We start from the raw sequence: 461,373 nt of genomic DNA on the forward strand, positions 1-461,373 counted from the left end.
GGCCGCATTGATCATCAAGTAAAAATTCGTGGTTTTCGTATAGAGATTGGTGAAGTAGAGGCAGCCATTCGTCAGCACGCAGCGGTGCGGGATGTGCTGGTGCTGGCGCAGGAGGGAGGCGCGGGTCTACAGTTAGTGGCTTACGTGGTGGGGAATGTAGACGATTTGGGGGATTTACGGCCGTTTCTCAATCAATCCTTACCCGCCTATATGGTTCCTGCTGCCTTTGTAACGCTAGACAAATTCCCGCAAACACCCAACGGCAAAATTGACCGCAAAGCGTTGCCTGCACCAGATAGTCCAACCTTTGTAGGGGAAGGGTTGTTTGTAGCGCCGCAGGATGCGTTGGAGTCTCAGTTGGTGCAAATTTGGCAGGATGTACTCAAGTTACCGGCCATTAGCACCACTGCCAACTACTTTGAGATGGGTGGGCATTCCCTCCAGGCAGTGAAACTATTTGCCGACATTGAGAAGCGGCTCAAGCTGCGCTTGCCGGTGTCGCTACTGTTTGAAGCGCCTACCATTCGCCAGTTGGCTACGGCCGTTCGTCAGCGCCAGGAAGCGGCAAAGTGGTCGTCGCTCGTGCCTATTCAGCCATTGGGCAGCAAGACGCCGCTCTTTTGCGTACATGGTGGGGCGGGGCGTGTGTTTCATTACCATGATTTGGCGCAACTTTTAGGGACGGAACGGCCGTTTTACGGCATCCAGCCCAAAACAGACCCAACCACGCACCAGGCCATCTACCAAACTGTTGAGGAAATGGCAGCACACTACATCCGCGAGATTAAGATGGTGCAGCCGACTGGCCCTTACTTGCTCAGCGGGTTCTGCTTTGGCGGCATTGTAGTTTATGAGATGGCGCTGCAGCTCACCGGGGCTGGTGATGAGGTGGGCTTGTTGGTCTTTATTGATCCCACCACGCCCAGCAACAAACCCCAGCTACAGCCGCCTCCGCCGCCGGAGGAGTTAGATGCCCGGCTGCGGAGGCATAAGAAAAACATGGCGCAGCTTGGCATGCTACCACGGCTGGGGTACATTTTGAACAGTGGCAAAAACCGATTCGTCGCTTATTGGCATCTATTTTACCGAGCCTGGCTGCGAGATTGGCGCAAGATTCGAGGCAAGGTGTTGTGCCTATACCTGAGTTGGCGATCAAATGTGCCTTCGCGCCTGACCGATTTTTACTTTATGAACGTGATTTCTGAACCAGCAACGCATGCCTATCATCCCAAACAGTATCCCGGCGAGGCGGTTCTGTTTTTCTCGACGCTGGAAAACGGCGGGGATGAATCGCTGGGTTGGTCTGGTTTGCCAGAGGACGATCTCATTTTGCACAAGGTTGAATCAACGCATCTGGGCATTTTGAAACGGCCGTATATTGATCAAGTTGCCGCTAAACTCAAGGAACATCTGGAACCCTTTGCATGACCCCGTTTCGATCCACTTGGCCACCATCGCCAGCCAGACCCGGCTTGCCCGACCAGGAACTTCATGTGTGGGTTGCTTCACTCAATCGCCCACAGCCGCAGCTAAACCAGTTTTGGCAGCATCTTGCCGAGGATGAACGGGCACGTGCCAATCGCTTCTACTTTGACCATGACCGGGCGCATTACATTGTGGCGCGGGGCTTGTTGCGGCAGCTTTTGGGCAGCTATTTGCAGCTTCCAGCGCACCAAATAGCGTTTGCCTACGGTGAACACGGCAAGCCGAAACTCGCAGCGGAACAGGCAACGTCTGGCCTGCACTTCAACATCTCGCACGCGCAGGGAGTAGCGCTGCTGGCTTTTGCTCGCCATCGGGAAGTGGGGGTAGATATTGAGCAGATACGGCCGTTGGACGATGCAGAACAAATTGCGGAGCGGTTTTTCTCAAAGAATGAGGTGGTGGTGTTTGCGGCCGTACCCGCCAAGCAAAAACCCCAAGCCTTCTTCAACTGCTGGACGCGCAAAGAAGCGTTCATCAAAGTCATTGGCGAAGGGCTCTCCTGCCCGCTAGACTCCTTCGACGTGACCTTGAAGCCAGGTGAACCAGCCGAACTGCTCCAGGTGAAGGGTAGCCAGGAAGAAGCGGCTCGTTGGCGGTTAGAGAATCTCAACCCAGCCAATGGCTACGTCGGAGCCGTCATCGCCGAAGGGCGAGAGTGGCAATTGCGCTATTGGCAATGGCCGTGATTCAGTAAGTGGTAATTTGTGGGTCAGTAGTTAGGCTCCAAGCTTACTAGCTAGATTGAAGAAATGAATCGGGTTACACTGTTATCAAAAGTATTAAAGACTTGTTCAATTTCCTCAATGCCGTGAACCATTTTGTTCCACTCAAGCTGAAATCCATAACTGTGAAAGACAACATGACGAAACCGCCTGTAAGGAGCCAACGTTTCTGCCTATTCATTGTCGAATAAAGAGGGAAGAGGTTCCTGAGCGGGATCACTAAACATCTGGAAAAGAGAAACGTGCCAGTTGTCACCTTCAGGCAAGCGAACTTCATAATAAACGCAAATGCGCTTTAGAATATTTTCAATACCATTGTAAAACTGAGCTAAAAATGCGGCTGCTGCGGTCTTTTCGCGAATCGTTGGGGCTTGTTTGCCTAAATCTTGATTCAGAGAAATTAGTTCGCTCACAACTTGCGAGATTGCTTCAAGCTCTATGGAAATTTCTTCACGAAGCCGCTCAACTGGACTCACAGTAACACAATTCCCTGTTTTTCGATCAAGCGCGTGAAGCGGTTTGGGGGAGTGAGAGAAACCAAGTCTAAAGGAGTTTCTAGCTCCTCTTCCAATTTTGCTCCCAACCTGTAGAAATCCCAACCTGCGACGCCATCACAAGCTAAATCAATATCTTTAGCCTGTATTGGGTCGGTTGCCGCGCTACCGAACAAGATGAGCCTTGTAACGCCGTAAGATTTGGCAATTTCCGTTATGCGATTTAATTTTTCTTGTGAAATTCCCATCGTAAAGCCACCGTCAAAATCTATATTGGCAGTATAGCAGAGTCGGAAGAACTCCTCAAAGTGGGTGTTATAAGTTTGCGTGGGTGCGATGGAGGAAGCGGCCGTATCCCTTCTCTCCCACAAATTTTCCGTCATGCACCACAACATTGCCCCGGCAGAGCGTTGTTTGCGGCCAGCCTTGTAGTGTTAGCCCATTGTAGGGTGTCCAGCCCGCAGCCTCATGTAATGTTTCTGGCGTGATTGTTTTTGTCGCTTCCGGGTCAAAAATCACCAGATCGGCATCGTACCCCACCGTGATTTCCCCCTTTTTTGCCAGCCCCATCAATTTGGCCGGATTGGTGCAGCATTGCGTCACCCACTGCGGCAAGCTGAGTAAGCCCTGGCGAACCCCTTGCGAATAAAGCGCGGCAAAGCGCATCTCAATAGACGGCACGCCGCCGGGAATTTGGCTGTAGTTGCCTAGCCCGGTTGCTTTTTCTTCGATGGTGAACGGGCAATGATCAGTGGTAACAATTTGCAGATCGTTGCGGCTGAGGGCTTGCCACAGTGCGGTTTGGGCAGCATGATCGCGGATGGGAGGGGAGCAAACGGGCAGCGTACCGTCCACGCCTGGCGCATCGTACACGTCCTGGGTAAGGAACAGATATTGCGGGCAGGTTTCGCCCGTGACGGGCAGCCCTTGCTGCCGCGCCTGGGCAATGCGGGCGGCAGCCTCGCCACAGGAAACGTGGAAGATGTGCAGCGGCACGCCCACGAAGCTGGCAATATCAATCACCCGACCCGCGGCTTCTGCCTCTAGCAGGGCAGGGCGACTGCGCGGATGCCAGTGAGGGCTGGTGTGGCCCGCGGCCAGGTTTTGCCTGATAAGCTCGGTGATCACGTCCCAATTTTCTGCATGAACCACCGGAATGCCGCTGACGTCGCGAACGGCCGTTAACGCCCGCAGTAGTTCATCATCCCGCAAGCGAAGCCCGTAGGCCATGTATAGCTTGAAGCTGGTGCAGCCTTCGGCATATGCTTCCGGTACTTGGTCTAGCTTGGTGATGTCGCCGGGGCCGATGGTCATGTGCAGGCCATAATCAATCACCACATTGGGATCGGCCAAGGCGCGGCGAGCCGCAATGGCTTCCACCATCGTTTCGGCTGCCTGTGTTTCTACAAAATCAATGATAGTCGTAGTGCCGCCAAACGCAGCAGCGCGAGAGCCGCTGTAGAAGCCGTCTGTGGAGGTAAAGTTGCCGATGGGCATTTGCAGATGAACGTGCATGTCCACCGCGCCGGGGGTGACGAGCTTGCCAGTCGCATCAAGCGTTTGCTTGCCGCTCAGATTTTGCCCAATGGCGGCAATCGTTTCCCGGTTGATGCCAATGTCTACTGTGAATGTGGAAACGCCTGTGCTGAGCGAAGCCGAAGTAGCTGTAACCACCGTTCCCCCCTTAATCACCAAGTCATACATGCCTTGCCTCCTGACATTGTGCTCATTCTCGCATGATTTTTATCATGATTGTTTCGAATTAACGAATCGAATTGGCCCGAACAATCGTCACTTTTGCTAGACTGTTTATAATCCAAAAACCACAAGATTGATTCAATCTTGTAAAGTAGGAGTCAACCTATGCCGTGGTACATCTATTTGGCAGTATTAGCTGCCGGGTTTGGTGCAGGATTCATCAATACATTGGCAGGCAGCGGATCGCTGATCACATTGCCGCTGCTCATCTTTTTAGGCATTCCGGCTACCGTAGCCAACGGCACCAATCGGGTAGGAGTCTTATTCCAAAATATCGTTTCCGTTGGTAGTTTTAGCCGTCAAAAAATGCTGGATGTTCGTGGGGGGCTGATTTTGTCTGCGCCTGCCATCGTTGGCTCCATTATTGGGGCACAGATTGCCGTTGATTTGGACGAGGCGCGAATGCGGCAGGCGATTGGCGTGTTGATGGTGATCATGCTATTTGTCATTTTGCTGCGCCCCAGGCGGTGGTTACAGGGGGAGCTAGAGAAGATGGGGAAACGGCCGTCCCTCTTCCAACTCGTCATCTTCTTCTTCATTGGCATGTATGGTGGCTTTTTGCAGGCTGGGGTGGGTATCTTCCTATTGGCAGGGCTTGTATTGGGTATTGGCTACGATCTGGTACGCGCCAACGCCGTAAAGGTGCTAATCGTCTTAGCATTCACCATTTCTGCACTCGTGGTATTTATGCTGAATAAGCAGGTTTTGTGGGGATTGGGCTTGCTGCTTGCCGTTGGAAATTCACTCGGTGCCTGGGTAGCCGCTCGCCTGGCCGTTGAGCGAGGCGCAGACTTCGTTCGCTGGCTGCTGATTGCTGTTGTAACCATCTCCGCTGCCAATCTGCTGGGCGTTTTTGCCTGGATTGGGCGGCTATTTAACTAACAAAGTGCCAGGCACGGAGCGGAATGACCTGGTTACTGGCCATTACCTGCCTCATGCCTAACACAAACTTAGCGCGTAAAATCTAAAATCCAACGGCCGAGTGTAATCAATATAAGAATACCCCCTTCCCAACGAGACAGACGCCAGCCAGTACGCATCATGATGACCACAAGGACGACCATACCGCCCAACAGCAGGATGCTGCTTTGTGCGGCTGGGGCAACAACCATCGGATGTAACAGGCCAGCCAAGCCCAAAACTCCAAGCAAATTGAATAAATCGCTGCCGATCAGATTCCCCGCAGACATGCAAGATTGCCCACGCAGCAACGCCACTAGCGACGTGGCAATTTCTGGTGCCGACGTGCCGATGGCCACAACTGTGACCCCAATAACCCACTCCGAGAGGCCAATGAGCCGCGCCAGATCGGAGGCGGCCTCTACAAAATAGTGCCCCGCTGCAACAATAATGGCGATGCCAACAATGAATTTAGGAACGTCGAGCCAGTTAAAGTCCCCTTCAGGAATATGTTCTTCACTTTCGGCGCGGCGGTAAATAAGAAAACCAACATAGGTGACCAAAATGATGAGCAGCGCAGCACTTTCAAATCGGCTGAGGGACAAATCGTACAGAAAGATGATGAGCAGGATGGTGGTGCCAATGAGCATACCGCCATCCCGGTAGACCATCGTTTTGGTAGTTGCGATGCCTTTGAGCAGCGCTAAACCACCCAGAATGAAGCCCAGGTTGAAGATATTTGAACCCACCACGTTACCTACAGAAATGTCCGATTGCCCTTCCAGGGCGGCAACGACGGTAACGGCAAATTCTGGGGCAGAAGTGCCAATTGCCACCACGGTGAGGCCTATGACTAGGTCAGACATGCCAATTTTGCGGGCGATGCGCGTGGCCGAATTAACAACAAGCTCTGCACCTTGCCACAAGGCAACAATACAAGCAATGATGATGACAATATCGAGTACGGTTTTCACAGCGATGTTCCCTCCAGATTTGTGGGTTAGCTAGATTTTTTAGCCAAGTCGTCACGGATGGCTTGTTCCATGCGGATGCCCAGGCGGTATGCAGCGGAGCTGATGGCGTGGGAGGTGACTGGCCCGGTGATGAGTAAAAGTAAAATGAGTATAAGCCCACGCCCGGCGCTAAAATTATCGAGCGAGGCAATGATGGTGGCGACAAGCAGCAAGACAATGCCAAATACGCCCACTTTGCCAGAGGCATGAAGTTTGGTGTAGACATCGGGCAAGCGAAAGTAACCGAGGACGCCTGTGATGGAAAATGCCGTGCCGATGAGTACGGCCGTAATCACCCCAATTTGCGTAAGCGTTTCCATAATTTCAATTTCTCCTAAAACATCTGCTCATCGGCCGCATACTTGGCCAGGGCGATGGTGCTAACGAAGCCAAGCGCCGCCAAACCAAGCGCCACGTCTACGTAAATACCGTTTGATTGGATGAGCGCCGTTAAAATGAGGATGCCAATGGTGAGCGTAGCCACAATGTCAGCGCCAACCAGTCGCTCCATAATCTCTTTGCCGCGCCACACTTTGTAAACCACAAATAGCAGCAGCACTGTGTGGATGAAGAGTGCGCCTTGCAAAATAGTTTGTAGCAGTTGTTCCATAGTTCCAAAGCTCCAATTTGCAATTGTCATGCTGAACGCAGTGAAGCATCCCTACCAAGTTGAGTGGGATTCTTCATTTCGCTGCGCGCCATTCAGAATGACAATTCCTAGTTTGTTCTAAACAAAAATGCGGCTCAGTAAATCCCGCCGGGTTCTCTGAGCAGCCTCTACCTGCTCATCTGGGTTGCTAGCATCCAGCATGTGGGTGTACATGATGCCATCCTCATCAATCTCTACCACCATTTCACCTGGCGTGAGCGTAATGGCGTGGGCGCTCAGAGCCACACCCAAATCAGATTCGCATTCTGAGGGAATGGCTACGATGCCTGGTTTGATCGGCAGGGACGGTGTGAGCACAATGTGGGCAACTTGCAGACCGCTCAGTAACAAATCCCACAGCAGCCTCACGAGATAGATGCCGCTGGCAAGTAGGGCATCTGGCAGACGCTGCCAGGCAAACGGCCGTTTCACCGGACGCACCAGCAAAGCCACCAACCCTGCCAGAAAGAACCCAGTAATGATGTTGTTGAAAGCCCAGTTGCCCGTTAAAAGCATGTACAGTAACAAGACAGGAAATATAAATGTTATATAGTGCATCGTTTACTCCAAAAAGTAGTAGCTAGTGGTTAGTGGCTAGTTGCTTTTACCAGAAACTAGCCACCAGCCACTAAAAAAACTAACCACCACCCAAAACGGCCGTAATATACAAATCCGGTTGCGCCAGCCAAAGCGTGGTGGCATCTGTTAGCTCGATGAGCGGTTCTGCCCAAATACCCAGAATGATCACCAGACCAATCAATAAAGCTGGGGCGATTAGCCTGTCGCCGACGGGTTTGAGGGTAACGGCCGTATCCACCTGTGGCTCCCACCAAATCCGCTGGAACGCCCGCATGGTGTAAATGAGCGTGGCCAAGCTGCCCAGTGCCATCAGGCTGAGAATGGCAATCTGTGCTGCCTCGACGCCGCTGTTAAACAGCAGCATCTTGCTGATGAAGCCGTTGGTGGGCGGAATACCCGCCAAGGCCAAGGCTCCCACAAAAAAGAGTACACCAGCCAAGGGCAATTGTTTGCCCAATCCCGTCACCACGGCAAACGCCGCTGACTTCACCAAGGCGCGGCTGGCCACAAAGCCCGCCAGCATAAGCATGGCTGCTTTAACGAGGCTGTGGTTGACGGTGAAGATCAGCGCAGCGGCAATGGAAAGCGACGTTCCCCAGCCAATGCCCACCAGAATGAAGCCAATTTGCGCCAGCGTAGAATAGGCCAGCATTCGCTTCACGTTGTGCGTGCCAATGGCCGACAGTCCGCCAAAAAAGATGCCAATAACGCCCAAAACAATTAGCAGCGTTTGGATGAGTGCCGCCTGCTCTACAAAAAGCAGCGTGGTCATTCGCAAAAAGCCGTAGATACCCAACTTTACCACCACCGACGAGAGCATGGCAGAAACGGCCGTTGGTGCGGCCGTATGGAAATCTGGCTGCCAAAAGTGGAAAGGAAAAACCGCGCTTTTGATCATGAAGGTAGCCATCAGCAGCGCAATGCTAGTGGTTAACAAGGGGGCCTCCGGGTTTTGGGCAATGCGCTCGGCCAAATCAGCTAGGTTGAGCGTGCCGTAACTCACGTACATGGTTCCGTTAACCAACAGCAGAAAGGTTGCTGCCAGCAGGCTGATATAGAAGTATTTGTACGCAGCCTCTGTGCCAAACTTGTCGTCTGAGATGGCCGTCAGCACCGTGCCAGAAATGACCAGCAGCTCAATAAAGACAAACAGATTGAACAGATCGCCCGTTAAAAAGCTGCCCGTCAACCCAGTCGTTAGCATGAGGAAGAGCGGATAAAAGCCGGGGTAGCGCACGTTTTTATCCTTTGCGCCCAGGGCATAGACCGTGCCCAGCAGCAGCACCACTTGGCTCATCAGGGCCAGCAGGCTGCCCAGCAAGTCGCCCACAATGGCGATGCCAAAGGGTGCTATCCAGCCACCGCCGTAGAACACAACGGGTTCCCCCGTTTGCTGTACCACCCACAAGAGATAGCTGATGCTGGTTACGGCCGTCCCCAACACTCCCAATGTCCACATTCCTTGCCAGCGTGGGGCGCGCATTAAAAACAGGGCAATTACCGCTCCAAAAAACGGAATCAAAATCGGCAATAAAACAAGATGATTCATCGCTTTAACCTTTCAATTTCATCCATGTTGCTCGTTTCATACCGCGCCGAAATCACCGCCAGTAGTGATAAGACAAAAGCCAAACCGCCCATGCTAATCACAATTGCGGTCAGAATGAGTGCCTGCGGCAAGCCGTCGCTGGGATTGGCCGCGCCGTCGTAAGCAGGTTCCGTGCCCAAAAACGCGCCCGTACTAAGTAAAAACAGGTTAATCGCGCTCGATAAAATGATCAGACCAATGGCGGAGCGAATCACGTTCCGCCGCAGGATTTGGTAAATGCCTATGGCAAACAGTAAGCCAATTACCAATGCGGTCAAAAGTTCCATCAAATAGCTCCTATCGACTATTTTCTACAGTTTGCCCCAGGCCTTCGGGGTGGCCAAGCGTATTGAGCATGAAAAAGACGCTGCCCAAAACGCTAAGGCAAATAGCCACCTCAAACAAAAACGAACTGCTCAAGTTAAAGCCCGTCGGTAAGGGCAAATTTAGCATTGCGCCATAATCTACGGTGGACAAAAAGGTGCCGTTAATGAGCCAGCCAGAGCCACCTGCAAGCAGCAGCAAAAAGATGCCAGAAGCAATGAGCGGCGTACTGAGCCACTTGTACCGTTCCCGCGTTTCCGCATAGCCAAACACCACGTAGGCAAAGGCAATCGCTAAGCTGATAATGACGCCAGCGGTAAAGCCATCCCCAGGCTGATCGTGTCCATACATCATGTGGGTGGCACCGACGACAATGGCCAGGGGCAGCGAGATGCGAGCCAGCGTTTGTACAAACACAGAGGTGCGGTAGCCAAAAATGCCAAACGAGGGGAGGTTGCTGGACAATGGCCGTTCCTCACCCATCTTATCCCCCACTATCTGTGCTGCCTGCCGCAGCAGCGTAAACATCCCCAGCCCCGCCATGCTGAACACCGCAATTTCAATCATCGTGTCCAACGCCCGGAAATCCACAATAATTGCCCCTACAACATCTTTAGCGGCGGTAAGCGGCTTGGCATTATCCATAAAAAATGGCGTGATTATACTTTCGCGCTCCCGGCTGGTGAGGGCAAACAGGGTAATCACCGTCACCACCAGGCCACTAGACGCAGCAATAAAAATATTGCGAATTCGTTCGCCGGTTCCGCTGGCGAGGTTCAGCGCCAGGGCGTTTTGCCGCTCTTTGCGCGGCAGCAGGCGCAGCGCCAGCACCAAAATCACCACCGACAAAATATCAACCACCACCTGCACCAGTGCCACGTCTGGGGCTGGTTCCAGCACCATGAGCACCGCAATGCTCAGACCAGAGGCGCCCAGAGCCACGATGGCGGCAAAATCTCGCTTGAGCAAAACGCTAGCGATGGCTGCTCCCACGGCCACCAAAATAGCCACTAGGCGCAAAAAGTCCTGGCTGCCAGTCCAGCTAAAATGCACATCATCCTGCACCGTGAGCAGCAGTTGGCTAAATTGGCCTTGGGTAAACAGCAGCACCAGCCCCACCATGCCCACAATAATGACGGAGAGGTAAAAGCGCAGACGGCCGTTCTGCAAGCGTGTTACCTGGTTAGCTAACCAATCAATGCCGTGCAGTGTAGCGGCAAAGCTCCGGTTCAAATCTAGTTGCGGCGCAAAACTGTCTTGCCACTGCCGGATGGCGTGCCTGAAGTAGAAAATCCCCACACCCAGTGAAATGGCAATCGTGGAAAGCAGAAGTGGCACATTCAGACCCGTCCATAAAGCCAGCGATACTTTGACCTCACCGCCAAAGGCAGTACCTGCGGCTTTGGCCAACAAAGTGGCCAAAATTTCTGGCTCTGGCAGCAAGCCGATGGCCAGTGAAAGCACGGCAGGAATGGCTGGCGCGAGCAGCATGAGTTTAGGAGCTTCATGCGCTTTGCTTACAGCTTCCCCCGGCTTGCCCCAAAAGGTGCCCACCACCAGTAGGCCAGCTTGTGCCAGCATGAGCGAGCCAGCCACAACGGAACCAGCCGCCAGTACCCAGCTAATAAAAGTTGGCAGCGAGGGATGAACGGCCGTTGCCAACAACGTCTCTTTCGCTAAAAAACCAAACATCGGCGGCAGCCCGGCCATAGATAACCCAGCAATAATGGCGATAACGGCCGTTATCGCCATTTTTTCTCGTAGCCCACCCAGCAGTCGTAAATCCCGTGTGCCGCTTTCAAGATCTACCGTGCCAGCCACCAGGAACAAGGCACTCTTGTACAGCGCATGAGCCAGCACGCCCACCACCAACGCCTTGAAAGCAATGTCCGTATCTTGCCCAATGAGCATCATAAGCACCCCCAGCTGGCTTATGGTGGAGTAAGCCAATAGTGCCTTCAAATCATTTTGCTTTAGCCCCAGGTACGCGCCCAGCACCATCGTGATGAGGCCGATGATGCTGAACAGCCAAAACCACAGTTCCGTCTCGCCCAAAACTGGATTCAGCCGCGCCATCAGGTAAATGCCCCCTTTCACCATGGTGGCGGAGTGCAGATAGGCACTGGCTGGGGTAGGGGCACTCATGGCGCGCGGCAGCCAGATGTGGAACGGCCATTGGGCACTTTTGGTAACGGCCGCCAGAGCTAACAGTCCTAGCATCAACGGATACAGTCCGCTTTCACGCAGCAATTCACCGCTGGCAAGAATTTCAGCCAAGCTGGTTTGCCCACTGACGTTAGCCACAATGAGGAGGCCAAATAGCAGGGCAATGCCGCCACCCCCGGTTATTAATAGTGCCTTAAATGCACCTTGTCGCGCTTCAGGATAGTTATATTTGTAGGCAACCAGCAGAAATGAGGTGATGCTGGTGCCTTCCCAAAATAGAAACAGGGCAATGATGTCCCCAGCCATCACCAGGCCCAGCATCGCGCCCATAAACAAGAGGAGGTAGCTCAGAAAGCGCCAGGCAGAAGGCTCATTCTGAAAGTAGTAGCCAGCGTAAACAATAATGAGCGTGCCGATGCCGGTAATGAGCAGGGCAAATAGCAAGCTCAGTCCATCCAGGTAAAAACTAAAGTTGATGTTGAGGCTAGGCAGCCAGGTGAGGCTCGCTATAAGCGTTTCGCCACCGTTTATAAGGCTGACTTTTTGCAGCAGCAGCACAAATGAGGTAAACGGAGCAACCGCCAGCAGCCAGGCAAGAGAGAAACGGCCGTTGCCAGCTTTGAGTAAGTTCGTTTGGCCAACACCCACAGCGATTAGCGCAGCCAGAAAGATAAATACAAACGGAAGAAAAAGCGTACTGTCTTGCATGAAAATCCAAAGAAATGTTGGGCAAAATAAGAACCGACATTCATGCCCAAAAAGGGTACGAATGTCGGTTTGTTTGGTAATAATCCTAGGTAATTGTGTGGTGCTTATTTGTACCGAATGTTGATATTTTGATTTTTATCAAAAAAATAATAAAAAGTCAAGACTGGAGAGACGAATAACAAAAAACCGCTTCCTTCCGAAGAAGAAAGCGGTTATTGTTTGCTCGTGCACCAGGAGGGGTGTGCCTCGAGCGATCCAGTTTTTGCCGAAGACTTGAGGAGGAGGGTGGCTTTCGCCGATGGCTAAACTGTAAGCTCGATCAATTTGTTCCAGTCGCGTTTCTCTCGTGCCAGTTTGGGGGAGGAGTTCTTTCCTCAAGTCTAAACTAATCAAGCCTTTCGGCATTTTACAACAAATTTTTATGTTTGTCACGCCCGAAACCGCTCTTTTTCGCACTTTTTAGGCCCATAGTACCGATTATTGCCATTTTACACGACGTTATTCAGTGGATTTGGCAAAAAACTGAATAGTTAATGAGACTTGCTCGCTCACATTTGCCACGCCTGGCGCTTGGGGAATTTCTAATTGGAAAGCGTTGCGGTCAATTTGGCTGGTTGCAGTGCCGCTAAGTTGGGTACGGCCGTTTGCCGTCACGGTTCCCTCAAAAACCACAGGTTGGGTAATATTACGTATCGTTAACTCCCCTTCAACCACAATAGAAACAAGTTCCTCGGTCACAAATTGTTCTGGCAAGCCAATGATTTGGGTGGGTGAGAAAGTGATAAATTCGTGAGCTTCTGTATCCAAAATGAAGCCGTGAATGGCATTATCTCGGAATTCGTTCTCTGTTGCTAGGGTGCGTGCATTTATCAAAATGGGGCCAATTTGGCTTTCGTTTGGCGAATCAAAGTTGACAGCAATTTGCCCCGCCACTTGCCGACTACTGCCAACGGCCGTTGTTGGCAATCCACGTAAAACTTCGGCAATCTCAAAAGTAACCTCTGAGCTAGCCGACTGAATTTCGAAGATGGTAAATTGTGCGCTATTGCCTTCGAGAGCAAGGGGAATGGCGGTTAGAGGCGCAGTAGGCGTACGGCTGGGCTGTAAAAATAGCACCCACACCACGCCAATCAGCACGGCACCTACACCCATCACAATAACGCCGCCAAGCAATGTCTTATCTTTCATCTACAGTGCGTTCCCTCAAAAAAGTTTGTTTGTGCCAAAGTGCTCAATGATTGTATAAGCAGTGGAAACTTATGCAATTCGATTAGGCAGTGACTTCGGCGCGCAGGGCATCGGCATCCAGAATCGTGATACGGCCGTGTTCAAACCAAATCAGATAGCGTTCCCGAAAGTCCCTCAGGATTTTATTCGTGCTTTCGCGCGTGGCACCGATGAGGCTAGCCAAATTTGTTTGGGTCAGCGTCATATCAATGATCACGCTGTCTGCTTCAATACGGCCGTAATCCTGTGCCAGTTCTAGCAGCTTGCGTGCCAGCCGCTGCGACACGGGCAGCGTAGCCAGGCTATCCATCTGCCGTGTGTTGTACCGCACCCGGTGCGTTAGCTCCTTCATGAAGTTGAGCGCCAGTTGCGGAAAGCGCTGCATGTGCAGCCGAAAGCTCTCGCGGCTGATGGTGTAGAGCAGCGTTTTGTCTAGGGCAACGGCCGTTGCTGAACGTGGCAAGCCGTCAATCACCGCCAATTCACCGAACATGTCCCCTGGCCGCCCAAACAAAATGACGGAGGTTTCGCTCCCGTCTAATCCGTTGACATAAATGCGAACTTGCCCTGACTGAACCAGGTACAAAACGCGCCCAGGGTCTCCCTCACGAAAAATAACGTCCCCTTGCCCAAATTTGCGCGGCTGCACATCTTTTGAGATGGAGCGCAATTGTTCAGTTGTGAGTGCCTGAAACAGAGGAATCTTCTGTAAAAATCGTATCATGTTCATTGGTTGCTTTTCCCTCCGGAAAGACGACACTGGCTGATAAATTGGTTGAATGCTCATTTTCGTACCTCCCGAAAAGAGTTTGTGTTATGGAGAAGTTCAACTTTTGTAAAAGTTGAACTTCTTTGGTTATGGTTGGCTTATGAAACAAGCCGGAACGCGATGCCTACAGAAACTGCCAATGCAATGCTGGCAAGCAGTTCGGCCAGATAGACCGGGGCACCCTCATCCTGGGCCACTTCGGGCCATTCCATAAGCAGCCGGGGCAAAATAACCAACGGCACCAACAGGTATTGGCCGACAGCGACGAATGTTGTCATGAGCAGCCGCTCCAGGATGCCTAAATATTTGCTGGAATCGCCAAACTGGGGGGCTGTGCCTTGCACGAGCCCGTAAGCGGTGAATTTTACAAGCACCCAGGCAGGCATGGTAACAAAGGCGTAACCCAGCAGGTAAATGAGCAGCAGATCACTTTGCAGCAGTGCCAGGCCGTTTTGCACAATGACTGCCAGGTTCAAGTAACCACCACCAGCCAGCGCCAGTGTGATGACAATGAAATGAGCGGCCTGATCCAGCCCAAAGCGCGCTAGTTCTGGAATGGGTAGCTTTACCCGCAGTTGGATGGCATCAATAACAAAGTGAGCGACGCCGATAACAATGACCCAAGGCCACCAGCCGGGATTGAAAGGCAGGATGAACAGCCAGGTGACGGCCAATACAACCAGGCAGTGGACAATCACGCCCGCCATGGCCCGGCTTTTCCACGCGGCCAGGCTGTTCCACTGTAAAATGTAGTCTCCAACGAGATGAGCTAAAAACATGGCGATGATCATCAGTGACCTCCTGTAACCTGTATCTTACACACGGTGGGCAGACTGTCTGTTTAGGGGTTGACAGTGTGCCCGTCTGCTAATCTACCCATACCATAAACCAGATAGCGTGGGGGCGCTGTGAGATTTTTCACACGGCCGTATAACCAGAGCAAATGTAAGGGAAACGGCCGTCTGCATCCGATGAAAAACCCTGTTCCATCTGCTGTAATTTTGTGCGGCTTTTTTGATGTCATATCGCTGGATGCCAATTGTCACAAAAAGCTCGTGACAAATGTCACTATGGGTTGGGGGGCAGCCCGGTAAAATCGGTCAAATCAAGATGTGGAGTTTAGAGGTCAACAATATCTATGTTTCAAATTAGCCGACGCGCAGATTACGCCGTAAGAATAATGATTGAGTTGGGAATGCAGGCTGAGGGGATGTTCCTTTCGGCAAGGCATATTTCGGCAAAAACGGCCGTTCCCAAAGCATTCCTGCACAAAATCACGGCCGATCTGGTGCGTGCTGGCCTCATTGAGACTCAAACTGGCCCTTATGGTGGCTTATCGCTGCAAAAGCCATGCAGCGAGATTAATTTGCTCCATGTGATTGAAGCGATTGAAGGGCCTGTGTGCCTGAACATTTGCCTCATTCGCCCCCAGGAGTGCAATCGGGATCGTTTTTGCCCGGCACACGATGTGTGGGGTAAGCTGCAATTGATGATAGTCAACGAACTGCAAGCCAAAACTTTGGCCGATCTGGTTGCCGAGGCAAAGCGTTTGCAAATGACCCCGCGCGTTGCCCGTATTGGTATTCCGTATCTTGAGGTGCAGCCGGCTAGCGGTGTTGTTTCTGGGGGACAAAGTTAGCGATGGCTGCTTCTGCATCTTCTGCGGCAACACCTTATCGCTCATCTGGCATGCTGATCTGGCGGCTCTTTTTTGGTTTGTTTGGGCTGATGGCCGCAGGCGTTATCTGGTTTTCTACCGCGCGGCCAATTACCGTGCTGCCGCGCATAACGCTGGCACCGGGCTTTTTCTTTACAGACCAGAGTGGCGAAAAGTTCACCAGTGAAGAGTTGCGCGGCCAAATTGCCCTTTACAACTTTAGTTACACCAACTGTACTGAGCCTTGTCTGCAAACCAGCCATATGATGGCGCAGGTACAGTCTCGGTTGCCAGAAATTGCGTCTTCTGTCCCGCTGAAGCTGGTTACTTTTTCAATTGATCCGGCACGGGATGGTACAGAGGAGCTTACGACATTTGCGGAAGAGATGGGGGCAGATACGGTCGTCTGGCACTTTGCTACAGGCGGTGAACAACAGTTGAAGTCGGTGATAGGTGGGGGATTTTCTGTTTTTTATGCCCAACGGGAAGATGGTACTTTCAAGCTAGACCCTGCTTATTTTTTGGTAGATGGCAACGGCGTGATTCGGGCTGAGTACCGCACAGACACGCCCGATATCGAGATTATCCTGCGAGATTTTGGGCTGTTAGCAGCCGAGGTTGGCCACAGTGAAGGGATTTACCGCTATGCCTATGAGGCGGCGCATCTCTTCTCTTGCTATCCGCGATAGGAATATGACATGAGCGGTATGACGGAAGCAGCAAACAACCAGAAAGCGAAGATGCCCTTTTGGAAAACCCAGCTATTTCGGTTGGCACTTTTAGGTTTAGGTATCGGGGTTGGGCTGGGCGCACTGTTTTTGGCGGTACGGCCGTTGTTTGGCCCAACAGAGTGGAACGGGATGGAAATTCAATCCAATACGCCCGTGACCAACTTTACGCTAACAGGCCCCAACGAACAGCCCGTCAGCCTGGTGGAATTTCGGGACAAGGTGGTGATGCTTTACTTTGGCTATACCTACTGCCCCGATGTATGCCCAGCCACTATGGTGGAACTGCGCGACGCTTTAGAAATTTTAGGCAATCGTGCTGAAGACGTGCAGGTAATCATGATCACGGTAGACCCGGAGCGGGATTCTGCCGAGGTTTTAAAAGAGTATCTGGCTCATTTTGATGAATCTTTTATTGGCTTAACCGGCACGCCAGATGAGCTAATTGCGGTTACTGCTCCGATGGGCATCTTTTTTGAGCGACACGAAGGCACCGAAGCATCTGGCTATCTGGTTGACCACACGGCTTCTGTGGCTGTGCTGGATAAAGATGGCAAGCTGCGCCTCATTTACCCATTTGGCATTACAGGCGAAGAGATCGCGGCTGATCTTAAATATTTGGTGCGTGAATAACTTTGTTGATGACTGCATTGTGTAGCAGGAGGCGAACTGCACACAGGAGCAGCAAATTTTTAGGGATAAGTACGATTTTGTGCTTATCGAAGAAAGGTTGAAGGAGGTTTTAGTATGGACAACGATAAGAAGTACAAAACTCCGCAAGGGACTGTTGCCCTCGTCATTTTGTACGTTCTCCTCATTATTGCGCTGTGGGGAAGTGCTTACCTGACGATGTTGGCAAGGGGAGTGACCGGATGATCCACATAGATCCGCGTGAACGCAATTTCATTGTTGGCACGACGATTCTGTTGCTGATATTTGGAACGGCCGTACTGGTGAGCAGTTTTGCTTTTGGCTTTCAGGTACCTGCTCCTGTTGAACGGATCGATCCGAAAACTGTGGCGACGCCAGGCGAATCTCGGTGGGCTGATCCTGAGGAAGAACGTTTTTGCAGATTGGCTCCTTACAAGTTCGAAGCCCACGTTCTGGCACAGATCTGGCGATTTTCGCCAGGGGAAATTCGGGTTCCGGTAGGCTCAACGGTTACTTTTAAGATTACCAGCAAAGATGTTCAGCACGGTTTTTACTTAAATGGAACCAATATCAATATGATGGTGCTGCCTGGTGAAGTGTCTCAGCTCACAGCTACGTTTGATGAACCGGGGGAATACAACTTTATCTGCAATGAATATTGTGGCATTAACCATCAGATAATGTATGGCAAGCTAATAGTGGAAGATATAGAAGATAACGAAGAAATGTATGATGAATGCGCTCAATGAAATTGCCCAACCGGTAAGACAGCCTTCTGTTTCGCTGTGGCGAACGGCCGTTGTTCTTTTTAAGCTCCGTATTGTTTCTTTGTTGCTGCTGTCTGCGTTTGGTGGGGCAGGGTTAGGCACTATGATCGCTGGGCGGGCTTCCGCTTGGGATTGGGTGCTGTTGGCCATCACCGGCACGCTGTCGGCAGCAGGCGCATCTGGCATTAATCAATACCTGGAGCGGGAGCGCGATAGCAAAATGAATCGCACCGCTGCCAGGCCATTGGCAACCGGCCAGATCGAAAATCCTCAAATGGTTCTGCTGTTGGGGGTTGGCATGGTTTTAGGAGCAACCGGATTGGCCACTGCATTTAACTTGGCATTGGCGTTTTGGGTATTTTTGGGTGCTGCTATTTATGTGGGTGTGTATACCGTTTGGCTCAAGCCCCGCACCACGCTCAACATCGTGATTGGTGGGGCCGCGGGTAGCTGTGCTGTCATTAGCGGCGGCGCAGCAGTTGGGGCCTGGTCGGCGTTGGGCGTATGGATTTTGGCGGCTTTGGTTTTTGTCTGGACGCCGGTTCACTTTTGGGCCTTGGCTCTGGCTTACCGCTCGGACTATATCAAGGCAGATTACCCGATGCTGCCGGCACGGGTTCCGCCCATTGTGGCTGCCCGCTGGACGGCCGTACACACCATTCTCACAGCGGCGGCAGGCATGGCACTCGGCTTTTGGCCAACGGTGGATTGGTTTTATCTGGTGCCGATTGGCTTGGCAACGGCCGTACTCATCGTGCGAACCGCTGCGCTACTTATAGCTCCTGCCGAAAAAGCCCCCGCATTTGCCCTGTTCCATTTCTCAAATCTATATCTAGCACTCGTGCTGGTTGTTGTCTTGCTCGCCAGCTTGTGGAGGTAAAAATTTATGTATGCAAGCGTTAAAAAAATGACGGGCTGGTACCTCGGCGTTGGTATGGCAGCCCTTTTCATCGGGGGGTCAATAGGCCCTTTTCAAAAACTTGAACACGTGGGAATCAACCTTTACCCCAGCCTGCAAAGTGTCGGGCTAAATAACTACTACCAAGGGTTGACCATTCATGGTGTCCTGAATGCCTTAGTGTGGACCACATTCTTCATTGTCGGGTTTCTCACCTTTACTACTGTGCATAGCCTAAAGCGTGAACTAACCCATCCTAAACTTAACTGGGCCAGCTTCTACGTTATGGTTATTGGCTTGGTCATGGCAGCCGTACCCGTTTTACTGAATGCGGCAACCGTGCTGTTCACATTTTATCCGCCCCTTCAGGCGTCTCCTTACTATTACATTGGCCTTACGTTGGTTGTAATTGGATCCTGGGTTGGTGGCTGGGGAATGTTCCTCACGCTGCGTGCTTGGCGTAAAGAAAATCCAGGTGAAACCACCCCCTTTATTGCCCTCGCCTCAAACATTACCATGGCGATGTGGCAAATTGCGACGTTGGGTATTGCCATTGAGATGCTTTGGCTCATTATTCCCTGGTCTTTGGGTTTGGTAGACGGTGTCGATCCGCAATTGGCGCGTACCTTCTTCTGGTTTACCGGGCATCCCATTGTTTACTTCTGGTTATTGCCAGCTTACGTCTCTTGGTACGGTATGGTGCCCAAGCAGATTGGCGGGAAGTTGTTTAGCGAACCATTGGCTCGGTTAGTCTTCTGGCTTTTCTTGCTGCTGTCTATCCCCGTCGGCTTACATCATCAATATGTAGACCCTGGCGTACCTCAGGGCTGGAAGGTTGTTCACGCCGTTCTTACCTACTCCCTGTTCATCCCCAGTTTGCTGACGGCCTTCAATGTGATTGCCTCGCTAGAAATTGGCGGACGTGCTCGTGGCGGTACTGGGCTGCTGGGTTGGATTCGCACCCTGCCGTGGGATAATCCATCCTTTACGGCGCAAAACCTAGCCATGATCTTGTTTGCCTTTGGCGGTATTGGTGGTCTCACCAACGCTTCTTACAACTTGAACTTGGTGATTCACAATACCATCTGGATTCCTGGCCACTTCCACCTGACAGTGGGCTCTGGCGTGACGCTGACCTTCTTTGGTATTGCTTACTGGCTGGTGCCAAAACTCGCCAACAAACCGCTGTTTAGCAACAAAATGGCACTTTGGCAAGCATGGACCTGGTTTGTGGGCATGTTGCTGATGTCTAACGGCCTGCACATTTTGGGGCTGAACTTTGGTGCGCCGCGCCGCACGATGTTGGGTATTGCGCCTTATGCTTCGTCTGATTGGCAACCGTTGTTAATTGAGGCGGCTTTGGGCGGCATTATCCTAGGCGTGAGTGGCTTGTTATTCTACATCAACATGATCGGTACCGTGCGTTCTAAGCAAACTTTGACAGAAGCAATCAAGATGCCAGTGGCAGAACCGATGGAAGTGCATCCAACACCTGCCTGGTTGGATACGTGGCGGCCGTGGGTTGTGGCTACGTTGGTTCTCATTGCTGTTTCTTATGGGCCCCTATTGGTATATCTAATCTCAAATCTGAACATGACATCCCCCGGTTTTAGCAATTTGTGGGGTGGTTAGAGTTGGAATCTGGTAAAATAGTGGATACCATTCAAATATTTAAAACCTAAAATGGAGGTCGCATATATGCGAAAATTAACGTTAACGATTTTATTGGCTTTGCTGTTTGCTTTTGGTCTCACTGCTTGCGGTGGTGGCGATGAGGAAGCAGCAGATGGTGGTGGCGATTCCAGCACCAGCAGTGTTGGGGATGCTGCCAGAGGCGAAGAGTTATTTAACCAAAATCCTATTGGTGCAGCTGGTGCGCCTGGCTGTGGCACTTGTCACTCGTTAGAGCCAGGTGTGGTGATTGTTGGGCCATCCCAATCTGATGTAGGTGCTCGTGCAGAAACGGCCGTTGAAGGTATGTCGGCTGAAGAGTATTTGCGGGAATCTATTGTGGATCCTGAAGCTCATCTTGCTGAAGGTTTTGGTTCGGGTCTCATGCACCCAACTTATGGTGAAGACCTAACCAATTCGCAAATCAACGATTTGGTTGCCTTTTTGCTAACATTGAAGTAACCAATATGTTTTAATAATATGTGGTGGTTATTTGGCAAACGCTAGGTAACCACCACTTTTTGTTTCATCTAGATGGGGGAGGGCTTCGTCTAAAAGCCTGACTCAGCCAACTGCTGCAAAGCTCATGTCACGATTAGGAAGAAAAAAAGAGCCGGAACTCAGTAGCTGGCAGCGTAAGCCCGCTCCCTGGGCTGTGTGGCTAGAACGGATGACGCTTTGGCTGGAACGGCCGTTTAATAAACTCACTGGCACGCCCCAACTGAACCCCTTTTACCACACCGGTACCATCGCTGTGCTGCTGACGCTGGTTGTGGGCATTACCGGCTTTTACATTTTTCTCTTCTATAAATACGGCTTTGAGGAATCTTACCTGGCGGTGGTGCGGATGAACGACCAGTTCATTGCCCGCACGATGCGCGCCGTCCACCGTTACGCCTCTGGTGCGTTGGTGGTCACAACCTTGCTCCATGCCTACCGCACGCTGTTTATGGAGCGTTTTCGCGGGCAGCGCTGGCTAGCCTGGGTCACGGGCATTGTCCTGACGATCATTATTTGGTTGGCTGGCGTAACGGGATACTGGTTGGTAGTTGATACCCGCGCTCAGCTCATCACCGATGGCTTTGTGCGCTTTCTCCGTCGTTTTACCCCGTGGGCAGACAATTTCATCATTTGGATAACCCGCGCTGAACTGAGCGGTGAAAGCTGGCCCATCATGCTCATTTTGTTGGCGATTCATGTGGTGCTCTTTTTGGTAGTGGCCTACTTTTTCTACCTGCATATTCGCCGCATCAGCCGCGCCAAATGGTTGCCAGATATGTATTTGGTTGTTGGCACAATGCTGGTGCTCATTTTGGTGGCGATTTTTTTCCCACTGCGGAACCTGCCTGCGGCCAACAGCGTGAATTTGCCAGAAAGCATCACCCTCGACCCGCTTTTCCTCTTTTATTTGCCCACCGAAGGGGGTGGGGTGACTCCCTGGCTTTGGGGAGGATTGTTGCTGATTACGGCCGTTGCCGTCGCTCTTCCCTGGATTACCCGCGATCATTCTGAGGCCGAAGCGAGTGGTGCAAAAACAGTCGGCTTGCCGACGATCAACATTGTAGATGAACGCTGCACTGGCTGCACCATTTGTGCGCTAGATTGCCCTTATGAGGCCATCAAAATGGTGGAACGGGACGATGGCCTGCCCCATAAATATATTGCCGTAGCTGACCCCCAAATGTGCGTCTCCTGCGGCATTTGTGTAGGCTCCTGTGACTGGTATGCAATTTCGCTGGGGGAGTCGCTGCCAGAACTGCCGTGGCATGTTGTCTCGCAGCGCTTGAGATTGGCCAAGGCCAGGGCACCCCAGCAGCCGATCCGGCTGGTGTTTACCTGTGATAGACATGCCGCCCTGAGTGCACGACCGTTCTTAGTCGAAAATGAGTTAATGGTGGGGGAAACGGCCGTTGAAATCATACCCTTGCCTTGCGTGGGGACGCTGCTGCCCAACATGATGCTCCAGGCGCTAGAAGCCGGAGCCGATGAGATTCAGGTCATTGGCTGCCCGCCCGATGATTGCCGCAACCGAGAAGGGAACACTTGGATCGAGCGGCGGCTTACCCGGCAGCGTGTGCCGCGCCTAAAGCGGGATCACGCCAACGCTCCCATCACCGCCGCCTGGGTGGCCCCGGACGATTTTACGGCGGCACTGAATGCACCGCAGCCCGTGGCCGAAAATTCCGATGGCAAACCAGATTTCGTGGCGGCACGGGGCATGTTCCCCCACATTTCGCGTCGTAGCTTGGCCATGTTGTTTGTGATGATGGTAGTAGTTTTACTGGCGCAGGTTTTCCTGACGGATGTGCCATTCAGTTCTCGCAAGGCGGTGGATACGGCCGTTGTGCGTACAATTGTAGAGAACCCAGTGGCTACTTACGATCACCTCGTGCAACCGGACCCGGAACGGCCGTTCACCCTGCAACTTGCCGTGGATGGGGAGGTTTTAAGCGAGCAAAGCTACGATTTAGCCACCTACGCCACCCATGAATCTGCCCCCTTTGTGGCCGAACACAGCATTGCCCCTGGGGAACACTTGGTGCGGCTCGCCTTTGTGGATGAACAATTTGGCGAAATTGTGAATCTTATTGAGGAAACGGCCGACCTTGCCGCTGGGGACATCTGGCGCGTCATTTACGAACCGCGCGGTACCGCAAAAATATTCAAATAGATCCAACATCTTTTGGCAAGCACTTATGTGTAAAAATTAGCTGAAGATTTTCCATCAATAAAATTTACGGCAATCTGCAATAGTTCATGTTGCCCGTCGGCAAGCTGCCAGCTTAAAACTTCTTCAATCGGTAAAAAGTGGGTGCTGGTGACGTAAAAGTCTTCCTCGATAGCTTCTGGATAGAATTGGCCTGCCTGGGCGACAAAAATAGACCAGAAAAAGTGGGTGTGTGGGTATGGGTAGTCTGCTGGTTTTGGGTTGAGGTGTTGAAAGTGGATAGTGCCGATAACGGCCGTTTCCCGCACCAACCAACCAGTTTCTTCCAAAAGCTCCCTGTGCAATGTTTCCAAAATCGTCTCCTCTGGCTCCCGCCGTCCACCAGGAATGATGTATGGCTCGTTTTGATGATCCCGAATCACCATCACCTCATCGCCACGCAGCAAAATGGCTCTGGCGGAGCTGATGAGTTTGTCTGGGGGGAGAGTAGTGCAGAGGTAGGTTTGTTGGCGGAGGGGGAGTGGATGATTGTGCCATTGCCAGGTGGGGGATGCGGTGGCAACGGCCGTTTTTCCCTGCAAGAAGTTTTTTACTATGCTTGACACCAAACGACTCCTTCAAAAAAAGCAGGACCCCGAGATGCACAGAGAGAAAAATCTACGCTAATCCGCGAAATCCGTGGCTATTCCCCCGTTCATCATGGCGACAAGCCGCTCCTCCAGCAGGCCGTAGCCCGTGGTGCGTACCTCTAGCGGCAGTTCCAGATAATCCGCTGCTTTTTGCGCCTGGGCAATGAGGTCTGGGTTTGGGTTTTGTGCAAGGTAGACGATGCGTTTGTAGTTGCGAAAGTAATCTTCTTTTAAGTCTGGGAAGCGATCCAGCCCTAGCCCCTTCAAAATGGTGCCCTTAAAGCCACGCACCAAAAAATCGGTGAGGAAGAAGGTGCCAGGCTCCTCGTCCATCAGTTCCTGGAAGGTAGCGCCGCCGTACATTTCGTAGCAGTGCGGGCCGTCAATGCGTTCCAGATTATACTTGGTTGCAAGCTTGTCTACTGCGCCCCGCGAACCACAGTCGCCAAAGCCAATTAGCACCCTGTCGAACCGATCACGAATTTCCAGGTAGCGTTTTTCCACATCCGGGGCGATGCGTTCTGGGTACATATGATCCATTGCCGAAATGCCAAATACCTCGGCGTCCCAGCCGTGTTTTTGCACGATGTCTAAAATTTCGCGGGCCAATGCCCCGCAGAAAATGATGGCTGTTTTCATGGGTTGTCCACAGAAGATGACAGTCACCTGCGAGGTGACTGTCATCTTGGTAGCAAGATATTAAATCGTTCCCGAACGGCCGCATCAACCTCAGCAAGCAGTGGGCTGGGGCGATGGGTTTTGAGTAGCCGCTTCGCCTTGCGCCGGGCAGCTTCGCGCATGTCCAGGCCACCGTCGGCTTGCCAATTGTCGCGGCTTTGGCGATCGGCCGTATGCGGGTAGTAAAATTCGGTGTGCATCAGTTCCAAACTTTGCTGCGTGCCTAAAAAGTGACCGTCACCTTTCACCACCTGCTCAATGACGTCTAGCGACAGCGTTTTGTCAGTCACTTCAATGCCGCGCACCATTCGCATGATGCTGCCGTTGATGTCATCGTCAATCACAAACTGCTCATAGGCAACCGTGAGCATGGATTCCAAAAATCCAGCGGAATGGTGGATGTAGTTGGCACCAGCCAGAGCTGCGGCCAGGCCAGTGAGTCCTTTTTCATACCCGGCCTGCACGTCTGGCAGCTTGGCATCGCTAAGGCCAGAGGAGTTGTAGACGGGCAGATGGCAATATTGGCCAAGCTGGGCAACGGCCGCATTCATCAAGGCAAATTCAGCCGCACCCCCCACAAAGTTGCCCGTCCGCAAATCAGAGACAGAGGGGACGTAGCCCAGGACGACGGGCGTGCCCGGTTTGACGAGCTGGCAGTAAGTAATGCCAGCTAGCTCCTCGGCATGGATTTGCACGAGGGTGCCAGCCAGGGCAGCAGGGCTGGTAGCCCCAGCCTGCGGCGCACTAGAGAGGAAAACGGGCATCTCTTGGCGCACTACCTCGGTGAGTACCTCCACCGTCTCACCGGCGAACCTGAGTGGGCTGACTGTCCAGCTAGTGATGAAAGAGAGAAACGGCCGTTCCCTTAGTTTCTCCCGCCCCCCGGCAATCATCTCCCCTAGCTCCAGAACGTCTAGCAGGGATCGCACCGTGAAGCAGTTGCCCGTGACGTGTTTGGTGGTGTTGCTGAGAGCGGCGTAGTACGTATTCAGGTCTAAATCTTCGCTGGGGATGTCACGAGCAACGCAGGTGCGTAGGTAAAAATGGATGTTGTCCAGCGCGTCCACCAGCCGACCCACGTCGGCCACATCTTGCAGCGTTGTCTCGCGCACCCGCTGGCTAGCTAAATCCAGAATTTTAACGGCCGCACCGCCCGTGCCCATGTAGACGCGCTGCCCACCCAGCCACATGTCATGCTTGGGGTCGCGGCCTGCCAGAAAAACCTCACTTTGGGCGGTGCCTAGCGCATCTTGCACTAGCTGGCGGGGGATGAAAACGCGATTTTTGTGGGGGTCAATGGTGGCTCCGGCCGCTTGCCAGATGTCTCGGCATTCGGATGGCTGAACTTCGATGCCGATACGTTCCAGCACGTCCAGCGCGGCTTCATGAATGCGTACAACGTCTGGGTCGCGCAGCGGCTTGTACCAGCCACCGCTGGCTCCGGGGGAAACGACAGAGGGCAACGGCCGTTTTCCATTACTGTTCTTGTTTTCTTTGCGGCGGCGGCGTTTTCGCGGGCGTGACCCCATGCGTTCGTTACCCTCTGCGGCGGCTGCGACGACGTTGTGGGCGGTTCGGTGTGGCGGCAACGGCCGTTTCCACAAGTTGGCGCTCAATGGGGGCGTTGGCCAGCGCATCCCGCATGGCAACGATGTGGGTTGGCGTACTGCCGCAGCAAGCACCGATTATGCGTGCGCCGTAGTTGCGGACCTTCACGGCGTAGTCGGCCATTACCTCTGGCGTGCCGTTGTAATGCAGGTGCCCATTCACATATTCCGGGATGCCTGCGTTAGATTTAGCCACAAAAGGATAGGTCTGATTGGTGGCGTACATCGCCTGAATGACGGCTTCGATCTCTTCTGGCCCATTGCCGCAGTTGCCGCCGAGGGCAGCCAAATTCATCGCTTTTAGTTCAGTAAATGCTTGCACGGGGGTAACGCCCATCATGGTACGGCCGTTCGTGTCAAAGGTCATCGTGGCTACAATGGGTAGATCGGCGGCCTCGCGGCAGCCCTGCACGGCGGCACGCACCTCGTTTACATCGCTCATCGTTTCGATCCAGAAAATATCCGTGCCCCCAGCGGCCAGGCCTGCTGCCTGTTCGGCAAAGGCGACTACGGCATCTTCGTACCTCATGGCCCCAACGGGTTCCATAATTTCGCCCGTTGGGCCAATGGAGCCACCCACAACCACTGGACTGGTTGCCGCATCTGCCTCGGCGCGGGCCAGTTCTGCAGCGGCTTTATTTAACTCAAAGGCGCGGTCTTGCAGTTTGTGCAGCTTCAGGCGGAAACTGGTGCCGCCAAATGAGTTGGTGAGGATGATTTGCGCGCCAGCTTCGATGTAGCCGCGATGGACGGTGCGGATGCGCTCAGGGTGGAGAACGTTCCACATTTCGGGCGGGTCGCCTTGCTCCAGCCCAGCGGCCATGAGCATGGTACCCATGCCGCCATCGGCGATGAGGTAATCGTGGGTTGCCAAGAGTTGCTCTAATTTGCTCATAACGTTCTCCTCGAAAAGAAGTCACAAGGTGCTAGCTTACCGCTTTTGGTGGCAATGTCAAACCTTGCGCTCAAAAATGTTGGCTCACAGGTAAAAAGTGTGCATCAATGTGACAGTCACTTCTGAAGTGACTGTCACATAAAGGCAATTCACACACATTTCATAGATGAGCCAAAATGTTATGCTGAGGCGCAGGCGGATTGAATTTGTGGGATGTAGTTGGGAATTAGACTTACCCTCACCCCAGCCCTCTCCCTCAGAGGGAGAGGGAGCCAATTCCCTCCCCTTGGCAGGGCTGAGGGGAGGACATGTTTAGAGGGTTGAAAAAAGAATAGCTCATCAAGGACAATTCTGATGTGTTCCAAAACGTCAGAAGGAGGCCAAAATGAGCTATCCAGTACTTTATCAATGGAATCAAACAATCGCCAGCCAATTGCCTTGTCTCAATAGCTGGCAAGTCGATAACGTCGGCTTGTTTAGCCTGGGCATCATGCGAGCAGAAAGCTGCCAACAGCAACAGATTGCCCGCCAGGTTGCTACAGGCGAGAGGGTCGAAAGTTGTGCCCGTCGCTTGCGACGTTTTCTGGACAACAAACGTTTTCCTCTGCAAGCCTTCTTCAGCCAATGGACAGCCTGGATTGTCAGCCAGTTGCCACCAGGCAAGCTTTATCTGCTGGTGGATGAGACAAAGTTGCAAGACCGCTTGGCTGCCATGGTGGTTGGCGCTGCCTGGGAAGGACGTTGTATCCCTCTGGCCTGGCGTTGTTATATTGCCAACAATCATGACCAGTACCCAGCCGAGGGGCAAGTTGGCATGGTCACAGCCCTGTTGCAAACTGTCAAGAAGGGCATTGCAGCAGACAGAAACGTCGTGGTGTTGGCTGACCGAGGGATTGGGACATCTCCTGATTTGTGTCAGGCTGTGGCCAGCTTGGGTTGGTGCTATCTGTTTCGCGTTACCAGCATGACCAAAATCTGCACCGAGGCAGGCGATTTTGCCATTGCCAACATGGTACAGGCTGGTCAACAGTGGTCGGCTGATGGACTCGCTTTCAAGCAGCGCGGCCGGTTGCCAGCAACCGCACATGCGATTTGGAGCGCAGGCTATGACCAAGCATGGGCGTTGGTAACCAATGACACTACGCTGACTGGCTTTGAGTATGCCAACCGCAATTGGCAGGAGCAAAGTTTCCGCGACCTCAAAAGCGGTGGCTGGCATTGGGCAGACAGTCGGATTAGTCATCCAGACCATATGGATCGTCTGCTTGTTCTCCTGGTGGTCGCCTATGCTTGGTCGCTTGCTTTGGGAAGCGTTGCGGTTTCGCAAGGTCTTGCTCAACCAATGCAGCGTCATGCAGACGGCCGTATACGTCGTCATTGGAGTTTGTTCAAAGAGGGGCTTCAATTCTTCTTTGAGTTTGTTTTGAGACATAACCATTTTATCAATTTACAATTTACAATTCTTGCCCGACCCTAGGCTTGCCTGAAAAGGTGTCCTCCCCTCAGCCCAGGGGGGGGGTGAGGACTACGAGCGAATCGCGCTGCGAGTGCTGTGATGGGACGGTTCCATTGATCCCGAGATTGTGAGGAGTCACTGGAAAGAAAAACGGCCGTTTCTATGACAAGAAACGGCCGTTTACTGAAACTGTCGGGGTGACCGGATTTGAACCGATGACCTCTTCGACCCGAACGAAGCGCGCTACCAACCTGCGCCACACCCCGAAAAAAGCTATTGTACCAATTGTAAAATAGTTGAAAAGATTATGGGCTTATTGAGTATTGTGAACCCACGACCTCTTCGACCCGAACGAAGCGCGCTGCCAAACTGCGCCATGCCCCGAACAGTTGAGAATTATAGAGTAAGCGAAGGAGTTTGCAAGTGGCAAGTAGAAGGTTGCAAGTTATCTTTGCAGCACAGGCCACTTGCATACTTGCTGCCTGCACACTTGCCACCCCCACCCTGTTCCCCTTTTGCAACCCCTCTGTGCTACACTCCCATTCCTACAATTTTTACAAACAGGAGCTGAACATTCATGCGATTTCAAGATAAAGTTTGCGTCATTACCGGTGGCGCAGCGGGGATTGGCCGGGCAACGGCCGTAAAATTTGCCGCTGAAGGGGCTACCGTCGCATTTTGCGATCTCAACGAGGCCGATGGGCAGGCGCTGGCTGCTGAATTGGGCGAAAAAGTACACTTTACGGCCGTAAACGTCGCCGATCGGCAAGCGGTGCAAAGTTGGCTGGAGGATGTGGTGGCAAAGTACGGCCGTATAGACATCCTCATCAACAATGCAGGCATCACCCGCGACGCCCAGTTGGTGAAGATAAAAGATGGCGAACTGGTGAAGCAGATGGGCGAAGACGCCTTCGATTTAGTCATCAGCGTTAATCTGAAGGGCGTGTTTAACTGCACCCAAGCTGCCGCACCATTTATGATTAAGCAGGGCGGTGGCGTGATCCTCAATGCCTCCTCCGTGGTGGGATTGGATGGCAATTTTGGGCAGACAAACTATGTAGCTACGAAAGCGGCCGTGGTGGGCATGACCAAAACGTGGGCGCGGGAGCTAGGCCGCTACGGCATTCGCGTCAACGCCATCGCACCGGGCTTTATCGCCACAGAAATGGTGGCCAAAATGCCAGAAAAAGTGCTGGCTGGCATGAGAAGCCACACGCCAATCGGCCGTCTCGGTGAGTCAGAAGACATTGCCAACGCCTACGCCTTCCTCGCATCCGACGAAGCCAGCTTTATCTCCGGCACCGTCCTCCGTGTGGATGGCGGGATTGTAATTGGTACATGACCGGTATTCGGTAATCAGTGATCGGTAATCCGATTACTGCTCGCCGATAACGGATTACGGATAAATAATGAAAAGATACGCCCAAATTCTATCCACCGGCCGCTATGTGCCGGAGAAACTGTTGACCAACGCTTATTTTAATGAATTGTTTCCTGAACGAAACATTGATGCCTGGTTGGTGAAAAATGTTGGCATCAAAGAACGCCACATCATGGCGGAGGATGAGACGACCAGCGATTTGTGTCTGCACGCCAGCCAGCAGGCACTCGAACGTGCCAATCTCACCCCGGAGGATGTTGATCTCATCATCGTGGCCACGGATACGCCTGATTATTTTAGCCCAGCCACAGCCACAGTGCTGCAATCCAAGCTGGGTGCAGTAAACGCGGGTACCTTTGACGTGAACTGTGCTTGTGCGGGCTGGGTGACGGCTTTGGAAACGGCCGTTCGCTTCATCACCACCGACGACGAGACCAACAATGTGCTGGTGGTTGGTGCCTACGGCATGAGCCGCTTTGTGGATTACACCGACCACAAAACCTGCACCCTCTTTGCCGATGGGGCAGGGGCGGTGGTGGTTGCTGCCAGCGACAAACCGGGCTTTTTGGCAGGCAAGCGGCTGGCGCGTGGCGACTTGTACGACGCGCTGGGCATCTACACAGGCGGCGTGGCCTGCCCCGTGACCCCCGCCGATGAAAACAACGGCATCCCCCGCGTCCAGTTTGTCAAGCGGTTTCCCGCCACTTTCAACTCAGACAATTGGCCGCCGCTCATTAAAGGGACGGTCGAAAAAGCGGGTCTCACCCTCGACGACATTGATCATTACTACTTCACGCAGCTCAATCTGAACACGATTAAGCAAATCATGGAGATTCTGGAACAGCCGCTGGAAAAAACCCACTGGATCATGGACAAATGGGGCTATACTGGCTCCGCTTGCATTCCCATGGCGCTGGACGACGCCATCGAGCAGGGGCGTGGCCCCAAGCCAGGGGACAAGGTGCTGTTCATCGCCAGCGGCGGTGGCATTTCGATGGCGTGTAACGTGTGGGAGTGGACCGGTCATCAGTAATCGGTGGTCGGTAATCGGTAAACAGTTGCCGATTACGGATAATCGATTACCGATAACGGAATACGGATTACGGAAAAATGTACATCGGCGATTACTTGAGACGACGGGCAATTTATTCGCCAGACAAGTTGGCAATTGTAGATGCGGGCAAGCAGCCAGAATTGCGTCTGACTTATTCCCAAATGAACCTGCGAGCCATCCGATTAGCCAATTGGCTGCAATTTGAGGCAAATATTGGCAAAGATGACCGCGTGGCAATTTTGGCGCGGGATGGCGTGGAGCATCTGGATACTTTTTTTGCCTGCGGCAAGCTGGGTGCTATTCACACGGCCTTGAATTGGCAGCTGCATTGGCGTGAATTGGCCGAAATCATGGCCAACACCACGCCCAAGTTGCTCATCTATTCAGACGAGTTCAGCGAAGTGGTGACCCATCTGCAAAATGACCCACAAGCGGCATCGCTGACCCATTTTGTGCATTTGGAGGGGGAGGGCGTGCCGAGTAGCGTTTTGTTTGCAGAAGCGATGGCAGCTGGGGCAGAAACAAGCGTTACCACCCCAACCCTCACCGAAGAAGACATTGCCGCCCTCATCTTCACGGGCGGCACAACGGGACTGCCCAAAGCGGCGCAGGTTTCCCACCGCATGATCGCCTGGAACACGCTCAACACCGTCATCCACGATCTGCACCACGACGATGTGTACCTGAATGTTTTCCCGCTGTTCCACACGGGCGGGCTGTTTGTGTACACCCTGCCGCAAATCATTTTGGGCGGCACTGTTATCCTGGTTCGCCAGTTTGATCCGGTGCAGGTGCTGGATTTGATTGCTCGTGAGCAGGTGACGGTCTTTGCGGGCGTGCCGACGATGTATCAGCTATTGACGCAGGCTGAGAATTGGGAAACGGCCGTACTCACCTCGCTCCGTTTTTGCACCAGTGGGGGCGCCCCGCTGCCCGTGCCGCTGGTAGAAAAATACACCCGCGAAAAGAAAATCAAGTTCAAGCAAGGCTTCGGCATGACGGAGTTTGGCCCGGGCATCTTTGCTCTGGCCGCCGAAGACGCTATTCGCAAGGCAGGCAGCATTGGCCGCCCCAACTTTTATGTGGATGCCCGCGTTGTGGACGACAATAACCAGCCCCTCGGCCCCAACCAGATTGGCGAACTGGTGCTAAAAGGCCCCAGCGCCTCCTCTGGCTACTTCAACAATCCAGCAGCCACCGCCGAAGCAATTGACGACGAAGGCTGGTTCCACACGGGCGATCTGGCTCTCTATGATGACGATTGGTATTTCACTATCAAAGATCGCAAAAAGGATATGTACATTTCTGGCGGTGAAAACGTCTATCCAGCGGAGATTGAGAAGGTGCTGTACGCGCATTCTGATGTGCAACTGTGTGCCGTGGTGGGCTTGCCAGACCCGAAGTGGGGGGAGGTTGGCTTGGCTTGCGTCGTCCTGAGGCCAAATTCAACGACGACAGCCGAGGACCTCATGCAGCAAATGCGGGATAATTTAGCACCGTACAAAGTGCCAAAGCGTGTCGAAATTATGCCGGAGCTACCCATCTCCGGCGCGGGGAAAATCCTCAAGCGGGAGCTGCAAAGCAGATTCTCTGAAACATAAACGCATCCCCCTCCCTAACCCTCCCCCAAAGGGAGAGGGAATCTGATCCCCCCTCCTTTTTGGTGTTTAAAAAATAAAACGGGTAATGGTAGGGGCGCACACAGGGGTGCGCCCAAACTTGGGCAGACACGGGGGTCTGCCCCTACCGAAATTGGGCTTTTTCTCGTTATTTTTATCTGGAAACGGCCGTTTCTCATCTACAATACAGTCCAGCCAACTTCGTACATCAGGACTTACGCAATGAAGACTACAAAAGTCTTGTTCACACTGGATTTCACATCATTAGCCCAAGACTTTTGTAGTCTAGCCAAATGCGTAAGTCCTAACATGAAAATATTGTGAGTTCCGTAACTGTTTTGTAACGAAACCCACCTGTTAAGTAGTCTGTGGCGTAATGGAGAAAAAAGAACGGCCGTCCATGTCCATAAAAAAAAGCATCATCGCCGCCTCAATTCTTATTCCAATTGGCGGGCTAATCTTTTTTGCTTTGGTTCCCGCTGCCGATCCTACCTTTGAAGCCCCGGTCTTTCATTTTCACATCGTTACATTTTTTACGTTTGCGGCGGTGGTCGCAGCTTACTTGGTTGGGTTGGTGCTGGGTCAGGACAGTGCGCCGCGTCATCGTCTGCTGGCGACGGCGTTTGTGGTCATGGGGAGCCTCTTTTTTATCCACGGCATACTTACCCCAAACGTTATTACGACAGAACTTAATCCCGGCATTCGCTGGGCATCCTGGTTTACTTTTTCTATTGGTGGTCTGATTTTTCTCATTGCCGCCCAAGATCGGCCTGGACGACCATTGTCTCCAGATCGCGTTCGATCAACCCATGTGGCGGCGGGGGTTTTTACGGCCGTTTTTGCCCTTATCGTCTTTTTTCGCCCTAGCTGGTTGCAAGCCATTGACAATGTGGCCAATCCTTGGCATGCGCTGGTAGCCTTCTTATTTACCTTTACCATCTGGAGTGCCGCCGCTTACGCGCTGTGGCAGGTTTGGCGGCATACCCAAGACCAGGTTGATGCCGTGATGGTCTTGATTTCTGTTTGGCTGGCAATCGGCACGGTGAGTATGCATTTGTTCGATTTGTGGCTGCTCAGTTGGTGGCTGTACCATCTGCTGCTACTCATGGGGGCAATTACGGCCGTTGCCGTTCTCATTCAATCGTATGAACAGCTTCGCCGCTTTCGGCTAACCTACTACTACCTGGCGATTGGGCTGATTGCCACGGCTGCACTGGCACTATGGGCTTCCCATTTGGTGGCCGAATTTGTGCAAAAAGGCATCTATCGTGAAGTTGAAGCAATTTTGATGCAGACAGGCATTCTGCCTACTGAGCTACCAGACATGACGCAAATGGTGATCAACGCCCGCATTACCGGACTGTGGGCATCTGGCTTGGCCATGGGGACGCTCTTTGGCGCACTGATGGTCATCGTCAACCGCGCGGATAGGCTGATCTTGCGCCGCACGAACGAGTTAGCCCAGGCCAATGTGGAACTGAAAGCTGCCGAAGCCCTGCGTGACGACCTGACCGACATGATTGTCCACGATTTGCGAACGCCGCTCACCACGCTCAACCTTAGCCTCGATTTGCTGGAACGGACGCTCCAGGATGAGTCTAAAGTGGCGCAGCGGCAGCGGTTTGTGCAGGCGGCTAATCGCTCGGCAGTAGATTTGCTACAGCTCGTGAATCAGCTATTGGACGTGGCGCAGTTGGAGGCAGGGCAGTTACGGTTGAACCCATCTGAGAATTCATTGGTTGAACTTTTGCAGGAGAAAGCGGCCGTTTTCCAACCACAAATCGTTTCTAGCCAAAAACACCTCACCCTTGCACTGCCGGAAAACTTACCCCCCGTCGTCATTGACGCCGATCTGATTGACCGGGTACTGGACAATTTGCTGAGTAACGCTCTGAAGTATACGGAATCGGGTGGACAAATTACGTTGCGGGCACAACAGATTGGCAATAAGCTGATGGTGGCAGTTGCTGATGATGGTGAGGGGATAGACCCGTCGGTGAGCAGCCAGATTTTTGACAAATTTTATCAGGTGCGAGATGGAAACGGCAAGCCCCTGCGGCAGGGAACCGGGCTGGGTTTATCTTTTTGCAAGATGGTTGTGGAGGCACATAACGGCCGTATCTGGGTTGAAAGCCAGCCAGGAGAGGGCAGCACCTTTTACTTCACGCTTCCCTTTGCTCAGAATGGACTATCGCCGAATTTACAAGCTAACGGCGATGACCCAAAACGCACAGCAGCCACAAAAACACCAAGGCGCACCACGAAGAAATGAAAACAGCCAACCTCCTGCAGGCTTGTTCTCCAGATAGAACCTGCGGAAGGATTATTTACTCATGTTACGCAGTCCAAGACTACAAAAGTCTTACTCAGTCTGGCAACCGCCTGAAATACGACCAAGACTTTTGTAGTCTCCCTAGACGAAGTGCGTAACATGAGTTATTTACACAGGTGGCTGGAAAGCCAGTACAGTCATTGTGCCGTAAATGAAGGCTACCACACCCAGCACAGCGGCGGCTCCAGCCAAAATCTTTTTGTATTGGGCAATTGAATCTGAATCAGTCAACACCACGTAAACCCCCGTCAAGGCGTGCATCAATACAAAAAAGAGGAAGGCAATATCAATTGCTTTCCAGACGGGGCTTGCCATCCGCTCAATAATCCGGCTAAAGTCAATATGGCCGGGTGGATAATGCACCACAACCATGTGTACTGTCATAAAAAATATCAACGCAACCGCGCTAATTCGCTGCATTCTGTATACTCGCATCTCTTTTCTCCGTGTTTTCTCTGTGTAACTCTGTGTTCCGCTTTTTTTTCAGAGGAGCCTGTTTTCTTAATGAGTTGCTGCGCCGACTTCTTCCAGGAAAAACAAAATGATGGGCACACCGCCAGCAATTAGCACCAGGATGAAGGTGGCAAACATGGCGTAGAACATGCTTTTACGGTATTCGGTAATGTGGAAGTAATCTACAATCAAAATCCGAATGCCGTCAAAACCGTGATAGATAACCGCCGACAGTAGCAACACCTCTAGCAGTTTGAAAATAGGTGCATTCACGACGGCCATTCGGGCATCAAATGCCTCTGGCCCGGCGTTTACGGAGCCAATGACCCAAATGTGCATAAATAGATAGATTGCCAGCGCCACGCCAGAAATGCGCCGCAAAATAAAACTGATAAACCCTGTCGTTTTATACATAAGAATCTCCTGCTACCGAATCACGTTCAGCGGAATTGGTTCGTTAATGGTTTCCTGACGCGCTTGGCGAGCTTCTTCAAATGCCATTCGCTTCATTGCTAAGCCGCGCATGGCTTCAATTGCTTTTGTGGGATCCAAGCCTTTGGGACAAGCATCTATACAGTTGAAAATGGTGTGGCAGCGGTAAACGCCCTGATCGCCGCCAACTTCTGCTAGCCGCTCGGCCGGAATGCTGTCGCGGGGGTCTAGAATGCGGAGGAAGGCTTTTAGCAGTGCCGCTGGGCCGATGTAGTTTTTGCTCATTGCCGTCACGGTACAGGCTGAGTAGCAAGCCCCGCACATAATACATTTTTCGGCATTGTTCAGGGCTGCGACCTCCTCTGGAGAGACGCGGAACTCTCTTTCTGGCACGGTCTCTGGTGGCACTAGCCATGGCTTTACGCGTATATATTGTTCCCAGAATACTGAGCGATCCACAACGAGGTCTTTGATGATCGGTAGGTAGGGCAACGGCCGTATCGTCACCCGCCCCTTTCTGTCCAAATGCTCACGCAAAGGCTGGTTGCACACCAACATATTCTTGCCGTTAATATTCATCGCGCAGCTGCCACAAATAGCATGGCGACACGAACGCCGGAACGTGACGCTACCATCCTGAAACGACTTAATCGTTTCCAGTGCGTCTAAAATTGTGGTTTCCGGCGTGACTTCAATTGTATATTCATCCAAATACGGCTTCCTGTTTACATCGGGATTAAACCGCTGAATGCGGACGGTTGCTGTTTTTGCTTGTCCATTTTGTACCATATCATTTCTCCGTTTAAACAATGGGGAAATGAATAATGAATTGTGAAGTAAAAATAGTCTTCACAATTCACAATTCACAATTTAATACTTCCTCTCCTGCGGTGGGAACCGATCCCAGAAAATCGTTACATCTTTGTAACTCAAATCTGGTGCGCCATCTTCTTTTTTGTGTGCCAGCGTGTGCTTCAGCCATTGTTCATCATCCCGCTTGGGGAAGTCGGTGCGGGAATGTGCCCCGCGACTTTCTGAACGGGCTAAACCGCTGGCCACAATTACCTCGCTGAATGTGAGCAGATGATCGGTTTCAATCGCTGCCAGCAAATCAGTGTTGAATCGCTTGCTTTTGTCCATGATGCGTGCGTTCTTGAAACGTTTTTGCAATGCTTTCACTTCTGCTAACGCTTCACGCATCCGCTGTTCATCACGGAATACGCCACATTTATTGGTCATCAGCGACTTCAGTTCAAGCGCGATTTCGGCAACCGACTCAGCCGAACCGTTCAGCGAATCATCTGTAAAGCGATCAATTCGCGCCTGGTTTTTGGCAATCGGGTCGCTATTTACCGGATACAGTTCTGCACCATTTTGAATAAATTCTGCGATGGTGCGTCCGGCTCGCCGTCCAAAGAGCGATGCCCCTAACAAACTATTGGTTCCCAACCGGTTTGCACCGTGTACACTCACGCAAGCACATTCACCAGCCGCATAGAAACCAACCACTGGCGTGTTGTCTGCATCGGCAATGACCTGCCCTTCAGAGGTAGCGGGAATGCCGCCCATGCTGTAGTGTGCCGTTGGCTGGATGGCAACTGGCTGCTCAATAATGTCAACCCCCATAAATTCCAGAGCCAATTCACGCACTTGGGGCAACCGTTCCAAAATCTTTTCGGCACCGAGGTGGGTCATGTCCAGATAAATACCTTGCTTATCGTCACCAACACCACGACCTGACTCAATTTCGGTTTGCTCTGAACGGGAAACGAGGTCACGTGGGGCGAGCTCCATTTGCCCAGGCGCATAATTTTCCATGAAGCGGTCGCCGTCGCTGTTGCGAAGGTAGCCGCCTTCGCCTCGGCACGCTTCACTCATGAGGATGCCTTTGCCGTAAAGCCCGGTAGGGTGGAACTGGACAAATTCCATGTCCATCAGCGGCACGCCAGCGTTGTAGGCGATGGCGACGCCATCACCCGTGTTTGCGGTGGCGTTGGAGGTGATTTTCCAGGCACGGCCGTATCCACCCGTACCAAACATCACCGCCTTCGCCCGCATTACGTGCAGTTCACCCGTCAACACGTCCATAGCCACCACCCCACGACAAACGTTGTCTTCAAGTATTAAGTCCAGGCAGTACCATTCGCTGTAAAAGTGGACGCCGTGGCGCAGTGCCTGTTCGTGGATGGTGTGCAGCAGCACGTGGCCGGTGTAGTCGGCGGAGTAGTTGGCGCGGGGGGAACTGTGACCGCCAAACCGCCGCTGGGCGATACGGCCGTCCTCCAACCGACTAAACACGCAGCCCATATGCTCATACTCGTAAATGATCTCCGGTGCTTCCTTCACCATAATTTCGATGGCGTCTTGATCACCTAGCCAATCTGAACCTTTCACCGTGTCGAACATATGCAGTTCCCAGCTGTCCGGTGCTTCTGCCCCGGTGGGAACTGGCTCCAGCGGCCCACGTGGGCCAGTGTCGGCTACAGGGCGCACGTTGCTCAGCGCGGCGGCTATGCCACCTTGCGCCGCGCCGCTGTGTGAGCGCAGCGGGTGGATTTTGGACAGGACGCCAATATCTTTGACACCCATCTTGCCAGCCGTCATGGCTGCCCAGGTGCCTGCTAAGCCAGCCCCAACAATAATGACATCATGGGTAATTGCTTCTGCCATGAGATTTCTATCCTCTTCAACTATTTTAGATAATCAACAATGGTTTACTGCCTCAACTGCATAAAAACGGGTGTTTTTTGTTGTTTACGCCAAGGGACAGCTAACTATGAATAAATACAGTCCCTATGGTCAACATTTTGAGGGGAATCGAACAGTGTCAGAGGTCATGTATTGACAATGACAATCTACGGCGACTGGGGAAATTATGTGCAGAGGCAACGATTTACTGATTATGATGTGCTATTTTCGGCAATTTCGGTGAGTTCCAGCCAGCGCAGTTCGGCCGTTTCCAAATCTTCTTTGGCCTGCTCCAGTTCATTCACCAATGGTTGCAACCGTTCATAATCAGAGCCAATGTCGTTGATTTGGGCGGAGAGCGCGGCGATCTTTTCGGTGAGCGTTTCTATGGTGGATTCGGCCGTTTCTAGTTCGCGCTGTTCCTTCCAGGTGAGCTTGCGGGGGCGGGGAGAAGAGGCTGGTTTGTTAGTTGCTAGTTTGTTGGTGGTTGGTTTGGGGGTGGGTGTGGCTTCTTGTTCGCGGAGTCGCTGGTAAGTTTCGTAGGGGGCGGGGTAGCGCGTGCCTAAAACGCCATCTTCAAAGCTGATGAGAAAATCTACATTGCGGTCTAAAAAGTATCGATCATGGCTAACGACCACCAGCGTACCGGCAAATTGGTCGAGAAACTGCTCTAGCACGGTGAGGGTTTGCACATCCAGGTCGTTGGTGGGTTCGTCTAAAAAGAGGACGTTGGGCTGGCGCACCAGCGTTCGCAGCAGGTAGAGTCTGCGCCGTTCGCCGCCGCTGAGGCTGCCAATTTTGGCACGCTGCTCTGGCCGGGTGAAGAGAAACCATTCCAGCATTTGGGCCGCTTCAAGGCGTTCGCCGTCTTTGGTGCGGATAAGCGGGGCGAGATCGCTGATGAAATCGAGCAAGGTTTTGTCGTCCTGCAAATCTTCGCTTTGCTGGTCGTAGTAGCCCAGCTCGACGGTTTCGCCCCAGCGTACCTCGCCGCTGTCTGGCGCGGTTTTGCTGGCCAGCACGTCTAGCAGGGTGCTTTTGCCCGCCCCGTTTGGCCCAATGATGCCGATACGGTCGCCGGAGTCTAGCTGCAAATCCAAATTTTCAAACAGGGTGAGTTTACCGTAGCTTTTGCTGAGATTGGTGGCTTCCAGCACCCGCTTGCCCAGCCGCCGACTGGCCAGTGCCAACGCCACCCGCTGGTCGCCTTTGTCATACTTGATGGTTTGCAGCTCGGCGATGCGCTGTTTGCGGGCTTTTTGCTTGGTGGTGCGGGATTGTGCGCCACGCTGTAGCCAAGCAAGTTCCTGGCGCAGCAGGGCTTGTCGTTTACTTTCGGCCGTTTTTAGCTGGTCTTCACGGGCGGCGCGTTGGTGGAGGTAACGGCCGTAATTCCCCGAATAGCTCACCAACTCCCGCCGATCCAGCTCCACAATTTTGTTGACGATGCGATCCAAAAAGTAGCGATCATGCGTCACCATCAGCAGGGCGGCGGGCATGTTGAGCAAAAATTGCTCCAGCCAGCTAATCGTCTCGGCATCAATGTGGTTGGTTGGCTCGTCCAGAATCAGCAAATCGCCCGGGGCAATGAGGCCACGCGCCAGGGCTACGCGCTTCTGCTGCCCGCCGCTGAGCGTGCCAATTTTGGCCTGGAAGTGGGTAATGCCCAGCCGCGTTAAAATCGCTTTGGCTTCGGCTTCCGCTTGCCAGCTTTGAGTTCTGTCCATTTCCTGGGTAACTTGGGCAAATTGGGCTTGCAAGTCGGCATCGGTTGGGTCATTTTGCAGCAATTGGCTAACAAATTCATACTGGCGCAGCAGCCGCAGTTGGGGAGCGTCGCCTTGAAAGATGTAGTCGAGAACGGCCGTTTCCAACGGCAAATCCGGTTCCTGCGGCAAATATTGAATGCTCACGCCGCCCCACACGGTGATTTGCCCGTCGGCTGGCGTTTCCAGGCCAGCAATGAGCCGCAGCAGCGTGGTCTTGCCAGAGCCGTTGCGCCCAATCAGCCCAATGCGATCCCCCTCGTTGATGAGGAGGTTAATAGAATCGAACAGGATGCGATCGCTGTAATGGTGGGTGACGTTATCAAGGCGAACGAGATTCATGAGTTACTACAAACGAGAAATATTTATCCGCAGATTAACGCAGATTGAAAGAAACAAATCTGCGTTAATCTGCGAAATCTGCGGATTGTTTTTGTTTAGGGAGTGCTGCGGTTGCGTGCCACATCCAGCCCTTTGCGGGCGAGTTTAACAGCAAGTCCGCCACCTGGCACGAGTAAATCTATAGTGTCGGCTCCCACATCAAACAAGAATTCAGGATCGAGGAGCTTGCCCATGTATTGCTGGAACGTTTTGCCGTCGGTGCGTAGCTCACTGGTGACGGCATCGTACTCCACGATGGCCTCTTTTTGCTTGCTTTTCCAACGATATTGGAAGGCGTAGACAGGATGATAATACAAATCCACATTGGCAATTTCAACGGCGTCTTCCAGGATGGTGTCTGCCTGAATGCTTTTGAGCACTTCTAGCAGCACATCGCGAACGATGGCGGAGGCACGCGCCTGGGCAGGCACAACAATGGCACCTTTTTTGCCCAGCTCTTCCAAATGTTCTGGCGGCACTTCGTTAGCGGGGTGGTTGAGGTATTGGTTGAGGGTGTCATCTGGCTGGTTGGTGTAGCCGTTGATGAAGCGGATGCGCTCGGGCTCTTCGCGGCAATGTTCAGTGAGGGTGAGGTGGATACGGCCGTCCCGCACTACAAACTCCTTCTCATCTAAACTCACCGACCGAACTTCATTGCCAGAAAGGGTGATGAGGTATTCTCGCCGCCGCTCGTAAACGTACCGGGCGCGGCACACAATGTGCCAAAATGGCTCGTAGCGATGCTCTTTATAGATGAGTTCAAAATCGCTGTCTTTGGGGCGCTGTAAAAAGCTGGCTACCTTCACCATACGGCCGAATGCGTCTACCTTCTTCTCCCAGGCGCGACCTTCTGCTTGTTCCAAACTAAGCTGTTCTTTGAGCAAAAAGGCACGTTCGTCTGCTAGTGTGATGTCCATTGTCTATGCCTCCAATTATTTAGCAACGAATTAACGCGAATTTTCACGAATTTCTTTTTCGCGTTAATTCGCTGCAAAAATCTTTCTGGTTTATCCGGGTTAGGATGGTTCAGTTCCCCCTGACTTAAATTTCGCTGTGCTCCACATCGAAGACGTGGGAATGCAGGTTGGCGATCCACTGCTTGCCCTCTTGGGTTTTGCGTAAATAGTGGAGGGCGTCTTGGATATGCGGCCGTACCACATTCCAATAAAACTTGGTGAAGTTTTGTCGCATGTGGCCGGGGCTGGTGTAGCCGATACGCACATTTTCGCCCGTCTCTTCAAATTCATAAAAAAGTGCCGGAATTTTGCGTAAATAATCAGGATCGCCTAGCTGCCCAATGAAATCCGCTGCCCGAACGAGCGCCGCAAAGCTTTTGGTCTCTTTGTAAAATGGATCGTCGCTGGGCACGGGGAAGCGGGTCATTTCGATGTAGCTGGCGATGGTTTTGGCATCCACTTGGCTGACCAAGGCGTTGCCAAAACGCTCCGTTACAAACAGTTTACTGCGATTGACGTGGTAAGGCGTAAGGGCGGCGTCGGTACTGCCAAAGGGAAGCTCTACGGTTTCACCATCGATGCCAGTGGCATATCTGCCATTTTTGTCTTGAAGGCAGACGCCTTTGACGTAGCCAATGTCGTGGCACAGCAGAGCCATCATGAAGTGCAGCCAATCGCTGGGCGTGATGCCGCCTTCGCAGAGATGCTTACCTTTGAGGATGGCCTGCCCCACGAGCGTCACCATGATTGTGTGATCCACGTTGTGATAAAGCGCATCTGAATTGGCGATATTTTCCAGCGCCAACCGCCCCGTCCATTCCAGGATGTTAGCGTTTTGTGGCTCCATGAGGCTGTAGGTTTGCTGGTACGCATCCTTCAGGGCTTTCACAAAATGTTCGATCATTAGGCTCTGCAAATTAAGCATCGTGATAATTCCATTTGGATTTTAGGTCGCAAGGTTTTATTAAGATACAACCCAACAGGGGGAATGTCTAGCAAATGGGGCAAATTATGGGTGAAAAATGGTTGACAGTAGGGAGGGGCTATTGTGAAATTTCTGCGGCGCGCACGGAGAGGGTGTTAAAGGCGACTTGGACTGAGCCATCCTCTGAGCCGCTGGCGGCAAAGCCGAGGTGACCTGATGAGAATCGGCCGTCTTCCCCCTCAGCGACCAGTTGATTATTGACATAAAGTGCTAAGTAGTCACCAGCACAGATGGCGCGTAAACTGTTGGTGCGCGCTCCCTGACGCACGGCACTGTGCGGTGTCCAATCTACGATGGGGGATGAGAGGTTGCGCTCAACTCGGCGAATCGAAACCAAGCCGTCCCCACTGATGAGGAAATAATAGCCATTGCGACTGTCGGCGTCGCTGGCGCGACACACCAGACCGTAGGCATTGTTTTGTTCGGACGAGAGTTGGCGCACGGCCGTTTCTAACACCACATCCTCATACTTTTCCTGGCCAAACCCCCACACGTACGCCGCTGAGTTGGAGCTGAGTTCATAGCCGTCATTGGTGAGCTGAACGGCCGTACCGCTTTCTACATCTAGCATTTCCGGCCAACTGCCAATTTCACTAAAATCCGTTTCCAACAAAAGCTCTTGCGTGGCGACATCTTCTGATGGCGCAGCAGCACAGCTTGCCAACGGCAACACAATCAAAAGAGCGAGAAGCAAGAAAATGAGTCGTCTTATTTGCATAAGAATCTAGAAAAATAGGAACACAGAGCTTCACGGAGAATATTCTCTTTTTCCTCTGTGCTCTACTTCGGCTTCGCTCAGCACAAGCCTGTGGCAAAAATTTTAATGATGGAACAGGCGCAGGCCGGTGAAGATGAGTGTCATGTGGTAGGCATCGGCAGCGGCAATCACGTCTTCATCCCGTACGGAGCCGCCCGGTTCCACCACATATTTAACCCCACTTCGGTACAATCGGTCAATATTGTCCCGGAATGGGAAGAAGGCATCGGAGCTGGCCGCCACGTTTTGTAGCTGATTCAGCCAATCTTGTCGTTCTGCAGCGGTGAGCAGGGTGGGCACTTTCTCAAACAGAGCTTCCCAGGACGGCCGTTCCACCTCACCAATCTCATCCAAAACGTACAGATCAATGGCGTTGTTCCGCACGGCGCGGGGCGTGCCTTCTTTAAACTGGAAGCTGAGAACGCGCGGGTGCTGGCGCAGCCACCAATTATCCGCCTTGTCACCTGCCAGCCGGGTGCAGTGAATGCGCGACTGCTGCCCCGCGCCCAAGCCAATCACCTGCCCGTTCAGCGCGTAGCAAACGGTGTTCGACTGGGCGTATTTGGTGGCAATGGTGGCCACGATGAGGTCACGCTGGGCGCTGTCTGGCAGTTCCTGGCTGGCAGAAACCACGTTCAGCAGCAGCGAGGCATTGATTTCGGCGTCGTTGCGCCGCTGGGAAAAGGTGATGCCAAACACCTCGCGCCGCTCCAGCAGTGGTGGTTGGTAAGTTGGGTCAATTTGGATGATGGGGTAACGGCCGTTTTTCTTCTTCTGCAAAATTTCCAATGCGTCAGGCTCATACCCAGGTGCAATCACGCCATCAGACACTTCGCGGGCGATAAGTCGCGCCGTCACCACGTCCACTGGGTCGCTCAGAGCCACCCAATCACCAAAGGAGGACATGCGATCGGCACCACGCGCCCGAGCGTAGGCGGTAGCCAACGGCGTCAGCTCCTCCAGCAAATCGTCCACAAAGCAGGCGCGAGCTTCTTGCTTGGTTAGCGGTACGGCCACGGCCGCTCCCGCCGGGCTAACGTGCTTAAACGAGGCGGCCGCAGGCAAATCCAGTGCTGCTTTTAGTTCTTGCACCAGCGGCCAGCCGCTGAGGGCGTCCAGCAAATTGATAGTACCTGGTGAGCCGTTGAGCACTTTTAAGGGCAGTTTCCCTTGCATGGTGTAAACCTGGGCAGGTATCTGGTGTGGATTGATGCCGTAACGCAGGGTGAGCTGACTTTGGCTATGGGGGAACTGTTGGCGGAGGAAATTGGCGATGGTGGTGTCGTAGACGGCCGTGTGTTGAAAAGCCTTCAGCGCCAACGTTTGCCGGGTGGTGAGGGTCGTGTTGCCCTGGCCGCGTAGCTCTGCTAGCACGGTACCGTAATCTGCAGGGTCACACAAAACGGTAACGCGCAGATGATTTTTGGCGGCTGCGCGCAGCAGCGTCACGCCGCCAATGTCAATCTGCTCCACGGCATCCGGCAGCGTGACGCCTTCTTTGGCAACGGTCTCCTGGAATGGGTACAGATTGCAAACGACCAAATCAATGTTGCTGTACCCTTGCGCTTTCATGTCGGCCTGATCGCTATCAATATTGCGGGCGAGGATGCCGCCATGCACGGCAGGATGCAGCGTTTTGACGCGCCCGCCCAGCATTTCGGGTGCCTGGGTCAAATCGGCCACGTCCTGCACGGTTAGGCCAGATTCACGAATTTTGCTGGCGGTGCCGCCACTGGCTATGAGCTGATAATCTAGCGCGTTGAGTGCCTCGGCCAGCTCGACTAGCCCGGTTTTGTCCGAAACAGAAAGCAATGCTTGCTTCTTCGTTGCCATCGAAAATGAACTCCTGTGGGAGGTGACTGTCACTGGCTGAAAAATTTTTCAATAACCAAACAACGCAGGCCAGTGACAGTCACCTTAGTTTCCAAAATTATAAATGAACGACCTGTGCGCGGCCGGGGCCAACGGAAACGGCCGTTACTGGAACCCCACCCTCTTTGGCCACAAAATGAATGTAATCTTGCGCTGCTTGAGGCAAATTTGCCAATTCGCGTACGCCCATCACATCCTCTTGCCAGCCAGGGTGCGTTTCATACACAGCTTGGCAGCGGCTCAGCGAGGGGATGTCGCTAGGGTAGAAATCAATCGTTTCGCCGTCTAATTGGTAGGCGTTGCACACGCGAATCTCATCCAGACCGCTTAAAATGTCTAGCTTGGTCAGCACCAGCTCGGTGAGGCCATTGATGCGAACTGCGTGGCGCAGCATCACCAAATCTAGCCAGCCCACGCGGCGAGGTCGCCCAGTGGTGGTGCCATACTCATCCCACGGCTTATCCCCCGTGCCGCGCAGTCGGTGCGCTAATTCACCATCCAGTTCTGACGGGAAGGGACCGCTACCCACGCGGCTGGTGAATGCCTTGGCAATGCCGATGACGCGCCCCACCATGCGTGGCCCCACGCCCAGCCCTACCAAAACGCCACCAGACGTTGGCGCAGAGCTGGTAACAAATGGATATGTGCCGTGATCCAAATCTAAAAATGTGCCTTGTGCACCTTCGGCTAGGACGGAACGGCCGTCTTTCAAAGCCGCATCCAAAAATACAGACCCATACACCAAATGCTCCCGCAACTGTTGAGCAAATTGTGCATACTCAGCCGCTACCGCATCTGCATCCAATGGTTCTGCGTCGTAAATTTTGGTGAGCACCTCATTCTTTTCAGCGATGTGGGCCTGAATTTGGTCGGCCAGCTCTTCCGGGTTGGCAAACAGTTCAGCCCGCAGGCCGATGCGGCTGGTCTTGTCTGTATAGGCTGGCCCAATGCCGCGCAGCGTGGTGCCGATGGCATCGTTGCCGCGCCGCGCCTCTTTTGCTTTGTCCAAGGCGATATGCGCCGGAGTAATGAGGTGGGTGTTACGGCTGATCTTGAGCCTAGCCGAACCAACATCAATGCCACGGTCCGTGAGCATCGCCATTTCGCGTAGCAAAACGGCTGGGTTGAGCACCACGCCATTGCCAATGAGGCAAGTGGTGTTGGGATGAATGATGCCTGAGGGGATGAGGTGGAGCTTGAAAATGTCTCCCTGCACGGTGACCGTGTGTCCGGCGTTGTCGCCGCCGCTGTAGCGGGCTACGATGTCGGTTTGGGCGGCCAGCATGTCGGTGACGCGCCCTTTGCCTTCGTCGCCCCATTGAGCGCCAATAATCATGTCTAATGGCATGTTTTCCTCCTGAAGTTTGCCAAAAATAGATGTACCCGACCAGCCGGGAGAATTTTCCCTGTGGTCGGGCACATTTTAGTTGCGATCAAGTATTTTTATAGCCATGAATCTACCGCATCTAATTAGCAAATGTGCGGACGGTAATTTCTGGCAATAGGATGGACTGCTTGATTCAGTTATTAGGCAGTTGCTCTATTGCGAACAAATTATAGCAGAAAAGTTAGCCTTTCAATTGGGCAAAGTTGCCTAATTCCTGCCCAACAAATTTGTAGCCGAAGATTCTTTTTGCGCTTCGACTTGTGACATGGCTCTGCGCTGCCTACTTTGCAGGGAAACGGCCATTTCCCACACAATCTATTCAGGCCAGCCACAGCCGCGATTTAGAATATCTGCCCACAGCAGGAAGTCACCCACCCCAATTTGAACAACCTCTTTCTAAAAATGTGGTCTCATTCCAGGTATCGGCAGACCAACTAAGATTGATTCTACTTGTAATATAGTTCTTAATACTTCCGGTCTCAGTCACTTTGATTACAACACATAATGATTGATCTACCCTTGGGTTTGCTGGTTCCGCTTTTTCTACTGAAATAACCTCAAAATTGTAATTCGGATCCGAAAAAGCCCCCCCCAATTTTTCTGCGATAGCATCTTTCGCCTCAGATGGCAAGCTGCTGCCACAAGCAACAAGGCCAAAGATAGTTAGTAAAAACAAAACAATAATACGTTTCATAAGCATCCTCCTAAATTAAATATCGCTTTCTTCAATATCAGATTATGGTTGATCAACGCCTAACTTTTCTTCTAATTCTTTCAATTCAAGCTGTTCTTTAGTTAAGGCGATCCTTTCCCGTTCATTTTCTAATTGCATCTTTTCCCGCTCCAGGGTGAAACGCTCAACACCTGTTCCGGCGTGGGCTTCGGCGAGCGCGAAACCTCACCTGGCTGCGGCCTCGGCGTCCCGCCGCGCCGCCCACTTCGCAATCTTGAACGCTTGGATTTTAGCATAAGTTAGGAGGGATACGGCCGTTTCACCCAAACAGTCGCTGCTCACCACACAATTCATTCAGGCCGAAAAATGGCACGGCGAAGACGCCGCCCACAGCACACAGAGAAGGCCTGCCCATAGCAGGGGACGCTAGCTTTTGGGCACTTTTCGAGCTAGATTGCGTTCAAAAACGGCCGTTTCAACAACTAACAGGCAACAGATAACAAATAACGTTTTCTGCTCTTTTATGCGTGTTCTGCAAGTTCATGTATCATGAGGAAATATACATTTAGAAAGGAGGTTAGCAATGGATGATTATTATTCAACGGTTTGGGTTCACGGGACATCAGTGCGTGTAGAGTATGAAGATCGCATTGAGAATTTTAACCTAAAGGGATGGGGGGCACATTTTTGGGGAGAGGGTTGGTCTGATAATTGGTTCCATTTTTCAATTCCTAACATTCGCCTCCCTTTGGATAACGATGATTCCACCCAACGGCCGAAAAAAGTGTTGTTGAAAAATGTTTATGTTTTTTACGAAAAACCGTTGGATTTCACGATGATTACGGCCGTTCATATTTATGATGGCCGTAATAAAGTAAAGTCGTTTGATGGTCTCCCTCTTTTGGAAAGTGGTGGCAACCATAGCCAATCTATTGACGAGTACAATAGCTGGGAAATTGATCCAGCGATTGAAATAAAGTATGGTCTTGGCATTTCGGTTGGTGTTAAGTTTGTTGTGCCGCCTGAGGCGAGTGGCCCGGCGGATATTCTGTTTACAACTGCAGGTGCGCGATTCGTCGTGGTCTAGTTACGATTTGTTGCCCCCCTTGCTGCGGCCCGGTCTTCGGCAAGCGTGAAACCTCACCCGGCTGCGGCTTGGCATCCTCGCCGCGCCGCCTACTTTGCAATCTTGAACGCTTGGATTTTAGCATGAGTTTGGATGGAAACGGTTAATCAGTCTCTACTCACCTCACGACCCATTCAGGTTGGAAGGTGGCACGGCCAGAGGCCGGCCACAGCGCAGCGGTTTAGTAGTGGACGTTGACGAGGGTACCGATGGTGGCGAAGTTGTAGAGCCAGGCGGCATCATTGGTTTCGAGGTTGACGCAGCCGTGGCTCATGGGGGTGCCAAAGTTGCTGTGCCAAAAGGTGCCATGCAGGGCGTAATCCTGGTAGAAGTACATGACATAGGGGACATTTTCTAAATAGTAGTCGTAGCCGAGGAGACGGCCGTCCATCGTTTGGCTTTCATACTCCAGCCAGATGCGGAACTGACCGGTGACGGTGGGATGCTCCCAGGTGCCGCTGGAAATGAGCGTGGTGAACACAGCGATGTCCCCTTCGTAGGCAGTGAGGGTTTGGGTGGTTAGGTTCACGTCAATCCAGCGCTCGTTGAGGCCAACGCCAAACGGCCGTACCGCATCCTGGTAATTTGGATTTACAAAGGTGGGAATGACGGTAGGGGTTGGCGTGGGCGTGGGCGACGGAGTAGGGGTAACTGTCCAGGTGGGGCGAGGCTGATCACTGCCGATGTTGGCAATTTGTTTGGCAGGCACGTAGGGTTGCGGCGTTTGCGTGGCGGTGACTTTGGCGGGAACGGCTGCTGCCACATCAGGGTTGTCTGCTTTGGTTTGGTTGTTGTTGGTGAGGCTGCTGGCGAGAACGGCCGTATCTACCATTGGTTCAGCGGCAGCAGGCTGGAAATATTGCCAGGCGTAAACGCCGCCCATACCCAATAGCAACACAACCAGGGCAATGGCCAGCCAGCGAGCCAATTGCGGCCAGCGGCGTTTATGGTCTTCGGCAGGAATGGTAATTGCTGCGGGTGCTACCTGCTCGGTGCTTGACAACCGTTTTTCGGCCCAGCGGCGAGCTTTTTGCACGGTAACATTGTTGGGTGCCAACATGTCGGCCCGGTTTACGTACTCCAGACTGGCCTGCGGCGTAGGGGCGACGCTGGCCAACCAAAGCCAGCCTCGGTAATCTTGTGGGTCTTGGCGGACGGCTTGTTGCAGCAGCCGTCTGGCTTGGGCGTGATTTTTTTGCTGAACGGCCGTTTTTGCCCGGTTCAGCAGCAAATCAATGGTGCCTAACTGTTGTGCATTGCTCATGGTGCATTGTCCAGAAAACATTGAATGCCGCTCAAAATGCCCGCTGCCGGAACATCGGCGTTGTTGGTGAGCAGATCACGATCCAGATACATAAAACCAATTTCGATGATGATGGCAGGAACGCCTTCGGGCAAGGTGCGGAAGGCATGATAGTCTGTCATGTGGAGGGTGATCGTGTTGGCATGGTAAGAAAGCTGTGTGGCCTGTTGGTAGGCGTTTTCCATGCAGCTTTGCAGCAATGTAGAGTCGGTGTGGCCAGAGGCAGCTACTTTGTACCCCGTAGCCAAATCGTTGAAGTAGCTGCAAGAGTCGGCGTGAATGGAGATAACGGCCGTTCCGCCATAGTTGCTCAAGCGCGGATCAAACTCATCTAAAATGTCGGCGTGAATGCCCTGTGCCAATAAGGCCCCAGCTACTTTTTCAGCAATGTTGAGGTTCACGTCGGCTTCGGTTAATCCATCCTCACACACGGCACCGCTATCGCTGCCTTTATGCCCAGAAATAAGGCCGATGCGAATGGGGCCGGGGCTTTGCGGCAGCCGCTGCAAGACGGGCTTGGCTGGCACTGGCTTGTAAAATGGGGCAGAAAGGGAACTGCGGCTGCTGTTGGCAATCATTTCGGCCGTGGCTTCTGGCGGGCTAAAAAACCAGTAGGTTAGCCCCATGCCCACAAAAGCCACCAGCAAAAAAACAACGATGGGCAAATTCCGCCCCAGCAGGCGAACCCAATCAAACGATTCATTTTCCCAGCCGTTGTCCCGAAAATCTGAGTGCATACGGTTTTTACATTAGCCACAGAGTTCACAGAGAGGTTTGAGGCGATGGTTCTGTTTCTTCTCAAATTTCTCTTTTTCTCTGAAGCTGTTTCTAAGTTGCTGATCTTATGTCTATATTTTACACGAAACGGTGCAGGATGAAAATGAGAGAATTGTGGCAAAATTTTATATGAATCTAACGGTAAATTTACTGCACTCATCGTAAGCTATGGATGAGAGAACGTCCCAAATTGGGATGGCCTTGATAAAAATAAAATGAATTTGTCACCTTTTTGTTACAATATGGCTCTAGTAAGTAGCGGACAAATCGCAAACAGGTAGGATTTAACAGCTTTGCCCGATCAGTGGAGTAAATTATCTGCCAGCGATTTGTTTGGAACGGCCGTTGGAGTAAACCATGAGTGAGTTAGCGCAACTCGTACACACTGCCCGCAGTGGCAGAGCAAAAAAAGAGAGCCGACAGCAGGCTTTTGCAGAACTGGTAAGCCAATTTTATGAAAACGCCTTTCGCTGGGCATTTTCGCGGCTGTGCGATGCCGATTTGGCACAAGATGCCGTGCAGGAAGCCTTTGTTGTTGCTTACCAAAAGCTGCATCAGCTACAGCAGCCGGAGGCGTTTGCCGGGTGGTTTAAGCAAATTGTGCTTAGCCAAACGTACCGACTGCTGCGGGATACACGGCCGTTGACCCAAGCCATCAATCTCACACAAGAGATCATGACATCGGAACCAGGTCCCGTAGCCTTGGTAGAAAATGATGAACTAAAGGCGCGGGTGATGACGGCCGTACAAGCCTTGCCCGAAAAGGAAAAGGTAGTTACCCAACTGTTTTATCTGAACGGTTACTCCCAAAAAGAGATAGCCCGCCTGCTGGAGCTACCGCTGACTACCGTAAAAAAGCGGCTGCAATACGCTCGGCGCAACCTGCGCGGCATCCTGGTTAGCATGATGGATGCTTTTGTACCAGAACCAGAGCCTGCACCAGCTCCCGTGCCCATTCCCGTTCGTTCCCGGCCATCTTATCCGCCAGAGCCATCGGACTGGTAAAATTAACACGAAAAGAAAGCTGAGTACGCTTGAAACGTCTCTGGTTTAAGCGTACAATGGTTTGACATTTTCGGGTAATAATTAGAGAGTAGATATTATGGAAGAGCAACCAAATGACAATCGCCCATCGGTGCCGACCTGGGTGTGGATTATAACAATTTTTGCCGTCATCGTGGGTTTGCAGCTACTGTTTAGCGGCAGTTTTAGAACAGAAGAAATCAGCCAGCAGCAATTCTTTGCCTTGGTGCAAAACGGTAATGTAGATGTCATTGAACTGAGCGGTGATCGGTTAGAGGCATACCGCGATGATGCCGGTGACGAATTGGTCTCCGTGGGTGTCACCACCAAAGACAGCCAAAGTTCGCTGGAAGATGTCTTGGAATTCAACGGGCTGGATAATACTGCCTTAGAAGACCTTGATGTAGAAGTGCAGGTGCGGAACCTGTCGCTACGCAACAATGTCGTTAGCATTTTGTTTACCATTGGCCCCGTTTTGCTGCTAATCTGGATTTTCAGCCGGGGCTTCCGGCAGATGCAGGGCGGTGGTGGCAACAGTATTTTTGGATTCGGCCGTAGCCGTGCCAAAAACCTGAGTGATGCTGATCGCCCAACCGTGACGTTTGACGATGTTGCCGGGGTGGATGAAGCAAAGCTAGAGCTTGCCGAAGTGGTGCAATTCCTGCGCGAACCGGAGAAATTTGTGCAGGTTGGCGCACGAATTCCCAAGGGTGTGCTGATGGTTGGCCCACCCGGAACCGGTAAAACGTTGCTGGCACGGGCTGTTGCTGGTGAAGCGGGTGTGCCGTTCTTCCATATTTCTGGCTCAGAATTTGTAGAGATGTTTGTCGGTGTGGGGGCCAGCCGCGTGCGCGACTTGTTTGAAAAAGCCAAACAGTCAGCTCCCTCCATTGTCTTTGTGGACGAAATTGATGCAGTGGGTCGGCAGCGTGGCGCTGGCTTAGGCGGTGGTCATGATGAGCGTGAGCAAACCCTCAACCAAATCCTGGTAGAGATGGACGGTTTTGACAATGATACGAATGTAATTGTGATGGCAGCGACTAACCGGGCAGACATTTTAGACCCGGCGCTTCTCCGACCCGGCCGTTTTGACCGCAAAGTGTATGTAGATCTGCCAGACGTGCGGGGCCGCGAGAAGATTTTGGAGGTTCATGCGCGGGGCAAACCGATCAGCAATGAAGTAGAGTTAAAAGAGTTTGCCAAGCTCACGGCGGGTTTCTCTGGTGCAGATTTGGAAAACTTGCTCAACGAAGCGGCCATTTTTGCTGCGCGACGTGACCAGCGCACCATTGGGAATTTGGAATTTCAGGATGCGTTTGATCGCATTGCGTTAGGGCCAGAAAAGAAGAGCCATGTGATGACCCAGGAAGATAAGGAGACGGTGGCCTACCATGAGGCGGGCCACGCGGTTGTTAGCTTCCATTTGGCCAACACCGATCCCATCCAGAAAATTACAATTGTGCCGCGTGGCCGGGCTGGGGGATATGTGCTGCCGCTGCGCGAAGAGCGCTTGGTGTACACGCGCGACAAGTTTGAAGACCAAATTGCGATGGCTATGGGCGGTCGCGCCGCCGAAGAAGTTTTCTTTGGCCAGATTACGACCGGTGCAGCTTCTGATTTGCAGCAGTCTACCCGCTGGGCGCGAGCGATGGTGATGAATTATGGGATGTCTTCATCGCTAGGGTTGCCCACCTATGGTGACCAAAGCAGCAATCCATTTGTGGGGCGCGATTATGGCTTTGGCATGGGACGCGACTATAGCGAGGAAGCGGCGAAGGCCATTGATGAAGAGGTTCGCCTCATCCTAGACCATAACTATAAGCGGGCCAAGCAAATCATTGAGGACAATCGGGACAAGATGGTGGCGTTGGCCAATGCGCTGATGGAAATTGAAACGATGGATCGCAGTACGTTTGAGAAGTTGATGAATGAGGCGTTTGCGGTTCAATCTGATGATGAGAAACCGGATAGTGACGAGCTGACGGATGCGCTGGTTGAAGAAGTAATACCCTCCTCTGACTAAATTTTTGGTCATTGGCACCTAAATTTTTGAAGGCAGCCTCCTCACTTTCTTGGGTGGGGAGGCTTTTTTTGTAATTTGTTATGACAGTACGCTTTCGCCGTATGGGGCGGCAATATGAATCAGACTCGGATGCGGAGGCCAAGCGGCTGAACCGGGAGAGTTTGCACACGTTCGGGCGGCTATTGAGGTATGTACGGCCGTATCGCAACCAAATGATCTTCTCTATCATCCTGCTGTTGTTTAGTACGCTGCTGGGATTGGTGTTGCCGCTAGTCGTGCAAAATTTGGTGGATGTGGTGCTGATTGACAGAAACCTGACCCGGCTGAACCAGCTTGCTGTTGGGCTGTTTGTGGTGTTTATTGTGCAGGCGCTGTTTAACTTTGGCCATCGGCTGACGCTGGCCTTTGTGGGTGAGAAGGTAATTGCCCATATTCGGGTGCAGATTTACACGCATTTGCAATCCTTGTCGCTGAAATATTTTGCGGATCATCGGACGGGCGAGGTAGTTTCTCGCCTGACGAATGATGTGTCTCAACTGCAAACGGCCGTTACCGACAATCTCGTGGCGCTGCTGCGACAAGCCATCACCTTGATAGGAGCCGCCATTTTGCTGTTTTGGCTCAACTGGCGACTGACGCTCATCATTCTCACGGGCATTCCCATCATTTCGCTGACGATGGTGTTCTTGGGGCGGCAGATTCGCAAAGCAGCGAAGGCGGTGCAGGATGCCCTGGCAGAGTCGGCCAACGTGGTGGAAGAAACGGTGAGCGGTATTCGCATAGTGAAGTCCTTTGTGCGGGAGTCGCATGAAATCGGCCGTTTTTCGGCGCGGGTCAATGACGTATATGAAGCGGCAATGTGGCGCGCCAAAATTGGGGCGGTGCTGGGGCCAACCATCGGCTTTATGGCCTTTGCCTCCATTACGCTGACGCTTTGGTTTGGCAGCTTTGAGGTGATTGAAGGGCGACTCTCGGCTGGTGGGCTTGTTGCGTACCTGGTGTACACGATGATGGTAGCGGCACCGATTGCCTCGCTGGCCGGGCTGTATGCTCAGTTCCAATCAGCGCTGGGGGCTACGGAGCGGCTGTTTGAACTGCTGGACACGCCCGCAGACATTGCTGACGGCAGCGACGCAACTGATTTGCCGCCAGTTTCCGGGCGAGTTGAATTTGATGCGGTGGATTTTGATTACACAACGGCCGTTTCTATCTTAAAGCAGGTCTCGTTTGTGGCCGAACCGGGGCAGGTGGTGGCGCTGGTGGGGCCGAGCGGCGCAGGCAAGAGTACGCTGGTGAATCTGATTCCTCGCTTTTATGATGTGGGTAACGGCCGTATTCTCATTGATGATCATGACGTGCGCGACGTAACCATCAAGGGTTTGCGCCAGCAGATTGGCATTGTGCCGCAAGAGACGATTTTATTTTCTGACACGGTGCTAGAAAACATTCGCTATGGTAATCTGGAGGCGACGCAGGCTGAGATTGAAGCTGCCGCCATTGCCGCCAACGCGCACGAATTCATCCTGCACGATTTGCCCGACGGCTACCAGACAATGGTGGGCGAGCGCGGCGTGAAGCTAAGTGGCGGCCAGCGGCAGCGGGTGGCCATCGCCCGCGCCATTTTGAAAGACCCGCGCATCCTTATTTTAGATGAAGCAACTTCCTCATTAGACAGCGAGAGTGAGAGTTTGGTGCAGGAGGCGTTGGAGCGGTTAATGAACGGCCGTACCTCCTTCGTCATCGCCCACCGCCTGAGCACCGTGATTAACGCCGACTGGGTGCTGGTGCTGGACGAGGGGCGTGTGGTAGAGCAGGGAACCCACAGCGAGTTGCTGCAAAACCCCGACGGCCTGTATTATCGCCTTTACCAGATGCAATTTTCAACAAATGGAGATTGGAGATTAGAGACTGGAGATTGAAAACAATCTTTAACCTCCAGTCTGCAATCTCTTTGAAAAATGGATTTTTGAATGGAGAACAACCCAATCCTCGAACGCAACTACCCCGCTGATGTAGAGATTGTGCCGGTAAACGGCCGTGAGTTCATCCTCATCGGCACGGCGCACATTTCCCAGGAATCAACCGACCTAGTTCGTGCCGTCATTGAGCAAGAACGCCCGGATGTGGTTTGCGTAGAGCTAGACGAGCAACGTTACAAAACATTGTCTGAAAAAACCAAGTGGGAAAATCTTGACCTCAAGCAGATCATTCGCCAACGGCAATTGATGACGCTGCTTGTAAATTTGCTCCTTTCCTCTTACCAAAAGCGATTGGGCAAGCAGCTAGGTGTTGCCCCGGGCACGGAGCTTCTGGAAGCCACCAAAGTAGCGCAAGAAATGAATATTCCGCTGGCGTTGGTAGACCGGGATGTACGCATTACCCTACGCCGCGCCTGGAACAGCATGAGCTTTTGGGAAAAAATGAAGTTGCTCAGTTCTGGCTTTGTGGGGGCAATGGAAGGCGAAGAAATCTCTGAAGAGATGCTAAGCGAAATTCGCCAATCGGACGTGCTTACGGAGCTGATGAACGAGCTGGGTGAATTCATGCCTGTGTTAAAAGGCGTTTTGATTGATGAGCGCGACACCTACATTGCCCAAAAAACGCGGGATGCCGTTGGCGACAAAGTGGTTTCTGTAGTTGGGGCAGGCCATCTGAAAGGCATTAAGCAGGCGTTGCTAGAAAATCGCAATGAAGATTTGAGCCTCATCGAAGAAGTGCCGCCGCCATCGCCAGTCGGCAAGATTATTGGCTGGGGGATTCCTGCGTTGATTATTGGGATGCTTGTGTACATTGGCGTGACGCAAGGGGCGGAAGCGGCCGGAGACAATTTGTTGTACTGGTTTTTAGTGAACGGCATTCCCAGCGCGATTGGTGCGCTGCTGGCATTTGCCCATCCGTTCACCATCGCCATTTCCTTTTTTGGTGCGCCGCTTACTAGCCTAACACCTGTGATTGGCGCAGGCTACGTGGCGGCCTTCGTGCAGGCGTATTTTGCGCCGCCCGTGGTGCGTGAGTTCCAATCGGTGGGGGATGACATTAGTCAATGGCGCAAATGGTGGCGGAACAAGCTGCTGCGGGTGCTGCTGGTGTTTATTCTCACCAGCCTGGGCAGCATTGTTGGTACCTACCTCGGCGCAGCAGAAATAATCTCGAATTTATTTTAATTTAGCCACAGATTGCACGGATTTTTGGGATTCTCTCTTATTTCTCTGTGATCTCTGTGGCAAAAAAGGAATCTGTTGTGAAGAAGTGGTTGAGGCGAATATTTTGGGGATTTACGGCCGTACTCCTACTCATCCTCTTGTGGGCGGGCGGCGTTATTCTGTACGAAGGTTGGTTTGGCGAATCGTCGGCGCAGTGGACCAATGTAAGCTTCACCGACTCTGATGGCACTGAACTGCGCGGCTATTTGGCCCAGCCCAAGGAGCCGGGCGTGTACCCTGGCATCCTGCTCATTCATGAATGGTGGGGCTTCAACGAAGGCATGACGGTGCTAGCCGATGCGCTGGCTGCTGAAGGGTACGTGGTGCTGGCGACCGACGCCTACCGGGGCGAAGTGACCGGCCAGGTGCCACGGGCGCTCTACCTGCGGCTCTCCACGCCAGAAGAGCAGGTGTTTAACGATGTGGATGCGGCCTTAGCCCACCTGATGAGCCTCGATTCGGTAGACACGGAGCGGCTGGCTTCGATGGGCTTTTGCTTTGGCGGTGGGCATTCGTTGCAGTTGGGGATGCGCCAATCCGAAAGTATGGCGCTGACGATTTTGTATTACGGTACGGTGGTGACGAATCCAGATTTGTTACGGCCGTTAACCGACGGCCAACCGGTTCTGGGCATTTTTGGCGAAGAGGATGCCTCCATTCCCACCGCTGACGTGCTGGAATTTGAAGCTGCCCTCAACAGTCTGGAGATTCCCAACCAAATTACCATCTACCCCGGCGTGGGTCACGCTTTTTTAAATGAGGAGAATTACGATGAACCCGGTCCGGCGGGTGAAGCGTGGCAGCAAACGCTCGACTTCTTGGCCGAAAACTTCAAAGAGTAGTGGGTTTAGCCACAGATTTTGTTGTTAATCCGCGAAATCCGTGGCTAGGAAAACAGTGAAAGTTGGTGGGCTGTTTCGAGACCGCCGTTTCGCTCCAGCGACAACAACGCTTCCTTAAACTTCAAGCCACTGGCATACCCCGTTAATTTGCCGCTGCTGCCAATGACGCGGTGGCAAGGAATAATGATGGCGATGGGGTTACGGCCGTTCGCTGCCCCAACCGCCCGTGATGATTTTGGATTGCCCAATTCCGCTGCAATTGTGCCATAGGTGGTGGTACGGCCGTATGGAATCGTCTGCAAATAGGCCCACACCTGCTGCTGAAAGGGTGTACCCTGCGGCGCTAATGGCAGGTCGAACTGTTTGCGTTCTCCGGCAAAGTAGGCAGTGAGTTGAGAAACGGCGGTTGCCCACATCCCGTCATCTCGCTGCCAATCTGGTGCCGGGGAAAGTGGATTGACCCCATCTTGAAACGCAACCTGTGTCAAACCTTTTTCATTTCCCGCTAGTAAAACCTCTCCCAGCGGACTTGACATGATGGAAAAAACAAATTGTTCACTCATGAATGCTATTTTCCCTTTTGATAGGAGATTGTCCAAAAGTTGCCTATACTGTGTTGTAAATCACAATGTAAGGCTATTTACAGAAGTAGCACAACCCCATAGACAGCCACGCGGAAAGGTTTTTGGTTTACTATTTTGCGTGGAAGACAGCGGCGTGGGGAACACAACTGCCAACACCCTTGAACCCACACACAAATCATAGTTAACAAGTATTCGCAATATTCACGCCTTTTGCACATCATTTTGTTGGAACCCAACACGGAACGTCGTTTATCATTGCAAAACAGAATCCGCCAATCTATTGACAATGAGTGAGCCATTGAATACAGAGCAAAAATCTATTTCCAGGAAAAAATCGAACAGTGAGCCGCTAACAGAGGCCGAGCTGTCCCAGCTTCATCGCTTTTTGCCTGCAAACCTGATGCAATCTTTAGTTGAAGCTGGCGCCGAGCCGCCACGTTCACTGCTTTCTGCCTGTGTGGGCCATTTGGCCAGTTTGCTGGAAGCAACCACTTCTCATTTGCCTGCGTCGCTGGTGCGCCAGGTGCGCCGCAACCCCCAGCCCGGCCTTGCGGACGGGGAATTTGTGGAGGGAACGCTACTCTTTGCCGACATTAGCGGTTTTACAGCCATGTCGGAAAGGCTCAGTCAGATTGGCCGCGAAGGGGCGGAAGAGGTCACTGAGGTCGTTAACCGCTATTTTGATGCCATGCTCGATATTTTGCGGGCGCATGAAGGCCAGCTTATTCGCTTTGGTGGGGATGCCTTGCTGGGTTTGTTTACTGAGAATGGCGCAACCCATCTGGACGACATGTTCCCGGAATTGAGCGGCAACAACGGTGAAAATAGCGCCACACTTGCTATTCAAGCTGCCATGAAAATGCAGGCGGCCATGGCTGATTTTGCGGAAACTAAAACGTCTCAGGGTACTTTTCCGCTGCGGATGAGCGTGGGCATTAAGCGCGGCCGTTTCTTTGCCGCCCAGCTTGGTTCCATTGAAAATATGGAGTACGCACTCTTTGGCTCAGACGTGAACGCTACTGCTGCCGTGGAATCGGCGGCGTCAGCCGGGCAGGTGCTGATTGACCAGCAAACGTATGATGCCGTGAGTGCCGATGTGATGATGACGGCCGTTCCCCTCCCTGAAGACCCCCGCTTCTTGCTAGTCGAGTACATTGACCAACCCCCCAACCGAGTTTACTCACCGCCGCAGGAGACGCTGTACCCTTTGACACCAGATTTGGCATCCCTGCGCCGCCACATTACCTGGCTGGCGACCTTTACCCCGTACCTACCCACCGGCTTGCTGCCCCGCTTGGCCAGCGATCCGCGCGCGCCCGGTCTGAAGGGCGAGCATCGGCTGGTGGCCTCCTTGTTTGCCAATGTAGATGGCCTCGGTGACGCGGTGGCTCGCTTGGGCAATGGGCAAGAAGCCAAAATTGTGGAGTTACTCAACCAATATTACGTGAGCATGAGTGATGCGATACGGCCGTATGGTGGCGTGATGAACAAGGTTGACCTGTATGACCACGGCGACAAGGTGCTGGTGACGTTTGGCGCGCCCATCGCCCACGAGGATGATGCCGAGCGCGCCGTGCGTGCTGCGCTAGCCATGCAAGAAGCGTTGGAAGAACTCAACCAAACGCTGCCTACGGCCGTTGGTTTGGCTGATTGGCAACTGAGCCAGCGCATTGGCATTAGCTACAGCTACGTATTTGCTGGGTACGTGGGTGCTAGTTGGCGACATGAGTACACCGTCATGGGAGATGAGGTGAATTTGGCAGCGCGGCTGATGTCTGTCGCCAAAGACGGCCTCGTGCTAGTAAACGACAACGTGCGCCGCCAAACCGAATCTGTGGCTGAATTGCGCCCCGAAGGCGAAGTGAACCTCAAGGGCAAGAGCCAACCGGTTCCCATTTTTGCCGTTGCCGGTTTGCAAATTGGCACAGAGCAATCCTCGCGGGAGCTGCAAGGGTTACAGGCGCCTACGGTTGGGCGGGCAAACGAGCAGTTTGCTTTGCAAGAGGCAATTGACCAGCTTACTTTTGGTTTTGGCCGCATTGTTTCGCTGATTGGTGAGGCGGGTCAGGGCAAATCTCGCCTGGCTTACGAGGCGCAGCAAAGCGATATGCGCTGGTTGCACGTACGCTGCCTGTCGTTCATGGAGACGGTGAGCTATCGGCCGTTTCGTGAGCTGGTGCGGCAGTTGGCGGGCATTCAGCCGGAGGTAGAAGCGGCACAGGCGTTCCAAACATTGCGCCAAACCTTGTTTGAAACGTTGCCAAAAGAAGAGGCCGCTGACAGCTTGCCTTATTTAGCAAACTTCCTCAAGCTGCCGCTGGATGATACGCTGGCGCAGAAAATTCGCTACTTGGATGGGGAGGCGTTGCAGCAGCATACGTTTATTGCCATTCGCAGCTTGCTCATGGCGCAGGCGCGCACCCGGCCGTTTGTCATTTGGTTCGATAATATTCATTGGATGGACAATGCTTCGCTCGATTTGCTCACCTTTTTGCTACCGTTGGTAGAGCAACTGCCGCTTATGTTTTTGCTGTTGTTCCGCCCTGAACGGGAGAAAGGATGCTGGCAGCTACGCAATAAACTGGAAGAAGATCATGGCCTGCATTACACCGAAATTCGGGTGGAAGGGCTGTCACGCGAGGATGCGCGCACGCTTTTGCACAGCCTGGTGCCGAGTGATGATTGGCCTGAGGGTGCAGAAACGCTCATTTTAGACCGCGCTGAGGGGAATCCACTTTACTTAGAAGAGGTTTTGCGCTCCTTGATGAATGACGATTTGCTAACGGAGGGAGAAAACGGCCGTTGGCAATTCAACCAAACCGTCGCCTCCATCACCGTGCCAGAAACTCTGGAAGGGGTGCTGCTGGCACGTTTGGATCGGCTGGAAGAGCTGTGCCGCTGGACGGCGCAGGTCGCTTCCGTCGTCGGACGTTCCTTCCCCTTTGACGTGCTGGAACATATCACCAGCGGGCGGAATGACCAGCCGCTAGACGGGTATGTGTCGGAGCTGCAGTTGGTGGAGATGATCCGCGAGGCACAGCGTAATCCTGAGCGGGTGTACGCCTTTATTCATTCTCTACTGCAAGAGGTCGCTTACAATAGTTTGGCAGTTAGCTCACGCAAAACGTACCATCGTCTCGTAGCCGCCTTTTTGGAAGACGGCCGCACCTCTGGCTGGGGAGACGTAGACAGCCTGCCGCCGCTGATTGCTCATCATGCGTTCATGGGTGAGGATTGGCCGCGCGCGCTGAAATACCAGCTCATGGCGGGTGAGCAGGCACAACATTTGTCAGCAAACCAGGATGCCATTGACCATTTTCTGAAGGCACGCCACGCGGCTACCCAAATTGAGGCGTTTGATACGGCCGTTCCCCGGCAGCATATCCACCTTTCTTTGGGTCAACTCTATGTACACACAGGTCAGTATGATCAAGCGTTGGAACATCTGCCCATTGCCTTTGAGCTGGCTGAGACGAACCACGATCCCGCCGGGAAAACGGCCGTTTGCCGCTGGCGCGCCCGCTTACATGAGCTGAAAGGAGAGTATCCGCAAGCATTCATCTGGATCGAAAAAGGGTTGGCAGATGAATCGCAGCGCAATACGGCCGAATACGCCCAGATTCTGCTCATTGCCGGACTCATTAACATTCGGCAGGGGCAGCAAGAGGAGGCGTTGGAGCAGTGCCGCAACGCCCTAGAAATTGCCGAGCAGCTTGGTGAAGTGACCGCGCTGGGTCGCGCTTACAATTTGCTGGGCATCACCTCACTGGGCAGCGATAGCAACACAGCTATTGCCCAGTTCCAGCGCGCCTACGAACTTTACCAGCAAGCTGGTGACGTACAAGGGCAGGCCACCTCGCACAATCTCATCGCCAACGCTTACTTCAACCTGGGGCGGTGGCGCAAGGCAGATTTCCATTATCGGCAGGCGCTCCGAATTTTTGAGCAGGTGGGCGATATTTATAACCAGGCTATCGCTTACAACAATCTGGGTGGCATTGCCAAAAATCGCGGGCAGCTTGATGAGGCGCTCGATTATTACAGACAAGGGCTGCAGTTGGCGGAAAAACTGGGCAGTGCAGGCTGGATTGCCGGGGGCATCCACATGAATTTGGGCGCAGCTTTTGTGCGCCAGCGGGATGCAGCCCAGGCGTACAATCATCTGCACCAGAGCCGTCGCTTTTATGAAGAAATTCAGTCTAAGGATTTTCTGGCGGAGACGTTGCGCTATTTGGCTGAAGCGGCTTTATTGGATGGGGATTTGGGTAGAGCCAAAGCTTGGGCAACAGAGGCATTTGTGCTAGCTGAAGAGCTAGAGATGACGGTGGATGTAGCCTGCTGCCGCTGTGTGTTGGGGCAGATTGCGCTGAAGCGTGGCGATTTAGCGATGGCTGAATCCAATTTGCGCCAAAGTGTGACCTTGCTGGCTGCTTCTTCAGATGAATACCAGCTAGCGCGGAGCCGTTACTGGCTTGGCCGCTTACTGCTGCAGCGCGGGGATTTGGATGAAGCAACGGTGGTGCTGACGCAGGCACAGGAGACCTTTGCCCACTTGGATGCCGAAATGGATTTAACGGCCGTACAAACTTTGCAGCATGAACATGATTTAATTTAGCTTGCCCAATTTTTTGGCAATGTGGCATCGTTGAATTTGGTGAAAGCCAAATTTTCGCGTGTCATAGGTAAATTGAAAAGCGTATCGGCTTTTACACAGCCATTGTGATAAATAGAAAACAGAAAGCATAAGTACCCTGGCTGTAGAATGGGCAGGGTCGAAAGTGTTCGTGTATTGTCTTTGTTATGTGTTCTTGTATCGAGAGGAATCTATGAAAAGCAGATTACTGGCAATTTTTGGCTCGATTTTTTTTAGTGCTATTGTATTGGTAGGGTTGGTGGTAAACGGCCGTGTGGCAGCAAAGCCAACCGGGAGTGTTGCTGGTGGGACGATGCTGCCCACCACCTTCCGCGTTTCAGAAACGTCATCCGGTGTTGAGGGGAATGCTGATTCGACCACGCCTGCTATTTCGGCAAACGGCCGTTTCGTTGCCTTTGCTTCCGCAGCTGAAAATTTGGATCCACTTGGTGACGGTAACTTCTTCCAGGATATATTCATTAAGGATTTGCAGACAGAGGTTATCACGCGCGTTGTGGATTTTGTGCAGACCGGCAGACCCAATGGTGACTCTAAAAACCCGGACATTTCGGCAAACGGCCGTTTCGTCGTGTTTGAAACTGCTGCTACTGATTTAGCCAGCTCTTCTGAAACACCAGACCTAAATGGCACTGAACCCGACATCTACATTTATGATAACGAGAATGGCTTTCTCGACCCTATATCTATTGATTTAAATCAATTTACATTTGGGAATGGGCCTTCATACTCACCAGTAGTGGCCGCCATTGGCGATGGCGGGTATCGCGTTGCTTTTGTGTCTGAATCCACTAATCTGGATTCAAATGACAGTGACACAATCCCCGATATTTACGTCTTCACTTTTGATGCAAACACCTTTATGACCGTCATGCAGGTGGTGTCGGTGGATAGCATGGGGGTAAAGGGGGATGCCGGTTCGTTTCATCCAGCAATATCGGCGGACGGCCGTTACATTGCCTTTGAATCTGATGCTACCAACCTGATTCCCAACGACAACAATGACCTGACCGATGTCTTTGTGCATGATTTGCAAACGGGGGTGACGCAACGTGTTTCGGTGGATGCCACGGGCGGCGAAGCCGCCGGAGACTCCTTCGAGCCATCCATCTCTTTCGATGGGAACCTCGTTGCCTACACCAGCGCAGCTGACAATTTGGTGCCAGACGACACCAACGGGGTCGAGGATATTTTTGTATACAATATCCTCACGGGCAATGTGAATCGCGTTTCCACTGCCATCAATGGCGATGAGGGGGATTCACATTCTTACTACCCGCGCATAACGGACAGCGGTAACGGGCTCGTGTTTGTTTCTGAAGCCGCAAACCTGGTGCCTTTCGACAACAACGCTTTGCCAGATGTCTTTTGGCACAACCTGATATCGGGGAATACTCGCCGCGCCTCGCTTACTTACGATGGACAGGAAAGCAATGGTTTCGTTGGCCGTCCTGACGTGACTGCCGAAGGGCGACTCATCACCTTTGATTCATCCGCCACCAATCTGATTCCAAATGATTCTAATGATGTTTTGGATGTGTTTGTGCGCGAAGAAGATGTTCCTGCCGAATCTTTCCGGTACACGGCCGAAGAAGTGCCGCCCAACACGGTTTTAACAGACACCGTTGAGGCAGAAACGGCAGTACAGTGGTACAAGTTCGATGTGACGCAGGCAGGCTCAACAATCGAGACCAAGATAACCAACCTCACCGGCGACTACAACCTTTATCTGTTCGCCCCCGCCATAGATGAAGAAAGCGGCCAAATTCGTGATTTGGGGCAGTTGAGCAACATTGGTCAACTCAGCAATATCGGCCAACTCAGCAACATTGGGCAACTGAGCAACATTGGCCAGCTCAGTAACATTGGCGACCTGGTAGACTTGGGGCAGTTAAGCAATATCGGGCAACTGAGCAACATCGGCCAGCTTAGTAATATTGGCCAGCTCAGTAACATTGGGCAGGTGGGCAATATTGGCACGCTAGTGGCCGTCTCCATCCAGCCAGATTTGACCGACGAGGCCATCACCTACAATGTGCAGGAGCTATCTGGCCCATATTATCTGGCTGTTGTTCCTCAAAATCAGGACGTGGTGGGGACAACCTATGAATTAAGCATTGCAGTGCTGCCGCCTGTGGATCCATACTCGCCCGTGTTCTGCAATGTACCTACATTTGTTACGCCAGCAACGGACAATAGCGTGCAGTCGCTCATTTTCGTGAACTCGGCGCGGATGAATAACTTGTATCCTACAGAAGGCATCACCATTACCAACTTAATATCTCGTACCAATGACTTGGCGGCACATGGAGATGTAAACGGTGTCGTCATTGATCTCAATGACTATCCAGACATTAACAACGCCTACAGTACCTGGGACTTTGAACAAGGCAACCCGCTAGGGGCCAACTGTGTGGCAACAAACATTAAAGCACTTATCTACTCTCTGTTGCCTGCCTACCCCAACCTGGAGTACATGGTGCTATTTGGCGAAGACCAGATCATCCCCCACAAGCGCATTCGGGACGATGCCCTGGTTGCCAACGAACGGCACTATGCTTCTATTGCCGAAACGACTAACATTTCCGGCTCACTTAGCCTACGGTACTTCCTCACCGATGACTATTATGCGTCGCCACTTCCGTTCCCGTTCAAGGATCGTGAATTTTACCTGCCCGCCTATGGAATCGGCCGTGTGGTAGAAACACCAGAAGAGATGTTGGGAATCGTGGATTCGTTCTTGGCGCAACCTGTCCTTACACCGCAGAATGCTTTGGTGACAGGTTATGATTTCTTGTTAGATCAGGCGGCCGTCATTACAGACACCTTGCTAACCCAAGGCATCAACATCGAAAACTCCTTGAACTTTATAAACAATACATGGTCAGATACGGATTTCAGGAATGAGCTGTTTACTCGGCCGATTGCACCCGATCTTATTTCTTTAAACTCGCATTTTGAACATTATCTTTTCTATCCCTTTACACCACCAAATGTGTTTGCTAACGAGATTGTTTCAGCGACGGATTATGATGGTACGGTTGTATTCTCTGTTGGATGTCATTCCGGGTTAAATATTACTGACGGTGGAACATCTTCTGCTTTAACTGACATGGATTGGCCCCAGGCATTTGCCGCTCAAGGTGCTAGCTTCTTTGGCAATACTGGCTATGGGTATGGCGATTCTGACTTGGTGGCCTATTCCGAAGCGTTAATGGTGAATTACGTGAACGCATTGGGTAACTGGAGCGAAGGGCCGCAAACCATCGGCACGGCGATGCGTATGGCCAAACAGCAATATTACAATGAACTGGCTGGCGGTACTTTTAGCAACTACGATGAAAAAGTGTTGGAACAGATGACCCTGTACGGCTTGCCCATGCTACGCATTAACATGCCAATCACCACCTCAGAATCGTTGTGGGGTAAGAGTGCCCTGGAAAATGCAGCCGTGCAGCGCGTAGCGGGCAGCAGCGGTTTAACAGCAACGCCTTTAAGCTATAACTTCTCTTTTCAGGAGAACACGAGCAATCCGCTGGGCAGTTTTTATACTATTGTGGGCGAAGATGGGGTTCATGTGACCGGTGGCCGGCCCATCCAGCCGCTAACTAGCGTGAGCGTGAGCCAGCCAGATAGCGTAGCGCACGGCGTGTTGATGACAGGTGGCTCCTTCACCGAAATACCTAACTTTAATCCTGTTGTTTCACAGCTCATTACGGAAGAAGTGGGTATTTTGAGCCCAGAGCCGCTATTCCCGTTGGATTACTGGTATCCGGTGGCACCAGGCAGCATCAACCGCTACCTTTCTATCGAGGGCGAATCGGTAGAGCGTTTGGTGATGATTCCGGGGCAGTTTGCATCAACTGGCGGTGGCGCAGAGACGATTGGCACGCAACGTCTGTACGACAATCTGCAATTTGAAGTCTACCATACGCCATTTGATAATGAAGATTTTATTGCGCCCAGCATTTGGGATGTGAGCGCGGTGCGGATTGCCAACCAAACCACTTTCTATGTTGGCGTTACCGATGACAGCGGTTCACTCTATCGGGTGGTGGTACTGTACCGTGAACTGCCTTCTACTACTTGGCAGCTTGCTGAACTGACGTATGATGCGGCGACGCAAACGGCCGTTGGCACCGTAAATGTGCCGCTGGATAGTGAAATTGAGTTTTTTGCCCAGGCCGTAGACGGTAGCGGTAATGTCTCTGTGGCTTTGTCGCATGGTGTGGCTTACTTTGCCGCTAAAGCAGAACCTGCAGCAATTTACCTGCCGACGGTAAGCAAGCCATAATCAAGCTGAGATTAGAGATTCCCAGCCTCCAACTCACTAATCTTTTGTCTCAAAAAAGGGATGAACCTTCATGGTCTCATCCCTTTTTGTTATGATTGGGTGATTACCAAACAAGGGAATTTATATGCGAGAACGTGTTAGTTTGTACATTTATAGGAACGGCCGTATCCTCTTTTTTTATCGCGTGCGGCCAGACCGAACCCATTATGTTGCTATTGGCGGTGGAGTAGAGCCAGGAGAGACGCTTGTGGAAGCAGCGTTGCGCGAAGCCAAAGAAGAAACCAACTACGACATTATGCTTGGCCCTAAGCTATGGGAGAAAGAACGTATTGGTGCCTATTGTGAATATGCTTATTTGGTTACCGAGTTTAGCGGAGAGTTAGCTTTAGGTGGCCCTGAGCTAGCCAGACAAACGCCAAACAATCGCCACATCTTTAAATGGATTTCGCTGGAGGACATTCCTCAGCTCGATCTGTATCCTGGCCCTGTTACGTCTGCCCAGGTTGCCCAGATTCGGAAATTACTGCCATGAAGGTAACTCGACGTGGTTTTTTAAAATGGGTTGGTGGCACAGCATTTGGCGGTTTGGCGGGAGCTGGGTATGTAACGCAGGTGGAGCCGGAATGGCTACAAGTGGAACAGCAAGCTATCCGACTGCCCAATTTACCTGCTGGCATGGATGGTTATAAAATCGTTCAGTTAAGCGATTTTCACTTATACCCTTTTTCTACGCTGAAACTGATGCAAAAAACGGTGGCACTCACCAATGAACTTGCCCCTGACTTAGTATTGCTGACGGGGGATTATGTGTTGGAAACGGCCGCTTCCATCTTTGATCTTGCCCCTGAATTAGCTAAACTCAATCCCCGCCACGGCGCCTTTGCCGTGCTGGGCAACCATGATCATTGGACAGACCCAGCAGTTGTAAAGCAGGGATTGGCCGAGCAAGGCATTGAATTGCTGCACAACAAGGGGGTTTTGCTCAATGAAAGCCAGCTCTTTTTGGCAGGTGTGGACGATTTGTGGAGCGGCGAACCGGATTTTGAGGCAGCTTTGGCTGACCAGAAGGCTGATGTACCGACGATTTTACTCGCCCATGAACCAGATTTTGCCGATGATTTTTTGGCGGACGGCCGTATTCATCTGCAACTTTCTGGCCATACCCACGGCGGGCAAGTCCGCGTACCCGGTTTGGGACCAATAGTGCTGCCGCGCTACGGCCAGAAATACCACAACGGCCTCTATCAGGTTGGGCAAGGGCAACTGTACGTTAATCGCGGCATTGGGGTGATTGGCCCTGCCGTGCGGCTAAACTGCCCGCCAGAAATTACCGAAATTGTGCTGCGAGCAGCCTAAGCGCAATCTGAGGCAAAAAATCAAGCAGGGACTTTTTCCGCCGCCGGCACGTCTCGGCCAACCGCTTGGGCAATTGCCTTCATCTCCCGTACCAGTTTGGCAAAACGTTCTGGCTTGAGTGATTGACGGCCGTCTGACATTGCTTCTTCTGGGCGTGGGTGAACTTCCACAATAACACCGTCTGCTCCAGCGGCCACGCTTGCCTTTGTTATGCTTTCCACATATTCCCACTTGCCCGTGCCGTGGCTCGGATCAGCAATAATTGGCAGATGGGTTAGTTGCTTCAATACCGGAATCGCGTTGATGTCGAAGGTGTTGCGCGTGTACTTTTCAAAGGTGCGAATGCCCCGTTCGCACATCATCACCCGCGTGTTGCCGTGGCTCAAAATATATTCAGCACACATCAGCCACTCTTCGATGAGGCTGCTCATGCCTCGCTTGAGCAAAACCGGATGCTGTGACTCGCCCACGGCGTGCAGCAGCGCATAATTTTGCATATTCCGCGCCCCAATTTGCAGAATGTCGGCATATTCAGCCACCAACGGTACCAGGCTTGGCTCCATCACCTCTGTGATAATGGGCATCCCGGTTTGCTCACGCGCTTCGGCCAAATATTTCAACCCTTCTTCCCCCATTCCCTGGAAGGAGTATGGCGAACTGCGTGGCTTAAACGCCCCACCGCGCAAAATATGGGCTCCAGCCTCTTTACAAGCGTGAGCCGTCTCTATAATTTGGCTACGGCTTTCTACCGAGCAAGGGCCAGCCATAATAACCAAATCCTTGCCACCGATGACCTGCCCACCAATGGTGAACTGCGTGTCATTGGGCTTAAACTCGCGGCTGGCAATCTTGAAGGGCTTCAAAACTGGCACCACGCGCTCTACGCCAGACATCCGCTCGAGCTGTTCCCGGTTAATCACCCGGTCATCGCCAATCACGCCAATAATTGTGCGCTCACTGCCCGTAGAAAGGTGAATTTTGAAGCCTAAATCTTCCGCCCAGGAGATAACGCCAGATTTTTCTTGCATCGTTGCATTGGGTTGCATGACTACAATCATCATTAAGTTTTCCTTTTCCAATTGTTTTATTGACAGATTAGTAATTCAATTTGCCTAGTATATTTCGTAATTAAAGTATACGAAATACGCTATAAAACAGAGGCCATCACCTTGACCATCGCTTCCATTGCATTCATCTGGCGAGGACGCACAGGCGGCAAATTTTGGCGGTCAGGGCGCAGCGATTGGGCTTCGCGCAGGTAAACATGCACAATTTCTTTGGCATTGCGGCTGGTGTTCCAATGAATCAACACACGAACACACATGGGCAAGCCATCTGGTACGTCCATTTCGTGGCCGCACATCAGCGCCACGCCCCCCCAGCCAAGCTGGCGGGCGGCCAGAGCAGGGTAGGTGGCGTTGAGGTCTACGGTGGTGGTGAAGTAAACGCTGGCAACGTCGTCTGGGCGCATGTCGTTACGCTTCACCATGACCTGGAGCAACTCTCGCGTGGCCGCCAAAATCGCTTCTTCGCTATTTTCTTTGACGGTGACAGCGCCGCGCACGCCACGGCAAACTGTGGGCTGTGGGTCTGGGGTGTTTTTAATGAGTTCGCTTAATTGCATGATTCCTGCTCCTTATGTTTCAATTGTATTCTGATGAATAAACAAAAAAAGACGCGGCTTTGCGGGCCGCGTCTTGTTGGGTTACTTTGTCGTGTTGCCTGTGCTTTTCTAGCGCGTAACGACCTCCTCGCAACAGTTGCGGCGGGGCTGAGTGCTAAAAAAGTAAAAATAGAAATATACAGGCTTTGTTAACATGATGGGCGCACTATAGCAGTTTGAAAGCAATGCGTCAAGGTGTGAAATGGGGCAATTTGGAAATTGGTAACCAGATAAATGGAAGTAGACGTGTTCTTTACACTTTACTTTGACAATTTATATAATTTCAAACATGTCTCTCTTACTCTTTAATTCTAATTCAATTTGGTTCGAAACTGTAGAAGATAACGTATTGGGCGATCAGATCCTTGACGGCGATTTGTTTGAAGTTTGCTGTAATTGTTATTCTTGGCCAGTTAACGACCTTCATCAGCAGTGGGGAGTTTCAGATTTTCCTGAACAGCCTGCGCTGAGAATAGCGAACTTTACAATGCAGCCAGATTCTGAAAGAAATGCAGACATGAAGCATGACCAAATTCAAGATAGGTATTGGGTATTGCTGCATCCCATAAATAAAAATGGAAAGGCAATTCCAGTTTTATGTGATAGCGTGAGTAAACAGTTTTTTGGCGTAGCGGCAAACCAAGCTTCAGCAGTAAAAGTTGCAGATTTTCAGGAAAAACTTGTCTGGATAACGGTAGTGGCAAGGGAAAGAATTTCTGATTTTACGGGTGACACATGGTGGGAACTTGAGGTCAATCGCCAAAACTCAGATAATTGGGCTCCTGCCGCAGTCAGGTTTGAGAAAACCTAACCATGTCTAAATAAGAGGCAAAAAAAGCCAGAGATAGAGGTCTCTGGCTTTTTGAAATCTTTGATTTTTGTATTTTTACGATTCGGTGATGGTGACGGTGGTCATTTTGTCGCCTTGGCGAATGCTGTTGACCACGTCCATGCCGTCGGTGACCTTGCCAAACACGGTGTGACGGCCGTCCAAATGCGGCTGTGGCGAGTGGGTGACGAAAAATTGGGAACCGTTGGTGCCGGGGCCGGCATTGGCCATAGAGAGGTAGCCGGTGCCGTGCTTGTGCGGGTTGCCTGCAAACTCATCCTGAAAGCGGTAGCCAGGGCCGCCGCGCCCCGTGCCGGTGGGGTCGCCGCCCTGAATCACAAAGTTGCTGATGACGCGGTGGAAGGTGACGCCGTCGTAAAAACCCTCGCGGGTGAGAAAGACAAAGTTGTTGACCGTGATGGGGGCCGCATCGGCAAATAGTTCGATTTCGATGGTGCCTTTGTTGGTTTCCATCGAGACTGCATAGCTCTTTTTAGGGTCAATTTGCATTTCTGGTGGGGATTGCCATTGTTTAGCCATTCAAAAAATTCTCCTGATTAAGATTGGTACGGCCGTTTACTGACCGCCTTGTTTCTGCCCCGATTATAACATCAAAAAATTGCCTGGATGAAGACTAGCTGCTGAGTTTGCTGAATGAGCCAGCCTGCGCGGTGAAAATGGAGCTTGTCGCTGGGGGTGAGCGGCTGTGGGAATGATTGTTGTATGAAGGGGAATTGGTGAACGGCCGCTTCCCAATCATCTGCACATAAATCCCAACTTTGCTGCCACTGGGTTTGGTGATTGAAGGTTTGTACGTTGGTTTGCGCTTGCCCATTGGCTACCAACTGTTGGACTACACCAATCTGGTTAGGGGCAAAGATGAGCGCGGCTTGGGTGAGATGACTGTTTGGCGGTTGGGTAACGGGCAACGGCCGTTCCGTGCCGTTTGGGCTGATGGTGAAAAATTGGTGCTGGGCAAAGATGCGGTGAAAACCAGCGATGCGGTCGCTGTGCGGGTCGCCAAAGAGCTGGGTTTGGGCGCGGTGGGCGGTGCCGATGGGTTCTTCCAAGTAGCTCCCCTGCTTAACCGTGCCGCGCATGATCCAGCCACCGCTGATGCGGTAAAGATGGTGGGGGGAGGTGGCGAAAACGGCCGCTTCCTTAAACATTGCCGTCTCCAAAAGCGCCATTTGTCGGGGCTGGGTAGCGTGAATGTCTAGCAGCAATAACTGCGGGCGGTGTGGCGGATTGACAACTAGAAAATCGTGACCGTTGGGCAGGGTGAAGGTGCCAAAGCGGTAGCCAGGTTTGCCGCTAAACAGCGGTTCATCGCTAAGCGTGCCGCCAATGCCAGCCCGCACCAATCGCACCTGTTCCCCTTGCCGATAAATGATGAGGAGACGGCCGTTTGGCTGCCCAAAAACTGCTTCGATGAAACCATTCACTCGCAGAATGATGCGTGGCTGGGTGCTGTTAGCGGGTGGGGTGGGGGCAGGGACGGGATGCCGGCACGCAGGGCAGCCGCGCCTGTTGGCAGGGAAATCGAGACCGCAGTGGGGGCAGCGGCGTAAACTTTGGGCATATCGCTGGAGGAGTTGGAGGGGAAACGGCCGTCGCTCGCCGCGCGTGAAGATGCCATCCAGATAATGCAGCAGGTCGTCGGACAAGGTTTCTGGTGGACGGGCATTCGGCGGCAAGGTGACGCTGCTGTTGAACAGACTGATACCCGCGCTGGCGCGTGCCTGAATGGTTTTGTGCTGCCGATGGACGCCACCGTAAGGATGTACCTGGAGCAAACTTTTCACAAGTAAAACAGCAAATGCGTACCAGTCGGTGAGGGGAGTGAAGTACGGCCGTTTGCTAAAGTTGGTTACATGGTAAAGCATCGGGTCTAGAAAGGCGAGCATGGCTACCGGGCAAGGAAAGCTGCCAAACTGGTAGCTATCCACGTCAATCCAGAATGGCTGGATGCCGTTTTGGTCAGGCAGTGTAAAGAAAATATTGGTGTCGTTCAGGTCACCAACCACAATTTGGAGTTGATGTAGGCGGTTGAGCGTTTGGTGCAACTGCTGGAGCAGGGGGACGATTTGGCGGGCACGCAGGGCGTGCTGCTGCCAAAAATGGGGTTGGCTGAGCCGCTTGATGGGTTGGGCGTGGGCTGGCAGCCGCGCCATTTGCAGGCCGATGATTTGGCCTCTTTTGTTTTGAACTGTCGCGCAAGGAGCCAACACGTTGGCTGGAAGCTGCCACTTTTTAGCAAACCAGTGTTGCAACTTGGCTTGATGGTTTGGGGTGGGGTGGTGGTAGAGCTTGACGGCCGTACTCTCCAGCCCAAACACCATCCCTTCCCCACCAGACTGAATTAAGTCGGCGGCATCGAGTTTGTAGCGTTGATTTTTGATGAAAATTGTACGAGTCATGTTATTTGCGTGTAGAGACGTTGCAAGGCAACGTCTCTACGATTCGTGCCAGAGTGCAACTGCGCCGTCGTCGTCAAAGTGGCCGCGCTGCTGGGATTGGACGTTGAGCCAACGCTGCAAGGCGAGTGGTGGGCGTGGTTCGGCCAGTTGGCAAAGTTGTTGAGCCGACCAGCCGTCTGTGGCCACAGCAAGCCAGCGCAAATTTTGCGGCTGGGGCACAAAGGCAAGTTGAAAGTTAGTTTGTGCTGGCTTGGGTTGGAGCAGTTGGTAAGCCAAATAGTCCGGTTGGTTATTACTGTGCAGTGGTTGGACACGGCCGTCTGCCACCAAAAAGCCATCCCCTTGCCAAAAGAAGACGGCCGTTTCCGGCGTGCGTACAAAACCAACCAGGGTGGTGAGCAGATGCGTGGCGACAAATTGGCGGCGGGTTGCCGCTGGAAAGTGAGCTGTGAGGTGGTGCAAAAAGCTTATGGCCGCCAGGTGCAAATCAGACAGTACGTTTTCAACCGCCTGTGGGCAAAGTGGCTCTGAAAAATTAGCCAATTTTTGGTTAAGAAAGTTGACGGCAAATTGGCCGAGCAGGTTGGCACCTGTTTCATTGTGGGATGGATATGTGGTTGCTTGCAGGGTGCCGTTTTCCTTGTATTTACTGCCGCAGCCATCACACACAATGCCGATGGCGATATGGGGGGCGGGGCTGGCTGTGGCAGCAAAATCTTGGCAGTTGCGCTGCATCAGGCGGTGGGCGCGGCCTATGGTGGTGGCGTGGCTAATCATGGTGGGTTCCTTTGAGAATTATGAATTATGAGAGATGAATTATGAAAATTTGCTGTAATTGTTTCCTTTACAAACTATTTGTGTAGATTAGACACGAATCACTATAGTGTAGGAAATACACTTTGTCAAGCCTGAAATATCTGCATAACTGATTAGTTGGGAAACGGCCGTTTCACCTTAACCTGAATGCTGCAATGACGAGCATCTTGGTGTACAATTGGGGTCATTACAGGGTCAGTGCATAGGACAAACTAAATTCTATCCTCTTAGATTGCAGAAACAGGAACCCCATCATGAACATAAGTAACCTGCCAAAACGTGTTTTTATTGTAATCTTATTGCTGCTTGTTGGTTGTGGTGGTGGGCAGTTGGATCAGCCTGTGCCAGACAATACGTCACCACCTGAAAACCCACCGGTGGCAGAAACGGCTCCTTCGGAAAACTCAGGGCAGGCTGTATCCGACTCTCCAATCACTGAACCGATCCTCGATGCAGAAACGGCCGCATACGACAACATTGACGATTTTTTTGATGCTTCTTACAGTGCCCTGCTGCTGCGCGACCCCGAATTGATTAGCGAAATTGGCCTGGATGCCGTTTACGGCACTGGCAACAACCAGCTTACCAACATCTCCGACGCCTACATCCGCGAAACCCAGGCTTTAGAAGTACAAATTCTTGCTCAGCTACGCAGTTTTGACCGCGCCAGCTTAACGCCAGCGCAGCAGCTTTCGTATGATATTTACGAATTTTATCTAGCTGACCGCGTGGCGGGGCATGAATTTATGTACCACAACTACCCCGTCACTTTTTTTATCACCAGCGTGCCGTCGCAGCTTGAAATCTTTTTGACTGACCTCCATCCGATTGCCAATTTAGCCGACGCGGAGGGGTACATCTCTCGCCTATCGCAGGTGGATAGTAAGTTTGACCAACTGATGGAAGGCCTGCTCATTCGGGAAGAGATGAACATTATCCCGCCCCGCTTTGTCTTTCAGTGGACGCTGCCCGGATTGCGCCAAATTGCCAACGGGGCGCCGCGCAGCACCGCTTTTTACACCACCTTTGCAGTGCGTTTGGACGAGGTGGACGGCATCTCTGATGATGACAAGGAACGCCTGTTAGAAACGGCCGCTTCCGAAATCGAACAAACCGTCATTCCTGCTTATGCCAATTTGGTTGATTATCTGGCTGAACTAGAAGATAAAGCCACCACCGATGCGGGCGTTTGGAAGCTGCCAAACGGCGATGACTTTTACGCCTATACGTTGCAACACCACACAACGACCAACCTTACAGCCGACGAAATCCATGAGCTGGGTTGGCAAGAGCTTGAGCGCATTCAGGCCGAGATGCAGACGATTTTTGACGAGTTAGGCTACCCAAATGACCCGCTGCCGCAGCTTTACGAGCGCGTGGCGCAAGAGAGCGGCTTGCTCACCGACAGCGCCATTTTGGAGGAGTACGAAGCCCTCATTGCCGAAGCGGAGCAAAACGTGGCAGATGCTTTTGACTTAACGCCGCAGGCAGATGTAGTGGTGATTGGGGTGCAGAGTGGTGGCTATTACATACGGCCGTCTGTGGATGGGTCGCGGCCGGGAGCATTTTACGCCTCCGCATTTGGCACCCAGCCCCGCTTTTCCATGCCCACGTTGGCGTATCATGAGGCCATCCCCGGACACCATTTCCAGCTTGCCATTATGCAAGAGCTGCCCAACTTGCCCATGTTCCGCAATGGAGCCAGCTTTACCGCTTATGTGGAAGGCTGGGCGCTTTATGCAGAGTTTTTAGCGGCTGAATTGGGGTTTTATGAAGATGATCCCTATAGCGATTTAGGGCGTTTACAAGCCGAGGCATTTCGGGCGGCACGACTGGTGGTGGATACCGGTATTCACGCCAAGCGGTGGGACTTTAACGAAGCGGTTGCCTTTATGCGTGACAACACTGGTTTGCCTGAGCGCATGGTGCAGGGACAGATTGCCCGCTACATCGTCTGGCCGGGTCAAGCCACCGCTTACAAAATTGGCATGATTGAAATCTTAAATCTGCGCCAACAGGCAATGGATGCGCTAGGTGATGATTTTGACATCAAAGCGTTCCACAATGTGGTGATTGGCCAAGGGAGCCTGCCGCTAGGAATTTTGGAAACGGCCGTTGAGGCGTATATTGCCGGTGAGTGATCCAAAAGAATTAGCCTAGCCCAGCCTTCCGTTTACAGCAACTTAAGGCACTCTAATTCATCAAACGCCGTTAGCGTGTGCTGAATCATGCCCAAACGAAACCAGTTCCAGTCGGGGTCACCGCCGTCGCGCATGTACTCTACGGCAATCGCCACACCAAGCGCCACGCACAGCCGATAATCATCGTAAAGTTGCGCCCAATCATATCCGGTTATGCCTCGTTGGATGAGCGTGGCATGGTAATGACGCAGCATCGGCATTTCTAGCTCACGCCGCCACTCGGTCTGCCAAAAGATGGTAACCAGATATGCCAAATCAAACGCACCCATCCATGTGTTTATGCTCCAATCAAACGGCTGCTGATCGATGAGGTAAAGTGGCCGTTCGCCACTCTTTGGCACTAAAATATTCCCCTGATTGGTATCACCGTGAATGCGCGTAAAATGTGTCCGATCTTGTGCTCGCTTTGCCAAGCGATCGGGCAGCTTGTTAAAAATGTGCTGAATCAGCTCAGGCCAATGTGGCTTAAGCTGGTCGCCGAAGATTGACAAAGCGTGTTGAATTCCCGGCTGCCCAATCATAATGAACTGTTTGATGTGGTTGGCATCATGAAACGGTGCGGCGGCGTATGCTTGCAGGCGTTCTTCCCCCCACCAATGCGTGTGCAAAATGGCGATCGCTTCGGCAAATGCTTGTCCGTGCGCCAAATTCGGCTTTAACTCATACGCAGCGTCATGCGTTTGCGATAAATCCGCCAGCAGCAGATGGTATTTATGCTGTGTGGCGTCGTACGCGCCATCGTAGCAGCGAACCAGGGGGGCGTCGGGCAAATCAACATAGTCGCGGGTGTAATAGGTCACTTCAGACGGTAAGAAATATTCACCATCCCCCAAGTTTGTATTCACCATTTTTAAAAAGAGATGTGTGGGACATTCGCCTGCGGCATCGTTGCTGTAGCGCACGGTAAGGCGGGCGTTTTGTGACCAGTTGCCAGAACCACTGTCCAACTCAATTCCTACAACCTGCCCAGCATTAAGTGCACCTGACTTGGTGAGAACGGCCTTTAAACATTCAGCATCCACTTGCCCCAAATTTGTAATCACTTTGTCTGAATGAATAGGCATCATTTTCCCCAGAGGATAAAGCAGTATGCAATAGTCAATTGCGGAGCTTTTCTAATTCAAATAGAATTATCTGACCAAAATGTAAATCACAAAAAGTGTATTGATGAAAAATGAGTCAAGAAGTTGTGATTTACTCAAGAAAAAGCGGGATAAACGGCTTTGCTTATTTCAAAGTACTTTCCTGCTTTTACAAAATACCATATGCTTGGAGAAACTGCCATGAAAACCCTACTTATACTGCGTCATGCCAAATCGGATTGGAGTAACAGCCAGCTTTCGGATCATGACCGGCCGCTCAACCACCGAGGCAAGTACGACGCACCACGCATGGGCGCATGGCTGAAGCAGCAAAACATGGTGCCACAACTCATCATCAGTTCCACGGCAGAGCGAGCCTTAACCACGGCCGAAATGGTGGCGCTGGCGGCCGATTTTGCTGGCGAATTGCGTACGGAGCGCAAATTTTACCTAGCGGGGCCGCCCACTTATGTGGAAATTCTCAATGAATTACCAGAAAGCTATGAACGAGTGATGGTCGTGGGGCATAATCCGGGGATGGAGGAGTTGGTGTCATTACTGACGGACAAAGCCCCCCCGATGACGACAGCCAACGTGGCGGTGGTAGAGTTACCGATTGAAACCTGGAGTGAGCTGACGATTTTTGCAAACGGCCGTCTCCGCCACCATTGGCGGCCAAAAGAACTCCCAACTTAGGTCAGTAATCAATTATCAGTAGGTCGGTAATCAGTAAAAGAAGCTAATTACTGATTACCGAATACCGATTAACTCTGGTCTTCAATTGTCAGCGTGTACTCCCCACCGCTGGCGTCATTTTCTGTCGTCACTTCCAAAATTAGCACAATATCAATGCCAAAATCCACGTTTTCAAAGCCGGTAAAGGTATCTGGATCGGAGGAGGCCAGTAGTTCGCCGTCCTCGTCGTAGACAGTGAGGATGAAGGGCTGGTCGCTGCTGCTTTCCAGAATGAGGCCAACAATTTCGCCTGCGTTTAGGCTAACTGTGTAGCGGGTGCGTTCGCCGGGGTTGAGTACGGCCGTAACCGAATCCCCCACCACCAACGTTTCACCACTATCAGACACGTCCGGCGCCTCGCCGTTGATGAAGGCAAAGGCTGCCTCCAGCACCGGGTCGCCGTCGCTGAATAGCGTCTCTTCCGTCAGCGGCACGCGAATATCCGGCACCACGCCGATCCCCTCAATGTGAATGTTGCCATCCGGGTCTACGGCACGGCCCTGCGTAAAGCGGAACGTCTCGTCGGCGGGCATAGCCACATCATCCACGCTGCCACCTAGCCCAGCCGTCGGATACATGCCGATGATGGTGCCACGGTCTTGCAGCGTCAGATTGTAGCTGAAAAATTCACATGCCGAGGCGCAATCTGGTCCCACTAGCACAATCACCTCGCCATGATAACGAAAATCCTCGGAGGGCAAGAAGAACGTATCTTCATAATCCGGGTTGATGTAAAACTCGCCCCGATCTTCATCATAAAAGCCAGTGTTGCCCGTCACCAGCGGCTCATCGAAGAAGTACGCCGCCATCTGGTCAGCCAAAAAGCCACGCCCGCCACCGTTGCGGCGCATGTCAATGATGAGCGTGTCCACGCCGTTTTCGTTCATCTCCTGAATCATCCGTTCCCAAAGCTGCACAGTGAGCAAATCATTGTCGAAGAAGCTGAAAATTTGCACGTAGCCCACGTCTTGCTCTTCTAGATATTCATACTCTAATGGCAGTTCAAAACCGTCGCGGGTCTCATCTTCCAGCCAAAAGTTGAAGCTGTCTACCTCACCAACCGCCTCCAGCGTGACCGTCTGCAGCGACCCGCCGGGGTTTTGGAAAGTTACTTCTACCTCAGTACCTACAGGGAAGCGGGTGGCAAACAGAAGCTGGTCTAGCCGCAAATTGTGCGGCGTGCTGTATGGGGCAAAGTGGCTCACGGTGTTGCTAATGTAGTCGCCGATGGGCTGGCCGTTCATCTCCAAAATCTCGGCGCGGATTTCCATGCCAGCGTCAGCCGCCGGGCCGTCTTCAAGCAGGAAATTTACCAGTACACGGCCGTCGTCCAATTCCCGAATCGCAATGCCAATCCCGCCAATCGCCGCCGCCCGGAAATCATCGCTCAAGAACGGGCCAGAGATATGCCCGTCGGGAATTTGCCAGGCAAAGTCACGCAGTGCCCGCAGGTATTCCAACTCGTCGCCGTTGGCGTCGGCATCTACAAAGCGGGGGCGGAACTCAGCACGCAGTGCTTCCCAATCAATTTCCTTGTACTCAGTGAAGGCGTACTCATTTTTAAGCTGGTCCACCAGTGCGTCAAACGCTTCGGTGTAGCTCAGCTCAGAATAATCTACCAATGCCGCCCCTTCCGGCTCGATGAGGTCAATCACCGGGTTTCGGGAGCGGTCGAAAGTAAATGGCTCAGTATCCAAATTGACGATTGTATACCCTTGCGGCAGCGTCACAATGGGATCGTCTTCGGTGAAGAGCAGCATGTCGTCGCCGAAGCTGCTAGGGAACCCTTGCTGATCGTCTGGAGCAAACACCAGAAAGTAGCCACCCACAATTTCTCGCTCAAACTCGGGGTCGTCGCTAATAATGGTGGAAGCGTAAGCGCCAGACCAGCCGCCACCACCCAAATCACGTTCCTCCAGGAACGGATCGCCAAAAACGTTGTTCCAGTAAGCAACGGCAAATACCTGAATGCCCAGGTCTTCCTCGCCGTCATTGTCAACGTCCCGCACGCCTCCTTTGGGTTCGATGGGTAGGGCGATGGAATAGCTAAACGGGGAGGTATAAAAGTCGCTGGTGATTTGGCCTAACGATTGGGATTCAACGGGGAACAGATAATCTTCGTCTCGATCCACAAAGCCTGCTTGGTCTTCCAGGATGACCACGGGCGCAGCCACGCCCACGTTAAAGAAGGGATTGGTATATTCTACCTCTCCAGTGATGCCCACCGGACCACCTTCGTCATTGACGATTTCGGCGAGGGGACCTGGCAGGTCAGCGAAGTCAACGAGTGGCTCCTCGTCATCGGCCACAGGCGTGGGAGTTGGCGTCGCTTCTATTGCTTCTTCTTGGCCTGGCGTGGCGGTTACAACAACAGTGACTTCCACTTCTACGACTTCGGCCGTAGGGTTTGCATCCCCCTCGTCATCATCAACCGGGCGTGGGGTAGGCGTGGGGTCTTCGCTGCAGGCTGCCAGCAGCAGCCCCAGGCTGAGAAGTAAAAGCAGAAGGTAGCGTAACTGTTTCATGGATTCTCTCCTAAGAAACCTCCCGGAGGGTTGAACCTTGAACGCTGGTCTGCTCGAATCCTCCGGGAGGTTGTTGGTTATTGCGTGAGTTCAAATTGGTAATGAGCAGGTTCAAGCGTCATGGGGCTGGTGGCGGCGATGATGAGATACGGCCGTCTCCCACCCGCACTTGCCAATGAAAATTGTACCGTAGCCGTGTTGCCCTCGGCCAGTTCAATCTCGGTAACGGTCGGTGCGCCGCTTTCGTAGGTGATTAGCAGCACATGCCAACGCTGGGGCACGTAGCCGGTGGCACGTACAAAGCCTTCAGCCTGCCAACCCATGTCGTTTTCCGCATCATCGTAGAAGCCAATTTCCGGGATGGCGATATTGTCGAAAGCAATACCGCCAAAAGTCAGGATGGGGTCGGTGACGTACTCAAAGCGAATTTGCACCACCTGTCCGGCGTAGGCGGAAAGATCAATCACTTCCTTCACCCAGCCGCCGCTGCGGTCGGTGTAAAAGCGGTCAGTGTAAGCTGCGTCAGATGGATCATCAATGAAGTCGGTGCCTTGCATGTTGTTGCCCACCAACCCTTGCCACGTCTGCCCGCCGTCGGTGGAGATGGAGGCGTAGGCAAAGTCGTAGCCAATTTCGATATCGTGGAAGACGACATATTCCAGCGTGGCGTTGCTCACGCCGCTCAGATCAAATTCGCGGGTGAGGCGCATGTTGCTGTAGTTGGCGCGGTTGGCCAGCCACATATGCTCGCCGGAACGGGGCAGTACCTGTATGAGCGGCACGTGGTTGCTGCCCGTGAAGTTGAGCGTAGCGCTGCCGCTGCCAGACAGTTGGTAGTAGTCGGCGGCGTACTGGTTCACCGTTGTATCTATGCTGGTAGGGAAGTTGTTGATGCCGGTGTAAGCGGCCGTATTCAAACCATCCCGCAGTTCATAAATCGCTGGGGCATTGGGGTCGTCGTGAATAGCCAGCGCCACCAGCCAATCTAGGAAGATGGACATGCCGTCGAAGTCCAGATTGTTGGCGGCGGCAATGCCATCTATGGCGGCAAAGCCCGGTTCGGGATGAGTGGCAAAGTCGCGGTACAGTTTTTCGCCTAGCCGATTGTAAATGTACCGGTTCATCACGTATCCCTGGCCGTAATAGGGCAGGGTAAAGCCATCGCCCCAGCGGTTAAGCTGCTGATCTGGGTTGCTCAAAAACGCATTTCCCCGCGAAATTGGATCGCTGGAAAAGCCTAGCAAATCTTCGGCCAGCATGGCAGAGCCTTCCACCTCCCAATCCCAATCGTTGGCGTCGTAATTGGCTTCAATCATGTGGCGAAATTCATGTGCCAAAATGTCCAGGTAGCTGCCAGAGTTAAACAGACGGCCGTTCATCACAAACATTTCGCGCTCATTCGAGCTGGGGTTTACGCTTTGGGGCAGGATGTCGCTAGAGCCAAAGTAACCACCCAGGCCACACTGGTTGGCAGTGGCGGCCGTGACGCTGCAAACAGAAACCGGAGAAGCGTTGACGATATGAATACGTGGGTCGCCATCAATGCCAGGATTATCTTCGGGGCCAAAGATGAAGGTCACTTGTTCATAAATCGCGTCGAAGGCAGCTCCGGTCTGGGTTAATGCCTGCTCGCTGGGGAAAGTCAGTCCGGGCGTGGTGTCGAACCAAAAGTAAGCGTGGTCGCTGATGTGCAGCAGTTCAAAATCGGGCGAGGAGAGCGTGTTGGCATCTGTGTTGAGGATGGTGATGGGCTCGCGGAAGCCAACGGTGTATTGGGGTGGATTGGTTACGGCCGTTGGCAATTCTCCCAAGCCCCGATAGGCAACTGCCAGACGAACGTCGTCCCGCTCGGGCGGGTAGTTGGCTTCTAAAGCAGCAAAGGTGGTTTGCTCCGCTTCGGTGACAGGAGCGCGGCTCAGCGATTCGTAGGCAGTGGGCGGAGGTGGCCAGGTAAATGTTGCGGGGTCAGGTGGGTTGGTTGGGTCGGGAACGGCCTGCCCTGAGTTTTCCGAAGCGGCCGTTTCTCCCGCGGTTGTTTCCGTAGGGGAGATGGTTTCCGTCGGTGCGGTTGTTTCGCTTGGCGTAGGGTCATCTGGCTCGTCCCGGCTGGGGCGGGCGGTTGGTTCGGCATCCTCGGTGCAGGCCACCAAAATTAGCAGCAGCAGCCCCAGGCCAAACCAGCGTTTCCAATTGTGCATAAAATGCTCCTTGCGTTTGTTTTTGGGATTATAAAGGGGAAGAGGCCAACTTTGAAGAGGTTAGGACAAATGCGTAATGAACTGTTTAGGTAGAGACGTTGCATTGCAACGTCTCTACAGGTCATCGTGCCGTCAGCGTCATCATCAACTGCCCTTTGGGGCGCAAGGTGATGAGCGGTTCTAGCTCCACCTGACTGCCAGGCATCAGCGTGAGCCGATACTGCTGAACGATGCTGGCTAGCAGCAAAATCGCTTCTGTCATGGCAAAGCTTTGGCCAATGCAAAGGCGCGGCCCGCCGCCAAAGGGCAGGTAAGCATAGCGCGGCCGTTCCGCTTTGTGCTCCGGCGTAAAGCGCTGCGGATCAAACCGCTCTGGCGCATCCCAAAAATCGGGATGCCGATGTGTGACGTAGGGGCTCATGGTAATGACCGAATTTTTGGGGACGTAATAGCCACCCACTTCGTCCTCGTCGTTGCCCCAGCGGGCAATGGCGAACGCGGGCGGGTAAAGACGCATACTTTCTTCCAGCACCATCGTGGTGTAGCGAAGGTTGGGAACGTCATCAAAGATGGGCAGACGGCCGTTCAAAACCCCATCCACCTCTGCTTCCAACTCTTCTAGCACGTCTGGGTGTTCGGAAAGTAGATAAAAGGTCCAGGCCAGAGCAACGGCCGTTGTCTCATGCCCAGCCAGCATAATGGTCATTACCTCGTCGTGTAGCTGCTGGTCGCTCATTCCTTCGCCCGTGTCCTCATCGCGGGCGGACATGAGCATACCTAGCAAATCCTCTGCTTCCAGGCCAGATTGACGGCGTTCCTGGATAATGCCGTGAACGACCTGGGTGAGAATGGCCGTATGGTTATTCACTTGCCGTGTGCTGGGCAGGAAGGGAATTCTGAGGCCAAGATCGGCAAAGGGAATGCCGGTTAGCCGGGCAATCTCTTCATTCACCGCCGAAAATGAGTCGCCAATCGTGTCTGCCTCACGGGTCAGGTCAATGCTAAACAACGTTTCGCCCACAATTTCCAGCGTCAGGTGCATCATGGCTTCATTAATGTCGAGAGGACGGCCGTTTTTGGTCAATGAGTGCCAGCTTTTCAGCATGGTGTCGGTAGCGGCCGTCATCGTTGTAGCAAACTCAGCAATGCGCTTGCGGTGAAAGGCTGGTGCTGCTAGCCGCCGCTGCCGCCGCCAAAAATCGCCATCGCTGGTGAGCAGGCCGTTGCCCACTACTGGCTGCAACAAACTCAGCGACGGATGGGGCATTTTGGTGTAGTTGCGATTGTTGTCTTGCAAAATGTGCTTATTATGATCGGGATGGAAGAACAGGTAGCCGTAAAAATGCAGCACTGCACGAAAGCGAATCGCGTCGCCATATTCGCGGAACATTTTCATCATTGTTGCTAGTGGCTCATCCTGAAACTGCTTGAGAACGCCCTGGGGCCATTTGCCCAGTGGCCCAGGGGGGTGGGGCAGCCGTTGCTGCTGACTGGTCACGGGTACAGTTGTCATTAGTTTACTCCAAGAACGATGCGCCTGGACAGCCCCAATGCTTGCACTATCTGGACTATCACACCCGCCTACGCGAGTACGAGATGAATCCTCATAAAGCAAAGATAGTGCCCAAATTTGGACGCATCATATGATTAAATTAGCGAGTTGTGAACTATTTCACAAACCGATTTTAGCAAATGTGGATAATTTTTGTCAAGAATGTTTGGCTAGGGTGTGGCCTGAATGGTTGGCAAGAAGATGGATTCATCGAAGATGCGTACCTGGCCGGAATCTGAATGGAGCTGCAAAGGGGTCACGTCCACGGCTTCAAAGCTGCTCCCGGGAATTGATTTGAGCTGGCTGAGTACGTCATTGTCCCATCGCTCATCTGGTGCGCCGGAAATGAACCAGTCGGAGCCATTATCCGCCAGGATGAGACCGTACGTTTTCATCGCTTGCAGGATGACTTGCACGTCTGGGTGGAAGCCGGAGATGTCGAAGTTGGCTTTGAGGCGGAAGCGTTGCCCCATGGGTGGCACGTTACTGTCGGTGATGCTGGAGGCGTAGTGGCGGGCCGGCCAGACGTAGGCGCGTTGGGTTTGTACGGCCGTAAAGCGGATAGCGTGGTTGATGCTGTCTGCGGCGACCTCCTCATATCGTACCAGGCCGGGGAAGATGGGCAGGCCAGCCGCATCGGCGGAGGTCCAGCCGTCTGGCCGCAGGGCATAGCCGTTGAGATCGTACATGGCGCCTGAGCTAGCGTTCCAACTGGCACCGCTGTTGATGGGGAAGGCGTAGAACAGTTCATACAGCAGGCAGTTGTCGGTGTCTAGCACCAGTACATGCCTGTCGCCGTCACTATCGGGGCCGCCCTCGATGGGGGCATCTGGCGGGATGGGGAAGGGGCCGGGGTCGCTTTCGTCGCCGTAGTCGGTGTAGTTAATGGGCACCGTTGGCTGGGAGCCTGGCACTTCTACGTAGGGAATACCGATGGGGCTGTTGGAGCCGGGTGGCCAAACGCCCGCACCAAAGTCGGGGTGCAGGTTACTATTTAAGCCGATGCTGGCAACGTAGGCGTCAGAAAGGGGGTGGACGGGCATCTTGTCTATGGCTGTGTTCCAGATGTGGTCGGTGGGGAAGATGTTGCAGACAGTGCCGGTGGGTGTTTGCGGAGGAGGGGGTGGCGAGACGGCCACTTCGGCGTCGCTCGGTGCAGGCGTTCCTGTGGCTGTTTTGGCGGATACGGCCGTGCAGGATAGAAAGAAAATGGTTGCGAGTAAAAGCCAGGTTTGGGTTTTTAGCTGCTTAATCATGCTGTCTCCTTTGAAAATAAAAAGCGGAACATAGAGAAAACACAGAGAGCCACAGAGAAAAGAGAGAAAATCTGTAAGCGCAAACAACGCCATCTGCGTAATCTGTTGATTTTCATTTCTTCGTGGTGCGCTGCAGGCGCGTGGTGTCTCATTTATAAATAGTATGTATTGCGTACAAACAGAATACGCTGTACGCGATATGTGTTTGATTATACGCAGATTGACAGGCAAAAATAGGGGTTGGTGACGAGTGGTTAATTTGGGGGATTAAGAGGTTTAGTCTGCGTGCTGTGCGTTTATTTACCCTAAAGGGATTGAATACCCCGCTACTTGTGGCGAATAGAATCTTTTTCGATTTTGATGCTCCGTCTGCTTGCAGCGGGGTAGTTCATTTTGGCTAGTTGGGGAAACGGCCGTAGCTGTGCTTTCACCATCTGTATGGATGGTGTGTGGATGAATTCGCCTTGACATGAGGGTTGATTTGCTGTAATATACGCCCTATGCCATCCGTATGGATGGTAAAAAGGTGACATGAGGTGCAACATGGCGGACAGTGAAAAGATTACAATTAACATGAGCGTGGTGGATTTGGGCAAGGTGGATTTGCTAGTGGAGGAGGGGTTTTATTCTAACCGCACCGATTTCATTCGCACGGGCATTCGCAATTTGCTAGACAAACATGCGGATGAAGTGAAACAGTCTGTAACGCGCAAGACGATGGCGGTGGGGGTGGTTGGTTACGGCCGTACCTACCTGGAAGAGCGTCGCGTGGCGGGTGAAAAAGTGTCTGCTTGGGTAGTCGGCAGTTTGATTATTGAAAGTGATGTGTCGGTCGAGTTGGCGCTTGACACAATTGAGTCCATTAAGGTGTATGGCGTGCTAAAGGCCAGCGACAAGGTGAAAAATGCTCTGTTGAGTCGCATTTTATAAATGCCGACAAAGGAATTTGAAAAATGAATGGTGATTACAAAATACGGGAGTTTGTAGCGGCTGAGGCAGCAGAGAAAGATTTTGTTGCTTTGCAGCACTTTCTTAATCAGATGCGAGCAGAGCGTTTGCCTGATGATCCACCGCGTTCGCTGGAGGCGGTGAAGGCAAGTTTGCTGTCAATGCCTCCGTTTGTGCATATGAAGACATGGTTGGTGTGGGATCTGGCAGAAACGGCCGTACTTGGCCGGGCCGTGTTTGTGCATCTAGACATGGAAGAAAATCAGCATTTGGGGCAGATAGATGTGGGCATTTTGGCTGAACACCGGCAGCAGGGGCTTGCCAAGAAGCTATTGTCGTTGATTGTGGCAGCGGCCGAAGCGCAAAATCGTCGGCTGCTAATTGGGGAGACGAACGGCCGTGTGCCATCTGGAGAGAAGGTTGCCCTACGCGTGGGGGCTAGCCGTGGGCTAGCAACCCACATGAATCAGCTAGCAGTGGCTAAGTTGAACCACGCGTTATTGCAAAGTTGGCAGCAGAATGCACCGCAGACCCGGTTTGTCATTGATTGCTGGGAGGGAGCCTACCCTGATGAGCGGCTGGCTGAAATCGTGGCTTTGCGGGAGGTGATGAACGAGCAGCCTTTTGAAGATTTAGATATGGAAGAAACGCATATAACTGAAGAACAGCTACGCCAAATTGAGGAGAGGTTTGCAGCGCAAGGGATGGAACGCTGGACGATGTTTGTTCAGGAGAGCGCTACCCAAAAGCTGGCAGGCTACACAGAAGTGGCGTTTCGACCTGACCAAATGACGATTTGTAGCCAAGGGGATACAGGTGTGTTTCATGAGTATCGAGGTCTTGGCTTGGGCAAATGGCTGAAGGCGGCAATGCTGGAGAAGATTGTGGCGGAACGGCCGTCTGTCCAATTCATCCGCACCACCAATGCAGACTCCAACGCCGCCATGCTCAAAATCAATCGAGATTTAGGTTTTGAACCGTATCAATCGCAAACAATTTGGCAAATTGAGACGGCGAAGGTGAAAGATTATTTAGCTGGGTAACACTAATCGCCGAAGGAAATGCCCTGCGCCAGCGGTAAGTCTTTGGACCAGTTGATGGTGTTGGTCTGGCGGCGCATGTACCCTTTCCAGGCGTCGGAGCCGGATTCGCGCCCGCCGCCTGTCTCCTTTTCGCCGCCAAACGCGCCGCCAATCTCCGCGCCAGAGGTGCCAATGTTGACGTTGGCAATGCCACAGTCGGAGCCGCCTGCGGAAAGGAACGCTTCGGCGGTGCGAATGGAGTCGGTGAAGATGGCGCTGGAGAGACCCTGCGGCACGCCGTTGTGAATCTGTAATGCTTCCTCAATCGTTTCGTATTTCAAAATGTACAAAATGGGGGCAAAGGTTTCTTCGCGCACAATGTCGGTTTGGCCGGGCATTTTGACGATGGTGGGTTCCACAAATTGCGGGCCAACATTTGGCAGCGTGTTGCCGCCCACCACGATTTCTCCGCCTTCTTTTTGGGCTTGTTTCAGGGCGCGCTGCATGGCGGATACGGCCGTTCTCGTACTCAGTGGTCCCATCAAGGTGCCTTCTGCCAGCGGGTCGCCAATATTTACCTGCTGGTAAGCGTTTGCCAGTCGGTTGGTTAGCTCGGCAGCGATGGATTGGTGGGCAATGATGCGGCGGGTGCTGGTGCAGCGTTGCCCCGCCGTGCCTACAGCGCCAAATAAAATGGCGCGGGTTGCTAAATCTAAATCGGCATCGGCGGCAACGATGATGGCGTTGTTGCCGCCTAGCTCCAAAATGGTGCGCCCAAAGCGGCGAGCCACCGTCTCGGCCACAATGCGCCCGGTGCGGATGGAGCCGGTGAAAGAGACGAGCGGCAGGCGGCTGTCGTTGGTCATTAGCTCACCCACGGCACGATCTCCAACCGCGAGGCTAAACACGCCGCTAACGCCATGATCAGCCATGACCTGGTTGGCGATGTGCTGGATGGCAACGGCCGTTAACGGCACCAGCTCTGACGGTTTCCAGACGACGGTATCGCCACAAACGGCGGCAATGGCTGCATTCCATGCCCAAACGGCCGCAGGAAAGTTGAAGGCGGTAATCACGCCAATCGGCCCCAGCGGATGCCACTGCTCGTACATGCGATGGCCGGGACGCTCGGAGTGCATGGTGAGGCCGTAAAGCTGCCGCGAGAGGCCGACGGCAAAGTCGCAAATGTCAATCATCTCTTGCACTTCGCCAATGCCCTCGGCGCGAATTTTGCCCATCTCTAGGCTGACCAGCTCGCCCAGCGGCTCTAAATTGTCGCGCAGGGCGTTGCCCAAATCGCGCACCAGGTGGCCGCGCTGGGGGGCGGGGGTGTTGCACCAGCTTTGGAAGGCTTCCTGAGCGGTTTGCACGGTTTGGTTGTAGGTTGTAGTGGTAGACGGCCGTACGCTGGCAATTGGCTCCCCAGTCGTGGGATTGAGCGAGACAATGGGCGCAACATCCGTTGTTAACCAACCATCTTTGCCAGAGCAAACCCCGTTGTTCACTGATTGAATTTGTAATTTTTCCAAAAGTGATTTCATTTCTCATTCCTTCCTAACCCAGACAAGCCAGAACCCAAAGGCATTTTATCAACAGATTTCGCAGATTTAACATTTTTATCTGCGTAACTCATGTTACGCAGTCCAAGACTACAAAAGTCTTACTCAGTCTGGCAAGTACCTGAAATGCGGCCAAGACTTTTGTAGTCTCCCTAGACGAAGTGCGTAACATCAGTACGTAATCTGCGAAATCTTTAAATTTCTTGTTTACAGCAGGAGCATTTGTTGGTAACGGACCAATGGTAGCCCGGTTGGTTGTTACTCAATCGCTTCCTTCTTGGTTTCTCCCTCATTGTCATCCTTTGGATTCGAGGGGATTTTTACCAGCATTTGCTTTTTACCGTCTGCCACTGCAATGACTGTTTCCACATTGATATCTTTGGAAATAAGGCCAAAATCTTGTAGCGTCCAGATAGTTGTGATGCGATCACTCAGATTTGGCCACTGATCTTTGGCCCAATGATAGCGGCGACGGCTGAACTGCCAGATGGGTTCTGGCTGGAATTTTGGTTCGTAGGTGCAGAACTCTTGCCAAATCACATCCGCATCTGTTTGGGGGAACAAGATGTTTAGCATTGCTTTTTGCACCACAGAGGCATCGCGCCCGTGTTCTTCAGATACCCAGTTGATGTGGTAGTTGTGAATGAAGGTAAAGATGCCAAAGTGGGAGTAATCCTCAACATCGCGCAGGATTTTGTTACGTTGCTCATAAGCTTGCCGATACGTTTCTTCTAGCTCGGTACTTGGTTCTTCAATGCGTTCATGGTGTGCGTCGTCGTGTTCAAATAGTTCTGGGTTTAATTGGTACAAATAGCAAATCAATTCCCGGATTCGCTGTGGGCCTACATTGAATTTGGCAAATGAACCATCGTGAATCAAATCCTCTACTGCATCTACTATGCCGCGCTGACGCGCCTCATCGTGGGCTCGCAGCAGTCCCATCTGGGTTTGCACATCCTGTGGTTGTAATGGAGAGGTGGGGCGTACAGAAATGTTTGATAATTTTTTCAATCCACCATTGGCATTGATAATTTGGATAACGGTGAGCAAGGCACCAAATATCACGATAACGGTGAGTGCCTCGGATTTTTGCCAAATAAGCACTGCCATCATGATGTAACTGGCAATCATTCCTCGCAGGCCAGCAAATTTAAGCGATTTGGCTTCGCTGGAACGGGGTTCGATGCCGCGCTCACGCATGGCACTGTCACGGACAAAAAAGACAGTAGTGCTGGTTATAACAAAAGCACTTACAAAGCCAAAGGCGTAGTAAGATTCAACAATGACCACTTCTCGGATAATTGGAATTAGAATGGCGGCAATGCCCCAAATGACAGCAATGCCCATGCGATCGTCGGCAAACATACCGGGGAGCCGCCCCAGCCGGGCGGCGTTGGCGGCAACGGCCGCTCCCCCAATATAGCCACCCCCCTGCGCTAGCAACAGAATGATTGCCAGCAGCGTTCCGGCTACAACCAGGAATACTTGCCCGGTTGTGCCGTTGGTGGCGGCTGCCAACTCACGGGAGAGTGCCAGATCGTGGGCCGTTTCGTTTATGAATTCTCCTCGTGAAAGATCGGCAACTTCGTCATGAACGGCCGTTTCCTCCCCCAGCAACGCTTCTTCAGCATGTTCAGCAGTACGAAGATCATAAAGTGCGCCTGCCGCCTCCCGATCTTGTTCCGTCACCACGACATCTGCTTCTTCAATGCCGTTGCCAAACGTTTGGGCCGCAATGATTTCATACTCAATGAGCAGCGTACTGTACCCTTCTGTAGCGGGAATTTTCCACTGCTGGGCGGCAAAAAGCTGCACAACGCCGGTGCCAATCAAGAAGAAAGCCGCCAACGTTAGGGAAGTGTTGATCACTTTCCATTTGGGGCGGGCAGCGTGTTTACCACTAGCCGGAATTACTTCATAACCAGAAAAGCCGAGCATGGCACTGGACATAGAGCGGAAGAAAAGTTGGAAGAAGGCGGCAGTGCCAATGGCAGCAATATCTTGCTGGGCACGAACGACGTGTTCTGCAACACCATTTAGTTCCAGGCGGCTCACAATCCCTTCTGTTAGAAAGGCCCATTCTGGATTTCCTGCGGCCGTTGCCCCGACAATGCTAAGAGCCACAATGGTAAAGAGCGTGAAGGCACCGCCCCCAATCAGGAAAAGCGGTACGGCTCGTTTTGGCCCCAGTGCCACAAGCACCACCATGATGAAAAAGGCAAATAGCTCTGCTAGCACAATGCGGTAGGGGGCCAGCTCTGGCAAGATCAGCATGGTGACGTCAGACGCTGAGATAGAGCTGATGATGATGGTCAGAATAGCATCCAGGAAGAAAAGGCTGGTTCCTATCCAGGAAAGCCAGCGCATTCTTGGCGGGCCAATGGCTTCTACCAGTGGGCCGCTGCCGCCCGCGTTGGGACGCAGATAGGCACCGGCTTTGTAAGCAGGCACAATGCCTAGCAGCAATAAGGCAGACAAAACGATGAATGCCAAAATTGCAATTTGATGATGACCTTCTGCACCGTGAATGGCGAGTAAGGTTTGATAAGCTGCCACACTAAAGGCGTCGGCAGCAATTTCGAAGATAAGCGCTAAAACGCCCAAGCCAGTTCCACCCAACAACAAGCCTTCGACCATTAATTTTGGTAGTTTTTGGCGTGCTTCTTTGTTGTCTGTTGGGTTTATATAACTTCTAAACATCTTCTTGTTTGACCTCCAGGTCAGAATGACGTGCTATTTTGATTTTTGCAATAAGAAAGCACGTTTTGCTCTAAAAGAGCCATCTGAATTTGTACAGGTTCTCTACTATTTTGGCGAGCTAATATTTTTACGTTGCCAAGACCGAATGGTTGCCAATTTTAATCTGTATGTCGGCGGCCATTGGGTAAACAGGCGACAAGGGATTCTACTCAGGAAATGAAATTGGTCGAATTATTTTGCTGGCTTTTGTACGGCCGTTCCGCTGCTGCCAGTGTGAATTAGGGGGTGGCTGAGGGCGTGGGTGTAAAGGTGGGAATGGGAGACGGCGTGTAAATGACGGTTGGTGTGAGGGTGGGCGAGGGCGTGGGGCTAGGCAAGGGGGTCATTGTTGGTGGCGAGGTTGGTGTGTGGGATGGGGTAATGGTTGGCGGGATGGGTGTGTTTGTTGGCTGTGGCGTGTTGGTTGGTGGCAAAGTTGGCGGGCTTGTTGGGAATGGTGTATTGGTTGGCTGGGGTGCGGGCGGTGTGTTTGTAGCCGGTGCCTGGGTAGGTACGGCCGTATTCGTAACCGTTGGCCATGGTGTGTTTGTCGGTGAAGGGGTGGAGGTTGCGGTGGGAACGGACGTATTTGTGGATGTGGGTGAAGGAGTATTGGTTGGAACGGCCGTAGCAGGTTCATCCGTTGCCGTTGGCGAATTGGTGCTGGTGGGCGAGGGCGTGGTAGAGGGCGTGACGGTTGGCGGGAAGGGAATAATGCTAACCGGCGTTTGAGAAACGGCCGTGCCTGTGGCTCGCAATGTCTCAGAATCTTCTTCCACCGCTGCTGCCACAGTGGGGTCTAAAGGCGCAAACTCAAAATCAAACTGGTCACTGTAATCGGCCGTGGATTGAGCTAACATGCTGGCATTCAGCGAATCAATCATGCCAAGATTGAGTCCCAACCACATCGCCGAAAAAATACAGCCAAAATTGATGATCAACGCCACCAGCAGCCAGGCATACATATTGCGCCGATTGTTCTCGCTGCTGGGCTTTTCCCTTGCTTCAGGCAGAGATTTAGGCGGAATCATCGGGGAAACGCGCATTAGGCAGGCTCCATTAGCGGCAGCTCAATAGAAAACGTGCTGCCAACCCCCAATTCGCTATTCACACTTACGCCGCCGCCGTGCATCTCAATGACGGTGCGCGTGATGTAGAGCCCTAATCCTACACCCCGTGCTGCAAAATTAACGTTGTTGTTGGCACGGAAAAAGCGATTAAATAGATGAGGCTGATCCGCAGCGGCAATGCCAATGCCATTATCCAGCACATCCAGCTTCATGCTGCCATTTTCCTCGTAGACACAAAGCTCTACATGACCGCCTTCCGGCGTGTAGGTGAGCGCGTTACTCAATAGATTTTCAATGGCCCGACCTAAATGCTCTGCATCCGCCTGTACCCATAGAGCAAACTCTGGTACGTTGGTTTCTAGGCCAATATTTTTCTCCTCAAATCGCTCTTGCCAACGAGTTATGGCGCCATCTACCAAACTTTGCACATTGACCTGGGACATTTTCATAGAGATCGTGCCCGCTTCCAATTCGGAAATGCGAATTAGCTGCTCAATATGATGTTCAAGCTCTTCACTGCCTTTGTTGATGTAATGGATGAACTGTTTTTGATGCTCATCTGCCTGGCCATTGAGCTTGACTTGCATTAGGTTTGTATAGGCTTTGATGACGGTAAGCGGCGTACGCAGTTCATGTGAAATGCTGGTGATGAAGGCGGATTTCAGATTGTCGGCTTCCACTTCGCGGGTAATGTCGCGCATGACAATGACGTTGCCGATGGATTGGTTGTTTTTGTCGTGAACGGGGGCAGCTAGGGCACTGAGAACGCGGTTGCCTAACTGGTAGCGACGTGGCCGTTGCGTGTTGTCGCGTACCGCTAAGAGATCTGTAACGTTTGCTAATTCTTGTTCGCCTGGCGTATGACCGTTGGCACTAGCATTTAACTCACGGACAGGACCAGAGAAGAAATCCTGAGCCAAATCTGCCAGCAGCTTTTCTGCTGCGGGGTTGACGGTGAGGATATTGTCTTGGTTGTCTAGCACAATAATGCCATCTACGATGCTGTCCAGGATCGCTTTTAATTGACTTCGCTGGGCATCGAGGGTTTGGTTTTGTTCAGCCAAAGCGGCCGTCATATGGTCAAAGGTGCGAGAGAGCAGCCCAATTTCATCATTGGCGCGAATATTGGAGCGACGTTTGAAGTCACCATCGGCCACGGCAACGGCCGTATCTACTAGATGATGAATCGGATTCGTAATTCGCCGTGCAATGAGGAACCCACCAATGAAAACAGCCACGATTGCCAACGTGAAAATAGCTGTAAACTGCTGCCGACTTACGGCAACTGTGCTCACGATAAAATTGCTGGGCAGCGCCACGCTGTACATGCCAAACGATTGCCCACGCAGTTGCCAATCCCCATAAGCCAGCACATATTGCTGGTCCAACACCGACAAACGGCGTAAGGGTACTTGGCGGCTCGCGGTAGTGGCAACCAGTTCGTAATGCTCTGGTGATTCACCCAAAGCGTCAATAACGTTGCTAAAGATTTCTGGATTGTCCTGGTACAGGGCGGTGATTCCCACCTCGCCCCCGCCCAGCGATGTGTCTAGCACATTGCCTTCGACATCGTAAAGGGTGACGCGAGCAACGGCATTGAGGGTGAGTTCCAGCATCATGCGGCGGCTGAATGTGCCCACCATCGCTACACCGATCTGAGCGCCTTCAAAAAAGACAGGCGAAACTGTATAGAGCATCAATCCATTATCGGTTTCAGTGATAAAAACTTGCCGATTGCCAGACGCATCTTCTTCATTGCGTAACGCTTTTTGCACGGCTTCCACATCAGAAAAATCGGTGCCGCTGTGGGTGATGCCGTCAATATCGTTGGTTGCACTGGCGCGCTGCCAACTGTACATTTCTACGCCGTTCATATCTAGCAAAACGACGGCGTCTGTGTTGCTGTTGATAACAATTTGGGGGGCAAGATCACCAAGATTAGATGGCTCATTGTTTGCCATAGCGGCGGGGATGCCGTCGGTGCCGATGACGGTACGCAAGGTTTGCAGGCGCTGCTCCTCGTGGCGAATGATCCCTTCCGCTACAATCTGCCCTGCATCCAGCAGTTGGTTGGTAATTCTTTCTTCTAGCGAGCTGGCAACAAGGTTTGTAACAACAAAAGCGCCAACGCTGGCGACCACAAGCGTTAGCAAAAAGTACGGCAATATAATTTTCGGACCAATGCCAAGCGCAATTTTGGTCCGGGCGGCAATGAGCCGTGTGCGTAAATTTTGATACTCCATCCAGATTATGGTAAAGGATTTACCTCTGGTCACGAGTTAAGGCGACGTGAAAAACAGGACTTTTGGGGGATATAAATGGCTTACATTGAATGGCTTAGAAATCGGGTGGGGCAGCGCAAGATTTTTCTGGTATTTGGTACGGTGTTGCTGCGGGATGAAAACGGCCGTATCCTGCTCCAAAAACGCACCGATTTTAGCTTTTGGGGATTGCCCGGTGGGGTGATGGAGCTAGGGGAAGATATTGAAACGTGTGCCCGGCGCGAACTGCTGGAGGAAACTGGGCTGACTGCCGGGCCGCTGCGGCTGGTGGGGGTGTATACTCATCCCAAATATGATGTGACCTACCCAAACGGTGACCAGGTGCAGCAATTTACCATTTGCCTGACGGGGCAGGTGGCAGGTGGCAAGATGCAGCCGGACGGCGAAGAAACGACGGAGCAGGCATTTTTCACACCGGAGGCGGTGGCGCAGATGGATTTGCCGCTTTGGTATGCCGACATGGTGCGGGATACATTAGCCGGAGGTGACCCTATGTTTTCACCTCCATTTTCAATTGATAAGACAACCGATCAGATTTGGACAGTACGGCCGTTCATTGGGCATGCTCCTTTAATTGCGGTTGGCGCGATTGTGGTGATTATGGATAAGAACGGCCGTATCCTCACCATTCAACGGCAGGACAACAAAGCCTGGGCGCTGCCGGCTGGCTATTGTGACCTGGGTGAAAATGTGGCCCAAACGGCCGTGCGCGAAGCATTTGAAGAGACAGGGCTGGCAGTTGAACTGGAGCGATTGCTAGGAGTCTACAGTGGCCCCGCATTTAATTACACCCATGCCAATGGCGATCAGGTTCAGGATATGGGGGCTGTTTTTCGGGCGCGGATTGTGAGTGGGACGCTAAAACGGGCAGAAGCAGAAGTGGCTGCCTTGCGCTGGGCGACGCCAGAGCAGATTTTAGGAGAGTTTTGGATGGGTAGACGGCCGTTCATGACCACTATCTTGCAACATCTGGACGATGGTAGCTTTGTTTGCTAATCTCAGCAGCATGAACCGACGTGTCCTTGCACTCATTTTCATTCCCTTTTTTCTATTTGTCTTTGGCACTGTAGGGTACATGCTTATTGAGGGATGGAGCCTATTTGACGCTTTTTACATGACGGCGATCACGTTGACAACGGTTGGTTTTGGGGAAGTCAATACGTTGACAACGAGCGGCCGTATCTTCACCGTTACCTTGCTGGTGGCGGGCGTTACCTTTATTGCTTATGGTCTGGAATATCTGCTCACGGCCAATCTCGGCGACACCTGGAGAAAACGACGCATGATGCAAACTATCGAAAATATGAAAGACCATGTCATTGTGTGTGGCTACGGCCGTGTGGGACAAAGCGCCATTGCTTCGCTCATCAACAGCAAACGCCAGGTTGTGGTGGTGGAAAAAGACGCGGAAAGAACGGCCGTACTTGATGAAGCAGGCATGCTCTTTTTGCAAGGAGACGCCACCAAAGACGAAGTGTTGCAGCAAGCGGGGATTGACAGAGCCTGGGGCATGTTGGTTTGCACAGGGGATGATTCGCGCAATCTGTTCATTGTGCTTTCGGCGCGGGCGCTCAACAGCAAACTGTACATTGTTACCCGCTCTGTAGATGCAGATAACGAACCCAAAATGCGCCGCGCCGGAGCCAATCGGGTGGTTTCCCCTTACCAGATTGGCGGGCAGCATATGGCCAACATCATCATACGGCCGTACGTCACCGACTTTTTTGATGTCGTGACGCTGGATGGCGGCATTGAGCTGTGGGTAGAAGAACTGGCCATTGGTGAAACGTCGCCGCTCGTGGGCAAAACCGTAGGCGATGCCAATATTCGCCAGGAGACCGGAGTTTCCATCATTGCCATGATGCGCGAAGGCCACTCTTCCATCCCCGTTGCTCACACCGTGCTTCAAACCGATGATGAACTGATTGTGATTGGAACCAGAGAACAGCTTGCCAAACTAGAAAAGTTAACTGGGCTCGATATGGGACATTTGTGAGTGTCTAGCGATTTTGCTCAGAATCAAAGGAAATATTAACAAAAATTGGTTGCCAACCAGTTTATGAATCTGTACTATTGAGGCACTCTGTAGCCTCGCGCTACAAAATCTCTTATTATTTGGATATATTATGTCAACAATTGAACCAGAATTAATTACAATTATCGAAGGCCCTACGCCAGAATTTCGTCCCACCCCGGTGGATTGGGTGCAATCTGTATTAGAAGGCCCAGAAGACCGCATGGTGGCCATGTGCCAATTGCGTACCGGCAATGGTGAAGACATTATGGATCGGTGCCGCAACGCGTGGAAAGACGGCCGTCCCGTGCGGCTTGATTTTCCAGATGAAATGCGAATGCGGCAGCAGCTAGATGTCGTCTCCATTCGCTTGGAAGAGCGGGATGAAGGGGAAGCGCTCATGCTGTGGGTGGCCGTGCCGCTAACCCACATCGAAGAGGTTGAAGAGTACGACGATAGCGACGAAGATGACGATCCGTTTTTTCCCTAGAACTGGTTTTTGGTAATCAGTTGTGTTGCTGCGCGACCGCTTCGCGTTCGGTAATCAGTGAATTTTTACGCAGTCTGGAGTTTCCAGGCTGCGTTTTTATTTTTGCCTGGGCAGTGGTAGCATAGCAAGGAGTTAGATCAGCATTGTGGAGGATGTGATGGCTTTTGAAACAATTTTGCTCGATGTGCAAGCTGGCGTGGCCACCATCACGCTAAACCGCCCCAAAAAGCTAAATGCGTTTAACGACCAGATGATTGCGGAGACAACGGCCGCTTTCAAGCAAGCCAGTCGTGACAAAGCAATTCGCTGCGTGGTGCTAACGGGAAACGGCCGTGCATTCTCATCCGGGCAGGATTTGGCTGATGTGATGGCGCGAGAGGGTGAGTTTTCCATTGGAGAGCATTTGCGCCACGGCTACCACAAGCTCATCAGGCAGATGGTTCGGCTAGAAAAACCAATTATTGGCGCAATCAACGGCATCGCCGCTGGAGCGGGCGTGGGTGTGGCTCTGGCTACCGACATTCGCCTGGCCGCCGACAACGCCAGCTTTATGCTAGCCTTCAGCAAAGTTGGGCTGGTGCCAGACAGCGGTACCAACTGGCTGCTACCCCGCCTCATTGGGCAAGCACGCGCCTATGAAATGGCCATCACCGCCGATAAAATTCCAGCAGAGAAGGCTCTCGCCTGGGGCATGGTGAACCGGGTTGTTCCTGCCGAACAGCTTACGGAAATTACGGCCGCCTGGGCCGGGTCGTTGGCGGCTGGCCCCACGCTGGCTTTTGGCCTCACCAAACGCGCCATGAACCGAGCCTGGGAAACTGACCTATTTGGTGCGCTGGAATACGAAGCCCACTTGCAAGAAATCGCCGGGCGCAGCCACGACAACAAAGAGGGCGTGACGGCGTTTTTAGAGAAGCGGGCGGCGCAATTTAAGGGCGAGTGAACGGTAAAGGTATGAACACAGTCTCAGTAATCGGTGCGGGCACAATGGGGGCGGGGATTGCCCAGGTGTCGGCGTTGGCGGGGTACAGCGTGCTTTTGTACGATGTGGCGGATGAGGTATTGGCACAGTCGCTAGACGGCATCCGAACCTCAATTGAGAAGGGGGTGGCACGGGGCAAGACAGAGCCCACCGTGGCTGAAGCCGCCAAGCAAGCCATCCAAACCACAACGTCGCTAGAAACGGCCGCACAAGCCGACCTCATTATCGAAGCCGCACCAGAAAAGCTGGCATTGAAGCGCGAAATATTTGCCACGCTGGATGCAGCAGCTCCCGCCCACGCCATTTTTGGCAGCAATACCTCCAGCCTCAGCATCAACGCGCTGGCCGGAGCCGTAAACCGCGCAGACCGCTTTTTGGGCGTCCACTTTTTCAATCCAGCACACATTATGAAGTTGGTAGAGCTGATTCGCGGGGATTTTACCAGCGACGAGACGGTGACGGCCGTACAGGAGTACATAGCCAAATTGGGGAAAACGGCCGTCCTCTGCAAAGATACCCCCGCCTTTATCGTGAACCGGGTGGCACGGCCGTTTTACGGTGAAGCATTCCGGCTGCTGGGCGAAAACGCCGCTGACCCTGCCACCATAGATAAGCTCATGCGCTCCATCGGCTTCCGCATGGGGCCATTTGAACTGATTGATTTGATTGGTTGCGACGTGAATCTATCTGTCACCCAATCGGTGTACGATGCGTACTTTCAGGAGCCCAAATACCGCCCGCATCCTATCCAAAAGCGCATGGTAGAAAGCGGCCGTTTGGGTCGCAAAACCGGGCACGGCTTCTACGAATACGAGACTTGATTGCTAAATTAGCCGCAGATTTCATGGATTTTTACGATTTGTAAAAGGCAATCTGCGAAATCTGCGTAATCTGTGGATTTATTTTGATGGAGAATTTTAACGAGCAGGCAGGCATTTGGTTACGTAGCCACGGCGTAACCATCTTGATTATCATCTTGGTGGCAATTGCTGCCTACTATTTACTGGGCATCACCACCAAAACGCTTAGCAAACGCATCCAGGCAATGGATGATGTGGAAGACAGCGAACTGGATCGGCGCACCAAGACGATCTTTCGCGTAATTCATAGCACAGGCGTGGTCATCATCATTGGCACGGCCATCATGATGATTTTGACAGAGCTGGGCGTGGCCATTACTCCGGTTTTGGCTAGCGTAGGGTTTGTGGGTCTTGCTTTTGGTTTGGGGGCACAAACGTTGGTGAAGGATATGATCGCGGGTCTGTTCATTCTCATTGAAGACCAGTACACAGTGGGAGATGTGGTGGCAATTGGGGGGATCACCGGCACGGTAGAGCATATGACGCTGCGGGCAACCGAGATGCGTGATTTGTACGGTACCGTTCATATCATTCCCAACGGCGAGATTCGCATTGTGGCGAACAAATCACGCGATTGGTCACGGGCCATTGTGGATGTGGCCGTAACGTATGAAGAAGATGTAGATACGGCCGTTGCCACCCTGCAAGAAATTGGTCAAATGGCCATAGAAGACAAAATGATTGGCTTGCTACTACAAGAAACACCAGTGGTTACAGGCGTGGAAGGGTTAGAGGATTGGTCAGTCCGGCTAAGGATTATGGCCAAAACCTTGCCCAATGGGCAGTGGGAAGTGCAGCGTTACCTGCGGCGACAAATTCGGCTCGTCTTTGCAGAAAAAGGGCTAGACCTCGCCTTCCCCCGCCACGATGTCATGGTCATGAACATTGGCAAGAAATCCCACCCAGCGCACAAAACGAAATAAACAATAGCCGCGAATTACGCGAATTTGCAGCCATTTTTTGCGTTAATTCGCGTAATTCGCGGCAAAAAAACTGCACTATTGCTCTACCTCAAATCCGGCCGCTTCCCAGGCCAAAATGCCACCCTCCATGTTGTGCACATTGTCATACCCTTGCTGGCGCAAATAGTCGGTAATTTGCCCACTGCGGTTGCCGCTGCGGCAAGTGACGATGACTTCTTTGTCAGTGGGAATTTCGCTGAGGCGGCTAGACACTTCTCCCATTGGAATAAGCGTAACGCCGGGAATGTGGCCTTCGTCGTACTCCCACTGCTCACGCACATCCAACACAATCACGTCATCCCGCTCTTTGACGGTGGCCACCGTTTGCACGTCCACCGTGTCGGGTAAACTTAATATCTCGTTGAGATCGGCCGAGACGGCAGGTTGGGTGTCGGTTGTAGCTGGTTCATTTGCGCCACAGGCAACGGCCGTTCCCACCAGCATCATCCCAAAGACAAAAATAAGCAAAATACGCTTCATCTGAAAACCTCCAAATTAGTAAACAAAAGGAATCAGCTTTCGCACGCGCTGCTGATAATCTGCATAATCATTATACTTTTCGCGTAGCCACGATTCCTCTCGTCTCGATTTGATGTCAAAAAAGAGAAACAGAACAAGTGCATAGACTAAAGTCAGCCAGCCACCGCGCAATAAACCAAGCCCAAACGCACCTAAAATGATGCCGCTGTAAATAGGGTGGCGCACCACGCGATACGCGCCATGTTCAACCATGTGGGCATCTTCTTTGGGGCGGGGAACGGCCGTTAAATTACTTCCCAGGCTAAACAAACCAGCAAAAACCAGCGCCCCACCAATGCCACCCAGCAGCAAACCAGCACCCAGAGAGACAGTGCGCCAAACGCCGCTCCAGGCAACCTGGCCAGGTAGCGACGCCGGGGCAAAGGCCACCAATCCAAATAAAATGAATTGGATGACCACGTACCACTCACCCTTAGAACCTTTCCACCACGGCTGCTTGTTCATTGCCAAAACTCCTCTAGAAACAGGGCGTATTGCATAGTCGTAGAAAATGACGGAAACGCCCTATGCATTAGCCGCTTCTGACAAGAAATTTTAGCATAGGTTACACAGTTGGCTTTGCTTTTTACACAACTCTTATAATCATCCATCACCTGCTTGACCCCCGGCCAACAATGCGGTTGAATATTCGAGCGTAAGCGTTCAGACTTTTGAAGTTTCCAAAGACTCATACTGCTTATTCAGAATTGAGGCAAAAACTTCAAAAGTCTCTAGAAGTCTTGAAGGGAAATGGAGGTTGTATTGAGCATGAAGATTATCCTGCCAGACGTCAAAAATATCATTGCAGTTGCCAGCGGCAAAGGGGGCGTGGGTAAAACCACCGTGACCGTTAATCTGGCGCTGGCCTTGCAGCAGCAGGGAGCCAAAGTTGGCATTTTTGATGCCGACGTTTACGGGCCGAACGTGCCAATTATGCTGGGTGTTCACCGCCGCAAAGCCGCCAAAGGGCTGGCTGCCATTGCTCGCCGCAAAGATGCACCAGCGTACATTAAGCCGCTCAACCGTTTCGGCCTCAACATCATGTCTATTGGCTTGCTCGTCGGGGAAAATGAGGTGATTGATCCGGCACGTAGCCCAGCTGCAGTTGGGCTACTGGTGGTGCAAACGCTCAAGGATGTTATTTGGGGGTCGCTCGATTATTTGCTCATTGACCTGCCGCCCAGTGCTGGCCAGCCCCAAGCGTCGCTCATTCAGCGGGTGCCGCTGTGTGGCGTGGTCATCGTCACCACACCGCAGGATTTAAGCTTGCTAGACGCATCCCGCTCGTTGCTGATGTTTCAGGAAGCCAACGTGCCGGTGCTGGGCATTGTGGAGAATATGAGCTACTTCATCTGCCCAAACTGTGACGAAAAGCATGAGATTTTCCAGCGTTCAGCCAAATGGCGGCCAGCAGCCCTGGCCGATGCGCCTATTTTGGGGCAAATTCCGATGACAACGGCCGTTTCCAAGAGCATCAATCAAGCGCATCCACTTATGCACGACCATCCAGACACGCCACAAGCTGCTGCCTTTTTGCAAGTTACTGAAGCTCTAAAAGCGCAACTTTAATAGAGCCGCTCTAACAGAGCCAGTCGCTCCATCCACCACTGCCTAAGCTTACGCATTCCCGTCCTATTGAGCTTGTGTCCTGTGTCGTACTCGCGGTATTCTAAAAACGCGCCCATGGCACGCACCGCTTTGCCACATTCGCGGGCCATGTCTAATGGAATGCTATCGTCCTCTGTGCCAACGGCCATGAAAACGGGGATGTCGGATAACCTGGCCGTATCCATAGCATCTTCCACCTGATATGGCATAAACCCCACCAAACTGGCAATCCCCTGCACACGTTCCGGCTCACGAATGGCCAGGGCAAAGGCAGCGGCCGCACCCTGACTGAATCCCATCAGGTAAATTTGTTCAGGGTCAGCGTTGTACTTGTCCGGCAACGTGCTAATGAATTTTGTGAGTTGGTCAACGGCCGTATCAAAATCTGCTAGCGTCGGCCAATCACTCGGTAGCTGGGAATGCCAGCTAAAGCTATCTGCCCCTTCCTGCACGATGGCGCGTGGTGCAACCAGTAGCCAATCCAGTGGCAGCGTTTGGCTAAAAATCCACATGACATCTTCATTCCCTAGGTAGCCGTGAATCATCACCACGGTGGGGTGCGGCCCCGGCTTTTCTGGTTTTAGTACGCGATGGGGGAGAACAGCCGGTGCGTCATGAACAAGAATTGGTTTACTGTTAGACATGGTTGCTTCCTAATTTCAAATAGGCAAAAAAAGGAGGTGGCGAACTAACGGGCGTTAGTCCGACCACCTCTGGGGGGGGAGCCGCCAACAGTATAGCACCTTCACTTTTTTTCGTCAATCACTTTGTAAATCGTTCCCTAGCCGGATAACTTTAGTAAAAAATGGGACTTGTTGACATAGAAATAGTACTGAACTATACTTTGTTATACCTCCCCCCATAGGGGGGGGGTATAACGAGGACGATATGGACGATGTGACAAAAAAAGTAGTAACCCAACGATTAGCAAGTGCGGCTGGTCATCTAAAAGGCATCGAGCGCATGGTGGCCGATGATACCTACTGTATTGATGTGATCAAGCAGGTGCAGGCCGTACAGGCAGCACTGAACAAGGTTAGTTCCATGATTCTGGATAACCATTTACACACCTGCGTCACCACTGCCATCCGCGATGACGAGCCAGACGAACGAGAGCGGGTGCTGCAAGAAATCACTAGCGTTTTCACCATGTCTAATAAGATTTAGTGGCTAATATCAAACCAGCTACTAGCCACCAGCCACTAACAATTATCAACTTTTAGGAGAAACTCATGACGACAAAAACATTTACGGTTCCCAACATTAGCTGCGGCCACTGTACCCATGCCATCGAGATGGAGCTAGGCGAGTTGGCGGGCGTGCAAAGCGTGAAGGCAGAACAGGAGACCAAGCAAGTAACGGTTGCCTGGGGTGATCCGGCCTCCTGGGAAAAAATCCAGGCGCTGCTGCAAGAGATTAATTACCCACCTGAAGGCCTCATTCAGATCAACTAACGAGTTTCGGGGCGACTACAGCCCCTATTTTTTGAGGAAGCGTAATGGCTGAAGAGAAACAATTGACGCTACCCGTTTTGGGGATGACCTGTGCCAACTGTGTGGCGGCGGTGGAACGAAATTCAAAGAAGGTTGAGGGTGTAACCAACGCTACCGTGAATTTTGCCAACGAGAAGGTGACGTTTCACTACGATCCCTCAGTGGTGAAGGGGCAAGATGTGACAACGGCCGTTATCGAACGTGTCAAGCGGGCTGGGTACGAGATTCCCACAGCCGAACTAGAGCTGCCCCTGCTGGGAATGACCTGTGCCAACTGCGCTGCCAACATCGAGCGGGCATTAAACAAGGTAGATGGCGTCCTCTCGGCCAGTGTGAACTATGCCAATGAGAAAGCGGCCGTTTCCTACGCACCGGGTGCGGTAAGCCTAGCCGAGTTGGTTGCCGCCGTGCGCCGCGCCGGGTACGACGTGGTGGAATCTGCCAGCGAAGACGATCTGGAAGATGCCGAAGCTGCCGCCCGCGAAGCCGAAATTCAGCACCAAAAAACGCGGTTGCTGGTCGGTGTTCTCTTCTCGCTTCCGCTCTTTTTGTTTAGCATGAGCCGCGATTTTGGCTTGGTGGGACATTGGGCACACGCCACCTGGGTCAACTGGCTCTTTTTGGTTTTGGCCACGCCTGTGCAGTTTTATGTGGGTTGGGATTATTACGTGGGCGCATACAAAAGCCTGCGTAACGGCAGCGCCAATATGGACGTGCTGGTGGCAATGGGCTCCTCTGTTGCTTACTTTTACAGCGTGGCCATCCTGCTGGCGCAAACCTTTTGGAACAGCAACGCGCTGGGGGATCATGTTTATTTTGAAACCTCGGCTGTGATCATTACCCTGATTGTGCTGGGGAAGCTGCTGGAAGCACGCGCCAAAGGGCGCACCAGCGAGGCAATCAAGCAGCTTATGGGGTTGCAAGCCAAAACCGCCCGCGTAGTGCGAAACGGCCAGGAGTTAGACATTCCGATTGCGGAGGTGGTGAAGGGGGATGTGGTCATTGTACGGCCGGGTGAAAAAATTCCGGTGGATGGGATGGTGGTAGACGGCCGTTCTGCCGTAGACGAATCCATGCTCACAGGCGAATCTTTGCCAGTAAGCAAAAAAGCTGGCGATGAACTAATTGGTGCCACGCTCAATAAACAAGGCTTGCTCAAATTTGAAGCAACCAAAGTAGGCAAAGAGACCGCCCTGGCGCAAATTATTAAGCTGGTGGAGCAGGCACAGGGCAGCAAAGCACCCATACAGCGCGTCGTAGACCAGGTGGCTGCTTACTTTGTGCCATTCGTCATTGGCGTAGCCGCGCTGACTTTTGTGATTTGGCTGTTTAGTGATGCGGGTTTTGTGCCGGCGCTGATTCGGTTAACGGCCGTACTCGTTATTGCCTGCCCGTGTGCCATGGGTTTAGCCACCCCCACTTCCATCATGGTGGGCATGGGCCAGGGCGCCGAGAAGGGCATCCTGTTCAAAAGCAGCACTGCGCTGGAGCAAGTGCAAAAGCTCAACGCCATCGTGTTGGATAAGACGGGGACGATTACGCGGGGCGAACCGACGGTGACAGACGTAGTAATCAGTAATCAGTTATCGGTAATCGGTGAGCGGGCTACTGCCAACGGAATACCGATGACGGATGACAGATTACCGAATACCGATTACTGGCTCCAGCTTGCTGCCAGTGCCGAACGCGGTTCGGAGCATCCGCTGGGCGAGGCGATTGTGCGGGCGGCACGGGAAAAGGGGCTGGTTTTGGATGAGCCGACCAACTTTTCTGGCATTGCGGGGCATGGGGTAGCGGCTGAGGTAAACGGCCGTTCCGTCCTCCTCGGTAATTTACGCCTGATGGAGCGGGAAAGTGTTCACTTGAACGGCCTGAAAGCCAAAGCCCAAGCCTTGCAAGACGAAGCCAAAACCGCCATGTGGCTGGCTGTGGACGGCCAAGCCAGCGCCGTGATTGGCGTGGCAGACACCATCAAAGACGGCTCAAAAACGGCCGTCGCCGACATGAAAGCTCGCGGTCTAACTGTAGTCATGATGACTGGAGACAATCAGGCAACCGCGAATGCCATTGCCGCCGAAGTAGGCATTGACCGCGTCTTTGCTGAGGTGCTGCCCGGTGACAAAGCTAGCTACGTGAAGCAACTGCAAGAAGAAGGATACAGCGTGGGCATGGTGGGGGATGGCATCAACGACGCGCCTGCTCTGGCACAAGCGGATGTGGGACTAGCCATTGGTACTGGAACCGATGTGGCCATGGAAACGGCCGATGTGACCCTAATGCGCGGCGATTTACGAAGCGTGCCGCAGGCCATTCATCTTTCCCAGGCCACCATGCGTAACATTCGGGAAAATCTGGTCTGGGCGTTTGGCTACAATACAGTGCTGATCCCAGTAGCGGCCGGTATCTTGGCTCCATTTGTCTGGGCACCGGATTTTCTAAAACAGCTTCATCCTATTTTGGCAGCCGGGGCAATGGCGTTTTCCAGCATTAGTGTGGTTACAAATGCGCTGCGATTGCGCCGTTTAAACGTGTAGTCGTGCTTATGAATAAACAAAGTTTAGATACGCGCTTAAACAATATCCAGTCGGTCTTGCAACAAAAAGGGTACCGGTTCACAAGCTCACGGCGGAAGATTGTGTGGGCGTTGTTGCGCTGCGGAGGGCATATTGCCGCCGATGACTTGCTGGAAGTGGTACATGAGACTGACACGACAGTTGGCCGAATGACGGTGTACCGTACGCTGGAGCTTCTCAGTGAGTTAGGGTTGATTCGCCCGGTTTATCAGGGAACAGGAGCAGCACACTACATTTTACTAGACGGGGGACACCACCATCACCTAATTTGCTCAAGCTGCGATGCAGTGTTTGAGTTTGACGAATGTGGTTTGCAGGCGGTGGGGAAGCTGCTAGCGAAGCGGTTCAATTTTGTTGTTGAGGGGCATCTGGTGGAATTTTACGGCCGTTGCCAAAACTGCCAATAAGCTCATTTTCCTTCTTGTTTAGAATAAAAAAGGCTCTGGAATTCCTCCCAGAGCCTAAATTTGCTTAAATTGCGACTAGTTTGTAACGGGCAAGCTGTTTAGCGTCGTTGCCGAATCTATATAAGCTGCGTTCACCCAGCCGACGGTGCCATCATTCAGGCGTACTTTGAGCCAGCTTGTATCGGCATTGCGACCCAGCAGTGCTAACCCTTGATCTTGGTAGACAACGGCCGTCACGCCATACGTCACCCCAGGCCCGGTACGCACATTAAGAGCGGCCGTATCCACCAATCCCGATGTAGACAATGTTTGCACATTTTCTACTGGTAGGCTGCTAATCGCTACGCTGGGATTCAGCAATTCAGCATTGATCCATCCTTGCATACCGCTGCCTAGTTGAACCTTCACCCAACTGCTGATGCTGTTCCGTGCCAGCATGGAAACGGTTGACCCTTGATTGGCAACCGCGACAATACCATACCCGATGCCCGGCCCAGACCGCACGTTAGCGGCTCCGGTGGACACAGTCGCGGCATTGGCGGTGGTTGTCGTTGTGGGGGTTGTTGTATCGCCAGACAAAACTGGTAAGTTGCCAACGGGGATGGAGAGCTGAACGTATTGTGCGCCGATCCAGCCTTCCTGGCCGTCGCTCAAACGAACCTTGAGCCAGGTGCTATCCGCATTGCGGCCAATGGCGTTAACCTGCAATCCCTGGTAAACAGAACCGGTGACCGGGTAATTAAAGCCAGGGCCAGAGCGCAGGCTGAGGACTGCGCCGGGAGCTACCGGTACGGGTGGTTCTGGCGGGGCGGGGCTATCTGCCAGCGGCAAGCTGCTAATGCTGACGCTGGGGGTAATGAGCGAAACGTTTACCCAGCCTTCGATGCTATTGCCCAGCCGGATTTTTGCCCAACTGCTGTCGGCGTTGCGTCCCAGCAAAATGACGGTTTGGCCTTGCGAAACGGCCGTAAGCACGCTGTAAGTCACGCCCGGCCCAGAACGAACATTGAGTGCCCCAGTTGAAACCAGCGCGGTGGCTGAACTGCTGGGGGCCGTGGCTGAATCTGCCAGCGGCAAGCTGCTGATGCTGACGTTGGGGGTGATGTAGGCGCCGTCGGCATTTACCCAGCCTTCGGTGCCGTTGCTTAGGCGAATTTTAGCCCAACTGCTGTCTCCATTGCGCCCGATAAGGCTAACGACTGTGCCTTGCGTAACAACGGTCACTGGGCTGTAAGCGAGGCTGGGGCCGCTGCGTACGTTGAGGGCACCGGTGGCAATGGTGGCTGATGCGCCGCTAACGGCCGTTGCTGTAGGCGTAGGTGTGTTGGTAGGTTGCGCGGTTGGTGCTTCGGCCGTCACTACATCCAGCGTGTTGATGGCTATGCTGGGGGTAATGTAGGTTGGGCTGGCATTTACCCAGCCGCGCACGGCGGCAACTGTTTGGATGTACGCCCAGCTACTGTCTGCGTTGCGCCCTAGCAGGGTGACGACAGCGCCCTGGTTTACGGTGGTGCGTACACTATACTCAATTCCCGGCCCAGACCGTACATTGAGCTGGCCTGTTTCAATTACGGCCGTTGCTGTTTGGGCAGTTGTCTGTTTAGCAAAAACCTGGCTCGTCAGGAACAACAGTGTGAAGAGGCATAAGACGAGGAACCATATTTTTCCCTGATTGTGATTCAATCGGTTCATTGTTGTCCTCCTTAAGATGACATAACGTCTGCACAAAGTATAGACCAGAACCCTATCTGGCCGCAAGAGGTAGATTTTTCGGGGGTGCGCGGAATTGTTGTTGACAACCAGTGACAGTTTTCTGAGGCAATTGCCCCCTCGCAAAACAGGCTACCCCTCGGTATAATCGCCGCTGGATTTCCACTTGGAGACTTTTGAAATTTTCGTCCGAATCGGTGCAAAACTAGCAGTAGAAACTTCAAAAGTCTGAGCAAGTGGTGAAAACGGGAAAGTACTTTGAATTAAGAAAACGATGATTCTCCCGTTTTCCCTGAGTAAATCACTATTTAGCAGGTCAGTCATCAAATTTCTTTTTGTGATTTACAGTACAAACTTTTCTTGGAGAGAATACATTTATGGAACAGATCACTCCCCGCATTTTAATTGCCAAGCCCGGTTTAGACGGACATGATCGCGGCGCAAAAGTTGTGGCCAGGGCATTGCGCGATGCTGGTATGGAAGTGATTTATACTGGATTGCGGCAGACGCCAGAGATGGTGGTGGAAGCCGCCCTGCATGAAGATGCTGATGCTATTGGCTTGAGCATCCTTTCTGGCGCGCATATGCCACTGGTAAAGCGTATCGTTGAGCTGATGAAGGAGCAGGGGTTAGACGATGTGCCGCTCTTCTTAGGTGGCATCATTCCTAATGATGACGTCCCCGTGCTGCAAGAGCTTGGTGTAAAAGGCATTTTTGGCCCAGGCGCTAACATGAATGAAATTGTGGCCTTTATCTGGGACGCGGTTGGTGGCTCGCCGGATGGTGAAACTGCGTGAAAGCGTTGCTTGAGCAGGTGCTCCAGGGGCAGATTCGGGCGATTGCCCGTGTGATTACCCGTGTTGAAAACAGTACGGCCGTTGCCGAAGAGGTCATCCAAACATTGTACCCCCACACAGGCAAGGCTCACATCATTGGCATAACTGGGTCGCCCGGAGCGGGCAAAAGCACCGTGGTAAACGCGCTGGTGCAAACGCTGCGCCAAAAAGATGCCAAAATTGGCATCGTGGCCGTTGACCCCAGCAGCCCGTTCACGGGCGGCGCTTTGCTCGGTGATCGCGTGCGAATGCGCGATTTATCTGGCGATCCGGGCATTTTTATCCGCAGCATGGCATCGCGGGGTAGCCTGGGTGGGTTGGCGCAAGCAACCGCCTCGGTAGTAAAAGTGCTAGATGCAGCAGGCTACGATTACGTTTTGGTGGAGACGGTTGGTGCGGGGCAAGCGGAGGTAGACATTGCTAACGCTGCACACACTACCGTTGTGGTAGAAGCACCCGGCATGGGTGATGAAATCCAGTCAATCAAGGCCGGTATTTTGGAAATTGCGGATATTTTGGTGGTAAACAAGGCAGATCGGCCTGGCGCTGACCGCACGGTGCGCTCACTGCAGATGATGTTGCATTTGGGGCCAGTGGGCGGTACGCGCAAGAGCGGCCGTCTCTCATCCACAAATGGCACTGAGGCAAACGACATAGGTTGGAACATCCCCGTTCTGGAAACGGTTGCGACTAAAGAGAGGGGCATGGCGGAACTGGCAGACATGCTAGGGCAGCATATGATCCACCTGCGGAATAGCGGTGAATGGCTCCAACGTGAACGGGAGCGTAGCTGGCGAGAGATTGAAACGTTGCTTCAGCAGCGGTTTATGCGGCAGTTTCAGTCGTCTGTTACATCTGAGCGACGGGAATCTTTGTTAACGGCCGTTGCTGCGCGTGAGGTGGATCCGTATACGGCCGTTAACCAATTATTATCAAAATCAGAAACAGACGTGTAGCGGAAAGAGGAAAAAAGTATTGAATTATGATGGCTTACGGAGGTATCAAACTGTTTGCTGGTTCTGGCTGCCCTGAACTGGCGCAACGCATTGCAGAGTATGTCAACATTCCCTTGAGTAGTTGGGATATTGTGGAGTTTCCCAATGAGAACCTGTTTGTGAAGCTGCACGGCAGTGTGCGCGGGCAGGATGTGTACCTGATTCAAAGTCATAATCGGCCAGTGCATCAGAACATCATGGAGATGCTTATTGCTATTGATTGTCTTAAACGAGATTCGGCGGCGCGGATTACGGCCGTAATTCCCTACATGGCCTACTCACAAAGCGACAAAAAGGATCAGCCCCGCGTGCCAATCTCTGCCCGACTGCTGGCAGATTTAATTGAGGTGGCAGGTGCTGACCGCTGGATGACGATTGACCTGCACGCCCAGCAAATTCAGGGCTTCTACAAAATTCCTGGCGATTCCTTGACGGCATTTCACATTTTGGTGGACTATTTTTTAAAGAAAAATCTGGATGCTGTAGTAGTAACGCCAGATTTGGGCTTTGCCAAACGGGGGCGCAACTTTGCCGCCGGACTGAATTTACCACTTGCTTTTGTAGAAAAGCGGCGCATTGGCAACCAAAACGAGCGCGAAGCCCTAACTCTCATTGGCAATGTTGCGGGCAAAGACGTCATCATCGTGGATGATTTGGTGGATACGGCCGGTTCCATTAAACAAGCCGTGCAGTTGGTTAAATCGCAAGGGGCAAAAGATGTCTATGTCACCTTTACCCATGCTGTTTTGTCCGATCCAGCTTCGGAGCGACTGAGCCAGCTAGCAATTAAAGAGATAGTAACCACAGACACCATTCCCATCCTGCCAGAAAAGATGCTGCCAAATATCACCATCTTGTCCGTTTCGGAGCTTCTGGGCGAAGTGATTTTACGTTCGCATGAGGGGCGCAGCGTGGGTGAGTTATTTAATGAGTAGAGGATTTTCCTTCTAACAAAAAATTAAGGCATCTTTGCTACACTATATCTCTTTTGTGAAATTAGCAAATTGAAGTGAAACTATGTTTAAAAAACTCGTAAATCGGATCGTAGGCGATCCCAACCAGAAAATTATCGCAAGCCTCAAACCCATCGTGGATGACGTTGCTGCCCTGGAACCACAAATGCAGCAGCTTTCTGATGAAGGGCTGCGGACAAAAACGGCCGAACTCAAAGAGCGCCACGCTGCAGGTGAATCATTAGATGACCTGCTGGTAGAAGCCTTTGCCCTGGTGCGCGAAGCGTCGGTACGCACCACCGGCCTGCGCCACTACGATGTGCAAATTATGGGCGGCGTTTTGCTGCACCGGGGTGAGGTTGTAGAGATGCGTACCGGTGAAGGGAAGACCCTGGTAGGAACCCTGCCCCTCTTCCTGAATGCGCTAACTGGGCGAGGTGTGCATCTGGTGACGGTGAATGAATATCTAGCCCGCCGTGACGGTGGCTGGATGGGTAAAATCTTCCATCTGCTTGGTCTTAACGTGGGCTGCATTGGCCCCCAGAAATTTTCCTCACTGTATGATCCTGACTACGTGAACCCAGGCGCGGAGCTTGAGGATGAGCGTCTTGTTCATTGGCGACCCAGCACCCGCAAGCAAGCCTATTTGGCAGATATTACCTACGGCATCAGCAGCGAATTTGGCTTCGACTACCTGCGCGACAACATGACAACCAGCAAAGATAAGCTGGTTCAGCGCGATCTCGTTTTTGCCATCATTGACGAGGTAGACAATGTGTTGATTGATGAGGCCCGGACACCTCTCATTATCTCTGGCCCAGCCGATCGTTCTGGCACAGAATATAGCCGTTTTGCCGATTATGTACGCCGCCTCAAGAAAAATACGGCCGAAGAAGACGATGAACCAAATGGCCATTACGATCTAGATGAAAAAAGCCGCAGCATTAGCCTGACGGACATGGGTATTGCCGAGGTAGAAAAGCGCATCCCCGAACTTGACACCGAAGCTGGGGACAGCTTGTACGATCCTCGTTTCTTCCACCTTACTTACTACCTGGATAATGCGCTCAAGGCACAATATCTTTACAAGAAAAATGTGCAATATGTGGTGCAAAACGGTGAGGTTGTCATTGTAGATGACTTTACGGGTCGTCTTATGGCAGGTCGTCGTTATTCCGAAGGTTTGCATGAAGCCATTGAAGCCAAAGAAGGGGTGCAAATTAAGCGGGAAACCGTTACCGTGGCCACCATTACCCTGCAAAACTATTTCCGCCTGTTTGAAAAATTAGGCGGCATGACGGGTACAGCCCTCACCGATGCCGAAGAGTTCGACAAAATTTATGAACTCGGCGTGACGCCATTGCCAACCAATGTGCAATACATTGTGGATAACAACCTGCTGGGCTTGCAGGAAAAGAAGGTCAAAGTTGAAAACTCTGAACAAACCCTTTATCTAAACCCAGACAATGGTGAGCCGCGCTACTACAAGCGTCTGGATCATCCAGACCAGATTTTTGGCAATGAAGCGGCCAAAGATAAGGCGATTGTGCGCGAAGTGCAGCGCGTGGTTGAGTCGGGGCGGCCTGTGCTGGTGGGGACAACCTCTGTTGAGCACTCTGAAACAATTGATCGTCTGTTAACTCAGGCAAAAATTCCACACTCAGTGCTTAATGCCAAGATTCATCAGTCTGAGGCGTTGGTGGTGGCGCAGGCAGGGCGCAGGGGTGCCGTGACCATTTCTACCAATATGGCAGGACGTGGCACCGATATTTTGCTAGGCGGCAACCCGGAAGGCTTGGCGGCCGAATTGCTAGAACGGGAGATGTTCAAACGGCCGTTGCTCACTCAACTCATCTTCAAATACCTGGAAGAAGGGGAAGACGCCGCCAGCGAATACGCCAACCGAAACAATAAACTAGATAGCGATCTCATTAATTGGATCAGCTCTGAAAAAGAAAAAATGGATGATGCTCTGACCGAAATTGAGGATATGCAGGTGATGGGCTACCTCGTGCGTGAGCTGGGCGAGGCGTACAAACTGGATTACGAAGAAATTCGGCAAGCCATGCGCCTGATTACGGGTGGCCAACTGGGCGAAGCGCGTGAATATTTAGAACAGCTAAGCAAAGATGTGGCTCTCGTTGAGGAAGCCATTCGCTTGCGTAATCTCTACACTGGCTACCAGCGTGTGCAAGGCGACAATAGCATGTTAGCACAATTCTTGGCAGAGATATTGTTTGAGCAACATTATATTGCCCGTGCCGCCCTAGTGCGGGCGGTTCTCAACGAGGAATATGCTGAAGCTGAAAAAGTCGTTGATACAGTTCCCGGTATTGCCAGCGATTGGATTAAAAAGATTGCCGATTTGCGCCAGGAAACAGAATCTGAACGTGAAGAAGTGTGGCGCTTGGGCGGTTTGCATGTTGTTGGCTCAGAGCGACATGAGTCTCGGCGAATTGACAATCAGCTACGTGGTCGTGCTGCCCGCCAGGGCGACCCCGGTTCATCTCGCTTCTTCCTCTCGCTAGAAGATGATCTCATGCGGCGATTCGGCGGTGAGCGGCTAAAGAGTTGGATGTCCAAAGGGCTCATGTCCAATATTCCAGAGGATATGCCATTAGAATTTGGGGTGCTGGATCGTATGATCGAAAGTGCTCAGGAGCGGGTGGAAGGGTACAATTTTGACATTCGCAAAAACATCGTGGAATACGACGACGTGATGAACCGGCAGCGCATGGCCACCTACAAAGAACGACGCGCCATTTTGATGGGTGAGGGCGTTGATTATGATGATCGCATTGATGATGCGTTTGCCAATGCCATTGCCCAATTGGTGGATAATTACGTAGATAATTACATTCCCTTTTTGCGTGGTGAAATTGAGCGTGTGGTAGCGGAGTTCACAACTGAGGCGACGGATACCATCAACATTAATGCTGTGGTTGCCAGGCTACGTGGCTATCTGCCAGAAATTGTCAAGCTGGACAAAGCAGAGTTGAGCCAGCTTTCTGGCGACAAGCTCATTGACCGCTTGATGGTAATGGTGCATGAAAATGAAGCCAACGGGGCTAACATCTACCAGCTTTTGCGGGCGATGGGTCGCTTTTTACCCTTGCTGCCGCCTATTCCAAACTTGGCGAGCCTGGCATCACGCAAGTCTGGGCAGGTTCCGGCAAAAGAAAACAGCCGGCGCGAATATGTGGCTCGTGTACAAGATTTTTACAATGCGTTTGTGACTGATCATATTGATTTACCGGATGAAGATCGAGAAGGTATTTGGCAAGATGCTGAAAATGATTTGAATGAGGCCTTTGCTCATTTTTCACTGGATGGGCTCTCTTTGAAAACGGCCGAATACCGGCAAACACGTTTTGCTGCCCAAGCCAATGCCGCCTTGCGGGAAATGCTGCTGGATACACTCTCTGTTTTAACGGGTGAGCAGTTAGAAATTGCCCTGAAAGCGTATGTGAGCAAGCAGCAAGAAAAGTGGCGGCAGCAAATTGGAGATGAAGAGTACCGTAACTTCCAGCGGTTGCTACTGCTAAACTCCATAGACCGTGAATGGCGGGACTATTTGACGGCAGCCGACGATTTGCGGCGTGAGATTGGTTTGGAAGCTGTGGGTCAGCGTGACCCGAAGGTGCAGTACAAAATTCGCTCGGCGCAAATGTTCCAGGATATGCGGAACAATATTGAGCAGAACATTGTGGACAGGTTTTTCTTTCAGGTAGAAAAGCACCGCGCCTTTATTCAAAAGCAGGAAGCAGAAATTGCTTACCAGACGCAGGCGCGGGATGCTGGGTATCAGGTGGTGAAGCGTGAGAAGGGCCAGGGCGTGGAACTGCGCCGCGACATGCCAAAAGTGGGTCGCAACGATCCTTGCCCCTGTGGCAGCGGCAAGAAATATAAACATTGTCATCTTAAAAAAGAGCTAGCTTCGCAAAAATCAGGTACAGCAGGCAAGGCAAACGGCCGTCCTGCTGGTAGTCGGTCTGGCAAAAAGCGTCGCCGCCGTCGCAAATAGTCGTTAGACGATCGTACAGAGATGTATGAAATACTTTTGAGGGTTATGTGTAAATCATAAAAAGAAATTTGATGAAAACTAACCTGCAAAATAGCGATTTGCTTCGATGACTTTTTACGTCTCTTTCACTATGGATATTTGACGACTGTTCTAAAACATGGTTTCATGTTCTGGAAAGTAATTTTGCCTAAATAATCCGAACATCAGACTGATTGGCCTATGCCCCACAGCAATAACCAGCTTCAAGCCCTGAATGCTTTGCACCAACAATTACAAACGGCACCTTCTTGGGAAGCTGTTCGGTCAACAGTTCTAGCCTTTGCTGCTAAACAACTTGCTGCCGAATCTGTGCTGATTGTCCCTGAGGCAGAAGCTGAGGTTAACTTCTGGTCTGTGGGGCAAACAGGGTTTGCGCTTCAGATATTTCCACCCCCTGAAAATAGTGATTTAGCGGCATTAACGGCCGCTTTAATCGCCACTACCCCCTTCATTGCCCAACAAGCATCTTTGTCATCTACCCAACAACGTCTGTTGAGCTTACTAAGCCGCGCAATTAGTGAACAACAGCAATTTAGCATGGTAACGGGTGCCATTGATGACGCTTTTGTAGAAGCTTTTCCTGACTGCCGCGCCCGACTCGTTTTGTGCGACTCCGATAATCATTTGGCGCTTCACTCTATGTTTGGCGCAAAGGATGGCTGGCTGCCGGTTGCTGAGGACAACTATTTATCTGTCGTAACCGAGGCCACCCTGGTTGCGAATGGTTCTCAACTGCTGCTGCCGGTTGAGACAGATAGCGGCCAGGTAAAGGCTATTTTGCAAGTGATGGGCTCTAGTAAAGAGGCTCTGACAGCGGAAACGGCCGTTCTTTCCCTTATTGCTGGGTATCTTGGGGTGGCGTTGAGTCAGCAACAACTCATTCAGCAGGCGTGGCAGCGTGCCAACCAGCTAGAAACCATTTATCGCGTCACAGAATCTGTGCGTGTTCTTAAACCGTTGCAGCAAACCTTGCAGGAGATTCACGATCAGCTGCTGCACATTTTTTCACCCCCCACTTGCTACATCGCCTTAGCGGATGCTAGCGAAGAAATCATTGAATTTCCCTGTGTTTTGGAAAACCATCAGCGGATCACACGCCAGCCAATCCCCTTAAGCGATAAAGACAGCCTGGTGGCCTGGGTGATTGGCAACAATGTTCCGTTTGCTACCGACAACTGGCCGTTTGATGAAAAGCCAGTGCCCGGCATTAGCGGCGAGGGCATACCCCACTCCATTATTTGTGTACCCATGCGCCTGCACGGCGAAGTACTGGGTGCTATCTCTATCCAAAGCGACAAGCCAGATGCGTTTGATGCCTCCGATTTTCAGACCTTAACGGCCGTTGCCGCCCACATTACCGTCATTATAAAAAATGCCCGCTTGTACACACAAACCAGCGAACTGGTTGAACGGGGCGCACATGATTACCAAACGGCCGTTGCCCTGCGGCAAGCCATCGCTGTCATTAGTACTTCGCTCCAGGCAGATTCAGTTTTTAACCATTTGTTGCTGGCATTGGGGAATGTGGTTTCTTACCACAATGCTTTTGCCTTTTTACTGGCAGATGGGGAACTCAAGCTGGTCTCCAGCCGCGATTTTTATGATAGAACCTTACCGATTCAACCAGAAGATGCCGAAACAGTTTGGCGAGATCATCCCCTGGTGCAGACTATTCTTAAAACAGAAGAACTGATTCGCATTGATGACGTACGGGCCGATGCGCGGTGGCAACCCGTGCCACATTTGGAAAATACACGTTCCTGGATGGGTGTGCCGCTGGCAGCGGGTGGCGTACTTCTGGGCGTGCTCATTTTTGATAGCCAAATTGCCAGTGCCTTTGACCAGCGAGTAGAATGGTTGGCCATAACTCTGGCCAATCACGCTTCCGTTGCCATCCAAAATGCGATGTTGTTTCAACAAACTGAGCAACAACTGGCTGAATTGAGTACGCTTTACCAAGCTAGTGCCACTATGACGGCAAACCTGGATCAGGATTTTGTGCTGCAAACGGTTGTGTCTGAAATGGTGCGCGCCTTGCAGGTAGATAGCTGCACCATTTTTGTTTGGGATCAAGAATTTCAGAAGCTGTATCCGGCGGCCCATAAAAACCAAACGTACATTAAGCATCTTGGCCAAGACGATGCGGATGGGCTGATTGGCTTAGGCAGCATCAAAAATTTAGCCTCTTACAAGGTTGTCCAACGTGTGTTTGACACCCATGAAATTGAGCAATTAGTAAGCGACCCAAAGCAGGATGAGGATGCAGTTGAGCTTTTACAAGCTGCTGGTTTGCAGGCTGTGATTCTGGTTCCTTTGGTTCATCGTAACAAAGTATTGGGGCTACTAGCCCTGGGGGATGTGACTGTGAAGCGAAACTATTCCCACGGACAACTTCGATTGGCACAAAATTTAGCTGGGCAAGGGGCCGTTGCTATTGAACACGCGCACCTTTTTGGGCAAGCGCAGCGGCGCATTGAAGAGCTTTCTACTTTTCATGACATCGTGCTGCGACTCAATGAGCCGCTGAAGCTGAATGCGGTGTTGGACACCATTACTGAATCTGCTTTGAAGCTAATTCCAGCGACCAATCTGCATATTTTCCTGTACGATTCTGAGACAGAGACTTTTTCAAAAGGGTCGGCACTGTGGCGCGACGGCCGTCGCACGGCGGCTGTACCCAAAGTGCGCCCAGCCGGAGAAGGTCTCACCTCAACAGTTGTGCAAGAAGGGCGACCCATTGTAATCAACGACGCGCCCAATCACCCGTTTTTCCAAAGTGAATCAGCGAGTGCCTGGGGCATTTGTGCGATTGCTGGCTTTCCGCTGAAGCATGGTGAGAAGGTAATTGGTGCTTTTACAGCAACGTACTTGAATCCACATACCTTTAGCGAAGATGAATTGTTGTTGCTGAACTTGCTGGCCGAACAAGCGGCCGTTGCTATTCGCAACGCTAGCTCCTTTGCAGATTCTCAGCGTCGGTTACGAGATATGTCTGCATTGGTGGATATGGCAAAGCAAGTTACGGGGGACCTTAAATTGCGGTCTGTGCTGCAAACGACGGTGCAAATTTTGCAAGGCTTGCTAAACGCCCGTGCCAGCACCATCACCATGCTGACGGATGATGGCGAAGGGTTGATTGTAAAAGCGGCCGTTGGCATCAATCCAGAATTTATGAACGCCAGAATGGAGCTTAAGGGCAGCATTTCTGGGGTGGTTGTGCAAAATGCAGAGCTTGTTTACATTCGAGATTCTTACTCAGACCCAGATTTTCTCTTCTTCGACGAGGTGGTGCGGAGCTTGCTGGTGGTGCCGTTGATTGTGCGTGATGAGCCAGTTGGCACACTTACCATTGATAGTGATCGCCCCCACGCTTTTAAGGAATCTGATATTCAGCTAATGACCATTGCTGCGGCTCAGGTGAGTGTGGCCATTGCCAATGCCCGTCTTTTTGAAGAGCTAGAAGATCGTGCCGCTGAGTTAGCTATTGCCTATGAAGAGCTAAAGGAAAGTGACCGCTTAAAAGATGAGTTGGTGCAGAATGTGTCACATGAGCTGCGAACCCCACTTACCTTTGTAAAGGGATACGTAGATTTATTGATGGATGGGGACAAGGGTTTGTTGACCCCAGAGCAGCAAGAATATTTGCAAATTGTGTCAGATAAAACAGATGACATCACGCGCATTATCGAGGATATTATTACGCTTCAGCGTATTGATTCGGGTAATTTACAGCTTGAGGTGATGCCTATGGCCGAACTGTTGCAAACGGCCGTTGTCAATCATCGCCTCGTCGCAGACAAAAGAGGATTGGGCATCGCCTGCACCGTTCCAGAAGACAAACAAGGGTTGGTGCAAATTGATAAAGGGCGTATGAACCAGGTGCTGGATAATTTAATTGGCAATGCGTTTAAATTTAGCCCAGATGGCGGCACTATTCACCTGACGATGACCGAGCAAGAAGGGAACGTGTTGGTATCTGTGATTGATGAAGGCATTGGGATGCCTGCGGAAAAACACCAACGCATCTTTGAACGCTTTTATCAAATTGATGGGTCGTCCCGCCGTCGGTTTGGGGGAACCGGCATTGGTTTGGCAATTGTAAAACGAATTATTGACGCACATCAGGGTGAAATTTGGGTGGAAAGTGAGATTAATAAGGGAAGCGCCTTCTTTTTTACCTTGCCAACTGTAAAACAGGATATTGCAAAACAGGTACCAAGCCTGTCATAATAACCCAACCTCTAATATTTACAAATCGAGTTAACGTGTCGAGATGCCAGATAGGCTTTAAGTAACCGTTCGGTGCTTCTACATAAACACGTTATAATCAAAAATTGCAACCGTAAAACAACACGTTTTGGCAAAAAGTGAGCAAATTGTGGCTGATTTAAAGACGCTGCCTAAAATTGATCTACACCGACACTTGGAAGGTTCTCTACGATTGGAAACGTTGTTAGAGATTGCCCGCCAACATAAACTTGATGTCCCGACAACCGATTTGGAAGCGTTACGGCCGTTGGTACAAGTTACCAATGATCCCGCCACCCATGAAGCATTTTTAGGTAAATTTGAAGTGCTGCGCCACTTTTATCGTTCACCAGAACTGATTCGTCGCCTCGTTTATGAAGCTGTGGCCGATGCCGCTGAAGACAATGTGAAATATTTAGAATTGCGCTTTAGTCCGCAGGCGCTCACCCGCGTGCGGGGTTTTTCTATGGCAGATGCTGCAGACTGGGTGATCGCGTCTGTAAATAAAGCAGAGGTAGATTTTGATATTCAGGTGGGGCTGATTGTGACGCTAGTGCGCCACGACCCAGTTCACCAGGCGCGGCAAGTGGCAGAGATTGCCTTTGAGCGTTTTGGCAAAGGGATTGTGGGATTGGATTTGGCAGGCGATGAGGTGAAGTTTCCGTCACGGCCGTTTACGCCGCTATTCAAAGAAGCAAAGCAAGTTGGGTTAGGCATTACCGTTCATGCAGGTGAGTGGGCTAGTGCCTACGGCGTGCGTGAAGCCGTGCTGGATTTGTTTGCTGACCGTATTGGTCACGGTGTCCGCACCCTGGAAAACTCCGAAATTTTGCGGTTGGTGCGTGACCGCAAAACTGCCTTTGAAGTGTGCCTTACCAGCAACTTACAAACAGGCGTTGTTCACCAGATGGATCATCATCCGCTGGTGGATATGTTGGATGTTGGCCTGCACGCCACGATCAACACCGATGACCCCAGCATCAGCAACTGCACGCTAACCGATGAGTATGAAATTGCGCTTAACAAGCTAAAAATTGAGTATCCGACATTGCGGCAAACGGTGCTGACTGCGGCCAATGCTGCCTTTTTACCCCCCGATGAGCGGCAAAAACTGGTGCAAAAGTTTGAGTCATTGCTACCAACCGCCGAAACGGCAAACGGCCGTTCCCCCATCAACGCTTCCTAAAAAAAATCAGGTAGCTTCCCACTCCTTCAGCGCCCGTTTTATCATGATTTGAATGCGCGGATCATCAATCTCGCGCGGCCGTTCGTAACGTCGGCCATCCACTTCAATAATCAAGCCGCCGCTACTATCTTGCACCAAGTGAATGCTGCGCTGAGCGAGTTCTGGCTCTGTTTGCAAATGGTGCTGCAATATTTCATCTACTTGCTCAACCAAACTTAGCATTTTGTTGGCGCTGGCTTCTGTGGTGGCTGGGCGCCGCCGTAAATTGGCAAACACAGATGGCGGTTGGGGCGGCCGTGCCGAAGATTTTAGGGCATCTCGCTCCTCTTCCATCCTGTCGAGGAACCGCTGCGCGTCTTCATTTTCTGGGGAATTGGGCACGGCCGTTTGTGTTTGCGGTGATGCCAATGGGGGAGCAACGCCGGCATCCACCAAATTTTGATACCCACCAGCAAACGTTATCAACTCCCCGATAGCTGCCTGCATTAACTGGCGCACATTTGCTTCTGAAACGTCTGAAATGTTTTCGTACTTATTTTCATTAAAACTCACAACCAGCTTGCCCATGGGCGGCATACGTAACACGCGCATAATTTCAATTTCGTTTTGCATAAAATCCTCTCAAAAGCGAATGACTATTTTTGACAGTTTGAGCAGAAATGGGTGCTGCGGCCACCTAATACAGTGCGTTCAATGGGACGGCCGCATTCATAACAAGGCTCTCCCGTGCGCCGAAAAACGGCCACAGCGTTTTGCATATCCCCTTTGCTGCCATCTGGCTTTACGTATAGCTCAATACTGGCCCCTTCTCGCTCAATGCCCATCTTGAGCACCTTTTGAATAGCATTGTGCAGCGCAACAATTTCATTTTTGCTTAAAGAGTCGGCACGGCGCGTGGGATGCAGCTTTGCGTAAAAAAGGGACTCATCGGCGTAAATATTGCCCACACCCGCAATGAATTGTTGATCCAACAGTAATGGTTTGAGAATGCGGGTACGGCCGTTCAAACGTTCAGTTAAAAGTTGTGGGGTAAATGTTGGTTCCAGTGGCTCTGGCCCTAGCTTGCCCAAAATCTCAGCCTGGTCTTGCACCAAGTAGACGCGACCAAATTTGCGAATGTCCCGAAAGCGCAATTCCCGCCCGTTGTCTAGCTCAAAAACGGTGTGAACGTGCTTGTCGGCAGGTTGGCTGGCATCTACAACGGCCAAATGGCCAGACATTTTTAGGTGGGCGATCAGCGTTTCGCCATTTGTTAGGCTGAAAACCAGGTATTTGGCGCGGCGGTTAATAGCCTGCACCGTACAGCCTTGAATTCGCGCCCGAAGCGCGTCTAGCCCTGGCGTGCCGACGTGGCGCGGCCAATCGTTGCGTACCCTGGTGATGGTACGGCCGATCAACGGTTGGCGTAACGCTTGGACGACGGTTTCAACTTCTGGTAATTCTGGCATATCATTTTTTCGTTGAATTTGTCGTCCATTATACCCTGAAAAGCGGTGTGTGAAGCTACAAAAGTCGTATCAAAAATCGCTTGGAGTTTTGTCAAGGGCTTTAGTCCCCGGCTCGGTTTATGCTTACTCTTTTTGGTCGTGGAGCGGTACGTACCCTTCGCGGAGGGCGTAGAGGGCGGCCTGGGTGCGGGTAGCCAGGTGCAGCTTGGAGAGGATATTGGAGACGTGCGAATAAACGGTGGTTACGCCGATGACGAGCATTTCGGCGATTTCCTGGTTACTTAGGCCGCGAGCGAGAAGTTTGAGCACGTCCATTTCGCGTTCGGTGAGTGGATCGGTGGTGGCGGGAGACGGCCGTTTCTGCGGCTGTGCCACTTCTGCTAGCAACTTTTGGGCAATGGTGGGGTGCAAGGATGCTTCGCCCCGGTGTACCTGCCGGATCGCTTGCAGAAGTTCGTTTGGGCCTGTGTCCTTAATGAGGTAGCCCAACGCGCCTGCTTTGATGGCGGGGAACACCTTGTCATCGGTGGCAAAGCTGGTGAGCACCAGAATCTTCATCTGCGGCTGCTGCGCTTTAATTTGGCGGGTTGCTTCGATGCCCTCCATGGTAGGCATCACTAAATCCATGAGCACCACGTCTGGATTTAGGTTGGCAGCGGCCGTAATCGCCTCTTCCCCGTTGGTTGCTTCTCCCACAATCACCATGTCTGGCTCGGTGTCTAGCAGGTCACGAATGCCGCGTCGAACAATGTGGTGATCGTCGGCGATGAGAATGCGGATAGGTTGTGTGTGGCTCATAGCGGAACCTCCACCTGGATGTTAGTGCCTTGGCCGGGGGCGCTGTCAATGGTGAGACGGCCGTTTAACTGTGCCACGCGTTCAGCCATCCCCTGTAACCCCACGCTGCCGGGAGAAACGGCCATTGGCTCAAACCCTATCCCGTCATCTTTAATTTGTAAGCAAATACGGCCGTTAATTTGCTGCAAAGTTACTTGCAGCGCGTTGGCCTGCGCATGTTTGGCAACGTTGTTCAGCGCTTCTTGCGCGATTCGGTAGAGGTCCGTCTCTAATTTCTCTGGCAAACGCCCCGCATCCCCCAATGTTACCTGCATCGTTAGCCCACTGCGGGCTTCAACACTGTCTAACCGGGCTTGCAATGCGGCCGTTAAGCCGCTGTTTTCCAGAATGGGTGGACGCAGCTCAAAAATGAGCAGCCGGGTATCTTGCAGCGTTTGCTTGGCATCTTCCTGGATGGTTGCCAGATACGATTGCACGACCTCGGTTTGTCCGGTGGTCAGTTTGCGGCTGGCGGCTTCTGCTTGCAGCGTCAGCCCATACAGCGTTTGAGCTACCGAATCGTGCAAATCCCGCGCCAGACGAGTGCGCTCATTGGCAATGGCCAGCTCTTCTGCCTGGTTGGCGTAGGTTTGCAGCTGCTGGTGGGCCGATTGGAGGTCGGTTAGAAGCTGCTCGCTGCGCTGACGTGCGTCATTGGCTCGCAGCACCAGCCGCACAAATGCGGCCACAAAAATGAGCCCAGCCACGTAAAGCAAAATGAATGAGAAGGCAACCGGAATCCCAAACTGGATAATTTGAGCCACGACTGTGGTCACAATCAAAATTGCTGTCCAAATGAAACTTTGTCGCTGTGGGAGCAAAAACGATGCCTGCCCACATAAAACAAAGTAGAGCATGGCAAAAAAATCTAGCTCAAAGAAAAAGAGGGAGCCGACAAAAACCAGCATCATTTGGCTAGCCAGATAAATGTGTGCCCATACGGTGGATCGATTCGTGAGCAGCGGTTCCAACCCAATTGCCACCCCAAAAATGAGCAAAATGAGGGAAATAGCCCAGGTGAGCGGGTGCTGATGTTCAATAAATTCGGTAATCCAGCGCAGGCTGACAGCTCCCCACAAGCAGTAGCTGATGAGCAAAAATGTTCCGGCTCCGGGCCGCGTAAACCAGCGTTGTTTCATCATCTGACCATTATAAAGGATGGGAAACGGCCGTACATCCTAAAAATTGTGGAGATCAACCCCATAAAAACCTGGAAGGCGGGTTCAATGGCTTTGCGGATGTGCAAAAGGCACCAATCTGTCACACTGCTGGCAACATGGTAAATCACATAAGAAATCTGATGCAAATTGAACCGTGAAACTGTGATTTACCTAAGCAAAAACCAAGAAGATCATTTATTTAGAAATGTCGCAAAGTTGGTTTTTGCAATATTCAAAACTTTTTGCAAAGGAGAAAGCAAATGAACAAAACAATTGGTGCTATTTTGGCTGTGATCTTTTTACTAATTCTTGTGGTTCCCGTGTTGGCCGCACAGTTGCGTCCGACCGAATCTCGTGATTGGGAAGGCGTCTCGCTGGATGAGGTAACTTACGAAGAGGTACAGTTTTTTAACGAAACAGAACAAATTCGTTTGGCAGGCATGTTGTTTGTGCCTGAAGGCAGTGGCCCGTTTCCCGCTGTGGTTTTTGCACACGGTTCCGCTCCTAGCTTCCGTGGTAATCGAATTATTTTGACCGAAGCCAAACATTTGCTGGACAATGGGATCGTTGTGCTGGTGCCAGACAAGCGTGGGGCAGGTGGCTCCGAAGGGGATTGGGAAACCGCCAGCTTTGAGGCACTCGGTACAGACGCTGTTGCCGCAGTAGATTATTTGTTGGCCCGAGATGATTTATCGATTTCCCGCGTGGGCATCATTGGCGCCAGCCAGGGTGGGCATATTTCTCCCCTGATCGCCAGCCAATCTGACGAGATCGATTTCATCGTCAATTTATCCGGTGCGTCTGTGCCGATACAAGAAACGCTTCTTTATGAAGAAAAGCAAAATTTGCGCCAAATTGGTTTTCTGCCAGTCGTGGCTGACCTGCTTGCTTATCCCTCTGCCTGGTCTATCCGTGAAGTGCGGCAGAAGACGTTCTGGGATGCCATTGGTGATTTTGATCCGCTGCCTTACTGGCAAGAACTTGATGTGCCTGCGCTCGTGCTGTTTGGTTTGGAGGACACCAATGTACCGGCACTGGAAAGTGAAGCCCGTTTACAAGCGTTGAACAACGAAAACATCACGGTCAAGGTGTATGAAGGGTCCGGTCATAACCTGGAAACGCCGCTAGGACAGGGCAATCTGGTGGTGCGCCAAGAGGTATTGGACGATATTCTAAACTTTATTATGTCAAACTAGCTTGTGCTCGGATGCTCTTTGCGGGGAATAAAAGCCAATAAACGCTGATGACGCGGATTTTTCTCATCATCAGCGTTTTTTGCCGTTGCATTGAGCGATGTTGCTATTCCGTGGGAACGACCTCGCGCGGTGGCGTAGGAATAATTGCTTGATTGGGAGGCGTACCGTCGGCTGGGGTGGCTGGGAGGCGGAGGCCGTAGGGTGCCCAGGTTGGGTGGCTGGCGGGAGCGTCATCGGCAGTAATTTGAGTGGCAATCGTTGTTTCCAAGTTCATAATGAACAAATCATCATCAAAAATGAAGGCGATCTCTTGCCCGCTAGGACTCCAGGCCATAAATTGACGGTCGCGGGGGAAAGCGCTGTTTTCACCTAGGGGTGGGTAAATTTGGCGGGCGTTGCTGCCGTCCTGGTCCATGAGCCAGAGAGTGTAGTTGCTGCGGAGGCTGTCTACCGGATCGGCGGTGCGTAAAAAGGCGATGTGGCTCAGGTTGGGGTTGGTGACCCAATGTAGATGCCCCCACATGCCGGTTTGGGTGATGAGTTGCTGGTTGAGGCTGGAGAAGATGTCGAACACCCAGCTATTGAAGGCCATAGCGCGATCATCTTCGCCGCCGTGATTGGTGATGGCCACAAAACGGCCGTCTGGCGACCAGGTGAGAGTGGGAACCCAAACCCAATCGGCCAGGGTGTTGTAGGCGGTGAACTCTTGCAACTGCCGCCGCTTGAACGCATTTTCCTCGGCGAAGGTGTCTATCACCCCTACCTCATTGGCGTAAGCGTAAGCCAGCATACGGCCGTCTGGCGACCAGGCGTAGTTGCCACCCCACCAGCCATTGAGCGCAGGATAGGTGTCTATAAACTGCGCTGGCTCGAACAAAAAGTCGGCGTCGTCAGACCAGTTAGCTAGCCAGAGGTCATTGTTGGCTTCCCAGCCCGGTGGCTGGTCTACGGGGTTGGCGGTAGTGTAGGCAATTTGGTATGGATTGAGGCGGTTGGGGTTCCAATCCGCCCACAGCACGTTTTCGATGCCCAATTCTTGCGGCTGTGCGCCGCGCTCGGTGCTGATGATCCACAGGCTGTTGCTAAAGCCACTGCTTTCGGTGATGGTGCGGGTGTAGAGCAGTTGGGTGCCGTCTGGCGACAGGCTGAAGACGCGCCCGTCGAGACCATCCCCGGTGTTGAGCGTTTCGGGTACGGCCGTACTGCCCCGCATGAGAACGGCCGTGCCGCCGCTGAGAATGGCTAAATTGCCACTAAAATCCACGTTCCCTCGGTTTGCGCCAATGCCAATCATCACCAGCTCATCTTGCGGCTCTGCCAACGTGATTTCGTTGGTGCGGATGCGGCTCACCTCCTGCCCATCCCGGTACACAATGCGGATGGTGATCTCTTTGCTGCCGTTTTGCCCTGCCTGCACAATTTGGGGCGGATCGTCGGCGCTCATACTGTCGGTGCGAACAAATTTGCGCTCGAAGGGTATGATCTCTTCGGTGATTTCTACCGTCTCGCTGACGCGCACGACGCGGATGCTCATGTCTGGCGTGAGCGGGGTAAAGAGTGGCGGAGTGACTTCATCTTGCTCGCCCAGCTCCACGCCCGCTTCGGCCAGCAGTTCACGCACGGTGGCGCGGCCGGTGGTGAGGTTGAAGGTTTGGCCGTCTACTTGGAGCGTAAGGGGAACGGCCGTTGCTCCCTCCTGGCTCACATTTGGCTGAGCACAGCCCACCAGTAACCACAAAAAAAGACAGAGAATCAACCAACCGGCTTTCTGCCAGTAGTGATCATCTGCCTTTTGGGTTGCGTTTTTGGCAATCACTTTTCAGTAATTGGTAATCGGTAATCAGTAATCGGTAATCAGTTTTTTACTGATTACTGACCCACTGTTCACTGATTACTGGCTTTAAGCTTTTTCCCAAAGCTCGCGCAGTTCAGGCGCGAGGGAATCGGCGACTGCTTGCTGAACGTTGTCGCCGACTAACTGTTTGATGCCGTGAAAAACGGCCAGGATGGGCGTGCGGGCAAATCGGGGATCGCTGTTGCCGCTGCGCCGGGACACTTGGTTTTGGAATTCGTGGCTGCTTAAGTTTTTGTTTCGGAAGTGAAGCAGCCAAAAGACGCGCTTCACGTCATTGCCTAACTCTTGGGGCAGAGCGTTGGCCAGCTTCTTTTTGGTACGGCCGTCTAAATTGAAGCCGAGCGTCTTGAGAACGGCTGTGCTCCAGCGGTGGGCATGGGCTGGCGTTCGCAGACTCCCTTTTTGTTGGACGGTTTGGTAATAATTGTTTAGATCAGTCATAGCTAAAATTATCCATCTGAATGGTGAAATTGGCGAACAAATCGCCTGATTGATTTTTACCTTGCCTATTTAGGGGCGTCAAGCCTATTTTTGTGATTTACTTAACCAGTTGTTAAAATTTTCTGATGAATTTGCAACCATTGGTCATCCAGCAGTATGATCAATATTTTGCATTGCGGCTAGAAAGTTTGTGGCAATGCTTAAATATGTACACTTGGCTACTTCTAGGTAACATTTTGGCTCAACTGTGAAATGTGTACGAATCGGCAAGTATGTGACAGTCACTTCTGAAGTGACTGTCACATTGATGCACACTTTTTGCCCATGAGCCAACATTTTAGATAGTTAGCACCCATGCAAGGGGAAAATCATGAATAAATTACCCGTCACCGTTATTAGCGAAAACAGCCCGCAGCGCGCGCTGCGTGTACAGCCAGAAACCGGGCTGGATGCGGTTTTGGAGCAGCTTTTAACCGAGGAGGCGCCAAAGTCGGTGTTTTTGCTTAATGAGCAGGGCGGTTTGGCGGGCATTGTCAATCTGAAGGAGTTGCTGATCTGGGGCTGGCTGCATTTGGGTTTGCTAAAAACCCCTTTTGCCTTGTCAGAACGGAAGCTGCGGCGGCTGGCGCGGGGGCAAACGGCCGTTGATCTGCTCATTCCTAACAGCCAACAGATGACTATTTCGCAGCAAGCGACAGTAGCCGAGGCGATGGACACGCTGCTGGTTTCTAATTTGGATGTGGTGGCCGTCGTGGATGAAAACGGCCGTGTCGTCAACGATCTGCATCTGGAAGATTTACTTGCGTACGCTATGCGCCAATCCACGGAAAGCGCTAATGGTTAACCCCACGGTGGCCAGTGGATTGATCCTGGCGCTGCTTTCAGGCTTTATACTCTCGATTTTTGTACCTTTGCTCAACAGGCTGTTGCGCCAGATGACAGGCTGGGCGTTGGCGCTGCTGCCTTTGGGTCTGTTTGCCTACTTCCTCACTCTGGTGGATGAGGTGGCTAGCGGCCAGCTTTTGGTGGCACAGCTCAACTGGGTACCCAGTCTAGACGTGAACCTGACGTTTGTGGTGGATGGTTGGAGCCTCTGTTTGGCACTGGTGGTCAGCGGCATGGGGGCATTGGTGATTATTTACGCCAGCAGCTACTTGAAAGACCATCCAGAACTCGGCCGTTTTTACACCTTCATCCTCATCTTTATGGCCTCAATGCTGGTGCTGGTGCTGGCCGACAACATCTTTCTCATGTACATTGCCTGGGAGCTGACGTCACTTTCCTCGTTTTTCCTCATTGGCTTTTACCACGAAAAAGAAAGCTCGCAGCAGGCGGCGTTGCAGGCGTTGCTGGTAACGGGTCTGGGTGGGTTGCTCATGTTGGCGGGGTTGCTCTGGGCAACGGCCGTTGCTGGCAGCAGCTCGTTCCAACAAATTCAGACGAATCGTGAACTCATTTTGCAAAGCGCCAGCTTTGTGCCAATTTTGCTGCTGATTTTGCTGGGCGCGTTTACCAAATCGGCTCAGTTCCCCTTCCACTTTTGGCTGCCCAATGCCATGGCTGGCCCCGCGCCAGTGAGCACTTATCTGCACTCGGCCACGATGGTGAAGGCGGGTGTTTATCTGCTGGGCCGCTTGCAGCCCACACTGGGCAGCAGCGGCGAATGGTTTTACATTGTGACCATCGTGGGTGCGGTAACGGCACTGCTGGGGGCGTGGCTTTCCTGGCAGAAGACGGATTTGAAGGAGATTTTGGCGTATTCGACGGTGAGCGCATTGGGAACGCTGGTGCTGCTATTGGGATTGGGTACAAAGCTGGCGCTGGAAACGGCCGTTCTCTTCTTGCTTGTTCATGCGCTTTATAAGGGTGGGCTGTTCATGGCGGCGGGCATCATTGACCATGAAACCGGCACGCGAGACGTGCGCCAGCTAGGTGGCCTGCGGCGCAAAATGCCCTGGACGTTTGCAGGTGTGCTGCTGGCGGCGGGTTCGATGGCTGGCTTGCCACCATTTTTGGGCTTCATTGGCAAAGAACTGATGTATGAGACGACGCTGGAACTGCCGCTTTATTCGCTGTTGCTGACGGCCGTGCTGCTGCTGACCAATATTTTGATGGTTACAGCGGCGTTGATTTTGCTGGTACGGCCGTTTTTCGGTCAACTCAAAGAAGCCCAGCCCCACCACAAAACGCCCCTAAATATGTGGCTGGGGCCAATGATTCTGGGCGTACTGGCTTTGCTGCTTGGTTTGTTTGCCAGCAGCGAGCCAGTCAGTGACTGGTTGATTTCCCCTGCGACATCGGCGTTGGTGGGCAGCGAGAAGCATCTGCATTTGGCATTGTGGCACGGGCTGACGCCCATGCTGGGGCTGAGTTTGCTCACCTGGCTGGGTGGTGTGGGCATGTTTCTACTGGTGGAGCGGCTACGGCCAGGGAGCGTACGTTTGGATACGGCCGTGGGCCAAATCGGGCCAGAAAAGTGGTACGGTTGGCTGCTCGACGGCACGATGGGAACGGCCGCCTGGTTCACCCAGAAGTTCCAAAATGGCAAGCTGCGTTACTACCTGCTGTACGTCATGGTCACTACCCTGGTTTTTGTGGGCAGTACGCTTATTTTTCGCACCAATATTGCCTGGGAATCCCTGAATCTGACGCCGCTGCGCCTGCCAGAACTGATTTTGGCGGTGGTGCTGTTGGCGGCGGTGGCCTTGGTGGTGCGGGTGGAGTCTCGGCTGACGGCCGTGGCTGGCCTCGGCGTTATTGGCTACAGCATCGCCGTTTTCTACATCTTGTTTAGTGCGCCAGATTTGGCGATGACCCAGTTTTCAATTGAAACATTGACTGTCATTTTGTTTGTGCTGGTGCTTTACCGCCTGCCCCGTTTTGAGCTATTTAGCTCCCGCCGCACTCGCCTGCGAGATGGGCTGATGGCGGGCTTTGTGGGTATTCTTATGGCGGGGTTAACGCTGATGACGCAACTGGTTCACGTACAGGGCGCCTCAGAGCTTACAGACTTTTTTATTCGCAGTGCAGAACCATTGGCCAAGGGACACAATATCGTCAATGTTATTTTGGTGGATTTTCGCGGCCTAGACACGATGGTGGAGATTACCGTGCTTTCTGTCGCGGCGATTGGGGTGTATGGCTTGCTAAAGTCACGCGCTTTGTATCTAGAACGTAATGGCAAAACGGCCGTTACCCAGCTAAACCAATCCGCAGAACAGGAACCCACACACGAGGAGGCTGCCTAAATGCGCTCACTGATTTTAACGACGGCAACGCGCTACCTGCTGCCGCTCATGTTGCTCTTTTCCGTGTTCATCCTGTTTCGTGGGCATGATGATCCGGGTGGCGGCTTTATTGGCGGGCTAGTAGCCTCGGCTGCCTTTGCCCTGTACGGTTTTGCCTACGGAATGCCAGAGGCGCGGCGAGTGCTGCTGTTTGATCCGCTTAAGCTGATTGGGGTGGGGTTGCTAACGGCCGTTGCCAGCGGGCTTATTTCACCCATTGTGGAGGGACGGCCGTTTATGGCCTCCATTTGGGGCAAGCAAGAATATGCTGCCCTTGGCAAGCTGGGCACGCCACTCATGTTCGATATTGGTGTTTACATAACCGTTATTGGCGTAACCTTGCTCATTATTTTGACGTTGGCTGAAGAGGATGGAGAGCAGGACGAAGGGATTAACTGATGGAAATTGTAATGGCACTTATCGTGGGCACCCTCTATGCGGCTGGCGTTTACATGATCCGGCGGCGCAGCCTGGTCAAATTGATTATTGGTCTGGCTCTGATTGGTCATGCCTCCAACATGCTTATTTTTTCAATGGGGGATTTGGTGCGTGGCAATGCCCCCTTACTGCACGAAGGCGTAGACATTACTACGCTGGCCGATCCGCTGCCGCAGGCACTCATCCTGACGGCGATTGTGATTGGCTTTGGGGCGCAGGCATTTGCCATTGTGCTGATCCGGCGCGTGTACCAACGCATTGGCACAGATGACATGGACAAAATAACCTCAACGGATCGCATTAACCCATGATACCGATTAAATTTTTACTGCTGCTACCAATCCTGGTGCCTTTTTTCACAGGGATTTTGGCTGTGCTAAGTTGGCATCAGCGCCAGGTGCAGCGGGCATTGAGCGTTGCTGGGTCGCTGCTGCTGTTGCTAGTGGCTGGTTTGCTGTTTGGCCAGGTGAAGCAGCTAGGCCCCCAGGCGGTGCAAATTGGCAATTGGCAAGCACCCTTTGGCATTACGCTCTATGCTGATCTGTTTACGGCCATCATGCTAACGCTGGCGGCACTGATGGGGCTGGTGGTGGGGCTTTATTCGTTGGCCAACATTGATGATATTCGGCAACGGCTGGGATTTTATCCACTTTACCAAATGCTGTTGATGGGTGTGTGTGGCTCCTTTTTGGCCGGAGATGTATTCAATCTGTACGTTTGGTTTGAGGTGATGCTCATTGCCTCGTTTGTGCTGCTGGCCTTGGGCAGCGAGCGGCGGCAGTTGGAAGGGGCCATCAAGTATGTAACGCTGAATTTGATGGCTTCGGCTATTTTTCTGGCGGCCGTGGGCATTTTGTACGGCGTGGCGGGTTCGCTGAACATGGCAGATTTGGCACTGCGGCTCCGCACGGCGCCGCCCGGTGTGGTGACCACTTTGGCGATGATGTTTTTGGTGGCGTTTGGTATTAAGGCGGCGTTGTTCCCTTTGTTTAGCTGGCTGCCCGCTGCCTACCATACCCCGCCAACGGCCGTTTCTGCCATTTTTGCGGGGTTGCTTACCAAAGTAGGGGTGTATGCCATCATTCGCGTCTTTACGCTGCTGTTTGTGCATGATCTGGCGTTTACCAACTTTATTTTGCTTATTCTAGCTGGCCTGACGATGGTGACAGGCGTGTTGGGGGCAGCGTCCCAAAACCATTATCGGCGCATCCTGTCTTTCCACATCTCTAGCCAGATTGGGTATATGGTGATGGGCTTGGCGTTGTTTACGCCGCTGGCATTGGCGGGGGCGATTTTTTACATCATTCACCACATTATCGTGAAAACCAACCTCTTTTTAATTAGCGGAATTACCAATTGGGTGAGCGGCTCTTATGAATTGAAGAAGCTAGGCGGGCTTTATGTGCGGCTGCCGCTGCTGGCTGGGCTGTTTTTACTGTCTGCGCTATCGCTAGCGGGCATTCCGCCGCTATCTGGCTTTTGGGCCAAATTTACGCTCATTAAGGCAGGCTTGGAGGTGGAGTCTTACGCGATTGTGTTCACGGCGTTGGCAGTGAGTTTGCTCACGCTGTATTCGATGATCAAGATTTGGACGCAGGCGTATTGGAAGCAGCAACCAGAAGAGGAAAAACGGCCGTTCCCCACAAACCAGTCCGGCTGGGTACTTCGCTTTGCCCCAGTGGTTTTGCTGGCTGCTTGCACTGTCACCATTGGGCTGGGTGCTGAATATTTCCTGGAAATCGCCACCACAGCTGCCGAACAGTTGCTGAATCCGGCACTGTATGTGCAAACGGTGCTGGGTCAAGCGGTAGGAGGGTTGCCTTAATGCTTTTGCTCAATTTGCTGCTGGCTATTATTTGGGTGTCGTTGACGGGACAGTATGAGGCAAGCAACTTTGCCATGGGCTTTATTTTGGCGTTTTTGGTGTTGCGCCTGACCCAACATTCAGCAGCGGCCGTTCGCTACGTGTTTCGGGTGCGTTTGGTCATCTTTTTTGTTGGCTACTTTTTGCGGGAGTTGGTGTTTTCTAGCCTGCGGGTGGTAGCCTTGGTACTTTCCTTCCGCCCCGCCATGCAGCCGGCCATCGTTGCCATTCCCCTGGATGTGAAATCAGACGCGGCCATAACTTTGCTGGGTAATCTCATCACGCTCACGCCCGGCACATTGACGCTAGATGTTTCCAGCGACCATAGCACGATGTATGTTCATGCCATTGATGTACGAGACGTCGAGGCGTTCCGGGCTGGCATTAAGAACGGGTTTGAGCGACGCATTTTGGAGCTTTCGATATGAATGAGTGGCTTGGGTACTTTGGTTTAACGTTCCTCATGGTGACGGTGGCGCTGGCATTTTGGCGAATGCGCCAGGGGCCGAGCTTGCCAGACCGAGTGGTGGCGTTGGATTTGTTGACGACGGTGGGGATTGCGGTTACGGCCGTATACGCCATGATTATGAACGAGCCGCTGATTATGGACGTGGCTACCGTGTTGGCACTCATCTCTTTTCTGGGGACGATTGCTTTTGCCTACTACGTGGATTTAAGGGAGTAATGAGATGGGTGAAATTGTTGGCACAATTTTAATGTTGCTGGGCGTTCTTTTGATTTTGGTGGCGGGCGTTGGCTTAGTGCGTCTGCCAGATTTGTACTTGCGGATGTCTGCTGCTACGAAAGGGGCCACCCTTGGCCTGGCCCTTATTTTATTAGGGGCCGTTACCTTTTTTGGTGAATTAGGCGTTGCTAGCCGAACCATCGCCACCATTGTGTTTGTCTTTTTAACCGCACCGGTTTCGGCTCATATGATTGGCCGGGCGGCGTACACCAATGGCGTACCGCTGTGGGAAGGCACTAAGCTGGATGAGTTAGAAGGTCGTTACGACGAACCCGCCCGCATGTTGCACGGCACTAATGCCAGCAAGGAAAGCTGATTTTTATAAATTGAGGTAGGGGCAGGTCCCCGTGCCTGCCCAAGTTTGAGTGAGGTCCCCGTGCCTGCCCCTACCATTACCCATCATTTATCATTTATTCAAGCATTGAGTAAGTCGTGTGCAACGGCCAGCCCAGAGAGGGCTGCGCCTTCTACCCTGGGGCCGTTAAACGCATCTCCGGCAAAGGCCAATGGCGGCAGCCCCGCGGCCAGCAAGGTGCGTTCTGGGTGTAGCGTGGTGGGCAGGGCGTACCGCCATTTGTGAATGTGATATTCCTGGATAGTGCTGTTTTTGCTAAGAAACGGCCGTAACGCCCGCATAAAAATCCCCACCAACTCTCCCTTCGGTGCTTCATACCACAGTTGGCTCACTGTTGGATTGGCATGTGCCGTCAAGATTTGGGCTTCGGGCGAGATGCCCTTGCGCTGATTATCCGCCAGCCAGCTAAGGGTGGCCTCTGGTCGCTGCAAGCCACCCGGCTCTGGCAGCGATACGTCCCCCTCCACCCAAAACATGCCAGAAAGGCAAGGCGCGTAGCTGATTTTTTCCAAAACGGCGCGATCTGCTGCGGCTAGCGGCACATTGCCTGCATCCAGCAGAGCCAGCGACTGCGGCACGGGTGGCGTGAGGAGGAGGGCGTGGGCTTTGTAGGAACGGCCGTCTGCCACTGTCACTTCCCACCCATCCCCGACGACTTGAATTTGGGTGAGCCTGGTTTGGTTGTGTACGGTGAGATTGGCGGCAAGATGTTTGGCAACGGCCGTCATTCCTCCTGTAATGGCATAGCGCGGGTATCCATCTCCCTGATTGGTAGCCACTGCCGAACCATCTGCCCAGCCGCGCGACCATTCAAAAACCAACCCCGCTTGCTGCCACTCATCCACAAATTGCCGAAACTGCGGTTCGCGCACGGTGAAAAATTGTGCCCCATAATCGCCGCGCCCTGGCCCTAGCCGCCACGTCGCCAAGCGGCCACCAACGCCCTGCGCCTTTTCCACGACAACCACCGATTTTCCCGCATTTTGCTGCACATTCGCCGCCATCAGGCCAGCCAATCCTGCACCAACTACTAATACATCGAGCAGCTTGTTTTTCATAGGTTTCCCCAATAGTAATGCACTCTCGTCAGAGGTTCTTCAGCCAATTTGAACCTCAACATAAAATCTAATTATTCGTTCGGGACATATCAATTTCCACAATTATAACCATTTGGGGTAAAAGGTAGTCCAGCATTATACTGCTGCGTAAAATGAGCAACATCATCACGCAACCAGGCTAGAGCTTCAGGTGAACTATCAGGCCAATTTGACTCATCTGCAAATTCCATGAACTTTTCCCATCCAATATCACGTTGCCCCATCTTGTCATACATCAATAGAATACTAACCATTGCACCAATTTGTATATCAGGTTCAAAAGGATAGCCTGAATCCAGCCACCCCTCCCAAATACTAATTGCATTCGAAAAATCCAATGTTCCATTGGCCGTCCAATCAGCAAATTTCTCACCATCCCAACCAAAAATCCAAAACGAAAACGGTGAGTGGGGATATAGGCAATCATGACTTGCCCATTGTAAATCAACTACCATTTGATCAGGATATCGGGGATCAAATAACCAATAATTCACTGGGCCGGGTAAATTAGACGTCAAATCAATAACGGTATCATCTGCAATCACTTCAAAAATATGCACTTCTCCGCCCGTATAATTATTAGCCCACAGAAATGTTACAGGAATATCTGGCTTTCCATTCTCATTAAAATCGCCCCATTCGTATGGAAGACAAAATAACGGGGCATTTATTTCTGCAACCTGACCTGATAAATCTGAAATATTGATGTCTGCAATTAACAGCGTTTCTTCATCAGTTGTTTTAAAAAACATTAAATGACAACTATCGCTTGAGAAGAAACCATCTTGACTTGCTAATTCATACTGAATGTAAAGATATGTATTTCCATCGGGAAATGTGATGCTTCGTTCAAAAGGGTGGTTTGACGCTGCAAGATTCGGGCCACCAAATTGCATATTTCCAAATTGACCTTGGTTACTAAAGAATGTATGACTTTCTACTGGGGATTCAAACCTTAAGAGTGGCGCTTGTTGATATCCTTGTTCAACAAGCGCATCAATGATTTCGTTATTAAACGCAAAAGGTGTAGCCGTAGGTGTTGCGGTTGGAACTGGCGTTTTTGTTGGTGTAGGCGTGTGCGAAGGCGTAATTGTTGGAGAAGGTGTGGAAGTCAGCGTAGGTTCAGGCGTGTCAGAAGGGATGGGAGTGTTTGAAGGTGCTGGTGTTTGAGAGGGTCTTGTTGTGGGTGTGCTGGTTTGTATGGGTTCCACATCGCTAGCAATTTCCTCGTGTGTAATCTGACATGCGGTAAACATGAAAGCGAGTAAAAAAATCATGCAAATCGTTTTTTTCATAACAGACTCCCCGTATAAATTTTGTTTATTGTCGAGATTGCGTTTGTGAGCGTTCGTTTGCTTCAACGAAAACGGCCGTTGTCTTCGCCTCAACTTCTTCCAATGTCGCACCTGGCATCAGCTCCAGCAACGTCAGCTTACCATCTTCAAAGCCAAACACCGCCAAATCAGTAATTATCATGTCCACCGCGCCGAGTGCGGTGAGCGGTAGGGTGCATTCCGGCACGATTTTGGCTGCGCCGTCCCGGCTGGCGTGGGTCATGGTGATGATCAGTTTCTTCGCGCCAGAGGCCAAATCCATCGCGCCGCCGACGCCGAGCAGCGGCTTGCCCGGTACGGCCCAGTTGGCCAGGTTACCGGCCTCATCCACCTGCAGGCCGCCCATGATGGCCACGTCCACATGCCCGCCCCGAATCATGGCAAAGGAGTCGGCACTGTCGAAGTAGCTGCTACCCGGTAGGGCGGTTACCGGAATTTTGCCCGCGTTGACGGGGTAATCTAGTGCGCCGCCCGCCTCTGGGGCAGGACCAACGCCCAACATGCCGTTTTCGGTGTGCATAATAATGCCGTGTTCTGGCGTGATGAGATCGGCCACCAGCGTGGGAATGCCTACGCCCAAATTGACCACATCCCCCGGCTGTAGCTCTTGCAGAGCGCGGCGAGCCATGTTCATGCGCGTCTCGCTCACCTTTTTGGCCCCGCCGCTGATGGAGGCGGAGCTGCCCAAATCATCCAGCGTGGTGTGTGCCTGCACCAAAAAATCCACATAGCAGCCAGGAGTGTGAATTTCGTTGGGATCAAGCGCGCCGAGCGGCACAATTTCTTCTGCTTCTACGATAACAAGATTGGCGGCGGTGGCCATTGCCTTGTTGAAATTTTGTTCCGTCATGCGGTAAACGAGGTTACCTGCCTCGTCGGCGCGCCAGGCACGAACGAGAGCCACATCGCCATGCAGCGCAGGCTGAAAGACATTCTGCACGCCGTTGATATCCTTCGTTTCTTTGCCTTCCGCCAGAACGGTTCCGGCTGAAGTGGGGGTGTAAAAGCCGCCGATGCCGGCGCCAGCAGCCCGCATCGCTTCGGCCAGCGAGCCTTGAGGGATTAGCTCCACTTCAATCGTGCCAGATTGGGCGGCGGCTACGGCTTCTTTGTTGCTGGTGAAGAAGGAGCCAATTGCTTTTTTGATTTGTCCGTTTCGCAGCAGGCGTCCCCCGCCGAGGCCAGGTTCGCCGACGTTGTTGGCGACGTAGATGAGGTCGCAGATGTCAGTTTCAGCCAAAGCGTGCAGCAGGTGGACGGGATTGCCTGTCATGCCAAAGCCGCCAACGAAAATAGTATCGCCGTTTTTGATGTGGGAAACGGCCGTTTCTAGTGAGAGTTGTGGTTTTTTGTTCATGCCAGAATCTTATCACAATTTGGCTGCAGCTTGGGGATTTTTCACCATAAAATTGACTGAAAATGACGGGGCGCGTGGCTGGGGAAACGGCCGTTTTGTGATAACCTTGTAGCGAATTCAACGACCCAAAGAGGAAGCCCATGCGAAATTACTTACACATTCATTTAAATGACCAAACCGTGACCAGCCAGCCGATGGAAGGAGAGCAGTTGGTGACGGCCGGGCGGTATCTTATTGCCAAAACGCTGGTAGAAAGTGGTGTGGCTACCGTAGACCCACTGGGGTCAGATAATCCGCTCATTTTTTCGGCGGGGCCGTTTGCCGGAACCACCTTTTCCAACGCCAACCGGCTCAGCGTTGGCTGCAAAAGCCCGCTCACGGGTGGCATCAAGGAAGCCAATGCAGGCGGCACGTTGGCCTACGGCATGGGGCGCGTTGGCGTGGCGGGTTTCACGCTGCACGGCCAATCGGATGAGTGGGTGGTAATCCATTTTGACAAAGCAGGGAACTTGTCTTTTCATGATGGTTCGCCGTACCTGGGCAAGAATAATAGCGAAACCGCCGTTCTCCTCACAGAAAAATTTGGCAAAAAGATCAGCTTTGCCCTGTGTGGCCCGGTGGGCGAGTACCAGGGCTTGCTGGCGGGCATCACCATCAGTGATAGTGACGGGCGTGCCTCTCGGCTGGCGGCGCGCGGCGGCGTGGGCGCGGTGATGGGCAGCAAGAAGGTGAAGGCGATTGTGGTTGATCTGCACAAAATGCCCACTTTGCACGACCGCAAAAAGACGCTGGAATCGGTGCGTACTTACGCCAAATGGATTAACGAAGACCCGTCCATCCAAAATGGGTACAAGCCCATTGGCACGATGGGAATGGCGGATTACACCAATCATGTGGGGGGCATTCCGGTGAATAATTTCACGCTGGGTGCCCAGGTGGATGATTCTGAAGAGACGTTCAAGATGGGTGGCAGCTACATTACGGAGCTAAATAATTCACGCGGGGGGAACCATTCCCACGCCTGTATGCCGGGCTGCGCCATCCAGTGCAGCAATGTATACGTGGATGCGGATGGCAATGAGATTACGTCACCCGTGGAGTATGAGACATTGGCGCTGCTGGGGACGAACTGCGGCCTGCGCGACCCGGATCATTTGGCAGAGATGAACCAATATTGCAATGAGTTGGGTATTGACACCATTGAAACTGGGGCGATGATTGCGGTGCTGATGGATGCGGGGCTGGCCGAGTTTGGCGATCTCGATTTCATGCGGAGGGTCTTTTTGGAACTGAAGGCTGGGTCTGAGAACGGCCGTCTTTGGGCGCAAGGCACGGCACGGGTGGGGGAACATTACGGTATCCACCGCGTCCCGACCATCAAAAAGCAGGCCATCTCGGCCTACGATCCGCGCGTGATTGAAGTGACGGGCATCTCGATGATGACCACAGCGCAGGGGGCAGATCACACGGCAGGCAACGTGCCAAAGGTGAATTCTCGTAGCAAAAATCTGGATGAATTGAAGCGGCTCAGTTTGGAGGCGCAAATTGGGTGTGCGGCCGTAGATTCGATTGGCCTGTGCATTTTTGGGCGGTCTGTTACCAATCCTAACGTAGAATTCTTGGCGAATGCGGTGAATGCGGCCGTTGGCACCGAGCTAGACCCCACATTCTTCCAAAAAATAGGACGAGCCACCCTGCAGCTGGAGCGCGAATTTAACTTGGCGGCGGGTTTTGTTGAGGAAGATGATAACTTGCCAGACTTTTTCTATGATGAAGCGTTGCCACCGTCCAACCAGGCGGCTCGCTTCCGTGCGTCAGACGTGCATCAAATTTATGACCAGTTGGATGCGGTGGGGGTGCAGGGGGTGCCGGAGGAATACGGCCGTGCTAATGGTTAATGTTCGTTCAGGGCTATTCAGTATTCGCAATTATAGGACGCAGACGAGCGCATATGACGCGGAAAGTTGCTTGCAATCTGCGCTCGTCCGCGTTTATCCGCGTCCCATTGTCTAGCAATGTGGAAACCCTAAATGCTCGTCTGTTTTCATGGCTGGCAAACTGCTTTGAGGTAAAATGGGCAGCGGTATGGAGATTGTCGAACAGTTCCGCTTAGAGGCTCAAAATACGCAATCTGCAATGGTGAAAGCTGAGGCAGATTGGGACCTTGACACCGATCTGGAACAGCTGACCAATGATGACCAGGAAGATTTGGCCAGGGTGCTTATTCACAACGATGACGTGACGCCGATGGATTTTGTTGTGGTCATTTTACAGCGCATTTTTCAGCTTTCCCCACTGGAAGCCGAGCATGTGATGATCACCGCCCACTTTAACGGGCTGGCACTAGTGGCTACGCTACCGCTGAGCGAAGCCAAAAAGCGGGTGGGGAAGGCGCATTTCGCCGCTCAATTGGAGGGGTACCCCCTCATGTTTTCCATTGAAGTACTTTAATAGGCTACACAGAACACAGAGATTTTAGAGTCGGAGGCAACATGAAGTTTAGTATGGCTGGTGCTGGCCCGGTGGGTCAGGAATTGATTAAGCGAGACATCAATGTGCTTTCACCCTCATACGCTCGTGAATATGCGCTGGTCGTAGAGAAGGCGGAAGGGTCGGAAGTTTGGGATGTAGACGGCCGTCGCTACATTGATTTTATGGCAGGGATTGCCGTGCAGAACGTGGGGCATCGCCATCCACGGGTTGTGGAAGCGGTAAAGGAGCAGATTGACAAATTTTGGCACGTTTGCCTAGCCGATTTTTATTACCCGCAGGCTATTGAGCTGGGTGAAAAATTGCAGCAGGTGGCTCCGATGGACGGTCGTACCCGCGTCTACTTTGGCAATTCTGGCACCGAAGCCGTGGAAGCAGCCATTAAGCTGGCGATGTACAAGACGGGTCGCACGCGCTTTATTGGCTTTTTTGGTGCATTTCATGGCCGAACGCTCGGTTCGCTTTCGTTCACAGCCAGCAAATCGGTGCAGCGAGCTAACTATTTGCCTGGGGTAAAGGTGTACCATCTGCCGTTCCCCAATGCGTACCGCCCCGTGCTGGTGCAGCAGGCAGATGAAAACTACGGCGACACCGTCATTGATTACCTGGAAGATTTGGTGTTTCGCACGACGCTATCGCCTGAGGATGTAGCGGCCGTTTTAGTAGAACCGATTCAGGGCGAGGGCGGCTACATTGTGCCTGCGCCCGGGTTCTTCAGCCGCCTGCGTGAAGTGTGCGACAGGCACGGCATTTTGTTGATTGTGGATGAAATTCAAAGTGGTGTGGGGCGCACCGGTAAATGGTGGGCCATTGAGCATGAAGACGTGCAGCCAGATATTGTCTGTTTTGCCAAAGGGGTGGGCAGTGGGATGCCAATTGGCGGCATCTTGGCACCAGAAGCGATTATGGATTGGAAACCGGGGTCGCACGGCAGCACCTTTGGCGGCAATCCGGTGGCGGCCATTTCTGCCCTTACCACGCTGCAAGTCATCGAAGAAGAGAATTTGTTGGCAAAGGCAAATGAGACGGGCCAGCATATCATGGATGCGCTGGTTGAGATGGCAGGACGGCACCCCAGCCTGGGGGATGTGCGAGGGCGCGGCCTGATGATTGGCATGGAGTTTGTGAAGGATCGAGAAAGTAAAGAGCGGGCAGTGAAGCTGCGTGATCATCTGATTCAGCACGCTTTTGAGAATGGCTTGCTGCTGATTCCCTGCGGCACGAACTCGATTCGCATTACGCCGCCGCTGAATATCCCACACAATTTGGTTGAAGAAGGCCTGCATATTTTTGAAGCGGCTCTGACGGATGCCGAGGCAAAGTATCTTTAAAGCATGTTTAGACTTTTGAAGTTTCAATCAGAGAGAAGCTGCGTTCGGAGATAAAAACTTCAAAAGTCTCTAGAAATCATTTATGAAAACAAAAATTGCACGATTAAAATCGTTGTTGCACGGCGGGGTAACATCTGCCCTGGCGACGCCCATATTAGCGGATGGGATGACGGTTAATACGGCCGTACTGCCCCAACTCATCCACTTTTTGCTAGATGCCGGGGTGCGTGGCCTCTTTGTGGGCGGCTCCACTGGGGAAGGTGTGCTTTTAAGCGAGACGGAACGAATGCGGCTGCATGAAACGGCCGTCTCAGTGGTAAACGGCCGTGTGCCAATCATCCTGCACACGGGAACCAACCAGCTTGAATCTACCCTGGCACTCTGCCGCCACGCTGAACAAATTGGAGCGGATGCTGTGGCCATGGTGACCCCATTTTTCTACAAAATGGATGACGATGGTCTGGCAGCTTACTATCGCCAAGTGGCGGCCAGCGTGCCCAACATGCCGCTCATGCTGTACGATATTCCTCAGTTGGCCGTCAACGGTATCTCGCCCGGATTATTGGCGCGTTTGGGTAGCGACATTCCGTCATTGCTGGGCATTAAATCCAGCCGACCCGATGCTCAAATTGTGCGACAATTGCTGGATGTGACGCTACCACATTTACTATTCTTGGTAGGCAATGAGGCGACGTCGCTCGGTTTGCTGGCGTTGGGAGCAGATGGCTTGATTAGTGGCTTGAGTACGGCCGTTCCCGAACCATTTATTGCCCTGACCCAAACATTTTTTAACGGTGAGATTGCCCAAGCGCAGCATCATCAACGCCAGATCAACCAACTGCTGGCACAGTTACCGGCTGGTGCGCGTATTGGAGCCATTAAGCAAATTCTTGCTGGGCGGGGTATCGAGATGGGCATAGCCGTTCCGCCACGCCCCATGCCCGCAGAGGATATTTGGTTGAAGATACGGCCGTTGCTGGAATTCGCCTAAGCCGATGAAAAAATTACTTCTCTTCGATATTGATGGCACGCTCATCCGCAGCAACGGGGCGGGGCGGCTGACGCTGGCCTACGCACTGGAAACGCTGTACGGAACGTGCGGCCCGCTAGACAGCTACAACATGAGCGGCAAGACAGACCCGCGCATCATCACCGATTTGTTAATGGCCGTGGGCATACCCGCCACAGAAATCAAACAAAAGCTACCGGCCATTTACGAACTCATGGCTGAACATGGTCAAAAAATCTTTTGGGAAAAAGAGATGACCCCTTGCCCTGGCATTCCAGCGCTATTGGCACAGCTAGCGGCCAGGGATGATTTGCTGCTTGGGTTGCTTACGGGCAATGCTCAGTTAACTGCACCCCTGAAACTTTCGGCGGCTGGCGTTGATCCACTCTTGTTTAAGGTTGGGGCTTATGGTTCTGATGCGCTGGACAGAAATGAGTTGCCAGCCATCGGCATGGCGCGGGCCAATCAGTTGACGGGGGGCAATTTCAATGGTAACAATACAATCATTATTGGCGACACCCCAGCGGATATTTTGTGTGCGCGGGCTGGTAGGGCAACGGCCGTTGCTGTTGCTAGCGGTTGGCATGCTGCTTCTACCCTAGCCGATTATCATCCAGACTACCTGTTTGACAATCTGGCAAATACTGAGCAGGTGCTAGCGACCGTTTTTGCATGATTTTGGAGGGATATTGGTGGAAAAAAAAGAAATTGCTGAGCTAAAGCTGCACGTTGCCAAGCCAACAATCTTCAAAATAGGTCTGTTGCACGAATGGGTCGTTTGGCAATTCCCCAAAAAACACCCCACGGCTACGGGGTTTTGTGGCGCAGTGCACCCGCCACTAGAAAAATACGGCTGGTTTCCTGCTATTGTTCAACCTGACAAAAACGAAGTCCACATTTACGGTCATATCCCAGAACCATTTGAATCCCCGGAGCAAGCTGCAGATTTTTTTGTCGCTACAAAGAACAGTGTTGCAAAAGCGGGAAATTAGTTTGAAATAAGTAGAGTCGTTTCTACTGCTCTTACCTAAATAACAGTGTTATCTGGAATAATTGCATTTTTGGGGATGATGATGATGCCATCTTTGGCTACCCAGTTAGGGCCTTCTCCATCTGGTCTGTCGGGGATATTTTGAATAACCACATTGCGCCCAATGCGCGCGTTTTTGTCAACAATTGCTCTGGAAATTGAGCTTCCTTCACCAATGCCCACATCGGGTATGCCTTTAGCTGCATTTTCCTGAATCATTGCTTCCGATTCATAATAATCGGCCCCCATGATAATGGTGGCTTCAATTTTGGTGTTTGCTTTAATAATGCTGCGAAGCCCAACAACGGCCGTGTTGATGTCTGATTTTGAAATACGACAACCATCAGTCAGCAACACATCATTCATACTTGCCCCGTTAATTTCTGAGGCGGGTAAAAAGCGGGCTCTTGTATAAATTGGCGTCTTGGCACTGTAAAAGTCGAATGGCGCGTCGGGACAAGCCATGTCTAAGTTAACCTGGTAAAAGCGCTGAATCGTTCCGATATCTTCCCAGTATCCTTCAAAAATGAATCCTTTTAGATGATGTGAAGCCATTGCCTGGGGCAGAATATCGCTACCAAAATCGTTGCCATCCCCTTCAAGAAGTTCAAATAACACATCCGTGTTGAAAACGTAAATACCCATCGAAGCCATAAACGGCCGTTCTGCACCGGGCCAGCTTGCCATTACGTCCAGTTCAGGATCTGTCTTGGGTTTTTCTTTGAACTCCACCACGTTTTTGTCAGCATCTAATTTTAAGATACCTAATCCCGGGGCGACGTCACGCGGAACTGGCTGCACTGCTACTGTTACATCTGCGCCGGTTTCTATATGTTGCTCGACAAACTTGCGGTAATCCATGCGATATAAATGGTCTCCGGCAAGGATAAGCGTATATTTGGTTCCAGCTTGCTTAATTTCAATGGATTGTTTGCGGACAGCATCGGCCGTACCCTGGTACCAATCAATGCTCGTTGGCTTTTGTTCTGCGGCTAGAATTTGTACCCAGCCTGGCGAAAAAACATCTCGATTGTAGGTGCGATGAATGTGTCTGTGAAGCGAAACGGAGTTAAATTGTGTCAGAATGGCGATTTTGGCTATGCCAGCGTGTAGGCAGCTACTCATAGGAATATCAATGAGGCGATATTTGCCCGCTAGTGGTACGGCCGGTTTGGCTCGTTCTTTTGTTAACGGATACAGGCGTGTCCCAGCACCACCACCCAAAATTAGCCCAAGCACATCTTGCATTTGCATGTGGATTTCCCCTTCAACTCGATAGACAACATTTGTAGGTACTTTGTTCAGGCTTCCCCATGCACAATTAAAACAGAGAATCTTCTTTTAGACCAATAACAAAATTTAATGAACAGATGCCTAATGCTACTGCGTTTTGCCTATTCTCTGCTATAATTTTGTTGCTGCTAAACATTTGTGCCGTTGATTGCAAATGATGGATATAAGCCTAGATGGTGTTGTCTTTGGTGCAACTTTTAGGCTTTGACAGAGTAGTATGTAGAAAGGAGATTTTTTATGGCTGGTTTAGGTTATGCTGAGCTTTTGATTATTCTAGTAATTGTGCTAATTATTTTTGGTGTTGGACGCATTAGTCGTCTTGGGTCTGAGTTGGGCAAAGGCATTAGTGCCTTCCGTGAAGGCGTCCGTGAAGGCAGCAACGAGGACGACGAGAAAGATACCTCAGATATTGAGGCATAATTTGGTGAGTTGATGTTTCATGGATAGCTTTTTTGGTATTGGCTTTCCAGAACTGGTTCTCATCTTGGTTGTAGCGGGTATCGTGATGGGGCCGGAACGAATCGGGCAAGCAGCCCGTTGGCTAGGCCGTACCACCGCCCAATTGCAAAAGATATCGCGAGGCTTTGTGCGCCAGCTTAACCATGAGCTGGACAATTCCGGGGACGGAGAAGCGATTCGAGAAACGATGCAAGAACTACAACAGCTTCGGAAGGAGCTGACGGATTTACGGGGCGAAGTAAACCAGACAACCTCTCAGGCAACGCAGGATGGTAAGCAGGCATTTGAGGAGATTAACAACAGTATCCAACCGCCAAATTTGAAGCCACCAACGCTGACACCACCTCCAGCGGTTGACCCCACTACCAATGGCAAGCCAGCAGCCTCTCCCGAGCAAAGTGGAATTGCGGCAGAGGAACCAGGGGAAACGGCCGTGCCACCCCGCCTGCCTTCGCTGCTAGATGTTCCCGACGACCCTGAATAATGGCCAAAGCAAATTCCCCTTTAACCTCAATTCTTGATGGAGAATTAGAATCTGAAGATTTGACGCTGCTAGGGCACCTGAACGAACTACGCATTCGGCTGACCTACGTCGCGGCTGCAATGCTGGTGACCACAGCACTTAGCTTTGCCTTTGCTGAGCCAGTGCTGCAATTTTTGCTGGGCCCTTATGCAGAAAGCATCAATGGCGTAGTAGAGTTGCAAACGCTGGAGCCAACTGAGGGCATTGAAACTTTTTTCAAAGTATCGTTGCTTGCCGGGACTATCTTCTCGATGCCTATGATTTTGTACCAGTTCTGGCAGTTTGTGGTGCCTGGCCTTACCAAAAGCGAAAAGCGGTACGTGTTTATCTTTTTGCCCAGTGCGTTGCTTCTGTTTTTGTTGGGGATTTTGTTTGCCTGGTTTGTTTTGATACCTGCGGCCGTATTCTTTTTGGCCAATTTCCTGGGAAGCATTTTCAAGACAGATTGGACACCGAGTGGCTACATTGGCTTTGTGTTGCGGATGCTGTTTTGGATTGGCCTTGCGTTTGAGATGCCTGTGATTGTCTATTTTATTGCCCGTGTGGGTGTGGTAACTGCCAAAGCGCTGCGCGAACAGTGGCGCTTTGCGGTTGTAGGCATTGCTGTTCTAGCTGCAATCATCACCCCCTCTATTGACCCTGTTACCATGCTTTTAACAATGGCTCCCCTCATAATTTTGTACATCCTCAGCATTGGTCTCGCGGTAGTTGGTCAACGTCAGTTTGAACGCTCTGTTGCCATCGAGTAATCCTCTTCCCTAACTCTTGCCCAAAGGGAGAGGGAGAAGTGGCACACACCTGAACTGTTACAAAATTGGATCGTGTACTTTGATGGTGATTCCGTTTTGCCTTTGGCTAAGAACATAAGCTGCAACCCCACCGCCAATAAAACCAAACAGATGTGTTTGCCAAGAAATGCCGCCCCCTTGTGGCAGAACACCCCAAATGATGCCGCTGTACAGCAGCAAAACAACCAGAGCAATGAAGATGGCGCGGCAGCTACGTTCAAAGTAGGCGGCCAGGAGCAAGAAGCCGAAGTAGCCAAAAATCAGGCCGCTGGCCCCTAGGTGGACTGACAGCTGGGGGCCAATGAGCCAGGCTCCCAACCCCCCAATTAACGTAACAATAAATGTAATCAGGAAGAAATCGCGCAGGCGGCGGGACAGCATGACGATGCTGCCCAAAATGAGGAGTGGCCCGGTATTGGCAATGAGATGGCGAAAGCCGCCATGAAGGAAGGGTGCCCACAAGACACCCCAGAGGCCATCCAGGGTGCGCGGGCGCACGCCAAATCCGTCTAGCGAGCCGCCAAATATGAGCTGATCAACGCCTTCGATGATCCAAAGCAGCAGTACGAAGCCACCAACGATGGAAAGAGGCGTTTTTAGCTGTTGCCACAAGTCGGTTTGGGTGTTGGTTGTTTGCATGGGATTCCTTCAAATGAATCGTTATACGGCCGTACCAAGATAATTTCTCCACCATACGGGATTTTGCAAGATTTGTTGCGAAGCTGGAGCTAGATGAGTTCGCTGCGGAGGACAACAATGGTTACCATGCCTATAGCCAGCAGCCCCAGGGCCGCCCAGATGAAGATACGACCGTATCCCACCTCGCTTTCTCCACTAGCAATATTCATATCAGAATCATTCACGGCCATCTCGCTATTTGCCAATGGGACGGCCGTTTCTATGACTGGGTTATTTTGGGCAGCAACGGCCGTTGTGGGCGGCGTGGCTGTTTGGGTGGGGCTTACGGCCGTCGGCGTGACCGATTGCGAAGTTGCCGTTGGTGACAAGGTGGGCAGCGGCGCTGGCGGTAGCTGCCGCACTAAAAGCTGATCTCCCGGCTGTAAAATGGCGTTCTGATCAATATTGTTGAATGTTAATAACTCTTCCAGCGTTAAGCCATAGCTGATGGCAATTTCCCACAGCGTCTGCCCGCTGCGAACTGAATGGTGCAGGATAGGTGTTGGCGTAGGCGGCGGCATTTCATCCGGTGCCAAGCGTACCCGAATTTGCTCGCCCGGCTGCAAAACCGCATCCTCCGGCAAGCCATTTAGCCACAAAATATCCCCCAGCTTCACATTGTACTGCACGGCAACGGACCAAAGGGACTGCCCAGCTAGCACTGTGTGTATGGTAGGGGGCGTTGGGGTGGGCGGTGGTGCCTGCCCATCAGCCAGCCGAATTGTGATTTGGTCGCCTGGCTGCACGACAGCATCAGGCGGCAAGCTGTTCAACAGCAGCAAATCAGAGAGTGGCACGAGGTAATGGGCCGCCAGTGACCAAAGTGCCTGGCCTTCCTGGACGACGTGAACAATCGAGCCATCTTCACCTGGTTCTGCCAGGGTAATGGGGGTAATGAAGAGCGGCGCTGGGCTGGTGTCTGCGGCTAGTGGGGGTGGGGCATCGGAAGGTTGGCCAACAACCATCACGTAGAAATTCTCGCTGCCGTTGGTGGTAAAGCCGGTGCCTGCTTCCTGGTAGCGGCTGGTGATGAGGGTGCTGTAATGGACTGGGCTGTTAATCCACCAGTTGAGGCCGCGTACGGCCGTCATGCCTGTGCCGCCAACAATGTTTTCGCTGACGCGCCCCACGTACCCGGCGGCGGCGGCGCGGGTTTGTGGGGTGGAGCCGCCAAAACCAATGTGGCTGGTGAATACAGTATTGGCCGCCATGTAGTTTGCCTGGTCTTGTGCGGCGGCGGCTAGGGCACTGCTGTATTGAAAGGGAACTAGCCCATTATTGGTGCGAAACTGGTTGACTTGCTGAAAGATTGCGGAGGCAGATTGTGCATGTACGGCCGTTGCTTCCCCCACTAGCAAGAAAAGGCAAAATAAAATGCCAACGATTGTTTTTTTAACCATGCCAGAACTATATCAACCAGAACGGCCGTTATCAAACCTAGCCAAAGCGTAGGCAACTAAGTTAACCGAACCCTAACGCTGCCGAGCAACCATCCATTGTCGAGTGAGGTGCAGATCAAAAAAGCCTCTGGCTGGCCAGCCAGAGGCTTTTTTTGTGAATGTATTAGCCTAGCCCTCGTACATTGCCTCAATCTCGTCAGAGAAATTTTCGTTGATGATACGCCGTTTGATTTTCATTGTGGGGGTCAACTCACCGTCCTCAATGGTAAAGTCACGGGGCAGCACACGGAAATTCCGCACATGCTCTACCCGGGCAAACAGCTTGTTTACCTTTTCATCAATCTCTTTTTGCAGATGATCAATCAATTTAGGATGCTCATGCAGCGTTTGCCCTTCCAGGTTATTTGCTTGGGCAAAGGTCGTCGCCGCTTCTGGATCCAGAGTTAGCAACGCCGTTAAGAAGCGGCGTCGTTCACCAATGACCACTGCCTGCGACACTAAATCTAGATTCTTCAGCGCTGCTTCGATATTCTTGGGCGCAATGTTCTTGCCACCAGAGGTGATGATGATCTCTTTCTTACGGCCGATTATTTTCAAGAAGCCATCGCCATCAAACTCACCCAGGTCGCCTGAATGTAGCCAACCATCAACCAGATCAGAAGCCGTGGCTGCTTCATTTTTGTAGTAGCCCAAAAATACATTTGGCCCTTTTGTCAAAATTTCGCCGTCTGATCCCAATTTTACTTCTGAGCCAGGCCACGCTTGGCCAACGGTTCCCACTTTAATGGCGCCGGGCCGATTGGTTGTCGTGGGGCCGCTTCCTTCAGATTGACCATACAGTTCCATAATCGGCAAATCGAGGCTACCCAGATAGTCCAGAATTTCTGGGGCAATGGGGGCGGCAGCGGTGATGAGAACGCGTGCTTCTGTTAGGCCAAGACCTTCTTTGACTTTGGCAAAGACCAGTTTGCTTGCCAGATTATGCTGCAAAGCCAGCAAGCCACCTGCCTCTTGCCCCCGGTTACGCAAGTTGGTTACTTTGTGGCCAACGCCTTGCGCCCACTCAGCAATTTTGGCGCGGGCACCGGTTGCTTGGGAGAGCGTTGCCGCTACCCCGGCTTGGAACCGCTCAAAAATGCGGGGCACGCCAAAAAAGACGGTTGGCTTGATCTCTTTTAGATTGTCATTGAGATGGTCTTGGGGATGATACTGGGCAAAATACACTTGGTATGCGGCCGTAATTGCGGCATGAATGGAAAACATCTGTTCCGCAATATGCGACAGTGGCAGGTAAGAGATAGTTCGGTCTGACGGTGTTAAATTGATTAGCCGTTGGGCATTTTTTGAGGTGGCGGCTAAATTTTCATGGGAAAGCATCACACCTTTGGGCGGGCCGGTGGTTCCTGAGGTGTAGATAAGCGTAGCGAGTTGCTCCAGCTCGAGTGCTTCCATGCGGGCATCAATGACGCTCTCTTCAACTTCATCGCCCTTAGCCATAAAGCCTTCCCAAGTGTGGGTCATGGCATCATCAACCTCGGTGCCGCGCATAAGAACAATGTGCTTCAAGCAGGCGATATCATCTCGTACCGAGGCGATTTTGTCCCATTGCCCTTGATTTTCCACTAAAATCACGCTGGATTCTGAATTTTCAACAATGTATTTACACTCTTCTGGAGAGTTGGTGGTGTAAATACCGGCAGGAGCCCCGCCGATCATCATCGAGGCCAAATCAAAAACAACCCATTCCGGGCGGTTAAACCCAAGAATCGTGACGTTTTGACCTGATTCTACACCCAGGGCAACCAGGGCACGCGCGGCTTGGCGCACTTGGTTGGTGTACTCTTTCCAGGAAGTTGGTACCCAGGCGTTGCCTATTTTTTCGTAGTAGGCGGGTGCGTTGGGGCGTTTACGGCCGTTTTCATGCAGCCTGTGGAGAATGGTGTCCGTCATCAAATGCCTCCTCTTTTAAGACATTCACTGACCCGACTGTAACCCCACATACCATTACCAACAGATGTCTCTTGGTGAAATTATGAAATATTTGGGGGGCGGTCAGTTTATAAAGTTGCACAATAAATACCGGGGTAGACTCTCAATCCTTTGCTCAGGTTTTATCATAACTGGGCAGGTTCCGCAATGCTATTTGCCCAGGAGCTTGGCAAACCAAAATAAAAGACCCCAGCGACAGTCGTTGGGGTCAAAAATTTCCTACAGCCTTTGTAAAAGTTACCGAACCATCATGTACAAACTGAGGCCGATGTAATAAACAATATAAAGTAGAGAAACCCACAGCATCCAGGGCTGAAAGGCAGGGTATTGCAGCCAAACAATGAGGCACAATATGGCCCAAACAAACGTCAGCGATATGGTCATCTTTTGGAAACGTACCATGCGAGATGGGTACAAATATCTAATTGGTACAAACACCAGAATGGTCAGGGTCGTAATAACCCAGAAATTGACCCACGGATTGGCATTGAACATGAACAGGTAAAAGACGACCACATTCCAGTAAGAGGGGAACCCTTTGAAGGTGTGATCATCTGTTTTGGCATCTGCCTGGCAAAATTGGAAGGCGGACGCCAAAACGACCATGGCAATGCCAGCAATGGTGGCACTGGCAGGCAGCAAATTGGCCTCGTAAAGGAAAATGGCTGGTACGATGACGTAGGTTTGGTAATCAATGATGTTGTCCAGCAGAGCCCCATCAAAGCCCGGTAAGAGCCCTTTGACTTTGAAGCGACGCGCCAGAGTGCCGTCCAGGCTATCTACCAGGGCGGCGAGCCCTAGCCAGAAGAAGGCGGCTTGCCATTGGTGCTGCACGGTTGCCATTATTGCCAGCAACCCCCACAGCGCGCCCGTTGCGGTAAATAGGTGAACGCCCCATGCTAGCACTAACGGCCGTTCAACTTGTAGGTTGAGATTCATTCGTGACATGATTATTCCTGTAGTCTACTCAAGATAGATTGCTGAACTTTAAGGGATACTTGGGGGTAAGTCAATAACTTTCCTTTATGGGTTAAGACAAAAATTCTACGATGGTAGCTTCACCTTGCCCCACGCCCACACACAAAGTTGCCAGCCCATACCGCATCTGTTCTCCGGCTAGGAAACGGCGACGCATTTCGTGTAGCAAAGTGGTGAGGATGCGCGCGCCAGAGCAGCCCAGCGGATGGCCCAGCGCAATGGCACCCCCGTTGACATTGGTAATTTCTTGGCTCAGTCCCAACTCATTGAGTACGGCCAACGCTTGCACGGCAAATGCCTCGTTCAGCTCGGCCAAATCAATTTCGCTGAGTGAAATGTTGGCCCGCTGCAGTGCTTTGCGCGTGGCGTGAATAGGGCCAAGCCCCATCACGCGGGGATCGACGCCTGCCGCCCCAGAAGCTACCCAGCGTGCCATTGGTTTTAAGCCCAACGTTTTGGCTTTGCTGGCAGACATGAGCAGCACGGCACAGGCACCATCGTTCAGGCCGCTGGCGTTCCCAGCGGTGACGGTGCCGCCTTGACGAAAGGCAGGGCGTAGCTTGGCTAAAATTTCAAGGCTGGTGGCGAGCTTATAGCCATCTTCGGTTTTGGTGATGCGGGGATGCTCGTCGGTGTCTACCACAATGGGGTCACCTTTGCGTTGGGGAATGGTGACGGGGACAGTTTCGGCCTGGAAACGGCCGTTTACAATCGCCTCCCACGCCCGCCGCTGACTCTCGAAGGCAAAGGCATCCTGCGCCTCGCGGCTGATCTCCCCACCTTCAATTTGACCCGCGCAGCTCATCTCGAAGATGTTTTCGGCCGTTTGCCCCATTGCTTCTAGCGGGAATAGGGCTTCCATTTTGGGATTGGGATAGCGCCAGCCCAGCGTGGTGTCATAGCCAGTAATGTTGCCAGATGGCCCCCAGGCGCGGGAACTTTTGGGGAAGGAGTAAGGCGCACGGCTCATGCTCTCCACGCCGCCTGCAATAAAGATCTCCCCCTCGCCACATTTTATGGCGCGCGCCGCCTGGTTCACCGCGTTTAACCCGCTGGCGCAGAGCCGATTGAAGGTAACGGCCGCAACCGATTTCGGTAAGCCCGCCAACAGTGTGGCCATCCGCGCCACGTTACGATTATCCTCGCCAGCCTGATTGGCGCAGCCAAAATAGACTTCCTCAACCTCCTGCGGGTCAATGCCGGTTCGCTCAACCAATGTTTTAATGACCAACGCGCCCATGTCATCTGGGCGAACGGTCGCTAACGCCCCGGCGTGGCGGCCGATTGGGGTTCTTACTGCATCAATAATGACAACATCGTTCATTAAAATTTCTCCGTAAACTGTTTGACTTGTGCTAATTCGTTGCCAATTATATCCGACGAGCGGGTTTTCGTAAGTGGGGTCGTTGGTAAAACGGCCGTTTCCACCATAAAATTAGCGCATGAGTAATTGGGAACAAATTGTGGGGCATGGCTGGGCAGTACAAATGTTGGCCGATGGGTTAGCAAACGACCGGCTGGGCCATGCGTACCTTATCACCGGGCCGGAGCAGGTGGGCAAGACGACATTGGCGCGCACCTTTGCCCAAGCGTTGAACTGTGAGGCATCGGTTGGCGAACGGCCGTGTGGCCACTGCCGCCCCTGTAAACTCATCGGTGTAGACAGGCACCCCGACGTCAAGCTCGTCTCGCCAGAGGTGAGTGGGCGGGGCAAGCTGACGCTCAAAATTGAGACAATTCGCCAGTTGCAGCAAGATTTGAACCTGTCGGCGTATGAGGCGCGGTACAAGGTAGCGATTTTGGAGCGGTTTGATGCGGCCACCATCGGTGCGGCCAACGCTTTTTTGAAGACATTGGAAGAGCCGCCGGGTAAGGTTGTGCTGCTGCTCACCGCCACGGATGCCGATATGCTGCTGCCTACCATTTCATCCCGCTGCCGCACGCTGAATTTACGGCCGTTATCCCCCGATCTCATCGAGCAGCATTTGGCAACTCAATTGCAGGTACCTGCTGAAAAAGCGACGCTGCTGGCTCATTTGGCAGACGGCCGTTTAGGCTGGGCTATCCGGGCAGCCAAAGATGAAACCATTCTGCAAACCCGTGCCGAGCAGCTTGCCTATTTGCACGATGCCCTGGCCGGACAACGTGCCCAACGCTTTGCCCTGGCCGATAAGCTGGCACGCAAGCCCGAAACCTTGCCGAGTCTGCTGAAAACGTGGCTCAGTTGGTGGCGCGACCTCACCTTGCTCAATCAGCGGCAAGGCCAGCCCATTAGCCTGATGCTCACTAACGTGGATGAGATTGAGCGGTTGGAGCCTTTGGCCACTGCCTGGAACGAGCTGCAAATTACCGGTAGCCTCAACCAAACCAACCAGGCGCTCTGGCAGCTAGAGCGCAACGCTAATACGCGATTGGTTCTGGAAAATTTGTTGCTGCTCTATCCTCTGCCTGAATCTGCGTAATTCTTCCACAGCCTTGACCCTGTTTGGGAAAACGGCCGTATCTTGCAGGAATCTCTGGAAGTAAGACTGTTTTTTATTGCTTGCCTTTTGGTACTTGACAGAATAGTTCGGCATAGTATAATTCTGCTTGGTAATAGTGCGACCATGGCAGCATTGGCTCCACTTCGGGGTGCAGGCTGCTATTTTTGTGAGAAGAAATGGCAAAAAAAACATTTCTACATGATAAAGAAAAACGGCAGCGGTGGATGGCTTTTGTGCAAAACTTCCATCCCGATATTGATCCACAGACGATTCGCTTGATGGACGAGATGGGCTTTGTGGCTCGGTTGCTGCACCATTTGCGGGAGCAAAGTATTGAAGCGGCGGGGCTTTCATTTGCCCAATACGGGGTGCTGATGCACCTCTTTTTTGCGGAGCAAATGAGTGAGAAGACGGAGCTTAACCCCTCGGAAATTAGCGAGCGGCAGGGGGTGAGTCGCAACACGATGAGCTCCTTCATCCGCAATTTGGAGGATGAAGCGCTCATCGAGCGTCGCCTGGACCCAAAGGACCGCCGTCGCTTTAATATCAGCCTGACAGAAAACGGCCGTTCCCTTGTAGCTGCCCACATGCACGACCATCTGGACGCAATGGACACCTGCTTTAGCGGCCTCTCGCCCGACGAGCAGGACACCTTATTTGCCCTTTTGCAGAAGTTGGGGACGCATGTGGAGGCAGTTGGTAGAGAAACAGTAGTCAGTGGCCAGTAATCAGTAAACAGTTTGACTTGACAACTTCTACTGAACACTGACCCACTGATTACTGAAATTTGGAGATCGAAAATTATGATTCGATTGCGAAGATATTTAAATCCGTACATGACAATGTTTATAGTCGCAGTCATTTTGCTGTTTGTGCAGGCAAATGCAGATTTAGCGTTGCCGGACTATCTTTCACGGATTGTGAACACGGGCATTCAGCAAAGCGGGGTGGAAACGGTCGTTCCCGAAGCCATGCGCCAGGAAACATTGAATAATTTGGCACTTTTCTTGAGTGATGAAGACGAAACGGCCGTACGCAACGCCTACACCCTTATCGAGCCAAATACCCTGGCGGCAGAACAGTATGAAGAAACATACACACTCTTGCAAGATGAAGCGATTTACGTCCGTAAAGAGCTCAGCGATGGGGAAATTGAATCGCTGACGGGGCCAATGTCCCAAGCGTTGCTGGTTGTTTCTAGCTTGCAGCGGGCCATGGACGATCCGGAAGCGGCTGCCCAACTGGGCGGTGGCGGGCCGTTTGATTTGTCCCAGTTACCCCCAGGCACAGATTTATTTGCCCTGATTGGCAACCTGCCGGAGTCTCAGCGCAGCCAAATCGCGGGAACCATCAATGAACAGTTTGCTGCTTTGGGTGAGACGATGGTTGAGCAAACGGCCGTTGTCCAAGTGCGAACCGAATATGAAGCATTGGGCGTAGACATTGCCTCCCAACAAAATAGCTACATTTTGCGGATTGGTGCGCTCATGTTGGGCATTACGCTGGTTTCCGCAGCGGCAACCATCACTGTGGGTTACCTCTCCGCCAAAATTGCCGCTGGCATTGGCCGCGATTTACGCAGCGACATTTTCCGCAAGGTAGAAAGCTTCTCCAGCGCAGAGTTCGATAAATTCCCCACTGCTTCCCTCATCACTCGCTCCACCAACGACATCACCCAGCTACAAATGGTGACTATGTTCATGGTGCGCCTCGTTTTCTACGCCCCGATTATGGGCATTGGTGGCACAATTCGCGCCATTGGCAAAGGCTCCTCTATGTGGTGGACTATTGCTGTGGCCGTGATTGTGCTAGTGGGCGTAATTGCCGTGATCGTTTCCATTGCCATGCCCCGCTTCCAGCTTGTGCAAAAGCTCATAGACCGCATTAACTTGGTTGCCCGCGAAAATCTATCTGGCATGATGGTGATCCGCGCCTTCAACATGCAGGGCTTTGAAGAAAAGCGGTTCGACAAGGCCAACGTGGACCTGACGGACAACACGCTCTTCATCGCCCGCGCGACGGCGATTATGATGCCCATAATGATGTTCATTTTCAACGTCTTGTCGGTGGTGATCCTTTGGGTAGGGGCGCAGCAGGTGGCTGATGCCAACATGCAGGTAGGAGACGTGATGGCTTTCTTGCAGTACGCCATGCAGATTGTCTTTGCCTTCCTCATGCTTACTATGCTGTTCATCATTTTGCCCCGCGCCCAGGTTTCGGCCGAGCGCGTTGCTGACGTGCTGGAAACAGACCTCATCATCACCGATCCGGCCAATCCGCAGCGGCTGAATGGTTCATTCCGGGGCACGGTTGAGTTCCGCGACGTTTCCTTCCGCTACCCCGGCGCAGACAAAGATGTGCTTAAAAATATTAGTTTTGTGGCCAAGCCGGGCGAAACGACAGCATTCATCGGCTCTACCGGCTCTGGTAAATCCACGATTGTCAATCTCATTCCGCGCTTTTACGACGTGACGCAAGGCCAAATTTTGCTGGATGATGTGGATATTCGTGAGGTAACGCAGCATGATTTGCGTGACAAGATTGGGTACGTGCCGCAGAAAGGAATTTTGTTCTCAGGTACCATTGAGAGCAACCTTCGTTTTGCGGATGAATTGGCAAGCGTAGAGGATTTGGAAACGGCCGTTACCATCGCCCAAGCCACCGAATTTGTAGACAGCAAACTAGAAGGGTTTCAATCCGAAATTGCCCAGGGCGGCACCAACGTCTCCGGCGGCCAGCGGCAGCGGCTTTCCATCGCCCGCGCCCTGGTGAAAAAAGCACCCATCTACATCTTCGATGACTCATTTTCGGCGCTGGACTTCAAGACAGACGCTGCCTTGCGCCGTGCCCTGCGCCAAACAACACAGGACAGTACCCTCTTGGTGGTTACGCAGCGCGTTTCCACGGTGAAAAAAGCAGAGCAAATCATCGTGCTGGATCAGGGACGCATTGTAGGTAAAGGTACCCACGATGAACTAATGGATACCTGCGAAACGTATCAGGAAATTGCGCTCTCGCAATTAAGTATGGAGGAACTCTCATCATGATGATGCACGGAGGACGTAGAGGTTCCAGTGACCGCGGGCCAATGGCCGCCATGCGTAAGGGCGACACAGCGCGAAACTTTAGAAAGACAATGGGCAAGCTAGTTCAATATCTGGCTGCCTACAAATTCAGAATCATAATCGTACTCATTTTTGCGGTGGCCTCCACAGTGTTCAACATTGTGGGGCCGAAAGTGCTGGGAAATGCCACCACTGCCCTGTTTGATGGGGTTTTGGCGGAGATTGCCGGGACTGGCTCGATTGATTTTGATTATATCGGCCGTATCTTGCTGATTATGCTCATCCTGTACATTTTTTCTGCTATCTTTGCTTACTTGATGGGCTGGATTATGGCGGGCGTTTCCACCGACATCTCTTATCGTTTTCGGCAGGAAATTTCGGAAAAAATCAACTGGATGCCGCTGAGCTACTTTGACCGCAACACGCAGGGAGAAGTGCTATCGCGCATTACCAATGATGTGGATACAGTGAACCAGACGCTCAGCCAAAGCCTGACGCAAATTATCACCTCCACTATTACCGTTATCGGGGTGTTGGTGATGATGTTTTCCATTAGTTGGGTGATGACCCTGGTTTCCCTGATCGTGATTCCGCTGACGCTGGGTTTGGTGGGCTTTATTGTGAGCCGCTCCCAGGTCTATTTCAAGGAGCAGCAGGATTATCTGGGGCATGTCAATGGCCATGTGGAAGAGATGTTTGGCGGGCATCGGGTGATGAAGGCGTTCAACGGCGAGGAGCGCAGCATCGAGACGTTTGAAAATTACAACGATTTGCTATATGGCTTTGCCTGGAAATCCCAGTTTTTGTCTGGTCTGATGATGCCGATTATGAGCTTCATTGGCAATTTGGGGTACGTGGCGGTGGTTGTGGTAGGCGGCTACCTGACGGTGCGGAATGCCATTACGGTGGGCGACATTCAGGCGTTTATTCAATATGTGCGTTCGTTTAATCGGCCTTTAATGCAGTTGGCAAATATCTCTAACGTTTTGCAACAAACGGCCGCTGCCGCCGAGCGCGTGTTCGAGTTCCTGGAAGAGTCAGAAGAGGTACTGGAGACTGAAAATCCGGTTGAATTAAATGCAATCGAAGGACGCGTAGAATTCCGCGACGTGCGCTTTGGCTACAATCCAGAAGAGCCGGTCATTCACAATTTGTCTGCCATAGCCCAGCCGGGGCAAAAGGTGGCTATCGTTGGCCCCACGGGGGCAGGTAAAACCACCATCGTCAAGCTGCTGATGCGTTTTTACGACGTGGATGATGGCGCGATTTTGGTGGATGGGCACGACATCCGCGACTTCCGGCGGCAAGATTTGCGACAATGGTTTGGCATGGTGCTGCAAGACACCTGGTTGTACAACGACACGATTATGGAAAATATCCGATACGGCCGTCCCGATGCCACCGATGCCGAAGTAAAAGCAGCCGCTCAGGCCGCCCACGTAGATCACTTTGTCCACACCCTGCCAGATGGGTACGAGATGGTGATCAACGAAGAGATCACCAACATCTCGCAAGGGCAAATGCAGTTGTTAACGATTGCCCGCGCCGTCCTGGCCGATCCCAGGATTCTCATTTTGGATGAAGCCACCAGCTCGGTGGATACGCGCACCGAGGTGCTCATCCAAAAGGCAATGGATCGGCTGATGATGAACCGAACCAGCTTCATCATTGCCCACCGCCTTTCCACCATTCGCAATGCGGACCTGATTTTGGTAATGCGCGACGGCGATATTGTGGAGCAGGGCAGCCATGAAGATCTGCTGGCTCGTGGAGAGTTCTACGCAGAACTGTACAACAGCCAGTTTGAGCGGCCTGAGGAAGAGGGCGAGATGGCCGAAAATACTGTTTTGGTTTCAGCCGATTAGCAATGTGAAGCGTGATGTAAAAGCCGATTGCGGGGGACTGCAATCGGCTTTTTTGTTATACTTTTATTAATCAGAATGGTTCTTTGACAACCATGTCACTGATGGTTTTCCATTGCAAAAGATAGTAAGAGATATCAAGCTGTTAACAGTTGTTTATGGGATGGATGAATTATGGCATTACTTGAACTGTCAATGGTAACTAGCGCTATTGTAGAAATGGGTACTGAAGCGATTATCAAGAAGCTTGGTCGTCAAGAAGCAATTATCAGAACTCTCAAACATCTTAAATTGCATAAAGAACCATCTGTAGATGATTTTGAGGCTATTTATGCATATGCCCTCGTCGAATATGGGATATTTAAGCCTGAGCCTATTCTAAATTTTTTTCGAAACATGTTTATACGTAAGGCTTTTAAACAAGCCTTTTATGAAAATGACTTAACTATTCTTGAAAAAGAGGCAGAAGGAATCATTGATTGGAATCAGGAAACAGGCCAATTAGGTTCTATTGATTATGATCCTCGACGTGAATTTGCCAGTTTTACTGCTGCATTTCATCAAATCGTTGCTCGTACCCGGACTCCTGCCGAAGTGAAGCGTGACCAAACACTTGATGACATTCATCAAAAGACCAGTGACATATTAGAAAAATTGAGCGACCTTGATACCCTTATTGACATTCGTTCTGAGCTAACACATATATTCCAAGAATATTCTCAAAGTAGTTCAGTTGAGATAGAAAGAAAAATCGGAAAATACCCCCTTCCAGCATCTCCAAAAAGTTCTAAAAATCTGATTCGGTGGCTTCATTTATCTGATTTCCATATAGGCAAGGATGGTTATGGTCAGAGACAATTAATGAAATATATCCTTAACCATATAGGCACACGCGTGGATAAGGGACATACACTTGACATGGTATTTGTTACTGGCGATATCGCAAACAATGGTTATTCCAAACAGTACGAAATATTTTATGAGGATTTTTTCTTGCCGCTTTTAGATTGTTTAGAACCCAGGAATCAAGAGAACGTTTTTATTATTCCAGGTAATCATGATGTTAATCGTACAGAGGTTCGCGCTGTGCAATCGTACGATGTTTTGCTTCGCGTCCCCGAATTTTTAGAGCCCACCGAAGAAGGACTTTTTCAGCGTCAAGTTATTTTCCCCCGCTTCCAGGCTTATGTGGAAAATGATATGACTCATTTAGGTGACGACCACTGGCTTTTCTCACCGCTTGGAACATACCAAAAGATTATTTCAATCAAAGACAAGAATATTGGCATTTTAGGTATTAACACAGCATGGTTATCGTATAGTGATGGTGATCGGCATGAACTTTCTGCAGGTAAGGGAATGCTAGAAGATGGATTGGAAACGCTACAAAATTGCGAATTGAAAATTGTGTTAGGACACCACCCTTTGGATTGGTTTTTAGATACAGATTTGGAGCCTATTCGTGCAATTCTTGGACGACATAATGCGCTTTACCTTCACGGTCATATGCATAAAGTGCACTCTCGCTATGAAGAAGGTGGAGGGTATCCTTTTTTGACTCTTCAATCTGGAGCATGTTTTCAGGCGAGAGAAAATGATGATTGGATAAATCGTTTTTTGTGGTGTGAACTAGATTTGCAGGCAGGTGAAATAAGTGTTGAACCGTTACAATGGTCGAGAGCTCACCAGAGTTGGGTATTGGACGGATTAGCATTTCCTGCTCACTATCGCCGAAATGACCGATGGGTTTTATCTCTTCCAAAACCAACTCCGGTAAAATCTGCCTCAATATCTAACCCTGTGTCCCACTTTGGGTCTCTGGAAATACCTGATGGATGGGCTATTGTTGATTCTGAATATTTACAAGCACGTAATGTCGGACTTAGCCATGATCAAGCTCTGAGTTTTTTTGATGGTCGAAGCCCAATTTGGCGTGAAGCTCTGGCACCACAAATTCCTCGGCGTGAAATAGTGCGTAATCTTGTAGACGATCTCGAAACCGCCCGACAAGAGGGTGATTTAAGAGTAACATTATTGGTTGGGGCTTCCGGGGAAGGAAAAACCACCGCTTTATTACAAACTGTTTCCGATTTAGTAAGGAATAGCTCAGATTGGCATATTCTTTATCGGTTTGATTCTAATGCTCAATTGCCAGCAGAACTTTTATCTCGCCTCCCTGATTCTGGAACATGGTTAGTCGTGTCAGATGATGCCGAGGTAATCGCGCGCCGCGTCTTTGATACAGTAAAGGCTCTCAGGTTATCAGGCCGCTTAAATGTACAATTTTTACTTTGTTGTCGAGATACAGATTGGAGGGCTGAGAAAGCCGACACTTTTGCTTGGACAGAATATATAACCTTTGTTGAAAAAAGACTGTCTGGATTATCCTCTGAAGATGCACAAAAAGTGGTAACGGCTTGGAGTGCCTATGGTCGGGACGGGTTAAAAGAATTGGCCGATTTTGAACTTGGAGATGCTGCTAAAAAATTAACTCAAGCTGCTAAATTAGAATCTGCACATAATCATAAAGGGTCGTTTTTCGGTGCAGTATTAAACTTGCGTTGGGGCAAAGGTTTAAAAAATCGTATTGAGGATTTGTTACGAAAACTAGACAAACGGCCGTTAAATAGTGGACATACCCTGAAAGATGCCTTTGCTTATATTGTGGCAATGCATGCCGAAGATATTCCTATACTTTCAAAAGTGGTGTTAGCTGCAGTGCTGGAGATTGATTTTAGCGATCTTAAACGTCTTGTACTCGGACCACTTGGCAATGAAGCAGTAATTACCACGACAGGACGGTATGTTTTTTCGCGTCACCGCGCAATTGCCCAGGTTGCATTACAAATTTTATCTGATGTGTTTAACGTAGAAACAGAACAGCTTTATATAAATCTGGTTCAATCAACAATAAAAAAATTTGTAGAACGCACTACCTATATTCCGAATATAGGTAAATGGAATTACTTGGGTTCACATTTTTTTGACAAAGGAGACCAGGAATTAGGCATACGTCTTACTCATGCTGCCTTGGATGTTAAACCAACAGACACTTATTTTATTGTTAAACTTGCACAATTATATCGTGCAACTGAACAACCCAAACAAAGTGTGCAGCTATTCCACTCTTCGCCTAAACCCCGAGAGAATATTCGCCCTTATTATCACGAATGGGGACTTGATGAAGGAGAAGTTGGTCATTATGCACTTGGGTTATGGTTGATTGCTTTTGCTCTGTCTGACCAAGCGGAACGACGCCCTCCAGATGTTGAACGCACGAAACTTTCTTTAGCTGGACTTGCACTTGCTGGTGCTGAGTTGTTTGAACAATTTAGCTTGCCAGTCTTTATTGAAGTCTGCGGTGCTGCATCTCAATTAGGCTTTAGGCTAAAAAAATTGGACTCAAAAACCTTCTCTTGGTTGCAAAAGAATCAAAATCGCGCCAAGGATGCTGGCGTTCAAGATGTTTCGCCACAGATTGCGCTAGATCGCCTGCAAGCTGGTGTGACTGCGGCTTGGGCTCAGAGAGAAAGCGAATTGCCAAATTGGATTTTGTTGGAGAATGAACTAACTTTTCGCGGATTGTCAAGATTGCTTCGCATTTGACAACAATAAAAATGCATACATTGTTAGTCATTCATGCAGGAAGAAATGGAGCCATTTTTCCCGACTCTGCCATTGCTAACGACGCGCTACGCACCATAATTTCGCTTGTGCCGCAGAAGTGAAGAGCTAAAAAAGTTAAAGCGTAGTCTTGCGCCTGCTGGGAAAATTTCCGGTGGGCTTTTTTTCGCCCCTGAGTGGGAAGGTTTATAATTTGATCATGAATAATTCGGCTAAACTTAGTTTGACGCTTTCGTTTTTGCTGCTGGTTGGGATTATTATTGGGCAGTTGGAAGGTACGGCCGTTTCCGCCGGAACCGATCACTTACTCTACCTCCCCCTCACCTTGAACCAAAATGATGATCCGGTGCCGTTTGGCCTGGTACACAGCGGCGAAGGTACTTATTACTTTGCCACTGGCGCAGGCAATTGCAGCTTCGACCCTTCCCCACAAAATCTGATGGTGGCGGCAATGAATTATGTGGATTATGCGGATTCGGCGCTGTGTGGTGCCTACATTGAGGTAACGGGGCCGCAGGGAAGCGTAGTGGTTCGCATTGTGGACCAATGCCCTGGCTGCGCCGAGGGGGATGTGGATTTAAGCCAGGAGGCGTTTGCGGAAATTGCCGAGCTTTCGGCGGGGCGAGTGGACATCACCTGGCAGCTTGTCAGCCCCGTTTTGGACGGCCCGATTGTGTACCATTTTAAGGATGGCAGTAACCAATGGTGGACGGCCGTACAGATTCGCAACCATCGCAACCCTATCGCCAAGTTTGAATATTGGAATGGCAGCAGTTTTGTCGAGGTGCCGCGTCTTTCCTACAATTATTTTGTGGAAGCGAGTGGCATGGGGCCGGGGCCATACACCTTTCGCGTGACGGACACGCTGGGCAACGTGCTAGAGGACAGCAGCATTCCCCACGTTGAAGACGGCGATGTGGGTGGGAGCGGACAATTTCCCGCGCCCTAAAACCGTACAATTAGCACTTGTCAATCCCGTGAAAACGGGAATCCACCGTTCGTGGAAACATGGATTTCTGCCTGCGCGAGTATGACACGCAAACGGCGCCTTATATTTCTTCTGCCAGAATTTTCTCAATGCGACGTTTGATGTGGCCGCGCACGTTGTTGATGCGGCTTAGCTCGCCCTTCGCCGCGACTTCTTCAATGGGTTCCTTTAGATTTTGGATGTTTTGCGCCGCCCAAAACAGTTTCTCCCAACTTTGCCCTAGCATTTGCCGCTTAAAGGAGACATTTAACATCCGCTCGGCAATGCGATAATTGGTTTTGCGCCAGTCGTTGGGGACAAATCGCTTGATGCGGTGAGGAAGCTGGTGCTTTTCACTCAGGGCAAAAAGCCGCTCGTGCTGTTCTCGCATATATTCTCCGGCTGGCACGTAACGGCCGTCATAACTTTTTGCATCCGGAGTAAATTGGTAGAGTGCAGCGTACTGTTGGTACACGTCTGGCATAGCTTCACGCAGGTGGCGCAAAAACCAGTCTGCCTGTCGGTTGCGTAGGGTCATTGCCCCGCCAAACATCAGATAGTCGGCGTTAGTTTCTCTTACGGCCGTAAACAATCTCTCCACCTCACTTGGATCATCACCCAAAAATGGAACCAGCGGAATCAGCAATGCCCCGGTTTGCACATGGGGCGCGTTGGCCTTAAATTGGCGCAGCACGTCCAGCCGCTTGGCAGGCGAGGGAGCAAATTTATCCAAGAATTTTGCTTTTTCTGGATCGATGGTGGTGATTGTGACGGAGACGGTACACCAGGTTTGTTGCCCAATCTCTTCCAATAATGGCAAATCGCACAGCACTAGAGGCGATTTGGTAAAGATGTGGACGGGGTATTGGTGTTTGGCCAGAACCTGCAAAATAGTGCGGCTGTTTTCGTACTTCTTTTCGGCAGGTTGATAGCTGTCTGTCACGCCGCCCATACCCACCACATCGGGCAAAAAAGTGTGGGCGCGGGCAAGCCGCCGGTCTAGCATTTCCCCGACGTTAGTTTTGATCGCAATTTCGTTCTCGAAATCTTCCGGCATATGGTAATGGTCGCTGCGGGCGTCGCAATAGATGCAGCCAAATTGGCAGCCGTTGTACGGGTTGATTGAGTAGCGTGTCCAAAACCAATGGTCAATGTATTTGCTTTTGTTGATGATCGATTTGTACTGCTTTTCAATAAATTTGGGCATCGTTTATGCTTTTGGCACTTTTCTTTTGGTTTACCATACCGTAAATGATAGCAGATTTTAGGCGCGTCTCCGCCATCCCCGGCTTAATACCTATCCGAATATTTGCCACAGAGGGTGCAGAGGACTTTGAGACGAGGGCTCATTTCACAGATTTCTCTATTTCCTCTATGGCTGTTCGGATAGATTCTTGGTTTGGAGTGACCAAATTTGGCAATCGATGATTGTTGTGTGGCTGTTGTGAGGTGTGATAATGAGCTGGCATGGTTTTTGTTCGCGGAAGAAGAGGGAGGAGAAGGCAATACGGCCGTTGCCTGTAAATAGTTCCACTGAATCCAGATCGAGCCAAATGTTCAGCGTCACTCTGCCATTTTCTAACTTGAGTGGGGCGATGAACTGGTTGGGAAACCCTGCATGAAACTGATGCCCAATTCTGGCTCGGTCGAGCGTGATGGTTTCCTGGCTGATGTGTATCCAGTAGGCGAGGGTTTGGGAATGGCCTGCCTTCAATTGAAGCTGAATGTCAGTGGTAGTTTGTGGTTGAATGGCAAGCTGAATTTCGGCAGCCATCGGCAGCGATTGTGTAAACGCGCTGCTATTCGGGATGGTGAATGAACTCAGTTGACAATATGGCCGTCGCTGACTTTGCAGCTCATAAACGGGTCTCTGGCGCAGGCTGTAGCCATTTTCCCCTTCCACAAGCTGGAGTTCCCTGGGGAGCGACTGCTGGCCGCGCCACGCAGTTGCTGGCGTGACGTTAGCGTACTGTAAATTGCTCATCCAGCCCAGGCAAATTGTACGGCCGTCCTCAGTTGGGAGATTGTTCCAGGAAGCGACTGCATAAAAATCGGGGCCAAAATCGAGCCACTTTGGTGGAAACGCGTCAGCAGTGAAGCTGCAGCCGTCAAATTCTCCCACAAAATATTGCACGCCAGAGCCACCGCCAATCGCCCCACTGCCAATGCTGATGACGAGCACCCACTTTTCGCGGCCAGCGGCCGTTTTCATGGGAAATAGATCAGGGCATTCCCAAACGCCGGTACCGGCTGTCGGCAACGCTAGGTCACTCATAAACTGCCATTCTCGCAAATTAGTAGATTTGTAGAATTGGAGTTTGCGCTGCATAGCCAGCCCCACAACCATCACCCACTTTTGTGTGTTGTCATGCCAAAGCAGCTTCGGATCGCGGAATTCGGTTTCGTTCAGATTAATGATTGGATTATTGGCATACAGATGCCAGGTGCGGCCGTTATCCTGGCTATATGCAATCCGCTGGTCTTGGATTTTGGTATCGGGATGGAACCCTGTGAAGGCGGCAACTAAAGGTGGGTTACGGCCGTTGCCAAGCCTACTTGTATTGTGCCAGTCAACCACTGCGCTGCCAGAAAAAGCCATCACGCCATCCGTTTCGGGAATGGCTACGGGCAAATGTTGCCAATGAAGCAAATCCCTGCTAACGGCATGTCCCCAACTGGTATGCCCCCAATTGATGTCAAACGGATTATGCTGATAAAAAAGGTGGTATTCGCCATCCAGATAAACGAGACCGTTGGGATCATTCATCCAGCCGGAAGGGGGTGTGAAATGGATTTCTGGACGCATCGGTTATGGAGATTGTTTATTCTTTATACGGCCGTTTCTGCTGATAATGACAAATGCTCACAATGCTGATTTCTTTTGCTGCAAAGCTAAAGAGCCTTGCACAGCGATAATGCCTGCCAATGCCAACCAGCCCATGACCCCCGCTGCTAGCAGAAAAACCAGGCTAGCGCTCACAGTAAACACAATCCCGGTTAAAATTGCAATCACAATGACAGTCAGCGGATGCAAAATAAAGAGCCGGGCGGCGTTAGTATAAGTTGTTCTTAATGAACGGTTTTCTTGAACTAGCCAAAACGGCCAGAAGAAGAGGTTTAGGATGAACCAACTAATGAGGAACGCGCCCCAAAATAGACGCAGAGCCATCCAGCCACCCCCTTGAAAGCCCTGGTAAGTATAAAAGTTAGCAACCACCACGAGCAATACCACCAGATTGGGAACTGCCCATTTCCAGGCTGGCCAAAACAATTCTCGCAGGAGCCGCCACACATCCTGGAAGTCCCACGGCTCTTCATCCACCATTTTTTTGCTGAGGGTATAGAGAACGGCCGTTGCCGGTGGCCCGAGCACGATGGTCAATTGCAAAAGCAGCCAAACCAGGTTGAGAAACATCATGCCAACCCACTCTCGCCACCAAATCTGTAACGCTCGACCAAAAATCTTAAGAGGATTCATGATATTTGGAGCGGGCAGAGCAATGGCGCTCTGCCCGCCCGATAAGGAGGAAAGAAAATATTAACCTTTAACCTAAGTTGCTACCTTAACAGTCAAAAATGGTGAAGTCCATGAAAGCCAAGTAAAGTGGGTTTGAACCACCAAACCATTTTTACGAGGACAATCATGGACGAACAAATTGTAGCGATTTACACGCTGGTTAACGACCTTTTGCTTGGTTTAGGTCATCATGAAAACAGTCAATGCCGCATGAACGATTCCGAGGTCATCACCACAGCAATCGTGGCTGCTCTGTTTTTTAGCGGCAATTATGAACTTGCCCGTGCCTTCTTGCATCAAGGCGGCTACATACCAACCATGTTGAGCAAAAGTCGGTATTCACGTCGTCTGCATCGAGTGAGCCATTACATCGTGACCTTTATCGAGATGTTGGGCGCCCACTGGAAAGGGGTCAGTAGCGATTCGATTTACGTGATCGATACCTTTCCTATTGTGGTGTGTGACAATTGGCGCATTCGCCGCTGTCGTCTCTATCGAGAAGAGAAGTATCGCGGCAAGATTGCGAGCAAACGCCGCTACTTCTATGGACTCAAACTACATTTGATGGTCACCAGTCAGGGTCAACCAGTTGAGTTCTTCCTAACACCGGGTTCTGAAAGCGATGTGACTCACCTGCGCTCCTTTCAGTTTGACCTACCGACGGGTTCAGAAATCTATGCAGACAAAATCTACAATGATTATGCCATGGAAGACTTAATCAATGAGACAAGACAGGTGAAACTATGTCCTGTACGCAAGAAAAACAGCAAACGGCCGTATCCACCGTGGCGCACTTATTGGATAAAACTGCATCGCAAGATTGTGGAGACGACAGGGTCATCCATTGCACGCAGGATGCCGAGGAGCATTCATGCAGTCACAGCCGCAGGCTTTGAGCTGAAAATCGCATTATTTGTTCTGGCTGAGAGTGTCAGCCATATTTTTAAGGTAGCAACTTGAGTTAACCTTTAACCCCGGCGTAGCTGACGCCTTCAATATAATAGCGGCTAAAAAGCGCAAACAATAGGAGAACCGGAATTGCGTTTACCATGGCACCCACCAGCACCAGGTTCCAATCTTGAGCATACTGCTGCTGGAATACTTGCAGTGCCACGTTTAGCACCCACATATCATTAGTTTGCATATAGAGCAGCGGCCCCAGGTAATCGTTCCACATCCCCTGGAACTGCAAAATCAAAACGGTGAGCAGGGCGGGGCGTGCCAGTGGCATAATCACGTCCCGGTAAGTCTGGAAGTATGAAGCCCCGTCAATAACGGCCGCTTCCTCCAGTGCGTGCGGAATGGCTCTAAAAAACTGTGCCAGGATGAAAATAGACCCAGCGACAATTAGCCCAGGAAAAACCAGACTGTACCAAGTGTTAATCCACCCCAGCTTAGAGATAAGCACATAGGAAGGCACCAGCGTAATCGCGCCTGGGATGGTCATGGAGAGCAAGATAAAGCCGAAGATGGCATTCTTCAGGGGAAAATTGAGCCGCGCCAAGGCATAAGCGGCCATCGAACAGAAAAACACTTGAAGTCCAGCACGAATCACCGAGAGTAGAGCCGTATTGTACAGCCAACGAATATACGTGCCTGCGCCTGCTAGAGCTGCTAAATAGGTAAACAACGCGGTCACAACGGCCGCAAGAGCCAAGCTGCCCACAACCGCTACCAGAACACGCCGCCAATCAGGGTCAGACATGCCGACGATGCCCAAAGCAATGAGCAACAAAATGGTGAACGCGACCGATACGGATGGTATGAGTGCAGGTGTGTATCTGGCATTGCCCAAACTCGTTTGCAGATAGAAACCAATGAGAATGCCTGTGCCAATGATAATAGCTGCTGCCAACCAGGGGCCAATTTTCTGCCAGATGTCTTTTTCCGTTGGCTTGCTAGACAAGCCAGTCACCAAAAAGGTGGCAAAAAAGGCAAAGGCACCCACCGTCAGGCCAATGGAGGTCGTGCCAAGAACTTGTACCTGCCCTCCCAAATCAGTTCTAAAAAGCGTTGGCCAATTTTCCCAAAGCCACGTTTCTGGGAGAAATGTGGGCGGAAAGGCGATAATCTCTAAATTGGTTTTGAACGTACCCAGGAAAGCCAGGATAAAGGGCATGAAGACAAGCAGGGCAACGGCCGTTAAAATCACATAGCGAGCGCCCATACTCACATTCGTCCACATAGCTTCTCTTACTTTTTTCGATGATACGGTTGGCTGCGCCACGGGTGTCGTTGTTGTCGTACTCATGTCAAACCTCCTCTAATATTGCTCCGTACCACCTTCAATCCACCGTCTTTGCACGTAGGTGAACAACAAGATGATAGCCGCCAGTACAATGGCTCGTGAGGAAGCCAGCCCCATGCGTGGCGGGCCGTTTGTGCCCAACGCCTCTGTATAAATGAAGTAAACAGGCGTGATGGTTGTATCTAGCGGGCCGCCAGCCGTTAAAATGGCCACCTGATCAAAGATTTGCCAGGTGCCAATGGTGCCTAACACGACGACCAGAAAAATCACCGGTCGCAGCATGGGTACCGTGATGCGGAAGAATTGCTGCCGTCTGTTGGCACCATCAATCGAAGCGGCCTCATACAAAGCGGGCGGAATATCTTGCAGGGCAGCTAAAAACATGATCATGAAGGTTGGAATGGTGGTAAAGATATTTTGCGCCATGATGGCCATCCAGGTGATGCTGGGGCCCCGCAAATACCATTGGCTAGAAGGAATGGTGACGGCACCGCTTGTGATTCCTTCAACAATGAGTTGAAACAAACCGCGCGGATCATTCAACCATTCTACGGCTACCCATTCAGCACCAAACAATCCCCACAGTTTACTAAAGGCAAAGTTGATGTATCCGGTTTTCAGGTAAAGCCACCAAAATATAAAGCTAATGACCACGGCTGAGGTCACACTTGGGGCGTAAAATAGCGTCCGGTAAAATTGTTTGAAGCGGATAGGTGCATTCAAAACAACGGCCAGCAACAAAGCCAATGTTGTTTGCACAGTGACGACGATGAGAACGTAATAAAGCACGTTTACCAGCGAACGGCCGAATTTATCATCCGTTAGCAGCGATTTGTAATGGGCAAAGTTGTTCCACTCCGGCGTGGTAAACAGATTGAAATTGGTGAAACTGATGTAGATTGCAAAAGCGATGATGCCTATGGTGAATACGGCCGTTACAATAAGATATGGTGCCAGAAACATGTAGCCAGCAATAGCCTCTTTTCGTGCGGCCTCATTACTAAATACCCCAAATCGCCTCGATTTAGGCTTCGTAATAGCTGTCATGTCCCACCTCCTCCGAATAGTTGGTAATCGGTATTCAGTGTAAGCAACTGAATACCGATTACTGATTACCGTTTACTGCTTGCTAACTATTATTGAGCCTCATCCAGGAATCCCTGAATCTCTTCATTGGCTTGGTCAAACGCCTCATCTACCGTCTGGTCATTCAGGTAGACGCGTTCCAGTGCCTGAGAGATAGCATCGTTGACCTTACCGGTGTTGGGTCCCCAGTTTGTGACGCGCGTCAGTTCAAAAGTGCCACCTTGAGCAATCGCTGCATCATTGGGATCCACCACGTCATCAATTTGCTCTGGATGGGTTGAGTAGGCAAAACCAGTTTTCACAATTTCGCCCTGGTTCTCTGCCCCAGTCACGAAGAAGGTGAATGCAGCAGCAGCCTGCGGGTATTGCGTTGAGGCATTTACGCCGATGCCGTTGGTGAAGATGATGTCTGCTTTACCGGCTGGTCCGGCAGGCAGTTCTACCGCCACCCATTCCACATCCGGGTATTCATTACGCATAAAGTTGACCATCCAGCCGCCTTCGTAAGTCATACCTACCAACGCTTTGCCGATGGCCTCGCCACACCAGCCTGCGCCAACGTCGGCGGAGGTAACTATCGAGCCATCAGCGTACATGCCCGTGACAAATTCGGCCGCTTCTTTCACTTCATCACTGTTGGCCAATGCAGTCGAGAAGTCATCGCTGGCGTAAGCACCGCCGTTACCAAATGCCCACGGAGCAAAGCGTGCCCAGTCGGCATTTTGGCAGAAGCCGCCTTTGTCGGTGTTGTCGCGGATGGCTTCTGCTGCGGCTTGCAGATCGCCCCATGTCCAATCGGCCGTTGGTTCATCAATGCCTGCTTCGGCAAATACTTCTGGCAGGTAAACCAGCCCCAGAGTGCCCCAATCTTTAGGTAAAGCGTAGGTGGTGCCTTCTTGGGTGAAGATTGAAAGCAAAGCTGGGATAAAATCGTCGCGGCTAACACCAGCTTCTGCCATCACATCATCCAGAGCCAGTAATTGTCCCGTGGGGCCAAAGGCGGTCATGAGCTGGTCATCAACGTAGAAAACATCAGGGGCTGTACCGCCAGCCATAGATGCCTTCAATTTGGTTTGATAATCTGCGGGGATGGGCTGGTAATCAACGGTGACCGCTGGACAAATTTCACTGAAGCGCTCAATGGAATCGCGGTAAACTTGCTGCTCAGATTCGTCGCCCCAGCCAGAGAAGATGATTGTTGCCCCATCTTCCACGTTCATGAAGCAGTCGGGGTCACTGTCCTCGGTTGTTTCTGAACTTTCTGTGCTTGTGCTGTCGGTTGAACTCGATTCGTCCTCTGGCTCTGCCGCCCCATCGCCACCACAAGCTGTCAGGATCAAGCCTAGTAAAAGCATGAATACGATTGTTCCAAAAAATTTCTTCATCCTATATCTCCTTTTGAGAAAATTATTTTTTGATTTTGGAGATACGTCACAGCAGCTCATTTCTGTTTATGTTACAATGCTCCGGGACGTATCACGTCTTGTTGAGATGCCGCATGTCCACCTGCCCAGGTTCGTATGTGCGGTATCCATCTTGATAAAATTGTATTCTCCCGATAGTCATTCCTCCTTCGCCGCCTTAGGCGTTTAGCCGCTTGCGGTCACGATGCCGCTAAAATCGGCTGATCGGCTGAAATATTTACAATTTGTTGTTTTCCCTGCCGATAAAATTTGAACGATACACGCTGCCAGTGTGCAGGCAGTCGCGGGTTGATTGTGTGACCCTCTTCCGCAAGCCGCAAGCCAGCAAAGCCAAAAACCACAGCTTGCCATAGTCCGCCTGCGGAGGCGGCGTGGATGCCGTCTCCGGCATTGCCGCGGACATTGAGCAAGTCGGCGCGGGCAGCGCGCATAAAGTGCTCGTAGCCCAGCTCTGGCTGGTTCATTAGGCAGGCCGCCCAGGCGTGCATAGAGGGGCCAAGCGACGAACCGTAAACATGATCGGTGATTGGTTCGTAATAGTCCCAGTTGGCTTGCTGTGTTTTGGCATCGAAGGCGTTTGGGAAGAGGCAGAAGAGGGCGATGACGTCAGCCTGTTTTAGTACCTGATGTTTGTTAGCCCCTTCAATGCCCAATAAAACCTGCATGGATTTTTCTGTGTTGGCATATTTGGGCCAATCCACCTTTTTGCGCTGGAAGAAGCCTTCAAACTGCTCGATGAGGCCACTTTCTTTGTCATGCAAAAAGATGATGTTGTCGGCGATGTTTTGCCAGTGTGCTAGCCGCTCATCTGATAAATCGAGGGCTTGCGTCAGCGTGTCAGCTTGTTGGGGCGCGTGGATTTGCAGCCAGCGCAGCGTTTCCTGGGCGGTTTGTAGGTGCCAGCGCAGGATAAAGTTAGTGAAAGCGTTGTTGTCTACGTGGTCGTGGTATTCATCGGGGCCAATCACATCACGAACGGCAAAACGGCCGTCTTCATACTCCGCGCGATCACCCCAAAAAACGGCCGTTTCCAACACAATCGGAGCTGCCACATCCCGCCAAAAATCATCATCCCCCGTCACTTGCCAAAACTGTTTGAGGGCATAGGCAATGTCGGCTGAAATATGAATCTGAATGTCGCCTGTCCAAATGCGAACCAGTTGAGTTGGGTCAGAAAAGTGGGGAACCCAGGTGGGCGTTACTTCGTCACCCGTCTCGGCCGATTCCCAAGCGTATTGTGCTCCGCCGTAGCCATTTTTGGCCGCTTTGCGCCGCGCACCGGGCAAGGTATGGTGGCGGTACAGTAGCATATTTTTGGCCAATTGCGGCTGGGTATAGGTGAAAAAGGGCAGGACAAAAATCTCGTTGTCCCAAAAAACGTGGCCGCTGTAGCCAAAGCCGCTCAATGTTTTGGCAGAGATGCTCACCGTGTCGTCGTGGGTGGGGGCGGCAATGCGAAGCTGAAACAGGGCATGGCGCAGGGCAATTTGGGCTTCGTCGTCCCCTTCGATGATCACATCGCTGTCCTGCCAAAACGCATCCCAGGCGGCGCGATTTTGTGCAAGCAGCTTTTCAAAAGGCAAGCCCAGCAGTTCATAGCTGCGCTTTCTGGCCGCAGCCAGCGGTTCGTTTGTTTCGCGCGAGCTGTAGATGGCGATCATTTTTTGAAAGGATGTCCACTGCCCTTCATCCAGCGTAAAATCAGATTCCAGGCCGGGGGTGCCGGGGCAGTCACACGGCCGTACTTTTGCCGAGGTCATCCCCAAGTTCATGCTCAAGGCAAGCTGCTTTTTAGTGTGGCGCGTTTGCAATAGCAGGCTGGCCTGGGCGTGATCGCTTTCTTCTTGCATTGTGTGCCAATGGAGGTTGCCGTGGTTTTCTACATGCCCATCCAGTCTGGCGCGGAGGCGGCAGGTCAGATTGTTTTTGACGGCGGTGATGCTCAACTGAACCGCCACATCATGCTGGTGGGCTAGATTGGTAAGGCGTGTCCAGCGTAGCTCAACGGCCGTTTCCGCATCAATTTCCCACACCAGCCGCCGATTGAGAGTGCCGTCGCGTAAATCGAGCCAGCGAACATAGTCGCGGATGCCGGGTTGGGTCATGTCGAAGCGACGGCCGTTGATCCAAATTTCCAGTGATGTCCAATCTGGGGCGTTGGCCAGGGTAGTGAAAACCACCGGGGCTTTGTCGTACAGGCCGTGCACAAGCGTCGCTTGCCGGTCGCCGGGATACCGCTCTTCTAATGAACCGCGCGTGCCCAGGAAGCCATTGCCGATGGTGAAAATCGTTTCGCGGTGATGCTGCTTGGCGGGATCAAAATGTGGTTCGACGACGCGCCAGGTAGTGGCACTCAGCAAATCGGCCAGCGACACGCCGTCCAGATTGGGCAGCACAACCTCGGCTGCGCCCACACGCTCGGCTGGCCCAATGCCAACGGCCGTCATCCCGGCGGCGTGAGCAGCATCAATTCCAGCAGCGGCATCTTCCACGACGATGCAGTGGGCGGACGGTACACCTAACTCACGAGCGGTGTGCAAAAAGAGGTCTGGATGGGGCTTTTGGCGCACCACGCTGCCGCCGTGTGCCAGGGCATCTAGCTGGTCACAAATGCCGAGCTGGTTTAGCACCTGGGGCGAATTTTTACTGGCTGAGGCGATGGCGACTTTCAGCCCGGCCTGCTTAATTTCAGCAAGTAGAGTGGCTACACCGGGCAGCAAATCTTTGGTGGAAACCTGCTTGATGAGCGTTCTGTAATGGTTATTCTTGCGCGTCATCAATTCTTCTGCTTCAGCATTGCTAATGGAACGACCGTCTAAAGCTAAAATGTAGTCAAGGGACCTACGCCGGGGAATACCGCGTAGCTGTTCGTTGTCTTTGCGACCAAAGGGTATACCAAGTTCATCGGCAAGCTGTTTCCAGGCTAGAAAGTGATATTCAGCGGTATCGGTAAGTACCCCGTCTAAATCAAAAATGATGGCTTCTGGCGTAATCATACTTTTATGCTCCGCTAGATTGACGGATGATCAGTTGTGGTTTTAGAAGTACTTGTTTTTCAAGTAGTGGCTGATTGTTTATCTGTTTCAGCAACATCTCGATGACTGCACTGCCAGCTTCTTGAATGGGTTGCTCTACGGTGGTGAGTGCGGGAAATAAAAACTCGCTCATTGGCAGATTGTCATAGCCCGTTACGGCCAAATCGCTGCCGACTTGTAGCCCCTGTGCCAGGGCGGCGTTCATTGCCCCAATGGCAATTTCATCACTGACGCAGGCAACGGCCGTTGGGCGTTTGCCTGTTGGTAAAGCGATGAGTTGGTTAAGTAGCCGGTAGCCAAAGTGTACGGTGTTTTCGCCGCGCACAATCCACTCTGGGTCTATGGTTAAGCCTGTAGCTGCCATTTGGGTGAAATAACCTTTCTCCCTCTCCTCGCCAGCGCGGGAGCCTTCTGGCCAGGTGATGAGGGCAATTTTGGTATGCCCTTGTTCTTGCAGATGGGCGGTTGTTTGGTGCATGCCATCGCTGCCGTCTACATCCACCCAACCAAAGTCCCAAGCGTCATTGGCGCGGCCAAAGCTGGCAAAGGGAATGTTTTCTTCCATCAGAAAGCGAATACGCGGGTCGTTGTCGTTGGTGTCTGCCAAAATAAAGCCTTCTACTTGGCGGCGGGCATGTAGTTCACGGTAGATGGCAATGGTGTTTTCTATATCTTCTTCAATGAGGAAGGTAAGCAGGTGAAAATCGTTTAGCTCGGCTCGCTGCACGGCACTGTAAAGAAATTGATTGAGGACAGGGTGGGGGCTGTCGCTGCTGCCTTGTAGCCAGCCGTAGCCAATGAGGTTAGAGGATTGGGTGCGTAAATTGCGAGCAGCGGTGTTGGGACGGTAGCCAAGTCGGGAAACGGCCGTTTCAATTCGGTCTTGCGTATCTTGGGTCACTTTTATTTGCCCACGCAGCACTTTAGAGACGGTTTGGTAGCTAACGCCAGCTTCTTTAGCAACATCTTTCAGGGTGACTTTTACGTTCATTTTTCTTCCTTTGAGGCGAACGTTCGCGCGAACGTTCGCTTAAATATTACACTACACCTTGTTCAACTGTCAAGATCAATTTTTGTGCAAAAAAATTCTGCATACCTCTCAGAAGTTCAACTTTTGCCAAAAGTTGAACTTCTCCGTTTGGTGAATAACAATTTATCTTTGCTACAATTAAGGCATGAACGATTCTCAAAAAACTCCGCTTGTTGTGGCCTTTGTGGCTGATTTAATGTTTACCACCCGCATTCAGGTGGTTATTGATCATCTGGGTTGGCGGGTTGAATGGGTGGAAACGGCCGCTTCTATTGGCCCCACGCACTCCCCAGATCAGCAAGAACGTCCAGGCGAATCGCTTTACGGCACTGAAGGCAAACTGTTTGAGCAGATTACCATCTGGCAGCCTGCGCTGCTGCTGTTTGATCTCACTAACCAGCAAATCCCCTGGCGACGCTGGCTGCCCATCCTCAAATCGTCGCCAGCCACGCGTCGTTTGCCCATTTTAGCCTTTGGGCCGCATGAAGATGCGGAAACAATGCAAGACGCCAAAAAGCTGGGGGCGAACTGGTTGGTAGGGCGTTCCCGCTTCACCTCTGCCATGCCCAAGCTGCTACAAAGATATGCCCGCGTACCAGACCATGATGCGTTAGCAACAAGCTGCGCTGAACCGCTAGCCGAACTGGCCAAAGAGGGCATTGCTCTTTTTAACCAGGGGGAATATTACAAATGCCACGATGCGCTAGAAGAGGCGTGGCGGCAGGACAGTAGCCCGGCGCGGGAGCTGTATCGGGGTATTTTGCAGGTAGGCATTGCCTTCTACCAAATTCAGCGGGGGAATTATCGCGGCGCGATCAAGATGCTGCTGCGGCTGCGCCAATGGCTCGATCCGCTGCCGCCGGTTTGCCGAGGCGTGAACATTGCCAAGCTGCGCCAAAACGCGGCCGAGGTGCAAGCCATCGTTACAGAATTGGGCTTGGAGCGGATTGGGGAATTTGATACGGCCGTTATCCAACCCATCGAAGTCGCCGAATAAGTTGGTAAGCTGCTCAATCTATAAAAATTACCTCTTTGAGCAAGCCGTTTCACCTTCGTCATATGATTGTAAGATGACCACTGGCACTGGTCAATGTGACGGTGCTTCCTCTAAGCTAAACAAATCGTAACTATACAGGAGACCGGCCACAGCCAGAGAGGCTGTATAGTTACAACAAATCAAGAGTTACGGTCTTATTTTCATAATTCATCCTTCATAATTCGTAATTTTCATTGGAGACAAAGCATGAGCCAGCAAATAAAGCATGTCATATTGGGCACAGGGCAGTTGGGGTTAGCCATTATGGATGAATTGGTGGCCGCTGGGCAGCCCGTAACGCTGGTTAACCGCAGCGGGGGCGTGAATGAGCCGCTGCCTGCGGACGTAAGTTTAGAAACGGCCGATTGCAATAATCCCGACGATGTTGCTCGGGTTACAGAAGGCGCCGAGGTAATCTTTTTCTGCGTGCAACCTGCCTATCATCAATGGCCAGAGCAATTTCCACCGCTAGCCGCCAGCATCATTGAAGGCGTGTCGCGTAATGAGGCGAGGCTACTGTTTGGGGATAATTTGTATATGTACGGTGCCACTGCTGGACAACCTATTCATGAAGATTTGCCCTATGCGGCCGAAACGCGCAAGGGGCAAGCACGCGCAAAGGTAGCCAACATGCTGCTCGATGCCCATAAGGCCAGCAAGGTTGCCGTGACGATTGGGCGCGCCTCTGATTTTTATGGGCCTCGCGTGACGGATTCGATGGCAGGGGAGATGCTGTTTGCGGCCGCGATGCAGGGCAAAACTGTTAATCTGGTTGGCAATTTAGATTTGCCCCATACGCTTACCTACATTCGGGATTTTGCTCGTGCGTTGGTGACTTTGAGCGAAAATGAGGCGGCATACGGCCGTGCTTGGCATGTGCCTAGTGCTAAAACCCTCACCCAAAACCAGTTCATTAAGCTAGTAGAGGCAGAAATCGGCCGTCCAATCAAGGTTCGGACGGCCGGAAAACTAATTATGCGGCTCCTTGGTATATTCAACCCAGCAGCCGGTGAGGTTGTGGAGATGATGTATGAGTTTGAGGAGCCGTTTGTCGTAGACCACAGTCAATTTGCGGCGGCTTTTGGCACGCAAATAACGCCTCACAAACAAGCAATTCAGGAAACGGTAGCTTGGTACCGTCAGCAAGAATAAGCGGTTTTACGGTGCTTCTTACGCTTCCGCTTTCCTGAACTGCTTAGAGATTTCAACAGCTACAAAAACAATCAGACTTGCGGCCAGTGCAATCAACAAATCGGTGAGCGGCAATGCTTTGGTTTCAAAGAAATTTTGGAAAAACGGGACGTAAATTAGCATCATTTGCAGAATGAACGTCACAGAAACAGCCAGCAGCATCAGCCGATTGGAAAAGAAGCCAATCTTGAAAATGGAATCCGTGTTGGAGCGGGTTGCCAGGGCATTACCCATTTGGGCCAGGGTTAGCGTGGTAAATACCATTGTTTGCCAGATGCCGTCTGGGTCTGGGTCTTGACGCCAGTAAATGTAGCCAATTCCCAATGAAACCAGCCCCATCAAACCGCCAATCCACAATATTTGCTTGCCTAAGCCTCGGCTAAAAATGCTCTCTTTGGGATGGAATGGCGACCGTTTCATGATGCCTCGTTCACCATCTTCCACGGCAAGTGCTAGCCCAGGCAGGCCGTCGGTCACGAGGTTGATCCACAAAATTTGCAGGGGCAGCAGCGGCAGCGGCATGCCCAAGAAGGGCCCAATGAGCATGACAAACAGCTCGCCTGTGTTGCTAGAGAGGGTGTATTTCACAAATTTGCGGATGTTGTCGAAAATTTTACGCCCTTCTTCCACGGCGGCGACGATGGTGGCAAAGTTGTCGTCTAGCAGCACCATATCGGCGGCTTCTTTAGACACGTCCGTGCCGGTGATGCCCATGGCTACGCCGATGTCGGCGCGTTTGAGGGCAGGCGCGTCGTTGACGCCGTCGCCCGTCATGGCAACGATATGACCTTTGTCTTGCAGGGCTTCAACGATGTTTAGTTTGTGTTCTGGCGAAACGCGGGCGTAAACGGAGACATCTTCTACCTTGCTTTTTAGTGCGGCCGTATCCATTTTTGCCAGCTCGTAGCCAGTGAGGTTGTTGTCGTTTTGGGTGATGTCTAAATCTTTGGCGATGTTTTGAGCCGTGAGGGGATGATCCCCAGTAATCATGACGGGGCGGATGCCTGCCTGTTTGGCGGTGGCAACGGCCGTTTTCACTTCGGGTCGCGGTGGGTCAATCATGCCCACCAAGCCAATGAGGATGGCATTGTTTTCACGCGGTTCATCAACGTTATCCAGAGGACGGAAGGCCAAAGCTAAGACGCGCTGTCCTTCGCCTGCCATTTTGGCATTGCCTTCCAAAATGCGCTCCCGCCACTCATCATCCAGCGGAATAAACTCTTTTTGCTTACCTGTCCAAATGCGATCAGAAATTTCTAGTAAGCTATTCACTGCACCCTTGGAAAAGGCAACGTAATCAGAAGCATCCCAAGGGGCATCTGTATCATCCTCTTCAACATTTACTTCATGGATGGTGGTCATACGTTTGCGTTCTGAGGTGAAGGGGATTTCGGCAATACGGGGCCAACGAGAATCTAGTTCTTCTTTGCGATACCCTAATGTTGCTGCGGCCATGACCAATGCGCCTTCTGTGGGGTCGCCAATGGCGCGTTCCAAACCATTTTCCGTTTGCAGAATAGCGTCGTTGCAAAGTGCACCTGCCTTCAAAAGCAAACTTTGGGTGCGGCGATAAGACTCCAAGTCCGGCTTAAATTCAGCATCGATGATGGCACCTTTTTCGTCACGCAATGTCTCTACGGTTTCTGTGTGGTCGGTCACGTCTAGAACGGTAACGGTCATTTTGTTTTCGGTGAGGGTGCCCGTTTTATCGGAGCAAATGACGGTGACAGAGCCGAGGGTTTCTACTGCTGGCAATTTGCGGATGAGGGCATTCCGTTTGAGCATTCGCTGGGAACCAAGCGCCAAGGTAATGGTGACGACAGCGGGCAGACCTTCTGGCACGGCCGCGACAGCCATGCTAATTCCCGTGAGGAAGAGCAGTTCAAAAGTTTCCACCAATTCCTGGTTTGGATCGCGGAAGATAAATCCAGTAATGACGACGACGCCCACGATGGCCAGCGCCACCCAGGCCAGCCGCTTGCCCAGGTCATCCAGGCGTCGTTGCAGCGGGGTTTGCTCTTGCTCTACGCCTTGTATTAGCTCGGCAATGTTGCCTAGCTCAGTGTTCATGCCGGTTTCGGTGATAACGGCCGTTCCCCGACCATACGTAATCACCGTACCCATAAACACCATATTTTTGCGGTCGCCGATAGGCAACTCTTTTTTCTCGATGGGATCGGTAATTTTGTCAACGGGTTCCGATTCACCCGTGAGGGCGGCTTCCTCCACTTTAAGATTGACGCTTTCGACGAGACGCCCGTCTGCAGGTACCAAATTGCCTGCTTCCAGCAGCACCACATCCCCTGGCACCAGTTCCCGTGCCGAAATCTCAGCTAGTTGACCATCACGTCTTACTTTTACGGTGGGAACGGCCAGCTTTTTGAGGGCAGCAATGGCTTGTTCCGCGCGGTACTCTTGCGAAAAACCAATGGCGGCATTGAGAATCACAATAGCCAAAATGACGATGACATCTTTGAAATCACCCAAAAGCCCAGAAACAAGGGCAGCGATGATTAGAATAATGACCATCGCATCTTTAAGCTGGTCTAGCAAAATCAGCCAGGGGCTTTTGGTGCCTTTTTCTACCAGTTCATTGAGCCCGTATTGGTTGAGTCTTTTTTGTGCTTCATTGGCGCTGAGGCCAGATTTTGCGTTGCTGTTCAGATCTTGTAACGTGGCATCTACATCCTGTTGAAACCAGGTCATAGGGAAGTCCTCTCTTTTAGGCCGGGGGCATCAATCAAATAGTGTGGTGCAGCAATGGAGCGATTTGTTTGGAACGGCCGTTTCTCTATTTTGCCCATAAAGTTTGTTGCTGAATATAGGAATTTCTTCTGTTCAGCAGGTCGCGCCAGCTTTATGCTGCGGGGTGACATAAGTATAACACAACCAAATCTTCCTGTTTAGATGCAGGCGAACGATTAAACAAACCAATCCACAATGCCCAAGATCACGATAAATCGTAGAAACTTTCCAGTTGTGACCCAGAAGGTAAATAGTCGCAGATCAATCTTAAATGCTCCAGCGACAATTGCCAGCGGATCGCCAATTATGGGGAGCCAAACAAAAAAGAGCGCCCAGTTGCCCCAGCGTTGAAAAATACGTTCAGCTTGCTCCCATCGTTCCGGCTTAATTGTTATCCAGCGAGAGAATACAAAGTCGGTGCCTTTTTTGCCCACGAAGTAGTTGACCAATGAGCCTAGAAAGCCGCCTGCTGTTGCCCAAACGGCCGTATACCAAATGTTGAACCCCAAGGCGGGCATGGCCGCCACCACCACCTCGTTGGAAAAAGGCACCAGGGTAGAAGCAATAAAGCTAACAATAAAAACGCCCGGATACCCTAGGCTCAAGGCAAAATCAGATAGACCATCCATCAAACAAAGTTTCTCGCGCTTGTCAACGTTAAAAGACACAAAAAAACACTCCGACAAAAATATTGGATAAATCGGAGTGTTTTTCCTTTTTTATACCGAAATTTTGATGTGAATTATAGCGTAAAAAGCCAAATGGCTAAGCCTAAAAAGATAACTCCCCAGACGTAGAAGAAAATAATCGTCCCTTTTTCTCCCAGCACTTTAATGAACATCTGGATTTTTGCCATATTCCAAATGGCAGCCGGTTTCTTGGCAGCCGCCAAATAAAACACCAAGCCAGCATAAGCCAATGCCAACAAACCTAACAACGGAAACCAATTCATCTTTTCTCTCCTGTATTCTTGGTAGAGACGTTGCATTTGCATTTTAAGAAATAAAACAGGCAACAATTTTGGTAGGGGCAGACCCCCGTGTCTGCCCAAGTTTGGGCGCACACGGGGATGCGCCCCTACCATTACCCAATTAATTTTTATACACCAATTGCAATGCCTCTACGTTACGCTAACCCTTCCTGAATTTTTGGTGCCAGGAAATAATAAACGATACCACACAAAACCAACACAATGGCTGTGTATGAAACGATTTGTGGCCAACTGGCACTGTAAGACAAAATAGCGTCATTGCCCTTGTACGTCCAGTAAAAAGGAATCCAGTAGGCCAAGGCTTGCCACTGCTCACTCAATAGTTCGGCCGCAGCCACCCCTGCGGCCAGGGGCAGGAACAGCAATTTGATGCCCGCCGCCGCGTTCATGACATCATCATTGTTGATGCCCTCGATGAAGCCAACCAGCACGCTCAACATGGTCACCGACAAGATTGCCAGCAAAACTTGCCCGATGTTGACGTCCGAGAAGCCCGTAATCCACAGGATGGCCACTGCACCGTAAATTGCCAGGAACATCCCGCTCATGCTCTTGCCGAGAATGAAGCCAACCCGTGAAACTGGGCTAACATTGATGGCCGCGACCGTGTTGTCTGCTTTTTCTTCCACAATATTGATGGAGATCAACATGCCTGCCAACACAGAGGTCATCAAAATCATGATGTTGACCAGCAGCTTCTTGAGTGGTGATTCTGTACGGCCGAATGTTTCGATAACGGCCGTTGTATTCTCTACATTTAAATCCAATTCATGGTAGCTGTTGAGTAACTTGGCAAACTCAACCACCGATTCCGGTTCGTTCCCTTGGGTCAGAATGTAATAGTCGCCATTCTCAGGCAAAAGGGCGACGATATTGTCTCGCCGTTCTAGCCGTTCATTGATGGCATCCATGTCACTGAACAGTTCAACATTGGCAAATTGCTCCAGGTAGGTCACCATCCCAGGGTTCTCTCCGTCCAGCATCGCCAAATCAACCGTCGTGTCATTGACGCTGGGTACCAAGAGCCGGATTCCCACTGCAAACAGAATCGGTATAAGCAGAATATACAAGCTAATGAAGTCGCGCAAATTAACTTTGATGTCTCGGATAAAAATGGACCATATTTTTTTCAACATGATAGTCTCCTTAGACCGTCAACGTCTGTTTGAACCGTGTATTGGCAAATAAGAACATCACAACCCCAGCCACTAGAAATCCCAAAGAAGCCAGCAGCACATAAGATACATCACCATTGGTTAGCAGGATTTCTTTAAACCCTTCAAGCATTGGATAGGTAGGGAAGTAGGTCATCCAGGTGGGATTCCAACTGGGAATGAAGTAGGCAACATTGGGCAACATCAAAACAATAATTAACACATACAGCGTACCAAATGCCTGCTGGATGTTGTCGTAGTAGCTTGTAAGTACCAACCCAAGGGCTGACGCCGCAAACCCGGTGGTCAGCAAGAAGAGGAGCATGAGCAGATAATTTGGCTGCAACCCCATGATGGGCAGCACAATCAGAAAGCTGGTGACCGTGCTAGTGAGCATAATAACGCCCATTTTGCTCATCAGATATTGCCACACAGAGGATGCTGTAACCGCATATGCTTTAATCACGCCTTCTTTTTTGTCCAGGAAGATGTAGGAGGCAATAATAAACAAGCCCATCAAGCTGCCGTTGAATGTGAGGAAGGAGGGAATGACGTTTTCCCGATCCGTGAGCAACAGATGTTCAGTTTCTAAAGCGCGTACATCTTGGTTGTCAAATGTATTCGCAAGGATGTCTGTGTCTTCGTTGTGAAAAACGAGGTATGTGTTGCGTAAACGCTCTGTTTCGTATCCTTGCAGGTAGTAGGTATAGGTGACTTCACCTGCATCATCCATGTGAACGATAGCGGCAAAGGCTCTTTCTTCGTCGGCAAGGTTTACGGCCGTTTCCCGATCATCAAGCACATAAATATTCTGCGTTTCAGTCGAGTAGAGCGTTGCTGACACCGGTTCGCCATCATACTCAAGCTCTACCGTTTCCGCCACGCCATCTTCATCGGCATCTAGGGCTTGCTCAGCCAGTAGCTCGCGGCCAGCTTCAGGCATGTCCCAATACACATACTCATCCGACTTGCTGTTGAACTGCTCTGGAATGACAAACAGGAGCAGAAACAGAAAGATAAAAGCCATGATTAGCTCAATGTAAAAGTAGAGGCTGCGCGAGGCAAGAATCAGCTCTTTGACAAAACTATGCCATAATTTCATGCTATTCCAACCCCCTGCCCGTTACCTTGATGAAAATCTCTTCAAGGGTGGCCTCTTTGGTGTGCATAGATTGGATGTCGTTGTTGCCAATGACAGCCTGCAAGCGTGCCTTGTCATCTTCTTGAACAGTGGAGTAGATTTCGGTGACAACATCACCATTGCTCCGATATTCCACCTCAACAAGCTGCTCGCCGTAGGCCAATTTAAGATTTTTCGGGGAATCAATTAGCTTGATCTCGCCATCAATAATAAAGGCCACGCGATCACAAAGCTCATCGGCGATGAACATATTGTGGGTGGTGAGGAAGATGGTCACGCCCTTCTTGTTTTCGGCGCGAATAATATCTTTAATGTCTGCTGCAATAGCTGGGTCAAGCCCGGTTGTTGGCTCATCCAGGAACCAAAGTTCGGGATTGTTGAGCATAGAGCGGGCAAAGGTGAGGCGGTGCTTCATCCCTTTGGAAAATTCACCAGCCCGCACGTTTTCTTTCCCGTCTAGACCAACCAGCTTAATTAGCTCTTCAGAATCACGGGTTTCCACATCAAAGAGCTTTTTGTAGAAATCCAGGTTTTCTTTGGCCGTCATTTTGCTGTAAACGTTTGATTGCTCAAAGGACATACCAATTTTGTTGAACATTTTGCGGGAGATATTTTTGACATCATACCCAGCTACGCTGACATCCCCTTGCTGTAGTGGCAACAAACCTGTCAGAACCCCCTGCGTTGTGGATTTTCCTGCCCCGGAAGGGCCAAGAAAGCCAAATACTTCGCCTTTGGGGATTTCAAAGCTGGCATCTTTGACAGCATAATTTTCATCTTTGTTGTAGGAATGGTAAAGACCTTCTACTTTGATCATAATATTTTTTCTCCTACTGGGTCGCTAATTCCTCGTTTTATGAAGTCAATAAATAGATTGACCGTATCCATATAATCGTCGTCAATTTGGGTCATGTTAAAGTCGCCGCCTTTAACGACTTCAAAATAATATTCAAAGGTGGCTACGTTGAGGGACATTAAAATGTGAGTTATGAATCTCACATCAATGTTGGCTCGTAGCTCCCCTCTTTCAATTGCCAGATCAATCAGGTTTTGGTAGAAGGTTACGGCCGTTTCCCGTCCCTCATCAAAAACCTCTTTGTAAATAGAGCTTTCCCGATTCTTAAAAACCTGGTTGCCAATAAGCGCCGCCTTTGGATTTTCCTGGGCAAATGCCAATCCTGAGCGGAACAGTTCCTGCAAGACGGTAAAAAAATCATGCGCCAACGGATTTTGTAACACTGGCGAGATGTATTCGATTTTCCTTTCCGTGATCCAGTTCAGAACGTGCTTGTATAAATCTTTCTTGTCATCAAAATATTGATAAAAGCTGCCTTTGGCGATTTGGCATTGGGTTACAATGCGGTTGATACTGGCATTGTCAAACCCCCAAGTGGCAAATTCATCCAGGGCGGCTTCTTCAATAAGCTGCCGTTTTTGCATGGGCAAATTTAGAAAAGTGTCTTTGGGCATAGGGTCGCCTTATTGATGTGACTTTTGGGTCATGTGACCTTAAGGTCATATCATATCCAAAATTTATTCCGTCGTCAACCGTTTTGGGGGCAGGGCTTTTCAGTTAGTCCAATTTCAGGACGCGGACGAGCGCGGATGACGCGGAAAACTGCTTATATCTGCGCTCTGCAAACTCGACTTTTGGAAAACTCTAGGGTGCAGATGAATTGGAGATGGAAACGGCCGTTTCCCTACAACTTTCTGAGCCTGTCCTTACGATCATTCGCAAGCGGAATCGCGTCCGGTATAATCTGACCTCATACACTATTTTGGAGGCAAACAAGCAATCATGAGCAACAGCTATATTCCCGAGCGGGCAATGTTTATCTTTGCCCACCCGGATGATATTGAGTTTAGCGTGGCCGGAACGGCCGCAAAATGGGCCAAACACGGCTGCGAAACAACCTACGTTGTCATCACCGACGGCAATGCAGGCTCCCACGAACCGGGCATGACGCGCGGGCAAATTGGGCACATTCGGCGGGAAGAGCAAACGGCCGCTGCCAAAGTGGCCGGAGCCACCCACTGCATCTTCCTCGGTTACGATGATGGCTCATTGGAACCATCTTTGGAATTGCGTAAAGATTTGGTTAAGCTCATCCGGCAGCACAAGCCAAATGCCGTCGTGTGCGGCGACCCCAATATGTTTTTCCGTGGCGAACGGCTAAATCATCCAGACCACCGAGCCGCGGCGCGGGCGGCGCTGGATGCCGTTTTTCCTACCTGCGAAATGCCCTTGCTTTACCCTGAATTTGAAGCGGAAGGCATTACGCCACACAAAGTGAACTTTGTTTACGTCGTCACAGACGACAACTTGAACCATTATGAAGATGTGTCTGACTCTTTAGAAACCAAGCTACTGGCGCTGAAGGCGCACAAAAGCCAAATTGGTGAAAAAGATTATTCAGAGCGATTACGAGACCGCGCCGCAACCATTGGCAAGCAGGTGGGGCTGTCGTATGCAGAAGCATTTCGGCGCTTCACCGTCACACCCTTGCCCCAACCAGAAGAGGAGCCAAGCGCATGACCAACGCCAACGATTACATTCCGGAACGCGCCATGTTCATTTTTGCCCATCCTGATGATATTGAGTTTGGCTCGGCAGGAACGGCCGCAAAGTGGGCCAAACACGGCTGCGAAATCAGCTATATTGTGCTCACCGACGGCAACATTGGCAGCCGCGAGGCGGGCATGACGGCCGAAAAGTTAGCAAAAATTCGTCGCCGTGAACAGAGCGAGGCAGCAGAAGTGGCGGGTGTGGCTCGCTGCTTGTTTATGGGGGAACCAGACGGCCGTCTCCAACCCACCCTTGAACTGCGTAAAAAACTTGTCCGGCTCATCCGCCAGCACAAACCCAACGTCGTTGTCTGTGGTGACCCCCAATTTTTTTACAGCGATGGCTACATCAACCATCCAGATCACCGAAGTGCAGGGCAGGTGGCACTGGAAGCAGTTTTTCCTTCGGGCGATTCGCCGCTGCTCTTCCCGGAATTGGTAGAAGAAGGGTACGAACCGCACAAGGTAAACTATGTGTACATCTCGTTTGGGCGGCGCGAAGCCAATATGTATGTTGACATCACGGAGAGCATTGACACCAAAATTGCCGCCCTGCGTAAGCACGCCAGCCAGCTTGGGGATTGGGACCCCGAGGAGCGCATGCGAGAATGGGCAGCCGACACCGGCAAGCGTGTGGGCTACAAATATGCCGAAGGCTATTTTCGCATTACGTTGCGGGAAGTTGAGGAAGAAAAAGAGCCTGAGCCAGAGACGGAGATTGAAGCACAGGCAGAAGCGGGAGATTAACTAGATTTTCTCAGCCTTCACCTCATTATTCTGAAATAGCTCTACTGCTCATGGATGACTGGCTGGAACAGAGCCAGGGGGCCGCCGCCGACATTGATGAGAAGTTGGTTGTCAGCAGCGGCCGTTACCCACATGTCGTTGCTGGCAGGGGTGCGAGAGCCGCCTGCAAACACGGCCGTAAGCCGATTTTGGCTTTGTTCGATGGTGTAGACGGTGAGAAAGCCACTGCTGCCGCCGACACCGCTGGCTGCCAAATACGGCCGCCCATCCACCAAATGCAGCGTCACGTTGCCGCTAATTTCGGCTCGGTAAGAACGTTCCCAGAGGAGACTGCCGTCTGCGCCAAATTGCAGCAAGCGACGGTCGGCGGGGTCTGCGTGGGCCAGCAGCAAGCTGCCGTCTGGCAGAGGGAGCAGAGCGCCCCGGTTGAGCGTGCCGGTAGGCAGGATGGTTACTAGATTCACGCTGGTTTGGTCGCCAATGTTGATTTGGTAAAGTCCTTCACGGTGGTAGAGCCAAAGTCCGCCCCCGCGCAAGGCAATCTTGCCGCTCAATTCTACAATGACTTCTGCCTGATTGGATTGAACGCGCCAGAGACGGCCGTTGTTGCCGTCAGTCGTCAGGTAAAGCGCGTCGTTGGTGATCTGCCAATCGAGCAAGGGGCTGTTGAGTGCTTCAGTCCAGAGGATGTTGCCAGTGGCGGAAACGGCCGTCATGTTGTTGCGCGTCAGTGCCAGAAAGTTACCATCGGGCAGGGGCAGCAGCGTGGGGGGGCTGTTAATTGGCAAATCAATTTCCCACTGCTGGATCAAATCGGGCCAACTGTAAGCTGCCAGCAAATCATTGTTGCGTTCTGCCAGAACGAGCAGTTGGCTAGTCGTCTGGTGCAGCGCGGCGTCAATTTCTTCACGGCCAAAATCAATGGGGTTGGAACGGCCGTTGCTCATGTTCAGCCGATGAAGTTGTTTGCTTTCCAAAAGGAGGTAGCTGTCCGCATCAAGCTGGCCGATGGCTTGCGTACCCCGGTCAGAAAACGGCCGTGCCCAGGCCACGCCGGGAACAGCAGCCACCCGCGCCGTCCAAATTTCTTGCGACGGCCAGAGCCAGCCTTGGGTGCGCGGGTCTTCTGGCCAGTAGCCAGTGAGCGTTTGGTAAGGAGCTTGGGTGCGAACCTCAAAGTGCAAGTGCGGGAAGCCGCGCGGTTGGCCGATTAGCCCCACAAGCTGGCCGCGCTGGACGCAGGTGCCAGGGGTTAGCACAACGCTGTCTGGCGCAAGGTGGCCGTAAAAGGAGAGGACGGTACGGCCGTTGGCAAAAGTATGCTCCACAATGACCACGCCCTTGTCGCGCCCCCAGCCCAGCGGCTGGGCGTAAGTCACCAAGCCATGCCCGATGCTGTAGACGGGCGTGCCTAAGTTGGGGCGATTGTTTGGCCCGCCCCAATCTTCCCCGGCATGGAACTTGTCGAATCTGCTGCGAAAGACGCCAAAATCGCCACCGCCCCGGCTCACGTTGGCAGCGTCTGGCGGATCAATGGGGAAGTCGAACAGATCCACAAAACCGCAGGCGGCGTTGCCGTTGGGGACGGGATCGCTGGTTTGCTGGCTGCGTAAATGATTGCCAACGGTGAGAGGAACGGCCGTTGCAGTCGGGGTGGGCGTTGGCGAGGGGGTGATGGTTGGGGTTGGTGTGTTTGTGGGGGTGCCGGTGGGAACGGCCGTAAACGTCTGCGTGATGGAGGGTGTGGCACTTGCAGGCGGCGTGTTCACACTGGCAACCGGGGCAACTGTTGGCGCAGAGGCATTGCTGCACGCAACCACAACGAAAAGCAGCAAGATTGTGAAAAAGGTGGTTGGTTTGGTTGCCAAATAATGCCGGTGCATTCGCAAATTTTATCGGTTTTGGAAAATTGAGGGTGGCCGTGGGTTAAAAACTCACTGACTTTTCAGTTTTTTGTACGGGTATGCTATTCCAACGCAAAGAAGCTCAACATGGATAGGAACGAATTTAAAATCAATTTTGGCACCTCAATTTCAATCTATCCGTGTTGGGCAACAAAAAATTGTTTTTGACGGATTGGGTTTGGCTGGGTACCGTTGGCGGGATGATGAATTTTGCACAGGCACTGGGATTGGCGCGTTCGTTGCTGATTTATTATGCAATTCCGTGGCGGGCTTGGCAAATGCGGCGGCTGTACGGCCGTTTCATCCAGCCGAGTGATTTATGTTTTGACGTGGGGGCGCACGTGGGCAACCGATTGCGGGTTTGGCAGCAGTTGGGGGCGCGCACGGTGGCCATCGAGCCGCAGCCCATCTTTTTTGCTACTTTGCAGCGATTGTACGGCCGTTCGTCCCAAATTACTCTGCTTGATCAAGCCGTTGGCGCAGAGCCAGGAGAGGCCATGCTGCACATCAGCCAGCGCACGCCCACGGTGTCTACCCTGTCGGCCAACTGGATGCGGGCGGTGCGGCAGGATGCTTCCTTTGCGGGCGTGGCGTGGGAGACGGCCGTCCCCGTGACAGTGACCACGCTGGATGAATTGATTGGTGAATACGGCCGTCCGGCCTTTTGCAAAATTGACGTGGAGGGCTTTGAACTGGAGGTGTTGCGCGGCCTCTCGACGCCAATTCCCGCGCTCTCGTTTGAGTTCATTCCCGCCGCGCTGGGGGTGGCGCTGGGCTGCATCGAGCGGCTAGAGGCTTTGGGGGACTACCGCTACAGCTACGCGCCTGGGGAAACGCATCGCTTGGCGGCAAACTGGCACTCTGCCAAGGAGATGCGCCATTTTTTGCGCCAGCAGTCGCCCCAGGCCGGTAGCGGCGATATTTACGCGGTGCTTGCTTCAAATTAGTCAGATTATTAGCGCGTACCTCGTTAGGGATTTCTCACTCCGTCCGAAATGACAATTGAGGTTGGTTTGTTTTGCCCAACTTTACGGACAGAGCGGCTCAGCTTGCTTCTTTGCCAGAGCAAGATGAGGGTCAAGGCGGCGATGGTCAGCGGAAGAAGAGTAAAGGTTTGACGAAGCCGCTTGAAATCGCGCAGCATATTTTCTCGGTCATTTACGTGGGGGAATGGCACATCCGGCACGGGGACGCCTAAAAAGTCACAGAGCGGTTCCCACCCTTCCTTTACCTGGAAAATGAGCAGCTTCTCTGGCGGGACGTGCTGTTTGACTTCCTCGGTGTAGTCGTGAAAGCGTTGGATGGCGTAGGTGCGGTCTGGGAAACGGCCGTTAAACAGCCGCTGCCAAATAATCTGTTCCTGCATCTCTATGAAGTTGCCCAGCGGCGGTATTATTTTCGCCGCCCAGGATGGAAAGTTTTCGGCAGCGCGGTAGATTGTTTCGGCGGTGCTGTCGTACCAGCGTTCTGGGTCACGGACGGAGTGGATCACTTTGGCAGTTGGGTACGCCGCCAGCAACTCTTGGTAAAAGATGCTGGCTGGGAAGTCCACCACTGCCTCAAAATTAGCAAAAATATCGTCCCACGGTACTGGTTGATTATCGGCGATTTGCTGCCATTTTTTGATGTGAGACGGTCGTTTAATGACTTCCTGCATGTGGTAACAGGGGGCAAAGCCCAAAATCTCTAACGCCGCCTTAAGCGAGAGCGTACCCGTGCGGCCAAAGCCAGAACCAATAATTTTTAGACTCATTCAAGCCTCCCACTAACCTCCGAAGATTCCGAAACCTCCGGGAGGTTCTTTACCAAACAGTGATTTGCTTAAACTGCTCTGCGTAGGTTACGCCAATCTTCTCACCCGGTTTTTTATCCAGCTCTTTCATCCAGTCAAGATTGGCTTCGCCATCGGGGAATTGGCTTTTGTGGGCAATGGTGGCGGCGATTTTGTGGGGGTAAACGGCCGTTACATCCACCACCGCATCTGGGTCACGATCTGTGCTAAAGACAAAGACCCGCTTCAGGCAGCCAAGAGCTGTCCCCGCCTTGTTTAGCTGTTCTGGGCGATAAAGCGGCATTTTGGACGGCATGTACGCATCCAGCGCCGCCTGCCCTGCCGCCCGATGATCAGGGTGCATTTGCCCCGTCCAGTGGGGGTCAAAAGTGAACAGCGTGTCTGCTTGCGTAAGGCGGTACAGGCGAGCGATGTCGGCACGGAGAGCCAAATCGGGCAACAGTTCGCCATCTGGGCGGCCTAGGTTGAACGTTTGGGCAATGCCTAGCACACGTGCCGCAGCTACCGTTTCTTCAAGCCGTGCTGCCGCCAGCATCGAGCGATTATATTTTGCATCATTGGTGCCAATGTCGCCTAGGGTGCAATTGACCGAGAAGATGGCGACCCCGCGCTGGGCCAGTTGGTAAACCGTGCCGCCACAAATCGTTTCCAAATCATCCGGGTGGGCAGCAATGACGATGAGCCGTTTAACGTCGGCAAAGGCATCAAAATTGCGAAGTTCCTGGGGCATGCTGCATTCCTTTGTTGAATTAGAGCAATGGTATAGCGTTGTGCTTTTGGGAACAAATAAAAAGGGGCAGGTCTCAGGCCTGCCCCTACCAGATGGGGAAAATTTGATTATGCTCGATTTGTTCTATACGGCCGTTGCTTCGGCTTCGCTCAGCACAGGTCTCACCCTTATTCGCTTTTCATACCATCCTAAAATGGGTCTGCGCGGTAGCTGCGGTATGCCGCCACCAATGTCCGAGCGGTATTGCGCCCCGGCAAAGTGGATGTGGTCCACGCCGCGATAGGCTTGCTTGAGGGCGCAGCTCAGCGAGCTGCCACTGCCGATGACTGCCAAGACTCTGCCGCGTGATGTGAGGAGACGGCCGTTTTCCAACTTTGTGCCATGATGAAACAGATTCACGCTCGGCAACGCCCGCGCCAGCCTGGTACCAGTGATGGGCAAGCCCGTGGGGAACGATTCTGCTGGGTAGCTGGGGGAAGCTAGCATCACCGCTGCGGCTGCCCCGTCCGAGATTTGTATGTGGGCGGGGGTTAGCTTGCCGTGAATGCAGGCCAGCATCGCCTCGACCAAATCAGATTCCAGCAAGGCCATCAGCACTAGCGTTTCCGGGTTACCAAAGCGGCAGTTGAACTCCAGCACCTGCACGCCCCGCTCGGTGAGCATGAGCCCCGCAAAAAGCACGCCCACGTATGGATTCCCCTCTGCCGCCATGCCGTCAATGGTGGGCTGGATGATATTTTTCATGACGTTGGCTTCAAAGTTGGCGGGCAGACCTGGCACGGGGGCAAAGGCACCCATGCCGCCAGTGTTGGGGCCGTTGTCGCCATCAAAAATGCGCTTGTGATCACGTACCGGGAAGAGGGGAACGGCCGTTTTGCCATCGCTCAGGGCAAACATGGAGAGTTCCGGGCCACTCAGCCGCTCCTCGATGATGACGGTTTGAGCAGCGGCGTCGCCCAGCAGTTTGTGAACCATGTAGCTGTGCAGTGCGGCTCTGGCCTGCGCTTTTGTGTCGCAAACGGTCACACCCAGCCCCATCTTGCCCAGTCCGCTGACTTTTACGACGAGACGGCCGTGTGGCAACGTATCCAAATACGCCACTGCCTCATCATAAGAATGAAAGGTGGCAAATCTGGGCGTGGGGATGTTGTGCCGCTGCATGAACCGCTTGGCAAATGCTTTGGAGTATTCTAGCCGTGCTGCCGCCTGTTGGGGGCCAAAGATGGCTAATCCAGCCGCCTGGAAGGCATCCACCACGCCAAAGGCGAGCGGGTCGTTGGTGCCGACTACCGTCAGGTCAATCTGGTTTTGCTGGGCAAAGGCAACCAATCCCGGCACGTCTTCATCGCTGATGGGCACGTTGGTGGCGATTTCGCCCGTGCCTGCATTGCCGGGGGCCACAAAAATGCGGCCCACTTGCGGCGATTGGACAATCTTCCAGGCCAGAGCGTGTTCCCGCGCCCCATAGCCTAAAACGAGTACTTTCAGCTTTTTACTTTGCATCTTTCTGCTCCTTTAAAAAAAATTGGACGCTGATTTACCTGATCTGCCTGATTTTGATCATGGAAATCAGGTAAATCAGCGTTCCATTCTTGTGTGGTGAGATGTACGGCCGTATCGCTATGCGGTTGAATAATTATTTGGTGAAAATAAACGGAGCTTTCCCGTGATGCTTAAGTATACGGTTTACCCCAGGTGAACCGCGTCACCCAAACGGGTACATCTACGGGTGAAAACAGCCACAGATTGCACGGATTTCAAGGATTTGCGAAATAAATCCCACAAATCCGCGAAATCTGTGGCTAATCTAATAGATGAAGGTCACGGGCGCGGGTGACGGCTTGGGTGCGGTTGTTGACGTCTAGCTTGGCGTAGAGCCGCCGAGCGTGGGCTTTGATGGTGTTGAGGGAAAGTACCATCTCATTGGCGATTTCGCGGTTGGAGCGGCCAGCTGCCAGATGACGTAGCACTTCCATTTCGCGCCCGCTGAGAGGCTGGATGGTTGTTTCGGCCTGTCCTGAGTGAAGCGAAGGAACCTTTTCTGGATCACAATGAGTCAAAATGGTGCGAGCGTAGGCGGCAGTGACGGGGTTGTTGGCCGCTAAATGCAGCAACCGATGCAGGGATGGGTCTGGCGTGTCGAGGAAGAGGCGGATGTAGCCGCCGGGTTCAGCCTGGGTGAGCGTTTGCTGGAATGTGGGAACGGCCGTTTCCATCGCCCCCATTTTTGCCTGAAGTAACGCTTGCAAGAGTGAAACCCGCAAGCCAAAGTTTTTACTTTGCCGCGCTTCGGCAAATTCGCATAACACGTCCAGCACGGATGGGACGGCCTCGTACTCTCGGTTGGCGATGTGGAATTCAGCCAGCAGCAAATACGCGCCGGGCAAATCCTGAATTTTCTCAGCCTCATCTCCAATAGCGATGCCCAAGCCATTTGCCCACTGGCGCACTAGACGCATGTCGCCCCGCTGCAAGGCCAGGTCGGCGCGAAAAGCAGAGATGGTTGTGGCTTGAATTTGCTGCTCTAGCTCGACCACCAGCGACTCAGCCGCAGGCCAATCATCCAGAGTGAGGAGCAGTTGGGCCAGCGATTCGCGGCTATAGATGAGCATTTTATGGTCGCCGCTGCGTTCGGCGCAGGCCAGGGCGTGGCGCAGGTGCGTTTCGGCTTCGCCCAGCCGATTCCATTGGTAGAGCAGCTTACCCATCCCCAAGTGCATGTAACCTAAGGCGGCGGAGTTGGTTTGTTGAGAAACGGCCGTTGCCAAGCCCCGTTCATAAATGGTAAACGCTTCTTTTAGCTGCGCCTGCCGTTCGTGGGTTTGTCCCCAGTAAAAGGTAGCAAACATCACTGCCCACAGGCCGGGGTCGTGGGTGCTATTTTGGGCCGCTTCGGCAAATGCGTCGCGGGCGGCATCCAGTTCAGCCCGCTGCAAATGAGAAAAGCCGAGGTTGATGGCCACTTCGCTACGTAGCATGTGCTGGTCATCTGGCAATTTAGAGAGTGCTTTGTTGGAAAACTTAATATTGATTTCAGTGTCGCCTGTAAGCATTGCCAAACGTGCCCGCAGCGCGGACCATTCGCCCCACAACAATGCGCTGTCTAGCTGGTTGCTGATTGCGCCGAGTAGCTGCTTGGCTTTGCGGAACGCCCCGGTACGAATGAGCGACCAGATATAAAACAGTGTCAGACTGGGGCGGCTCGTTTGCCGATCTTCCGGCAATGCCTCGACCCATTGGCGCAGGGTGATGCCTTCGCCAAACATGAGCACGTCGCGGGCAACGGTTTCCATGAGCGTGACGGCCAAATCGTAGTCGGCCGCGGCCAGAGCGTGGTCTACGGCAATGAGTGGCTGGTCATTTTCGTAGTACCAACAGGCAGCCTGCTGGTGCAAATTGGCAATTTGGGCGGCTGATTTTTGCTGTTGCAGACGGCCGTTCAAAAAGTCGCCAAACAGGTGATGGTATCGGTACCAGTGTCGCGCCGCATCCAGCGGAATCAAAAAGAGATTGGCGGCTTCAATTTGCTCCAAAAGCTGCTGGCTGGGCTGCCCTGTAATGGCTTGGCATAAACTGGCATTGAACTGGGTGAGGACGGCCGTTTGCAATAAAAATTCCTGAATCTCTGCTGGTTGGCGGCTGAGTACCTGGTCGGCCAAATAATCTACTAGGTACCGCTGGCTGCCTGAAAACGCCTCCGGCAAGGAGACCGATTCTTGTAGAGCCAGAGCGATGAGCTGCAAGCCAGTGACCCAGCCTTCCACCTGCTCATCAAGCTGGGTAATTTGCTGAGGCGTAAGCTGCAAGCCCATCGTTTGCTGCAAAAATTGGGCAGCTTCGTTGGCCGTGAAGCGCAGGTCGCGGCTGCCAATCCAGTTGAGCGCATCCTGGGCGCGAAGCAAAGCCAGCGGCAACGGCGGTTCGCTGCGGCTGGTGATGATGAGGTGCATTTGCACCGGCATATTTTGCAAAATAAAGGTGACGGCTTCATGTACGGCCGGGGCGGTGATGAGATGGTAGTCGTCGAGGACGATGACGGCCGTTTCCTCCCCCATTGCCAAATCATTCAGCAGGGCGGTGAGGATGGCTTCGGTTTCATTGTAGAGGTAGGTGGTGGTTAGCCGCGCCAATGCCGCCTCACCAATCTCTTCGCGGACGGTGCCGATGGCGGCAAAGAAGTAGGCCAAAAAGCGGGCTTCATCGTTGTCAGAAGCGTCTAGCGACAGCCAGGCGACGGGGCGTTCCATCTGGGCAATCCACTGGGTCGCCAGGGTGGTTTTGCCGTAGCCCGCTGGGCCGGTGATGAGGGTGAGTTTGGGATGGATGGTGCCTTCGGCGGAAACGGCTGTGTTTAGCTGATCCAGCAATCGCGGGCGCACGACAGGGTTGGTACGTAGTCTTGGCAGGGTGAGCTTGGTTTGCAGGAGCGGCCGTTTGGGAGAAGCTAATTCTGTTTTAAGGTTCGTTTGTTCCATGGCGATATTATACACCAGTTGCAGAAACGGCCGTTTTCATAACGATGTATAAATGTTTTCCGCCAAATTTTCTCATCCTGAGCAAAGCGTGGTAAAAAATAAGCACATCTCGCTAAAAACGAATGACCTGGATAGCAAAGAAAACGATCAACCGTAAAGGAGCATTTCGCCATGAAAAGAGTCCAAAAGCGGCACCAGGAGATCATGCAAAAGAAGCAGCGTCAACAAAGGATGATGGGTGGTTTATTACTTGTTGGTCTGTTAATGATTGTGGCGGGCGTTTTTTGGTTGCGGCCCAGTTCTGATTCGGCGGAAACGGCCGGTATGTCCAATCGGCAGTTTGTGGCGATGGGGGAAGAAGTTTATAACAGCTACTGTGCAGCGTGTCATGGCTTTAATTTTGAAGGGCAGCCTGATTGGCAGCAGCCGTTTGCCGATGGCTCCTTCAAAGCACCGCCCCACGATGAAACAGGTCATACTTGGCATCACAGTGACACTTACCTGATCGAATCGATCAAGCTGGGCGGGGCGCGACTTGCGCCGAATATTGGAGTCAGCGCCATGCCCGCTTATGAAGATGTGTTGACAGATGAGCAAATTGAGGCCGTTTTGGCTTACATCAAAAGTAGCTGGCCGCCTGAGATTTTAGAAGCGCAGTCAGCACGTTAGGAGATTGTTATGAACCGATGGTTTTGGCGAACGGCCGTTGCGCTCATTATGCTGGTGATTACGGCCGTTGGGTGCGGGTCGTCTACAGAAGAACCAGCAGCATTGCCAGAGGTAGCAGGCCCAGCATTTGTGCTGTTTTACACCGACAACTGACCCCCTTGAGAAGAGTTTGCGCCCATCGTGAATGGGCTAGAGGCGGAATTTGGTGAGCAATTTGATTTTGTGCGGTTGAATGCGGCCGATGCTGAGATTGTGCAGTTGCAGCAAAATTATGGCCTGCGGGGACATCCAGCAGTAGCTGTTTTAGACGAAAGTGAGGTAGTGGTAGCGCGTTATTTTGGCCCAGAATCGTTTGAAACCTTGCAAGCAGTGCTTGAGGGCTTAATAGAATAATGATTATGGTTGTGGTTCGATGCGAATTGTAGCCAGTAATCCCGCGTGATCAGATAGCCAGAGACGGCCGTTTGCGGTCTCAAAAGGCTCAACAAAGACCCGATCAATTTCCACAATCGTTAACGTTGATTCTGCGTGTGGCACCACAAACAAATAGTCAATGCGCGTTTGTAAAGGCTTGATCAGTGCATTGCTAATATCTGATACACAGCAAGTTGCGCCAACGGCTTCTGGATGCGCCAGGCGGTAACCATCTTGCCATAAGTCGGCCAATGCAACTATCTGGGGCGAATCTTCTGGCGCGTTAAAATCTCCAACAACGAGTGATGGATGCGTTGCTTCGTTCTGCACAAATGTGAGCAGTGCCTCTGTTTGTGCAGCGTTAATGGTTTGCTTCCCATTGGTTAGGTGGGTAACAAACAGATCGATTGGGCCGTGTGGTGAAAGAGCCGTAGCGTGTAAAACGATGCGGTTCTCGAAAAAACCAGCCGGAGGATGCAGTTCAGTGAAGGTAATATTTTCCAGAGGAAAGTGACTTAAGATGACTGAGCCTTCTTCAAAGCCAATCAGTGCGTGATTACCGTTGGCACGATAATAAGCGTAATTAAAGTTGCCCCACTCGGCTAACTGCTGGCCAATTTGGCCGTATTCTTTCGTCCAGGGAACTTCTTGAAGCAGCACAATGTCCGCGTCCAAACGGCCGATTTCCTGGGAAAGCAGTTCCGTTCGCTGCTCCAGAAAAGCAAAATCAGGATACCCGTGCAACATGTTTAGAGAAAGGATACGCAATGGCTCCTGGGCAGAGGAGTTAATCGTTTCGGCACATTCCACGGGGCAGGCAATCACATCTTTGCCCGGCTTACTCACATTCATCTGAAAAATGCCCATCACCACCAGAAATAAACCGATTCCAATGATCCAGCGCAGAGGATAACGCTTTTGTGCTTGCTCCATGGTTCCAATGTACTGCGAGAGGATAAATAAGGCGATTTTATCAACGCTTTCTTCATATCTTTTCATGCTACAATGTCGCAAATGAAACCATCACCTCCATCCTCATATCATAGTCATCACAGAGGGGCTCGTTTCCTAAAAAAGCTGCTACTGCCCCCATCTGTTGACGATCCCCAAGATAATCTATTTGCTCAAACCCTCCACTATTTACTTATTTTTTGTATTGTCATTTCAATAACCTATGCAATTTTGACCTGGTTTATTGCCGATGAACCTTCTGGCACAATTCTTAGCGGCAGTATGGCGGCTGTCTCCATTATTCTTTTTATGATTACCAAGAAAAAGAAGATTCGATTGGTCAGTACTGTCTTGGTAATTGCTGGTTATGCAGCAATTATGGTGACGCTTACTCTAAACGGCGGGATCCGGGATGAGGCAACGCTGGTGCTAATTGCGTTGCTTTCAATTGCTGGATTTTTACTGGGTATGCGCGCTGTGATTCCAATGGGGATTGGAACGGCCGTTCTCCTAACCACCCTATTTATTGCCGAAAAAGTTGAACGAATTCCTGAGGAAGAGCATTTCGCGCCAGTGGCAGCCGATGAACTGGCTATGGCACTCATTGCCGTATTTGTTACCACGGTCGTTCTCCATCAATTTACCAAACAAATACTTCAAAACCGTGATGAGATCAAAGCACAAGCTCAATTTCTGCATCAAAAGAATCTTCAATTAGAGGAGACACATCAAGCATTGATTGTGGCTAAAGAAGCGGCTGAAGATGCTAATCGCTCACGGAGTATCTTCTTTTCGCGGTTAAGCCATGATTTGCGTACGCCATTGAGCAGCATTTTGGGTCTAACAACCCATTTAAGGCATCATGAAGCACGGTTGTTGCCAGCAGAGAAACAAGAATTTTATCAGGGGATTCATAATAGTGGGACACATTTGCTTGATTTGATCAATGATTTGCTGGATATTTCCAGACTGGAAGCCCAACAATTGCAGCTACACGTCAATCCCGCGCTGCTTTCTACATTGGCTGAAAACGTGGTTGGCATGTTGCGCCTAACGGCCGAAAAGAAAGGTCTTGATTTGCAGCTGTTTCTGGCAGACGATTTGCCAGAGGTTATTTATGTAGATGAACAGCGTCTGAGACAGGTTTTGATTAACTTGCTGGGCAACGGAATTAAATTTACGGAAGCTGGTAAGGTGACTTTGACGGTGACAGCCAGTGATCTGGATACGGCTGTTCCCACACTCTGTTTTGAAGTGACCGACACTGGTTGCGGCATCGCGCGACACGATTTACAAAAGATTTTTGATCCCTTTGTTCAGGTAGCAGAAAACCCCCAACAGGCAAATGGCACCGGGCTTGGCCTTGCAATTAGCCGGCAACTTATCGAAGCAATGGGGGGCACGCTCCAAGTAGAAAGCCAGCTCGGACAAGGTAGTCGGTTTTGGTTTTCATTACAGTTACCAGAAACCGCACCAAGTTAAAATGCTTACTTCTTTAGATTGGGCAGATGAGTAGATGCCACTGTAACCAATGTACGCACTGCTTCACTTTCTAGCTGCTCTGGGCGGCTAATTTTGATGTGGCGTAGCTTTTTGCCGCTGCCTTCTAGCAGATTTTCCGGGTCTGGCAGGTCAGCCCCGTAATAAAATCCCAGGTTGATGCGCTGTTTGAAGACGCCAATGTAGCAAAAATGCTCAGACATCTTCTTGGGGCCAATACCATAACCCGCGATGTTTTGTTTGGGCCAGGCTACTTCTACGATCTCTGGCATCACATCTTGCAGCAGGGCTTTGGCTTGGCGGGCCAGGGCTGCTATTTCGGGGCTGGCGGTGGCTAAGATTTGTTCAAATTCATCGCTCATATTTTCTCGTTCCTCCAAAAATTTAAAAGCAGAATGCAAAGTTGTATGGAGAAATCTGCGGCTTTAACTGAGGTCAAACGGCCGTTCCAAAAAATATTCCTTTAATTCAACGGGCCAATACTGACGCATAAATTCAGCTCTTTTGACGGCGGGCGTCAGCCAATGGTTTTCTGGCAAAAACTCAATCGCTTCGGCGGCAGTAAACCAATGGTGGGCGTCATGCTCTTCACTGATTTGGACATGGCTGGCTGTGGGAATAGTGCAGGCGTAGGCGATACCGAGCAGCTCATTTTCTGGATTGGCCGTTCCGCGATAGAAGTGGGTACCACCTAAAATGAACTCAATTTTTGGCGTTACGCCAATTTCTTCGCGTACTTCGCGGTAGAGCGCGGCTTCAAAGCCTTCGCCCTGGTCCACGCGCCCGGTGACACACTCCCAACTGCCTGCACCGACATCTTTGCTTCTGGCGCGCTGCAGGAGGAGGTAACGGCCGTTTTCCAATTCCCGCACCAGGGCCATAATGCCGCCTAAAAATCGTCCTGTACTCATCAACCTCTCCCTGCTCACGGCATTCCGAACGAAGTCAGGAATCCTTCTACTCACAACAATGAAAGATTCCTCGTTTCACTCGCAATGACACGACGTTTAATTTTTGGGGCGGATGGCACTGTAAATAACGTGCCCTGCCAGCATCCAGTGAACATCTACGGCCGTAAATCCCGCCTGCTCTACCCATTTTAGCTGATCTAGCAAGCTGCTTGGTTTGTCCACGACTGCCTCTGGGTCTTCCGGGTAGCGGTACAGATTCCATTTCAGCCGTTTAAAGTGGGTAAGGCCGTCATCGTTGCCGTCTAGCTGCTGGCTGCGCTGGCGGACGGCTTCGTCCCATGCTTTGGCAGCAACGGCCGTTCCCAATTCGCCCACTGGCGCAACCAAATCAGCAATCACCAGCGTGCCGCCGGGCAGGAGCATCGGGTACAAATCTAGGAACAGACGCAACTTGTCTGGCCCGTCCAGATGATGCACGGTGAGCGAGCTGACGATGGCATGGAAAGTGGGTTTGCCCGTGCGCCACTCCGCATGGTTTAGATCAAACTGCCGGGGCACAAAACGGTTGCCAAAGTGCGCCAGACGGTGTTCTGCTTGTTCCAGCATAGCGGGTGAGAGATCGTAGCCGTGTAGCGTCACGTTGGGAAAGCGGCGCAGCAGCGTTTGGGCAAGCAATCCTTCGCCACAGCTTAATTCTAGAAACTCAGCCTCGCCATCTGGTTGCGGAATGAGATCAGCAATGGTTTGCAATTGGTAATCACGCTGGGGCACGAAGTAACGGCCGTAATCAATAAAATCTTGCGAATCGGATTCCTGCCAGGTGAATGTTTGGGACATGGTTCCTTCCATTTGCTTACACAATTACTCCAACATTAACTTTGTGCTTTTTGCTTCCTGGTGTAGCCGGGCCTGCCAAACGAGCAAACCAAAAATGGCCACCGCCAGCAGCACCGTGACAAAAATAGTAACCATTGTCACCCTTGCGCCGACGCTTTCAAATAATTGGCCAATTAACCAGGGAATGCTCATAGCTCCCAATGACGCACCCACAAAAAAGTAGCTGGTCATCTTCCCACTCAGTGACAAGGTATGTTCTGCCCAGGAAAGCGTGGTGGGGAAAATCACCGACATAGATAACCCTAATCCGATAGTGCCTGCCCACAGCACAGCCGTGCTGCTGCGCCAAGTGAGCAAGATAAGCATACTGGCCACGCAGCCAGCCAACGCACCACCAAGCATCGTTTTGGGATGAAATTTTGCAGTGAGTGGTATAGAAATGAGCCGCCCAACCGTGAGCGCGCCCCAAAAGAAGCTGGTGAGGTAAGCAGCGGCCGTTTCTGTGCTGAGGTCTAACGTTATGGCATAGGTGTACACCCAGCCGCCATACGCTACTTCTGCCCCCACGTACAAGAACATGAACGCCGCTACCAACGCGATGATGGGTAGATTGGTTATTTGCCCTTGAACGGCCGTATCTCTTGTGCGAATAGGTGGGCTAGGGAACCGAATGAACAGCAACAGCGCGGGCAACACCATGATGGCCAAAACCCAATACCCTAGCCGAATGCTGCCTTCCGTTACCAACATCGTTTGGGCAATGATGATGGGTGACAAAAATGCACCAACGCCAAAAAAGAAATGCAGGCTGTTCATATACGGGCCGACCTTTTCGCCAAACCGCCACACCATCAGCGTGTTGCCGCCCACATCTATGCCAGACTCCACCGTGCCTGCCAAAAACATAAGAATGGTAAGCAGCCAAAGCTGTGGAATGAGCGGCACGAGCAGTAGAGAAATCCCCAAAGAGACCAGCAAAACCATAAGGATCGGGTGGCCCGGCAAGCGGTCATAAATGCGCCCAGCTAGAATGGAGCCAGCCAAAAAGCCCAATGAGCGAGTGGCAAACAAAAAGCTGATGCCACTGAGCTGCGTGCTGGTTTGTTCAGCCAACCCCGGCAAGGTCGGCCCCAATGCTGCTGAGGCCATGCCCAGCGCAATGAAGGCAAAAAAGTAGGCAGTGACCTTTTTATTCATCAATCGTTAGTTTGATTGGAAGAGATGCACATCGTGCTGGGGGTAGGGAATGGAGATGCCTTCCTCATCAAAGCGGAGTTTTACGCGCTCTGGCATGTCTAGCCGAATGTCCCAATAATCTTCAATTTTTACGTACGGCCGTACTGCAAAATTGACGCTGCTGTCTGCTAATTCCAACACAGCAACTCTGGGGGCAGGAGTTTCCAACACCCGTTCATCGGCCGCAACTAATTCTTCCAACGTGCGCTTGGCTTTTAGCAGATCGTCATCGTACCCAATGCCAAATACCATGTCGGCGCGAATATACCCTTGCTTGGAGTAGTTGATGATTTTGTCGCTAATAATCAGACCATTGGGAATGATCACGGTTTTCTTTTCGCGGGTAAGCAAAATAGTGCTAAAGATTTTTATATCGGTGACTTCGCCAAACGTGTCGTTAATTTCTACGTAATGACCAATTTCAAATGGTTTGAAGAGCAAAATCATGACGCCAGAGGCAAAGTTGGAAAGTGCGCCTTGCAACGCTAGCCCAATGGCAAGCCCGGCTGCACCCAGCACGGCAATGAAAGAAGCCGTTTGTACTCCAACGCGCTCCAGGGCAGCCACGCCAGCAAAGGCGAGAATGGCATAATAAACGATATTGCCCAAGAAGCGAAGGAGGGCCTCGTTTGTGTTGGATTTGGACAATGCTTTTTGCACCCAGCGGGAGATAACGCCTGCAAGCCAGTAACCAACAATAAGAATGGCAATGGCACCTAAAATGTTGAGGCCATAGGTGAGAATTAGTTCTTGAATTTGTTCAACGATGTCCATGTTTTCTTCCTTTTCGTTGCACCTAGAAGAGGATTCCGGGCAAAATTTATTTCATGTAAATCACAAAACGTATTTTGTTAAAAATCGAGCTACGAAATTGTGATTTGCAACCGTCGTTAACTATAGTGAAATTGGCTCAGATGACAACGCTGGGATGGAAGAATTTGGTGGAGGGGAGCCTGAGTAAACGTTAAGGCATTGTGGATGAGTTCATAGAGTGCCTGGAACAATCGTTGCGAAAAATTAAGGGATTGGCGTGAGCGTTGCTTTAAGCAAGGCCAGGCTGTCGGGGTTATCCAGCAGCCAGCGGGCAAATTCATCGTGGGCCAGGCTGTTGCGCCAGGTTCGGTACGTGCTGCCAGGCAAATCCTGGAAGAAAAGAATGACGACCGTTGGTGTGACTTCTCCGAGGGGGTAGGCGTAGTAGGCGGTGTTGAGAATGCCGGGCAAAGAGCCATTTTTGTAGCCGAGGTTGCTAAATCGTTCCTGGTTGGCGGGGAAGATCATGGGCCATTCCAGGTAGCGGCGGGCTAAAAAGCTGCTTTCTGCGTTGGTGAGGCCGTTTTGGGCAATCCGGGCCATAAGTGCCGCATATTCGCGTGGCGTGCCGTGGGCGCTGAGAGCGTGGCTAAAGTAGCGTTGATCTTGTGGAGACGGCCGTCTCTCCTCCTGGTGCCACATCTGTTCAGCTTCACGAAAGCTGGCCTCAGTGACATATATCTCTGCTAATTGAACCACTTCAAGGCTGTAGCTGGCTGGATTGTCTAGATAGGCTTGAATGGCCGGGCGGTCACTGCTGCCCTGACGGGTTTGGTTGCTCATGGCCATGAACTGCCCCAAAAAAGTGCAGGGGGCGGTTTGCTGGGTGAGGTTGAGGGTTACGGCCGTTTCCTCAATCACCCTCTGCCCCAAAAGCATGTGCAAATAATCGGTGGCCGCGTTGGCGCTGTGACGCATCATCATCCAGGGTACGTCCTCTAGGCGCAGGCGGTCTGGATTGGGCAGCAGCAGACCATTTTCTGCCAGTTCAGCCACGGCACGGTTATGCGACCCCAAATCATAGCCAGGCAGATAGTACCGTTCCAGCGTTGCCAGGGTGACGTAGCTGGTGGGGTCTAGCTGGCCTGCGCCCACCGCTTCGGCATAAGCAACCAGGTGCACAATCTTCACTACCGAGGCGAGGGGCATTTGCATGTCGGCATTGTGGTAAATGCCGTTGGCTTCATCCCCCACGCGGTAGGCTACCAGCCCCACGCTGCCCGGATTGGCGATTAGCTGTTCCCAGGCGGGGCGTGCCGCTTCTGGTAGTTCCGCCAGCAGTGCGGCTAACGCAGCCGGGTCTGGTGCCAGTTGGGTAATGGTCGGCACACTATTTTGCGGGAGCAGCGAGAGGTGCTGGCCGCACGGTGTCACTGGTTCTCCGGTAAAGAAGGCGGTTGCTGTTGGGAATGGTGTGGGTGTGCCAGTGGCCACTGCCAGCGGAGCCAGGGTTGCAGAAGCGGTGTTAGCTAGGGTCGGGGTGGGGGGCGGTATTGCGGTTGTGGCCAGATTACTTTCAACCCTCGCTAGTGAGGGGCTGTTTTCAGCAGACGGCCGTTCACAACCAACCACCAACCCTAACAGCAGGATGAAGATGAGCATGAATTTGATACCTCGGTGCCACATGGCGTGGGATTGTAGCGGCAACGGCCATAACCACCTAGAACGGCCGTCATCTTTTAATCCGACAGTAAGGCCAGTGGACAGGCAGCATGATAAAATTAGGGGGCGACGAATCTTACTTTGTAAAGGAATTTCAGATGACCAAGCGACTTTCAAGCCTCTTCTTACCATTATTTTTGCCGCTGTTGTTGATTGCGGGCATTCTTTTTTATGGACGTGCCCAAGCTGGCGGGCCAGATATTTGTAATGCTGGACCGCCAACTTGCGATTATGGCAGCATTCAGGCTGCGTTGGATGATGATGCCACCGTGGGGACAACGCTCCAGCTCGCTGGGGAAATCTTTTTTGAGAATGTGGAGATTACGCGGGCCATCACTTTGGTCGGTGCTGGAACAGGCATCACCGTTATTGATGGACAGGTGACGGATACGGCCGTCCTCATCCACAGTGATCCAACCGTTTCAATCGCTAGCCTAACCATTCGCAACGGCGACGCCACGATGGAAGGGGGCGGTGTTCTGAACGAAGCAGGGCAGGTGACCCTGACCGACGTGATTGTAGAAGAAAATATGGCACCGTTCGGCGCAGGTATCACCAATAACGATGTGATGATTTTGGATGATGTCACTGTGCGTAACAACGTGGCTGATGACATCGTGGGCATGGTCTCAGTTTGTGAAGATTGTGCCGGGGGTGGCATTTACAACCAGAGCACCATGACAATGACCAACAGTACCATCCACGGCAACAGTGCCCAGTTTGGCGGCGGCATGGCAAATGCAATCCCGGGCACGCTGTCGGCAACCAATATTGAGGTTTACGGCAACAGTGCTGCCGATAACCCATCTGACCCCAGTGCCGGGGGCGGCATTGAGAATTTGGGCATGATGACCTTAACCAACAGCACGGTACGTAACAATGATGCGCCGAACGGGGCGGGGGTGTCCAATGGCGGTACGCTCACAATCAGCGGCAGCGACATTTACAGCAACATGGCCGATACGCGCGGGGGCGGCATCCACAACTCGCTCAACCTGACGGTGCAAACCAGCAACATTTACGACAATGAAGCCGGTTCTGGCGGCGGCGGGGGCCTTAGCTCGGAATCTGGAGATGTGGTGGTGGAACAAACGGCCGTTTACAGCAACAGTGCAACCGGCAGCGGAGGTGGCATTATCCACAACGTTTCGCTGGGTGATAACAGTTTTATCATTACCAACAGCACCCTCAGCGGCAACAGCACAACCGGCAGCGGGGGCGGCATTCGTAATGCAGGCATTGCCAGCACCGAGCTAAATAATGTGACATTGAACAACAATTCCTCGGTTGTGGGCGCGGGGCAGTCGGTTTCTGTGGCCGGGGGAACCCTCGCCTTCAAAAACAGCATCATCAATAGCTCTGGCATAGATTGTAGCGGCACCGTTGGCTCCAATGGCTACAACATTGCCAGCGACAGTAGCTGCGGGCTGGGTGGCACGGCCGATTTAGTGAATGCCAGCCCGCAACTAGGGTCGCTGCAAGATAACGGGGGCAGCAGCCTTACCCACGCCCTGTTGCTAGGGTCACCCGCCATTGACAGCGGCAACGGCTGCCCGGCAGTGGATCAGCGGGGCGTTACCCGCCCAGCAGGCGTGGAATGTGACAGAGGTGCTTACGAATTTAGTGAGGCGAGCGAGGCGATCTATTTGCCGTTTGTGATACGGCCGTAACGAGAAGATACCCCCTTCTTAATCCTCCCCCAGAAGGGGAGGAAACTGACTCCCCTCTCATCGGGAGGGGCTAGGGGAGGGCATTTTTTACAAATTGCCCGTACTAATTTTTGGGGACGGGGTGTTTGGTCGAGAGACGAAATGGCTGGCTATGCTGCGCCAGCGGGCGGCGCGGTACAGTTTACGCACCGGTTCTTCCCCAGGTTGATAATCTGAACGGAGCGCCAGCAATTCCCCAAACAGCCGTACCGCCTCTTGCCACCGCTTGTCGTTAAAAGCAGCTAACCCTTGCCTGTACAGCGTGCTTACTTTGTGGTTCTCGTGGCAGCGGCGAGCGGCTTCCTGCCATTGGGTACGGCCGTTTTCGTTATAATAAAGCGTCGCCAGGTAGTTATATTTTGTGACGGCCTCTTGCCATTTCCCTTCCGCTTCTAGCTGTTGGGCCGTTTGTTCCTCACGGTGGCGCAGCCGCAAAAACTCATCCACATTTTCAATGCGGGCCGTGTGGCCAATTTCCCGGTAAGCGTCGAGCGCTTCTTTAAGTTGCCCCTGGCGCAGCAGTTGGTCTGCTAGCAGAATCACTTCTTTCCGGGCAATTTCAGATAACGCGGTGGCAGAACGGCCGTCTTTGCGGAAGTACGGGTCTACCAGCAGCACCTGGGCAAATGCCTTGTAAGCCGTGCGCCACTGCTTTTTGTCTAGCGCCTGCACCCCCAGCAAAAAGAACGGCAGCAGTTCTGCTTCCCAGCAGCTATCTTTCTTGATTTGCCAGGTCGTCTCTCGTTCGTGGTTCGGAAAATCATTTAGCAGATGGTCGTAAATCCAGGCAGCTTCTTGGTAGCTACCAACGGCCGTTGCTTTTTCCGCTTTTGCTTCCAGTTCCTGAATGGTTAGAAGCTGGTGAACTTCTTTGGCGTGTTCAAAATCATCTGCTTTCTTGAAGGCAATCAGAGCGGCCTCCAATTCGCCAGTTTCCAGAGCTGAGTTGGCAATGCGTTCATACTGCGCTTTACGCCGCAGCGCAGCGGCACGCATTCCATCCTGCTCATAATGCGAGTTGAAGGACTCTATTTTGGCAAAGATGGCCTCGGCCTTGCGCCATTGTTGGTTAATGAGATGCCTCCACCCATGATTGAACAAAGCTGCGAGTTGCTCCTCTGTAACTGTTGCGGACGAAACGGCCGTTTCTGGGTGGGTATTGGTGGGTTCAGTGTGTATTTCTTTCATGATGTATATTGCCAATTTTGATTGACTGGTCTCCCCGGTAATGCTTGCTGCTTTGTGCGGATGCGGCCAGATGGTAATTTGAACTGACTGTTTATCCATCTGATTATTCTTTCTCGTTCTAAATTTAGCGTAGGTTAAAATCCTTAAACCACGTCTTACATTCCGGATTCCATTTGTTAGCCAATATCAGCCATTTTCTTCTAGCTTGTGGAATTGGGTAGGCTGTGAAACGACGGTCGCCAGGTTGGTCATCTGCTGCTGGTAAGGCGCACAGTTTGATGGTTTGTTGCCGGGCGCAATCCAGCACAGATTGGATGAGCTTGGGGGAGAATGTGCGGCCACTTCGGCTGCGCTCAGGGCCGGCGCTGCCAGAAAAACAAGCGTCAGCCGCGTCGTATCTGGGCCAAGAAAGACATCGCAAAGCTGCTGAGGTCGTAGATGAAGGCCGGTTTGTTGCTGTGCGAACTGTACGGCCGTTTCCCACGGCGCCATTAACCCAGCCGTTTGCCCACCCGGTAGCTGCCAAGTAGATTGCTCATCTGGCCGATGCCACAGATAGGCACCAGCCTCATTTTGCACGAGAAGATACGTATGAACATCCCAGGTAGGCGGGGCTTGATACGGTGGCTTCCCCTGCCAAGCGCGCTTTACGTCCATCCAGCGGTAAATAACGTTGCGGAGCACAAACAGGGAGGCTTTGTTGAAGGTCGAGACGGAATGTTTGAAGAATAACGGCCGTTCCTCGGCATGGTTCAGCGTTTTGCCAACGCGCTCCCGGTGAAAGCTGCTCATCCGGCGGGGCAGCGGATTGCTGCTAAAGAAGCCCACCACAGGCGACTCTTCCGAGGTGGTAATCTCGCCGCCGCGCAGCAGGCAGCGGAAGGCAAAGCCCAAATATCCCGTTGGCGGCAGGGGCAAGAAGGTGACGGCAGCCAGGCGCACAGGCAGCACAATCAAGCCTGTTTCCTCGCGCACTTCACGAGCGGCTGCGTCTGGGAGGTGTTCGCCAGCATCCACGCCGCCGCCGGGCGGGGCATAGGTGCGCGTATCGTTTCGTTTGATGAGCAGCACGTTGCCATGCTGGTCAACCACGATGCCATTGGTGCCAATGTTCATCTACAAATCCTGTGTTTTAGAGATATTTCGGAATTTTCAAATCACGAATAAGCGAATCAAACGAATTTGCATTAAGAAATTCGTCCATTCGCATTATCCGTTGTTTTTAGCCATCCCATTTTGGAGATTATAGCGCGTTGGGATTGGTTTGGCTGGCTGGCAAAAATAGCTGGATGCCGTGGTCATCGCTGAACATTGCATCTGGCGGGCTTTGAAAAACGCGCCACGCCACTATGATGTCGCCGATGGAAGCGGCCGTATTCACCAGCAGGGCAATGAGCAGCAGTAGAGCAATAGCGGGCGGCAAAAAAAGCAACAGCACACCTCCCACAAGCGTCATCGAAATGACGGGAGTGAGCGTCATCACCAAATATTGCCGTCGGGTGAGGAAGCTCCCTTTTTGGATGGTTGCCACCAAGTACAGCTTGAGGAAAGCGTAGTGGGGTTTATGCCCAAAAAGCTGCAAAGTCAGGCCGTGCAGCCACTCATGCAGCAGCATAGAGCCACCCAAAATCAACACCCCAAGAACGATTTTCCAGCCCAGCGGCAGCGTTAGCGTGGGCCATAGGGCCAACGGTGAGCTGTTGAAGCGGTAAACCTGGTATGGCAGCCAGAGCAGCAGTACGCCACCGCCCAGCGGTAACAGCGCCACAAAATTGGCGTAAATGAGTAGCAACCACTGCGGATATTTTTCTAGCAAATCCCAATTGGCAAAAAGCGGCCGTGCATAAGCGTAACCGGGCGGAGGTGTGGGCGTTGGTTGAGACATGTTAGCGAATACGACCGTCTTGCTTCCTAAAAATCACGTTTGGCGAGGCCGCGCAGGCATCTGCAACCCGCTCGCGGTGCTGGGGAAGGCTGTTGGGTGGTTCTTCACCTGGTTGGAACCAGGCAAAGTCGGCCGCTTCGGGGCCGGGGGTGAGCTGCCCACTCACAATTTCGGCGGTATAGTTGAAGACGAGATTGGCTTCGTTTGTGTAGCTGTTGATGCTGGTGAGATCGAACAATTTGACTTGGCAGCCAGTTTCTTCGAGCGTTTCACGCATGGCAGTTTCCCAGGGAGGCTCCTCATTTTCAGCACCACCACCCGGCAAATTCCATAAGTCCCTGTCGGTGCGCTTGATCCACAGCGCCGCGCCCGCCGCGTTGCGAATAATGGTAAACGCCCCCATGCGCCAGCTTGGCGGCTCTGGCCAGAGTGGTTGTCCGCTGCGCCGCCTTTGCCAACGCTGAATGGGAAACAAGATGCGCCCTAGCACTTTTTTGCCCGCTTTTTGGATAATCGTCATGGGTTGGGTGAGTATGAGTGGTTGGTGGCTGCGGTGGTTCAGGCTATGTTGAATCCGCTGCTGGTGCATGGGCAAGATGGGGCGGGGCAGCTTGTCTGGGGCAAAAAAGGCAACGGTGGGGGATTCTTCAGACGGCCGTATCGTCCCCCCAACCAGTTCGCAGCGAAAGTAAAAGGAGAGGTACGCATTCGGTTCATTAGGCCAATGGTAGATGCCCAGCAGTTGGGACGGCCGTACCCGCAATCCAGTCTCCTCGAATGTTTCCCGAACGGCCGCTTCGGTAGGCAGCTCACCTAGGTCTAAACCGCCGCCCGGCACGTCAAAGGTGCGAATGTCGTGCCGCTGAATCATCAGCAGCTCTCCGGCGCTGTTGGTGACGATGCTGCTGGCGGTCATTCGCATAATTTGCTCCGAAAATGTAACGGTAGGGACGCACCCCCGTGTGCGCCCAATCTGGGCAGACACGGGGGTCTGCCCCTACAGAAAATGGTTGCCTAGCCACCATTTGAACCGCCGCCAACGGCCGATTTTGCGGCGGACAAAGTAGTTGTGATACCGACTGGCGGCTCGCCAGCGGGCTGGCCAGCGACGATCAATCTCGTCTGTGCGGCCAAAGCTAAAGCCTGACCCTGGTTGGTTGTGAATGACGTTAGCCAGCAACGGCCGTAACTCCAGCCCAAACGTCATTATTGGATTTTGCATCGCTTGCGTGGTTAACACAAACTCGGTGGGAATGTTGCCCAAAGAGCGCGTACCGTGTAAATCCACCGTGAAGTCGTAGGCCGCAAGCTGATCCGCCAATCGCTTCACGTTTTGGGGCAGCATCTCCTGAAATGAATCATAAACAGCTACCGATTCATCTAAAGATTGCAGGCGAAAGTTGCCGCGGCACGTTTGCAGCGGCACCTGAAAAAAAGAGGTGCCGCGTACGTGGGTGCCACTGTCGCCATGATTCGTACTCAATGATTCGCGGGGGAACACGTAAAAACGCTCATTGTTTACCAGATATTTGGTTTTGAGGGGAAACCAGTCGGTTGGCGGAAAGGTTTGGAAAAGTTCGTGCATGGGGTCTGTAGGCAAAACCTGGGTGACGGCCGTTTCTCGCCAATCCCGAAACGCTGCCCACTGCTTTTGCGTGTATGCCTGCCCCTGAAACCAGGCGACCTGCATGAAAAATACGTCCCCATTATCCAAAAACGGCGTAAATGGCTCATGGGTAATGCCGTGAAACCAGAGGGCGTTGAGGGAAATGCCGGCAATTCGGGGATCATCTGCATAGAAGGTGAGCGCGTCGGTGGCGTAGCGGTAGGCCATTGGCGACACGACCAGATCGTCTTCCAGCAGGAGGATGCTCCCAAACTCATCCACCCAATCGCCACAGGCAAATACGTGCTTGATGAGACCCAACGGCCGTTTCTGTACCACCACGCGCTTTTCACCAAACGGCCAATTAAACTGCCTAGCTACTGCTAACACCGCCTCAAACTGCGCCCCGCCCGCATCAATGGAAATGACGAGCGGCACGTCGTCTGCGGCGCGGATGGCAGCAAGCGACCCCAGCAGGCGTTGCAGCGACGCCGGGCGATTGTAGGCTACAACCACGATGGCTGGCTTCATTCACCTGCCTCCGTCGCCGTCTGCACTATCGCGTCAAAGGCACGAATGAGCTGAATGGTGGCAACGTGCGGTTCTTTCGCGGGCTGCCAAACGCCGTGCGCTAACGAATCGCTCACGGCCAGCAATGCTGACGCTTCAACCTGGCAATGCTGCGCTACAGCAAACAGGGCTGCGGCTTCCATCTCCACGGTTTGGACACCGATTTTTTGATAATGCTGCACGGCAACGGCCGTTTCCCGATAAAGTGCGTCGGTTGTCCAGGTGGTGCCGGTGTGGCAAGAAAGCTCGGCGGTGTGAACGGCTGTTTCTAGCTTGGCTGATAACTTTGTGGATGCGGCTACCGTTTTTGCGGGCGGCAGGTAATGGTGCGAGGTGCCTTCGTCACGAACGGCCGTATCTGCCAAAACCAAATCCCCCGTTTGCAAAGTTGGCTGCAAGCCACCCGCCACGCCCAGCAGCACAAAGTTGGCTGCGCCCCAAACGGCAAACTCTTCCACTAAAACGGCCACAACGGGTGCGCCCACGCCAAATTTTCCGGCAACGGCCACCCGATTTTTGCTTTTTGCCAGCAGGTAGGTTTCCCCAAAAAAGCCCGCCACTGGCTTGCCCCGCCACCGCTTCACGGCGTGTTTGAGCAAGCTGGCCTGTGGGCAAAAGATGAGCCACGTCGGGGCAGAGGGTAGCTTTTGGTTTTGCAGGCGCAATGCGGCCGTCAAAATCGGCGATGCATCAAAATCAATGGGATAATTTGGGTAGCTCATTTTCCTTACTCTTGATTTACGACAATTGGTAGGGGCGGACCCCCGTGTCTGCCCAATGTGGGCGCACACGGGGGTCCGCCCCTACAGAAGGCGTTTATCTTGTAAAGTCATTGTTTTCATTTTTCAAACAGTGTCCAAAGGGCGATTACCAGCAGCCATTCACCAACAACTAGCCCCACGGACAATCCGTTCAATCCTTGCCACCGAAAAGCGGCCGTACAGATGACGGCCGTTCCTACCAGCGATAAAAAAGTGCCTGCCAGCACCCGCTTTTCTGCCCCGGCCACGATTAGTTCTACCGCCAGCGGTTGCGACAGCGCAAAGGGAATCAATCCCCAGGCCAGCAACTGTAGCGGAAGAACGGCCGTTTCATAGCCATCCCCAAAGAGCAAAAAAATGAGAGGACATGCCAGCAAGGTTAGCAAAATGGCAGCCAGCAAACCATACATTACCAGTCCCCAGCGCACACGCCCATCCACAGCGGTTTGCTGGCGAGCCAGCATGGGGAAGACCGCGCCCATCACCGCCGCTGGCAGCAGCCGCGCCGCCTCCACCAGGCGTAGAGCCGCCGCCATCTGCCCGGTTTGCGCCATTGTGCCCTGCCAGCCCACCAGCAAAATGCCGATGCGCTGGAGCAGAACGGCCGTCACCATCAATAACGCCAGCCACAAGCCTACAGTCGCCAACTTTCGCATCTCCGCTAGCCGCAGCAGTGGCCAACTGAGGCCAAAATTGGGCAGCACTTGACGACAGCTCCACCAACTTACTCCGGCAGAGATGATTTGCACCGCTACCAACCAACCAATCAAGCCTGCAAAACCGACGCCAAACGCAAAGAGAACGGCCGTTCCCCCCAACTGTAAAAGCGCGGTGCCCAGCGTCAAAATGGCCAGCCAGCCCATCTGCTCGTAGGCGCGTAGGGCAGCGTTGCTCACCGTCAGCCAGGCCAGCGGCAGCAGCGCCCAGCCGTACAGCCGCAAGCCCGCCACCGTTACGGCCGTTTGCCCAGAAAATGGAACAAGCCACAAGCCCAGCATAAAAATGCCGACCAAAAGCAGCTCCAGCGCCAGCACGCTAGCCAGGGGAATCGTATCTGTTCGTCGCGCCGCCCCAATTTGGCGCAGCAGCACCGTGTCTAGGCCAAAGGTGCTAAAGACGTTGCCGATGTAAAGTACCGCCATCACCCAACTCAACTGCCCTAAACCAACATCGCCAAGCTGCCGCGCCACCAGTGCTAAAAAGAGCAGTCCAATCCCTTGTTGCCCCACTCGCGCCAGCCACAGCCACAGCGAATTGCGCCCAACCTGCCGCAGCGTCTGCCCGGAATCAGCCGAGGCGCGGGAAAATAGAATCAGTGGAAACTGGGCGGGTTCCCGCTGCTGGCGCAGGTACACTTTTAGCTGCCGCGCCCAGCGTCGCCAGGCGGGAACCGTCTCGATGCGCCGCGAGCGCAGTTGGAGTGTGCTAGCCAGCGCCTCTAGCCGTGCTGGCGTGAGGAAGTTTTCGCTGGGCAGGGCGTTGGAGGCGAAGCCATATTTTTGGGTGAAAGCCGCTTCCCGCTCGGCGACCATTTGCTGGCCGCTGGCTGGGTGTTGGTAAACGGCCGTATCCATCACCACCACCAATCCGTCAGGGCGCAGCACCCGTGTTGCCTCTTGCAGCGTCTGCTCATAATTTACCGAGTAATGAAACGCGGCGTTAAAAATCACCAAATCAACCTGTGCGTCGTCGAGCGGCAGATGGTCAAATTCTGACTGCACGGCGGTAAACTTGGTTTGGTAATGGCGGTTTGCGCCCAGCCCGTCGCGCATGTTCACGCCCAGGTCAACTGCCGTTACCTCATGCCCCTCTGCCACCAAACGATTGGAGAGCCAGCTGTTGCCTGCGCCCAAATCGAGGATGTCCAGAGAGCGATTTTGTTGTTGAGTGAACGGCCGTATCACCCTTGCCAACAGTGCCTCAAAACTACGCGCCCGCACTGCCCAGCCAGCCTCATCAACAAAGGGCAGCGCCCGGTAAAATGCCGAATCACTGCTGCCGCGCCCTTCCTGCTTGCGAACCGTCTCATACTCCTGCCGAAACTGCGCCAGCGCAGCCACCCGCTCCGGCGGCAAAAACCGCCAAATGCCCGCCTCACGGGTAAATGCCAGCCCATCTGCCTCGCATTCCAGACGGTTTTCCGCGCAGAGTGTCAACTCCCCCCGGCAAACTGGGCAAACAAAAGGCAATGGCTGATTAGGCTGTTGGTTCATATTTAGCAGATAAAATGAAGAAATCGCCCATTCGGTTCAACACGGGCCAGCGGCAAACGCGGTTGTCTAGCTTGGCTAACCAGTGAAAAAGCTGGGGATGGTTGTGGGCAAATTGATCGTTGTCTGCTGGAGGCGTGAGAAGTGACAAGCTGCTCAATTCCAGCGTTTGGAACGCATCTCCCAACGCTTTTTGCACCTGCCGGGGCGTGAAATAATAAGTTTGGAAGGTGACGCCTTCCACTTTGGCAGTAACGCCGCCGCGCCGCAGCCGCCGGGTGGCCACGCGCCAATCTTTGGCAAACCGCAGCAGCTCCCACGGGCAAATGGGCGGCATGATGACCCAGGTGAGCACGCCCCCGGGCTTGAGTACGCGGGGCAGATGTTGGGTAACGGCCGTTAACTCCGCCACACAGTTCAACCCACCAAAATTAGAAAAGATAGCATCATACGGCCCACCTTCCAGGCGATTCAGCTCCGTAAACGAGCCTTGCTGAACGGTTAAACGATCCCCAAGCCCCAACGCAGTCCGCTTGCAGCTAATTTCGGCGACCATGCCCGGTGCGATGTCGGTGGCATGAACCCGATAGCCCCGCTCGATAAGCGCCACCGCGTCCAGGCCGGTGCCTGCGTTTAGCTCCAATATGTGGGTGCCGGCGGGTGTCCAGCGAGCGAGCTGAGCATACACTTTTTCGCGCATTCGGGTCAGATTGGCATGATCCACCCCAAACTGATCATAAACGGCCGCTTTGTGTGAAAATGCCGCTGCCACCTGCGAAAATTGCTGATCATCCATCGCAATTCTCCTGCGTAAGTAGTGCGTATTGCGTATTCCGTATTTCGTCACCTACGCAATACGCAACACGCAATACGATTTTCATTGCTGGTGTTGCGTCCGCATTCATGAGTTTTCCTCTGGCTGGGGGGATGGCTGGGCAGATTGTGCCAGCGGCATGTGGGGGAGTAGCGTGGCATCGGATTGGCTGACTTTGCGGAGGCGACGGAGCCGCCAGCGTGCCAGCGGCAGGCGCAGCCAGCGGTAGGCAATCGCCGCCATTTCGTACAGGTGCGAGCCGCGCCACTGGCTGGGCTGTGTGAGCAGGGAGCGCAACTTTAACCAGCTTCGCCGCGCCCGAAATTCCAGGTGAACGGCCGTATGCAACTGCCGGTAAAATTGCGTCGTGTACGTTCCCTGGTACATCATTGCTAAATCGGCCGAATCGACCCAGTTTTTCTGTGTGCCAAGCTGCGTGGCCACCCGCTCGTGGAACCGCGTGCCGGGCAGGGGGTACGAAACCGAGATGCCAATATCGTCTGGCAGACAGTCGCGCACGAGCTGGAGCGTTTTTTGAATGTCTTGCCACGTCTCGCCCACGTAACCAAATTGGAGGAAGAAGCCCACCTTCACGCCTGCCGCCTGCAGCTTTTGCGTCGCTTCCCGAATTTGCTCAACTGTGGTTCCCTTCTCCATTGCGTCCAAAATGCGCTGCGAGCCAGATTCCGCGCCCAGCCAGATGATGTCGCAGTTGGCTTGCTTGAGGGCTTGCACATTGTCGGGCTGGCGCACAATTAAATCGGCGCGACTGAGGCATTTGAAGGGTAGATGAACACCCCGCGCCTGTACTTCGGCAGCAAATTCAGGCCACCAGCCCGGTTTTAGCCCCATGATATCGTCGGCAAACCAGATGTGGTCGGGTTGGTGGGTCTCTTGCAGCCAGCGCATTTCGGCGGCGACGGCTTGGGGCGAGCGGGCGTTGTACCGCTGCCCCCAAATGGGTTTGGCGCACCAGTTGCAATGGTAGGGGCAGCCGCGCGTGGTGACCATGTTCATCGAGTAGTAGCCGTGTCGCGCTAGCCAAAGTTGACGATACTTTTCCACGTCTACCAAATCCCAAGCGGGGCGGGGCAGGTCGTCTATCTGGGTGAGGACGGGGCGGCGAGGGTTTTGCTGGATACGGCTGTTTTCCCCATAAGCCAGCCCCGTAATTTGTGAGAAGGGGGTGGTGGAACGGCCGTCTAGCACCGCCAAAAGCTCTACCATCGTCTCTTCCCCTTCGCCCAGCAGCACAAAATTGGCCCCTTTTTGCAAATAAGATGTGGCGTGGTCGGTGGCGTCGGAACCGCACAAAATGACGGTGCAGCCCGCCGCTTTGGCCATTTCGATCATGGCAAAAGCTGCCTCGCGCATGGCCAGCAGACACATTTTAGAAAGGTAGTTGAAGCTGTCTTCGTAAATGACGGCAAAGCGCGGCTGGTGCTGCTGCAACGCCACCTGCCACTCTACTGGAGAGTCGGCGAGCATCGCATCAAAAAGTGCCACGCTGTACCCTTGCTCACGGGCGACGCTGGCCGCGATGAGCGTCCCCAACGGCGGGTACGGTTGCATCGCCTGCCACAGCTTGGGATCAAATTTCAGGTAGTAGGATTGACCAAAAAGAATATCGCTCATCTTGAAATATCACGGTTTACCTTTTTGTCATTCCCGTGAATACGGGAATCCATCGCTTAATAAGAATGGATTCCTGCCTGCGCAGGAATGACAGATGTGAACAATGTTATTTTCTTTCATGTTTTGGCAGCATAACGCGGTTTTGGTAGGCTCGGAGGGTCTGTTTTTGGTGTGCCTGGAAATGACCTTTGCACACAACGGCCGTAAAACAACTTTCCTCCGAAATATTTTGCTCCTGGGTCAGCTTTTCTATTTTTCGCGCCTGTTCCCACTGCTCGAGCCAAGTTCCCAGCGGTGAGCGTAAGGGCAGCTCAGACACCGTTTGTAGCCATTGCTTGGGCTGGAATTTGGCTGACATTGCCTGCGGCGGGCCACCAGCGTTGGGTAAAAATTGGAACACCCACTGGTTTTGCTGGCGCAAACATTGGTAAATTGGCAGACCGGAAATTGGCACCATTTGGGCAATTTCACGAGCGGTATAAATCGTACGCTCTGAAAAAACCAGTGCCGATTCGCTTACAAAATAGTTGGGGCAAAGCAAGATGTCCCGTCGCGCCGCCCATCGTACCATGCCAATGATGAACGCCCGCGCCAGCCACAAACGGCCGTTTTCCGTCACAATAAAATAATCAATATCCGCTTCCTTGGCCACATTGCTCATCGCCAAAGAGCCAGTGACGGCCACCATGCGAACAAAAGGTAGTTGGGCGATGAGAGAGCCATACCGTCGCGCTTCTCCCCACAATTTTTGCGATGTTTGCTGTCGCGTTTGGCGCAAGGCGACCACCGCTTCCCGCCCTGCCAAACAGTAAAAACCGTGAAGACAGCTTATCTGCGTTGCCAAAACGGGGCTACTTGTCAACATTTGCCGCACATCTTCTAGTGTGGCCAAAACCCCATCGAGGTAGCGGTGAATTTCTGCCGCCGTGAGTGGATAATCGAACACGTCTACGTAGGAAAGGGTGCGCCAAATGGCTTGCTCAAGCTGGGGTTGCTTGCTCATTCGCCGCCTCCCGGTTCTACAGCGTGCCACTGGGCTGCTGCCAGCCCCCACAGCACTGCCCCTTTGGGCAAAAACAAGGTTGGTTCTGGATGCACCAGGCCCATGACGATGAGTGCCAGCCAGACGGCCGTCCCTACACGATGTTTGGCTGAACGGCCGTACCGCCCCAGCGGCCACAGCCAAAACAGTAGCCACAAAATGAGACCCACCGCGCCCAGCTCTGCGCCCATCAGCAAAGGGACGTTGTGTACCGTCACTGCGGAGGGATTGATTGCCTGTGCTGCTGCCAAATATTGACCAAGACCTGTGCCCAGGAACGGCCGTTTGCCAATCAACTGCACCGCTATTCCCAAATCCCGCTGCCGCTCCCACAAAGAGCGGCTCTCCAGCGGCGAATCCAACGCCACCAGGCGGCTTGCCATCAAATCGCCATAAACCAGCACAAACAGCAAAATGCTCGCCAGCAAAATTGCCAGCGGCACGGCAAAATGTCGCCAGGAGCGGCGCAGTGCGGGGCGACGATGGATGAGGAATATGACCCCACCTACGCCCAGCGCCAGCCAGGCCGAGCGGGACAAGCTCACCAGCAAGCCCGCTACGCCAACCAGCAACGCCAGCCAAAAAAAGCCGCGCAGCGCCAATGGCTCCAGCCGTGCCTGCTGCGGCCAAATCAGCAAAATTAAGGTGGTGAGCAATAGGCCAAGCTGGTTGGGATGGCTGTTAAGACCGTAAGCCCGTAGCCAATTTTGCCCATCCCGCTGAGCGACGCTGGTGCCCTCCACCAGCAAATCTAGCGTAGGTTCTCCTAGCCAAGCCGACCCAAGTTCCCGCTGCAAAATGAATTGGCAAACGGCCACCGCACCTTGCACCAGCAGAACGCCCGCCAGCACGCGCCACAGCCACTTCTGTTGCCAGGTGGGATGGTTAACCAGGAAAAGGTAGATGAGCCAGCAAAGCCCCAGCATAGCTACCAAATGCACGGTAGCGGAGTTGAGGCGGAGCAATACCAGCAGTGAAAAAGTAGCCAAAGGCACGACAATTCCACCCTCACCCCAACCCTCTCCCTCAAGGGAGAGGGAGCCATCCCCTTTCCCTAGCAGGGGGAGGGCTAAGGTGGGGGTTTGACTGCCCAGCCACCAGCCACCAACCACTAGCAGCGGCAGCAGTGACAGCACACCAATTTGCCAGCCGTAGCCGGAAACGGCCGTTGGCAATGGCAGCGGCAACCAGCTAAACGGCCCACCCTGGCTGCTGGCATGGCTCACCAAAAGCAGGAAGAGCATCAGGCCAAAGAGAATTTGGCTGAATTGGCGCAATCGGCTCATGGATGGCTCCCGTTTAATGCTTGTTGGTAGACTGCGGCCGTTTCCCGTGCCGTTCGTGCCCAAGAATATTGCCTGGCTCGCGCCAACCCACATTGCTGTAAATGCTCACGCAAATCGGCATCCTGCAAAAGCGTGGCCAACCCGTCGGCAATAGCCTCCTCATCCTGCGGATCAACCAGATAGGCCGCATCCCCACAAATCTCTGCCATAGCAGAATTGTGGCTGGTGAGAACGGCCGTGCCGCAGGCCATCGCTTCCAGCGGCGGCAGGCCAAATCCTTCGTATAGCGAGGGAAAGGCAAAGAGCGTGGCGAGCGAAAAAATACCGGGTAAATCTTCCTGGGGCACGTAGCCCAGATTTTGCACAACCTCCTGTAAACCTAACGCTTCAATTTCGCGCTCTAGTGAGCCGTTGAGCAGCCAACCATTGGGACCAATGAGCACCAGCCGGGTGGGGCAACCACGCTGGCGTAAGCTGCCCACTGCCCGGATGAGCCGGGTAAGGTTTTTGCGTGGTTCAATGGTGCCTACAAAGAGGATGAAGTTGTCTGGCAGGTGGTAGCGGGTACGTAAATAGTTTCTTTGAGCAGGATTTTCCAATGGTCGGAAGTTGTCGGGGGCGGCTTCGTGAATAACGTGGATTTTTTCGGCGGGCAGGTTCAGGGTACGGATCAAATCCTGGCGAGCGTGGTAAGAAACGGTGATAACGGCCGTTGCTCGTCGCGCTACATGGGGTAAAAGCAAGCGTAGAGCCAGTAACCGGCTGGTTGGGTGGTACGCGCCGTGCAAAAAGAGCGAGGCATCGTGAATGGTGATGATGGTTGGGCAGTTCACGTTAAACGGAGCCGTGTTGTTAGGGAAGTGGCACAAGTGTGGCTCCGTTTGCCGAATGATGTGGGGCAGCATCAACTGCATCCAAACAAAGCGACTGATGAATTGGCGAGCCACAGGACGCATTTGCGCCAATTCTGCCTCCAGCGGAGCCAACGGCTGGTTGCTAAAGAGCAAATATTCCCACTCCGGGTGTTGCTGAACCAGATGTGTTAGCAGGCGGCCTGTGTAATGCCCTACGCCAGAGCGTTGACCCAAAAGCGGCGTGCCGTCAAACCCAATTCGCATTCACTATCCTTCGCACTCGTGTCATACCCGCGTAGGCGGGCATCCATTTTATTCACCAGCGTGGATTCCTGCGGAGGCAGGAATGACGTTTTGTGTGCTCGTTTGCTTAACGAAGCTGTTCGATTGCCACCAGAGGCCAACCAGTAACCAAAAAAGCAATCCGGTGCTGTTGAACAGCAAAAAGAAGTCAACCAGGCCGTGAATCAGATAGGCCAGTAAGCTGGCTAAAATGGCTACCTGCCACGCGTCAACAGGCCGTCGGCGCAAAACGCGCCATGCTGCCTTGCCCTCCCACACCAGCCAGATGAAAAAGGGTATAGTGGCCATCAGGCCACTCCCCACCAGAAATTCCAAATACCAGTTATTGGTGTGAATGGTCTCATTCCAACTATCGGCGTTGAGCCAACGGCCGTACACCAACCGAAAATTATCCAGACCAATGCCCAGCAACGGCCGTTCGCCAACCATTTGCAATGCCAGGGGCCACAGCGTGCTGCGGTCTGGGATGGGTAGCTGATACGCCCAGGCAGGTACGGCCGTTTCCGGTGGCACATCAGAATCTGCATTCCCCGGCAGAACCACAACCGAGGTTGTCGCAAAAACGTTGCTCTTCTCGCCAAACCAGGTAATTTGCTCCTGCACCACGTCCCAAATCAAGGTATACTCACCCGGCAGGGCTGGCGCACGAACCGGAATTTGCAGCGAGACCGTTTGACCGGGCAGCACGGGCTGTTCAAACGGCCAGCGCGGTTCGGTCAGCTGCAGTCCGCTCTCATCCTGAATCCAGCGCCCGCCCAAATTGATGGGTGGCTGCCGCTGACTAGACCAGACCAAAGCGCCATTGTTGGTAACGGTTAGGGGGACATCACGCGTGTCGTTGGCCACCAAAGTAAGCGTCTGGGGAACCTGCCACTCAGCCAGATACCAACTGCTGTCCCCCTCGCTGCCCAGCCGTAAGCGAAACGCTTCGCTAGCATAATTGTGGAAGATGAACAGCAATCCAACCAATCCAAGAAGGCCCAGCCACGGCTGCGCTAATTTAAGTCGCCAACTCAGCAATAGTAACATTGCCCCACTTACTGCGCCAATGGTTAAAAAGCTGGCGCGGCTGAGGGTAAGGAAGCTGGCCTGAAGCAGGAGAAGCAGTAAGAGGAGGTTGAGCAAGAGGACGGCCGTTTTCCTGGATCGCTGCCACCAGAGCCAACCAGCCATCAGTAGCAGAGGGACAATCGCTTCCAGATAGATGGCAGCGTGGTTGGCGTAATCCAGCGGCCCCGTTAACCGCAAATATTCGCCCGCCACGGTAATGCCAGCCCGAAACGGCAGCAGCCAACCCAATTCCCGCCCCAGCCATACTTCAGCTATGCCAATAACGGCTACCAGCAGTCCGCTGGCAATCATGGCCCAGATGAGTTTGGTGCGCTGCGCCGCGCTGCTCACAAGCTGGGGTACGGCCAGCGCCAGCCCGATGCCACTCAGCAGCCGCAGGCTGGCTTTGAGGGCGTTGGCATTGTGTTCTGGGGCGAGAACGGCCGTTGCCACAAACATCCCCCCAGCTACCAGCAACACAATCCAGCGACGGTGAGGCAAGGGGTTTGACGGCCTGCATTGAGTAAGACGAAGCGGCCGTTGTTGCCACCATATCAACATCAACCCCGCTACCAACAGGATCAGCCCTAGCAAAAGTTCAACATTAGTGATTGCCAAAGGGCCAATATTTACAAGAGGCTGGTCTAGCTCAAATGGCAGCGTGAGGGCAAGCAGCAGCAACAACCATTGGCTAATTTGGCGCAAGGTTATTGTTGAAATCCTTCTCCCCGGCACGGATTGGGACGGATAACCAATTCTCGCGTGGAGGTAGGGGACAGCTGTAAGAAGGGGAATAAGCGCAGTAGGGATTGTAAGCAAAATTGAAGTTGACTTTAATACGGCCGTCAGCCAAAGCCACCAAGCCCGGCCGATGATTATCCAAATATCGCCCCGCGCCATACGTCTCACTGCCGCTGGTGGCATCACGGAAGGGCAAGAAAAACTCCTGGCCATGGATGTCGCTGTAAACAGTAAGGCTGGCTGGCTCTCTGTCTACTTCGAAAGTGATACGGCCGTAGCGACGGTACGGCCGTACATCCCCCGTGCTGGTTTCCATTTCAACCATTGGTTCCGTGGCGGCAAATCGCTCAACTGGAATAATGAAAACGAGCAATTCATTTGGCTCAAAATAAGCCAAACCGTCAAAACTTGCCCGCTGTGTGGCATCCAGTGGCGACTGAGGATGAAAACCCATAAATTGGTCAATCTCATTACGAAAGTGAATTAATTCGTTCATCTACTGTTCCATTTCTTAATTGTTTAAAATCTGGGCAATTGTAGCAGACATTGCTTCGTAAGAAGGGAACACTTGCTCACCGTTAATCAGGAAGGTAGGGGTGCTGCGTGCGCCGTCGGCCCTGGCCAGCCGGATTGCCTGGGTGACAAAATTCCGATATTTGCCAGAATCTAAACAGTTGTCGAAAGCGTCTCTATCCAGGTTAACGGCCGTTGCAATCTCTTTCACCCGCTGACTGCCCAAATTGGGATAATCTTCCAGGTTTTCGTAAATGTAGTCGTGGAATGGCCAAAACGCATCTTGCTCGGCGGCACACTGCGCCGCTTCTGCCCCGGTTGGGGATGTGGCCGTTATCACCGGAAAATGCCGGTATTCAAAGCTGATCTGGTCACCAAATTCAGCTTGGAGCTGTTCTTTGATGCCTAAATTATGCCATCGCTTACAGGCAGAACAGGCTAAATCTCCATATTCAACCACACGGACAGGTGCGGATGCTGGCCCGTCTAGGTTTGGGGAAATTTGAGCGGCCAGTTCTTCCGCCGGAACCACGCCAGCATTGCGCCACCAGGCAATTCCGGCAAAAATTAGCAGCAGCACAATGACGATGCCCCCATACCGAATCTTTTGTAATCGAGCAGCTTTGGCTTTGGCAGCTTGGCGCTGTTGCTTGCGTGTGGATGACGTTTTTGCGGACATGAAACCTCCAACTTGAAAAATTTGGAGGGATGGTAACACGGCCGTTTCCACCCAACTGTAAGCAAACACCCAAAAGGTGGAGACAAACACCCAAAAGAAAAAGGACACCCTTTCAGATGTCCTTTTTAGATTTAGGCGGAGAGGGTGGGATTCGAACCCACGGTGACCGCAAGGCCACAGTGCTTTTCGAGAGCACCCCAATCGTCCACTCTGGCACCTCTCCGTTTTCAGTTATTGGTATTCAGTTACTAGCTTGCGGTTTACCGATGACGGATAATCATTATCGATTACGTAGTTTTTGAAAGAACTGCTGCAGTAATTCTGCTGCTTCATCTGCCAAAACGCCGCTAGTGATGTTCACGCGGTGGTTAAACTCAGTTTCATCCAGTACGTTGACAATGGAGCCGTGTGCGCCAAAGCGGGTATCTTTGGCTCCGTAAACAAGCCGGGGCAGCCGAGCCTGGATCATGGCGCCGGCACACATGGGGCAGGGCTCCAATGTACAGTAGAGCGTTACGTCCAGCAGCCGCCAATTTTGCACGGTGACGGCCGTTTCCTTTAAAGCAATCATCTCCGCGTGGGCAGTCGGGTCTTGGTCGCTTTCTTTGCGATTAAAACCCTGGCCAACGATACGGCCGTCTAACACCGCCACCGCACCCACAGGCACCTCGCCCAACGCCGCGGCCTCCGCTGCCAACGCTAGTGCCACCCGCATCCACCGTTCGTCTTCAGCAGCTTGCGTCTCGCCTGGATTGATAATGTGCAAATCGTTCACAGCGTCAGAATTATAACAAACTCATTTCAGCCAAGCGAATGAGGCGTTCAGAAAGCGAATTACGAATTGCACAAATCAACGAATGGGACGAACTGTTTAACAGAGATTTGTGGGATTCGTTCATTCGTTGTATTCGTGATTATTCTTTGTTCCAGTTAACTGCGTAGCTCAATCAATGTGTAAAAGAATAGTTTTTGTGCCGTACTGAATCAAGGCTGTGTTATTATTATGATTCGAGCAAACTGTAAAAAATTGTGGCAAAATGGAACAACTTGCACCCCCTTGTCGTTGTGACAGAATGCCATTTTTATTGATTGGAGAGATAAACACGCTATGCGTAAAAACCGACTACTTTCTATTTTTGTGATTGTGTTGCTGATTGTGGTGGCTTGCCGCGAGGAGGAGCCGCTGCCCACGGCCGTTCCCACCGTCACCATCCCCACACCCATCCCTACGTCTACGCCCATTGCCACCGACTCCGGGACGGAAACGGCCGTCGCCCCCCCAGCCCCCATCCAAATTGATTCCGCTGACATAGATTGGCCCCCCCAGGTTATCTACAGCAGTCCCGCGCCGGGTGAAGAAGTGCTGCTCAATGGAGCCATCACCATTCGCTTTGACCAGCCGATGAACCAGCAAGCAGTTGAAGCCGCTTTTAGCGTGACGCCCACGGATGGCAGCCAGAAAGTAAGCGGTAACTTCTCTTGGCCCCGCTCAGACACCATGGTGTTTACGCCGCAGGCTGATTATCAACGCCGCCAAATGTATCGTGTAGAGATTGGCGAAACAGCCGCTTCTGCCAATGGCCTCACCCTCGAAGTGCCGCTAGAACTGACGCTGCAAACGGTGGGCGCACTGGCCGTGAGCCAAATCATCCCTGCCGACGGCAGCGCAGATGTGCAGACAGATGGCGCGATTACCGTCTTGTTCAACCGCCCCGTTGTGCCGCTGGTAGGCAGTGGCCAGCAGGCCGCTCTGCCCCAGCCGCTCCAAATTGAACCCGCCATCAGCGGGCAGGGAGAGTGGGTTTCCACCAGCATTTACCGCTTTGTGCCAGATGAACCGCTGGCTGGTGCAACAACATATCGCATAGCCATTGATGAATCTTTAACCGACGTGGTTGGCGTGAGCCTGGCCAGCTCGTTTGCCAGCCAGTTCACTACCCTCAGCCCCGACATTGTGAGCATCCAGCCAGACAGCACCGCCAATCTGATGCCAACAGCCCCCATCACCGTCACCTTCAATATGCCGATGGATCGTGCCGCGACGGAAGCGGCCGTTTCCCTCACCGGTTTTGATGCGCCAGCCGCAGAGATTGCCTACGAATGGCTGGAGGATGACCGCGTGTTGCAGATTACGCCGCAGCAAATTTTGGCTCTGGACACAACCTATCAGCTACAAGTTAACAACGCTGCCCGTGCTGCCAATGGCACAGCCACTTTGCCCGACGGCGAAACCGTAATCTACCAGACCGTGCCGCTGCCCGGCATCGTGCGAACCGTGCCGGCCGCCGGTGGCCTGGCCGACCGGTTCCAGCGAGGCGTCACCATCCAGTTTGCCTCGCCGATGGATTGGGAAACGGTGGAGGGCAATATCCGCATAGACCCAGAGCCAACCAATGTGCGAACCTTCATCAATCAGTTCAGCAATGAGATTTCGCTTGACTTTAATTTGGAACTGAACACAACCTACACCATCATCGTGCCGGGGTTTGTGGCAGACCCGTATGGCAACACGTTGGGTGAACCGGTCACCTTCCGCTTTACCACACCGGGGCGGGTGCCAATTGCCTCGCTGGGTCTGCCGCCGCGCTTGAGCCAGTTCAGCACCAGCTTTGCCACGACTGTGGACGTGATTCATGTCAACGTGTCGCGGCTGGATGTGGCGCTTTACGATGTGGGATTGCCGCTTAATTTGCTCAATCGGCCGTTTGATGTCACAGATTATCGCCCTGCGGCCGTACCAATTAGCAGTTGGTCGTTACCCCAAACAAGCGAGCGGGATGCTGTGAACACGGTCACCATTCCCCTGGCTGGGGAAGGGGGCGGCACGCTGACGCCTGGCGTCTATTTCCTAACGGTGGATGCCCCTGAAACGGGCAGCGACGTGCAGTTTTGGCAAAACCAGCGCAATTTACTGGTGGTGGCAGATACTAATATCGTGGTGAAAGAGATGTTTGGCGCGGTACACGTTTGGGTTACTGAACTGCGTACCGGATTGCCTGCCGCCAACCAATCTCTGACGCTGTACAGTGAGCAAGGGGTAGCATTGGGCACGGCCGTTTCCGACTCAAACGGTTTTGCCGAATTTAGCTACAGCCCCACCAATGATTTCCTGGAAGGGGTCACGGTGGTGAGTGGCCAGCCCGGGCAGGAAGGCTTTGGCATTGGCAGCAGTATTTGGGATGAGGGCATTCGCCCCTGGGAATTGGATGTTCCCGCCACGTCTGGCGAAGAGGTGGAAACCATTGCCTACATTTACACAGACCGCCCCATCTACCGGCCAGGCGACACAGTTCAGTTCAAGGGCATCGTGCGGAACAGTAATTACGGCCGTTACCTGCCCACCGAACTCACGACCCTGGATTTACGCTTTGCCGATTTCTATCGCGGTGGCGAAACGGCCGAACAGCCGATCGTGGTCAATATTGGCCCCGACGGTAGCTTTAGTGGCGACTATCAGCTACCAGAAGACGCGGCGCTGGGCACTTACCAGCTGTTTGCCCAAAATCCCCAGGTAGAAGCATTTCGCCTGTTCACCGTCGCTGAATATCGCGCCCCTGAGTTTCAGGTGGCGCTCACCCCAGCGCAGCCGGAGCAGCTACGGGGCGAAAGCGTAACGATTGATCTGGAAGCGAGCTACTTTTTTGGCGGCCCCGCCACCGATTTACCGGTGGAGTGGTCAGTTTATGAACGTGCCTATCAACCTGAATACACTGGAGGCCCTTATTTTAGTTTTGGGGACGGGGGCGGCTTTTTCTACCAAGACCCCGGCTTGTTTGGCGGGTTTGGTGGCCCTGGTGGGTTTGGCAATTTTGTGTTGAAAAGCAACGGCCGTACCGATGAAAACGGCCGTCTCCAACTCACCTTGCCGGCCAATTTGTTGCAAGATGCCGAATCTGGCAGCCGCATCATCACCGTAGAAGCCACCATCTTCGACATCTCTGAATTCCCAGTTACCAGCCGCACAGTTGTGACGCTCCACGCGGGCGAAGTTTATGTGGGCATTCAGCCAGAAGCGTTCATTGGCCGTGCCGGAAGCGAATCGGCCGTGAATTTGCAGACGATTGGTTGGGATGGAACGGCCGTATCCAACCAGGAAGTTGAGATTGTGTTCTACCGCCGGGAGTGGGTCTCTACCCGCACCCAGGATTTTGGCATCTACTACACCCGCTGGGAACCTGTGGATACCGAAGTGGCCCGCACGCGCGTTGCCACCGATGGCTTGGGCGAGGCAACCGCCAGCTTCACGCCAGAAGAGGGCGGCACCTATGTGGCCGTTGCTACGGTTACAGATGATGGTGGGCGGGCGCAATTTAGCAGCACCACCATCTGGGTCGCCGACAGTGGTCGTATTGGTTGGCAGGTTGATCCCCGTGACAAAACGATGGATTTGACACCCGACGCCACCAGCTACGCCCCCGGCGACACGGCGCGGCTGCTTGTCCAGTCGCCGTTTAGCCAGCCGGTGCAGGCCTGGCTCACCATCGAGCGGGGGCAACTGTTGGAGCAGCGGCTCATCACCGTAAACGGCAGCAGCGACGTGCTGGAAATTCCCGTCACGCCAGCGATGGCACCCAACGCCTTTGTCACCGTCACCGCCATCAAAGGCGTTACCAGCGAGGGAAATCCGTACCCGGAAATGCGGCTGGGCATTGCCGAACTGTCTGTTTCCGTAGAACAGCAAACGCTCATCATCGCCCTGACGCCGCAGCAAGAGACGTTTGGGCCGGGGGAAACGGCCGTCTACACCATCACCGTCACCGACCACCAGGGTAACCCCGTCCAGGCGGATTTGTCGCTGGCGTTGGTGGATTTGGCGGTGCTAACGCTGAAAGAAGACAATGCGCCTAACATTGTGGACGCTTTTTACGCCTCGCAGCCGTACCGCAGCCGAATGGGGTCTGGCCTCATCTTCTCTGGGGAAGGGTACCCGGTTGACGTGCCGATTGAGCAGCTTGGCCTGGGCGGTGGTGGCGGTGGCGACGTCGCTTTGGAAACAACAGTCGCCCGCCTCAACGAAGAAGATGAAGATGGCGGCGTGCGCCAGGACTTCCCCGACACCGCCTTCTGGCAAGCCAACCTAACCACCGATGCCAACGGCCAAGCCACCGTGGAGATTCCGCTGCCAGACAACCTGACTACCTGGCGACTGAGCAGCAAGGCGGTCACGCCGGAGACGCTCGTCGGCCAAAATTCGGTAGACATCATCACCACCCTGCCGCTGCTGGTGCGCTCCGTCACGCCGCGCTTCTTTACCGCTGGCGACGTAGTGGAGCTGGGCGCGGTTGTGAATAACAATACGGGGGATGCGCTGGAAACGACCGTTACTCTGCAAGCAACTGGTGTCACTTTAAGCGGCCCAGAGACACACACCGTCACCGTGCCTGCCAACGGGCAGATGCTGGTTCGCTGGCCTGTTACCGTGCAGGATGTGGCGGGCGTTGACCTCACCTTCCGCGTGGAGGGTGGTGGTTACAGCGACGCTACCAAGCCTGCCATCAGCGATGGCGGTGAAATCCCCGTCTATCGCTACACTGGGAATGACGTTGTGGCTACGGCTGGGCAGCTAGACGCCGCAGGCAACCGCGTAGAAGCAATTTTGTTGCCGCCAGGTGTGGATGTGGCGCAGGGCGAGGTGGCTATTAACCTGAGTCCGTCGCTGGCGGCGGTATTGGTAGACGGCATCGCGCTGAACAATGAGACGCCATATTCTTCATTCTGTGCCTACGCCATCACAGACCGTATGTTGCCAAATGTAGCTTTGCTGAATCTTGATCGGCGGATTGAAGGAGCGGGATTGGCGGAAACAGCCGTTACCGAATCAGAACAGATTGTGCAAACCAGCCTGAACCAGCTAGAAGCTCTGGCTCTGCCCGATGGGGGCTGGGGCTGGTGCAGCAGCGTGCAAAGCGATCCGTGGCTTACGGGCTACACGCTGTTTGGACTGGCGCAAGCCCGCGAATTGGGCTATTCAGTGAAAACAACCGTGCTGGAAAATGGAGCCAACTACCTGGCGCGTCAGCTTGTTTCGCCGTCGCCGCAGCTCACTTCATTTGAGGTGAACCGCCAAGCATTTTTTCTCTACGTGCTGGCGCAGCTAAATCCGAACGTGGCTCCAGATTTGGATAGATTGGTGGCCGAAAACCGTGCCTTGCTAGACCCCTACGGGCGAGCGTTGGTGGCACTGGCCTATGCTCAGCTGGATTTGACGAGTAACCAAATGGAGATGCTGCTAACTGACCTGAATGACAGCGCCATCCTCAGCGCGACGGGCACCCATTGGGAGGATGCTAGCCGGGACATGGGTAACCTGAACAGCAATGTGCGCGGCACGGCCGTCGTGCTGCAAGCGTTAGCCACGCTGGAGCCGGAGAGTCCACTGCTGCCAGGTGCAGTGCGCTGGCTAATGAGTGCGCGCACTGCAAGCGCACACGGTGAGCCGTTGTGGGCGACATCGCATGAAACCGCCTGGACGATCTTTGCGTTGACGGAGTGGCTCGTGGCAACTGGCGAATTAGATGCCAACTATGATTACAGTCTGGAAGTGAATTTGCAGCCGGTGACGGACGGCCGTTTCACCACCAACACCGTCACAGACAGCCGAATGCTATCGTTGCCGCTTGATGATTTACTGCTGGAGGAGGCCAACTTCTTCAACTTTGGGCGTGGGGATGGAGACGGCCGTCTTTACTACACCATGCACCTGGAAAGCAGCATTGCCATGAACTTTGTGCAGCCTGTTAATCGCGGCGTCTCCGTGGAGCGCGTTTATTACGATGCGGCTTGCAATCCAGATACCGAAACCTGTGAACCGATCACCCAAATTGAAGCCGGGCAGCAGGTGCGCGTGGTGCTCACCATCATCACCGAAAATGATTTGGTCTACGCGCGCATCGAAGACCCGATTCCGGCCGGAACTGAGGCGCTTGATCCGGGGTTGAACATCAACTCGCCCACGCAGGGTGGCCAGGTGAACCGCGTGGATGAAGATTATCGCTACGGCTATTGGGGCTGGTGGTATTTCAACCGAATCGAGTACCGGGATGAGCAGGTAGTCTTTTTGGCCAACTTCCTGCCCGCTGGCACCTACCAATATAGCTACTTCCTGCAAGCCACCATTCCGGGCGAATACCAGGTGCGGCCTACCTTTGCCCACGAGACATTTTTTCCAGAGGTAAACGGCCGTTCCGCCGGACTGCTCTTCACCATTGTCCCGTAATCGGTAAGCAGTAATCGGTCATCGGTTCACCGTTTACGGAATACCGATGACCGATTACTGAAAAGCAGGTGATGGACAACATGCAAACTGTCTGCCATCTGCTTTGTCAATTTTTTAACATTCCCCCATTTTTTCACGTTGCCTTAACCTCCTATTGCTATCTATTGATTAAGATAGCAATGTGAAGAAGTTTCGTTAGAAGTAGATTCTAAAATAAAAAAGGTGGTAGTGTGACATAGTGTTTGCCATTTTTCTACAACGTGTCTCAATTTCATAAGAGACGAAACATTGCGTAATACGAAATACGTAATGTAAATGGCGAAAAATCAGACACTCCTGCCCGGCAAGGTGGCGTGAATGGAACCGTATACAGAAGGCATATTTTCCGTTGGTAATCAGGAAATTCATTACGTAGAAGCAGGCAAAAAAGGGCGGCAAATTGCCCTGCTCATTCATGGTTGGTCTAGCTCCTGGTATGCAACCTCCCCTCTATTAGGTCAATTGGCACAGCGTTTTCACGTTATTGCTATTGATCTGCCCGGTTACGGCCAATCCCCCCCGCTGGAAGAAACCACAACCATTCCCGGCTATGCCGAACTTTTAGCCCAACTCATCGGCCAGATTAGCGACGGCCCGGTGGTGTTGGTAGGGCACTCGATGGGCGGCATGATTAGCCTAACGCTGGCCCTGGCGCATCCCATACTGGTAGAGCGCATGGTGCTGCTGAGTCCGACGATAAGCGGCCGTTTATCCACCGCCATCAACCTTTTCATTAGCCCTATCACCATGATGGAGCGATTTGGGTTGGGTAGCCTGGTGGTCACCGCTACCGAGCGTGCCTTTGTTGGGCTGACGGATCGGCTGATGCGCCCGGTCTCTTTCGCCGAGCGCACGGGCATTACCGAGGCAGATTACGAGCGGCTGCGGATGGATGCGCGGCAGCCGGGGCAGGGGCGCGTGCGGGCCGAATGCTACCGGGCGATGTTGGAAAATGACTTAAGCGGCCGTTTAGCCCAAATTGAAACGCCATCTCTGGTGATTTGGGGAGCAGAAGACAACACCGTGCCGCTGCGGGATGCAGGCGTGGTAGCCGATGAGTGGACGGCCGCTGATCTGCGTATTTTGCCTAAAGCGGGCCATTGGCCCCAATTTGAAGCCCCAGACACTACACGTCGCATGGTGGCTGTATTTTTGGGACTGCCGCTCCACAGCAGCGCACTCTTCAAACCTGTGGAAGAGGATGAGCTGGCCCAAATTAACGAAATTGCCCAATTTCTGGTTAACTCCGATGTCGGAACCGATTTGACTTTGCCCCAGCGGACGCGGCTGGCGGCGCAATGCCAGGTGCGCGTTTTTGAACCGGGTGACGTCATTGCTGAAGCGGGAACCACCAGTGATGAGCTGTTCATCATCCAAAAAGGGTACGTGGAAGTGTGGAAGGATCCAGATAACAATTCTGGCACGCACAACCATGAAAAAATTGAGCATGTAGCCAATTTGCGTGCCGGGCAAATTACGGGCGAACTAGCCATGCTGGATCGAGACAAGCGCAGCGCTGATTTGATTGCAGGCGGTGAGGGCGCTACTTTGCTGGCGTTGAGTCGGGAGCGGTTACGGGCATTGGTTGAGGATGATTCAGAGCTAGGCGCGCGTTTCTTGTGGAATATGTCTATCGCCATGTCTACGCGGGTGCGTTTTGTGTTGTGGCAGCTCAATCAGGAGCGCAAAGGCGTAGCAGAGCAGGAAGCTGCTTTTGGCCGCTTGCCCAGCCGGGGTTAAGCAAACTTTTATCTGTAGATAAGGACGCTGGCTATATTTTGGTCAGCGTTTTTGTTTGTGCGGGGAACGGCCGTATGTCACATTTTCCTTACCTGATCATCACACCATATCTATGACATTTGCCACCGGAATTTCTTAGACAGAATCGTTACACTTTAGCATACATTTGGGGAGATTCAGACTCTGATTATCCAGACAACAACCCACACCCACACGGGTTTACCTTCAGGAGATAGCCATGTTAACCACAAATGATTTGATGACCATTGACCCGGAAATTGTGACACAAGATACGCCGCTCCGCGAGGTTGTCACTGCTATGAACCGGGCGAACATACGCCAGGTTTTGGTTGTTGACGGCAAGAAGCTGGTTGGTATTGTGACTGACCGAGATATTCGCCTCGCTGTTAACTCTCCTTTGACGGCCGAAGAGCCCCTGGAACGACTGGAATTGTTGAACGATTATACGGTCGCTGACTGTATGACAACCAATCCACGTACGGTTGCACCAGATACACCTATTCACAAAGTGGCTCAGGTACTGAGCATGTATAAATTTGGGGCATTGCCGGTGGTAGAAAATGAAGAGCTTGTCGGTATCATTACCGTCACCGATTTGTTAAACCAGATGGCTTTGTTGCCAGATCCGGAATCTTAATTTTTCCTCCTGTTTTCACTTCTCCTTGAGGCACCAGACGTCATGCGGCGTCTGGTGCTTTTGCATTTTGGTGGTCTTGCTTCTGAGTGTTTGCTTAGCAGGCCTAATTTTTACACTGATCAATCATCTATTCCTCTTTACAATGGGGATATGCCATTATTGAATTTGTTTACGGCTTCTGCCAAAAACCGTCTAAAAGACCCAACGGCCTTTATCCTGCCGCTGACTGAACCAGTGACGGTGACGCGTACGGAGGACGATTTTTTGCAGGTAGCATGGCAGGAACTCGCTGACCGAACCATTATTTACGTGGGCACTAATCCAGACGATTTGCACGGGATGGTTCAGATTCTTTCTGTGTGTAAGGCTCGTGAAGCAATGGTCGCGGGGTTGAACACGGCCGTTCGTCACTATTTCCGGCTTGAATTTCAGGGTGGGGCTTGGGACGGCCGTTCCCTGCTTGCCGCCGAACGCATTTTGCCCTTACAAAAAGGGGTCAACTTTCGGGATGCGGGGGGCTTTTACACCAAAGAGGGGCAGATGGTGCGTTGGGGCAAGCTGTACCGCTCCGGCAGCCTGACACGGCTAACGCCCTCCGATTTGGCCTATTTGCAGCGGCTAGGCATCCGGTTAGTAAGCGATTTCCGCTCGCCGGAGGAGCGGGAAAAGCATCCGGATCGGTTGCCTGAGATGCCTGGGTTGGTGGAACGGCCGTTGCCGATGGAAAGCGTGGATCGCTGGGAGCGACTGCGCGGTGCCTACGCTATCTTCTTCCGCAAGGGCAAACTAGATGATTACCTGCTGGATGGGTATACGCGAGTGGTGTTGGATAGCAACGCCCACCGCATCGGTGAAATCTTCCAGCGGTTGGCAGACCCGGCTCAACTGCCCGCCGTGCTGCACTGCACGGCAGGCAAAGACCGCACTGGGCTGGTGGTTGCGCTGCTGCTGCTCAGCCTCGGTGTGCCAGAAGAAACCGTGTTGGCCGATTACACCATGAGCAATCATTTTTACGCCCATTTTCGCAAGGGCATCGCGGCCGAACTCAAACAAGTGGCTCCTTGGGGTGTTAACATAGATGATTTGCAGGATTTGCTGCTAGTGAAAGCCAAAACGTTGCAAGGCGCCCTTGCTCATATGCGCCAAAAATATGGCTCGCTAGAAGGCTATTTACGCAATCAGGCAGGCGTCTCCGACGAAACTATTGCCCGCCTGCGCCAAACTTGGCTCGTTGATGTGAATGAACTTGATTTTTAATCAGCAGATTTCGCAGATTTACCAGATTTATCTTTTCAATCTGCGAAATCTTTGATTCTTTTTTATCTTGCCAAAGATAGTATGTTCCACATAACCCTCATCTCCACTTACGATTTAGGTCACCAACCGTTTGGCTTGGCCTCGCCAGCGGCCTGGCTAGAAGCAGCGGGTGCGGAGGTGACCTGTGTAGATATATCGGTACGGCCGTTCCAATCCCAAACTGTCCAGTCTGCCAACCTGATTGCCTTCTACCTGCCTATGCACACCGCCACCCGGCTGGCCGTTCCCCTCATTCAGCGCGTGCAGCGGATTAACCGGGAAGCGCATTTATGCGCCTACGGGCTGTACGCCCCGGTGAATGAACGCTATTTGCGCGAGTTGGGGGTGCAAACCATCCTGGGCGGCGAATTTGAGCAGGGGTTGGTTGATTTAGTGGCGGCACTCCGTGGTGGGCAGCCAATGCCCAGCTTCCCTTCAGTATCACTTCATCGGCAGCAATTTCAACGGCCGTCTCGCCACAACCTGTCCCCACTCACCGCATACGCCCACCTGGACACTTCCAGCGGCAAGCGCGTCGTAGGCTACACGGAAGCGACGCGGGGCTGCAAACATCTCTGTCGCCATTGTCCGATTGTGCCGGTGTATAACGGCCGTTTCCGCATCATTCAGCCAGAGGTAGTGCTGGCCGACGTGCGTCAGCAGGTGGCGGCCGGAGCGCAGCACATCACCTTTGGCGACCCCGACTTTCTCAATGGCCCCGGCCACGCCCTGCCGCTGGTACAGGCCCTCCACGACGAATTCCCCAATCTCACCTACGACGTCACCATCAAGATTGAGCATCTGCAAAAGCACGCCGACGCCCTGCCCCTGCTGCGCGACACGGGCTGCGCCTTTGTCGTGAGTGCGGTGGAGGCGGTAGATGACCGGATTTTGGCCATTTTGGACAAGGGACACAGCCGCGCCGACTTCATTCAGGTGGCTCGGCAGATGCGGCAGATTGGCCTGCCGCTTACGCCCACCTTTGTCACCTTCACGCCGTGGACGACGGTGCAGGGATACATTGATTCGCTGGCGCTACTGGCAGAGCTGGAATTGGTGGAGGCTATTAGCCCCATCCAGTACGCCATCCGGCTGCTGATTCCCGAAGGGTCGCGGTTGCTGAAGCTGGATGCAGTGCGGGATTTGGTAGCCCCCTTTGACCAAGCTGCCCTGGTTTACCCCTGGCAGCACCCCGACCCGGCGGTGGACGCGCTGTACGAGACGGTGTTCAAGCTGGTGAAGGCCAGCCAAAGCGCAGGTGAATCGCGCCAAACGCAGTTTAACCGCATCTGGCAGGCGGCGTTGGCTTTGCTGCCGGAGGCGGAGCAGGCAAGCTGGGCAGCGCGGCAGCCCGTCCTCACTCACCTGGCACGGGCGGTGCCAACCCTCAGTGAAGATTGGTACTGATGAGCGGAGCCCTTCGCGGAGCAGTTTGCTTCCGACCTGGTTTAATTTAGTAATCGGTTGTCAGTAATCTGTCAACGGTTAATGGTTTGCGGTAGGGGCAAGTCCTGGGGGGGATTGGCGCAATGGCTAAAAAGGTGAGGGCGTAGTGCCAGGTGATGCCTGTTGTAAGATTGTTTGCTGCCAAATTGCGTTAAAATAGGCCCATGACTGATTTCTGGAAGCGTAAACCACTTGTCTGGATTGGGCTGGGCCTGCTGAGTATCTTGTTGCAAGGTTGGCGCTGGATGCAGTTTGAAGCGGCCGTGTGGCAAGCGGGCATCGGCAATGCAGCGCTCACCGAGCGGCTGACAATGGACCCCATCGGCAATACGTTGGCGATTGTGGCCTTCGTCAGCATGAGCTGCGTGGTCGCTTTAACGGTATATCGGCTCAATACGCGCATTACCATTCCGGTGTCTGGCTGGTGGGCCATTCCGTTACTGTCCATTGCTGGGCTGGGCATTATGCTTTACCTTTCTACTATTCCAGAAACGACTATTTGCTATCCTAGCGGTGCGTGCCAGGTCATACAACAAAGCGAATACGGCGAAATTTTGAACGTACCCGTTGGGATTTGGGGGGCGTTGGGCTATTTTGCTATTTTGGCTACCTGGAGCGTTAGCTTGATTGGCTCTTCGCGTTTGCTGCGCGTTGTACCCTGGGCATTGCTTGCGCTGACCCTTTTGGGGGTTCTCTTTTCGCTCTACTTCACTTTTTTAGAGCCATTTATTATTGGCGCGACCTGCCCCTGGTGCCTCACTTCTGCCATTTTGATGACAATTTTGTTTTGGCTAAGTGCTGAAACAGTACAAAGTTTGCGTTTGGAACAGGCTTTATACGGTTAGCCTTGTATTTAGTGGTCACTTGATTTATTATGTGACTACACTGATGCGTGTGAATTACGGAGGCTACGATGGAAGCATCTACAGGTATTCGAGAATTAAAAGAGCAGCTAAGTGCCTATATTCGCCGGGTAAAATCCGGTGAAACAATTGTGATTACAGATCGAGGGAAGCCAGTTGGTCGGTTGGTTCCGTATTCTGAATCGTTGCGCGACAAGTTGGATGTGATGGCGCAAGCGGGCTTCATCCGTTGGGACGGACACAGGCTAACGCCACATGAACAAATTGCCAAGAATAACAGTGAGCAACTTGTATCCGATTTGTTGCTGGAGGATCGTGATTGATTGTTTATCTGGATGCGAGTGCGTTGGTCAAGCGTTACGTTCAGGAATTGGGAACGGTTGAGGTTAATCAACTTATTGTCCAGGCAGAAGCAGTTGGTACCTCTATCATTTCGCGGGCAGAAACGGCCGCTGCTTTGGCTAAAGCATATCGTCTCAGCGTACTCTCACAAGGCAATGCTGAACAGGCAGTTGGGTTCTTTCGGGAAGAGTGGCCTAGTTTGATTCGGGTTCAACTTTCTGAAACCGTTGTGCGTCGGGCGGATTTTGTTGCTTGGGAACATAGCTTACGTGGATTTGATGCCGTTCATTTGGCGTCTGCCTTGCTGTGGCAAGAGCAACTAAATCAGGAACTTTTATTTGCCACTTTTGACCGCTCGCTGTGGCTGGCGGCACAGCAGAGCAAGCTCGTACCGTTTCCCCAAGATTTGTCACCCTTTTTGGCAAAGGGACGGAAGAATGGCTGACCAAGATAAACCGCTTATTGACTGGAAAGTAGAAAGCCAGCGGTTTAATGGGGTGGCGACAAAGTATGAAAAATATCGCCCGACGTATCCCACTGCGTTGATTGAGGATCTGATTTCGCTTTCTGGCATTCAGCCGGGGTCTGCCATTTTGGAGATTGGCAGCGGCACGGGCAAGGCAACTCGCTTGTTTGCCCAACGAGGGCACAGCATTCTCTGCCTGGAGCCAGGTCAAAATTTGATTGACGTTGCCAAAGTTGCGTTATCTGCTTATCCGCAGCTTCGTTTTGAAAAGGCTCGCTTTGAGGAGTGGGATGCCGGGGAGAAACGGTTTGATCTGATTTATTCGGCGCAGGCGTTTCATTGGGTGCCGCAGGAAGTGCGCTATGTGAAAACGGCCGTTCTCCTCAAACCAAAAAGGCATCTGGCCACGTTCTGGAATATGTACCCAGGATTTCCTGGCGCATTGGGTGACGCTCTGGACAAGATTTATGTGGAGACTGTGCCAGAAATTGTGGGTGAGAAGTTCGATCCCCAGGAAGTGATTGCGCAGCGGAAGAAATCGCTGGAAGCGGAGGCGAATTTTGAGAATGTGCAGGTTCGCACTTATCCGTGGACGGCCGTTTACACAACAGAGGCGTATTTGGGCTTGCTCGGTACCTACTCTGACCATCTGCGTTTAACGGAGCCAAAGCGACAGCGATTGTTTGCCGCAATTGCTGATTTGATTGAAGAGAACGGGGGTGTTATTGAACGGCCGTATCTAGGCGTTCTCTATTTTGCTCAACGAAAGTAGGATACAGTGGCTGGTGGCTATTGTTTGTACCAGCCACTAATCACTAACCGCTAACTTAAAACGGCCGTTCGTATCTTCGTTTCGCTGGTGAGGGTGCGGTGAATCGGGCAGCGGTCTGCAATGTCTGCCAGGCGCTTGATTTGTGCCTCGTCTAAATCTCCATCAAAACTTATTTCACATTCAATAATGTCTACTTTGGCCTTGCCCTGCGTCTGGCAATCTTCACATTCGTCGGCAGAAATTTTGCGGTGGTTGAGGGTGAGGGAAACGGTTTCAACCGGCCACTGCTTGCGCCGAGCGTAAAGGTGCACGGTCATTACTTTGCAGGCGGCTAGTGAACTGAGCAGCAGATCATATGGGCTGGGGCCTGCGTCATCGCCACCGTCGCGGATTGGCTCATCGGCCAAAATGGCGTGGTTGCTGGCCTGAATTTCAACTTGCAGGTTCTTGAGGCTGCGGGCGGTTACGGTCATGATGGTCTCCTGTGCAAATTATGAATTATGAAGGATGAATTAGGTTCTGGGCTACGGCCGTATCCAATACCCAGATGAGCGTGCCGTGCGTGGGTTGGATGCGCTGGGCAGGGAGCCGATCTGGCTGGTAGGGGCCGTAAAGTACGTTTTGTAGCATAGTTGCTTTGCTGCCACCGCTCACTAAAAAGATGATGTGGCGGGCGCAGTTGATAATTGTGGGGGTGAGGCTGATGCGCTGGGCGGGACGGCCGTCATAATTTACTGTGACGCTGACGACCCATTCTGACTGCTGTGGTGGCGAGCCGGGAAAGAGGGAGGCGGTGTGGCCATCGCTGCCCATGCCTAGCAAAACCACATCGAAGATGGGCGGCGCGCCAGCTTGGGCAATGGTTTTTAGCTGAGTTGTGTAATCAGCAACGGCCGTTTCCACAGCATATTCACCCTTAGCTCGGTGAATATTTTCTTTGGGGATGGGCACGTTTTTGAGCAGTAGCGTGTTGATTTGCCTAAAATTGCTGCCGGGATCGTCTGGTGGCACCAATCGCTCATCCCCCCAAAAGAGGTGGGTTTGCTGCCAGGGCATTTGGTCACGGTACGGCCGTTCTCCCCACAGTTTGTAAATGCTGGCTGGGGTTCCACCGCCAGAGAGGGCGATATTGAAACGGTTGCGTTGGGCAACAGCTTCTTGGGCCAGCTCAGTGAGCAACCGTGCGCCAAACTGGTTGAATGATTCGGGTGAATCCAGAATATGTAGCGTGAATGGTTTAGTCATGTAGCAAATCCATTCCGGCCCAGGCCGTGCCCAACAGTGCGACTTGCGGATTGCATATCACTTGCACTGGCATTGCCAAAAGCAAGCTAGAAAAGCGGCCTTTGTCTCCAAACTCAGAGATGAATCGCTCCGTTTGCAGCAGGTTGAGCAGGCGGGGTGGAATGCCACCGCCCAGGTAAACGCCACCTGTGGCCAATACTTTTAGTGCCATGTTGCTGGCTTCAGCGGCCAAAATATCTACAAAAAGTTGCACCGTTGCTGTGCAAATGTCGGCCGTTTTGGCCAACCCTGCCTCTACAATCACCGGTGTGGGATCATCGGCCTGTACGATTTGCTCACGTAGCCATTCTGGTTCCTGGAAACGGCCGTCCTGCCGCCAAAATTCGTACAGATTGGGTATACCACTGCCAGAGCAGACGCGCTCGAAGCTGACGTGGTCAAATTTCTGCTCCAGATAGGCCTGAAGTGCTCGCTGCTCCGCGTTGGTGGGGGCAAAGGAAGCGTGCCCCCCTTCAGAAGGGTGGGCCTGGTAGCGCTGTCCATCCCAGGTGAGGAATGCTTCGCCTAGACCGGTGCCCGGGGCAATCACGGCAATGGCCCCACTTGGTTCGACTTGCCCTTCGTTAATCGTTGCTAGATCATCGGTTTGCAGATGGGGCACGGCGTTGGCAATGGCTTCCAGGTCGTTGAGCAGTGCTACGTGTTCAATGCCAAAGGTTTGGCTGATGGTGGCAGCGTCAATTATCCAGGGTAGGTTGGTAATTTGGGAACGGCCGTTTACCACCGGGCCAGCGACGCCAAAGCTGGCAGCTTCAATGCCGACAGCCTTGTCTTGCAAAAATTGGGCAATGATTGCCTCTAACGAGGTGAAACGGCCGCTTGGAAAGGTTTGTAAATGCAGGGGATGGCGCGACTCAACCGAAACGGCTGTCGAAAATAGCGCGAGTACTGTTTTCGTGCCGCCAATATCGCCAGCAAGTAGCATCGTTTCTCCTTCGTAAATGTTGCGTATTGCGTATTTCGTAAAAGCTGACGGAATACGCAATACGATTTTCATTCACGGTGTTGAACCAGTATTCAAGACGATTCCTTGTTTTTAACTGTCTTGCACCTGCACACCACGCCAGAAGGCCACATGATCCTTAATGTTGCTGGCAGCGTCTTTAGGGGTGGGATAATACCAGGCTGCGTTTTCGTTTTTCTGCCCATCTACTTCAATGGTGTAATAACTGGCGACGCCTTTCCAGGGGCAGGTTGTTTGGTAGCTGCTTTCCTTAAAATATTCACGGTTAATGCTGTTAATCGGAAAGTAATGATTGCCTTCAACCATTTCGGTTTGGTCACTTTCTGCTAACACAACACCATTCCAGATTGCTTTTGCCATCTTGTTTTCTCCTTAACTTAATAATTTGGTAAAGGGGTGACTTCTGTTTGAGAGTTTGGGGATGCTGCCTATTCCTCCGTATCGGCCGTTTTTAGAATTTGCAGCAGCAGTTCAAATTCATCACGACAGTCTGGGCACATGTCGAGATGGGTTTCGACCAGTGGCATGAGCTGTCTGGCTTCTTCGTTATCTGCCACCAGCTCAACGTACTCATCCAGCAGCGCATATGCTTCATCGCAGGAGTAGGTGCCTTCTAGCGTTTTTTCCAGGCGGTGCATCAGATCTACCATATTTTGCTGGTTCATAGCAGGAACGGCCGTTTCGCCACTGGCAAAGTGGTTGGGTTCGTTTATATCTGGGTTTGATCTGCTAAACAGATTCTTGATCTGGTTCCAAATAGTCATGGTTACTTTGTTGAGACATACCTTTTGTTCTTGCCCTGTTTGATGGGTTTGTGGACGCTGTTCTTACTTGGTGCAAAAAAAGGTCACTTTTTTAGACAGTGCTTAATCAAAAACCTGCAAAATATCTCCGGGGGTGTATCCATCTTTCGCCAAACTTTTCTTTAGTTTAACCCTGGCATCATGCAGCAGCTTGTATACGGCGTTTGGCTTCATCTCTAATTTGCTGGCGATATGGTTGGTAGATTTGCCATTTATCACCGAATCAACGAGGGCAGTGCGCTGGCGCTCCGTTAAATCATGGTCAATGAGCTTTTGCACGTAAGCAAGAAGTTCGGCGCGAGCGGTGCGATTTTCTGGAGTTGGTGCTTGGTCAGCCACAAAGCTGGGAGTGTAGTCACCGCTACCATCCGACTCTGTGATGCCATCTAGGGAGCTGTCTTGCCAGCGTTTGCGACGTAATTCCGTTAAGGCGACAGAGACAGCAATTTTGTGGGCCCAGGTGGTAAATTTGCTGCGTCCGGCAAAGCTATCTAAATTGTCTAGCACTTTGAGCACGGCTTCTTGGGCAAAATCATCGGCCTGGGTGTGGAATTCTGGGGCGGAGGTGTTGACTCTGGCGAGCAAACCTCGTTTAAGTCCATTGGTTAAAACTGCACTGAGATCAGCAACGGCCGTATCATAATTAGGGTGTTCTGGCCGAAGTTCAGCCAGCCATTGTTCATTGGTTCGTTTTGTAGTCACATGCAGGATTATACCGAAAATTTATCGTTAGAGCCGTTTCTCATCTTATTTCAATGCAAAGGCTTGACGTTTTGTTTATAATAGTGCCACTTACCTTTAGCTGTTACTATCGCGTGCCGTAATAGCTGCCCCACGACGTCGTCGGCACCTGGAGTTCCCGACCAACTTTCAGTAGATGGTATAGCTCAGTAGTTTGCAGGAGATATGTCTGATATGAAAGAGTCAATGTCGATCCAAAAGTTCAACGAGTTGTTATTAAAAGCTGGCAAGTCTGAAGATACTCTGATGACTGCTCTACGCCAATTGACCAAAGTGTCTGACCACAAAGAGTTGTCTGCCTTGCGGAAGCAAGAAGTTTGGGGTTGGTACTGGGATTGGTAACATTTGGGATGGTGGGGCTACGGCCGTAAAATACTATCCTCCTTCTTTTTGATTGTGTGTAGAGGTCGGCTGCACACAATCATGAGCCTAAATTTCACCAAATTCTGCCAAAAAAAATAAAAAATGGATTTTGTTTAATGATTGACATGGCAGAAGTGAGTGCCGTTTTTGAGCAGCAGCCAGAGGTCGCTGCCTGGCCAGCCATGCAGGATGTGTGGCACCATTACGCTAAAAATCCTAGCTCGTGGCGGCTACCAGAACTGGCCTGCCGTGCCGTTGGCGGTGATGTGGCTGCTGTGGTGTCGTTGGTAACGGCCGTTGCCTGCTGCCACATTAGTATCGTGCTGGTTGACGATATTTTGGATGATGATCCCAAGGGACTTTATCGGCAGTTAGGTGCGGGGGTGGCAGCTAACCTGGCACTGGCCTTTCAGGCGGTGGCTTACCGCATTGTGCAGGGGACAACAGGAACGGCCGTTCCCCTGCTTTTGGCCGAACTTGCTCACCTAAACCTGAAAACCGCGCAAGGGCAGCATCTGGATGTTCAGCCAGAATTAAACGAAGCTCACTATTGGGCAACGGTAGAAGCCAAAAGTATGCCTTATTACGGGGCAGGGTTTTATTTGGGGGCGTTGGTCGGCGGGGTAGATACGGCCGTTGCCCACCAACTCCGTCACTTTGGCCATCTTATTGGCAAGCTCATCCAGGTAAGTGATGATTTGGCAGATGTTTACCAAACACCAGCCAGCCCTGACTGGCAGCGCGGTGGCGGAAATTTGGCAATTTTGTATGCGCGTTTGGCAGACCATCCTGATCAGGCCAGATTTGAAGAATTGCTGCCCCAGGTCAACCAGCCAGCCATGCTAGAAGAAGCCCAACAAATTTTGCTACGCAGTGGTGCGGCCAGCTATTGCGTCTTTCAGATGATGGAAATTGCCCAGGAAGCGCGGTCTGTTTTAGATAGCTGCCACCTGGCCCAGCCAAAATTATTGCAACAATTTTTGTCTGAACGCGTTGAGCATCTTTTTGAACTTTTAGAGGAAAATAATATGCCGCTACCAGAAGAGCTAGCAGCGGCACTGTTGATTTAATTGAGGTTGTTTGAGATAAATTATTCTTCGCTGACAGAGGTGAAGCGGTAGCCCGTACCCCGCTCGGCTACAATGTAGGTGGGTTCGTTGGGATTTACCTCAATTTTACGGCGTAGCCGGTGTACATGCACATGCAGCCGATCCTCCTGCGCTTCTTCCATAGGCCAAATGCGGTTTAGCAAGAAATCTGTGGTTACAATTCGCCCGGAGTTGCGTACTAGAATGTACAGCAGCTTGGTTTCGGTGGGGGTGAGCGAAATGGGGTCTCCCTCTACCAACGCTTCGCGGTTGGGGAAGTTAACCATGAGGCGGTCATCAATGCGGGTAGTGGATTCCAGCGTGTAGTTGTAATCGCCCATGCGGCGCAGCACGCGCCCAACCCGTGCTTTTAGCTCTTCAGGGTTAAATGGCTTTACAATATAATCTTCGGCGTACTGTTCCAGCCCTTCGATAATTGTTTCTTCGGTATTTACGGCCGTTAGCATAATAATCGGCATGTCGCTAAATTCCCGCACGGCATGGCAAAATTCAAAACCGCTCATCACGGGCATATGCAGGTCAACAATAGCCAGATGGGGCATTCCGTGCCGGTTGATTAACTTGAGTGCATCCTGGCCAGAGGCGGCTGTCATCACTTGGTAGCCAGCCTGTTCTAGCGTGTGTTGCACAATCCGCAGGGTAAACGCATTATCATCTACAGCAATAATTTTTTGTGATTCAATTGGTGAGTCAAGCATAAGGCAGCTTCTTTCTTATTTTTTAATTCATTGGACTAATGAATTGGTAATGGCTGTTAGTAATTGGTAAATTGTTGAGATTGTTAGCTAGGACGTGTATCTTACAAACCGTAAGATTTGAGCAAGTATAACTGAATACGGCCGTAAGATAAAGTAAAAAAAGGCGAGAATAGTACCAAAGAAATTCTGTTTTCAGGCACAAAAACCAATTTATCTCTCCTCGGTTAAAAATTGCCGCTTACCTCGTTTCTGTTAGAATTTCATACCTTGATTATCTTTGCCCTTGTCATCTGCATGTGTTATAACTGAGATGGTAAATGGGATATATTTCACAAATAGTTTGTGAACATTAAAAGGCAACGTCTACAAAACCCGCAGGCAGCGTAACGGAAACATTTTGCACTGCTCTGCCGGGTTTTTGTTATCGGCTGAATACTGGCTAAGCAAATCACAAAAAGTCCTTTAAATTGAGTGCCCCGTCCTATTGTGATTTGCTTAAGTAAAACCGGGAAAAACGGCCGTCCCATCTTATCAAGTGGAGGAAGAACACCCGTGCAAAGTGAGTGGCAATTTATCGTCTTGTTTGTGCTGCTGGCTCCCATATTTCCAGTAGCGCCCATCGTTATAAACCGACTTCTTGGCCCGCAAAAACCCAACCCAATTAAGCAGCAAACCTATGAATGTGGTGTTGAAACTGTGGGGGATGCCTGGGTTCAGTTCAAGGTTCAGTATTACATTTATGCCCTTGTTTTCGTCATCTTCGATATCGAAGCTGTGTTCCTGTTCCCCATTGCGGCAGCATATGACCAGCTAGGCCTCTTTGCCATTGGCGCTGCTGTCGTCTTTATCGTTTTGTTGGCTGATGGTTTGTTGTATGCCTGGGGACGCGGCGTGCTGGAATGGATTTAGACGGAGTAGCGCATGAGCTTTAATCTTCTAGAGTTTATTTTAAGCATTTTGGATTTTACCGCTGGCGATTATTTAGCTGGCGTTTGGGGAGACGAACCCTGGGTTAGCGTTGTGCTAGACATCATGGGCATTCTCATTGTCGCCACCATTCCGCTGCTGATGGTTTTTATTGTGGGCTGGACAGAGCGCAAGGTGTTGGCACGTATGCAGGATCGCATAGGGCCAAACCGCGTGGGTGGTAAATATGGCGCACTGCAAATGGTGGCCGATGTGGTCAAAATGATGACCAAGGAACTCATTGTTCCGGCTGGCGCAGATAAGGTCGCTTACTTTTTAGCACCTTCGCTGGCTGTCATTACCTCTGCTTTGTTATTTGCCGTTTTGCCATTTGCACCGGGCGTTATTGGTGTAGACCTCAATGTTGGGATTTTCTACATTCTCTCCATCAGCTCTGTGTCGGTTGTGGCGATTTTGTTGGCCGGATGGGGATCGAATAATAAGTATGCGCTTTTGGGTGCTTTCCGGGCTGTGGCGCAGTTAGTGAGCTACGAAGTCCCCATGATTCTCTCTTTGCTCGTTCCTATTATATTGGCTCGCTCCATGTCTACGGTAGATATTGTTGGTGCACAAGCCATTCCGTTTGTTGTTTTTGCCCCAATTTCTGCCTTGATCTTCTTTGTTTCTGCATTGGCAGAGACTGGGCGCTCTCCTTTTGATTTACTTGAAGCTGAATCTGAAATTGTGGCCGGTTTCCACACGGAATACACTGGTATGGTGTTTGGCCTTTTTATGGCGGCTGAGTATATGGCCATCATGTTTATGTGTGGTCTTTTTTCTACGGCTTATTTGGGCGGGTATCGCTTCTTTGGTTTGGAAGAGATTGTTTTGGCCAATGGGTTTGAACTGGGGCGCGGTTTGGGCGTGTTGATTTTGCTTATCAAGTCGGCGCTGGTGTTCTTTGTTTTCATGTGGCTGCGGGGGACGCTGCCGCGCTTCCGAATTGACCAATTGCTGAACTTTAACTGGAAATTTATGGTTCCGTTGACGTTGGTGATTTTGCTGTCTGTGGCGCTGCTGGATCGGCTGGCGCTGGACTTGATTCCTGGCATTACGGAAGATAGTTGGGTGCGTGCGGCCGTTCATTTAGTTAGTAATCTCATTATTGGGTTTGCGGGTCTGGAGGTGTTGCGCCAGGCAGCGCGCCGCCAACGGAAATTGCATAATATAACGAGCCCCATCCTGGCAGTGGCAGAAAATGAAGGCCAGCCCGTTGATGTAGCCGAGGAAATGGAACCTGCTCATGATCACCATCATGAGGCCGTTCCTGCCCATTAAATTTGCACTGCATGTGTGCCAAGTATCGGTAATCAGAAGTCAGTAGTCAGTTTTCAGTGAACGCTTCCCAATAGTAGCAGGGCACACTGATAACTGTATACAGATTACTGAACACTGGTAGTAGCGGAGGCGCACAAAAAACTTTTGCCTTCACAGGAGTAGACTTGTGACGCTTGAGCAAGTAATTTTTATTTTAGTTAGTTTGTTAACAGTGGGGACAGGCATTGTGGTGGTTACAAACCGCAATTTGTTCCACGCTGCCCTGGCAATGATGGCATCCTTTTTGGGTGTTGCCGGGCTGTATATTTTGCTGGATGCGGGCTTCTTGGCTGCTGCCCAGCTTTTGGTTTACATTGGCGCTATCTCGATTTTGATCATTTTTGCCATCATGTTAACCCGCCGGATGATGCAGGCGCGTGAAGCGGCTTTTAATTCCCAGGCGGGGCTGGGTTTGCTAACGGCCGTTGGCACATTTGCCCTGCTTGCCTCCGTTATTGTGCGCTGGTGGGGGGTAGAAACGGTAAACGGCCGTCCCCAAGTGCCGGACAATGTGTTGCAGGGGGCAGTTGTTGCCTTGGGTGAAGCGTTTGTAAGCCCCAGCGGGTACGTGATTCCCTTTATCATGGCCTCTGTTTTGCTGTTAGCGGCTCTCATTGGTGCCATTTATATTGCCTGGCCGGCAGAATATTCGGAGGATGAAGCATGATTCCATTATCTTGGTACCTCCTGGTTGCGGCCTTACTGTTTTGCGTGGGATTGTACGGGGTGGTGGCTCGTCGTAATGCGGTTGCCATTTTAATGTCGGTTGAGCTGATGCTAAACGCTGTGAATATCAACCTGGTTGCATTTTGGCGGTACGGCTCTGTGTTGAATCCGGGCGCACCGCCGGTTGGTTGGGCCTGGACGATTTTTGTGCTGACCGTTGCCGCTGCGGAAGCGGCCGTTGGTCTGGCACTTATTATTTCCATTTATCGCCGTCGAGATTCAGTTATCGCCGAAGAGTTGGACTTGCTAAAGAACTAACGACGGTTATCGGTGAACCGTAATCGGTAAATTCACTGATTACTGATAACCGATTACTGATTACCGAAACAACGGGAAGAGTTTCGCCTTATGTCACAAGAAACATTACAAACTTTAACCTGGCTGATTCCGGCTGGCCCCCTTTTGGTGTTTTTCCTGATTGTGCTGTTTACCAAGCATAATCGGACATTGAGCTGGGGGTTGGCTTGGGCTGGTGTGATTGCCTCATTAGTTATCAGTTGGACAATCGCCTTCCATATGTTTGGCATCTACCTGAATGACGACATCAGCCACCCGCATGAGCTGTTGGAGCATCCGGTGCAGATTGCTGACACGGTGGATTGGTTACCCATTGGCGATTACGCTGAAGGCACCTGGTTGGAATTGGGCGTGTCGGTTGATCCGTTAACGGCCGTTATGCTATTCATGGTTCCCTTCGCTGTCTTCATGATTTTCATTTACAGCGTAGGCTACCACAACTATGGCAAGCCACCGGGAACCGTGCGCGGTACACCCAATCATGGTAAAGAAGAGCCAATGTTCTCCCGCTTCTTTGCCCTAATGAGCCTTTTTGCCGGAGCGATGCTGCTGCTGGTGGTATCAGACAATTTGCTCATGCTCTTCATTGGTTGGGAGATCATGGGCTTTTGCTCTTACTCGCTCATTGGCTTTTGGTATGCACGCGATTACCATTTAGAACCCGGTGACATTCCCCACATTTCCCCAAGAAAAGCAGCTATTAAAGCATTTATGACCACCCGCGTAGCGGATGTGGTGATGCTGCTGGGTATTGTTTTCTTTTACCGCACTTTTGGTACGCTAAACTTTAGCGAAGCATTGAGCGCACACAGCCTGGAACATGCGATCGTGGAGATTGGCGTTGGCTTGTTGGGCGTGATGGCACTGCTCATCTTCACCGGAACGGTGGGTAAATCGGCACAATTTCCCTTGCACGTCTGGCTACCGGACGCGATGGAAGGCCCCACGCCTGTTAGCGCCACCATCCACGCAGCCGCGATGGTTTCTGCCGGTGTTTACCTCATCGTGCGAATTTTCCCGCTCATTTCTGTAGCCATTGAAGGCACGGGGGCTGGCTGGGTGATTGCCGGCATTGGGGCGTTTACAGCCTTGATGGCTGCAACCATTGCCGTCGCTCAAAACGACGTGAAGGGCGTGCTGGCTTACTCTACGATTTCGCAGCTTGGCTTTATGGTGGCGGCCATTGGCATTGGCGCTTACATTGCCGCTGCGTTCCATCTTATTACCCACGCTTTCTTCAAGGCACTGCTATTCCTGGCTTCCGGTTCGGTGATTCACGGGATGGAACATGGGGCAGAGCATGTGCATGACCACCACACCGACCCGCAGGATATGCGCTACATGGGTGGCCTCCGCCATAAGATGCCGATTACCTTCTGGACATTTTTGATTGGTGGCTTGTCGCTTTCTGGTTTGCCGTTCATTACCGCTGGGTTCTGGTCTAAAGACGAAATTTTTGCGGACGCCTGGTACGTTTGGAATAATGACAAAGAGATTATTGGCCTGATTGTGCTGATTATGCTGGCGTTGGCAGCTTTCTTGACGGCGTTTTACACCATGCGGCAGATTAGCCTGACCTTTTTAGGCAAGCCACGCACGCCGCTGGCGGAACATGCCCATGAGAGCAACGGCTTCATGACACTCCCGCTAGTTTTGCTTTCCTTTTTTGCGGTGGCGGCTGGCTGGGTGGGTATTCCCGATAATTTCCTGGGTACAGAAAAGGGTGAAACCTTTGTTAACCTATTCCATCATTTTGTGGGGGCGACGATTGAGGAGCCAATCGCAGAGCTTTATAAGCATGACTTTGTAGCGCACAAAATCGAGACGTTGCCCTGGAGTTGGGAACCGTTGTTCATTTCTGTTGTGGTGGCGGTTGGTGGCATTGTCCTGGGTCTTTGGATGTATGCCCGTAAACCGCTTACCAAAGGCCAGGATGATCCGTTGATACGGCCGTTGGGCCCCCTCCACAACTTCCTGCAAAACAAGTGGTACTGGGATGAGTTGTACCAGGCTGTTTTCATTCGCCCGGTGGTTTACTTCTCTGAGGTGATTGTCTTTGAAGTAATGGACAAAGGCGTCATTGATGGCATTCTTCACTTGGTTGCCCGCATTTTCTATGCCATTGGGCACGCAGCCAAAGTCACCGAGGAGGCCGTCTTTGGCCGCGCTGTAGATTGGGTAAAAGACCAATTCCTGGCCCTAACGCGCGAGGTGCGCCAACTGCAAACGGGCAAGGTGCAGGAATATGTGTTGGTTTCTGGCCTTATTGCCGCTGCGCTGGCCTTCATGATTATTTTCCTGATCAATTACGGTTGGTCGGATCAAATCAGGAGTTTTTTGTTCCCATAAATTGGGGCTGACTTGGGACTTATTTGAAAAGCCACAGAGGAAAAAGAGGAATCTGAGAAATGAACCACCCCCTCAAAACTCTCTGTGCTCTCTGTGGCTAGACTACTAGGTATTTCACATGGATTTTATTCAAGACAACCTGCTGAATTTAACCATTTTCTTCCCGACATTGGCGGCGCTCATTATATTTTTACTGCCAGAGGACGAGAAGAATCTGATTCGCCGCCTCACGTTTGTGTTGAGCCTCGTGCCAATTGTCTTTGTGCTGATTATGTGGTTCAACTACAATCGCTCTACCGCCGACGTCCAGTTTGAGGTGTTTGCCGAATGGTTTCCAGCAATTGGTGCCAATTACCACATAGGTATTGACGGCATTAGCCTGCCGCTCTTTTTACTAACGGTCATTTTGACACCGCTGGCTATTTTGGCCTCGTTCAGCATTGAAGAGAAAGTACGAATGTACATGGTGCTGTTCCTCATTATGGAAACGGCCATGTTGGGCTTGTTTGCCTCGCTCGATTTGATGATCTTCTTTGTCTTTTGGGAGTTTGGCCTGGTTCCGATGTATTTCCTCATCAAGTTGTGGGGTGGCAAAGACCGGGATTACGCTTCGTTTAAGTTCTTTATTTACACGATGGCCGGAAGTTTGGGTTTGCTGCTCTCCATCCAGGTGATTGGTCTCTCGATGGGGACGTTTGACATTCCCACTTTGATGGATATTTGGGTGAACACGACCAGCGGCACGTTGGCTGGCACGGGTCTGGATGTAGGGGTTGTGAAGTCCATCGCCTACTGGGCATTCTTCATTGCTTTTGCCATCAAGGTGCCAATTTGGCCGTTCCACACTTGGTTGCCAGATGCACACACCCAGGCACCTACGGCCGGATCAATGATTTTAGCGGGCGTTTTGCTGAAGCTGGGTGCGTATGGCTTTGTCCGATTGGTTATTCCGTTGTTCCCACAGCAGGCAAACCAGACGGCCGTCATCCTGGCGTGGCTCGGTGCAGCAAGCATCGTGCTGGGTGGGTTTGCTGCCTTTGGTCAGTGGGATTTCAAACGATTGGTCGCTTACTCCTCCATTAACCACATGGGTTTTGTGGTGTTGGGGATTGCGGTGATGGCCTTTGCTTACGGCCGTACCTTTACTGACGCAGGTGTTAGCACAGATGCCATCATGGCTACCAGCGGTGCCGTCTTCCAGATGGTGAACCACGGGCTTTCCGCAGCCGGCATGTTCTTCCTTGTTGGCGTTATCTACGACAGGGCACACACGCGAGATTTGAAAGAGTTTGGCGGTATCTGGACCATCATGCCCGTTTTTGGCACCATTCTGATTTTTACCAGCATGGCCTCGCTTGGATTGCCGGGTTTGAACGGTTTCGTCAGCGAATTTATGATTGTGCGCGGCACTTGGGGCATCAATTATTTCACGGTTCAGCTAGCGATCTCTATGCTGGGCTTGTTGATGACGGGTGCTTACATTTTGAAGGGCATTGGCGAAACGCTGCACGGGCCTGTGAAAGAAAAATGGGCTTCCCTGCCAGATATGACATTGCGTGAACATTTAGTCATTTGGCCACTCATGGCTCTCATGCTCAGCTTGGGCATCTGGCCACAGTGGATTTTAGTCTTTATCAACGACACAATTACAAAACTGTTTTAGTGCAAAGAAGTTCAACTTCTCCGGGGAGTTGAACTTCTTACGTTGCACAATGCGGGAAGAGAATTTATGGAATTTCCCTTTTTATCAATCATCACGCTGTCTCCGATAGCGGCGGCCATTATTATCCTCATGCTTCCCAAAGAGCGTGGGGAAAATGCGCGCATGTTGGCGTTGGCAGCCACAATTATCGGCCTGATTTTGTCAGCCTACGTCTATTTCTCCTACAATGCCAATTTGCCAGTCGCAGGAACACAGTGGGCAAATACGCTGCAATTTGAGGAATCACACGCCTGGATACCCAGCATTGGCATTAACTACTACCTGGGTGTGGATGGCTTGAGCGCAACGCTGGTGTTTCTGACGGCAATCGTTGGGGTAGGCGGTACGCTCATCTCCTGGGGCATTGAAGATCGGCCACGCGAATTTTTTGCCTTTTTCATGCTTTTGGTAGCTGGTGTGCATGGTGTATTTGTGGCGGTAGACGCTTTCTTGCTCTTCTTCTTCTACGAGCTGGCGGTATTGCCCATGTATGTCATGATTGTCATCTGGGGATGGAAGGAACGGCGCGAATACGCGGCGATGAAGCTGACGCTTTACCTGCTCATTGGCAGTTTCATCTCCTTTATCGCCTTCCTGGTGCTCTACTTCCAACTGCCAGAACCAACCTTTGACCTGCGCGTGTGGGCTGAGGCTGATTTTGCCACCAATTTGCAGATTATCTGGTTCTTGCCCCTATTCCTGGGCTTTGCGGTGTTGGCGGGTACATTCCCCTTCCACAACTGGTCTCCTGATGGACACGTGGCGGCGCCAACGGCCGTTTCCATGATTCATGCAGGCGTTCTAATGAAGCTGGGTGCGTATGCCTCCATGCGCGTCGGTATCCAGATTTTGCCAGAAGGCACCGTCTACTGGATGCCATTTATCATCTTGCTCACGCTGGTTAACGTACTATACGGTTCGTTTATTGCCATGCGCCAGCGAGACATGAAATACCTCATCGGCTACTCCAGTGTCAGCCACATGGGCTTGGTGGCGATGGGTTTTGCCGCTATGAACATGAACGGCTTCATCGGCGCAGGGGTGCAAATGGTGAGTCACGGTATTATGACCGCCCTCTTCTTTTCTGTGGTGGGCATGGTGTATGACCGCGCCCATACCCGCAACATGGACGACCTTAGCGGGATGGCTAAAGTGCTGCCCTGGGCAGCCGTCGCTTTCATTATTGGTGGTTTGGTTTCTATGGGTATGCCCGGACTTTCCGGCTTTGTGGCCGAATTCCCCATTTTCCTGGGTGTCTGGGAGGGCAACGGTCTGGGTCTCACCGGTACGGCCTTTGCGCTAAATCCGGCCAACTACTACCGTTGGATTGCTATTCTTTCTGCACCGGCCATTGTGATAACGGCCGCATACGTTCTCCGTGCCGTCGGCAAAGTGTTCTTTGGCGAATACGATGCAGAAAAATGGCATGACATGCGCCCCAGTTTGGCAATTGACAAGGTCGTTTATGTGGGTTTTGCTGTTATTTTGATTGTTATCGGCGTTTATCCCCAAATAATCGTGCCGATGGTTGAGTCTGGGGTTCAGCCAGTGGTGGCTCGTTTGCAAGAAGCACAGCAAGCTTTCACAATTTTGGATACAGTGCAAGTTGGTGCCCATACCCTGCGGGATGGGGCAAGCAATCTATTGCAATGGTTGGGAGGTGCATAAGTGAGCATAGAACCAACACTTTCCTGGTACTTGGCTCTTGCCCCTGAAATTTCTCTGGCAATTTTGCTAGTGGCTATTCAAATTTACAGCCGCACGTTGGCATTTAATAACCAGCGCAATGTTGGCTTGATGACAGCCTGGGGAGCAGGGATCATTTTGCTGGGTACGGTCGGTTTGTGGCTGCTCGGTGGCGAGCCAAACGCAGCCACAAGCTTCCCGGAATCGCTTATTTGGGGCGGTATGATTCGGCATGATTTAATTACTTTAGTTTTTAGAGTGATTTTCCTGTCGGCTCTGGTTACCACGAGCCTGATTTCTTTGGATGTTAAGAAGCTACAAACCATCGAATATTATGCCTTACTCATTATGGCGACGATGGGCTTTAGCCTGATGGGCGCCTCTGCTGACCTTATCATGTTGTACATTGGTTTGGAAATGGCCAGTATTTCCTCCTATGTTTTGGCTGGCTTTGCTAAAACGGAGGATCGTTCCCCAGAAGCGGGAATGAAATATTTTGTCTACGGTGCATTTGCCACTGGGTTGATGCTGTATGGCATGAGTCTTGTTTATGGCCTCACTGGCCAGACAAATCTGTATGTGATTGGCAGTAGGGTTGTCGGCATCCCAACGGCCGAAATTGCTAAGGCGCAAAACGACCTGGCTTTGCTAGCTGATGTGCAGAATATCAATGCTGTTTTACTGATTGCTGCGGCGATGATCATTGTGGGCTTTGGTTTTAAGATTTCGGCCGTTCCTTTCCATTTCTGGACGCCAGATGTGTATGAGGGGAGCCCAACACCGTTCACTGCCTTCGTTTCCACAGCTTCCAAAGCTGCCGGGTTTGCCGTGTTTATGCGGGTGTTTACCTCTGGAATGCTAAACTTTATTCCCAGCAGTACTGGTCAGCCAGGGCAGGGCACGGCGTGGTGGCCTATGTTGGTTTCCATGTGCATCATTACCATGACGATTGGTAACTTTGCGGCCATTTACCAGCGCAACATTAAGCGTCTGCTGGCTTACTCCAGCGTGGCGCAGGCGGGTTACGCCATGATTGGGTTGGTAACGCTTACGCCCGATGGCTCTGGTGCCACGATGTTCTACCTGCTGATGTATGTGTTCACGAATGTGGCTGCATTTGGGGTCATCATTGTTATTAGCAATGTGTCCAAGTCGGAGCAGATGGAAGATTTGTATGGCCTGAACAAGCGCTCGCCTTACCTGGCGTTGGTGATGCTGTTTGCTTTGCTGTCGCTAGGCGGCATTCCACCGACGGCTGGCTTTTTAGGTAAGTTTTTCATCTTCAAAGCGGCCGTTGATGCTGGGTATTGGTGGTTGGCACTCATTGGCATCCTGAATGCGTTTGTGGCACTGTACTATTACCTCAACGTCATTAAATATATGTACCTTTATGATTCTGAACAGCAGGATGTATCAATACCCGTTTCCCGTGGTGCATGGGTTGGGCTGGGCTTGTCAACGGCCGTTATCATCTATCTAGGTGTTTATGCCGGACCCACCTTTGAGCTAACCCGCGAAGCTGCGGTTTCCTTCTTCTCACTAGTCGGTTTTGGTGGGTAGAAAAACCAGAGAAAATAGGCAATTTTGCATTGCCCCAATGTTTGATTGTGATATAATGCGCAAGCTCGCGCATATTAATAAAAGTAAATTGTGTCTGAAAATTCGCAGTTAAACCAAACGGCCGTAATGGTCAACATGGCCAGCCAGATTGGTTGCATGATGTCTTCTGCGGCTGTGATTGTAATTGGTTTGGCTTTTGGTGCGGGCTACCTCCTGGATCGACTCTTCGATACCGGAAATATCCTCACCATCATTTTTTTGGTTGGCAGCTTTCCGGTGACGCTTTTTGCTATGATTCAAATTGGCCTACGTATGCAAATGCGTATGCAGAAGCAGCTAGACGCTGCCAAGAAAGCGCAGACACAAGAAGAACAACTCGCACAATATGAGGAAGAAAAACAAACATGAAAAAACGATACATTATTCTCTTGTTTGTTATTGGCATGATTGTCCTTTCTGCCGTGCCATTTTTGAGCCCGGTACGGCCGTTTATTCAGCTACCGGGTGAAGTTTGGCCTGGAACAAAGGATTGGCCCTTTATTGGCACAGTTTTGGGCGGCATGACCAATACATTTGCTTCGGCTTTGTTTGCCTGGCTTATTGTTATCATACTCGCGGTTACGTTGCGGGCAGGCTCACGAACGGCCGATGAAGTTCCCACCGGTTTTTACAATCTCTTTGAAATGCTCATCGAAGGTGCTTACAACTTTGCTGAAAACATTGCTGGCCCCAAGGTAAAAGATTTCTTCCCTTGGTTCATGTCTTTCATTCTGATCATTCTCATTACCAACTGGATGGGTCTGATTCCAGGGTGGGACAGCATTGGCTTCTGGGAGTTCAAGCCACATTTCTTTGCAGAGCAAGAGATTGACGCCATAGAAGATCGTCTGGCTGCTGCGGAAATTGATGGTGAAGGAGCCGTAGCAGCGTATGTGGCTGAATTAGAAGATCGCTTTCACATTGATGTACATCTGGAAGACGGGCATTTGAGCCATGAAACCGAAGAAGAAATTCTGCATGAGCTAGAACACGAAATTGACGAAGAAAACAAAGGTGATTTGCGTGTTGGCAGCCTGTTAATTCGCAAAAGTAACGCAACAGATGTGGAACCAGAAGAGGACGACAAAGGACGCCCAGTCGGTTACAGTAAAGATGCTGCTGACTGGACGATTGTGCCAATCTTCCGTCCTGGCGCGACTGATTTGAACTACACCTTGGCCTTTGCCCTCATTGCGATGGTGATGGTGCAATATTATGGTTTCAAATATTTGGGCGCACGGGATTACTTGTCTAAATTCTTCCCATTTATTGGTAAGGGGTTTGGGCAGCAGGTGGCCAAGAACCCAATTAAGGCAATTGATCCGATTGTGGGTTTCCTTGAGTTAATCAGTGAAATTTCCAAGATTATCTCGTTTGCCTTCCGTCTTTTGGGTAACTTGTTTGCCGGTATGGTGCTCCTCTTCGTCATGGCATTCCTGTTACCCATTGCCAACATGGCGTTCTTTGGCCTGGAGTTCTTCGTGGGTTTGATTCAAGCGGCCGTTTTTGGCCTGCTCATGCTCATTTTCATGGTTAGCGCTACTGAAAGCCATGCCCACGGTGACGACGATCATCATTAATATTTGAATTTTCGCTGTGGCATTTTGCTGCAGCTCTATTTTGTCTTGTAAACAATAAAGATTTTGGAATCATCCATATCTTTGCCAAACAGAAAAGAAGAAATTTCCTGGAGGATACAACATTATGGATCAAGCAGCTGCTTTAGAATTGGTAACTGGTCTTAAAGCAATTGGTGCGGGGCTGGCTATGTTTGGTGCAATCGGTGCCGGTGCTGGTATCGGTATTTTGGTAAGCGGTGCTGTGCAAGGTATTGCTCGCAACCCCGACGCAGGTGGTAACATTCAGACAAATATGATTCTGGGTATTGCCTTTGCTGAGGCAGTTGCCATTTACGCACTGGTTGTGGCTTTGATTATTCTGTTCGTACTCTAAAACGAATAAATAGTGCGGCCTAAAAAGGAAGGATAAACAAATGGAAGCATTAGGTATTAATTTAGGGTACCTGTTGATGCAGATCTTTGGCATTGGGGCATTGATTTTGCTGCTGACCGGTTTGGTTTATAAACCGTTGTTGCGTGTATTGGATGAACGCAAAGCAAAAATTGCTAAAGGTCTGGAAGATGCTCGGCAGGCTGCCATTGCGCGTGATAACGCAGACGCAGACGTGAAGAAAATTTTAGATGAGGCTCGCGCCGAAGCAAACAAGGTGCGCCAGGACGCGACGGTTCAGGCTGAAAATCAGGCCAATGGTATTTTGGCGCAGGCTCGCGAAGAAGCGAAAGCCATCAAGGAGGCAGCTGCGGCAGATGCAGAAGCAGAGCGTGACCAGATTTTGGCTGACTTGCGTGGTCAGGTGGCTTCAATTGCGATTGCGGCTGCCAATAAGCTGGTTGGCGAATCGCTGGATGAAAGCCGTCAGCGGGCTATCATTGCTGACTTCTTTGCCAAAGTTCCGGCCGATGCTGCTAATTTGTCTGGTTCTGCTGGTGAGGTTACGAGTGCATTGCCTTTGACAGATGCGGAGCAGGTTGAGGTGAAGAAAGCCCTGGGGTTGGATGAAGTAGCCTTTAAGGTTAACCCAACTATTTTGGGTGGATTGGTTGTGCGCGTTGGCGATAAAGTGGTTGATAGCAGCGTTGCTTCCCGCATGGGTGCAATGCGCGATTCTTTACAGTAAATTAGCTCAACACCCTCGTTAAAGTGTGAGAAGCGTGCAGCCGTTTCATTTGTTGCACGGAAAATGGCTGTGTGATACGGCCGTAACTTAATATGCCGAAAAAAAGCCAGGGACGTCCCTGGCTTTTTTCTTAGTCCGTTAAAATTAGCCGCCCGATTTCATAGGCATATACTGCATCAATTTTGAGGCTAGATTAGACAATGGCAGGCTTTGTAACCAAATTTTGCCCGGACCGGTAAGTGTGGCTAGGAATAGCCCTTCGCCGCCAAAGAGCATGTTTTTGACGCCTTTGACGCGCTGAATGTCATAATTAACTGATGGCTCGTACATAGCAATATGGCCAGGGTCTACCTGCATAGTTTCGCCCGGTTGCAATGTATATTCTCGTACTTCGCCCGCAATTTCTACCCAGGAAATGCCGGGGCCGGTGAGCTTTTGCAAGATGAACCCTTCACCACCAAATAAGCCGCTGCCAAGCTTGCGCCGAAAGTGCATTTCCAGGGTAACAGAATCCTCAGCAACCATGAAGGCATCTTTTTGACAGATGCGGCTTTCGCCACTGCCCAGCGCAACGGGCAAAATTGAGCCAGGCGCTTCAGGCGTGAACGTTATCATGCTTTCATCCCCTTTGGCGGTGTAGGTGGTTAAAAAGAGCGATTCACCAGACAAGCTGCGGGCTAATCCTTTGAGCAAGCCGCCACGGGTGTTGGTATTCATCTCCACGTGGCCTTTCATCCAGGCCATGCCCCCCGACTCTGTAAAGATGGATTCACCGCTTTTTAGAAAAATATCTAACGTTTGCAGGGTCGTTCCATTTATTTCATAACGCATCAAAGCTCTCCTTGTTTGGTTATGCCGATTGACGATTGATGCACAAAATTATAGCAAAAATAGGAAGGGAGTTGTGTTGAACCATGATTGAAAAAGAGATTTCACAATTTTTGCCTGTACCAGATGAATTCACGCTGCCAAATTATGCAGACGGCTCGATTGCCAATGTGCCTGCGACGGTGGCAAAGCTGTTAGGTGTGAATCTAGCAGGTTTATCTGAATTACCAGAGGCGATGTGGAAGCCTATGGGGGATGTGAAGCGGGTGGTTTTGCTGACGCTGGATGGGTTTGGCTGGAATTTGTTTCAGGCGCGACACAGTTTGGTAACGGCCGTCTCCCACAAAGCCACCATTACCAACCAACTCACCTCGATTTTTCCCTCTACCACCGTCGCAGCGTTGAGCAGCCTGTGGACTGGTTCTGCTCCGGCGCAGCATGGGTTGGCGGGGCTGAGGCTCTTCTTCCCGGAGTTTGCCGTATCAGCGGGGATGCTCGATTTTTCGCCACTTTTTTACAAGGCGAAGGACGCTTTGGTGGATGCGGGACTTGATCCGGAAACTTTTTTGCAGCATCCTGGCGTCGGCGAGCAGCTTGGCAACGCTGGCATTCCGACGTATGCGTTTAAGGGCAAAGAGATAGTTAACTCGGTTTTGAGTAAGATTCATGGGCGGGGCGTGACGGAATCATTTGGCGTGGTGAGCTTTGCCGACATGCTGGTGCAGATGCGGGAGCTGCTGCACAAACGGGCTGGTGAGCCGCTGTTCATCAATGCGTACTGGCCCAGCATTGACACCATCAGCCATTATCATACTTGGCAAAGTGCGGCCGTTTCTGCCGAAGTTCGCACCATTTTTGACCAGCTAAAAGTTGAGTTTTTGGATGCGCTAACTGAAACGGCTCGCCAGGACACGGCTCTTTTCATCGTGGCTGATCACGGGCAGGAGCTAACGCCACTCTCCCACCAAATCTTCCTGTCGGACCATCCCCAACTAGAGCAGATGCTGTTTATGCGGCCCACTGGGGAGCCGCGCGTGCTGTATTTGTATACCAAGCACGGCTGCCACGAGACGACAATTGAATATATCAACACAAAATTGGGACACGCGATGACGGCCGTTTCTTCCCAAGTTGCGCTCCAGGCCGGATTGCTGGGGCCAGAACCATTTGCCGCCAACGTTGCCGACCGCTTGGGGGATGTGATGGCCATCATGCGCGGTGAATACTCACTATTCACCGAAGCAGAACGAGAGTGGGCACACAAAATGATCGGGCGGCACGGTGGCTTGAACCATGCCGAAATGCAGGTTCCCTGGCTCGGCTTCCGGCTAGATGGATGGTAACGGCCGTTTCTTGACAGTACACCGCAGTTTAGATAGCATCCGCTGACAAAGTTAAGCAAAAGCGTCCAGACCAATTGGACGATGTGAGTATTTATGGACACCAAAACTGTTCCGCCAGTAAAAGAGCGCAAAACATTAACTGACTTCATGCGCGCCAATACCAAATTCATCATTGAGCCCATCGTTGACTATTTGGCACGTTATCGCTTTTCTCCAGATGCCCTCACCGTGATTGGCATGTTGTCTCACTTTTTGTTTGCTTGGCTCATTGCCATCGGCCAGATGACCTGGGCGGCCGTTGCCATCTTTTTTATTGCCCCGCTGGATGCGTTTGACGGCGCATTGGCCCGTAAGCTAGGACGCAAACAAGGCGGCTTTGGCGCATTTTTAGACTCCACACTGGATCGATTGGCCGAAATCATACTGTTTGGCGGCTTCATTCTGTTTTACATGAATTCAGAAAATGCGGTGATGCTGGGCGTGGCCTACCTGGCGATTACCGGCTCGATCATGGTGAGCTATGCCCGCGCCCGCGCAGAGGCACTGGGTTACGACTGTAAAGTGGGCATTGCCAGCCGCGTTGAACGGTATTTTGTAATGATTTTGTTCCTTTTCCTGAACTTGCCTGATGTGGCAATGATTATTTTGGCTGTCGCCACCTACATTACTCTGGGGCAGCGCATGTATACCGTTTGGCAGCAAGCGTATGGCACACCAGACGATTCAGTAAAGAATAATGGGTGATGTTGCGGGAGCCACGCCAAAGCTGTTACGCCCACCCAAAATTGAACCATTCTGGATAATCATTGTTGCCTGGTCGTTGGGGCTGGCTGGATTGTTTATCTACCATTTGTGGACGCGCCAGATGCCTGCGGCCGAGGCATTTTTCATTTTGGGACTGCCAGTTTATTGGTACGGCATTTTGATTGTTGGTGGCATTGCTTTGGGCGCTTTAGTTATCTCCCGGCTGGCCTGGCAGCGGTGGCGAGCGGCTTTTTTGGATGCCGTTCCTCGTGAGTTGGTAGAGTTGTCGGTAACGGCCGTTTCCCTCCCCAAATCCCTCCAAACCAAGCTGCAAAAACAGGGTGTACAAACCGCCAGCGATCTGCTGCTGCTGTGGGGAACTGACCCGCGCAGTCTGCGCCTAAAAGATGAGGAGCGCAAAGCGGTGCAGACCGGGCTGGCAGCGTTGCCAAACTTCGATTCCACCTGGCTAAAAGATGCCCCCTGGCGCATTTGGAACCCGGAGTATGTGTGGAACGGCATCTTCATTTGCCTGATTTTGGGGCTGATTGGGGCGCGGCTGTACCATGTGTTTACGCCGTCTCCCAGTATGGCAGCCTTTGGCATCGAATCCCCGGCGGATTACTTCCGCAATCCGCAGCTACTGTTTAATCTGCGGAACGGTGGGCTGGGCATTTACGGTGGCTTGGCGGGTGGAGCGTTGGGGCTGCTCTACTTTACTTGGCGTAACCGGCTGCCGCTGCTGCCCTGGGCAGACATGGCCGCAGTCGGCGTGGCGCTGGGGCAGGCGTTTGGCCGCTGGGGCAACTTTATGAATCAGGAGCTATACGGCCGTCCCACCAACCTCCCCTGGGCCATCACCATCGATCCCGTCAACCGCCTGCCTGCCTTTGCCGAATTCAGCACCTTCCACCCCGCCTTCCTGTACGAATCACTGTGGAACTTTCTTACCTTTGGCTTGCTGATTTGGCTGTGGCGACGACGGGAGAAGTTGCTGGCTGGGGAGATGACGGCCGTTTATCTCATCATGTATGCAATCGGCCGTACGCTGCTGGAAACGGTGCGCCTGGACAGCCGCGTTGTCTCACTCGGCGGCGTAGACTTGCCCCTCGCCTGGGCAACTGTTGTTTCCATCTTGGTCGCCCTCAGCATGGTTTTGTGGATTGTTGTGCGGCGGAAAAGAAATAGCCTTCTCCAAACACCGTAGCCGATTTTTCCTTTTGGTGGAACCATCGTCAGATTTACTCCCTAAACTTCCAATGAAAAAGTGTAGAATCAGGTATCTTTTCCCAGTGAAAATAGGGGATTTTGGTTTACAATGTCACAATTCTTTTTGGCGCGGTGTTAGACAGGATAGCTAGAGGGGTAAGGTAATTAACCAACCATGATTGAAGCGAACAAGTTAGGCAAGGTTTTTGAGGAATTTACGGCCGTTCACAATCTCAGCTTAAACGTACCAGCGGGGCAGCTGTTGGCGCTGCTGGGGCCAAACGGGGCTGGCAAAACAACGACGGTCCGCATGTTGGGGGCTATTTTGCGCCCTACCAGCGGCTCAGCGCGGATCAACGGCTACGACGTGGTGCAACAGGCCGACAAGGTGCGGCACGACATCGGGATGTTGACGGAGCAGCCCGGACTGTATCTACGCATGAGCGGGCTTGAATATTTGCTGTTTTACGGCCGTCTCTACGGCCTCAGCGATGATGAAATAAAAAAGCGCGGGCTGGAAATGTTTGAACGGTTCGACATGGCGGGGCAGGCCGACCGGCGACTGGGACAATATTCCAAAGGGATGCGGCAAAAGGTGGGGCTAATTCGGGCCATGCTGCACAACCCGGCGGTGCTGCTGCTGGATGAGCCAACCTCGGCGATGGACCCGCACAGTGCCAAGCTGGTGCGCGACGCCATCCGCGAGTTGCGTGAGGACAAGCGCACCGTTATTTTGTGTACCCACAACCTAGCCGAAGCGGAAATGCTGGCCGACAGCATCGCCATCATCAAAAAAGGGACGATTGTGGCGCAGGGGAGTACGGCCGTTCTCAAACAAAAGCTCCTCGGCCAACCCCAGCTAGAAGTGCGTGTAGATCGCCATCTAAACGGTGAAATCGGCGAGATTGGGCAGCTCGTCACCGTGGAGGCGGTGCTAGGCGACACCATCCGCTACCGCACGGAAAACCCCGACGTGACCAATCCTCAGCTTGTCCGCTGCCTGGGCGGGCTGGGACTGGGCGTCATCTCGCTACAGACCATCTCGCAAAGTTTAGAGCAAGTTTACCTGCGTGTTGTCGCTGAAGACCAAGAGGAGCAGCCCCAATTATGATTGCACTCCCACGCCCAACCCATCCCAACAAGCATGATTTTTACATGGCAACGGTGGTGGCTCGCCGCGAAATTCGAGACTCGTTTCGCGACTGGCGCATTATCATTCCCATCTTTTTGCTCACGCTCATCTTCCCGGCGTTGATGAACTTTACCGCCTCCCGCCTGCTCAATTTTGTGGCCGATTTTGGTGCGGAGGTGATTGCCAACCAGCTCATTCCCTTCTTGCTGCTGGTGGTAGGTTTCTTCCCCATGTCGTTTTCGCTCATTATTGCGCTGGAGACGTTTGTAGGTGAGAAGGAGCGCAAGAGCATGGAACCGCTGCTCTCTACGCCGTTGAGCAACGGGCAACTTTATGCGGGCAAGATGGTGGCCGCGCTGGTGCCGCCACTTTCGGCCAGCTATTTAGGCATGGCGGTCTACATGATTGGGCTAACCATCACGGTGGATTGGCAGCCTGAGTTTCAGCTTGTACTGCAAACCGTTTTGCTAACGACGGTGCAGGGCATGATCATGGTGGCGGGGGCGGTGGTTGTCTCTAGCCAGGCTACCAGCGTGCGCGCGGCCAATCTGTTGGCGAGCTTCATCATCGTGCCCATGGCAATTCTGATTCAAGCAGAGGCGGCGGCACTGTTTTGGGGCAACCACGATGGCCTCTGGTGGCTGCTGCTGGCGTTGACGATTACGGCCGTTGTCCTCATGCGGATGGGTTTGTCCCTGTTTAACCGGGAGGAGCTGCTGGGTCGGGACATTGACCAGATTCGCCTGGGCTGGATGGTGCGCCAATTTTGGGGTTATTTTTCTGGCAAAATGCAGCTAGGCCGTTACCCTAACCCAATCATTTGGTACAAACAAACCATCGCCCTCGTGCCGAGTTTGCTAAAGCCGATGGGTGCGCTGCTGCTGGCGTTGGTGGGTGCGGCCATCATCGGCATTGTTATGGCGCAGCAATTTCCCTTCCCAGAAGATTTAAAGACCCAGCTAAACGGCCAAAACATGCTCACCAATCTGGCCGGGTTGGAGGTATATCTCTCTGCACTGCCGCTGTTTATTGTGAGCCAAAATGTGCGTGCCTTGCTGCTGCAAACGATTTTGGGCATATTCACGCTAGGCGTGCTGGGGATGCTCATTTTTATGCTGCCCTGGGGCGTTATTAGCTTTATTGCCATGCAGTTCTACATGGCTGGGGAAAGCGCTTCCCAATTTTTGCTGGGGACGATTGTGCCCCACGCTATTTTTGAGCTGCCAACTTTGCTGCTCATTAGCGCGGCGGCGCTGCGCTGGCAAACGGTGACCTTTGCCCCGCTGCCCAATCGCTCTCTCAGCGAGATGTTCATCATTCGCGGGGCTGAGTTTTGGCGCGTGTTTTTGGGGCTAGGTATTCCATTGTTGCTGCTGGCGGCGTCAGTGGAGGCGTATGTGACGCCCCAGGCACTACGCCTGGTTTATGGCGGTTAATCCTTCTATGAAATAAAATCGTAGTGCATAGTAAAATGTGACAGTCACTTTGGAAGTGACTGTCACATGAATGCACATCATGCGCCTAATTTAGAAGGAGGAAAGATTGTGAAGGGAAATGCAGATCAGTACGGCCGTATCGCCCAAATTTTTCATTGGTTGAGTATGTTCCTCATTGTATGGCTGGCATTTAGCGGCACCTTTATGACAGACCTTGATAGCGGTGCTCAACAGGAGCAAATATATCAATCCCATGTCACAATCGGTTTATTGGTGCTCGTTCTTACGGTTGCCCGCATTGCTTGGCTCTTTGTAGATAAGCGTCCAGACTCACCACCAGGATTGGAGGGACGCCAAAAAGCGATGTTCACATGGAACCATAATTTGCTTTATGTAGCTATTTTAATCATGGTGGTGAGTGGGGTGGGGATGTTGCTGCTCAGTAATCTAGGCCTTTCACCGGCAAATGTTACCGTAGCGGGCATTCAGGATGTCCCCCCACGGGCTGTGCATGGCATCGTTTCCAAAGTTTTCATCTTTTTGTTCTTGATGCACTTGGCGGGTGTTATCATTTATCAGCTGCGAGACGGGGACCCATTCGGCCGTATGGGCATCCCTTGGTTAAAGCGCACTTCCTAAACGGTCATTTAGCGTGTGAAAATAGTGTAGTTGGTTGCTGATAAGCAAGAAAACCAGATGGCCAACTGCACTTTGATTTATCTCAAACGATTGAGCGAATTTCCTCCTGCATATCACGCAAATTTCCTCTCATTTTTCCTCAATTTTGGCTCGTTTCGCCATTAATAGTCAACTTTTGTCAGAAGCCGTTAGCAAAAACTGACAACAATTAACTCTGCTTCTTTAGGCATCTTGCCTATATAATGCAATCATTCGGAAGAGAGAATCCTCTACACAAGGTGAAAAATTATCAATACCCCTATGGTTTCGCTGACGACTCGCCAACGAGATTTGCTTTACTATCTGCTGACATCGGAAACGGCCGTTGTTACGGCAGATGTGGGTCGCCATATTGGTCTAACGGCTCGGCAGGTTTCCTATAGCTTGAAGCCAATTAAATTGTGGTTAGGGGAGCATAACGCGAATTTAGATATGATTCCCGGTGTTGGTTTGCAAATCACATGCCCGCCCAATTCCCGAAAACAGTTATTGTCTAAGCTTGCAGCTCAGGAAAACATTCGTCTGCAGCTAACCCCAGGGCAGCGACAGCAACTGCTGGTTCTGAATCTGCTGACAGTCTCTGAGCCTTTAATTTTGTATCAGCTTCAGCAAGAAAGTGGTGTCTCGCGCACAACGCTTCTAAAAGATTTGGATTTAATTGAAGCGTGGGTAGAAGGTTTTGATTTACTGCTGGAACGCCGTCCAAACTTTGGCTTTATGTTAACCGGTACCGAGCACCAACTGCGGCAGGCGTTAACGGCCGTTCTCTGGGGAGATACCACGTTTGGCGACCCGTTGATGCAGATGTCTCACGCCACTGGCTTGGGGTATCAGTTGGCCAAAGATGCAGACCTTATGCCATTGGCCAGCCATATCAAGCAGATGGTAGCGCAATGGCAAACTCGGCGGGCGCTGACGCTGATAAGTTTTGCAGAATCGGCACTGAACGGCCGTTTTACTGACAACGCAGCACTTTATTTGGCATTGATCACCGTCGTTCAAAAACAGCGTATTTTAAATGGACAAATTGCTCAAACCATTCATCCACTATTTGATCAACACACATATCAATCTGTATGGCAGGTTGCCTCTGAAATATTGATGCAACAGGCAATTAGTCTGCCCAAAAATGAGTGGGATTGCGAAGTGGCTTACTTAGCCAAGCATCTCCTTTCTGGGTCACGCAGTGGTAGCTGGGCAACTGATTTAGAAGCAGATGAATCGTTCGAGGTGCTATTAAACAGCCTGATGCGCGGCATTGCCCAGGCGTATCGTGTGCCCACCATGCAGTTTGACAATGCCCTGCGCGAAGGATTGGCAGCGCACCTTATTCCAGCATTCATGCGCCAGCGGTTTAATTTGTGGGCACCGCCAAATAATTACACCAACGATCTCCCTGAACGGTATAGCTTTGAAGCAACCATTGCCAATTCGTTGGCTGAAGAGATGAGTGTCGAAATCGGAGTTAGCTTACCTCAAGACGAAATCAATAATCTGGTTTTGCTTTTGCGGGCAGCTTTTATCCGGGAACGGCCGTATCGTCTTAACCGCGTCATTGTGGTGTGTCCTAGCGGTATGGCCACCGCTCAACTGCTGGTGGCCAGGCTCAAGGCGCGGTTCCCACGGCTAGGGAAGTTGGACGTTTTATCGCTTCGGGAATTAAACGAACAGGAGTTGCAGTCGGCACAACTCATTATCGCAACCGTGCCGCTGCCCGAAGAGTATTCACACCAAACGCCCGTAATACAGGTGCATCCGCTGCTTTCGGCTGATGATATTGCCGCCATTACCCAATGGTTGGCCTGAAAGCCACGGCGACGAACAAAAGCTAAGAATAGTTAGGAAAGATACACAGGTTTTTTAGCCGGATTCTGTGTAAAAGCAGGAAAGTAGCTTGAATTAAGCAGAGCCTTCTCTCCCGCTTTTACTTGAGTAAATCACAATTTGGTGGCTCAGTTTTCATCAAAACACTTTTTGTGATTTACACGCTGCAGAACCCGGATGGTTTAGGCTACCTGCCGCAAATGGAATGGTGGCAAAACAATACTCATCATATTTTATTTAAGGAGAGGTAAAATGAGAGAAAGAATTCAGCAATTTGGTGGCTTCTTGGCCGGGATGATTATTCCCAACATTGGGGCATTTATTGCCTGGGGGTTGATTACAGCCCTCTTTATTCCCACTGGTTGGATTCCAATTCTGTTCCCAGAAACGGCAGAGTGGATCGCGGCCAATTTTGAGCCGATGGTTGGGCCAATGATTCTTTATCTGCTACCTGTGTTGATTGGTTACACAGGTGGTAAGATGGTTCACGGCGTGCGTGGCGGCGTTGTGGGTGCAACGGCCACCATGGGTGTGGTTGTTGGTGCAGACATCCCCATGTTTTTGGGCGGGATGATTATGGGCCCCCTTGGTGGTTGGGCTATGCAAAAGATTGACGAGGCGCTGGAAGACCGCATCCCGGTCGGGTTTGAGATGTTAATCAATAACTTCTCTGCTGGTATCTTGGCACTTATCTTGGCATTGCTTGGTAACCTGGTTGTTGGCCCTATTGTTTCAGCAATTAGCGAAGCTGCGGGTTCGCTGGTAGATACATTGGTAACAGCGCGGTTGTTGCCGCTGGCGGCGATTATCATTGAGCCAGCCAAAGTGCTATTCCTGAACAATGCGCTGAATCATGGTGTGTTAGCTCCGTTGGGTGTCGCTGCGGCTGAAGAAACGGGTCGAGCCATTCACTTTTTGCTGGAAACAAATCCAGGCCCCGGCCTGGGCTTGCTGGTAGCGTACTATGTAGCGGGCAAAGGGCTGCTCAAAGAGTCAGCTCCAAGCGCGATGATTATTCACTTCCTGGGTGGTATTCATGAAATCTACTTCCCCTACGTTTTGGCGCACCCAATTATGATTCTGTCGGTTATTGCTGGTGGTTTGTCTGCAGATTTGTGGTTCACCATCACCAATGCTGGGCTGGTTGCGACACCTTCGCCCGGTTCCATCTTTGCTTATTTAGCCGTCATTCCTCTTGGTCAACATTTTTCTGTCCTTGTTGGGGTGTTAATTGGAGCAATTGCGGCGGCCGCTGTGGGTATACTTCTCTTGCGGATACGACCCGTTCAAGAAACGGAAGAAACGGAAGAGATGGAAGCAGACGCAGCAGGCGTTCCAGGGCTGGCGTAATTTAACAAACAATATCAGGTCATGAGTATCTTTGCTTAGAGGTATACAAACCCCCACCCTAGCCCTCCCCCTCTGAGGGAGAGGGTTGGGGTGGGGTGAGGGTGAATGTTGCCCTCAGTATTGTAACTTCGCTGTTACTTCATGGCCTTCCTACTGAACTAAAAGAGGTTGATAATGGCAGGTTCGATTGATGCTGCAAATGTAAAAACAATTATTTTAGCGTGTGAAGCAGGTATGGGTTCCAGTCTGATGAGCGTCAACTCGCTCAAGAAGAAGCTTAAAAAGGCAAATGTGGCTGGGGTGAAGGTGATGCACAAACCAGCGCGGGCAATTCCCAATGATGCCCAGGTGGTTGTGGTGCACAAAGGATTGGCCAACGTGGTACGCAAACGTGTGCCAGATGCAGTGGTGGTCACGTTTAGCCATTTTTTGAATGATCCTGCATTTGATCGGTTGGTAAATGCGTTTGTGGAGAACAGCCAAATTACCGACAGTTTGGGAGGCTAAGATGGCGATCTTAGAGAAGAACAGGATTAAGCTGCAAGCAACGGCCGTTGACAAACAAGACGCGATTCGGCAAGCAGGCGCACTACTGGTTGAGAGTGGTTGTGTGGAAGCAGCTTACGTAGACGGTATGCTGGCACGCGAAGCAACGATGTCTACCTACTTGGGGAACGGCGTTTCGATCCCTCATGGACAGTATGACAATCGTGAACATATTAAGCAAACTGGTATTTCGGTGTTGCAAGTGCCAGCGGGGATTGTTTGGGATGAGGATGATGAGGACGAATTAGCTTATCTGGTGATTGGCATTGCCGCCAAAGGGGATGAGCATATGAACGTCCTGGCTAATTTGGCTGAGGCCGTTGAAGACGAAGAGATGGCGGAAGAGATGGCCCGCACCGAAGATGTAGATTTGATTTTGAATGCGCTGAATGGCGTGCCAGATAGCGTATAAACAGAAATAGTAGCTAATAAACAAAGGAAGCGGCGCTGTGAAACAGCTAAACTTTGTCATTGAAAATGCCACCGGGCTACATGCCCGTCCAGCGAAAGTGTTTGTCAAGACTGCCAAGAAGTTCAAATCGAATATTCGGATTTCACATGGCGAAAAGAATGTGAACGCCAAGAGCTTAATTGCTGTTTTAGGATTGGGTGTAAAGCATGGCGGGCAAATTCAAGTGGATCTGGATGGTGAAGATGAGGAATTGGCGGCTGAAGCAATACAAACGGCCGTACACGCAGGGTTAGGCGAAGGGGATGCCGCACACAAACCGGAACCCAAGCCAGCCCCGGTGAAACCCGCCCCAGCAAACGGGGACGTGGTTCAAGCGATTTCTGGTAATGGTTTAGCGGGTATCGGGGCTGCTCCCGGATTAGCAATTGGCCCCGTATTTCAGTTTCGGGAGACGGCCGTAACCATCACGCATGATTTTTCTGGCGTTGCGGCCGAGCAAGACCGTCTGCATACTGCCCTGGCGTTAGGCCAAGAGCAACTCGCCACGCTTCAGCAAGAGGTGGCTACCCATGCACCAGAAGAAGCTGCCATCTTTGAAGTTCACAGGGAGCTGCTAACAGACGATGATTTGTTGGATGCTGTGCAAGCTAAAATTGAAGCGGAGCAAAATGCGGCTCAAGCATGGCAAACGACCACCGAGGAGCGTGCCAGCCAGCTAGCTGCCCTCGACGATCCGCTTTTGGCGGCACGAGCTGCTGATATTCGGGATGTGGGCAACCGCATTTTGAAAATATTGGCGGGGGAAAGCGACCACGGCATAGTCTGGCCGGATCATCCGGTGGTGGTTTTTGCTCATGATCTCACCCCGTCTGACACGGCAACGTTGGATCCGAAAAAGGTGTTGGGATTTGCAACGGCCGTCGGTGGCCCCACGGCTCATTCAGCCATCATTGCCAGAGCCTTGAATTTGCCAGCAGTGGTGAGTGTGGGGGATAGTTTGCTAGAGGTTGCAGATGGAACGGCCGTTATCCTGGACGGCAGCACCGGTGTCATTCAGGTAAATCCAGATAATGCCACCCAACAAGAAGCTAAAAGCCAGCTTGCTGCCGCCATAAAACAGCAACAGGCTGCCCGCGAACAAGCAAATGAACCAGCCATCACGCTGGATAATCACCGCATAGAAATTGCTGCCAACATTGGTGGCGTGGCTGACGCAATCAAAGCCAACCGGTCTGGAGCCGAAGGTGTTGGTTTGCTGCGAACCGAGTTCCTGTTCCTGGATCGCGCCACACCACCTTCTGAGGAGGAGCAATTTGACGTGTACAAACAAATTGCCGAGGCGATGGAAGGCAAGCCAGTGATTATTCGCACGTTGGACATTGGTGGTGACAAGCCGTTGCCCTATGTGCAAGTGCCGCCCGAAGAGAATCCATTCCTGGGCGAACGCGGCATAAGACTCTGTCTGAACCGGCCTGAACTGTTGCGTGAGCAGCTTCGCGCCATCTTGCGCGCGGCCAGTTTTGGCTCGCTGCGAATCATGTTTCCAATGGTGGCCGATCTCACAGAATGGTACGCTGCCAAAGCGATAGTTGACGAAATCCAGGCGGAGCTGAACGCACCAGAAGTGCCAGTTGGCATTATGATCGAAATTCCCGCAGCAGCGTTAATGGCCGATCTGTTTGCCAAAGAGGTGGATTTCTTCTCCATCGGCACCAATGATCTAACCCAGTACACACTGGCGATGGACCGGATGCACCCGGTGCTGGCTGGCAAGTCAGATGGCCTGCACCCGTCCGTGTTGCGCCTGATTGATGCAACCGTACGTGGCGCTCATGCGGCTGGCAAATGGGTTGGCGTGTGTGGTGAACTCGGCGCGGATCCGCAAGCAACACAAATTTTGCTGGGGCTTGGTGTAGACGAGTTGAGCGTGAGTGTGCCCTCCATTGCGATGGTGAAGGCAAAAGTTCGTGGCCTGAGCCATGCTGAGGCGCAAAAATTAGCCGTTCAGGCACTTGCTTGTTCCACAGCACAAGAAGTACGGAATTTAGTAGGGTAATTGGGCAATTACATAATTGAGCCTAAAAATTGCTTATGTTCCAATAAATACGATCTTTTAAAGGTAGCGTGAAAAATGATGAAAAAATATGAACTGTACCGATCGGCACAGATGTTTCTGCCTGCCCAAACATGGGCCTGGAATATGTATGGCGCGGGAATCGAAAATATTGGGCGAGACGGACACCCTGAAGCGTTTCCTATCCCAGAACCAGCCGATAACCAGTTATTGGTTCGTGTAGACAGCGTCGGCATGTGCTTTTCTGACGTAAAGTTGATTCGTCAGGGTGGGTCACATCCTAAACTATACAATCGGAATTTAGCGGAAGAGCCAACCCGCCTGGGGCATGAGGCGGCTTTGACGATTATTAAAGTAGGCAAGGATTTAGCTGAAACTTACCATCCAGGTCAGCGGTTGGCCATTCAGCCAGACATTTACCAGGACGGCCGTTCCACAGCTTACGGCTACACAATTCCGGGCGGGCTTACCCAGTACCACCTCATTGGGCCAGAAGTGCTAGATGCGGACGATGGTGCCTATGTGCTGCCGCTGGAGGATGAGTTGGGCTATGCAGAAACCGCACTGACGGAACCGTGGGCTTGCGTGGAAGCATCTTACACCCAGCGCCGTCGTTTGCAACCAAAAGCAGGGGGCAGCCTGTGGGTGATTGGCCAGTTGGAAGATGAAGCTGCCTACACATTTTCTGGCGAGTTAGCAAAACCATCGCTGGTTGTGTTTAGCGATGTTCCAGAAAGCGTAAAGCACCTTATCCAGCAAAAAGTTGGCACAGGCGTAAAAACGGCCGTTCGAGATGGATTACGGCCGTCTGACTACCCTACACTCAAAGCTGAGTTGACCAACGACGAAGGCTTCGACGACATCATCATGTTATCTCCCCGAAGTGCCAAGGTGGTTAGCGAAGCCGCCAAGCTGACGGCGTTTCGCGGGACGTTTAACCTGGTGGGGGAGTCGCCCCTGGATGACAAGGCTGAAATTGACGTGGGGCGGATTCATTACCATTACACTGCCTATGTTGGCAACCTGGGTCCTGACATTGCTGCTTCTTATGGTGAAGCTCGCAACCGGTGTGATTTGCGGCCTGGGGGAGCGGCCGTATTTGTGGGTGCTGGTGGTCCGATGGGGCAGATGCACGTCCAGCGTGCCATTGAGCAGAAGAATGGTCCTAATCTCATTATTGCCACAGAAGTAAACGAGATGCGCCTGGCCGCCCTAGAAGCACTTTTTGCGCCTTTGGCCGAGGCAAATGGCAAACAGTTGCTCACCTTCAACCCGGCCACAGAGGCACAGTCGCTGCATGATTTTGTTCGCAATGCCACAGACCAGATTGGGGCAGACGATGTGGTGATTTGTGTGCCGGTTGCATCTTTGATGGCAGAAGCAGGCACCTACCTGGCACCTGATGGGATGCTGGTGCTGTTTGCGGGCGTGCCCAATGGCACCATGGCTGAATTGGACATGGGCGCGGTTTATTTGCACAATGCCCAATTTACCGGCACGTCTGGATCAGCATTGGCTGACCAGGCAACTGTGATTGCCAAAACCGTCTCTGGGGATTTGTCGCCAAATAGATCTGTTGCGGCCGTTGGAGGCATGGAAGCGGCGCGTGACGGCGTAGAGGCTATGATGGAAGGGCGTTATCCGGGCAAAGTGGTCATCTTCCCGCAAATTAGCGGCCTGCCGTTGCTGAGCCTAGCAGAGTTGAAGGAAACGTATCCAGACATTGCTGAACAGTTAGGTGACGGGGACGTGTGGACGCCTGAGGCTGAAGCGGCACTTGTGGAAGCGTTCTGGCAGGTTGACCATGTCTAAGAAGCAAAGTTTATTGCGGCAATATCTTTTGGTCGGTGGCGGGCTTGGCCTCTATTTTGGCTGGTTTTTTCGCCCGCTGCGTGAACCCAATTTTGCTATTGCCGTGGCGCTGGCGCTGTTGGCAACGGCCGTTTTCACCACCATTGCCTTGCTCAAGAAAGATCGTCCGCCTCTGGGGGAATTGGGGAAAACGGCCGTCAACACCTTTCTGAAATTTGGGGTCATCCTGACATTCCTAGAAGTGCGCCACTTCGTGTATGATTTTGGCGGCAGATGGTTGGTTGTGCTGTTCACAACGTTGCTGGGAGCATTTGGTGGTTGGTGGATGGCACAATCAGATTTACAAAAATCGAGACAGAAAAGATGATTTACACTGTTACGCTTAACCCGGCTGTAGATCGTGAGCTGACCATCGGTGAGTTTGCTTTCGATACTGTGCTGCGAACCAGCGATGCCCGCGTGGATTGTGGCGGTAAAGGGTTCAACGTTTCTCGTATGTTGGCCTCATTGGACGCAAAAAGCGTGGCTTTGGGCTTTGCTGGTGGCAAAAGTGGCGAACTGCTGGCGGAAATGTTGGCAGAACTAAATATTGAAACGGCCTTTACCTGGATTGAAGATGAAACACGAACCAATGTCAGCATCGTCACTGAGCGACGTGATCGCTACCTGAAGGTGAATGAATCTGGCCCAACCGTTTCTGAAGCGGCGCAAGCAGCTTTACTTAAGCAGATTGAGCAGCTTGTTAAGCCAGGCGATTGGTGGGTGCTGGCGGGGAGCTTGCCGCCTGGCGTGGCGAACACAATTTATGCCCAGTTGGTGCGCCTCATTCAGTCAAATGGCGGACAGGTCATTTTGGATACAAGTGGCGCGGCTTTGCTGGGAGGCTGTGCCGCCGGCGCGTTCCTTATCAAGCCGAATGATAGTGAAGCTGAAAATATTAGCGGCATAACCATTGATTCACTTTTAGATGCTGTTACGGTCGCTCACCAAATTCAGCAGCTTGGCCCACAAAATGTCGTTATTTCACTTGGCAAAGCAGGCGCAATCTTTAGCGATGGCCAGACAGCCTGGCTAGCCGAATCTCCAGTGATTAAAGAGAGTAACCCGATTGGGGCAGGGGATTCAATGGTTGGCGGGCTAGTGTATGGCATTAGCCGGGGAATGCCAATATCAGAAGCGTTGCGGTGGGGGATTGCTTGCGGGGCCGCTACAGCAAGCCTGGCGGGAACGGCCGTAGGCACATTAGCAATGGTGGAAGATTTACTGACGCAGGTCAAAATTAAGCAAGTTGTCTAGCTTAAGTGCATATAAGTGTATATTTGGAGAATTAAATGTCGTTAACCATTCATGATGAAAAACACTACTCAGAAAGTAAAGATGCAGTTTACACGGCCGTTTTGGGCGCGGTGGAAGGATTGCAAGGGAATATAGAGAATCAAGATGCTGCGGCTGGAACTATTGCTGCGCGTTTTGATAAAAAGATTTTGGGCAAGGTGTTGGGGGATCGCACCCACATGAATGTGACAATTTCAGATGCAGGTGAGGGTACGGCCGTTGCTGTCGAAATCTACCCCTTGAATGCCATCGGGCAAAAATTGATGTTTGGCGCACGAAAAGGCGTGTCACGCACGGTTGCTAACTGGTTTTATGCTCACTTAGAACATCGTTTATCCACCTAACCTCCTTATTCCTTTTTGGGTGCTAGCCACTTTGTTTGTGGCTGGCACCCTTCCTGCAACGCTCGCCTCAAATTTGTCTTTTCTCCATTCTCTCCGAAAATAGGTGCAGTTACATAAGATTGCCCACGAACGGAGAAAAAATCCATGACTGCAAAAGAAGCGTACAACCTCAGCTTTTTGGAACTGCTGGCACAGCAGTATCCCTCCATTCAGGCCGCATCTATGGCCATTATCAACTTGAGTGCCAACCTGAATCTGCCCAAAGGAACCGAGCATTTTATCTCGGACGTGCATGGTGAATATGAGTCATTTTCTCATGTACTCAGAAATGGGTCTGGCTCCATCCGGCGCAAAATTGAGGAGATTTTTTCTAATTCGTTGCTGGAGCATGAAAAACGTGAATTTGCCACACTCATTTACTACCCGGAGCAAAAACTGCCGCTCATTCTGAAAAATATAGAAGATAAGACCGAATGGTATCGCATTACCCTGTTCCGATTAATTAAATTGGGTCGGGTGGTGTCGTCTAAATATACGCGTACGGCCGTTCGCCAAGCCCTGCCCGATGATTTTGCCTTCATCATCGAGGAGCTACTGCATGAGCAGGAAAGCGTGGAAAACAAGCAAGAATATTATCAAAGCATCATAGAAACCATCATTTCTACCAATCGGGGCCATGCCTTTGTGGTTGCCATGGCCGAACTGATTCAGCGGCTGGCCATTGCCAAGCTGCACGTCATTGGCGATGTGTATGATCGCGGCCCAGGCGCACACATCATCATGGACAAGCTGCTGGATTACCACGCGGTAGATGTGCAGTGGGGCAACCACGACATTTTGTGGATGGGTGCTGCTGCGGGTAGCGAGGCCTGCCTGGCCAACGTGATCCGCATCTGTTTGCGGTATGGCAATATGGAAACGTTGGAGAATGGGTATGCCATTAGTATGCTGCCGCTGGCTTCGTTTGCAATGGAGACGTATGCAGATGACCCGTGCGAACGGTTTAAGCCCAAAGTGTCGGCAGATGAGTTTACGCAGAATGAAATCCAGTTGATGTCTAAAATGCAGAAGGCAATTGCCATGATCCAGTTTAAGCTGGAGGCGCAGATTGTGCAGCGGCGCAAACATTACGGCATGGCCGACCGGCTACTGCTAGATAAAATTGATTTTGATAAAGGCACCATTTGCCTAAATGGGCAAGCGCATCAGCTACTAGACACCCATTTGCCCACCGTTGACCTAGACGACCCATACCGTCTCTCAGAGGATGAAAAATTTGTTTTAGAACGGTTGAGGCTGTCTTTTGCCAACAGTGAGCGGCTGCAAAAGCATGTGCGGTTTTTATATGCCAAAGGGGGCCTTTACCTGATTCACAACGGTAACTTGCTTTACCACGGCTGCATTGCCATGAATCCGGATGGCTCGTTTGCCACGGTGAAGGTGGACGGCCGAACCTTCGCGGCAAAATCGTTTATGGATCGACTGGATCGTCTGGCACGGCAGGGGTATTTTGCTACAGACCCAGAGCAAAAACTGTATGGGCAGGATGTGATGTGGTATTTGTGGAGCGGGGCGCACTCGCCGCTGTTTGGCAAGGAGAAAATGGCGACGTTTGAGCGATACTTTTTAACTGATCCAGCGACTCACAAAGAGGGGAAGAATGCATACTACGCGCTGCGCGACAAGCCGGAAACGGCCGTAAAAATCCTCGAAGCGTTTGGCTTAAACCCCAAAACGGCTCGCATTGTGAACGGGCATGTGCCGGTGCAGGTGAAAAAGGGAGAGAGTCCGGTGAAGGCAAACGGCCGTCTCATCGTGATAGATGGTGGGTTTTCCAAAGCATACCAAGACAAGACAGGCATTGCCGGGTACACGCTCATCCACAACTCGTATGGCTTTTTGTTGGCTTCCCACGCACCATTTGAATCCACCCAGAAAGCCATCGAGCAGGGGCTCGATATTCACTCGAAGACGGAGATTTTGGAGGCCAATTTCGCGCGCATTCGCGTGCGCGATACGGACGAGGGTCGCCAAATTCAGGCCAAAATTCACCAGTTAGAGGCACTACTGGCGGCTTACCGCGACGGTGTGATCAAGGAGCAGTAACTGATTACTGATAACCGAGACACTGATTACCGACCACGGGCTTGACGGTAAACGGCCGTTAACGCCCCCACAATTTTCTCCGTCACGGCCTCATCCTTGTCCCGCTTGTTCACAAAAATTGGATCCCCAAATACGATTCGCAACTTGGCGAACGGGAGCGGAACCAAATAGCGATCCCAGCGGCGCAGCGCGTAGCCTGCTTTGGTAAAGCCACCCACGGGAATAACGGCCGCTTCTGCCTTGCGTGCCAAAAAAGAAGCACCAGCCTTTGGTTCAAAAGCAGGCCCATCTGGGCCATCTGGTGCCAAAAAGGAATCTTTGCCATCCTTCATTGCCTGAATGATCCGCAACACCTTGCGCCCTGCTTCCATGGGGTTGCCCTGCATATCTACCCCGTAGGGCGTTGCCCCCAGCGAGGCGGCAAAGTTACCCAAGATGTTGCCCCGCGGATCGCCGCCTAGCGTGACGATAGTAAATTTATCGCCCCCGACAAAGCGCACGGTATAGGTGACAAAGGCTGAAAGCTGCTCGTGCCAAAACAACCACAAAAGCGGCCGTCCGCTAGCCTGTGCCTTGCTGATGTTGGCTCTGCCCTCAATTTGCCAGCGCACGGTACGCGCCAGCAGCCGATGATAAAGTGCCAGCGCGTTGCCCTGAAAGTTCAATGATCGCTCGGATAATGATGTCATAAATGCTCGTTTCGGTTATGGGAATGGTTTTTCGTAGAAGTTGGCGGCGGCTTGTAGGGTAACGTGATGCAATTGGTTGGCGAGGTGGCTGGTAACGGCCGTTCCCTCGTCATTTTTCCCTACCACCAGCGGCTCCCCAATTTGGATGGCAATCTTGCTGAACGGGTAAGGCATGACGTATCGATCCCAGCGTGGCACTCGGTAGCCCCGTCGCGCATAGGCACCCAGTGGCAAAATTGTTGCATCTGCCTTTTGGGCAATGTAGGTGATGCCCGGTTTGATCTCGTAAGACGGCCCATCTGGCCCATCTGGGGTAATGTAGGCATCCCGCCCCGCTTTCACCTGCCGCACCAGCTTGGCTAGCTGCCGCGCCGTGGCCATGCTGGCATCTCCGTGCAAATTCATGGGGAAGGGGGTGACGCCCAGCTTGTTGGCAAACACCACCAGCGTGGTGCCGCGCCAATCATCTGGCAGAATGAGCACCAGCCGAGACAAATCGTAATGGTTGGCAAAAAAGCCCACCAGCATCATGGTCATGCCGTGCCATGCTGCAAAGATAAGCGGCCGTTCCCGTTCTTGGGCGGCGCGTAAATGTTCCAGGCCAGTTACCTGGTATTTGCTCAAGCGGCTGGTCATCCGCGCCCAACTGTGCAGGAGCGTGCCGCTGGCTCTGTCTTGCCAAGTAATCGTTGCTTTACTCATTGATTTGTAAATAACCGGCTCGCGCCAGCCCCCACCCTAAATAAATCGTGTTCCAGAAGTGCCACGCCTTGCCAAACGTGGCCCAGGCAATGGTTACGGCAAACAGCACCAGCAGCGTGCCAATTCGCACCCGCCCCTTGAACACCCCCCGAAAGGAAGGGAATGGAATGCGGCTGACCATCAAAACGGCGCAGATGATAATGATGGGCATGAGCCAGCCAGTTGGCAAGGGGAAGGTCAAAACCGTCATGTCAGACACCACCGCCAGTGCCAATGTTGCCCCAGCCGAGGAGATGGTTAATCCGGCAGAATCGCCACGCCCGCTGGCTTTGGGCGGTAGCAGATTAAATCTGGCTAGTCGGTACGCGCCTGCCAGGACAAAAAAGACGGCTAGCGCGGCAATAATGGCCGTTGAGGCGGCACCTTCCAAATAAAGGTACATGAAGGCCAGAACTGCGGGTGCTGTGCCCAGGCTCACCATATCTACCAATGAATCGAGCTGTAGCCCAAATTCGGAGCCTGCATTTAGATACCGGGCTGATGCGCCATCGAACAAATCTAAAATGTAGCTGGCCAGGATGAGTATCCCGGCGACGACCAGTTCACCCGTGGCGGCCAGCAAGATGGCCACGATGCCACAGGTGAGGGAGATGAAGGTGATACCATTGGGAATGAGGTAACGATATTGACTATTCATGATCCTTTTTAAGTTGGGCAATGGGCGTAATGCCACCAGTCACTTTATCGCCGACTTTGACCAGCATTTGGGCAGTTGGTGGCAAGAACAGATCAACGCGTGAGCTAAAGCGAATGAGGCCAAAGCGCTGCCCCGTTTGCACAACATCTCCCGGTTTGAGGTAGTTGAGGCAGCGACGGGCCACGATGCCTGCGATTTGCTTGGTGAGGATACGGCCGTATCCTTCCGAATCTGTCACCATGGCAATAAACTCATTCAGTTCAGATGCCTCTGGCCGGAACGCCTGCAAAAATTTGCCCGGCTGGTGCTGTACCAGCGCGACTTTGCCTGCCAGCGGCACGCGCTGCACATGCACATCGGTGATGTCTAAAAACATGCTCATGCGGATGACTTCTGCTTGCAAGAAGCGATCTTCCGTCATTTTAATGATTTCTACCACTTCGCCATCGCCGGGACCAACTACAAGGCCCGGTTGGGCCTTGATTTGCCGATTGGGATCGCGGAAAAAGTAGAGAATCAGCAGCCAGAGGAAGGCGGCCAGCAGCAAAAACAGCCCTGCGCCCCAGTTTGTAAATTGGAACCAGAGGAAAACGGCCGTTGCCAATAAAATCGTAAAAAAAGCAATCGTGCCACCACCCCCTTCCGCAAAAGGCCAGGCACGATCATTGCCATACTTGGTCATCGTTAAACAGTCGTTCCTAAAAATAATAGAACGCTGATTCCCATGATCTTCCTGATCAGGTAAATCAGGCAAATCAGCGTTCTATTGTGTTCTTGTGCAAAAAAATCCGAGCAAATTTTACTTGCGGCGGCATTGTAACATTGCCGTTAGGCGTGGGCAAGGTAGGGAAATCATGGGCAAAACATTGTTCGCCGTTGGTACGGCCGTTTGGTAAACTTGCCCCTATGATGAGACAAAAATCAACAGTTATCTGGGTGGGGTTGGTAGCATTGGTTGTGGTGATTGTGGCTCTGTTTGTTGGCAATCGCTTGCTCAACGGCGATAGCAGCTTGCTTCGCAACGTGCAGGTAGACAAAAGCGAAATCAGCCCTAATGCCGATGGCGATACTGATGCCACTACCATTGCTTATGAGCTGTCCCGCAACGCCACCGTTTCTATCTACTTTGAGAATGAAGCGGGCGACCGTTTTTACTTCCGCCAAGAGAAGCCGCGCGGGGCGGGTGAGTACCGCGTAACCTTCAGCGGCGTGGTGGATCCGTACACGCTGCCGGATGATCGGATTGAGGGGGAAATTTTGGCGCGGCTGCTGCAAGACGGCCGTTATACTTGGACAATCAGTGCCACCGACGAAAGTGATGTGACAGAAATGCAGCAAGGCGAAATCCGCATTGTGGATGCCGATCCTGTGCTGCCCGACATCCGCGATTTTGCTCTGGACAAAGACGTTTTTACGCCCAATCGTGACGGTGTGGATGACCGCGTGCAGCCCGTGTTTTACTTAGTCAAAGATGTGGCTGAAGTACGTGTTTTTTTGCAGATGCCTGACGGTAGCGAGGCGCGAATTAGCGAATTTGAGCAGATTATTGAACCAAATGCCGAGGGTTGGCACAAATATGATTATGAAGGTGGTGTAGATGAAGGAGCAACCCCACCATCGGACGGTATGTATCCATTGATAGTTGTTGCCCAAGATTTAGAAGGACAGCAGGTGCGTGTGCAAACAGAGTTGACCATTCAGTTTGGTGGTGTGCCGCGCGTGCGGGTTGTTTCCCCACCTGCTGGGGATACAGTGAGTTGGGAAGAGACGGCCGTTCCCGTTTGTGGCGAGTTTAACTTTACTGTAACGGTAGAAAATTATGGCACGACGCCTATTCGCACCAGCGGCCCGCCGCCCGGAACCATGTACGACTCTGATTGGAATTACAACACATTAGGCTGGTTTACCGAGCCGGGGGCTTTCCGGTTAGGTATTGGGTTTGAAAATGAATTGTCGAACTACCCATTCCGATGGGCCTTGGGGCGTCCAGAGGAATTGGAGCTGATTGATGGATTTTATTATCTCATGCCAGGTCAGCGAGCCACCATCATTGGCAGCATTCGCATGGTAAATGACTTTGGTGACCGCAACCCGCAAACCGTGTGGGCTGGACTTATCCATGAAGATGTGCAGGTCGTGACATTTTATGAGCGTGTAGACCCACAAGCATTAACCGTAGATTTGCCCAATGAGAACAATCTGCCCGAATGCGCCCCCCGCGACGTACCGGAATGGCCGCTAGAGTAGGGGCGAGGCGAGGCGATAAATTCTGGATAAAGCAAACAGTGGTGTTACGCATCGCCTCGCCCGCTTTGGTTAGCCGTCTGTTAGCCGAGGTCAATTCCCATTGGCGGGGGGAGGGCGGCACGGTAAACTACCCGTGGTTAACAGGAGGTTGCCCAACTGTGCGGCAGCCTCTTTTTTTGGATGGATACGATGATGCGACGTTTGTGGGGTTTGTTTTTGCTGATTCTGGCTTTATTGACAGTGACAGCTTGTGCTGCCCAACCAAGAATCGTGGAAGTGACGCGCATTGTGCTAGACGACACGGCCGTTTCCACCCCAATTCCCATCGAAGTAACCGTAGAGGTTCCGGTGGAAGTGACGCGCCTTGTAACCGAAACCGTGACGGTGGTAGAGACGGTATTGCCTACTATGCCGCAGCCCGGCTCGGCGGAACGGCCGTTTCAACTGCTTTTTGCCCCGGTGGCCGATACGGCCGTCATCAGCAGCCGCGCCCAGGTATTGGCCGATTGGCTCACCGAGGAGACCGGGCAGCAATTTCAGGTGGGCTTGCTGGACAATGAACAGCGCATTATTGACCTGATGTGTGCCGCCCCGGCCGAGACGATTGGCTTTTTAACGGCCGTTGGTGTGGCGTTAGCCAATCAGCAATGTGGGGCGCAGGTGGTGAGTACGACCGTACAATCCAACGAGATGAGCTGGCAGGCTGGCATGATTGTGGTTCGCAACGACAGCGACATCAACGAACTAGCCGATCTAGACGGCAAAAGCTGGGCTGTCCCCAGCCAGAGCAGCATCCCCAATAACTGGTATTTTCAGGCGTTGTTTGCTGCCGAGGGGATTGAACCAGGCGAGATCATCTCGGTGCCGGGCGACAACACGGCAATGCTGGCCGTGCTGAATGGCGAGGTGGATTTTGCCACCGGCACCTACTTGCCACCGCTCATGCCCTTTTTGGAGCAAGAATGGGTGTTCGGCGAAGATGATCCAGAAATTTGGCGGCAGACGGGCGTGTCGCCCAGCCGCAGCGGGATTGGCTTTGTGGTGGTTTTGGGCAGGCCAGAAAACGGCGGCTACCGCGTGCGGGATGCCCGCTCTGGCGTTTTTGACACGGCGGAAAACATTTTTGATGAGACGCGAATCTTAACGTTGAGCGCGCCCATCCCGGCCACGTCTGTAGCCGTTGGCGGTGAATTTCCTTTTGGCCCGGCCCGGCAGCTTGCTGAGTTGCTGATTGAATTTGTAGCGTCTGATTTGTGCAGCGACGCTTTGTGTGCGCCTGATTTTTATGGTTGGGTAGGGCTGGAAACGGCCATCCCCGCCAACTACGATCCGCTCCATTTTGTTATTAACACCCTGGGCTGGACGGACGAAGCCCTTTTAATTACCGAGTAGGGTAAGGGTTAGATTACCCGATTACCGAATTTGTATGATTGATGTAGCCATTATTATTGTTAGCTGGAACGTGCGGGATTATTTGGTGCAGTGCTTGCGCTCTGTCTTTGCCGATTTGCAGCAGTCACGGCTGCGCGGTGAGGTATGGGTAGTAGACAATGCTTCCACAGACGGTACGCCTGCGCTGGTGCGCGACCTCTTCCCCAATGTACACCTCATCGCCAACCAGAATAATCCTGGCTTTGGCGCGGCTAATAACCAGGGAATGGCTGCCGCCCAAAAAGATGCGCCTCGCTATTACTTTTTGCTCAATCCAGATACCAAAGTGCAGCCTGGGGCGCTGCTTGCCCTCATCAACACGCTGGAAGAACGGCCGGATGGGGGCATGGCTGGAGCGCGTCTGGTGTACGGCGACGGCCGTTTCCAGCACAGCGCCTTTTATTTCCCCGGATTGCGCCAACTAGTGTTTGATTTGTTTCCGCTGCCTGCCCGATTGTATGAGAGCCGATGGAACGGCCGTTACCCACAGGCGTGGTTAGCACAGGGGAAAGAACCCTTTGCCATTGACCATCCATTGGGAGCTACCATGATGGTGCGGGCCGATGTGGCCGAAGCCACACACGGTTTTGATGAATCGTTCCACATGTATTGCGAGGAAATTGATTGGAGCTGGCGCATTCGGGCGACAGGCTGGCGCATTTACGCCGTCCCCTCTGCCGAAATTGTGCATTACGGTGGTGAGAGCACACGCCAGGTACCCGCCACGTCGGTGATTAACCTGTGGCGCAGTCGGGCGCAGCTGTATGCAGAGATGTACGGCCGTTTCAAACTCGCCGTCGCCAAAAAGATGGTACAAATCGGGATGCGCCGCCGTGCAAAACAAACCAATGATCCCCAGATGAAACAGGCGTACGAAACTATCACCCAAATCTGGCGCGAAATTTAATTTGCCACACGGTAGGGGCAGGTCTCAGACCTGCCCCTACATGCGAAATCTGTTCAAAATGACCCAGAATAAACAACAGTTAACGGCCGTCATCCTCACCCTCAACGAAGCCAGCCACATCACAGACTGCATCCAGTCGCTCGGTTGGGCAGACCGGGTGCTGGTGTTTGATTCGTATAGTGAGGATGAAACGGCCGTGCTTGCCCAGACCGCCGGTGCTGAACTGATCCAATCCAAATTTGAAAATTACGCCCAGCAGCGCAATGCTGCCCTAGACAGCCTGCAAACCGACTGGGTCTTTTTTGTGGATGCTGACGAGCGCGGCACGCCAGCACTGGGTGAAGAGATTCGGCAGGTGATGGCAGACCAGCCAGAGCGGGGCTGGTACGTGCCGCGCCACAATTACATTTTTGGCAAGCTCACCCAGGGCGCAGGCTGGTTCCCGGATTATCAACTGCGCTTGTTTAAGCACGGCTTTGTACGCTACGAGCGTCCGGTACACGAAATTGCCGTCGTGGATGGGGAAATTGGTAATCTGCAGCAGCCGCTCATCCATTATAACTACCGTGATGTGGATCATTTTCGCGCCAAGCAGCGGGCTTACACCAGCTACGATGCCCGCATTCTGTACGATGAAGGCGTGAAGCCCAAGCCACACAACTATATTTTGCAGCCGCTGCGCCAACTCTATTGGCGATTTGTAACGCTAGACGGCTACAAGGATGGCTTACACGGATTGCGCCTCAGCCTTTACATGACGTATTATGAGTGGGTAAAGTACCGTAAGCTGGGCTGGTTTTGGCGGAAAAATCGGTAATGAAGTAATTGGGTAATTACCCAATTACAAAAGGTTTGATGATGCAATCAATTGGCGTTGAGTGTACTTTTAATGAAGATGGCACAGTAAAAGTAAAGAAGATTTTGCTGAACGGCCGTTGGCAACCAGTTGGGCAGGGGCGGCAATGGGTAGACGGAAACGGCCGTCATGTACTCATCATGTTGCCCAGCGACGAAGTGCAAGAGCTAATCTTGCAGCCTAGCACGTTGAGATGGGCGTTGGTGCAGGTAGGTGGAGGAAAACGAACGGCCGTTTAACGCCTGCTTCACCTGCCGTTAGGTCAGGTGCAAGCCCTGTTAGGCGGCAAAATCTTTAATATCTAAAAGTCAATCACATTTTTCAAAAGGGATAATATTTGAATTGCACCCTTAGCTTTGTAGTTCGGATTATCTTTTTATTTCCCCAATATTAAACAATGTACCAAATTGCCATTACAACTACGATAATAGCCAAGATAATAAAAACTAACCCACAACCATTTCCTGAATCATTGTAACGCTTATCTCTCTCTTCTCGTTCGCGTTGTGCTTCTTCAGCACGATATTGTTCTTGATTTCGTCGTCGATCTTCAGTGTAATAGTTCCCTTCTTCCATAGCTTGCCTATCTTCTTCTTGCTGTTCGTAACTTCCTCTTGGCTCAGACATCATTCGCCTCCTTGAAAATCGTAACCCCCTAAGTGTAGGTTGTTTAGGATTAAGTAGTTTAGATATTTTCGCAAGTAGTGGTTGTAGGTTGATCCAACAAATACTCAATCACATCTTCGTACCAATCGTCAATTTCACCTTCTACTTCTACTAATTTCTCAAGGGTATCAATATCATTAATACTAACAAGATCATAAATTATCTCTATTTGGTCGCTGTGATTGGCTGGGAGAGGGTATTCTTTTCCCCATTGTTGTAAAATTTCAAGTCGAATAAGTAAATTTCCTTTTGAACCCCGTCCGATACCCTCAGAATTATTCGTAAAACCGAATTCAATTCCGCTTGTGTCAGTGAGCATACGATATCTCAATGATGTAATAAAGAAGAGATCGCGAGCAACTTGATTGCGATGCTCAATTTGAACATCAAAAAAACTAAGAACTTGATCGGAAAGCTCAGGATTCTGTTCAAAATCCTTGCTCATTTCAATCAACATCTGCGGCTCAACTTCAATTTGTAAAGATTGGGCTAAATTTAATATTTGGGCTACAGAATCTTGAGCCATATCTTCATTTCCTACAAATCTACTATTTGCCCATAGAGCTATAAACTCAGCTAAACTCAGTACATTTTGATAATAGACTTCGCAATATTCGATGATAGGAGATTGTGTCACTAAAGAATGTTCTTGCTCACCAATGAATAAAAACCTTTCTTCATATCTGCTAGAATTTGAGGAAGATGTTGAGTTTGAGGTCGTTTCAGATTGGCAGCCTATCATCAATACAGCAATTAATATAAAAGCTCTCTGACACGATCGGTAGTTTATTGATTTTAAGGATTTCACAAAAATTTTTCTAATGTGGATTTTCATATACTTGTCCGCCGTTCAGTTGCTTAAGCTGCGCGCTCGTTTCCTTTGGCGCGTCAGCTTGAAGCCGCGTTAGGGTGGCGTTTTGGTTTATCGAACGGCCTTAAATTACCAGATTGTCGACGTTCGGCACAACTCAACTTTGCATAAGCCGCCCTAACATAGTATTATCCTGCGCTACTATAGTCGAGTTGAAGCTAAAGTTTACTTACTATAGTAACTCACTATGTAGAGATGTTTCTCAATTGCCCTGCGGCACAATACGGCCGCTTTCCTGCACATCAACCGGCACACCGTCAATCAAACCAGGGATGATGTCCTCTGGGGCAAGCTGGGCGCGAGGTACCTTCTTTTCCACCATCACCACCAACACTACCTCGTCGGTGCGCGTTTTGTGCCGATGCCGGAAGCCAATCCCCACGCCAACCACATTTGCTTTACCCATCAGTTCAGCCTGGTGCGCCTCTTTCACCAGCCGAATGCGCTCAATTGCTTCCTGGTAGCTGCTCATTGCTCAAAATTCCACGTCCAAACAATCCAGCACTGCCTGAATAGGGCTAAAAATTGTGGATTGTGTTGATCCGGCAAACAGCAGCCCCACTGCCTCTTGCGTGTCCAATGCCACGACCAACGACCCAGAATCGCCCCCTTCAGACATGGGGCCTGCGATGAGCTGATTTTCAAAGGTGGCTACCCGGCCAGAACCGTAATTGACGCTCACCGTTGCTTCCACCGTGGTGATGACCCCAGTGGTGTACCCAGTGGTGCGCCCCGATTTACGTACCTGCATTCCCAGCACGCCTTCGGTGATGCCCGTAATTTCACCGATGTTCAAAATCTCATCCAACACATCGCTGTCGTTCAGGGGGCGGGCTACGGCCGCATCCACCAAATTAACTGCCTGTGGATTGGCCTGAAACACAGAAACGCGATGGCTGGAACCCAGGAAATTGGCAAACGCATTGCCAATATTGGCATAGGTTGAGGCAATACCGCAGCCGGAGCCAGACGTTTCGCCGAAATCAATAATGCAAAACCGCTCCAGGTTGGCGATGTGATCGTTGGCAACGGTGCCACCATCGGCTCCGCCGGGTTGAATAATCGGGTCGCCCGCCTGGGCATCATTGCTGTTGGCCAGTACGTGGTTGTTGGAGAGGATGAGCCGTACACCGGTGGCGCGATCGCGCACAATGCAGCCCAGCGTTCCGGCCGAAATTTGGTAGTGGCCAATGCTAACGCCGCCGGGTGCAGGGCGGAACTTGCCTGTGGGTACTTGATTGGCACGCACGGTGCCAATTTGCACCACATCGGTAGGCACGTTGCCCACCGTTGCCGGCACTAACGCCTCTGTGGCTAACCCTTCGACGGCAATTTTGTCGGCCACCAGCACCGAGAGGCATAGCTCGTCGGTTTGTTCAGTACCTTTAATGCGGTGGCCAATGCCTACCCCCACCACGTTGGGGCGTGCCATGAGTACGGCCGTATGGGCTGCTTTTGCTGCACGAATTTCACTTAATTCTGCCATGTTTCCCTCCGAGACTACAAGTTAAGTGCCCATTCACAGACAAAATATGGAAATGGTGAATGGGCTTTAAGTAGCCGTTAGGTTCCAAACTGGTATGTAACGGCTACTATGGGGGAACGATGTAGGGTACTTTGAGGATTTTGGACAGTATAAGCCAGGATGGTAGGGAAAACAACCAATCGAATTGCCTCAAAATAAATGTACTAGCCCTCAACCAGACTTCAAAAGTCTTGGAAGTAGCTTGCTCAACACCGGAGGTGGTTGAGACTTTTGAAGTCTATACCGAATTAAGTTGGTCTATTTTTTGGCGCATCAACTCAATTTGACTGGTCACAGATTGCCGGGTTTTGGGGTCGAGCGTTTTCTGCTGTACTTGTTGCAGCGTGTCCAGGCTACGCTGTGGGAAGCCCAACCGGGCGTACCCACTGGCCAGGCGGCGCAAAATAGCCACATTGCCGGGTGAGCGTCCCACTGCCCGCTGCCAATAGAGAACGGCCGTTGCCCACATCCCCCGTTGTGCAAACAGCTTTCCTGCTTTATCCAGCACCAGTGGATCCTTAATTCGGTCATCAGCTACGGCAATGCGCCACCGCTTTTCTCGTTGAAAATCAGCCCCTCCCATAAACGTGAAATACACAGCTAAAACGAGATAAATAATGGCAAATATAGACGTTAATGCAAATTCCCATGTAGAAATCAGACTATTCAATGGTATAGGGGTAAACAAAATGAATGCCACAATTGACAAAAGGGTTATTATGACCCCCAATATAGCTAACCAATAGGCCCAGACTTTCCGAAAATATAGGGCAACTGTGAGTCCGATAGAAGTGGGCAGCTCAGTAGCCAAAGTAGTCCAAAAGCGGGTTCTCGCTAATTTAAATTCCTCCCACGGAATTAAGGCTAAAGATGCATATTCAGCTATCACCAGATAATTTAAAGTAGTGATCAGAAGAAAGAGTACGTGCCCGACGATGCGAAAAACGATCCAGTTTTGCAGGTATTGCGTGCGGTTAGGGAAAACTGGTTCTTTCCCCACCATTTTTCGCTTGCATTTAGGGCATCTTCTGTCTTTGCGCTGCACGGGCTGGGCGCAGTAAGCACACAAATGTGCCGAGCTGCTCCACACATCCTGGTAGCGGGGCTTGTGGGGATCATCTACCTCTGGCAGCTCCAAATCATAGACGGGTTCTGCCCAAACTTCTTTCTCTTCTTCTACTTCTTCTGGGGGAGGGGAAGCCGGAGTGGCGCCTAGCTTTTGCAGACCCTTTTGGGCCATTTTGTTGTTGGGGTTGATGGCCAGCACATTTTCCAGGCAAATCTGGCGGTCTTCTTTGGTTTTTACCGTGCCACTCAGCCACAACCAGGCAGTTTCATTTTGCTCATCTTGCTCCACAATTTGCAGCAGAAGCTGATGCGCTTTTTCTCGCTCACCCGCTTTGGCTGCCTGGATTGCTGTTCGCAGGAGCTGGTCTATTTCTGTCATGGCTGGATTGCTGATTATATTGCGTATTCCGTATTGCATAGCTAGTGGGCAATACGGAATACACAATAAATCTCACGAAGCCGATATTTTTACACTTCACCAGTGGTCAGCGCTATCTTGACCTCGGCGAGGGCTTTGGTTACTTCAATTTCTCGCGGGCAGGCGTTGGTGCAGTTGAAGTTGGTGCGGCAGCGCCACACGCCCATCGTATCGCCAACGACTTCCAGGCGTTCGTTGTGGGCTTCATCCCGCGAGTCGAAGATGAAGCGGTGCGCCTGCACGATGGCTGCGGGACCAATATACTGCTCGTTGGCCCAGAAGCTGGGACAGGAGCTGGTACAAGCGGCACAGAGAATACATTTGGTGGTGTCGTCGAACCGTGCCCGATCTGCTTGTGTTTGCAGCCGTTCACGGCCGTTTTCCGGCACGGGTGATTCATTCATGAAATAAGGCATCACCGAACGGTAATGATCAAAGAATGGCTCCATATCCACAATTAAATCTTTAAGGACGCGCATGCCCAAAATCGGTTCTACCTGAATCTTGACGCTGTTGCTACCCTCTTTGGCTAGCCGGGCGACCAATGTTTTGCAGGCGAGTGCATTGGCTCCGTTAATGCGAACGGCATCTGAGCCGCAAACGCCGTGCGCGCAGGAGCGGCGCAGCGCAAGCGTGCCATCTTGTTCCCACTTTACGCGGTGCAGCACGTCTAAAACGGAATCGTTTGGCCGTGCATCTTGAATAGTGTACTCACCCCACCAGGGTACACTGTCCTTTTCCGGGTAAAAACGGCGAATGCGTAGTTGAACTTGCATAGGAATCTCCTCGTTGTCGGTAATCTGTTATCCGTAATCGGTAGAAGCCCGATTACCGTTTACCGTTCACTGGTTTAGTAGACGCGCTCCTTAGGCTCGTAGCGGCCCAGGGTGACAGGTTTGTAATCCAGACGATGCTCACCGTCTTCGGTACGGAAATAGAAAGTGTGTTTCAGCCATTCGGCATCGTTACGTTTTTGGTAATCATCGCGGGCGTGGCCGCCACGGCTTTCGGTTCTGGCCAGGGCAGAAACGGCCGTTACCTCTGCCAGTTCCAGCAAGCAACCCAGCTCCCACGCTTCCAGCAGGTCGGTGTTAAACTGATTTCCCTTGTCATCAATCTGAATATTGCGGCTGTACGCTTCGATGAGTTCTTGCAGGTCGGCAACGGCCGTATTCATCGTCTCATCTGTGCGGAACACGCCCACATTCGCAGTCATTGTCTTTTGCATCTTGGTTCGCAGCTCGGCTGGCTTAACGCCACCACTACCGTTGCGAATTCGTTCAAACTCAGCCATTACTTCGGCGGCGGGATTTTCTGGTAGAGGCAGCAAATCGGCCTGGTTGCAATAATTAGCCATGTGCTTGCCAGAACGACGACCAAACACCACCAAGTCTACCAGCGAGTTGGTACCCAGGCGGTTGGCGCCATGCACCGAAACGCAGGCACACTCACCGGCGGCATACAGACCGTCAATCAAACGGCCGTCCACGTCTGCCAAAACACGGCCGTCCACATCCGTAGGAATACCACCCATCGCATAATGCGCTGTAGGCTGCACAGGCATTGGCTCTTTCACAGGGTCCACGCCCAGGTAGGTGCGCGTAAAGTCAGCAATATCTGGCAACTTTGCTTCAATATACTCCCGGTCAATGCGGCGTTTTTCGCCCGCCTGCTCAAAATAATGGTTTACGGTTTCTGGGCGAATATCCAAATGAACGTAATCTTGGCCGTTGATGCCACGTCCAGCTTGCACTTCCAAAAAGATAGCTCGGCTCACCACATCACGGCTAGCCAAATCTTTAATGGTAGGAGCATACTTCTCCATGAATCGCTCCCCTTTGCTGTTGATCAGAACGCCACCCTCGCCACGCACACCTTCTGTAATCAGTACGCCCAACCGAAAGATGCCCGTGGGGTGAAATTGGAAGAACTCCATATCTTCCAGCGGAATACCACGCCGCAGGCAAATCGCCGCGCCGTCTCCAGTTAGTGAATGTGCGTTAGACGTAACTTCCCAGCAGCGGCCCCAACCACCAGTGGCAAAATGCACCGCCTTGCTGTGGAACACATGGAAATCACCACTGCTAATTTCCACGACCACCACGCCGCGCACCGTATTGTCCACGCGAATCAGGTCTACCACATGGAATTCATCAAAAAAGTTCACTTTATTTTTAATACATTGCTGGTAGAGCGTTTGCAAAATCATGTGGCCGGTACGGTCAGCGGCGTGGCAGGCGCGCTGAACGGGTTGTCCGGTATCATTGTTGGTATGGCCGCCAAAGCGACGCTGCGAGATAGTACCATTTGGGTAACGGTCGAACGGCAGCCCCATATGTTCCAGCTCGATGACGGTATCTACTGCCTCTTTGCACAAAACATCAACAGCATCCTGGTCTGCCAGGTAGTCTGACCCTTTTACGGTGTCGTAGGCGTGCCACTCCCATTTGTCTTCTTCCATGTTGCCCAGTGCGGCACCGATACCGCCCTGGGCTGCCCCGGTATGAGAGCGTGTGGGGTATAGCTTTGAAATGACGGCAACGTTTGCGCTTTTGCTAGCGTACAACGCTGCCATTAACCCGGCGCCGCCTGCACCCACGATGACGGCGTCGAATGTGTGAGTTTTTACATTAGCCATGTTATCCTGCACTTTTTAATTGAGTGATTGTGTAAAAATGTTTAAGCACGAGCAAATATGAATCGCTGGTTGTTGCCGTAGTGTCTTACTACGTTCCAGGGACGCGGAAAGAATCCGCGGCTTCATGCTTGCTTAGCCGGGCAACCCCTGGGCAGCTTGTCGAGCAGCTTCAGGATCAAATAATGCGATGCCAACGGTGGCCCAAATGATGGTGGCGACCACAAAAATCGCCAAAACAATGTTTATAATGCGAATCGTTTTGGGATTATGGATGTAATCTTCTAGCACGTTACGCAGGCCATTGACCCCGTGTGGGATGGCAAAGAGCAGCAGGAAGATGTCGTACACCTTCCAGCCCCAAGAGTTCCACTGGTCGGCGACAAAGATGAGTGTGAGGTTGCCGCTGCTGTTGAGGACGTGCTGGATCATCATGTGGCCTACTGCCAAAATGAGCAGGATGAGGCCAGACATACGCATGAACATGTAGGCGTACCGCTCGAAGTTAAATTTTACCTGTACCTTGCGGCGGGTGATAGTTGGTGTGGCAGATGTCATTTTTTTACTCTCTTATCCGATGAAATCGCTTAAAGCGGGGAATGCCCAGCAGGCGGCTGCACCTAATTCGCTGCAGCGGCTCAAAAATTCAATCAGCATGTAAGCCCCGATGGGAATAAATACGGCCGCAAACAAAACCCAAACAATTGTCGCACTTCGTTTCTGGTGCATCCACCATTCCGGCTTGAAATCCAGGATGGTAATGCGGATACCGTTGAAGGCGTGGTACAGAACGGCCGCCATAATGCCAATCTCGCCCACGGCAAAGAGGGGATGCTTAAAAACGGCGATGGACCAAGCGTATAGCTCTGGGTAAAAATGGGCGTTTGCAGTGTCCCAAACGTGCAAAACGAGGAATCCCAGGATGGCTAGGCCAGACAAGCGATGGGCTATCCAGCTATAGTGGCCACTTTTCCCGCGATACCGCACGCTTTCGCGTATGGTGAGTATCAAAGATGACATAGTGCTCCTTCTTCCACTGCTGTGTGGATCTCTTGAGGTCAATCGTTTTCACATAAAATGAAACCGCGCTCATTATAGCACGTTTGCTTGCGAACGTAAGGAATTTTGTGGGCGGAAGCCTGCCGATTTTGCGGTATAATTCAGTTGTCTCAGCTTGGCAAAAATGCACAAAATGGCCGAGTTTTTTCGGTGGCAGATGCAAATTAGTGGCATCTTGGCTTATGAATTTATGAACATCTTTGCCCTAGATTGTTGGATGCTTGTCTAGCTTTTTAGCGACTGTTACACTTTACTTCTAATGATACGACCGTTTAATCTACGCGATTTGCCACTGGTTCATCGCTTAAGCGAAGTGGGTGTTTCCCTCCACACGGAATCTGCCCTGACCAAGAATCTGCACCCGACGCGGGGTGCGCTTTTTAGTTTAGTAGGTGGCGATTTTCCCACTTATGTGTGGAAGTCAGACAATAATGGACTGGCGGGATTCATTCAACTTTTTTTGGATGAAGAGAGTGTGCATGCTCACATTTTGTACCTTAGCTCTACCCGTGAAGAACAGATAGATTCGACTGACAACGGCACGGCCGTTTCCGGGGCAAAAGATGCAGATGGGCAACGGCCGTATCTGGTGAATGAAAACGTTTGGCTGCCGCTTTTGGATCAGGCAGTTGCAGAAGCTGGGCGGCGTGGCATTCATAGCCTGGTTGCTGAGGTAGATGAACTGAGCGATAAGTTGCCCGTGTTGCGGCGGGCTGGCTTTGTGGTGTACACCCGGCAAGATGTATGGGTATTAGCACCAGACGAAGCGCGTCAGGCTGCAAACGAAGCAAATGGTTTACGACCCCGCCAGGCAGAAGATGATTGGGATATTCAAATTTTGTATGCCAACATTGTTCCCCGCCTGGTTCAGCTAGTGGAACCAATGCCACCGCTGCACGACGGGGTAGGTTGGGTGTTACATGAAGAGAATGAATTAGCAGCATTTGTACATGTTCACGTAGGGCCAGTGGCCACCTGGATGCGACTGTTTATCCACCCCAGTGCAGAAATACAGGCGGATCGAATTATTACGGCCGTTGTGCAAAGAACACCCGCCGCTGCCACTAGACCCATCTACTGCTGCGTGCGTCGCTACCAAAGCTGGGTACAAACTGCATTGGAGCGGTCTGGTTTTACGCTGTGGGGAAGCCAGGCAGTTATGGTGAAGCATATTGTGCAAAAAGCCGCCAAACCGCTTACAGATTTATCCGCAGCCTTAGAGACACAGGGCATCACGCCTTCTGCGCCACTTATCCGTCAATACAGAAATACGGGGCATCATCCAGAGAAACAACCAGCCCCGTCCAAATAAAATTCATACATGAACTTATCACAGACAGAACAAGCAAAAGAAGATTTACAAAAATTATTACAAATTTTACCGACGTCAATCTCGGAAAAGCTAAATTCAATAGGTCGAGAAGTTGAACTCCTGGAAGTCGTCATGGATTTTGGCCGTCAACCAACCGCCCGCTACACCGACGGCGAGGTTGTGCTGCGCCAGGAAGAGGTAACAGCCGCAGAAATTACGGCCGTTGTCGCTGGCATTGGCGATTTTGATGATGACAACCGAGCCGGCATCGCCCGCACCCTGCACCGCATCTCTGGCATTCGCAACCGCAAAGGGGAAGTGGTGGGGCTGACCTGCCGTGTAGGCCGCGCCGTGTATGGCACGATTGACATTATCGAAGACATCATTGCCGACGGACACAGCATTTTGCTGCTGGGACGGCCTGGCGTGGGCAAAACCACCATGCTGCGCGAGATGGCGCGCATTCTTGCCGAAAAGCGGCGCGTGGTCATTGTAGACACGTCCAACGAAATTGGAGGCGATGGCGACATTCCCCATCCTGCTGTGGGCCGTGCACGCCGGATGCAGGTGCCGCGTCCCTCACATCAGCATGAGACGATGATTGAAGCCGTAGAAAATCACAACCCCGAAGTAATCATCATTGATGAGATTGGACGTGAGCGTGAAGCGGCCGCTGCTCGCACCATCAACGAGCGGGCGGTGCAGCTCATTGGCACAGCGCACGGCAACACGCTAGAGAACCTGCTGCTAAACCCCACCTTGTCTGACCTGGTGGGCGGCATTGAAAGCGTTACCCTGTCCGACGAGGAAGCACGGCGGCGCGGGACACAGAAAACAGTTCTGGAACGTCGCGCCCCTCCCACGTTTGATGTGCTGATTGAAATTCAGGATCGAGAGAAGCTGCTGGTGCATCCAGACGTGACGGCTTCTGTAGATTCGATGCTGCGGGGCCAGCCATTCCGGGTGGAGTTCCGCTCACGGGATGAGGCGGGCAAGGTGCAGGTGGAGCAGCAAAATGCGATGGTCACATCTACGGCCGTTACCGGACGACGCGAAGCCCGGTCTGGCAAAGGGAAAGAGCGTGAGGATCGTAACGGCCGTATCTTCACCAATGGCAGCGGCAGCAAAGCGAATGGTAGGCGGACAGAATTGTCACCAGAGCAAGCACTCATTGAGGAACGGCCAGAGTCGCTCCATGTATTTGCCTACGGTGTGGCGCGTAATCGCCTCATTCAGGCCGCCAAGCGGCTCAAGGTACACATTACGTTGGTGAATACCCTCAACGAAGCAGACGTGCTGGTGACTTTAAAAAGTTACTATCGCAAGCGACGGCAGCTTATCAATGATGCCGAGCGGCGGCGCACACCTGTATACGTGTTGCGCGCGAACTCTACCAACCAAATGGAGAACTTTTTGATTCAAGTAATGAACCTGGATGGGCCGAAAGCAACAGATCCATTTGAGGTGGCCATTGCTGAAGCCGAGCGGGGCATTGAGTTGATTCAGGCTGGGCAAGCGTCCGTTGATTTGCGACCAGTGGGCAGTGCCATTCGCCGCTACCAGCACCAAATGGTGCGGCAGGCAAATTTGGTCTCGCATAGCTATGGCAAAGAGCCAAATCGGTACGTACGTATCTTCAGCGCCAGCCGCAAAAATTAAAGTTTTGCCACAGAGAACATACCTCTAAAACCTCTGTGTTCTCTGTGGCTCTTTATAAAAATTCAGGGAATTTTGCATGTTTGTCACGTTTGAAGGGCCAGAAGGCAGCGGTAAGTCCAGCCAAATTGCTTTGCTGGCACCGTTTTTGCAAGAGCAAGGGTTTTCGGTAATCACCACGCGGGAGCCGGGGGGAACATCCATTGGGGATGAAATTCGGGCTTGCGTGCATAACGTGGCAAATACAGCGATGACCCCCGTGGCAGAAATGTTGCTTTACTCTGCGTCACGGGCGCAACATGTGGGGGAGTTGATACGGCCGTCTCTAGCGAAAGGCCACATCGTCCTCTGTGACCGTTTTGCCGATAGCACCATTGCCTACCAAGGATACGGCCGTGGGCTTGATTTGACCCAATTGCATCAGGTTACCCAGATTGCCACTGGCGGTTTGCAGCCAGACATCACCTTTTTGCTGGATGTGGATGTGGAGCAAGGGTTGGCGCGACGAACCGGCGGCGGTTTAGAAATGAACCGGCTTGATTTGGAAACGGTGCAGTTCCACCAGCGGGTGCGGGATGGGTATCATACGCTGGCTGCCTCTGATCCGGATCAATGGGTGATTGTAAATGCAGAACGGCCGTTGCCAATCATCCAGGATGAGATCCGCACAAAGTTAATGGAGCGGTTGAAGGAAACGGCCGTTCGTTTGCACAAATAATAATCAGACATCTGATGGCAAATCTACGCCACCAGCCAAATCCGGCATTGATTGCTCAATGGATTCCGGCGACTCGCCCTTTTCCAACCGGCCAACCACCTCATTGAACTCATCTCCCATATCTTCGCCCATTTCCTGCCCCATTTTACGCATGAACCTGCCCAAAGATTGGGGATCATTCTCATCCAGGCCAGATAGATCAGCATCCATCATGTTGCCCAGCCGTGCCTCTTCAGATTTTGCCACCGCTACCCGGCTAATCCGACGTTTCATCTCTTGGCTTTGGCAATGTGGACAAACGGCTTGAACCTTGCCATACTCACTGTATGAAAATTGCAGTCTGGCATGTTTACCACATACCAAACATTGAAAATCATAAAAAGGCATGATCATAAATCCTTACATTTTCTTCCTATTCATAGCAAACCACAGAAAGAAGTTTAAAAACCGAAGGGCGGTTTCTTTGTGGTTTGCTCAAGTAAAAGCGGGAGAAACGGCTCTGCTTATTTCAGAAAACTTTCCCGCTTTTACACAATTATACGTTTCAACAAGACGCACATCAAACAGCCAAAACGAGGTTAAACGTGTTAAAAGAAAACCTGTACCAAAAAGAAAATCATCCTAAACTCATTGTGATTTCCGGCCCATCCGGGGTTGGTAAAGATACAATTGCCCGCAAATTAATTGATACGGATCCCAAGCGATTTTACTTTGTTGTCACTGCCACCACCCGCCCACCAAGAGAAGGAGAGGTCCATGGCGTAGATTATTTTTTCTTTAGCAACGATGAGTTTGCGGAAATGATTGAAAGCTATGAACTGTTAGAATACGCGGTTGTCTACAACGATTACAAAGGCATCCCCAAACAACAAATCCGGGACGCGCTGGATAGTGGTCGGGACGTCATTATGCGGGTAGATGTTCAGGGAGCGGCAACCATCCGCAAAATTATTCCCAATGCGATTTCAGTCTTTTTAACCACGGAAACAGAAGATGAACTGGTGCGTCGTTTGGTAGAGCGCAAGTCAGAAACGGCCGAAGGGCTCAAGCTAAGAATCGCCGCGGCTCGTCAAGAAATGAAGCGCATCAAGGAATTTGATTATTGGGTAGTCAACGCAGAATCACAACAGAAACGAGCCGTACGAGAAATCTTGAGCATTATCGAAGCGGCTCATTGCCAGGTTCAGCAAGAGCCAATCCATCTTTAAACAATCACAAACTCAAATAGCATTTAAATACAAAAGCGGGTTGGCAACTAGTTGCCAACCCGCTCTTATTACCTTACTAGCAGCCTAAGCTGCCAGACAGGAGCTGTTATTCAGCACCGCTTGTAATTTCACCGCTGAAGCAGGAAACGGCCGTGCCTTCAAACAGATCAGATGTCATTTCAGCACAGTTTGTCCAGTCACCGGGGGTGTTCCCGTACATGCTAAACGTAACCGTGTGAGACCCACCTGGTGCACCAGGCGTGGAGAATACATCAATTTCGTAGTCTCCATCCGGGAAGGAAGGTGTCGGGATGTCGCCAACGCCGTCTTGGTAGATCGCTGTACCGGTGTTACCGAACAGGTTCTCAGCACCAACGGTCAAGAGGCCAGCGTCGCCACCAGAGAGCTGATCAGCTGGCCCGTAGGTGAAGCTGATGTCTTCAAAGCCATCTATGCCAATCCAAGCCTGAACCGTGTTCAATTCGCCGTCGCCCCAGTTTGGTACCATTTCCCATTCAACTACGATCCAGGAATTAACACCGTCACCTAAGACGTTAACGAGTACACGACCACCAGCACTTGGATCCATGTCTGTCCAGTATGGAGCCAAAACGTTGTTGGGTATACTGTCACTTGGGAATGCTGTGGTGTTGGTGAACTGAACATCAGCGCCAGTGCCGCCACCTACAACAATGTAACCGTTAGAAACAACACCGATCGTACCCCATGTCTCGCCAGCGTACACAAATGGCGGAACCGTCACATTTGTGATTGTTTCGTCGCCAGAACCGAGGTCGAGCGAGGAACCGAAGAGAGCAAGCGGTAGATACCCTGCTGGGGAAGCTAGCGGATCAACGGCCGCATCTACAATTGGCGGAGAAGCAGCAAACAGCGTGCCGCTTGTGCTCCAAGAGCGAGAGCTGGTCTGCGTAGCGCCATCAACGCTGCCGTTAACCAGACGTAAACGACGTGGCAGAATGTCACTCAAATCAAAGTTTGCTTCTGAAGCAAAGCTGTTGTTGGTTACTGTTACTGTACATTCAGTTGCTTCGCCAATAGCCAGGCTATCAGAATCACAAACCTTTTCAATGGAAACGGCCGCTTCACCACGAACAATAGTTACAGGGAAGCGAACAGCATGGTCACCATGAGTCATGTGAATAACACCCATTGCCGTGTCGCCAACTGCTACGCCACTGGCATCAACATTGATGGCAACAGTTGCGTCACGACCGGCGCGAATACCCACAACAGATGGTACATTGATGTTCAAACCATCGTCTGCTTCAACTGATACAACCCACCAGGCATCGTAACCCAATTCGCTTTGCAGCGTCCGGTATACGGTCATTTCACCAGGCATGTTCGGGATGTAGAGGCTGGGATAGTTGCTGTTCCATAGATCGTTTTCGTGGGCAACATAATTCGCACCAGAGTCAGAAATGGTCAAACCAGGGTCGCCAGCGTAATTCAAATCTACGCGACCAGACCCAACATCAAAGTGGTCAACAGGTGTGACACCATCTTCTTTGGTTACACCATCTACTGTTGCTGTGGTCATCAAGGCAGATTTAATTTGCCCTGGTGTCCAATCTGGATGCAGTGCTTTAAGCAAGGCCGCCGAACCAGCCGTATGCGGGCTAGACATTGAGGTACCGCTGAGTAGCTGATGGAGACCCGGTTGTCCTAGAACTTCTGCTGGATATGGGGTATCGGCAGCAAGAATGTTTACGCCAGGTGCAGTCAAATCTGGTTTGCTAACACCCAGAGTCTGACCAGCACCACCACGGGAGCTAAAGGCAGCCATTACGTCACCTTGAACGGTGGATTTAATGCCGCCGCTTAGAGTACCCATTACATTGGTGTTGCTTGCCATGAAGTCTAGCAGGGTAACGCCATCAACATCTTGGATGTGGATACCAGGAACCCAGTGGCTGTCGGTATTCAGGGTGCCTAACGATGTGTTGTATAGAACAAAACCACCAGCACCGCCAGCAGCCACGTTTGCGCTCTTGGTTACACGCGCAATGACACCACGCTTGCAAACAACAATTTCCCCATTAAAGGTACCAGCCGGGAACGGCGTATTACACATACCATTTTCTGGGTCTGTCTCATCCAAACCATCGTAGTCATCAGCCAAAACAACTGATGCTGGGCCGAAGCCACCAGTGATGGATACACCATCCAAAGTCAAGGCAGCACCACCGTCAGCAGTGAGTTCGATGTTAGCCAGGTAGCCACGATCGTGGGTGCTTGCGCCACTCGTGGTAACCCAGGGGCTGCGACCAGCAACCGTGTCGGCACCGGGGCCACTGTTACCACCGGATTTAGCAACGAAGATACCGTTCTCGTAAGCTGCCAAGAAGGCCAGCGAGCCAGCATCGTTGTAAGGATCGCTACCACCACCAACTGAGAAGTTCAATACGTCAACGCCGTCGGCGATTGCTTGATCAACGGCTGCGGCCGTATCAGAAGTGAAGCAGCTTGCCGTGCCAGGTACAGAACCACAAACTTTGTAGGCAATGATGTGTGCCCGCGGGGCAACACCAGAAATAATACCCAACGAGCCACCCAGAACGTCTGCGGAAACGTTGCTGTTACCGGCAGCCGTGCTGGCTGTGTGGGAACCGTGTCCATCATTGTCACGCGCTGAGAGGAATTCGCCATCTAGCATGGTGCGATTGGCTTCAAATGTTGCCATGAAACGGTAAGCACCGATGAGCTTGTTGTTACACTCAAAATCAATGCCCAAATCCGTGCCATCAGCCATTACGCTACCCAAATCACAACCATAGGTTCCAGGAGGAGCCGAATACGGATTGCCATTGGGGTCTGGATCAGCGAAAGATGGATTTTCTGGCCAAATACCAGAGTCCAGGATACCTACGATAACGCCTTCACCGGCACTTTCTTGACCGCCCAGAGCGCTCCAAACGGTCGGCGCACCGATCCATTGTGGACCAACATCTGTTGTCAATTCTACTTCTTCGTCCAGGTAAATAGCGGTGACCCCACTGATAGAGGCAATAGCATCTAGGTTGGCACCAGCAACGCGAGAAACAGCCAGACCATTAAAGACTCGGCTGTATTCATAAGTTACTTCGCCATAGTTATCGAGGGTGTCTTTGAGGGTACCAGCGTCAATAGCTTCATCAACGGTGATAATAATACTGACTTCTTCGAGATCTCCAATTTCAATTTTACCAGCGGTGGGAACTTCTTTATCGCCGGTGAAGCTGGATTCAACAGAAACACCGCCAGAGGCGGTGAAACCACCGTCCTGGGCAAAGCCGAGGGAGGCTGAGGAAAGCACCAGGACGAGTGTAAGTAATGCTAAAAGCATCAGTGTAAGCACACTCTTTTTGGGATTTTTCTTAAACATCTGTTCTCCTGTTTTGTTTTACAATGTAAGGTTTCAATGCTTTTTAGTTAATCTTCCGATTTAACCGATAACTGACGTTTTTTTATAGAATCACCTCCTCAAGAACATTTTTCATTTTATTGGTTGGTGCTGACACAAATTTTAATTTATTTGTATGGTAATAAGGGCTGCTACTGACCTGATTGGTGATGTTCAGGTTACAGCAAAATAAGACTGCTTACCTGAAGAATCGGCTTGTCTTGGCAGACGGCCGTTTCTTTTGAAGTAGTTCTCTGCTGCTGCCCGGTTCAAAGGGTGTTTTTGTAGCACCTTCCATAAATTGATCAAGATTGTTTGCGTGCTTTTGTGACCTGACATTAACCTTCTGGTTTATTTGTTTTTGCTTTTATACGGGGTAACTTTTTCTGAAAATTGCGCTATTCTACGATTATAATTTTACTATGATGAGACTGGATAAACATACTTACAGTTGGTTACATTTATGCTTACGAAAGTGTTAATACTCGTGTGAAAATATGCTGATTTGCTCCGTTAGATTACCGTCTAATGGTAAGCTGTTCTAATAAATCTGACAATGTTTTTCATGAGCTACACATTTTATTTGTTGTGAATCTTCAAAAAATAGTTTGTGTAAGGGGCGTAAATTTTTTTATTTTGCTACATACGGCCGTGTTATAATCTCTGCACATCAACGACGAGAACAATGGCTGACTTATGCAATCATTCCAAAATTGGCAGTTCGATACAATATCATTTGTTGTGGGCTTGTTGCTGGGCCTGGTGGGAGCGTATAGCTTTTTGCGGATACGGCCGTTCCTCCGCCGCCGGTTGGCCCGTCTAACTGATTGGGTTCGGGAGCGCATCACCTATTTGCGCTCTGGTGTAGCTGTGCGATTTTTGGCAGAAACGGCCGCTTACGCCAACACGCACCATCTTTTAGGTAACCAGGCCGGGCTAGATGCTCTGTTTGTGCCTCCTCGGTTGCAGGCACCGCTGGATGATCCAGCGCTGCTGCCCGAAGATCGGGCGGCAACCGCCGTGAGTTACTTGTGGCCAGAATGGGCGGGTGGCGTGGGCTTGCCCCCACCGCCAACGATGAGCGTGGAGCAGTTACTGCGAAACGGCCGTCGCGTCATCATTGCGGGGGAGCCGGGAGTAGGTAAGAGTACGTTGCTGGCACATTTAGCTTATCGCTGTGCTGTAGCCACTGCTGATGGGCGAGATGCTGCTCTGGTGAATACAATGCCCGTGTTGGTTCATCTGGCTGAGTTGGGTGTTGCTGCTGGGGGCGAACTGGAGGATGCTGAAGCAATTTTGGCCAACGCAATGCAAAAGCGGGCCAATCCTTTAACGGCACCAGGTATTAAAGATTTGCTACACCAAAAGCTGAAGGCAGGGCAAGTTTTGCTGTTGTTGGATGGTTGGGATGCCTTGCCTGTTCCTAAACGGCCGAACGTGGCCGAGTGGCTGGAGGCGTTGTTGCGTAAATACAAGCAGACGCAAACGTTTGTGGCGGCGGGCTTAACAGGGCACGGCTTGCTATTGGAGTTAGATTTTACTAGGAGTACATTGATGCCCTGGCGGTTGGGGGAAGTTGATCAATTTTCTGAGCAAGCAACGCAAGCACTTTCTGTAAGTAAGCCACCACGTTTGCCTTATTTTTGGCAACCAGGGCAAATAACGGCTGCTACCACCCTCAACTATTTTCTGCGCGGTTTATCGCAGGTGGCGGATGATCCGAAACGGCCGTTGCCGCTTTGTGACCTATTGCAAAATAGCCTATCCATGTTGGCTGGGCAGCCAGCCGTTGATCCCCAGCACCTTACCTTTTGGCAGCAGTTGGCGTTCATCATGCTTAGCGATGGGAAAATGGCGCTGAACCGGGCAGAGATAACGGCCGTTGCCGAAGAAATGTGTCAGGACGCCGACGGTGAACTGGATCGCAGTGCTGCCAATCAGCTACAAAAATCGGTGAAGCAGACGCCGATTTTTGTAACGTGGGGTAACGACAGCGTCAGCTTTTGTGGCACGCTATGGCGTGACTTTTTGGCAGCGGGTTACTTGGTGGCACAGCAGGACGAGGCGACTGCGGCTGCTCATTTGCACGATAGTTCCTGGGCGCAGGTGCTGCGCTTTTACGTGGCGCAGCAAGACCCGGCGGCGTTGGCCAAGCAGCTTTTGCAGGGGCAAGATAATTCGCCATCGCGTGAGTCGGTTTTCCAGGTAGCGTCCTGGTTGCCGCTAACGGCAGCCAAAGGAGAGTGGCGGCGGCAAACGATGATTTTGCTGGGGCAGATGATTCGTTCTGGCCCCTCATTTACGCAAGTGATTCGCCAGCGGGCAGCAGCCGCGTTGGCGCAGTCGAACGAACCAGGCGTGATTACCTTTGTTTCTCAGCTGCTGGAGCGATCAGACCCATTTTTGCGGCAGTTGGGCACGGCCGCTTTACCACGATTAGGCGATGATCGGGCAATTGGCCTGCTGGCAAAAATGATTTCTGATGGGGATGAGCTGGTGCGGCAAACGGCCGTTTACGGCCTTCTTTTTTATCAACATCATCCATTGGCAGAGCAGCCACTGCTGGGCGCACTCATCGGTGAAGATGAAACCTTGAGCCAAATTGTTGCCGAGGGCTTGGCTTTAAATGGGTCGCGCGGGGTTGAAATTTTGCTAGAAGCGTTGGGTGATGATGATATTCAGGTGCGTCGGGCGGCGGTGCTGGGGCTGGCCCTGCTCGATTCGACTTCGATAGAAAAGCAGCTCATTCAGGTCGAGCGACATGATGACGAATGGTTTGTGCGCTCGGCAGCTAACGGGGCATTAGAAACGCTGCGAGCGCGGCGCAAAGTGGCCAAATGGGAGCCGCCCAATCCCGCCGATCAGCGCTGGCTGACGATGGCGTTTCGGGAGAATGGCCGTATCGTACCTGATGGCGCAGCGGCCATGCCCTTCCTGGTACAGCTCATTAGCGAATCGGATGACAACAAGCTGCGCGCCTCTGCCGCCACCTTACTCAGCCATTTACCGGCTCTGGATGCGATGCCTGCGTTGGAAACGGCCGTGCGCGACACCGATTTTACGGTAAGCGAAGCAGCTTTCACCACCCTCTGCCACCTACGCCGTGCCTATGGATAAATGCAAATGCAATTCTGCAGCTATGCTTAACATATATATGGCATTATTCTGGCAGATGCTGCTCGAAGAAGGCAGTGGCAATGGCGGGATTGTCAATCAAGTATTGGTAGCCGCTGTAGCGGTCGGTGCCGGGGACAAGCAGGGGGCCGCTGGGGTTGGGTGTGGCGATGGCCATTTGCTGCACGTCTTCGGGGCTGCCCCACGGGTCGTCTATGCCCTGAATGTACAAAACGGGGGTCTGGCCTGCTTGAGCAACGGCCGTTCCCAAACGATACTCCTTCAACGGCCGTCCGCCCGCCTGCTGAAACATCAACTCTGCCAACGGCAAGATCACTCTCCCCAAAAAACCAAACTGATGCACCCCAAATCGTTCAGCAAAGTGAGCGGGGGAGGTGGGCTGCACGGCAACGGCCGCTTGAATCTCATCCGTTTCAGCCAGGGCGTACAGTACCGTGTTGGCGCCAGCCGAAAACCCAAGCGCGCCGATCCGGTTGGCGGCCACTTCAGGACGGCCTTGCAGGTAGGCGATTGCCCCCACAACATCCTGCGCCTCGGTTTCGCCAAACTGCATCGGGGCTTGACTGCCACTTTCACCATGATTACGGCCGTCATACATCAACAAACCAAAGCCATCTTTATATAAACTGTGCGCCAGCCGCAGCAAATCCACCTGAGAGGCGCCCGTCATGTTAGCCACCACGTCGGTGGCCGCTTCGCCCAGGCGGTTCCAGCCCCAGCCGTGCACCATGATGAGCGTCGCCCCTTTGCGAGGGGAATTGGCAGGAGCGGGAATAAACCAGCCGCTTAGGCGTACGCCATCGGTGGCGGGGAAGGTCACGTCTTCGTAAGTCATGTCTAGCTGGTCTGGTGTGCCCCACAGCGGTTGGCGCAACGGTTGAATGAGTCTTTGGGCAAAAAAGGCAGCGATGGCGGTTATCAACCCCGCGACGATGCCGCCTAAAATAAAGAGCCAACGCAAAACGCGGCGAAAAATGTTCATGTTCGTTCCTTTCACATAAATGGTTATCTTTTAGGACAATATGTTGGGCTGTGGCCGGCGTCTCGCCGTGCCACCTAGCCGGCTCGGTCAGGAGACCGGCCGGAGCAACTAGGTAAGTCCTGAAACAATTGATAACGCTATTTTGCCACAAATTGCGGTTTTGGGGGAGGTTTTACGGTGGCGTCATGGCGCAGCGAAAACCCAGGTTGGCACGGGCTACGCTGGGGTCAAACGAGCCGCGCGCCACGATTCTAAGCTCCTCGGCCGTGGAAAGCCATGAGCCGCCCCGGATTGCTTTGAAAGTTCCCTCGGCTGGGCCAAGCGGATTGGTGTCGGTGCTGCTTTCGTAGTAGCGCGGCTCATACCAGTCGCTGACCCACTCCATGACGTTCCCAGCCATATCGTAAGCGCCGATGGGGGAACGGCCGTCCACAAAACTCCCAACTGGTGCGGTATCCCGATGCCCGTCGTCCACACTGCTGTCGCGCACGTCGCGGGTACAGCCAGTGTCACAAAAATTGACCTTTGTACCGTCAAAGGCATCTCCCCACGGAAAGCGCAGCACAATGGATTGGCTGGGATCAAATCCAGCAGCCATCTCCCATTCCGCTTCCGACGGAAGCCGCCCGCCGCGCCAGTCGCAGAACGCATCTGCATCGTACCAAGTAACAAAGATGACAGGGTAATCGTCGTAGGCGGGGTCGCCAAAGTAGGCGGGGTGGTAGGTGGCAGAGCGACGCACGGGTGTATTGCAAACCCCAGCGGCTACGCATTGGGCATATTGCCCGTTGGTCACTTCTGTTTCATCAATGAAAAATGGGTTGAGCCGGACGAGGTGAGACGGCCGTTCATCTGCTTCCCCCTCATCTGTGCCCATCCTGAATAGCCCGCCCGGCATAAACACCATCCGCGCCCCAGTGTCGGTAATGAGCGGTACTGGGCTAGGGGTGGGCGGCAGCGTCGGGGCCGGTAGGGGCGAAGGCGTTGGAGCCATTGAGGTGAGTGCGGCGACGATGGCTGACTCTAGCGTGGCGGTGGCGCGCGCTTGCGTTACAGGATCATCTTCCTCCAAGCCGGACAGGGTAAAAATAGCACCGACAACAATAACCAATACCAATAAAACGACCAGGGCGATGATGGTGCGTTGCTCCATTTGGCGGCGGGTGCGCGGAGCCAGACGCGGCGGCTTGGGATTGCCAAACTGTCGTTCGGGGCTGCGGCGGGGCAGTTCCGGTAGCGGTTCTGGTTGACTGTTTGGCTTTGCCAGGGCTGTGGCGAAGGAAACGGCCGTTTCATACCGTGAATCGGGGCGAATAGAAAGCGCACGGCTGGCCACCAACGACAGATAAGGTGGCACGTCCTCATTCACCTCGCGTGCGGGAGTCAGATTGGTCAGACCGCTTTCCCGGCTGAGGGCATTGGGCGGCACCTGGTTGGTGAGCAGCGTGTACAGCGTGGCTCCCAGGCTGTAAATGTCGCTGGCAGGGGAAACATCTAGCTGCGCCTGCTGCTCTGGGGCGCCAAACCCCTGGCTGTGTTGGGGTACGCCTAGCCCTGGCAAGCCGCTGTCTACCAGAAAAACCGTGCCATCTGAGGCAATGCGAATATTGGCAGGCTTGATGTTGAGATGCAGTTGACCTTTTTCGTGTAGGTAATTTAGTGGCTCGCAGGCAGACTGTAGCCATTCAATGATGCGGTTTGTTGGGAGACGGCCGTATTGCTCCAACAAACTTTGCAAATCCACCCCGTCAACATATTGGCTCACCAAATATTGGCCCGTTTCTTCAATGGCAAAATGGTCTAGCACGGTGGGCAGTTGCGGATGAGACATGTCGCTGAGACGACGCGCTTCTTGCCGGAATCGCTTTTGCATCTCAACCGAACTGTCCCGGTACTCTTTCACGGCGACATCAAGGTTATCCACCACGTCTCGTGCGCGGTAAACAGCTCCATACTGACCTTCTGCCAGTAAACTCACAATGCGATACCGTTTGTTGAGCAGTTCACCCGGATACAGCGGCATGGCTACCCTTCCATTAGTTGATCCATCTTATGCTACACGGGCATCCTGTGTGTCGAAGCGCAACATGACTTCGTCTAACCGCTCTGGCACGCCGTACAAAGTAACTTTATCCCCTAATTTAAGCTGGGTATGCCCATGCGAGACCAGCGTTTGCTGCCCACGCCGTACCGACAAGATGAGTACATCCAGAGGCAGGCGCAGTTCGCGCAGCGTTACGCCGGCCAAATCACGGTTGCGTAGTTCTACATCCACAATCTCTTGCTCGTGATCAGTACCTAGCAGCAGCGATGTAGCGGACGGGGCACGCACAAATTGTTCAAGCAGGGAGACAACGGCCGTATCCGGCTCCACAATCAACGCCCCAAGCTCCTGGAACGTTGAGCGCAGCTCCCGGTCAGTTGAATGGACAACCACCGTTTCTGTACCAAAATGTTCAAAGACAAGCTCGCACACTGCCAGATTTTCCTCATTAGACAGCATCAACACAAAACTGTCTGCCTGGGTTGCTTCTAGCGACTGCAACGCAGCCACCGAAATCTCCTCAAGCAAATGCACCTGCACATTGTTGTTGAGCAATGCAAGCTGTGATTGCGTTTGTTCATTGTTCAACGCCGCCAGGCGTACTTGCCAATGGTGCGCTTTTAGCTGCCGCGCCAGGGTGATGGATTGCGGCGTCAGCCCCAAAATGATGGCATCTCGCACACCGTCGAAGGGTTCGGGTTCAGCCTGAACATGGGATTCACCCATTCGGTTCAGCGCAAATTTGAACAAAATGGGGCCAACGATTTCATTGAGTACCACCATGGCAATGATGGTGGTGGCAAAAGCATCGCCCCAGCCGGGGAACGCAACCGCAGCTTCTTTTGCTAAGCCCAGTGCCACGCCCGCTTGCGTGACAAAAACCATCCATTTGTACCGATTGCTCTTCATAGAATCCCTGGCCAGCAAGCCACCGCTAAAAGAGCCGATGAGAATCACGCCCACGCGGATAAATGCCAGTGCCAGAGCGATGGGCCAAACCTGAGCTAAAATATCTAGCTTTAATCCTTTACCTACCAGGGTGAAAAAGGCAACGTAGATGAATGGGCCTACATCGTGCAAAATTTCAGAAAATTCCAGGCGGCGACTGCTGTAGTTGTTGATGATAAAGCTAGCGACCATGCAAATGAGTAGGGGTTCCAGCAAAATTTCTACCGGAAAGTTATCGTGGGTGTATTCGCGGATGAAGCCAGACAGAGCGTACACGCTATAGCCAAGTGCCAGGATGACGGCCGTTTTCACCGTTGATTGCCAATGTTGGTTAAGAGCCAACAATAGCAGCCTGCTTAACACAATACCCAGACCAACTGACAGCATTAGCTCGACAATCAACAGCAGCAGCAGTCCCAAATTGATCGAAACACCTGTTAAAATGGCACCGGTAATGTCGGCACTGATGGCAAAAAAGACAATCACCAACACGTCAGAAATAACGGTGACGCCGAGCGCCATCTGCGTAAATGGCCCTCGTGCGCGTAGCTCGTTGATTAAAGCAATGGCAACAGATGGGGAACGTGCCACCATGATGGTTGCAGCCATGAGCGCAATGGCAACTTGGCTGGCCACCGAAAACTCTTGCATAAAGGGAATAAAGTCGGCCAGCAAGAATACTGCCAGCGTGCCACCAACCACCGTAACAAAGACGATAACGGCCGTAACCAAACCAATACTTCGCAACCGCCCCCGAATTTCTGGCAAATACAGCTCGCTACCCGCTGCAAATGCAATAAACGCCAGCGAAATCTCGTCAATAAACCGTAACGATTCCACGACTTTGCTGCTGGCAAAGCCAAGCACAAAGGGGCCTGCCAAAAGGCCGGTAAATAGATAGCCACTAATTTTGGGTAAATTAAAATGAGCAAAAAGCCGCCCAATTTGCCACGAAGCCAGGGCAATTAGGCTAAAATTGAGCAGGGTTAAAGGGAGTTCTTGAAAAAATTCCATAATATCTTAGCGTATCACGTCTAGGTCATTAAGACGATTTTCTGTAAATTATCTCACATTTAGCTTAAAGTTTGGAAAAGGTGTTGAGGAATTATGACTGATTTTGAGTGGAACAACACGCGATTTGCAAATTATGATTGCGTTCAGATGCAAAATGGTTCGCTGTCGCTTTGGGTAACAAGCTCAGTGGGGCCCCGCATTATTGGATTGGCGCTGCACGGCGGTGACAATTTGTTTGCTGCATTGCCGGAGGCACATGCGATGACTCCTGCCGGTCAGCGGTACAATTTTCGTGGTGGGCATCGGCTGTGGCACGCGCCGGAAGACCCCGAACGAACCTATGTGCCTGATGATGATCCGGTGACGGTAACGGCCGTATCTCCCCAAACTATCACCTTCACCCAACCCACTGAACCGCTCACCGGAATCCAAAAAAGTATCTCGGTGACATTGCCAGATGCCTCGGCAACCGTTTTGGTGGAACACACGCTAATTAACCGGGGCAAGGAGCCGGTGACGCTAGCACCGTGGGGAATCACTCAACTTAAAACAGGCGGTTTTGCCATCTTGCCCCAATCGGACATGGATACCGGCCTGCTGCCAAACCGTCGGTTGGCCTTTTGGCCTTATGCGCGGCTAGATTCGCCTCGTGTACAGCTTGGCAACCGATTTATCTTTGTGCAGGCCATCATGACCGACGAGAAATTCAAGGTTGGCTGGGCAAACCAGGCTAGCTGGCTGGCTTACTGGGTGGACGATACGCTGTTTATGAAGGAAGCGGCTTATCAAGATGAAGCCGATTATTATGACTTTGGCAGCTCCAGTGAATGCTACTGTGATGATTTCTGCCTAGAATTAGAAACATTGGGACCACGAACGATCCTGGCATCGGAAACGGCCGTCTCCCACCAAGAACGTTGGCGCGTATTTGCAGATGTGCAGCTAGAACCGGAGGAAACGGCCGTGCAAGCGACCATAGCGCGGTTACGTGAGGCTACCTGAGGATGACAGACTTGAAAAATTGTTCCTGAAAATCGGTCTGGGCGCGAATTTCAGCGTCGGATACGCTTTCGCCCAACGGCACCACAACCAATTTGTCATCATCGTCGTCTAGTCGGTGGATAACAGCCACGCATTTGCCTGTAAACTGTTGCAATGGTTCGGTTACATTCAAAACATACACGTCCAAATTATCCCCATCCGGTGCAGGCACGTTGGGCAGGTGGCCGTAATTCACGGGATAGGTAAAGTTCCACTGAGGATGGCGCGAATTTAGGGGGCGATCAATTTCTGCAGTAACTAGTTGCCCCAAAAATGTTGTGGCATCTGTAAAGGAACTCATGAGGATGGCTGTCCACCATTTTCCCGAAAATAGTCTAGCAGCAGCAGATGAACAAACATGAAGCCGCCCCCCACTTTACGCAGCAGATTGCGCTCGGCGGCGTAGTCTAAAAAGGGTAGAAAATCTTCGGGGATGAGTTGATTTTTGGCCAGTACCCGGCTAAGCTGCCGCTGCTGCCAGGCCGCTAGCCCGCCGTAGGCTAAACCTGCCGAAAGCCCCAGGTACAGCGTGGCACCAATGGCAAAAAGCAAAAACGGTTGCCAACCGAGACCCCAGTTGAGTAAATTATTGATTAGCCAGCCAAGCCCCAGACTAACGGCCGTTCCTGCCCCGGTGAGTGTGCCAATGAGACGGCCGTTTTGCGCTGACCGCACAAAGCCCTGCCCCGGCACGGTTCGCATCTTTGTCTCATCCCGCTCCACGGCGTGGGCCACAAACTGACTCACAAAACCAAGCAGCGCCAGCAGCAAAATCCAGGTCGGGGAGGGTTCCCAACCGCGCCCGACCAGCCAGAGCAAGCCCCCCAGCACCGCCCCGCCCACTGCGCCCAAACCACCACCGATCAGACCGCGTAGCCAACGCCAGTTCAATGTTTCCACCGTCTCAATGCGGAACCAGGATACCCGCGCCCATACCAGCAGCAGCCGGAAGACAGCCAGCAGGCCGCCCGTCAGCAGCCCCACGCCAATGCCCCCCAGCAACGCCCGCCAATCGGCAATGAGTAAGCCCAGCAGCCCGATGAGCACACCAATCAGCACAAATAGCCCCGCCAGCCGATTCCGTATGCCCGACACAAAGTGCCGCTGCTGCTCGCGGGGCAGCCAATTTGGCTGCAATCCCTCCAAAAAGAAGATGGTGCGGTTGAACTGAGACATCTTCTGTGCCAGCCAGCCCAGCCATTGTACAGTTTGGGCAGGTTCGTACAGCTCCTCGCCGCCGCGATAGCGCACCATACGCTCCACGTACACATCAAACAGCAGCGTGCGCCCCATCTTGCGATCCCCCAGCGATAGGGCAACCTGCTCTGGCATCCGATAGTAGGCCAGCGTCATCATGCTCAACATCAACGGCGATTCCGCCAGTTCGCGCAGGGTTCTATCTGTTTGCAGTGCGGCGCGCAGCCCGGCCAGGCGCGGCCCCATGCTGCCCAAATAATGGTCAATCTGCTCTAGCGAGAGCGGTTGCAGCACAATCGCCTGCGCCAAATTGAGCCGCGTCGCCAACGCCTCATAATCCTTGATGCGGCAGGTAACAACGGTTGGCAGCGTCAGGTACCGCTGGCGGAATTGGTTGATGGCTTGAGCGCAGGCGACGCGATGCTCTTGCTCCACTTCGTCTAAACCATCCAGCAGGGGGAGCAGTTCGCCATTTTTTAGCCACTCTTGCCCTAGACGGCGCGGCACCTCGTACCGATTGGCTAACTCGTTGACCATCCAGTCTCCCAAGGGCAAATTACCCGACCAGCTAGCCAGACTAAACACAACGGGGATGGGATGCGTGTGGTTTACCTGCGCCCGCAGCAGCAAATCGCTCACCAGTTGCAGCAAAATGGTGGTTTTGCCCGCGCCCGGCTCCCCCATGATGAGCAGCGTGCCTTCCGCCTCGTCGTACACCTCGGTGATTTGGGTGCCGATGGGGAGGGGGGTGTCAAAGACTTCGTCGGGAAGCAAACTGTCTGGCTGATGGTAATCGCTAAGCGACCCGTGGATCGTAACGTGGCTAGCGACGGCATTGGTGCGGTAGGTCATGGCGAGATCGATCATCTCTGCGCCGTGCAGCGACTCTTGCAGCACGCCCACGAGCCAATACGTTTTGACTCGCTGGAGCATGACCTGGCGATTGTGGTTGGTTTGTACTTCCATAGCTTTTAACCTCCCGGAGGTTTTGAACCTCCGGGAGGTTCTTTACATTAGGTTTTTCACGATACGGCCGTCTTTCATCACCAGCCGAATATTGTCTACATCTTCCAAACTGCGGATGTTTGCCAGCGGGTTGGTGTGGGTGATGATGACGTCGGCCAGCTTGCCGCTTTCCAGCGTGCCGACCTTGTCGTCCCAACCGAGGCATTGTGCGGCCGTTTTGGTTGTGGCCACAAGCGAATCCATTGGCGACATGCCCACGTTGCACATTAGCCCGAGTTCGCGCAGGTTGGTGCCGTGCTTCATCACGCCCGCGTCGGTACCCATCGCCACTTTTACGCCCGCTTTGAAGGCTCTGCCAATGTTTTCGCTGTGACTCTCAATCACCTCGCGTGATTTACGGACGCCCCATTCTGGCATCGTGCCGCTTGCTTTGGCCGCTTCCAATACGGCCAACGGTGCAATCAGCGTTGGAACCAAAAAGGTGCCGCGTTCCAACATCAGCTCAATTGCCTCATCATCCACATAAATGCCGTGCTCGATGGAGTGGATGCCCGCCCGCACCGCGTTTTTGATGCCCTCGGCACCTTGCGCGTGGGCCATCACCTTCACGCCGCGCCGGTACGCCGCTTCCTGTACCATCACTTCCAGCTCCTCTGGGCTGAACTGGGTAAATTCGGGATGGTCGGTGGGGCTGAGGACGCCGCCAGTGGAACAAACCTTGATGATTTCGGCACCAGCACGTAAGATTTCCCGCACCTTTTTGCGTACTTCTTCCACGCCGTCGCACAAGCCGCTAGGACGGCCGGGTGTGGCGGGAATGAGGCCAAAATCGAGACCGGAGGGCAGCCAGCTATCCGCATGCCCGCCCGTGATGGTCAGCACGCTAATGCTGATTTGCATACGCGGCCCGGCGATGAGACCTTGCTCCACTGCCTGCTTCATGCCCAAATCCGCCCCGCCTGCGTCTCGAACGCTAGTTATCCCAGCGTCTAGTGTACGCTGTATCGGTTCAATTGCTTGGTAGTAGTTGAGCGAGAACGGGGTGTTCATACCCTCAACAAAATTGATGCCATCGAAAATGAAGTGGACATGGGTGTCTATGAGGCCGGGCAAGATGTGGCCGCCCTGCGCGTCGATCATTTGCACGTCGCTGTTAGGTAGGCGAATCTCGTTTTTACGCCCCACCTGCTCAATTTTGTTATCGCGGATGAGAACTGCGCCGTTTTGGATGGGGGAACGGCCGTTGCCATCAATCACCGTTCCATTATGAATCAGGGAATAACTCATGAAACGCTCCTATTTTGTAAACAACAAGTGGTTGCCGTTAGCGGCTGGCAAAGTGTACCGGATGTCAGAAGGCGGGGCTACTTAAAACAGGAGACTTGATTAGTAATTGTGCATACTTGAGGCTAACGCGACATAGAGCCTATTTGTACTCTCGTGATCACCTACAAAAATATCCACAACTTAGCTTGGTAAAGCTATTGTCACGAATGATTGGATTTGTTATTATGTCTGGACGAGTTCAAAGTGCAGGCGGCCAGATTGCCAGTGACTTGTAGTATCAACCAAGCTATTATTTGATTTATGAGGTCATCCGTGGCCGCCAATGAACTCGCACTTCTTGGCAGCGGGTGGCCTTTTTGTTTTGACATTCAGTAAAAGGCACATTGCATGGACCGTAACACTCTAACTCAAATAATTGCCTTGTTAGGGCTAATTGTTGCAATATTGGTTTTTCTATTTGGAGAAGGTATCTTGAGAGATCGGGATTCTTCTGCCAACGAAGCAACATCTGAAATACCTGATTCATCCATTGTTTCGCAACAAGATTCATCAACTTCCTCTGAATCTTCCAACCCACCCCTTTCTGGTGTGCCTGGTGCAACTCAAAGATGTGAAGAATTTCAAGGCATCCCAATCGTAAGGGATAGCATCACTACCGAGCAAATTGAAATGTGGCGTCAGATAGGCAAAACTGATCGAAATGAAACTGCGCGGATTATTTATTGCGAAATACAGCAAGTGCCAAATTATGAGGGATTCACTGAGGGCGATGAAATACCATCAGGAGTATTAATAGCTGCTGATCTTGGTTTCAATTGGAACAGCATGTATCCTGAATCGCTTGAGCGATTAGTACATGATGGCGGTGGATGGGGCGCTTTTTTAACTCTTAAATCATTTGAGGTCCAACACGCTGATGATTTACCAAACGATGTCGGTGGGCAATATTGGGTTGTTAACCAATGAGCCAGTATGCCACCTACTCTGCCTCATTGGTTAACATAGGTTCCAAACTTTCACCGGTACAATAAGCGGTACGGCGAGACGCCGACCGCAGCCCGGTGAAGACCAAGCCGGAGTGGAGCGCGAGAAACGCACTAAGGATTGATATTGCCTCATGACTAATATTTTGGATTGGAACAGCAATCGTGATATGTGGATTCGCGTCCTTAAGAAGCAGTCGGGTAAAAGCCTAGACCAGTGGAATAAGCGCGTACGCAACAAAAATTTTAAGGATGAGAACGGTTTGCGTGCTTGGCTAACCGAGCAGGGGGTGACAGGATATGCAGCAAACCTGCTCGTGATGGAGCGGTTCGGTTACCCTGACTGGGTTAGTGCCTCTGCTGATGAATTGGTTGAAGGTCAGTATTCAGATCGCCCACATTTGCGTCCTATCTATGATGCAATCATCAGTGCTGTGTCAGAATTTGGCGAATTTACCATCCAGACGCGCAAAACGTATGTTTCGCTCCTGACTTCTCGACGGACGTTTGCACGTGTGCGACCCTCTACTAAAAATCGCGTTGATGTTGGTCTGCGTCTTGAAGGGCAACCGCCTGGCGGGCGCCTCCGACCTTGTAAAATGCAGGAAACGATGCAAGTCCAGATTGGCCTTACCTCATTGGATGAATTAGATACCGATGCAATTAACTGGCTACGACTGGCCTATGAGGAGAATTCCTAGGATGGTTTTTAACACTGAATGTGGGGGGAGCAGTAAAGCGAATAAGTGGTGCGGCGAGACGCCGACCGCAGCCCTGTGAAGACCACGCCGGAGCAAGGTATGGAGTGCGATTCGGCCAAAAAACGGCCTCACGCCTCATGCAAAACGTTAGCCCTCAGGTAAGGAGGTAAGGAGAGATGATGAGCAGCTCTGAAGAATGGAGTTCGAGAAAAGCATGGCGTCAATTTCGATTGGAAGCAGAAACAGCAAAACATTATCCGAGTTCATATGCTTTATATTTAGGTCAAACTCATAGAGATATTTTGCTTGAGCAATTGCTTCCAACGTTACTATATATAAAAGCGGCTTGTATTTTGGATGATTCGTTGTCTGTTTGGTTGGGTGATAATGGCCATGTGTTGAAGAAGCCATATAGAAACGATTTTAATGGTCGGATTTGCTACATCGCAGACAATTCGCTCTATGCAAATACCGAGGATTTGCACGCCATAAGAAAAAGGAGAAATGGATACGCACATCAGCCTGGTGCAGTTTCGGACTGGGCTGAATTGGAGTCTGATATAGAAGCTATCGAGGAGTGTTTGGTTACGTTAGGCTTGGCGGTAGAAACAAAAAGTTTGAAATATTACGCAGAACGTTCCCAAATTCAAGGTTCGGATGATCCAAAAATAGCTTTCACAAGGAGGTTTTCGTACGGTGTAAAGGAGGATGGAAAGATGGCTCTCGAAATTGCATGGGATCAAAACATATTAATTAAATGAATAGAGGGCTAATAGGCGTTAGATTGCTAAGAAATATTATCGGCTAATAAACATGTCAAGGAAACAAACACCAAAACCAATTCAGACAGAGGTACTCACTAAGAGTAAAAGACGTTGTTGTGTCTGTTTTGGATTAAACGGTGATCTTGACATTAAAAAAGGTCAAATTGCACACCTAGACCATAATCCAAACAACAATAATCCAAACAATCTTGCGTTTCTTTGCTTAGACCATCATGATGAGTACGATTCAAAATCCAGCCAAACTAAATCTTTGCTAGATACTGAAGTAAAAAAATATCGACTGGATCTCTATCACTATTGGGAAACTCCTCAGAAAAGCTCCCCTTCTGAAATCAAACACGACATTTTACAAAAGTTATCATTGCTGCCTCATTCATGGAAAAATGAGTACATGTCACTTTACCCAGGACAATTTCGGGAAGGAACATTTGAACGTAAAAGAAAATATACTGATGTTTGGGACATGTTTTCTGACGTAATTTCGCACAATTATTCTGATAATGAGTGGAAAAAGTACTCAAACCTTTTCATTTCAAGTTTACCAATACTAATTGATAAATTGGAAAGAACTATACTAATATGGGGAGGGTATTTAAATGCTCATACCAAACACTTAGTATTCAAGCTCTGTTCGCGGCTAGAAATTCAAGTTCGTTCATATTCTGTCATAGTATTTCTATCTAAACAAAGTGTAAACGTTGAGTTAATATTCAACCAACAGTTTATTGACACTCTAGGTATGCTCGGTGAGTTTTCAAGAGAAATGAAAAGACAACGAGATAACGCAATCTAACAAAACCTTTTATTTAGAGCGCAAGACGCCCATTTGAGACAGACCGCAAGACGGCCGTTTTTTGTCCCCATTTTATTCCAGATCGGCCGCTTGGACGCTGTTACTGTGGAGGAATGTACAATTCCAACAAGGGAACATCTGACCCCAGAAGACCCACATAGACGGTGCCGTTGATGTCCTGACCAAAGGTTGTTAAGAAGCCGTCAGGCGCATCTGTTAAGTCCCCAACGATGTTCACCTGCCAGCTACCGTCAGAAAAAGATAATGCCTGAATTTCTCTCGTGCAGCCATCTGCAAAGATTAGACTGCCCTTTAGGCTTAAATCGCCAGCAAAGCGGAAAAATTCCCCGGCAATGACTGAACAGCCTACCGAATAGGAATGAATTGGCTGATCGAACGTTTTGTTGCAGTCACCGTCTGTAAATAAAACATCGGGCCCTTCCATGCAAGGCCAGCCAAAATTGCTGCCGTTATAACCAAAGGGGAGAATATCAATCTCTTCCCAAGCACGATCGCCAACATCACCGATGTAGATATTGCCGGAAACCGGGTCTACTGCCATCCGCCAGGGATTACGCAGCCCTCTGGCCCATGTTTCAACAGATACGGCCGTAGAAGCCATCATATCTTCATCAACTTGTTGCATGACCAAACTTTGTGCGGCCTGGCCAACATCAACATTGATCCTCAATATCTTCCCTTTTTTTGAACCATCATCTTGGGCCAGCAGATTTTGTGAATCATCGCCGACGCCCATGTACAGATGTCCATCTTTGGGGTTAAATTCTAATGCGCCGCCGTTGTGTATGGTGAAGTCCTGGACGATACTCATTAATATTTCTTCGCTGTCAGGGTCAGCCACATCAGGGTTGCCCGTCATCTGAAATTGAGATAATCGCAGGATTGATTTATTGCTATCTTGGGGGAAGACGGCCGTATACGTCACATAAAAGTAGCCATTGGTGGCATATTCAGGATGAAACGCCAGGGCAAAGAGCCCCTGTTCCGCTCCACTATCCACCACGCGATCCTGTATATCTAGGAAAAGAGACGTGGTGCCATTGGGCTGCAAAATTCTAATGGTTCCGGCCAGTTCAGCGACAAAAAGTCGCTCATCACCAGCATGGGTAATATCGGTGACGTTGTTGAACGTGGCATTTGTGGGGATCATCTCGAATTCACGCGGTACTATGATAAGCGGCAGGTAGGTGTTATTTGTGCTTCCTCCAGCCTGAGAAGCCGATGAAGTAGCGGGTGAAGAGAGAGCAGAACAAACGGCAAAAACGAGAACAAAAATTGTTAAAAGTGCTAAATTCCTGCGGGCGGAATGACTCATTTTATACCCCCATAACCTAAAATAAGTTGGACAGAGTAGTATGAAACACTGGACTTGCTTGCGGCAAATTGTAGCTAAAAAACGGTGGGCGGCAATTTTTTTTACGGCCGTATCAAATCCACATACACATCATCTAGCCAACGGTTTTGCGGGTGGACGACGCTGGGTTTGGGCTGCAAATTGGCCCAGAAGGGGGCAAAGGTGTGGTTGCGGTCGCTCAGGAGTGTCCAGCGGTCAGGTGTGTTCTCATGACAGTGCAGGTGAGCGTAATGGCGGGTTTTGCGCCAGCTTAGCCGCTCACTGGGTAGCCAGCCATCAATGTAGAGCGTAATTTGGGTGGGGTTTGGTAGCTGGTCGTATTCGGTGTAAGTGACTGGGTGGAAACGGCCGTTCACACTTCCTACCTCAAACGTCATCCCCCGGCTGAGCAGCGGCACAAACGGCAGCGAACTTTCGTCTGGCTGGCTAAAAATGTGGCTGTCCTGGTTTAGAATCGCTTCCCCAGCGGCCAGTTCGTTTTCGATTTTGCCCAGGTAGCAGTGGATGGTGAGTTGGGTGAGTCCGGTTTCTTCTTGAGCTTCACGCAGAACGGCCGTTTGCCAATCTTCCCCTTCATCCACCGTCCCTGCCGGAAGCTGCACCCCTGCCTGAGGATGCTGAAACAGCAGCAGTTGTCGGCCCTTAGGGCGTTCACGGGTGATGAAGGCAGTGACTTTGTGGATAGTCATTAAGGTAATCGAGTCATTGGGTAACTGGAGCGGCTAATTGCTCAATTACATAATTACCCAATTACTTCTTCCGAAACTCCTCAGGGATGGGCATATTCACCTGAGAGTCCCGCCAGATGGCATTGTCGGCTGGTTTTAGGTGGGAGCCAAATTTATTGGCATACACCTGGGTAAATTCGGCACCAAACAAGAAGATTTGGGCAGAGTAGTAAATCCAAAGCATGATAAGCACCAGCGAACCCGCCGCACCGTAGGCAGACGTCGCTGACCCACGCGCCAAATAAAGCCCAATCAGAAAACGCCCCAGCATAAACAGTAAGGTGGTGACAACGGCACCCATCATCACATCTTTCCAGGTCAGTTGGGCATCTGGCAGCACCTTGAACAAGAGGGCAAACATGATGGTGAGGATGATGAGGGAGGCCAGGAAGTTGATTTGGGGCAGCAACATGCCAATGCCCGGCAACCATTCGGCTAGTCTGTCACCAACGGCCGTAATTAGCGTGGTAATGATGAGTGAAAGCAACAGCAGCAGCCCCACAATGAGCACCATCACAAACGTCAGGGAGCGGCTTTTGATAATGTTTAGAATCCCCTGTTTAGGGTCTGGTTGAATGCCCCAAACCATGTTGAGGGTGCGTTGTAGCTGGAAAAATAGGTTCGATGCGCCTACAAGCAGCAATAAGCTGCCTAAAAGCGTGGCGATCGTGCTGGCTCCAGACATGCTGGCATTGTGAATGAGGTTTTCAATGACAACGGCCGTTTCCGTCCCCACCGTATCCCCAATTTGAGCCACAATCTGCCCTTCAACGGCCGCATCGCCAAACACAATCCCCGCTACCGCCACCGCAATGACCAGCAGCGGTGCCAAGGCAAAAAGCGTATGGTACGCTAATGCCGCCGCCAATAGCGACGCATTATCCCGCGACCAGCCCTTTCCACTTTCCTTCAATAGCTCAAAAGTCCCCACAAAAAACTGTTTCATGCCCCGAATCTTATTGGCATTGTGCCACAGATGCAACTAGGGACAATTGCACATTCCCTATTGCGAAAGATAAATCTGCACCTATGCTAACTGGAATTCAGCCCACGAAGGTGGGCTTCGTAACTTGTTGCCGAGATTTTAATCGCCAAGCTCGTTTGGCAATGACTTTTCCAGTGGTATAATCGTACGCTTGCTGGGGATGTGGCGGAATTGGCAGACGCGCATGACTTAGAATCATGTGCCGCAAGGCGTGTGGGTTCGAGTCCCTCCATCCCCACAATTAAGAGACCAAGAGCGTTGCTGCACAGGCAACGCTTTAATTTTTTGAGAGGTAAGTTGTGACGTTAAATATTCAAACCGAACAAGATGATCAGCGGCAGCTCATGATGACCATCGAGGTCCCGGAGGAGCGCGTAGAAAAGCAGATGCGGCAAACCGCTCGCAAGCTGGCCAAAGAAGTCAGCATTCCCGGTTTCCGCCGAGGCAAAGTGCCTTACCAGGTGCTCCTCAAGCGCGTAGGCCGTGATGCCCTGCGTGCCGAAGCTGTTGAAGATATGCTGCAATCTGTTTTTACAGAAGCATTGGACGAAGTTGACCCTGACATTTATGCTCCAGCCAACTTTGATGATATGGAGATGGAGCCGCTGGTGCTTAAATTCACCATTCCGCTTACCCCAGAAGTGACGCTGGGCAATTACCGCGAACTGCGTAAAGAAATTGAGCCGATAGAAATTACTGAAGAAGCGATTGATGAAGCCCTGGAGCGCATTCAAGCTCAGCACCAGGAACTAGAAGATGCCGATCGCCCTGTAGAGCAGGGGGACATGGTAACGTTGAGCGGTAAGGGTGAACTGCTGCCCACCGATGAGGACGAGCCAGAGGAACCTGAGGCTGAAACCGAAGCCGACGATGAAGAAACGGCCGAATCCGAAGAAACTACTGAACACGAGCATCCCGAAGACAACATCATATTCAACAGTGAAAGCGTTGATTTAGTGATGGACGGCAAGCAGATTTTCTGGGGTGACGATTTTGTTGGCAATATCATCGGCATGTCTGCTGGTGATGAAAAGACGTTTAGCGTCACCTTCCCCGATGAGTTTGAGGAAGAAGAATTAGCTGGGCGCGAAGCGACCTTCACCATCAACGTTCTCAACGTGCGTAGCCGCAATCTGCCCCCACTGGACGATGAGTTGGCCAAGCTGGAAGGCACCTTTGAGACGCTTGATGAACTACGCGACTCGATCCGCCAGGAGTTGCAAAATAGTGCTGAAGGCGAAGCCAAAAATGCCCTGATTGAAGGCATGATTGACGACATGCTGGAAGATGCCGAACTGATTTACCCGCCAGCGGCCGTTGAAACCGAAATTGATGGCATGGTGGACAATTTCAAAAATCAGGTAACGCGGTCTGGCTGGAGCTGGGAGGATTTCTTGCAGTTGCAAAGTACCGCCGAAGAAGATTTGCGCGAGAACTTCCGCGAAGGGGCTGAGGAACAGCTTAAGCGGCAGTTGGTATTGCGCCAGTTCATTTTCGATGAGAAGCTGCGCGTAAACGAAGATGATATTGAGGCAGCAATTGACGAGCGCGTGAGCCAGTTTAGCGATAATGAAGCACTTTTGGAAGGGATGCGTGACTACTACAAGAGCGGCCCTGGTTTTGACATGCTAAGTGGCGAAGTGCTGATGGAAAAAGCATACGAGCGCGTTGAGGCCGTACTCTCCGGCAATGCGCCAGATTTGGCTGAGTTGGAAGCAGATGAAGCTGAATCTGATGAGGCTGACATTGCAGAAGATGATGAAGCGGTGGAAGAAACGGCCGTTTCTGAAGATGAATCCACAGAAGTAGAAGAACCAGATGAAGAAACCAAAGAACTTTCTGAAGAGGTAGAAGCAGCAGCAGAAGAATAACGTAAATCTAACGATAGCGGGCTACACTTCCCCCGCATTATTGTTGCAGTCAGACTTTTGAAGTTTTGCTCTAAATGCAACGAGTTCGCAAGAAAAAACTTCAAAAGTCTCTGAGTAGGAGATAACAAACCCATGATGAATTTGCCAACGTCGCTTGTCCCCATGGTGCTAGAATCAGACGGACGAGGTGAGCGTGCATACGATATTTTTTCTCTGCTTCTAAAAAACCGAATCATTATGCTGGGTACGCCCATCAATGATCAAATTGCCAATTTGATTGTGGCCCAGCTACTTTATCTGGCGCGTGAAGATTCCAGCAAGCCAATTAGCATGTACATAAACAGTCCAGGTGGCATGGTGTATTCTGGCTTGGCTATTTACGACACCATACAGCAGATTGAATGCCCGGTTTCTACCGTGGCGGTTGGGTTTACGGCCAGCTTCGGCACGGTTTTGCTGACGGCAGGCACCAAAGGGATGCGCTACGCACTGCCCAACGCCACCATCCACATGCATCAGCCGCTTGGTGGGGCACAAGGGCAGGCTACAGACATTGAAATTCAGGCGCGTGAGATTTTGCGCTTGCGTACTTCTTTGAACAGCATCCTCTCTACCCACACTGGGCAGCCCATTGAGCGTATCGAGGAAGATACTGACCGCGATATTTACATGGGTGCCGAAGAGGCAATGGCCTACGGTCTGGTGGATGAGGTGCTCGCCGGCACGGCGTAAATTGCTAAATTGGACTTTTTTTGAACGGCCGTTTCCAACTGGAAGCGGCCGTTTTTCTTTGCCTCTTACTTTTTATGGTTACGCGCCACACTTGCTATTGTTTTTGACACTCCTTATAATCCCTCTTGAAGAACATTGAATTCCTTTATGTAAAATTAGTGGCGGCATTTAGAGGGTGTTGTACTCTATTTCTCCGCCAACCTTTGTAGGTAGATTGAGGACCCTATGGCAAGTTCTCAGAATCAAAAAATGAGGCGCATCATCTCAGTTATGCTGAGTTTTGCCATTCTCATTATCGCTGCAATTTCGTTTTACCAGCTTACGCAAGTAGCTAGCCCCATTCAGGCGCAAACGCTGCCCATCCTCACCCTGAACAATAGCAATCTTAATGTTTCAGAAGGGGCAGGCACAGCCACTTTGAGCGTGAATGTTAATACAGCACCAACCGAAGTTATTACCGTGAGCTATTCTACTGCAAATGGTACGGCCGTTGCTGTTTCAGATTACGTTGCAGTATCGGGGATTATTACGTTTGGTGTCAACGACACCACCCCCAAGCAAATAAGCATCACCATTGTGGACGATACGGCCATTGAGGGTACCCAATCATTTTTGCTGCAAATTACCAACCCTGTTAGTGCCACGCTCGGCTCCCCCAGCGTTGCCTCCATCAACATTACCGACAATGATTCTGGCGCAACCGCCACGCCGCAGATTTTTGCCGATGCGCTGGAGCCAAATAATAACTTTAATGAAGCCACAGAAACGGCCGCAGATGCTGCTGACCTGTGCGATTTAACCTTTTACCCCCCCGGCGATCAAGATTACTTCCGCTGGTGGGGCAAAGCTGGGATCACCTATATTGTCTCAACCTCTGAACTGGACGCTGGTTTAGATACCGTGCTGGATGTGTACGATACCAATCAATCACTCATCGCCAGCAATGATGACATTGCCCCCGGTATTTTTGAGTCCGAAGTGCAGTTTACAGCCAACGTAGACGGGTTTTATTATGCGCGCGTCACCAACAAATCCCCGGTTGATCCTGTGAACAAGCTGTACTGCTTTGAAGTGGATTCTTCAGTACAACCAACCTCAACACCCCCATCTGGTTTTCCATCAGGCGTTGATAATTGTGAGTTCAACAGCACAACCGACACGGCTTGCCTCATTGTGTCTGGCGAAACCAAAAGTAGCATGAATTTTGTACCTTCGCTTGGCAGTACACAAGATACCGACATTTACAAGATGTGGATAAAACCGGGCATTTTCTACACATGCGAAACCATCATTCCCGCTGGGTCAGCGGCGGATACAAACATGATTTTTTGGGATAACAACGGAAATCCGTTTAACCCCTGGTTGGGCAATGATGATAAAGGGGGCTTGGATTTTGGTAGTGAAGTGAGTTACTTCTCTACATACACGGGCTGGTTGTTTATTGTGATTGGGCCGGTGAATGATCCTCCTTTGGAAGAGGCTGACCAGCATACATATGATTTGACATGTACGGCAGAAGAATCTACACCAACCCCAACACCGTTCCCAACGAGTTCCTCCAGTGGTGGCACGGGTGGAACAGGTGGCACAATTGCCACGTCTACGCCTCAGCCCACAGTTGCGTTCCCTACACCATTCCCTACGCCAACCCCCATTGACTTCGCGCAATTCTTTACGCCTACGCCTGCGCCACCGCCTGTGGTGCAGTTCCAACCGCTGCCCACATCCACCCCAATTGGTGGCGGCAGCCAAACGGCAACCATCAACGTGACGCTTTACTACGACAGTAACAACAACTTCTTGCCGGAACTCACGGAGGGGATTGTGAATGCGGCCGTTGCACTTTACGACAACGCCACTGGAGAACTGCTCTCATTTGGGAATACCAATGAGACGGGGGTGGCACGATTTACGGCCGTAAACACCACAGGTGCCATTCGGGTAGTGGTTCCCTTCCTAAATTACAGTCAGGTGGTTGTTGGAGATAGCGCCGAGATTTTGGTGCGCGTTGCGCCGCAGCCGCTGCCAATTGGCATTCCATAAAGGTTTTCTATGTCAAACGAGCCACAAGAAAATGGGCAAACAACAAACAGCAACGGCCGTTCCTGGCGAGAGACACTCTCAAACCCAGCCGTGCTAATCGCCAGTGGCATTGCCCTTGTTGCTTTGCTGGCAGTTGTGGTCTTATCGGTCATTTTGCTGCAAGGGTCAGATGATGAGGGGGATGACACCGCCGCCTCCGGCACGCCCACCCCATTTACCAACGATAGTGACGACAATTTGCTAGCTGGCGACTCTTTAGTGGTGGGCATGAGCGATTCGGACACCATCTCGGTAACGGTGGATGTGCCCATAACTTTGAGCTTGCCAGGCCAGCAGTTCAATGTGCAAACGCAAATTATTGGGGCTGATGGCACCTGGACGCCCACTTTGGCTGCCGATGAGGCGGGTACGGCCGTTTGGGTATATGGCAGCATCGTCAACTACGTGGTGGGCTTGCCAGACTCCGAAGCAAATCGCACCTTGCTGGAAGGGCTGGCTCCTGGCGACGAGATGATGTTGGCTACCCGTGGCGGCACGCGGTTTACCTTCTCCTTCAACGAGCGCACCGCCGTTCCCGTGACCAACCGGGATATTTTTGCCCAAAACAGTCCTGGCATTACCCTCGTTTTGCTTGGTTCAGAAGGGAATGAGCGGCTGGTGGTGAACGGCCGTTACGTCCTGGCCGAAACAGACAGCCCCGCTGGCAACGTGGTGAGCCTAGGTGAAACCGCCCAGCTAGAAAACGTGCAAATAACTGTCAACAGCACCACCTACATCGCCGATCGACCAGAAATTCCAGCAGGGTTTGCCCTGTTTGTGGTAGATTATCAGATTCAAAATGTGGGTCTAACGGCTCTAGACAGCGGCAGCCTGCGGCTTAGTTTGGCAGATAATTTAGGCAATCAATATGTGGTCAGCCCAATTGCTACTCAGCTTGGCAACTTCCCCACGCTAACAGGCTTTTTGAACGCCAATCAGGTAACGCAGGCCAGCGCAGGCTACCAAATTCCCCTCGGCTTGGAAAGCGACACGCTGAGCTGGATTGTGACCAACAGCAGCTCCGGGGCGCAAGTGTACGTGACGTTGCCTTTTACGGGTGGTTCGGCTGCTGCTGGCTCTGCTATTTCTCTAGCGCGGGTAGATGTCTCTACAGATTTAACTAGCCTCATTTTGGGTGGTCAGGTAACAAATTTGGGTACGCAGCCTATTGTTATTTCAGAATCTGATGTGGCCTTGCAAACGGATGATGGCTCCATTTACCTACTGCTTTCGACGAACCCACCCTTCCCCTGGACGGTTCCTCCCGGCCAAACCCTGCAATATTTCCTGACGTACCAGCGACCCCCGACGGGAACGGCCGTTTTCCGCGTGCTTAATCAGGGTTTCCAACTCACCAATTTGCGATAACTTTACTTTGCCAGACCGTGCTTTTGGGCTAGCAGCGCAGCCTCTACCCGGCTGCGTACATGCAGCTTTTGCAGCACATTTGTCATGTAATGCTTAATCGTCTTCTCAGCCAGATGGAGCCTTTCGCCAATTTCTCGATTGGTAAGCCCCTCTGCCACTAAATTCAGAATATCCCGTTCTCTGTCTGTGAGGGTGGTAAGCGGATCATCATCTTGTCTGTTGGCAGTAAGCTCAAACAAAATGCCGCCAGCGAGCGCAGGAGAGATGTAAATATCGCCGCCTGCGACCACGCGCACGGCATTGGCCAGTTCACGAGCGGTAACGCCCTTCAAAACATACCCTCTGGCACCAGCTTTCAGAGCAGCCAATAACGTATCTTGATCTTCAGAGACGGTGAGCATCATGATGTGAACGACTGGCCAGGCTGTCGCAACTTTGCTGGCTGTGGCGATCCCGCCGTTACCAGGCATCGTTACGTCCAGCAACAATAGGTCGGGCAGCAGTTCGCCCACCAGCGAGAACGCCTCTTCGCCAGAACCTGCCTGGCCAACTACAGTAAAGCCCGGTTCACCAGAGAGTGATTGAGCCACGCCTTCTCGGAACAGCGGGTGATCATCTGCAATCAAAATTCTTATGGAATCAGACATCTTCAACCTCAGGTACAGATAGGGGGAGGCGGGCGCGGATGGTTGTGCCCTGGCCGACGGTGCTGTGCAGTTCAAATTGGCCGCCCAGCAGTTCAACGCGCTCGCGCATACCAACCAACCCCAAGCGATTGTAAACGGCCGTACTCGCTACATCAAACCCTGGGCCATTGTCAGAAATTTCTATGGTTAGTTCAATGTTCTCAGTCTGGTACACATGCACAGATAAACCTTCGCTGTTGGCATGACGAAAGCTGTTGGCCAATGATTCTTTAAGCACGCGGTAAGCCGTTATTTTAACGGGCAGAGGCGCCTGCTCTGGCAACGTGCCTAATGTGAGCGTTACGTTGCAGCCGGTTTTCTTTTCAAAGTCGTGTACAGCGCGGCGGATGGTTTCGGTTAGGCTGCTAGGGGCAATTTCTGGCAGGCGTAGCCCCGCCGAAATGGTACGCAACTCTTCCATGGCTGATTCGGTTGCCAGTTGGATGGTGCGGAAATCTTGGCTAACTTGCGGGTTTTCGTCTTCAAACGCCTCGGTTAGCGATTCAATGCGAAGGAGCGCCAGGGCTAAATCCTGGGCGGGGCCGTCATGTAAATCGGCCGAGATGCGGCGCAGGTTTTTCTCGTTTAGCGCGGTGGTGCGGGCGGCGGCGCGGCGCACACGGCCGTTTAGCTCTTCGTTTTGCTGCAACAGTTCGTTTAGCTGGGTCACATTGGCTCGCAGTTCATTTTGCTGCGAGATGATTGTGTTGCTGGCTCGCCCCACAATGCCCGCCAGCAAAAGGTACACTGTTATCATCACCGCCCCAACCACCAGCCAACTGCGGAACTGCGCCGACCGAATTTCGGCCTCTAAACCGTCTGACGTTTGGTAAAACTCAGAGACGGCGATGATGGTATCGCTATTGGCGTCTCGTGAGGGGGCGTAGGTTTCAATAAGCGAACCCCACTGCGCCCGCTCCAAAGCTTGTTCTGGCTTGTCCAGATTGCTTACTTCTGTCACAACTTCGCCATTAAAGGCGGCGGCCAACCCTTCTTCGATGGGGTATTGCTGCCCAATCAGCTCAGAATTGGTGGCATACAGCACAATCCCGTCAGGCGACCACACTTTAAATGAGACAATTTGGGCGCCTAATGAGGTGTCTGAAAGCAAACGCTCAAGGGCAGGTACGTTTACAGCTTTTTGCGTTTCGCTTTCTGCCAGACCTTGCAAATGCGGAGAAATGTAGCTGTCTACATACAGGGCAGTAACGGCGGCGGTGCGATTGGTAACGGCCGTTTCAATCTGCTCGCTAATCCACAACCCTATCCCCACCATGCCGCCTAACATCACCAGCAAACTAGCAAACATATATTGCTGGGCCAGCGTCAACTCTCTTTTGGCGATCATGCCCTACTCCTTTGGAAATAGTGCGTATTGCATATTGCGTAGAAAATGACCGAACACGCAATACGATTTTCGGCATGGTTCAAAACAACATAATGCTCCTTTACAAATTTGTTGCCACGATGACCACCCGCACGAGGGTGCTTCGCACCTCGTGCGGGGATTATTTTGGGGATTTTTCACTTTCTGGGGGTGTCTCACGCCCAGAAAGTGAAAAATCCCACCTATTCTAGCGTCGCCAGGCGCAAAGCGCCGAGGCGACGCCCCAGACTATGGCTGCGCTTCACGACGTCGGCAAAGATGATTTTACCCAAAATGAACCATGCCCGATTTTCATTTGCATCCTGGAAGTTTGATTATACAGACTTTGGTTAATCCAAACATGGACTATGGTCTGAAAAAATCGGCTCGACAGTCTGAACCATCTTGCGACATTCTCCCCTACTGTGCCGCTGGCTAAAAATCTACAATTTGCCCTACAAATTGTGACAGGGAAATTATTGTTATGCACGACGAAATTAAATTGCTCAACCGCGTTCGCACCCTCGACCAGGATGCGCTGACTGAGGTACACAATCAATATTACACCTCTATCTACCGCTACATTGCTTTTCGGGTAAATGATAGCCAAACGGCCGAAGACCTGACCAGTGAGGTTTTCCTACGTTTGTTAAGCGCCATCCGCGATAAATCGGCTCCTCAGAAAACCCTGCGCGGTTGGCTATACGGCGTTGCTTCTCACGTGCTCAAGGAACATTACCGCAAAAAGAAACGAGACAGCTTCACAATGCTTCATGAAGATATTCCCTCTGCTGAACAAAGCTTGGATCATCAGGTAGATGACATCTTACAAAATGAGAATCTGCAAGCCGTGATGCAGGGGCTAACAGATGATCAGCAGAATGTGTTGGCTTTGCGCTTTGGTTTTGGTATGCCAATTCAGGAGGTTGCCAACATGATGGGCAAAAGCGTAGGCTCCATCAAGATGTTGCAGGCGCGTGCCATTGCTGCCATCTCACAGCGCATCATGCTACAGGGGGTGTTGGCATGAAAATTGTGCATGAGCAAATTTTATTTGATTGCCTGGAGCAGTTTGAAGCGGGCGTTCCTATTGAGCTGTTGCTGGCTAAATATCCGCACGCAGCAGATGAAATCGAACGGTTTTTGACGGTAGCCGCCCAGCTACAACAGCTTGGGGTGCAGCCTACGCTGGCAGCAAAACAAAAATCGCAAAAGCTGTTTTTGCAGCAAGCGGCTCAGATGCGGGTTGCCCAGCGGCAACGTTGGTTTTCCTGGCGCACGGTGCAGCGGACGCTTATGCCTTTGGCCTCTATGGCGTTGGTAACGATTTTGGTTGGCCTCACTTTTTTGTTTGCGTCGGCTTCGTCAGTTCCTGGGGATTTTTTGTATGACACCAAGCGTTGGGTAGAAACGTGGCAGTTGGAGCAGGCTGTGGACGCAACGGCCGTTTTCAATCTTAACACCCAGCAAAACGTCGAGCGGCTTCGTGAAGTGAAATCGCTGCTGCGGACGGATGAAACGGCCAATGTTTCTTTTGAAGGCATTATTAACACCAAGCAGGGCAACCACTGGGCCATTGCCGGGGTCTCTGTGCGCCTAACTGAAGATACCGTGGTAGCAGAGGGTGCAGAAATAGGGGCGCTGGTGTTGGTAAACGGCCGTGCTAGCGAGGGTCATCTTTACGCCAGCCAGATCACTGTTTTGCAGCCTGTTGCCGGCACGGCTACGCCTGCTGCCACGGCTACGGCAACAGCAGAACCGACCAACACCAACACCTATTCGCCTACAGAAACGGCCGTTGCCACCACAACCCAAACCGCAACATCTGTTACACCTGCAATAACTACGCCCACCGTCACCGCTACGCCCAAGGCAACGACAACCCCAGCAAATGAGACGCCAATAGCCACAACCACGCCCAGAGTCACCGTAACCAACTCCCCAGAGCCAACACCAACGTCTACGCCAACGGCAACAGCTACGCCCGAGGCAACATCAACGTCAACGGCCGTTCCCCCAACGTCTACCAGCCAGCCACATCCCACTATCACGCCAACGCCCGACAATGACAACGATAACGACAACGGGAATGACAATGATAACGATAACGACAATGGTGGGGGCAACGACAACGATAACGACAACGACAGTGGCAACGATAACGGCAATGACAACGACGGCGACAATGATAACGAAAATGACAATGGTGGTGGCAACGATAATGACAACGGCGGCTGAGTTGTAATTAAGCCAGTCACCACAAACCAACCCTGTGTGTTTGGCAAGCGAAAAAAACAAAACCGTTACTTTTGAGCCTGTAAAACGACTTGTTCAAGAAGTGGGCTTCCTTCAGATTACGCAGATGGCGCAGTTCGCGCTCACAGATTGCTCTCTTTTCTCTGTAGAACTCTGTGTCTTCTCTGTGTAACTCCGTGTTCCGCTTTTTATTTACGAGGAGAAAAATGATGTTTAAGCTAACAACCTTGCCCTCAATGGTGCGTTCCAGTAAATCCCAAAGCGATTTGCGTATTTGGTTGGCCAGCCTGGATTGGTTTGCCATTGCCATATTTACGTTGCCCCTGCTGCTGTATTGGCGAACGCTGGCGCCCACTATTTACAACCTGGACAGTGCCGAATTTACAACGGCCGTTGCCACCAATGGCATCATCCGAGCAACGGGGTATCCGCTTTACCTGTTGCTGGGCAAAATCTGGTCTTGGTTGCCACTCAGTAGCGACATGGGCTACCGCTTAAATCTCTTCTCCGCCTTTTTGAGTGCTCTGACATTGTTGCAAGGGGAGTACATTTTGCGTCGCCTTAAGGTGGGGTCTTGGCTGCGACTGGGAGCTTTGGGGCTGCTGGCGACTGCGCCCTATTTTTGGGCTATGTCTCTCATTGCAGAGGTGTACACGCTACACACCGCACTCATGGCTGGCATTATCCTTAGCTTGCTGCGCTGGGCAGATGCACCTTCTCTCCTACGCTTAGCACTTCCCATCTTTTTGATGACGGCCAGCATGGGCAACCACATGGCCACGGTGCTGCTGGTGCCTGGTGCGGTTTGGTATGTGCTTACCAGCCATCCCACCCAGTTTAAAAATTGGCGAGTCTGGGCTGCGGGAGGAACGGCCGTTCTCCTCGGACTCACAGTTTTCCTCATTTTGCCCCTGCGCCACGCCAGCCAGCCCATCTTCAACTACGCAGGCGAATATGATGCCAGCGGCACCTTCCACCCAGCCAATTTGCAAAGCCTTTCTGGCCTGTGGTGGCTCATTACCGGGCAATCCTTTGCTGGGCAAATGTTTGGCTACCAGCTAAGCGAAGTTTGGCCGCAGGTAGCTGCCTATGGCATACAGCTTTGGACATCGTTTTTGGCAATTGGCATTGGCCCTGGACTGTTGGGTCTGGGCATACTCACCCGCCGCAACTGGCGGCTGGGCGGCATGTTGCTGCTTATCTTTCTGGCCAATGCCATTTTCTATATCAACTACCGCGTTATAGACAAAGACACGATGTTCCTGCCCACCTACTTTATTTGGGCTATTTGGCTGGGTGTGGGCTACCAGCAACTAACAGTATGGCTATCTAGCTATGCCCAGCCATTGATTGCGCCGCGTCTGGTGCGTCTGGTGGCTGTGGGGGCGGTTTTGGTAGCGGTCGGTTTGAACTGGGGGCTGGTAGATCGCTCTGAGGATTGGAGTACGCGCGAAATGGCAGAAACGATTTTGCAGGAGGTAGAGCCAAATGCCCTGGTCTTAGGTTGGTGGGATACCGTGCCTGCTGTGCAATATTTGCAGTTGGTAGAAGGCCAACGCCCCGATGTGAAAACGATCAACCGCTTTCTCATCTCTGGCGAGGCCATGGAGCAGCTTGTGCTGAACCAAATTGATGAGCGACCGATCTATATCAACAATCCGTCCATGACGCTGCTGCAGCATACGTCTGCTACCCCAATGGGGCCAATTTACAAGCTGGCGCGGCGAGGCAATTAATTATTTAAGCGTCACTAGACTTTTGAAGTTTTGTGCCAAATCACAGCGAATCCCAGAGAGAAAAACTTCAAAAGTCTCAGCATAACGTTATTGGTAGTTTTAAGTAAAGGAGATGCAATGAGTCAAGAAAAAAGAGAAGCAGTTAGTCGGTTAATCATCACTGCGTTTGTGTTGCTGGGTGGTTTGTTGCTGTTGCCGTATGTTGGCAACGCCCGTGCAGCCATCAATTGGGAGCTTTTTGGTGGTGCTTACACCCCAGATTTGAGCGTGGATGAGAACAAGGGTGCGCCTGGGAGTCAGTTTGCTTTTACAGGCAGTGGCTACCAACTGAATCGCCTTGCGGCCGTTTTTGTGAATGGCCAGGTGGTGGGTGACGTTACCACAGATGGCAACGGGACGGCGGCGTTCATTATTGATACGACTGACGTACCCGATGGTGATCTAACTGTGGTGATGGAGACGGATGCCAATGTGTCTGCCTTCAAAACCATCACAGTAGATAGTGCTGAACCTGTTGTCTCACCGCCAGGTGGCTTTACTGGCCCCACCTTTGGCACAACTGGCTACAGTACGTTTTTGCCGCTTGTGCGTCGTTAGTTTTGGTTATGACGGGGGCGGCTGGATGACGGCCGTTCCCGCTAACAAGTTTCTGTTTTATCCACCCTATTTATAGTTGCGAAGGAGGTAACTATGAAACAATTTAGTCTGAGGACGTTTGTGCGGACGGTATTTGCTCTGGCTATTCTGTTGGCAGGAATAGCCATGGTACCTTACGTCGAGCGTCCCGCCGCCGCGCTGGAATGGCGCATGATGGCCGGTGTGTATTCGCCTGAACTGACGGTACACGCCAATGAGGGTGCACCGGGCAGTGCGTTTGCCTTTACCGGCTCCGGGTTTCCGGCGTATAAGCCAGCCACCTTGTTTGTAGACGGCCGTTACCTGGGTCGCGTCATGACAGATGAACATGGCATGGCACGGTTTGTGGTGCAAAGCCCCGCTTCTTACATGGCGCTTGGTCATTACGACATCACCATGGAAGTGGACATGAACGCTTCAGCGACGCAGGGCTTTGTCCTAAGTAGCGATGCACCTCTGGTGTGGGCGCCGGATGGGTTTGCTGGGCCAGTTTTTGGCTTTGGTACGCGGCTTCCCCAGTAATAAGCTGTAATGGTGAGATAGCGCCACTATCTGCACCACTACAGCCTGTGGCGTTCTGGTGGTTTGGTCACAACAAATGGTTTCCCAGAATCTATGTGAAGCCAAGCCACCAGAATTGCTTCTTCATTGTACTCAATTTATAGGTGACAGTCACTGATAAAAGTGGTTTGTCGTTTAGCTGGACAGAGCGATGGACGTGAAATTAGACAGCAGTTCCTCATCCGAAACAGTTTTTGACCGCTTAAGCAATATTACCGTACCCCGCTGGATGTGGTTGCCCACGTTGGTTTTTGTGGCAACCCGACTAGGTATACTACTGGTGGCCTATTTGGCAGTGCCATTGCTGCTGGAGGCCACGTCACCCCCTCCGTACCATTTGCGCGGCACAGAAAATATCCTGCTGGATGTGTTTGCCAGCCGCTGGGATACGGGCTTTTACATTAGCATTGTGGAGGAGGGATACAAGTTTCGGGGGGTGCCGCTGCCGTCAGTGGCTTTTTTCCCACTGTTGCCCTTGCTCATGGCAGTGATTACCCCGTTAACGGGCGATGCGGCCGTTTCGGGAATCATCATCAGCAATTTGGCTTTGTGGGGAACGGCCGTCTTCTTTTACCGTCTTGTTGCTGAAAATCATTCGGCAAAGGTAGCGGATCGAGCCGTTTGGTATCTGCTCATCTTTCCCCTGGCTTTTTATGGCTCTGCCATCTACACAGAATCCCTCTTTTTGCTGGTGACCATTGCCGCCTACTACTATGCGCGGCGCGGCCAGTGGCGCTACAGCGTACCGTTTGCCGTTGCGGCCACCCTTTGCCGCCTGGTGGGGATCATTATTGTGCCCATGCTGCTGCTGGAGTGGTGGCGGCAGTGGCGCACTTACCAGGTTGAAGAACGGCCGTCCTTCTGGGCATTGCTGGTTCCGGCCACTGCCCCGCTGGGGTTGGTCAGCTACATGGCCTACCTCTGGTACGTTTTTGACGATGCCTTTGCCTTTGCCAATGCCTCTGCGGCCTGGGGGCGCGTGCCGCAATCTCCCTTTGAAACAGTGGGCAATCTGCTGCAACGGCCGTCTGTAGGCTGGCTGCAAACCTTCATCACCGGGCAAATTCATTTTGATAACTGGATTGACTTTACCTTTGTGACCGTTTTCCTCATTTTGGGTATTGTGTTGTTATACAAAGGGCGGTACGCCGAGGCTGCCTTTGTGCTGCTGGGTGTCGTCATCCCCTTCAGCTCTGGTTTGCTGATGAGCCAGCGGCGCTATATGTGGGTTTTGTTCCCCGCCTTCATTTTGTTGGCAGAGTGGGGGGAGCATCCGTGGGTAGATAAAGTGGTTACGGCCGTTTCCCTGCCCCTGCTTGCATTATTCACTGCCCTGTACGCCAACGGCTACTGGGTTGCCTAATTTCTAACATTTGGAAGAAAAATGAAAAAAGACCCCTTGCTTTACAGACTCTCAAACCTGATTCTGTTGCTGCTGGTTGTTGCTTGCGGCGCAGAAGAAGCCGAACTTCCCACCATTCCCGTTATAAACGAAACCGTCATCTATCATCAATTGTGGGATGGCAACCAGCTACCTGCCTATGCCCAATGCGCCACCGACTTTATGAATGCCAACCCCACCATTCGCATTGAGCTTTTACAAACAGAGTGGGGTCTTTACTGGGAAGATATTAGCCGCCGCATGGAAATGGGAACCGCGCCAGATGTTTTTGCTAACCATCTAACCAAGCTGGTGCAATTTAGCGAGGCGGGGCAACTGCTAGACCTACAGCCCCTGTTGGCGCGTGATGGCTTAAACCCGGACGATTACCTGGGTGATTTAGCGAATTTATGGGTTCGGGATGGCCTTCGGTACGGGCTGCCCAAAGATTGGGACACAGTTGCCGTCATTTACAACAAGCAGATGCTGGAAGCGGCAGCTATTGACCTGGCTGAACTAAACAGTTGGCATTGGAATCCCCAAGATGGTGGATCGTTTGAGGCGGTTGCTGCCCGATTAACGCTGGATGGCAACGGCCGTTCGGCCGACACCCCAGATTTTGATCCACAAACAGTCACCCAGCATGGCTACTTGCCCTTCACCTACGGCTCTGGCAGTGCTTTTGGGCAGGCAGAGTGGAGCCATTTTGCCGTGAGCAACGGCTTCCATTTTTTGGCAGACGGCAGTGGCATTCAATACCGTTATGCTGACCCGCAGTTCATCGAAACAGTGGATTGGCTGGCAAGGCTCAGCCTGGAAAAGGGCATTGCGCCTTCTTTGGCGGAGTCGGTTGAGCGTGGGTCTGGCATCATGTTTGTACAAGGGGAGGGTGCCATGATTGTGGATGGTTCCTGGATGATTAGCTGGTATGCCAACAATGCGCCGTTTCCCGTCGGGTTCGCGCCGCTGCCTGTTGGGCCAAACGGCCGTAAAACCCTGCTCAACACCGCCGCAGATTCCATTTGGGCTGGCACGCAAAATCGCGAAGAAGCGTGGCGGTGGGTAACGTATGCGGCCTCCCCGGCCTGTGCTCAAAAGGTGGGCAACTTTGGCGTGGTGTTTCCCGCGCAAGAAGCCGGGATGCAGGCCGCGCTTGCCACCTACCAGGGGCGTGGGCTAGATGTCTCACCTTTCACTGAAAATCGTTTTGAGGCCAATGGTACTTTCCTCTTCCCCATGACGCCCCATACCGAGCAGATTGGCGAAATCATGAGCCGAACTCTGGACGAGATTTTTCTGGGAACGGCCGTTGCTGCGGAAGCTTTGCCGCAGGCCAATGCCCAAATTAATGCCCTGTTTGCTGAACAATAAACTGTTTTGAGCAAGCCCGTTACTTTTTGAATGTGGATGTAACTTATCTGCGAGCAAATCAAAAAATTATGGAGCTAAAAATGCAGGTAAGCGCACAGAAAAAACGACAATTCTTCCTGGGCATGGCCGTGAGCTTGCTTTGTTTGGGTGGTATGTTTTGGGTTATCAAACCGGCTGACATTGCCCAGGCAATTCAGCAAACCAATGTGCGTTACTTGTGGGGAACGGCCATCTATCTTCTCATTTATCTCTTTTTGCGGGCCGTTCGCTGGCGTTTTTTACTAGGCAATGGCATTCCCCAGGCCAAACTTTTTCACATTCAAAACATCGGCCAAATGCTGACGCAGCTGCTGCCCTTCCGATTGGGGGATGTGGCACGGGCGGTGTTGGTGGGGCAGCAGCCCGACCTCTCGGTGCCGCAAGGCGTTACCACCATGGTGGTAGAGCGGCTGCTAGACATGCTGCTGATGGTGCTGCTGCTGCCGTTGGTGCTGCTGCGAATTGAGTCATTGCCCGACTGGTTGCAGCAGGCGGCACTAATTTCTGGGGTGGCAACCGTGGGACTGATTTTGTTTTTGATATTGGTGGCAAATAAACGGCCGTTTGCCCACAAACTGCTCACTTGGCTAGGCAGTAAATGGCGCCGACTCCATAATCAAAAATTCCACCAGCAACTAGACAATTTGCTAGACGGGCTAAAAGCCTTTACCCACTGGCGCACCGCGTTGGGGTTGCTAGGTTTGAGCTTACTAACTTGGGTGCCAGTGGTGTTGGCTTACAACACAGCCCTGCAAGCAGTGCATTTGCCAGCTTCCATAATAAATGCCACCTTCATCATGATTGTGGGCGCGTTTGCTGTGGCAGCCCCCTCCTCGCCAGGGCAGATCGGTGTTTTTCATATGGGTATTATCGCTGCCATGACCGCGTTGGGTCTACCGACAGGGGCAGCCGCATCGCTGGCGATCCTGTACCATGCCATCAATTTTTTGTTGATGGTGTTGGCTGGTGTGGTTGGGTTGAACAGCACCCAGATTCCATTTGCTGGCCTTACGCAGGTACTAAGTTTTCGTCTTGGTAATCCATCACAAAAGCTAACAGACCCAATCTCCTAACATTACGTTGCAGAACTGGATTTTTAGTGATCGTTGCCGTTCCCGTTCACTATAAATTCCATAGATGATTTTTGGCGTCTTCCCCGGCTGGTGTAATAAAGGGCGAGTCCAACAACGATGACTAGCACGGCCAGTGCTAACCCTCCCAACTGAAGCGGCCCCACAAACGGCCGTTCAAATTGTGGCTCTACGTGCGTTCCAATACGAAAAAGATCAGAAAGCCCTGTTACATAGGCAAACACCAGGCCGGTTGCCGCCAAACGTACCCCAATATCGGCCTGAAGCGAACGAACCGTCTCCTGGCGCAAGGCATTGATGTGCAAAAATAGTGCGGCTGTGATGGCGGTGATGCCCAACAAAAGCTGAAACATCTGCACCATGCCAAAACCGGGCGTAATGTCTAGGCCCAAAAATTCAGCCCCCAATGACAATGCCATAAAAATGAGGCCAATGCCAAACAAGCTCAACGTTACATTGCGACGCAGCCGCACAGTTTTGCTACTATTCTCACTGCTCATGGTATGCTCCATCTTCCCGGTAAACAGAAAACGCCACGTGGGTAAACGCGGCGTTTTGCTCTCGTACTCTGGTCGGGGCAGCGGGATTCGAACCCACGACCTCTTCAACCCCATTGAAGCGCGCTACCAAGCTGCGCCATGCCCCGACAGCGTGCGGATTATAGCAAAGTGACATATGCCAAGCAAATGAAGGCTTTAGGCAGCAGCGGTTAAAAGCGTAATCATGCCCAGCACAAAATCGTAGCCAAAATGCACCAAAATTGCCATGCCGGTGTTGTGTCGGCGGCGGATGAATCCCAAAATAACAGCGAGCAAAAAGAGTACTAGCGTGGCGGGAGTAAGCAGACCGTACTGCACATGCACAACGGCAAACAGCAGGGAGGTGAACCAGATACCGAACACAGGTTGTAGGGCACCTCGGAACAATATTTCTTCCCCAACCCCAGCGCCCACAGCCAATGCCAGCCAGTGCCAAAACCCAAAATCTTGGTAAAGCGTTTGGCTGATGTTTTCAACTAGCTCCACATCTTCTGGATTGATCGCTTCCCACGTCACGCCGCCTAAAGTTTGCAGCAGTACAAGTAGAACGATCCAGCCTATAGATTCCACGATTTGACGGCCGTTCAGCTTTTCCAGCCCCAGCCGCCGTAAGGCACCAGCCCAAGACCGCCGCACTCTAAACCCAACCCCCAAAAACGCCAGCGCCACAAACCCAATATTCTGGATGAAAAATGCACCGACTGAGAGCTCTGTAAGGGTCTCTGCCAGATTTTCTAGCCCGCCAGACACCTCCAAAATAGCAAACCCGGCAAAGTAGCCACTTAGCACCAGAGCTAGGGTGTGTACGGGAGAATGAGGATCTATGGGCAAAAATCTTTCCAGGCTGTGCCTGCTAGAACGAAAGCAGACGATGACCCCCCAAACGGCCGTTGCCTGCAAAAAGATGCCAACGGCCGTGGGACTATCTACCCGAAAGTCAACAATATCTCGCAGTTCGTTATTTTGAAAGACGAGCAAAACACCCACAAAAAACAGTGGCGCATTCAAGCCGATCAATAAAAGGTCGAACAGCTTATGAAATGTTTCTGCTTCTTGTTGCCGAACCACGTTGGCCAAAAAAATAAGGCCCACGATCAGCAAAACAACAACAATTGCCATAATCACTTCTCAAAAAAATTAAAACGTCCGACATGCTGGTGGCAAATGGTCCCACAAATTAAGATGAATAAGATGCCAACGGCCGCGTTTCCATTCCAAAACGTTCAGGCTGGTATTGTACAGCCAAAAAGAAACGGCATCGCTGCCGGTTGCCAGCCGCAATAGGGTAGAGATGAGACCACCATGGGCAACACCCAGCGCCGGCAAACCGCTGGTTTCAGCATCGGCAATAAGCGCATACAGGGCTGCCCGTGCCTGTTGCTTAAACACAGCGTACCGGTTCGATGGCTTGTAAATGGGCATTGCCTGGTAAGGTGATTCTGCCGCTGGGAGATGTTCTGAGACGTAAAAATCCGCTTCCCGCAGGTACGCATCGGTGTATATGGGGCAGTTGAGCGCGTTACGGATGGGAACGGCCGTTTCCCGCGCGCGTGTTAAAGGACTCACTCGAATAGATCCAATCTCGACGTGCGAGCCATTGTCTAACATGGCTTCGGCTGCTAGCCAGGAAGCCAAAAGCTGTGCTTGCCGTTGACCCAATTCCGTCAGAGGGCTGTTCCAGTCATTGTCGTTTCGTTCAATTTGCCAGCGAGATTGTCCGTGTCGGGCGAGGTAAAGCTTCATATACTTAAGTATATGACAATGCAGTCCAAACGGAAAAGAGTTTCCATCGTGAACTTTAGGAAACATCATTGATTTCACTACACTTTTGTGTTACCTTAAATTATTGAGGGCTTTACGAAAATAAATCCTATAAATCATAAAAGAAATTTGATGAAAAATGAACCGCGACATTGTGATTTACTTGAGTAAATCATAGAGAAATCGCCCTCCGGTTTTCAAATACTTTCTGTGGTTTGCACAATTGTAAAAAAGAGAAAAAGATCTGCTGAAATAGGAACTTTAAGGGTAGTGATATTTATTGTGAGTAATTGGCAGTTATTTTGTTTAGCTGCACAAGTAGAGAAGGCAGGATATTTTCACATCCATGGAGAATAATATGGCCAAGCAAGAAACAACCGTAACCAAAGAGAAGACCGCACCAAAACCCCCATCGGCAATGCCCCCCATGCCCAATGAAAACGGGTTTGGTTCCAGAAATGATCTGGAAGATTTGCGCGAAATTTTCTGGGGCAATCACATTCGCACGACAGAAAGCCGCTTTACTACCGTAGAAGCCAATCTGGAAACTGTTAACCGCACCTTGCAGGATTCCTTTAGCGAGCGCCTGGCTGCTTTGGCCGAGACATCACAGAATAAGCTCACAGATACGCAAACCCGGCTTGCTGAACAGCTTGAAAACCAAAACAAGCAAAGTGCTCAGGCATTAACGGCCGTTAAGCAAGAAATCAACCAGCGGCTCGATAAGCAGGAGGATAGTCACGGCGCGGAAATGCGGAAGCTGCATCGTGAGCTGATGGAGTACGTGGACAAACAAGCCTCCACCCAGGCCAACAACCTTCGGCAAGCTCAGCAAGAGCTTGGCGAACGCCTGGACAAGCTGGCCACCGATCTCATCACCCAAATAGGCAAAGTGCAAAAAGAGCTTTCCCAACAGATCACCCGTCTCAACGAAGAGCAGGTGCAGCGAGTGAACGCCGCACGGAACGAATCCCAAAAACGAGACGATGATTTGCGGCAAGAAGCCCTAAAGCTAACGGCCGCACTGGACGAAAAAGCCACCGCCCGTCATGATCTGGCGCAGTTGTACATGGAGCTAGGACGCCGCTTGTACAATGGTTAGGGGATTGTTGCCAGAATAGGCGGCAAACAATAACTTACCATACCAGATTTAGAAGGCCGCTTACTCCAAGCCGTCCGCAGAATAAGGGCGTATAAATATGTTGTGGAATTATGCGGACGCCATTGAAAGTTAATGACCATTCCCCCGCTTGAAGACAGACCTGCTTCACAGCGCAGTGAAGAGGATTTGCTGCGTTCAGCGCAATCCATCCTTTTGGCCCGCGAGCGTGAGCGTATCCGTGCGCTGGAAGAAGAGCTGGCTACCTACCGAGCGTCCGAAAGCACCATTGAAGAGCTGCAAGAAAAAATTGAACAGTTAGAAGCCAAACTACTGCAAGTAGAGCGTGCCTACGAAAACCAGTTGCTCGATCTGCAAACGAACATCTCAGTTCTAAACTACAAAAATTTCGGCCGTTCCGAGAGCCTGCTCAGTCGCCTTTCCCCAGTGTTTAGCCGTCTCATTGGCAAGCGTATTGAAGAAGACCGGGAAGAGATGGCCAAAACATTCAGCCCCATCATGGGGGAGGCCATCCGTACCCAAATTCGCAACAGTCGCCAAGACATGATTGACGCCATTTATCCGATCATCGGTGCCTCGGTGCAAAAATCGGTGGCCGAAACTCTGCGCGAAATTCAGCGCAATATTGATGTACGCTTGCGACAAACTACCGGGGATGTTTGGCGGCAGCTTATTGCCCGCATTCGTGGTGTGTCTCCTTCAGAATTGGCACTGCGAGATGCCATTCCCTTTGAAATTGAGCAGCTTTTTTTCATTCAGCGCGATACCGGCTTGCTGCTGGCGACCTATCCTGCTGAAGACGCCGAGCTTAGTTCTGGCATGATTAGCGGCATGCTTACGGCCATTCGCCAATTTGCCAGGGATTCATTTGGGCGCGGCCGCACCGACACCGATCTGGATGAAATTCAATATGGGGACGACCGGATTATTATTCAGGGTGGGCAGTATGCCTATCTGGCGGCTGTTATTCATGGCATTGAGCCAGCGGGCTTTCGGGGCAAGCTACAAACATTTGTCTCAGAATTGCATTTGCAACATGAGGCTGAACTGCGGGCTTACGCTGGTGACCCAGACACATTGCCGCCGCTGGATGCAGAATTGGCAAACTTCATAGAGATCGTGGCCGACAGGCAACAACAGCGCAAACCGCTGAGTCGCTTGCAGCGTTGGTTCATCTTTATTTTTGGGATTGGCGGGGTACTATTTTTGGCACTTTCCTGCTTTTATTTGCAGTTTACCCTTGCCCTTCTGCCTGTAGCATTTCCCACACAAACGCCGACTTCTACCCCCACTGCCACAAATACGCCAACTGTTACGCCATCGTCTACACATACGCCCATCCCCACAAATACGCCATCGCCCACGCTGACCCCAACGCTAACGCCTACCAACACGCCAACCTTTACGCCCACGTTTACGCCAACCCCAACCCATACGCCAACGAACACGCCTTCACCAACGAATACGCCAACCCCAACTGTGACGCTCACTCCCTCGCTGACTCCAACGCCAATTTCTGCCCTCATGATTGGGAACGTGTTTACGCTTTCTGAGCCGCGTCTGTTTACGCCGCGCACGGGTGAGGTTATTGAGGGAACGGCCGTTACCATTGTTGCCGTCTACGATGATTGGGCCAAAATACAATGGATTGACCAAAATGGCTTACAAGAAGGCTGGGTTTTGTTACAATGGATAGACTTGCGTATACCGATTCCTGATTATTTAATTACGCCAACACCTACGAGGGCGTTTTAACTTAGAGAATTTTATTTTAATGAAGATTGTGCAAAAGAAAATTTGCTTACTTGGTGATTTTTCTGTAGGCAAAACCAGCCTGATCCGGCGTTATGTAGAAGAACGATTTGATGAATCTTACCTCAGCACGATTGGGGTACATATGTCGCGTAAGCGGTTGGAGCGTGTGGATCACTTTTTAGACTTTTTTATCTGGGACCTAATCGGTGGTGAGGATTTTAGCACACTTGGCTCAAACTATTTGCTAGGCGCGGCCGGAGCGTTGATTGCGTGTGACCTGACACGACCCGAAACGGTACCCAAGCTGGTTTATTACGCTGAACAGATCCGAGCTGTTAATGAAACGGCCGCACTTATTTTTATTGGAAACAAAGTAGACTTAACCAACGCCCGTGCCGTAACGGACCAAAATTTGCGCGACGCGGTTAGTGCCCTCGCTAACAGTTTTCTGCTCACCAGTGCTAAAACGGGCGAAAATGTTAACGAAGCATTTAGCCAGCTTGCTGATGCTATAGAAGATTAATATGAACCAGCCAGAAGCAGAATTTGACACCGCCAAACTGACCAAACAGCTTGTTCAAGTTCTTCAAACCTCGCAGCAATACGCCTATATTGCCATTTCGCCAGAGCGTCTCATTGACTATTTCTCGCCTAACTTAGGCGAAGTTATTCAAGTGGCTTTTCTAGAATCATTTATTAACCAGCCAATAGAAGATTTATTTAATGAGTTGGTGGGTTCTCAGATTGCATTCGATGATCTTGTTTCCGGCAGGCGGGAATTATTCCGGCTAGAAAATATTGCTCGTAAACAGTCTGACGGCCAATTTACCTACCTGACGCTCCAGTTGGTATTGCTGGATGCACTTCACCCAGAGGCGGGTTTTTTGCTAACAGTAGAAAACAGTACGCAAATCGGCCGTTTGCAGCAAACCCTTACCCAGCAGCGAAACGAATTGAAACAGGAAGTGTCTCGCCGCGAAAAAGCGGAAGCCGCCTTGCAACTACTAAATGAAGAGCTGGAACAGCGCGTTAAGGAGCGCACGGCCGAATTAGCCAAAGCCAATGAGCAGTTGCGCTTGCTAGAAGCTGCCATCGTCAACACCAGCGATACGGTCATCATAACTGAAGCCCAGCCTGAGGATTTAAGCAAGGCAGGGATTGTTTATGTAAACAAAGCCTTTACCAAAGCGACAGGCTATAAATACAAAGAGATTGTGGGGCAGTCGCGCCAGGTGTTTCACGGACCCAACACCGATCCCCGCCAGCTAGAAAAAATTCGTCGGGCGTTGTCTAATCGAGAAGCCGTGCATGTGGAGTTGATCAATTACCGTAAAGATGGCACGGAATATTGGGCAGATATGACAGTAGCACCCATTTTGAATAACGAGCAGGAGCTGACTCATTTTGTCTCTATTGAGCGGGATGCCACTGAACGCAAACAGTTGGAAACTGCGCTGCTGCAAGCGCAAAAAATGGAGGCGATTGGCCTGCTGGCAGGGGGCATTGCCCATGACTTTAATAATGTGCTCACCATCATTATGAGCTATTCTGATTTATTGCTGCGCTTGTATGAACAAGACCCGATGGTAATCAAATATGTTAATCCGATTCATACAGCAGGCAAACGGGCATCTGATCTTACGTACCAGCTACTGGCGTTTAGCCGCCAGCAGGTGCTGGAGTTGGAAGAGCTAAATCTGAATGAAATTATTACTGAAGTAGAGCAGATGATTCGTCGGCCGATTGGTGAAGATATTCAGTTTGCTACGTTGCTAGCACCGGATTTGTGGCAAATTGAGGCTGATCCGGGCCAAATTAGTCAGGTTGTCATGAACCTATCGGTAAATGCCCGTGATGCCATGCCGCAGGGGGGCAGCCTGGTTATCAAAACAGAAAATTACGTGTTGGCGAAGAAAGACGGCCGTATCTCGCCAGAGCTAGAATCCGGTGAATATGTTCGCCTCACGGTGAAAGATACCGGCCGAGGGATGAATCAAGAAACGGTCAAGCGCATCTTCGAGCCATTTTATACCACCAAAGAGCTGGGCAAAGGCACCGGCTTGGGCTTGTCCAGCGTCTATGGCATTGTGGCTCAAAGCAATGGCGGCATTGTTGTGCATAGCGAAATCAACGTGGGTACAACCTTTGAAATTTTGTTACCGCGCTCAATGACAACGAAAGCAGTAACGGAAGCAGATGCAGCGGGTCTGAACCAGCGCAGAGGAGGCGCAACCATTCTTTTGGTTGAGGACGAAAAGGATGTACGCGATTTACTAGCCGAAGGCTTAACCCAAAATGGATACCGCGTATTGGTGGCCTGGAATGGCCTGGAGGCGTTAGAGATTTACCAAAATGAGGCCAAAGCGATTGATTTGTTGCTGACAGACGTGGTACTGCCCAAGATGAGCGGGCATGACCTATCGCAAAGTTTGCAGCAGCAAGACCCCAATTTGAAAACATTGTATATAACAGGTTACACAGATGCGGTCATTATGAATCATGGCGTGCCGGGTGAAACGGTGAATTTGCTGCAAAAACCGTTTACCGTTGGGCAGCTTATTGCCAAGCTAGAGCGCGTTTTGGGGCGTACTGACTGAGATATGGCCGACAAAAACAACGATTTGCAGGCAAAGCTGCGTCGCTTGGGCATGGTGCGCGGGGCGCGGCAGCTCAAAACGCCACGCACGCTCAAGCCTGCGCCGCCTGTTGATGAAACGTTGTTACGGCCGTTTCCAACCCCCAGAAGTCCAAAACCATTTGATGACGACGACATTCAGCCGCTGGAAAAATTGCTGCCCGGCGGCCAACTGGTTAGCACACCAGACGGCGACTGCTTTGTGCTGGATCAAGTTTACAATGTGCAACATCAGCATGGCGATGACCGACTTGCTGACTTGCTGGCTTTCACCCCTGCTGCCGCTGCGCCTTTTGTAAAAGACGACCGACTGACCAAGTTCGGTTTCCGCGATTTTCTCTTTTTGGATACAGAAACAACGGGGCTGGCGGGCGCGGGGACGCTGGCGTTCATGGTGGGCGTAGGCTTTTTTGAACCCGGCGCACGCGGCGAGCGATTTGTGGTGCGCCAATACTTTTTGCGCGACCACGGCGATGAGCCTGCCATGCTGCTACTATTGGATGAATTGCTGGCGCAAAAAGCGGGCTTGGTGACGTTTAACGGCCGTTCCTTCGACATTCCCCTGCTAGAAGGGCGATTTATTATGAATCGGCTGCCAACGGATTTGGCGGAACGGCCGCATTTTGATTTGCTGCATCCTGCCCGTCGCCTGTGGCGGCATCGGTTGGGCTCTTGTGCCCTGAGTTCGCTAGAAGGCAGCCTGCTGGGCCTACGCCGCAGCCAGGAAGATGTGCCTGGCTGGCTGATTCCCAGCCTGTACAACCAGTACCTTCGCAGCGGCGACGCCCGTGAACTGGTGCGCGTTTTTTACCACAACGAGATTGACATGGTTTCGATGGTGACGCTGGCGGCGCGGGTGACGCGCTTGCTCCACCAGCCCGACCCCGGCGATCATCCTATTGACCTGTACAGCCTGGGGCGTTGGCAGGCAGATTTGGGGCTGACCGAGGCGGCGGAGCAAAACTTCCGGCTGGCGGCGCAGGGGGAGTTGCCCCTAGAACTGTACCACCAAAATTTACACAGATTGGCATTGCTGTTGAAGCGAAATGGCCGTGCCGCCGAAGCGCTCCCCCTCTGGCAACAAATTGCCGCCACCAGCTTTGATGATGTAACTGCCCATGAAGAACTGGCCAAATATTATGAGTGGCAAGCCCAAGAGCTCGATCAGGCACTGATTTGGACAGAGCAGGCACTCAATTTGGTCGGAAGCTGGGGGCGTAGGCAGCAACAGCCAACCCGCGCCGAATTAGAGCATCGGCACGCTCGCCTGCAACGAAAGCTAAAAACGCAGTAACCCCTAGGCAGGGGTGAGCCACTTTACCCTTACCCACATAGTGCTCTGTTATGCAAGTTTCTCAGCACTTGTTTTTTTCCCTCCCCTAGCTCCTCCCTCCGGGAGGGGAACCGGTCCCTCTCCCTTTGGGGGCTGAGGGGAGGACACCTTTTCAGGCAAGCCTAGGGTCGGGCAAGAATTGTAAATTGTAAATTGATAAAATGGTTATGTCTCAAAACAAACTCAAAGAAGAATTGAAGCCCCTCTTTGAACAAACTCCAATGACGACGTATACGGCCGTCTGCATGACGCTGCATTGGTTGAGCAAGACCTTGCGAAACCGCAACGCTTCCCAAAGCAAGCGACCAAGCATAGGCGACCACCAGGAGAACAAGCAGACGATCCATATGGTCTGGATGACTAATCCGACTGTCTGCCCAATGCCAGCCACCGCTTTTGAGGTCGCGGAAACTTTGCTCCTGCCAATTGCGGTTGGCATACTCAAAGCCAGTCAGCGTAGTGTCATTGGTTACCAACGCCCATGCTTGGTCATAGCCTGCGCTCCAAATCGCATGTGCGGTTGCTGGCAACCGGCCGCGCTGCTTGAAAGCGAGTCCATCAGCCGACCACTGTTGACCAGCCTGTACCATGTTGGCAATGGCAAAATCGCCTGCCTCGGTGCAGATTTTGGTCATGCTGGTAACGCGAAACAGATAGCACCAACCCAAGCTGGCCACAGCCTGACACAAATCAGGAGATGTCCCAATCCCTCGGTCAGCCAACACCACGACGTTTCTGTCTGCTGCAATGCCCTTCTTGACAGTTTGCAACAGGGCTGTGACCATGCCAACTTGCCCCTCGGCTGGGTACTGGTCATGATTGTTGGCAATATAACAACGCCAGGCCAGAGGGATACAACGTCCTTCCCAGGCAGCGCCAACCACCATGGCAGCCAAGCGGTCTTGCAACTTTGTCTCATCCACCAGCAGATAAAGCTTGCCTGGTGGCAACTGGCTGACAATCCAGGCTGTCCATTGGCTGAAGAAGGCTTGCAGAGGAAAACGTTTGTTGTCCAGAAAACGTCGCAAGCGACGGGCACAACTTTCGACCCTCTCGCCTGTAGCAACCTGGCGGGCAATCTGTTGCTGTTGGCAGCTTTCTGCTCGCATGATGCCCAGGCTAAACAAGCCGACGTTATCGACTTGCCAGCTATTGAGACAAGGCAATTGGCTGGCGATTGTTTGATTCCATTGATAAAGTACTGGATAGCTCATTTTGGCCTCCTTCTGACGTTTTGGAACACATCAGAATTGTCCTTGATGAGCTATTCTTTTTTCAACCCTCTAAACATGTCCTCCCCTCAGCCCTGGTAGGGGAGGAAGTCAGAGTTCCCCTCCCTGTAGGAGGGGATTGAGGGGAAGGCAATAAAATGACCCAACGACCCGAAACCAAAAGTGATTACCAAGAAAGCATCATGCGGGTGATGTTGTTGATTCAGTCACGGCTGGATGAACCGCCAGGCCTGGATGAGGTTGCGGCCGTGGCGGCTTTCTCACGCTACCATTTTCATCGGCTGTTTACGGCATACACGGGTGAGAGTTTGAGCACGTTTGTGCGCCGTCTGCGGCTGGAACGGGCGGCGAATCGGCTGCGGCAGACGTTCGATCCCATCACAGAAATTGCGCTGGATGCGGGCTATGAAACCCCGACCAATTTTGGCAAAGCGTTTAAGCAGCAGTTTGGTCAGTCGCCGTCACAGTTTCGAGAGGAGCATCATTTGTTGGATACGGCCGTTTTCCGCCAAGCCCGTGCCGAGGAAAAAGAAAAAATGACCCCCAAAATTGTGAATTTAGAACCGCAAACCGTCCTGTTCGTCCGCAAAACCGGGCCATACAGCGCGGCATCGGCTGCGGCTTTTGGCACATTGATGCCTTTTGCTTACCAGCACAACCTGATCAACAAACAGACACAAATGCTTGGCATCTCCCACGACAGCCCAGACATCACCGCCGCTGACAAGCTGCGCTACGATGCCTGCATTACCCTTGAACAGCCCATCGAGCCGCAGGGTGAGTTTGGTGTGCAAACGATTGCCGGGGGACGGTATGCCCTTTTTGTATACAAAGGGCCGTACGAGAATTTTGACGAGACCTACAGTTTGATTTTTAGGCATTGGCTAGGGCAAAGCGGTGAGCGTTTGCGAGATGTGCCCACTTTTGAAAGGTATCTCAATCACGATTCGCGCCAAACAGAGCCGCGGAATTTACGCACGGAAATCTACATTCCGCTTGCTGAAGCGTAGAGGCAAATCCCCCAAATTCAGATACAATCGCCAAAACCACAACCAAAAACACAGCACTCAGACGATTCTGGGTGCTGTTTGTTGTTTGTCACAGGAGACTATTTTGGCAAATTCCCCATTACAAACCAACTTGCCCGAAGCTGAACCAGATATTTCTGTTAACCGGCTCATTTTCATCGGGGTGATAACGCGGTTGGTGACGGATACGGCCGTTCAATTTTTCTTCCCCTTCTTGCCCGTTATTGCCGAGGGGCTTCGTACCAGCACCGTGACGGCAGGGCGATTGGTGAGTTTGCGGAGTGCGATGGGCTTGTTGTCTCCTGCTTTTGGTTACCAGGCGACCCTGCGCGGCTACCGGACGGTGATGCGCTTTGGGCTGCTGCTGGCGGCGGTAGGTTACCTGATTGTTGGGCTGAGTAATTCGGTTTGGCTGACGGCCATTGGCATGGTGTTGGGTGGATTGGGCACTTTTTCCTTCATCCCGATTTTGCAGGCGTACCTGAGCGCCAAGCTGCCGTTCCACCGCCGGGCGCGGGGGTTGGGAATGCTGGAATATTCCTGGGCGCTGGCAGGCATTGTGGGTTTGTATTTGGTGGGATTGCTCATAGACGCGACGAATTGGCGGGTGCCGCTGTTTGTGTTGAGCGGGCTTTTGCTGGTGGCCTTTGTGGGATACGCCCGTCTTCCAGCGACCAATCAAACCACCAAACCCATAGCTAGCCAGTCCCGCTTCACCTGGCGCAGCATCGTCGCCTTTTTTGATCTGGGTGCAAATGGGCGGTCAGCTTACGCTGTTCTGCTGGTGATCAGTTTGAACATGATGGCCGCCATGAATGTATTCATCAGCTATGGCACTTGGTTGGATCGTGAATATGGTTTGGGTGCAGCGCAACTAGGCACGGCTGCTCTCATTTTGGGCATAGCCGATCTGGGCGGCAGCGTGTTGATGAGCCTGATTGGGGACAAATTTGGCTTGCGACGCAGCGTTGTGGTGGGGACGCTGGCTACGGGCATTGGCTATGCGCTGTTACCCGCGTTTAATCAGGGGGTGGTGCTGGCTGTGGTTGGGCTTGTCATTGCCCGTTTTGGCTTTGAGTATACCGTCGTGGCGCTCATTGCCCTGGTTAGCGAGCAAGCACCGGCGCATCGGGGCAAAATGATGACGCTGGCCGCAGCGGCAGCGTTGCTGGGTTCCAGCACGGCGGGGCTTTTTGGCCCGTGGGTGTATGACCACTATCAGGTTATGGGCCTTAGCCTGATTTCGGCCACGATCATGGCGTTTTGCCTGGTGCTGCTACGCCTGTTTGTGCGGGAGCGCGGCGATTAATTTGCTACGGATTTCGCGGATTATCGCGGATAAAATCCTAAAAATCCGTGCAATCCGCGGCTATTTTTTGGAGGTGGATGGATGAAGAATTCACGGGAGATACGGCCGTTACAAACCGAAGCTGAGTGGGATGCCTACACCGACATTGCCGTGAACGCTTACCCCGGCATTCGCGCCACCGACGAGGCGGCTCGCCGTCGCTTCAAAGAGCGTGGCCAACAGATGCACGCCGATCCAATCATCACCGTGGTTGGGCTGTTTGAAGAAGGCGAGATGCGCGGCATCATGCGGCTGTATGATTTCACCATGCGCTTGCACGGCGCAGATTTGTTGGTGGGTGGCATTGGCGGCGTCGGGGTGGATTTGCTGCACAAAAAAGAGCGCATCGCCTACGACATGGTGCAGTGGTTCCAGCAGCATTACCGCGAAAAGGGGGCAGCAATGACGGCACTCTACCCATTCCGCCCCGATTTTTACAAGCAGATGAGGTATGGCTACGGCCGTAAACTCAACCAATATCGCATTCCCCCCGCCAGCCTGCCCAAGGGCAGCCGCGAAAACGTCATCTACTTGGATAAGTCGCATCGGCAAGCGTTCAACGACTGTTATGATCGCATCATGGCAACCAGCAATGGCATGATGACCCAGCCAGAGACGGCCGTTGAGACACTATTTGAGAGTGTGACTACACACAGGCTAGGGTATTGGGAAGACGGGCAACTGCAAGGGTATTTGCTGTACAGCTTTGAGCCTGTGCCAAACGGCAACTTTTTACGCAACAATATCGCCGTCCGCACCTTGCTTTACGAGAACAGCGCGGCCCTGCGCGGCCTGCTTGCCTTTTTGCGGGCGCAGGCAGATCAGATCGAAACGGTGATTTTCAACACCTACGATGAAGATTTTCATTTGCTGCTGCACGACCCGCGCAACGGCAGCCACAATTTGATGCCCTCGGTGTACCATGAGAGCAACACGCAAGGGGTGGGCATCATGTACCGCGTCATTGACGTGCCGCGCCTGTTTGATCTGCTAGCGGGGCATAATTTTGGCGGGCAAACGCTCACGCTGCAGCTCAATTTGCGAGACAGTTTTTGGCCGGACTGTGATGGGACGTGGGTGCTTGTAGCGGAGAACGGCCGTATCACCCTCAACCCATCCGCCACGCCAGACGTAGAGATTGGGCTGAACGTGGCCGAATTTAGCTCGCTCATCATCGGCGCAACCACTTTCCGGCAGTTGCTCACCTACGGCTTGGCAGACATTTCTGACCCAGCCTACGCCGATGCGGTGCACCAGATATTTTACACGCCCAACAAACCGGTCTGCTACACCTCATTTTAACCAAACAATTTTGCGGTAGGGGCGAGGCGGTTGGCAACCAATCCGCGAACATCGGCAAAACCAACCCTCCAACCGCCTCGCCCAAATGCCACAATAACCAGATGGTTTGCAATGCAAATTGGGCGAGCGAGGCGAGGCAGGTGGAGAGATTCATGGGGCGCAATTTGCAGGATCGTGGCCACCTGCCTCGCCCCTACCGGCAATGATAAAATTTGGGAAAATTGGAGGGAATTATGGATTTTACAGACAAAATTGCCATCGTTACTGGTGGTGCATCCGGGATGGGGGCAGCGACGGCGCGGGAGTTGGCGGCGGCTGGCGCGCAAGTTGTTATCGTGGATCGGAATGCAGAATTGGCAACGGCCGTTGCCACCGAAATCAACGCCACTACCCAAATTGGTGATGTAAGCGACCCCGATTTTTGCCAAAATGTGGTGGATGAGGTGGTGAGGAAGAACGGCCGTCTCGACATCCTCATCAACGCAGCCGGCATCATCGTCCGAGCCAATGCGCTAGGCACAACCAACGAGCAGTGGCAGCAGGTGATGAATGTGAACGTAAGCGGCATTTTTTACCTCAGCCGTGCGGCCGTGGCCGTGATGAAAAAGCAGGGCAAGGGCGTCATCGTCAATTTTGGCTCGATTTGGGGCGGCGTGGGGGCAGCGGGCGTAGTGGCTTACTGCGCCTCCAAAGGGGCGGTGCACCAGCTTACGCGGGCAATGGCATTGGACCACGTCAAGGATGGCATTCGCATCAACGCCATCTGCCCCGGCGAGGTGAACACCCCCATGCTTGCCTCCGAGCGCAGCGAACCGGTGACCGACGAAATTTTGCAGCGCATCGCCAGCACCGTGCCCATGGAGCGGCTGGCCGACCCCGTAGAAATTGCCCGTGTCGTCCTCTTTCTTGCTTCCGACGACGCCAGCTACATGACTGGGGCGATGGTCAACGTGGATGCGGGCTACACGGCTCGATAGAAAGCGCCTGGTTGTTCGTTTGTAGTTGTTTTGTGTTGGTGGGCTGTCTGTACAAGGCAGAAGAAGCAGTATGGCAACGCATATTTGTGCTACTGTCGATCACAGACGAATATGTTTTCGTGCTTGACAATGGCTTTAACAGAGGGGAATGTTTGCATAACCGACTGGCGAGAAAAAAACATCATCTCGGCGGGGAAGGAGCCTTCAACTACTATATAATTCATTGGCGTATGAGCCGCGATCTCACCAGTCCTCGTTGATGATTTGCTAGACAAATTTAGTTTGTTTTGTGACTACATAATTTATGATATTAAGGTTGATTTGTCTCCATTAATGATACCTTCATATCGAAATGATCAGCTTCAGTATGTGTGGAGTATAGTGTACTTAAAATTAGCATTAAATCGTTCTCTGATTCTTCTTCAGTTAAAAAAAATGAGACAGTTACTGAGGGATAATCACCATCATTTATTTCTTTGGGGAAATCTCTGGCCTCATTCGATTGAACAACATATTCAAACTCGCAGCCTATTTGCTCATTCGGGTCGCAAAACTCCTGATAAGCTGAAGGACTAAAATCTGCTGGTGCTTCTTTTTGACCGATTTCCCAAATAATATCTCTGCCATCCATCAAAGCGACGTAATCCCAAACAATGAAGTATCCAGAGTTAGGTGGATTGAAACTTTCAAACTCAAAAGAATACCAACCAGGTTCAAGTTCAGAGATGACGATAGTTTGAAGCCCTCTTTCCTGCTCACCAGATGTAAACGTCAAAAATATGTTTTTGCCAAGCTCGAGAATTCTAGGTTCGGGCGTGGAGGTAATTGTAGGTGTAGAAGTAGGAATAGATGTAGAAGTAGGTGTTGGAGTTCGAGGTGGTGTTGACGTAGGTGTGGGGGTGAGAGTTCCATTGAAGGCTATCCATACAAAGTCACGATTTTTTTGGGGGATGAAAAGTAGAATAGAAAATATGATGAGTAGTACGAGAACAATTGTAAAAAGGATGCGATTTTTTTTGGGGTATCTAAATTTTTTGCCTGCATAAATCTTTGATTCTTCTTTGCTCGCAATAACTATTACACAATATCCAATTATAGCTACTAGTAAACATGCCAGAATAATAATGACACTCAGGTACAAATTGTCCCTAATTAACCCGATGAAAACAATTATCAATGTCACAAAGGCGATTGCACCTTTGACCAAATTTGGAATACTTTTTAGTGTATTCATGCTCAGAGTTAACCTTTTTAAAATATGATACCAGCACTAAAAATTTGTTGGCAAGATTTAGACGTTGCCTAACCTCATAGTATATTAAGCTGCATCCGTGCAGCCAAAACTGCATAATTGTTGTTTTCCTATGCGTTTTGCACCATAAACTCATAAATCCCAACAAAAACGCGCACGAACAGTATACAATAATTAGTTGTGGCTTCAAGTAAAAATTAATAAGGACAACAAAATGGAGTATAGACGATTAGGGCGCAGCGGGGTGAAGATTGCGCCGCTTTGTTTGGGAACCGACAATTTTGCCAATCCCACGCCGGAGGATGAGGCCAAAGTGATGGTTAATCGGGCAATTGAGGCGGGTATCAATCTCATCGACTCGAGCAACAGCTACGCGCAGGGGGAAAGTGAGCGGATTATTGGCCGGGCTTTGCAGGAAAACGGCCGTCGCCACCAAGTTCTCATCGCTACCAAAGTGCATTTTCCCACCGGGCCAGGACCCAATGATGGAGGAAACGGCCGTCTCCACATCATCCGAGCTTGTGAAGATTCCCTAAAGCGATTGCAAACCGACCACATTGATTTGTACCAACTGCACCGCCCCGATTTTGAAGTTCCTATTGAAGAAACGCTGGCTGCGCTGACAGACTTAGTGCGGGCAGGCAAGGTGCGTTATATCGGCAGCTCCACTGCCCCGGCCTGGAAGGTGATGGAGGCCATCATGGTCAGCGAACTGCGGGGCACCGTGCGCTTTATCTCGGAGCAGCCCCCCTATAATTTGCTAGACCGCCGCATTGAAAATGAGCTGGTGCCGATGTGCCAAACGCATGGTTTGGGCATCCTGCCTTGGTCTCCGCTGGCGATGGGCATTTTGGCCGGGCGGTATGCCGACGCCGCCAATTTCCCAGAAAAATCGCGGGCACAGTTGCGCGGTGGCATCTATGCCGAGCGCGTCACGGCACGGGGCATTGGAGTGGGCAACGAATTTGTGAAGTTGGCGCAGAAAGTGGGGGTTTCAGCGGTGCAGTTGGCGGTTTTGTGGGTGAAGGATCAGCCGGGGGTGACTGCCCCTCTCATCGGGCCGCGCACAATGGCGCAGCTAGAGCATTTCTTGCCAGTGCTGGAGATGTTGCTAGATGACGAGGTGCGTGCGGCGTGTGATGAATTGGTGCCACCGGGCAGTGCCGTGGCTAATTTCCATAACTCCGCCCCGTGGATGAAGATGAAATTACCAGAATAAATCCGTGTTTATCTGTGAAAATCTGTGTCCTATTTTTTGAGGAGGCTCGTGCACGCAAAGAATGCGCGGCTACTATTTCACGATGGAGACAAGCTTGCGGATGCCTTGCTCTTTGAGCCAGAGGCGGGTGCGGGAGCGTTCGTTGGTATGAGGGATGCGGGCCACAGGTAGCCGGGTGAGATCAACGTTTTGAATACGGCCGTGTGTCTCATTAATGACCGGCATCAGGCGGCGGGCTTCCAAGCCTAGCTCCGGTGCGTCTCGCAAAAAGGCTTCGCACAGCTTGTTGGCCACTGGCTGGCCAGATGTCACCACAAACACCATGTCCGATTTTCGCATGGCAGTGCGGGTAATTTCGTTTAGATGGGATCCCAAATCCAGCAACACTTGGTAACCCCCTTCAACCAGCTTATCCAACAAAATTTGCAGCTTTTGCATCATATTTTTAGAGCCACTGCCTGCAAAGGAACCTGGTGCGGGTATAACCAACAGGTCTGCTCGGTGACGCTGCGTAAATTGGCCGATGTATGGCACAGAAAAATGCTCTGTCGGCGCTTTTAGTAAATCCAGAATGTTGCGCTGCGTGTGTAGACTCAACATTTGGGCAATGCCCCCTACCGGTAAATCCAGATCAATTAAAATGGCTGGACGATTCTCGTGCATAATAATGGCTTCACTTAGCTGGATGGCCAGAGTGGTTGTGCCTACGCCCCCCTTGGGGCTAAAAATGGAAACAACGCGCCCCGTGTTGTGAGTGAGAACACCCGTTTTAATCCGCTCTGTGCGCTTAAGTACGGCCGAAATATGCGCCAGCAACTCTTCTGCCAAAAATGGTTTGGTTAAATAATCGTCGGCACCAACAGCAAAGGCGCGGGTTTTGTACTCTTTGGCTTCGCTTGCGGTGAGGAAGATGACGGGAATTTGGGATGTTTCTGGCGTGGTTTTGATTTGTTGACACACTTCGAACCCATCCATGCCGGGCATCATCACGTCTAGGACCACGAGGTCTGGTTTGTGTTGGGTAACGGCCGTTAACCCATCTGGGCCATCTTTTGCCAATGTTACGGTAAACCCTTCCCGCTTAAGCTGATGCTCAATCAGGTACCTCATTGGAAATTCGTCGTCAATGATTAATATTTTTTTTCCGCTCATTCTGTTCAACCGGGTTCAATTTTTAATGATTTTGGCTTTATGTAAAAGCGGGAAATTTTCTTGAAATAGACAGAGCCATTTCTCCCGCTTTTACTTGAGCAAACCACAGAGAAATCGCCCTTTAGCTTTCAAAATATTTTTTGTGGTTTGCATAAAAATAAGGGGGAATAGTTACAAAAAAGATTACTGTAAAAGTGGAAGCGTATTTGAGACGAACCAAAAAACTTCCTATGATTTGCACCGTAAACAGGGACTTTTGTACTAGTACCTTGTAAGGTTTGCTGTAACTCGGAGGGGGTAACATTTTCTAATCTGGAAAGAAATGCGGCCCCTAAAGCTGGCACACTGCTTTTGGGGGCAGGAGAAAAAAATAGTGAATCCCTTAGTATTGATAGTTGATGACGAACCCCTAACCCGAAATTTGCTGCGGCTAATGCTGGAGCGTGCTAATCTTGACATTTTAGAGGCAGGAGATGGGCTGGAAGCATTGGCGGTTGTCGCTGAAAAGCGACCAGATTTGCTCATTCTGGATGTGATGATGCCCAATATGGACGGGATTACGGTGTGCGAAACGCTGCGGGCACAGCCAGAAACGGCCGTACTTCCCATTATTTTGCTTAGTGCCCGCACCAGCACAGAGGCAGTGCGTAAGGGGCTAAACGCAGGCGCTAACAAATATCTGACTAAGCCAATTGGCCGCGAAGAACTTATTCGCTCTGTGCGAGAAGTGCTGAACGTTACGCCGCAAATGAGTGATTAGTTTTCCTCTTTTATCCCGGTGTAGAGATTGCGCTTTTTGCGGCATAGAGTTGCGCTTGCAGTGCGTCTGCCGAAGTGCCGCCCGTGGCGTTACGGCCGTTTAGCGAGGTGGTGATGTTGAAAACGGCCGTGGCATCCTCACCAAACTCTTCACTCACCGTTTGTAAATCTCCCAGCGACAAATCTGTCAACGCCACACCGCGATCTTCCGCCATCTGCACCACTTCCCCCACCAGATGATGCGCCTGCCGGAACGGTATGCCACGCTTCACCAAATAATCGGCTAAATCAGTAGCTAGCAGGCCGGGTTCTAGTTGTTGCGCCATCTTCTCTGGGCGCAAGGTAAGCGTGCGGAACAGCCCAGCCATAATGGGAAGAATATGACTGAGCGTGTCGAAGGTGTCGAAAACCGGCTCTTTGTCTTCTTGCAAATCTTTGTCGTAGCTGGAGGGCAATCCCTTGAGCGTGGTGAGTAAACCAACGAGATTGCCTAGCAAACGGCCGCTTTTCCCCCGCGTTAGTTCCAATGTGTCTGGGTTTTTCTTTTGGGGCATTAGGCTAGAGCCAGTGCTGTAGCCGTCGTCTAGCTCCACAAAGCCAAATTCGCTGCTGCTAAATAGCACCATCTGCTCAGACAAGCGGCTGAGGTGCAGGCCAATCATCGTGCCCGCATACAAAAAATCGGCGGCAAAATCTCGGTCAGAGACGCCATCCAAACTGTTTTCGCTGACGGTGGCAAAGCCAAGCGCATCGGCCAATGCTTGCCGGTCAACGGGGAAGGCCGTTCCTGCCAATGCGCCAGAACCGAGGGGGAGGACGGCCGTTCGCTGCCGCAGTTGGGTTAATCGCTCCTGGTCGCGCACCAGCGGCCAAAAGTGGGAGAGTACCCAATGTCCCCAGGTGACAGGCTGGGCGTGTTGCAAATGCGTGTAGCCGGGCATCGGTAAATTGAGATGATCTTCGGCACTTTCGATGAGCGCCTGTTGCAAATCGGCTAGCAGGTCGTGCACCGCATCACACGATGCCAGCAGCCACAGCCGGAAATCGGTGGCAACTTGGTCGTTGCGGCTGCGGCCAGTATGCAGCTTGCCGCCTACGGCCCCAACAAGTTGGGTCAGGCGGCGTTCAACGGCCGTATGAATATCTTCATCGGCGGGTTGGAATTGGAAACGGCCGTTTGCCAACTCCTCACCCAACTGTTCCAAACCAGCAATGATTGTGTCCGCTTCCTGCTCCGTTAACATACCTGCACCTACCAGACCCCGCGCCCACGCCTGGCTACCAGCAATATCCTGCGCCGCCAAGCGCACGTCAAAGCGCAGGCTGGCGTTAAATTCGTGTACCAATGCGTCCGTACTTTTGGCAAAACGGCCGCCCCATAACTTACTCATCATCTCATCCTTATTTTTAGTGGCTGGTGGTTAGCGGCTAGGTGAGTTATGAAACTAACCACTAACCACTTTCTGCCAATCTTACCCTTTTTGTAACTTTTTGCCTGCGGTTGGATATTATTTGCAGATCAATTTTTTGATTGACGATTAAAGAGAAAATGATATACTCCCCGTTCTAGCCTGTGGCGTTCGCGCCCGCAGGCTTTTTGCTGAAAAGTTACCACACAAATAAGCTCCCTCGCATTTGAGGAATTTACAAACTGAGGTTTTAAATCATGTCTGAAGATAGATTGGCTATCGAGGCCGAACCGCGCGCGGTTATCGGCAAAAAAGTAAAGCGATTGCGTCGAGAAGGGATTATCCCCGCTGTCATTTATGGGTTGAATGATCCTGTAACAATCCAGCTAGAAAATAAAACACTCCGTCGTGTATTGCGGCGAGCTGGTACCACCAACCTGATTGATATTTCTGTTGATGGGAATACCAAGACGGTGTTGGCGCGGGATATTCAACAGCATGTGACCCGTGGCGATTTGATCCATGTGGACTTCCAAGAAGTTGACTTGAAGGTAAGCATCACCGCTGAGGCATCCTTGGTTTTGGTGGGTCGTTCCCAAATGATGGAAGATGGTTTGGGTTCTGATGTGCTTTCATTGAACAGTATAGAAATTGAAGCGTTGCCGGATGATTTGGTTGCTGAAATTGAAGTAGATGTGAGCCAAATGGCTTCTGCCGATGAACCAATTTACGTGAGCGACTTGGCAGTGCCGAAGGGTGTAACGATTTTAGCAGACCCGGAAACGGCTGTTGCTCGCTTTGAATATGCCCGTCTTGAAGTTGAAGAAGAGGAAGAAGTAGAAGAGTTTGAAGCGACTGCTGACTCTGTGGAAATCATTGAGAAAGGCAAGGGTGAAGAAGAAGAGGAGTAAAGCTCCATCTTTGGTTGAGCTTAAGACAGAAGGGCTGGCATTGTTCCAGCCCTTTTTTATTTGTCTTAAGGGATAGGGATTGAATACCCTGCCACTTGTGGCGAAAAGATTCCTTCTAGGTATTTGATACTCCGCTGCTTGCAGCGGAGTAGTTCATTACGGTCAGTCAGGAAAAATGCCGGATTGAATGGCTCCTTGCCTTAATATACGAAGGAGGGTGAGCGGTGCTGCTTGAAACGCAAGGGGGGTAATGGGGAGACGGCCGTTCAAAAACTGCTCCAATAAAGTGAGTATGCCACCCACATAAAAAGTTGCCAATACCACTATCTCTTGCTCATCCAGGTTTGTTTCATGTTGTGCAAAGGTCTTCAAAAATGATTCGATAGTCAGCTTACGCACAGCAGAACCGGCATATTGCAGTGCCACCCCCACCAGTCGCACCCGGCTCGGATCAGCCAAGTCAATCTGCTGTGCTGAAAGCAGCGTGCCCATTTCACCAGTTTCAAAAAAGTGATCCAGTGCATCCTGATCAACTGCCTCATACATGCTGGTAAAGAAATCGGCAACTTCAGCCAGCAGCAGTGCCTCTTTGCTGTCGTAATGCTGATAAAAGGTGACACGAGCGATCTCTGCCTCATTGCAGATGTCAGTAATCGAAATGTCGCTGAACGATTTGTCTGCTAGTAATGTGCTGAGCGCACGTTGCAGCAGCTTGCGCGTGCGTCGAATACGTGGATCTAATGCGGTTTTGGTCAACTGTTCGCTCATATCGTTTGTCCTTGCCTCAATTATATCATTTTATTAGCTTACAGTTGACATTAATCTTACAGTTGTTAGAATAATAACTTACAACTGTAAGATAGATTGGCAAAGGAAACACCATACCTTTTATGAATACATCAACTTCCGACTTTAACGATACACAGGCAAAACCGCCTGTTCCTTCGCTACTATTCAAGACGATCCAGCTAATTTTGATCGCCGTTTTGAACTTGTTTCTTTGGCCGCTTTACGAAATTGGTCGGCGAATCTTCTGGTATCGGCCACCAAATGTGCCTCATTTGGCGCAGGTTAGGCGGTATTTGCGGCTGGCGTGGACTGTGCAGCCCACTTTCCCCGGTCTTTCGCGGCGGGCGCGTATTTGGCTAACGCTCAGCATTTTGCGGAAACTGCTAATGACGCCGCTGGTTGGTTTGGCCTGGCTGCTTGATGAATTGCTGTACGGCCGTACCCTCAACAAAACCGAAATCGTCGCCCCACTGTTTGTGATTAGCGGTGGACGCAGCGGCAGCACCCAAATGGCCCGTTATCTTGAAATGGATCCCAGCGTGACTGCACCCAATTTATTGCAAAGCATGTTCCCCTACCTGTGGTTATGGCGGCTGGCACCGCGCACAATTGGCCGAATCCTAACCCCGGAGAAGGTGCGCGCTCGCATCGAGGCCATGATGCCCCCAGAACTACGGGAACGCCACGAACTTGATCCGTTCAAAGCCGATACTTTTGATGGAGCCATGTTCTCGGCACACCTAAATCATCTTGCCCTGTATTTGGGCCCCGTAGCTTCGGCAGAAGAATTTAACTTTGCAACCTTTGCCCCGCCAGATCAGTCTCGGTTGGAGCGTGACTTTGTGCAGCTTGTGGATCGCATCGGGCGCAAACAGCGGCTGTTTATTGGCGATGTGGGAGCCAAAGAACCGCACCGCCTCTTCATTAAAGGCCACTTTCTTTTTGCAGCAGAAGCCCTTGAGCGCCACTATCCTGATGCCACTTTTCTGACGCTGTTGCGCGACCCAGCCAGCCGCCTGCAAAGTGGCATCAATTATTTGTGGGTCAACCCCAGTGACCCGGCCATGGGGCCACCGCCCTGGGTCTGGCTGTCTCAATCCTTGCGACAAACAGAGAGCGACTACTGTCGGGTTGAGCAGGCATGGTTTTCGCAAGAAACCGGTGCGCGTCGCTGCGTGGTTCGGTTTGCAGACTTTGTTGCCGATCTGGAGGGGACAATGCAGTATGTCTATCGCATCTGTTTTGACCAAGCGCAACTGCCACTGCACGTCCCGCGCACCCATTCGCCACGTAACCGCAAAGATTACACCGTCAACCGCTCCCTGGCTGAACTGGGCATAGATGCCGAACAGGTACGCGCAGAGCTGGCCGATTATGTGGCTTGGTGCCAGCCAAAAACGCAGCAAGAGGCGCTGGAATAGTTGGTTGACTCATCTTATTGTTACGGAAGGCCTTCCCCTCGTCATGCTGAACAAAGTGAAGCATCCCACCGAAGCTACAATTGCAATAGCTGTGTTTTTGGCTTGTAAAATTGGATCGGATTCTTCGCTGCGCTCAGAAAGACAAATGTGGATGATCGAGGTTGGGGGGAAACGGCCGTTGCCGAAGCCAAAGCTGAATACAACATCAAATAATCGATGAGTTGTGTGATTTACACCGTTGTAATTCATCAACTACAGGCATCAAAATCTTAGATAAGGTTGCTCTTACTTCTAACAAACACCTACCAATCTACACAAGAGGCCGCTTCTCCATTTGACCACGTTGCGTGTATGCTATCCCCTTGTGCAACTTCAATTATCTTGCTGCCATTTCCCATTAATAAAGTCCAACCCTCGTATTCTCTAATAAGCTCTGGTATTTTCCATTCTTGAAAACGCCAATGCGTTCCCGATAGAGTTCTCTGACATAAGATAAAATAGCCACTTTCGCTCCATCTTGCACCATATCCTTCCAAAGTCAATTGCGTTTCATTTGTTTCGTCTCTGATATAGACAAGTTGTTCACTTGACCAATAAGTATGGAATGACCAATGTCCATCGTTTCGCCAACGCTGTCCACCATTGTGTGAATTGGGATTCTGGCTAAGATTAACAGCATTTACACCATCCCATTCATAAATTTGTACAAACCCATTATCACTTATGTCGCTTCCTGAAAATGTAATCGAGCCAGAATTTGTCCATGCTGGAGTTGAATTATAATCAGTCAAGTATGGAGCAATGTTCTTAAAAGTACTTACATCAGGCACACCGTTCATCATTGAGATGCCGTCCCAAATGAAAACGTCATAGATTTCCTCTCGCTCTGAAATGAATGCTAAACGTCCATCAACATTCCATGTTGGGAATCGATCTTCGCCGGTTGGATTTTGGCTAAGATTAACGACTGTTTCACCATCCCAGATAAAGGCTTCGCTAGGGTCTCCCTCATCGCGATAGCTGGAAGTGTCGAAAACAACAAATGCCAATTTACCGTCAGGGCTCCATGAAATGTCGCCAATGCCTGCCGGAGAATGTGCAATCTGATAAGAACGCACGCCATCCCATATCCAAAGACTGGTTTCACCTACTTGGAGCGGTGTATAAGCTAGAAAACGGCCGTCCGGACTCCAGACCATCCGGTAATGAGTAGTAATATCGCTGGCAATATTCTCTGGGATGCTGTCTGGAAAAGGAGAATTCATTATATAAATTTCAAGGTTGTTTTTGTGGGAAATTGATAAAGCTAAATCACCATTGGGGCTCATGCTGATACCGCGAATATCCCACCCCGATAATATCTGCGTATGATTTTCTTTAGCAGGATCAAAAACCATCAATTGACTTTCACCTGAATAATTTGAAGTGGCATAGACAAGATAGTCACCTTCTACTGCTGTGACTGAATTAAGTTTGCTCATTCTTGTATTTTGTAAGAGAAGGAAAAGCCCAACCAAAAAGACGATGACAAATAGTAAGGAATATTTTTTTCTCAACACAAGAACCGACTTTTTTAACTACACAGAACTAGCAAGATTGACTGGAAATTTGAGACCTTGCATTGCTGGAAAATTAGAGCAGTTTATCCACAAAAGCGGGGAGTGCGGCTGCGCCACCGGTATGCCAGAAGAGGACGCTTTGCCCGCGCGTGAATGCGCCCCAGCGAATGAGATCAATCAGGCCGCCCATCGCTCGCCCGGTGTAGACTGGATCGAGCAAAATGCCCTCCAATTGGGCCACCATCTGAATCGCTTCGCGCTCTGTTTCGCTTACCATCGCGTAGCCGTCACCCAGGTAGTCGTCGTTTACCTCTACCCGGTTGGCAATGGAGACGGGGCTAATGCCCAAGTGTGTTGCTGTGGCCGTAGCCAGCGCCGACACTTGCATTTGCAACTCTTTAGCCGGATGATCCACGCTGATGCCCAGCACCTGCCCACGAAAATCATATGCCTCTGCACCCAACACGATGCCCGCATGGGTGCCGCCGCTGCTGCTGGCAAAGACAATGAAATCAATGTTGATACTGGCGGCGGTAAGCTGCTCGGTTAGCTCTTTCATGGCAAAAACGTAGCTGGTGGCACCCATCACGTTGGAACCGCCTAGCGGAATGATGTACGGTTTGTGGCCCATTATGCGCTGCTCGTCAGCTACTTCGGCCATCACCTCCTGGCGATTGCGATCCCCTGTCCAGTACAAATGTGCGCCCAACAGCTTGCTCAGGAGCAGGTTGCCCTGCATTTCTTTTTGCGGGTTTCCGCGCATAACGAGGCTGCAACCCATGCCAAAGCGGGCGGCGGCAGCGGCCGTTTGCCGGCAATGGTTGCTTTGCGGTGCGCCAGTGGTAATAAGATGATCGCACTCTTGTGCCAGCGCGTCTGCTACCAAAAATTCCAGCTTGCGGGTTTTGTTGCCACCGGTGGCTAGCCCAGTTTGGTCGTCCCGCTTCATGTAAATGTCGGGGCCGCCTAGATGCTTGCTGAGGCGTTCCAATTTTTCTAACGGGGTGGGTAAGTAGGCGAGCGGCTTTCTGCCAGGATAGTTCACATTCATGCGGCTAATTATAACTTTAGAGGGGAAAGTTATCGAATTGTTTCGTACAGTTGTGTAGTGGCAGGTGCGGGCTGCACACCCAGCCCGGCTTGCAGAGCAGATTCGCACCGTTGGAAGGTTCGCAATGCCTGGACGCGGTTGCCCGTGGCGATGTGGGCTTGGATGAGCAGGCGGTAGGCATTTTCCCAGCAATCATCGTTTTGCAAGATGGCCTGGCACAGGTTGATGACGCGCTCCCAATTTTGCTGCTTGGCTTGCCACTGGGCCAGCCGGTTGGCGCCGTGGAGGTAGCGGGCGCGGAGGCGTTCTCGCTCTTCGTGGGTCCAGGTTTCATAGGGGTAGGCTTGCAGGTAGTCACCTTCGTAGAGGGCAACGGCCGTTTCATATCTCACAACCGCCTCAGCCACATTTTGCTGGTAAAGTTGGTCCCCTTCATCAATATTTTGCTCGAAGACGGCCGTATCCAGCCAAATATCCGCCTCTGCCCGCAAACCGTAGCGGCTGCCGTCGCGCATCACAAAGGCCGAGGGTGCGTTTCGCTTGCGGCTTGGCTCCAGCACCGAGCACATCGCGCTAAAGGCAATCTTAAAGTCCCGAACCGCGCCTTCCGGGTTTAGATCAGGCCATAGCATCTCGGCAATTTGGTCCCGATGCAGCAGCGTCCCCCGGTGTGTAAGCAGCAGTTGCAGTAGCTGGCGCGATTTCTTGCGTCGCCACGCTTTGCTGGGCAACTCCTCATCCCCTTGCCAAATGCGGAAAGGCCCCAGCGTTTGGATACGCAATTGGAAGCCGGGATGTCTAGACAAATGAGCCAATTCCAACTGTGCCAAAATTGCCTCGGCAATAGCGGCATGTTGCTCTTGCTCCCGGGCGAAGAGCAGCAGCGGCACCAGCGCACGCGGGTCTGGTGGCCCCAGCAGCGTGCGCCGCGTGAACAAAAATTCAAACTGATGGCGGCTGATTTGCGGCAGCAGATGGTCCAAATCCCGCTTGAGGCGCGTTTCGTCCCCGGTTTGGTGCCAGAGCAGGCAGCGCCAGAGGCGAACGGCCGTTTCTCCAAAAATATCGCTGCAATCGTGGAAGCCGTTGCCCGCCTGCGCCAGCCATTCATTGGCCTCGTGAACCATGCCCAGCAAGGTGTAGGTGGCACCCATCGTTAGGCGGATGCTCATCTCCACCCATTCGTCGCCGTGCAGCCGAGCCAGGGCAATGCCTTCTTTAGCGTAAGCGAGCGCCGCCTCATGGTCGCCGGGGAAGCCGTGCGCCTGACACAGTCCCCAAAACGCTTCGATTTTCAGGCGAGGCACGTCCATCTGGTCTCCCATGCCAATGCCCTGCTGGAACGATTGGCGAGCTTGCTCGTAGCCGTGTTCGTTTTTGTGCAGCAGCCAGGCGTGTCCCTGACGGCAATGACCAACGGCCGTAATAAATTCTGAATTGAGTAAACGCCCCCGATTTGTGCCAGAGACGGCCGTTGCCAATGCCATCTCTGCCTCTCCCTGGTAGGCCAAAATGAGTGAGAGCAGCAGCAAGGTCTCCCGATGGGCGCGCGGGCGCAACACGGGGGCTTGTTCTTCTTTTTCCGCCTGAATTTCCAACATATCCCGCGCTTCGGCTAATCGTCCTGTCCGCAGCAGCATTCGTACCGGCAGTTCGGCCGTACCGGGCCCTTGCTCACGCAGCGTTTGGGCCTTTGCCTGGTAATCTTCTGCCTCACGCATTCGCCCCTGATTCAGCAAATTTTCAGCCAATAGCTCCAGCAACCGCGCCTGACTTTCCCGATCTTCTTGTCCATCAGAGAGGCGGAGCGCTTCTTGTAACAGCTCTTCCCCTTTGGTGGCGTTGACTGTGTCCAGATAGACCCGTGCCTGCCCCCGCAGTGCCTGGCCAATGCCTCGACGGTCTCCCTGAAGGCGACTGCGCTGTTCGGCTTGCTGGTACCAGCCCAGCGCTTCTTCAAAGCGGGAGCCAAGACGGGCGATGTCGCCCAGGTAGGTGAGCAGTGCGGGATAGTGGGCCAAAATGTCTGGCGGTAAGCGACCAATCCAGCCCGCCAGCGTATCTAATCGGCCCAACCGGACGAAACGACGGCCCAATATGGTGAGTAGAACGGCCGTTTTCTCAAAAGCCTCCGCCGCCAATAAATGAAAAATCGCTTCCTCGTCATCCCCTTGCTGCTGGTAGATGGTGGCCGCTTGCTGATGCAGCATATCGGCTTCGTCGCCGGTTAGCTGGCTCAACAGCAGCTCACGGAATAGGTGATGGTAACGCACGTAGCCATTGCCCAAATTGACGACAAACAGACCTTTTTCCAGCAGGTAGCGCAAAAGTTGTTGGCTATCTTGGCGGCGGCGCAGTTGGTTGCACAGCGGGGTGGTCATTTCTCTGAGAACGGCCGTTTCTCGCAAAAAAGCCTGCACATCGTCCGGCTGCTGGTTTAGCACCTCGTGGGCCAAAAATTGGAACAGGTCGCTGGCGGAGCCAGAAAGCTGCGTCAACGCCTGCGCTAGCGACGCACCACCATCCCGCTGAAGCTGCTGCCAAATTAGGTGCAGGGCAATCGGCCACCCTTCAATCCGGCTGATAACCATCGTTGCCTGCTCCAGCGAGAGGGCGTGACCATATGTTTCGCGGAAGAGCGCGTCAATTTCTGCAGGCGTAAATGCCAGCTCCTCCTGGCCAATTTCCAATACTTGCCCCTTCACGCGCCAGGGAATTAGCGAGGGCAGTGAGAGTGGGTAGCGCGTGGCCAAGATGATGTGCAAATTGTTGGGTGCTAGGCCAATGAGTCGATCCAAAATGCGTATTGGTTCGCTGCTGTCATTGATGAGATGTACGTCATCTAGCACTAAAAAGGTGGGTTGGTCTAGCTTTTGGGCCAATTCGTTGATGAGACTGTCTATAACGGCCGTCCAGCTAGGTGCTTGCCGCTGCTGCGCCCACGCTTCTAAAAATGCCAGCGGTGCGTTGGACAAATTGGGTAGGGCAATGCCAAAGCCGTGCAGCAAATGGAGCAAAAAAGGTTGGGCGTCGCTATCTTCTGCCTCGACGCGGTACCACACAAAGCGGAACGTTGCCTGTTGGTTAGATGCCAGCGCAGCCAGGGCGGTGCTTTTGCCATAGCCCGTCCCTGCTTGCACGATGGTGAGGCGGTGGTTTTGGGCAGCCAATAGCCGCTGCATGATGCGCTGCCGGGGCAATGTATGCTGTGCCGGGCGGGGCGGCACAAGCTTGGTACGCACAATAATGCTTTGCTGGTACATGGTGGCTGCATTGTAGCCAGCAGGCAACCGGGGGGCAAACTAGGAGATGGTTTTGGTGGGAACGGCCGTTTAGCTAAAGAAGTGCCGCCTTCTTACAACTTGGGTTTGGGTTGTGCGTATAGCAAATCATAACCACTTGCTCAATAAGTGAGGAGGCAAAACATGAAGCAAAACAGTTTTAAAGAATTAGAAAAACACGTCACAGTCCTAGGTTGGCTCCATTTAGGGCTAAACATTTTCACCCTATTCATTGGCATATTGGTGTTTTTCATTTTGATTGGCGTCGGAACCCTATCTGGTGATGGCGAAGCAATGAGCGTTCTGGCGCTCATTGGCATTATTGTTTTGGGGATTTTGGTGCTTGTCTCTATTCCCGGCATGATTACGGGCTGGGGATTGCTCAAGCGTAAATCATGGTCGCGCCTGCTGGCATTGGTCATCGGCTTTTTGAGCTTGATGAACATTCCATTTGGTACGCTGCTGGGCGTTTACACTTTTTGGGTGCTGCTAGCCCACGACGAAGCCAGTGACTACTTTGTTGCCTACGGCACCTAACACTTTTCCCTCTGAAAGATGAAAGCCCGCTGCGATTTCCAGCGGGCTTTTTTGTTGAAAAGCTTGTCTGTTTCCGTAGAAGTTCACCTTTTGTCAAAAGGTGAACTTCTCTTGCAGGGCTAAGTCATCCGGCTAAATGAGCATGGAAAACTGCGTTAAATGCTTCTGGCTTTTCAAGGTAGGGTGAGTGACCCGCATCTTCAATGACCTCTTCTCGGTAGCTGCCGCCGTTGGTTGCATATTTGTCCAGGACGGCGCGGGTTTGGGCCAGCATTGGCTGCGGCGGGCATTCCTCGTCGCCGGGCCAGCCGGGCACAGCCCCCATGTGGCCCAGCGCAGCCAAATCAAACATTGCATAATCGGACACAATCAAATCGTCTGCGCCACGTATCCACAAAATAGGTGGTTTAGGGTCTATGTCGGCCAGGCTGCTAGCATCAAAGTTTTTGCGGTTGAAGGCAGGCAACACGCCTTTGTCGCCAGGGGCAGCACCCGGCCAATTGGTAGACGGCACGGCATTGCCCGGATAATGATCATCCCCGACTTTGGTGGTGAGCATGGAATCTACCAGCGCGTCTTCACGTTCTGGCACAAACGGCGGCTTTACATAAAAACCACGCAGCACGTTACGCGGCGACATCGGATTTTCCGAGCCCTGTTCACCACTGGCCAGCAACTGCACAAATTCTGGATTGATACCGCTCGGTGCGCCATCGTCGTAGGTCATGGTGCCGTCTGCGCCTTTAGAGCCACCGTAGCCGTAGGGAGAAACCGGATCGGTTAGGGTGATGGAAAGCAAATCTGCCGCGTGGTTGATGGCGTAAAGCATGACCACGCCGCCGCCCATGCTATGCCCAACGATGTGGTGCTTGCCCAGCCCCATCGTTTCTACCACGGAGCGAACGTCTGCTGCGAAGTCGGCCATGCCGTTTGCACCACTGATGGGGAGTGGTTCGGTGTCGCCGTAACCGCGCAAATCAATGGCGATGGCGCGATAGCCGTCTGGCAAGGTTAGCATGGTCTCTTCCCAAAAGGTGGCAGATGAGACGTTGCCATGTACAAAAACAACGGCCGTACCATCTTCGGGGCCGCAAGAGAGTACGTGAACATTTAAGCGGTTGGTTTGCACCATTTGTGAGCGAATGCCGAGTAAGGTTGGAACCGTAGACATGGGTAAGTTTCTCCTTCTATGCAAATGGATCGGGTAAGGTTAAGCAGTTGTACCTCAACTTGGTTGCCAGAGGGTAGCAATTGGTTACTGGTTGAGCAAATCTTGCAACGCTTCCTGGGCTTGAGGGTAAGTGAAGGTGAACCCAGCTTCCTGCAATTTTTGTGGTATGGCGCGACGGCCGTCCAGGACAATGGCAGCAATTTCGCCCAGCGCCAACTTAATGGCAAAAGCTGGGGCAGGGAAGAAAGCTGGACGGTTTATGACTTGACCAATGGTTTTGGCAAAATCCTTGTTGCTGAGCGGGTTGGGGGCGCATAGATTATAAGGCCCAGATGCCACCTCACTTTCCAACAGAAAGCGAATGGCACGCACTTCATCGTCCAGGTGAATCCAGGGCCACCACTGCTGGCCATTGCCCAGTGGCCCGCCCACAAAAAATTTGAAGGGCAAGACGGTGATGGGCAGTGCCCCGCTTTCCATGCTGAGTACGATGCCAGAACGAAGAATGACCCGCCGCACGCCCATCGCCTCGACCTCGGCGGTAGAATTTTCCCAATCAACCGTGACGCTTGCCAGAAAGCCGCTGCCGTTGGGAGAGGTTTCTGTGATGATCTGGTTGCTCTGCACGTTGCCATAGTAATCAACGCCGGAAGATTGAATGACTAGCTTGGGTTTGTTGGCGGCGGCGCGAATGGCTTGGGTAACGGCCGTTCCTGCATCAATGCGGCTTTGGCGAATGCGTCGCTTGCGTTCTTCTGTCCAGCGGCTGGGCAATAAGCCGGTACCTGCAATGGGTTCCCCAGCTAGGTTGACAATAGCATCGGCTCCATCAGCTAAATGGCCCCACTGAGCGGCCGTTTTGCCATCCCATTTTTCGCCATGAATGTTTGACGGAAAGCTGTATTTTTCTGGATTTCGACTCAACACGATGACTTCATGGCCATCGGCTGCCAAATTTTTAGCTAATGCAGAACCGATTAAACCAGTGCCACCTGTAATAATTACGCGCATACTCTGCTGCTCCTTTCTCAAAAGAAAAGTAGATGTAATACCTTAATATTCTAGCCTAAAACGGGAATTTGTCCATGTTTTGAACAGGTATGTGGTTAAGAACTTGTGCAGTTGGGTCGAAAAAATGAGCTATAGCAGCGGTTTTTTAGCAATTTGTCACCTCAAAAAAAGGCTGTCATCGTGCATACTTTGTTCACTTTTGTGTCTCAGAACCACTATTACAAAACAAAAAGAATATTCCAAGGAGAACATTGATGAGGACATTTTACAGAAAACTCGGCAGCCCCATTTTGCTACTTTCTTTGGCCGTGTTGCTGTTTGTCACAGCTTGTGGTGGCAATGAAGCAACCCCGGAGCCAACGGCCGTTGCCGAAATAGCTGAAGAACCAACAGAAACGCTGGTGCCACCAACCGACACACCCGTGCCCACAGACACACCTGTGCCGACCAATACCCCCACGCCGACGGAAACACCAACCGAGACGCCCACCAACACACCGACACCGACCGATACCCCAACGCTAGAACCAACGGCAACGCCAACCGAAACACCAACAAACACGCCAGAACCGACCAGTACGCCTGTGCCGCCAACAACTGCACCGCCATCGGATGATTCCGGCGACAGCGGAGATAGTGGCGACGGTGGCGACGAAGCAGAGGACGACGGTCAAGTAGATATGATAACCGTCTACTACATTTCTAACCCCAACGATATTTTGGGCGTTTTCCCAGAGCTGCCGTTTGATGCCGAAGGGCTTAAAGCCAACATGAACAATATCTATAACTCATTGCAAACGATGCGAGGCAGCATTGATGGGGCAAAAGCGGGCGACCAAGCATCGTGCGATACTTACGTCGCTGCCTACAACAATATTTTGTATTCTGGCGTATTTTACAAAGATGTTCCCGGTGATTGGGTAGATATTGATGGCGTCTACTTTATCTCCTTCATTTTTGCGCTAGATCGCACACGTCCGGCCTATCTTTCGTGCGTAAATTCGGGCGTGGTAGATGATTTCAACTACGGTCTGGCAGTTCAAACGATTGACCAGACGGTTTCGTTTATGACGCCAGCGCTTAATCAGGCAAATTCGCGTTAGCTTGTTAGAAATGAAATTGGCGTCGCCTCGGTGCTTCACGTCTGGCGACGCTAGAAGAGACGGGGTGCGAAGCACCCTCGTTTGGGCGGTCATCGCGGCGATAAATTCGTGGTTTTGTTAAAGGGCAAAGCGACGGGGATTGCCTAAACGTTGGGCAAATGTGTTGTGGTTAAAGCTGGTGTGTTGCACCACCCACTCAATCTCTGAGGCGAGGGTGATGTCGAAAGTGCCAGGGTCGTCGGTGCAGAGGCAAAGGTTGACAGGGCTGGCTAGCAGTTTGTGAACGGGATGATGGGCGGCATCGGGTACGCCGCCAATGCGGAGGTTGGAGGTGGGGCAGCATTCGATGACGGTGCCAAGCTGGGTAAGTTGGTGCAGCACAAAATCTTGCCGCTGCCGAATTTCCTGGAGGCGTTGGGGAGTATACGGCCGTTCCACCACATCACCCTCCACCATTTTTACCAACGACTGTTGCTCGGCTCGCAACTGCTGCTCATCCACTGTCACCCCCGTCTGCCGCAATCCTTTGGCAAAGCGTAAATCGTAGGCAATTTGGTCAAGCCGTTCGCTCACCAACTCCGCTTCATGCGCCTGCGGGCGACGACCGACCGCCATAGCTGGGTCTAGACCCAAGGCGATGCAGTGTCCGAGCCGCTTTGCGCCTAGCAGGGCTGCCTCATGGCACCAGCGCACGGCGCTTTCCAACGATTTATCAAAAAATGTCTCGCCGACGTGGTAAACGATTGGGAGTTGCTGCGCTGGGTTTGCCGCATTGTCACGATGAATTTGGTGGAAGATGTTGCGGAACAGCTTCGGCGGCTGTCCTTCTTCATAGGTTGCAAAATCAAGGCCAACCAGCGTTTGCGCCAAATGAGGCTGCTCAGTCAGCAGTTGACGTACGGCTTGGTACATTGGCCAGGGGTCATCACGGGGTAGGGGAACAATGTAGCGGGCCGTGAACTGCTCATCACATTCGGCTGCCAATGTCTCTGTGCAGATTTGCATTTTGCGGCGTAGTTCGGCACCCTCGCCCCAAAAGCCAGATCGGTATTCCACATACCGCACGCCCTGCCGCTTGTGGTGTTCTACGGCCTGGGTGATCATGGCAACGGCCGTTTCCCTATCCCGCTCCCAACCAAATCCCCACAACTGGGTGAAGAAGCGATATTTCCACAAGAATTTATCAAAATCGCCGCCATCTTCTGCGCTAAGAACGTAGGCGGCTTTAAATTTAGGGAAGCCGATTTTGGGATTCTCTAATGCCTCGGCAAATAGCTGCACCGGATTGAGGGTTGTGTTCAGAGCAGCGTTGTACCCATCCAGGAAGCCACGTGCGTTCCAATCTACCTCACGGAAGATGGGCGCACCGATGGCCAGCAAATCGTCGGCGTAAAAGGAGCCTGCCAAATGCACATGCAAATCACAGTCAGTAAGCGAGTTGGGTGTCATGGGGCTAGATTGTAGCAGAGTTGTTGATTAGACGGCCGTATTTTCCAAAATGCCAACAACTTGCAGCCAAGGTGGATCGGGGAAGGGATTGCGCTCAACCGTCATTCCCAGCTTGAGCATGACGGCCTGCGAGGCCAGGTTGTCATGCTCTGTAGTGGCGATGAGGCGATTGAGCTGCATCGTGCCAAAGGCGTAGTTGATGAGTGTTTGCGTCGCTTCGGTAGCGTACCCTTTGCCCTGGTGTGCTGGGTGAATGAGCCAAAGCAGGCCGACCTCGGCAGTAGCCAGGCAGTTTTGCTGCCCGCCCAGGCTAGGCAGTTGGCCGTACACATCTACGCACGGTACCAATCCTACGGAGCCAATGAGCTGAGCATTTTCTTTGAGTATGATGGCGCGGTCGCCGTAAGGGGGCTGGCCAAGCGAAGCCAACTCCCGCTCGTTCATGACGCTCCAGGCTAAATAGTCGGCTTCGGCAGCGCGCTGCTGCTCAACTGTTTTTTTGGGATTCACCCAGCCGATGGCCTGTTTGATGAGGAAGAGTTTTGGCAGGTCGCTGTTTTGGAACGGCCGTATTCGCAATCGCGCACTTTCTAAAATAGGTATGGATCGCATGGTTTTCTCCTGTGGAGGTAATTGAGTAATTACCCAATTACTTCTCCAGCAGCTTCTCAAACGCCAAGCTCGCCGTCAACTCTTCAAACCCTAGCTTTTTGTTTAGCGTGAGCATAGGGTTATTTTCTTCATTGCCGGTGCGGATGCGCTGGAAGCCTGCGTTTTTGGCATATTCGATGGTTTGGGCTTTGAGGGCGGTAGCTAGACCGCGTCGCCGATAGTCGCGCAGTACGCCCGTGAAGCCTGTGCTGACCACACCGGGTTGGCTGCCTTGTTCTAGCATGGAGTTGCCAATGTAACGGCCGTTGTGCCGCGCCACAAACCAGGAGGTGGGCATGGCATTGGGGCTATCCAGGTAGAGCTTTTTATATTCTGCTAGCGATATTTTCTTGGGTGTGTAGGGCAGCGGCTCATCTTGCACCAGTTGCCAATCCAGTTCATGCAGTTCTGCCAACCAGTTGGGGTCGCTTTTTTGCAAATCGGGCAGGGCATGAAAGGTGATGTCTGCTGCTTCTAATTTTTGGATGAGTGGTGCAAGTTTAGCTGTATCGGCGTCAGGCAAATCGAGCTTGGTGATAACCCAGCGCATCGTTTGGCGGAAGCCCCGCTTTTGCAAAAAGCGCACCGCCTGAGGGTGATGCTGGTAGCAGCCAGATTCTAATACAGTGGGGGCTGGGGTGCAGGTTTGGAGCGTTTGCCAGATATGGTCGTAAACGGCCGTTCCCACGCCGCGCCCTTCAAAATCTGGATGCACGGTAATGCTGAAACGATACCGCCCGGCTGTGGTAGCATAGGTGTGATATTTGGCACTACCAAAAGCGATGGTACGGCCGTCTTGCTCCACCACCCATCGCTGAAAAAATTGCTCTGGCTTGCGGATGGCATCGCTATGCTTAAAGTCTTCTACCGTGTCGGCATTTTCAGGGTAGACGGCTTTTTCTACCAGAGCGATTGCCTCGTATTCGGCATCTGTAGATTGAAAAGGTCGAATAGAAAACAAAATAGTTACCTCTATTTGTGAACAAGCCCAATTTTTGTAAAGTCGAAGTTGATGGTTGGCCGTTCAGCCAATATGCGTTCTCGCCTGCCATTCATAAATTCCCCGACCCAGTTGTCGCCACTGTAATCCGGTATATCTCGCAGGATGACGCCGTACAAATCCATCTCGCGCAGCTTCATGAAAGGGTGGATTTCTTTGAGCCAGATTGGAGCAAGCTGGTTTTCTTCACAATACCCTTGCCAAAACAGCGGCCAAAGCTGGGCGCAAAAATCCTCCGGCGTGGGATGGTTGGTGATGGCGTAAAAGATCACCATGGCAATGTCGTACACAAAATGGCCGTATACGCAGTCGTCGAAATCGAACAGGGTGATGTTTCCGGCTTCATCTACAAACAGATTGCCCGTGTGGGCGTCCTGGTGCATGAGGCCAAACGCATCTGGCGGGGTGGGCAGGCTTCGCAAATAGGCCAGATTGTTATCCACCAATTTCATTACGCCTGAGTCTAGCTGGGGTAGGGCGCTGGTGATGTCAGTCATGATGGGATCATCCCACTGCGGCCGTTTCCAATCAGGATTGGGCAGCTGGTACTTTTTGGTGAGCGCGTGTATTTTGCCGATGAGGCGGCCGTATTCCAGCATAAATGGTTCCGTCCAGCCGCCCATCTGCCAAACCGACCCGCCTGCTGCCCGCACAAAGGCCGTAGCCAAGAACTGTTCGCCACGGCCGTCTGAGATTTGCTCAACCAGATTGCCCGCTTCCGAGTTGACGGCTTTGGCTACCCCTGCGCCGCCACGCGCCAGATGATTGATCCAATCCACCTCGCCCTGAATTAGCCCCGGACTTCGGCGCAGGCTGTGGCCGAGGCGCAAAACATAGGGTGCCCCGTCCTTTTCATAGCCATAGATGAAACTTTCAAAGCCACCTAGCTCTTCAAAATTATCGGGCGTGATGCCATACCGACGTCGTGCTTCGGCCACAATTTGCTCGTTTAGGCGATTACGAATTTTCTCTTCCATGATATTTGCTCCTACTGCCCCATGCGCCAGCCACCGCCCACATAGATGAGTTGCCCAGTAACCCAGCGTGCCTGTTCTGAAGCCATGAAGACAACGACATCTGCCAGATGTTCTGGTTGCCCAATGCTGCGTAGGGGCGTGTTGGCAGCGATTTTAGCTTCGGCTTCGGGTTCGATGTAGCCTGTTTGAATTGGCCCTGGGGCAACAATGTTGACCGTGATGCCATATTTGCCTAACTCTGCGGCGGCAGAACGGCCGTAAGACTCAATAGCGTGTTTGCTGGCGGCGTAATGCACATTGGCCTCGTGGGCATGGGCGGCGTCGGTGCTAATGAGAACGATGCGCCCCCAGTCAGCCTGCCGCGCCAGATGGCGTTGCGTATATTCAGCCATGAGCAAAGCGTAGGCGCGGGCATTGATGGCAAAGTGCCGATCTGCTTCGGTGGCGCTGATGAAGCCCACTGAAAAACCTTCGGTGTTTACAGCGGCTGGATCAAAAGTTTCCAAAACGCAGTGGGTGTGGTTGCACACCAGCACATCCACCGAGCCTAATTTTTCCTCACACAACGTAAACAGTTTGGGAATGTAGTTTGCGTCAGCGAGATTGGCTTCATGGGCAACGGCCGTTCCGCCCATCGCTTCAATCTTAGCAACCACCTGCTCACCAGATTGCTGTTGTTGAGCTGCGTACAAAGCTGGTCCGCCCGCACCGGTTTCCTGTGCTGCTGCCATTTCTGTAGCCGAGAAGCCAGTCTCGGCACGAAAATAGGTGATGAAAACCTTAGCTCCTTGCGCCGCAAATGCTTTGGCCGTGGCCGCGCCAATGCCGTGATTGGCACCAGTAATTAAAACAACCTTGTCTTGCAATTTGGGATCAATCATGAAACTTGCCTCGGAAAATCTGGATTATTTCGATAAGGTGCAAATTCGGGCAGCGTGCACAGCAGCTTCCAATCTTTGAAGCCCGTGGCAACGGCCGTTTGTAAATAATCTAGCGCCACGGGTTCATTAAGCTGCGCCATGGCTCGCGCTGCCAAAAAGTAAACGTAGGCGGGTGGGGATTCATCTGTCTCGATGGCAATTTCCAGCATGTCGGCAGCTTCTTCATACATGGCTGCCTGAAAGTAAAATCGCCCCAATTCGGCATAATGGCCTGGCTCGTCGTAATGGAAAGTGTAGAAGTTGTACGGCCGTTCTAGCACAAAGCCCACGTTAACGGCCGTCCCCATCGAACCTGGATTGTCCTGCCCACAATGCCAGCCGATGTGGGTGAACCCTGCCTGTTGGCAATATTCAATGGTGGCGGCGGTTACGGCCGTTGCCAGCCCCAGTCGCCGATGGGTAGGAGCTGTTTCGATGCCAATCTCGCATTTTTTGCCTACCGTCACATCCGCCAGGCACCAACAAACAAGTTCCCCCTTGTGCAGTGCCACAAAGCCGAAGCCATTTTGCAAAAAGGTTTGTTGGCTCTGCCAGCCGATGCGAATAGAGTCGGCGATGGTTTGCGGCAGTTGGCTTCCCTGCGCTTCAAGCAATTTAGCATCCAGTTGGGCGATGGTATATCCAGCGGGCAGCTTGTCGCGCCAGTTGAGGCGCGGTTTTGCAAAAATGTAATGGTTGTTGGCACCCCAAATGGGTGGCCAACGCCAATGGCTCAAAATGTCTGCCAGGGCAGGTTCCCACGCTGGCGTATCCACACAGATGCACAGTTCGGGATCGGCCGGGTTCACGCGGTTGCCAGCAAGCAGCGTGGTTTCCAGCACCTGCGTCACGCCAGCGTTAAAGGCATCATTGTGCGGATTGCCCGCCAGGTAAGCGCAATCAATAGAAATGGCAAAGACGGAACTTGGCTGCGCCACGCTATCTACGTAAATGCGACCGGGGCTGGTTTGTTGGAGAACGGCCGTTACATACACATTCCACGCTGCCAGCCCGGCCAATACCGTTGCTGCTTTGTGAAAATTCTCTGGTTCTAATTGTCGGATCATTTGTTAGCTTTCTGCCGCGAGTAGATCATATAGGTTGACATAATTATCGTAGCGCCATTGGGCGATACGGCCGTCTGCCACCGCATCTTTCACTGCACAGCCAGGTTCATGGGAGTGGGTGCAATCATTGAAGCGACAATAGCCAACCACATCGGCCAAATCAGGGTAAAAGCCAATTAAATCCTCAGGATGCAGCCCTAGCAAGCCCATATCTTTAATGCCGGGCGTGTCTATCACGCTACCGCCCATTTCCAAAGGTAGCATGATGGCCTGTGTGGTTGTGTGCCGTCCTTCACGGCTTTTCAGATTGCTTACCTCGCTCGTGCGTAGCTGCAAGCCAGGCTGAACTGCATTGAGCAAGGTGGATTTGCCCACGCCAGAAAGCCCAGCCAGCACAGTGGTTTTGTTGCCTAAAAAGCCTCGGATTGGCTCAATGCCCACGCCTTCTGCTGCGCTGGCCAGGAAAACAGGGATGCCAAGAGAGCGGTATGGGGCGGCAATCGCCTCCACATATTCCACTTTTTTTGCCAGGTCAATTTTGTTCAGGCAAACGGCCGTTTCCAATCCATTTCGCTGGGCCCCAATCAAATATTCGTCAATAAGCTGCAGCCATAGCTTTGGCTCTAGCCAGGCGGCTACCACCAGCAGCTGATCCACATTGGCGGCAAGGATTTGCTTGAGGTGCGTGTCAAAGCTGTCGGCGCGGGCCAAACCGCTGCGACGAGGCAGAACCCCTTCCACCAGGCCACGTTCTTCGCTAAGCGGCCGTAGCAGCACCCGGTCACCCACGGCAAAAATGTTGCTGTAGCCCGTGCCTTCGGCTGTCAAAATGCCGCGCACGTCGCAGACAATGGTGTCGCCATTTACTTCCGCCCGGCAAAGGCCTCGGCTCACTTCTACCACCTTGCCCAGCAAAAATGGCGTCTCGTCCGCCATCGCTTGCCAGTGGGCGTCATCCAGGTTGGCTTGCAATGCTGTTGCCGATTGAGCCTCTACCGCCTCGCGCCGATCCCGCTCGTCCAGGGGCATGATGCGCTGGTCAGCAATCTGGCCTTCTGCGTCTGGCACCAATGGTTGCCAATCAATGCGGTGTTTTTCTTGATTAGCAGCCGTGTTGTGGCGAATTTTTTTGCGTCGCCCTTTTTCTGCATGCCACGCTTTACGCTGCTGTTTTCGTATCTCTTTTTTCTTTTTGCTCATAAATTAATTTTTTGGCTGCGTTTGCCACTGAACGGTTTTTACAGAGGCAGCTATCGGCCCACCATCGTGGGCGAGACCGGTGAGTGTCCCATACAGAATTTTGTTTTGGGTAACGGCCGTTTCCACTAGATCCGTTGGTATCAGCTTTAGGGGTATTTTTGCCCGGCGCACATTGTGCCAGTTACCTGCTTGCTCTCGGCCCCAGTTGAGGTAAAGAAACCGCTCACCGGGACGGCCGTGGACAAAGGGGCCTTTCCAATCAAAGGTGTGGTCAGGCTTGGGCACGGCCGTTGCCTCTAACTCCACTGTCACCCCTACCATGTCAGGGTGGATATCTTGCACGGATACCACAGTTTTGCCTCGCTGTGTGCCAAACTGTAGCTGTCCGACCGCGATGGTTGGGATTGGTTCTAGCCGAAGTTTGATAGTGATTACTGCTGCTTCTGACATGATTTACTCCGTACTCATGCACCAGCCAATGAGGCGACGCACGAAATCATTGGTGGGGTAGGGCTTGCTGTCGTGTTTCCAGCGCGGTATCTGCACCTCTTTGGCCCCAGGCTGGCGGGGAAATTGTTCTCCCTCCACCCGCAGCGTTGTGAATGTATCGCCTTCTTTGGGAATGCGATAATGTACGATGAACTTTTTGTTGGTGGCAATGATGTGTAAATATCGTTCTGGCGTGTGGTTTACAAAGCCGCCTTCTTCAGGAATCTGCCTCTGTTTGCTTTCTACATACCAGATAAACGGCCGTCCCTTCACTTTTACCTTGCGTTTGCTTTTGCTGTTTACTGCCAAATTTGCCTCCTTAAGGCTGGTTGCTAGTGGTTAGTGGCTTGTGACCAAACGAACCACTAACAACCAACAACTAGCCACAAAAATTACAACGGTTTGCGGAATGTCACCCCTCGATTCGTCTCTTGAAAGCCCAGTTGCCGGTACAGATGCTGCGCTCCGGTGGGGCTTTCACCATCCACGCCCAGGGCTGCTTCCTCCATGCCCGCTTCCTTCAATACCTGGAAGCTGCGGGTAATGAGGGCTTTGGCCACGCCGCGTCTGCGCCAGGGTCGCCGCACAAAAATTGTCTCTGTGTAGCCCCGCTTGCGCCCAAATGCTTCATTTTCTTCCGCGTCAATAAAGTTGAGTACGCCACCAACGACTTCATCTTCGTCCCAGGCGATTTGCCATAAATCCGGGTTGAAGGTGGGGTATTTGGGCCACGCCTCAAACGATTCTTCCGGCCACTCTGGCATTCCCCAATGGTCGCGGAATGCTTCGTTTGCCGCTTCCCAAATCTTGCGGAACTCTGCCAATGTGCCGCGGCGAACCTCTATGCCGTCGGGGATGGGATGGTAGGAAAAGTTGTCGAGCGACGGCCGTACCATATCAAAGCCGTACCGCACAATTTTGTATCCTTCACGTTCCAGCAGGTTGTGCCAATGGGTCTCTCCCTGGTCTGCCCAGCCAGACAGGAACTTCTCTTGGTTCGCCGGGTGTTCTTTGGCAATTTGCCGCAGCCGCTGCTCCAGATGGCGCATCATGGTGCGGCGAATGCCTTTGTTGCGCCACTCAGGCTGCAGGCGCACAAACAGATAGTAGACGCGCCCTTCTTCTTTGAGATCGTGCCACCAGCAACGGCCGTAGCCCACAGGTTCGCCGTTGACCTCAGCAAAAATCATGTCCGTGTACGGATCGCAATTCGTCAAATGTTCGTAATCTGCACGAACGTCCCCCACCGAACTAAGCCAGTCGGTTTTGTCTGCTTCCCGGCAGTTGTTAAAGATAGCTACCATGTGGGGGAAGTCAGATTCACCCTGGAATCGGCGAAAATGCAGCCCCGGCACGGCAGGTGGGTCGGTTACCTCAATGCTGTTTTCAGCTAACTTTGATGCGTTCATTTTTCTGGTTCTCCATTTCATGCTGCCACAATTCCTGCATTGCGGAAGAAGTAGCAAGTAATTTGTCTAATTTGCCGATGGCCGCAATACGGCCGTTTGCCAACACAATAATCTGGTCAGCCCGTTGCAGCACAGCGCGGCGGTGGCTGACCACCAAACAAGTTGGAGATTGAACACTAGAGACTGGAGGTTGATCGTCATAATCTCTAATCTCTAATCTCCAGTCTCTTCCCAAAATCCCCTCCCACAACTGTGCCTCCGTTTCTACGTCCAATGCGCTAGAGAGATCGTCAAAAACCAGCAATTCCGCCTCGCGCACCAGCATTCGGGCGGTGGCAGTGCGCTGCACCTGCCCGCCAGAGAGCCGCACGCCGCGCGGCCCGACGACCGTGTCTAGCCCCGCTTCTAACTGCGAAATGTCTGGTTGGAGAACGGCCGTTTTCACCGCCCAATCCAGCCCATCCTCCGGCAAGCCCAGCAGAATATTGTCCCGCAGCGGTTCGCTGAACAAGCGCGGCACCTGGGGCGTGTAGGCCGCACGGGGTGGGGTGAAGAATGTGGCGGGATTTGGGATAGGACGGCCGTTCCAACGAATCTTACCTTCAGCCGCAGGCAGCAGCCCCAGCAGCACCCGCAGCAACGTCGTCTTGCCCGAGCCAATCTTGCCCGTAATCACCGTGAAGCTGCCACGCGGCAGGGTGAAGCTGATGTCGCGTAGAGACCAGTGGTCGGTAATCAGTGGTCGGTTATCGGTAAGCAGTTCACCGTTCACCGATAACCGATTACCGTTTACGGACAACGGATTACCATTCACCGAATACCGAAGTCCCTCAACTTCCAACAATTCCAGCCGATCTGCGGCCGATTTAGCCGACTTCACGATGGCTGGTGGCACGTTGTCTTCATAAATGGGTGCGTGTGCCACCAGGCTTTCCGGTGGACTGTAGGGCGTCATCTCTTGCAGACGATCTAGCACCACGCGCTGTTGGGCAATCTCAGAAATATAACCACCCACATCAGCCGGGAAGCGCGAAGCGAAGAAAAGATAGGTGCTAAACAAAACAAAATCACCAACGCTAAACGTGCCGCCGCGCATAGAAACGCCTGCCATAACCACCATCAAAGCCACAGCCACGTCGCCCATGTTGTCAGAAACAGATTGATAAATTCCCCAGAACAGACCAAAACGCACATTCGCCACGCGCCGCTCCTCGCTAAGTTGGCGCAAGTAGCCAATCGCTCCCGTTTCCGCATCGGCTACCTTGATGGCCTGGATCGCGCCGAACGTCTCGCCCAAAAAGCTGGTGACGCGGCTGTCGCTTACCCTGCTAACCCGCACATAGCTTAAAAAGCGACCCCACGCCCAGCGCGTTAAAAAGAAGACGCCAATGAGGGGCAGAATGGCAACGGCGGTAATCCTCGGTGCAATGCGAAACATAATGATCAAGGCAAAGATGGCAAATACCGTTTTCCCCACAATTTGGGGAATCCAGGTCGGGAAATCAGCAAAGTCGGCCAAATCATCATCCAGCCGATTAATCACGTCCCCAGTAGGTACGGGCAGCGGCTGTGCGCCTGGCTTTTGCAAGATGGTGTGCATCACGTTGCGCCGCATCAACGACCCGCCAGCCATACGCACTTTGGCAGCGCCCCAGTTGCCCAGAATATCCATTACCATTCTGCTCAATTCCACGCCAATTATGAGCAACAGCAGCGTCCACAAAGCGTTGGAGAGGGTTGCTGTGTTTGCCGATGAGGCGTTTAATTGATCAAAGAAGCTTTTTTCTAGCCAGCCCGGTACCAACCGCATCCCCAACGCATAAATAGCAAGGGTAACGCTCAAAGCAAAATGCCATGGCCTATAGCGAATCAGTGACCAAGTGCCTGTTTTAATTGCAAGTTTTTCATTCATAATCATTCCAAATTAGTTATCGTAATATTGCGTGTTGCGTATTGCGTATCTAAAGGCAATACGCAATATCCTTACACTAACGCTTCCTCAATGCCTGTCCGTAAGAGTTGCGAGAAGCGGGAAGTGGGATTATTCAGCAGTTGCAAACGTGAGCCGTGTTCCTGAATACGGCCGTTTTCCAAAATCAAAATATCGTCAGCCCGCTGCACGGTATGCAGGCGGTGGGCAATGATGATGGCGGTACGGCCGTGTAGCAAAGTATCTATGGCGCGTTCCAAGAGATGCTCAGTGGCCGGGTCCAGCCGAGATGACGCTTCATCCAAAATAACAACCTGCGGATTCCGCAAAAAGACCCGCGTAAAAGCCAAAAGCTGTGCCTCCCCGGCAGAAAGACCCTGCCCACCAGATTTTAGAATACTGTCCAAGCCATCCGGCAGGCTGTCCAACCAGTCACCTAGCCCCAATGTTTGCAAGGCCGCGATAATGTCCGCATCGGGAATTGGTTTCTTGGCCGGATCGTAGCGGCGAAACAGGGTTAGGTTGTCGCGCACGGTTGCCTCAAAAAGCTGCACTTCCTGCGTCACCATGCCAATATGTTGGCGCACGTCGGCCAGGCTAACCTGCCGTAAATCGGTGCTGTCCAGCGTAATCGCACCTTCGTCCACATCGTACAATCTAAAAAGCAGCCGCGTCAGCGTCGTCTTACCGCTGCCCGTTCGCCCCAGCAGGCCGAGGACTTTGCCTGGTTCCAGCGTGAAGCTGATGTTGTGCAGCACGTTTGGTGATCCGTTATCCGTTATCGGTGGTCGGTCATCGGTATTCGGATTACCGTTTACCAAATACTGCTTACTGCTTACCGATAACTGATCCTTATAGACGAATGAGACATTTTGGAAGGAAACGGCCGTTGCCCTTTCAGGCAATGTGGCAGAAACAGACTCCTGCACATCCGCTTCCAACCGCAAAAACTCATTAATGCGCCCCACGCTGGCAATCGCCCGCTGCATGGCGCTAATTTGCCGCCGAATATATTTAATTGGCGACTCCATCAGCCGCACGTAAGCCACCAGTAAAAACAAAGTCCCAATGCTGATTTGCCCTTGCAAAAAAAGTGTGCCGGCCAAAGCCAGCGTCGCCACGATTGCCAAAACGTATAGCATATAGCTGCTGCTAAACGTGTACCCCCCAATCAAATCCGCCCGGACGCGGCCTTTAGCCACCCCGGCCAGCAGCGGATACAGCTTGTTCATCACATAAGGCTCGCCACCATTGGCACGAATATCTTCTGTGCCGCCAATGCGTTCTTCCACATAGCCGTGCATTTTGGCATACGCTTTGCTCACGTCTTGCCACACGTTCACCGTCGGTTTGCGGATTATTTGCAGCAGCCCCAGTGTCAGCAGGCCATAAGCCAGCCCTACAAGCCCCACCCGCCAATCTTCACGAAACAGCAGCAGCAAAATGCCCACAACCAGCAGGCCATTGCCCACTAACTGCACCACCAGTCGTGAAAAATATTCAGCCAGATTGCTCACGTCGCCGTCAATGCGCTCGATCAGTTCGCCAGGGGTTTGCAGCTTATGAAAGCCCATATCCAGCCGCATGGTATGTTCCGTTAGATCCGCCCGCAGGCTGTTGGTGGCCGCCCAGCCCAAATCTTCGCTCAGATAAGTGGTCCACAGCGTCACGATCTTTTGCACCAGGGTAATGATGAAAAAAACAATCCCCAGCGTGACAAGCAGCCGAGTGGTTGCGCCAGCTTCTGCCGCATCTAAAAAGTCGCGCAAAATTTGTGGGCCATATAACTGTAGGCCAATGCTGGCTGCCAATAGTGTACCTACGCCAGCCAAGCGTCGGTGATACGGCCGTAAATACCGCCACAACATCTGCCAATGATTCATTTCCGATTTTGTTTCCATTTTCTTAATCACCTGGCCCCATGTACGGTTCCCACAGGTCGCGTGTTAGCTGGCGCGGGTCTCGTTTGACACCATAGCCAGCAAAGTAATCGCACACCCGCGTGATGTCCCGCTCCAAAAGTTCATAAGCGTGCGGGTTATGCCGCGCCTCCACCATCTGCGGAAAATCAATCAGGTAAATTGCCCCTTCCCAGTACAAAATGTTGTACGCAGACAAATCACCATGAATTAAATGGTTATCCAGCATCAGCCAAACGTTTTCCATAATGCGCCTGAACAGCGGTTCAGCTTCTTCTGCTGGCAAGCGCACCTCGCTCAAGGTTGGTGCCGGGCCATATTCATCCCCAATGTATTCCATCAAAATCGTATTGCCCTGATGCCCTATTGGTTTTGGTACGTTTGCCCCGGCAAGGTACAGCTGGGTTTGGGTGCGATACTCATTGCCAATCCACCACTGAATATCTACCGATTTGCCATAGCTCGTCTTTTTGTTTAGCGCCAGCTTCACGCGCCGCCCTTTTATTTGCTTGCCTTCAGCATCGCGCAGTTGGCGTCCCGCTTTGTAAACCGCATCATTTTTCAAATGGCGTAGCTCTCGCGGACGGTACAGCTTGGCTGCAATCAACTCTAGCCCTGTGGCTGAGTCAGCTACACAGGCGTACACATTGGCCTCCTTACCACCCTTCACTAGCCTGGTCACGTCGCTGATGATTTGCTCGCGGTAAAAGTGCCCCACTGACTCAATGACCCATTGGCGTTCATGGTGTCTAGGGTCTAACGCTTTGGCATAGCTGGGCACCCAGTTTTCAATGCCGTCATCCATCGTGCGTAGCTCTTTTTGGATTTGGCGTACCTTTTGCTGAGTTCGGCGGTTTTTCTTCTTTTTAGGGCCAGGACGATTGCGCCGTGCTTTCCGGCTGTTGTCGTAAAACTGGTATGCTTCGTATTTTTCAAAAGCCTCAAACTTGTCCATTAGGTTTATTTCGCGCCGGTTTTAGAATGCTCCGGCAAACATCCCGTGTTTGCTTAGACAAAGGGTGTGGCTTTTGTTGGGTTGACGTTTGGGGTTAGAGAAACAAAAAGCCACCAATCAGGGTTGTGTGATGGTGGCTCGCGTTGCCGCAAATGGGCAACAAAAAAGCCACGGGCTTGTACACCCGTGGCCGCAATTTCATCCAGAAGAGTTCGTTTGGATTCTTAGCAGTTAACAGGTGTACCCACACAACGTAAATTTACGTTTCCGAAGATGTTGCTTTTCACTTTTGCCATCTTGTGGGTACCTCCTTTAAGAATTTTTTGCAGTTTTTGCTGCGGAAAACAGTCTACCATGCCTTTTTTTGTGGGTCAAGGCGAATTTTTTGCAGCGTTTTGACGTTTTCCGCTTTAAAAAATTTGCAAAACTTGGCGGGTTTGTTATCATTCTCCACCGTTGCACAGCAAAAATTTATATATCTGCTGCTTTCCGCTCTTAAACAAGATTTAAGGGCAAAGCTCGCCAGAGTAATTCCAAGGAAAGGAGGTTAGCAACGTGCGAGAGTACGAAGTTACCGTTATTTTTCAAGCTAATTTAGATGATGAGGCGCGTTCTGCAGTTGTAGAGCGTGTTTCTGGTTGGTTAACCCACGGTGAAGCCGACGAAGAAAAGCCGGTTCCCAATGTTTGGGGTCAGCGCCGTTTGGCTTATGACATCCGCAAACAATCAGAAGGTTACTACATTTTGTTTGATGCCAAGCTGGAGCCTGATAGGTTGCCAGACATCGAACGAAATATGCAATATGCTGAGGAAGTTTTGCGCTATTTGATCGTGCGTAAAGAATCATAGGCAGTACATTTTACAGATGCGTTATTGATTGGTTGGGTTGGTTTCATGTTGTGCAGCAGATATTACCAACCAGTCAGTGACATCATTTTACAAACGAACAACGGGTAAATCCCCCATTGTTGGGAGTGTGTCATGAACAAGGGGCTGAACAAAGTTATGATTATTGGTTGGGTTGATGGTGAACCAGAAGTACGCGAGACGCCCAATGGCCGACCAGTTGCTTCGTTCAGCGTCGCCACTTCCCGTACTTGGACTTCATCTGATGGGGCCAAGCATGAAGAGACAGAATGGTTTAATGTGGTTGCCTGGGGCAATTTAGCCGAGATTAGCAGCAAGCGTTTGGGACACGGCAAGCAAGTTTATGTGGAAGGGCGTTTGCAAACCCGTAGCTGGGATGATAGCAACGGGCAGAAGCATTTTCGGACAGAAGTGATTGCCCATGAGCTCATTGCGATGGCAGAAAATAACAGTTAGCTAATTAGACCTTTTGCAATGGGCGTTTGCATTATTTAAGAGGATAAAAATGCGTTCAAGAAATCGTGGTCCAAGAAGAAGACGGGCCTGCAACTTTTGTGTAGATGGTGTGAAAGTTATTGATTACAAGCAGCATGAGATGTTGAGTCGGTATGTGAATGAGTACGGCCGCATCCGTCCACGTCGGCAAACGGGTACTTGCGCCAAACACCAACGGGCTTTGGCTGTAGCTGTCAAGCGCGCTCGGCACATTGCCTTGCTGCCATTTGTAGACGAATAATCAACCAATAAATTATGGCCAAGAAACAAGAAACTCAAACGACATCTGAGCAACGCCAAACGCGCAAAGAGGTGCTGTTGGCACGTAAGCAGGCACAACAAACGCGCCGGATTCGTATTGGCGTTGGTATTGTGGGTGGTTTGCTGCTGTTGATCTTTTTGGCTGCTGTTGTCAATGAATTGCTCATTGCTCCCAATCGCGCCGTTGCTATTGTGAATGAAGAAGAAATTTCGTTAGGTGATTGGCAAGACCGGGTGCGTTTTGAGCGCGCCCAGCGCATTATTTTGCTGGAAAATCAGCTAGCGGCTTTCCAGGATAATGTAGGCTTTGTGCAGCAGTTTGCCGGCCAAACGATTAATGAGTTATTGCAAACGGAGCAGCTAGGTCAGGCAGTCTTAAACCAGATGATTGATGAGGTCGTCATTCGCCAAGCGGCTGAGGCACGGGGCATCACGGTAACGGATGAAGAGGTGCAGAACAACATTGAGGCGACGTTTAGCTTTTATGATGGTGGCTTGCCGACGCCGCTGCCAACGGCAACCGCGACGGTAGAACCGACACCTTCTATTACGCCGCTGCCAACGGCCGTTATCACAGATGTTGTGCCGACAGCAATGCCTACTCCCACTGCCTCCCCACCCCCAACAAACACACCAGCCCCCACCGCCACGCCCGTTTCTGCTGAGGCATTCCAGCAAGAATTTAGCGACTTTATGACCCAGTTTGCGGAAAAAGGCGTGTCTGAGGAGCTTTACCGGGAGATTGTGCGTACACAGCTTTATCGGGAACGGTTGGTTGAGGCGTTGGCGGAAGAGAATGAGTTGTCTGATGAAGCGGAACAGGCAAGTTTCTTTGTGCTGCAGTTTGGCACTGAAGAAGAAGCTAATGAGGCTGAAGCCCTCATTGCAGAGCAAGGATATTTGCCCGTGTGGAATGAAATTCGCAGCATTGTTCCTGATCCAGAATCTGGGTCTACCGCCTCGACCGACGAAGTTGTTTGGCTCACCCAAACCGCAACGGCCAACCGCCTGGGGGCAGAGGTGGCTGAAGCTGCCTTTACGCTGCCAATTAGGGAACCCAGCAGCGTTATTTCTCGCACGGTGGACGCTCAGACGACGCTCTATTATCTGATTCAACTGACGGGTAAGGAAGAACGGCCGTTGTCTGCCACGGAATATCAAACATTGCAGCAAGAAAACCTGGGAGCTTTCATTCAAGAACAGCTTGTGACCGGTGGCCTTACGCTCACGGAGTATGATCGGGGACGCACCCCCACAAATCCGGTGCTAGACCCGATCTTCACCACGCCGCCAACCGCAACCCCAGCCTTACCAACTGGCGGCTAGCGCGAATTAACTGATAACGAGGAGAGAGCATCCTCAGATGCGTGCGACTCCAAAAAAGCAAGGGCGGGTCATTTTATGGCCTGCCCTTATTTGCGTTAATTGGCAGTTGGGGCAAAAATCATGTTCATGAGCGAGGAAACCATCTGGCTGGAAGGTGCAATTTCTGTGGAGGCGGCTCTGCGAGGGCAGACACGGCAGGTAACGGCCGTTTACCTGCAAAAAGGGACCAGTCGCCGTTGGGAAAAACGCCTAGCCAAATTGCAGCAACTCACCCAACAGGCCAACGTGCCGCTCAAGTTGGTGGATGAACAGTTCGTCACCCAGCGGGCAACGGGCAATTCTCATGGTGGGGTGGTGGCGGAAGCAGGCCCACGCTACTTTGTCTCGCTGGAATCGCTGGTGGTGGGTGTGGAACGGCCGTTTATCGTGATGTTAGACGGCATTGAGGATCCATACAACTTTGGCCAAGCGTTACGCTCGCTGTACGCGGCAGGGGCGGGGGGCGTGGTGGTGCGCCCGCGCAACTGGTTTAGCGCGGCGGGCGTGGTAGCCCGCGCCTCTGCAGGCGTGTCTGAGCAGATGCCCATTGCCATTGCCGAAACGGCCGAACATGCCGCCGCTGCCTTTCGCCAGCTAGGGCTGCACATTGCCGCTACCAGCAACCAAAACGCCATCTCCGTTTATGATGCGGACCTCACCGTCCCGCTGTTTTTGCTGCTGGGCGGGGAAAAACGAGGCATCACACGCTCATTTTTGGCGCAGGCAGACCTCATTTTGCAAATTCCGTATGCCCAGCCTAACTTTCAGCATTCGCTTGGCGTTGTTGCCTCAGCCGCCACCATCGCCTTTGAGGTAATGCGCCAGAGAACAACGAATAAAAATCCGCGATAATCCGCGCAATCTGTGGCGAATTTGAAACAATTATGGCTGATTTAGCAAACATTGAGCCGAAAAAACCTCGCTGGAAAACGGCCGTTAACAGCCTTGGCCCTATTTTCGTTACCCTGCTTGCTCTGGTGCTGGCCATTGAGGTTGGTTTCCGGCTGTTTTACCAGCTCATACCCATCGAGGTGTGTGCCGCCGACCCGATCATTGGTACATACACCTGTCAACCTTACTTTGAATACGACAAGCCGCTACGCATCGGCTACCGTTATACGCCAAACTTTAAGCTAGAAGGTATGTGGAACCCCGCCAACCCGTACCTGGCCAATTCCGATGACAGCACCGCCCCCAGCAACCGGGACGACTCATTTGAATACCGCTTTGTAACCGATGATCACGGCTTCCCCAATGAACCCGCCGTCTGGCAGGCTCAGTACGACATTGTAATTGCTGGGGATTCTTTCACCATTCGCACTGCACCCACTACCTGGATTGAGCGGCTGGAGCAACACGCCGGGCAAGAGATTCTGACGCTGGGTGCCCCCAGTTGGAGCACCCTCAACCAGGCAGAGGCAATCCGGCAATTTGGCTTGGACAAGCAACCTGAATTTGTGTTGCTCATGTTTTTTGAGGGGAACGACATCCTCAACACGCAGCAATATTTAGAACGCAGAGACAGCGGGCTAGATTGGCGGGAATATGATTTGCAGGACGTGCCGTTCACGCGCAGGCTACTCACGCCGCACTTTGCCACGTATTTGTGGCAGGAGCTTTTTCCACCAGAACCGGAAGCTGCGCCAGATTATCGGTATCCCGTGGTGGCCAGCACGGAGGCCGGGCCGATTGAGACGGTGTTCAAGGATGTTCATTTGCTACCCTTGAGTGCCGATTATAACATTTTGGCGGCTTCGGATGAGTTTACGGCCGTAAAAGCCACCCTCATCACCCTCAACGAAGAAGTGGCAGCGCAGGGCGCACAACTGGTTGTCGTTTATATTCCCAGCAAGGAGCATGTGCTTTGGTCGCGCATTTGGGATCCAGAAGATGTGAACAACGTGCTAGAGCGCACCGTCACGGTGACGTTGAGCGACGGTGATTCAGGCCACCTGCAATGGGAGCCAACCTATCTAACTTTTGATAAATTTGGGGAAACCACACAAGCGCAGGAGCGGCTGCTGGCAGATTTTGCGGCCGAAGCAGGGATTCATTTTTTGAACCTGTCCCCGATATTTTGGGAAGAAAGCATTCAACATGGAGAGCTGTACCATTACGGCGACCCGCATTGGAACCAAGCTGGTAACGATCTGGCGGCAGATGCTATCTGGGCATTTTTGCAATCGTTGGAATTGGAAGAGTAGGTGTGCTTGTGCGTTTTTTGCACTGGTTTGTAAACCTTCTCCAAAAGTAGACAGTACCGCTCAGGCCAATGACCGTGCCAGAGAGAACAAAGGCAACGGCCGTTGCCATAAAGCCTACATACGATTCCGTCGGTACGTTTAGAATGGTCATAGCCAGCCCCACTACTGCCATGACCAGCACCCCGCCAACGACGCCGCAAAGCGACCCCCAAACAAGTGCTGCAATGAGAGGAGAGGGGCCGGAAGAAACGGCCGTTAACACTGTGCGTAACGTGGGAGGTAGCTCCTGAGTTGGAATATTGGCACCCATCTGCAACTTTAAAATGGCCCAGTTCGTTGCTTGTCGTTCCATCGGATCGCCTATTTCGCGTAGCGAGAGATAAACATGCTCGCCACGTTGAATGACAGAACGGGCACTGAATGAATCTACCAGTCGCGCCTGAAGCAGTTGCTCACGCAAGGGAGGATGTGAAATAAGCAGCAGCTCATTCTCTTCAAAAGAGGTAGAAAGTGGATGGGTCAGGGTTGCCATGACACCTTCATTATGATTGCCAGCTTAAAGCGTGGTCAATTGGACTTATGGTCTACCCTCTCACCGTTCAGCAAACCACAGAAAATATTTTAAAAACCGAGGAGTGATTTCTCTGTGGTTTGCTCAAGTAAAAGCGGGAGAAATGGCTCTGCTTTATTTCAAATACTTTCCCGCTTTTACATCATACTGGGGCGTGTTATAATTTTTGCGCTCTTTTCATATAAATGTGAACACAATCGAGCCTGTTCGCACTTTCCAAACAAACCATCCTGATAAATGAAAATTGATGGAAAAAGATCCCCACTACAAGGAGTGAATACGTGAATCTGCACGAATACCAAGCAAAACGATTGTTTGCCGAGCACGGCGTGCCGATTCCCAACGGTGATGTGGCCTCAACACCGGCTGAGGCGCGTGAAATTGCCAGGGAATTGGGTGGCAAAGTGGTTGTCAAATCGCAGGTGCTTATTGGCGGTCGTGGCAAAGCTGGCGGCATTAAATTAGCAAATGATCCTGACGAGGCTGAAGCAATGGCCCGCCAAATTTTGGGCATGGACATCAAGGGCTTTCAGGTGAACAAAGTGCTCATTGATGAGCAATCTCCTGGCGGCATTGATCAGGAAATCTACCTGGCGGTTCTCATTGACCGTGCCAAGCGTCGGCCCATGGTGATGGCCTCGGCCGAAGGCGGCATGGACATTGAGGAAGTTAATGAACGGAGCCCAGAGAAAATATTCCGGGTGCATGTAGAGCCAGCTTTGGGTGTGCGTGGCTACCAATCCACTTATCTGGCTTCATCAATGGATTTGCCCCGCGAGCTTTGGCGAGAGTTTCACAAAGTTGTATCCGGTTTATATGCTTGCTTCATCGCCAACGACGCTTCGCTAACCGAAATTAACCCACTGGTAATTACCGGTACGGGCCGACTCATGGCGCTGGATGGCAAAATGTCTATAGATGATAATGGCCTATCTCGCCAACCAAGATTGGCCGAGATGCGGGATGTAGATGAAGAAACGGCCGCAGAAAAAGAAGCACGTCTCAGCGGCATCAATCTCATTCAGCTAGATGGCAATATAGGCTGCATGGTCAACGGCGCTGGTTTGGCAATGGCCACCATGGACGTGGTAAAAAAGTTTGGTGAAGAAGATAACTGCGCTCCGGCCAACTTTCTAGACATTGGCGGTGGCGCCAAAGCGGAACAGGTGGCTACTGCACTGCGTCTCATCTTGTCAGACAAAAGCGTGAAGGCGGTGCTGATCAACATTTTTGGCGGCATCACTCGTGGGGATGAAGTGGCCAGGGGCATCATCGAAGCGCTGGAGCAAGTGAAGCCTGACGTGCCAATGGTCGTGCGCCTGGCTGGAACCAACGCTGCAGAAGGGATGGCGATTTTGGCAAATTCAGAAATGGAAACGGCCGCTACCCTCTCAGATGCAGCCCAAAAAGCGGTTGTTGCCGCAAAGGGGGCCATGTAATGAGCATTCTCGTAAATAAAAACACACGTCTCATTGTTCAGGGCATTACTGGTCGGGAAGGTAGCTTCCACACGACCCAAATGATAGCTTACGGCACCAATGTTGTGGCCGGTGTAACGCCCGGCAAAGGCGGCCAATGGTTTAGCACCGATGATAAAAAAGTGCCTGTATTTGACACTGTGAAGGAAGCTGTGGCCGCGACCGATGCCAACGCATCGCTCATTTTTGTGCCCGCTCGCTTTGCGGTGGATGCCATTTACGAAGCCGCTGATGCTGGCGTTGCGCTTGTTATTTGCCTCACAGAACATATTCCTGTTTTGGATATGATTGCTGCCCGCGCTTACCTGGATACGCGCGATGTCCGGCTGATTGGGCCAAACTGCCCAGGCTTGCTCACCCCCGGCGAGACCAAAGTTGGCATCATTCCTGGCTCGATTGCCATGCCTGGCAATGTGGGTGTGGTTTCCAAGAGTGGAACGCTCACCTACGAGGTGATTGATGCGCTGACCAAGCTGGGCATCGGCCAATCCACCTGCGTAGGGATTGGTGGCGATCCCATTGCCGGAACCAATTTTATTGATGTATTAGCATTGTTTGAAGAAGACCCAGCCACTGAGCAAATTGTGATGATTGGTGAGATTGGCGGCAATGCGGAAGAGCAGGCGGCTGCTTATATCGCCCAACATGTTACCAAGCCAGTGACTTCGTTCATTGCTGGCCGCACTGCGCCTCCTGGAAAGCGCATGGGTCATGCTGGTGCCATTGTTGAAGGCAAAAGTGGCACGGCCGAAAGCAAGGTTGAGGCGTTGCGGGCAGCGGGCGTGCGCGTGGCCGACAATCCAGACGACATTGCCAAAATCGTCGCTGAGCGACGGTAAACCGTTATCGGCAATCCGTAATCGGTGATCGGAATTTCTGATTACCGATTAAGGTTCACTGATTACGGATAACTGGTCACCGATTACTGAAATGCGTGTTATCAGCGGGAGTGCTAGGGGGAGCCGACTGAAGCGGGTGCCGGGGGATTCCACGCGCCCCATCATGGATCGTGTGAAGGAGAGCTTGTTCAATATTTTGGGCAAGGTGGATGGCGAGGTGTGGCTGGACCTGTTTGCCGGAACGGGGCAGGTAGGCATTGAGGCGCTCAGTCGGGGGGCAGATGAAGTCGTTTTTATTGACAAAGTGCGCCCAGCCATCAAAACCATCGAGGCCAATCTAAAGACAACGCATTTGCAAAATCGTGCCCAGGTTGTGCAGGCAGATGCGTTTGATTATTTGCGTCGGAGTGCGGTGGGGGAGGAGGCTGCTATTAGCAACGGCCGTTTCCACCTCATTTACATCGCGCCACCACAATATTTGGGCTTGTGGCAAAAAGTGATGGCTGTGTTGGATGAACGGCCGTCTGCCTGGCTAACCCCGGCTGGCATTGTGGTGGTGCAAATTGACCCCAAAGAGTACAAAACCCTCACCCTGCAAAATCTATCGCTTTACGACAACCGAACCTACGGCAATACGCAACTTTGCTTTTACGAACAACTTTAGATACGAGGTGCAGTCACGGGTTTAACCAACTGCAAAAGAAAGTAGTGCCAACCCATGACTGGCATCTCTTTGTTTAACCACCTATTGCTGCAGCGTCACCTGAATGACGCATTGGGCAATAATGTTTAGCGCTTGATCAGCCGCAGAGAGCCGAATAAGGTACGGGCCAGAGTCCCACTGGCTTAGATTTACGCTGCCCAAAAAACCGTCCTGCACCGACTGTTCAATGTTGCGCCCCAGCAGCGAGGCCCATTGGCCGCCTGTTTGTGGGCCGTTGGCTTCCAGCGTGTAATAACCAAAATCCTCAAAATTGGCCGTACCGTTGAAGGTGATGGTTCCTGCCACCACGGAGCCATTGCGTGGTTCGATGATGTTGAGCTGCAAGGTGCAGCCGACAGAAGGTGTGGGGGGAGGGAGTGGTGTGCCAACGGCCGTTGCCGTTTCTACAGGTGTGGTTTCCTCAGCAGGATTAGGGGCTGGTTCGCCGGGGTTTCCTGCCAGGGTAATTGTTGGCACAAGCGGAGGCGTAGACGTGGGCTGGCGTGTTAGTAGGGGGGTGGGGGAAGAGAGTGGTGTGCGGAAAATATCTGGTGTCGGCGTCGGATCGCGCAGGAGCGTTGGCGGCAGCGTCGGGGCAATCCGAGTGTTAACATAGTAAACGCCGCCGATGATGCCTGCCAAAATTACAATGACGATGAGGGCGGTGTTGCGGGTTTGCGTATTTGTCTCCCGCTCCAGATTAAAGATAGCGACGCGCAACTGCCGCTGTGCCCGAATAAATTGGCTGATATACCAAAACAGTCCCAGTGCCGAGACAATATAAATCCAAACGTCGTTGCGTAGAATAAAGACGTAAAATTGATCCATGATGGCTTCGCAAGTTGCTCACACAAACAAGTGGCGCACAGTTTTGTGCGCCACTTGATTTTAACCGATTTGCAGGCTTACGTGTATTTTGGAATTAGAGTTGTTGAAGAACCCCACGAAGCAGGGCAGTGAGCTTGGGGATAATTAGCTTGCCAGTTTCTAATACTTCCTCGTGATCAAGCACCGTGCCGGGTTCCGGATCAGGCACAGCTTTGTTGGTGATGGAGGAGATGCCCATAATTTGCATATCGGCGTGGCGAGCCGTGACGACAGTTGGCACAGTAGACATGCCCACAGCATCCGCGCCAACGGCTCGTAAAAAGCGCAGTTCGGCGGGAGTTTCAAAGCTGGGGCCAGCCACGTAAGCGTAGGTGCCTTCTTGCAGGGTGAAGTTGTTGGCTACGGCCGTTTCCTTTGCCAACTTTCGCAAACCCAAATCATATGTGCCAATCATATCCATAAAACGAGGCCCAATGCTGTCATCATTGGGGCCACGCAGCGGATTGAGCCCAGCCATCCCCAAAAAGTTGATATGGTCAGTGATCAGCATCAGGTCGCCGGGGTTGAAGCTGGCGTTGATGCCGCCCGCTGCATTGGTGACGACGAGCGTTTTGATGCCCATCGCATTCATCACCCGGACAGGCAGGGTGATTTGCTCCATGTTGTACCCTTCATAGTAGTGGGCGCGGCCCTGCTGAACCAGCACCGTTTTGCCCTCTAACGTGCCAATAACCAAACGGCCGCTGTGCCCTACCACCGTAGATTGGGGCCAGCCTGGAATGCTTTCGTAATGAATAATGTCTGGATTTTGAATACTGTTGGCTAGTTCGCTAAGACCGGAGCCAAGCACCAGGCCAACGGTTGGTTGGTACTGTGTTTGCTGGCGGATGGCTTGAACAGCGGTTTTGACTTGGTTTGCGGTTTCTGTGGTTGTCATATCTTCCCCTAAAAATAATAGGCCACGACGAGGCTGCCGTGGCGCAAAATTTATTCGATTGACCCTTGACTTAACCCGTAGTTTATTCGGCCGTTTCACTTTCTTCTAGCTGGGTGTAGATTTGCGTGGTTGAAATATTGGCGTGCCCAAGCAGCTTTTGCACTTCTTGCAAATCGGAACCATCATTCAGTTTGTGGGCGGCAAAGCTGTGCCGTAGCGTGTGTGGGGTTACGGCCACGCTCAACTCAGCCTGTTTGGCATACGCTTTAATAATGAGCCACAAGCCCTGCCGGGTGAGCTGCTGCCCTCTATGGTTGAGGAACATGGCGGTTTCGTCTTTATCTTTTACCAGGAACGGCCGTCCCTCTTCTACATAGTTTTCCAGAATCTTTTTCGTGTATTCATTAAATGGCAGTTCGCGCACTTGGTCATCTTTACCAGGGCAGTAGAGAACCTGATTTTCTAAATCAACATCTTCCAGACGGAGTGACACAACTTCTGTCACGCGCATACCTGTTGAATACAGCATGTTCAGCAAAGCTAGATCACGTAAATTTTTAGGCGACTTTTTATTTGCAGGTGCTTGCAACAGACGCTCTACCTCTTCTGAGGATAGCGTTTTGGGAAGGCGTTTCTTTACTTTTGGTGAATCAATGTTTGTGGTTGGGTTTTCTTGAACAATTTGGTTAGCATGCAAATAATTAAAAAAGGATTTAACAGCTGCAACCTTCCGCGCCACAGAGGAAGAAGCATAAGGTTGCTCCTTCATATACTCCACATACGCATTGATTCGTTCAGAATTGATGGATTGCCATTGACCGGTGCTGTTCAGGTTGTGATCTTGCAAATAAGATACAAATTGCCCCAGGTCATTTTTATAGGCTGCTATCGTGTTGCTTGAGTAGTTGTACTCTTTTTGAAGGAACTTCAGGAAGGCGAGCAGCTGTTCTTCCATCGCCTCACACTCCTTGCTATGCTCAGAGTCTTATTGAGGGCTAAAATTCGTGTAGCAATAAGCGTATTAAATATATGCAGATAATACACTTGCCTACCGATGGAGGAGCCACTCTTAAGATTTGCTTGTTGCTGAGCTAGAAAGTGTCAGATGAAAATGATATCGGACAACTTAAATAAGATTATGTAAGTTAAACTAGGGGCATTATAACAATTACTTTTCATAAGATCAAATATAAATCAACATAATGATGGTAAAGTTGATAGCTGATTTGTGCTACACGAATAAAACTTTGCTTTGTGTACACTTGCAAGCCTGCTCTTGTGGTTCAGAGTGACTGAATTGGTTGACTGTTTTTGTGGAATTTTACAGGCAGAGGGTATGGCTTATGATTCTGAGCAATAATTGGTATCATAGCGTGCTCAGATTGAAATAATGAATTAAGAGAAGAATATTACTTTCAAACGACTAGATTTGATTGTAAAAAAATCTGTTAGATAGGTTGCATAATCAGATGAAGCGAAGTTCCCAGGATACCAATGATGACCTGAAATTTGAGGCGTTGCTTCGTCGAGGGAGTGAGCTACTGCATCGTGGCAAAGTAAATGATGCGGTTCCCCTTCTTCAAGAAGCACATTCTCTTGACCCCAATCATTTTGATGCTGCGCTGAATTTGAGCGGAGCGTACATCTTAACAAAAAAATTCAAGCAGGCGGTAATGCTTTTGGAGCAGTTGAGCCGCCAGGTTCCCAATAATGTGATGGTTTGGACAAATTTAGGTGCTGCCTATTTGGGAAATCCTGTTCTGGCTCGTGATGAGGAGCAGCTTCAGGCAGTTGCCGCTTTCAAGCAGGCGTTGGCGATTGATCCTATTGCACCCAACGTTGCTTATAACATTGGGCTAATTTATCGGGACCGACGTGAGTATGAGGTTGCAATTAGTTGGTTTGAACGGGCTGTGCAGGCCAACCCAAATGACAAGGATGCCCGAAATTTAATTAAAAAATTGCGTGAAATAAGCTTATGACTCCCATTTTTTTTCCGTTTGAAACTCGAATGAAGGCAGAAGCCTTGCCATCAATCTTTATTGATACCTTTGCTTACTATTACGAGCAGTTGGTTACGGGCCAGACTGGATTTATCTCAGAAAGTGAGATTGAGCCAGTTGCTGAGTTGCCCGATGCTGAATCTTTTCCAGTCCGACTCCGGGAGATTGGTGACGTTGCATTGCAGAAAACGGCCGTTATCAAACTCAACGGCGGCTTGGGCACTAGCATGGGGCTGAAAAAGGCAAAATCGTTGCTGCCTGTCAAAGATGACCTCACCTTTTTAGACGTCATTGCCCGCCAGGCGCAGCTAGCCAATGTTCCCCTCATTCTCATGAACAGCTTCTCTACCGAGGAAGATTCTCTGGCGCTACTAAAAAATTATTCAGGCCTAAACCCGGAGTTGCCACTCACTTTTTTGCAGCACAAGGAGCCAAAAATTCGTCAGGACAATTTTGCCCCGGCAGAGTGGCCGCAGAATCCTGAGCTGGAATGGTGCCCCCCCGGACACGGTGATATTTATACAGCACTCAGCACCAGCGGTACGCTTCTGGCACTGCTGGACAAAGGGTATGAGTACGCTTTTGTTTCCAACGCAGATAACTTAGGTGCGGTCATCAGTCTGGAGATTTTGGGATACTTTGTGGATACCAAAGTGCCATTCATGATGGAGGTTGCCGACCGCACCGAGATGGATAAGAAGGGGGGGCATTTGGCGCAGCGGCTGGACGGGCAGCTAATTTTGCGTGAATCAGCCCAATGCCCACCGGAGGATACGGCCGCTTTCCAAAACATCCAGCGTCACAAATATTTCAACACCAACAACCTTTGGTTCCACTTACCAACGTTGTACCGGCAAATGCAGGCACACAACAATCGGTTGGGCTTGCCCATGATTCGCAACAGCAAAACAGTGGATCCACGCGACCCAACTTCCACGCCAGTGTACCAATTGGAAACCGCAATGGGGTCTGCGATTGCGGTATTCAGCGGGGCTCAAGCAATTCGTGTGCCACGTACTCGTTTTGCCCCCGTAAAAACGAGTAATGAGTTACTTGCCGTTCGCTCAGATGCTTACACGCTGACGAATGATTTTCGGATTGTGCCGAGCAGCAAGCAGCAACCAAATATTGTTTTGGACGGCCGTTTCTACAAATACGTCAGCGATCTGGATGCCAGATTCCCACAGGGTGTGCCTTCGCTACTGCAAAACAGCAGCCTAGTGATTGAAGGGGATTTCCGCTTTGGCAAAGACGTGGTTTGCGTGGGTGACGTGCATCTACGCAACGAAACAGATGCCCAAATCAAGATTCCAGACGGCACTGTTTTGTCCGGAAACGGCAGATAAATCTGCGCCTACAGTTACAAAGTTGGCCTCCGCCGACAAGCAATCAGCCCACGGCGATGGGCTTCGTAAATCGTTGCCGAGATTTTAATCGCTGGGCGATAAATTCGCGGTGTTCTCTGGCTGGATGTGATACAATTACCCCATGAGCCAATCTCTTGTGGTTATTGGCGGTGGGTTAGCTGGAACAGAAGCAGCGTGGCAACTAGCCGAACAGGGCATATCGGTAAAACTGTATGAAATGCGCCCGCAGCGGCAAACGCCCGCCCACGTCACCAATCACCTTGCCGAACTGGTTTGTAGTAATTCCCTCGGTTCCATGCTGCCGCACAAGGCGCCTGGCTTGCTCAAGGCGGAACTGCGTGGTTTGGGTTCGATGATTTTGGCTTGCGCGGCGGCAACGGCCGTTCCCGCTGGCTCCTCCCTCGCTGTTGACAGAGATAAATTTTCAGAACTGGTAACGACCAAAGTTGAAGCCCATCCCAACATTGAGTTGATTCGTGAAGAAGTAACGGCCGTACCCGCTGAACCCACCATCATTGCCAGCGGCCCGCTTACCTCCTCCGCGCTTACCGCCAGCATTAGCCAGCTTACCGGCGAAGAGTATCTCTACTTCTACGACGCCGTCTCACCCATCGTAGATTACGACTCCATAGACACTACTATCGCCTTCCGCCAATCTCGCTACGATGATGGGCAAGACGAGGGCGACTACATCAACTGCCCCATGACCGAAGTGGAGTATGAACGCTTCTGCGATGCACTGCTAGCGGCAGAGACCATAACCCTCAAGCAGTTTGAGCAGGAAGACCCCCACTTTTTTGAAGGCTGTATGCCCATCGAAATCATGGCCCAGCGTGGACGCAAGGCGCTGGCGTTTGGCCCCATGCGTCCGGTAGGGTTGATTGATCCGCGGAGTAGGAAACGGCCGTATGCCGTTGTTCAACTGCGCCAAGACAACCTCATTGGTTCCCTCTACAATATCGTCGGATTCCAGACCAATTTGAAGTGGGGTGAACAGCGGCACGTTTTGCGGCTCATTCCCGGCCTGGAAAATGCTGAATTTTTGCGCTATGGCATGATGCACCGCAACACCTACATCAATGCGCCCCACCTACTGCAGCCAACCCTGCAATACCGAGGCCGCGCCGATCTCTTTTTTGCCGGGCAAATCACTGGCGTAGAAGGATACATGGGCAATGCCGCCACCGGGCTGGTCGCTGGGCTGAATGCGGCTCGCTTGCTCAAGGGGCAAATGCCTGTCATTTTCCCTACCAACACCATGCTAGGTGCGTTGTGCCATTACGTCACCCACGCCAGTAGCAAAGATTTTCAACCAATGAAGGCCAACTTTGGCCTGTTTGAGCAGCCCCAAAACAAAATGGCTAAAGCAGAGCGGTACCGCTGGTACAGCAACCGCGCCCTCACTTCTATGCGCCGCTTTGCCCGCAACAACCAGCTTGCTTATGATCGAACGATTGCCGAAGCAAATTTGGCCGAGGAGATGACTGCGTTGTCGGGGAGGCCAGTTGACTGAGAATCTGAAGCTTTGGTTGCGCCAACAGTCGGCTATGCTTTGCGCCGTCACCTTGAACCGTGCGCCAAATTTGCTGGTTGATGAAGATGATCTCATTGAGTTTCTCTCTGTGTTGGTGGGCAGCGTAGGCGCGTTGCCAGAATTGCAGCTTGCCTCCGTACAATCGTGGGCGCTCACGGCCATTGGGCATGATGCCCCCGCTGCCTACGACTGGATGGTGCTGCTGCGGGTGCTCAAAGAGCAAATCGGCCGTAGTCTGGTAGATCAATTCCCTGCAGATGAAGCCCTTACCGCCTGGCGGCTCATTGACAATGTGCTCATCTATGCCATCATCGAAGCAACCCAGCTTGCTTCTGACATGCAGCGGTCTGAATTGCTGAACCACATGACTCAGTTGCGTAACCAACAAGAAAAATTCAGAGAAAGCAAAACCAAATTTATTGCTGTGGCTGCCCATGAGCTCAAAACGCCGCTCACTATTCTGGAAGGGTACACCAACATCCTGAAAGCCGAAACGCAAAATGAGCCTCGGCTGCACATTTACCTGGATGGCTTGGGCAACGGCTTCCGCCGGATGCACGAAATTATTGGGGATATGCTGGATGTCTCTTTGTTAGATTTACGCACGGTGGAGCTGAAACATCAGGAGATCAACCTGGAGAAAACCGTTTTGCTAGTGGCAGACAGCGTAGATAGATATTATGCCACGCGCCGGGTAGACCTGAAAATAATGCCTTTTGAATTTGAGAGTAGCACCTATGGTGATCCGGAGAAGTTGAAAAAAGCGCTCACCAAAATCATGATGAATGGTCTGAAATATACGCCCGATGGTGGTGAAGTCGTGGTCACCGGCAGCTTGGTGCGCCAGAATGAAGTGACCGACGAACTGGCGGGATTTGTTGATATCCAGGTGATGGACACGGGCATTGGCATTGATCCTGAAAATCTGGAGTCTATTTTTGAGAAGTTTGGCAGTATTGCCGACGCCAGCTTGCACTCTTCTAGCAAGACCAAATTTAAGGGAGGTGGCCCTGGACTTGGGTTGCCCATTGCTCGCGGGATTGTGGAGGCACATGGCGGGCGTGTGTGGGCAGAAAGCCCTGGCTGCGACGAAGAAAGTTGTCCGGGTAGTACCTTCCACATTGAGCTACCCATTTGGCTGAACCCACCTGAGGGGCAGGCATAGATTAAAGTGCGCTGACGAGTAAAGGTGAAAAGATGGATGTTTCTGTAGAAATTGTTGTGAAGGATGTAACGGTTTACCCAGACCGGGCGCGGGTCTCTGGTACGGGAAGCTGTGAACTAGCTGCAGGACGGCATCGGTTGCTGGTGCCGAATTTGCCGCTGACGATGGACAGCAATTCAGTTCGTGTACGGGGCAGTGGCACGGCCCAGGTGCGCTTGCTGGGCGTGGAAGTGACGCGCCAATTTTTTGAGGCGTCACCGCAGGAGGCAGTGCAGAAACTGGAAGTTCAAATTGAGGAAGTGCAGGAATCTGTGCGAGCTTTGGAGGATCAAAAGGCGGGCTGGCAGGCGCACGGCACGTATTTGGATGGGATTCGTCAGGCCACGGCCGAATTTGCCAAAGGCCTCTCGCGGGGGAAAACGACGGTGGCCGAGCAGCGGCAGGTGATTGCTTTTTTGCAGGAAGAGGATGCCGCAATGCGTACGGCCGTTCGCCAGCTAGACCAGGAGCAAAAAACATTGATGCGTCGGCTGCAAAAATTACAGCAAGAGCTGAAGCAGATCAAGACAGCCAAGCCACCGCAGCAATACCAGGCCCAAATTGAGGTGGACGTGTTACATGAGGGCAGCTTCCAGCCAGAAATTAGCTACGTGGTGAGCAAAGCCGGTTGGCAGCCACTGTATGATATTCGGCTGCTGGAAGAAAACGGCCGTTACGCTTTGCAAATTGACTATTTGGCCCAAATCGTCCAGCGCACCGGGCAAGCGTGGCAGCAGGTGAATTTGGCTGTCTCCACGGCACGTCCGGCGCTAAACCAAAAGCTCCCAGAGATACATCCCTGGTACATCCGAGAATACCAGCCGCCACGGCCACGCCAGATGGTTCGCAGCGCTAGACCAGCCGCACCGGCCGCCGCAAAAATGGAGACAGCGTCCTTTGCTATGGAGGAATCGGCGGCAGATATGCCAGAGCCTATTGAGGCAGAAACGGTTACGGCAGACGTGCAAAGTGAGGGAACGGCCGTTACCTTCAAAGCCCCCGGCCAAACCGACATTCCTAACGACGGTTCGCCCCACAAAACCACCTTGCAGCAAATTCGCCTGGAGCCAAAGCTGGATTATCTGACTATTCCCAAATACAGTGATGCTGCTTTCCGGCGGGCGACGGTGCAATATGCAGAAGCTGGCCCTTTGCTGCCTGGCTCCGCCAGCCTGTTTGTGGGCGAAGAGTACATTGGGCAAACGCGAATCAAATTTACGGCGCAGGGGGATGAGCTTGAACTGCTGCTTGGCGTAGAAGATCGCATCACCGTTGAGCGTAAGCTGGCCAAGCGAGATGTAGACAAGAAACTGCTGCGTGACCAGCGGCAGTTGCGCTACGGCTACACCATCGCCCTCAAAAATTTGCTTAAAACCGAGGCGCAGGTTGTGGTTAAGGATCACATTCCGGTATCGCGCCATGAGCAGATCAAGGTAAAATTGGACGATGTACGGCCGCCGCCCAACGAACAGACAGACCTCAATCTGCTAGAATGGGAGCTGGCTCTGGCTAGCGGCGCAGAACAAACCGTGCGATATGAATACACCGTCGAGCATCCGCGTAGTTTGCAGGTGGTGGGTTTGTTAGATTGATTTTTTACCGTAGAGAACACAGAGGGATAAGAGAAAAGACCGATGTGATCTGAATTGGAGGTATCTATTTCCCCACAATTTTACGAAACTGCCCAGCCGAAAGAACGTGCTTTTTTGGTTGGGGCTGAGTTGAAACAGGGACGGCCGTTGCTGCCCGTAGAAGATAGTTTGCTGGAACTGGAACGCCTGGCCGACACCGCCGGGCTTTCTGTGATTGGCAAAACCATTCAGCGATTTGATCGCCCAGACAGTGCCACTTACATCGGTTCTGGCAAGGTAGAAGAAGTTAAAATTCTTATCGAAGAGCTAGAAGCGGGCGTGGTGCTTTTTGACGATGAGCTAACCCCGCGCCACCAGCGGGAGCTGGAAAAAGAGTTTGGTGACGATGTAAAAGTGATTGATCGCACCGCGCTGATTTTGGACATTTTTGCCCAACATGCCCAAACCCGCGAGGGGAAGCTGCAAGTTGAACTGGCCCAACTGGAATATCGCGTGCCGCGCCTAACCCGCATGTGGACCCATTTGGCTCGGCAGGCGGGTGGCCGTGTCGGGGGACAAGGCGGTGGCGTAGGCTTGCGTGGCCCTGGTGAAACCCAGCTAGAAACAGACCGCCGCGAAATCGGCAGACGCATCTCTTACATTAAAGGGCAGCTGGAAAACGTGCGGGCTCACCGAGAGCGGCATCGCGCCAAGCGGCAGCAGACAGAGCTGCAGGTGGTGGCAATTGTTGGGTATACAAACGCAGGCAAATCTACCCTGCTTAACAAGCTGAGCAATGCCGATGTGCTTTCTGCGGATATGCTGTTTGCCACGCTGGACCCCACCACGCGCAAAGTGGATATGCCGGGTGGTCGGGAACTGCTCTTTACCGATACGGTAGGCTTCATTCAAAAATTGCCTACCAATATTGTGGCGGCTTTCCGAGCAACCCTGGAAGAAATTACCGAGGCAGATATGCTGCTGCACGTCATTGACGCGACCCATCCTAATGCTGCGGCGCAGGTTGAAGCAGTAGAGGACACTTTAGCCGAATTGGAGGTAGATCATTTGCCAACGGTGGCGGCGCTGAACAAGATTGATTTATTGCCAGATGGCGGAAATCACACCCAGATATTTGATTTGCCCTATCCGACGGTGCCGGTTTCGGCCGTTTCTGGCGAGGGCATCCCGGAACTGCTGGTGGCGATTGATGCGGCAATGGTGCGTTATTTGCAGCCGCTGACCGTGTTGCTGCCGTATCAGCGGGGCGATTTGCTCTCGATGATGTATGAGCGGGGGCAGGTGGATGGCGAAGAGCATACAGGCGATGGCGTGATAGTTTATGGACGGTTGCCTAAACGGCTGGTACCATATTTTGAACCTTACTTGAATGGACAGCAAATAGCCGATGAATGATTTTTTAGACAGAGTCAGCGAATTTCTTAGCAAATATCCCGGCTTGTTGCCGCTGGTGGGGCTGGGATTGATTATCCTCAATTTGATTTTGCAATTTTTCCCGGGTAGCTGGTTTGTGGATCGGCATATTTTGTTGCATCTTGGTTTGATCACCAGCTTGATTGGATTGCTTTTGATACGGCCGTTGTCCTAATCCAGTAATGTCGCGGAGCGACCACTCCGTGAACGGTGTTCAGTATTCAGTAATCAGTGCGTACTTCTGAAAACTGCTTACCGGTTTTTCTCCACACAGCAGGTTGCTTTAAATGATCCCCATTGAAACAATTGCCCAAAACGGCCGTGTCCAAGCTGCTCTAGCTCAATTTCCAGATGCCGTTGCTGAAATTGTTTCACAGGCGATTGCGATTCAGCAAATTCCTGCCCCCACTTTTGCCGAGGCAGAGCGGGCGGCTTATCTGGCGCAACGATTCAATGAACTTGGCTTGCAAGATGTTACTCTGGATGAATTGCACAATGTGTACGGCCGTTTTCCCGGCAGCCAGCCCCAAAATCATCCCCCCGTCATTATTTCCGCTCACACCGACACTGTTTTTCCTGCCGGCACAGATCTGACCGTTCGTGAGGAGGGCAGCGTGACGTATGGCCCTGGCATTGGCGACAACTCAACTGGCGTGGCGGGGTTGATTGGTTTGGTTAAATCGCTGCAACTGCACGGAATACGGCCGTTGGCCGACATCTGGCTGGTGGCCAACGTAGGTGAAGAAGGGCTGGGCGATTTGCGCGGAATGCGGGAGGTCGTGGCCCGTTTTGATGGCGAGGCGATTTATCTGGTGGTAGAAGGCGGTCTGTTTGGCCAAATATCCCACCAGGCCATTGGCGTGCGCCGCTACGAAATTACCTTCCGCACGGCTGGCGGGCATTCCTGGGGCAATTTTGGTCAGCGCAGCGCCATACATGAACTCGGCAAATTCATTGCCGCCATAGACAAGCTAAAGGTGCCGACCAGCCCCAAAACCACCTACAACGTCGGCGTCATTCAAGGCGGCACTTCCATCAATAGCATTGCTCAATCGGCCAACTTGCTGCTGGATTTGCGCTCTGAAGCGCCAGAGCGTCTCGCTAATTTGGTGGCAGAAGTGGAAAAACTGGTCGCGCAGTGGCAGGCGCAGCCAGAGGTACAGGTGGAGATGGCACAGATTGGGAATCGCCCAGCGGGGCAGTTGCCGCGTAATGCGCCGTTGGTGCAACAGGCTGTGGCCGCGCTGCGGCAAGTGGGCTGTGACAAAATTAGTTTTATTGCCAGCAGCACGGATGCCAATGTGCCGCTCAGTTTGGGGTATACGGCCATTTGCATCGGCCTCACAGAATCTGGCAACGCCCACCGCCTGGATGAATACATGGACAGTACCCATTTGCCAGCGGGGATGGGCCAACTGCTGCTGCTGGCGCTTTCGGCGGCGGGCATCTCGCCATGAAAATAGCTAACCTTCCGCAGGTTCCATCCGCAAACAATGTTCGAGCACAAGCCTGCGGGAGGTTTATTTACAAAGGAGACGACACCAACTGTCGTTGACCACCATGAATGAAAATCAGCAGATTTCGCAGATTGGCGCAGATTGCGGACAGATTTTTCTCTGTGTCCTCCGCGTTCTCTGCGGTTAATTTATTTTCAGAGGAGTAAGCGATGAACTTTGAACTAAATGAGGAACAACGCGAGTTTCAACATATCGTGCATGATTTTGTAGCCAAAGAGTTAAAACCAATGGCACGGGAGACTGATGAGACGGGTGAATTTAACTGGACGGCCGTTAAAAAAATGGGGCCAGTTGGTTTGCTTGGCTTGGAAGTGCCAGAGGAGTATGGCGGTGCGGCCGTTGATGCCGTCAGTGCCGCCATTGCTATTGAAGAGTTAGGGTGGGGCTGTGGCTCTACGGCCTTGGCGATTTCTGCCCACAACGGGTTAGCATTGGGGCCAATTGTTAAGTACGGTAACGACACGCAAAAAGCGCAGTGGCTGCCACCATTGGCTACCGGCAAGGGTAAACTAGGTTGCCTCTCTCTCACAGAACCGGGTGCTGGGTCTGATTTACAGGGTGGTGTGCAAACAACGGCCGTAAAAGAAGGCGACTCCTGGATCATTGACGGTACCAAAATGTGGATGACCAACGCCTCCATTTCCGACGTGATGGTGGTGCTTTGTCGAACAGACAGGGCTGACGGCAGCCGCTCGCTCAGCCACATCATCGTACCCACAGAGACGCCCGGTATCAACGTAGGCCCCGCCGAGAAAAAGATGGGCTTAAAAGGCTCGCCCACCCACGCTGTCACTTTTGATGAGGTGCGCGTGCCGCTAGAAAATCTGCTGGGCGAAGAGGGGTGGGGTTTGCAGCAAACGTTGGCCACCCTGGACAGTGGACGTGTGGGCATAGGCGCATTGGCCGTTGGTTTGGGGCAGGCAGCGTATGAAACGGCCGTGCAATATGCCCATGAGCGCGAAACATTTGGCAAACCAATTGCCCACCACCAGGCCGTGCAGTGGATGCTGGCCGATGCCGCCACCGAACTACAAGCCGCCCGTCTGATGGTGTATTGGGCTGCCTCGTTAAAAGGCGCAGGCAAAAAGTACACGAAAGAGGCGGCAATGGCCAAGCTGTTTGCTACGGAGGTAAGCGAGCGCGTTTGCCGCAATGCCATTCAAATTCATGGCGGCTACGGCTACAGCAGTGAATTCGAGGTAGAGCGCATGTACCGTGACACCCGACTGATGACCATTGGCGAAGGCACCAGCGAAATTCAACGCTTGGTCATCGCTCGCCATATTTTGAATTTATAGCCTCTAACCTACGGTAGAAGTTCAATCTTTGACAAAAGTTGAACTTCTGTTGTCGGATAAAGAAAAAACGCGCCGCCTAGAATAATTTCAGGCGGCGCGTTTTCGATGAAGCGTGAGGTAGATGCTTTAGTTAAAATCTACACGCAGATTATAATCTGTGTTGGTAACAGGCGCGCTAAACACACGGATGTAATATGTGCCTGCCCCCAAGTTGGTCAGATTGATTATTTTGGTGCTTGAGGCGGAGCCATTATTTTGTAATAGCGTCAAACTGCTGCACGTGCCGCTATAAACAATTAGCTGGCCTGAGGCTGGCTCAAAATCTGATAGCGTAATAGTCACATCTTGCTGGCTGGTTACAGTGAAGCTGTACCAATCCTCTTGATCATCGGCCGTAAATTCATAATTGATGTTGTTGCCGAGGCCAAATGCCTGGCTGCAATTGTTGTTGGGCTCGATGGGTGGGTAATTGTTCAGCACCGTTGGCAAGAAGATGTAGGTGATGGGCAGCGGCGATACGTTAACAGTAATGGTGGCTGTATCAGCGTTTCCGCCGCGATCAATTGCTTGTACTGTCAGATTAAAGGTGGGCATGGCGTCAGCATCCAGTTTGCTAGTGTCTGGCACGGTAATTTGCCCGCTGCTGCTGTTGATGGCAAACACACTGCCCACATTTCCCCCCTCGATAGAGAAGGTTAATTCATCACCGTTGCTTAATTCAACATCAGTAGCAGAGACGGTACCAGCTAGTACGCCGTCTGCGTCTCCCTCAGACACGAAGAAGGTTGCGTTGCTCACGCTGGGGCTTTCATCATAAAGGTTGTTGATGTTGATGGTGATCGAAGCTGTGTTGCTTAGGTTTGGCCCTAACCACCCTGTGTCAGTGACGATGATGCCGAGCGTGAAGGATTCTGTTGTTTCAAAATCTAGCTGGTTTGTATTGGCGACAGTAATGTCGCCATTGTTGTTGCCGTCGTTGCTGATGGCAAATGCGCCACCTGTATTCCCGGAGATAATGTCGAACGTGAGCATTCCTGCGTCATCAGCATCTGGGTCGCTGGCTGTTACAGTGCCAACGGCCGTGCCGTTACTACTATTCTCGTCTATGGCAAAGGTGTTCCCAGAAACGCTTGGCAGCTCATTCAAATCTTGCAGATTGATGAAAACCGTGGCGTCAACCGCAGAATTGACACTATCGTCCACGGCAATGGTGAGTGTATAGGACAGTGTCGTTTCAAAATCGAGCTGGGTTGTGTCGCTGACAACGATTTGCCCAGCGGCATTGACATTAAATGCAGACATTGGATCACCAGCCGTAATTTCATAGTTCAGGGACACACCTTCAGGATCAGTCGCCAAAACATTACCTACACCCTCACCGGTCCCCAAATTTTCATTTGGCGTGTAGGTGGCATTGCTGGTGGTTGGCGGCTCATTCACATTTGTGAGATCAATAACAACTTCGGCTTCGTCTAAATTCATGCCGCTGTCTTCGACTTGTACAGTCAGCGTAAATGTGGGCGTCGTTTCAAAATCTAGTTGGTTTGTATCGGCAACGGTAATGTCGCCATTGTTATTGCCGTCGTTGCTGATGGCAAATGCGCTACCTGTGTTCCCAGCGATGATGTCAAATGTGAGATTGCCTGCGTCGGCTGCATCTGGATCACTGGCTGTTACGGTGCCAACGGCCGTGCCGTTGGCTGAGTTTTCTGGCAGTGAAAAGCTGTCGTCGTTGAGGGTGGGGGGTTCGTTTACGTTTTGCACGTTGATTGTGATTACGGCCGTATCTGTCAGCATCCCCATATCCGTAATTTCCACTGTAAAGGTGAGCGTCTCATTCGTTTCAAAGTCCAATGGGGTGGGGCTGTCTACTGTGATAGCACCGTTGCCGCTGTCCACTGCAAACGGGCTACCGAAATTCCCCCCGGTGATGGTGTAGGTCAAGCTATCTCCGGCATCTAAATCTGAGGCGACAATGGTGTCAACGGCCGTTCCCGTCGTGCTGTTTTCAGGTACAGAAAAGGTCTGATCATCCACAACGGGCGTCTGATCAAAATCTGGCGTGATTGTAATGACAAACGTGTCGCTGGCCATCGTCATGCTGGTGGCAACCGTAAAATCAAAGCTGTCGGATAGCGTCTCGCTATCGTCGTGAGTGTATTGAAGAAATCCATTGTCAATGTCAGACTGGGTGAACTGAGCAGTAGGTGTAAGGGTGGTTGCTGTATTGGTATTGGTGAGTATGCCGTTGGCTGGGGTTGTTACCAGAGTGTAGGTCATGATTGCCCCAACTGCACCTCCTCCACCAGGATCATCATCCGACAAAAGTAGGCTATTGTCAATAATGCCATTATCCCCTTCATTTACGACAAGCTCTTGGTTGACTTGCACGGTGGCATCGGCCAACACATTGCCAAGCCAGAAGACAGACATGACCATGCCAAACAGGACAGTGAAAATTAGAAGGACACGTTTTCTCCGCATACCGATACTCAAGCTATACTTCTTGTTATTTATTGCTACTTATTGCCTGGCAATGAAATAACCTAGACCCCATTATCCGCCTGGAGGAGGCGGGGGCGGGGTGAATGTTGGTGGAACCGATGTTGGTTGTGGATTACCACCGCCGGGGATGGGTGTAGGCGTGTTTGTAGGCGTAGGTGTATTCGTTGGTGTCGGTGTTGGTGTTTTTGTAGGTGGTGGCGGAATTGTAGCAGCTATAGGAATGTTGTTGCTCAAAGATTCATCCACAAACTGAGTGCCATCGTCAGATAGCCAACCTTTGCTGCCATCATCTAGAACTACATTGTACCACTCTCCGTCAGGAGTGTACTGGCCAATGACCCCCACGATTTCCCCTTCATATAAAAACCGCAGAATTGGGTAAATGGTGCCTGGCCCTTGCCTGAGGCTGACGGAACTCACAAAAACGACTACTTGGGGGATGGGTGTTGGAGATGGTGTGAAGGTTGCTGTGGCAGTTTCAGTTGGGGTTGGCGTAAATGTTGCTGTGGTAGGGGCTGGTTTGATTGAAATGAGCCGGTTGCTGCTTGCGGCAATTTCTCGATTGGTTGCCAAATCTTCTAAAACAATGTGCCATTCCGACATCGCGTTGCTGCCATTGTTTGGCAGCAATGTTTGTAGACTATAATTGCCATCTTCGGTGGGGGTGCTGACGCTGCCTAGCAGGGAACGGCCGTTTTCTGTGATTAAATAGACGGCAAATCGCTGGTTCTCTGCTAATGTGTCTGGCCAGCTCCATTGGAAATTGGCTGTGTCCCCGGCCAGGAACTCGGTTGCTTCTGCTGGCGACACGAGATTGATAATACCAACTGTTTCTATACGACTGGTTGGGGTAATGTCGGCGGCCGTATTCTCTGAACCGATTGGCGTTGTGGACGTTGCGGTTGGTGTGGCGGTGGCATCGTCAACGATGGCAACTGGTTGCGCCGTGGGCGTGACTGCCACTTGCCCACGCGACGTTGCCAAGATGGCGACAATCCCCAAAATGACCAAAATACCGACCAAGGGCAACAAGAGTACTGTGCGTGAGCGGCGCGGTGGCGACGGTGCCAAGATTTCAGTGCCCCCACGCATTTGCACCAACATGCGTTCGTTTTGCAGCGCGTCATCAATCGCTTCCAAAAACTCTTTAATGGTAGCGTAACGTCCCCATGGTTGTTTGCGTATGCTTCTTTCCAGGAGCTCATATGTTTGCTTAGCTAAATCTGGCCGTTTTTCTTCTAGAACCGTATTTTGCGGCCGTATTGCTTGTGAAAAAGATTGCCAGACAGAAGGAGGTTCCTGCGGTAGCTCGCCAACTAAAATTTCGTACAACATGACGCCCAGCGCATAAATCTGGCTGCGGCTGTCTAGGGGTTTTCCTTGCAGGCGTTCTGGGGCTGTGTATGGCGTGTGGGCATCGCTTTTTGTGTTAACGGCCGTACCATTCTCTATCGCTGGAATCCCTAAATCTACCAGCACAACGGTACCATCTTTCTTTAATTGGATGTTATCTGGAGAGAGATGGTAATGAAACAGCTCCATTCTTTCTGCCAATTCCAGCGCTTCTGCCAATTGGCGAACAATCTGGAGGGCGTAAATGCTGTTGGCGGGTGAGGGCTGTTCTGCTAGCTGGTTTAATCGGTTGCGGAGCGAGAAACCTTCGACCAAGTCGCGGGAAACATAAGGCCGATTATTGGGCGTTATGCCAATTTGGTAGACTTCGGCAATGTTGGGGTGTTTTAGCTGGGAGACCTTGTTCATTTTTTCGATGAACTGGTCTACATACTGTTTTTTGTTGTTATAAATTGGCAGGAGAATTTCTACCGCTACAGAGCAGTGTTCATCAACATCAAATGCCCGATAAAGATCGGTTACGGCCGTCTGCGCGATGTGGGCTTCTAACCTATATTGATCCAGTAGCTGGTCAAACAAGTTGGACGGCTTTGCCTGGCCTTTCTGGGTTTCCATCCGTTCCTAATAATCAATTTGCAAACGTTATGCAAACAAGGCCTCGCCATTATACCCAAGAAAAAACAAGCTGAAACAGTTAGGTACATCAAGCATACCAAACGAGATAGATGAAGTTGCGTAGTTGCTCGTTGGCGTTTGGCAAGGCCAATAAATTTGGTCGTGGGTCACACTCTTCCTAGAAATGCTGCCTCTTTTCAAGACATGCTGCTCCCACATTAAACATAAGTACACTTATTGGCCTCATCATAACGATGGAAAGTTGCGATCTTCCTTACGAAATGCCTTCATTTATCGTATCAATGTATCTATTCAGGTTCTCTATGAGATATGCGATTGTTTGCCTTTGCTCAGTCTGTTTACTCGACTACAAGGAATCGCATTCTATTTTTTAAGGCGTTGTGATATCTAAGGTGTATTCATCGTTGAAGTTTGCTCCGCCATCATTGATGAGCCACACATAATATGTGCCTACCGGCTGGTTGGTGAGAGATACTGTTTTTGTTGTGGAGAAATTTCCGTTTTGGCCGAGGAGTGTTAGAGTGTCGCAGCTACCTCGCCAGATAATGATTTGGCCAGCAACTGGAGCAAAGTTAGTTAACTTTACTGTAACATCAGTAGGCGAGGTCAGTGAAAACTGATACCAGTCGTGGGTGTTTTCCGCTAAAAATTGATAGGGTTGGTTAGTTTCAAGGGGGTATGCTTGGCTACAGGCGTCATTTGGTTCGCCCAGAGCGTTTTGACTTAGATAATTATTGAGCGCAACGGGCAGGTACACGGTGCGGCCGAGGGTGGTTGGTGGGTCTGTGGGCAATACTTCGATGGAAATGGCCGTTACCGTTGCCACCTCTGCTTTGGTGGTGGTTTCTGTGCCGGTTGCCGTAAACAGAATTGTGCCACTTTCAGTAGGCGTATAGGTGCAGTTGAAAACGGCCGTTTGCCCTACTGCAAGCACATCCAAAAACAGATCACAACCACTGTCTGGCTCTGAAAGAATAGTCACTTCTTCCAGGCCAGCAGTGCCACTATTGGTAAGGGTGATGTGAAAAAGCAGGTGCTCTCCCTCTGTAACAGTGGCTGCCTCTGGCGAAACAGACAGAGCGAGCAAGGGATTTACTACTGTAACCTCTACGGTTTGGCTGGCTTCTACTGGGTATTCAATGGCGGTTGTAGTGGCCTGTGCCGTTGCGGTATTAACCAGTCCGGCCTCTGCATTGGCAATTTCGCAACTGTAACTGACGGTTTCGCTAGGCTGTAGCATGGGCAAGTGGCCAGCAGCTTGGTCACAATTGCCAAAACTGCTGTTGCTGACTGCCACATTTTCCAGCACGGTGTCCCCACTATTTTCAATGGTTATTTCAACCGTGAACGGGTCGCCCTCGAAAACGGCCGTTGGCGAGACGGTTTGGCTAATTGTTATTTGCGGGTGAAAAACTTCGATGGCGTCAAAAAAGACGTTGGCAATGCTCCCATCTATATTTTGTTGCATTGCCAGAGTGAGTGTAACTGTTTGGTCTGCAAATTCACTAATATCAATAATTGCGTTGTTCCAACCTGTTGGATTGCCAATACCGTCAACGACCAACGACCAAATTTCTTCATCATCAATCGTAACAACTGCACGATCTATGTTTGCTGGACCGGGATTAGGTTTAAAGGGGTTGAACCAAAAGGAGAGCAAGGCTGCATTTTCCGCCAACGGAATTGATTGTTGGGCTCCGTTGTTACGAATAATAATTGGACTTGGGCCACATGCGCCACCCACCCATAATGTTTGTTGCCCGTCAATATTTGGGACAATGCTCGACCAATCTCCGATACCGCTGATAGGACATGGGGTGTTAAAAAATTCATCCCAATCTGAAGGTACGTTTTCAAAGCTGCCGTCGTTAATTGGCTCGGCAAAAATGATGGGTGTCATGGTAATAAATAAGGTGAGTACGAGTGTGAGGATGCCCCACGAGGGTTTGTTGTTTCTCCACTTCATTATTTTTCTCCTGAAACTACGGCTACCGCCAGCAAGAAGTCCCGGGTACAAGCAAGGACACCTCCTTCATTTTGGAAGGGGCAGGTTGCATTGTGGCTTACGACAGCGCGAAGAAATTATGGCGTGGGGGCTGGTGGAACGGTGGGCGTTGACGGCCCTGAAGTTGGTGGTGGCGGTTGTGGCGTATTGCCGGGGGAACGGCCGTTGCTGCCGGGTCGGTTGGCTCAGGCGCAGCGGGGGTGTCTGTGGGGTTTGGTGAAGCAGGTAGCCAGATTTGCTGCCCCACATTTAGTAGATTTGTCTCCAGGCAGTTAACTTCTTGCAGACGAGCCACGGTGGTGCCAGTGGCCTGACTCAACGAAGAGAGGGAGTCGTTGGCCTGGATTGTGTAGCGTACCCAGCCAAATGGGGGGGAGGGAACACAACTTGTTTCTGTTGGTTCCAAAGTGGGCGTTTCTGTTGGTGTGCTTGTGGTAGTAGCTGTAGCGGTTGGGGCAAGTTCTGTGGGTGTCGGTGCGGCCTGTACGGCCGTTGGTGAAGGTTCGTTGGTGGGCGTTTCCACTTCCTCAGTGGGGGGAAGCACCTCATCTTCGCTGGTGGCAGCTGTATCGCCTGGTTCTTGCATGGCAGGGGCTGTGTTGGTGGGGCTATTGGTGAGCGCTTCGTCGGTTTGTGGAACGGCCGTTGTGGCAACGACCGCAGGCAAAATGACTGCCTCAGGGGACGGCGTGACGTTTTGTTGGCGATTACCCCGCCCCCGCATGAGCATGACCACCAGCAGCAGCAAGAAAAGTAAAACGATGGCAGGGATGATGAATTTTCTTAGGCGCGTTTGTCGGAGGCGATTAAACAGGCGCAGCCAAATTGGTGGCGGTGGTGGCGGCGGCGCAGATTCAGCGGCGATGGCTTCATCAAACGCTTCAAGTTGTGCGTTAACCGTTTCGTACCGACTCCACTCTCGTTGCCAGATGCTATTTTGCACCAGCACATAAGTTGCTGTGGCTAAATCCGTACGCACCTGATTGAGTGGAACCTCTCTTGGGGTGCCTTTTTGCTCAAAGATGTCCCATTCGGATAACGGCAAGGCGGGTTGGTGGCCTGCCAGCAGCCGATAAACCAATATGCCCAGCGAAAAAACGTTGCTTCGCCCTGAAAGTGCCTTACCTGCTTTTTGCTCAGGAGATTGATAATCTAGCTCGGTTGGCTGCGCTTCATCTAACTGTGAGACGATGGGTGGCACAGGTGGCACGGCCAAATCCAGCAAGTATGGATTGCCACTGTCATCCAGGTAGATGTTTTCTGGGCGCAAATCGTGGTGGATTAGGCCAGTTGGGTGTGCGATGCTGAGGCCGGTCGCCACTTTTTTTACCAATTCCAGCGCGGCAATGATTTCTGTTTTGTCCGGGCTCTCCTGAGGTAGGGGTGGGGTGTTTTCTAGCTTTTCAGATAAAAATTGGCCTGAGCGGTAAGGCATAGCAGCGTACGGCCGTTTCCCATCTACCCCAAAATCCTGCAAGGGCAGCAGCGTGGCATCTTCTAGCTGTGAAAGCGTTTCGGCACGACGCTGGAACCGTTCGCTCAAGTCGGTTGATTTGGCAGCTTCTGGCTGTAGGGTCACCAAAAATACCGATTCGTCCGTTTTGGTATCTTTTGCCATATAGATGGCACTGGCCGCTTGCTCCACGAGTAGCTCGTCCAGCACGTAATGGTTTATTTGGTTGTCATTTGCTTTTTTATTACGTGTAGATGCCATGAGTTAATATTGACCAAGCTCCCGTTCTGTTCCAGAAGCGCATAAAATCGCTGGGGTTGAAACGACACCCCTTCAATTATACACATTCTTAGTTCACATAAAAATAAAGAAGTGATTGTTTATTCAGAAAGAAGCAGCAAGCTGCGATTTTCGCTGGAGAGCAACGGAGTCTTTTCATCTTCCCATTGTAAATTTACCTGCCAAACGGCCGTTCCTACCGCAGCAATATCCTCTAACTCCAATAAGATTTGGTAGCCCGTTCCAAAATTGGGCTGGTTAAGGCGGCTGGTGGCAATAACCGCATCATTTTGCCGCAGCGTAAACAGTAATTCTTGCCCCGGCAGCAGCGGTTCTGAATATTGCCAGAAAAAGGCGATACGGCCGTTCAGCGGCAGAGTGCTTTCGTTGGGTGGGCCAAAAAGGTGAATGGTGGCTTCTGGCGGCACCGTTGGGCGTGGCGTGATGGTGGGTGTGGGGCTGGGCAAAATGGTTGCCAAAAGAATGGGTGGGCGTGTGGATGTGGCGATGGGAGTGGCGGGTTGGGTTGCGATAGATACGGCCGTTGCAGCCGGCGTCTGCGGCTCTGCAGTCGTTAATGGCAGCAAATTTACCCCGATGAGCACCAGCAGCAAAGCCACCAGGGGCGCGAGTGAAAACAGGAGACGCTTTCGGTTGATTTTTCTGCTGCCATTGCTGCTCATGCGATGCCTCTGCCTCTATAAATAGACAATTGATTGCTGGCGGAATTGTCGCTTAATGTACAAACGGCGCAACTTTCGTCGCGCCGTTTGCCTCAGAAAAGAAAGAGGAGCCCCGTGTAACTTTGTGAATAAAGTTACAAACAGATTGTAACAGCATAGAAGGTAGGTTCTGCCTGATCTTTGTCACGATTGATTGGTGAGTTTCCTCATAGGCAATGGGCCGCACTCGTGTGGATCAGCTTGTGCAGACGGGGTTGGCGGTGCAGCCGCTAGCGGTGGGCGTGCATTGGTAGTTTAGCGCCATGCCAAAGTAAGGGGATGGGTCTAAGGTGTTTTCAAATTGTAGCTCGTTTAGGTAACGGCCGTTGCCGTCATCTTTCACAATCGAAAAATGCAGGTGAACCCAAATGTTCCGAGCTGCGTTGCCGTTGTAATCGCCCGTGTAGCCCAGTAGCGTCCCCTGCTCCACAAACAGCTCAGACGTACCTGGCGGGAAGGCGGGTTCAATAAAGCTATTGCCATCTCGGTCTGCCATGTGGGTATAGTACAGCCAAATTTGCTCACCTGAACGCAGCGGATCATCTGGTACGCGCACGATGATTGCGCTCCGCCAGGTGGCGTCGCGGGTTACATAGCCATCGTAGGCAGCGTAAACGGCCGTTGTGCCAGACTTCCCTTCACTAAAGATATCAATGCCCTGGTGTGGGTTGCTATTGGAGTACGGGCCGCGTGGGTCTTCGTAAAGCAGGCCAATAAAGCCATCGGTGGGCAAAATGAAGGGAGCGCCGGGGCAGATATCTTGCTGGGTGGTGATCAAGGCGTTACGTGCTTCTGCATCGCCTTGCGCCCACTGCAAAAAAGATTGATTTCGGGGATCGGTCAATAATCGTAAGTAGCCAACGCCGCGATTGAGCAAATATGCCCCCGCAACGAGCACCAACAGAGCAAGCCCTATCTTGAGGCCGCGCTGCCCTGGCGTAAAGAACCACCTGATGACCTGTTGCAATCTAGCAAAAAGTGATTTCATGCAGGCTGATTATACTGTTGAGTTGAATATTTTGTCAGGAGAGCAACCCTTCTGGGCCGAGGTGTGGCCTGAGCCACTACATAACTTCTAAAGTAATTAGGTTTGCTGAAGTTTGGCAGCCCATTGCTGAAAGTGCGCCTGGTCGCGTTTGCTAAGAAATGGATTTTGCACAGCTAGGTTGCAAATACGCAACGCATCCTCAAATTTACCTTCTCGGCGGTAAATAACGCGCAAATGTTCATACGGGAAGCGTGTAGAAACCTGGTCATGCACTGCCTGTTCGTAATGTTGACACGCTTCTTCAATGCGCCCTGCCATTTCTAGCGCCTTGCCAGCGGATAAATTCTCCAAAACGCGAGGGCGCAGTTCGCTGTAAAGTAAATCATAGGCGCGTAGCTTGCCTTTAACGGCGACGGTTTGCGCTTCTTTTTCCAATGCTTGCGATTGATTTTCAATGAAATAGAGGATGGCTTGAGCTGAAACGCCATCGGCTTGTTGCTGTTTAATTTGTGTTCGCAAGGCAGCCTCGGCCTGGGCAAAGGCATCAGTTTCTAAGGTTGTGCTCTCTTCTTTTTTCTGAAATGGCCACCATTTGGGCATGAATCCAACCCCTGTGGAAATTATGAATTATGAATGTTTTTTTGCAAGCACAAGCATAGGTTGCCTTTCTAAATTCTTGTCTTGCGGCTGAATTCTGGTGGGAATTGGGAGCTTAATCTTCGAACAGGGGGGCAATTTGAGCTACGTCTACATTGCCGCCACTTAAAATGATGCCAATACGCTGGCCTGGGGGATCAATTTTGCCCATGAAGGCGGGGACTAAGGCAACGGCCGCACTGGGTTCCACCACCAGCTTTAGGCGCGTCCATAAAAAGCGCAGTGTGGCTGCAATTTCTTCTTCGGTGACCGTTAGGATGTTGCTAACGTATTGGCGCAAAATGGGCAGGTTGTGTTCTCCTACGAAGCAAGTGCGTAGGCCGTCGGCGATGGTGTTGGAGACGGCCGTTAGCCGCACAATTTCGCCACGTTGCCACGATTGCTGGGCGTCGTTGGCTATGGCAGGCTCCACGCCAATGACACGGCAGTGGGGCTGGATAGCTGCTGCCGCCAGCGCCGTGCCGCTGAGTAAACCTGCGCCGCCCACGGGCGTAAACAGGAGGTCGAGCGGCCCAACTTCTTGCAGCAGTTCTAGAGCGGCCGTTCCCGCCCCGGCGATAATATTGGGGTTGTCGTAGGGGTGGATGAGCGTGTAGCCATGTTCCCTCACTTGCTGAGCACAGATGGCTTCTCGCTCAGCAGCCGGGCAGGAGATGATTGTGGCTCCGTAGCCCGCTGTGGCTGCTTTTTTGATGGCCGGGGCATCGTCTGGCATGACGATGGTAGCCTTTACACCAAGCAATTTGGCGGCAAGTGCTAGCCCCTGGGCATGGTTGCCGCTGGAATGGGTCACAACGCCCGCTGCTTTTTGCGCCGCACTAAGCTGGCTCACAGCATTGTATGCGCCGCGAAATTTGAACGCCCCAACTCGCTGGAAGTTTTCACATTTCAGAAAAATTTTGTGGCCTGTTTGCTGGTTAAGCGTGCGCGATGTGTGGACGGGCGTATGGTTGGCTACTTCGGCAATGCGTTTGGCGGCTTCCAGGACGGCCGTTGGTTGTGGAATTTGCAGGCTCATGCGGGAATTATAACGGCCGATTCATCTCAATGCGCCGGAACGAATCAAAATAGCCCACCTTTTGAAAGCCAAGCCATTTTGCATCTTCACTCAAATTTTCAGCAATAGAATCCTGGCGTTTGTGCCGTTGGTGCAGCACTGTCAAGATTGTTTCTGTCACTTCAGTGGGATCGCCAATGGTGACTTCTACAATGAGCCGCGTGAGCTGGAGCAGCCCTGCGTGGTACGTTACCCAGCCACGCCCCCCGTTTTTGAGCTCCACCAGCAGGGCAGACAAGTTGCGTACATTTTGTTGGGATTCGGTCTCGTTTAGCCAATTCGGTCGTTCTTCCCGGTGCGAGAGCAAAATGATGGCATCTTCATGATTAAGCGTCGTGATGCGCTTTACTTTGTCAAAAACAGCTTCTTTTAGTTGCGCTTTCGGGGCGCGTCGGGCCACAATCAGTTCACGGGTCTGTTTAAACCCAAACTTTAAAAAAAGTTGATGCGCTGGCTTGTTTCCCTTAATAACTTCTAGCCACATCATTTCTAGCGACTCGTTTTGTGCACCTTTTAGAAGACAACTCATAAGCGCGCCGCCGGTTCCTTTACGCCGACCGGCAGGCAGTACGCCCAATCGCGTAATCCAGCCGCGCCCTTGCCGCACGCCCAGCATCCCCAAACCAAGTGCTACGTCCCCCTCAACGGCCACGCAAGAATGTTCCAACGAAACATCATAAACGCGGCAATATTCCATAAGGCGCGCCACATTCATAGGCATCGGCACCATGTAATCAACGCGGGTTTCATTATAAGCGTCAGTAAGCTGTTCGTAGGTAAATTTATCTGCGGGTTGAAGATTCATGCAAGCAGGTGAAGCTACAAATTTGGTGGCGGATTTTTTGGAACACCTTCCAGGAATGCGGCAACTTGGGAAGGAAAAGATTTAACATTGATAGGTTTGGTGATACAGCCATCGCAACCATATTGTTGGGCCATCTCTAATGCTTTATCTTCTGGCCAGGCGGTAATGGCTACGATAGGTATGTCTTTCATTTCTGGAATTTGCTTTAGCAGAATGACGACTGTTTGCCCGTCCACGTCTGGCAAGCCCATGTCCACCAGGATCAAATCTGGGGTTTCTTCAATTGCCATGGTGACGCCTGTTTCACCGTCGGCGGCGTGCAGCAGCCGATAGTTGTGTGGTTCCAACACGCGCTCAACGAGCAGGCGGTTGGCGTGGTTGTCTTCTATTTGCAATATTGTTTTCATTTTTTTAGGTGGCAGGTGGGGGGACGGGGAGGTCGGCAACGGCCGTATCTCGCCATTTTTCCCCCTCTTCAATTAACATCACTGGGATGCCGTCCCGAATTGGATATTTCATGTTGGTATCGGCACAGACTAGCCAACAGTTATGCACAAGTTCCAGTTGCCCCGGATCATCCCCGTACTCGGTGGATTGCACCGCCAACGGGCAGCGCAGAATCTCTAAAAGTTGTGGGCTGATTGGCAAATCAGTGGTGTTTGTCATTCATATCCTCGCTTCTGTCTATACTTGTTTGGCAATCATACGCATCTTGGTGCTCATTCGCAAATAAGTTATCGAAACGGCAAGTAGACTTAAAGTAGCAAGCCTTGACCCACCTGTCTTAGGGTAGCCGGGCGCAGCGAAAGCCAACGGCCGAACTGATAAAGTCGGGGGACAATGAGTTACGATTGGTGGCACGAATGCGATCCGCCTGATTGTTGAAAGGCCAGGCTCCCCCACGGATGACGCGGGCAAAGCCAGTTTCTGCGCCGGCAGGTGAATTTGTTTCACTTTCAGCATAATAATTTTCGTCGTACCAGTCACCTGTCCATTCCCACAGGCTGCCAGCCATGCCATAAATGCCAAACGGACTAGCCCCGTTGGGTAGTGCATCAACGGGTTTCAAGTTCTCGTAGCTATCGCTTTGGAACACGGCCAAATCGCCGAGAGGGTCTGGTATGTTGTTGCCCCAGGGATAGATACGGCCGTCTGTACCCCTGGCTGCATACTCCCATTCTGCTTCTGTTGGCAGGCGTGCCCCTACCGATTCGCAGTAAAGCTGTGCCCCAAACCAGCTTACATGGTTGATGGGATAGTTGGCAAAACCGGTGACGGCAAAAAATTGAACAGAGCCATCTCCAATATCTTGCTGTGACAAATAACTTGTGTAGCCTGCCAGCTCTTGCGGCCAGGCGCAATCTACACCCTCGCAGGCGCGGGCGTAGGCACCAATTCGGTTGAGGAAGGCCGCATATTGCTCTACGGTTACTTCGTATCTGTCTATGTAGAACTGTGGCAGCGTTACCTCATGCTGCGGCCGTTCATCTGAACTAGCGGAAAAATCATCCTCGGCCGCACCCATCGGGAAGGTTCCAGCAGGAATGAGCACCATTTCCATGCCGTCTTGCTCACGGATGATGGTGGATGGGTAGCGGTTCGGTGTGGCGGTCGCTGTGGGTGTGCTGGTTAGTGTGGGTGTTGGGGTGACAGTTGGTGTGGCGGTGGGTGCGGGGCTGGGCGTGTGGGTAGGTGTGATTGTATAGGTGGCCGTGGATTCAGTTAAAACGGCCGCTGCTTGCAATGGGGTAGGTGTAGCGGGTACGGCCGTTGGGGTAGGGGTGGCAACGCCTAGAAATCCCGCAAACTGCTGGCTGATGGGCGAATTGCCCGCCAGCGTAAAAAGTAAAATGGAGGCTGTTAGCAACACAACTGCCAGCAGCAAAAAAAGTAGCGACCGGCTACGCCAGAAGTCTGCCCGACCCGCCAGCCGAAACGCTTGCTTTACGCCGTGACTACCCTGAAGATCATACGTGGGCAAGGCACTACTGCCGTTGGACGATGAGAATTTGTGGACGGTAGCTACATCTGCGACAGTAATCTGGCTAAGATTGTATTGCTGTTGGTGCTCATACAAATTATGACACAGTTGCTGTGTTTTGTGGGGATGACCTTTGGTGATTTGGTAAATGTATTGGGCCACATCTTGAACGAGCGTGTAGGTAACTGGCTGACGCACCAGGGCAATGGTTTCGTCTTCATCCAGTGGGGGCAATTCATAAAATAGGCCATCTTGCAATGCGAGATGTTCAATGATGTGATCCTGATCTTTGTCTGAGCTGGTGATGGCAAAAATAACGTGAGCTGTGGTATCTGTTGAAAGGTGACGATGTAAATTTGCCAATGTTTCAGTTGGCAGCCCCTCGGCTGTTGCTTGTTCTAGCAGCAGGTGGGTGTTGTCGAACAAAAAGAGGAGGCGGCGTTGGCTGGTTTGGCTGAACGGCCGTCTCTCATGCAAGATTTTTTCGGCTGGGAGTAAGAATTGCTGTTGCAATGCTTTGGGAGAATCGGCAATAAAGTCTGTATGGTTGAGCGTATGTAGCTCGATGTTGTACCGTGCCAACGTATTGAGACCCGCATTGGCAATATCCCAGTAAAGCGCACTCAGGCTGTCTAGCGCTGTCTCGGCAAAATCTACATAGATGCCCAAAAAGGGCGGATTGAGGGTGCCAGTTTCTAGCTGTTTTAGAACGGCCGTTTTACCAAATTTGGCTGGCCCGTGCAGAATAATTGGTTGGTCAGCAGAAAGATCGGGCGCAGTTTGGTCGAGTAGCCAGGCAAACAACGCCTGTCGCCCAAAAAAAAGGGGGCCGCTGTAACCGTTTTGATGATATGGATTCCCGATGGTTGTCGCTTGATTCATAAGTATAAAATAAGCAGCCTGATTGTGATTTGCTTGGCTACTATTTTATGTGTAAATGGGTCTGGTTACAATGTGCCTAACAAAAGCCTGTAATTAAACGGTCACTTTACTCAACTCTGCCAGAGCAATTTGTACACGTTGGTATTCTACCTTGATTTGGTTGAAAGTTTGGGGAGCTTCTTCGAGCTGCTCCGCTTTAGCCATTATTTCTAGTTTGCGGCTCAATGCAGAAAGCGGCACCATGCCCATGCTGGCACTGGTTCCTTTTAATGTGTGGGCCGCGTGCCGGATTGTCTGGCTGTCTTCTACCCGCACAGCTTCTTCTAGCGTTTGCATTAGGGTGGCTGCATCTTCCAAGAAGATGGGGGCCATCATATCTAGGAATTCATGGGTATCTTCACCCACAAGCTGCGCTAATTCTACAAGATCAATTGGCTGGTTTGTCGGTGTAGGGGCAACCGCTTCAGTTTGAGAACGGATGGGTGAGCTAATGGGCTGTTCATGAAACTGAACGCTCTGGTAGAGTACTTCGACCAACTGGTTGATGGTAACTGGTTTGCTGAGGTATTGATTCATGCCAGCAGCAAGATAAGTTTCACGATCCCCAGGCAGAGCATGGGCTGTGATGGCAACAATGTACGGCCGTTTCCCCCCTTCATAGTTTGCCAAAATTTGTTTTGTGGCGGCCACCCCGTCCATTTCTGGCATTTGAATATCCATGAGGATCATGTCGTAGGTGTGCTGCTTGGTTATTTCTACGGCGATGCGGCCGTTTGTGGCTGTATCTGCTTTGTATCCTAATTTGTCTAGCATGTTTTGAATGACGCGGCGATTCAGCTTGTTGTCTTCAACCAACAGAATGGTTAGCGGATAGCGCTCTGCCATGCTTTCTCCCAGTTCGCGCCTGGGTTTTGTGCCAGAACCAACTGACAAAATGTTCATGAGCAAATCGTATAGCTGAGGCCCTTTGACCGGTAGAGTGAGCGTGCTGGCAAATAGTCCTGGTTCGTTTTGCATTACCTGAAGAAGTGTCTCTTCTTGCTGGCCCATTAAGATTGTGGGCAAAGGTGTGTTGGTTTCATTATTTTTTAGCCGGGTTAAAATGGATGAATCATTTTGCCAAACGGCCGTATCCAACAGTGCCATATCAAATGGCAGCGAATGATCTACCCAATAAATCGCTTCTTCGGTACTGCCAGCTACGTAAACTTCCACCCCTACCATCCGCGCCTCTTTGCTCAATTGTCGGCGCTGTGCGGCTGCATCTGTAATAATGAGCAGCCGTTGGCCAGCTAGCGAAGCATTGTGCTTGCGTAGAGTAATGACAGGGCTTCCTGGTGCTGCGGCAAGACCCATTTGCACAGAAAAGTGAACCGATGTGCCTTTGTTCAGCTCTGAAAGTAGGAAAATATCACCACCCATACATTCTACAAGCCGTTTGCAAATGGCCAAACCGAGCCCATTGCCGCCGTGTGCGCGCGTTAAAGACCCATCTACTTGCTGAAACGGGGAGAATAGCTGCGAAATCTGCTCGGCAGCAATACCAATGCCGGTGTCGCGCACGACAAATTCCAGCATAATTCCTGCTGTCTTCTGAATATGGGTAACTGCAATATGAACGCTGCCCTCTTCAGAAAACTTGATGCCGTTTTCCAGCAAATTCACCAATATCTGCCGCAGCCGCACAGGGTCGCCAGCAAGCATGGTGGGGATGCCTTCCTCGATGTAGTAGGTTAGCTCAATCATTTTATCGCTAGCAGCCTTTTGCACAGCCTCTACTGCGGCCTCTATACAATCAACGAGATTAAAGGGCTGGTTGCTGAGGCTCAGGTTGCCTGCTTCCAGGCGGGCAAAGTCCAGAATGTTGTTGATGAGACCAACAAGTGTGTTACTGCTTTGGGCGATGACATCTATCATTTCGTTTTGGTTGGCGTTCAGGCTGGTTTGCCGCAACATTTCCGCCATGCCCACTACAGCATTGAGCGGTGTGCGAATTTCATGGCTCATGTTGGTGAGGAAATGGTTTTTGGCCCGGTTGGCAGCTTCGGCCGTTTCTTTGGCTTGTTGCAACAGGCTTTCAGTCTGTTTGCGCTGGGTGATGTTTTGCAGGGTAATAAGACGGCCGTTTGCCTGCTTGTTTGTGGTTTCCAGAGGTGTGATGGCAGCCTCGAAGAAGGTTTGATCAATGGTTAGCTCTAGCGTGGCTGTCTGGCTATTTTTTAGCGCAATTTCCAATGGTACCCAGCTTGGGTGGTTGACGGCAAAGGGTTGCCCCAACAGGTCGTTTTCTTCTTTTTGCAGCAGGGCAACGGCCGTTTCGTTTACATCCACCACCCGATTGTGATAATCTAGCACAATGACGCCGCTTTCCAACTGTTCTACCACACGCTCACGCGCAACAGGCACAATATCCAAGAAGTTAAACCGGAATAGGGCTATGGTAAAGAGAAATGAGGTAACAGCAAAGGCAAATGGGGTGAGGTCCAGATGAGGAAAAGGGTTGCTGTTTGTAATGTATAAAACATTGCCTAGCCAGGGAGACAAGCTGCCGAGTAAAATCAGAATAATTTGCCCTCGAAATTGATGGGGCGCGGTGATGATCTTTTGCAGTAAAAAAAAGGTGCTGGTGGTCAATAACAGATAAATGTACCCAATATTTACCCAAAACCAAAAACCGTGTTCCAGAACCAGGTATGTTAAATTATTTTGCTGACTTAACGACGTGGTATGCCAAACAAGTCCGTGTTGCTCATTTGTCCAGACGAGCAACAGGGTAATAAAAGGGACGATGAGCAGAACGGCCGTAAATTGTGACGGCTTTTTTATTTTATGGAACGCACCCATATATTTGAGGGTAAAAAGCAGGTAGGCTACCGGGATGAGGACAATGCCAAAATATTCAACTTTTGCCCAAAGTAATTTGCCTGACAATGTAGGGGCGTTCAGTTCAAAAGCATAGGCAATTACCCAACAACTGATTGCCAATAGCAGCAATAGCAAGTCGCGGCTGCCGGCTACCCGTTGCTGCCGGTAAGCGAACGCAATAGAAGCCAGCATAATTAGCCCTGTAACGGCGAGTGGGACGGTGTAAGGAGACAGAGACGCGTTCATAATGCCAATTTACTGCTCTCCCGCCTGTAATGATGCGTGGCATTGTTGCAGTGCACGCTGCAATTCTGGTATTCGAACGGGTTTGCTAACGTAATCGTCCATGCCCTGACTCAAATATTTTTCGCGGTCTCCAGCCAGCGCATTGGCTGTCATGGCAATGATGTACGGTTGGTTGCGCCCAATCAGCTCGTCCCGGATATGTAGCGTTGCCTTTAGGCCATCCATTTCTGGCATTTGTATATCCATCAGAATGACATCGTACGGCCGTTGCAGCACCGCCTCAATTACTTCTAAACCATTGCCGGCCACATCTGCCCGGTACCCAAGCCGTTCTAGCATACGCAGGGCTACTTTTTGATTGATGGTGTTGTCCTCAGCTAGCAAAATCCGCAATGGATACTGTTCACCCAGCGAGGCATCGAACATTCCCTTTTTTTCTTGTGGGGAAACGGCCGTCTGTGTGTCAGAAAAAATCTTCACCAATGTGTTAAAAAGAATAGAGGGCTTGACCGGTTTTGTGAGGCACGCATCAAACAACTGGCGTTGTTCAGGGGACAACATTTGCCCAATTGATGAAAGCAACACCAGTGGCAACGCAGGTTGAAAATACGTCTTGCGGATAATTTGCGCCAGCATGACACCATCAATATGCGGCATTTGCATGTCCAGCACAGCCACATCAAATTTCATCTTTTCTTTTAGTGCAGATATCGCCTCTGCGCTGGTGCTAAAACAGTGCGGAATCATCTGCCAAGAGTCAGCTTGTTTTGCCAATATTGTTCGGTTAGTTAGATTATCGTCCACAATGAGTATGTGCTTGTTGTGCAGAACATTCCCAGCAGGCAGTTTGTCCGGATCCTTAATAAGCGGTACTTCTTCGACCTGAATGGTGAAATGGAATGTAGAGCCTTTACCAACAACGCTTTCAACCCACATTTGCCCATCCATCAGTTCAGTTAAACGTCTAGAGATAGCCAGGCCAAGACCTGTGCCCCCATACTGGCGGGTTGTAGAAGCGTCTACCTGACTAAAAGAAACAAATAACCTATCTAGACGCTCTGAGGGAATGCCAATGCCTGTATCCTTAACAGCTATATGAATCTCGTGCTTGGCATTTGGCAATTTCTCGCTAGAGACAAAGATGATAATTTCACCTTTGTGGGTGAATTTCACAGCATTGCTAACCAGATTTACCAAAATTTGCCGTACGCGGGTGATGTCGCCTTGAATATATGGCGGAACACTGTCCTCCATAAAATACGCCAAATTGAGCCCCTTGCGGCTGGCTTTGGAGTTAAGCAAATCTAATGCCTCTTCTACGCAGCTACGCAGCTTAAATGGCTGCTCTTCTAGTTCCAGCTTTTCCGCTTCAATTTTGGAAAAGTCCAAAATATCGTTGAGCACGCTTAGCAGGGCTTCGCCACTGCGATGGGTGGTTTCTACAAAATCCTGTTGCTCTCCTGAAAGTGACGTGTCTAGCAAAAGGTTGGTAAGCCCAATGATGGCATTGAGCGGGGTGCGAATCTCATGGCTCATATTGGCTAAAAAGGCGGATTTGGCCCTGTTGGCTTTTTCGGCAGTTTCTTTTGCTTCTAGCAATTCTTGGGCGCGATGGCGTAACTGTTCGTTCAGGAGACCATTTAGCAAGGCAAGGCTGGCATGTTCGGCAAAGACTTGGGCAACGGATATGGCACGGCTGTTAAAAGCGTCTTTTTCGGGGCTTTGCATATCCAAAGCCCCGACAATTTGGTCGCCGACTTTCAGCGGGATAACAAGCTCGGTGATGGTTTTGTTATCAAACGGTAGGTGGCGCGGGTCCAAGCGAACATCGGGACTGTAGATGACTTGGTTAGAGCGAACGGCCGTAGCAATAAGCCCCACACCGTCCAGGGGAATTGTTGGAGCAACTTCATGGGTGAAATGACCGGCAAACGCATGGCGAATGAGCCGATTTTTGTCCCACTCTTGCCGCCGTACCACGTTGTTATGCAACTGTATTGGTTTTTCCAGCAGCAGCACGCTGCAATCTGCAAAATCAAATTCTTCAATTAGATTATTAGCAATTTGGAGAGCAAGCTCTTCTAAACTGTTATAAGTTAGTAATTGGGTGGCGGCGCGATACAAGGAAGATAGCTCACTTTCTGCCTGCTTGCGGGCGTTTAGTTCATCTTGTAGCTGGGTATAGAGCTGGGCATTAGAGAGTGCCTGGCCAGCGGTTGCCATGGCTTGTTGTACTAGGTTCAAGTCGGCTTGGGTAAACTTTCGCTCCACAAGCGAATCCATGCCGAAAGTGCCAATAACGCGCCCACCAACCAAAATAGGCGCGATGAGTAGGCTAACGGTGCCTCTAAATGCCAAGGCTTCACGGGAGTTTTCCATGAGTGGACTGGTATGGATATTTTCTATTGTGAGGGGTTTGCCAGTTTTGATGACTGTCTCAGTGGCCAGATTGCCCTCGACCGGAAAAACCACCCCAATGCCGGACGGCCGTCCTTTGGACAGATATTCAGCAACGACATGGACTTCAGTTTCGTCGGCATTCAATATGGCCACAGCCGCCTGGGGCACATCAAACGCCTCCGCTAATCTCTGGCAAATTGATTCCAATAATTCAACTGGGTTAAGCAGCGAGGATGCTTTTGCCAACAATTCGTTAATTAGGGTATGGGCTAACAGCTCTTGGTCGTAGGAATGGAGGGTTTCATCAACCCTCTCCAGAAATAGCTGCCACTGTTCAGCAGAAGGCGGAGATTCATCGGTTAACTTCAGCTTATTTAACTGATACTGAAGATCTTCGTGTCGCATAATTGTTTGTGGGAAACATCAGCCTCTCATGAATAAGCTGGCAACATTTTGGCTTATTTCTTACACGATGCCACTAAAATAAAAAGGCTCGTAAGGCTTGCTGAACTTTGGCGTATTCTGCTTCTAAAATGGCTAGGTTGTTGTCTAAGAGATGAGTTGCTTCTTGTTTGCTGTTTGTTTCAACAGCCAGACACAAATGGGCAAATGTTGAAAGGCCTATGGTAGCACTGCTTCCCTTTAACGCATGAGCAGCCATGCTGATAGAAGCATAATTTTGGCTGTTAAGCCCCTCCTTCATTTGATCCATGAGTGGAACAGCATCTTCCAGAAAAATAGATGCCATTTCATCTAACGTCTCAGGTGATGCCTCTCCCATTACTTCTGCCAACGCGCGTTTTATATCATTTTGGAGTTGAATGATACTGTGTTGGGAAGCGACCGTATTTACGATTGTGCTGTTTATTTGGGTCATCATAATGTTCCCTCAGGGCAAAATATATGAATAATCAACATCCTACTCATTGTATGGCTTGGGAACTTTAGCGACACTCCCGCAATGGTACCATCCAATCCCCAAATCGCCGTGCGTAGGTACTATAGATACTGCTGTTGTTCAAAGTCGTTTTTTCTGACTGACTGCATAAAATAGCGTACCGATTACTTTTGACGGTTTATCTAACGAAAAGGAACGTATGCAACAAATTTGGATTCAAAAAGCTGGCCCCCCTGAACTATTGCAGGTGCAGGAAGGCCCTGATCCCATCCCACGTAGCGGGGAGGTGCGGATTCGGGTGGAAGCTGCTGGCGTTAACTTTGCTGATATTTTAGGGAGGCTGGGTATTTACCCAGATGCGCCTCGTTTGCCCTATGTACCCGGCTACGAAGTAAGCGGCAAAATTGACCTGCTGGGTCAAGGGGTTCCAGATTTCCGGGAAGGGGATGCAGTTTGTGCCCTAACACGCTTTGGCGGCTACAGTAATGTGGTTTGCGTGCCCTACAAGCAAGTGTTCAAGCGGCTCGATTGGATGAGCGCTCAGGATGGTGCTGCCCTTCCCCTGACGTATCTAACCGCGTACATGATGCTGGTGGTGATGGGGTCAGTGCGGGCCGGGGACAAAGTGCTTATTCATGGTGCAGCGGGTGGTGTGGGGCTGGCTGTGCTAGATTTATGCCGCATTTTGGGTGCAGAAACGTTTGGCACTGCCTCGCCAGAAAAGCATGATTATCTGCTCTCGCATGGCCTGAATCACGCGATTGATTATCGCAACCAAGATTATGAACGCGTGGTGATGGATTTGACAGGCGGCAAGGGGGTGCATGTGGTGTTGGATCCATTGGGTGGCATTCATTGGCCAAAAAATTACCGACTTTTGCTGCCAAGCGGCCGTTTAATTCATTTTGGCGTTAGCAGCTTAGCGCCAGGCAAGCGCCGCTCCTGGTGGTCGGTTTTTCGCGGGTTGGTTATGCTGCCATTTTATACGCCGCTCAAGCTCATGAATGACAACAAAGCGGTGATTGGGGTAAATTTAGGGCATATGTGGGAGCAAGCGGGAATGATGCAGCCGTGGATGAAACAGATTATTGCTTGGTATGATGAAGCCTTGTTCCGCCCCAAAATTGACCGGACATTTTCATTTGCTGAAGCAGCAGCGGCGCACCATTACATACAAGATCGTAAAAATATTGGCAAAGTGCTGCTGCTGCCGTAATGTAAAAATCAAGCGATCTGACAGGTTTTTGACAACCTGTCAGATCTTAAGCGTTTATGCCGTACGGCGTTTCCATTCCAGGAAGATGCCCGTGCCGATGAGTGCTAGCCCGAATACGGCCGTAACCCACACAAACAAATTTCCGTTACCGCTGCTGGCTGCTGCCCCAGATTCAGGCAGAATAATGACAGCATTGGTGCCTTCGCTAACGCAAAAGTCATAGCCAGTCTGCACCAAGCCATCTTCTGGAAAAACAGGTGCAAAGCGGGGATTTTCTGAAGTAACTACATACTTTTCAGGATCAGGTTGGGCCGTGACGCGCCAATAACTTTGCCCGGCCGCCGCCAGACCGTATGTGCCATTTTCGGCGGTGGTTAAGGTGACAACCGTTGCTTCATCGCTGCTCACAAACTCAATGGTGACGCCTTCTACTGGCTCTTCCCCTTCCACCCCGGTATTCACACACACGCCGTCTCCATTGACATCTTTGTAAACGGCACCGCTAATGGAGCCTCTTTCATCTGTTTGGGCCTGGACGGTACCTGCCAGAAGAAGCAGACAAGCAGTCAGCAATAGAATTACTAACCCGGTACGACGATTTCGTTTCATTACAAACCTCCTAATAAAGTTAATCAAACAATCAATTTGACCCAGAATCTGTTGGACGGGCGACGACAATAAGCCGATGAGAATTATCCGTGTGTGGCCAGCAAGTGACCAGGGTGAGCCGCTCATCGCTGGTTGGCTCAATCCATTGGGCATTTTCCAGACGTGTCGCCAAAGGCTGATCCCGCTCTGGCAAAATTTGGACATCGGTCACGGTGAAATTATGGGGGAGTTCGTCATCGTAGACCACAATTTCTGCGCCGACTTCTAAATCAACCAATTTGCCAAACACTTCGCCAAAAATGTTATGGTGTCCGTTTAGCACGGTGTTACCTGGTTGCCCCAGCGGGGCGCTGCTGTTGTGCCAGCCCGCCTGGTATGTTTCAGGAACTTGCCACTGGTATACAGTTTGTTCGCCGCTTTGGATGGCGGTGAGACCGACATTTACCACTGGGGCATCTACCGCAATACTGGGAATGACAATGCGCTGCGGCTGATTGGCCAGACTGCTCACCTGAGCATCGTCCAGGCTAACGAACCCTTCTGGCAAACTAATTTCGGTGGCGACGTTGGTAGCTGCTGCTTCTGTGGTGGCTGTTGCGTTGGGAATGGGCGTAATAACGACGGTGATGACGGGAAGGGGGGGGTTGGCAACGGCCGTTTCCTGCATAGGTGGTCTAAATAGCAAAATGGAAGCGGTTGTTAAAACCACAATTAGGCCAATTGTAATAAAAACAATCCCCATGGGAACCACTTTTTCGCCTGAATCTTGCTGAGTCATACGGCATCAGTATAAACGACAAAATGGTTTATGTAAAGCAACCGAGATCATGCAGCCTGCATTGCTTTTATCAGCGCGGGCAAAATTTCGCCAGAGGGCCCGGTAAGCACCTCATCTGCCCAGCGGGTTAGTGGAGTGGGCTGCGGGTTCACTTCAACTAGCAAGGCCTGATTTTCCAGGGCATACAAGGGCAGCGAGGCGGCTGGGTGTACCAACGCAGAGGTGCCTACAGAAAAGAAGATATCGCAGGATTGGCTAGCGTGTACGGCCGTCGTCAGCGCATGGGCCGGTAAATTTTCTCCAAACCACACCACATTCGGCCGTAGCAAGCTACCACAAGTGGGGCATTTTGGCGGCACCGCATCACTTTCTGGCAGTTGCGCCACAAAATGGCCGTGTGCGTAACATTTTGATTCCATAATGTTGCCGTGTAAACAGATGACATTTTTGCTGCCTGCCTGCTGGTGCAGCCCATCCACATTTTGGGTGATGAGTGTAAGTTGCGGCACCAGATTGGCTAACTCAACCAACGCCAAATGGCCTAGATTGGGAGTTGCCCGGTTAACCAATTCCCGCCGCCAAGCGTACCATTCCCACACCAGCTTGGGATTGCGCTGAAACGCTTGCGGTGTCGCCAACTCTTGCGGATCGTATTTAGCCCAGAGGCCGGTTTGCGCTTCGCGGAAAGTAGGAACGCCACTTTCCGCAGAGATGCCTGCCCCGGTAAGCACCGCAATAGATTGGGCGGTTTTTAATTTTTGAATGAGCATGCCCGGAAAACGAAAATTGTCTGACATATGTTTTTCTTTATAATGAGAAGAATCTCATGACCTCATTCCCAACGGAGCACCGACTTGAGTCAAGAAACACCTCAGAAACCACAATTTGCCCATAAAATTGAAGAAGAGTTTGCCCGTATCCTTGATTATTACGGAATTGAATGGGAGTATGAACCTCGAACCTTCCCTTTGGTTTGGGATGATGATGGGAACGTCACCACCGCATTTTCTCCCGATTTTTATTTGCCTGGTCAGGATTTGTATGTTGAGTTGACGACATTGCGGCCCAAGCTTATTCGGCATAAAAACCGCAAAATTCGCCAGATGGCTGAATTATACCCCGATATCAACGTAAAATTGTTTAAGCGAGATGATTTACGCAATTTGATGATCAAGTTTGGCTTAGATGGCGAGGCTGCGCCTATTGTAGGTACAGACGCACAGGACAATGATAAATGATGGTTTCACTTCCGCCAGAAGCATATGGCGAATTGCATGAGGGTATTTCCAGGGTGCTTTTTTCTGCTGAAGCGATAGCAACGAGGGTCGCTGAGTTGGGGCAGCAGGTGTCTGTGGATTATAACGGCCGTTACCCCCTGCTAGTTGGCGTACTCAATGGCGTTGTCCCTTTCATGGCTGATTTACTACGCGTGATCACCATTCCAGTGGAGGTAGATTATCTGGCTATTGCTAGCTATTCAGCCGAAACGCGCGAGCGCGGTTTGGTGCGTCTGGAGAAAGATTTGAATGAAACCATCAAAGATCGGCATCTGTTATTTGTAGAAGATATGATTGATACTGGCCTTACCCTCAACTACCTGCTGCAAAATTTACGCGCCCGCGAACCTGCCAGCATTGAAGTATGCACCTTGTTCGACAAATCGCGTCGTCGCCTGATCACTTTGCCGATTAAATATAAAGGGTTCGACCTTCCTGATCGCTTTGTAGTGGGATACGGATTAGACTACCGGGGAAAATACCGCAACCTGCCTTTTGTTGGCCTCCTTAAGCCAGAAATATTTCAGCCCAACAACAAGTAAAAGAGCGCACTGGATAGCCTAGGCTGTGCCACAAAGCCGGCGCGGTTGGAAAACTAGCCGGAGCATCTGGATTGTTGCAAAAAAAGAAAAACGCACCCTGCGAAGAGTGCGCCTAAAAAGCGAGGAGCCCCAAGTAACCATCTGGTACTTTACCGCTTCCATTGGTTTTGAGCGACAATTGCCTCTCATACCCTTTGGAACTTGCCTGCTAACTCATGTGCAACTACCAACTTATATAAATATGATATATCACACATTTTGTTAGAAAGTCTTGCTTTGGCTACTTAAACTGTTGTTCTGAATATTTTTCAATATTTTGAACTTTTAGTTTAAATCTCCGTAGCTTCGGTAAAAAACCGTCCAATTTCTCGGAGCTTCCTCTATCCTGTGGAGAAAGTAGCCAGGTACTTTTTTCCTACAAGATAGAGGAAGTATATATTGTTGCATGCGTAACCGTCTACTGATCTTTGTCTGGCAAAGATATGACAAAAATCATATTTGGTGCCTAAATTCCCAAGATCAATTTAGCTAGCGAGAAGTAAATAAGTAAACCTGTCGCATCCACAATAGTGGCAATCATTGGGCCACTAATGACGGTGGGGTCAATGCGAAAGCGGTCTGCCAGGATGGGGATGACGGTAGCTACAGTTGTAGACCAGATGACGATAATGGGCAGCGTGAGTGCCACCACCAGCGCCACGTCGAAGCCTGTGTTCCACAGCAGGGCGCGGCCAATCCCAACTGTACCCATCACCAGTCCCAGCAGCAATCCTACAGAGACTTCACGCCGCCAGGCTGCGCCTAAGTTGCTCAACCGTACTTCATCGAGAGTGATGGCGCGGATGATGGTGGCAACGGTTTGGGAGCCAGCGTTCCCGCCTGTGCCGGTGACGAGCGTAATGAAGAAACCAAGCGCCACAACCACATCCAGCTCATGCTGGAAAAGGCGGATCACCTCGCCAGAGAGGGTAGAGGCGACAAAGAGCAGCAGCAACCAGCCAATGCGCTTACGTACAATTTGGAAGACGGAGACAGCAAAATAGGGCTGATCGAGCGGCTCTGAGCCACCAAGCCGTTGAATATCCTCGGTAACTTCTTCCTCAAAAATGTCCAGCACATCATCCACGGTGACGACGCCGAGCAGTTCGTTGGTTTCGCTGACGACGGGGACGACAAAATAGTCGTAGCGGGAGACAAATTCGGCTAGCTCTTCCTGATCGGCGGTTGCGGGGACAGAGGCAACGTCGCCACTCATCAGCGATTCGATAGTAGCGTCTGGTTGTGAAAGGATGAGCACGCGCAGGGGGACGACGCCTATGAGCTTGTTGTCGCGGTCAACCACATAAAGGTAGTGCAATGTTTCGGCATCTTCTAGCGAGCGTAGGTAATCAAACGTTTGGCGGACGGTCCATTGGCGGCGCAGGGCGACCACATCGCGGGTCATGAGGCGGCCTGCGGTTTCTTCTTCGTAGGCCAGCAGTTCCTGCACCTCGGCCGCTTCTTCTGGTTCCATCAGGCCGATAAGCTTGTCGGAGATTTCGTCGGGCAAATCCTCCAGGAACTCGGCGGCGTCGTCCATGGGGAGTTCGTCGAGGAGGTCTGCCAGCCGTTCGTCGTCTACTTTTTCTACAAGCTCTTGCCGCACCAGGCCCCCGGATTCATCCAGCACTTCACTGGCTATTTCGATAGGGAGGAGTTCAAAGATGGTTACGGCTGTTTCTGCATCAAGCTCATCCAACAGTACAGCAATGTCAGCTGGGTGGACTCGCTCTAGCCGAGTTTGCAATTCGGGTAGCTGGCCCGCTGCCACAAGCTGCTCGACATCTTCAGTTGGGAAGTAATTCATTGCTGTTTCATCCATAGTGGAAATCCTTTGATCATAAGCGTTACATAGAGAACCATAGAGAAATCTGTAGGTTCGTATTCATGGCTGTAAACGTAGTCGGTGGACGCTCTTGTGAGGGTAGCCCTCCCATTATATCCCACTAAATTCGTGATACAATCCAAAGGGAAGGAGATTGTGATGATACCCTTGCTGTTGCTGATCAACTTTTTGCTGATGATTGGGATACCCATCTGGCTGGGAATCTGGCTATCTCGCAAGCTAAAAGCGAGCTGGCAGCTCTTTGCCATTGGCGGTGCGGCCTTTGTTTTGGCCCAGGTTGGGCATCTGCCCTTTAATTGGCTCATTTTGCAGCAGCTAGAGTGGGTGACTGCCGATAATTTGCTGCTCTACGTTACCTTTTTAGGGCTGTCTGCTGGTACTTTTGAAGGTGTGATGCGCTATATTTCCTTCCGATTTTGGGCCAAGAAGGCACGCAGTTGGGGTAGCGGCATGATGGTAGGTGCGGGACATGGCGGCGTTGAAGCAATGATTCTGGGGGTGCTGGGCTTAATCAATTTCATAGTCTTATTTGGATTGCGCGAAGGGTATTTCGCGGGCATTTTGGCATCTGTGCCTGAAGACCAGCTTTATTTAGTAGATGAGCAGATTGAGGCGCTGTTTGGCGTCCCGCCAGCGATTGCCGTATTTGGGGCATTGGAGCGATTTTTTGCCATTTTGCTCCATTTGTCAGCATCGTTGTTGGTGATGCAGGTTTTTGTACGGAAGCAGCTACGTTGGTTAGGGGCGGGCATTTTGTGGCATGCGCTAATTGATGGTGTGCTGGTGTATGTGGTTATTACACAAGGGGTGATCATGGCCGAAACGGTGTTGGGGGTGATGAGTGGGGTGAGTTTGGTGATTATTTTTTGGCTGCGTCGCCCAGAACCTGTTGAGCCTGTTTTGGGGCCATTGCCAGCACTTGAGCCTTTAAGGTCAATCGAGATGTCGCAAGATTCTTTAGATCAAAGTAAATATTCCGGCTGAATTCGTGTAGCGACTTTGAGGATGTGCATATGATTGAGACAATAAATTTAACGAAACGGTTTGGGGAGAATACGGCCGTTGACCGTCTTACCCTCTCCATTTCCGAAGGTGAAGTGTTTGGCTTTTTGGGGCCAAATGGGGCAGGTAAAACAACTACGGTACGCATGTTGGCGGGTCTCATTTCGCCCACGGCAGGCGGTGCCACGCTGCTGGGCCACAAGCTAGGCGAAGCGGATATCGAAATTCGGCGCAACGTGGGCATCCTTACCGAAACGCCCGGCATGTATGAACGGCTCTCAGCCCTCAAAAACCTGACGATTTACGCAAAGTTATACGAGGTGAAGGATGTTCCCGGACAGGTAGAGAAATATTTGCGGATGTTGGGCTTGTGGGAGCGTCGCAATGATGCCACCGGGACGTTTAGCAAGGGGATGCGCCAAAAGCTGGCCATTGCCCGTGCCTTGCTGCATGAGCCGCGCATTCTTTTTTTGGATGAGCCAAGCGCGGGGTTAGACCCAGAAGCCGCTCGGCTGGTGCGCGATTTCATTGGCGATGTGAAGGAGCAGGGACGCACTATCTTTTTGACCACGCACAATTTGGACGAGGCGGATCGCCTGTGTGACCGAATTGCCGTGTTCAAAAGTCGGCTGCGGGTGCTGGATACGCCAGAGGGTTTGCGGCAGCAGTTATACGGCCGTCAAGTCGTCTTCCACTTAGCTAATGAGGCGCAATCAGGCGTGCCAATTCTTGAAGATTTAGCTTACGTCAAAAAAATTGAGGCGATTGAAAATAAGCTGCTGGTTGCCGTAGATGACCCCGAAACGCACAATCCGGAAATGATTCGGCTGCTGGTGAATGGTGGGCAAAACGTTCAGTTTGTGGGCGAGCTGCGCCATTCGCTAGAAGAGATTTACCTCCAGCTAATCAACCGCGAGGAGGTGGCTGATGGACAAAATTAAGACGATTATCAACAAAGAGTGGGCAGAAGTGTTTAAGAACAAGCTGGTTTTGTTCTCTGTTGCCTTTCTGCCTCTACTGCTAACTGCGTTGCCTTTGATAACCATCTACTCCATGCAGGGTTTGGCACCAGAGGAGATGGCCAGCACCACACAAGGCACGCCCGACGAATTTTTTGGGGATGTGTGCATTGGGCTAAATGAAGCGGACTGCACGACGGTGTACATGCTGAACATTTTCACGCTGTTGTTTATGATTTTGCCGGTAATGGTCCCAGTAACGATTGCCGCCTACAGTATTGTGGGGGAAAAATCAACCCGAAGTTTGGAGCCTCTTTTGGCCACGCCTATCACCACACTAGAGCTGATTTTGGGTAAGGGGATAGCGGCCATTTTGCCTGCGGTTGTGGTAACGTGGTTATCTTTTGGCATCTACCTGTTTGCGGCGCGATTGATGACCAACGCGACAGTTTTTGCCCGAATGATTGATCCAATGTGGCTGTTGGCCGTCTTTCTGGTGGGGCCGCTGCTGGCGGTGCTGGCGGTCTGCGCGGCGATGATGATCTCATCCCGCGTCTCTGACCCGCGCACGGCAGAGCAGCTTTCTGGCGCGGTGATGCTGCCCATAATTTTGGTGGTGATGGGACAATCGTTTGGGCTATTTTTACTGAGCCGTGAGTTGGTGTTGGTAACGGCCGTTGTCCTCATCATCCTCGACGCCGTTTTGTTTTACCTCACCATCAAGATGTTCCAGCGTGAAACGATCCTCACTCGCTGGAAATAGAGATTTGAGACTGGATAGGCTTCTGATCTCTAATCTCCAGTCTCCCAAAATATAAAGGATAGATATAGTGAACTTAGCTGGACTCAAAATAGGACACGCCACCGATGAGCAGTTCCACACGGGCTGCACCGTATTTTTATGCCCACCCAACACCGTTGCCAGCGTGGACGTGCGTGGCCCGGCACCGGGAAGCCGGGAGGCGATGCTGCTTCAGCCGGACAAACCAATTCAGTACATTCAGGCGGTGATGCTAACGGGGGGAAGTGCCTTTGGCCTGGCCACTGCCGACGGCGCGATGCGTTGGCTAGCTGAACACGACATCGGTCATCCCACGCCCATCCGCCCAATTCCGCTGGTGCCAACGGCCGTTGTCTACGACCTGTTCATGAATAATGGCCAACACCCACCTGACGCCGAGAGGGGCTACGAGGCCTGCCAAAACGCCAGGGACACCAACGTGGCGCAGGGCAACGTGGGGGCAGGTGCGGGCGTAACCGTGGGCAAATGGGGTGGCTTCCAGACCATTATGAAGGGCGGCTTTGGCCTACACAGCATGGAGGTTGACGGCGTGGTTGTGGGTGCTGGTGCGGTAGTCAATGCTATTGGGGATGTGGTGAATGTGGATGGATCGGTTTTGGCTGGTGCGCGGGATGCGAACGGCCGTTGGCTGGTAGAAGAAAACCCGTACCGGCAATTCCCAAACTTGCCCCAAACGCCAGTTGGCACCAATACGACCCTGGTCGTCGTGTTTACCAATGCCAAGCTCACTAAAATTGAGGTAAATCGCCTGGCACAGCGGGCGCATGACGGCTTTGCTATCGCCATCCGCCCCGTTCACACCACGCATGATGGCGATACAGCCTACGCTTTAGCCACAGGGCAAGTGGAGGCTTCATTTGATCTAGTGGCAAACGTGGCGGTTGAGGTTGTGGCTGAGGCAATTCGCAACGGGGTCCGGGCAGCAGCAGCCGTCGGCCCAATACCGGGCTTGTTGTCCGATACTTGAAAATAATCATATACAAATGAGGGAAGAGCGACAATGGAATTCAAAAAATATGACACAGTTGTTACCGCCGATGATGTTGATTTAGGGGAGTTGTTACGCATTCATCACCGAGAGGAAGATGTGAATCCAGAGCTGCGCCTTTATGCCAGCTACCTGGAAGTTTGGAGTATCGAACTGGGAGGGCATATTTACATACCTACCGATTACATTGATGAACATGATGCGGCCAACAGAATAATTTACATTACAGAAATGCTGAGTACGGTACAGCAAGAGACTTGGGATCGGGCACCGAGCTTCGTTGCTGGCCGCCAAAGCCGCAAAGAAGAGCTGCCCATAGAAGGAACCGAATCCATTGCCTAGAAACTAAAGGGTTTACCAGATTTTCTTTGAGTTCTCGGTGTAACTCTGTGCCTCCTCCGTGCAACTCTGTGTTCCGCTTTTATTTACAAGGGAGAAATGATAGTTATGACTGTGCAAAATGTTGGTTTTAATGCCGATGCTCTGGTGCCGAAAGAGATGGCCCACAAGGCAGAGGCGGCGGGCGTGGCCAAAGCAACGCTTGGCCCGCTGCGAATGTTAGCCCTGGCAATCTTAGCCGGGGCTTTTATTGGTTTGGGGGCTATTTTTGCCACCACTGTGACGACGGGCAGCACACTCTCTTTTGGGTTAACAAAGTTGTTGAGTGGCCTAGTTTTTTGTTTGGGGCTTATTTTGGTGATTGGGGCTGGAGCGGAACTGTTCACAGGCAATAATTTGATTGTGATGGCCTGGGCGGCAGGCAAGGTGACAACGGGGCAGGTTTTACGCAATTGGATGATTGTTTATTTGGGTAATTTTGTGGGTTCGGTAGCAACGGCCGTTATGATGTTTTTTAGTCAGCAATACAAATTTGCCAACGGTGCACTTGGCCAGAATGCGCTCAACATTGCCAATGGCAAAGTCAATCTGGAATTTGGGCAGGCGCTGGTGCTGGGCATTATGTGCAACGCGCTGGTTTGCTTGGCCGTTTGGCTGTGCATGGGGGCTCGCAGTGCGACAGACAAGATTTTGGCGATTATTTTTCCCATTACCGCGTTTGTGGCCGCTGGCTTTGAGCATAGCGTGGCCAATATGTATTTCATTCCAATGGGTTTGCTGATTAAAGGCGGGGCACCGGCTGAGTTTTGGGCAGGTATTGGCAGTACGGCCGTTTCCTACGACTCGCTCACTTGGGGTAACTTTTTCATGCGGAACCTGCTGCCTGTTACCATCGGCAACATCATTGGTGGCGCACTCATGGTTGGGCTGGCTTACTGGTTCATTTACTTGCGCCCCACTTGGACTGGCGCCAAGCAATCGTAACGGCCGTTCGGAATTAATATATTGATGTATTGCGTACTGCGTATTGCGTAGCCAGTACGTTACGCAATACGCAGTATGCAAAATCCATGAAATCCTAAAGACTCGGAATATTTAATGGGCACCACCGCGACTGAGTCCGGGAGCGGCCGTTTCTTCCTGACCTGGTTTTAGATACTGTAAGGCCACATAAAGTAAAACCGCCATAACACCGCCCCAGAACAGAAATGGCGCCGTAGAGCCCAGAGCTTCAAATAATGCGCCCCCGATAATCGGTGCCAGGGCATTGGCCCCGCTAAAAAATGAGGCCGAAATCCCCAGCATTCCCCCAACTTCATTGGCCGCAATTCGCTTGGTAATGAGGCTGTTAATGGCTGGTTGCAAAATGCCGCCGCCAATTCCGGCGGGAATCATCATCACCAAAAGCCAAGCGATGCCGAGCCAGCTACTGTCCGCTTCATTGGGCAGCTCTACGGGAAAATCTGAGCGAATGGATTCACCAGAGCCATCTGATGTGCTGCTTAGCTCTTCGATAAGTTCTGCTTCACTGTACCAGGGCACGGGCTGATGCGGGGTAAATCCCATCAGAGTGAGACCGACAGCCAGCAGCCCCAATCCCCCATAAACGAGCCGCCGGTCGCCATACTTTCGGCTCCAGCGGCCAATGAGCCCGCCCTGCACAGCCACCACAATAAAGCCCACAAAGACAAAAACCACCGCATTGCCAGAGGCATTCAGCCCCAACCGATTGAGCGTAAACAGTGCCAAAATTTGCTCGAAACCCCCAAAGGCCAACTGTTGAGCAAACATCAACACCAGCAGCAAGCCAACGGCGGGATGTTTGACGGCCGTTACCAAAGCCCCCAAACTTAACGACACTTTACCCCCAGCAAGCTGACGCTTTTCTGGCGTCAAGGTTTCTTTGAACCAGGTTGAAGTGAGAATGATTGAAAAAAGTGAAAATGCAGCGGCTGCAAAAGCAGGCACGCTGTAATCATTATCGGTCAAAGCCAAAGAAACAAAGGCAATAACCGGGCCAATGATAAAGCCCAGCCCAAACGCTGCCCCAATAAGCCCCAAGCCCTGCGTTCGGGTTTTTTCTGTGGTGCTATCGCTGATGGCGGCCTGGGCAGTCGCAATATTTGCGCCACTAATGCCATCAATCAGGCGAGAAACAAAAATCAGCCAGAGGGAATTGGCAAACCCAAGCAGCAAAAATCCAGCAAAAGTACCAATTTGACTAACGATTAGGACAGGCTTACGGCCGTACTTATCAGACAACCTGCCCAGGATAGGCGCACCCAAAAATTGCATTAACGGGTAGGCAGCCCCAAGCAATCCAATGACAAATGGCGACGCCCCGAACGCCGTGGCGTAGAGGGGCAAAAGGGGAATAATGATCGTCAATCCAAGCAAATCAACCAAAACAATGACAAAAATTGGCAAAATGCGCTTGAAATCTAACTTCTCCTCATTAGCGAGGGGTGCTTCACTCATAAAATCTCCTAATCACAATCACTTTTGGAATCATATCGTGAAGCAGGAGTGCGTCAACCCATAAGCACGGACTTTGCAAGCGCATTTGTAACAGTTGTGACATTCTTCACATTGAAGCGAGCAAATCTTCACTAACCAAAATTCGGCAAAAACTGGATAATTTTACTGTTGGATTATTGTCTTGAACGTTAATAAACCATTTTGCTGCCTACAATAACTGGGCAGCTTTTTTTGTTTTTAGAACGTGTTGCCATTTTTGGGCAACAATCCCACTATTTCCTAAATTTGCAAACCACAAAAACTATTTTGGACAACAAAGAACCTTTTCTCAGTGGTTTGCTCAAGTAAAAGCGGGAGAAATGGCTTAGCTTATTTCAAGGTGTTTTCCCGCTTGTACAACTCTAAACAACTATGGAGGTTCCATTAAATGGCTACTGGACGTATTGTCATAGATGCCGAACGTTGTAAAGGGTGTGAACTGTGCATTCCCACTTGTCCCCCGTCAGTTATCCTGTTGGCAGAAAGCCTCAATACAAAAGGATACCGCCCCGCATTGTATGCAGACCCGTCACATTTGTGCACGGGCTGTGCACTTTGTGCGGTGGTTTGCCCAGACGGCTGCATTACAGTGTTCCGCGATATTCCCCAGAAGCAAAAAAATCATAAACAACCAAAGGAGGCGCTGGCGCATGTCTAAACAGCTACTCAAGGGTAACGTGGCTTTTGCCGAAGCGGCCGTTCGGGCCGGGTGCGAAGCCTATTTTGGGTATCCGATTACCCCTCAAACAGAACTGCTGGAGCATATGTCTAGCCGGATGCTTGAGCTGGATCGCGTCTTTTTGCAGGCAGAAAGCGAAGTGGCGGCCATCAACATGGTGTACGGTGCCGCCGCCGCTGGCGTGCGGACGATGACCTCATCCAGCAGCCCCGGCATCAGCCTGATGCAGGAAGGATTTAGCTACATTGCAGGTTCTGAAGTACCTGTAGTCATCATTGATGTGATGCGTGGCGGCCCTGGTTTGGGCAACATCCAGCCCAGCCAATCAGATTACAATCAGGTTACTAAATCGGCCGGACATGGTGATTTCCATCCCATCGTATTAGCTCCCGCCAACGTGCAAGAAGCGATTGATTTAACGGTGTTGGCCTTTGATTTGGCAGATAAATACCGCACGCTGGTCTTTGTGGTGGCAGATGGTGCCATCGGCCAGATGATGGAACCGGCGGAACTGCCCCCGATGCGTGAACTGCCCGTGGAACGGCCGTCTTGGGCGTTAACCGGTGCCAAAAACCGCGAAAGAAATTTGGTAAATTCACTTTACATGGGCGTAGACAATCTGGAAATGCTTAACGAGAAGCTGCAAAGCAAGCTGGCGATCATCGAGCAGCAAGAGGTTCGGTACGACACACAATTCATTGAAGATGCGGAGATTGTGTTGGTTGCTTTTGGTACAGCTGCTCGCGTGGCGCAAACGGCCGTTAAACATCTTCGGGATCGTGGCTTACCAGTGGGGCTTTTCCGCCCCATCAGCCTGTGGCCGTTCCCGGAAAAAGCGTTGGCTGACGTGGCGCAGAAGAGCAAGGGGCTGTTTGTCGTAGAAATGAACGCTGGCCAAATGCTACACGACGTGCGTATGGTGGCTGGCATCCACAAGCCAGTTAAATTCCTGGGACGCATGGGTGGCCGGATTCCGCTGCCCGAAGAAGTTGAGCAAGAAGCCGAAGCATTGCTAGAACAATTGGCGGTTACCGACTAACCGGGAGAAAACAAACAAATGGATACTTTGATACAAGAACCAGCCACCATTCAACCTTTGGAAAAAATAACCTACGAACGGCCGTCTAGCCTTTGCAACGTTGATACCCATTATTGCCCCGGCTGCACGCACGGCACGGCCCATCGCTTAGTGGCCGAAGTGATTGACGAATTAGGCATCATGGAGGACACAATCCTGGTTTCCTCCGTTGGCTGTTCCGTCTTTTCATACAACTATTTTGAAGTAGACGCCTGCGAAGCTGCCCACGGCCGTGCGCCAGCAATGGCTACTGGCGTTAAGCGGGTCAATCCCGACAAAATCGTTTTCACTTACCAAGGGGATGGCGATTTAGCCTCCATCGGTACGGCCGAAATCATCCACGCCGCTGCTCGTGGTGAAAAAATCACCGTCATCTTCATCAACAACGCCATTTACGGCATGACTGGTGGGCAAATGGCCCCCACCAGCCTGATTGGCCAAAAAACCACCTCCTCACCCTTTGGCCGGGATGCAGATTTGGCGGGTAAGCCGATTCACATGGCGGAGTTGCTGGCCCAACTGCCGGGCGTGGTTTACAGCGTGCGCCGCAGCTTGCACGATGCCCGCCACACAATTCAAGCCAAAAAAGCAATCCGCACCGCCTTCGACGCACAGATCAACAATTTGGGTTTTAGCGTGGTAGAACTGCTTTCTAGCTGCCCCACCAACTGGGGAATGACCCCCACCGAGGCACTTGATTGGGTGAAGGAAGATATGGTGCCTTTCTACCCGCTTGGTGATTACAAAGTAGATGATCGTTTAGCAACAAAAAGAAGAAAAGGAGCCAAGAAATGAGTACCCCCTGGCATCATCGTTATGCACAGCGCACCCAGCGCATGGGCAGTTCGATGATTCGTGAACTGCTCAAGCTGACGCAGCGACCTGACATTATTTCTTTTGCAGGTGGCTTGCCTGCGCCAGAGATGTTCCCCGTGGAAGCGTTTGAGGCGGCCAGCAGCCGGGTTTTGCAGGAGCATGGTAGCCAAGCGCTACAATACAGCACCACCGAGGGCTATTTGCCGCTGCGCGAGTTCATCGTGGAAAAGATGGGGCGTTATGGCATTGAAGCGTCGGTGGATAATGTGCTGATTACCAGCGGCTCGCAGCAGGCGCTGGACCTCATCGGCAAGCTGCTTATCAATCCCGGCGATTTGATTTTGACGGAACGGCCGTCTTACTTGGGCGCAATTCAGGCATGGCGAGCCTACCAGGCAGAGTTTAGCTCGGTGCCGATAGACCATGACGGGCTGCGTGTGGACTTGCTGGAAGAGGCACTTTGCGGTGGCCCAAAATTTATGTACGTGCTGCCCAACTTCCAAAATCCGGGTGGCGTTACCCTCTCTTACGAGCGGCGGCTGGCTCTGATTGACATTGCAGACCATTACGGCGTGCCCATCATCGAAGATGATCCTTATGGCGAATTGCGCTTTGAGGGGGAACACATTCCGCCGCTGGTGGTACTAGATGCGGATAAATTGAACGGCCGTCAGTACATCCACCACGATGATCCCCATTGTTACTTCAAAGGCAACGTCATCTACATGAGCACCTTCTCCAAAACGTTAGCCCCTGGCCTCCGCCTGGGCTGGATTGTGGCACCCAAGCGCGTGATTCAGCAATGTGTGATGACCAAGCAGGGAATGGATTTGCACACCAGCAGCTTTATTCAGATGGTGGCCTATGAAGTGGCAAAAGATGGATTTTTAACCGAACACGTCCGCAACATTCGGGATGTGTATCGGCAACGCCGTGACATCATGCTAGCTGCCATGACGGAGCATTTTCCGCCTGGGGTTAACTGGACGCATCCACAAGGCGGCTTGTTCCTGTGGGTAACCATGCCAGATGAGTTGGACAGTACGGCCGTTCTGGAAGAAGCCATCGCCAACAAGGTTGCTTTTGTACCCGGAGCGACTTTCTACCCAAACGATGGCGGAGAGAACAGCTTCCGCCTCAACTTCTCTAACGCCACGCCTGAGGAAATTCAGGAAGGCATTGCCCGTTTGGGGCAGGTATTGCAGCATGTGTTGGACCCAGTGCCAGCCGCAGCTTTTTAGAAAACCAAGACCCCAAGGGTTTTCAAAACCCTTGGGGTCTGCTTACATGAGGACACAAAGAATGGAAACTTCAATTGTTATTTCCGGTTTTGGGGGTCAGGGGGTCTTGTTTGCGGGACAGCTGTTGGCGTATGCGGGGATGGATAACGGCCGTTACGTCACCTGGATTCCGTCGTATGGGCCAGAGATGCGCGGCGGCACGGCCAACTGCACCGTCATCATTAGCCACGATCCTATCGGTGCACCCATCGTTGCCCAGCCAGACATTGCCCTGGTATTTAACCTACCTTCTTACGAAAAATATGCCGATTTGGTGAAGCCTGGCGGGTTGTTGGTGGTTAACAACAGCATTGTCACCCCAGATGAACCCCGTGATGATTTAAACCTGGTAGAGATTCCAGCCAACGGCATTGCAGGCGAATTTGGCACGGTGAAAATGCTCAACATGGCCATGATTGGCGCGATGTTAGCCCATCATGATGTATTGCCAATCACGGCGTTGGAAGAGGCTCTGCGAGACCATTTGCCAGCGCGTAAACAACAATTCTTGCAAGGCAACCTGGATGTGCTGCACGCGGGTGCTCGCGCCGCAGCGAAACAGACAGCTTTAACTTAGAATTGTTCTGGCTTAGTCCAAGAGCATTGATTTTTAGATGAACGGCCGTTTGCCAATGAGCAACGGCCGTTTTTTCTGTCTAGCCACAACGGTTAAACTAGAGAAAAAGAGTGCTAGACTACAAAAGTCTTAGGAATGACGGTGATTTATCCAGAGATAGCAAGACTTTTGTAGTCTCCACTGCGTAGAAAATCACAGAAAGCAGTTTGAAAAGTGAGTGGAGATTTCTCTGTGATTTGCTCAAGTAAAAACCAATTTTGCGCGCATTCTAATTCATAATTCTTTTTGGTTTTTACAGTAAGCCCTATCCAAATTTGAGGAAGCGAGAATGATGAATTGCGAAAAAGAGATTGTTGAACTGCACCAATTTTTTCAGGATTGGTTTAACGGTGAGATTTCGGAAGAAGATAATGTTTTTGCGCGGTTTTCTAAGGTGATGGCAGATGGTTTCTATATTGTGCCGCCAAGCGGCCGTTTATCACTACGCACCCCGCTCGTTACAAATTTGCGGCAGCTTTACGGCAATTCCCAAGCAAACCCCGGCAAAATTTGGATTCAGGATGTCCAAATTCGGCACCAAAGCGCGGATTTGATTTTGGCAACCTATGAAGAGTGGCAGACATTCAATGACAAAACAACGTCCCGCCTAAGCTCGGCACTTTTTCAGGCGGATGCCAACGCTCCCAATGGCGTTGTTTGGTTGTGTGTGCATGAAACGTGGCAGGGGGAATGATGTTGAGATGACACCTGCTCCTACGCTTGTCTACACCCCGCCGCATTCCACCAGCGCCGCCTGTGCCTCTTCCAAATTGTGTGGTATGCGCAGGTGGCTAAAAATGGCAACGGCGCGGCGAGCATAAGGCAGACCCTCTTTCGGATTCCCTTGCCGCGCCAGTGCTTTAGCCAGCACCATGCCATAATATGCAATCAACTCCTGCCGCCCCACCTTCTCTGCCAATGGTAGCGCTTCACGTGCCAACGTATCTGCCTCCGCCCACTCCTTGCGGTCAAGCGCCAGGTCCGCCAAATTGCCGGTGTAGATGGCAACTCCTTCATCATCATTAATCTTCTTCGCAATCCGCAGTGCCTTGCGGTAATGTCCCTCGGCGGCAGCATATTCCCCTTGGTTATGTTCCACCGAGGCCAGGTCATTCAAGGCACCAGCCACATCTTGACTTTCTGGCGCAATGGTTCGTTGTAGAGCAAGCATTTCCCTGTATACTTCAATTGCCGCTGGATAGTTTTCCTCCAATTCGTGACCTATCCCACGTAGTTGAAACGCATAGGATTTATCATGTGCCCCTGCGCGCCAAGATTTTTCCCAATGGGCGACACTGCGGGCGGCGCAGGCCAATGTTTCCGCCGCTTGACTTCGTAACTGGTGAATCCAGCCTGCGTCATACGCCCGCCAACCTGCATAAAAAAAATCTCCATCGGTTTCCGCCTTTGTTTCCGCCTGCTGGCTGAGAGAAAGTCGCTCATCCCAACGGCCTGAAAAGTTGAGGAAGTTATTGAGCGCATCACACACGCTTTGCAAGCGATCATTCTCCCCCTGCAAAAACAAGGGCAGGGCGGCGGCCAGCGCTGGCCATTCCGCTTCCAGTTTGGGGAAGCGCTCGTGTTTTTCGTAGCCGTTCTCCAAAGCCAGGGCATAAGCGCGGTCGGTTAAACGGCCGCCCGTCTGCATCACCGCTTCTGGCCTTTTCCGCTTCAAAAAAGCAGCCGCCAACGGCGGCAGAAAAAAGGTTTGCTTCACTTCATCACTCACCAGCAAGGCGCGGTCGGCCAAATCTTCCAACGCGGTCAAGGCAGCGGTCTCCATCAAATCGGCTAGTTCCGCAATCCAGGCCAGTTTGGCGGGCTGCTCAAAATGCACCAACGCTGCCACAACGCGGGTTTCGTTTCCGGTAAAGGTGTCCAGCAAATCGCCAAAAATATATTCTAGCGGGTCATTTCCTTTGGGGGCTGCTTCCAAAAACGCCCGCACCTGCGGAATCGTGCGGGCTTGGCTGCCCGTCCGCCCCAACTGCCCTGCCAGCCAGCGAATCAGCAGCGGGTTGCCGTTTGTCATGGCGTACAGCTCTTCCCGCTCTGCTTCCGGCGTGCGGCGCAGGCGGGGGTTGTTCTTTGCCAACTCCGCCATCAATTCCAGCGCGTCTGCCTTTGCCAATCTGTCCAGCCGGACGGCGCGGGCGTCAATATCGTCGCGACGGCGGCTGGTTACAATCGCCTTGCAGCTCAGCGGCAGCCGGGAGAGGAATTGGTACACGCGTTCCCGTTCCTTAGGTACGAAGGTTTCCAAATTGTCAATTATTAGGAGAACGCGCTCTTTTCCCAAGGTGCGCTGAACCGCTTTCGGTCGGTCGTTGGGCGGAAGATGAGCCAGTTGGTTGTCGCCCATTTCGCGGGCCAGTTCGTCTAGCAACGCCATGTAGTTGGGCAGCATAAAATCTTCTAGCGCCTGCTCCCCGCGCGGCGTTAGCTCCCGTATTTTCGCTGAAAGAAAAATGATACGGTCAAAGTTGCCTGACTCCAACGCCGCATAGCCGCTGCGCACGGCCAGTGCTGTTTTGCCAATTCCGCCGGGGCCGTGAATCAAGGCGCCCCACGTCCGTGCCTCTGGCGCAATGGCGTCAGCAATTCTGGCCAAGCCCTTCTGCCTTCCAAAGAAAAAAGGTTGGCGCGGTAGGTTTGCCCGGAGATGGGTGCCGCCTGCCTTAAGCAGTTGGCTGGCACGTTCATTGTATTGCTTGGGTCTTACATTTTGGATGTAATTGAGGAGGTCGGGGATGCGTTCGCGTCGCTTTGCCCAGCCCATGAGTTCGAGAACCATTTGTTCTGTCGTCATGCCAGTCGTGAGGTTGCCTTTTGCTTCGGGGGAAATATCTAAAGCCAGGGTGTGGAGTTCTTGGTCGTTAAACGCGTCGATTAGGAATTGGCGTATTGCCGCTAAGTTGTAACTCATTGTCCCTCCTCTGAGCGTGGTCTCTGGTCGTGCTTGATCTTACGTTGCCTCCCTACCGTCACCCCATAATACCCAAAACCACAAAACTAGCCATCTTCATCGCCGGAGGCTAAAGCCATCCGGCTAGTTGTGGAAGCCCAAGCGGGCTTAAAGCGTAGGCTCGTCGAGCCTTTCATATCTAGCGAGGGCGTTTACGCCTCCGCATACCCGATGCAATTTGCTGATTTAGAAGTAGCCTAATTTATGGGCAGCGGCCGTTAATTCATCCCGAAACTGTGGGGCAGAAATTCCGATTAGTGCCTGCGCCCGCTCCCGAATTGATTTGCCATACAGATTGACCACACCATGCTCTGTAACCACGTAATGCACATCGTTGCGGGTGGTGACGACGCCTGCACCCTGGTTGAGCATTGGCACCATGCGGCTGGTGGTTCCGCCGCGTGCGGTTGAGAGGCAAGCAATGATTGGCAAGCCCTCTTTGGAGCGTGCAGCACCACGAATGAAATCGAGCTGGCCACCAACGCCGCTGTAAAAACGAGGCCCAATCGAATCGGCACAAACCTGGCCTGTTAGATCTATTTGTAGTGCAGAGTTAATAGCCACCATTTTGTCGTTTTGGGCAATGTTGAAGGGATCATTCACGTAATCAGTGGGGTGCATCTCGATAAGCGGGTTGTTGTCTATAAATTCATATAGCTTTTTGGTGCCAAAGAGGAAGCCCGTCACTATTTTGCCTGGGTGAAAGTTCTTTTGGGCGCAGGTGATGACGCCGTTTTCAACCATATCAATCACACCGTCGGAGAATAGCTCGGTGTGAATGCCTAAATCTTTGTGGTTGCCCAGGAAGCGCAACACCGCGTCTGGAATGCTGCCAATGCCCATTTGCAGCGTGGCTCCGTTGGGGATCATTTCGGCAATGTATTCGCCAATCTTCAAATGCCCTTCGGAGCTGCCCCCTTGCGGAGATTCTGGAATGGGGTAGTTTGTTTCTACAATGTGGTGAATGCGGCTTACGTGGATGAAGCTGTCGCCGTGGGTGCGGGGCATCTGCTGGTTTACCTCGGCGATGATGATTTTGGCAGATTCGGCGGCTGGTTTGGTGGTGCCAACCTCCACGCCAAAGCTGCAAAAGCCATGCTCGTCTGGTGGGGAGAGGGAGATGAGGGCAACGTCAATGGGCAGGATGCCTCTGCGGAACAGCCGGGGAATCTCAGAGAGGAAGATGGGGGTGAAGTCAGCTCTGCCTTCGGCGACGGCTTTGCGAACGTTGGAGCCGATGAAGAGGGCGTTGACGCGGAAGCTGTCGCTGTATTCCGGGGCGACGTAGGGTGCCTCGGCAAAGGTAAGGATGTGGGTTAGTTCTACATCATGCAGTTCGGGCGCTTTTTCTGTTAGCCCCTGGGTGAGTTCAACAGGAACGCCAGCTCCGCCGCCTACGTAAAGGCGGTTGCCCGATTTTATGTGACTTAATGCGGTAGAAACGTCGGTTACTTTTCGACGATAGATGTTTTCCCAGTTCATTCTAAATCCCAATAAATGTTATTCATTCATGTTACGCAGTGCAGACTTCAAAAGTCTAGACGATTTTTGGTGTGACCACGTTGCTTGCAAGACTTTTGAAGTCTTGAGCAGTGTGGATGCGTAACATCAATTTTAGATTGATAGGCCCAATGCTTGGGCAACTTCTTGATGTACCAAACGGCCGTCTACCAATGTAAGTCCCTGTTTTAGTGCGGGCATCTGGTCGGAGGCGGCCAATGTGCCTGCTTCGCCAACAGCTAGCAGGTAGGGCAGGGCTGCATTGGTGATGGCGTAGCTGGTGGTACGGCCGTAGGCGGCCGTAATATTTGGCACGCAGTGGTGAATAATGCCTTCTGCCACGTAGGTCGTGTTGCGTAATGTCGTGGGACGGCTGGTAGCGACACAGCCACCTTCATCAATAGCGTAATCAATGATCACCGAGCCGCGCCGCATTTGCTTCACCATGTCGCGGCTGACCAGCATGGGTGCGCGGCGGCCGGTTTTGGAGGCAGCGCCGATAAGCACATCGGCAAAGCGGGTGGCCCGCTTGAGGTTGAGTTCGTTGGCAAACATGGTGGTAACACGGCCGTGCAGCCTGTCGTACAGTGTTTGCAGCTTGCGCGGGTCTTTATCCAATACTGTGACCTCAGCACCCATGCCAGCGAAGGCACGGGCGGCACTGCTGCCCAATGTACCTGCCCCCACAATGACGATAACGGCGGCGGGTACACCCGGCAGGCCACTGAGCAAAATACCGCGCCCATGATAATCGCTACGTAGCAAACGGCCAGCCACGATGGGGGCCATTTGCCCAGCGATGATGCTGGCGGGCAGCAGCACAGGGCGGGTTTCGTCTTCTTCTTGGATGAGTTCGTAGGAAACGGCCGTTATTTCCCGTGCGGTTAATGCTTCTAGTAAATCGGGAGAGGAGACGGGTAGGTGGAGGAATGAAAAGATGGTTTGCCCAGGCCGGAACAGCACGTGTTCATCTGCCGTGGGGCGAGTTACTTTGGCTACCACATCGGCACGGCCGTACGCTTCTTGCGCCGAATAAACGATGGTTCCCCCCGCTTCCCGGTAATTTTCATCAGAAAAGCCCGCACGTTTGCCTGCGCCCGTTTCCACGTACACAACATGGCCTGCGCTGGCCAATGTGGATACCCCAGCGGGTGATAACCCAACGCGAGATTCTAAATCACGGACTTCTCGTGGAACGCCAAAATCCATGTGATACTCCTTGAAAATAGATGATGACCTGACAGTTTTGCAAGCTCTCAGGTTTGGAAAAAGGTTTGCGGGATGAGTATAGAATTTAGGGGGAAACGGCCGTAGTAACAAACGTCACCATTGACCACGTTCATTGTCACCAGAGGAGGTTGTTTTGGATTGAATGCTAACCTGCGTAGGCGAGAAGTTCAACTTCCCCAAAGAAGTTGAACTTCTCGTGTTCTTTTGTCTAACGAACGGTGATTTGTGTGTAGGCCGGGAACTGGTTTCCGTCGAAATCCTCTACGATGAAGCCAACAACGTACTGCCCTGCAGCCGCATCCAAATCTACCCAGATGAGCGTGGAGTCGCTGAAGGTGAGCGTGCCTGCTTCTTGCGTTTCGGAGCCAGTTACGTTGCCGCTGCTGTCTAGATCAAGCCAGCGCTGCATTACGGTAAACTGATCTCCTACTTGCGGGATAATTTCACGCGGGCCGCCCGTGCCATCTTCATTATTGAAGCCATAAACCTGCTGCAAAACACCATCGCGGAAGAGCAGCCGCGCCACACGCTGTTCGCCATCAGTATACGTGTAGATGCCGTCCACCGTGTAGGTGGCATCCTCAAAGGATGCGCCGTAGGTTTGTGGCTGGAAGAGCGTCACTACCGAGTTGTTGCCGTCGCTGATGGCAAAAACCACCGGTTCCCACGCAAATTCCAAGATGAACGGCTCGTCGGGCCAGACGGGGTAGAAAAGCCCGCCGACTTCCCGCGTTTCGGCACTTTCCAAGTAGTCAGAATCAATGATTAGCAGTGAGTTTGCGGCCGTATCCAAAAAACCAACCAGCAGCTTCACGTAACCGATATTCTCGCCAGAGATTTCGGTTGAAAGCAGTACAGTTTCTTCTATGGCGACTTCATTGCTTTCGGCAGCGATGGGTTCGATGGTGATGTTGCCAGTGCCGGGGCCGCGCACGGCCGTTCCTACCGCCGGAATCGCTGCACCAACATCACCTGCATTGAATGGCTCGCCCGTGTAATGGAAGGCCAAAAAGTCATCCCACAGGCTGGCGTTGGTGAAAGTGTCGGCAACGGCCGTATACGACTGTGGCCCGGTAATTGGATTGCCATACAGTTGTGAATTTGGGAAGTAAATGGAGATGCCCGTGGAGCCAGGTTTATTGGGGCCATGCTTTTCAGCAACGACCACTTGCTGGATAGCGGCTAAAACTTCGTTCACCGCCTGATCTACCTCACCGTTCCGGCTGTTTTGGGCGACAAGCTGGGCAAAGTGACCTAAATCAATGTAAGACGGCGGCACGTTGTTGCCAAAAACGCTGGTGTATGATTGGGCGTAGGTGCGCGTTTGGGCGATAGTTTGCTGGTTGTCGTTGGTGAGTGCCAGGCTCAGATTATTGACGCTATCTACCAAAGCCGGAATTTGGGAAAGGTCGGCAACGGTGAGCGTGATGTTTTGCTCCATTTGCCGCACAAGCTGCTCCGGCGAGGCGGTGCTGGGGCCACCAAACAGCCCAAACAAGCCACCCAGCGGATTGCCCCCACCCAACAAGCCCTGCCGGGCTTCTGGGTCTAGAATGCGTTGGTCTTCACGAATATAGCTATCTACAATGAAGCGACCCAGTTCGCCGCCGTTGATGCCGGGATTGGTGGCTAGCTCTTCCAAAAAGCCTGCGTAGGCCCAGCCCAGCGCTGGTTCCACTTCTTGCGAGGCGACGGCATAGCGGGCATGCGGAGCCAAGGCAGCGAAAATCTCGATGCCACCCATTAGGCAGGCATCCATGCCGATGAGTTCAAATTGGTCAACGCCTGTGATGGCGCGGATTTCAGCCAATGCCTGGTCAATTTCCATGAGGTAGAGGTCGTTGCCGAGAGCGGCCGTAATGGGCAAGCTGCGATCCGCGGGGACGCTGGGAGCGGGATCAGACCAGCCGCCGGGCCAACCAATGCCGTGATCCGACATGATCAGCACATATTTGTCGGCTGGGTAGTTTTCTATGGCCCACACCGCAAAATCAACCAACGTTTGGGGATCGGCCATGTTAACCTCGCCCAAATCTTCAATGAGTTCAGAATTGATGGTTTGTAAATCGGTGTCGCGGGTGACGTAGTAGCGGCGCGCCGTGCTCCAATTGCCGTCCCCGGCAAAGCCGCCTGCGAAGCGGTCTAGCTGGGCCACAATTTGCACGTTGTCGCTGGAGCCAACGCGCTCGGCTTCGTTGAGGTCGAGGAAGATGTCTTGCTCCAGAATTTTGTCATCGGCATCTTGGTAGAGCATGACAGTCCAGGTTTGGTCTGAGTCGCCGCTGGAAGAGAGTGTGGGTAGCGGATCGTTGTTGGCGGGGGGCAGGCTGCTGCTGCTGTCGGTTTCGGAGTCGGTAAAGATGGGGGAATCGCTACTGCTGCCGCCATCAAGTCCACCACCGCTGAACAAGCCCCCACCGCCGCTGAACAGAAAGAAGAGGATAATAATGCCAATTATCCCTATCCCAAGACAAGACATTCTGCCACCCCCACCGGGCAAGCCACCGCCGCCAGAGGGACGCGGCTTGAAGCCGCCACCGCCACTGCTGCCACCACTGCCTCCGCTGGGTCGTGATGGTTTAGACGGCCGTCTGCGAGGGGCTTCGGCGCGGTCACGTTGACCATCTTTGTTGGTGCGTCGCCGGCGACGGGCGGTCACGCGGGGCTTGTCATCTCTGGTGAACAGGGGCTGTCCAAATTCTAACTGATTGCTTGTTTCGCCTGTGGCTGTCGCCAGGGCAAGTTGTTCTGGTAATTCCCTAAGTTTCATAAATCGCTTCCTCATGCTTGCTATTCTGCTTTTGATGGGCCGATCATAAGGCCATCTGACAAACTGTCAACTATTTGGAACCCAACCTTCAGATTCCGTCACAGTAAGGTGGCATACCGAACGGCCGTCTGTAAGCAGTGTGTAATTTTTGGGCAAGATTTGGGTAAGACGGCCGTAACGCCCTCGTTAGCAAATTTAAGAACCACGTAATTGTTTCATCCTACACTCCTTGTCAGTTGAAAAAATATACCCACAAGGAGTAAAACGATGTTCAAGAAAAGCATATCTTTATCCGTCCTGTTTGGAATTTTGGCCTTGTTTATCGGGCTGGGTGTTGCCAGTGCAGACGATGGCGAGCAGACATTTGTCGTTACTGTAAAAAATACGGCCGATTTCCGCTTCATTGATTCTGGTGTGTTCAATACCCCGGTTGGGGCTGCTGAACCCGGCCCGGCGTTCCCCGGTGATGCGTATGAATGGACTTTCTACGCCAATCCAGGCGACAACCTCACCTTTGCCACCATGTTTGTACAGTCCAATGATTGGTTCTTTGGCCCAGGTTTGGCAGGCATTCCCCTGTACGATGCTGACGGTAACCCACACGCGGGCGATGTAACCGACTATATTTACCTTTGGGACGCAGGCACAGAAGTTGACCAGCCCGTTGGCGAAGGCCCGGATCAGGCACCACGGCAGGCTGGCCCAGACACAGGTGCTTCTGACCCGATCAAGCGCGTCCGCCTAGTAGACAGCGATGAAGTTCCCGCTGTCAATGAGCTGGTGCAGGTTGAACTGGCGTACAATGGCGATGGGCAGTTCCACGTGACTATTCACAACATTTCTGGTAATAGCGACGTTGCTACTCCGTTGGCTCCAGGCGTTGGCGTGGTTCACAGCAATCCCTCTCCGCTATTCCGCTTCCACCGTGCGGCTCTGCAAAATGGTTTGGAAGAAGTGGCTGAAGATGGCAATCCAGCCAAGTTGGGTGCCTGGTTAGCGGCCCAAACGGGCATCAACACCCCGCTGGCTCCCGTTGCCTGGACAGTTCATCAGGATGCCAATGCCCTCTTCACGGCAGGAACGGCCGCTTCTGCCGGTCTGGAATCATTAGCTGAGGATGGCAGCCCGGTGGCTTTGGTTGATTCATTGACGGAAACCAACAAGGGTGCGGCGGCAATCCCGGTTGGCGGTACAGACCCAGCCCCCATTTTTGCCCCAGACGGCAGCTACCAGTTTGAGATTACGGCCGTTCCTGGCGACTATCTCTCCCTGGCAACGATGTTTGTGCAGTCTAACGATTGGTTCTTCAGCGTGAGCAACTTGGCACTGTTCGATGATTATGGCCATGCCCTGTACGGGGACATCACTGGCTACGCTACGCTGTATGACGCTGGCACCGAGGTCAACGAAGAACCCGGCTTTGGCCCCAACCAGGCACCACGCCAGGCTGGCCCCAACACCGGTGCAGATGAAAACGGTGTGATTCATGCAGTCGAGGATGCAACGTTCAACAATCCATTCAACCAGCTACAAATCACCATCACGCCCGTAGACTAAAATTTATCGCCACAGAGGGCACAGAGAAAAAAAGAGATAATCTTCTCTATAAACCCTGTGTTCTCTGTGGCAAATTAAAGATTCCATTGTTCTGCTAGTAACGAGAATAGCTCCAGGTCGTGGAAACGGCCGTTCCAATACCCCTTCCTCTCTAAAATCCCCTCCGATTGAAAGCCCAGCTTGAGCAACAAATTGGCTGAGGCGCGATTTTGGGGCATTACCCACGCCTCGATACGCTCTAGCGATAAATTTTCCAAGCCGAAGGCAATGATGGCACTAATTGCTTCAGTCATAATGCCATGCTGCCAATACGGCCGTGCCAGCTCATACCCCAACTCGCCCACCTTGGTGCGATGGTTTAGCTCATTAAAGCCACAGCTACCAATGAGTTCATCCTGCCCCTTGGGTACAATGGCCCAGCGCACGCCGCGCCCTTGCCAAAACCGATCGTATCGCTTAACCAGCAGACGGCGCGCTTCCTCTGGGTTGGTAAATGTCTTGTGGTTGTAGTAGCGGGTGACACGGCCGTCGGAGAAAATGCGAAAAAGCGCCGCCTGGTCTGCCTTATCCAAACGATATTCGCGCAAAATGAGTCGCTCTGTTTCTAATTTGGGAAAGATGAGGGACGACATTATAGCTACCAACTTACGTTTCTAGTTTAAGTTTGTAACCGCTTCCCCAAACTGAAAGTATGTATTTTGGATTAGCACGATCCGGCTCAATCTTCTCGCGCAAGCGGCTAATTGCAGAGTTGATACGAGGATCGCTGAACGATTTGCGCTGCTGGGGAAGCATATCTGGCGCATATTCAAGATCATACACCTCTTTCAAAATTGCATCCCGACTGCAAGTTTTTCCTGCATGTTTATAAAGGAAGTGAAGGAATTCATACTCTTGGGCAGTCAGGTCGTCTTTTGTTTGTCCTTCTACCCACACCTCTTGTTTTTGCTCATCAATCCAGAGGCTGTAGATAGCTTGGGAAGGTAAGTCAGGGCGGGAAGGAGCAATGAGTAGTTGTTGATTCATGGCTGCTGATATGAGTGCATGTACGTACGGCATTAACTTATGGCGTGTGTGCCTTACACGGGGTTGGAAGGCAAGCAGACGACTAATTGCGTGGAGTATGAGACCCAAGCAATAATGTTCCATTTTTATGCCAATTATTGAGGCTTGCTGCCGCACGATGTTAATCAATGAAATTGCCTTGGCAATTTCAGGAGAAGCATCTTTTATGTTGATGATGTCGTCTAGCTCAGAAGCAGCGAGTAATCGTTGTTCCATATCGTACCGCTTGTCAAACTCAAGCATGACGAGCATATCATATTTTATAGCTGCCTCTAGCGTGACAAAATCCTGGAGCAAAGGGCCACGATTGATGTGGGCATAATCTATGAGCCAGCAATTACTTTGAGTGTCAGAGAGAACGGCCGTTCCGTCCAATCTGCCGTGGGCTGTGCCATATAAAATGGGTTCTGGCGTTTCTAGCTGCATTTGGACAAGTGCGGTCAGTGGATTTGGTAATCTGCCCTCCTCCGCTTTTGGCAGATGTAGCTTCAGAATTTGCGGTGAGTGGTCTAATCGAACGATGCCCAATATCCGGGACTGCTCACAAATAGTTTGAATGCGGAAGGCCAAATCAGCTTCAGTTTCAGTTTTATTTATATTTTGTAACCAAAATTGATACAGTTGGGAGATTCCTGTTTTCTCTTCCCAAGAGCGATGAGCCTGATACCATGGTGCAAGGAGTTCCTCAAATAGCCGCTTTACCGGACTTGTTAATTTCTCAAGCGGATAATGTTGGTATAAGTCGGTTAGCGTTGTTACGTTACTAAAATCTGTGCTTCCGGGTAGAACGGCCGTATAAGCAGCGTAATGTGCAGTCTTGCCATGTGTTTGGACAACGGGAAAAAGGTTGTTTTTGGGGATGAATTGGTCAAAATTGGATAGCTCTTGGGTGAGCAACGGCCGTTTGCCCATAATAACCAAATATTGTTGCTCAACTCCATTTTGTGAGAAAGCAGACACAATCAGCCAGACCTTGCCAGAAACTTGAGCAACCATTCGCTCAATATAAACTTCAGCATGTTCCAAAAACAGGCGGCTCAACAACTCCTTTATTTCAGCCGTTCGTAACGATAACTGTTCTTCCGCAGCGACAGGCGTAATTGAGGTTGCCAAATGTGATAACAATAACATGCCAGATTTGCTGCTGTGAACATCCAACGACCAGTTCACTGGTACATGTTCCGCAAACACCTGATCAACGGTATCTAAAATATTATCTGTCCCATCAGCCTTTAAGACCATTTTGACGACTCCCAACCCTTCTAGCGCTGCACCTAACGCAATTTCTGCATATTCCCAACTGGGATGAGCCGTCAAAATAATTTTGGGCAAATATTGGTACTGTTTGTTTTTAGCCAGGGCCAAACCGCTGATGTCGAGGGGATCGCCTTCTGCTTCAAGCCGAATATCCAGAACTGCTAGCTGGATATTAAACTGCCGCAGCTTTTCCTCAGCTTCAGCAACCGACATTGCTGTTATCACTTGGTATCCACGAAGTTCCAGCAACTTTGTATGAACATCCAAAAAATCTTTGGTATTGTCCACAAACAGGATTGTCTTCTCCATTCGTTTATCCTCTACTCATTCCTACAAAATGAACTTAATCTTTGGCGGATGATTTTAAAAACCAACTTTCAGTGGCTGCCTGAATAATGCGTTCTGATACAGCGATTTGTTTTTCTGCTGGCAGCGGCTCGCAGGTTGCCAAAAGTAATTCTAAGCCATGAGTTTGTAAGATTTCTTGATGATATTTATCCATTCGCTTATTGGCTACATCAAGCCTGCGGAAGAAGAGGTAGCCTAACACTTCTGTGATAACACCACTTACAGCCACGACTTTGCTTATTTCAATCGCACCCTCAAAAAATGCCAGGATGATACTAGCGATGATTAGCCCAAACCCAACATATGACGAGAATGTGGCTCTCGTATAATTTTGAGCTGCTTGCCGGCGGATTGCGGCTTGATCCTCTTCTAATCGCCTTGCAATGTTGCTAGTTAGAATTTGAGTTTTTTGTAGATTCATCCAATGGGCAATGACTCTAGGAATAAGCTCTAGCAACTTATTTGGTCCTTCTTCTTTGCCTACCCAAGTCAC

399 protein-coding genes, 4 tRNA genes and 2 pseudogenes (2 of these 405 only partly in view) are annotated in these 461,373 nt (G+C 51.9%); 200 read left to right on the plus strand and 205 right to left on the minus strand.

Translation table 11 applies throughout. From position 1 onward, the window contains the following. Both ACOQPM_RS23680 and ACOQPM_RS23685 read left to right on the plus strand, forming a co-directional pair. Positions 1-1,428 carry the final stretch of an amino acid adenylation domain-containing protein gene (locus ACOQPM_RS23680; RefSeq protein ID WP_420630863.1) on the plus strand. It extends 7,611 nt beyond the left edge of the window, so the window shows 1,428 of its 9,039 coding nt (coding positions 7,612-9,039); its start codon lies off the left edge, out of view; it ends in the stop codon at positions 1,426-1,428. After that, entirely contained in the window at positions 1,425-2,171 is a 747-nt protein-coding gene (locus ACOQPM_RS23685) for a 4'-phosphopantetheinyl transferase family protein (protein WP_420630864.1), read from the plus strand. The genes ACOQPM_RS23680 and ACOQPM_RS23685 overlap by 4 nt, the downstream gene beginning before the upstream one ends. Before the next feature lie 50 nt (positions 2,172-2,221). On the opposite strand, the pseudogene ACOQPM_RS23690 reads toward ACOQPM_RS23685, so the two are convergent. The 3 genes and pseudogenes from ACOQPM_RS23690 to hydA all read right to left on the minus strand — a co-directional run bounded on the left by ACOQPM_RS23690 (position 2,222) and on the right by hydA (position 4,405). After that, positions 2,222-2,683, minus strand: a pseudogene (locus ACOQPM_RS23690) (hypothetical protein). Then, positions 2,680-2,949 carry a nucleotidyltransferase family protein gene (locus ACOQPM_RS23695; protein ID WP_420630865.1) on the minus strand — a complete coding sequence of 90 codons (270 nt, stop codon included), beginning with the start codon at positions 2,947-2,949 and terminating at the stop codon, positions 2,680-2,682. Before ACOQPM_RS23695 ends, ACOQPM_RS23690 begins: the two are co-directional and overlap by 4 nt. Positions 2,950-3,016: 67 nt before the next feature. Then, positions 3,017-4,405, minus strand: a complete 1,389-nt coding sequence (gene hydA, locus ACOQPM_RS23700; RefSeq protein WP_420630866.1) for a dihydropyrimidinase — start codon at positions 4,403-4,405, stop codon at positions 3,017-3,019. Positions 4,406-4,564: 159 nt separating this feature from the next. On the opposite strand from hydA, the gene ACOQPM_RS23705 reads away from it, so the two are divergent. Beyond that, positions 4,565-5,341, plus strand: coding sequence for a sulfite exporter TauE/SafE family protein (locus ACOQPM_RS23705; RefSeq protein ID WP_420630867.1), 777 nt, complete (start codon positions 4,565-4,567; stop codon positions 5,339-5,341). Between the two features lie 68 nt (positions 5,342-5,409). Here ACOQPM_RS23705 and ACOQPM_RS23710 read toward each other — a convergent pair whose 3' ends face one another. The 11 genes from ACOQPM_RS23710 to ACOQPM_RS23760 all read right to left on the minus strand — a co-directional run bounded on the left by ACOQPM_RS23710 (position 5,410) and on the right by ACOQPM_RS23760 (position 15,428). Then, on the minus strand, positions 5,410-6,333 hold the full coding sequence (locus ACOQPM_RS23710) for a calcium/sodium antiporter (RefSeq protein ID WP_420630868.1): 924 nt from the start codon (positions 6,331-6,333) through the stop codon (positions 5,410-5,412). A gap of 26 nt (positions 6,334-6,359) precedes the next feature. Further along, positions 6,360-6,692 carry a monovalent cation/H(+) antiporter subunit G gene (mnhG, locus tag ACOQPM_RS23715; protein ID WP_420630869.1) on the minus strand — a complete coding sequence of 111 codons (333 nt, stop codon included), beginning with the start codon at positions 6,690-6,692 and terminating at the stop codon, positions 6,360-6,362. A 14-nt stretch (positions 6,693-6,706) separates the two neighbouring features. Continuing rightward, positions 6,707-6,982, minus strand: coding sequence for a monovalent cation/H+ antiporter complex subunit F (locus ACOQPM_RS23720; RefSeq protein WP_420630870.1), 276 nt, complete (start codon positions 6,980-6,982; stop codon positions 6,707-6,709). A gap of 117 nt (positions 6,983-7,099) precedes the next feature. Continuing rightward, positions 7,100-7,579, minus strand: coding sequence for a Na+/H+ antiporter subunit E (locus tag ACOQPM_RS23725; protein WP_420630871.1), 480 nt, complete (start codon positions 7,577-7,579; stop codon positions 7,100-7,102). Positions 7,580-7,658: 79 nt separating this feature from the next. Further along, positions 7,659-9,149, minus strand: a complete 1,491-nt coding sequence (locus tag ACOQPM_RS23730; protein ID WP_420630872.1) for a complex I subunit 5 family protein — start codon at positions 9,147-9,149, stop codon at positions 7,659-7,661. Then, complete coding sequence (locus tag ACOQPM_RS23735) at positions 9,146-9,475, minus strand: sodium:proton antiporter (RefSeq protein ID WP_420630873.1); 330 nt, start codon at positions 9,473-9,475, stop codon at positions 9,146-9,148. The genes ACOQPM_RS23730 and ACOQPM_RS23735 overlap by 4 nt, the downstream gene beginning before the upstream one ends. A 10-nt stretch (positions 9,476-9,485) precedes the next feature. Further along, complete coding sequence (mbhE, locus tag ACOQPM_RS23740) at positions 9,486-12,386, minus strand: hydrogen gas-evolving membrane-bound hydrogenase subunit E (RefSeq protein ID WP_420630874.1); 2,901 nt, start codon at positions 12,384-12,386, stop codon at positions 9,486-9,488. Between the two features lie 498 nt (positions 12,387-12,884). Then, positions 12,885-13,574, minus strand: coding sequence for a YceI family protein (locus ACOQPM_RS23745; RefSeq protein WP_420630875.1), 690 nt, complete (start codon positions 13,572-13,574; stop codon positions 12,885-12,887). A gap of 82 nt (positions 13,575-13,656) precedes the next feature. Continuing rightward, positions 13,657-14,343 (minus strand): Crp/Fnr family transcriptional regulator, encoded by a 687-nt coding sequence (locus ACOQPM_RS23750; protein WP_420630876.1) that lies wholly within the window; start codon positions 14,341-14,343, stop codon positions 13,657-13,659. A gap of 137 nt (positions 14,344-14,480) precedes the next feature. Continuing rightward, positions 14,481-15,173, minus strand: a complete 693-nt coding sequence (locus ACOQPM_RS23755) for a DUF3307 domain-containing protein (protein ID WP_420630877.1) — start codon at positions 15,171-15,173, stop codon at positions 14,481-14,483. Positions 15,174-15,254: 81 nt separating this feature from the next. Beyond that, positions 15,255-15,428, minus strand: coding sequence for a hypothetical protein (locus ACOQPM_RS23760; protein WP_420630878.1), 174 nt, complete (start codon positions 15,426-15,428; stop codon positions 15,255-15,257). Positions 15,429-15,520: 92 nt separating this feature from the next. On the opposite strand from ACOQPM_RS23760, the gene ACOQPM_RS23765 reads away from it, so the two are divergent. The 9 genes from ACOQPM_RS23765 to ACOQPM_RS23805 all read left to right on the plus strand — a co-directional run bounded on the left by ACOQPM_RS23765 (position 15,521) and on the right by ACOQPM_RS23805 (position 23,425). Next, positions 15,521-16,021 carry an RrF2 family transcriptional regulator gene (locus tag ACOQPM_RS23765; protein ID WP_420630879.1) on the plus strand — a complete coding sequence of 167 codons (501 nt, stop codon included), beginning with the start codon at positions 15,521-15,523 and terminating at the stop codon, positions 16,019-16,021. Between the two features lie 2 nt (positions 16,022-16,023). Next, positions 16,024-16,728: an SCO family protein gene (locus ACOQPM_RS23770; protein ID WP_420630880.1), complete on the plus strand. Its 705-nt coding sequence runs from the start codon at positions 16,024-16,026 to the stop codon at positions 16,726-16,728. Between the two features lie 9 nt (positions 16,729-16,737). After that, positions 16,738-17,400, plus strand: a complete 663-nt coding sequence (locus ACOQPM_RS23775) for an SCO family protein (protein ID WP_420630881.1) — start codon at positions 16,738-16,740, stop codon at positions 17,398-17,400. A gap of 114 nt (positions 17,401-17,514) precedes the next feature. Further along, on the plus strand, positions 17,515-17,643 hold the full coding sequence (locus ACOQPM_RS23780) for a cytochrome c oxidase subunit 2A (protein ID WP_420630882.1): 129 nt from the start codon (positions 17,515-17,517) through the stop codon (positions 17,641-17,643). Continuing rightward, positions 17,640-18,167 carry a cytochrome c oxidase subunit II gene (locus ACOQPM_RS23785; protein WP_420630883.1) on the plus strand — a complete coding sequence of 176 codons (528 nt, stop codon included), beginning with the start codon at positions 17,640-17,642 and terminating at the stop codon, positions 18,165-18,167. The genes ACOQPM_RS23780 and ACOQPM_RS23785 overlap by 4 nt, the downstream gene beginning before the upstream one ends. Continuing rightward, positions 18,148-19,065 carry a heme o synthase gene (cyoE, locus tag ACOQPM_RS23790; protein WP_420630884.1) on the plus strand — a complete coding sequence of 306 codons (918 nt, stop codon included), beginning with the start codon at positions 18,148-18,150 and terminating at the stop codon, positions 19,063-19,065. The genes ACOQPM_RS23785 and cyoE overlap by 20 nt, the downstream gene beginning before the upstream one ends. Before the next feature lie 6 nt (positions 19,066-19,071). Next, on the plus strand, positions 19,072-20,715 hold the full coding sequence (locus tag ACOQPM_RS23795) for a b(o/a)3-type cytochrome-c oxidase subunit 1 (protein ID WP_420630885.1): 1,644 nt from the start codon (positions 19,072-19,074) through the stop codon (positions 20,713-20,715). 66 nt (positions 20,716-20,781) lie between these two features. Further along, on the plus strand, positions 20,782-21,216 hold the full coding sequence (locus ACOQPM_RS23800; RefSeq protein WP_420630886.1) for a c-type cytochrome: 435 nt from the start codon (positions 20,782-20,784) through the stop codon (positions 21,214-21,216). A 124-nt stretch (positions 21,217-21,340) separates the two neighbouring features. Continuing rightward, positions 21,341-23,425 (plus strand): hydrogenase iron-sulfur subunit, encoded by a 2,085-nt coding sequence (locus tag ACOQPM_RS23805; protein ID WP_420630887.1) that lies wholly within the window; start codon positions 21,341-21,343, stop codon positions 23,423-23,425. Positions 23,426-23,448: 23 nt separating this feature from the next. Here the strand turns inward: ACOQPM_RS23805 and ACOQPM_RS23810 are convergent, their stop codons facing one another. From ACOQPM_RS23810 to bmt, 4 genes are read right to left on the minus strand one after another with little or no spacing between them, the layout of a single operon-like run. Continuing rightward, positions 23,449-24,027, minus strand: coding sequence for an NUDIX hydrolase (locus tag ACOQPM_RS23810; RefSeq protein ID WP_420630888.1), 579 nt, complete (start codon positions 24,025-24,027; stop codon positions 23,449-23,451). Positions 24,028-24,084: 57 nt separating this feature from the next. Beyond that, positions 24,085-24,690, minus strand: a complete 606-nt coding sequence (locus ACOQPM_RS23815) for a DUF1638 domain-containing protein (RefSeq protein ID WP_420630889.1) — start codon at positions 24,688-24,690, stop codon at positions 24,085-24,087. 41 nt (positions 24,691-24,731) lie between these two features. Continuing rightward, positions 24,732-26,366: a trimethylamine methyltransferase family protein gene (locus ACOQPM_RS23820; RefSeq protein ID WP_420630890.1), complete on the minus strand. Its 1,635-nt coding sequence runs from the start codon at positions 26,364-26,366 to the stop codon at positions 24,732-24,734. Then, entirely contained in the window at positions 26,266-27,231 is a 966-nt protein-coding gene (bmt, locus tag ACOQPM_RS23825) for a betaine--homocysteine S-methyltransferase (RefSeq protein ID WP_420630891.1), read from the minus strand. The genes ACOQPM_RS23820 and bmt overlap by 101 nt, the downstream gene beginning before the upstream one ends. Before the next feature lie 385 nt (positions 27,232-27,616). Here bmt and ACOQPM_RS23830 point away from each other — a divergent pair, with 385 nt between their 5' ends. After that, positions 27,617-28,708 carry a transposase gene (locus ACOQPM_RS23830; RefSeq protein WP_420628758.1) on the plus strand — a complete coding sequence of 364 codons (1,092 nt, stop codon included), beginning with the start codon at positions 27,617-27,619 and terminating at the stop codon, positions 28,706-28,708. A 171-nt stretch (positions 28,709-28,879) separates the two neighbouring features. On the opposite strand, the gene ACOQPM_RS23835 is transcribed toward ACOQPM_RS23830, so the two are convergent. Beyond that, positions 28,880-28,953 (minus strand) — tRNA-Pro (locus ACOQPM_RS23835). A 311-nt stretch (positions 28,954-29,264) separates the two neighbouring features. Between ACOQPM_RS23835 and ACOQPM_RS23840 the strand changes: the two genes are divergently transcribed. The 4 genes from ACOQPM_RS23840 (at position 29,265) to ACOQPM_RS23855 (ending at position 35,013) form a co-directional block, all read left to right on the plus strand. Next, positions 29,265-30,029, plus strand: a complete 765-nt coding sequence (locus ACOQPM_RS23840) for a glucose 1-dehydrogenase (RefSeq protein WP_420630892.1) — start codon at positions 29,265-29,267, stop codon at positions 30,027-30,029. A 67-nt stretch (positions 30,030-30,096) separates the two neighbouring features. Beyond that, the gene (locus ACOQPM_RS23845; RefSeq protein ID WP_420630893.1) at positions 30,097-31,101 is read left to right on the plus strand and encodes a 3-oxoacyl-ACP synthase III family protein; all 1,005 of its coding nucleotides are present in this window, start codon (positions 30,097-30,099) and stop codon (positions 31,099-31,101) included. Positions 31,102-31,178: 77 nt separating this feature from the next. After that, positions 31,179-32,723, plus strand: coding sequence for an acyl-CoA synthetase (locus ACOQPM_RS23850; protein ID WP_420630894.1), 1,545 nt, complete (start codon positions 31,179-31,181; stop codon positions 32,721-32,723). A 394-nt stretch (positions 32,724-33,117) separates the two neighbouring features. After that, entirely contained in the window at positions 33,118-35,013 is a 1,896-nt protein-coding gene (locus ACOQPM_RS23855; protein ID WP_420630895.1) for a sensor histidine kinase, read from the plus strand. A gap of 168 nt (positions 35,014-35,181) precedes the next feature. Here ACOQPM_RS23855 and ACOQPM_RS23860 read toward each other — a convergent pair whose 3' ends face one another. The 12 genes from ACOQPM_RS23860 to ACOQPM_RS23915 form a co-directional block, all read right to left on the minus strand. Continuing rightward, on the minus strand, positions 35,182-35,508 hold the full coding sequence (locus ACOQPM_RS23860; RefSeq protein ID WP_420630896.1) for a hypothetical protein: 327 nt from the start codon (positions 35,506-35,508) through the stop codon (positions 35,182-35,184). 66 nt (positions 35,509-35,574) lie between these two features. Next, a complete protein-coding gene (gene sdhC / locus ACOQPM_RS23865) occupies positions 35,575-35,940 on the minus strand; it encodes a succinate dehydrogenase, cytochrome b556 subunit (RefSeq protein WP_420630897.1) in 366 nt (121 codons plus the stop codon). A gap of 12 nt (positions 35,941-35,952) precedes the next feature. Further along, on the minus strand, positions 35,953-36,747 hold the full coding sequence (locus ACOQPM_RS23870; protein WP_420630898.1) for a succinate dehydrogenase/fumarate reductase iron-sulfur subunit: 795 nt from the start codon (positions 36,745-36,747) through the stop codon (positions 35,953-35,955). A gap of 81 nt (positions 36,748-36,828) precedes the next feature. Next, complete coding sequence (locus ACOQPM_RS23875; RefSeq protein ID WP_420630899.1) at positions 36,829-38,628, minus strand: FAD-binding protein; 1,800 nt, start codon at positions 38,626-38,628, stop codon at positions 36,829-36,831. 230 nt (positions 38,629-38,858) lie between these two features. Next, entirely contained in the window at positions 38,859-40,754 is a 1,896-nt protein-coding gene (locus ACOQPM_RS23880; protein WP_420630900.1) for an ABC-F family ATP-binding cassette domain-containing protein, read from the minus strand. A gap of 95 nt (positions 40,755-40,849) precedes the next feature. Further along, positions 40,850-41,710: a hypothetical protein gene (locus tag ACOQPM_RS23885; RefSeq protein WP_420630901.1), complete on the minus strand. Its 861-nt coding sequence runs from the start codon at positions 41,708-41,710 to the stop codon at positions 40,850-40,852. Between the two features lie 124 nt (positions 41,711-41,834). Continuing rightward, complete coding sequence (locus ACOQPM_RS23890) at positions 41,835-42,674, minus strand: Npun_R2479 family HD domain-containing metalloprotein (protein ID WP_420630902.1); 840 nt, start codon at positions 42,672-42,674, stop codon at positions 41,835-41,837. Positions 42,675-42,792: 118 nt separating this feature from the next. Beyond that, positions 42,793-43,452: a hypothetical protein gene (locus tag ACOQPM_RS23895; protein ID WP_420630903.1), complete on the minus strand. Its 660-nt coding sequence runs from the start codon at positions 43,450-43,452 to the stop codon at positions 42,793-42,795. Between the two features lie 102 nt (positions 43,453-43,554). After that, positions 43,555-45,324, minus strand: coding sequence for a bifunctional phosphoribosylaminoimidazolecarboxamide formyltransferase/IMP cyclohydrolase (gene purH, locus ACOQPM_RS23900; protein WP_420630904.1), 1,770 nt, complete (start codon positions 45,322-45,324; stop codon positions 43,555-43,557). Between the two features lie 97 nt (positions 45,325-45,421). After that, a complete protein-coding gene (locus ACOQPM_RS23905; RefSeq protein ID WP_420630905.1) occupies positions 45,422-46,711 on the minus strand; it encodes an adenylosuccinate synthase in 1,290 nt (429 codons plus the stop codon). A 406-nt stretch (positions 46,712-47,117) separates the two neighbouring features. Next, positions 47,118-47,444 carry a hypothetical protein gene (locus ACOQPM_RS23910; RefSeq protein ID WP_420630906.1) on the minus strand — a complete coding sequence of 109 codons (327 nt, stop codon included), beginning with the start codon at positions 47,442-47,444 and terminating at the stop codon, positions 47,118-47,120. 204 nt (positions 47,445-47,648) lie between these two features. Then, on the minus strand, positions 47,649-47,777 hold the full coding sequence (locus tag ACOQPM_RS23915; protein WP_420630907.1) for a hypothetical protein: 129 nt from the start codon (positions 47,775-47,777) through the stop codon (positions 47,649-47,651). A gap of 229 nt (positions 47,778-48,006) precedes the next feature. Here ACOQPM_RS23915 and ACOQPM_RS23920 point away from each other — a divergent pair, with 229 nt between their 5' ends. Beyond that, on the plus strand, positions 48,007-48,510 hold the full coding sequence (locus tag ACOQPM_RS23920; RefSeq protein WP_420630908.1) for a hypothetical protein: 504 nt from the start codon (positions 48,007-48,009) through the stop codon (positions 48,508-48,510). Between the two features lie 220 nt (positions 48,511-48,730). Here the strand turns inward: ACOQPM_RS23920 and ACOQPM_RS23925 are convergent, their stop codons facing one another. Both ACOQPM_RS23925 and ACOQPM_RS23930 read right to left on the minus strand, forming a co-directional pair. Then, positions 48,731-49,813, minus strand: a complete 1,083-nt coding sequence (locus tag ACOQPM_RS23925) for a L,D-transpeptidase family protein (RefSeq protein ID WP_420630909.1) — start codon at positions 49,811-49,813, stop codon at positions 48,731-48,733. Then, positions 49,810-50,589, minus strand: a complete 780-nt coding sequence (locus ACOQPM_RS23930) for an N-acetylmuramoyl-L-alanine amidase family protein (RefSeq protein WP_420630910.1) — start codon at positions 50,587-50,589, stop codon at positions 49,810-49,812. Before ACOQPM_RS23930 ends, ACOQPM_RS23925 begins: the two co-directional genes overlap by 4 nt. 397 nt (positions 50,590-50,986) lie before the next feature. On the opposite strand from ACOQPM_RS23930, the gene ACOQPM_RS23935 reads away from it, so the two are divergent. The 5 genes from ACOQPM_RS23935 to ACOQPM_RS23955 all read left to right on the plus strand — a co-directional run bounded on the left by ACOQPM_RS23935 (position 50,987) and on the right by ACOQPM_RS23955 (position 57,720). After that, positions 50,987-51,634, plus strand: coding sequence for an RNA polymerase sigma factor (locus ACOQPM_RS23935; protein WP_420630911.1), 648 nt, complete (start codon positions 50,987-50,989; stop codon positions 51,632-51,634). Positions 51,635-51,731: 97 nt separating this feature from the next. Further along, positions 51,732-53,675, plus strand: a complete 1,944-nt coding sequence (ftsH, locus tag ACOQPM_RS23940) for an ATP-dependent zinc metalloprotease FtsH (RefSeq protein ID WP_420630912.1) — start codon at positions 51,732-51,734, stop codon at positions 53,673-53,675. A gap of 80 nt (positions 53,676-53,755) precedes the next feature. Then, the gene (locus ACOQPM_RS23945) at positions 53,756-55,594 is read left to right on the plus strand and encodes an ABC transporter ATP-binding protein (RefSeq protein WP_420630913.1); all 1,839 of its coding nucleotides are present in this window, start codon (positions 53,756-53,758) and stop codon (positions 55,592-55,594) included. A 51-nt stretch (positions 55,595-55,645) separates the two neighbouring features. Then, a complete protein-coding gene (locus tag ACOQPM_RS23950; protein ID WP_420630914.1) occupies positions 55,646-56,839 on the plus strand; it encodes a TraB/GumN family protein in 1,194 nt (397 codons plus the stop codon). Between the two features lie 77 nt (positions 56,840-56,916). Next, positions 56,917-57,720, plus strand: coding sequence for a dienelactone hydrolase family protein (locus ACOQPM_RS23955; protein ID WP_420630915.1), 804 nt, complete (start codon positions 56,917-56,919; stop codon positions 57,718-57,720). 44 nt (positions 57,721-57,764) lie between these two features. On the opposite strand, the gene ACOQPM_RS23960 is transcribed toward ACOQPM_RS23955, so the two are convergent. After that, positions 57,765-58,283 (minus strand): methylated-DNA--[protein]-cysteine S-methyltransferase, encoded by a 519-nt coding sequence (locus ACOQPM_RS23960; RefSeq protein WP_420630916.1) that lies wholly within the window; start codon positions 58,281-58,283, stop codon positions 57,765-57,767. Between the two features lie 319 nt (positions 58,284-58,602). Between ACOQPM_RS23960 and ACOQPM_RS23965 the strand changes: the two genes are divergently transcribed. From ACOQPM_RS23965 to ACOQPM_RS23980, 4 genes are all read left to right on the plus strand, one after another. Continuing rightward, complete coding sequence (locus ACOQPM_RS23965; protein WP_420630917.1) at positions 58,603-62,919, plus strand: adenylate/guanylate cyclase domain-containing protein; 4,317 nt, start codon at positions 58,603-58,605, stop codon at positions 62,917-62,919. 211 nt (positions 62,920-63,130) lie between these two features. Beyond that, positions 63,131-67,249 carry a hypothetical protein gene (locus ACOQPM_RS23970; RefSeq protein ID WP_420630918.1) on the plus strand — a complete coding sequence of 1,373 codons (4,119 nt, stop codon included), beginning with the start codon at positions 63,131-63,133 and terminating at the stop codon, positions 67,247-67,249. A 124-nt stretch (positions 67,250-67,373) separates the two neighbouring features. Beyond that, positions 67,374-67,781 carry an NUDIX domain-containing protein gene (locus tag ACOQPM_RS23975; RefSeq protein WP_420630919.1) on the plus strand — a complete coding sequence of 136 codons (408 nt, stop codon included), beginning with the start codon at positions 67,374-67,376 and terminating at the stop codon, positions 67,779-67,781. Further along, the gene (locus ACOQPM_RS23980) at positions 67,778-68,605 is read left to right on the plus strand and encodes a metallophosphoesterase (RefSeq protein WP_420630920.1); all 828 of its coding nucleotides are present in this window, start codon (positions 67,778-67,780) and stop codon (positions 68,603-68,605) included. Before ACOQPM_RS23975 ends, ACOQPM_RS23980 begins: the two co-directional genes overlap by 4 nt. Before the next feature lie 20 nt (positions 68,606-68,625). Here the strand turns inward: ACOQPM_RS23980 and aroF are convergent, their stop codons facing one another. Continuing rightward, positions 68,626-69,663, minus strand: a complete 1,038-nt coding sequence (aroF, locus tag ACOQPM_RS23985; protein ID WP_420632415.1) for a 3-deoxy-7-phosphoheptulonate synthase — start codon at positions 69,661-69,663, stop codon at positions 68,626-68,628. A gap of 89 nt (positions 69,664-69,752) precedes the next feature. Further along, complete coding sequence (gene aroH, locus ACOQPM_RS23990) at positions 69,753-70,229, minus strand: chorismate mutase (RefSeq protein WP_420630921.1); 477 nt, start codon at positions 70,227-70,229, stop codon at positions 69,753-69,755. 328 nt (positions 70,230-70,557) lie between these two features. Between aroH and ACOQPM_RS23995 the strand changes: the two genes are divergently transcribed. Then, a complete protein-coding gene (locus ACOQPM_RS23995) occupies positions 70,558-71,079 on the plus strand; it encodes a hypothetical protein (protein ID WP_420630922.1) in 522 nt (173 codons plus the stop codon). Positions 71,080-71,154: 75 nt separating this feature from the next. Here ACOQPM_RS23995 and ACOQPM_RS24000 read toward each other — a convergent pair whose 3' ends face one another. From ACOQPM_RS24000 to ACOQPM_RS24010, 3 genes are all read right to left on the minus strand, one after another. After that, positions 71,155-71,637, minus strand: a complete 483-nt coding sequence (locus tag ACOQPM_RS24000) for a peptidylprolyl isomerase (protein WP_420630923.1) — start codon at positions 71,635-71,637, stop codon at positions 71,155-71,157. A 71-nt stretch (positions 71,638-71,708) separates the two neighbouring features. Beyond that, positions 71,709-73,517: a hypothetical protein gene (locus tag ACOQPM_RS24005; protein ID WP_420630924.1), complete on the minus strand. Its 1,809-nt coding sequence runs from the start codon at positions 73,515-73,517 to the stop codon at positions 71,709-71,711. Between the two features lie 36 nt (positions 73,518-73,553). Next, positions 73,554-74,294, minus strand: a complete 741-nt coding sequence (locus ACOQPM_RS24010; RefSeq protein WP_420630925.1) for a protein phosphatase 2C domain-containing protein — start codon at positions 74,292-74,294, stop codon at positions 73,554-73,556. Between the two features lie 293 nt (positions 74,295-74,587). Between ACOQPM_RS24010 and ACOQPM_RS24015 the strand changes: the two genes are divergently transcribed. After that, on the plus strand, positions 74,588-76,474 hold the full coding sequence (locus ACOQPM_RS24015) for a DUF885 domain-containing protein (protein ID WP_420630926.1): 1,887 nt from the start codon (positions 74,588-74,590) through the stop codon (positions 76,472-76,474). A gap of 32 nt (positions 76,475-76,506) precedes the next feature. Here the strand turns inward: ACOQPM_RS24015 and ACOQPM_RS24020 are convergent, their stop codons facing one another. After that, the gene (locus ACOQPM_RS24020) at positions 76,507-77,601 is read right to left on the minus strand and encodes a hypothetical protein (RefSeq protein WP_420630927.1); all 1,095 of its coding nucleotides are present in this window, start codon (positions 77,599-77,601) and stop codon (positions 76,507-76,509) included. 216 nt (positions 77,602-77,817) lie between these two features. Between ACOQPM_RS24020 and ACOQPM_RS24025 the strand changes: the two genes are divergently transcribed. Beyond that, entirely contained in the window at positions 77,818-78,312 is a 495-nt protein-coding gene (locus ACOQPM_RS24025) for a SixA phosphatase family protein (RefSeq protein WP_420630928.1), read from the plus strand. 68 nt (positions 78,313-78,380) lie between these two features. On the opposite strand, the gene ACOQPM_RS24030 is transcribed toward ACOQPM_RS24025, so the two are convergent. The 5 genes from ACOQPM_RS24030 to ACOQPM_RS24050 form a co-directional block, all read right to left on the minus strand. Continuing rightward, positions 78,381-80,876, minus strand: a complete 2,496-nt coding sequence (locus ACOQPM_RS24030) for a S41 family peptidase (protein ID WP_420630929.1) — start codon at positions 80,874-80,876, stop codon at positions 78,381-78,383. 77 nt (positions 80,877-80,953) lie between these two features. Next, positions 80,954-83,074 (minus strand): hypothetical protein, encoded by a 2,121-nt coding sequence (locus ACOQPM_RS24035; RefSeq protein WP_420630930.1) that lies wholly within the window; start codon positions 83,072-83,074, stop codon positions 80,954-80,956. A 121-nt stretch (positions 83,075-83,195) separates the two neighbouring features. Continuing rightward, entirely contained in the window at positions 83,196-84,587 is a 1,392-nt protein-coding gene (locus ACOQPM_RS24040) for a cytochrome P450 (protein ID WP_420630931.1), read from the minus strand. 209 nt (positions 84,588-84,796) lie between these two features. After that, positions 84,797-85,882 carry a hypothetical protein gene (locus ACOQPM_RS24045; protein ID WP_420630932.1) on the minus strand — a complete coding sequence of 362 codons (1,086 nt, stop codon included), beginning with the start codon at positions 85,880-85,882 and terminating at the stop codon, positions 84,797-84,799. 300 nt (positions 85,883-86,182) lie between these two features. Beyond that, entirely contained in the window at positions 86,183-86,353 is a 171-nt protein-coding gene (locus tag ACOQPM_RS24050; protein ID WP_420630933.1) for a hypothetical protein, read from the minus strand. Positions 86,354-86,425: 72 nt separating this feature from the next. On the opposite strand from ACOQPM_RS24050, the gene ACOQPM_RS24055 reads away from it, so the two are divergent. Together ACOQPM_RS24055 and ACOQPM_RS24060 are read left to right on the plus strand one after the other, a co-directional pair. Beyond that, on the plus strand, positions 86,426-86,812 hold the full coding sequence (locus ACOQPM_RS24055) for a CopG family transcriptional regulator (RefSeq protein ID WP_420630934.1): 387 nt from the start codon (positions 86,426-86,428) through the stop codon (positions 86,810-86,812). 23 nt (positions 86,813-86,835) lie between these two features. After that, the gene (locus tag ACOQPM_RS24060; protein WP_420630935.1) at positions 86,836-87,873 is read left to right on the plus strand and encodes a hypothetical protein; all 1,038 of its coding nucleotides are present in this window, start codon (positions 86,836-86,838) and stop codon (positions 87,871-87,873) included. 2 nt (positions 87,874-87,875) lie between these two features. Here the strand turns inward: ACOQPM_RS24060 and ACOQPM_RS24065 are convergent, their stop codons facing one another. The 4 genes from ACOQPM_RS24065 to ACOQPM_RS24080 form a co-directional block, all read right to left on the minus strand. After that, positions 87,876-89,393: an aldehyde dehydrogenase family protein gene (locus tag ACOQPM_RS24065; protein WP_420630936.1), complete on the minus strand. Its 1,518-nt coding sequence runs from the start codon at positions 89,391-89,393 to the stop codon at positions 87,876-87,878. A gap of 276 nt (positions 89,394-89,669) precedes the next feature. Next, entirely contained in the window at positions 89,670-92,111 is a 2,442-nt protein-coding gene (locus ACOQPM_RS24070) for a hypothetical protein (protein WP_420630937.1), read from the minus strand. A 278-nt stretch (positions 92,112-92,389) separates the two neighbouring features. After that, complete coding sequence (locus ACOQPM_RS24075; RefSeq protein ID WP_420630938.1) at positions 92,390-93,196, minus strand: hypothetical protein; 807 nt, start codon at positions 93,194-93,196, stop codon at positions 92,390-92,392. Then, entirely contained in the window at positions 93,196-95,463 is a 2,268-nt protein-coding gene (locus tag ACOQPM_RS24080) for an ATP-binding protein (RefSeq protein WP_420630939.1), read from the minus strand. The genes ACOQPM_RS24075 and ACOQPM_RS24080 overlap by 1 nt, the downstream gene beginning before the upstream one ends. A 75-nt stretch (positions 95,464-95,538) precedes the next feature. Between ACOQPM_RS24080 and ACOQPM_RS24085 the strand changes: the two genes are divergently transcribed. The 6 genes from ACOQPM_RS24085 (at position 95,539) to ACOQPM_RS24110 (ending at position 100,771) form a co-directional block, all read left to right on the plus strand. Next, positions 95,539-96,498 carry an NUDIX domain-containing protein gene (locus tag ACOQPM_RS24085; protein ID WP_420630940.1) on the plus strand — a complete coding sequence of 320 codons (960 nt, stop codon included), beginning with the start codon at positions 95,539-95,541 and terminating at the stop codon, positions 96,496-96,498. Positions 96,499-96,508: 10 nt separating this feature from the next. Further along, positions 96,509-97,498, plus strand: a complete 990-nt coding sequence (locus ACOQPM_RS24090) for a potassium channel family protein (protein ID WP_420630941.1) — start codon at positions 96,509-96,511, stop codon at positions 97,496-97,498. 130 nt (positions 97,499-97,628) lie between these two features. Next, entirely contained in the window at positions 97,629-98,006 is a 378-nt protein-coding gene (locus tag ACOQPM_RS24095) for a hypothetical protein (protein WP_420630942.1), read from the plus strand. Positions 98,007-98,163: 157 nt separating this feature from the next. Continuing rightward, a complete protein-coding gene (locus ACOQPM_RS24100) occupies positions 98,164-98,949 on the plus strand; it encodes an enoyl-CoA hydratase-related protein (RefSeq protein WP_420630943.1) in 786 nt (261 codons plus the stop codon). Between the two features lie 11 nt (positions 98,950-98,960). Beyond that, positions 98,961-99,809 carry a 3-hydroxyacyl-CoA dehydrogenase family protein gene (locus tag ACOQPM_RS24105; RefSeq protein ID WP_420630944.1) on the plus strand — a complete coding sequence of 283 codons (849 nt, stop codon included), beginning with the start codon at positions 98,961-98,963 and terminating at the stop codon, positions 99,807-99,809. An 86-nt stretch (positions 99,810-99,895) separates the two neighbouring features. Continuing rightward, positions 99,896-100,771: a mechanosensitive ion channel family protein gene (locus tag ACOQPM_RS24110; protein ID WP_420630945.1), complete on the plus strand. Its 876-nt coding sequence runs from the start codon at positions 99,896-99,898 to the stop codon at positions 100,769-100,771. 75 nt (positions 100,772-100,846) lie between these two features. Here ACOQPM_RS24110 and ACOQPM_RS24115 read toward each other — a convergent pair whose 3' ends face one another. Further along, a complete protein-coding gene (locus ACOQPM_RS24115; protein ID WP_420630946.1) occupies positions 100,847-101,290 on the minus strand; it encodes a rhodanese-like domain-containing protein in 444 nt (147 codons plus the stop codon). A gap of 15 nt (positions 101,291-101,305) precedes the next feature. Continuing rightward, a complete protein-coding gene (locus tag ACOQPM_RS24120) occupies positions 101,306-101,794 on the minus strand; it encodes a methyltransferase family protein (RefSeq protein WP_420630947.1) in 489 nt (162 codons plus the stop codon). 303 nt (positions 101,795-102,097) lie between these two features. Here ACOQPM_RS24120 and ACOQPM_RS24125 point away from each other — a divergent pair, with 303 nt between their 5' ends. Then, positions 102,098-102,898, plus strand: a complete 801-nt coding sequence (locus ACOQPM_RS24125; protein WP_420632416.1) for an Mrp/NBP35 family ATP-binding protein — start codon at positions 102,098-102,100, stop codon at positions 102,896-102,898. On the opposite strand, the gene ACOQPM_RS24130 is transcribed toward ACOQPM_RS24125, so the two are convergent. Next, the gene (locus tag ACOQPM_RS24130) at positions 102,895-103,581 is read right to left on the minus strand and encodes an alpha/beta hydrolase (protein ID WP_420630948.1); all 687 of its coding nucleotides are present in this window, start codon (positions 103,579-103,581) and stop codon (positions 102,895-102,897) included. The genes ACOQPM_RS24125 and ACOQPM_RS24130 overlap by 4 nt on opposite strands. Before the next feature lie 244 nt (positions 103,582-103,825). Between ACOQPM_RS24130 and ACOQPM_RS24135 the strand changes: the two genes are divergently transcribed. The 4 genes from ACOQPM_RS24135 (at position 103,826) to ACOQPM_RS24150 (ending at position 107,410) form a co-directional block, all read left to right on the plus strand. Beyond that, entirely contained in the window at positions 103,826-104,104 is a 279-nt protein-coding gene (locus tag ACOQPM_RS24135; RefSeq protein WP_420630949.1) for a metal-sensitive transcriptional regulator, read from the plus strand. Positions 104,105-104,169: 65 nt separating this feature from the next. Continuing rightward, positions 104,170-104,391 carry a heavy-metal-associated domain-containing protein gene (locus ACOQPM_RS24140; RefSeq protein WP_420630950.1) on the plus strand — a complete coding sequence of 74 codons (222 nt, stop codon included), beginning with the start codon at positions 104,170-104,172 and terminating at the stop codon, positions 104,389-104,391. A 44-nt stretch (positions 104,392-104,435) separates the two neighbouring features. Continuing rightward, positions 104,436-106,964, plus strand: a complete 2,529-nt coding sequence (locus tag ACOQPM_RS24145) for a heavy metal translocating P-type ATPase (protein WP_420630951.1) — start codon at positions 104,436-104,438, stop codon at positions 106,962-106,964. An 8-nt stretch (positions 106,965-106,972) separates the two neighbouring features. After that, a complete protein-coding gene (locus ACOQPM_RS24150) occupies positions 106,973-107,410 on the plus strand; it encodes a Fur family transcriptional regulator (protein ID WP_420630952.1) in 438 nt (145 codons plus the stop codon). A 75-nt stretch (positions 107,411-107,485) separates the two neighbouring features. On the opposite strand, the gene ACOQPM_RS24155 is transcribed toward ACOQPM_RS24150, so the two are convergent. Further along, on the minus strand, positions 107,486-109,102 hold the full coding sequence (locus tag ACOQPM_RS24155) for an SH3 domain-containing protein (protein WP_420630953.1): 1,617 nt from the start codon (positions 109,100-109,102) through the stop codon (positions 107,486-107,488). Between the two features lie 150 nt (positions 109,103-109,252). Continuing rightward, positions 109,253-109,444, minus strand: coding sequence for a hypothetical protein (locus ACOQPM_RS24160; RefSeq protein ID WP_420630954.1), 192 nt, complete (start codon positions 109,442-109,444; stop codon positions 109,253-109,255). 53 nt (positions 109,445-109,497) lie between these two features. On the opposite strand from ACOQPM_RS24160, the gene ACOQPM_RS24165 reads away from it, so the two are divergent. From ACOQPM_RS24165 to add, 6 genes are all read left to right on the plus strand, one after another. Further along, positions 109,498-109,917, plus strand: coding sequence for a cobalamin B12-binding domain-containing protein (locus ACOQPM_RS24165; protein WP_420630955.1), 420 nt, complete (start codon positions 109,498-109,500; stop codon positions 109,915-109,917). Next, entirely contained in the window at positions 109,914-110,912 is a 999-nt protein-coding gene (gene meaB / locus ACOQPM_RS24170; protein WP_420630956.1) for a methylmalonyl Co-A mutase-associated GTPase MeaB, read from the plus strand. Before ACOQPM_RS24165 ends, meaB begins: the two co-directional genes overlap by 4 nt. Before the next feature lie 26 nt (positions 110,913-110,938). Next, positions 110,939-111,886, plus strand: coding sequence for a ribose-phosphate diphosphokinase (locus tag ACOQPM_RS24175; RefSeq protein WP_420630957.1), 948 nt, complete (start codon positions 110,939-110,941; stop codon positions 111,884-111,886). An 82-nt stretch (positions 111,887-111,968) separates the two neighbouring features. Beyond that, positions 111,969-115,928: a preprotein translocase subunit SecA gene (gene secA / locus ACOQPM_RS24180; protein ID WP_420630958.1), complete on the plus strand. Its 3,960-nt coding sequence runs from the start codon at positions 111,969-111,971 to the stop codon at positions 115,926-115,928. 219 nt (positions 115,929-116,147) lie between these two features. After that, the gene (locus ACOQPM_RS24185) at positions 116,148-120,197 is read left to right on the plus strand and encodes a GAF domain-containing protein (RefSeq protein WP_420630959.1); all 4,050 of its coding nucleotides are present in this window, start codon (positions 116,148-116,150) and stop codon (positions 120,195-120,197) included. A 148-nt stretch (positions 120,198-120,345) separates the two neighbouring features. Further along, positions 120,346-121,401 carry an adenosine deaminase gene (gene add, locus ACOQPM_RS24190; RefSeq protein WP_420630960.1) on the plus strand — a complete coding sequence of 352 codons (1,056 nt, stop codon included), beginning with the start codon at positions 120,346-120,348 and terminating at the stop codon, positions 121,399-121,401. Between the two features lie 6 nt (positions 121,402-121,407). On the opposite strand, the gene ACOQPM_RS24195 is transcribed toward add, so the two are convergent. The 4 genes from ACOQPM_RS24195 to ACOQPM_RS24210 form a co-directional block, all read right to left on the minus strand. Next, complete coding sequence (locus ACOQPM_RS24195; RefSeq protein ID WP_420630961.1) at positions 121,408-122,013, minus strand: hypothetical protein; 606 nt, start codon at positions 122,011-122,013, stop codon at positions 121,408-121,410. Positions 122,014-122,036: 23 nt separating this feature from the next. Further along, on the minus strand, positions 122,037-122,849 hold the full coding sequence (gene mutM / locus ACOQPM_RS24200) for a bifunctional DNA-formamidopyrimidine glycosylase/DNA-(apurinic or apyrimidinic site) lyase (RefSeq protein WP_420630962.1): 813 nt from the start codon (positions 122,847-122,849) through the stop codon (positions 122,037-122,039). A 123-nt stretch (positions 122,850-122,972) separates the two neighbouring features. After that, positions 122,973-123,647 (minus strand): response regulator, encoded by a 675-nt coding sequence (locus ACOQPM_RS24205; protein WP_420630963.1) that lies wholly within the window; start codon positions 123,645-123,647, stop codon positions 122,973-122,975. Beyond that, positions 123,644-124,828 carry a sensor histidine kinase gene (locus tag ACOQPM_RS24210; protein ID WP_420630964.1) on the minus strand — a complete coding sequence of 395 codons (1,185 nt, stop codon included), beginning with the start codon at positions 124,826-124,828 and terminating at the stop codon, positions 123,644-123,646. Before ACOQPM_RS24210 ends, ACOQPM_RS24205 begins: the two co-directional genes overlap by 4 nt. Positions 124,829-125,106: 278 nt before the next feature. On the opposite strand from ACOQPM_RS24210, the gene ACOQPM_RS24215 reads away from it, so the two are divergent. Further along, positions 125,107-126,042, plus strand: coding sequence for an alpha/beta hydrolase family protein (locus ACOQPM_RS24215; protein WP_420630965.1), 936 nt, complete (start codon positions 125,107-125,109; stop codon positions 126,040-126,042). Between the two features lie 103 nt (positions 126,043-126,145). Here ACOQPM_RS24215 and ACOQPM_RS24220 read toward each other — a convergent pair whose 3' ends face one another. Together ACOQPM_RS24220 and ACOQPM_RS24225 are read right to left on the minus strand one after the other, a co-directional pair. After that, entirely contained in the window at positions 126,146-127,747 is a 1,602-nt protein-coding gene (locus tag ACOQPM_RS24220; protein WP_420630966.1) for a G5 domain-containing protein, read from the minus strand. 195 nt (positions 127,748-127,942) lie between these two features. Next, complete coding sequence (locus ACOQPM_RS24225; RefSeq protein WP_420630967.1) at positions 127,943-128,338, minus strand: DUF2267 domain-containing protein; 396 nt, start codon at positions 128,336-128,338, stop codon at positions 127,943-127,945. Positions 128,339-128,708: 370 nt separating this feature from the next. Between ACOQPM_RS24225 and ACOQPM_RS24230 the strand changes: the two genes are divergently transcribed. From ACOQPM_RS24230 to mnhG (ACOQPM_RS24265), 8 genes are read left to right on the plus strand one after another with little or no spacing between them, the layout of a single operon-like run. After that, positions 128,709-129,182 carry a CBS domain-containing protein gene (locus ACOQPM_RS24230; RefSeq protein ID WP_420630968.1) on the plus strand — a complete coding sequence of 158 codons (474 nt, stop codon included), beginning with the start codon at positions 128,709-128,711 and terminating at the stop codon, positions 129,180-129,182. Continuing rightward, a complete protein-coding gene (locus ACOQPM_RS24235) occupies positions 129,175-131,586 on the plus strand; it encodes a putative monovalent cation/H+ antiporter subunit A (protein ID WP_420630969.1) in 2,412 nt (803 codons plus the stop codon). The genes ACOQPM_RS24230 and ACOQPM_RS24235 overlap by 8 nt, the downstream gene beginning before the upstream one ends. Further along, a complete protein-coding gene (locus tag ACOQPM_RS24240; RefSeq protein WP_420630970.1) occupies positions 131,587-132,024 on the plus strand; it encodes a Na+/H+ antiporter subunit B in 438 nt (145 codons plus the stop codon). It begins immediately after the preceding gene. Continuing rightward, positions 132,024-132,374 (plus strand): Na+/H+ antiporter subunit C, encoded by a 351-nt coding sequence (locus tag ACOQPM_RS24245; protein WP_420630971.1) that lies wholly within the window; start codon positions 132,024-132,026, stop codon positions 132,372-132,374. Before ACOQPM_RS24240 ends, ACOQPM_RS24245 begins: the two co-directional genes overlap by 1 nt. Beyond that, positions 132,371-133,888, plus strand: coding sequence for a Na+/H+ antiporter subunit D (locus ACOQPM_RS24250; protein WP_420630972.1), 1,518 nt, complete (start codon positions 132,371-132,373; stop codon positions 133,886-133,888). The genes ACOQPM_RS24245 and ACOQPM_RS24250 overlap by 4 nt, the downstream gene beginning before the upstream one ends. Next, positions 133,888-134,355, plus strand: coding sequence for a Na+/H+ antiporter subunit E (locus tag ACOQPM_RS24255; protein WP_420630973.1), 468 nt, complete (start codon positions 133,888-133,890; stop codon positions 134,353-134,355). The genes ACOQPM_RS24250 and ACOQPM_RS24255 overlap by 1 nt, the downstream gene beginning before the upstream one ends. Next, entirely contained in the window at positions 134,352-134,612 is a 261-nt protein-coding gene (locus tag ACOQPM_RS24260; RefSeq protein ID WP_420630974.1) for a cation:proton antiporter, read from the plus strand. The genes ACOQPM_RS24255 and ACOQPM_RS24260 overlap by 4 nt, the downstream gene beginning before the upstream one ends. A 4-nt stretch (positions 134,613-134,616) precedes the next feature. Beyond that, positions 134,617-134,988 (plus strand): monovalent cation/H(+) antiporter subunit G, encoded by a 372-nt coding sequence (gene mnhG, locus ACOQPM_RS24265; protein ID WP_420630975.1) that lies wholly within the window; start codon positions 134,617-134,619, stop codon positions 134,986-134,988. Between the two features lie 98 nt (positions 134,989-135,086). Here mnhG (ACOQPM_RS24265) and ACOQPM_RS24270 read toward each other — a convergent pair whose 3' ends face one another. The 3 genes from ACOQPM_RS24270 to ACOQPM_RS24280 form a co-directional block, all read right to left on the minus strand. Further along, complete coding sequence (locus ACOQPM_RS24270) at positions 135,087-136,085, minus strand: NAD(P)/FAD-dependent oxidoreductase (protein ID WP_420630976.1); 999 nt, start codon at positions 136,083-136,085, stop codon at positions 135,087-135,089. Positions 136,086-136,174: 89 nt separating this feature from the next. Beyond that, entirely contained in the window at positions 136,175-137,419 is a 1,245-nt protein-coding gene (locus ACOQPM_RS24275) for a hypothetical protein (RefSeq protein ID WP_420630977.1), read from the minus strand. Between the two features lie 25 nt (positions 137,420-137,444). Then, the gene (locus ACOQPM_RS24280; RefSeq protein ID WP_420630978.1) at positions 137,445-138,815 is read right to left on the minus strand and encodes a 3-oxoacid CoA-transferase; all 1,371 of its coding nucleotides are present in this window, start codon (positions 138,813-138,815) and stop codon (positions 137,445-137,447) included. 140 nt (positions 138,816-138,955) lie between these two features. On the opposite strand from ACOQPM_RS24280, the gene ACOQPM_RS24285 reads away from it, so the two are divergent. From ACOQPM_RS24285 to ACOQPM_RS24310, 6 genes are all read left to right on the plus strand, one after another. Next, positions 138,956-140,713, plus strand: coding sequence for an aldehyde ferredoxin oxidoreductase C-terminal domain-containing protein (locus ACOQPM_RS24285; RefSeq protein WP_420630979.1), 1,758 nt, complete (start codon positions 138,956-138,958; stop codon positions 140,711-140,713). Between the two features lie 187 nt (positions 140,714-140,900). Then, on the plus strand, positions 140,901-141,266 hold the full coding sequence (locus ACOQPM_RS24290) for an ATP-dependent Clp protease adaptor ClpS (RefSeq protein ID WP_420630980.1): 366 nt from the start codon (positions 140,901-140,903) through the stop codon (positions 141,264-141,266). A 41-nt stretch (positions 141,267-141,307) separates the two neighbouring features. Further along, positions 141,308-142,636, plus strand: coding sequence for an acetyl ornithine aminotransferase family protein (locus ACOQPM_RS24295; protein ID WP_420630981.1), 1,329 nt, complete (start codon positions 141,308-141,310; stop codon positions 142,634-142,636). 82 nt (positions 142,637-142,718) lie between these two features. Then, complete coding sequence (locus tag ACOQPM_RS24300; RefSeq protein WP_420630982.1) at positions 142,719-143,627, plus strand: dihydrodipicolinate synthase family protein; 909 nt, start codon at positions 142,719-142,721, stop codon at positions 143,625-143,627. Positions 143,628-143,631: 4 nt separating this feature from the next. After that, the gene (locus ACOQPM_RS24305) at positions 143,632-144,321 is read left to right on the plus strand and encodes an HAD hydrolase-like protein (protein WP_420630983.1); all 690 of its coding nucleotides are present in this window, start codon (positions 143,632-143,634) and stop codon (positions 144,319-144,321) included. A gap of 16 nt (positions 144,322-144,337) precedes the next feature. Then, positions 144,338-144,637, plus strand: coding sequence for a hypothetical protein (locus tag ACOQPM_RS24310; protein WP_420630984.1), 300 nt, complete (start codon positions 144,338-144,340; stop codon positions 144,635-144,637). Between the two features lie 35 nt (positions 144,638-144,672). On the opposite strand, the gene ACOQPM_RS24315 is transcribed toward ACOQPM_RS24310, so the two are convergent. Further along, a complete protein-coding gene (locus ACOQPM_RS24315) occupies positions 144,673-145,929 on the minus strand; it encodes a glucose-1-phosphate adenylyltransferase (RefSeq protein ID WP_420630985.1) in 1,257 nt (418 codons plus the stop codon). Positions 145,930-146,205: 276 nt separating this feature from the next. Here ACOQPM_RS24315 and ACOQPM_RS24320 point away from each other — a divergent pair, with 276 nt between their 5' ends. From ACOQPM_RS24320 to tatC, 3 genes are read left to right on the plus strand one after another with little or no spacing between them, the layout of a single operon-like run. After that, positions 146,206-146,388, plus strand: coding sequence for a twin-arginine translocase TatA/TatE family subunit (locus tag ACOQPM_RS24320; protein ID WP_420630986.1), 183 nt, complete (start codon positions 146,206-146,208; stop codon positions 146,386-146,388). A 19-nt stretch (positions 146,389-146,407) separates the two neighbouring features. Next, entirely contained in the window at positions 146,408-146,911 is a 504-nt protein-coding gene (locus ACOQPM_RS24325) for a twin-arginine translocase TatA/TatE family subunit (RefSeq protein ID WP_420630987.1), read from the plus strand. Continuing rightward, positions 146,911-147,699, plus strand: a complete 789-nt coding sequence (gene tatC, locus ACOQPM_RS24330) for a twin-arginine translocase subunit TatC (protein ID WP_420630988.1) — start codon at positions 146,911-146,913, stop codon at positions 147,697-147,699. Before ACOQPM_RS24325 ends, tatC begins: the two co-directional genes overlap by 1 nt. A 57-nt stretch (positions 147,700-147,756) precedes the next feature. Here the strand turns inward: tatC and ACOQPM_RS24335 are convergent, their stop codons facing one another. The 5 genes from ACOQPM_RS24335 to ACOQPM_RS24355 form a co-directional block, all read right to left on the minus strand. Next, complete coding sequence (locus tag ACOQPM_RS24335; protein WP_420630989.1) at positions 147,757-148,377, minus strand: rhomboid family intramembrane serine protease; 621 nt, start codon at positions 148,375-148,377, stop codon at positions 147,757-147,759. Between the two features lie 89 nt (positions 148,378-148,466). After that, on the minus strand, positions 148,467-149,816 hold the full coding sequence (locus tag ACOQPM_RS24340; protein WP_420630990.1) for a LysM peptidoglycan-binding domain-containing protein: 1,350 nt from the start codon (positions 149,814-149,816) through the stop codon (positions 148,467-148,469). A gap of 168 nt (positions 149,817-149,984) precedes the next feature. Further along, complete coding sequence (locus ACOQPM_RS24345) at positions 149,985-151,766, minus strand: AMP-dependent synthetase/ligase (RefSeq protein ID WP_420630991.1); 1,782 nt, start codon at positions 151,764-151,766, stop codon at positions 149,985-149,987. A 276-nt stretch (positions 151,767-152,042) separates the two neighbouring features. Beyond that, positions 152,043-152,753, minus strand: coding sequence for a CDP-alcohol phosphatidyltransferase family protein (locus ACOQPM_RS24350; RefSeq protein ID WP_420630992.1), 711 nt, complete (start codon positions 152,751-152,753; stop codon positions 152,043-152,045). An 82-nt stretch (positions 152,754-152,835) separates the two neighbouring features. Further along, entirely contained in the window at positions 152,836-154,107 is a 1,272-nt protein-coding gene (locus tag ACOQPM_RS24355) for a thiolase family protein (RefSeq protein WP_420630993.1), read from the minus strand. Between the two features lie 118 nt (positions 154,108-154,225). On the opposite strand from ACOQPM_RS24355, the gene holB reads away from it, so the two are divergent. From holB to ACOQPM_RS24385, 6 genes are all read left to right on the plus strand, one after another. Continuing rightward, complete coding sequence (gene holB, locus ACOQPM_RS24360; protein ID WP_420630994.1) at positions 154,226-155,245, plus strand: DNA polymerase III subunit delta'; 1,020 nt, start codon at positions 154,226-154,228, stop codon at positions 155,243-155,245. A gap of 197 nt (positions 155,246-155,442) precedes the next feature. After that, positions 155,443-155,994, plus strand: coding sequence for a MarR family winged helix-turn-helix transcriptional regulator (locus ACOQPM_RS24365; RefSeq protein WP_420630995.1), 552 nt, complete (start codon positions 155,443-155,445; stop codon positions 155,992-155,994). A gap of 75 nt (positions 155,995-156,069) precedes the next feature. After that, positions 156,070-158,313: an ABC transporter transmembrane domain-containing protein gene (locus tag ACOQPM_RS24370; protein ID WP_420630996.1), complete on the plus strand. Its 2,244-nt coding sequence runs from the start codon at positions 156,070-156,072 to the stop codon at positions 158,311-158,313. Further along, on the plus strand, positions 158,313-160,196 hold the full coding sequence (locus ACOQPM_RS24375) for an ABC transporter ATP-binding protein (protein ID WP_420632417.1): 1,884 nt from the start codon (positions 158,313-158,315) through the stop codon (positions 160,194-160,196). Before ACOQPM_RS24370 ends, ACOQPM_RS24375 begins: the two co-directional genes overlap by 1 nt. A gap of 171 nt (positions 160,197-160,367) precedes the next feature. Further along, positions 160,368-163,799, plus strand: coding sequence for a metallophosphoesterase (locus tag ACOQPM_RS24380; protein ID WP_420630997.1), 3,432 nt, complete (start codon positions 160,368-160,370; stop codon positions 163,797-163,799). A gap of 217 nt (positions 163,800-164,016) precedes the next feature. Then, on the plus strand, positions 164,017-164,766 hold the full coding sequence (locus tag ACOQPM_RS24385; RefSeq protein ID WP_420630998.1) for an expansin EXLX1 family cellulose-binding protein: 750 nt from the start codon (positions 164,017-164,019) through the stop codon (positions 164,764-164,766). A 100-nt stretch (positions 164,767-164,866) separates the two neighbouring features. Here the strand turns inward: ACOQPM_RS24385 and ACOQPM_RS24390 are convergent, their stop codons facing one another. The 3 genes from ACOQPM_RS24390 to ACOQPM_RS24400 form a co-directional block, all read right to left on the minus strand. Further along, positions 164,867-165,991 carry a radical SAM protein gene (locus tag ACOQPM_RS24390; RefSeq protein ID WP_420630999.1) on the minus strand — a complete coding sequence of 375 codons (1,125 nt, stop codon included), beginning with the start codon at positions 165,989-165,991 and terminating at the stop codon, positions 164,867-164,869. A 165-nt stretch (positions 165,992-166,156) separates the two neighbouring features. Then, positions 166,157-167,590 carry a glycoside hydrolase family 32 protein gene (locus ACOQPM_RS24395; RefSeq protein ID WP_420631000.1) on the minus strand — a complete coding sequence of 478 codons (1,434 nt, stop codon included), beginning with the start codon at positions 167,588-167,590 and terminating at the stop codon, positions 166,157-166,159. A gap of 57 nt (positions 167,591-167,647) precedes the next feature. Beyond that, positions 167,648-168,202, minus strand: a complete 555-nt coding sequence (locus tag ACOQPM_RS24400) for a hypothetical protein (protein ID WP_420631001.1) — start codon at positions 168,200-168,202, stop codon at positions 167,648-167,650. A gap of 225 nt (positions 168,203-168,427) precedes the next feature. On the opposite strand from ACOQPM_RS24400, the gene ACOQPM_RS24405 reads away from it, so the two are divergent. After that, the gene (locus tag ACOQPM_RS24405) at positions 168,428-169,261 is read left to right on the plus strand and encodes an IS982 family transposase (protein WP_420627622.1); all 834 of its coding nucleotides are present in this window, start codon (positions 168,428-168,430) and stop codon (positions 169,259-169,261) included. Position 169,262: 1 nt separating this feature from the next. Here the strand turns inward: ACOQPM_RS24405 and ACOQPM_RS24410 are convergent, their stop codons facing one another. The 5 genes from ACOQPM_RS24410 to ACOQPM_RS24430 all read right to left on the minus strand — a co-directional run bounded on the left by ACOQPM_RS24410 (position 169,263) and on the right by ACOQPM_RS24430 (position 177,085). Then, positions 169,263-170,552 carry a carbohydrate ABC transporter permease gene (locus tag ACOQPM_RS24410; protein ID WP_420631002.1) on the minus strand — a complete coding sequence of 430 codons (1,290 nt, stop codon included), beginning with the start codon at positions 170,550-170,552 and terminating at the stop codon, positions 169,263-169,265. A gap of 12 nt (positions 170,553-170,564) precedes the next feature. Continuing rightward, positions 170,565-171,596, minus strand: coding sequence for a carbohydrate ABC transporter permease (locus tag ACOQPM_RS24415; RefSeq protein ID WP_420631003.1), 1,032 nt, complete (start codon positions 171,594-171,596; stop codon positions 170,565-170,567). A gap of 89 nt (positions 171,597-171,685) precedes the next feature. After that, positions 171,686-173,020, minus strand: coding sequence for an ABC transporter substrate-binding protein (locus ACOQPM_RS24420; RefSeq protein WP_420631004.1), 1,335 nt, complete (start codon positions 173,018-173,020; stop codon positions 171,686-171,688). 218 nt (positions 173,021-173,238) lie between these two features. After that, the gene (gene pgmB, locus ACOQPM_RS24425; RefSeq protein WP_420631005.1) at positions 173,239-176,055 is read right to left on the minus strand and encodes a beta-phosphoglucomutase; all 2,817 of its coding nucleotides are present in this window, start codon (positions 176,053-176,055) and stop codon (positions 173,239-173,241) included. 4 nt (positions 176,056-176,059) lie between these two features. Further along, positions 176,060-177,085 carry a LacI family DNA-binding transcriptional regulator gene (locus ACOQPM_RS24430; protein WP_420631006.1) on the minus strand — a complete coding sequence of 342 codons (1,026 nt, stop codon included), beginning with the start codon at positions 177,083-177,085 and terminating at the stop codon, positions 176,060-176,062. 184 nt (positions 177,086-177,269) lie between these two features. On the opposite strand from ACOQPM_RS24430, the gene ACOQPM_RS24435 reads away from it, so the two are divergent. Together ACOQPM_RS24435 and ACOQPM_RS24440 are read left to right on the plus strand one after the other, a co-directional pair. Then, the gene (locus ACOQPM_RS24435) at positions 177,270-178,121 is read left to right on the plus strand and encodes a DUF309 domain-containing protein (protein ID WP_420631007.1); all 852 of its coding nucleotides are present in this window, start codon (positions 177,270-177,272) and stop codon (positions 178,119-178,121) included. Positions 178,122-178,367: 246 nt separating this feature from the next. Then, complete coding sequence (locus ACOQPM_RS24440) at positions 178,368-179,312, plus strand: NAD-dependent epimerase/dehydratase family protein (RefSeq protein WP_420631008.1); 945 nt, start codon at positions 178,368-178,370, stop codon at positions 179,310-179,312. A gap of 18 nt (positions 179,313-179,330) precedes the next feature. Here ACOQPM_RS24440 and ACOQPM_RS24445 read toward each other — a convergent pair whose 3' ends face one another. The 7 genes from ACOQPM_RS24445 to ACOQPM_RS24475 form a co-directional block, all read right to left on the minus strand. Next, complete coding sequence (locus tag ACOQPM_RS24445) at positions 179,331-182,057, minus strand: cation-translocating P-type ATPase (RefSeq protein ID WP_420631009.1); 2,727 nt, start codon at positions 182,055-182,057, stop codon at positions 179,331-179,333. Positions 182,058-182,272: 215 nt separating this feature from the next. Beyond that, the gene (locus tag ACOQPM_RS24450) at positions 182,273-182,764 is read right to left on the minus strand and encodes a YqaA family protein (RefSeq protein ID WP_420631010.1); all 492 of its coding nucleotides are present in this window, start codon (positions 182,762-182,764) and stop codon (positions 182,273-182,275) included. Between the two features lie 74 nt (positions 182,765-182,838). Then, on the minus strand, positions 182,839-183,048 hold the full coding sequence (locus tag ACOQPM_RS24455; protein ID WP_420631011.1) for a hypothetical protein: 210 nt from the start codon (positions 183,046-183,048) through the stop codon (positions 182,839-182,841). A 173-nt stretch (positions 183,049-183,221) separates the two neighbouring features. After that, positions 183,222-184,223 carry an ABC transporter permease gene (locus tag ACOQPM_RS24460; protein ID WP_420631012.1) on the minus strand — a complete coding sequence of 334 codons (1,002 nt, stop codon included), beginning with the start codon at positions 184,221-184,223 and terminating at the stop codon, positions 183,222-183,224. Positions 184,224-184,233: 10 nt separating this feature from the next. Then, positions 184,234-185,343: an ABC transporter permease gene (locus ACOQPM_RS24465; protein ID WP_420631013.1), complete on the minus strand. Its 1,110-nt coding sequence runs from the start codon at positions 185,341-185,343 to the stop codon at positions 184,234-184,236. Position 185,344: 1 nt separating this feature from the next. Further along, positions 185,345-186,199, minus strand: a complete 855-nt coding sequence (locus ACOQPM_RS24470; protein WP_420631014.1) for an ABC transporter ATP-binding protein — start codon at positions 186,197-186,199, stop codon at positions 185,345-185,347. Continuing rightward, the gene (locus tag ACOQPM_RS24475; protein ID WP_420631015.1) at positions 186,196-186,852 is read right to left on the minus strand and encodes a TetR/AcrR family transcriptional regulator; all 657 of its coding nucleotides are present in this window, start codon (positions 186,850-186,852) and stop codon (positions 186,196-186,198) included. Before ACOQPM_RS24475 ends, ACOQPM_RS24470 begins: the two co-directional genes overlap by 4 nt. A gap of 328 nt (positions 186,853-187,180) precedes the next feature. Between ACOQPM_RS24475 and ACOQPM_RS24480 the strand changes: the two genes are divergently transcribed. Together ACOQPM_RS24480 and ACOQPM_RS24485 are read left to right on the plus strand one after the other, a co-directional pair. Continuing rightward, positions 187,181-187,918, plus strand: a complete 738-nt coding sequence (locus ACOQPM_RS24480; protein ID WP_420631016.1) for a PIG-L deacetylase family protein — start codon at positions 187,181-187,183, stop codon at positions 187,916-187,918. Further along, on the plus strand, positions 187,915-188,694 hold the full coding sequence (locus ACOQPM_RS24485) for a PIG-L deacetylase family protein (protein WP_420631017.1): 780 nt from the start codon (positions 187,915-187,917) through the stop codon (positions 188,692-188,694). The genes ACOQPM_RS24480 and ACOQPM_RS24485 overlap by 4 nt, the downstream gene beginning before the upstream one ends. A 41-nt stretch (positions 188,695-188,735) precedes the next feature. Here ACOQPM_RS24485 and ACOQPM_RS24490 read toward each other — a convergent pair whose 3' ends face one another. Further along, a complete protein-coding gene (locus ACOQPM_RS24490) occupies positions 188,736-190,577 on the minus strand; it encodes a M23 family metallopeptidase (protein WP_420631018.1) in 1,842 nt (613 codons plus the stop codon). Positions 190,578-190,798: 221 nt separating this feature from the next. On the opposite strand from ACOQPM_RS24490, the gene ACOQPM_RS24495 reads away from it, so the two are divergent. Then, the gene (locus tag ACOQPM_RS24495) at positions 190,799-191,545 is read left to right on the plus strand and encodes an FkbM family methyltransferase (RefSeq protein WP_420631019.1); all 747 of its coding nucleotides are present in this window, start codon (positions 190,799-190,801) and stop codon (positions 191,543-191,545) included. A 23-nt stretch (positions 191,546-191,568) separates the two neighbouring features. Here the strand turns inward: ACOQPM_RS24495 and ACOQPM_RS24500 are convergent, their stop codons facing one another. The 4 genes from ACOQPM_RS24500 to ACOQPM_RS24515 form a co-directional block, all read right to left on the minus strand. Further along, the gene (locus ACOQPM_RS24500) at positions 191,569-192,351 is read right to left on the minus strand and encodes a sulfotransferase family protein (protein ID WP_420631020.1); all 783 of its coding nucleotides are present in this window, start codon (positions 192,349-192,351) and stop codon (positions 191,569-191,571) included. Between the two features lie 49 nt (positions 192,352-192,400). Then, positions 192,401-193,120 (minus strand): PIG-L deacetylase family protein, encoded by a 720-nt coding sequence (locus ACOQPM_RS24505; protein ID WP_420631021.1) that lies wholly within the window; start codon positions 193,118-193,120, stop codon positions 192,401-192,403. Positions 193,121-193,243: 123 nt separating this feature from the next. Next, on the minus strand, positions 193,244-194,623 hold the full coding sequence (gene purD, locus ACOQPM_RS24510; protein WP_420631022.1) for a phosphoribosylamine--glycine ligase: 1,380 nt from the start codon (positions 194,621-194,623) through the stop codon (positions 193,244-193,246). A gap of 299 nt (positions 194,624-194,922) precedes the next feature. After that, the gene (locus tag ACOQPM_RS24515; RefSeq protein WP_420631023.1) at positions 194,923-197,595 is read right to left on the minus strand and encodes a LuxR C-terminal-related transcriptional regulator; all 2,673 of its coding nucleotides are present in this window, start codon (positions 197,593-197,595) and stop codon (positions 194,923-194,925) included. 171 nt (positions 197,596-197,766) lie between these two features. Between ACOQPM_RS24515 and ACOQPM_RS24520 the strand changes: the two genes are divergently transcribed. From ACOQPM_RS24520 to ACOQPM_RS24530, 3 genes are read left to right on the plus strand one after another with little or no spacing between them, the layout of a single operon-like run. Beyond that, positions 197,767-198,264 (plus strand): c-type cytochrome, encoded by a 498-nt coding sequence (locus tag ACOQPM_RS24520; protein WP_420631024.1) that lies wholly within the window; start codon positions 197,767-197,769, stop codon positions 198,262-198,264. A gap of 9 nt (positions 198,265-198,273) precedes the next feature. Continuing rightward, positions 198,274-198,417, plus strand: a complete 144-nt coding sequence (locus tag ACOQPM_RS24525; RefSeq protein WP_420631025.1) for a hypothetical protein — start codon at positions 198,274-198,276, stop codon at positions 198,415-198,417. Positions 198,418-198,444: 27 nt separating this feature from the next. After that, on the plus strand, positions 198,445-198,657 hold the full coding sequence (locus ACOQPM_RS24530) for a hypothetical protein (RefSeq protein ID WP_420631026.1): 213 nt from the start codon (positions 198,445-198,447) through the stop codon (positions 198,655-198,657). Between the two features lie 3 nt (positions 198,658-198,660). Here the strand turns inward: ACOQPM_RS24530 and ACOQPM_RS24535 are convergent, their stop codons facing one another. Further along, positions 198,661-199,677 carry an endonuclease/exonuclease/phosphatase family protein gene (locus ACOQPM_RS24535; RefSeq protein WP_420631027.1) on the minus strand — a complete coding sequence of 339 codons (1,017 nt, stop codon included), beginning with the start codon at positions 199,675-199,677 and terminating at the stop codon, positions 198,661-198,663. 183 nt (positions 199,678-199,860) lie between these two features. On the opposite strand from ACOQPM_RS24535, the gene ACOQPM_RS24540 reads away from it, so the two are divergent. Then, on the plus strand, positions 199,861-201,111 hold the full coding sequence (locus tag ACOQPM_RS24540; protein WP_420631028.1) for a sensor histidine kinase: 1,251 nt from the start codon (positions 199,861-199,863) through the stop codon (positions 201,109-201,111). 5 nt (positions 201,112-201,116) lie between these two features. Here the strand turns inward: ACOQPM_RS24540 and ACOQPM_RS24545 are convergent, their stop codons facing one another. The 6 genes from ACOQPM_RS24545 to ACOQPM_RS24570 form a co-directional block, all read right to left on the minus strand. Then, entirely contained in the window at positions 201,117-201,491 is a 375-nt protein-coding gene (locus ACOQPM_RS24545) for a DUF1801 domain-containing protein (protein ID WP_420631029.1), read from the minus strand. Between the two features lie 63 nt (positions 201,492-201,554). Continuing rightward, positions 201,555-202,040, minus strand: a complete 486-nt coding sequence (locus tag ACOQPM_RS24550) for an NUDIX domain-containing protein (RefSeq protein ID WP_420631030.1) — start codon at positions 202,038-202,040, stop codon at positions 201,555-201,557. Between the two features lie 96 nt (positions 202,041-202,136). After that, on the minus strand, positions 202,137-202,877 hold the full coding sequence (locus tag ACOQPM_RS24555) for a class I SAM-dependent methyltransferase (protein ID WP_420631031.1): 741 nt from the start codon (positions 202,875-202,877) through the stop codon (positions 202,137-202,139). Between the two features lie 24 nt (positions 202,878-202,901). Further along, positions 202,902-204,074, minus strand: coding sequence for an MFS transporter (locus ACOQPM_RS24560; RefSeq protein WP_420631032.1), 1,173 nt, complete (start codon positions 204,072-204,074; stop codon positions 202,902-202,904). A gap of 6 nt (positions 204,075-204,080) precedes the next feature. After that, positions 204,081-204,887 carry a mechanosensitive ion channel family protein gene (locus tag ACOQPM_RS24565; RefSeq protein WP_420631033.1) on the minus strand — a complete coding sequence of 269 codons (807 nt, stop codon included), beginning with the start codon at positions 204,885-204,887 and terminating at the stop codon, positions 204,081-204,083. A 243-nt stretch (positions 204,888-205,130) separates the two neighbouring features. Then, positions 205,131-206,528, minus strand: a complete 1,398-nt coding sequence (locus ACOQPM_RS24570) for a serine hydrolase (protein WP_420631034.1) — start codon at positions 206,526-206,528, stop codon at positions 205,131-205,133. Positions 206,529-206,638: 110 nt separating this feature from the next. Between ACOQPM_RS24570 and ACOQPM_RS24575 the strand changes: the two genes are divergently transcribed. Beyond that, positions 206,639-208,258, plus strand: coding sequence for a choice-of-anchor Q domain-containing protein (locus ACOQPM_RS24575; protein WP_420631035.1), 1,620 nt, complete (start codon positions 206,639-206,641; stop codon positions 208,256-208,258). A gap of 87 nt (positions 208,259-208,345) precedes the next feature. Here the strand turns inward: ACOQPM_RS24575 and ACOQPM_RS24580 are convergent, their stop codons facing one another. The 17 genes from ACOQPM_RS24580 to tadA all read right to left on the minus strand — a co-directional run bounded on the left by ACOQPM_RS24580 (position 208,346) and on the right by tadA (position 226,209). After that, positions 208,346-209,485 carry a tetratricopeptide repeat protein gene (locus ACOQPM_RS24580; protein ID WP_420631036.1) on the minus strand — a complete coding sequence of 380 codons (1,140 nt, stop codon included), beginning with the start codon at positions 209,483-209,485 and terminating at the stop codon, positions 208,346-208,348. Positions 209,486-209,671: 186 nt separating this feature from the next. Further along, positions 209,672-210,601, minus strand: a complete 930-nt coding sequence (locus tag ACOQPM_RS24585; protein ID WP_420631037.1) for an NUDIX domain-containing protein — start codon at positions 210,599-210,601, stop codon at positions 209,672-209,674. A 127-nt stretch (positions 210,602-210,728) separates the two neighbouring features. Then, positions 210,729-211,370: a DUF3267 domain-containing protein gene (locus ACOQPM_RS24590; protein ID WP_420631038.1), complete on the minus strand. Its 642-nt coding sequence runs from the start codon at positions 211,368-211,370 to the stop codon at positions 210,729-210,731. A 1-nt stretch (position 211,371) separates the two neighbouring features. Continuing rightward, positions 211,372-212,292: an NUDIX hydrolase gene (locus tag ACOQPM_RS24595; RefSeq protein WP_420631039.1), complete on the minus strand. Its 921-nt coding sequence runs from the start codon at positions 212,290-212,292 to the stop codon at positions 211,372-211,374. Between the two features lie 75 nt (positions 212,293-212,367). Then, the gene (locus tag ACOQPM_RS24600; RefSeq protein WP_420631040.1) at positions 212,368-213,507 is read right to left on the minus strand and encodes a hypothetical protein; all 1,140 of its coding nucleotides are present in this window, start codon (positions 213,505-213,507) and stop codon (positions 212,368-212,370) included. Further along, entirely contained in the window at positions 213,504-214,268 is a 765-nt protein-coding gene (locus ACOQPM_RS24605; RefSeq protein WP_420631041.1) for a nucleoside phosphorylase, read from the minus strand. Before ACOQPM_RS24605 ends, ACOQPM_RS24600 begins: the two co-directional genes overlap by 4 nt. Before the next feature lie 116 nt (positions 214,269-214,384). Then, positions 214,385-216,520, minus strand: a complete 2,136-nt coding sequence (locus ACOQPM_RS24610; protein WP_420631042.1) for a methyltransferase domain-containing protein — start codon at positions 216,518-216,520, stop codon at positions 214,385-214,387. Further along, positions 216,504-217,313 (minus strand): class I SAM-dependent methyltransferase, encoded by an 810-nt coding sequence (locus ACOQPM_RS24615; protein ID WP_420631043.1) that lies wholly within the window; start codon positions 217,311-217,313, stop codon positions 216,504-216,506. Before ACOQPM_RS24615 ends, ACOQPM_RS24610 begins: the two co-directional genes overlap by 17 nt. A 105-nt stretch (positions 217,314-217,418) precedes the next feature. After that, positions 217,419-218,966, minus strand: coding sequence for a B12-binding domain-containing radical SAM protein (locus ACOQPM_RS24620; protein WP_420631044.1), 1,548 nt, complete (start codon positions 218,964-218,966; stop codon positions 217,419-217,421). A gap of 106 nt (positions 218,967-219,072) precedes the next feature. Then, on the minus strand, positions 219,073-219,969 hold the full coding sequence (locus ACOQPM_RS24625; RefSeq protein WP_420631045.1) for a hypothetical protein: 897 nt from the start codon (positions 219,967-219,969) through the stop codon (positions 219,073-219,075). Further along, positions 219,966-221,294, minus strand: a complete 1,329-nt coding sequence (locus ACOQPM_RS24630; RefSeq protein WP_420631046.1) for an O-antigen ligase family protein — start codon at positions 221,292-221,294, stop codon at positions 219,966-219,968. The genes ACOQPM_RS24625 and ACOQPM_RS24630 overlap by 4 nt, the downstream gene beginning before the upstream one ends. Beyond that, entirely contained in the window at positions 221,291-222,412 is a 1,122-nt protein-coding gene (locus ACOQPM_RS24635; RefSeq protein ID WP_420631047.1) for a glycosyltransferase family 4 protein, read from the minus strand. Before ACOQPM_RS24635 ends, ACOQPM_RS24630 begins: the two co-directional genes overlap by 4 nt. A 48-nt stretch (positions 222,413-222,460) precedes the next feature. Continuing rightward, positions 222,461-224,206, minus strand: a complete 1,746-nt coding sequence (locus ACOQPM_RS24640) for an O-antigen ligase family protein (protein WP_420631048.1) — start codon at positions 224,204-224,206, stop codon at positions 222,461-222,463. After that, complete coding sequence (locus ACOQPM_RS24645) at positions 224,193-224,738, minus strand: DUF1684 domain-containing protein (RefSeq protein ID WP_420631049.1); 546 nt, start codon at positions 224,736-224,738, stop codon at positions 224,193-224,195. Before ACOQPM_RS24645 ends, ACOQPM_RS24640 begins: the two co-directional genes overlap by 14 nt. A 15-nt stretch (positions 224,739-224,753) precedes the next feature. Beyond that, complete coding sequence (locus ACOQPM_RS24650) at positions 224,754-225,434, minus strand: DsbA family protein (protein ID WP_420631050.1); 681 nt, start codon at positions 225,432-225,434, stop codon at positions 224,754-224,756. A 136-nt stretch (positions 225,435-225,570) separates the two neighbouring features. Beyond that, a tRNA-Ser gene (locus ACOQPM_RS24655) sits at positions 225,571-225,657 on the minus strand. A gap of 57 nt (positions 225,658-225,714) precedes the next feature. Next, on the minus strand, positions 225,715-226,209 hold the full coding sequence (tadA, locus tag ACOQPM_RS24660) for a tRNA adenosine(34) deaminase TadA (RefSeq protein ID WP_420631051.1): 495 nt from the start codon (positions 226,207-226,209) through the stop codon (positions 225,715-225,717). 333 nt (positions 226,210-226,542) lie between these two features. On the opposite strand from tadA, the gene ACOQPM_RS24665 reads away from it, so the two are divergent. The 9 genes from ACOQPM_RS24665 to ACOQPM_RS24705 all read left to right on the plus strand — a co-directional run bounded on the left by ACOQPM_RS24665 (position 226,543) and on the right by ACOQPM_RS24705 (position 240,272). Continuing rightward, positions 226,543-232,650: an Ig-like domain-containing protein gene (locus ACOQPM_RS24665; protein ID WP_420631052.1), complete on the plus strand. Its 6,108-nt coding sequence runs from the start codon at positions 226,543-226,545 to the stop codon at positions 232,648-232,650. A gap of 357 nt (positions 232,651-233,007) precedes the next feature. Then, a complete protein-coding gene (locus tag ACOQPM_RS24670) occupies positions 233,008-234,429 on the plus strand; it encodes an alpha/beta fold hydrolase (RefSeq protein ID WP_420631053.1) in 1,422 nt (473 codons plus the stop codon). A 238-nt stretch (positions 234,430-234,667) separates the two neighbouring features. Further along, the gene (locus ACOQPM_RS24675; RefSeq protein WP_420631054.1) at positions 234,668-235,087 is read left to right on the plus strand and encodes a CBS domain-containing protein; all 420 of its coding nucleotides are present in this window, start codon (positions 234,668-234,670) and stop codon (positions 235,085-235,087) included. 150 nt (positions 235,088-235,237) lie between these two features. Then, on the plus strand, positions 235,238-236,344 hold the full coding sequence (locus ACOQPM_RS24680; RefSeq protein ID WP_420631055.1) for a tyrosine-protein phosphatase: 1,107 nt from the start codon (positions 235,238-235,240) through the stop codon (positions 236,342-236,344). Between the two features lie 81 nt (positions 236,345-236,425). Further along, the gene (locus tag ACOQPM_RS24685) at positions 236,426-237,790 is read left to right on the plus strand and encodes a CUAEP/CCAEP-tail radical SAM (seleno)protein (RefSeq protein WP_420631056.1); all 1,365 of its coding nucleotides are present in this window, start codon (positions 236,426-236,428) and stop codon (positions 237,788-237,790) included. Positions 237,791-237,993: 203 nt separating this feature from the next. After that, positions 237,994-238,674: a vitamin K epoxide reductase family protein gene (locus ACOQPM_RS24690; RefSeq protein WP_420631057.1), complete on the plus strand. Its 681-nt coding sequence runs from the start codon at positions 237,994-237,996 to the stop codon at positions 238,672-238,674. A gap of 68 nt (positions 238,675-238,742) precedes the next feature. After that, complete coding sequence (locus ACOQPM_RS24695; protein WP_420631058.1) at positions 238,743-239,015, plus strand: type II toxin-antitoxin system Phd/YefM family antitoxin; 273 nt, start codon at positions 238,743-238,745, stop codon at positions 239,013-239,015. Beyond that, entirely contained in the window at positions 239,012-239,479 is a 468-nt protein-coding gene (locus ACOQPM_RS24700; protein ID WP_420631059.1) for a type II toxin-antitoxin system VapC family toxin, read from the plus strand. The genes ACOQPM_RS24695 and ACOQPM_RS24700 overlap by 4 nt, the downstream gene beginning before the upstream one ends. Continuing rightward, a complete protein-coding gene (locus ACOQPM_RS24705; protein ID WP_420631060.1) occupies positions 239,472-240,272 on the plus strand; it encodes a class I SAM-dependent methyltransferase in 801 nt (266 codons plus the stop codon). The genes ACOQPM_RS24700 and ACOQPM_RS24705 overlap by 8 nt, the downstream gene beginning before the upstream one ends. 50 nt (positions 240,273-240,322) lie before the next feature. On the opposite strand, the gene ACOQPM_RS24710 is transcribed toward ACOQPM_RS24705, so the two are convergent. The 6 genes from ACOQPM_RS24710 to ACOQPM_RS24735 all read right to left on the minus strand — a co-directional run bounded on the left by ACOQPM_RS24710 (position 240,323) and on the right by ACOQPM_RS24735 (position 244,046). Continuing rightward, positions 240,323-240,745, minus strand: a complete 423-nt coding sequence (locus tag ACOQPM_RS24710) for an OsmC family protein (protein WP_420631061.1) — start codon at positions 240,743-240,745, stop codon at positions 240,323-240,325. A 25-nt stretch (positions 240,746-240,770) separates the two neighbouring features. Further along, positions 240,771-241,517 carry a 6-phosphogluconolactonase gene (pgl, locus tag ACOQPM_RS24715; protein ID WP_420631062.1) on the minus strand — a complete coding sequence of 249 codons (747 nt, stop codon included), beginning with the start codon at positions 241,515-241,517 and terminating at the stop codon, positions 240,771-240,773. Continuing rightward, the gene (glk, locus tag ACOQPM_RS24720) at positions 241,510-242,502 is read right to left on the minus strand and encodes a glucokinase (RefSeq protein ID WP_420631063.1); all 993 of its coding nucleotides are present in this window, start codon (positions 242,500-242,502) and stop codon (positions 241,510-241,512) included. Before glk ends, pgl begins: the two co-directional genes overlap by 8 nt. Before the next feature lie 111 nt (positions 242,503-242,613). Then, the gene (locus ACOQPM_RS24725) at positions 242,614-242,901 is read right to left on the minus strand and encodes a DUF427 domain-containing protein (RefSeq protein ID WP_420631064.1); all 288 of its coding nucleotides are present in this window, start codon (positions 242,899-242,901) and stop codon (positions 242,614-242,616) included. A 68-nt stretch (positions 242,902-242,969) separates the two neighbouring features. After that, a complete protein-coding gene (locus ACOQPM_RS24730; protein ID WP_420631065.1) occupies positions 242,970-243,305 on the minus strand; it encodes an anti-sigma factor family protein in 336 nt (111 codons plus the stop codon). 102 nt (positions 243,306-243,407) lie between these two features. Further along, complete coding sequence (locus tag ACOQPM_RS24735; protein ID WP_420631066.1) at positions 243,408-244,046, minus strand: RNA polymerase sigma factor; 639 nt, start codon at positions 244,044-244,046, stop codon at positions 243,408-243,410. 204 nt (positions 244,047-244,250) lie between these two features. Here ACOQPM_RS24735 and ACOQPM_RS24740 point away from each other — a divergent pair, with 204 nt between their 5' ends. Beyond that, on the plus strand, positions 244,251-244,427 hold the full coding sequence (locus ACOQPM_RS24740; RefSeq protein ID WP_420631067.1) for a hypothetical protein: 177 nt from the start codon (positions 244,251-244,253) through the stop codon (positions 244,425-244,427). Between the two features lie 137 nt (positions 244,428-244,564). Beyond that, positions 244,565-245,518 carry a polyprenyl synthetase family protein gene (locus tag ACOQPM_RS24745; protein WP_420631068.1) on the plus strand — a complete coding sequence of 318 codons (954 nt, stop codon included), beginning with the start codon at positions 244,565-244,567 and terminating at the stop codon, positions 245,516-245,518. A 20-nt stretch (positions 245,519-245,538) separates the two neighbouring features. Here ACOQPM_RS24745 and ACOQPM_RS24750 read toward each other — a convergent pair whose 3' ends face one another. Next, positions 245,539-246,255, minus strand: a complete 717-nt coding sequence (locus tag ACOQPM_RS24750; protein WP_420631069.1) for a response regulator transcription factor — start codon at positions 246,253-246,255, stop codon at positions 245,539-245,541. Between the two features lie 552 nt (positions 246,256-246,807). Here ACOQPM_RS24750 and ACOQPM_RS24755 point away from each other — a divergent pair. From ACOQPM_RS24755 to atpF, 12 genes are all read left to right on the plus strand, one after another. Further along, the gene (locus ACOQPM_RS24755; RefSeq protein WP_420631070.1) at positions 246,808-247,164 is read left to right on the plus strand and encodes an NADH-quinone oxidoreductase subunit A; all 357 of its coding nucleotides are present in this window, start codon (positions 246,808-246,810) and stop codon (positions 247,162-247,164) included. Positions 247,165-247,176: 12 nt separating this feature from the next. Next, a complete protein-coding gene (nuoH, locus tag ACOQPM_RS24760; protein WP_420631071.1) occupies positions 247,177-248,499 on the plus strand; it encodes an NADH-quinone oxidoreductase subunit NuoH in 1,323 nt (440 codons plus the stop codon). A 166-nt stretch (positions 248,500-248,665) separates the two neighbouring features. Further along, positions 248,666-249,205: an NADH-quinone oxidoreductase subunit J gene (locus tag ACOQPM_RS24765; protein WP_420631072.1), complete on the plus strand. Its 540-nt coding sequence runs from the start codon at positions 248,666-248,668 to the stop codon at positions 249,203-249,205. After that, on the plus strand, positions 249,202-249,522 hold the full coding sequence (nuoK, locus tag ACOQPM_RS24770; protein WP_420631073.1) for an NADH-quinone oxidoreductase subunit NuoK: 321 nt from the start codon (positions 249,202-249,204) through the stop codon (positions 249,520-249,522). The genes ACOQPM_RS24765 and nuoK overlap by 4 nt, the downstream gene beginning before the upstream one ends. Positions 249,523-249,612: 90 nt before the next feature. Further along, entirely contained in the window at positions 249,613-251,910 is a 2,298-nt protein-coding gene (gene nuoL / locus ACOQPM_RS24775) for an NADH-quinone oxidoreductase subunit L (RefSeq protein WP_420631074.1), read from the plus strand. 118 nt (positions 251,911-252,028) lie between these two features. Further along, positions 252,029-253,573 (plus strand): complex I subunit 4 family protein, encoded by a 1,545-nt coding sequence (locus ACOQPM_RS24780; protein ID WP_420631075.1) that lies wholly within the window; start codon positions 252,029-252,031, stop codon positions 253,571-253,573. Positions 253,574-253,639: 66 nt separating this feature from the next. Then, positions 253,640-255,280, plus strand: coding sequence for a complex I subunit 4 family protein (locus ACOQPM_RS24785; protein ID WP_420631076.1), 1,641 nt, complete (start codon positions 253,640-253,642; stop codon positions 255,278-255,280). Then, positions 255,281-256,858: an NADH-quinone oxidoreductase subunit N gene (locus ACOQPM_RS24790; protein ID WP_420631077.1), complete on the plus strand. Its 1,578-nt coding sequence runs from the start codon at positions 255,281-255,283 to the stop codon at positions 256,856-256,858. Positions 256,859-256,948: 90 nt separating this feature from the next. Beyond that, complete coding sequence (locus ACOQPM_RS24795; RefSeq protein WP_420631078.1) at positions 256,949-257,266, plus strand: AtpZ/AtpI family protein; 318 nt, start codon at positions 256,949-256,951, stop codon at positions 257,264-257,266. Continuing rightward, the gene (locus ACOQPM_RS24800; protein WP_420631079.1) at positions 257,263-258,477 is read left to right on the plus strand and encodes a F0F1 ATP synthase subunit A; all 1,215 of its coding nucleotides are present in this window, start codon (positions 257,263-257,265) and stop codon (positions 258,475-258,477) included. Before ACOQPM_RS24795 ends, ACOQPM_RS24800 begins: the two co-directional genes overlap by 4 nt. Positions 258,478-258,601: 124 nt before the next feature. Continuing rightward, positions 258,602-258,850, plus strand: coding sequence for an ATP synthase F0 subunit C (gene atpE, locus ACOQPM_RS24805; RefSeq protein ID WP_420631080.1), 249 nt, complete (start codon positions 258,602-258,604; stop codon positions 258,848-258,850). 40 nt (positions 258,851-258,890) lie between these two features. Then, complete coding sequence (gene atpF / locus ACOQPM_RS24810; protein WP_420631081.1) at positions 258,891-259,595, plus strand: F0F1 ATP synthase subunit B; 705 nt, start codon at positions 258,891-258,893, stop codon at positions 259,593-259,595. Between the two features lie 144 nt (positions 259,596-259,739). On the opposite strand, the gene ACOQPM_RS24815 is transcribed toward atpF, so the two are convergent. Further along, on the minus strand, positions 259,740-260,426 hold the full coding sequence (locus ACOQPM_RS24815) for a TIGR00266 family protein (protein WP_420631082.1): 687 nt from the start codon (positions 260,424-260,426) through the stop codon (positions 259,740-259,742). A gap of 83 nt (positions 260,427-260,509) precedes the next feature. On the opposite strand from ACOQPM_RS24815, the gene ACOQPM_RS24820 reads away from it, so the two are divergent. The 16 genes and pseudogenes from ACOQPM_RS24820 to ACOQPM_RS24895 all read left to right on the plus strand — a co-directional run bounded on the left by ACOQPM_RS24820 (position 260,510) and on the right by ACOQPM_RS24895 (position 278,768). Further along, on the plus strand, positions 260,510-261,766 hold the full coding sequence (locus ACOQPM_RS24820) for an alkaline phosphatase family protein (protein ID WP_420631083.1): 1,257 nt from the start codon (positions 260,510-260,512) through the stop codon (positions 261,764-261,766). Positions 261,767-261,859: 93 nt separating this feature from the next. Continuing rightward, a complete protein-coding gene (locus tag ACOQPM_RS24825) occupies positions 261,860-262,510 on the plus strand; it encodes a CDP-alcohol phosphatidyltransferase family protein (protein WP_420631084.1) in 651 nt (216 codons plus the stop codon). Next, positions 262,503-263,717, plus strand: a complete 1,215-nt coding sequence (gene lgt, locus ACOQPM_RS24830; RefSeq protein WP_420631085.1) for a prolipoprotein diacylglyceryl transferase — start codon at positions 262,503-262,505, stop codon at positions 263,715-263,717. The genes ACOQPM_RS24825 and lgt overlap by 8 nt, the downstream gene beginning before the upstream one ends. A 177-nt stretch (positions 263,718-263,894) precedes the next feature. Continuing rightward, complete coding sequence (locus ACOQPM_RS24835; protein ID WP_420631086.1) at positions 263,895-264,830, plus strand: ABC transporter ATP-binding protein; 936 nt, start codon at positions 263,895-263,897, stop codon at positions 264,828-264,830. Then, positions 264,827-266,287, plus strand: coding sequence for a stage II sporulation protein M (locus ACOQPM_RS24840; RefSeq protein WP_420631087.1), 1,461 nt, complete (start codon positions 264,827-264,829; stop codon positions 266,285-266,287). Before ACOQPM_RS24835 ends, ACOQPM_RS24840 begins: the two co-directional genes overlap by 4 nt. Positions 266,288-266,395: 108 nt before the next feature. Then, positions 266,396-266,926, plus strand: coding sequence for a cytochrome b (locus tag ACOQPM_RS24845; protein ID WP_420631088.1), 531 nt, complete (start codon positions 266,396-266,398; stop codon positions 266,924-266,926). 300 nt (positions 266,927-267,226) lie between these two features. Next, the gene (locus tag ACOQPM_RS24850) at positions 267,227-268,771 is read left to right on the plus strand and encodes a BglG family transcription antiterminator (protein ID WP_420631089.1); all 1,545 of its coding nucleotides are present in this window, start codon (positions 267,227-267,229) and stop codon (positions 268,769-268,771) included. Between the two features lie 270 nt (positions 268,772-269,041). After that, a pseudogene (locus ACOQPM_RS24855) lies at positions 269,042-270,106 on the plus strand (PTS transporter subunit EIIC); the annotation flags it as partial. A gap of 207 nt (positions 270,107-270,313) precedes the next feature. Then, positions 270,314-270,646: a PTS lactose transporter subunit IIB gene (locus tag ACOQPM_RS24860; protein ID WP_420631090.1), complete on the plus strand. Its 333-nt coding sequence runs from the start codon at positions 270,314-270,316 to the stop codon at positions 270,644-270,646. 1 nt (position 270,647) lies between these two features. Continuing rightward, a complete protein-coding gene (locus tag ACOQPM_RS24865; protein ID WP_420631091.1) occupies positions 270,648-271,097 on the plus strand; it encodes a PTS sugar transporter subunit IIA in 450 nt (149 codons plus the stop codon). Positions 271,098-271,134: 37 nt separating this feature from the next. Then, positions 271,135-273,153, plus strand: coding sequence for a phosphoenolpyruvate--protein phosphotransferase (gene ptsP / locus ACOQPM_RS24870; RefSeq protein WP_420631092.1), 2,019 nt, complete (start codon positions 271,135-271,137; stop codon positions 273,151-273,153). Positions 273,154-273,228: 75 nt separating this feature from the next. After that, the gene (locus ACOQPM_RS24875; RefSeq protein ID WP_420631093.1) at positions 273,229-274,983 is read left to right on the plus strand and encodes an alcohol dehydrogenase catalytic domain-containing protein; all 1,755 of its coding nucleotides are present in this window, start codon (positions 273,229-273,231) and stop codon (positions 274,981-274,983) included. Then, positions 274,976-275,350, plus strand: a complete 375-nt coding sequence (locus ACOQPM_RS24880) for a hypothetical protein (RefSeq protein WP_420631094.1) — start codon at positions 274,976-274,978, stop codon at positions 275,348-275,350. The genes ACOQPM_RS24875 and ACOQPM_RS24880 overlap by 8 nt, the downstream gene beginning before the upstream one ends. After that, a complete protein-coding gene (gene pfkB, locus ACOQPM_RS24885) occupies positions 275,347-276,279 on the plus strand; it encodes a 1-phosphofructokinase (protein ID WP_420631095.1) in 933 nt (310 codons plus the stop codon). Before ACOQPM_RS24880 ends, pfkB begins: the two co-directional genes overlap by 4 nt. A gap of 35 nt (positions 276,280-276,314) precedes the next feature. Further along, positions 276,315-276,662, plus strand: a complete 348-nt coding sequence (locus ACOQPM_RS24890; RefSeq protein WP_420631096.1) for a hypothetical protein — start codon at positions 276,315-276,317, stop codon at positions 276,660-276,662. 144 nt (positions 276,663-276,806) lie between these two features. Next, positions 276,807-278,768, plus strand: a complete 1,962-nt coding sequence (locus tag ACOQPM_RS24895; protein ID WP_420631097.1) for a fructose-1,6-bisphosphatase — start codon at positions 276,807-276,809, stop codon at positions 278,766-278,768. Between the two features lie 26 nt (positions 278,769-278,794). Here the strand turns inward: ACOQPM_RS24895 and ACOQPM_RS24900 are convergent, their stop codons facing one another. The 4 genes from ACOQPM_RS24900 to ACOQPM_RS24915 are packed head-to-tail and all read right to left on the minus strand — an operon-like array spanning position 278,795 to position 281,538. After that, entirely contained in the window at positions 278,795-279,457 is a 663-nt protein-coding gene (locus ACOQPM_RS24900; protein WP_420631098.1) for a lysophospholipid acyltransferase family protein, read from the minus strand. 15 nt (positions 279,458-279,472) lie between these two features. Continuing rightward, complete coding sequence (locus ACOQPM_RS24905) at positions 279,473-280,159, minus strand: lysophospholipid acyltransferase family protein (RefSeq protein ID WP_420631099.1); 687 nt, start codon at positions 280,157-280,159, stop codon at positions 279,473-279,475. Further along, a complete protein-coding gene (locus ACOQPM_RS24910; RefSeq protein ID WP_420631100.1) occupies positions 280,152-280,856 on the minus strand; it encodes a CDP-alcohol phosphatidyltransferase family protein in 705 nt (234 codons plus the stop codon). Before ACOQPM_RS24910 ends, ACOQPM_RS24905 begins: the two co-directional genes overlap by 8 nt. Beyond that, a complete protein-coding gene (locus ACOQPM_RS24915) occupies positions 280,849-281,538 on the minus strand; it encodes a phosphatidylserine decarboxylase (RefSeq protein ID WP_420631101.1) in 690 nt (229 codons plus the stop codon). The genes ACOQPM_RS24910 and ACOQPM_RS24915 overlap by 8 nt, the downstream gene beginning before the upstream one ends. 224 nt (positions 281,539-281,762) lie before the next feature. Here ACOQPM_RS24915 and ACOQPM_RS24920 point away from each other — a divergent pair, with 224 nt between their 5' ends. The 5 genes from ACOQPM_RS24920 to ACOQPM_RS24940 all read left to right on the plus strand — a co-directional run bounded on the left by ACOQPM_RS24920 (position 281,763) and on the right by ACOQPM_RS24940 (position 286,536). After that, positions 281,763-283,103 (plus strand): hypothetical protein, encoded by a 1,341-nt coding sequence (locus tag ACOQPM_RS24920; protein ID WP_420631102.1) that lies wholly within the window; start codon positions 281,763-281,765, stop codon positions 283,101-283,103. A gap of 189 nt (positions 283,104-283,292) precedes the next feature. Next, positions 283,293-284,495, plus strand: a complete 1,203-nt coding sequence (locus tag ACOQPM_RS24925) for a phosphate/phosphite/phosphonate ABC transporter substrate-binding protein (RefSeq protein ID WP_420631103.1) — start codon at positions 283,293-283,295, stop codon at positions 284,493-284,495. Positions 284,496-284,529: 34 nt separating this feature from the next. Beyond that, positions 284,530-285,441, plus strand: a complete 912-nt coding sequence (locus ACOQPM_RS24930) for a glycosyltransferase (RefSeq protein WP_420631104.1) — start codon at positions 284,530-284,532, stop codon at positions 285,439-285,441. A gap of 58 nt (positions 285,442-285,499) precedes the next feature. Next, a complete protein-coding gene (locus ACOQPM_RS24935) occupies positions 285,500-286,258 on the plus strand; it encodes a glycosyltransferase family 2 protein (RefSeq protein ID WP_420631105.1) in 759 nt (252 codons plus the stop codon). 38 nt (positions 286,259-286,296) lie between these two features. Then, positions 286,297-286,536, plus strand: coding sequence for a hypothetical protein (locus tag ACOQPM_RS24940; protein ID WP_420631106.1), 240 nt, complete (start codon positions 286,297-286,299; stop codon positions 286,534-286,536). A 151-nt stretch (positions 286,537-286,687) separates the two neighbouring features. Here ACOQPM_RS24940 and ACOQPM_RS24945 read toward each other — a convergent pair whose 3' ends face one another. The 9 genes from ACOQPM_RS24945 to sdhC (ACOQPM_RS24985) all read right to left on the minus strand — a co-directional run bounded on the left by ACOQPM_RS24945 (position 286,688) and on the right by sdhC (ACOQPM_RS24985) (position 294,500). Next, positions 286,688-286,927: a hypothetical protein gene (locus tag ACOQPM_RS24945; RefSeq protein WP_420631107.1), complete on the minus strand. Its 240-nt coding sequence runs from the start codon at positions 286,925-286,927 to the stop codon at positions 286,688-286,690. Positions 286,928-286,982: 55 nt separating this feature from the next. Further along, positions 286,983-287,798, minus strand: a complete 816-nt coding sequence (locus ACOQPM_RS24950) for a hypothetical protein (protein WP_420631108.1) — start codon at positions 287,796-287,798, stop codon at positions 286,983-286,985. A gap of 238 nt (positions 287,799-288,036) precedes the next feature. Beyond that, positions 288,037-288,306: a hypothetical protein gene (locus ACOQPM_RS24955; RefSeq protein ID WP_420631109.1), complete on the minus strand. Its 270-nt coding sequence runs from the start codon at positions 288,304-288,306 to the stop codon at positions 288,037-288,039. Positions 288,307-288,309: 3 nt separating this feature from the next. After that, the gene (locus tag ACOQPM_RS24960) at positions 288,310-289,320 is read right to left on the minus strand and encodes a hypothetical protein (protein WP_420631110.1); all 1,011 of its coding nucleotides are present in this window, start codon (positions 289,318-289,320) and stop codon (positions 288,310-288,312) included. 277 nt (positions 289,321-289,597) lie between these two features. Further along, on the minus strand, positions 289,598-290,806 hold the full coding sequence (locus ACOQPM_RS24965) for a tetratricopeptide repeat protein (RefSeq protein WP_420631111.1): 1,209 nt from the start codon (positions 290,804-290,806) through the stop codon (positions 289,598-289,600). Positions 290,807-290,895: 89 nt separating this feature from the next. Further along, positions 290,896-291,621: a succinate dehydrogenase iron-sulfur subunit gene (locus ACOQPM_RS24970; protein WP_420631112.1), complete on the minus strand. Its 726-nt coding sequence runs from the start codon at positions 291,619-291,621 to the stop codon at positions 290,896-290,898. A 74-nt stretch (positions 291,622-291,695) separates the two neighbouring features. Further along, positions 291,696-293,483 (minus strand): succinate dehydrogenase flavoprotein subunit, encoded by a 1,788-nt coding sequence (gene sdhA / locus ACOQPM_RS24975; RefSeq protein WP_420631113.1) that lies wholly within the window; start codon positions 293,481-293,483, stop codon positions 291,696-291,698. 132 nt (positions 293,484-293,615) lie between these two features. Then, entirely contained in the window at positions 293,616-294,038 is a 423-nt protein-coding gene (locus tag ACOQPM_RS24980; RefSeq protein ID WP_420631114.1) for a succinate dehydrogenase, read from the minus strand. A 12-nt stretch (positions 294,039-294,050) separates the two neighbouring features. Continuing rightward, on the minus strand, positions 294,051-294,500 hold the full coding sequence (gene sdhC / locus ACOQPM_RS24985; RefSeq protein WP_420631115.1) for a succinate dehydrogenase, cytochrome b556 subunit: 450 nt from the start codon (positions 294,498-294,500) through the stop codon (positions 294,051-294,053). 298 nt (positions 294,501-294,798) lie between these two features. Between sdhC (ACOQPM_RS24985) and ACOQPM_RS24990 the strand changes: the two genes are divergently transcribed. From ACOQPM_RS24990 to tmk, 3 genes are all read left to right on the plus strand, one after another. After that, the gene (locus ACOQPM_RS24990) at positions 294,799-295,851 is read left to right on the plus strand and encodes a hypothetical protein (RefSeq protein ID WP_420631116.1); all 1,053 of its coding nucleotides are present in this window, start codon (positions 294,799-294,801) and stop codon (positions 295,849-295,851) included. Positions 295,852-295,983: 132 nt separating this feature from the next. Next, on the plus strand, positions 295,984-297,510 hold the full coding sequence (locus ACOQPM_RS24995; protein WP_420631117.1) for a R3H domain-containing nucleic acid-binding protein: 1,527 nt from the start codon (positions 295,984-295,986) through the stop codon (positions 297,508-297,510). A 76-nt stretch (positions 297,511-297,586) separates the two neighbouring features. Further along, positions 297,587-298,225, plus strand: coding sequence for a dTMP kinase (gene tmk / locus ACOQPM_RS25000; RefSeq protein WP_420631118.1), 639 nt, complete (start codon positions 297,587-297,589; stop codon positions 298,223-298,225). 3 nt (positions 298,226-298,228) lie between these two features. Here the strand turns inward: tmk and ACOQPM_RS25005 are convergent, their stop codons facing one another. After that, entirely contained in the window at positions 298,229-298,618 is a 390-nt protein-coding gene (locus ACOQPM_RS25005) for an FmdB family zinc ribbon protein (protein ID WP_420631119.1), read from the minus strand. A 191-nt stretch (positions 298,619-298,809) separates the two neighbouring features. Between ACOQPM_RS25005 and gmk the strand changes: the two genes are divergently transcribed. After that, positions 298,810-299,433 carry a guanylate kinase gene (gmk, locus tag ACOQPM_RS25010; RefSeq protein WP_420631120.1) on the plus strand — a complete coding sequence of 208 codons (624 nt, stop codon included), beginning with the start codon at positions 298,810-298,812 and terminating at the stop codon, positions 299,431-299,433. A gap of 106 nt (positions 299,434-299,539) precedes the next feature. Here the strand turns inward: gmk and ACOQPM_RS25015 are convergent, their stop codons facing one another. Beyond that, positions 299,540-302,818: a S8 family serine peptidase gene (locus tag ACOQPM_RS25015; RefSeq protein WP_420631121.1), complete on the minus strand. Its 3,279-nt coding sequence runs from the start codon at positions 302,816-302,818 to the stop codon at positions 299,540-299,542. A gap of 714 nt (positions 302,819-303,532) precedes the next feature. Here ACOQPM_RS25015 and ACOQPM_RS25020 point away from each other — a divergent pair. Then, on the plus strand, positions 303,533-305,953 hold the full coding sequence (locus ACOQPM_RS25020; protein WP_420631122.1) for a HEAT repeat domain-containing protein: 2,421 nt from the start codon (positions 303,533-303,535) through the stop codon (positions 305,951-305,953). A gap of 43 nt (positions 305,954-305,996) precedes the next feature. Here ACOQPM_RS25020 and ACOQPM_RS25025 read toward each other — a convergent pair whose 3' ends face one another. The 3 genes from ACOQPM_RS25025 to ACOQPM_RS25035 all read right to left on the minus strand — a co-directional run bounded on the left by ACOQPM_RS25025 (position 305,997) and on the right by ACOQPM_RS25035 (position 310,959). Further along, complete coding sequence (locus ACOQPM_RS25025; RefSeq protein ID WP_420631123.1) at positions 305,997-306,953, minus strand: alpha/beta hydrolase; 957 nt, start codon at positions 306,951-306,953, stop codon at positions 305,997-305,999. Positions 306,954-307,125: 172 nt separating this feature from the next. Continuing rightward, positions 307,126-308,976, minus strand: a complete 1,851-nt coding sequence (locus ACOQPM_RS25030; RefSeq protein ID WP_420631124.1) for an SUMF1/EgtB/PvdO family nonheme iron enzyme — start codon at positions 308,974-308,976, stop codon at positions 307,126-307,128. Positions 308,977-309,003: 27 nt separating this feature from the next. After that, positions 309,004-310,959, minus strand: coding sequence for a cation:proton antiporter (locus ACOQPM_RS25035; RefSeq protein ID WP_420631125.1), 1,956 nt, complete (start codon positions 310,957-310,959; stop codon positions 309,004-309,006). Positions 310,960-311,052: 93 nt separating this feature from the next. Between ACOQPM_RS25035 and ACOQPM_RS25040 the strand changes: the two genes are divergently transcribed. Next, positions 311,053-311,961 (plus strand): hypothetical protein, encoded by a 909-nt coding sequence (locus tag ACOQPM_RS25040; protein WP_420631126.1) that lies wholly within the window; start codon positions 311,053-311,055, stop codon positions 311,959-311,961. Here ACOQPM_RS25040 and ACOQPM_RS25045 read toward each other — a convergent pair. From ACOQPM_RS25045 to ACOQPM_RS25055, 3 genes are read right to left on the minus strand one after another with little or no spacing between them, the layout of a single operon-like run. After that, positions 311,954-312,301: an inorganic diphosphatase gene (locus ACOQPM_RS25045; protein ID WP_420631127.1), complete on the minus strand. Its 348-nt coding sequence runs from the start codon at positions 312,299-312,301 to the stop codon at positions 311,954-311,956. The two genes, ACOQPM_RS25040 and ACOQPM_RS25045, sit on opposite strands and share 8 nt — an antisense overlap. Then, positions 312,298-314,163, minus strand: a complete 1,866-nt coding sequence (locus ACOQPM_RS25050; RefSeq protein WP_420631128.1) for an NACHT domain-containing protein — start codon at positions 314,161-314,163, stop codon at positions 312,298-312,300. Before ACOQPM_RS25050 ends, ACOQPM_RS25045 begins: the two co-directional genes overlap by 4 nt. 42 nt (positions 314,164-314,205) lie before the next feature. After that, positions 314,206-315,450: an amidohydrolase family protein gene (locus ACOQPM_RS25055; protein ID WP_420631129.1), complete on the minus strand. Its 1,245-nt coding sequence runs from the start codon at positions 315,448-315,450 to the stop codon at positions 314,206-314,208. A 387-nt stretch (positions 315,451-315,837) separates the two neighbouring features. On the opposite strand from ACOQPM_RS25055, the gene ACOQPM_RS25060 reads away from it, so the two are divergent. The 4 genes from ACOQPM_RS25060 (at position 315,838) to ACOQPM_RS25075 (ending at position 318,712) form a co-directional block, all read left to right on the plus strand. Continuing rightward, positions 315,838-316,416, plus strand: a complete 579-nt coding sequence (locus ACOQPM_RS25060; protein WP_420631130.1) for a hypothetical protein — start codon at positions 315,838-315,840, stop codon at positions 316,414-316,416. Between the two features lie 151 nt (positions 316,417-316,567). Then, the gene (locus ACOQPM_RS25065) at positions 316,568-317,134 is read left to right on the plus strand and encodes a DUF5655 domain-containing protein (protein ID WP_420631131.1); all 567 of its coding nucleotides are present in this window, start codon (positions 316,568-316,570) and stop codon (positions 317,132-317,134) included. A gap of 176 nt (positions 317,135-317,310) precedes the next feature. Then, positions 317,311-317,895 carry a hypothetical protein gene (locus tag ACOQPM_RS25070; protein ID WP_420631132.1) on the plus strand — a complete coding sequence of 195 codons (585 nt, stop codon included), beginning with the start codon at positions 317,311-317,313 and terminating at the stop codon, positions 317,893-317,895. 52 nt (positions 317,896-317,947) lie between these two features. Further along, entirely contained in the window at positions 317,948-318,712 is a 765-nt protein-coding gene (locus ACOQPM_RS25075) for a hypothetical protein (RefSeq protein WP_420631133.1), read from the plus strand. A gap of 100 nt (positions 318,713-318,812) precedes the next feature. Here the strand turns inward: ACOQPM_RS25075 and ACOQPM_RS25080 are convergent, their stop codons facing one another. The 3 genes from ACOQPM_RS25080 to ACOQPM_RS25090 form a co-directional block, all read right to left on the minus strand. Continuing rightward, entirely contained in the window at positions 318,813-320,048 is a 1,236-nt protein-coding gene (locus ACOQPM_RS25080) for a PQQ-dependent sugar dehydrogenase (RefSeq protein WP_420631134.1), read from the minus strand. A gap of 101 nt (positions 320,049-320,149) precedes the next feature. Then, a complete protein-coding gene (locus tag ACOQPM_RS25085; RefSeq protein ID WP_420631135.1) occupies positions 320,150-320,776 on the minus strand; it encodes an NUDIX domain-containing protein in 627 nt (208 codons plus the stop codon). Positions 320,777-320,837: 61 nt separating this feature from the next. Further along, positions 320,838-321,761: a YihY/virulence factor BrkB family protein gene (locus tag ACOQPM_RS25090; RefSeq protein WP_420631136.1), complete on the minus strand. Its 924-nt coding sequence runs from the start codon at positions 321,759-321,761 to the stop codon at positions 320,838-320,840. A gap of 195 nt (positions 321,762-321,956) precedes the next feature. On the opposite strand from ACOQPM_RS25090, the gene ACOQPM_RS25095 reads away from it, so the two are divergent. The 5 genes from ACOQPM_RS25095 (at position 321,957) to ACOQPM_RS25115 (ending at position 327,853) form a co-directional block, all read left to right on the plus strand. After that, positions 321,957-322,038: transfer RNA gene (locus ACOQPM_RS25095), tRNA-Leu, on the plus strand. Between the two features lie 61 nt (positions 322,039-322,099). Beyond that, positions 322,100-323,671 carry a trigger factor gene (locus ACOQPM_RS25100; RefSeq protein ID WP_420631137.1) on the plus strand — a complete coding sequence of 524 codons (1,572 nt, stop codon included), beginning with the start codon at positions 322,100-322,102 and terminating at the stop codon, positions 323,669-323,671. 135 nt (positions 323,672-323,806) lie between these two features. Next, positions 323,807-324,403, plus strand: coding sequence for an ATP-dependent Clp protease proteolytic subunit (locus ACOQPM_RS25105; protein WP_420632418.1), 597 nt, complete (start codon positions 323,807-323,809; stop codon positions 324,401-324,403). A 225-nt stretch (positions 324,404-324,628) separates the two neighbouring features. Further along, on the plus strand, positions 324,629-326,446 hold the full coding sequence (locus ACOQPM_RS25110) for a Calx-beta domain-containing protein (protein ID WP_420631138.1): 1,818 nt from the start codon (positions 324,629-324,631) through the stop codon (positions 326,444-326,446). 9 nt (positions 326,447-326,455) lie between these two features. Next, positions 326,456-327,853, plus strand: coding sequence for a hypothetical protein (locus tag ACOQPM_RS25115; RefSeq protein WP_420631139.1), 1,398 nt, complete (start codon positions 326,456-326,458; stop codon positions 327,851-327,853). Positions 327,854-327,855: 2 nt separating this feature from the next. Here ACOQPM_RS25115 and ACOQPM_RS25120 read toward each other — a convergent pair whose 3' ends face one another. Then, positions 327,856-328,500 carry a response regulator gene (locus ACOQPM_RS25120; protein ID WP_420631140.1) on the minus strand — a complete coding sequence of 215 codons (645 nt, stop codon included), beginning with the start codon at positions 328,498-328,500 and terminating at the stop codon, positions 327,856-327,858. Then, a complete protein-coding gene (locus tag ACOQPM_RS25125) occupies positions 328,493-329,887 on the minus strand; it encodes a sensor histidine kinase (protein WP_420631141.1) in 1,395 nt (464 codons plus the stop codon). The genes ACOQPM_RS25120 and ACOQPM_RS25125 overlap by 8 nt, the downstream gene beginning before the upstream one ends. Positions 329,888-330,389: 502 nt before the next feature. Between ACOQPM_RS25125 and ACOQPM_RS25130 the strand changes: the two genes are divergently transcribed. The 8 genes from ACOQPM_RS25130 (at position 330,390) to ACOQPM_RS25165 (ending at position 338,958) form a co-directional block, all read left to right on the plus strand. Continuing rightward, a complete protein-coding gene (locus ACOQPM_RS25130) occupies positions 330,390-330,935 on the plus strand; it encodes a sigma-70 family RNA polymerase sigma factor (protein ID WP_420631142.1) in 546 nt (181 codons plus the stop codon). After that, positions 330,932-332,143, plus strand: a complete 1,212-nt coding sequence (locus ACOQPM_RS25135; protein ID WP_420631143.1) for a DUF5667 domain-containing protein — start codon at positions 330,932-330,934, stop codon at positions 332,141-332,143. The genes ACOQPM_RS25130 and ACOQPM_RS25135 overlap by 4 nt, the downstream gene beginning before the upstream one ends. 224 nt (positions 332,144-332,367) lie before the next feature. Continuing rightward, positions 332,368-333,897 carry a protein O-mannosyl-transferase family gene (locus tag ACOQPM_RS25140; RefSeq protein WP_420631144.1) on the plus strand — a complete coding sequence of 510 codons (1,530 nt, stop codon included), beginning with the start codon at positions 332,368-332,370 and terminating at the stop codon, positions 333,895-333,897. A 117-nt stretch (positions 333,898-334,014) separates the two neighbouring features. Beyond that, positions 334,015-334,494, plus strand: coding sequence for a hypothetical protein (locus tag ACOQPM_RS25145; RefSeq protein ID WP_420631145.1), 480 nt, complete (start codon positions 334,015-334,017; stop codon positions 334,492-334,494). 93 nt (positions 334,495-334,587) lie between these two features. Beyond that, on the plus strand, positions 334,588-335,055 hold the full coding sequence (locus ACOQPM_RS25150) for a hypothetical protein (protein WP_420631146.1): 468 nt from the start codon (positions 334,588-334,590) through the stop codon (positions 335,053-335,055). 190 nt (positions 335,056-335,245) lie between these two features. Beyond that, positions 335,246-336,457: a mannosyltransferase family protein gene (locus ACOQPM_RS25155; protein WP_420631147.1), complete on the plus strand. Its 1,212-nt coding sequence runs from the start codon at positions 335,246-335,248 to the stop codon at positions 336,455-336,457. A 21-nt stretch (positions 336,458-336,478) separates the two neighbouring features. Next, positions 336,479-337,846 (plus strand): ABC transporter substrate-binding protein, encoded by a 1,368-nt coding sequence (locus tag ACOQPM_RS25160; RefSeq protein ID WP_420631148.1) that lies wholly within the window; start codon positions 336,479-336,481, stop codon positions 337,844-337,846. Positions 337,847-337,926: 80 nt separating this feature from the next. Further along, positions 337,927-338,958, plus strand: a complete 1,032-nt coding sequence (locus tag ACOQPM_RS25165) for a lysylphosphatidylglycerol synthase transmembrane domain-containing protein (protein WP_420631149.1) — start codon at positions 337,927-337,929, stop codon at positions 338,956-338,958. 23 nt (positions 338,959-338,981) lie between these two features. On the opposite strand, the gene ACOQPM_RS25170 is transcribed toward ACOQPM_RS25165, so the two are convergent. The 4 genes from ACOQPM_RS25170 to ACOQPM_RS25185 form a co-directional block, all read right to left on the minus strand. Next, on the minus strand, positions 338,982-339,476 hold the full coding sequence (locus ACOQPM_RS25170) for a hypothetical protein (RefSeq protein ID WP_420631150.1): 495 nt from the start codon (positions 339,474-339,476) through the stop codon (positions 338,982-338,984). Positions 339,477-339,545: 69 nt separating this feature from the next. Further along, a tRNA-Pro gene (locus tag ACOQPM_RS25175) sits at positions 339,546-339,622 on the minus strand. Positions 339,623-339,671: 49 nt separating this feature from the next. Beyond that, the gene (locus ACOQPM_RS25180) at positions 339,672-340,634 is read right to left on the minus strand and encodes a CPBP family intramembrane glutamic endopeptidase (protein WP_420631151.1); all 963 of its coding nucleotides are present in this window, start codon (positions 340,632-340,634) and stop codon (positions 339,672-339,674) included. Positions 340,635-340,652: 18 nt separating this feature from the next. After that, positions 340,653-341,258 carry a histidine phosphatase family protein gene (locus ACOQPM_RS25185; RefSeq protein WP_420631152.1) on the minus strand — a complete coding sequence of 202 codons (606 nt, stop codon included), beginning with the start codon at positions 341,256-341,258 and terminating at the stop codon, positions 340,653-340,655. A 376-nt stretch (positions 341,259-341,634) separates the two neighbouring features. On the opposite strand from ACOQPM_RS25185, the gene ACOQPM_RS25190 reads away from it, so the two are divergent. The 5 genes from ACOQPM_RS25190 to ACOQPM_RS25210 all read left to right on the plus strand — a co-directional run bounded on the left by ACOQPM_RS25190 (position 341,635) and on the right by ACOQPM_RS25210 (position 348,080). Continuing rightward, a complete protein-coding gene (locus ACOQPM_RS25190) occupies positions 341,635-342,378 on the plus strand; it encodes a hypothetical protein (protein WP_420631153.1) in 744 nt (247 codons plus the stop codon). A 132-nt stretch (positions 342,379-342,510) separates the two neighbouring features. After that, positions 342,511-344,151 carry a hypothetical protein gene (locus ACOQPM_RS25195; protein ID WP_420631154.1) on the plus strand — a complete coding sequence of 547 codons (1,641 nt, stop codon included), beginning with the start codon at positions 342,511-342,513 and terminating at the stop codon, positions 344,149-344,151. Positions 344,152-344,170: 19 nt separating this feature from the next. Further along, positions 344,171-344,674, plus strand: coding sequence for a Rab family GTPase (locus ACOQPM_RS25200; RefSeq protein ID WP_420631155.1), 504 nt, complete (start codon positions 344,171-344,173; stop codon positions 344,672-344,674). A 1-nt stretch (position 344,675) separates the two neighbouring features. Beyond that, on the plus strand, positions 344,676-346,748 hold the full coding sequence (locus ACOQPM_RS25205; RefSeq protein ID WP_420631156.1) for an ATP-binding protein: 2,073 nt from the start codon (positions 344,676-344,678) through the stop codon (positions 346,746-346,748). A gap of 3 nt (positions 346,749-346,751) precedes the next feature. After that, the gene (locus tag ACOQPM_RS25210) at positions 346,752-348,080 is read left to right on the plus strand and encodes a ribonuclease H-like domain-containing protein (protein ID WP_420631157.1); all 1,329 of its coding nucleotides are present in this window, start codon (positions 346,752-346,754) and stop codon (positions 348,078-348,080) included. 161 nt (positions 348,081-348,241) lie between these two features. On the opposite strand, the gene ACOQPM_RS25215 is transcribed toward ACOQPM_RS25210, so the two are convergent. After that, on the minus strand, positions 348,242-349,333 hold the full coding sequence (locus tag ACOQPM_RS25215; protein WP_420628758.1) for a transposase: 1,092 nt from the start codon (positions 349,331-349,333) through the stop codon (positions 348,242-348,244). Positions 349,334-349,488: 155 nt separating this feature from the next. Here ACOQPM_RS25215 and ACOQPM_RS25220 point away from each other — a divergent pair, with 155 nt between their 5' ends. The 4 genes from ACOQPM_RS25220 to ACOQPM_RS25235 all read left to right on the plus strand — a co-directional run bounded on the left by ACOQPM_RS25220 (position 349,489) and on the right by ACOQPM_RS25235 (position 354,006). Continuing rightward, positions 349,489-350,361 (plus strand): AraC family transcriptional regulator, encoded by an 873-nt coding sequence (locus ACOQPM_RS25220; RefSeq protein ID WP_420631158.1) that lies wholly within the window; start codon positions 349,489-349,491, stop codon positions 350,359-350,361. A 103-nt stretch (positions 350,362-350,464) separates the two neighbouring features. Continuing rightward, entirely contained in the window at positions 350,465-351,688 is a 1,224-nt protein-coding gene (locus ACOQPM_RS25225) for an MFS transporter (RefSeq protein WP_420631159.1), read from the plus strand. Positions 351,689-351,769: 81 nt separating this feature from the next. Further along, a complete protein-coding gene (locus tag ACOQPM_RS25230) occupies positions 351,770-353,029 on the plus strand; it encodes a GNAT family N-acetyltransferase (RefSeq protein WP_420631160.1) in 1,260 nt (419 codons plus the stop codon). A gap of 233 nt (positions 353,030-353,262) precedes the next feature. Then, positions 353,263-354,006 (plus strand): SDR family NAD(P)-dependent oxidoreductase, encoded by a 744-nt coding sequence (locus ACOQPM_RS25235; protein ID WP_420631161.1) that lies wholly within the window; start codon positions 353,263-353,265, stop codon positions 354,004-354,006. 310 nt (positions 354,007-354,316) lie between these two features. Here ACOQPM_RS25235 and ACOQPM_RS25240 read toward each other — a convergent pair whose 3' ends face one another. Then, a complete protein-coding gene (locus ACOQPM_RS25240; protein ID WP_420631162.1) occupies positions 354,317-355,240 on the minus strand; it encodes a hypothetical protein in 924 nt (307 codons plus the stop codon). A gap of 232 nt (positions 355,241-355,472) precedes the next feature. On the opposite strand from ACOQPM_RS25240, the gene ACOQPM_RS25245 reads away from it, so the two are divergent. Then, complete coding sequence (locus tag ACOQPM_RS25245) at positions 355,473-356,477, plus strand: aldo/keto reductase (protein WP_420631163.1); 1,005 nt, start codon at positions 355,473-355,475, stop codon at positions 356,475-356,477. A gap of 72 nt (positions 356,478-356,549) precedes the next feature. Here the strand turns inward: ACOQPM_RS25245 and ACOQPM_RS25250 are convergent, their stop codons facing one another. Then, entirely contained in the window at positions 356,550-357,629 is a 1,080-nt protein-coding gene (locus ACOQPM_RS25250; protein WP_420631164.1) for a response regulator, read from the minus strand. 373 nt (positions 357,630-358,002) lie between these two features. Between ACOQPM_RS25250 and ACOQPM_RS25255 the strand changes: the two genes are divergently transcribed. Beyond that, positions 358,003-358,389 carry a response regulator gene (locus tag ACOQPM_RS25255; protein ID WP_420631165.1) on the plus strand — a complete coding sequence of 129 codons (387 nt, stop codon included), beginning with the start codon at positions 358,003-358,005 and terminating at the stop codon, positions 358,387-358,389. 10 nt (positions 358,390-358,399) lie between these two features. Here the strand turns inward: ACOQPM_RS25255 and argH are convergent, their stop codons facing one another. Next, positions 358,400-359,782, minus strand: a complete 1,383-nt coding sequence (argH, locus tag ACOQPM_RS25260; RefSeq protein ID WP_420631166.1) for an argininosuccinate lyase — start codon at positions 359,780-359,782, stop codon at positions 358,400-358,402. Between the two features lie 272 nt (positions 359,783-360,054). Between argH and ACOQPM_RS25265 the strand changes: the two genes are divergently transcribed. Further along, positions 360,055-360,708: a 50S ribosomal protein L25 gene (locus ACOQPM_RS25265; protein WP_420631167.1), complete on the plus strand. Its 654-nt coding sequence runs from the start codon at positions 360,055-360,057 to the stop codon at positions 360,706-360,708. Positions 360,709-360,870: 162 nt separating this feature from the next. Here the strand turns inward: ACOQPM_RS25265 and ACOQPM_RS25270 are convergent, their stop codons facing one another. Further along, on the minus strand, positions 360,871-361,476 hold the full coding sequence (locus tag ACOQPM_RS25270) for a TetR/AcrR family transcriptional regulator (protein ID WP_420631168.1): 606 nt from the start codon (positions 361,474-361,476) through the stop codon (positions 360,871-360,873). A 122-nt stretch (positions 361,477-361,598) separates the two neighbouring features. Here ACOQPM_RS25270 and ACOQPM_RS25275 point away from each other — a divergent pair, with 122 nt between their 5' ends. Beyond that, positions 361,599-362,918 carry a sulfotransferase gene (locus tag ACOQPM_RS25275; RefSeq protein ID WP_420631169.1) on the plus strand — a complete coding sequence of 440 codons (1,320 nt, stop codon included), beginning with the start codon at positions 361,599-361,601 and terminating at the stop codon, positions 362,916-362,918. Positions 362,919-363,220: 302 nt separating this feature from the next. Here the strand turns inward: ACOQPM_RS25275 and ACOQPM_RS25280 are convergent, their stop codons facing one another. The 3 genes from ACOQPM_RS25280 to ACOQPM_RS25290 form a co-directional block, all read right to left on the minus strand. Then, positions 363,221-364,399 (minus strand): hypothetical protein, encoded by a 1,179-nt coding sequence (locus ACOQPM_RS25280; RefSeq protein ID WP_420631170.1) that lies wholly within the window; start codon positions 364,397-364,399, stop codon positions 363,221-363,223. A 151-nt stretch (positions 364,400-364,550) separates the two neighbouring features. Further along, positions 364,551-365,528 (minus strand): D-cysteine desulfhydrase family protein, encoded by a 978-nt coding sequence (locus ACOQPM_RS25285; protein ID WP_420631171.1) that lies wholly within the window; start codon positions 365,526-365,528, stop codon positions 364,551-364,553. A 29-nt stretch (positions 365,529-365,557) separates the two neighbouring features. Next, the gene (locus ACOQPM_RS25290; RefSeq protein WP_420631172.1) at positions 365,558-368,791 is read right to left on the minus strand and encodes a BTAD domain-containing putative transcriptional regulator; all 3,234 of its coding nucleotides are present in this window, start codon (positions 368,789-368,791) and stop codon (positions 365,558-365,560) included. Positions 368,792-368,953: 162 nt separating this feature from the next. Here ACOQPM_RS25290 and ACOQPM_RS25295 point away from each other — a divergent pair, with 162 nt between their 5' ends. Beyond that, positions 368,954-369,346: a hypothetical protein gene (locus ACOQPM_RS25295; RefSeq protein WP_420631173.1), complete on the plus strand. Its 393-nt coding sequence runs from the start codon at positions 368,954-368,956 to the stop codon at positions 369,344-369,346. Between the two features lie 124 nt (positions 369,347-369,470). Here ACOQPM_RS25295 and ACOQPM_RS25300 read toward each other — a convergent pair whose 3' ends face one another. Both ACOQPM_RS25300 and ACOQPM_RS25305 read right to left on the minus strand, forming a co-directional pair. Continuing rightward, the gene (locus ACOQPM_RS25300) at positions 369,471-370,517 is read right to left on the minus strand and encodes an alpha/beta fold hydrolase (protein WP_420631174.1); all 1,047 of its coding nucleotides are present in this window, start codon (positions 370,515-370,517) and stop codon (positions 369,471-369,473) included. A gap of 84 nt (positions 370,518-370,601) precedes the next feature. Then, on the minus strand, positions 370,602-371,528 hold the full coding sequence (locus ACOQPM_RS25305; protein WP_420631175.1) for a TIGR01777 family oxidoreductase: 927 nt from the start codon (positions 371,526-371,528) through the stop codon (positions 370,602-370,604). 254 nt (positions 371,529-371,782) lie between these two features. On the opposite strand from ACOQPM_RS25305, the gene ACOQPM_RS25310 reads away from it, so the two are divergent. Continuing rightward, entirely contained in the window at positions 371,783-372,631 is an 849-nt protein-coding gene (locus tag ACOQPM_RS25310; RefSeq protein ID WP_420631176.1) for a hypothetical protein, read from the plus strand. Between the two features lie 117 nt (positions 372,632-372,748). Here the strand turns inward: ACOQPM_RS25310 and ACOQPM_RS25315 are convergent, their stop codons facing one another. The 13 genes from ACOQPM_RS25315 to ACOQPM_RS25375 form a co-directional block, all read right to left on the minus strand. Further along, positions 372,749-374,080, minus strand: coding sequence for a hypothetical protein (locus ACOQPM_RS25315; protein WP_420631177.1), 1,332 nt, complete (start codon positions 374,078-374,080; stop codon positions 372,749-372,751). Between the two features lie 27 nt (positions 374,081-374,107). Further along, positions 374,108-374,692, minus strand: a complete 585-nt coding sequence (locus ACOQPM_RS25320; RefSeq protein ID WP_420631178.1) for a GNAT family N-acetyltransferase — start codon at positions 374,690-374,692, stop codon at positions 374,108-374,110. Between the two features lie 37 nt (positions 374,693-374,729). Further along, a complete protein-coding gene (locus ACOQPM_RS25325) occupies positions 374,730-375,692 on the minus strand; it encodes a GNAT family N-acetyltransferase (RefSeq protein WP_420631179.1) in 963 nt (320 codons plus the stop codon). An 11-nt stretch (positions 375,693-375,703) separates the two neighbouring features. After that, on the minus strand, positions 375,704-376,708 hold the full coding sequence (locus ACOQPM_RS25330; protein WP_420631180.1) for a phosphotransferase enzyme family protein: 1,005 nt from the start codon (positions 376,706-376,708) through the stop codon (positions 375,704-375,706). Positions 376,709-376,719: 11 nt separating this feature from the next. Then, positions 376,720-377,589 (minus strand): SDR family NAD(P)-dependent oxidoreductase, encoded by an 870-nt coding sequence (locus ACOQPM_RS25335; protein WP_420631181.1) that lies wholly within the window; start codon positions 377,587-377,589, stop codon positions 376,720-376,722. Continuing rightward, positions 377,586-378,695 carry a GNAT family N-acetyltransferase gene (locus ACOQPM_RS25340; protein WP_420631182.1) on the minus strand — a complete coding sequence of 370 codons (1,110 nt, stop codon included), beginning with the start codon at positions 378,693-378,695 and terminating at the stop codon, positions 377,586-377,588. Before ACOQPM_RS25340 ends, ACOQPM_RS25335 begins: the two co-directional genes overlap by 4 nt. Positions 378,696-378,698: 3 nt before the next feature. After that, positions 378,699-379,895, minus strand: a complete 1,197-nt coding sequence (gene rsgA, locus ACOQPM_RS25345; RefSeq protein WP_420631183.1) for a ribosome small subunit-dependent GTPase A — start codon at positions 379,893-379,895, stop codon at positions 378,699-378,701. Positions 379,896-379,898: 3 nt separating this feature from the next. Then, positions 379,899-380,345 (minus strand): DUF5990 family protein, encoded by a 447-nt coding sequence (locus ACOQPM_RS25350; RefSeq protein WP_420631184.1) that lies wholly within the window; start codon positions 380,343-380,345, stop codon positions 379,899-379,901. 3 nt (positions 380,346-380,348) lie between these two features. Beyond that, complete coding sequence (locus tag ACOQPM_RS25355; protein ID WP_420631185.1) at positions 380,349-380,693, minus strand: hypothetical protein; 345 nt, start codon at positions 380,691-380,693, stop codon at positions 380,349-380,351. An 83-nt stretch (positions 380,694-380,776) separates the two neighbouring features. After that, positions 380,777-381,793 (minus strand): GNAT family N-acetyltransferase, encoded by a 1,017-nt coding sequence (locus tag ACOQPM_RS25360; protein ID WP_420631186.1) that lies wholly within the window; start codon positions 381,791-381,793, stop codon positions 380,777-380,779. Next, on the minus strand, positions 381,771-383,705 hold the full coding sequence (locus ACOQPM_RS25365) for an ATP-binding cassette domain-containing protein (RefSeq protein WP_420631187.1): 1,935 nt from the start codon (positions 383,703-383,705) through the stop codon (positions 381,771-381,773). Before ACOQPM_RS25365 ends, ACOQPM_RS25360 begins: the two co-directional genes overlap by 23 nt. 71 nt (positions 383,706-383,776) lie before the next feature. After that, positions 383,777-385,624 (minus strand): ABC transporter ATP-binding protein, encoded by a 1,848-nt coding sequence (locus ACOQPM_RS25370; RefSeq protein WP_420631188.1) that lies wholly within the window; start codon positions 385,622-385,624, stop codon positions 383,777-383,779. Between the two features lie 4 nt (positions 385,625-385,628). Next, positions 385,629-386,597, minus strand: a complete 969-nt coding sequence (locus tag ACOQPM_RS25375; RefSeq protein WP_420631189.1) for an RIO1 family regulatory kinase/ATPase — start codon at positions 386,595-386,597, stop codon at positions 385,629-385,631. Between the two features lie 555 nt (positions 386,598-387,152). Here ACOQPM_RS25375 and rpsF point away from each other — a divergent pair. The 6 genes from rpsF to ACOQPM_RS25405 all read left to right on the plus strand — a co-directional run bounded on the left by rpsF (position 387,153) and on the right by ACOQPM_RS25405 (position 391,789). Beyond that, the gene (rpsF, locus tag ACOQPM_RS25380) at positions 387,153-387,446 is read left to right on the plus strand and encodes a 30S ribosomal protein S6 (RefSeq protein WP_420631190.1); all 294 of its coding nucleotides are present in this window, start codon (positions 387,153-387,155) and stop codon (positions 387,444-387,446) included. Between the two features lie 132 nt (positions 387,447-387,578). Further along, complete coding sequence (locus tag ACOQPM_RS25385) at positions 387,579-387,920, plus strand: single-stranded DNA-binding protein (RefSeq protein WP_420631191.1); 342 nt, start codon at positions 387,579-387,581, stop codon at positions 387,918-387,920. 49 nt (positions 387,921-387,969) lie between these two features. Beyond that, a complete protein-coding gene (rpsR, locus tag ACOQPM_RS25390; protein ID WP_420631192.1) occupies positions 387,970-388,200 on the plus strand; it encodes a 30S ribosomal protein S18 in 231 nt (76 codons plus the stop codon). A gap of 14 nt (positions 388,201-388,214) precedes the next feature. After that, positions 388,215-389,546 (plus strand): SurA N-terminal domain-containing protein, encoded by a 1,332-nt coding sequence (locus ACOQPM_RS25395; RefSeq protein ID WP_420631193.1) that lies wholly within the window; start codon positions 388,215-388,217, stop codon positions 389,544-389,546. 120 nt (positions 389,547-389,666) lie between these two features. Further along, a complete protein-coding gene (locus tag ACOQPM_RS25400; protein WP_420631194.1) occupies positions 389,667-390,437 on the plus strand; it encodes a TrmH family RNA methyltransferase in 771 nt (256 codons plus the stop codon). A 32-nt stretch (positions 390,438-390,469) separates the two neighbouring features. Then, positions 390,470-391,789, plus strand: coding sequence for a hypothetical protein (locus ACOQPM_RS25405; protein ID WP_420631195.1), 1,320 nt, complete (start codon positions 390,470-390,472; stop codon positions 391,787-391,789). Here ACOQPM_RS25405 and ACOQPM_RS25410 read toward each other — a convergent pair. After that, on the minus strand, positions 391,749-392,321 hold the full coding sequence (locus ACOQPM_RS25410; protein WP_420631196.1) for a hypothetical protein: 573 nt from the start codon (positions 392,319-392,321) through the stop codon (positions 391,749-391,751). The genes ACOQPM_RS25405 and ACOQPM_RS25410 overlap by 41 nt on opposite strands. Positions 392,322-392,641: 320 nt before the next feature. Here ACOQPM_RS25410 and sucC point away from each other — a divergent pair, with 320 nt between their 5' ends. From sucC to rsmD, 3 genes are all read left to right on the plus strand, one after another. Beyond that, positions 392,642-393,799: an ADP-forming succinate--CoA ligase subunit beta gene (sucC, locus tag ACOQPM_RS25415; RefSeq protein WP_420631197.1), complete on the plus strand. Its 1,158-nt coding sequence runs from the start codon at positions 392,642-392,644 to the stop codon at positions 393,797-393,799. Further along, on the plus strand, positions 393,799-394,677 hold the full coding sequence (sucD, locus tag ACOQPM_RS25420) for a succinate--CoA ligase subunit alpha (RefSeq protein ID WP_420631198.1): 879 nt from the start codon (positions 393,799-393,801) through the stop codon (positions 394,675-394,677). Before sucC ends, sucD begins: the two co-directional genes overlap by 1 nt. Positions 394,678-394,738: 61 nt before the next feature. Further along, complete coding sequence (rsmD, locus tag ACOQPM_RS25425) at positions 394,739-395,341, plus strand: 16S rRNA (guanine(966)-N(2))-methyltransferase RsmD (protein WP_420632419.1); 603 nt, start codon at positions 394,739-394,741, stop codon at positions 395,339-395,341. 81 nt (positions 395,342-395,422) lie between these two features. Here rsmD and ACOQPM_RS25430 read toward each other — a convergent pair whose 3' ends face one another. From ACOQPM_RS25430 to xerA, 3 genes are all read right to left on the minus strand, one after another. Continuing rightward, positions 395,423-396,208: a hypothetical protein gene (locus tag ACOQPM_RS25430; RefSeq protein ID WP_420631199.1), complete on the minus strand. Its 786-nt coding sequence runs from the start codon at positions 396,206-396,208 to the stop codon at positions 395,423-395,425. Positions 396,209-396,302: 94 nt separating this feature from the next. After that, a complete protein-coding gene (locus ACOQPM_RS25435; protein ID WP_420631200.1) occupies positions 396,303-397,145 on the minus strand; it encodes a purine-nucleoside phosphorylase in 843 nt (280 codons plus the stop codon). Positions 397,146-397,227: 82 nt separating this feature from the next. After that, positions 397,228-398,100 (minus strand): site-specific tyrosine recombinase/integron integrase, encoded by an 873-nt coding sequence (gene xerA, locus ACOQPM_RS25440; protein WP_420631201.1) that lies wholly within the window; start codon positions 398,098-398,100, stop codon positions 397,228-397,230. Between the two features lie 514 nt (positions 398,101-398,614). Between xerA and ACOQPM_RS25445 the strand changes: the two genes are divergently transcribed. The 9 genes from ACOQPM_RS25445 (at position 398,615) to ACOQPM_RS25485 (ending at position 409,073) form a co-directional block, all read left to right on the plus strand. Beyond that, the gene (locus tag ACOQPM_RS25445; RefSeq protein WP_420631202.1) at positions 398,615-399,127 is read left to right on the plus strand and encodes a tetratricopeptide repeat protein; all 513 of its coding nucleotides are present in this window, start codon (positions 398,615-398,617) and stop codon (positions 399,125-399,127) included. A 29-nt stretch (positions 399,128-399,156) separates the two neighbouring features. Further along, complete coding sequence (locus ACOQPM_RS25450) at positions 399,157-400,494, plus strand: UTP--glucose-1-phosphate uridylyltransferase (RefSeq protein WP_420631203.1); 1,338 nt, start codon at positions 399,157-399,159, stop codon at positions 400,492-400,494. Between the two features lie 142 nt (positions 400,495-400,636). After that, positions 400,637-402,028 carry a methylenetetrahydrofolate--tRNA-(uracil(54)-C(5))-methyltransferase (FADH(2)-oxidizing) TrmFO gene (gene trmFO / locus ACOQPM_RS25455; protein WP_420631204.1) on the plus strand — a complete coding sequence of 464 codons (1,392 nt, stop codon included), beginning with the start codon at positions 400,637-400,639 and terminating at the stop codon, positions 402,026-402,028. Continuing rightward, on the plus strand, positions 402,021-403,214 hold the full coding sequence (locus ACOQPM_RS25460; RefSeq protein ID WP_420631205.1) for a sensor histidine kinase: 1,194 nt from the start codon (positions 402,021-402,023) through the stop codon (positions 403,212-403,214). Before trmFO ends, ACOQPM_RS25460 begins: the two co-directional genes overlap by 8 nt. 32 nt (positions 403,215-403,246) lie before the next feature. Then, on the plus strand, positions 403,247-404,845 hold the full coding sequence (locus ACOQPM_RS25465; RefSeq protein ID WP_420631206.1) for a mucoidy inhibitor MuiA family protein: 1,599 nt from the start codon (positions 403,247-403,249) through the stop codon (positions 404,843-404,845). A gap of 54 nt (positions 404,846-404,899) precedes the next feature. Next, positions 404,900-406,240: a GTPase HflX gene (hflX, locus tag ACOQPM_RS25470; RefSeq protein ID WP_420631207.1), complete on the plus strand. Its 1,341-nt coding sequence runs from the start codon at positions 404,900-404,902 to the stop codon at positions 406,238-406,240. Next, a complete protein-coding gene (locus ACOQPM_RS25475; RefSeq protein WP_420631208.1) occupies positions 406,233-406,433 on the plus strand; it encodes a hypothetical protein in 201 nt (66 codons plus the stop codon). The genes hflX and ACOQPM_RS25475 overlap by 8 nt, the downstream gene beginning before the upstream one ends. 112 nt (positions 406,434-406,545) lie before the next feature. After that, entirely contained in the window at positions 406,546-407,715 is a 1,170-nt protein-coding gene (locus ACOQPM_RS25480; protein ID WP_420631209.1) for a M20/M25/M40 family metallo-hydrolase, read from the plus strand. A gap of 209 nt (positions 407,716-407,924) precedes the next feature. Further along, entirely contained in the window at positions 407,925-409,073 is a 1,149-nt protein-coding gene (locus ACOQPM_RS25485; RefSeq protein WP_420631210.1) for an acyl-CoA dehydrogenase family protein, read from the plus strand. A 126-nt stretch (positions 409,074-409,199) separates the two neighbouring features. Here ACOQPM_RS25485 and ACOQPM_RS25490 read toward each other — a convergent pair whose 3' ends face one another. The 15 genes from ACOQPM_RS25490 to ACOQPM_RS25560 form a co-directional block, all read right to left on the minus strand. Then, a complete protein-coding gene (locus tag ACOQPM_RS25490) occupies positions 409,200-411,557 on the minus strand; it encodes a cadherin domain-containing protein (protein ID WP_420631211.1) in 2,358 nt (785 codons plus the stop codon). Positions 411,558-411,629: 72 nt separating this feature from the next. Next, positions 411,630-413,546 carry a protein kinase domain-containing protein gene (locus tag ACOQPM_RS25495; RefSeq protein ID WP_420631212.1) on the minus strand — a complete coding sequence of 639 codons (1,917 nt, stop codon included), beginning with the start codon at positions 413,544-413,546 and terminating at the stop codon, positions 411,630-411,632. A gap of 391 nt (positions 413,547-413,937) precedes the next feature. After that, complete coding sequence (locus tag ACOQPM_RS25500; RefSeq protein WP_420631213.1) at positions 413,938-415,533, minus strand: hypothetical protein; 1,596 nt, start codon at positions 415,531-415,533, stop codon at positions 413,938-413,940. A 97-nt stretch (positions 415,534-415,630) separates the two neighbouring features. Further along, the gene (locus ACOQPM_RS25505; protein ID WP_420631214.1) at positions 415,631-417,286 is read right to left on the minus strand and encodes a protein kinase domain-containing protein; all 1,656 of its coding nucleotides are present in this window, start codon (positions 417,284-417,286) and stop codon (positions 415,631-415,633) included. A gap of 119 nt (positions 417,287-417,405) precedes the next feature. Beyond that, entirely contained in the window at positions 417,406-417,987 is a 582-nt protein-coding gene (locus tag ACOQPM_RS25510) for a hypothetical protein (protein WP_420631215.1), read from the minus strand. 235 nt (positions 417,988-418,222) lie between these two features. Next, complete coding sequence (locus ACOQPM_RS25515) at positions 418,223-419,014, minus strand: M23 family metallopeptidase (RefSeq protein WP_420631216.1); 792 nt, start codon at positions 419,012-419,014, stop codon at positions 418,223-418,225. 96 nt (positions 419,015-419,110) lie between these two features. Then, entirely contained in the window at positions 419,111-419,614 is a 504-nt protein-coding gene (locus ACOQPM_RS25520; protein ID WP_420631217.1) for a hypothetical protein, read from the minus strand. Positions 419,615-419,726: 112 nt separating this feature from the next. Further along, positions 419,727-420,689, minus strand: coding sequence for a pyridoxal-phosphate dependent enzyme (locus ACOQPM_RS25525; RefSeq protein ID WP_420631218.1), 963 nt, complete (start codon positions 420,687-420,689; stop codon positions 419,727-419,729). Between the two features lie 7 nt (positions 420,690-420,696). After that, positions 420,697-421,533 (minus strand): GNAT family N-acetyltransferase, encoded by an 837-nt coding sequence (locus ACOQPM_RS25530; protein ID WP_420631219.1) that lies wholly within the window; start codon positions 421,531-421,533, stop codon positions 420,697-420,699. A 14-nt stretch (positions 421,534-421,547) separates the two neighbouring features. Further along, complete coding sequence (locus ACOQPM_RS25535; RefSeq protein WP_420631220.1) at positions 421,548-421,928, minus strand: response regulator; 381 nt, start codon at positions 421,926-421,928, stop codon at positions 421,548-421,550. 16 nt (positions 421,929-421,944) lie between these two features. Then, positions 421,945-422,199 (minus strand): Trm112 family protein, encoded by a 255-nt coding sequence (locus ACOQPM_RS25540; protein ID WP_420631221.1) that lies wholly within the window; start codon positions 422,197-422,199, stop codon positions 421,945-421,947. Between the two features lie 118 nt (positions 422,200-422,317). After that, positions 422,318-424,396 (minus strand): formylglycine-generating enzyme family protein, encoded by a 2,079-nt coding sequence (locus ACOQPM_RS25545; RefSeq protein WP_420631222.1) that lies wholly within the window; start codon positions 424,394-424,396, stop codon positions 422,318-422,320. A 93-nt stretch (positions 424,397-424,489) separates the two neighbouring features. Next, positions 424,490-427,507 carry a histidine kinase N-terminal 7TM domain-containing protein gene (locus ACOQPM_RS25550; RefSeq protein WP_420631223.1) on the minus strand — a complete coding sequence of 1,006 codons (3,018 nt, stop codon included), beginning with the start codon at positions 427,505-427,507 and terminating at the stop codon, positions 424,490-424,492. 9 nt (positions 427,508-427,516) lie between these two features. Then, complete coding sequence (locus ACOQPM_RS25555; protein ID WP_420631224.1) at positions 427,517-430,312, minus strand: response regulator; 2,796 nt, start codon at positions 430,310-430,312, stop codon at positions 427,517-427,519. Positions 430,313-430,385: 73 nt separating this feature from the next. Then, positions 430,386-430,787 carry an Hpt domain-containing protein gene (locus ACOQPM_RS25560; RefSeq protein ID WP_420631225.1) on the minus strand — a complete coding sequence of 134 codons (402 nt, stop codon included), beginning with the start codon at positions 430,785-430,787 and terminating at the stop codon, positions 430,386-430,388. A gap of 217 nt (positions 430,788-431,004) precedes the next feature. Between ACOQPM_RS25560 and ACOQPM_RS25565 the strand changes: the two genes are divergently transcribed. Then, the gene (locus tag ACOQPM_RS25565; protein ID WP_420631226.1) at positions 431,005-432,021 is read left to right on the plus strand and encodes a synaptic vesicle VAT-1 family membrane protein; all 1,017 of its coding nucleotides are present in this window, start codon (positions 431,005-431,007) and stop codon (positions 432,019-432,021) included. Positions 432,022-432,075: 54 nt separating this feature from the next. On the opposite strand, the gene ACOQPM_RS25570 is transcribed toward ACOQPM_RS25565, so the two are convergent. The 3 genes from ACOQPM_RS25570 to ACOQPM_RS25580 are packed head-to-tail and all read right to left on the minus strand — an operon-like array spanning position 432,076 to position 434,205. Next, positions 432,076-432,630, minus strand: a complete 555-nt coding sequence (locus ACOQPM_RS25570) for an SdrD B-like domain-containing protein (RefSeq protein WP_420631227.1) — start codon at positions 432,628-432,630, stop codon at positions 432,076-432,078. 31 nt (positions 432,631-432,661) lie between these two features. Continuing rightward, positions 432,662-433,408 (minus strand): sortase, encoded by a 747-nt coding sequence (locus tag ACOQPM_RS25575; RefSeq protein WP_420631228.1) that lies wholly within the window; start codon positions 433,406-433,408, stop codon positions 432,662-432,664. 47 nt (positions 433,409-433,455) lie between these two features. Then, positions 433,456-434,205 (minus strand): SIR2 family NAD-dependent protein deacylase, encoded by a 750-nt coding sequence (locus ACOQPM_RS25580; protein WP_420631229.1) that lies wholly within the window; start codon positions 434,203-434,205, stop codon positions 433,456-433,458. A gap of 57 nt (positions 434,206-434,262) precedes the next feature. On the opposite strand from ACOQPM_RS25580, the gene ACOQPM_RS25585 reads away from it, so the two are divergent. Beyond that, the gene (locus ACOQPM_RS25585) at positions 434,263-434,646 is read left to right on the plus strand and encodes a hypothetical protein (RefSeq protein WP_420631230.1); all 384 of its coding nucleotides are present in this window, start codon (positions 434,263-434,265) and stop codon (positions 434,644-434,646) included. Next, positions 434,643-435,227 carry a hypoxanthine phosphoribosyltransferase gene (gene hpt, locus ACOQPM_RS25590; RefSeq protein WP_420631231.1) on the plus strand — a complete coding sequence of 195 codons (585 nt, stop codon included), beginning with the start codon at positions 434,643-434,645 and terminating at the stop codon, positions 435,225-435,227. The genes ACOQPM_RS25585 and hpt overlap by 4 nt, the downstream gene beginning before the upstream one ends. A gap of 505 nt (positions 435,228-435,732) precedes the next feature. Here hpt and mgtE read toward each other — a convergent pair. After that, positions 435,733-437,088 (minus strand): magnesium transporter, encoded by a 1,356-nt coding sequence (mgtE, locus tag ACOQPM_RS25595; RefSeq protein ID WP_420631232.1) that lies wholly within the window; start codon positions 437,086-437,088, stop codon positions 435,733-435,735. A gap of 162 nt (positions 437,089-437,250) precedes the next feature. Between mgtE and ACOQPM_RS25600 the strand changes: the two genes are divergently transcribed. From ACOQPM_RS25600 to focA, 6 genes are all read left to right on the plus strand, one after another. Further along, the gene (locus ACOQPM_RS25600; RefSeq protein ID WP_420631233.1) at positions 437,251-438,096 is read left to right on the plus strand and encodes a YhfC family intramembrane metalloprotease; all 846 of its coding nucleotides are present in this window, start codon (positions 437,251-437,253) and stop codon (positions 438,094-438,096) included. 29 nt (positions 438,097-438,125) lie between these two features. After that, positions 438,126-439,055, plus strand: coding sequence for an ABC transporter ATP-binding protein (locus ACOQPM_RS25605; RefSeq protein WP_420631234.1), 930 nt, complete (start codon positions 438,126-438,128; stop codon positions 439,053-439,055). After that, positions 439,042-439,836: an ABC transporter permease subunit gene (locus tag ACOQPM_RS25610; protein ID WP_420631235.1), complete on the plus strand. Its 795-nt coding sequence runs from the start codon at positions 439,042-439,044 to the stop codon at positions 439,834-439,836. Before ACOQPM_RS25605 ends, ACOQPM_RS25610 begins: the two co-directional genes overlap by 14 nt. A gap of 67 nt (positions 439,837-439,903) precedes the next feature. After that, positions 439,904-440,842, plus strand: a complete 939-nt coding sequence (locus ACOQPM_RS25615) for a P1 family peptidase (protein ID WP_420631236.1) — start codon at positions 439,904-439,906, stop codon at positions 440,840-440,842. A gap of 33 nt (positions 440,843-440,875) precedes the next feature. Further along, positions 440,876-441,205, plus strand: coding sequence for a hypothetical protein (locus ACOQPM_RS25620; RefSeq protein ID WP_420631237.1), 330 nt, complete (start codon positions 440,876-440,878; stop codon positions 441,203-441,205). A gap of 105 nt (positions 441,206-441,310) precedes the next feature. Further along, entirely contained in the window at positions 441,311-442,186 is an 876-nt protein-coding gene (gene focA / locus ACOQPM_RS25625) for a formate transporter FocA (RefSeq protein ID WP_420631238.1), read from the plus strand. 111 nt (positions 442,187-442,297) lie between these two features. Here the strand turns inward: focA and ACOQPM_RS25630 are convergent, their stop codons facing one another. After that, positions 442,298-443,680, minus strand: coding sequence for an MFS transporter (locus tag ACOQPM_RS25630; protein WP_420631239.1), 1,383 nt, complete (start codon positions 443,678-443,680; stop codon positions 442,298-442,300). Between the two features lie 427 nt (positions 443,681-444,107). Between ACOQPM_RS25630 and ACOQPM_RS25635 the strand changes: the two genes are divergently transcribed. The 6 genes from ACOQPM_RS25635 (at position 444,108) to ACOQPM_RS25660 (ending at position 448,882) form a co-directional block, all read left to right on the plus strand. After that, a complete protein-coding gene (locus ACOQPM_RS25635; RefSeq protein WP_420631240.1) occupies positions 444,108-444,377 on the plus strand; it encodes a 4Fe-4S dicluster domain-containing protein in 270 nt (89 codons plus the stop codon). Continuing rightward, positions 444,370-445,437 carry a 3-methyl-2-oxobutanoate dehydrogenase subunit VorB gene (gene vorB, locus ACOQPM_RS25640; protein WP_420631241.1) on the plus strand — a complete coding sequence of 356 codons (1,068 nt, stop codon included), beginning with the start codon at positions 444,370-444,372 and terminating at the stop codon, positions 445,435-445,437. The genes ACOQPM_RS25635 and vorB overlap by 8 nt, the downstream gene beginning before the upstream one ends. A gap of 18 nt (positions 445,438-445,455) precedes the next feature. Continuing rightward, complete coding sequence (locus tag ACOQPM_RS25645; protein ID WP_420631242.1) at positions 445,456-446,271, plus strand: thiamine pyrophosphate-dependent enzyme; 816 nt, start codon at positions 445,456-445,458, stop codon at positions 446,269-446,271. Continuing rightward, positions 446,268-447,533 (plus strand): PLP-dependent aminotransferase family protein, encoded by a 1,266-nt coding sequence (locus tag ACOQPM_RS25650; protein ID WP_420631243.1) that lies wholly within the window; start codon positions 446,268-446,270, stop codon positions 447,531-447,533. Before ACOQPM_RS25645 ends, ACOQPM_RS25650 begins: the two co-directional genes overlap by 4 nt. A gap of 61 nt (positions 447,534-447,594) precedes the next feature. Further along, complete coding sequence (locus ACOQPM_RS25655) at positions 447,595-448,149, plus strand: 2-oxoacid:acceptor oxidoreductase family protein (RefSeq protein WP_420631244.1); 555 nt, start codon at positions 447,595-447,597, stop codon at positions 448,147-448,149. Between the two features lie 328 nt (positions 448,150-448,477). Next, entirely contained in the window at positions 448,478-448,882 is a 405-nt protein-coding gene (locus ACOQPM_RS25660) for a hypothetical protein (protein ID WP_420631245.1), read from the plus strand. A gap of 30 nt (positions 448,883-448,912) precedes the next feature. Here the strand turns inward: ACOQPM_RS25660 and ACOQPM_RS25665 are convergent, their stop codons facing one another. The 4 genes from ACOQPM_RS25665 to ACOQPM_RS25680 all read right to left on the minus strand — a co-directional run bounded on the left by ACOQPM_RS25665 (position 448,913) and on the right by ACOQPM_RS25680 (position 456,653). Continuing rightward, positions 448,913-451,114: a tetratricopeptide repeat protein gene (locus ACOQPM_RS25665; RefSeq protein ID WP_420631246.1), complete on the minus strand. Its 2,202-nt coding sequence runs from the start codon at positions 451,112-451,114 to the stop codon at positions 448,913-448,915. A 225-nt stretch (positions 451,115-451,339) separates the two neighbouring features. Beyond that, positions 451,340-452,635, minus strand: a complete 1,296-nt coding sequence (locus ACOQPM_RS25670) for an acetyl-CoA hydrolase/transferase family protein (protein WP_420631247.1) — start codon at positions 452,633-452,635, stop codon at positions 451,340-451,342. A gap of 132 nt (positions 452,636-452,767) precedes the next feature. Continuing rightward, a complete protein-coding gene (locus tag ACOQPM_RS25675) occupies positions 452,768-453,862 on the minus strand; it encodes an alanine dehydrogenase (protein ID WP_420631248.1) in 1,095 nt (364 codons plus the stop codon). 229 nt (positions 453,863-454,091) lie between these two features. After that, complete coding sequence (locus ACOQPM_RS25680; protein ID WP_420631249.1) at positions 454,092-456,653, minus strand: clostripain-related cysteine peptidase; 2,562 nt, start codon at positions 456,651-456,653, stop codon at positions 454,092-454,094. 267 nt (positions 456,654-456,920) lie between these two features. Here ACOQPM_RS25680 and ACOQPM_RS25685 point away from each other — a divergent pair, with 267 nt between their 5' ends. After that, entirely contained in the window at positions 456,921-458,210 is a 1,290-nt protein-coding gene (locus ACOQPM_RS25685; protein WP_420631250.1) for a spondin domain-containing protein, read from the plus strand. 74 nt (positions 458,211-458,284) lie between these two features. Here the strand turns inward: ACOQPM_RS25685 and ACOQPM_RS25690 are convergent, their stop codons facing one another. The 3 genes in view from ACOQPM_RS25690 to ACOQPM_RS25700 are tightly spaced (at most 34 nt apart) and all read right to left on the minus strand, a layout consistent with a single transcriptional unit that may run on beyond the window. Continuing rightward, the gene (locus ACOQPM_RS25690) at positions 458,285-458,842 is read right to left on the minus strand and encodes a GNAT family N-acetyltransferase (protein WP_420631251.1); all 558 of its coding nucleotides are present in this window, start codon (positions 458,840-458,842) and stop codon (positions 458,285-458,287) included. A 13-nt stretch (positions 458,843-458,855) separates the two neighbouring features. After that, positions 458,856-460,841, minus strand: a complete 1,986-nt coding sequence (locus ACOQPM_RS25695; protein WP_420631252.1) for a winged helix-turn-helix domain-containing protein — start codon at positions 460,839-460,841, stop codon at positions 458,856-458,858. A gap of 34 nt (positions 460,842-460,875) precedes the next feature. Beyond that, on the minus strand, positions 460,876-461,373 hold the 3' portion of the coding sequence (locus tag ACOQPM_RS25700) for a response regulator (protein WP_420631253.1). 324 nt of this gene lie beyond the right edge of the window; the window shows 498 of its 822 coding nt (coding positions 325-822); its start codon lies off the right edge, out of view; its stop codon occupies positions 460,876-460,878.

It is taken from the genome of Candidatus Leptofilum sp., assembly GCF_965223525.1.
Lineage (GTDB): Bacteria > Chloroflexota > Anaerolineae > Promineifilales > Promineifilaceae > Leptofilum.

Bases quoted from the DNA above. Each gene is read 5' to 3' on its own strand.
- ACOQPM_RS23685 (WP_420630864.1), top strand. From the start codon at position 1,425: ATGACCCCGTTTCGATCCACTTGGCCACCATCGCCAGCCAGACCCGGC.
- ACOQPM_RS23695 (WP_420630865.1), bottom strand. From the start codon at position 2,949: ATGGGAATTTCACAAGAAAAATTAAATCGCATAACGGAAATTGCCAAA.
- hydA (WP_420630866.1), bottom strand. From the start codon at position 4,405: ATGTATGACTTGGTGATTAAGGGGGGAACGGTGGTTACAGCTACTTCG.
- ACOQPM_RS23705 (WP_420630867.1), top strand. From the start codon at position 4,565: ATGCCGTGGTACATCTATTTGGCAGTATTAGCTGCCGGGTTTGGTGCA.
- mnhG (WP_420630869.1), bottom strand. From the start codon at position 6,692: ATGGAAACGCTTACGCAAATTGGGGTGATTACGGCCGTACTCATCGGC.
- ACOQPM_RS23720 (WP_420630870.1), bottom strand. From the start codon at position 6,982: ATGGAACAACTGCTACAAACTATTTTGCAAGGCGCACTCTTCATCCAC.
- ACOQPM_RS23725 (WP_420630871.1), bottom strand. From the start codon at position 7,579: ATGCACTATATAACATTTATATTTCCTGTCTTGTTACTGTACATGCTT.
- ACOQPM_RS23730 (WP_420630872.1), bottom strand. From the start codon at position 9,149: ATGAATCATCTTGTTTTATTGCCGATTTTGATTCCGTTTTTTGGAGCG.
- ACOQPM_RS23735 (WP_420630873.1), bottom strand. From the start codon at position 9,475: ATGGAACTTTTGACCGCATTGGTAATTGGCTTACTGTTTGCCATAGGC.
- mbhE (WP_420630874.1), bottom strand. From the start codon at position 12,386: ATGCAAGACAGTACGCTTTTTCTTCCGTTTGTATTTATCTTTCTGGCT.
- ACOQPM_RS23745 (WP_420630875.1), bottom strand. From the start codon at position 13,574: ATGAAAGATAAGACATTGCTTGGCGGCGTTATTGTGATGGGTGTAGGT.
- ACOQPM_RS23750 (WP_420630876.1), bottom strand. From the start codon at position 14,343: ATGAACATGATACGATTTTTACAGAAGATTCCTCTGTTTCAGGCACTC.
- ACOQPM_RS23755 (WP_420630877.1), bottom strand. From the start codon at position 15,173: ATGATCATCGCCATGTTTTTAGCTCATCTCGTTGGAGACTACATTTTA.
- ACOQPM_RS23765 (WP_420630879.1), top strand. From the start codon at position 15,521: ATGTTTCAAATTAGCCGACGCGCAGATTACGCCGTAAGAATAATGATT.
- ACOQPM_RS23770 (WP_420630880.1), top strand. From the start codon at position 16,024: ATGGCTGCTTCTGCATCTTCTGCGGCAACACCTTATCGCTCATCTGGC.
- ACOQPM_RS23775 (WP_420630881.1), top strand. From the start codon at position 16,738: ATGAGCGGTATGACGGAAGCAGCAAACAACCAGAAAGCGAAGATGCCC.
- ACOQPM_RS23780 (WP_420630882.1), top strand. From the start codon at position 17,515: ATGGACAACGATAAGAAGTACAAAACTCCGCAAGGGACTGTTGCCCTC.
- ACOQPM_RS23785 (WP_420630883.1), top strand. From the start codon at position 17,640: ATGATCCACATAGATCCGCGTGAACGCAATTTCATTGTTGGCACGACG.
- cyoE (WP_420630884.1), top strand. From the start codon at position 18,148: ATGATGAATGCGCTCAATGAAATTGCCCAACCGGTAAGACAGCCTTCT.
- ACOQPM_RS23795 (WP_420630885.1), top strand. From the start codon at position 19,072: ATGTATGCAAGCGTTAAAAAAATGACGGGCTGGTACCTCGGCGTTGGT.
- ACOQPM_RS23800 (WP_420630886.1), top strand. From the start codon at position 20,782: ATGCGAAAATTAACGTTAACGATTTTATTGGCTTTGCTGTTTGCTTTT.
- ACOQPM_RS23805 (WP_420630887.1), top strand. From the start codon at position 21,341: ATGTCACGATTAGGAAGAAAAAAAGAGCCGGAACTCAGTAGCTGGCAG.
- ACOQPM_RS23815 (WP_420630889.1), bottom strand. From the start codon at position 24,690: ATGAAAACAGCCATCATTTTCTGCGGGGCATTGGCCCGCGAAATTTTA.
- ACOQPM_RS23820 (WP_420630890.1), bottom strand. From the start codon at position 26,366: ATGCGCTGGCCAACGCCCCCATTGAGCGCCAACTTGTGGAAACGGCCG.
- bmt (WP_420630891.1), bottom strand. From the start codon at position 27,231: ATGAGCAAATTAGAGCAACTCTTGGCAACCCACGATTACCTCATCGCC.
- ACOQPM_RS23830 (WP_420628758.1), top strand. From the start codon at position 27,617: ATGAGCTATCCAGTACTTTATCAATGGAATCAAACAATCGCCAGCCAA.
- ACOQPM_RS23840 (WP_420630892.1), top strand. From the start codon at position 29,265: ATGCGATTTCAAGATAAAGTTTGCGTCATTACCGGTGGCGCAGCGGGG.
- ACOQPM_RS23845 (WP_420630893.1), top strand. From the start codon at position 30,097: ATGAAAAGATACGCCCAAATTCTATCCACCGGCCGCTATGTGCCGGAG.
- ACOQPM_RS23850 (WP_420630894.1), top strand. From the start codon at position 31,179: ATGTACATCGGCGATTACTTGAGACGACGGGCAATTTATTCGCCAGAC.
- ACOQPM_RS23855 (WP_420630895.1), top strand. From the start codon at position 33,118: ATGGAGAAAAAAGAACGGCCGTCCATGTCCATAAAAAAAAGCATCATC.
- ACOQPM_RS23860 (WP_420630896.1), bottom strand. From the start codon at position 35,508: ATGCGAGTATACAGAATGCAGCGAATTAGCGCGGTTGCGTTGATATTT.
- sdhC (WP_420630897.1), bottom strand. From the start codon at position 35,940: ATGTATAAAACGACAGGGTTTATCAGTTTTATTTTGCGGCGCATTTCT.
- ACOQPM_RS23870 (WP_420630898.1), bottom strand. From the start codon at position 36,747: ATGGTACAAAATGGACAAGCAAAAACAGCAACCGTCCGCATTCAGCGG.
- ACOQPM_RS23875 (WP_420630899.1), bottom strand. From the start codon at position 38,628: ATGGCAGAAGCAATTACCCATGATGTCATTATTGTTGGGGCTGGCTTA.
- ACOQPM_RS23880 (WP_420630900.1), bottom strand. From the start codon at position 40,754: ATGAATCTCGTTCGCCTTGATAACGTCACCCACCATTACAGCGATCGC.
- ACOQPM_RS23885 (WP_420630901.1), bottom strand. From the start codon at position 41,710: ATGGACATCACACTAGCAGACGAACGTGCCTTTTTGCTCAAAGAACAG.
- ACOQPM_RS23890 (WP_420630902.1), bottom strand. From the start codon at position 42,674: ATGCTTAATTTGCAGAGCCTAATGATCGAACATTTTGTGAAAGCCCTG.
- ACOQPM_RS23895 (WP_420630903.1), bottom strand. From the start codon at position 43,452: ATGCAAATAAGACGACTCATTTTCTTGCTTCTCGCTCTTTTGATTGTG.
- purH (WP_420630904.1), bottom strand. From the start codon at position 45,324: ATGGCAACGAAGAAGCAAGCATTGCTTTCTGTTTCGGACAAAACCGGG.
- ACOQPM_RS23905 (WP_420630905.1), bottom strand. From the start codon at position 46,711: ATGCCATTAGACATGATTATTGGCGCTCAATGGGGCGACGAAGGCAAA.
- ACOQPM_RS23910 (WP_420630906.1), bottom strand. From the start codon at position 47,444: ATGAAACGTATTATTGTTTTGTTTTTACTAACTATCTTTGGCCTTGTT.
- ACOQPM_RS23915 (WP_420630907.1), bottom strand. From the start codon at position 47,777: ATGAATTGTGTGGTGAGCAGCGACTGTTTGGGTGAAACGGCCGTATCC.
- ACOQPM_RS23920 (WP_420630908.1), top strand. From the start codon at position 48,007: ATGGATGATTATTATTCAACGGTTTGGGTTCACGGGACATCAGTGCGT.
- ACOQPM_RS23925 (WP_420630909.1), bottom strand. From the start codon at position 49,813: ATGAGCAATGCACAACAGTTAGGCACCATTGATTTGCTGCTGAACCGG.
- ACOQPM_RS23930 (WP_420630910.1), bottom strand. From the start codon at position 50,589: ATGCACTCAGATTTTCGGGACAACGGCTGGGAAAATGAATCGTTTGAT.
- ACOQPM_RS23935 (WP_420630911.1), top strand. From the start codon at position 50,987: ATGAGTGAGTTAGCGCAACTCGTACACACTGCCCGCAGTGGCAGAGCA.
- ftsH (WP_420630912.1), top strand. From the start codon at position 51,732: ATGGAAGAGCAACCAAATGACAATCGCCCATCGGTGCCGACCTGGGTG.
- ACOQPM_RS23945 (WP_420630913.1), top strand. From the start codon at position 53,756: ATGACAGTACGCTTTCGCCGTATGGGGCGGCAATATGAATCAGACTCG.
- ACOQPM_RS23950 (WP_420630914.1), top strand. From the start codon at position 55,646: ATGGAGAACAACCCAATCCTCGAACGCAACTACCCCGCTGATGTAGAG.
- ACOQPM_RS23960 (WP_420630916.1), bottom strand. From the start codon at position 58,283: ATGAGTGAACAATTTGTTTTTTCCATCATGTCAAGTCCGCTGGGAGAG.
- ACOQPM_RS23970 (WP_420630918.1), top strand. From the start codon at position 63,131: ATGAAAAGCAGATTACTGGCAATTTTTGGCTCGATTTTTTTTAGTGCT.
- ACOQPM_RS23975 (WP_420630919.1), top strand. From the start codon at position 67,374: ATGCGAGAACGTGTTAGTTTGTACATTTATAGGAACGGCCGTATCCTC.
- ACOQPM_RS23980 (WP_420630920.1), top strand. From the start codon at position 67,778: ATGAAGGTAACTCGACGTGGTTTTTTAAAATGGGTTGGTGGCACAGCA.
- aroF (WP_420632415.1), bottom strand. From the start codon at position 69,663: ATGATTGTAGTCATGCAACCCAATGCAACGATGCAAGAAAAATCTGGC.
- aroH (WP_420630921.1), bottom strand. From the start codon at position 70,229: ATGCAATTAAGCGAACTCATTAAAAACACCCCAGACCCACAGCCCACA.
- ACOQPM_RS23995 (WP_420630922.1), top strand. From the start codon at position 70,558: ATGTCTCTCTTACTCTTTAATTCTAATTCAATTTGGTTCGAAACTGTA.
- ACOQPM_RS24000 (WP_420630923.1), bottom strand. From the start codon at position 71,637: ATGGCTAAACAATGGCAATCCCCACCAGAAATGCAAATTGACCCTAAA.
- ACOQPM_RS24005 (WP_420630924.1), bottom strand. From the start codon at position 73,517: ATGACTCGTACAATTTTCATCAAAAATCAACGCTACAAACTCGATGCC.
- ACOQPM_RS24010 (WP_420630925.1), bottom strand. From the start codon at position 74,294: ATGATTAGCCACGCCACCACCATAGGCCGCGCCCACCGCCTGATGCAG.
- ACOQPM_RS24015 (WP_420630926.1), top strand. From the start codon at position 74,588: ATGAACATAAGTAACCTGCCAAAACGTGTTTTTATTGTAATCTTATTG.
- ACOQPM_RS24020 (WP_420630927.1), bottom strand. From the start codon at position 77,601: ATGATGCCTATTCATTCAGACAAAGTGATTACAAATTTGGGGCAAGTG.
- ACOQPM_RS24025 (WP_420630928.1), top strand. From the start codon at position 77,818: ATGAAAACCCTACTTATACTGCGTCATGCCAAATCGGATTGGAGTAAC.
- ACOQPM_RS24030 (WP_420630929.1), bottom strand. From the start codon at position 80,876: ATGAAACAGTTACGCTACCTTCTGCTTTTACTTCTCAGCCTGGGGCTG.
- ACOQPM_RS24035 (WP_420630930.1), bottom strand. From the start codon at position 83,074: ATGCACAATTGGAAACGCTGGTTTGGCCTGGGGCTGCTGCTGCTAATT.
- ACOQPM_RS24040 (WP_420630931.1), bottom strand. From the start codon at position 84,587: ATGACAACTGTACCCGTGACCAGTCAGCAGCAACGGCTGCCCCACCCC.
- ACOQPM_RS24045 (WP_420630932.1), bottom strand. From the start codon at position 85,882: ATGATTAAGCAGCTAAAAACCCAAACCTGGCTTTTACTCGCAACCATT.
- ACOQPM_RS24050 (WP_420630933.1), bottom strand. From the start codon at position 86,353: ATGTCAAGGCGAATTCATCCACACACCATCCATACAGATGGTGAAAGC.
- ACOQPM_RS24055 (WP_420630934.1), top strand. From the start codon at position 86,426: ATGGCGGACAGTGAAAAGATTACAATTAACATGAGCGTGGTGGATTTG.
- ACOQPM_RS24060 (WP_420630935.1), top strand. From the start codon at position 86,836: ATGAATGGTGATTACAAAATACGGGAGTTTGTAGCGGCTGAGGCAGCA.
- ACOQPM_RS24065 (WP_420630936.1), bottom strand. From the start codon at position 89,393: ATGAAATCACTTTTGGAAAAATTACAAATTCAATCAGTGAACAACGGG.
- ACOQPM_RS24070 (WP_420630937.1), bottom strand. From the start codon at position 92,111: ATGTTTAGAAGTTATATAAACCCAACAGACAACAAAGAAGCACGCCAA.
- ACOQPM_RS24075 (WP_420630938.1), bottom strand. From the start codon at position 93,196: ATGCGCGTTTCCCCGATGATTCCGCCTAAATCTCTGCCTGAAGCAAGG.
- ACOQPM_RS24080 (WP_420630939.1), bottom strand. From the start codon at position 95,463: ATGGAGTATCAAAATTTACGCACACGGCTCATTGCCGCCCGGACCAAA.
- ACOQPM_RS24085 (WP_420630940.1), top strand. From the start codon at position 95,539: ATGGCTTACATTGAATGGCTTAGAAATCGGGTGGGGCAGCGCAAGATT.
- ACOQPM_RS24090 (WP_420630941.1), top strand. From the start codon at position 96,509: ATGAACCGACGTGTCCTTGCACTCATTTTCATTCCCTTTTTTCTATTT.
- ACOQPM_RS24095 (WP_420630942.1), top strand. From the start codon at position 97,629: ATGTCAACAATTGAACCAGAATTAATTACAATTATCGAAGGCCCTACG.
- ACOQPM_RS24100 (WP_420630943.1), top strand. From the start codon at position 98,164: ATGGCTTTTGAAACAATTTTGCTCGATGTGCAAGCTGGCGTGGCCACC.
- ACOQPM_RS24105 (WP_420630944.1), top strand. From the start codon at position 98,961: ATGAACACAGTCTCAGTAATCGGTGCGGGCACAATGGGGGCGGGGATT.
- ACOQPM_RS24110 (WP_420630945.1), top strand. From the start codon at position 99,896: ATGGAGAATTTTAACGAGCAGGCAGGCATTTGGTTACGTAGCCACGGC.
- ACOQPM_RS24115 (WP_420630946.1), bottom strand. From the start codon at position 101,290: ATGAAGCGTATTTTGCTTATTTTTGTCTTTGGGATGATGCTGGTGGGA.
- ACOQPM_RS24120 (WP_420630947.1), bottom strand. From the start codon at position 101,794: ATGAACAAGCAGCCGTGGTGGAAAGGTTCTAAGGGTGAGTGGTACGTG.
- ACOQPM_RS24125 (WP_420632416.1), top strand. From the start codon at position 102,098: ATGAAGATTATCCTGCCAGACGTCAAAAATATCATTGCAGTTGCCAGC.
- ACOQPM_RS24130 (WP_420630948.1), bottom strand. From the start codon at position 103,581: ATGTCTAACAGTAAACCAATTCTTGTTCATGACGCACCGGCTGTTCTC.
- ACOQPM_RS24135 (WP_420630949.1), top strand. From the start codon at position 103,826: ATGGACGATGTGACAAAAAAAGTAGTAACCCAACGATTAGCAAGTGCG.
- ACOQPM_RS24140 (WP_420630950.1), top strand. From the start codon at position 104,170: ATGACGACAAAAACATTTACGGTTCCCAACATTAGCTGCGGCCACTGT.
- ACOQPM_RS24145 (WP_420630951.1), top strand. From the start codon at position 104,436: ATGGCTGAAGAGAAACAATTGACGCTACCCGTTTTGGGGATGACCTGT.
- ACOQPM_RS24150 (WP_420630952.1), top strand. From the start codon at position 106,973: ATGAATAAACAAAGTTTAGATACGCGCTTAAACAATATCCAGTCGGTC.
- ACOQPM_RS24155 (WP_420630953.1), bottom strand. From the start codon at position 109,102: ATGAACCGATTGAATCACAATCAGGGAAAAATATGGTTCCTCGTCTTA.
- ACOQPM_RS24160 (WP_420630954.1), bottom strand. From the start codon at position 109,444: ATGACTGACCTGCTAAATAGTGATTTACTCAGGGAAAACGGGAGAATC.
- ACOQPM_RS24165 (WP_420630955.1), top strand. From the start codon at position 109,498: ATGGAACAGATCACTCCCCGCATTTTAATTGCCAAGCCCGGTTTAGAC.
- ACOQPM_RS24175 (WP_420630957.1), top strand. From the start codon at position 110,939: ATGATGGCTTACGGAGGTATCAAACTGTTTGCTGGTTCTGGCTGCCCT.
- secA (WP_420630958.1), top strand. From the start codon at position 111,969: ATGTTTAAAAAACTCGTAAATCGGATCGTAGGCGATCCCAACCAGAAA.
- ACOQPM_RS24185 (WP_420630959.1), top strand. From the start codon at position 116,148: ATGCCCCACAGCAATAACCAGCTTCAAGCCCTGAATGCTTTGCACCAA.
- ACOQPM_RS24195 (WP_420630961.1), bottom strand. From the start codon at position 122,013: ATGCAAAACGAAATTGAAATTATGCGCGTGTTACGTATGCCGCCCATG.
- mutM (WP_420630962.1), bottom strand. From the start codon at position 122,849: ATGCCAGAATTACCAGAAGTTGAAACCGTCGTCCAAGCGTTACGCCAA.
- ACOQPM_RS24205 (WP_420630963.1), bottom strand. From the start codon at position 123,647: ATGAGCCACACACAACCTATCCGCATTCTCATCGCCGACGATCACCAC.
- ACOQPM_RS24210 (WP_420630964.1), bottom strand. From the start codon at position 124,828: ATGATGAAACAACGCTGGTTTACGCGGCCCGGAGCCGGAACATTTTTG.
- ACOQPM_RS24215 (WP_420630965.1), top strand. From the start codon at position 125,107: ATGAACAAAACAATTGGTGCTATTTTGGCTGTGATCTTTTTACTAATT.
- ACOQPM_RS24225 (WP_420630967.1), bottom strand. From the start codon at position 128,338: ATGACTGATCTAAACAATTATTACCAAACCGTCCAACAAAAAGGGAGT.
- ACOQPM_RS24230 (WP_420630968.1), top strand. From the start codon at position 128,709: ATGAATAAATTACCCGTCACCGTTATTAGCGAAAACAGCCCGCAGCGC.
- ACOQPM_RS24235 (WP_420630969.1), top strand. From the start codon at position 129,175: ATGGTTAACCCCACGGTGGCCAGTGGATTGATCCTGGCGCTGCTTTCA.
- ACOQPM_RS24240 (WP_420630970.1), top strand. From the start codon at position 131,587: ATGCGCTCACTGATTTTAACGACGGCAACGCGCTACCTGCTGCCGCTC.
- ACOQPM_RS24245 (WP_420630971.1), top strand. From the start codon at position 132,024: ATGGAAATTGTAATGGCACTTATCGTGGGCACCCTCTATGCGGCTGGC.
- ACOQPM_RS24250 (WP_420630972.1), top strand. From the start codon at position 132,371: ATGATACCGATTAAATTTTTACTGCTGCTACCAATCCTGGTGCCTTTT.
- ACOQPM_RS24255 (WP_420630973.1), top strand. From the start codon at position 133,888: ATGCTTTTGCTCAATTTGCTGCTGGCTATTATTTGGGTGTCGTTGACG.
- ACOQPM_RS24260 (WP_420630974.1), top strand. From the start codon at position 134,352: ATGAATGAGTGGCTTGGGTACTTTGGTTTAACGTTCCTCATGGTGACG.
- mnhG (WP_420630975.1), top strand. From the start codon at position 134,617: ATGGGTGAAATTGTTGGCACAATTTTAATGTTGCTGGGCGTTCTTTTG.
- ACOQPM_RS24270 (WP_420630976.1), bottom strand. From the start codon at position 136,085: ATGAAAAACAAGCTGCTCGATGTATTAGTAGTTGGTGCAGGATTGGCT.
- ACOQPM_RS24275 (WP_420630977.1), bottom strand. From the start codon at position 137,419: ATGAAAAAAACGATTTGCATGATTTTTTTACTCGCTTTCATGTTTACC.
- ACOQPM_RS24280 (WP_420630978.1), bottom strand. From the start codon at position 138,815: ATGAACAAAAAACCACAACTCTCACTAGAAACGGCCGTTTCCCACATC.
- ACOQPM_RS24285 (WP_420630979.1), top strand. From the start codon at position 138,956: ATGCGAAATTACTTACACATTCATTTAAATGACCAAACCGTGACCAGC.
- ACOQPM_RS24290 (WP_420630980.1), top strand. From the start codon at position 140,901: ATGGAGATTGTCGAACAGTTCCGCTTAGAGGCTCAAAATACGCAATCT.
- ACOQPM_RS24295 (WP_420630981.1), top strand. From the start codon at position 141,308: ATGAAGTTTAGTATGGCTGGTGCTGGCCCGGTGGGTCAGGAATTGATT.
- ACOQPM_RS24300 (WP_420630982.1), top strand. From the start codon at position 142,719: ATGAAAACAAAAATTGCACGATTAAAATCGTTGTTGCACGGCGGGGTA.
- ACOQPM_RS24305 (WP_420630983.1), top strand. From the start codon at position 143,632: ATGAAAAAATTACTTCTCTTCGATATTGATGGCACGCTCATCCGCAGC.
- ACOQPM_RS24315 (WP_420630985.1), bottom strand. From the start codon at position 145,929: ATGCAAATGCAAGATGTGCTTGGGCTAATTTTGGGTGGTGGTGCTGGG.
- ACOQPM_RS24320 (WP_420630986.1), top strand. From the start codon at position 146,206: ATGGCTGGTTTAGGTTATGCTGAGCTTTTGATTATTCTAGTAATTGTG.
- ACOQPM_RS24325 (WP_420630987.1), top strand. From the start codon at position 146,408: ATGGATAGCTTTTTTGGTATTGGCTTTCCAGAACTGGTTCTCATCTTG.
- tatC (WP_420630988.1), top strand. From the start codon at position 146,911: ATGGCCAAAGCAAATTCCCCTTTAACCTCAATTCTTGATGGAGAATTA.
- ACOQPM_RS24335 (WP_420630989.1), bottom strand. From the start codon at position 148,377: ATGCAAACAACCAACACCCAAACCGACTTGTGGCAACAGCTAAAAACG.
- ACOQPM_RS24340 (WP_420630990.1), bottom strand. From the start codon at position 149,816: ATGGTTAAAAAAACAATCGTTGGCATTTTATTTTGCCTTTTCTTGCTA.
- ACOQPM_RS24345 (WP_420630991.1), bottom strand. From the start codon at position 151,766: ATGACGGACACCATTCTCCACAGGCTGCATGAAAACGGCCGTAAACGC.
- ACOQPM_RS24350 (WP_420630992.1), bottom strand. From the start codon at position 152,753: ATGTCACGAATGAATCTCAACCTACAAGTTGAACGGCCGTTAGTGCTA.
- ACOQPM_RS24355 (WP_420630993.1), bottom strand. From the start codon at position 154,107: ATGAACGATGTTGTCATTATTGATGCAGTAAGAACCCCAATCGGCCGC.
- holB (WP_420630994.1), top strand. From the start codon at position 154,226: ATGAGTAATTGGGAACAAATTGTGGGGCATGGCTGGGCAGTACAAATG.
- ACOQPM_RS24365 (WP_420630995.1), top strand. From the start codon at position 155,443: ATGGCAAAAAAAACATTTCTACATGATAAAGAAAAACGGCAGCGGTGG.
- ACOQPM_RS24370 (WP_420630996.1), top strand. From the start codon at position 156,070: ATGATTCGATTGCGAAGATATTTAAATCCGTACATGACAATGTTTATA.
- ACOQPM_RS24375 (WP_420632417.1), top strand. From the start codon at position 158,313: ATGATGCACGGAGGACGTAGAGGTTCCAGTGACCGCGGGCCAATGGCC.
- ACOQPM_RS24380 (WP_420630997.1), top strand. From the start codon at position 160,368: ATGGCATTACTTGAACTGTCAATGGTAACTAGCGCTATTGTAGAAATG.
- ACOQPM_RS24385 (WP_420630998.1), top strand. From the start codon at position 164,017: ATGAATAATTCGGCTAAACTTAGTTTGACGCTTTCGTTTTTGCTGCTG.
- ACOQPM_RS24390 (WP_420630999.1), bottom strand. From the start codon at position 165,991: ATGCCCAAATTTATTGAAAAGCAGTACAAATCGATCATCAACAAAAGC.
- ACOQPM_RS24395 (WP_420631000.1), bottom strand. From the start codon at position 167,590: ATGCGTCCAGAAATCCATTTCACACCCCCTTCCGGCTGGATGAATGAT.
- ACOQPM_RS24400 (WP_420631001.1), bottom strand. From the start codon at position 168,202: ATGATGTTTCTCAACCTGGTTTGGCTGCTTTTGCAATTGACCATCGTG.
- ACOQPM_RS24405 (WP_420627622.1), top strand. From the start codon at position 168,428: ATGGACGAACAAATTGTAGCGATTTACACGCTGGTTAACGACCTTTTG.
- ACOQPM_RS24410 (WP_420631002.1), bottom strand. From the start codon at position 170,552: ATGAGTACGACAACAACGACACCCGTGGCGCAGCCAACCGTATCATCG.
- ACOQPM_RS24415 (WP_420631003.1), bottom strand. From the start codon at position 171,596: ATGACAGCTATTACGAAGCCTAAATCGAGGCGATTTGGGGTATTTAGT.
- ACOQPM_RS24420 (WP_420631004.1), bottom strand. From the start codon at position 173,020: ATGAAGAAATTTTTTGGAACAATCGTATTCATGCTTTTACTAGGCTTG.
- pgmB (WP_420631005.1), bottom strand. From the start codon at position 176,055: ATGATTACGCCAGAAGCCATCATTTTTGATTTAGACGGGGTACTTACC.
- ACOQPM_RS24430 (WP_420631006.1), bottom strand. From the start codon at position 177,085: ATGAACGTAAAAGTCACCCTGAAAGATGTTGCTAAAGAAGCTGGCGTT.
- ACOQPM_RS24435 (WP_420631007.1), top strand. From the start codon at position 177,270: ATGAACGATTCTCAAAAAACTCCGCTTGTTGTGGCCTTTGTGGCTGAT.
- ACOQPM_RS24440 (WP_420631008.1), top strand. From the start codon at position 178,368: ATGAGCCAGCAAATAAAGCATGTCATATTGGGCACAGGGCAGTTGGGG.
- ACOQPM_RS24445 (WP_420631009.1), bottom strand. From the start codon at position 182,057: ATGACCTGGTTTCAACAGGATGTAGATGCCACGTTACAAGATCTGAAC.
- ACOQPM_RS24455 (WP_420631011.1), bottom strand. From the start codon at position 183,048: ATGAATTGGTTTCCGTTGTTAGGTTTGTTGGCATTGGCTTATGCTGGC.
- ACOQPM_RS24460 (WP_420631012.1), bottom strand. From the start codon at position 184,223: ATGTTGAAAAAAATATGGTCCATTTTTATCCGAGACATCAAAGTTAAT.
- ACOQPM_RS24465 (WP_420631013.1), bottom strand. From the start codon at position 185,343: ATGAAATTATGGCATAGTTTTGTCAAAGAGCTGATTCTTGCCTCGCGC.
- ACOQPM_RS24470 (WP_420631014.1), bottom strand. From the start codon at position 186,199: ATGATCAAAGTAGAAGGTCTTTACCATTCCTACAACAAAGATGAAAAT.
- ACOQPM_RS24475 (WP_420631015.1), bottom strand. From the start codon at position 186,852: ATGCCCAAAGACACTTTTCTAAATTTGCCCATGCAAAAACGGCAGCTT.
- ACOQPM_RS24480 (WP_420631016.1), top strand. From the start codon at position 187,181: ATGAGCAACAGCTATATTCCCGAGCGGGCAATGTTTATCTTTGCCCAC.
- ACOQPM_RS24485 (WP_420631017.1), top strand. From the start codon at position 187,915: ATGACCAACGCCAACGATTACATTCCGGAACGCGCCATGTTCATTTTT.
- ACOQPM_RS24490 (WP_420631018.1), bottom strand. From the start codon at position 190,577: ATGCACCGGCATTATTTGGCAACCAAACCAACCACCTTTTTCACAATC.
- ACOQPM_RS24495 (WP_420631019.1), top strand. From the start codon at position 190,799: ATGATGAATTTTGCACAGGCACTGGGATTGGCGCGTTCGTTGCTGATT.
- ACOQPM_RS24500 (WP_420631020.1), bottom strand. From the start codon at position 192,351: ATGAGTCTAAAAATTATTGGTTCTGGCTTTGGCCGCACGGGTACGCTC.
- ACOQPM_RS24505 (WP_420631021.1), bottom strand. From the start codon at position 193,120: ATGCCCCAGGAACTTCGCAATTTTGATGCCTTTGCCGACGTTAAACGG.
- purD (WP_420631022.1), bottom strand. From the start codon at position 194,623: ATGCAAAGTAAAAAGCTGAAAGTACTCGTTTTAGGCTATGGGGCGCGG.
- ACOQPM_RS24515 (WP_420631023.1), bottom strand. From the start codon at position 197,595: ATGGAACAAACGAACCTTAAAACAGAATTAGCTTCTCCCAAACGGCCG.
- ACOQPM_RS24520 (WP_420631024.1), top strand. From the start codon at position 197,767: ATGAAAAGAGTCCAAAAGCGGCACCAGGAGATCATGCAAAAGAAGCAG.
- ACOQPM_RS24525 (WP_420631025.1), top strand. From the start codon at position 198,274: ATGAACCGATGGTTTTGGCGAACGGCCGTTGCGCTCATTATGCTGGTG.
- ACOQPM_RS24535 (WP_420631027.1), bottom strand. From the start codon at position 199,677: ATGAAAAGATATGAAGAAAGCGTTGATAAAATCGCCTTATTTATCCTC.
- ACOQPM_RS24545 (WP_420631029.1), bottom strand. From the start codon at position 201,491: ATGAGCGATGAATTTGAACAAATCTTAGCCACCGCCAGCCCCGAAATA.
- ACOQPM_RS24550 (WP_420631030.1), bottom strand. From the start codon at position 202,040: ATGAGTACAGGACGATTTTTAGGCGGCATTATGGCCCTGGTGCGGGAA.
- ACOQPM_RS24555 (WP_420631031.1), bottom strand. From the start codon at position 202,877: ATGTCCCAAACATTCACCTGGCAGGAATCCGATTCGCAAGATTTTATT.
- ACOQPM_RS24560 (WP_420631032.1), bottom strand. From the start codon at position 204,074: ATGAATAAAAAGGTCACTGCCTACTTTTTTGCCTTCATTGCGCTGGGC.
- ACOQPM_RS24565 (WP_420631033.1), bottom strand. From the start codon at position 204,887: ATGGACATCGTTGAACAAATTCAAGAACTAATTCTCACCTATGGCCTC.
- ACOQPM_RS24570 (WP_420631034.1), bottom strand. From the start codon at position 206,528: ATGCTCATCTTCATCCTGCTGTTAGGGTTGGTGGTTGGTTGTGAACGG.
- ACOQPM_RS24575 (WP_420631035.1), top strand. From the start codon at position 206,639: ATGATAAAATTAGGGGGCGACGAATCTTACTTTGTAAAGGAATTTCAG.
- ACOQPM_RS24580 (WP_420631036.1), bottom strand. From the start codon at position 209,485: ATGAAAGAAATACACACTGAACCCACCAATACCCACCCAGAAACGGCC.
- ACOQPM_RS24585 (WP_420631037.1), bottom strand. From the start codon at position 210,601: ATGAACATTGGCACCAATGGCATCGTGGTTGACCAGCATGGCAACGTG.
- ACOQPM_RS24590 (WP_420631038.1), bottom strand. From the start codon at position 211,370: ATGTCTCAACCAACGCCCACACCTCCGCCCGGTTACGCTTATGCACGG.
- ACOQPM_RS24595 (WP_420631039.1), bottom strand. From the start codon at position 212,292: ATGCGAATGACCGCCAGCAGCATCGTCACCAACAGCGCCGGAGAGCTG.
- ACOQPM_RS24600 (WP_420631040.1), bottom strand. From the start codon at position 213,507: ATGAAGCCAGCCATCGTGGTTGTAGCCTACAATCGCCCGGCGTCGCTG.
- ACOQPM_RS24605 (WP_420631041.1), bottom strand. From the start codon at position 214,268: ATGAGCTACCCAAATTATCCCATTGATTTTGATGCATCGCCGATTTTG.
- ACOQPM_RS24610 (WP_420631042.1), bottom strand. From the start codon at position 216,520: ATGAACCAACAGCCTAATCAGCCATTGCCTTTTGTTTGCCCAGTTTGC.
- ACOQPM_RS24615 (WP_420631043.1), bottom strand. From the start codon at position 217,313: ATGGATGATCAGCAATTTTCGCAGGTGGCAGCGGCATTTTCACACAAA.
- ACOQPM_RS24620 (WP_420631044.1), bottom strand. From the start codon at position 218,966: ATGAGCGATATTCTTTTTGGTCAATCCTACTACCTGAAATTTGATCCC.
- ACOQPM_RS24625 (WP_420631045.1), bottom strand. From the start codon at position 219,969: ATGAGCAAGCAACCCCAGCTTGAGCAAGCCATTTGGCGCACCCTTTCC.
- ACOQPM_RS24630 (WP_420631046.1), bottom strand. From the start codon at position 221,294: ATGAGCCGATTGCGCCAATTCAGCCAAATTCTCTTTGGCCTGATGCTC.
- ACOQPM_RS24635 (WP_420631047.1), bottom strand. From the start codon at position 222,412: ATGCGAATTGGGTTTGACGGCACGCCGCTTTTGGGTCAACGCTCTGGC.
- ACOQPM_RS24645 (WP_420631049.1), bottom strand. From the start codon at position 224,738: ATGAACGAATTAATTCACTTTCGTAATGAGATTGACCAATTTATGGGT.
- ACOQPM_RS24650 (WP_420631050.1), bottom strand. From the start codon at position 225,434: ATGTCCGCAAAAACGTCATCCACACGCAAGCAACAGCGCCAAGCTGCC.
- ACOQPM_RS24665 (WP_420631052.1), top strand. From the start codon at position 226,543: ATGCGTAAAAACCGACTACTTTCTATTTTTGTGATTGTGTTGCTGATT.
- ACOQPM_RS24670 (WP_420631053.1), top strand. From the start codon at position 233,008: ATGGAACCGTATACAGAAGGCATATTTTCCGTTGGTAATCAGGAAATT.
- ACOQPM_RS24675 (WP_420631054.1), top strand. From the start codon at position 234,668: ATGTTAACCACAAATGATTTGATGACCATTGACCCGGAAATTGTGACA.
- ACOQPM_RS24680 (WP_420631055.1), top strand. From the start codon at position 235,238: ATGCCATTATTGAATTTGTTTACGGCTTCTGCCAAAAACCGTCTAAAA.
- ACOQPM_RS24685 (WP_420631056.1), top strand. From the start codon at position 236,426: ATGTTCCACATAACCCTCATCTCCACTTACGATTTAGGTCACCAACCG.
- ACOQPM_RS24690 (WP_420631057.1), top strand. From the start codon at position 237,994: ATGACTGATTTCTGGAAGCGTAAACCACTTGTCTGGATTGGGCTGGGC.
- ACOQPM_RS24695 (WP_420631058.1), top strand. From the start codon at position 238,743: ATGGAAGCATCTACAGGTATTCGAGAATTAAAAGAGCAGCTAAGTGCC.
- ACOQPM_RS24705 (WP_420631060.1), top strand. From the start codon at position 239,472: ATGGCTGACCAAGATAAACCGCTTATTGACTGGAAAGTAGAAAGCCAG.
- ACOQPM_RS24710 (WP_420631061.1), bottom strand. From the start codon at position 240,745: ATGACCGTAACCGCCCGCAGCCTCAAGAACCTGCAAGTTGAAATTCAG.
- pgl (WP_420631062.1), bottom strand. From the start codon at position 241,517: ATGACTAAACCATTCACGCTACATATTCTGGATTCACCCGAATCATTC.
- glk (WP_420631063.1), bottom strand. From the start codon at position 242,502: ATGCTACTTGCTGGCGATATTGGCGGCACGAAAACAGTACTCGCGCTA.
- ACOQPM_RS24725 (WP_420631064.1), bottom strand. From the start codon at position 242,901: ATGGCAAAAGCAATCTGGAATGGTGTTGTGTTAGCAGAAAGTGACCAA.
- ACOQPM_RS24730 (WP_420631065.1), bottom strand. From the start codon at position 243,305: ATGACTATTTGGAACCAGATCAAGAATCTGTTTAGCAGATCAAACCCA.
- ACOQPM_RS24740 (WP_420631067.1), top strand. From the start codon at position 244,251: ATGTCTGATATGAAAGAGTCAATGTCGATCCAAAAGTTCAACGAGTTG.
- ACOQPM_RS24745 (WP_420631068.1), top strand. From the start codon at position 244,565: ATGATTGACATGGCAGAAGTGAGTGCCGTTTTTGAGCAGCAGCCAGAG.
- ACOQPM_RS24750 (WP_420631069.1), bottom strand. From the start codon at position 246,255: ATGCTTGACTCACCAATTGAATCACAAAAAATTATTGCTGTAGATGAT.
- nuoH (WP_420631071.1), top strand. From the start codon at position 247,177: ATGAGCTTTAATCTTCTAGAGTTTATTTTAAGCATTTTGGATTTTACC.
- nuoK (WP_420631073.1), top strand. From the start codon at position 249,202: ATGATTCCATTATCTTGGTACCTCCTGGTTGCGGCCTTACTGTTTTGC.
- nuoL (WP_420631074.1), top strand. From the start codon at position 249,613: ATGTCACAAGAAACATTACAAACTTTAACCTGGCTGATTCCGGCTGGC.
- ACOQPM_RS24780 (WP_420631075.1), top strand. From the start codon at position 252,029: ATGGATTTTATTCAAGACAACCTGCTGAATTTAACCATTTTCTTCCCG.
- ACOQPM_RS24785 (WP_420631076.1), top strand. From the start codon at position 253,640: ATGGAATTTCCCTTTTTATCAATCATCACGCTGTCTCCGATAGCGGCG.
- ACOQPM_RS24800 (WP_420631079.1), top strand. From the start codon at position 257,263: ATGAAAAAACGATACATTATTCTCTTGTTTGTTATTGGCATGATTGTC.
- atpE (WP_420631080.1), top strand. From the start codon at position 258,602: ATGGATCAAGCAGCTGCTTTAGAATTGGTAACTGGTCTTAAAGCAATT.
- atpF (WP_420631081.1), top strand. From the start codon at position 258,891: ATGGAAGCATTAGGTATTAATTTAGGGTACCTGTTGATGCAGATCTTT.
- ACOQPM_RS24815 (WP_420631082.1), bottom strand. From the start codon at position 260,426: ATGCGTTATGAAATAAATGGAACGACCCTGCAAACGTTAGATATTTTT.
- ACOQPM_RS24820 (WP_420631083.1), top strand. From the start codon at position 260,510: ATGATTGAAAAAGAGATTTCACAATTTTTGCCTGTACCAGATGAATTC.
- ACOQPM_RS24825 (WP_420631084.1), top strand. From the start codon at position 261,860: ATGGACACCAAAACTGTTCCGCCAGTAAAAGAGCGCAAAACATTAACT.
- lgt (WP_420631085.1), top strand. From the start codon at position 262,503: ATGGGTGATGTTGCGGGAGCCACGCCAAAGCTGTTACGCCCACCCAAA.
- ACOQPM_RS24835 (WP_420631086.1), top strand. From the start codon at position 263,895: ATGATTGAAGCGAACAAGTTAGGCAAGGTTTTTGAGGAATTTACGGCC.
- ACOQPM_RS24840 (WP_420631087.1), top strand. From the start codon at position 264,827: ATGATTGCACTCCCACGCCCAACCCATCCCAACAAGCATGATTTTTAC.
- ACOQPM_RS24850 (WP_420631089.1), top strand. From the start codon at position 267,227: ATGGTTTCGCTGACGACTCGCCAACGAGATTTGCTTTACTATCTGCTG.
- ACOQPM_RS24860 (WP_420631090.1), top strand. From the start codon at position 270,314: ATGGCAGGTTCGATTGATGCTGCAAATGTAAAAACAATTATTTTAGCG.
- ACOQPM_RS24865 (WP_420631091.1), top strand. From the start codon at position 270,648: ATGGCGATCTTAGAGAAGAACAGGATTAAGCTGCAAGCAACGGCCGTT.
- ACOQPM_RS24875 (WP_420631093.1), top strand. From the start codon at position 273,229: ATGATGAAAAAATATGAACTGTACCGATCGGCACAGATGTTTCTGCCT.
- ACOQPM_RS24880 (WP_420631094.1), top strand. From the start codon at position 274,976: ATGTCTAAGAAGCAAAGTTTATTGCGGCAATATCTTTTGGTCGGTGGC.
- pfkB (WP_420631095.1), top strand. From the start codon at position 275,347: ATGATTTACACTGTTACGCTTAACCCGGCTGTAGATCGTGAGCTGACC.
- ACOQPM_RS24890 (WP_420631096.1), top strand. From the start codon at position 276,315: ATGTCGTTAACCATTCATGATGAAAAACACTACTCAGAAAGTAAAGAT.
- ACOQPM_RS24895 (WP_420631097.1), top strand. From the start codon at position 276,807: ATGACTGCAAAAGAAGCGTACAACCTCAGCTTTTTGGAACTGCTGGCA.
- ACOQPM_RS24900 (WP_420631098.1), bottom strand. From the start codon at position 279,457: ATGACATCATTATCCGAGCGATCATTGAACTTTCAGGGCAACGCGCTG.
- ACOQPM_RS24905 (WP_420631099.1), bottom strand. From the start codon at position 280,159: ATGAGTAAAGCAACGATTACTTGGCAAGACAGAGCCAGCGGCACGCTC.
- ACOQPM_RS24910 (WP_420631100.1), bottom strand. From the start codon at position 280,856: ATGAATAGTCAATATCGTTACCTCATTCCCAATGGTATCACCTTCATC.
- ACOQPM_RS24915 (WP_420631101.1), bottom strand. From the start codon at position 281,538: ATGACCAAGTATGGCAATGATCGTGCCTGGCCTTTTGCGGAAGGGGGT.
- ACOQPM_RS24920 (WP_420631102.1), top strand. From the start codon at position 281,763: ATGATGAGACAAAAATCAACAGTTATCTGGGTGGGGTTGGTAGCATTG.
- ACOQPM_RS24925 (WP_420631103.1), top strand. From the start codon at position 283,293: ATGATGCGACGTTTGTGGGGTTTGTTTTTGCTGATTCTGGCTTTATTG.
- ACOQPM_RS24930 (WP_420631104.1), top strand. From the start codon at position 284,530: ATGATTGATGTAGCCATTATTATTGTTAGCTGGAACGTGCGGGATTAT.
- ACOQPM_RS24935 (WP_420631105.1), top strand. From the start codon at position 285,500: ATGACCCAGAATAAACAACAGTTAACGGCCGTCATCCTCACCCTCAAC.
- ACOQPM_RS24940 (WP_420631106.1), top strand. From the start codon at position 286,297: ATGATGCAATCAATTGGCGTTGAGTGTACTTTTAATGAAGATGGCACA.
- ACOQPM_RS24945 (WP_420631107.1), bottom strand. From the start codon at position 286,927: ATGATGTCTGAGCCAAGAGGAAGTTACGAACAGCAAGAAGAAGATAGG.
- ACOQPM_RS24950 (WP_420631108.1), bottom strand. From the start codon at position 287,798: ATGAAAATCCACATTAGAAAAATTTTTGTGAAATCCTTAAAATCAATA.
- ACOQPM_RS24955 (WP_420631109.1), bottom strand. From the start codon at position 288,306: ATGAGCAGCTACCAGGAAGCAATTGAGCGCATTCGGCTGGTGAAAGAG.
- ACOQPM_RS24960 (WP_420631110.1), bottom strand. From the start codon at position 289,320: ATGGCAGAATTAAGTGAAATTCGTGCAGCAAAAGCAGCCCATACGGCC.
- ACOQPM_RS24965 (WP_420631111.1), bottom strand. From the start codon at position 290,806: ATGACAGAAATAGACCAGCTCCTGCGAACAGCAATCCAGGCAGCCAAA.
- ACOQPM_RS24970 (WP_420631112.1), bottom strand. From the start codon at position 291,621: ATGCAAGTTCAACTACGCATTCGCCGTTTTTACCCGGAAAAGGACAGT.
- sdhA (WP_420631113.1), bottom strand. From the start codon at position 293,483: ATGGCTAATGTAAAAACTCACACATTCGACGCCGTCATCGTGGGTGCA.
- ACOQPM_RS24980 (WP_420631114.1), bottom strand. From the start codon at position 294,038: ATGACATCTGCCACACCAACTATCACCCGCCGCAAGGTACAGGTAAAA.
- sdhC (WP_420631115.1), bottom strand. From the start codon at position 294,500: ATGTCATCTTTGATACTCACCATACGCGAAAGCGTGCGGTATCGCGGG.
- ACOQPM_RS24990 (WP_420631116.1), top strand. From the start codon at position 294,799: ATGATACGACCGTTTAATCTACGCGATTTGCCACTGGTTCATCGCTTA.
- ACOQPM_RS24995 (WP_420631117.1), top strand. From the start codon at position 295,984: ATGGATTTTGGCCGTCAACCAACCGCCCGCTACACCGACGGCGAGGTT.
- tmk (WP_420631118.1), top strand. From the start codon at position 297,587: ATGTTTGTCACGTTTGAAGGGCCAGAAGGCAGCGGTAAGTCCAGCCAA.
- ACOQPM_RS25005 (WP_420631119.1), bottom strand. From the start codon at position 298,618: ATGATCATGCCTTTTTATGATTTTCAATGTTTGGTATGTGGTAAACAT.
- ACOQPM_RS25015 (WP_420631121.1), bottom strand. From the start codon at position 302,818: ATGTTTAAGAAAAATCCCAAAAAGAGTGTGCTTACACTGATGCTTTTA.
- ACOQPM_RS25020 (WP_420631122.1), top strand. From the start codon at position 303,533: ATGCAATCATTCCAAAATTGGCAGTTCGATACAATATCATTTGTTGTG.
- ACOQPM_RS25025 (WP_420631123.1), bottom strand. From the start codon at position 306,953: ATGAACATTTTTCGCCGCGTTTTGCGTTGGCTCTTTATTTTAGGCGGC.
- ACOQPM_RS25030 (WP_420631124.1), bottom strand. From the start codon at position 308,976: ATGCCGCTGTATCCGGGTGAACTGCTCAACAAACGGTATCGCATTGTG.
- ACOQPM_RS25035 (WP_420631125.1), bottom strand. From the start codon at position 310,959: ATGGAATTTTTTCAAGAACTCCCTTTAACCCTGCTCAATTTTAGCCTA.
- ACOQPM_RS25040 (WP_420631126.1), top strand. From the start codon at position 311,053: ATGACTGATTTTGAGTGGAACAACACGCGATTTGCAAATTATGATTGC.
- ACOQPM_RS25045 (WP_420631127.1), bottom strand. From the start codon at position 312,301: ATGAGTTCCTTTACAGATGCCACAACATTTTTGGGGCAACTAGTTACT.
- ACOQPM_RS25050 (WP_420631128.1), bottom strand. From the start codon at position 314,163: ATGGAAGTACAAACCAACCACAATCGCCAGGTCATGCTCCAGCGAGTC.
- ACOQPM_RS25055 (WP_420631129.1), bottom strand. From the start codon at position 315,450: ATGAGTTATTCCCTGATTCATAATGGAACGGTGATTGATGGCAACGGC.
- ACOQPM_RS25060 (WP_420631130.1), top strand. From the start codon at position 315,838: ATGGACCGTAACACTCTAACTCAAATAATTGCCTTGTTAGGGCTAATT.
- ACOQPM_RS25065 (WP_420631131.1), top strand. From the start codon at position 316,568: ATGACTAATATTTTGGATTGGAACAGCAATCGTGATATGTGGATTCGC.
- ACOQPM_RS25070 (WP_420631132.1), top strand. From the start codon at position 317,311: ATGATGAGCAGCTCTGAAGAATGGAGTTCGAGAAAAGCATGGCGTCAA.
- ACOQPM_RS25075 (WP_420631133.1), top strand. From the start codon at position 317,948: ATGTCAAGGAAACAAACACCAAAACCAATTCAGACAGAGGTACTCACT.
- ACOQPM_RS25080 (WP_420631134.1), bottom strand. From the start codon at position 320,048: ATGAGTCATTCCGCCCGCAGGAATTTAGCACTTTTAACAATTTTTGTT.
- ACOQPM_RS25085 (WP_420631135.1), bottom strand. From the start codon at position 320,776: ATGACTATCCACAAAGTCACTGCCTTCATCACCCGTGAACGCCCTAAG.
- ACOQPM_RS25090 (WP_420631136.1), bottom strand. From the start codon at position 321,761: ATGAAACAGTTTTTTGTGGGGACTTTTGAGCTATTGAAGGAAAGTGGA.
- ACOQPM_RS25105 (WP_420632418.1), top strand. From the start codon at position 323,807: ATGAATTTGCCAACGTCGCTTGTCCCCATGGTGCTAGAATCAGACGGA.
- ACOQPM_RS25110 (WP_420631138.1), top strand. From the start codon at position 324,629: ATGGCAAGTTCTCAGAATCAAAAAATGAGGCGCATCATCTCAGTTATG.
- ACOQPM_RS25115 (WP_420631139.1), top strand. From the start codon at position 326,456: ATGTCAAACGAGCCACAAGAAAATGGGCAAACAACAAACAGCAACGGC.
- ACOQPM_RS25120 (WP_420631140.1), bottom strand. From the start codon at position 328,500: ATGTCTGATTCCATAAGAATTTTGATTGCAGATGATCACCCGCTGTTC.
- ACOQPM_RS25125 (WP_420631141.1), bottom strand. From the start codon at position 329,887: ATGATCGCCAAAAGAGAGTTGACGCTGGCCCAGCAATATATGTTTGCT.
- ACOQPM_RS25130 (WP_420631142.1), top strand. From the start codon at position 330,390: ATGCACGACGAAATTAAATTGCTCAACCGCGTTCGCACCCTCGACCAG.
- ACOQPM_RS25135 (WP_420631143.1), top strand. From the start codon at position 330,932: ATGAAAATTGTGCATGAGCAAATTTTATTTGATTGCCTGGAGCAGTTT.
- ACOQPM_RS25140 (WP_420631144.1), top strand. From the start codon at position 332,368: ATGATGTTTAAGCTAACAACCTTGCCCTCAATGGTGCGTTCCAGTAAA.
- ACOQPM_RS25145 (WP_420631145.1), top strand. From the start codon at position 334,015: ATGAGTCAAGAAAAAAGAGAAGCAGTTAGTCGGTTAATCATCACTGCG.
- ACOQPM_RS25150 (WP_420631146.1), top strand. From the start codon at position 334,588: ATGAAACAATTTAGTCTGAGGACGTTTGTGCGGACGGTATTTGCTCTG.
- ACOQPM_RS25155 (WP_420631147.1), top strand. From the start codon at position 335,246: ATGGACGTGAAATTAGACAGCAGTTCCTCATCCGAAACAGTTTTTGAC.
- ACOQPM_RS25160 (WP_420631148.1), top strand. From the start codon at position 336,479: ATGAAAAAAGACCCCTTGCTTTACAGACTCTCAAACCTGATTCTGTTG.
- ACOQPM_RS25165 (WP_420631149.1), top strand. From the start codon at position 337,927: ATGCAGGTAAGCGCACAGAAAAAACGACAATTCTTCCTGGGCATGGCC.
- ACOQPM_RS25170 (WP_420631150.1), bottom strand. From the start codon at position 339,476: ATGAGCAGTGAGAATAGTAGCAAAACTGTGCGGCTGCGTCGCAATGTA.
- ACOQPM_RS25180 (WP_420631151.1), bottom strand. From the start codon at position 340,634: ATGGCAATTGTTGTTGTTTTGCTGATCGTGGGCCTTATTTTTTTGGCC.
- ACOQPM_RS25185 (WP_420631152.1), bottom strand. From the start codon at position 341,258: ATGAAGCTTTACCTCGCCCGACACGGACAATCTCGCTGGCAAATTGAA.
- ACOQPM_RS25190 (WP_420631153.1), top strand. From the start codon at position 341,635: ATGGCCAAGCAAGAAACAACCGTAACCAAAGAGAAGACCGCACCAAAA.
- ACOQPM_RS25195 (WP_420631154.1), top strand. From the start codon at position 342,511: ATGACCATTCCCCCGCTTGAAGACAGACCTGCTTCACAGCGCAGTGAA.
- ACOQPM_RS25200 (WP_420631155.1), top strand. From the start codon at position 344,171: ATGAAGATTGTGCAAAAGAAAATTTGCTTACTTGGTGATTTTTCTGTA.
- ACOQPM_RS25205 (WP_420631156.1), top strand. From the start codon at position 344,676: ATGAACCAGCCAGAAGCAGAATTTGACACCGCCAAACTGACCAAACAG.
- ACOQPM_RS25210 (WP_420631157.1), top strand. From the start codon at position 346,752: ATGGCCGACAAAAACAACGATTTGCAGGCAAAGCTGCGTCGCTTGGGC.
- ACOQPM_RS25215 (WP_420628758.1), bottom strand. From the start codon at position 349,333: ATGAGCTATCCAGTACTTTATCAATGGAATCAAACAATCGCCAGCCAA.
- ACOQPM_RS25220 (WP_420631158.1), top strand. From the start codon at position 349,489: ATGACCCAACGACCCGAAACCAAAAGTGATTACCAAGAAAGCATCATG.
- ACOQPM_RS25230 (WP_420631160.1), top strand. From the start codon at position 351,770: ATGAAGAATTCACGGGAGATACGGCCGTTACAAACCGAAGCTGAGTGG.
- ACOQPM_RS25235 (WP_420631161.1), top strand. From the start codon at position 353,263: ATGGATTTTACAGACAAAATTGCCATCGTTACTGGTGGTGCATCCGGG.
- ACOQPM_RS25240 (WP_420631162.1), bottom strand. From the start codon at position 355,240: ATGAATACACTAAAAAGTATTCCAAATTTGGTCAAAGGTGCAATCGCC.
- ACOQPM_RS25245 (WP_420631163.1), top strand. From the start codon at position 355,473: ATGGAGTATAGACGATTAGGGCGCAGCGGGGTGAAGATTGCGCCGCTT.
- ACOQPM_RS25250 (WP_420631164.1), bottom strand. From the start codon at position 357,629: ATGAGCGGAAAAAAAATATTAATCATTGACGACGAATTTCCAATGAGG.
- argH (WP_420631166.1), bottom strand. From the start codon at position 359,782: ATGATGAGTAAGTTATGGGGCGGCCGTTTTGCCAAAAGTACGGACGCA.
- ACOQPM_RS25265 (WP_420631167.1), top strand. From the start codon at position 360,055: ATGTCTGAAGATAGATTGGCTATCGAGGCCGAACCGCGCGCGGTTATC.
- ACOQPM_RS25270 (WP_420631168.1), bottom strand. From the start codon at position 361,476: ATGAGCGAACAGTTGACCAAAACCGCATTAGATCCACGTATTCGACGC.
- ACOQPM_RS25275 (WP_420631169.1), top strand. From the start codon at position 361,599: ATGAATACATCAACTTCCGACTTTAACGATACACAGGCAAAACCGCCT.
- ACOQPM_RS25280 (WP_420631170.1), bottom strand. From the start codon at position 364,399: ATGAGCAAACTTAATTCAGTCACAGCAGTAGAAGGTGACTATCTTGTC.
- ACOQPM_RS25285 (WP_420631171.1), bottom strand. From the start codon at position 365,528: ATGAATGTGAACTATCCTGGCAGAAAGCCGCTCGCCTACTTACCCACC.
- ACOQPM_RS25290 (WP_420631172.1), bottom strand. From the start codon at position 368,791: ATGTACCAGCAAAGCATTATTGTGCGTACCAAGCTTGTGCCGCCCCGC.
- ACOQPM_RS25295 (WP_420631173.1), top strand. From the start codon at position 368,954: ATGAAGCAAAACAGTTTTAAAGAATTAGAAAAACACGTCACAGTCCTA.
- ACOQPM_RS25300 (WP_420631174.1), bottom strand. From the start codon at position 370,517: ATGTCTACGGTTCCAACCTTACTCGGCATTCGCTCACAAATGGTGCAA.
- ACOQPM_RS25305 (WP_420631175.1), bottom strand. From the start codon at position 371,528: ATGCGCGTAATTATTACAGGTGGCACTGGTTTAATCGGTTCTGCATTA.
- ACOQPM_RS25310 (WP_420631176.1), top strand. From the start codon at position 371,783: ATGAGGACATTTTACAGAAAACTCGGCAGCCCCATTTTGCTACTTTCT.
- ACOQPM_RS25315 (WP_420631177.1), bottom strand. From the start codon at position 374,080: ATGACACCCAACTCGCTTACTGACTGTGATTTGCATGTGCATTTGGCA.
- ACOQPM_RS25320 (WP_420631178.1), bottom strand. From the start codon at position 374,692: ATGCGATCCATACCTATTTTAGAAAGTGCGCGATTGCGAATACGGCCG.
- ACOQPM_RS25330 (WP_420631180.1), bottom strand. From the start codon at position 376,708: ATGGAAGAGAAAATTCGTAATCGCCTAAACGAGCAAATTGTGGCCGAA.
- ACOQPM_RS25335 (WP_420631181.1), bottom strand. From the start codon at position 377,589: ATGATTGATCCCAAATTGCAAGACAAGGTTGTTTTAATTACTGGTGCC.
- ACOQPM_RS25340 (WP_420631182.1), bottom strand. From the start codon at position 378,695: ATGATCCGACAATTAGAACCAGAGAATTTTCACAAAGCAGCAACGGTA.
- rsgA (WP_420631183.1), bottom strand. From the start codon at position 379,895: ATGAGCAAAAAGAAAAAAGAGATACGAAAACAGCAGCGTAAAGCGTGG.
- ACOQPM_RS25350 (WP_420631184.1), bottom strand. From the start codon at position 380,345: ATGTCAGAAGCAGCAGTAATCACTATCAAACTTCGGCTAGAACCAATC.
- ACOQPM_RS25360 (WP_420631186.1), bottom strand. From the start codon at position 381,793: ATGAACGCATCAAAGTTAGCTGAAAACAGCATTGAGGTAACCGACCCA.
- ACOQPM_RS25365 (WP_420631187.1), bottom strand. From the start codon at position 383,705: ATGAATGAAAAACTTGCAATTAAAACAGGCACTTGGTCACTGATTCGC.
- ACOQPM_RS25370 (WP_420631188.1), bottom strand. From the start codon at position 385,624: ATGGAAACAAAATCGGAAATGAATCATTGGCAGATGTTGTGGCGGTAT.
- ACOQPM_RS25375 (WP_420631189.1), bottom strand. From the start codon at position 386,597: ATGGACAAGTTTGAGGCTTTTGAAAAATACGAAGCATACCAGTTTTAC.
- ACOQPM_RS25385 (WP_420631191.1), top strand. From the start codon at position 387,579: ATGAACAAGGGGCTGAACAAAGTTATGATTATTGGTTGGGTTGATGGT.
- rpsR (WP_420631192.1), top strand. From the start codon at position 387,970: ATGCGTTCAAGAAATCGTGGTCCAAGAAGAAGACGGGCCTGCAACTTT.
- ACOQPM_RS25395 (WP_420631193.1), top strand. From the start codon at position 388,215: ATGGCCAAGAAACAAGAAACTCAAACGACATCTGAGCAACGCCAAACG.
- ACOQPM_RS25400 (WP_420631194.1), top strand. From the start codon at position 389,667: ATGTTCATGAGCGAGGAAACCATCTGGCTGGAAGGTGCAATTTCTGTG.
- ACOQPM_RS25405 (WP_420631195.1), top strand. From the start codon at position 390,470: ATGGCTGATTTAGCAAACATTGAGCCGAAAAAACCTCGCTGGAAAACG.
- ACOQPM_RS25410 (WP_420631196.1), bottom strand. From the start codon at position 392,321: ATGGCAACCCTGACCCATCCACTTTCTACCTCTTTTGAAGAGAATGAG.
- sucD (WP_420631198.1), top strand. From the start codon at position 393,799: ATGAGCATTCTCGTAAATAAAAACACACGTCTCATTGTTCAGGGCATT.
- ACOQPM_RS25430 (WP_420631199.1), bottom strand. From the start codon at position 396,208: ATGGATCAATTTTACGTCTTTATTCTACGCAACGACGTTTGGATTTAT.
- ACOQPM_RS25435 (WP_420631200.1), bottom strand. From the start codon at position 397,145: ATGACAACCACAGAAACCGCAAACCAAGTCAAAACCGCTGTTCAAGCC.
- xerA (WP_420631201.1), bottom strand. From the start codon at position 398,100: ATGGAAGAACAGCTGCTCGCCTTCCTGAAGTTCCTTCAAAAAGAGTAC.
- ACOQPM_RS25445 (WP_420631202.1), top strand. From the start codon at position 398,615: ATGAAGCGAAGTTCCCAGGATACCAATGATGACCTGAAATTTGAGGCG.
- ACOQPM_RS25450 (WP_420631203.1), top strand. From the start codon at position 399,157: ATGAAGGCAGAAGCCTTGCCATCAATCTTTATTGATACCTTTGCTTAC.
- trmFO (WP_420631204.1), top strand. From the start codon at position 400,637: ATGAGCCAATCTCTTGTGGTTATTGGCGGTGGGTTAGCTGGAACAGAA.
- ACOQPM_RS25465 (WP_420631206.1), top strand. From the start codon at position 403,247: ATGGATGTTTCTGTAGAAATTGTTGTGAAGGATGTAACGGTTTACCCA.
- ACOQPM_RS25475 (WP_420631208.1), top strand. From the start codon at position 406,233: ATGAATGATTTTTTAGACAGAGTCAGCGAATTTCTTAGCAAATATCCC.
- ACOQPM_RS25480 (WP_420631209.1), top strand. From the start codon at position 406,546: ATGATCCCCATTGAAACAATTGCCCAAAACGGCCGTGTCCAAGCTGCT.
- ACOQPM_RS25485 (WP_420631210.1), top strand. From the start codon at position 407,925: ATGAACTTTGAACTAAATGAGGAACAACGCGAGTTTCAACATATCGTG.
- ACOQPM_RS25490 (WP_420631211.1), bottom strand. From the start codon at position 411,557: ATGCGGAGAAAACGTGTCCTTCTAATTTTCACTGTCCTGTTTGGCATG.
- ACOQPM_RS25495 (WP_420631212.1), bottom strand. From the start codon at position 413,546: ATGGAAACCCAGAAAGGCCAGGCAAAGCCGTCCAACTTGTTTGACCAG.
- ACOQPM_RS25500 (WP_420631213.1), bottom strand. From the start codon at position 415,533: ATGAAGTGGAGAAACAACAAACCCTCGTGGGGCATCCTCACACTCGTA.
- ACOQPM_RS25505 (WP_420631214.1), bottom strand. From the start codon at position 417,286: ATGGCATCTACACGTAATAAAAAAGCAAATGACAACCAAATAAACCAT.
- ACOQPM_RS25510 (WP_420631215.1), bottom strand. From the start codon at position 417,987: ATGAGCAGCAATGGCAGCAGAAAAATCAACCGAAAGCGTCTCCTGTTT.
- ACOQPM_RS25515 (WP_420631216.1), bottom strand. From the start codon at position 419,014: ATGAAATCACTTTTTGCTAGATTGCAACAGGTCATCAGGTGGTTCTTT.
- ACOQPM_RS25520 (WP_420631217.1), bottom strand. From the start codon at position 419,614: ATGCCCAAATGGTGGCCATTTCAGAAAAAAGAAGAGAGCACAACCTTA.
- ACOQPM_RS25525 (WP_420631218.1), bottom strand. From the start codon at position 420,689: ATGAGCCTGCAAATTCCACAACCAACGGCCGTCCTGGAAGCCGCCAAA.
- ACOQPM_RS25530 (WP_420631219.1), bottom strand. From the start codon at position 421,533: ATGAATCTTCAACCCGCAGATAAATTTACCTACGAACAGCTTACTGAC.
- ACOQPM_RS25540 (WP_420631221.1), bottom strand. From the start codon at position 422,199: ATGACAAACACCACTGATTTGCCAATCAGCCCACAACTTTTAGAGATT.
- ACOQPM_RS25545 (WP_420631222.1), bottom strand. From the start codon at position 424,396: ATGAATCAAGCGACAACCATCGGGAATCCATATCATCAAAACGGTTAC.
- ACOQPM_RS25550 (WP_420631223.1), bottom strand. From the start codon at position 427,507: ATGAACGCGTCTCTGTCTCCTTACACCGTCCCACTCGCCGTTACAGGG.
- ACOQPM_RS25555 (WP_420631224.1), bottom strand. From the start codon at position 430,312: ATGCGACACGAAGATCTTCAGTATCAGTTAAATAAGCTGAAGTTAACC.
- ACOQPM_RS25560 (WP_420631225.1), bottom strand. From the start codon at position 430,787: ATGATGACCCAAATAAACAGCACAATCGTAAATACGGTCGCTTCCCAA.
- ACOQPM_RS25565 (WP_420631226.1), top strand. From the start codon at position 431,005: ATGCAACAAATTTGGATTCAAAAAGCTGGCCCCCCTGAACTATTGCAG.
- ACOQPM_RS25570 (WP_420631227.1), bottom strand. From the start codon at position 432,630: ATGAAACGAAATCGTCGTACCGGGTTAGTAATTCTATTGCTGACTGCT.
- ACOQPM_RS25575 (WP_420631228.1), bottom strand. From the start codon at position 433,408: ATGACTCAGCAAGATTCAGGCGAAAAAGTGGTTCCCATGGGGATTGTT.
- ACOQPM_RS25580 (WP_420631229.1), bottom strand. From the start codon at position 434,205: ATGTCAGACAATTTTCGTTTTCCGGGCATGCTCATTCAAAAATTAAAA.
- hpt (WP_420631231.1), top strand. From the start codon at position 434,643: ATGATGGTTTCACTTCCGCCAGAAGCATATGGCGAATTGCATGAGGGT.
- mgtE (WP_420631232.1), bottom strand. From the start codon at position 437,088: ATGGATGAAACAGCAATGAATTACTTCCCAACTGAAGATGTCGAGCAG.
- ACOQPM_RS25600 (WP_420631233.1), top strand. From the start codon at position 437,251: ATGATACCCTTGCTGTTGCTGATCAACTTTTTGCTGATGATTGGGATA.
- ACOQPM_RS25605 (WP_420631234.1), top strand. From the start codon at position 438,126: ATGATTGAGACAATAAATTTAACGAAACGGTTTGGGGAGAATACGGCC.
- ACOQPM_RS25610 (WP_420631235.1), top strand. From the start codon at position 439,042: ATGGACAAAATTAAGACGATTATCAACAAAGAGTGGGCAGAAGTGTTT.
- ACOQPM_RS25620 (WP_420631237.1), top strand. From the start codon at position 440,876: ATGGAATTCAAAAAATATGACACAGTTGTTACCGCCGATGATGTTGAT.
- focA (WP_420631238.1), top strand. From the start codon at position 441,311: ATGACTGTGCAAAATGTTGGTTTTAATGCCGATGCTCTGGTGCCGAAA.
- ACOQPM_RS25630 (WP_420631239.1), bottom strand. From the start codon at position 443,680: ATGAGTGAAGCACCCCTCGCTAATGAGGAGAAGTTAGATTTCAAGCGC.
- ACOQPM_RS25635 (WP_420631240.1), top strand. From the start codon at position 444,108: ATGGCTACTGGACGTATTGTCATAGATGCCGAACGTTGTAAAGGGTGT.
- vorB (WP_420631241.1), top strand. From the start codon at position 444,370: ATGTCTAAACAGCTACTCAAGGGTAACGTGGCTTTTGCCGAAGCGGCC.
- ACOQPM_RS25645 (WP_420631242.1), top strand. From the start codon at position 445,456: ATGGATACTTTGATACAAGAACCAGCCACCATTCAACCTTTGGAAAAA.
- ACOQPM_RS25650 (WP_420631243.1), top strand. From the start codon at position 446,268: ATGAGTACCCCCTGGCATCATCGTTATGCACAGCGCACCCAGCGCATG.
- ACOQPM_RS25655 (WP_420631244.1), top strand. From the start codon at position 447,595: ATGGAAACTTCAATTGTTATTTCCGGTTTTGGGGGTCAGGGGGTCTTG.
- ACOQPM_RS25660 (WP_420631245.1), top strand. From the start codon at position 448,478: ATGATGAATTGCGAAAAAGAGATTGTTGAACTGCACCAATTTTTTCAG.
- ACOQPM_RS25665 (WP_420631246.1), bottom strand. From the start codon at position 451,114: ATGAGTTACAACTTAGCGGCAATACGCCAATTCCTAATCGACGCGTTT.
- ACOQPM_RS25670 (WP_420631247.1), bottom strand. From the start codon at position 452,635: ATGAACTGGGAAAACATCTATCGTCGAAAAGTAACCGACGTTTCTACC.
- ACOQPM_RS25675 (WP_420631248.1), bottom strand. From the start codon at position 453,862: ATGGATTTTGGCGTTCCACGAGAAGTCCGTGATTTAGAATCTCGCGTT.
- ACOQPM_RS25680 (WP_420631249.1), bottom strand. From the start codon at position 456,653: ATGAAACTTAGGGAATTACCAGAACAACTTGCCCTGGCGACAGCCACA.
- ACOQPM_RS25685 (WP_420631250.1), top strand. From the start codon at position 456,921: ATGTTCAAGAAAAGCATATCTTTATCCGTCCTGTTTGGAATTTTGGCC.
- ACOQPM_RS25690 (WP_420631251.1), bottom strand. From the start codon at position 458,842: ATGTCGTCCCTCATCTTTCCCAAATTAGAAACAGAGCGACTCATTTTG.
- ACOQPM_RS25695 (WP_420631252.1), bottom strand. From the start codon at position 460,841: ATGGAGAAGACAATCCTGTTTGTGGACAATACCAAAGATTTTTTGGAT.